Source organism: Spirosoma sp. SC4-14, from assembly GCF_037201965.1.
Taxonomy (GTDB): domain Bacteria; phylum Bacteroidota; class Bacteroidia; order Cytophagales; family Spirosomataceae; genus Spirosoma.
In genome coordinates this window covers 5,728,301-6,189,673 of record NZ_CP147518.1, presented here as the reverse complement: position 1 = coordinate 6,189,673, position 461,373 = coordinate 5,728,301, and the positions used below count along the sequence as shown (strand labels likewise).

At 48.6% G+C, this 461,373-nt stretch carries 380 protein-coding genes, 4 tRNA genes and 1 riboswitch (2 of these 385 only partly in view); of the genes, 181 read left to right on the top strand and 203 right to left on the bottom strand.

From position 1 onward, the window contains the following. A protein-coding gene (locus tag WBJ53_RS25400) for a cellulase family glycosylhydrolase (RefSeq protein WP_338871438.1) crosses the window boundary here: on the top strand, positions 1-579 show its 3' portion. It extends 555 nt beyond the left edge of the window; only the last 579 of its 1,134 coding nucleotides appear in the window; the start codon falls outside the window, past its left edge; it ends in the stop codon at positions 577-579. A gap of 42 nt (positions 580-621) precedes the next feature. Here WBJ53_RS25400 and WBJ53_RS25395 read toward each other — a convergent pair whose 3' ends face one another. The 5 genes from WBJ53_RS25395 to WBJ53_RS25375 all read right to left on the bottom strand — a co-directional run bounded on the left by WBJ53_RS25395 (position 622) and on the right by WBJ53_RS25375 (position 7,994). Then, the gene (locus WBJ53_RS25395) at positions 622-3,216 is read right to left on the bottom strand and encodes a transglycosylase domain-containing protein (RefSeq protein WP_338871436.1); all 2,595 of its coding nucleotides are present in this window, start codon (positions 3,214-3,216) and stop codon (positions 622-624) included. 209 nt (positions 3,217-3,425) lie between these two features. Next, complete coding sequence (gene msrB, locus WBJ53_RS25390; RefSeq protein WP_338871434.1) at positions 3,426-3,932, bottom strand: peptide-methionine (R)-S-oxide reductase MsrB; 507 nt, start codon at positions 3,930-3,932, stop codon at positions 3,426-3,428. A gap of 190 nt (positions 3,933-4,122) precedes the next feature. Then, positions 4,123-4,938: an anti-sigma factor gene (locus tag WBJ53_RS25385; RefSeq protein WP_338871432.1), complete on the bottom strand. Its 816-nt coding sequence runs from the start codon at positions 4,936-4,938 to the stop codon at positions 4,123-4,125. Continuing rightward, complete coding sequence (locus WBJ53_RS25380; RefSeq protein WP_338871430.1) at positions 4,935-5,495, bottom strand: sigma-70 family RNA polymerase sigma factor; 561 nt, start codon at positions 5,493-5,495, stop codon at positions 4,935-4,937. Before WBJ53_RS25380 ends, WBJ53_RS25385 begins: the two co-directional genes overlap by 4 nt. Before the next feature lie 210 nt (positions 5,496-5,705). Continuing rightward, the gene (locus WBJ53_RS25375) at positions 5,706-7,994 is read right to left on the bottom strand and encodes a GH92 family glycosyl hydrolase (protein ID WP_338871428.1); all 2,289 of its coding nucleotides are present in this window, start codon (positions 7,992-7,994) and stop codon (positions 5,706-5,708) included. A 148-nt stretch (positions 7,995-8,142) separates the two neighbouring features. Between WBJ53_RS25375 and WBJ53_RS25370 the strand changes: the two genes are divergently transcribed. Then, positions 8,143-9,459 (top strand): gluconate:H+ symporter, encoded by a 1,317-nt coding sequence (locus WBJ53_RS25370; RefSeq protein WP_338871426.1) that lies wholly within the window; start codon positions 8,143-8,145, stop codon positions 9,457-9,459. A gap of 60 nt (positions 9,460-9,519) precedes the next feature. On the opposite strand, the gene WBJ53_RS25365 is transcribed toward WBJ53_RS25370, so the two are convergent. Continuing rightward, positions 9,520-10,563, bottom strand: a complete 1,044-nt coding sequence (locus WBJ53_RS25365) for a fasciclin domain-containing protein (RefSeq protein ID WP_338871424.1) — start codon at positions 10,561-10,563, stop codon at positions 9,520-9,522. Positions 10,564-10,700: 137 nt separating this feature from the next. Here WBJ53_RS25365 and WBJ53_RS25360 point away from each other — a divergent pair, with 137 nt between their 5' ends. Together WBJ53_RS25360 and WBJ53_RS25355 are read left to right on the top strand one after the other, a co-directional pair. Continuing rightward, on the top strand, positions 10,701-12,239 hold the full coding sequence (locus WBJ53_RS25360) for an aldehyde dehydrogenase family protein (RefSeq protein ID WP_338871422.1): 1,539 nt from the start codon (positions 10,701-10,703) through the stop codon (positions 12,237-12,239). Positions 12,240-12,340: 101 nt separating this feature from the next. Beyond that, on the top strand, positions 12,341-13,534 hold the full coding sequence (locus WBJ53_RS25355) for a tyrosine-type recombinase/integrase (protein WP_338871420.1): 1,194 nt from the start codon (positions 12,341-12,343) through the stop codon (positions 13,532-13,534). Here the strand turns inward: WBJ53_RS25355 and WBJ53_RS25350 are convergent. Further along, entirely contained in the window at positions 13,509-13,757 is a 249-nt protein-coding gene (locus tag WBJ53_RS25350) for a hypothetical protein (protein ID WP_338871418.1), read from the bottom strand. The genes WBJ53_RS25355 and WBJ53_RS25350 overlap by 26 nt on opposite strands. A gap of 400 nt (positions 13,758-14,157) precedes the next feature. On the opposite strand from WBJ53_RS25350, the gene WBJ53_RS25345 reads away from it, so the two are divergent. Further along, positions 14,158-14,736 carry a hypothetical protein gene (locus WBJ53_RS25345; RefSeq protein WP_338871416.1) on the top strand — a complete coding sequence of 193 codons (579 nt, stop codon included), beginning with the start codon at positions 14,158-14,160 and terminating at the stop codon, positions 14,734-14,736. A gap of 797 nt (positions 14,737-15,533) precedes the next feature. Here the strand turns inward: WBJ53_RS25345 and WBJ53_RS25340 are convergent. Further along, positions 15,534-15,791 carry a hypothetical protein gene (locus tag WBJ53_RS25340; protein WP_338871414.1) on the bottom strand — a complete coding sequence of 86 codons (258 nt, stop codon included), beginning with the start codon at positions 15,789-15,791 and terminating at the stop codon, positions 15,534-15,536. 82 nt (positions 15,792-15,873) lie between these two features. Between WBJ53_RS25340 and WBJ53_RS25335 the strand changes: the two genes are divergently transcribed. From WBJ53_RS25335 to WBJ53_RS25325, 3 genes are all read left to right on the top strand, one after another. Then, on the top strand, positions 15,874-16,161 hold the full coding sequence (locus tag WBJ53_RS25335; RefSeq protein ID WP_338871412.1) for a hypothetical protein: 288 nt from the start codon (positions 15,874-15,876) through the stop codon (positions 16,159-16,161). A gap of 18 nt (positions 16,162-16,179) precedes the next feature. Next, on the top strand, positions 16,180-16,377 hold the full coding sequence (locus WBJ53_RS25330) for a hypothetical protein (protein WP_338871410.1): 198 nt from the start codon (positions 16,180-16,182) through the stop codon (positions 16,375-16,377). A 454-nt stretch (positions 16,378-16,831) separates the two neighbouring features. Further along, positions 16,832-18,112 carry a hypothetical protein gene (locus WBJ53_RS25325; RefSeq protein ID WP_338871408.1) on the top strand — a complete coding sequence of 427 codons (1,281 nt, stop codon included), beginning with the start codon at positions 16,832-16,834 and terminating at the stop codon, positions 18,110-18,112. Positions 18,113-18,313: 201 nt separating this feature from the next. Here WBJ53_RS25325 and WBJ53_RS25320 read toward each other — a convergent pair whose 3' ends face one another. Beyond that, positions 18,314-19,435, bottom strand: a complete 1,122-nt coding sequence (locus WBJ53_RS25320) for an IS110 family transposase (protein ID WP_338869252.1) — start codon at positions 19,433-19,435, stop codon at positions 18,314-18,316. Positions 19,436-19,493: 58 nt separating this feature from the next. Here WBJ53_RS25320 and WBJ53_RS25315 point away from each other — a divergent pair, with 58 nt between their 5' ends. Further along, complete coding sequence (locus WBJ53_RS25315; RefSeq protein WP_338869250.1) at positions 19,494-19,649, top strand: hypothetical protein; 156 nt, start codon at positions 19,494-19,496, stop codon at positions 19,647-19,649. Between the two features lie 333 nt (positions 19,650-19,982). Continuing rightward, on the top strand, positions 19,983-20,186 hold the full coding sequence (locus WBJ53_RS25310) for a hypothetical protein (protein ID WP_338871406.1): 204 nt from the start codon (positions 19,983-19,985) through the stop codon (positions 20,184-20,186). 556 nt (positions 20,187-20,742) lie between these two features. On the opposite strand, the gene WBJ53_RS25305 is transcribed toward WBJ53_RS25310, so the two are convergent. Beyond that, entirely contained in the window at positions 20,743-22,047 is a 1,305-nt protein-coding gene (locus WBJ53_RS25305) for a serine hydrolase domain-containing protein (protein ID WP_338871404.1), read from the bottom strand. 77 nt (positions 22,048-22,124) lie between these two features. Further along, positions 22,125-23,414: an MFS transporter gene (locus WBJ53_RS25300; RefSeq protein WP_338871402.1), complete on the bottom strand. Its 1,290-nt coding sequence runs from the start codon at positions 23,412-23,414 to the stop codon at positions 22,125-22,127. Positions 23,415-23,603: 189 nt separating this feature from the next. Here WBJ53_RS25300 and WBJ53_RS25295 point away from each other — a divergent pair, with 189 nt between their 5' ends. Both WBJ53_RS25295 and WBJ53_RS25290 read left to right on the top strand, forming a co-directional pair. Next, positions 23,604-24,188 (top strand): Crp/Fnr family transcriptional regulator, encoded by a 585-nt coding sequence (locus tag WBJ53_RS25295; protein ID WP_338871400.1) that lies wholly within the window; start codon positions 23,604-23,606, stop codon positions 24,186-24,188. Positions 24,189-24,291: 103 nt separating this feature from the next. Then, positions 24,292-25,131 (top strand): DUF2306 domain-containing protein, encoded by an 840-nt coding sequence (locus WBJ53_RS25290; protein ID WP_338871398.1) that lies wholly within the window; start codon positions 24,292-24,294, stop codon positions 25,129-25,131. 53 nt (positions 25,132-25,184) lie between these two features. Here the strand turns inward: WBJ53_RS25290 and WBJ53_RS25285 are convergent, their stop codons facing one another. From WBJ53_RS25285 to WBJ53_RS25275, 3 genes are all read right to left on the bottom strand, one after another. Continuing rightward, positions 25,185-27,221 (bottom strand): beta-L-arabinofuranosidase domain-containing protein, encoded by a 2,037-nt coding sequence (locus WBJ53_RS25285; RefSeq protein WP_338871396.1) that lies wholly within the window; start codon positions 27,219-27,221, stop codon positions 25,185-25,187. A gap of 144 nt (positions 27,222-27,365) precedes the next feature. Further along, positions 27,366-28,265: an alpha/beta hydrolase gene (locus WBJ53_RS25280; protein WP_338871394.1), complete on the bottom strand. Its 900-nt coding sequence runs from the start codon at positions 28,263-28,265 to the stop codon at positions 27,366-27,368. A gap of 191 nt (positions 28,266-28,456) precedes the next feature. Further along, positions 28,457-29,425 carry a hypothetical protein gene (locus WBJ53_RS25275; RefSeq protein WP_338871392.1) on the bottom strand — a complete coding sequence of 323 codons (969 nt, stop codon included), beginning with the start codon at positions 29,423-29,425 and terminating at the stop codon, positions 28,457-28,459. A gap of 401 nt (positions 29,426-29,826) precedes the next feature. Here WBJ53_RS25275 and WBJ53_RS25270 point away from each other — a divergent pair, with 401 nt between their 5' ends. Further along, positions 29,827-30,264, top strand: a complete 438-nt coding sequence (locus WBJ53_RS25270) for a hypothetical protein (RefSeq protein ID WP_338871390.1) — start codon at positions 29,827-29,829, stop codon at positions 30,262-30,264. 169 nt (positions 30,265-30,433) lie between these two features. On the opposite strand, the gene WBJ53_RS25265 is transcribed toward WBJ53_RS25270, so the two are convergent. Next, positions 30,434-30,507 (bottom strand) — tRNA-Ile (locus tag WBJ53_RS25265). A gap of 127 nt (positions 30,508-30,634) precedes the next feature. Between WBJ53_RS25265 and WBJ53_RS25260 the strand changes: the two genes are divergently transcribed. The 7 genes from WBJ53_RS25260 (at position 30,635) to WBJ53_RS25230 (ending at position 36,945) form a co-directional block, all read left to right on the top strand. Continuing rightward, on the top strand, positions 30,635-31,891 hold the full coding sequence (locus WBJ53_RS25260) for an HD domain-containing protein (protein WP_338871388.1): 1,257 nt from the start codon (positions 30,635-30,637) through the stop codon (positions 31,889-31,891). A gap of 176 nt (positions 31,892-32,067) precedes the next feature. Continuing rightward, on the top strand, positions 32,068-33,096 hold the full coding sequence (lpxD, locus tag WBJ53_RS25255) for a UDP-3-O-(3-hydroxymyristoyl)glucosamine N-acyltransferase (RefSeq protein WP_338871386.1): 1,029 nt from the start codon (positions 32,068-32,070) through the stop codon (positions 33,094-33,096). A 131-nt stretch (positions 33,097-33,227) separates the two neighbouring features. Further along, positions 33,228-34,622, top strand: coding sequence for a bifunctional UDP-3-O-[3-hydroxymyristoyl] N-acetylglucosamine deacetylase/3-hydroxyacyl-ACP dehydratase (locus WBJ53_RS25250; protein ID WP_338871384.1), 1,395 nt, complete (start codon positions 33,228-33,230; stop codon positions 34,620-34,622). A gap of 108 nt (positions 34,623-34,730) precedes the next feature. Next, positions 34,731-35,525 carry an acyl-ACP--UDP-N-acetylglucosamine O-acyltransferase gene (lpxA, locus tag WBJ53_RS25245; RefSeq protein ID WP_338871382.1) on the top strand — a complete coding sequence of 265 codons (795 nt, stop codon included), beginning with the start codon at positions 34,731-34,733 and terminating at the stop codon, positions 35,523-35,525. Positions 35,526-35,604: 79 nt separating this feature from the next. Continuing rightward, positions 35,605-36,222: an ATP-binding cassette domain-containing protein gene (locus WBJ53_RS25240; RefSeq protein WP_338871380.1), complete on the top strand. Its 618-nt coding sequence runs from the start codon at positions 35,605-35,607 to the stop codon at positions 36,220-36,222. A gap of 130 nt (positions 36,223-36,352) precedes the next feature. Further along, entirely contained in the window at positions 36,353-36,562 is a 210-nt protein-coding gene (locus tag WBJ53_RS25235) for a hypothetical protein (RefSeq protein WP_338871378.1), read from the top strand. Continuing rightward, complete coding sequence (locus WBJ53_RS25230; protein WP_338871376.1) at positions 36,553-36,945, top strand: type II toxin-antitoxin system VapC family toxin; 393 nt, start codon at positions 36,553-36,555, stop codon at positions 36,943-36,945. Before WBJ53_RS25235 ends, WBJ53_RS25230 begins: the two co-directional genes overlap by 10 nt. 3 nt (positions 36,946-36,948) lie before the next feature. Here the strand turns inward: WBJ53_RS25230 and WBJ53_RS25225 are convergent, their stop codons facing one another. From WBJ53_RS25225 to WBJ53_RS25100, 26 genes are all read right to left on the bottom strand, one after another. Continuing rightward, positions 36,949-38,490, bottom strand: coding sequence for an NADH-quinone oxidoreductase subunit N (locus WBJ53_RS25225; protein WP_338871374.1), 1,542 nt, complete (start codon positions 38,488-38,490; stop codon positions 36,949-36,951). A gap of 100 nt (positions 38,491-38,590) precedes the next feature. Next, a complete protein-coding gene (locus tag WBJ53_RS25220) occupies positions 38,591-39,403 on the bottom strand; it encodes a TerC family protein (RefSeq protein WP_338871372.1) in 813 nt (270 codons plus the stop codon). A 167-nt stretch (positions 39,404-39,570) separates the two neighbouring features. After that, positions 39,571-41,094 carry a C1 family peptidase gene (locus WBJ53_RS25215; RefSeq protein ID WP_338871370.1) on the bottom strand — a complete coding sequence of 508 codons (1,524 nt, stop codon included), beginning with the start codon at positions 41,092-41,094 and terminating at the stop codon, positions 39,571-39,573. A 38-nt stretch (positions 41,095-41,132) separates the two neighbouring features. Further along, positions 41,133-42,092, bottom strand: coding sequence for a hypothetical protein (locus WBJ53_RS25210; protein WP_338871369.1), 960 nt, complete (start codon positions 42,090-42,092; stop codon positions 41,133-41,135). Between the two features lie 59 nt (positions 42,093-42,151). Then, entirely contained in the window at positions 42,152-42,652 is a 501-nt protein-coding gene (locus tag WBJ53_RS25205) for a hypothetical protein (protein WP_338871367.1), read from the bottom strand. 76 nt (positions 42,653-42,728) lie between these two features. After that, positions 42,729-43,865, bottom strand: coding sequence for a hypothetical protein (locus WBJ53_RS25200; RefSeq protein WP_338871365.1), 1,137 nt, complete (start codon positions 43,863-43,865; stop codon positions 42,729-42,731). 20 nt (positions 43,866-43,885) lie between these two features. Next, positions 43,886-44,734, bottom strand: coding sequence for a TssN family type VI secretion system protein (locus WBJ53_RS25195; RefSeq protein ID WP_338871363.1), 849 nt, complete (start codon positions 44,732-44,734; stop codon positions 43,886-43,888). 82 nt (positions 44,735-44,816) lie between these two features. Continuing rightward, positions 44,817-45,746, bottom strand: a complete 930-nt coding sequence (locus tag WBJ53_RS25190) for a type VI secretion system baseplate subunit TssG (protein WP_338871361.1) — start codon at positions 45,744-45,746, stop codon at positions 44,817-44,819. A gap of 12 nt (positions 45,747-45,758) precedes the next feature. Beyond that, positions 45,759-47,567, bottom strand: a complete 1,809-nt coding sequence (locus WBJ53_RS25185) for a hypothetical protein (protein ID WP_338871359.1) — start codon at positions 47,565-47,567, stop codon at positions 45,759-45,761. Positions 47,568-47,656: 89 nt separating this feature from the next. Continuing rightward, complete coding sequence (locus WBJ53_RS25180; protein WP_338871357.1) at positions 47,657-48,190, bottom strand: hypothetical protein; 534 nt, start codon at positions 48,188-48,190, stop codon at positions 47,657-47,659. A gap of 94 nt (positions 48,191-48,284) precedes the next feature. Next, on the bottom strand, positions 48,285-48,743 hold the full coding sequence (locus WBJ53_RS25175) for a CHAP domain-containing protein (protein WP_338871355.1): 459 nt from the start codon (positions 48,741-48,743) through the stop codon (positions 48,285-48,287). A gap of 15 nt (positions 48,744-48,758) precedes the next feature. Next, complete coding sequence (locus WBJ53_RS25170; protein ID WP_338871354.1) at positions 48,759-49,196, bottom strand: GPW/gp25 family protein; 438 nt, start codon at positions 49,194-49,196, stop codon at positions 48,759-48,761. Positions 49,197-49,213: 17 nt separating this feature from the next. Further along, positions 49,214-49,675: a hypothetical protein gene (locus WBJ53_RS25165; protein WP_338871352.1), complete on the bottom strand. Its 462-nt coding sequence runs from the start codon at positions 49,673-49,675 to the stop codon at positions 49,214-49,216. Positions 49,676-49,765: 90 nt separating this feature from the next. Continuing rightward, the gene (locus tag WBJ53_RS25160) at positions 49,766-50,383 is read right to left on the bottom strand and encodes a hypothetical protein (protein WP_338871350.1); all 618 of its coding nucleotides are present in this window, start codon (positions 50,381-50,383) and stop codon (positions 49,766-49,768) included. Positions 50,384-50,395: 12 nt separating this feature from the next. After that, positions 50,396-51,409, bottom strand: a complete 1,014-nt coding sequence (locus tag WBJ53_RS25155) for a PAAR domain-containing protein (protein WP_338871348.1) — start codon at positions 51,407-51,409, stop codon at positions 50,396-50,398. A gap of 13 nt (positions 51,410-51,422) precedes the next feature. Further along, entirely contained in the window at positions 51,423-53,267 is a 1,845-nt protein-coding gene (locus WBJ53_RS25150; protein WP_338871346.1) for a phage baseplate assembly protein V, read from the bottom strand. A 70-nt stretch (positions 53,268-53,337) separates the two neighbouring features. Beyond that, positions 53,338-53,766: a hypothetical protein gene (locus WBJ53_RS25145; RefSeq protein WP_338871344.1), complete on the bottom strand. Its 429-nt coding sequence runs from the start codon at positions 53,764-53,766 to the stop codon at positions 53,338-53,340. 103 nt (positions 53,767-53,869) lie between these two features. Beyond that, entirely contained in the window at positions 53,870-54,265 is a 396-nt protein-coding gene (tssD, locus tag WBJ53_RS25140; RefSeq protein WP_338871342.1) for a type VI secretion system tube protein TssD, read from the bottom strand. Positions 54,266-54,396: 131 nt separating this feature from the next. After that, a complete protein-coding gene (locus WBJ53_RS25135) occupies positions 54,397-55,767 on the bottom strand; it encodes a type VI secretion system contractile sheath protein TssC (RefSeq protein WP_338871340.1) in 1,371 nt (456 codons plus the stop codon). A gap of 42 nt (positions 55,768-55,809) precedes the next feature. After that, positions 55,810-56,259, bottom strand: a complete 450-nt coding sequence (locus WBJ53_RS25130; RefSeq protein WP_338871338.1) for a hypothetical protein — start codon at positions 56,257-56,259, stop codon at positions 55,810-55,812. 110 nt (positions 56,260-56,369) lie between these two features. Then, positions 56,370-56,762, bottom strand: a complete 393-nt coding sequence (locus tag WBJ53_RS25125) for a hypothetical protein (RefSeq protein WP_338871337.1) — start codon at positions 56,760-56,762, stop codon at positions 56,370-56,372. Positions 56,763-56,777: 15 nt separating this feature from the next. Beyond that, the gene (locus WBJ53_RS25120; RefSeq protein WP_338871336.1) at positions 56,778-59,288 is read right to left on the bottom strand and encodes an ATP-dependent Clp protease ATP-binding subunit; all 2,511 of its coding nucleotides are present in this window, start codon (positions 59,286-59,288) and stop codon (positions 56,778-56,780) included. Positions 59,289-59,499: 211 nt separating this feature from the next. Then, on the bottom strand, positions 59,500-60,027 hold the full coding sequence (locus tag WBJ53_RS25115) for a hypothetical protein (RefSeq protein ID WP_338871335.1): 528 nt from the start codon (positions 60,025-60,027) through the stop codon (positions 59,500-59,502). Positions 60,028-60,066: 39 nt separating this feature from the next. Beyond that, complete coding sequence (locus WBJ53_RS25110; RefSeq protein ID WP_338871334.1) at positions 60,067-60,513, bottom strand: hypothetical protein; 447 nt, start codon at positions 60,511-60,513, stop codon at positions 60,067-60,069. Between the two features lie 36 nt (positions 60,514-60,549). Beyond that, the gene (locus WBJ53_RS25105) at positions 60,550-61,704 is read right to left on the bottom strand and encodes a caspase family protein (protein WP_338871333.1); all 1,155 of its coding nucleotides are present in this window, start codon (positions 61,702-61,704) and stop codon (positions 60,550-60,552) included. Between the two features lie 28 nt (positions 61,705-61,732). Then, positions 61,733-62,521, bottom strand: a complete 789-nt coding sequence (locus tag WBJ53_RS25100; RefSeq protein ID WP_338871326.1) for a hypothetical protein — start codon at positions 62,519-62,521, stop codon at positions 61,733-61,735. 681 nt (positions 62,522-63,202) lie between these two features. Between WBJ53_RS25100 and WBJ53_RS25095 the strand changes: the two genes are divergently transcribed. The 4 genes from WBJ53_RS25095 to WBJ53_RS25080 all read left to right on the top strand — a co-directional run bounded on the left by WBJ53_RS25095 (position 63,203) and on the right by WBJ53_RS25080 (position 71,645). Continuing rightward, complete coding sequence (locus WBJ53_RS25095) at positions 63,203-68,278, top strand: translocation/assembly module TamB domain-containing protein (RefSeq protein WP_338871325.1); 5,076 nt, start codon at positions 63,203-63,205, stop codon at positions 68,276-68,278. 6 nt (positions 68,279-68,284) lie between these two features. Next, positions 68,285-70,777: a BamA/TamA family outer membrane protein gene (locus WBJ53_RS25090; RefSeq protein WP_338871323.1), complete on the top strand. Its 2,493-nt coding sequence runs from the start codon at positions 68,285-68,287 to the stop codon at positions 70,775-70,777. Positions 70,778-70,849: 72 nt separating this feature from the next. After that, positions 70,850-71,443: an IS5 family transposase gene (locus WBJ53_RS25085; protein ID WP_338871321.1), complete on the top strand. Its 594-nt coding sequence runs from the start codon at positions 70,850-70,852 to the stop codon at positions 71,441-71,443. Beyond that, complete coding sequence (locus WBJ53_RS25080; protein WP_338871319.1) at positions 71,397-71,645, top strand: hypothetical protein; 249 nt, start codon at positions 71,397-71,399, stop codon at positions 71,643-71,645. Before WBJ53_RS25085 ends, WBJ53_RS25080 begins: the two co-directional genes overlap by 47 nt. A gap of 53 nt (positions 71,646-71,698) precedes the next feature. Here the strand turns inward: WBJ53_RS25080 and WBJ53_RS25075 are convergent, their stop codons facing one another. Further along, the gene (locus tag WBJ53_RS25075; protein ID WP_338871317.1) at positions 71,699-72,412 is read right to left on the bottom strand and encodes an arylesterase; all 714 of its coding nucleotides are present in this window, start codon (positions 72,410-72,412) and stop codon (positions 71,699-71,701) included. A gap of 164 nt (positions 72,413-72,576) precedes the next feature. Here WBJ53_RS25075 and WBJ53_RS25070 point away from each other — a divergent pair, with 164 nt between their 5' ends. The 6 genes from WBJ53_RS25070 to WBJ53_RS25045 all read left to right on the top strand — a co-directional run bounded on the left by WBJ53_RS25070 (position 72,577) and on the right by WBJ53_RS25045 (position 82,445). Continuing rightward, positions 72,577-73,266 (top strand): ABC transporter ATP-binding protein, encoded by a 690-nt coding sequence (locus WBJ53_RS25070; protein WP_338871316.1) that lies wholly within the window; start codon positions 72,577-72,579, stop codon positions 73,264-73,266. Positions 73,267-73,350: 84 nt separating this feature from the next. Further along, positions 73,351-75,153, top strand: a complete 1,803-nt coding sequence (locus tag WBJ53_RS25065) for a metallophosphoesterase family protein (protein ID WP_338871314.1) — start codon at positions 73,351-73,353, stop codon at positions 75,151-75,153. Positions 75,154-75,251: 98 nt separating this feature from the next. Beyond that, complete coding sequence (locus tag WBJ53_RS25060; protein WP_338871312.1) at positions 75,252-77,777, top strand: FtsX-like permease family protein; 2,526 nt, start codon at positions 75,252-75,254, stop codon at positions 77,775-77,777. A gap of 139 nt (positions 77,778-77,916) precedes the next feature. Continuing rightward, positions 77,917-78,606, top strand: a complete 690-nt coding sequence (locus WBJ53_RS25055) for a thiopurine S-methyltransferase (RefSeq protein ID WP_338871310.1) — start codon at positions 77,917-77,919, stop codon at positions 78,604-78,606. A gap of 418 nt (positions 78,607-79,024) precedes the next feature. After that, positions 79,025-81,955 carry a hypothetical protein gene (locus WBJ53_RS25050; protein WP_338871308.1) on the top strand — a complete coding sequence of 977 codons (2,931 nt, stop codon included), beginning with the start codon at positions 79,025-79,027 and terminating at the stop codon, positions 81,953-81,955. Between the two features lie 247 nt (positions 81,956-82,202). After that, a complete protein-coding gene (locus WBJ53_RS25045; RefSeq protein WP_338871306.1) occupies positions 82,203-82,445 on the top strand; it encodes a hypothetical protein in 243 nt (80 codons plus the stop codon). A 103-nt stretch (positions 82,446-82,548) separates the two neighbouring features. Here the strand turns inward: WBJ53_RS25045 and WBJ53_RS25040 are convergent, their stop codons facing one another. Continuing rightward, on the bottom strand, positions 82,549-83,127 hold the full coding sequence (locus WBJ53_RS25040; RefSeq protein ID WP_338871304.1) for a hypothetical protein: 579 nt from the start codon (positions 83,125-83,127) through the stop codon (positions 82,549-82,551). Between the two features lie 334 nt (positions 83,128-83,461). On the opposite strand from WBJ53_RS25040, the gene WBJ53_RS25035 reads away from it, so the two are divergent. The 4 genes from WBJ53_RS25035 to WBJ53_RS25020 all read left to right on the top strand — a co-directional run bounded on the left by WBJ53_RS25035 (position 83,462) and on the right by WBJ53_RS25020 (position 87,064). Next, positions 83,462-84,391: a universal stress protein gene (locus WBJ53_RS25035; RefSeq protein WP_338871302.1), complete on the top strand. Its 930-nt coding sequence runs from the start codon at positions 83,462-83,464 to the stop codon at positions 84,389-84,391. An 80-nt stretch (positions 84,392-84,471) separates the two neighbouring features. Further along, a complete protein-coding gene (locus WBJ53_RS25030; RefSeq protein WP_338871300.1) occupies positions 84,472-84,828 on the top strand; it encodes a hypothetical protein in 357 nt (118 codons plus the stop codon). 250 nt (positions 84,829-85,078) lie between these two features. After that, the gene (locus tag WBJ53_RS25025; protein ID WP_338871298.1) at positions 85,079-86,167 is read left to right on the top strand and encodes an AI-2E family transporter; all 1,089 of its coding nucleotides are present in this window, start codon (positions 85,079-85,081) and stop codon (positions 86,165-86,167) included. A gap of 6 nt (positions 86,168-86,173) precedes the next feature. After that, on the top strand, positions 86,174-87,064 hold the full coding sequence (locus tag WBJ53_RS25020) for a sterol desaturase family protein (protein ID WP_338871296.1): 891 nt from the start codon (positions 86,174-86,176) through the stop codon (positions 87,062-87,064). On the opposite strand, the gene WBJ53_RS25015 is transcribed toward WBJ53_RS25020, so the two are convergent. Continuing rightward, complete coding sequence (locus WBJ53_RS25015) at positions 87,065-87,454, bottom strand: hypothetical protein (protein ID WP_338871294.1); 390 nt, start codon at positions 87,452-87,454, stop codon at positions 87,065-87,067. A gap of 227 nt (positions 87,455-87,681) precedes the next feature. Here WBJ53_RS25015 and WBJ53_RS25010 point away from each other — a divergent pair, with 227 nt between their 5' ends. The 3 genes from WBJ53_RS25010 to WBJ53_RS25000 are packed head-to-tail and all read left to right on the top strand — an operon-like array spanning position 87,682 to position 90,298. After that, on the top strand, positions 87,682-88,395 hold the full coding sequence (locus WBJ53_RS25010; RefSeq protein WP_338871292.1) for a GNAT family N-acetyltransferase: 714 nt from the start codon (positions 87,682-87,684) through the stop codon (positions 88,393-88,395). 59 nt (positions 88,396-88,454) lie between these two features. Next, entirely contained in the window at positions 88,455-89,402 is a 948-nt protein-coding gene (locus WBJ53_RS25005) for a universal stress protein (protein WP_338871290.1), read from the top strand. Positions 89,403-89,431: 29 nt separating this feature from the next. Next, positions 89,432-90,298: a mechanosensitive ion channel domain-containing protein gene (locus WBJ53_RS25000; RefSeq protein WP_338871288.1), complete on the top strand. Its 867-nt coding sequence runs from the start codon at positions 89,432-89,434 to the stop codon at positions 90,296-90,298. A 124-nt stretch (positions 90,299-90,422) separates the two neighbouring features. On the opposite strand, the gene WBJ53_RS24995 is transcribed toward WBJ53_RS25000, so the two are convergent. After that, entirely contained in the window at positions 90,423-92,060 is a 1,638-nt protein-coding gene (locus WBJ53_RS24995) for a CotH kinase family protein (protein ID WP_338871286.1), read from the bottom strand. A 119-nt stretch (positions 92,061-92,179) separates the two neighbouring features. Here WBJ53_RS24995 and WBJ53_RS24990 point away from each other — a divergent pair, with 119 nt between their 5' ends. Together WBJ53_RS24990 and WBJ53_RS24985 are read left to right on the top strand one after the other, a co-directional pair. Further along, complete coding sequence (locus tag WBJ53_RS24990) at positions 92,180-92,449, top strand: metalloregulator ArsR/SmtB family transcription factor (RefSeq protein WP_338871284.1); 270 nt, start codon at positions 92,180-92,182, stop codon at positions 92,447-92,449. Positions 92,450-92,626: 177 nt separating this feature from the next. Next, complete coding sequence (locus WBJ53_RS24985; protein ID WP_338871282.1) at positions 92,627-93,724, top strand: alkene reductase; 1,098 nt, start codon at positions 92,627-92,629, stop codon at positions 93,722-93,724. A gap of 130 nt (positions 93,725-93,854) precedes the next feature. Here WBJ53_RS24985 and purQ read toward each other — a convergent pair whose 3' ends face one another. The 6 genes from purQ to ahcY all read right to left on the bottom strand — a co-directional run bounded on the left by purQ (position 93,855) and on the right by ahcY (position 100,898). After that, complete coding sequence (gene purQ, locus WBJ53_RS24980) at positions 93,855-94,541, bottom strand: phosphoribosylformylglycinamidine synthase subunit PurQ (protein WP_338871280.1); 687 nt, start codon at positions 94,539-94,541, stop codon at positions 93,855-93,857. Between the two features lie 110 nt (positions 94,542-94,651). Beyond that, positions 94,652-95,578 (bottom strand): metallophosphatase, encoded by a 927-nt coding sequence (locus tag WBJ53_RS24975; protein WP_338871278.1) that lies wholly within the window; start codon positions 95,576-95,578, stop codon positions 94,652-94,654. After that, positions 95,556-96,299, bottom strand: a complete 744-nt coding sequence (locus WBJ53_RS24970) for a 5'-nucleotidase C-terminal domain-containing protein (protein ID WP_338871276.1) — start codon at positions 96,297-96,299, stop codon at positions 95,556-95,558. The genes WBJ53_RS24975 and WBJ53_RS24970 overlap by 23 nt, the downstream gene beginning before the upstream one ends. A gap of 59 nt (positions 96,300-96,358) precedes the next feature. Next, on the bottom strand, positions 96,359-98,029 hold the full coding sequence (locus WBJ53_RS24965) for a M1 family metallopeptidase (RefSeq protein ID WP_338871274.1): 1,671 nt from the start codon (positions 98,027-98,029) through the stop codon (positions 96,359-96,361). Positions 98,030-98,065: 36 nt separating this feature from the next. Beyond that, positions 98,066-99,211 carry a hypothetical protein gene (locus tag WBJ53_RS24960; protein ID WP_338871272.1) on the bottom strand — a complete coding sequence of 382 codons (1,146 nt, stop codon included), beginning with the start codon at positions 99,209-99,211 and terminating at the stop codon, positions 98,066-98,068. A 376-nt stretch (positions 99,212-99,587) separates the two neighbouring features. Next, a complete protein-coding gene (gene ahcY / locus WBJ53_RS24955; protein ID WP_338871270.1) occupies positions 99,588-100,898 on the bottom strand; it encodes an adenosylhomocysteinase in 1,311 nt (436 codons plus the stop codon). A gap of 265 nt (positions 100,899-101,163) precedes the next feature. Here ahcY and WBJ53_RS24950 point away from each other — a divergent pair, with 265 nt between their 5' ends. Next, entirely contained in the window at positions 101,164-102,126 is a 963-nt protein-coding gene (locus WBJ53_RS24950; RefSeq protein ID WP_338871268.1) for a bifunctional helix-turn-helix transcriptional regulator/GNAT family N-acetyltransferase, read from the top strand. 63 nt (positions 102,127-102,189) lie between these two features. Here WBJ53_RS24950 and WBJ53_RS24945 read toward each other — a convergent pair whose 3' ends face one another. From WBJ53_RS24945 to murF, 3 genes are read right to left on the bottom strand one after another with little or no spacing between them, the layout of a single operon-like run. Then, complete coding sequence (locus WBJ53_RS24945; RefSeq protein WP_338871266.1) at positions 102,190-102,846, bottom strand: GDSL-type esterase/lipase family protein; 657 nt, start codon at positions 102,844-102,846, stop codon at positions 102,190-102,192. Between the two features lie 5 nt (positions 102,847-102,851). Then, on the bottom strand, positions 102,852-103,481 hold the full coding sequence (locus WBJ53_RS24940; RefSeq protein ID WP_338871265.1) for a hypothetical protein: 630 nt from the start codon (positions 103,479-103,481) through the stop codon (positions 102,852-102,854). A gap of 60 nt (positions 103,482-103,541) precedes the next feature. Then, positions 103,542-104,858 carry a UDP-N-acetylmuramoyl-tripeptide--D-alanyl-D-alanine ligase gene (murF, locus tag WBJ53_RS24935; RefSeq protein WP_338871263.1) on the bottom strand — a complete coding sequence of 439 codons (1,317 nt, stop codon included), beginning with the start codon at positions 104,856-104,858 and terminating at the stop codon, positions 103,542-103,544. Between the two features lie 104 nt (positions 104,859-104,962). On the opposite strand from murF, the gene WBJ53_RS24930 reads away from it, so the two are divergent. Together WBJ53_RS24930 and WBJ53_RS24925 are read left to right on the top strand one after the other, a co-directional pair. Then, positions 104,963-107,200: a T9SS type A sorting domain-containing protein gene (locus WBJ53_RS24930; RefSeq protein ID WP_338871261.1), complete on the top strand. Its 2,238-nt coding sequence runs from the start codon at positions 104,963-104,965 to the stop codon at positions 107,198-107,200. 59 nt (positions 107,201-107,259) lie between these two features. Continuing rightward, positions 107,260-107,622, top strand: coding sequence for a hypothetical protein (locus WBJ53_RS24925; protein WP_338871259.1), 363 nt, complete (start codon positions 107,260-107,262; stop codon positions 107,620-107,622). Between the two features lie 57 nt (positions 107,623-107,679). Here WBJ53_RS24925 and WBJ53_RS24920 read toward each other — a convergent pair whose 3' ends face one another. Beyond that, positions 107,680-109,227, bottom strand: coding sequence for an ATP-binding protein (locus WBJ53_RS24920; RefSeq protein WP_338871257.1), 1,548 nt, complete (start codon positions 109,225-109,227; stop codon positions 107,680-107,682). Positions 109,228-109,513: 286 nt separating this feature from the next. On the opposite strand from WBJ53_RS24920, the gene WBJ53_RS24915 reads away from it, so the two are divergent. The 7 genes from WBJ53_RS24915 (at position 109,514) to WBJ53_RS24885 (ending at position 119,619) form a co-directional block, all read left to right on the top strand. Beyond that, entirely contained in the window at positions 109,514-109,720 is a 207-nt protein-coding gene (locus WBJ53_RS24915; RefSeq protein WP_338871255.1) for a heavy-metal-associated domain-containing protein, read from the top strand. 121 nt (positions 109,721-109,841) lie between these two features. Then, entirely contained in the window at positions 109,842-112,127 is a 2,286-nt protein-coding gene (locus WBJ53_RS24910) for a heavy metal translocating P-type ATPase (RefSeq protein WP_338871253.1), read from the top strand. A 91-nt stretch (positions 112,128-112,218) separates the two neighbouring features. Further along, positions 112,219-114,120, top strand: a complete 1,902-nt coding sequence (locus WBJ53_RS24905) for a CocE/NonD family hydrolase (RefSeq protein WP_338871251.1) — start codon at positions 112,219-112,221, stop codon at positions 114,118-114,120. A 267-nt stretch (positions 114,121-114,387) separates the two neighbouring features. Further along, positions 114,388-114,735 (top strand): hypothetical protein, encoded by a 348-nt coding sequence (locus WBJ53_RS24900; protein WP_338871249.1) that lies wholly within the window; start codon positions 114,388-114,390, stop codon positions 114,733-114,735. 118 nt (positions 114,736-114,853) lie between these two features. Beyond that, positions 114,854-116,164, top strand: a complete 1,311-nt coding sequence (locus WBJ53_RS24895) for a deoxyribodipyrimidine photo-lyase (protein ID WP_338871247.1) — start codon at positions 114,854-114,856, stop codon at positions 116,162-116,164. A gap of 64 nt (positions 116,165-116,228) precedes the next feature. Continuing rightward, positions 116,229-118,586 carry a carboxypeptidase-like regulatory domain-containing protein gene (locus WBJ53_RS24890; protein ID WP_338871245.1) on the top strand — a complete coding sequence of 786 codons (2,358 nt, stop codon included), beginning with the start codon at positions 116,229-116,231 and terminating at the stop codon, positions 118,584-118,586. Position 118,587: 1 nt separating this feature from the next. Next, positions 118,588-119,619, top strand: coding sequence for a DUF4249 domain-containing protein (locus WBJ53_RS24885; protein WP_338871243.1), 1,032 nt, complete (start codon positions 118,588-118,590; stop codon positions 119,617-119,619). 63 nt (positions 119,620-119,682) lie between these two features. Here WBJ53_RS24885 and WBJ53_RS24880 read toward each other — a convergent pair whose 3' ends face one another. The 4 genes from WBJ53_RS24880 to recQ form a co-directional block, all read right to left on the bottom strand. Further along, positions 119,683-120,918 carry a lytic transglycosylase domain-containing protein gene (locus WBJ53_RS24880; protein WP_338871240.1) on the bottom strand — a complete coding sequence of 412 codons (1,236 nt, stop codon included), beginning with the start codon at positions 120,916-120,918 and terminating at the stop codon, positions 119,683-119,685. 147 nt (positions 120,919-121,065) lie between these two features. Further along, a complete protein-coding gene (locus tag WBJ53_RS24875) occupies positions 121,066-122,295 on the bottom strand; it encodes a lytic transglycosylase domain-containing protein (protein ID WP_338871237.1) in 1,230 nt (409 codons plus the stop codon). Positions 122,296-122,458: 163 nt separating this feature from the next. After that, entirely contained in the window at positions 122,459-123,514 is a 1,056-nt protein-coding gene (locus tag WBJ53_RS24870) for a lytic transglycosylase domain-containing protein (RefSeq protein WP_338877233.1), read from the bottom strand. Between the two features lie 184 nt (positions 123,515-123,698). After that, positions 123,699-125,828 carry a DNA helicase RecQ gene (gene recQ / locus WBJ53_RS24865; protein WP_338871235.1) on the bottom strand — a complete coding sequence of 710 codons (2,130 nt, stop codon included), beginning with the start codon at positions 125,826-125,828 and terminating at the stop codon, positions 123,699-123,701. A gap of 218 nt (positions 125,829-126,046) precedes the next feature. Between recQ and WBJ53_RS24860 the strand changes: the two genes are divergently transcribed. The 6 genes from WBJ53_RS24860 to WBJ53_RS24835 all read left to right on the top strand — a co-directional run bounded on the left by WBJ53_RS24860 (position 126,047) and on the right by WBJ53_RS24835 (position 138,277). Beyond that, positions 126,047-126,679: a hypothetical protein gene (locus tag WBJ53_RS24860; protein ID WP_338871232.1), complete on the top strand. Its 633-nt coding sequence runs from the start codon at positions 126,047-126,049 to the stop codon at positions 126,677-126,679. 624 nt (positions 126,680-127,303) lie between these two features. Continuing rightward, positions 127,304-130,480, top strand: coding sequence for a SusC/RagA family TonB-linked outer membrane protein (locus tag WBJ53_RS24855; RefSeq protein WP_338871228.1), 3,177 nt, complete (start codon positions 127,304-127,306; stop codon positions 130,478-130,480). Positions 130,481-130,511: 31 nt separating this feature from the next. Further along, positions 130,512-132,035, top strand: coding sequence for a SusD/RagB family nutrient-binding outer membrane lipoprotein (locus WBJ53_RS24850; RefSeq protein WP_338871226.1), 1,524 nt, complete (start codon positions 130,512-130,514; stop codon positions 132,033-132,035). A gap of 111 nt (positions 132,036-132,146) precedes the next feature. Continuing rightward, positions 132,147-135,062 carry a tetratricopeptide repeat protein gene (locus WBJ53_RS24845; RefSeq protein ID WP_338871224.1) on the top strand — a complete coding sequence of 972 codons (2,916 nt, stop codon included), beginning with the start codon at positions 132,147-132,149 and terminating at the stop codon, positions 135,060-135,062. 48 nt (positions 135,063-135,110) lie between these two features. Further along, the gene (locus WBJ53_RS24840; RefSeq protein ID WP_338871223.1) at positions 135,111-136,598 is read left to right on the top strand and encodes a carboxypeptidase; all 1,488 of its coding nucleotides are present in this window, start codon (positions 135,111-135,113) and stop codon (positions 136,596-136,598) included. Positions 136,599-136,696: 98 nt separating this feature from the next. Then, positions 136,697-138,277: a carboxypeptidase gene (locus tag WBJ53_RS24835; protein ID WP_338871221.1), complete on the top strand. Its 1,581-nt coding sequence runs from the start codon at positions 136,697-136,699 to the stop codon at positions 138,275-138,277. Positions 138,278-138,343: 66 nt separating this feature from the next. On the opposite strand, the gene WBJ53_RS24830 is transcribed toward WBJ53_RS24835, so the two are convergent. After that, a complete protein-coding gene (locus WBJ53_RS24830) occupies positions 138,344-139,459 on the bottom strand; it encodes a proline dehydrogenase family protein (protein ID WP_338871219.1) in 1,116 nt (371 codons plus the stop codon). A gap of 513 nt (positions 139,460-139,972) precedes the next feature. Between WBJ53_RS24830 and WBJ53_RS24825 the strand changes: the two genes are divergently transcribed. After that, the gene (locus WBJ53_RS24825; RefSeq protein WP_338871218.1) at positions 139,973-140,866 is read left to right on the top strand and encodes an AraC family transcriptional regulator; all 894 of its coding nucleotides are present in this window, start codon (positions 139,973-139,975) and stop codon (positions 140,864-140,866) included. A gap of 52 nt (positions 140,867-140,918) precedes the next feature. Here the strand turns inward: WBJ53_RS24825 and WBJ53_RS24820 are convergent, their stop codons facing one another. From WBJ53_RS24820 to galK, 3 genes are all read right to left on the bottom strand, one after another. Then, on the bottom strand, positions 140,919-141,599 hold the full coding sequence (locus WBJ53_RS24820; protein ID WP_338871216.1) for an ATP-binding cassette domain-containing protein: 681 nt from the start codon (positions 141,597-141,599) through the stop codon (positions 140,919-140,921). 78 nt (positions 141,600-141,677) lie between these two features. After that, positions 141,678-142,337 (bottom strand): fructose-6-phosphate aldolase, encoded by a 660-nt coding sequence (gene fsa, locus WBJ53_RS24815; protein WP_338871214.1) that lies wholly within the window; start codon positions 142,335-142,337, stop codon positions 141,678-141,680. A 61-nt stretch (positions 142,338-142,398) separates the two neighbouring features. Then, positions 142,399-143,580, bottom strand: coding sequence for a galactokinase (galK, locus tag WBJ53_RS24810; protein ID WP_338871212.1), 1,182 nt, complete (start codon positions 143,578-143,580; stop codon positions 142,399-142,401). Positions 143,581-143,876: 296 nt separating this feature from the next. Here galK and WBJ53_RS24805 point away from each other — a divergent pair, with 296 nt between their 5' ends. Genes WBJ53_RS24805 through WBJ53_RS24795 form a run of 3 tightly spaced genes read left to right on the top strand, consistent with a single transcriptional unit; the run spans position 143,877 to position 145,818 of the window. Beyond that, the gene (locus WBJ53_RS24805) at positions 143,877-144,596 is read left to right on the top strand and encodes a tetratricopeptide repeat protein (RefSeq protein WP_338871210.1); all 720 of its coding nucleotides are present in this window, start codon (positions 143,877-143,879) and stop codon (positions 144,594-144,596) included. 20 nt (positions 144,597-144,616) lie between these two features. Next, a complete protein-coding gene (locus WBJ53_RS24800; protein WP_338871209.1) occupies positions 144,617-144,973 on the top strand; it encodes a transmembrane 220 family protein in 357 nt (118 codons plus the stop codon). Next, a complete protein-coding gene (locus tag WBJ53_RS24795) occupies positions 144,973-145,818 on the top strand; it encodes a hydroxymethylglutaryl-CoA lyase (RefSeq protein ID WP_338871208.1) in 846 nt (281 codons plus the stop codon). The genes WBJ53_RS24800 and WBJ53_RS24795 overlap by 1 nt, the downstream gene beginning before the upstream one ends. A 242-nt stretch (positions 145,819-146,060) precedes the next feature. Here WBJ53_RS24795 and WBJ53_RS24790 read toward each other — a convergent pair whose 3' ends face one another. Beyond that, the gene (locus WBJ53_RS24790; RefSeq protein WP_338871207.1) at positions 146,061-146,585 is read right to left on the bottom strand and encodes a hypothetical protein; all 525 of its coding nucleotides are present in this window, start codon (positions 146,583-146,585) and stop codon (positions 146,061-146,063) included. Between the two features lie 133 nt (positions 146,586-146,718). Between WBJ53_RS24790 and WBJ53_RS24785 the strand changes: the two genes are divergently transcribed. Next, complete coding sequence (locus WBJ53_RS24785) at positions 146,719-147,027, top strand: iron-sulfur cluster assembly accessory protein (protein WP_338871205.1); 309 nt, start codon at positions 146,719-146,721, stop codon at positions 147,025-147,027. 134 nt (positions 147,028-147,161) lie between these two features. Further along, a complete protein-coding gene (locus tag WBJ53_RS24780) occupies positions 147,162-151,010 on the top strand; it encodes a HAMP domain-containing sensor histidine kinase (protein ID WP_338871203.1) in 3,849 nt (1,282 codons plus the stop codon). Between the two features lie 98 nt (positions 151,011-151,108). Here the strand turns inward: WBJ53_RS24780 and WBJ53_RS24775 are convergent, their stop codons facing one another. Beyond that, positions 151,109-152,092: an aldo/keto reductase gene (locus WBJ53_RS24775; RefSeq protein WP_338877232.1), complete on the bottom strand. Its 984-nt coding sequence runs from the start codon at positions 152,090-152,092 to the stop codon at positions 151,109-151,111. 34 nt (positions 152,093-152,126) lie between these two features. On the opposite strand from WBJ53_RS24775, the gene WBJ53_RS24770 reads away from it, so the two are divergent. From WBJ53_RS24770 to WBJ53_RS24760, 3 genes are all read left to right on the top strand, one after another. After that, positions 152,127-152,342 carry a hypothetical protein gene (locus tag WBJ53_RS24770; RefSeq protein WP_338871201.1) on the top strand — a complete coding sequence of 72 codons (216 nt, stop codon included), beginning with the start codon at positions 152,127-152,129 and terminating at the stop codon, positions 152,340-152,342. Between the two features lie 40 nt (positions 152,343-152,382). After that, positions 152,383-153,279, top strand: a complete 897-nt coding sequence (locus WBJ53_RS24765) for a helix-turn-helix domain-containing protein (RefSeq protein WP_338871199.1) — start codon at positions 152,383-152,385, stop codon at positions 153,277-153,279. A 130-nt stretch (positions 153,280-153,409) separates the two neighbouring features. Beyond that, positions 153,410-155,443, top strand: coding sequence for a M13 family metallopeptidase (locus WBJ53_RS24760; protein ID WP_338871197.1), 2,034 nt, complete (start codon positions 153,410-153,412; stop codon positions 155,441-155,443). Between the two features lie 102 nt (positions 155,444-155,545). Here WBJ53_RS24760 and WBJ53_RS24755 read toward each other — a convergent pair whose 3' ends face one another. The 5 genes from WBJ53_RS24755 to WBJ53_RS24735 form a co-directional block, all read right to left on the bottom strand. Continuing rightward, positions 155,546-156,739: an MFS transporter gene (locus WBJ53_RS24755; protein WP_338871195.1), complete on the bottom strand. Its 1,194-nt coding sequence runs from the start codon at positions 156,737-156,739 to the stop codon at positions 155,546-155,548. Between the two features lie 167 nt (positions 156,740-156,906). After that, a complete protein-coding gene (locus WBJ53_RS24750) occupies positions 156,907-159,165 on the bottom strand; it encodes a molybdopterin cofactor-binding domain-containing protein (RefSeq protein WP_338871193.1) in 2,259 nt (752 codons plus the stop codon). 10 nt (positions 159,166-159,175) lie between these two features. Continuing rightward, on the bottom strand, positions 159,176-159,658 hold the full coding sequence (locus WBJ53_RS24745) for a (2Fe-2S)-binding protein (RefSeq protein ID WP_338871191.1): 483 nt from the start codon (positions 159,656-159,658) through the stop codon (positions 159,176-159,178). 60 nt (positions 159,659-159,718) lie between these two features. Further along, positions 159,719-160,147, bottom strand: a complete 429-nt coding sequence (locus WBJ53_RS24740; RefSeq protein ID WP_338871189.1) for an XdhC family protein — start codon at positions 160,145-160,147, stop codon at positions 159,719-159,721. 441 nt (positions 160,148-160,588) lie between these two features. Next, the gene (locus WBJ53_RS24735; protein ID WP_338871187.1) at positions 160,589-161,185 is read right to left on the bottom strand and encodes an HNH endonuclease; all 597 of its coding nucleotides are present in this window, start codon (positions 161,183-161,185) and stop codon (positions 160,589-160,591) included. A 308-nt stretch (positions 161,186-161,493) separates the two neighbouring features. Here WBJ53_RS24735 and WBJ53_RS24730 point away from each other — a divergent pair, with 308 nt between their 5' ends. After that, entirely contained in the window at positions 161,494-161,865 is a 372-nt protein-coding gene (locus WBJ53_RS24730) for a CoA-binding protein (RefSeq protein ID WP_338871185.1), read from the top strand. 98 nt (positions 161,866-161,963) lie between these two features. Here the strand turns inward: WBJ53_RS24730 and WBJ53_RS24725 are convergent, their stop codons facing one another. From WBJ53_RS24725 to selD, 7 genes are all read right to left on the bottom strand, one after another. Further along, entirely contained in the window at positions 161,964-162,971 is a 1,008-nt protein-coding gene (locus WBJ53_RS24725; protein WP_338871183.1) for a beta-ketoacyl-ACP synthase III, read from the bottom strand. A gap of 141 nt (positions 162,972-163,112) precedes the next feature. Next, positions 163,113-163,364, bottom strand: a complete 252-nt coding sequence (gene purS, locus WBJ53_RS24720) for a phosphoribosylformylglycinamidine synthase subunit PurS (protein ID WP_338871181.1) — start codon at positions 163,362-163,364, stop codon at positions 163,113-163,115. Positions 163,365-163,429: 65 nt separating this feature from the next. Further along, a complete protein-coding gene (gene pssA, locus WBJ53_RS24715) occupies positions 163,430-164,131 on the bottom strand; it encodes a CDP-diacylglycerol--serine O-phosphatidyltransferase (protein ID WP_338871179.1) in 702 nt (233 codons plus the stop codon). Between the two features lie 80 nt (positions 164,132-164,211). After that, the gene (locus tag WBJ53_RS24710; protein WP_338871177.1) at positions 164,212-164,859 is read right to left on the bottom strand and encodes an MBL fold metallo-hydrolase; all 648 of its coding nucleotides are present in this window, start codon (positions 164,857-164,859) and stop codon (positions 164,212-164,214) included. 47 nt (positions 164,860-164,906) lie between these two features. Further along, positions 164,907-165,608 (bottom strand): SAM-dependent methyltransferase, encoded by a 702-nt coding sequence (locus tag WBJ53_RS24705; protein WP_338871175.1) that lies wholly within the window; start codon positions 165,606-165,608, stop codon positions 164,907-164,909. 101 nt (positions 165,609-165,709) lie between these two features. After that, positions 165,710-166,486, bottom strand: coding sequence for an alpha/beta fold hydrolase (locus tag WBJ53_RS24700; protein WP_338871173.1), 777 nt, complete (start codon positions 166,484-166,486; stop codon positions 165,710-165,712). Between the two features lie 128 nt (positions 166,487-166,614). Further along, positions 166,615-167,667 (bottom strand): selenide, water dikinase SelD, encoded by a 1,053-nt coding sequence (gene selD, locus WBJ53_RS24695; RefSeq protein WP_338871171.1) that lies wholly within the window; start codon positions 167,665-167,667, stop codon positions 166,615-166,617. 328 nt (positions 167,668-167,995) lie between these two features. Here selD and WBJ53_RS24690 point away from each other — a divergent pair, with 328 nt between their 5' ends. The 3 genes from WBJ53_RS24690 (at position 167,996) to WBJ53_RS24680 (ending at position 173,599) form a co-directional block, all read left to right on the top strand. Then, positions 167,996-171,358, top strand: a complete 3,363-nt coding sequence (locus tag WBJ53_RS24690; protein ID WP_338871169.1) for a carboxypeptidase regulatory-like domain-containing protein — start codon at positions 167,996-167,998, stop codon at positions 171,356-171,358. An 81-nt stretch (positions 171,359-171,439) separates the two neighbouring features. Further along, positions 171,440-172,690: a hypothetical protein gene (locus WBJ53_RS24685; protein ID WP_338871167.1), complete on the top strand. Its 1,251-nt coding sequence runs from the start codon at positions 171,440-171,442 to the stop codon at positions 172,688-172,690. Positions 172,691-172,729: 39 nt separating this feature from the next. Then, positions 172,730-173,599 carry a glycerophosphodiester phosphodiesterase family protein gene (locus WBJ53_RS24680; protein WP_338871165.1) on the top strand — a complete coding sequence of 290 codons (870 nt, stop codon included), beginning with the start codon at positions 172,730-172,732 and terminating at the stop codon, positions 173,597-173,599. Here WBJ53_RS24680 and WBJ53_RS24675 read toward each other — a convergent pair. Then, a complete protein-coding gene (locus WBJ53_RS24675; RefSeq protein ID WP_338871163.1) occupies positions 173,593-174,588 on the bottom strand; it encodes a patatin-like phospholipase family protein in 996 nt (331 codons plus the stop codon). The genes WBJ53_RS24680 and WBJ53_RS24675 overlap by 7 nt on opposite strands. Before the next feature lie 243 nt (positions 174,589-174,831). On the opposite strand from WBJ53_RS24675, the gene WBJ53_RS24670 reads away from it, so the two are divergent. Continuing rightward, on the top strand, positions 174,832-175,806 hold the full coding sequence (locus WBJ53_RS24670) for a polyprenyl synthetase family protein (protein WP_338871161.1): 975 nt from the start codon (positions 174,832-174,834) through the stop codon (positions 175,804-175,806). A 114-nt stretch (positions 175,807-175,920) separates the two neighbouring features. On the opposite strand, the gene WBJ53_RS24665 is transcribed toward WBJ53_RS24670, so the two are convergent. Continuing rightward, positions 175,921-176,694, bottom strand: a complete 774-nt coding sequence (locus tag WBJ53_RS24665) for a sterol desaturase family protein (RefSeq protein ID WP_338871159.1) — start codon at positions 176,692-176,694, stop codon at positions 175,921-175,923. Between the two features lie 216 nt (positions 176,695-176,910). Here WBJ53_RS24665 and pafA point away from each other — a divergent pair, with 216 nt between their 5' ends. After that, on the top strand, positions 176,911-178,572 hold the full coding sequence (gene pafA / locus WBJ53_RS24660; protein ID WP_338871157.1) for an alkaline phosphatase PafA: 1,662 nt from the start codon (positions 176,911-176,913) through the stop codon (positions 178,570-178,572). 158 nt (positions 178,573-178,730) lie between these two features. Here the strand turns inward: pafA and WBJ53_RS24655 are convergent, their stop codons facing one another. After that, positions 178,731-179,498 (bottom strand): biotin--[acetyl-CoA-carboxylase] ligase, encoded by a 768-nt coding sequence (locus WBJ53_RS24655; RefSeq protein ID WP_338871155.1) that lies wholly within the window; start codon positions 179,496-179,498, stop codon positions 178,731-178,733. Positions 179,499-179,611: 113 nt separating this feature from the next. Between WBJ53_RS24655 and rsfS the strand changes: the two genes are divergently transcribed. Further along, the gene (gene rsfS / locus WBJ53_RS24650; RefSeq protein WP_338871153.1) at positions 179,612-180,007 is read left to right on the top strand and encodes a ribosome silencing factor; all 396 of its coding nucleotides are present in this window, start codon (positions 179,612-179,614) and stop codon (positions 180,005-180,007) included. 125 nt (positions 180,008-180,132) lie between these two features. Further along, positions 180,133-182,163 carry an ATP-dependent zinc metalloprotease FtsH gene (ftsH, locus tag WBJ53_RS24645; protein WP_338871151.1) on the top strand — a complete coding sequence of 677 codons (2,031 nt, stop codon included), beginning with the start codon at positions 180,133-180,135 and terminating at the stop codon, positions 182,161-182,163. 84 nt (positions 182,164-182,247) lie between these two features. On the opposite strand, the gene WBJ53_RS24640 is transcribed toward ftsH, so the two are convergent. Further along, entirely contained in the window at positions 182,248-182,739 is a 492-nt protein-coding gene (locus WBJ53_RS24640; protein WP_338871149.1) for a metallophosphoesterase family protein, read from the bottom strand. A 46-nt stretch (positions 182,740-182,785) separates the two neighbouring features. Continuing rightward, entirely contained in the window at positions 182,786-184,465 is a 1,680-nt protein-coding gene (locus tag WBJ53_RS24635; protein WP_338871147.1) for a fatty acid--CoA ligase, read from the bottom strand. A 387-nt stretch (positions 184,466-184,852) separates the two neighbouring features. On the opposite strand from WBJ53_RS24635, the gene WBJ53_RS24630 reads away from it, so the two are divergent. The 5 genes from WBJ53_RS24630 to WBJ53_RS24610 all read left to right on the top strand — a co-directional run bounded on the left by WBJ53_RS24630 (position 184,853) and on the right by WBJ53_RS24610 (position 191,997). Further along, positions 184,853-186,460 (top strand): response regulator, encoded by a 1,608-nt coding sequence (locus tag WBJ53_RS24630; protein WP_338877231.1) that lies wholly within the window; start codon positions 184,853-184,855, stop codon positions 186,458-186,460. A 2-nt stretch (positions 186,461-186,462) separates the two neighbouring features. Further along, positions 186,463-190,065: a response regulator gene (locus WBJ53_RS24625; RefSeq protein ID WP_338871145.1), complete on the top strand. Its 3,603-nt coding sequence runs from the start codon at positions 186,463-186,465 to the stop codon at positions 190,063-190,065. 175 nt (positions 190,066-190,240) lie between these two features. Further along, a complete protein-coding gene (locus WBJ53_RS24620; protein WP_338871143.1) occupies positions 190,241-190,606 on the top strand; it encodes a response regulator in 366 nt (121 codons plus the stop codon). A gap of 12 nt (positions 190,607-190,618) precedes the next feature. Then, complete coding sequence (locus WBJ53_RS24615; RefSeq protein ID WP_338871141.1) at positions 190,619-191,428, top strand: protein-glutamate O-methyltransferase CheR; 810 nt, start codon at positions 190,619-190,621, stop codon at positions 191,426-191,428. Continuing rightward, entirely contained in the window at positions 191,410-191,997 is a 588-nt protein-coding gene (locus WBJ53_RS24610) for a chemotaxis protein CheB (RefSeq protein WP_338871139.1), read from the top strand. The genes WBJ53_RS24615 and WBJ53_RS24610 overlap by 19 nt, the downstream gene beginning before the upstream one ends. A gap of 28 nt (positions 191,998-192,025) precedes the next feature. Here WBJ53_RS24610 and WBJ53_RS24605 read toward each other — a convergent pair whose 3' ends face one another. The 6 genes from WBJ53_RS24605 to WBJ53_RS24580 all read right to left on the bottom strand — a co-directional run bounded on the left by WBJ53_RS24605 (position 192,026) and on the right by WBJ53_RS24580 (position 200,743). Further along, entirely contained in the window at positions 192,026-193,825 is a 1,800-nt protein-coding gene (locus WBJ53_RS24605; RefSeq protein WP_338871137.1) for a glycoside hydrolase family 9 protein, read from the bottom strand. Between the two features lie 57 nt (positions 193,826-193,882). Then, positions 193,883-196,003: a plastocyanin/azurin family copper-binding protein gene (locus WBJ53_RS24600; RefSeq protein ID WP_338871135.1), complete on the bottom strand. Its 2,121-nt coding sequence runs from the start codon at positions 196,001-196,003 to the stop codon at positions 193,883-193,885. A 21-nt stretch (positions 196,004-196,024) separates the two neighbouring features. Continuing rightward, positions 196,025-197,905 (bottom strand): DUF1080 domain-containing protein, encoded by a 1,881-nt coding sequence (locus tag WBJ53_RS24595; protein ID WP_338871133.1) that lies wholly within the window; start codon positions 197,903-197,905, stop codon positions 196,025-196,027. Between the two features lie 58 nt (positions 197,906-197,963). Beyond that, complete coding sequence (locus WBJ53_RS24590; RefSeq protein WP_338871131.1) at positions 197,964-198,308, bottom strand: cupin domain-containing protein; 345 nt, start codon at positions 198,306-198,308, stop codon at positions 197,964-197,966. A 444-nt stretch (positions 198,309-198,752) separates the two neighbouring features. Then, complete coding sequence (locus WBJ53_RS24585; protein ID WP_338871129.1) at positions 198,753-200,021, bottom strand: 3-phosphoshikimate 1-carboxyvinyltransferase; 1,269 nt, start codon at positions 200,019-200,021, stop codon at positions 198,753-198,755. Positions 200,022-200,152: 131 nt separating this feature from the next. Further along, a complete protein-coding gene (locus WBJ53_RS24580) occupies positions 200,153-200,743 on the bottom strand; it encodes a hypothetical protein (RefSeq protein WP_338871127.1) in 591 nt (196 codons plus the stop codon). A gap of 102 nt (positions 200,744-200,845) precedes the next feature. Here WBJ53_RS24580 and WBJ53_RS24575 point away from each other — a divergent pair, with 102 nt between their 5' ends. Next, positions 200,846-201,913 carry an Ldh family oxidoreductase gene (locus WBJ53_RS24575; protein WP_338871125.1) on the top strand — a complete coding sequence of 356 codons (1,068 nt, stop codon included), beginning with the start codon at positions 200,846-200,848 and terminating at the stop codon, positions 201,911-201,913. 74 nt (positions 201,914-201,987) lie between these two features. On the opposite strand, the gene WBJ53_RS24570 is transcribed toward WBJ53_RS24575, so the two are convergent. Further along, entirely contained in the window at positions 201,988-202,704 is a 717-nt protein-coding gene (locus WBJ53_RS24570; RefSeq protein ID WP_338871123.1) for a PepSY-like domain-containing protein, read from the bottom strand. Between the two features lie 388 nt (positions 202,705-203,092). On the opposite strand from WBJ53_RS24570, the gene WBJ53_RS24565 reads away from it, so the two are divergent. The 3 genes from WBJ53_RS24565 (at position 203,093) to WBJ53_RS24555 (ending at position 208,815) form a co-directional block, all read left to right on the top strand. Next, entirely contained in the window at positions 203,093-204,598 is a 1,506-nt protein-coding gene (locus WBJ53_RS24565; protein WP_338871121.1) for a circularly permuted type 2 ATP-grasp protein, read from the top strand. A gap of 128 nt (positions 204,599-204,726) precedes the next feature. Further along, positions 204,727-205,710: a glycosyltransferase family 2 protein gene (locus WBJ53_RS24560; protein ID WP_338871119.1), complete on the top strand. Its 984-nt coding sequence runs from the start codon at positions 204,727-204,729 to the stop codon at positions 205,708-205,710. A gap of 195 nt (positions 205,711-205,905) precedes the next feature. After that, positions 205,906-208,815, top strand: a complete 2,910-nt coding sequence (locus WBJ53_RS24555) for a gliding motility-associated C-terminal domain-containing protein (RefSeq protein WP_338871117.1) — start codon at positions 205,906-205,908, stop codon at positions 208,813-208,815. Between the two features lie 74 nt (positions 208,816-208,889). Here WBJ53_RS24555 and WBJ53_RS24550 read toward each other — a convergent pair whose 3' ends face one another. Both WBJ53_RS24550 and lysA read right to left on the bottom strand, forming a co-directional pair. After that, positions 208,890-209,603 (bottom strand): YebC/PmpR family DNA-binding transcriptional regulator, encoded by a 714-nt coding sequence (locus WBJ53_RS24550; RefSeq protein WP_338871115.1) that lies wholly within the window; start codon positions 209,601-209,603, stop codon positions 208,890-208,892. Between the two features lie 105 nt (positions 209,604-209,708). Beyond that, positions 209,709-210,971, bottom strand: a complete 1,263-nt coding sequence (lysA, locus tag WBJ53_RS24545) for a diaminopimelate decarboxylase (protein ID WP_338871113.1) — start codon at positions 210,969-210,971, stop codon at positions 209,709-209,711. Positions 210,972-211,013: 42 nt separating this feature from the next. On the opposite strand from lysA, the gene WBJ53_RS24540 reads away from it, so the two are divergent. From WBJ53_RS24540 to WBJ53_RS24530, 3 genes are all read left to right on the top strand, one after another. Further along, positions 211,014-212,366: an alkaline phosphatase D family protein gene (locus WBJ53_RS24540; RefSeq protein ID WP_338871111.1), complete on the top strand. Its 1,353-nt coding sequence runs from the start codon at positions 211,014-211,016 to the stop codon at positions 212,364-212,366. A gap of 113 nt (positions 212,367-212,479) precedes the next feature. Next, positions 212,480-213,205, top strand: coding sequence for a glucosamine-6-phosphate deaminase (locus WBJ53_RS24535; RefSeq protein ID WP_338871109.1), 726 nt, complete (start codon positions 212,480-212,482; stop codon positions 213,203-213,205). 171 nt (positions 213,206-213,376) lie between these two features. Beyond that, entirely contained in the window at positions 213,377-214,696 is a 1,320-nt protein-coding gene (locus WBJ53_RS24530; RefSeq protein WP_338871107.1) for an NCS2 family permease, read from the top strand. Positions 214,697-214,753: 57 nt separating this feature from the next. On the opposite strand, the gene ppsA is transcribed toward WBJ53_RS24530, so the two are convergent. The 8 genes from ppsA to WBJ53_RS24490 all read right to left on the bottom strand — a co-directional run bounded on the left by ppsA (position 214,754) and on the right by WBJ53_RS24490 (position 225,506). Beyond that, positions 214,754-217,369, bottom strand: a complete 2,616-nt coding sequence (ppsA, locus tag WBJ53_RS24525) for a phosphoenolpyruvate synthase (protein WP_338871105.1) — start codon at positions 217,367-217,369, stop codon at positions 214,754-214,756. Between the two features lie 62 nt (positions 217,370-217,431). Continuing rightward, positions 217,432-217,884, bottom strand: a complete 453-nt coding sequence (locus WBJ53_RS24520; RefSeq protein WP_338871102.1) for a MarR family transcriptional regulator — start codon at positions 217,882-217,884, stop codon at positions 217,432-217,434. A 294-nt stretch (positions 217,885-218,178) separates the two neighbouring features. Next, complete coding sequence (locus WBJ53_RS24515; protein WP_338871100.1) at positions 218,179-218,604, bottom strand: VOC family protein; 426 nt, start codon at positions 218,602-218,604, stop codon at positions 218,179-218,181. 797 nt (positions 218,605-219,401) lie between these two features. Beyond that, the gene (gene fbp, locus WBJ53_RS24510; RefSeq protein WP_338877230.1) at positions 219,402-220,403 is read right to left on the bottom strand and encodes a class 1 fructose-bisphosphatase; all 1,002 of its coding nucleotides are present in this window, start codon (positions 220,401-220,403) and stop codon (positions 219,402-219,404) included. Positions 220,404-220,479: 76 nt separating this feature from the next. Further along, positions 220,480-221,142 (bottom strand): bifunctional 4-hydroxy-2-oxoglutarate aldolase/2-dehydro-3-deoxy-phosphogluconate aldolase, encoded by a 663-nt coding sequence (locus tag WBJ53_RS24505; protein ID WP_338871098.1) that lies wholly within the window; start codon positions 221,140-221,142, stop codon positions 220,480-220,482. Between the two features lie 12 nt (positions 221,143-221,154). Further along, positions 221,155-222,177, bottom strand: a complete 1,023-nt coding sequence (locus tag WBJ53_RS24500; RefSeq protein WP_338877229.1) for a sugar kinase — start codon at positions 222,175-222,177, stop codon at positions 221,155-221,157. 135 nt (positions 222,178-222,312) lie between these two features. Next, positions 222,313-223,980 (bottom strand): altronate dehydratase family protein, encoded by a 1,668-nt coding sequence (locus WBJ53_RS24495; RefSeq protein WP_338871096.1) that lies wholly within the window; start codon positions 223,978-223,980, stop codon positions 222,313-222,315. After that, positions 223,977-225,506 (bottom strand): tagaturonate reductase, encoded by a 1,530-nt coding sequence (locus WBJ53_RS24490; protein ID WP_338871094.1) that lies wholly within the window; start codon positions 225,504-225,506, stop codon positions 223,977-223,979. Before WBJ53_RS24490 ends, WBJ53_RS24495 begins: the two co-directional genes overlap by 4 nt. Before the next feature lie 427 nt (positions 225,507-225,933). On the opposite strand from WBJ53_RS24490, the gene WBJ53_RS24485 reads away from it, so the two are divergent. After that, positions 225,934-226,959, top strand: coding sequence for a LacI family DNA-binding transcriptional regulator (locus tag WBJ53_RS24485; protein WP_338871092.1), 1,026 nt, complete (start codon positions 225,934-225,936; stop codon positions 226,957-226,959). A 42-nt stretch (positions 226,960-227,001) separates the two neighbouring features. Here WBJ53_RS24485 and WBJ53_RS24480 read toward each other — a convergent pair whose 3' ends face one another. Together WBJ53_RS24480 and WBJ53_RS24475 are read right to left on the bottom strand one after the other, a co-directional pair. Continuing rightward, positions 227,002-228,387: a glycoside hydrolase family 140 protein gene (locus WBJ53_RS24480; protein WP_338871090.1), complete on the bottom strand. Its 1,386-nt coding sequence runs from the start codon at positions 228,385-228,387 to the stop codon at positions 227,002-227,004. Between the two features lie 61 nt (positions 228,388-228,448). Continuing rightward, entirely contained in the window at positions 228,449-229,459 is a 1,011-nt protein-coding gene (locus WBJ53_RS24475) for a GntR family transcriptional regulator (protein WP_338871088.1), read from the bottom strand. Positions 229,460-229,680: 221 nt separating this feature from the next. On the opposite strand from WBJ53_RS24475, the gene WBJ53_RS24470 reads away from it, so the two are divergent. Both WBJ53_RS24470 and WBJ53_RS24465 read left to right on the top strand, forming a co-directional pair. Continuing rightward, complete coding sequence (locus WBJ53_RS24470) at positions 229,681-231,132, top strand: glycoside hydrolase family 140 protein (protein ID WP_338871086.1); 1,452 nt, start codon at positions 229,681-229,683, stop codon at positions 231,130-231,132. Between the two features lie 116 nt (positions 231,133-231,248). Beyond that, a complete protein-coding gene (locus tag WBJ53_RS24465) occupies positions 231,249-231,728 on the top strand; it encodes an ankyrin repeat domain-containing protein (RefSeq protein ID WP_338871085.1) in 480 nt (159 codons plus the stop codon). A gap of 707 nt (positions 231,729-232,435) precedes the next feature. On the opposite strand, the gene WBJ53_RS24460 is transcribed toward WBJ53_RS24465, so the two are convergent. Then, positions 232,436-232,508, bottom strand: a tRNA-Thr gene (locus WBJ53_RS24460). A 74-nt stretch (positions 232,509-232,582) separates the two neighbouring features. Here WBJ53_RS24460 and WBJ53_RS24455 point away from each other — a divergent pair. Both WBJ53_RS24455 and WBJ53_RS24450 read left to right on the top strand, forming a co-directional pair. Beyond that, entirely contained in the window at positions 232,583-234,535 is a 1,953-nt protein-coding gene (locus WBJ53_RS24455; protein WP_338871083.1) for an ABC-F family ATP-binding cassette domain-containing protein, read from the top strand. Between the two features lie 124 nt (positions 234,536-234,659). Then, complete coding sequence (locus tag WBJ53_RS24450; protein ID WP_338871080.1) at positions 234,660-235,718, top strand: PA0069 family radical SAM protein; 1,059 nt, start codon at positions 234,660-234,662, stop codon at positions 235,716-235,718. Positions 235,719-235,748: 30 nt separating this feature from the next. Here WBJ53_RS24450 and WBJ53_RS24445 read toward each other — a convergent pair whose 3' ends face one another. Next, the gene (locus tag WBJ53_RS24445; protein ID WP_338871078.1) at positions 235,749-236,696 is read right to left on the bottom strand and encodes a bestrophin family ion channel; all 948 of its coding nucleotides are present in this window, start codon (positions 236,694-236,696) and stop codon (positions 235,749-235,751) included. A gap of 130 nt (positions 236,697-236,826) precedes the next feature. On the opposite strand from WBJ53_RS24445, the gene WBJ53_RS24440 reads away from it, so the two are divergent. Continuing rightward, positions 236,827-238,125: a DUF5103 domain-containing protein gene (locus WBJ53_RS24440; RefSeq protein ID WP_338871076.1), complete on the top strand. Its 1,299-nt coding sequence runs from the start codon at positions 236,827-236,829 to the stop codon at positions 238,123-238,125. A gap of 124 nt (positions 238,126-238,249) precedes the next feature. Here the strand turns inward: WBJ53_RS24440 and ychF are convergent, their stop codons facing one another. Together ychF and WBJ53_RS24430 are read right to left on the bottom strand one after the other, a co-directional pair. After that, a complete protein-coding gene (gene ychF, locus WBJ53_RS24435; RefSeq protein WP_338871074.1) occupies positions 238,250-239,350 on the bottom strand; it encodes a redox-regulated ATPase YchF in 1,101 nt (366 codons plus the stop codon). Between the two features lie 234 nt (positions 239,351-239,584). Next, complete coding sequence (locus WBJ53_RS24430) at positions 239,585-239,905, bottom strand: DUF3276 family protein (protein ID WP_338871072.1); 321 nt, start codon at positions 239,903-239,905, stop codon at positions 239,585-239,587. 273 nt (positions 239,906-240,178) lie between these two features. On the opposite strand from WBJ53_RS24430, the gene WBJ53_RS24425 reads away from it, so the two are divergent. Both WBJ53_RS24425 and WBJ53_RS24420 read left to right on the top strand, forming a co-directional pair. Beyond that, positions 240,179-240,619 (top strand): septal ring lytic transglycosylase RlpA family protein, encoded by a 441-nt coding sequence (locus WBJ53_RS24425; RefSeq protein ID WP_338871070.1) that lies wholly within the window; start codon positions 240,179-240,181, stop codon positions 240,617-240,619. Positions 240,620-240,800: 181 nt separating this feature from the next. Beyond that, on the top strand, positions 240,801-241,712 hold the full coding sequence (locus WBJ53_RS24420; protein ID WP_338871068.1) for a DUF58 domain-containing protein: 912 nt from the start codon (positions 240,801-240,803) through the stop codon (positions 241,710-241,712). Between the two features lie 48 nt (positions 241,713-241,760). Here the strand turns inward: WBJ53_RS24420 and WBJ53_RS24415 are convergent, their stop codons facing one another. Continuing rightward, positions 241,761-243,230 (bottom strand): thioredoxin-like domain-containing protein, encoded by a 1,470-nt coding sequence (locus tag WBJ53_RS24415; protein ID WP_338871066.1) that lies wholly within the window; start codon positions 243,228-243,230, stop codon positions 241,761-241,763. A gap of 100 nt (positions 243,231-243,330) precedes the next feature. Between WBJ53_RS24415 and WBJ53_RS24410 the strand changes: the two genes are divergently transcribed. Beyond that, positions 243,331-244,110, top strand: a complete 780-nt coding sequence (locus WBJ53_RS24410; RefSeq protein WP_338871064.1) for a YdcF family protein — start codon at positions 243,331-243,333, stop codon at positions 244,108-244,110. An 84-nt stretch (positions 244,111-244,194) separates the two neighbouring features. On the opposite strand, the gene pfkA is transcribed toward WBJ53_RS24410, so the two are convergent. The 16 genes from pfkA to WBJ53_RS24330 all read right to left on the bottom strand — a co-directional run bounded on the left by pfkA (position 244,195) and on the right by WBJ53_RS24330 (position 262,474). Further along, on the bottom strand, positions 244,195-245,169 hold the full coding sequence (gene pfkA, locus WBJ53_RS24405; RefSeq protein WP_338871062.1) for a 6-phosphofructokinase: 975 nt from the start codon (positions 245,167-245,169) through the stop codon (positions 244,195-244,197). A gap of 187 nt (positions 245,170-245,356) precedes the next feature. Then, a complete protein-coding gene (locus tag WBJ53_RS24400) occupies positions 245,357-246,118 on the bottom strand; it encodes a glycosyltransferase family 2 protein (RefSeq protein WP_338871060.1) in 762 nt (253 codons plus the stop codon). A gap of 55 nt (positions 246,119-246,173) precedes the next feature. Beyond that, positions 246,174-247,469: a glycosyltransferase family 4 protein gene (locus WBJ53_RS24395; protein ID WP_338871058.1), complete on the bottom strand. Its 1,296-nt coding sequence runs from the start codon at positions 247,467-247,469 to the stop codon at positions 246,174-246,176. Beyond that, positions 247,466-248,422, bottom strand: coding sequence for a hypothetical protein (locus tag WBJ53_RS24390; protein ID WP_338871056.1), 957 nt, complete (start codon positions 248,420-248,422; stop codon positions 247,466-247,468). Before WBJ53_RS24390 ends, WBJ53_RS24395 begins: the two co-directional genes overlap by 4 nt. A gap of 210 nt (positions 248,423-248,632) precedes the next feature. Beyond that, the gene (locus tag WBJ53_RS24385) at positions 248,633-251,209 is read right to left on the bottom strand and encodes a polynucleotide kinase-phosphatase (protein WP_338871054.1); all 2,577 of its coding nucleotides are present in this window, start codon (positions 251,207-251,209) and stop codon (positions 248,633-248,635) included. Next, positions 251,199-252,602, bottom strand: a complete 1,404-nt coding sequence (locus WBJ53_RS24380; protein ID WP_338871052.1) for a 3' terminal RNA ribose 2'-O-methyltransferase Hen1 — start codon at positions 252,600-252,602, stop codon at positions 251,199-251,201. The genes WBJ53_RS24385 and WBJ53_RS24380 overlap by 11 nt, the downstream gene beginning before the upstream one ends. A gap of 150 nt (positions 252,603-252,752) precedes the next feature. Continuing rightward, complete coding sequence (locus tag WBJ53_RS24375; RefSeq protein ID WP_338871050.1) at positions 252,753-253,559, bottom strand: FkbM family methyltransferase; 807 nt, start codon at positions 253,557-253,559, stop codon at positions 252,753-252,755. Between the two features lie 109 nt (positions 253,560-253,668). After that, positions 253,669-255,174: a lipopolysaccharide biosynthesis protein gene (locus tag WBJ53_RS24370; protein WP_338871048.1), complete on the bottom strand. Its 1,506-nt coding sequence runs from the start codon at positions 255,172-255,174 to the stop codon at positions 253,669-253,671. 70 nt (positions 255,175-255,244) lie between these two features. Further along, complete coding sequence (locus WBJ53_RS24365; protein ID WP_338871046.1) at positions 255,245-255,943, bottom strand: acylneuraminate cytidylyltransferase family protein; 699 nt, start codon at positions 255,941-255,943, stop codon at positions 255,245-255,247. Then, complete coding sequence (locus tag WBJ53_RS24360; protein ID WP_338871044.1) at positions 255,940-256,983, bottom strand: nucleotidyltransferase family protein; 1,044 nt, start codon at positions 256,981-256,983, stop codon at positions 255,940-255,942. The genes WBJ53_RS24365 and WBJ53_RS24360 overlap by 4 nt, the downstream gene beginning before the upstream one ends. Next, positions 256,970-258,082, bottom strand: coding sequence for a UDP-N-acetylglucosamine 2-epimerase (gene neuC, locus WBJ53_RS24355; protein ID WP_338871042.1), 1,113 nt, complete (start codon positions 258,080-258,082; stop codon positions 256,970-256,972). Before neuC ends, WBJ53_RS24360 begins: the two co-directional genes overlap by 14 nt. Next, on the bottom strand, positions 258,079-259,095 hold the full coding sequence (neuB, locus tag WBJ53_RS24350; RefSeq protein WP_338871041.1) for an N-acetylneuraminate synthase: 1,017 nt from the start codon (positions 259,093-259,095) through the stop codon (positions 258,079-258,081). The genes neuC and neuB overlap by 4 nt, the downstream gene beginning before the upstream one ends. Positions 259,096-259,100: 5 nt before the next feature. Further along, entirely contained in the window at positions 259,101-259,418 is a 318-nt protein-coding gene (locus WBJ53_RS24345; RefSeq protein ID WP_338871040.1) for an HAD hydrolase family protein, read from the bottom strand. Continuing rightward, positions 259,409-260,353: an ATP-grasp domain-containing protein gene (locus tag WBJ53_RS24340; RefSeq protein ID WP_338871038.1), complete on the bottom strand. Its 945-nt coding sequence runs from the start codon at positions 260,351-260,353 to the stop codon at positions 259,409-259,411. Before WBJ53_RS24340 ends, WBJ53_RS24345 begins: the two co-directional genes overlap by 10 nt. Next, complete coding sequence (locus tag WBJ53_RS24335) at positions 260,350-261,495, bottom strand: LegC family aminotransferase (RefSeq protein ID WP_338871036.1); 1,146 nt, start codon at positions 261,493-261,495, stop codon at positions 260,350-260,352. The genes WBJ53_RS24340 and WBJ53_RS24335 overlap by 4 nt, the downstream gene beginning before the upstream one ends. After that, positions 261,488-262,474 carry an NAD-dependent 4,6-dehydratase LegB gene (locus tag WBJ53_RS24330; protein ID WP_338871034.1) on the bottom strand — a complete coding sequence of 329 codons (987 nt, stop codon included), beginning with the start codon at positions 262,472-262,474 and terminating at the stop codon, positions 261,488-261,490. The genes WBJ53_RS24335 and WBJ53_RS24330 overlap by 8 nt, the downstream gene beginning before the upstream one ends. Between WBJ53_RS24330 and WBJ53_RS24325 the strand changes: the two genes are divergently transcribed. Then, entirely contained in the window at positions 262,473-263,456 is a 984-nt protein-coding gene (locus tag WBJ53_RS24325; RefSeq protein ID WP_338871032.1) for a hypothetical protein, read from the top strand. The genes WBJ53_RS24330 and WBJ53_RS24325 overlap by 2 nt on opposite strands. A 10-nt stretch (positions 263,457-263,466) precedes the next feature. Here the strand turns inward: WBJ53_RS24325 and WBJ53_RS24320 are convergent, their stop codons facing one another. Next, the gene (locus tag WBJ53_RS24320; RefSeq protein ID WP_338871030.1) at positions 263,467-264,417 is read right to left on the bottom strand and encodes a GNAT family N-acetyltransferase; all 951 of its coding nucleotides are present in this window, start codon (positions 264,415-264,417) and stop codon (positions 263,467-263,469) included. Between the two features lie 784 nt (positions 264,418-265,201). Here WBJ53_RS24320 and WBJ53_RS24315 point away from each other — a divergent pair. Then, a complete protein-coding gene (locus tag WBJ53_RS24315) occupies positions 265,202-265,465 on the top strand; it encodes a helix-turn-helix domain-containing protein (protein WP_338871028.1) in 264 nt (87 codons plus the stop codon). Between the two features lie 285 nt (positions 265,466-265,750). Here WBJ53_RS24315 and WBJ53_RS24310 read toward each other — a convergent pair whose 3' ends face one another. Further along, positions 265,751-265,993: a hypothetical protein gene (locus tag WBJ53_RS24310; protein ID WP_338871026.1), complete on the bottom strand. Its 243-nt coding sequence runs from the start codon at positions 265,991-265,993 to the stop codon at positions 265,751-265,753. Between the two features lie 235 nt (positions 265,994-266,228). Between WBJ53_RS24310 and WBJ53_RS24305 the strand changes: the two genes are divergently transcribed. Both WBJ53_RS24305 and WBJ53_RS24300 read left to right on the top strand, forming a co-directional pair. Next, on the top strand, positions 266,229-267,767 hold the full coding sequence (locus tag WBJ53_RS24305) for an ATP-binding protein (protein WP_338871024.1): 1,539 nt from the start codon (positions 266,229-266,231) through the stop codon (positions 267,765-267,767). Between the two features lie 133 nt (positions 267,768-267,900). Further along, the gene (locus WBJ53_RS24300) at positions 267,901-269,496 is read left to right on the top strand and encodes a hydrolase (protein ID WP_338871022.1); all 1,596 of its coding nucleotides are present in this window, start codon (positions 267,901-267,903) and stop codon (positions 269,494-269,496) included. 74 nt (positions 269,497-269,570) lie between these two features. Here the strand turns inward: WBJ53_RS24300 and WBJ53_RS24295 are convergent, their stop codons facing one another. Then, complete coding sequence (locus tag WBJ53_RS24295; RefSeq protein WP_338871020.1) at positions 269,571-270,575, bottom strand: glycosyltransferase family 9 protein; 1,005 nt, start codon at positions 270,573-270,575, stop codon at positions 269,571-269,573. Between the two features lie 44 nt (positions 270,576-270,619). Here WBJ53_RS24295 and WBJ53_RS24290 point away from each other — a divergent pair, with 44 nt between their 5' ends. Continuing rightward, positions 270,620-271,855 (top strand): pitrilysin family protein, encoded by a 1,236-nt coding sequence (locus tag WBJ53_RS24290; RefSeq protein WP_338871018.1) that lies wholly within the window; start codon positions 270,620-270,622, stop codon positions 271,853-271,855. Positions 271,856-271,993: 138 nt separating this feature from the next. Continuing rightward, positions 271,994-273,046, top strand: coding sequence for a M28 family peptidase (locus WBJ53_RS24285; RefSeq protein ID WP_338871016.1), 1,053 nt, complete (start codon positions 271,994-271,996; stop codon positions 273,044-273,046). Positions 273,047-273,108: 62 nt separating this feature from the next. On the opposite strand, the gene WBJ53_RS24280 is transcribed toward WBJ53_RS24285, so the two are convergent. Then, positions 273,109-275,220 (bottom strand): alpha-1,4-glucan--maltose-1-phosphate maltosyltransferase, encoded by a 2,112-nt coding sequence (locus tag WBJ53_RS24280; protein ID WP_338871014.1) that lies wholly within the window; start codon positions 275,218-275,220, stop codon positions 273,109-273,111. A gap of 244 nt (positions 275,221-275,464) precedes the next feature. Here WBJ53_RS24280 and WBJ53_RS24275 point away from each other — a divergent pair, with 244 nt between their 5' ends. The 6 genes from WBJ53_RS24275 to WBJ53_RS24250 all read left to right on the top strand — a co-directional run bounded on the left by WBJ53_RS24275 (position 275,465) and on the right by WBJ53_RS24250 (position 281,782). Further along, complete coding sequence (locus WBJ53_RS24275; protein ID WP_338871012.1) at positions 275,465-275,902, top strand: protease pro-enzyme activation domain-containing protein; 438 nt, start codon at positions 275,465-275,467, stop codon at positions 275,900-275,902. Positions 275,903-275,915: 13 nt separating this feature from the next. Then, positions 275,916-277,520 (top strand): S8 family serine peptidase, encoded by a 1,605-nt coding sequence (locus tag WBJ53_RS24270; protein WP_338871010.1) that lies wholly within the window; start codon positions 275,916-275,918, stop codon positions 277,518-277,520. A 45-nt stretch (positions 277,521-277,565) separates the two neighbouring features. Further along, positions 277,566-278,318 carry a hypothetical protein gene (locus tag WBJ53_RS24265; RefSeq protein WP_338871008.1) on the top strand — a complete coding sequence of 251 codons (753 nt, stop codon included), beginning with the start codon at positions 277,566-277,568 and terminating at the stop codon, positions 278,316-278,318. Between the two features lie 63 nt (positions 278,319-278,381). Further along, complete coding sequence (locus WBJ53_RS24260; protein WP_338871006.1) at positions 278,382-279,503, top strand: phosphotransferase; 1,122 nt, start codon at positions 278,382-278,384, stop codon at positions 279,501-279,503. Continuing rightward, on the top strand, positions 279,500-280,483 hold the full coding sequence (locus tag WBJ53_RS24255; RefSeq protein WP_338871004.1) for a T3SS effector HopA1 family protein: 984 nt from the start codon (positions 279,500-279,502) through the stop codon (positions 280,481-280,483). The genes WBJ53_RS24260 and WBJ53_RS24255 overlap by 4 nt, the downstream gene beginning before the upstream one ends. A 9-nt stretch (positions 280,484-280,492) precedes the next feature. Beyond that, on the top strand, positions 280,493-281,782 hold the full coding sequence (locus WBJ53_RS24250) for a lanthionine synthetase LanC family protein (RefSeq protein WP_338871002.1): 1,290 nt from the start codon (positions 280,493-280,495) through the stop codon (positions 281,780-281,782). 75 nt (positions 281,783-281,857) lie between these two features. Here WBJ53_RS24250 and WBJ53_RS24245 read toward each other — a convergent pair whose 3' ends face one another. Together WBJ53_RS24245 and WBJ53_RS24240 are read right to left on the bottom strand one after the other, a co-directional pair. Next, a complete protein-coding gene (locus WBJ53_RS24245; protein ID WP_338871000.1) occupies positions 281,858-283,330 on the bottom strand; it encodes a PA-phosphatase in 1,473 nt (490 codons plus the stop codon). 76 nt (positions 283,331-283,406) lie between these two features. After that, on the bottom strand, positions 283,407-284,318 hold the full coding sequence (locus tag WBJ53_RS24240; protein ID WP_338870998.1) for a hypothetical protein: 912 nt from the start codon (positions 284,316-284,318) through the stop codon (positions 283,407-283,409). Positions 284,319-284,645: 327 nt separating this feature from the next. Between WBJ53_RS24240 and WBJ53_RS24235 the strand changes: the two genes are divergently transcribed. Next, complete coding sequence (locus WBJ53_RS24235) at positions 284,646-284,996, top strand: hypothetical protein (RefSeq protein ID WP_338870996.1); 351 nt, start codon at positions 284,646-284,648, stop codon at positions 284,994-284,996. An 87-nt stretch (positions 284,997-285,083) separates the two neighbouring features. Here WBJ53_RS24235 and WBJ53_RS24230 read toward each other — a convergent pair whose 3' ends face one another. The 6 genes from WBJ53_RS24230 to WBJ53_RS24205 all read right to left on the bottom strand — a co-directional run bounded on the left by WBJ53_RS24230 (position 285,084) and on the right by WBJ53_RS24205 (position 293,223). Next, positions 285,084-286,631 carry a phosphatase PAP2 family protein gene (locus tag WBJ53_RS24230; protein ID WP_338870994.1) on the bottom strand — a complete coding sequence of 516 codons (1,548 nt, stop codon included), beginning with the start codon at positions 286,629-286,631 and terminating at the stop codon, positions 285,084-285,086. An 11-nt stretch (positions 286,632-286,642) separates the two neighbouring features. Next, the gene (locus WBJ53_RS24225) at positions 286,643-287,539 is read right to left on the bottom strand and encodes a hypothetical protein (RefSeq protein ID WP_338870992.1); all 897 of its coding nucleotides are present in this window, start codon (positions 287,537-287,539) and stop codon (positions 286,643-286,645) included. 91 nt (positions 287,540-287,630) lie between these two features. Beyond that, positions 287,631-289,850 carry a TonB-dependent receptor gene (locus WBJ53_RS24220; protein ID WP_338870990.1) on the bottom strand — a complete coding sequence of 740 codons (2,220 nt, stop codon included), beginning with the start codon at positions 289,848-289,850 and terminating at the stop codon, positions 287,631-287,633. A gap of 192 nt (positions 289,851-290,042) precedes the next feature. Beyond that, positions 290,043-291,164 (bottom strand): hypothetical protein, encoded by a 1,122-nt coding sequence (locus WBJ53_RS24215; RefSeq protein WP_338870988.1) that lies wholly within the window; start codon positions 291,162-291,164, stop codon positions 290,043-290,045. Between the two features lie 383 nt (positions 291,165-291,547). Next, the gene (locus WBJ53_RS24210; RefSeq protein ID WP_338870986.1) at positions 291,548-292,087 is read right to left on the bottom strand and encodes a hypothetical protein; all 540 of its coding nucleotides are present in this window, start codon (positions 292,085-292,087) and stop codon (positions 291,548-291,550) included. A 146-nt stretch (positions 292,088-292,233) separates the two neighbouring features. Continuing rightward, the gene (locus tag WBJ53_RS24205) at positions 292,234-293,223 is read right to left on the bottom strand and encodes an amidohydrolase family protein (RefSeq protein WP_338870984.1); all 990 of its coding nucleotides are present in this window, start codon (positions 293,221-293,223) and stop codon (positions 292,234-292,236) included. A 283-nt stretch (positions 293,224-293,506) separates the two neighbouring features. On the opposite strand from WBJ53_RS24205, the gene WBJ53_RS24200 reads away from it, so the two are divergent. Beyond that, entirely contained in the window at positions 293,507-295,084 is a 1,578-nt protein-coding gene (locus WBJ53_RS24200) for a M81 family metallopeptidase (RefSeq protein WP_338870982.1), read from the top strand. Positions 295,085-295,269: 185 nt separating this feature from the next. Here the strand turns inward: WBJ53_RS24200 and WBJ53_RS24195 are convergent, their stop codons facing one another. Then, positions 295,270-296,697, bottom strand: a complete 1,428-nt coding sequence (locus WBJ53_RS24195; protein ID WP_338870980.1) for an adenosine deaminase — start codon at positions 296,695-296,697, stop codon at positions 295,270-295,272. A gap of 123 nt (positions 296,698-296,820) precedes the next feature. On the opposite strand from WBJ53_RS24195, the gene WBJ53_RS24190 reads away from it, so the two are divergent. Further along, positions 296,821-297,888, top strand: a complete 1,068-nt coding sequence (locus tag WBJ53_RS24190; RefSeq protein ID WP_338870979.1) for a nitronate monooxygenase — start codon at positions 296,821-296,823, stop codon at positions 297,886-297,888. A 264-nt stretch (positions 297,889-298,152) separates the two neighbouring features. Here WBJ53_RS24190 and WBJ53_RS24185 read toward each other — a convergent pair whose 3' ends face one another. Further along, a complete protein-coding gene (locus tag WBJ53_RS24185; protein ID WP_338870978.1) occupies positions 298,153-299,040 on the bottom strand; it encodes a phosphatase in 888 nt (295 codons plus the stop codon). 154 nt (positions 299,041-299,194) lie between these two features. Then, positions 299,195-299,309: riboswitch (SAM riboswitch) on the top strand. 108 nt (positions 299,310-299,417) lie between these two features. On the opposite strand from WBJ53_RS24185, the gene metH reads away from it, so the two are divergent. Beyond that, complete coding sequence (metH, locus tag WBJ53_RS24180; RefSeq protein WP_338870976.1) at positions 299,418-303,596, top strand: methionine synthase; 4,179 nt, start codon at positions 299,418-299,420, stop codon at positions 303,594-303,596. Positions 303,597-303,668: 72 nt separating this feature from the next. Here metH and WBJ53_RS24175 read toward each other — a convergent pair whose 3' ends face one another. Continuing rightward, positions 303,669-304,223 (bottom strand): fasciclin domain-containing protein, encoded by a 555-nt coding sequence (locus WBJ53_RS24175; protein ID WP_338870974.1) that lies wholly within the window; start codon positions 304,221-304,223, stop codon positions 303,669-303,671. 479 nt (positions 304,224-304,702) lie between these two features. On the opposite strand from WBJ53_RS24175, the gene WBJ53_RS24170 reads away from it, so the two are divergent. From WBJ53_RS24170 to WBJ53_RS24155, 4 genes are all read left to right on the top strand, one after another. After that, entirely contained in the window at positions 304,703-304,918 is a 216-nt protein-coding gene (locus WBJ53_RS24170) for a hypothetical protein (RefSeq protein WP_338870972.1), read from the top strand. Positions 304,919-305,094: 176 nt separating this feature from the next. Beyond that, positions 305,095-305,616, top strand: a complete 522-nt coding sequence (locus WBJ53_RS24165; protein ID WP_338870970.1) for a hypothetical protein — start codon at positions 305,095-305,097, stop codon at positions 305,614-305,616. Continuing rightward, entirely contained in the window at positions 305,586-306,404 is an 819-nt protein-coding gene (locus WBJ53_RS24160) for a sensor histidine kinase (RefSeq protein WP_338870968.1), read from the top strand. Before WBJ53_RS24165 ends, WBJ53_RS24160 begins: the two co-directional genes overlap by 31 nt. A gap of 94 nt (positions 306,405-306,498) precedes the next feature. After that, positions 306,499-307,146 carry a response regulator transcription factor gene (locus tag WBJ53_RS24155; protein WP_338870966.1) on the top strand — a complete coding sequence of 216 codons (648 nt, stop codon included), beginning with the start codon at positions 306,499-306,501 and terminating at the stop codon, positions 307,144-307,146. A 68-nt stretch (positions 307,147-307,214) separates the two neighbouring features. Here the strand turns inward: WBJ53_RS24155 and WBJ53_RS24150 are convergent, their stop codons facing one another. Next, the gene (locus WBJ53_RS24150) at positions 307,215-307,835 is read right to left on the bottom strand and encodes a type II toxin-antitoxin system HicA family toxin (RefSeq protein ID WP_338870964.1); all 621 of its coding nucleotides are present in this window, start codon (positions 307,833-307,835) and stop codon (positions 307,215-307,217) included. Between the two features lie 568 nt (positions 307,836-308,403). Next, positions 308,404-309,357 carry an NAD-dependent epimerase/dehydratase family protein gene (locus WBJ53_RS24145; protein WP_338870962.1) on the bottom strand — a complete coding sequence of 318 codons (954 nt, stop codon included), beginning with the start codon at positions 309,355-309,357 and terminating at the stop codon, positions 308,404-308,406. Positions 309,358-309,544: 187 nt separating this feature from the next. Here WBJ53_RS24145 and WBJ53_RS24140 point away from each other — a divergent pair, with 187 nt between their 5' ends. The 3 genes from WBJ53_RS24140 to WBJ53_RS24130 all read left to right on the top strand — a co-directional run bounded on the left by WBJ53_RS24140 (position 309,545) and on the right by WBJ53_RS24130 (position 313,592). Continuing rightward, positions 309,545-310,339, top strand: coding sequence for a CpsB/CapC family capsule biosynthesis tyrosine phosphatase (locus WBJ53_RS24140; RefSeq protein WP_338870960.1), 795 nt, complete (start codon positions 309,545-309,547; stop codon positions 310,337-310,339). A 562-nt stretch (positions 310,340-310,901) separates the two neighbouring features. Next, the gene (locus WBJ53_RS24135) at positions 310,902-312,251 is read left to right on the top strand and encodes a nucleotide sugar dehydrogenase (protein WP_338870958.1); all 1,350 of its coding nucleotides are present in this window, start codon (positions 310,902-310,904) and stop codon (positions 312,249-312,251) included. 72 nt (positions 312,252-312,323) lie between these two features. Beyond that, on the top strand, positions 312,324-313,592 hold the full coding sequence (locus WBJ53_RS24130; protein WP_338870957.1) for a glycosyltransferase family 4 protein: 1,269 nt from the start codon (positions 312,324-312,326) through the stop codon (positions 313,590-313,592). A gap of 82 nt (positions 313,593-313,674) precedes the next feature. Here WBJ53_RS24130 and WBJ53_RS24125 read toward each other — a convergent pair whose 3' ends face one another. Both WBJ53_RS24125 and WBJ53_RS24120 read right to left on the bottom strand, forming a co-directional pair. Continuing rightward, positions 313,675-314,550 (bottom strand): HAD-IIA family hydrolase, encoded by an 876-nt coding sequence (locus WBJ53_RS24125; protein WP_338870955.1) that lies wholly within the window; start codon positions 314,548-314,550, stop codon positions 313,675-313,677. A 212-nt stretch (positions 314,551-314,762) separates the two neighbouring features. Next, positions 314,763-315,737, bottom strand: a complete 975-nt coding sequence (locus WBJ53_RS24120) for an NADPH:quinone oxidoreductase family protein (protein ID WP_338870953.1) — start codon at positions 315,735-315,737, stop codon at positions 314,763-314,765. 101 nt (positions 315,738-315,838) lie between these two features. Here WBJ53_RS24120 and WBJ53_RS24115 point away from each other — a divergent pair, with 101 nt between their 5' ends. Then, positions 315,839-317,407 carry a serine hydrolase domain-containing protein gene (locus WBJ53_RS24115; protein WP_338870951.1) on the top strand — a complete coding sequence of 523 codons (1,569 nt, stop codon included), beginning with the start codon at positions 315,839-315,841 and terminating at the stop codon, positions 317,405-317,407. A gap of 235 nt (positions 317,408-317,642) precedes the next feature. Here the strand turns inward: WBJ53_RS24115 and WBJ53_RS24110 are convergent, their stop codons facing one another. Genes WBJ53_RS24110 through WBJ53_RS24100 form a run of 3 tightly spaced genes read right to left on the bottom strand, consistent with a single transcriptional unit; the run spans position 317,643 to position 319,726 of the window. Beyond that, positions 317,643-317,951, bottom strand: coding sequence for a hypothetical protein (locus tag WBJ53_RS24110; protein WP_338870949.1), 309 nt, complete (start codon positions 317,949-317,951; stop codon positions 317,643-317,645). 42 nt (positions 317,952-317,993) lie between these two features. After that, complete coding sequence (locus tag WBJ53_RS24105) at positions 317,994-318,755, bottom strand: IS5 family transposase (protein WP_338868759.1); 762 nt, start codon at positions 318,753-318,755, stop codon at positions 317,994-317,996. Between the two features lie 38 nt (positions 318,756-318,793). Next, positions 318,794-319,726 carry an RHS repeat-associated core domain-containing protein gene (locus tag WBJ53_RS24100; RefSeq protein ID WP_338877228.1) on the bottom strand — a complete coding sequence of 311 codons (933 nt, stop codon included), beginning with the start codon at positions 319,724-319,726 and terminating at the stop codon, positions 318,794-318,796. Here WBJ53_RS24100 and WBJ53_RS24095 point away from each other — a divergent pair. Beyond that, a complete protein-coding gene (locus tag WBJ53_RS24095; RefSeq protein WP_338870947.1) occupies positions 319,674-319,976 on the top strand; it encodes a hypothetical protein in 303 nt (100 codons plus the stop codon). The genes WBJ53_RS24100 and WBJ53_RS24095 overlap by 53 nt on opposite strands. Positions 319,977-320,041: 65 nt before the next feature. Here WBJ53_RS24095 and WBJ53_RS24090 read toward each other — a convergent pair whose 3' ends face one another. The 8 genes from WBJ53_RS24090 to WBJ53_RS24055 form a co-directional block, all read right to left on the bottom strand. Further along, positions 320,042-320,317, bottom strand: coding sequence for a hypothetical protein (locus tag WBJ53_RS24090; protein WP_338870945.1), 276 nt, complete (start codon positions 320,315-320,317; stop codon positions 320,042-320,044). Positions 320,318-320,324: 7 nt separating this feature from the next. After that, complete coding sequence (locus WBJ53_RS24085; protein WP_338870943.1) at positions 320,325-321,419, bottom strand: RHS repeat-associated core domain-containing protein; 1,095 nt, start codon at positions 321,417-321,419, stop codon at positions 320,325-320,327. Positions 321,420-321,569: 150 nt separating this feature from the next. Beyond that, a complete protein-coding gene (locus WBJ53_RS24080) occupies positions 321,570-321,818 on the bottom strand; it encodes a CPCC family cysteine-rich protein (protein ID WP_338870941.1) in 249 nt (82 codons plus the stop codon). After that, entirely contained in the window at positions 321,815-323,494 is a 1,680-nt protein-coding gene (locus WBJ53_RS24075) for an RHS repeat-associated core domain-containing protein (RefSeq protein ID WP_338870939.1), read from the bottom strand. The genes WBJ53_RS24080 and WBJ53_RS24075 overlap by 4 nt, the downstream gene beginning before the upstream one ends. 49 nt (positions 323,495-323,543) lie before the next feature. Further along, a complete protein-coding gene (locus tag WBJ53_RS24070) occupies positions 323,544-323,903 on the bottom strand; it encodes a hypothetical protein (protein ID WP_338870937.1) in 360 nt (119 codons plus the stop codon). Positions 323,904-324,073: 170 nt separating this feature from the next. Continuing rightward, complete coding sequence (locus tag WBJ53_RS24065; RefSeq protein ID WP_338870935.1) at positions 324,074-325,177, bottom strand: hypothetical protein; 1,104 nt, start codon at positions 325,175-325,177, stop codon at positions 324,074-324,076. Between the two features lie 38 nt (positions 325,178-325,215). Then, positions 325,216-325,884 carry a response regulator transcription factor gene (locus WBJ53_RS24060; protein WP_338870934.1) on the bottom strand — a complete coding sequence of 223 codons (669 nt, stop codon included), beginning with the start codon at positions 325,882-325,884 and terminating at the stop codon, positions 325,216-325,218. Between the two features lie 18 nt (positions 325,885-325,902). After that, a complete protein-coding gene (locus WBJ53_RS24055) occupies positions 325,903-327,192 on the bottom strand; it encodes a HAMP domain-containing sensor histidine kinase (RefSeq protein WP_338870932.1) in 1,290 nt (429 codons plus the stop codon). Between the two features lie 211 nt (positions 327,193-327,403). Here WBJ53_RS24055 and WBJ53_RS24050 point away from each other — a divergent pair, with 211 nt between their 5' ends. Continuing rightward, positions 327,404-327,796 carry a DUF1573 domain-containing protein gene (locus tag WBJ53_RS24050; RefSeq protein ID WP_338870930.1) on the top strand — a complete coding sequence of 131 codons (393 nt, stop codon included), beginning with the start codon at positions 327,404-327,406 and terminating at the stop codon, positions 327,794-327,796. 184 nt (positions 327,797-327,980) lie between these two features. Here WBJ53_RS24050 and WBJ53_RS24045 read toward each other — a convergent pair whose 3' ends face one another. The 3 genes from WBJ53_RS24045 to WBJ53_RS24035 form a co-directional block, all read right to left on the bottom strand. Further along, positions 327,981-330,962, bottom strand: coding sequence for a prolyl oligopeptidase family serine peptidase (locus tag WBJ53_RS24045; protein WP_338870928.1), 2,982 nt, complete (start codon positions 330,960-330,962; stop codon positions 327,981-327,983). A 101-nt stretch (positions 330,963-331,063) separates the two neighbouring features. Continuing rightward, positions 331,064-333,859, bottom strand: coding sequence for an ABC transporter permease (locus WBJ53_RS24040; protein ID WP_338870926.1), 2,796 nt, complete (start codon positions 333,857-333,859; stop codon positions 331,064-331,066). A gap of 64 nt (positions 333,860-333,923) precedes the next feature. Further along, on the bottom strand, positions 333,924-334,967 hold the full coding sequence (locus tag WBJ53_RS24035; RefSeq protein WP_338870924.1) for a glycoside hydrolase family 130 protein: 1,044 nt from the start codon (positions 334,965-334,967) through the stop codon (positions 333,924-333,926). A 196-nt stretch (positions 334,968-335,163) separates the two neighbouring features. Here WBJ53_RS24035 and WBJ53_RS24030 point away from each other — a divergent pair, with 196 nt between their 5' ends. Beyond that, a complete protein-coding gene (locus WBJ53_RS24030; protein ID WP_338870922.1) occupies positions 335,164-335,430 on the top strand; it encodes an adhesin in 267 nt (88 codons plus the stop codon). A gap of 46 nt (positions 335,431-335,476) precedes the next feature. Then, positions 335,477-335,644: a hypothetical protein gene (locus WBJ53_RS24025; RefSeq protein ID WP_338870920.1), complete on the top strand. Its 168-nt coding sequence runs from the start codon at positions 335,477-335,479 to the stop codon at positions 335,642-335,644. A gap of 52 nt (positions 335,645-335,696) precedes the next feature. On the opposite strand, the gene WBJ53_RS24020 is transcribed toward WBJ53_RS24025, so the two are convergent. From WBJ53_RS24020 to WBJ53_RS23995, 6 genes are all read right to left on the bottom strand, one after another. Continuing rightward, positions 335,697-336,983, bottom strand: coding sequence for a chorismate-binding protein (locus WBJ53_RS24020; RefSeq protein WP_338870918.1), 1,287 nt, complete (start codon positions 336,981-336,983; stop codon positions 335,697-335,699). A 190-nt stretch (positions 336,984-337,173) separates the two neighbouring features. Further along, on the bottom strand, positions 337,174-337,923 hold the full coding sequence (locus WBJ53_RS24015; RefSeq protein WP_338870916.1) for a carboxypeptidase-like regulatory domain-containing protein: 750 nt from the start codon (positions 337,921-337,923) through the stop codon (positions 337,174-337,176). Positions 337,924-338,252: 329 nt separating this feature from the next. After that, complete coding sequence (locus WBJ53_RS24010) at positions 338,253-339,710, bottom strand: sulfatase (RefSeq protein WP_338870915.1); 1,458 nt, start codon at positions 339,708-339,710, stop codon at positions 338,253-338,255. Between the two features lie 71 nt (positions 339,711-339,781). Further along, positions 339,782-339,973, bottom strand: coding sequence for a hypothetical protein (locus WBJ53_RS24005; RefSeq protein WP_338870913.1), 192 nt, complete (start codon positions 339,971-339,973; stop codon positions 339,782-339,784). Between the two features lie 123 nt (positions 339,974-340,096). Beyond that, entirely contained in the window at positions 340,097-340,891 is a 795-nt protein-coding gene (locus tag WBJ53_RS24000; RefSeq protein ID WP_338870911.1) for a LytTR family DNA-binding domain-containing protein, read from the bottom strand. Positions 340,892-340,930: 39 nt separating this feature from the next. Further along, complete coding sequence (locus WBJ53_RS23995) at positions 340,931-341,947, bottom strand: histidine kinase (protein WP_338870909.1); 1,017 nt, start codon at positions 341,945-341,947, stop codon at positions 340,931-340,933. Between the two features lie 326 nt (positions 341,948-342,273). Here WBJ53_RS23995 and WBJ53_RS23990 point away from each other — a divergent pair, with 326 nt between their 5' ends. Further along, positions 342,274-343,143: a hypothetical protein gene (locus WBJ53_RS23990; RefSeq protein WP_338870907.1), complete on the top strand. Its 870-nt coding sequence runs from the start codon at positions 342,274-342,276 to the stop codon at positions 343,141-343,143. Between the two features lie 83 nt (positions 343,144-343,226). Here the strand turns inward: WBJ53_RS23990 and WBJ53_RS23985 are convergent, their stop codons facing one another. After that, positions 343,227-344,765, bottom strand: a complete 1,539-nt coding sequence (locus tag WBJ53_RS23985; protein ID WP_338870905.1) for a sulfatase — start codon at positions 344,763-344,765, stop codon at positions 343,227-343,229. Positions 344,766-345,257: 492 nt separating this feature from the next. On the opposite strand from WBJ53_RS23985, the gene WBJ53_RS23980 reads away from it, so the two are divergent. Both WBJ53_RS23980 and WBJ53_RS23975 read left to right on the top strand, forming a co-directional pair. Then, on the top strand, positions 345,258-347,783 hold the full coding sequence (locus tag WBJ53_RS23980) for a DUF4965 domain-containing protein (protein ID WP_338870903.1): 2,526 nt from the start codon (positions 345,258-345,260) through the stop codon (positions 347,781-347,783). Positions 347,784-347,893: 110 nt separating this feature from the next. Then, positions 347,894-348,427, top strand: a complete 534-nt coding sequence (locus WBJ53_RS23975) for a DUF2911 domain-containing protein (protein WP_338870901.1) — start codon at positions 347,894-347,896, stop codon at positions 348,425-348,427. A 105-nt stretch (positions 348,428-348,532) separates the two neighbouring features. Here WBJ53_RS23975 and WBJ53_RS23970 read toward each other — a convergent pair whose 3' ends face one another. From WBJ53_RS23970 to WBJ53_RS23950, 5 genes are all read right to left on the bottom strand, one after another. Further along, positions 348,533-348,883 carry a YtxH domain-containing protein gene (locus WBJ53_RS23970; protein ID WP_338870899.1) on the bottom strand — a complete coding sequence of 117 codons (351 nt, stop codon included), beginning with the start codon at positions 348,881-348,883 and terminating at the stop codon, positions 348,533-348,535. Positions 348,884-349,167: 284 nt separating this feature from the next. Continuing rightward, a complete protein-coding gene (gene glmM / locus WBJ53_RS23965) occupies positions 349,168-350,565 on the bottom strand; it encodes a phosphoglucosamine mutase (protein WP_338870897.1) in 1,398 nt (465 codons plus the stop codon). Between the two features lie 123 nt (positions 350,566-350,688). After that, entirely contained in the window at positions 350,689-351,519 is an 831-nt protein-coding gene (locus WBJ53_RS23960) for a transglutaminase family protein (protein ID WP_338870895.1), read from the bottom strand. Positions 351,520-351,583: 64 nt separating this feature from the next. Further along, a complete protein-coding gene (locus WBJ53_RS23955) occupies positions 351,584-352,324 on the bottom strand; it encodes a peptidase (protein ID WP_338870893.1) in 741 nt (246 codons plus the stop codon). A gap of 99 nt (positions 352,325-352,423) precedes the next feature. Then, the gene (locus WBJ53_RS23950; protein WP_338870891.1) at positions 352,424-355,018 is read right to left on the bottom strand and encodes a hypothetical protein; all 2,595 of its coding nucleotides are present in this window, start codon (positions 355,016-355,018) and stop codon (positions 352,424-352,426) included. Positions 355,019-355,402: 384 nt separating this feature from the next. Here WBJ53_RS23950 and WBJ53_RS23945 point away from each other — a divergent pair, with 384 nt between their 5' ends. Together WBJ53_RS23945 and WBJ53_RS23940 are read left to right on the top strand one after the other, a co-directional pair. Beyond that, positions 355,403-355,897 (top strand): hypothetical protein, encoded by a 495-nt coding sequence (locus WBJ53_RS23945; protein ID WP_338870889.1) that lies wholly within the window; start codon positions 355,403-355,405, stop codon positions 355,895-355,897. Positions 355,898-356,074: 177 nt separating this feature from the next. Beyond that, complete coding sequence (locus tag WBJ53_RS23940; protein ID WP_338870887.1) at positions 356,075-358,639, top strand: T9SS type A sorting domain-containing protein; 2,565 nt, start codon at positions 356,075-356,077, stop codon at positions 358,637-358,639. 77 nt (positions 358,640-358,716) lie between these two features. On the opposite strand, the gene WBJ53_RS23935 is transcribed toward WBJ53_RS23940, so the two are convergent. Next, positions 358,717-361,065 (bottom strand): prolyl oligopeptidase family serine peptidase, encoded by a 2,349-nt coding sequence (locus WBJ53_RS23935; protein WP_338870885.1) that lies wholly within the window; start codon positions 361,063-361,065, stop codon positions 358,717-358,719. A 302-nt stretch (positions 361,066-361,367) separates the two neighbouring features. Here WBJ53_RS23935 and WBJ53_RS23930 point away from each other — a divergent pair, with 302 nt between their 5' ends. From WBJ53_RS23930 to WBJ53_RS23920, 3 genes are all read left to right on the top strand, one after another. Next, entirely contained in the window at positions 361,368-361,655 is a 288-nt protein-coding gene (locus WBJ53_RS23930; protein ID WP_338870883.1) for a YciI family protein, read from the top strand. 102 nt (positions 361,656-361,757) lie between these two features. Then, positions 361,758-362,447: a hexitol phosphatase HxpB gene (gene hxpB, locus WBJ53_RS23925; RefSeq protein WP_338870881.1), complete on the top strand. Its 690-nt coding sequence runs from the start codon at positions 361,758-361,760 to the stop codon at positions 362,445-362,447. A gap of 84 nt (positions 362,448-362,531) precedes the next feature. Further along, the gene (locus WBJ53_RS23920; RefSeq protein ID WP_338870880.1) at positions 362,532-363,329 is read left to right on the top strand and encodes a PhzF family phenazine biosynthesis protein; all 798 of its coding nucleotides are present in this window, start codon (positions 362,532-362,534) and stop codon (positions 363,327-363,329) included. A 99-nt stretch (positions 363,330-363,428) separates the two neighbouring features. On the opposite strand, the gene WBJ53_RS23915 is transcribed toward WBJ53_RS23920, so the two are convergent. After that, positions 363,429-364,745: an N-acetylmuramoyl-L-alanine amidase gene (locus WBJ53_RS23915; RefSeq protein WP_338870878.1), complete on the bottom strand. Its 1,317-nt coding sequence runs from the start codon at positions 364,743-364,745 to the stop codon at positions 363,429-363,431. Positions 364,746-365,267: 522 nt separating this feature from the next. Between WBJ53_RS23915 and WBJ53_RS23910 the strand changes: the two genes are divergently transcribed. The 3 genes from WBJ53_RS23910 (at position 365,268) to WBJ53_RS23900 (ending at position 368,038) form a co-directional block, all read left to right on the top strand. Beyond that, complete coding sequence (locus WBJ53_RS23910; RefSeq protein WP_338870876.1) at positions 365,268-365,720, top strand: GNAT family N-acetyltransferase; 453 nt, start codon at positions 365,268-365,270, stop codon at positions 365,718-365,720. Between the two features lie 68 nt (positions 365,721-365,788). Continuing rightward, positions 365,789-366,925, top strand: a complete 1,137-nt coding sequence (hemW, locus tag WBJ53_RS23905; RefSeq protein ID WP_338870874.1) for a radical SAM family heme chaperone HemW — start codon at positions 365,789-365,791, stop codon at positions 366,923-366,925. Between the two features lie 159 nt (positions 366,926-367,084). Beyond that, positions 367,085-368,038: a DUF2279 domain-containing protein gene (locus tag WBJ53_RS23900; protein ID WP_338870871.1), complete on the top strand. Its 954-nt coding sequence runs from the start codon at positions 367,085-367,087 to the stop codon at positions 368,036-368,038. Between the two features lie 23 nt (positions 368,039-368,061). On the opposite strand, the gene WBJ53_RS23895 is transcribed toward WBJ53_RS23900, so the two are convergent. Then, entirely contained in the window at positions 368,062-368,649 is a 588-nt protein-coding gene (locus WBJ53_RS23895; protein ID WP_338870869.1) for a hypothetical protein, read from the bottom strand. A gap of 169 nt (positions 368,650-368,818) precedes the next feature. Next, positions 368,819-369,865, bottom strand: coding sequence for a trypsin-like peptidase domain-containing protein (locus WBJ53_RS23890; protein ID WP_338870867.1), 1,047 nt, complete (start codon positions 369,863-369,865; stop codon positions 368,819-368,821). 189 nt (positions 369,866-370,054) lie between these two features. Between WBJ53_RS23890 and WBJ53_RS23885 the strand changes: the two genes are divergently transcribed. Together WBJ53_RS23885 and WBJ53_RS23880 are read left to right on the top strand one after the other, a co-directional pair. Continuing rightward, complete coding sequence (locus WBJ53_RS23885; protein WP_338870865.1) at positions 370,055-370,234, top strand: hypothetical protein; 180 nt, start codon at positions 370,055-370,057, stop codon at positions 370,232-370,234. A gap of 58 nt (positions 370,235-370,292) precedes the next feature. Then, positions 370,293-370,700 (top strand): DUF4332 domain-containing protein, encoded by a 408-nt coding sequence (locus tag WBJ53_RS23880; protein ID WP_338870863.1) that lies wholly within the window; start codon positions 370,293-370,295, stop codon positions 370,698-370,700. 52 nt (positions 370,701-370,752) lie between these two features. Here the strand turns inward: WBJ53_RS23880 and cdaA are convergent, their stop codons facing one another. The 7 genes from cdaA to WBJ53_RS23845 form a co-directional block, all read right to left on the bottom strand. Next, positions 370,753-371,571 carry a diadenylate cyclase CdaA gene (gene cdaA, locus WBJ53_RS23875; RefSeq protein ID WP_338870861.1) on the bottom strand — a complete coding sequence of 273 codons (819 nt, stop codon included), beginning with the start codon at positions 371,569-371,571 and terminating at the stop codon, positions 370,753-370,755. An 81-nt stretch (positions 371,572-371,652) separates the two neighbouring features. Next, a complete protein-coding gene (locus WBJ53_RS23870) occupies positions 371,653-372,678 on the bottom strand; it encodes a ribonuclease Z (RefSeq protein ID WP_338877227.1) in 1,026 nt (341 codons plus the stop codon). Beyond that, positions 372,635-373,051 carry an STAS domain-containing protein gene (locus tag WBJ53_RS23865; RefSeq protein WP_338870859.1) on the bottom strand — a complete coding sequence of 139 codons (417 nt, stop codon included), beginning with the start codon at positions 373,049-373,051 and terminating at the stop codon, positions 372,635-372,637. Before WBJ53_RS23865 ends, WBJ53_RS23870 begins: the two co-directional genes overlap by 44 nt. Before the next feature lie 285 nt (positions 373,052-373,336). After that, positions 373,337-374,278 carry a phosphoribosylaminoimidazolesuccinocarboxamide synthase gene (locus tag WBJ53_RS23860; protein ID WP_338870857.1) on the bottom strand — a complete coding sequence of 314 codons (942 nt, stop codon included), beginning with the start codon at positions 374,276-374,278 and terminating at the stop codon, positions 373,337-373,339. A 78-nt stretch (positions 374,279-374,356) separates the two neighbouring features. Continuing rightward, positions 374,357-375,532, bottom strand: coding sequence for an acetyl-CoA C-acyltransferase (locus WBJ53_RS23855; RefSeq protein WP_338870855.1), 1,176 nt, complete (start codon positions 375,530-375,532; stop codon positions 374,357-374,359). Positions 375,533-375,613: 81 nt separating this feature from the next. Beyond that, entirely contained in the window at positions 375,614-376,309 is a 696-nt protein-coding gene (locus tag WBJ53_RS23850; protein WP_338870852.1) for a tetratricopeptide repeat protein, read from the bottom strand. 51 nt (positions 376,310-376,360) lie between these two features. Continuing rightward, the gene (locus WBJ53_RS23845) at positions 376,361-377,323 is read right to left on the bottom strand and encodes a VWA domain-containing protein (protein WP_338870850.1); all 963 of its coding nucleotides are present in this window, start codon (positions 377,321-377,323) and stop codon (positions 376,361-376,363) included. Positions 377,324-377,491: 168 nt separating this feature from the next. On the opposite strand from WBJ53_RS23845, the gene WBJ53_RS23840 reads away from it, so the two are divergent. From WBJ53_RS23840 to WBJ53_RS23830, 3 genes are all read left to right on the top strand, one after another. Beyond that, positions 377,492-377,578: transfer RNA gene (locus WBJ53_RS23840), tRNA-Ser, on the top strand. Positions 377,579-377,623: 45 nt separating this feature from the next. Then, positions 377,624-377,697: transfer RNA gene (locus WBJ53_RS23835), tRNA-Pro, on the top strand. 170 nt (positions 377,698-377,867) lie between these two features. Next, positions 377,868-379,409 (top strand): sulfatase, encoded by a 1,542-nt coding sequence (locus tag WBJ53_RS23830; RefSeq protein ID WP_338870848.1) that lies wholly within the window; start codon positions 377,868-377,870, stop codon positions 379,407-379,409. Positions 379,410-379,506: 97 nt separating this feature from the next. Here the strand turns inward: WBJ53_RS23830 and WBJ53_RS23825 are convergent, their stop codons facing one another. Next, complete coding sequence (locus tag WBJ53_RS23825) at positions 379,507-382,824, bottom strand: glycosyl hydrolase (RefSeq protein ID WP_338870846.1); 3,318 nt, start codon at positions 382,822-382,824, stop codon at positions 379,507-379,509. Positions 382,825-382,999: 175 nt separating this feature from the next. Between WBJ53_RS23825 and WBJ53_RS23820 the strand changes: the two genes are divergently transcribed. From WBJ53_RS23820 to WBJ53_RS23790, 7 genes are all read left to right on the top strand, one after another. Further along, positions 383,000-383,728, top strand: coding sequence for an SDR family NAD(P)-dependent oxidoreductase (locus WBJ53_RS23820; protein WP_338870845.1), 729 nt, complete (start codon positions 383,000-383,002; stop codon positions 383,726-383,728). A gap of 285 nt (positions 383,729-384,013) precedes the next feature. Next, positions 384,014-385,468, top strand: a complete 1,455-nt coding sequence (gene gnd / locus WBJ53_RS23815) for a decarboxylating NADP(+)-dependent phosphogluconate dehydrogenase (RefSeq protein ID WP_338870843.1) — start codon at positions 384,014-384,016, stop codon at positions 385,466-385,468. 121 nt (positions 385,469-385,589) lie between these two features. Further along, the gene (locus tag WBJ53_RS23810; RefSeq protein WP_338870841.1) at positions 385,590-387,635 is read left to right on the top strand and encodes a beta-L-arabinofuranosidase domain-containing protein; all 2,046 of its coding nucleotides are present in this window, start codon (positions 385,590-385,592) and stop codon (positions 387,633-387,635) included. Positions 387,636-387,650: 15 nt separating this feature from the next. Beyond that, positions 387,651-388,070, top strand: coding sequence for a DUF1801 domain-containing protein (locus WBJ53_RS23805; RefSeq protein WP_338870839.1), 420 nt, complete (start codon positions 387,651-387,653; stop codon positions 388,068-388,070). 233 nt (positions 388,071-388,303) lie between these two features. Beyond that, the gene (locus WBJ53_RS23800; RefSeq protein WP_338870837.1) at positions 388,304-389,305 is read left to right on the top strand and encodes a glycoside hydrolase family 43 protein; all 1,002 of its coding nucleotides are present in this window, start codon (positions 388,304-388,306) and stop codon (positions 389,303-389,305) included. A 179-nt stretch (positions 389,306-389,484) separates the two neighbouring features. Next, positions 389,485-391,059 (top strand): Na+/H+ antiporter, encoded by a 1,575-nt coding sequence (locus WBJ53_RS23795; protein ID WP_338870835.1) that lies wholly within the window; start codon positions 389,485-389,487, stop codon positions 391,057-391,059. A gap of 30 nt (positions 391,060-391,089) precedes the next feature. Continuing rightward, the gene (locus tag WBJ53_RS23790) at positions 391,090-391,521 is read left to right on the top strand and encodes a putative quinol monooxygenase (protein ID WP_338870833.1); all 432 of its coding nucleotides are present in this window, start codon (positions 391,090-391,092) and stop codon (positions 391,519-391,521) included. Positions 391,522-391,563: 42 nt separating this feature from the next. Here WBJ53_RS23790 and WBJ53_RS23785 read toward each other — a convergent pair whose 3' ends face one another. Beyond that, on the bottom strand, positions 391,564-392,544 hold the full coding sequence (locus WBJ53_RS23785; RefSeq protein WP_338870831.1) for a helix-turn-helix domain-containing protein: 981 nt from the start codon (positions 392,542-392,544) through the stop codon (positions 391,564-391,566). A gap of 120 nt (positions 392,545-392,664) precedes the next feature. On the opposite strand from WBJ53_RS23785, the gene WBJ53_RS23780 reads away from it, so the two are divergent. Both WBJ53_RS23780 and WBJ53_RS23775 read left to right on the top strand, forming a co-directional pair. Beyond that, on the top strand, positions 392,665-393,129 hold the full coding sequence (locus WBJ53_RS23780) for an SRPBCC domain-containing protein (protein WP_338870829.1): 465 nt from the start codon (positions 392,665-392,667) through the stop codon (positions 393,127-393,129). Between the two features lie 72 nt (positions 393,130-393,201). Next, complete coding sequence (locus tag WBJ53_RS23775; RefSeq protein ID WP_338870827.1) at positions 393,202-393,975, top strand: SDR family oxidoreductase; 774 nt, start codon at positions 393,202-393,204, stop codon at positions 393,973-393,975. A gap of 68 nt (positions 393,976-394,043) precedes the next feature. Here WBJ53_RS23775 and WBJ53_RS23770 read toward each other — a convergent pair whose 3' ends face one another. After that, positions 394,044-394,382 (bottom strand): helix-turn-helix domain-containing protein, encoded by a 339-nt coding sequence (locus WBJ53_RS23770; protein ID WP_338870825.1) that lies wholly within the window; start codon positions 394,380-394,382, stop codon positions 394,044-394,046. A gap of 173 nt (positions 394,383-394,555) precedes the next feature. Between WBJ53_RS23770 and WBJ53_RS23765 the strand changes: the two genes are divergently transcribed. The 6 genes from WBJ53_RS23765 to WBJ53_RS23740 all read left to right on the top strand — a co-directional run bounded on the left by WBJ53_RS23765 (position 394,556) and on the right by WBJ53_RS23740 (position 401,487). Continuing rightward, positions 394,556-394,915, top strand: coding sequence for a DoxX family protein (locus WBJ53_RS23765; RefSeq protein WP_338870823.1), 360 nt, complete (start codon positions 394,556-394,558; stop codon positions 394,913-394,915). Positions 394,916-395,007: 92 nt separating this feature from the next. Further along, complete coding sequence (locus WBJ53_RS23760) at positions 395,008-395,925, top strand: helix-turn-helix transcriptional regulator (protein WP_338870821.1); 918 nt, start codon at positions 395,008-395,010, stop codon at positions 395,923-395,925. Positions 395,926-396,018: 93 nt separating this feature from the next. After that, positions 396,019-396,903 carry an NAD(P)H-binding protein gene (locus WBJ53_RS23755; RefSeq protein ID WP_338870819.1) on the top strand — a complete coding sequence of 295 codons (885 nt, stop codon included), beginning with the start codon at positions 396,019-396,021 and terminating at the stop codon, positions 396,901-396,903. A 184-nt stretch (positions 396,904-397,087) separates the two neighbouring features. Further along, positions 397,088-398,215: an AraC family transcriptional regulator gene (locus tag WBJ53_RS23750; protein ID WP_338870817.1), complete on the top strand. Its 1,128-nt coding sequence runs from the start codon at positions 397,088-397,090 to the stop codon at positions 398,213-398,215. A gap of 155 nt (positions 398,216-398,370) precedes the next feature. Continuing rightward, positions 398,371-399,069, top strand: coding sequence for an ABC transporter ATP-binding protein (locus WBJ53_RS23745; RefSeq protein ID WP_338870815.1), 699 nt, complete (start codon positions 398,371-398,373; stop codon positions 399,067-399,069). 15 nt (positions 399,070-399,084) lie between these two features. Continuing rightward, entirely contained in the window at positions 399,085-401,487 is a 2,403-nt protein-coding gene (locus WBJ53_RS23740; RefSeq protein WP_338870813.1) for an FtsX-like permease family protein, read from the top strand. 122 nt (positions 401,488-401,609) lie between these two features. On the opposite strand, the gene WBJ53_RS23735 is transcribed toward WBJ53_RS23740, so the two are convergent. Together WBJ53_RS23735 and WBJ53_RS23730 are read right to left on the bottom strand one after the other, a co-directional pair. Then, positions 401,610-403,850 carry a DUF2309 domain-containing protein gene (locus tag WBJ53_RS23735; RefSeq protein ID WP_338870811.1) on the bottom strand — a complete coding sequence of 747 codons (2,241 nt, stop codon included), beginning with the start codon at positions 403,848-403,850 and terminating at the stop codon, positions 401,610-401,612. Positions 403,851-403,859: 9 nt separating this feature from the next. After that, on the bottom strand, positions 403,860-405,203 hold the full coding sequence (locus WBJ53_RS23730) for a proton-conducting transporter membrane subunit (RefSeq protein ID WP_338870809.1): 1,344 nt from the start codon (positions 405,201-405,203) through the stop codon (positions 403,860-403,862). A 104-nt stretch (positions 405,204-405,307) separates the two neighbouring features. On the opposite strand from WBJ53_RS23730, the gene WBJ53_RS23725 reads away from it, so the two are divergent. Next, the gene (locus WBJ53_RS23725; RefSeq protein WP_338870807.1) at positions 405,308-406,150 is read left to right on the top strand and encodes a LysR substrate-binding domain-containing protein; all 843 of its coding nucleotides are present in this window, start codon (positions 405,308-405,310) and stop codon (positions 406,148-406,150) included. 77 nt (positions 406,151-406,227) lie between these two features. Here WBJ53_RS23725 and WBJ53_RS23720 read toward each other — a convergent pair whose 3' ends face one another. The 3 genes from WBJ53_RS23720 to WBJ53_RS23710 form a co-directional block, all read right to left on the bottom strand. Next, positions 406,228-407,475 carry a VCBS repeat-containing protein gene (locus tag WBJ53_RS23720; RefSeq protein ID WP_338870805.1) on the bottom strand — a complete coding sequence of 416 codons (1,248 nt, stop codon included), beginning with the start codon at positions 407,473-407,475 and terminating at the stop codon, positions 406,228-406,230. A 355-nt stretch (positions 407,476-407,830) separates the two neighbouring features. Continuing rightward, entirely contained in the window at positions 407,831-410,704 is a 2,874-nt protein-coding gene (locus WBJ53_RS23715; protein WP_338870804.1) for a PVC-type heme-binding CxxCH protein, read from the bottom strand. A gap of 304 nt (positions 410,705-411,008) precedes the next feature. After that, a complete protein-coding gene (locus tag WBJ53_RS23710; RefSeq protein WP_338870802.1) occupies positions 411,009-411,692 on the bottom strand; it encodes a DUF1080 domain-containing protein in 684 nt (227 codons plus the stop codon). 227 nt (positions 411,693-411,919) lie between these two features. Here WBJ53_RS23710 and WBJ53_RS23705 point away from each other — a divergent pair, with 227 nt between their 5' ends. Then, a complete protein-coding gene (locus WBJ53_RS23705; RefSeq protein ID WP_338870800.1) occupies positions 411,920-412,357 on the top strand; it encodes an EVE domain-containing protein in 438 nt (145 codons plus the stop codon). Between the two features lie 61 nt (positions 412,358-412,418). On the opposite strand, the gene WBJ53_RS23700 is transcribed toward WBJ53_RS23705, so the two are convergent. Genes WBJ53_RS23700 through WBJ53_RS23690 form a run of 3 tightly spaced genes read right to left on the bottom strand, consistent with a single transcriptional unit; the run spans position 412,419 to position 414,935 of the window. Beyond that, positions 412,419-413,078 (bottom strand): hypothetical protein, encoded by a 660-nt coding sequence (locus tag WBJ53_RS23700; protein WP_338870798.1) that lies wholly within the window; start codon positions 413,076-413,078, stop codon positions 412,419-412,421. Positions 413,079-413,133: 55 nt separating this feature from the next. After that, positions 413,134-414,489: a hypothetical protein gene (locus tag WBJ53_RS23695; RefSeq protein WP_338870796.1), complete on the bottom strand. Its 1,356-nt coding sequence runs from the start codon at positions 414,487-414,489 to the stop codon at positions 413,134-413,136. Between the two features lie 8 nt (positions 414,490-414,497). Continuing rightward, on the bottom strand, positions 414,498-414,935 hold the full coding sequence (locus WBJ53_RS23690; RefSeq protein WP_338870794.1) for a hypothetical protein: 438 nt from the start codon (positions 414,933-414,935) through the stop codon (positions 414,498-414,500). Between the two features lie 202 nt (positions 414,936-415,137). Here WBJ53_RS23690 and WBJ53_RS23685 point away from each other — a divergent pair, with 202 nt between their 5' ends. The 5 genes from WBJ53_RS23685 to lepB all read left to right on the top strand — a co-directional run bounded on the left by WBJ53_RS23685 (position 415,138) and on the right by lepB (position 419,594). Continuing rightward, on the top strand, positions 415,138-415,557 hold the full coding sequence (locus WBJ53_RS23685) for an rRNA adenine methyltransferase (RefSeq protein WP_338870792.1): 420 nt from the start codon (positions 415,138-415,140) through the stop codon (positions 415,555-415,557). Between the two features lie 65 nt (positions 415,558-415,622). Next, the gene (locus WBJ53_RS23680) at positions 415,623-415,904 is read left to right on the top strand and encodes a DUF427 domain-containing protein (protein ID WP_338870790.1); all 282 of its coding nucleotides are present in this window, start codon (positions 415,623-415,625) and stop codon (positions 415,902-415,904) included. Between the two features lie 2 nt (positions 415,905-415,906). Then, a complete protein-coding gene (locus tag WBJ53_RS23675; RefSeq protein WP_338870788.1) occupies positions 415,907-416,620 on the top strand; it encodes an ABC transporter ATP-binding protein in 714 nt (237 codons plus the stop codon). A 41-nt stretch (positions 416,621-416,661) separates the two neighbouring features. Next, entirely contained in the window at positions 416,662-418,218 is a 1,557-nt protein-coding gene (locus WBJ53_RS23670) for an ABC transporter permease/substrate-binding protein (RefSeq protein WP_338870786.1), read from the top strand. A 206-nt stretch (positions 418,219-418,424) separates the two neighbouring features. Next, a complete protein-coding gene (lepB, locus tag WBJ53_RS23665; RefSeq protein WP_338870784.1) occupies positions 418,425-419,594 on the top strand; it encodes a signal peptidase I in 1,170 nt (389 codons plus the stop codon). 6 nt (positions 419,595-419,600) lie between these two features. Here lepB and WBJ53_RS23660 read toward each other — a convergent pair whose 3' ends face one another. Then, on the bottom strand, positions 419,601-420,236 hold the full coding sequence (locus WBJ53_RS23660) for a DNA-3-methyladenine glycosylase (RefSeq protein ID WP_338870782.1): 636 nt from the start codon (positions 420,234-420,236) through the stop codon (positions 419,601-419,603). Positions 420,237-420,414: 178 nt separating this feature from the next. Between WBJ53_RS23660 and WBJ53_RS23655 the strand changes: the two genes are divergently transcribed. Beyond that, positions 420,415-421,116: a thioredoxin domain-containing protein gene (locus WBJ53_RS23655; RefSeq protein WP_338870780.1), complete on the top strand. Its 702-nt coding sequence runs from the start codon at positions 420,415-420,417 to the stop codon at positions 421,114-421,116. Positions 421,117-421,221: 105 nt separating this feature from the next. Here the strand turns inward: WBJ53_RS23655 and WBJ53_RS23650 are convergent, their stop codons facing one another. Next, the gene (locus WBJ53_RS23650; protein ID WP_338870778.1) at positions 421,222-421,458 is read right to left on the bottom strand and encodes a helix-turn-helix transcriptional regulator; all 237 of its coding nucleotides are present in this window, start codon (positions 421,456-421,458) and stop codon (positions 421,222-421,224) included. Between the two features lie 143 nt (positions 421,459-421,601). Here WBJ53_RS23650 and WBJ53_RS23645 point away from each other — a divergent pair, with 143 nt between their 5' ends. From WBJ53_RS23645 to WBJ53_RS23565, 17 genes are all read left to right on the top strand, one after another. After that, entirely contained in the window at positions 421,602-422,375 is a 774-nt protein-coding gene (locus WBJ53_RS23645) for a LytTR family DNA-binding domain-containing protein (RefSeq protein ID WP_338870776.1), read from the top strand. Positions 422,376-422,404: 29 nt separating this feature from the next. Beyond that, the gene (locus WBJ53_RS23640) at positions 422,405-423,529 is read left to right on the top strand and encodes a histidine kinase (protein ID WP_338870774.1); all 1,125 of its coding nucleotides are present in this window, start codon (positions 422,405-422,407) and stop codon (positions 423,527-423,529) included. Positions 423,530-423,865: 336 nt separating this feature from the next. Continuing rightward, a complete protein-coding gene (locus WBJ53_RS23635) occupies positions 423,866-424,195 on the top strand; it encodes a hypothetical protein (RefSeq protein ID WP_338870772.1) in 330 nt (109 codons plus the stop codon). A gap of 131 nt (positions 424,196-424,326) precedes the next feature. After that, positions 424,327-427,491, top strand: coding sequence for a lantibiotic dehydratase (locus WBJ53_RS23630; RefSeq protein ID WP_338870770.1), 3,165 nt, complete (start codon positions 424,327-424,329; stop codon positions 427,489-427,491). A gap of 167 nt (positions 427,492-427,658) precedes the next feature. Continuing rightward, positions 427,659-427,838 (top strand): hypothetical protein, encoded by a 180-nt coding sequence (locus WBJ53_RS23625; protein WP_338870768.1) that lies wholly within the window; start codon positions 427,659-427,661, stop codon positions 427,836-427,838. Between the two features lie 103 nt (positions 427,839-427,941). Further along, entirely contained in the window at positions 427,942-428,121 is a 180-nt protein-coding gene (locus WBJ53_RS23620) for a bacteriocin (RefSeq protein ID WP_338870766.1), read from the top strand. Between the two features lie 882 nt (positions 428,122-429,003). Continuing rightward, complete coding sequence (locus tag WBJ53_RS23615; RefSeq protein WP_338870764.1) at positions 429,004-429,177, top strand: class IIb bacteriocin, lactobin A/cerein 7B family; 174 nt, start codon at positions 429,004-429,006, stop codon at positions 429,175-429,177. Positions 429,178-429,192: 15 nt separating this feature from the next. Next, a complete protein-coding gene (locus WBJ53_RS23610; RefSeq protein WP_338870762.1) occupies positions 429,193-429,339 on the top strand; it encodes a hypothetical protein in 147 nt (48 codons plus the stop codon). 553 nt (positions 429,340-429,892) lie between these two features. Beyond that, positions 429,893-430,447 (top strand): DUF3267 domain-containing protein, encoded by a 555-nt coding sequence (locus WBJ53_RS23605; RefSeq protein ID WP_338870760.1) that lies wholly within the window; start codon positions 429,893-429,895, stop codon positions 430,445-430,447. Between the two features lie 195 nt (positions 430,448-430,642). Continuing rightward, positions 430,643-431,572 (top strand): ABC transporter ATP-binding protein, encoded by a 930-nt coding sequence (locus WBJ53_RS23600; protein ID WP_338870758.1) that lies wholly within the window; start codon positions 430,643-430,645, stop codon positions 431,570-431,572. A 31-nt stretch (positions 431,573-431,603) separates the two neighbouring features. Then, the gene (locus tag WBJ53_RS23595; protein WP_338870756.1) at positions 431,604-435,239 is read left to right on the top strand and encodes a M1 family aminopeptidase; all 3,636 of its coding nucleotides are present in this window, start codon (positions 431,604-431,606) and stop codon (positions 435,237-435,239) included. A 166-nt stretch (positions 435,240-435,405) separates the two neighbouring features. Beyond that, positions 435,406-435,636 carry a hypothetical protein gene (locus WBJ53_RS23590; protein WP_338870754.1) on the top strand — a complete coding sequence of 77 codons (231 nt, stop codon included), beginning with the start codon at positions 435,406-435,408 and terminating at the stop codon, positions 435,634-435,636. Positions 435,637-435,647: 11 nt separating this feature from the next. Next, positions 435,648-436,046: a hypothetical protein gene (locus tag WBJ53_RS23585; protein ID WP_338870752.1), complete on the top strand. Its 399-nt coding sequence runs from the start codon at positions 435,648-435,650 to the stop codon at positions 436,044-436,046. Positions 436,047-436,134: 88 nt separating this feature from the next. Further along, positions 436,135-438,105, top strand: coding sequence for a carboxypeptidase-like regulatory domain-containing protein (locus tag WBJ53_RS23580; protein ID WP_338870750.1), 1,971 nt, complete (start codon positions 436,135-436,137; stop codon positions 438,103-438,105). Positions 438,106-438,234: 129 nt separating this feature from the next. Then, a complete protein-coding gene (locus WBJ53_RS23575; protein ID WP_338870749.1) occupies positions 438,235-439,425 on the top strand; it encodes an HlyD family efflux transporter periplasmic adaptor subunit in 1,191 nt (396 codons plus the stop codon). Positions 439,426-439,461: 36 nt separating this feature from the next. Further along, positions 439,462-441,720, top strand: coding sequence for a peptidase domain-containing ABC transporter (locus WBJ53_RS23570; RefSeq protein ID WP_338870747.1), 2,259 nt, complete (start codon positions 439,462-439,464; stop codon positions 441,718-441,720). Then, positions 441,717-443,165, top strand: coding sequence for a TolC family protein (locus WBJ53_RS23565; RefSeq protein ID WP_338870745.1), 1,449 nt, complete (start codon positions 441,717-441,719; stop codon positions 443,163-443,165). The genes WBJ53_RS23570 and WBJ53_RS23565 overlap by 4 nt, the downstream gene beginning before the upstream one ends. 52 nt (positions 443,166-443,217) lie before the next feature. On the opposite strand, the gene WBJ53_RS23560 is transcribed toward WBJ53_RS23565, so the two are convergent. Then, positions 443,218-444,105, bottom strand: coding sequence for a YicC/YloC family endoribonuclease (locus WBJ53_RS23560; protein WP_338870743.1), 888 nt, complete (start codon positions 444,103-444,105; stop codon positions 443,218-443,220). Positions 444,106-444,192: 87 nt separating this feature from the next. Beyond that, complete coding sequence (gene pdxA, locus WBJ53_RS23555) at positions 444,193-445,917, bottom strand: 4-hydroxythreonine-4-phosphate dehydrogenase PdxA (RefSeq protein ID WP_338870741.1); 1,725 nt, start codon at positions 445,915-445,917, stop codon at positions 444,193-444,195. A 135-nt stretch (positions 445,918-446,052) separates the two neighbouring features. Here pdxA and WBJ53_RS23550 point away from each other — a divergent pair, with 135 nt between their 5' ends. After that, positions 446,053-446,991: a 2-hydroxyacid dehydrogenase gene (locus tag WBJ53_RS23550; protein ID WP_338870739.1), complete on the top strand. Its 939-nt coding sequence runs from the start codon at positions 446,053-446,055 to the stop codon at positions 446,989-446,991. Positions 446,992-447,035: 44 nt separating this feature from the next. Here the strand turns inward: WBJ53_RS23550 and WBJ53_RS23545 are convergent, their stop codons facing one another. Next, positions 447,036-448,829: an IPT/TIG domain-containing protein gene (locus WBJ53_RS23545; protein WP_338870737.1), complete on the bottom strand. Its 1,794-nt coding sequence runs from the start codon at positions 448,827-448,829 to the stop codon at positions 447,036-447,038. Between the two features lie 201 nt (positions 448,830-449,030). Here WBJ53_RS23545 and WBJ53_RS23540 point away from each other — a divergent pair, with 201 nt between their 5' ends. Continuing rightward, positions 449,031-450,569 carry a magnesium chelatase gene (locus WBJ53_RS23540; protein WP_338870735.1) on the top strand — a complete coding sequence of 513 codons (1,539 nt, stop codon included), beginning with the start codon at positions 449,031-449,033 and terminating at the stop codon, positions 450,567-450,569. A gap of 48 nt (positions 450,570-450,617) precedes the next feature. On the opposite strand, the gene WBJ53_RS23535 is transcribed toward WBJ53_RS23540, so the two are convergent. From WBJ53_RS23535 to WBJ53_RS23495, 9 genes are all read right to left on the bottom strand, one after another. Beyond that, a complete protein-coding gene (locus WBJ53_RS23535) occupies positions 450,618-452,987 on the bottom strand; it encodes a gliding motility-associated C-terminal domain-containing protein (RefSeq protein WP_338870733.1) in 2,370 nt (789 codons plus the stop codon). 391 nt (positions 452,988-453,378) lie between these two features. Then, on the bottom strand, positions 453,379-455,772 hold the full coding sequence (locus WBJ53_RS23530; RefSeq protein WP_338870731.1) for a gliding motility-associated C-terminal domain-containing protein: 2,394 nt from the start codon (positions 455,770-455,772) through the stop codon (positions 453,379-453,381). A gap of 148 nt (positions 455,773-455,920) precedes the next feature. Beyond that, positions 455,921-457,132 carry a DUF3570 domain-containing protein gene (locus WBJ53_RS23525; protein WP_338870729.1) on the bottom strand — a complete coding sequence of 404 codons (1,212 nt, stop codon included), beginning with the start codon at positions 457,130-457,132 and terminating at the stop codon, positions 455,921-455,923. Between the two features lie 12 nt (positions 457,133-457,144). Next, a complete protein-coding gene (locus tag WBJ53_RS23520; protein WP_338870727.1) occupies positions 457,145-457,372 on the bottom strand; it encodes a DUF4266 domain-containing protein in 228 nt (75 codons plus the stop codon). Positions 457,373-457,395: 23 nt separating this feature from the next. Continuing rightward, positions 457,396-458,361 carry an FAD:protein FMN transferase gene (locus tag WBJ53_RS23515; protein WP_338870725.1) on the bottom strand — a complete coding sequence of 322 codons (966 nt, stop codon included), beginning with the start codon at positions 458,359-458,361 and terminating at the stop codon, positions 457,396-457,398. Further along, the gene (locus WBJ53_RS23510; RefSeq protein WP_338870723.1) at positions 458,358-458,801 is read right to left on the bottom strand and encodes a thioredoxin family protein; all 444 of its coding nucleotides are present in this window, start codon (positions 458,799-458,801) and stop codon (positions 458,358-458,360) included. The genes WBJ53_RS23515 and WBJ53_RS23510 overlap by 4 nt, the downstream gene beginning before the upstream one ends. Before the next feature lie 32 nt (positions 458,802-458,833). Continuing rightward, on the bottom strand, positions 458,834-459,358 hold the full coding sequence (locus WBJ53_RS23505; protein WP_338870721.1) for a Rieske 2Fe-2S domain-containing protein: 525 nt from the start codon (positions 459,356-459,358) through the stop codon (positions 458,834-458,836). 156 nt (positions 459,359-459,514) lie between these two features. After that, entirely contained in the window at positions 459,515-459,925 is a 411-nt protein-coding gene (locus WBJ53_RS23500; protein ID WP_338870719.1) for a hypothetical protein, read from the bottom strand. A 42-nt stretch (positions 459,926-459,967) separates the two neighbouring features. Beyond that, positions 459,968-460,213, bottom strand: coding sequence for a hypothetical protein (locus tag WBJ53_RS23495; RefSeq protein WP_338870717.1), 246 nt, complete (start codon positions 460,211-460,213; stop codon positions 459,968-459,970). 755 nt (positions 460,214-460,968) lie between these two features. On the opposite strand from WBJ53_RS23495, the gene WBJ53_RS23490 reads away from it, so the two are divergent. Then, the gene (locus WBJ53_RS23490; RefSeq protein ID WP_338870715.1) at positions 460,969-461,301 is read left to right on the top strand and encodes a helix-turn-helix domain-containing protein; all 333 of its coding nucleotides are present in this window, start codon (positions 460,969-460,971) and stop codon (positions 461,299-461,301) included. A 10-nt stretch (positions 461,302-461,311) separates the two neighbouring features. Continuing rightward, positions 461,312-461,373, top strand: partial view of an acyl-CoA desaturase gene (locus tag WBJ53_RS23485; protein ID WP_338870713.1) — the start only. The gene runs 1,081 nt beyond the window's last position; only the first 62 of its 1,143 coding nucleotides appear in the window; its start codon is at positions 461,312-461,314; its stop codon lies beyond the right edge, outside the window.

Genomic DNA, 461,373 nt, shown 5'->3' with positions numbered 1-461,373 from the left:
TGGAATGAACCCGACAATACCAACGACAATAGCTATGGTAAGAATGAGAAAAAACTCGAACCTGCCAGTAAAGTGGCTATTGTGACAAACCTGCTGCCGCACGTATTTGCGTGGGCGCGGGAGGCTGGAGCCTCGCAACCCCTTACGTCTGGTGTTTGGGTATACCGTACTCCCGACGACTGGAAGAATCCTGCTAAATGGACGGCTATGGAAAAAGTGCAGTTCGAAAACTCCGACATAATTACGTTTCACCAATATTCGAACCCGGCCGAACTGGAGAAAGTGATTCCGGCTTTGGAGTCGTTCGGGCGTCCGGTTATCTGTACCGAATATATGGCGCGGGGGGTAAACAGCAAGTTTCAAACGCACTTGCCCATTGCCAAAAAAGCAAAGGTTGGTATGATCAACTGGGGCTTTGTGGCTGGTAAAACGCAAACATTCCTGCCCTGGGATAGCTGGCAGAAACCCTATGTGAACGGACGCGAACCTGCTATTTGGTTCCATGAGGTCTTCAAACAGGATGGCTCTCCTGTTGACCCGGCCGAAGTAGCAGCTATTAAGCAGGCAACGGGTAAATAAACATACGAAAAAAGGCCAGACGATCTGGCCTTTTTTCGTATCCTATTGTTCCGGATTTCTGGTTGTATCGGGTGGAAGAGGTGGTGCCGGAATTGGAGCCAGCGGCATAAACGTTGAGTCTTCTACGGCTTCGGCCGCTGTTGAATCCGACTCTTCTACATTTTGCTCATCGTCAGATGGCCCACAGTTCAGATAATTCTTCGTGATGGGCACTGTGGGTTTCGGGAATGGCCCCTGCAAATTCTTGAACTTAGGGTCGGCATAGACTTTTTCCAGAAACCGCCCCACCAACGGCAGGGCGGTTTTGGCTCCTTCGCCAAGGTCGGTAGAGCGGAAGTGAATGCTGCGGTCGTCGCCACCTACCCAGGCCCCCACTACGAGTTTATTGGACACTCCCACAAACCAGCCGTCGGAATTGTTGGAAGTGGTGCCAGTTTTGCCACCCATTTCGTTATGATTCTTGAACAGATCGAACGACCACAAATTCTGCGATGTACCACCCGATTCCTGAAGGCCGCCCTGAAGCATATAGCGCATCAGAAACGCCGACTCAGGGCTGATGGCTCGTTTGGTTTTGGACGTAAATGTCTCGATAACATTACCGTCGCGGTCTTCAATGCGCTGAACAATCATGGGTTCAATGGCTTCGCCATCGTTAATGAACGTACAGTAAGCACCAACCAACTCATAAAGCGAAACATCGGAAGAGCCCAGACCAATGGAGGGTACCGCATATAACCGGCTTTTAATGCCCATTCGGTGTGCGTATTCGGCTACCCGCTCAGGCGTAACCCGGTCGGTTAGCTGAGCCGTAATTGAGTTGACCGAACGAGCCAGCGCCCGGCGCAGAGTCATGTTAGAGTAGGTATAGTAGCCCGTAGAGTTGCGGGGTTCCCAAACGTCTTCTTCGCCTTTTGCATTGATAAATTCTTTGCGGAACGGGCGGTCTTCAATTCGATCGCAGGGGCTCAGATTAACCAGCGAATCGTCGATAGCAGCCGTATAGACAAAAGGTTTAAAGGTAGACCCCGGTTGCCGTTTTCCCTGCTTTACGTGGTCGTACTTGAAATAGTCGTAGTCTAGTCCACCTACCCACGCCCGTATGTAGCCTGTATGGGGGTCCATTGCTACCATACCCGATTGCAGAAAATGCTTGTAGTAGGCAATGGAATCGTATGGAGTCATTTCGGTTGAGTCGTAGCCCCGTTTGTTGTTCCAGCTAAACACGCGCATTTTGTACTTCACGTTTTTCATGTAGTACATGATCGAGTCTGGATAGAGTGGCATAAACCGGCGGCTCAGCGTTTTATACCGTTCCGTTCGTTTGGCAACGGAGTCGATAAAGCCCGGCAGTTCTTTCCCATCTTCATCGGTCCAGGGGTTTCGGCCGCGCCAGTGGTTGTCGAACGTTCGCTGCAACTGCTTCATTTTCTCATCAGTCGCTTCTTCGGCATACTTCTGCATCCGGGAATCAACGGTGGTTATGATACGCAGGCCATCGGTATACAGGTCATATCCGTTTTCTTCTCCCCACTTTTTGACGTAGTCCTGAACGGCATTTTTCAGGTAGCTGGCGGGACCCGAGTAGGGGTTTTCGGGGGTGAAATCTGTTACTAGAGGTAGTGCGCTAACCGAGTCGGCCTGGGCTTTGGTCAGATACTTGTATTTGGCCATCTGAGCTATCACCACGTTCCGGCGCTCCTTCGAACGTTTCGGATGTTTCAGTGGGTTATAGCTGGTCGTTGCTTTCTGCAAGCCGACAAGAACGGCTCCTTCCTGCACATTCAGACTGTCGGGCAGTTTGTTGAAAAACGTTCGGGCGGCTGTTTTCAGCCCAAAAGCGTTGCTGCCAAAATCAACCGTATTAAAGTAATAGGTAATAATTTCCTGCTTCGAGAAATTGCGCTCCAGCTTTAGGGCCATCAGCCATTCTTTCGATTTATAAATTACTTTTCGGATGAATGGTATGCGTGTGAGTAGACCTGAATTGCTTTTCCGACGGGTCTTAAACAGGTTTTTTGCCAACTGTTGCGTAATGGTTGAGCCACCGCCTTCGCGTCCGAAACTAAACAAGGCTCGGGCAATGGCCCGAGGGTCAACACCACCATGTTCATAAAAACGAGCGTCTTCCGTGGCAACCAGCGCATTGATCAGTTGTTTCGGAATATTTTCGTATTTGATAGGGGTTCGATTTTCGGCATAAAATTTCCCGATCATGACCCCATCCTGTGAATAAATCTCCGACGACTGGTTGAGTTTTGGGTTTTTGAGTTCTTCTACACTCGGCATTTCGCCGGTCAGATAGAGAAAGTTATAATTGATAATGAAAACATACAGACCCAGTGCCAGTGCCGCTATAAGCCCGCCTTTTATACCATATTTCAGATAAGGATAATACCAGGAGTCGGGATCGATATACTGGTGAATAAACGAGCGGAAACGGTTGCGGTATTCGTGGTAGGTTGAAACCCAGGAACTAACCCGCTCTTCACCGGCAATTCGTGCAGTTTGCCGGTATATTTGTCGGCCAACTCCGCGTCTGACGTTGCCAAATTTTGTCCGGCGTTGTCGCATTCGTCGTCGAAACGCACCAAAGGCGTGACGAACGGCGCGGAATCGCTCCCTATACTCACTCATGCGTCTTAATTCAGTATGTTTTCGGTTATAGGATTAAATTGTGGTACTCGGAGGTACTCATCACTTTACCCGGCTAGTAACCGCATTCACCGGGCTTCAAATATAACGGATTTTCGGCCGATGTGATATATAAAAAAGCCAGACCGAACACCCGATCTGGCTTTTTACGGGATAAACCCAGCAGCTACTGAAATCTTTCCGGTTCCGGTTTACTTCTTTTCAAATGTCATGGCTACTCCATTCATGCAGTAACGCAGACCGGTTGGTTTGGGGCCATCGTCAAAAACGTGGCCCAGGTGCCCTCCGCAAACGCTGCAAAGTACTTCGGTGCGAACCATTCCGTAGCTCTTATCGACGGTTTCTTTAACGGCAGTTTTCGAAATGGGAGCATAGAAGCTCGGCCATCCGGTACCCGAATCAAATTTGGTAGCCGATGAAAAAAGTGGATTGTGGCAGCCAGCACAATAGAAGGTGCCGTGGTCATGAATATTATTCAGCGGACTGGTAAAAGCACGTTCGGTGCCGTGTTCGCGCAAAACCGCATATTGATCTGGCGTGAGAACCTTCTTCCATTCGGCGTCTGTTTTTACTACCTTCCGGGCAGTGGCCGACGATTGTGCCAAAACCTGCCCCGATGGGCCAGCCGTAGCGATAATGAGAAACAATAAGCCCGACACTAGGCTGGCAGGCAGGCGTAATAATCTGGTGTTTTTCATGAGTTGATAAGCGATATGTTCTGGTTATACGAAAAACGTACAACGTTAACGCTACTTGCTGGCTCAGGTTGTCGGTAGGCCGACAAAGAGCCCAAAATTCTGCGTTCTGCACGGACTAATCGGCTTTCCAGACACTGAGTTGCTGGAAAAGCCGTCCAGTATAAAAAAACAAGAAAAAAAGGGCTATCGTTCAGGCATCGACGTTTGCTATCGCCAGCAATGTGGAGAGAGTTGGCGTAGGACTGCCTCCTCGTTTTTCGACGGTTACGGCAAATGCTTCGGCCCGGTCGATTGAGCGGTTCAATCGCTGAGGGAGCGGATTGGTACTGTTGGCATCGAAAACACCGGCATCGACGGGTTTGCCGCCAACCAGCGACCAGAGCTGATATTGCTGATCGGCAGGAAGCGCTGGCAGCGACCGTACTTCTACAGCCACTTCATGCGTTTTGGAATTCCAGAAGACAAACATATCGCCATTGGGCGCTTTTTCATTCCCTCGTAATTCAAACGTACGGGTACCCGGTTGTTTCAATAGGGCCAGTAATTGATCATTGGCGCTCTGCGATTCTTTTAACTGGCTCACTTCTTTTTCCAGCGACTCGTTGGCTGTTTGTAGCTGGGCTACCATTTCCTGATTGCTCCGTAGGCGGGAAAGCAGGAAAAACGAGAAAACGAACATCAGCAAGCCAACCGATGCGGCTGCAATCCAGGTAACCTTAAACGTGGGGCGATCCGTACTGAAATCGACCGGCATTGGTCTGACCACCGGCTCAGTGGTTTGCTCAAATGGAATTTGAGCCATAATCCGCGACTTCAATTCAGCAGGTGGTTCAACACTGTGGAGTAGGGCATAATTCTCGATAGAGAGGCTGAGCTGATCTAACTCCTGCTGAATCTCAGGGTAAATAGTCGACAGGCATTCGATCTCACGTCGCTCCTGGTCGCTGACCGCGCCCATAACGTAAGATTCCAGGATGCCAGACGCTATATACTCCGTTACATTCATGACTTGAATAATTGTTTTAGTTCCTGCAGCGCGGCACGAATTCGGGTCTTGACCGTTCCGAGGGGCAGATTTAATTCTTCAGCGGCTTCTTCGTGGGTATAGCCCCCAAAATAAACCAGATCGATCAACTGCCTGCGTTCAGGACGTAATTGGCTTACAACCTCCTGGATCCCAATATGGTCGGGATTGGGTTGTTCAGTATTGTGCTGGCGATCAACAATATGTACGTTCTCTTCGTCGGTTCGGATTGCATTGGATGGCGAAGGCTGCGTTTTTCTGGCTCGTAGGGCGTCTATAGCCGTGTTTCTGGCTACATTCAGCATCCACGTAAACAACCTGCCTTTGCTGGCATCGTAAGCATCTAAATTTTTCCAGATTTTTACGAAAATATCCTGAACGAGATCCTGAGCTTGTTCTTCGTCACGCACAATGCGCAAAACAACACCGTAGAGAGCGGGCGAGTATTGATCGTACAGCCAATGAAATGCCTGCTCATCGCGCTTGTTAAGCTTTTCGATCAGGACACTTTCCGATACTAGAGATGACTGTCGTTTCACAAACGATAAGGTTAGACGGGCCAAATATAACAGAAACTACAAACGAACAAATGATTGTGCGGCTGTCAGGACAATATCTATAGTAATAATGAAAAGATGTATGGCCATTTTGTTTATGTTTATTTATTAGAAGGTAGAATAACTGGTTTTTTCCGGGTAAGACTACGATTTCGAATGGTGCAGCCGCCATCGATGGCGGCTGCCGGAAGATTATTTCTTCTCGCTCGAAAAGGAATAAGGAAAATCAGTGGTATCGGTGCCGCGGTGTTTGTTGGGGCGGCTCACCATCTCAACATCAATAATCGCTCCTTTCTGCAACTCCTGATGGCTTAGCCAGTTTTTGCTATAGGGTTGGCCATTTAGCTTCATTGAGCCGATATACCGATTCTGATCGTCGTTGGCTGGCGCATTGATAATAAGCTGGTTACCGTTTTCCAGGGTTACCCTGATTTTTTTGAACAGCGGTGCGCCAACAACATATTGATCGGTGGCAGGACAAACCGGGTAGAAGCCCATAGCCGTAAACACATACCAGGCCGATGTTTGGCCGTTATCTTCATCACCACAATAGCCATCGGGCGTAGGCAGGTAGAGTCGGTTCATTACTTCGCGAAGCCAGTACTGAGCTTTCCAGGGTTCGCCCGCATACGTATAGAGGTAAATCATATGCTGAATAGGCTGATTGCCGTGGGCATACTGACCCATGTTGGCGATCTGCATTTCCCTGATTTCGTGGATAACAAAGTGGTAATAGCTTTCATCAAAAACGGGCGGCATGGTAAAGACCGAGTCCAGTTTTTCGACAAACTTCTTCCGGCCACCCATTAAGTCGATCAGCCCGGCAATATCGTGAAAAACCGACCAGGTATAGTGCCAACTGTTGCCTTCGGTAAATGCATCGCCCCATTTGAAGGGATTGAACGGGCTCTGAAACGTTCCGTCCTGGTTGCGGCCGCGCATCAGTCCGCTTTGCTTATCGAACAGATTACGGTAGTTCTGGCACCGTTTGGCGAATCGATCGATTTCGGCCTGCGGGCGATTCAGGGCTTTTGCCAGTTGATAAATGGCAAAATCGTCGTAGGCATATTCCAGCGTGCGGGCTGCATTTTCGTTGATCTGTACATCGTAGGGAACATAGCCCAGTTTGTTGTAGTAAGCAACACCCCGCCGACCAACGGCATCCAATGGTCCTTCATTTTCGGAATTTTTCAGAATAGCTTCATAGAGGGCATTGATGTCGTAGCCTCGCCCGCCTTTTAGATACGCGTCGGCAATGACCGATGCCGAGTTGGAGCCAATCATTGTATTGCGCAACCCCGGACTGGCCCATTCGGGTAGCCAGCCACCTTCTTTATAGGCATTGGCCAGCCCTTCCTGCATATGCGTATTCAGCGATGGATACATCAGATTGAGGAACGGAAACATGGAGCGGAAGGTGTCCCAGAAGCCAGTATCAGTAAACATATAGCCTGGCAATACCTGACCATTGTAGGGACTGTAATGAACCACGTTCTGATGTTCGTCGAGTTCGTAAAATTTACGGGGAAACAGTAACGAACGGTATAGGCAGGAGTAAAACGTTTGCTGCTGCGCCAGCGAGCCACCTTCTACCTGAATCCGGCCGAGTTCGTTGTTCCAGGCTGTTTTGGCTTTTTCCCGAACCCTGTCGAACGAATCGTTACCAATTTCTTTCAGATTGCGTTCGGCCTGGTCGAAACTGATGAACGAAGAAGCGATGCGGGCATGAATCTGTTCATCTTTTTTTGTCTTAAAGCCAATGGCCGCTCCCGCATGAGTGGCGGTCAGCTCCAGCGTATCTTTGGCAAAAGTAGAGTCGTGCCAGGTTTGAGCCGACGCGAATGGTTTGTCGAAATAGATGACAAAGTAGTTTTTGAAATTGGCCGGTACGCCACCGCTGTTACGGGTTGTGTAGCCGATAATCTTTTGTTCTTTCGGAATCAGTTTGATGTATGAACCCTTATCGAATGCATCGATTACGACAAATGAGCTATCGCTTTGGGGAAATGTAAAACGGAAGCTGGCTGCGCGTTCGGTGGGGGTAATTTCGGTCGTGACATCATGGTCGGCCAGATACACACTATAGTAATAAGGCTTGGCTACTTCCGATTTGTGGGAGTACCAACTGGCTCGCTCGTCTTCATTGATTCGGAGTTTTCCCGCCATTGGCATAATGGAAAACTGGCCGTAGTCGTTCATCCAGGGCGAAGGCTGGTGCGTTTGTTTGAAGCCGCGAATCCGGTCGGCGTTGTAGGTATAAGCCCATCCGTTGCCCATTTTTCCGGTTTGTGGCATCCAGAAGTTCATGCCCCAGGGCAGGGCAATGGCCGGATATGTATTGCCGTTCGATAAACTTGGTTTGGATTCCGTACCGACAAGCGGGTTAACGAGTTCGACCCGGTCGGCTGGTTGAGGTTGGTACTGTGCATACGCCGTGGTGGAAAGCGCTGTGAGGATGAGGAAATAGAGTGTCTTTTTCATCGGTTTGGCGAAAGTACAGAAAAAATGATGGCAGGCTATGTAAAAATCAGGCTGAACCCGGCTGCCCAGATTTACCCTGATTTTTGTAGTACGAAATCTGCCGGAGCCACCAGGTAGTAAATCCCGTTGCTATCTTTCTTTTCGGGCTATGCCACTAGTCATTACAACGCTCGCCATTCTGGTTCTGATTGCCCTCATTTCGTACATACGTATCCACGCCTTTCTGGCTTTTCTGGTTGTTTCGATGGCGGTTGGGCTGGCCCTGGGAATGCAACCTCTGCCTATTCTGGAATCGATCCAGAAAGGTATCGGCGGTACGCTTGGCTCTATTGTGGGTATTATTGCATTGGGGGCCATGTTGGGGAAACTAGTGGCCACAAGTGGGGCTGCTCAACAGATAGCCGTAACGATGATGGCGCTGGTTGGAACCCGCCATGCGCGATGGGCTTTTATGGTCACGGGGTTTATTGTGGGGTTACCCTTGTTTTACTCGGTGGGTTTTATGCTGCTGTCGCCGTTGGTGATTACGGTGGCCTATCGCTACAAACTGCCTGCCTTATATATTGGTTTGCCCATGCTGGCGTCGTTGTCGGTCACGCAGGGGTATTTGCCCCCACATCCGGCTCCACTGGCCATTCTCAAACAATTTAACGCCGATATTGGACTTACGTTATTTTACGGCATCCTGGTATCGATTCCGGCTATTCTGATATCGGGAGCTTTGTTTGGGTCGACTCTCAAACGCTATACTACCCTACCCAACAAGGCATTTATGGCTGCTGAGCTGGCCGATGAACAAATGCCATCCGTTGGTATAAGTTTCTTTACGGTACTATTGCCGATTCTGCTAATCGGATTGAGCACCCTGCTGACACCGTTCCTGGCAACTGAATCGGTTTTTGCACAGATTCTGGTAACTCTGGGAGAACCAACTGTCAGTATGCTGATTTCGGTGCTTGTGGCAGGTATTACGCTTGGTATCTGGCGAGGTAAATCAATGGCCGACGTAACGGCGTTGCTGGCCGAATCAGTCAAAGAAGTCGCGATGCTGTTCCTGATTTTTGGTGGTGCGGGCGCGCTTAAGCAGGTGCTGACTGATGGGGGCGTGAGCCAGACCATTGCCGATCTGATGCAGCATTCGTCGCTGCACCCTTATTTGCTGGCCTGGACAATGGCCGCCATTATTCGGGTGTGCGTTGGGTCTTCGACCGTTTCGGGCATCACCACAGCGGGTTTTGTGACCCCTTTATTACAATCGTCGGGTGTAGAACCTAATTTAATGGTGCTCAGCATCGGTGCCGGAAGCATGATGTTCTCGCACGTAAACGACACTGGTTTCTGGCTGTTTCGTGAATACTTTCAGCTATCGATGGCCGATACACTAAAAACCTGGTCGATTATGGAAACACTGGTCTCACTATCAGGGCTGGCAGGTGTGATGCTGCTGAGTCTGGTTATTCATTAACAGCAATTCCACAGTTGAACGTAGTACACATACTACGTTCAACTGTTACTCAGGCAGCTTTTACTTAAACATCGAACTGGCAGCTTTGGGCATCAGCACAACATTAATGCCGTGTACTACACCATTTCCGGATTTGTAGTTATCACCCGCGTCGATAGTAGCCGTATGGTCCTGATCGTCGGAAATTTCTATACTGCCGTTCGATCCCGATTTGGCCGTTAGTGTAGTTCCGGCCAGAGTTTGTAGCTCAACTTTACCATTACCAGCCTTAATACGCCGATTGAGTTCGGCCATATCGACTTCGCCACGTACTACATGATAGGAGAGTAGCTGTTTCAGAGCATCGCGATTACGGCCTTCGAGCAAGCCATTCTGGGCGCTGGTTGGTAATTTTTTAAAGGCTTTGTTCGATGGCGCAAAAACGGTATAAGGGCCGCTTCCTTTCAGGGTTTCGAACAAATCGGCCGATTGAAGCGCATTTTGAAGTGTTGTGAAATTGGGTGACGACGAGATGAAGTCGCCCACACTAGCTTCCCGATTGGTACTGCCTGCTTTTGCAGCAGGCATTTCGCTGCTTCGGGCGCCCGATACGGCTTCACCCGTTCCCGATGTGCTAACACTGGTTCCCGATGGCGTTATGCCCGTATTGGGCGAATAAGTTTTGCCGTCGCTACTGACCGAGCTTCGTGCTGCCGAATTGTTCTGACCGTTGCTGACCTGTTCGGCCGGGGTTGGATTGATTACCGTCGATGGATTACTGCCAACCCCTGTTGGAGCATTAGTAACGTTATTGCTATTGTAGTTTGTGGTATTGCTATTATTGATAGCCGTACCATCGCTGGTTGAGCTTTGCCGGTATTCGGCATCCTGTATGCTGGTCGATGTTCCTGAATGCGTACGGGCGTTCTGCTGCATGGCTTTTTTATTACGTTTCATGGCCCGTCGCTGACTTCGCGACGAAGCCGGAGTTGAATCGGGGGCAATAGCACCAGTGGGGTAGGTTGTCGAGGTAGCGGTTCCGGTGGGCGTGGTTTGTGCCCAGACGGCGTCAGTGGCCAGTGCTGCTCCGAGCGCCAGCAAACAAAAGGTTGCTTTATTTTTCATAACGTTGTGTATTTGCTGAGGTGATTCTTCGTATGTTTTCAACCTATTTGAGCGCAAAAAGTTTACTGTCATGTGTCCAATGTTTACACAAAGGCCGATAGTTTTGTGTTCCATCAACCTAAGGACTAATTTGTGTTATGCAGTCGATTCTTCCCTTACCAACCCAACCCGTAAAACCCGGAACCAGTACCGGGCAGCAGTTCTGGCAAACTACTACGGAAGGCCGGGCCGATAAAACGCTTGATTCCTACTCACCCGCCGATGGTCAGCTCATTGCGCGCGTTCATCCGTCGACCCGCGCCGATTATGATCGGGTTGTAGCAACAGCACAGGCGGCTTTTGCGGAGTGGCGGCAAGTTCCGGCACCGCGCCGGGGCGAAATTGTTCGGCAGATGGGCGAGCAGTTTCGGCGCTATAAACGCGAACTGGGTACATTGGTTAGCTACGAAATGGGTAAATCGCTACAGGAAGGGCTGGGCGAGGTGCAGGAAATTATTGACATCTGCGACTTTGCCGTAGGGCAGTCGCGCCAGCTATATGGGCTATCGATGCATTCGGAGCGGCCCGCGCACCGGATGTTTGAGCAATGGCATCCGCTGGGGGTAGTTGGTATTATTTCGGCGTTTAATTTTCCGGTAGCGGTTTGGTCGTGGAACGCCATGCTGGCCTGGGTTTGTGGTGATGTGTGCATTTGGAAACCGTCTGAAAAAACACCACTAACGGCTCTGGCCTGCCAGCAGATCATTGGCGATGTGTTGCGAAATAACGACGTGCCCGAAGGGGTATCCTGCCTCATTACGGGTGGACGCGATGCGGGTGAGTGGCTGGCCCGTGATCCACGAATTGCACTCGTGTCGGCCACGGGCAGCACACGCATGGGGAAATCCGTTGCCGAAGCCGTGGCTGGCCGTTTGGGCCGTAGCCTGCTCGAACTTGGTGGTAATAATGCCATCATTGTTTCCGAACATGCCGATCTTGATCTGGCTATTCCTGCCATTGTGTTTGGAGCTGTTGGAACGGCTGGGCAACGCTGTACGACGACCCGGCGACTTATTGTTCAGGAACATATTTATGACGATGTGAAAAATCGGCTCAAAAGCGCTTATGCCCAATTGCGTATAGGCAATCCGTTAGATGAGTCGTTTCATGTTGGACCGCTGATCGACCAGGCTGCTGTGAACAGTTATCTGTTATCGGTGAATGAAATTCGGGAATTGGGAGGGCGGTTTGTTGTTGAGCCGGGAGTGCTCAACGGATTAGGTTTCGAGTCGGGGTGTTATGTAAAGCCCTGTATTGCCGAAGCCGACAACCACTGGTCTGTGGTGCAGCGCGAAACATTTGCTCCAATTCTGTATTTGCTCAAATACACCACGCTCGACGATGCCATTCTACAGCAGAATTCCGTCCCACAAGGCTTATCGTCGGCCATTTTTACGCTTAACATGCGCGAAGCCGAGCGGTTTCTGTCGGTGGCCGGTTCGGATTGTGGCATTGCCAACGTAAACATTGGCACGTCGGGTGCCGAAATTGGGGGCGCGTTTGGTGGCGAAAAAGAAACAGGAGGTGGCCGCGAATCGGGTTCTGATGCCTGGAAAGCCTACATGCGCCGACAAACCAATACCGTCAACTATGGTATTACTATGCCTCTTGCCCAGGGCATTACCTTTGAGTTATAAGTCATTTTTCTGACAGGATTAACTAGATTAGCAGGATTTCATTGCAGACAATACGATCATGTCAATCTTGTTAATCCTGTTAGAAAGAGACTTTTTCCGAAATGGAAAGTCTTATCGCCATGATTACAATCCGAATCGACGAAAAAGATCCTGATTTATTGGCTGTCTCGTTTCCGCAAGACCCCATAGGCAACCATCTCATAGGCACCATTCCCGGCCGTCGGTGGAGCTTTTCGCGCCGGTGCTGGGTCGTGCCGAATACCCGTACATCGGTCGTGAAAATCGGGCAGCTCTTTGGTAAAGACTATTGCCGGTTCCATGAAGATGTTGTGCGTTTCTACAAACCTGATGCGACGGTTGTCGAAGTTGAACAGGCTACTAACCCAGTCTGGCCTCCCGCCGGTAAATTACGACCCGTCCGCAAGCCGTTTCGGTATGCTCCGCCCGTGCGTGAATTTGACAGTCACCCCGTTATTATTGCCATTTGTAGCGTGTTGAGAATACAGAACTACAGCTATAAGACGCTAAAGAACTACAAACAGGCGCTGATTGCACTCATTCGTTATGCTGGCAACAAGCCGCTTGACGAACTAACCGCCGTTCAATACCAGCATTACCTATTGTTTCTGGTGGAAAAGAAACGGCTAGGCTCCGCTACGTTGAACGTACATATCAATGCCTGGAAGTTTTATCAGGAAAAGGTATTGGGCCGCAACAAACAACAATACGATATAGCGTATCCGCGGCAGGCTCAAAAACTACCGATGGTTTACAGTGTGGCCGAGGTGAGAGCCATTTTTCAGGCGACGACCAGTCTGAAATATCGGACCCTGTTTCAACTGGTCTATGCAACGGGTATGCGCGTTAGTGAAGTAGCTACCCTACGCCTGACCGATCTTGACTTTGTTCGAAGGTTGATTACAATCCGGGGCGGCAAAGGTAAAAAAGACCGCATTGTAATGTTTTCGGAGAAACTTGCAGCCTCTGTAGAGGATTATTTGAACCGCTACAAGCCCAAAACGTATCTTTTTGAAGAAAACGAAACGAAGGAGCCATTAACGACGCGGACTATTCAGCAGGTCTACAGCGACACCGTAGGTCAGGCTCATATTTCAAAGCGGGGTGGTATTCACACACTGCGGCACAGTTTTGCTACACACCTGCTCGAATCGGGTACCGACATTCGCTACATTCAGCAACTGCTAGGCCACGAGAGCATCCTGACCACCATGCGCTATACGCATGTGACGGCCGATAAAATCAGCATGCTCAAAAGCCCGTTGGATGACCTGTAAGACCATGTCGACGGAGCAACAAACGAAGTTGTTTCAGACTGTAGAACTTACTCTTGAGCACGTATCCCTGCGTGTAGCGTTTCACACTGCGCCGAATCCGTACGAGTTCACCTCGTTTTGTGATTCGATATAGCTCGTTATCATCGCCAAAAAAGTAGGTTGGGTATCCTTCTATATCCCATATCCGTTGTACCGGCACCGAGTGAACATACCGTTTAGTCACTTCAAAAACTCTAATTTGTTATTTTCATAGGCAAGTTATTTATTTGGAACGAACCCTAAGCGTATTTATTGGTTTCAAAAATTAGCGGAACTGAAAATAATTGATAACCTGCTTGTTAGCTGTCTATAGTTCCGCTAATTCGCGTACAATACTATGTTGGGTGTTGCCAAACAAGCTGAAAAACAACGTAGTGGTCAGCTTGCAGTCGACAGAGGTCACGTCTCGACAAACGAACTTTTGGCTCGTTTGGTCGCTTCGGTTGACAAAGTGAACGCCTGAGTTGGGGCACTTTTTGGGTTGCGGTCGACACGAGGAACGTAGTGACAGGGCAACTTTTGGCTCGTTGTGTGGCTCCGTGTGACAAGAGAATCGCCTGGTTAGGCAGGTTTAGACATTCATCTTGAGCATTCTGGAGACAGGGGAAGCACTTGATATAAAAATTCTGAAGCAAATGAAAATAAGTAGGTTGTCTGCTTTCGGACTAATTTCGTTTCTCATTTTCCTTTTCTGTCTTCTATTTAATTACAACGGCTGGCGTTTTCAATTTTGGCTGATTCGAGTGGCATATATTGTCTTCTTTATTATTGGTACTGTGATATTTTTCAGGCCAAAAAATAGGGTCTTTACAAAGATTGTTAGTTCTTTCTTTCCTATTAGTTTGATTCTTATTCCCCTAAGTTTTGCCGTTGGAGGTATTTTCTTTGTCGGGATAGTATTAGCAGTTTTGCTCTTTCCCATAATTGGCCCTACGTTTCAGTCCAAACAGTATAATTATGTGATTCAACGTCCATATCAAGGTTTTTTAGGGTCTGCAACTCGATTTGAACTGGTGGATAAGGGCAACATTTTTGAGAAAAAGATTTGCACTTTCCAAGCAGATACCACTTCTATAAAATCATTTATGTTTGATGCTGCTAGCCAAAAGCTTTCTATTAACAATGGGCAAGAGCTTATTCAACTTAAAGACTTTGTAGAATAATCTGCTCCCTGTGGGCAGCTTTCCGCTGACAGGGAGCACGTCCCGAGGTAAGGTTTTCAGCCCAACCAAACGAGGGTGTAAAGGTGGAAGTCGTTCGTGTTCAGTAGATTTGTGTGCTACTCCGTCAACCCTCGCGGGCGTTGGGTGCGAGGCCATAAAGTGCTTCCATTTCGGCTTTCGGTCGACAGGGCGCACGTTTCGACAAGGTAGCTTTGGAGTTCGTTTGCCGTCTTCCGGTTGACAGTCGGCACAGCTTAAAGGTTAGCTTTACACTCGTTAGTCGGGTTGCCTGCGACAAGATGAACGCCTGAGTTAGGAAGGCTTAACAGATTTAAAAGATGGGATACAAAAAGGTTTGTATTGATTGCCGAAAAACCTTTAGTCGAGAAATTGACTTTGGTTCAGGTCGAGAATATAAATGTCCTGATTGCGGTAAGCCTATGACCCTTTATCCGCATAGATTCCGCCCTCCTAAAAAGTCAGATGACTCAAAATGGGTAACAGTGAAGTATCTGCATGAGAATGGTTTTAATTACCAGCACATCTACGAGCCGGGCGAATTTGGGAAGATTACCAACGGAAGGGAGGTATATGTTGAGTACCCTGAAAATTTGAGAGACGCAAAGGAGTTTGTGGAGAAGTATAAAAATCAGATTAATAGAAAACTCTTGTAAACCGCTCCGCGTGGGGGCTTGTCGGGCGACAGGTTGCTCGCCCCCGGAGGACGGTTTGCAGCCCAACTGACTGAGTGTGTAAAGGTTGAGGTACGTTCTTTTTTCTGACTTGTGTTCCCACCATCAACACTCAGGGGTGTTGGGTGGCCCAATCATGCAAGTGGCGTGCGCGTCTCGGTCGACAATTCTAACGCCCCGTGTGGGCAAGTTTGGGTTTCCATTTCCGGGTTGCGGGCGACAGGCTACCCGGCTCGAAAGGGTGCTTTGGGTTCCCATTTCGGGCGCTCCTGTGACAGCAGAAACGCCCCGGTAGGATGGTCTTGGCGCATTCGCCATCTTCCTGCTGACAAAGGAAACTTCCTTATAGGTCAAGCTTGACATTCAAGAGTTGACTACTTGAGTGTATAAGACTTAGTTTGAAAATGTATTATTTTGAGTCTGTATTAAATCCTTTACCATTCACATGAACTATATCTGGGTCGCTTCGCTTTTTTTACTTGGTTACTTCATATATAAACTGGTGCCAAATGACAGTGGAGTTTCTTATCGAAAAGTTGTTGGAGCTTACATTCTATGGGCGTTTGTAAATTTGATAATGCTCCTCATGAATGATGGTGACGGCGACAGTCGATTTTGGCCTTTTGACAGATTTAGCAGGACTTACGAATACGATATAAGTGAATTTGCAGTTTATGTTTTTGGCCCAGTTGTCTATAATTATGCGCGTAATCTGATGAGAAATCCTAAGTAAAACTATACAGCTACAGCTATGCAAACGAAAGTAGAAGCATTCGATAACGAAATAGGAAGAGATATAATACCAGTAAACTTACCTAAAGATTATAAGCCAGTAGCAGGTCAATTAATTGAAACAACCGATGGCATGTACGTGGTAAAAGGATATGTTGAGAACAATATGAACGGTTTTATAAGTCGTATTTCGCTCATAGTTAGAAAAGCTCAATAATATATAAAGTCTCGTGCGACAGGTAGCACGTCCCGTGGGCAAGCGGGGCAGCCCAACCACCACCGTGTTCGCACACGAAGAAACCCTCGAAAACTGCTACCTTTTAGTGCGCTGGTTATCAATAAGTTAAAAAGTAGCAGTACATCCTAATGAGGGTGTAAAGGTTGACGTTATGTTTGTTGTTTTAGGTTTCGCCCTCATCCATCAACCCTCATTGGCGTTGGGTGAACCAGCCAAGATGGGAGTTCAAGGTCGGGCTACGGGCGACAGGTTGCACGTTCTAGAGGTTAGCCTCAGCTCGTTGAGGGGCTTCCATTTGACAGACTAAATACCGAATTTAGATAGCATAACATTCAAAAGGCAGTATATTGGTGGTAAATCACCCAGCTCACCAAACTCGGCGTAAAAGGATCAATATTAGCGCATATAGTATTACGGTAAAGAAAGTTAATCAATGAAAAGGAAAGCAGTAATTATAACCGGCGCAGGTTTTACTTTATCATCAGACTTTGGAGGGCCTTCAACCGCTCACATAACCAGAAAATTGCGAGAACTTGACATTCCTAATCTTAGAATGGGTAGCGAAACACCTGGCGAGTATTTTTATAAAAAACTTTGCTATCATTATACAAGAAACACTAAAAACGACTGTGATTTGTCGGTAGTTAATTTTGAAACAATAATTCACTTATTAGAAGAGCTTTATTCTCATCTTACATCTTATAATAGTTCAGCTATTAAGAAGGAGAATCCAACTATATTGAAAAATATAGCAAAATCAAAAGGTGTTAAACCAGCATTTTTAAGATTGAAGGAACAAATAAATAAAGAGTTAAGGGAAATTACTAAAAATACAGAAAATGGTTCTATAAGCGAAACAATAAGAGTTATCTATGCACATTTCATTAATATGATAATTAATGAACTTGAAAATTTTAATACAGATGATCAGAACTTAGGTATGAGGAAATTTCAAAACGATTTTCTTGAAAAGAATTTACCTAATTCTGATTATTTAAGAAGATGTTACACTATGAATTATGATACTTGGCTGAATAAATATTTAAATTTCTATGATGGGTTTGATAGTAATGGAAAGTTTGAACCAGAAAATGTGATGAAACGATACGATGTAGATTGCCACTACAATTTACACGGAAGTATACTCTGGAGAAATGACTTAGATGCCAACAAAATGACAAAACTCGAAAATCCTGTAGATTATTTAAAATATACTCAGTCATCTGACTACGGTTTAAATAGAGAACCTTTAATTGCCACGCCAATAATAACGGGTTACCATAAGTCCGAAAGAATGAAATATAACCCTTATTTACAATTTTATTATGCTCTACAAAGTGATATAATTAGTTCAGATTTACTCATTTTAATAGGCTACGGTTTTTCAGATACTCACATCAATAATATCCTTTCACTATTTAAAGGAAAATGTGTTGTTGTAGGTTATATGAAAACTTGGATAGATGCCGAATACAATGAGAAAAAGAGGACACCAATTGGCCAGCCTATTGACTACGAGAATGTATCTTTTGATATATTTGATGATGATGTAACCTCAATAATTGAATCAATTGAACCATATGATGGAGGCTTTGAGCCAAAAGAGATAGAAATACAAAATGGCTGGATAAAATCAAAAAATGGAAATACAATATATTGGTGGAAGGGCATTGGTGAAGATTTTTATCAAAATTGGTCCTCAGTAATTTCATAAACTCAATACAAATTCGGAGTAATTATTAAAGTTTGTTCGGTAGCTTCTCGGCGACATGATATACGTTCTGGAGGAGAGTTTTCAGCCCAACTCAAGCAGGTGTGTAAAGGTGCAAACGGCTTGTGCTTAGTGAACTTGTGCCCTCACCATCAACCCCTGTTTGGTACTGTCTTCAAATCCAAGAAATGCCCTATAATTTTTTCAAGATTCGACCAATTCGCTTATGTTCGCACTCTCAAGCACGTTCACTTGTGGTCGATGCAGCGTAGCCCCCTCAGTTGGGGCTACTTTTTTTTGCCTTTCGTTTGCAAAATCACCGTCATATTTCTCGTCTTTTTTCCAAAGGGCGTAGATTAGCGTCAGCAGCTTTCGCTGTACGGCCACATACCCTTTCATCTTGATTTTAGTGCGCTCAATGACTCGTTCATACAAGCCCACAAAGGGCCGTTGTTCGTAGCGCACAACCATCAGAGCCGCCATGTGTAAGCTGTGCCGAATCCGTGAATTGCCTCGCTTACTGATCCGCGTCTTACCTACTCGTTTACCGCTCTGGTTTTCGACTACATCGTAGCCCGCATAGCTTACCAACTGTCGTTGATTTTCGAACAAAGCAAATTCATTAGTTTCAGTGATGAGATGCGCTATGGTCAGCAAGCCTACCCCTTTAATTACACCAATCTGCTCGGCTTTTCGCTTCCACTCGGTATTGTCAGCAATCGCTTTAGCAATCAGCTTCTCACACTCAGCAATCTGTTGGTCAATCTCAGCTAACAGCTTGGTCATCTGCTTTTTGACAGCTTTAGCTTGATACATACCCTGCTCCAAACTCATCAGGTGATTGCTTACTTTCGTCTTAAAAACTTGTAGATCAGCTTGTTGTCTTGTGAGCTGCCGAAGCTCATACATAGCCTGGCTAATCGGTCGCCAGGCTTCAAGTCGTTGCTGACACACCATCATAGCCAGGGCCTGCGCATCCACTCCATCAGTTTTGGTTTTGATGCCTAGGGCTTTAACGTAGTACTTTGCCTTCTGAGGTAAGACGACGCACACATAAGCCCCTTTTTGATGCAGTGCCAGGGCTAAGTGTTCGTAGTAGACCCCCGTAGCTTCCATCAAATAGTGAACTGGCAGGTCTTTGTCCTTCTGATGATGAGCACACCAGCGGTCAAACTCGGTACGACCTTTAGGGGAGTTAGCGAAGTGATGAGTGGCTCTAATTTTAATCTGGCCACAGGCATCAATTGCACTCAGGCAGGCATGAAACTTATCCTTGCCCATGTCGATACCGACACCATACTTCAGGGGGGTGAATACTGTTTCCATCGGATTAGTTTTTAAGTATAAAGAGTTGCGAGTACCATTAACTTTCCCGACTTTGCACATGATGCTGGATCATGGCAAGGCCATGTCCTTAGGTACTGTTCAGGCTGCTGGAAAGGGTGGTGAGCAGGGCAGCACCACACAGTCAATGTCGTTCGTTCGGAAACGCATTTGCGTTGGGTTCGGGCTTTTTCTGCTCACCAATGGCTTAGCTTAAAATTGCATATTTTCAAGGAGAATTCCTGAAAAGCGAAGATATGGGTCGTTGGGTGGCCCGGCCAACATGGGCTCACTAGGCGGGTTACCTGCGACAGTTTTCGCGTCTCATTAGGCAAGCATTAGGCTCGTTGGTCAGCTTCCGGTCGACAGGCCGCACGGCTCGTTAGGCGGCTCTGGGCTTGCAGTTTCTGGTTGCGTTCGACAAGTTGAACACCTGAATTAGTCAGCTTTGGGTTTGTATTTTCGGATCGCTTGCGACAAAGCAAACGCCCCGCAGGTCAACCAAAAACATATCGCTTGAAAAGTAGAAGTATATAATCTCACCAAGTAGATGATCAAACTCACCAAAATACTGCTGACTTTCAGTATGGTCATTGTTTGGGGATGGACATTCTTTATGGGAACGTTTGCTACCCACGCTAATGGTCGCCGAGTCGGTTGGTTCATTGGCCTTAGTCTCAATGTGCTGCTGGGACTAGTTTATAGCTACCTAGAAAAGCGTCCTAAAACTACCAAGGAATGGTTTAAAATGTAATCATTTGAAGTTGTGCAACAGCCACTAACCTTTCGAGTGAGAGTGAGCAGTCTCCTTTGTTGAGTCCAGGCATTGCATTGAGCGTAGTCACCCTGTCTGGCGACAGGGAACCCGTCCCGAGGTGAAGTTTTCAACCCAACCACCACCGTGTTCTGGCGAACAAACTCCCGAAAATGCAATGTTTTTGTCTGTTGATTATCAGTGTGTTAAAGACATTGTATGCATCAAATAGGTGGGTGAAGCTTCAAATACATTCGTTTGTACTGTTTTGTTCTGAGATAAGTTTACACTAGCTTTTGTAAACGCATGACCGATAAAATAAAACATCCCAGCGGAGAATAAAGTGGTCGGGGAAACAGGCTCCATCTTTTAAAAGCCAAGTACGGCATCGACAAGCCGGATCGACTGTGCTACTATTCGAAACGGCGTGATGATTCAGCAGGGTAAACGGCATAATCGTTCCTGAGAACACTTTTCCCGGAAACGATAAGCTCTAACCAAATCAATCCGGGGTTGTTTGTTGGTATAGGATAAACCAGGGGAAACTAATCGGTCATCAATCATTAATTGCCTGATACACTAAAGCCTTAAATGCTTTATCGGTATTCGACACATAGGGGCCCCACATCTGCCGGTAGATCAATACCAGCATATCCTCTTTAGGGTCGACCCAATAAGATGTTGAAAACACACCACCCCACGAATAGGTGCCTACCTGACTGGGAGTGAACCGGCTGCCGTTTTCAGAAATAACCAAAAAGCCGAACCCAAATGTGTTATCGCGGGCATGGTCGCCAATGTTCGGGCTTAGATCGCCAATCTGGTTCATGGTCATCAGCCGCACCGTATTGCGGGCCAATAGCCGAACACCGTTATAGGTTCCGCCGTTTAGCAACATTTGCAGAAAAATTGCATAATCATAAATGGTGGATGACATACCGCCACCTCCCGAAAAATAGCTCGTTTTTTGTAGTGGATAGTTCATGTCGAGTGCTCCGCCGAAAACCGATGCCTGCTGCTGTATGGTTCCGGTTGAATCGCCGAGAAAAAAGTTTACCAGCCGGGCGCCTTTTTCGGGGGGGACGTTAAAATAAGTATCATGCATACCCAGTGGCTGACAGATGCGCTTCCGAAAAAAATCTTCCAGTGTCATTCCCGACCATTGCTCAATCAGGTAGCCTAATACGTCCATATTCAGACCGTATTTCCATTGTTCGCCGGGCTGAAAAAAGAGGGGTAGACTACCCAGGCGCGTCATGGCGTCAGAAAGTGTTTGTCCTTTTGTGCCAACTCCACCTGTTATGTAGCTTTTGGCATAAATAGCGTTTTCGGCCGGTGTGCCAATGGCTGGGTAGCCCAGGCCCGACGTATGGGTTAGCAGATCGCGGATCGTGACGGGTCGTTTGGCCGGAACAGTGGTGTAGGTGGTGTCTTTAGGGTTGAAACTGGCCAGTACTTTTTCATTAGCGAAGGAGGGAATGAATCTGGAAACCGGATCGTCGAGCGAAAATTTCCCCTCTTCCCAGAGCATCATCACGGCTACGGAGGTAAGCGCTTTCGTTTGGGAGGCAATCCGAAAAATTCCGGTTTTGTCGAGCGGGACTTTTTTAGTCGGGTCATTATAACCATGCGCTTTATAGAAAACGATTTTGCCATGACGGGCAATCAGCACGACCGAACCGTTCACCCATTTCTGATTGACCCAATCATTCATGCCCGAATCCAGCCGGGCCAGGCGGGTAGCCGAAAACCCACCGGCCGCCGGTGGCGCTTCTGTGAGAACGTTTGCCTTTGGCTGGGCTTGGGTGTTGTAAGCCAGAAAGGCAGATAGTATCAATAAAACAATCAGGCAACGATTCATGATGGTTTCAGGTAGGGTTTGTAATGAAAGTTAGGGGCTGTAAGTTCGGTGAGGGAATCAGGTTTTTTGCCGTAATATCAACTGTTCAGTTGCCGGTCGACCGCCAGTTTTTGGGCTGCAGCCAGAAAACTGGCGGTCGAGCCAACACTGATGATGATAATGATAGACATGGCCCAGCGCAGGGATTGGGCACCCAGCGTGGGCGCAAGTCCATCGCTGAGCATTCCGACAACCAATGGACCAAAGCCCAAACCAATAAAGTTGAGTACAAAAAACAGGATGGCCGATGTAAGGGAACGCATCGAAGCCGGGACAAGGCTATGCGCCACAGCAATGGAAGGCCCCAGATACATACTATGAAGCGACGCACTAAGCCCTAAGCCAATGACAGCGTAAACGGTATTGGGTAGAAAAAGTGCACCAGCTACGCATGGAATGGAGAGAATAATGGCATAGGCCGGAATGGTCAGGTACCTGCGTTGATCAGTTTTTCCAAAATAATCGGTCAGAAAGCCACCCGCAAACGAGCCGACAGCACCGCCAATGCCGAAGATAGGGCCCAGCAATGCGCCTATTTCGGCATTCTTCATGCCATGAATCCTCGACAGGAACGATGGTGCCCAATTGATCAGGCCATAAATACAAAAGACATGCAACCCGGTAGCCATCGACAGGTACACGAAAGTTTTGGTAGCATACAGACGCTTTAAGACTTCGGGCAACGAAGGCGGCTCGCTGGCCGGGGCATCATATTCATCGGTAGCTCCGCGCTGAGGTTCTTTTACCGATAAGTAGAACAACAAGGAGAAAACAACTCCCGGAACTCCTACAACAAAAAAAGCACTTCGCCAGCCAAGCTGTTGACTAAGGTATCCACCCAGTAAAAACCCGGCCAGTACCCCCAAATATATGCCCGTTGAATAGATCGAGAGCGCTGTTGAGCGTTTTTCGGGTGGAAAATAATCGGATATCATAGCGTGAGCCGGTGGGCTACCACCAGCTTCGCCTACGCCCACACCAATACGGGCCAAAAGCAACTGGAAAAAATTTTGTGCCAGACCCGAGCAGGCTGTCATCATACTCCACAGACCCAGCGATGCTGCTACAATATTCCGACGGTTGGTTTTGTCGGCCAAACGTGCAATCGGAATACCCAGGGTAACATAAAAGAGCGCGAACGTAAAGCCGGAAAGTACACCTAGTTGCGTATCGGATAAATCCAACTCCTTTTTGATCGATTCCTGGAGAATAACCAGCAGTTGCCGATCAATAAAGTTGAAAACATAGACCAGCGTTAGCATTGCCAGGACATAATTTCGATACAGATCACTTACAGCCTCATTAATAACGGCTTTCCTGGTTTGCATACCAATTTGAGTAGCTATATTAGGTGGTTAAAGAAGTGATAAAAGTAAAGAAAATCCAACTTTGTTTGGGTATATGAATAAAGTTGTTTTCAGACTATTTTGCAGGATCGTGCGTAAATTACCCGTACGTACAGTGTTCAACAGCAATCGTTGGCGCCAGAGTTGATAGCCTGGATAAACCTTTTTCCCATGGAGCATTATTACACCCGATTGTTTAACTATGTTGAAGAAATAATAAGCTTGCCCGAAGCCGACAGAACGTTAATTCGTCGGCTGTTTAAGCCGGTTTTTGTACCAAAAGACACTATTCTCGAACCAGCCGGACAAGTGCCCCAATACCATAATTTTATTGTTTCGGGCTACATGCGCAACTTTCACCTCGATCAGGATAATAACGAAATCACGACCGACCTAAACGACGGTTCCCGCTTCTTTACGTCGTATTTTCATTTTATGAACCGTACAGTTTCTAACGAGAGTCTACACTGTATTACCGACTGTGAGCTATTGCAAACCAGCCGCGACGATGTTGATGCTGGGGCGCAGCTCAGTATTACGCAGAAAGATTACACGATTCAGATTCTGCAAAAACACCTCGATGAAGACAAAAAACGGATCAACGATATGGCTAATCTGACGGCCGAAGATCGATATCGGAAGTTCCTGAAAGAAAAACCAACCATCATTCGTTATGTGCCCTTGCGCTACATAGCGTCGTATCTGGGTATTACACAGAGGCACCTGAGTCGTTTGCGCCGAGAGATTGGGACATGATGCCCACAGCGAAATATAACCGTTCATCCGTATTGGACATTTGTCTAATTAGCGTCGGAAGAGCCGATCTTAAGTTTGGCCAGAACTTAACTTTCTTTCTGCGATGATGACCAATACGGATGTGTTGTTGCCCGAAAAAACAACGGGTTCGTTTGCCACACGATTGCTCACCCTGTCGGCTGCGACATGGTTGGTGGTGGCAACGGCCGGACAATGGATATTTGGTGGATATATTCTGCTGATGTACGTAAGAACGGCTATAACAGGCGATTTCGGCCGATGGAACGACGTCTTACCTAAAGGGTATATTGAAGGCGACTGGAAAGGGAATCTCGTGGTTGGCATACACGTTCTGCTGGCATCCATCATGGTCATAGGCGGACCATTACAACTCATTCCGCAGGTTCGCCGGAGTTTTCCAGGGTTTCATCGCTGGCTGGGCAGGCTGTATGCAACCCTGGCAATACTGATTAGCGCGGCCGGACTGACAATGGTCTGGACACGCGGTAGTGTCGGCGATGCAACGCAGCACATTAGCATCAGTATTCAGGCCATTTATATCATTTCGTTTGCCTTACTGGCGGTTCGGTATGCACGCGCCCGCCAATTTCGCGCTCATGAAAAATGGGCACTGCGGCTGTTTATGGTAGCCAATGGCGTCTGGTTTTTTCGGATAGGGCTGATGTGCTGGCTACTCATCAACGGAGGACCGGTTGGGTTCGATCCGAAAACATTCACCGGACCATTTCTGACCATACTCTCCGTATTTACATATGCTGTGCCGCTTTCGCTGGTCATACTGGAAATGTATTGGTATGCTCAGAGAAAACAAAGCAGGGTATTTAGTCTGCTGACGGCAACCCTGATTTTTCTGTGTGCCCTTATCACGGGCATCGGAATTTTTGGCGCAACAATGGGCATGTGGCTTCCCCGAATGAACTAGTTGTTGGGCATTTTTAGGGGCTCCTTCCATACAACGAATGAGAAATCCCCGCTCTACTGCCTGCCCAGAACCGGAAACTGCGAAATGCGCAGCGTTGTACAGCCATAGGGAATCAATATGATTTCTTCGGTTTGGCTGGTCGTTTGCAGGCCATAGGTGATGCTGTACGGAATTGGCCCCGTCATTTCATTGTAGAGTTGCCACGACGGAATCCGCTGGGCTTTGGTTTTGATTTGTATGGGCGCGTTTTCGGGATTCCAGGGATAGGTAGTAGTTGCTCCTGTTTGTTCTACCACGTAGTTGTCCTTAAGTGTTTTGTCCAATACGTTGAGCAAACCGTAATTCCAGGGCGTTGCCGGGCGAATTTCGGCATAAGTCGAACCGTAGTCAATGGGATCTTTGTCGTTCTTTATCTGCTTCACTTCTTCGCCAATTTTGAGCGCGTAGGTGATCGGCCCCCGTTCAATGGATACTGAATTCTCATACCAGGTGTTTTTGAACAGGTGCATCGGCAGGGTCAGTTCAACCACATCGCCTGGTTTCCAGTCGCGGCTGATCGCTACAATCTGATTACCTGCGACTTCCTGCCAGACTTTTCCATTGATAGTTATAATGCCCTGTTTACACCATTCGGGTATGCGAAGGTGGAACGGAAACGAGACCGATTTGACGGATTTGTCGAGCGATAGCGTAAAGCGGATGGTTTCGCCGAAGGGGTAGCTGGTGTCTTCGCTGAACGATACGGCTGTACCATTCGCAACATATGCCTTCACCTCGCTCGGCGAATAAACGAGCGCGGCTAACCCTTTGTCGGGTGTGGCGTACCATAAGTTCTGCGTAAATTTTGGCCAGCCCTGATGCATATTGGAGGTGCAGCAAGGATAACCCGTCAGCAGGCCAAAACAGAGGTCCGTACCACTATGATTGACATCGAAATTGCGGGTATGCCGGGTCGCCATCACCTGATTGGCCTGTTGAAAATACTGGCGGCTCATAAAATCATCGGCAATCTGGGCCGGTAAGGCATTAAACGCAATTTTTTCGAGATGATCGGCAAAACCAACGTCGCCCGTGATCGACAGCATATTTTCCAGCGAAAACATCATTTCGACGGCCGAACAGAGTTCCGATCCCTGAGTGGGATTGTTGCCATGTAAGGCTTCGTCGCCCCCGTATAGGCCGTGGGCCATGCCATTGTATTTACGAATGTCGGCAATGCCTTTTTTGGTGGCGTCGATGTATTTTTTGTCGGGGTGGTGCTGATAATAAATAAGCGGTTCCTTAATGCCCTGAGCCAGATTGACGCAATGAATACTGCCCGCCTGCGAAAGCATATCGGTAGTCAGAAAACCAGTGGTATAATCGAAGGTTTGCTTATGGAGCAGATCGCCCAGGTCCAGCAAAAATTTATCGCCTGTAATGTTGTAAAGCCAATAGACAATCATCAGGTTATCGCCACCCCGGTAGCGTGCCCAGAACGTCCAGTGATCGAGTGGCTTTTTAGGGAGTTCCTGAAGTTGATACTTAAAATAGTTGGTCATTAAGGTGATGACGCGCTTGTCGCCCGTAGCCGAATAATACTGCTGTAGAATCTTTAGCATCACCATTTTGGGCCACCAGTCGCGGCTATTGTCGCGCTGAATGCCTGCTTCATGCGGATAATCGTTCGACGGACCGAAATAGCCATCGGGTTGCTGGCTGTTGATGGCCCAGTCAACCCACGGTTTGGCTTTTGCAATTAGTTCCTCATCGTCCAGGATGTAGGCAAGTGGCAGCAGCCCATCGATCCAGTAAGGCCCGCGTTCCCACTGATCGCCATTGCCCCCCAACCAGCCATTGCGCTGGTTCATTACCAGCGGATAGAGCTTATCAAGGTGTCCCGTTGCTCCAGTTTTCTGACGAACCAGCATTTCCCGTAGCCAGCCTTTGGGTTTAATGGTGCCTAACGGAAGTTGCAGATACGCGTTCGGATGGAGCGGTGCCCGATTTTGCAGGTAGCCGGTAGTTGGAAGAGCATTCTGTTTAACCTGTGCCGCTGCGGTTAGCATAAAACCAGCATATAGTATTGGCAGGATAACCTTGTTTTTCATCAGGATCGACGGATAAGCTATTACTGATATAGCTCAAAGGCTAAAAGCAGAGAAGCCTAATGAACCAGGGCCGTTTTTAGCACTAGATGCTACGGTCGGTCCTTATGTCTGTGTTCGTTGTAGGCACGGTTGATTTTTAGCTAATCAGGGCATCATCTTAAGTTCCTGAAGCCAGTGCCTGCAACGGCCAAACCACTCTTCGAAGGCGGGTGTTTTCGCATATCCATGACCGCCCTGTGTGTAAATATGCATATCGGCCGGGATACCTTGTTTATGCAGCGCTTCGTAAAAAATCAGACTATTGGCTACAGGAACAACCGTATCGTCGCCAGCGTGTGTCAAAAAGGTCGGCGGGGTCGATGCCTCTACATGCTGTTCGTTGGAAAACCGGCGGATCAAATCTGCCGAAGGCGAAGCACCAAGAAGGTTGGTGCGGGTGCCCGTGTGCCCAATTGATTCATTTAAACTGATAACAGGATAAACCAGAATCATAAAGTTGGGGCGAAGGCTGATATTGTCAGGGTTACCGATCAGCGAGTTCTGGTAATGCGTTCCGGCTGTTGAGGCCAGATGACCACCGGCCGAGAATCCCATGATCCCTATTTTTTGCGGGTCGATGTGCCATTCCGTTGCACGTTGTCGAACGGTTTTCAGGGCCTGTTGAGCATCCTGTAGAGGGCCGATAGCTTTGTCGGTCATGGTTCGGTCGCTCGGTAGCCGGTATTTGAGCACAAAGGCCGTAACGCCCATATCGGTAAATGCTTTGGCCACATCGTAGCCTTCCCGTTTCATTACCAGCACTCCATAGCCACCGCCCGGACAGATGATGACAGCCGACCCATTTGCTTTGCCAGTTGTCGGTAGAAAAATCGTTAACGTTGGGCGCGATACTTTTGAGACTATAAAATCGTCCCGCCTGGTTTCTTCGTCGGGTGTGTCTTTGGCGTTGGGAATGGCTTCGGTGTAGAGTGGTAGTTCCTGCTGCGCCAGACTGGCGGTTGCATAGAGTAAAGAAAAAATAGACAGGAAAAAGATTCTGGTCATCGGGCGTTATGGCTAAGCATTGAGTAGTCCTGAACATATTAAGTAGCTTCCGGGCCTTTACTACCTAGTACCATCAATCATTTACCGGATAGCAGAATTAGCTAACGTGAGCCCGCAAGACAGTAGTAAGACCGTTGAGCGGTTGCTGATAGAACATGTTAACAAAGGGGGCCGTGAGAACTCCGGCGCTTTTATCTGGACTGCCTCCGTTTGGAATAGACTGAAAAGTTGAGCAGGAAACTCTGTAAATCCTGATCGATAAGCCGAATTGCCGACTGCAACTGGTTCAGCATTTCAGACCGGGTGAGGAGATCATCGGCCGCATAATTGCCTTCCGTACCGAAATAAAGTGCTGAATCCTGGGCCGACATTCCTGCCAGATCGTATTTCTGCCAGCGCAGCCGCGTGTTATACCGAATTGAGTGCTGACCACCGTAGCTGAACGATTTTTCGTTGAGAACATACCACACAAAAGGAGAGTAGATGGCAGACTCTGGGCTTTGGTTCCAGATGTCGGTCAATAAATTCCGCTGATCGACCAGATGAATGGTGTGTTTCGAGGAAAAGGCTGCCATACCACCAAAATAAGCACTAGTGAGCCCACCTCCAATGCTGACCGTTTTGTTGGGGGTGTCTGATTGAATAAGTGCGGTAGCAACAGTAGTAACGGCACCGGCAATCACCGACAGAATCGTTAGGCGTTGTGTTCGTTTGCTGTCGCGTTGTTGTAAGTAGGTGGCGAGTCGCGTGGCTCGTTCGGCTTCACAATCCAGTTCGGCGGCTATGCCCGAAATTTCCATGGATGCAATCAGCATTCGGTTATAAATTTCCTGCCGCTTTTCGGAAATCAGTTCAGCGTTCGTGCCCGGCATCCCGTTTTCCAGGGCAACCAGTTCCTTCAGTATGGGCAAAACCCCCGTGGCATTGGCTACCTGCAAATCGTGCAGCGAAAAAAGCTGCCGGAGTAGGGTGTCTGTTTGTAAAACCGTGGCCAAGTCCGTTTTGGGGGTATATGTCGAATCGTAATTGAAGCGGAAAGCAGGTTCGCAATATTTGCGTTGCTGGCTTCTATCCAGCAATGCCGTTTTAGCCGACCGGCAGGAAGCCAGTCCAGTAAGGACCAGTAGTAACAATAAGGCATAAGTAGCACGTACAGGCATGGGCGAGGAAGCAATAAGCGGGCTAAGTATGTTCAATGACCATTGCTGAACCCCCTTCAAGGAATTAGGCAAAAAGCCTACTGTTTGATAAAGGTATCTAAAAATATTGTAGACGTGCCAGCACTCAGGCCATTGCTGTTCTGCCCATGTACAGCCGTGAATTTGTACGATCAACTGGGGCAGAAAGAAGCTATGATCTACTTATTCTACAAAATTCATTGGCCGGGAAGGGTGTCCGATAGGACTTAATGTAGTCAAAAGGATAGAATATAAATGCTTTAGGAGAAATGGAGTATTTCTATTACTTGATTGCCAGTTAGTTGTATGGTGTGTGGTGAGTTGCTGTATGACCCATCTGAGGCAAGCGGCAGGGTCGGATACAGCTCTCTGGTCGATGGCCGATGATAAATAGTAACGATTTTGATAAGATGCGAGCGTATGTGTATGGCCTATGGCTGTTAGGGGTCGGCTGGATCTCACAGGGGTGTCAGTTAATGGCTCGTTCAGAAACGATGGGTAAACTGGATTCTGTAGCCCGGCCAAATCAGTTGCCTGCTCATTCGACTGACGGCGAAATCGAACAGGTGGTGAATCAGTATCTGGATTGGGTAGAGTCGAATGCGGCCAGGTTCGAATACCACAATGAGGATCGCACAATCAACGATGAATATGGCATGATGCAGATTCCGGCCGATTCAACCCATCCGGCCATTTCTGTCGATCCAACAGGAATGAACGTGGATGGTATCTATCTATCCTATAATTCATATACGCAGCGACGTGCCCGAATCATGCTAAAGCGGGCCAAAGTACGGTACCTGAAAGCTCGGTTAAACTAAATGGTTTGCCTACTGCCGTTACGTGTCAACCTGGCAAGCCCTTGAATTCATGCAACCTGGTAAGGCTTTACTTTCTAACTACTGCAATGGGAAAAGAACCTCAAAAAATGTATTGCAACCGAAATAAAAAAGCCACCTGGCTGCTATGCTAAGTGGCTGATAATGAGGGTGGGCCAGCCAGGACTCGAACCTGGGACTTACTGATTATGAGTCAGGCACTCTAACCAACTGAGTTACAAGCCCATTGCTAACTGATTGCTCAGATTTAGCGGTGCAAATTTATGAATTTTTTAGAAGAATTCCAGTACCCGTACGATTATCTGACAAAATTCCTGTAAATGCTGTAGGCCAGTCTGCTTATCTTTGCTCAATGCCAGCAGCTAACAAAAAGAAAATCCTCAACGATCCGGTATATGGGTTCATCACGATCCCGTCGGAACTGCTGTTCGATCTGGTCGAACATCCCTATTTTCAGCGACTCCGGCGAATCAAACAGTTGGGATTGTCGGAGTATGTATATCCGGGGGCTCTGCATACGCGCTTTCATCATGCCCTGGGCGCCATGCATCTGATGGGGCAGGCCACGCACACGCTTCGCAGCAAAGGCCACTACCTGACCGATGAAGAGTGCGAAGCCGCCCAGATCGCTATTCTTCTCCACGATATTGGCCACGGACCATTCTCGCACGTACTGGAGTGTTGCCTGCTCGAAGATGTTCACCATGAGCGCATCTCACTGCTGCTGATGCATGAACTAAACCAACAATTCGACGGTCAGCTCTCAATGGCAATCGAAATGTTTGAGGGTACTTACGAACGACCGTTTTTTCATCAGTTGATTTCGAGCCAGCTGGATATGGATCGGATGGATTACCTCAATCGCGATGGCTATTATACGGGCGTGGCCGAAGGCGCTATTGGTGCCGAACGCATTATTAAAATGCTCGACCTGGTCGACGATCAGCTTGTGGTTGAGGCAAAAGGTACCCTGAGCGTCGAAAATTTTTTGAATGCCCGCCGGTTGATGTATTGGCAGGTATATCTGCATAAGACATCAATCTGTTGTGAGTCGATGCTAATTCAGATATTACGCCGGGCCCGGTTTTTGCTTCGTCAGGGCGAAACCGTATTTGCTTCCGATGCATTTATGCTGTTTTTGCGCGAAAGCGTATCGCTGGATGCTTTTTTGTCGAGTCGTATGTATATCAATGCCTTTACCCAACTCGACGATTATGATGTGTGGGCCTGCATAAAACAGTGGGCACTCCACAACGATACGGTGCTGGCTACTCTTTGCCAAATGCTGCTCGATCGCCGATTGTTCAAGATCGTGTTGTCGACGGAGCCCTTTGCAGGTGAACTCCTTCGGGAACTCGAAACGCAGCTACGTCGGACCGGTTTAGCCGATGAAGACTTGTCTTACTTTCTGGTTGAAGGGCAGGCTACCAATGCAGCCTACCTGCCTACGCAGGATCGAATTGCCATCAAACTGAAAACCGGCCACGTAATCGATATTGCTGATGCGTCCGATTTATCGAACATTCAGGTTCTGACAAATATCGTTCGCCGGTATTATGTTTGTTGGGCTAAAGAGTTGAAAACAACAAGTAAATCGATAAGCCAATAAAGAGTTTAGGCACCCGAAGTACTCAGAAAATGGGCTGGTAGACGTATGACTTGCTAACTTACCAAATTATCGATACGATTTCCGGGCATTTTATCCGAAAAGTGCAATTTGTTGCCTACCTTAGCGGCCAAAATAGTCGGTATGAGCGGCTGTTTTGCGATGGTTAACATACGCATATGGAGTTTACAGTCAAGCAGATTGCTACGTTGTTGGGTGGAGAGGTCGCCGGAAATGATACGCTGGCAATTACCAAATTAGCCAAAATAGAGGAGGGAAGACCGGGCGATATATCGTTTCTGTCGAATCTGAAATATGAACCCCACCTCTACACTACCCAGGCATCGGCGGTGATTGTTGATCGTTCATTTCAGCCCCGAAAGCCAGTTTCGGCTGCCCTGATTTTTGTTGAAAATTCGTACACGGCCTTCACCCGCCTGCTCGAAGAGTATCATCACCGAATGAGTTTTGCCCGCGTGGGAGTCGAACAGCCTGCCTACCTGGGCGATGGAACGCAGGTTGGTGAGCAGATTTATCGTGGCGCTTTTTCCTACATTGGACGGAATTGCCGAATCGGGCATAACGTCAAAATTCATGCTCATGCGCATATTGGCGATAATGTTCGTATTGGCGATAATACCATTATTCATCCCGGAGCGCGGGTGCTGGATAACTCTGTTATTGGTCAATATTGTGTCATTCATCCGAATGCGGTTATCGGTAGCGAAGGCTTTGGTTTTGCGCCACAGGCCGATGGCACTTACAAGACTATTCCTCAACTGGGCAATGTGATTCTGGAAGATTTTGTTAATGTAGGAGCCAATACGACAATCGACTGCGCAACAATGGGATCGACCATTATTCGGCAGGGCGTTAAACTCGATAATCTGATTCAGATTGGTCATAATGTTGAAATTGGCCGTAATACAGTCATTGCTGCTCAGACCGGAATTTCGGGATCAACCAAAATTGGCGAAAATTGTGTCATTGCAGGCCAGGTTGGTTTTGCCGGTCACTTGACGATTGCAAATGGAACAAAGGTGGGAGCTCAGTCGGGAGTTGGTAAGAATGTAACGGAAGAAAATACATCGCTCAACAGCTCTCCTGCGTTTGGCCTGAAAGAAAGTATGCGCTCACTGGCAGTTTTTCGGCGATTGCCGGACCTGGAACGGCGCTTGAATGATTTGGAAAAGAAAACGGAAAAATAGTTTTCAGTTTATGGTTTTCGGTTTATGGTTTACAGTTTATGGTTGCTCCGCAGCAGTAAGATTCTAACAGGCAGAGCAACCATAAACCGTAAACCATAAATCATAAACTGAACTCTGAAAACTGAATAAGAATGAATACCAAACAACAGACGATTCAGAAAGCCGTTTCGGTATCGGGTGTGGGCCTGCACACGGGCGTTTCGGCTACAATGACTTTCCTGCCCGCCCCCACCAATCACGGCTATAAATTTCAGCGTATCGACCTGCCAGGCCAGCCTGTTGTCGATGCTGATGTCGACAATGTGGTCGACCTCTCGCGTGGCACCACTCTCGAACAGAGCGGTGCCCGGGTGCATACCGTTGAGCATACACTGGCTGCACTGGTTGGGCTTCAACTGGATAATGTGCTTATTCAGTTGGATGGACCCGAACCGCCTATAATGGATGGATCGTCGATCCAGTTTATCAACGCACTCCAGGAGGCAGGGATCGAGGAACAAAACGCTACCCGTAACTATTTTGAGGTTAATGAATACGTTCACTATCGGAATTCGGAAAAGGATATTGAACTGGCTGCTCTACCGCTGAACGACTATCGACTCACGGTAATGGTTGATTATAATTCGAAAGTAATCAACAGCCAGCATGCCTATCTGAATGATATAAGCCAGTTTCCGGAACAGATTGCTAGTTCCAGAACATTTGTCTTTCTGCACGAACTGGAAACGTTATACAAACAGAATCTCATAAAAGGGGGTGACCTGACCAACGCCATTGTTATTGTTGATCGGGATGTTGAAGATGGTGAACTCGACTATCTAGCTGAGTTGCTGAACAAACCCAAAGTGAGCGTCAATAAGCGGGAGGGCATTCTGAACAATATTCAGCTGCACTACCCTAATGAAATGGCGCGGCATAAACTGCTGGACGTAATTGGCGATCTGGCCTTGATTGGGCGCCCCATCAAGGCGCAGATTCTGGCAGCCCGGCCTGGCCACGCGGCCAATGTGGCTTTTGCGAAGAAGATCAAGAAACTTATCCAGAAAAACGCGGCCAATCAGGTTCCTAATTACGACCCCAAGCAGCCTCCCGTACTGGATATTAACCGAATTTCGCAGTTGCTGCCTCACCGCTACCCATTCCAGATGATCGATAAGATTATTGCGCTCGATGAAAACAGCGTTGTGGGTATCAAGAACGTAACCATGAATGAACCGTTCTTTCCAGGTCACTTTCCGGGCAATCCGGTTATGCCAGGCGTAATGCAACTCGAAGCTATGGCGCAAACGGGTGGTATTCTGGTGCTTAGCACCGTTCCTGATCCGGAAAACTATTGGCCATATTTAATTGGTATCGAGAATTGTCGTTTCCGACGCAACGTTTTGCCGGGCGATACCGTAATTTTTAGATGTGAGTTTACTTCGCCCATGAAGCGAGGTATTGTAAAAATGCAGGGCCGGGGCTATGTCAACTCCAACCTCGTCTGCGAAGCCGACATGATTGCCAGTCTGGTAAAGAAAAAGTAGTGTGTGGTTTATGGTTTACGGTTTATGGTTGCTCCGCCAGGTAGTAGTCTCTATTGCGGAGCAACCATAAACCGTAAACCATAAACCGTACGGATTTGAACGGAAAAAATGATTCAACCATTAGCCTACATTCACCCTGAAGCGAAAATTGCGCAAAACGTGGTGATTGAGCCATTCGCCATCATCCACAAAGACGTTGAAATCGCCGAAGGAACGTGGATTGGTTCGCACGCTGTTATCAACGAGGGTGCCCGCATTGGCCGTAACTGTAAGATTTATCCGGGAGCGGTTATTTCGTCGACTCCACAGGATTTGAAGTTTAATAATGAATATACGCTGACGTTCATTGGCGATAATACAACCGTTCGCGAATACGCTACCATCAGCCGCGGAACCGAAGAGCACTGGAAAACCGAAATCGGAAGCAATTGCCTGATTATGGCCTATGCGCACGTAGCGCATGATTGCCGGATCGGGAATCATTGCCTCATTATCAATAATGTTCAGATGGCTGGTCACGTGCATATGGGCGACTGGGCTATTATTGGCGGATCGAGTTCGGTACACCAATGGGTGAAAATTGGTGCTCATGCCATGATTTCGGGCGGGTCGCTGGTGCGTAAAGATGTGCCGCCATTCACTAAAGCTGCGCGGGAACCTCTTTCCTATACGGGTATTAACTCAATTGGCCTGCGCCGTCGTGGATACGAAAATGGTAAAATCAACGAAATTCAGGAAATCTATCGCTATATCTACCTGCGTGGCCTGAACAACGCTGAAGCACTGACGCAGATCGAACTGGAGTTGCCACCCTCGGATGAACGCGACGAAATCGTTAATTTTATCCGTAGTTCAGAGCGTGGTATCATGAAAGGACCGGCCGGAAACAGCGAAAGAGAATAAAATAATGTAGTATATATGACGAATAATGGATAATGAACCTAAGGTTCATTATCCATTATTCGTTTTACGGGATTCAGGTATGATTGTCAGAACCGAGCTGCTGGGAAAACGGTATCGGAAAGAATGGATTTTTCGGCGGGTAAGCCTGGAGCTTACAGGCGGAACAAGCTACACGTTTGTGGGGCCTAATGGCAGCGGGAAATCAACGCTATTGCAATTGCTGGCCGGAAACCTGCCCCAAACAGAAGGCAAACTCGAATACATTGAAAACGGTAACATACTGGAAGCCGACAACTGGTTTCGACAAATCAGTATTGCTGCGCCTTACCTCGAACTGGTTGAAGAACTGTCGCTCGATGAATTGCTGACGTTTCACCAGACCTTCAAGCCCTTTAAGGCCAATCTGACCCCCGAAACTGTTGCCGAAAAGATGTTTTTGAGCCACGCCCGGCATAAGGAGATCAAATACTTTTCGTCGGGCATGAAACAGCGGGTAAAGCTCGGACTGGCGTTTTTTTCGGATACGCCGATCGTGATTCTTGACGAGCCAACCTCAAACCTCGACCGGCAGGGAGCAGCCTGGTATCAGGAACAGGTGCGGCAACTTTCGCCGGATCAGTTGCTGCTCATTGGCTCCAATCAGCCCGAAGAATATGAGTTCTGCCCCAATGTGCTCGATGTAATGCAGTGGAAGTAGCGGTTAACTTGAAAGACACACAAATTAGCACTATATTGGTATAGGCATAGTTCGTTTAAAGGAACGGCATCGTAGATGTGAGTTGAAGAATAACTAGGTTGAGGGTTTAGAAAAATATTTTCAAAAAAGCATGGTACAGACAGTCACTATAGATATTCTTAATGATAAAGCGATGAAGCTCCTTCAGGATCTTGAGGGTTTGCAACTTATACGCCTGCATCGTGAGAAAACTCAGCCAGAGAGAAACAGTCTTGTTAGTCGTTATAAAGGAGCAATGACCAAACAACCATTGCCGGATATCGCGAACCAACTTGACGAATTGCGGAACGGATGGGAATAAAATATCTCTGGGATACTAATACGGTTATCTACTATTTGCAGCGTCAGTTTCCTGCTGGCGCTGAAGAATTTATGGATGGCTTACTCGCCGAAGCAATACCCTGTATTTCGGCTATTACTGAGATTGAGCTACTGTGTTGGAAAACGGCTACTGAAAAAGATATTGAAATCCTCCATAGCTTTATTCAGGATACCGTACTAATTGAGCTTGAACGGCCGGTGAAGCTAAAAACCGCTGAAATACGTAAGCAGCATGGCATAAAATTGCCTGATGCTATTATTGCTGCAACCGCTGTTATTTATGAACTCATATTGGTTACCCGCAACACAAAAGATTTTGTGACTATCGATGGTTTGCAGGTGATTAACCCCTGGAATCATTAACAATTACCAGCCTGTTAGCAACTCCATAATCCATTGCGGTCTCAGAAATAAGCCAACAATTGGAATGACCAGAATACCTACCAGCCAGATTGCCGGCTGATTGGGTGTTTGAACTGCAATTGGTTCGGGCTCTACCGTGGGGCGGAAGAAAAGCAGAAAGGGAATTTTAAGATAATACACCAGCGAGATTAGCGCATTTAGCAGACCCAATGCAAACAGAGCCAGCAGCCAATTGTTACCGGAGCGCTGATAAGCCTCAAAAAGGGCCGAAAACGATAAAAGTTTAGCCGTAAAGCCAACTGTGGGCGGGAGGCCGGTCAGGGCCAGCATAACGATGGTTAAACCAACCGATAGAAGCGGGAATTTTGAGCCCAAACCTGCAAACTGGCAAATCAGTAGTGTATTACTGCCAGTAGTTTGGGCCAGCATATCAATCAGGAAAAAAGCGGCCAGCGAAATAAACAGATACGTACTGGCATAAAAAATCACGGCCTGGAATCCCGCTTCCGTAAAGGCCACCACTCCCACCAGCAGAAAACCCGCATGAGCAATGCTGGAGTAGGCCAGTAACCGTTTGGCATCGGTTTGCCGAAGGGCCGACAAATTGCCAATCAGAATACCGGCAAGCGCCAGCACAGCCAGTGGAATTTGTAGTGAATCGTTGGCTATGCCAGCAGCCGCGTCGTCGGCCTGGGCAGGCAGCGCGGTTACGAGCCGCATCAGTACCAGCACGGCAGCAGCTTTGGGAGCTACGGAGAAAAAAGCAGCCACAGGAACGGGGGCTGCTTCATAAGCGTCGGGTGTCCAGGCATGGAAAGGAACTCCCGCCAGTTTAAACAAAACCCCTGCCAGTGTCAGTAAAAGAGCAACGGCGGCAACGGTTGTATCCTGCTGGGCGAGCGCAAGGCCAAAGTCGTCGGTTGTTAGGTCAAGGGTACCGGTGATGCCATACAACAGCGACATACCATAGAGCATAATTGCCGAACTGACCGAGCCAAACAACAGGTATTTTATGCCTCCCTCCGATGCCTTTCGGGTAGTTGTGAGCGCCGTGAGCAGATACGAACAGATTGAAACAAGTTCGATACTGAGGTAAATACTAAGCAGATTGACCGAAACCGTCATCAGGAATAAACCCAGTGTCATGGCCATCAGCAGCGAATACCACTCGCCCGGCAATCGGCCTGTTTCCGGGTGTTGTCCGGTAGGCCGATCGCTGGCAGGGTATGCAACTAAGTCGTAGAGCAGCACAAAAAGAGCTGCCACCACAACAATCGTCTGAAAGAAAATAGCCTGATTGTCAATGAAGAGGAGATGTAAGAACAAAAAGCCCCGAGCAGTTGAGGCAATGCTCCAAACACCGGCAACGACCAGCGCTATAACACTAAAACCTGCCAGCCATCGACGTCGTTGAGTCACCGACCCCGAACGGTGTAAAACCAGTTCGATAACAAGAAGTACACAAAAGGCTATCGACAGCCAGAGCGTGGGCCCAAAGCCATCGAAGCTGTTGAGGAGGTCGTTAAGTTGGTCGGTGAGAGACAAAATAGTTATTCGTTATTGGTGGATTAGTCACTGGTATATTCTAATGACCAATGCCTGATGACCAATGACCAATATACCAATGACTAATTTGGCAACCATTTTAAATCATGCCTTCGCGATGGGCTTCTTCTTCGTAGCCGTGGAGCTGAATCGGGTCCTGTTTTTTGCGAAGCCGAATGTTGAGGAACTCAACCAGCAGCGAGAACGCAATAGCAAAATACAGATACCCTTTGGGGACGCTACCCACCTCCTGGTCGAAGATCACTACTTCTGACAGGTGAGCCCCTTCAGCAATAAGCATAAAGCCGATCATAATCAGGAAAGCCAGACCGAGCATCTGAATTGTGGGGTGCTCGTTAACGAATTTGCCAACCGGCCCTGCAAAAAACATCATAATCAGAATCGACAGCACAACGGCAATCATCATAATTGTAACGTTCTGGGTCAGACCAATGGCCGTTAGAATGGAGTCGATCGAGAAAACAATGTTGGTAATAGCAATTTGGGCCACTACACTTGTGATGGTTGTTTTACCTTTTGTGCCACCTTCCATCTCTTCGTGGGCACTGCCTTCCAGCTTGTGGTGAATTTCGGAAGTCGCTTTGTAAAGCAGGAATATCCCCCCACCAAACAGAATGAGGCTTTGCCCGGTAAAGGCTGCCTTGAACCAGTCGGCATCGACGTGTGTAAATGGTTTACTCAGCGAGATAACAAACGAAATACCCAGCAGCAGAATAATCCGGAAAGCCATTGCCAGCATCAAACCAATGTTTCGGGCTTTGGGTTGATCCTTTGGGGACAGTTTGTTAGCCGCAATAGAAATGAAGATGATGTTGTCGATACCCAGAACAATTTCCAGGAATGTCAGCGTCAGTAGACTGATAATCGACTCGGCAGTAAAGAGTGTGCTCATGGTTGAACAAATGTACAGGCCAAAAATACCGGCTTCGAACCGGGTCTGCAAACAACTTGTCCAAGAATGAGCGCTTAGCCGTACAAAAGGTTCGTAAATTGAGTTAATTGGTAATAGGAAAAAAGGGTAGTTAAGGCAAAGAGGCATCAACTACCCTTTTTAGGCACTTATTTATATTTCAGCTCAATCAGCAAAGGAACCACATTACCTGCCGTTCCGGGTTTCACTTCGAAGGCGGCCTGGTCGGGCTGGTACCGAATCTGGTCCTGTTTCACCAACTGATCGCCCAGCACATCGGTTAGCCGTTTGTCGAGTGACCCTTTTTTTCGGCCAAGCGTTTTTAGCAACCCTTCCATATTAAGCGGGCGCCTGGCAAACAAAATCAGCAGATAATCGGCTTTGTTGCCTTTGTGCTTTTCCATCACAACAGAACTGGTTTCCGATGGATAGGCAATGGTGGTGTTGGGGCCCAGCAAGGGGCTCATCAGCTCGTCGGTCGGGAATAATTTTTCGATGCCACCATCTTTTTGCGTAGTAAGCGCATACACATAGGCATTTTCGGAATTATTGAGAAAAAACTTAAACCGCGTTCCCGAATCGTAGGCCTGTGTAACATGATACGGCTGAATATCGGTCGGGGCCGATTCGTCGGATACAATTTTCAGATCGCGGGTAGCCTGACGGCTAACGGCCATCGGGCTACCATCGTTGAGTTTCAATTCGGCCGATCCTTTGCGGGTGTCGGCGGGGGAGATGCCCGCTCCTTTGTTACTACTGGTCAGGATAACCGTTCCGGGTCGATTACCAGGTTCATTTGTGGCCGAATATACCTGAAATGCATTGATAATAAATTTGCCGAAATAGCTATAGGGAATCCAGCAGAACCCTTTTTCGCCCCAGCCTGTATTCCAGCTATTGACGATTCGGAACGCACCCCCGTACTGTTTATCGCTGTAGCCAAGCACACAAATGGCCTGGCTATAGAGCACATCGGTAGTTTTCTCGTTCGGTGCCGGTTCCCAAACAGCCCGTGCTTCTTCGAACGACAGCGGAGCGCCGATGCCCGCTACAACGGGGTTCCCTTCGGCAAGCGCTTTCTTCACGGCCTGGACTTTCTGGGCCGGATCGGCCTGCTCAGTAAATAACTGCTGATAATCGCCAATCCGAAACTGGGTAGCCTCTTTGGCCGCTGCGGGCGGAATGGCCTGATTGCAAAGCGGATAGGTTAGCGTACGGAGCCGGGGAACGCCATCTACTTTCAGTACGTCGAGTGCTTCCTCAATGGTGCCACCTCCCTGGCAGTTTATGTCTTTGGGGTCGCGTATTTTGTCGTAGACAAAGGTTGGCGAAAAGCGGCTCGCGTCGAGTTGAGTTTTCTGGGTAATGTTTTTTTCTTTTCCCTCCATAATCGTGCGGAGGTAGTAGGCTGTGGCAAAGGCAACGGATGTTTCCTGTTTCCCCTGATCGCCAACCGTGGGGCAAAACTGTTCGTAGGATACTTCGGCCGGCAGATTGGCAAAACTGCGGGTTGCCAGCGGTGCCTTATGCATCACCGTAAGCGACCGTGTTCGACTGGATTTTAAGCCACCTGCGTATTTTCGTGTTGTTGACTGGCTCTGCCCGCTTGTGAATAGTCCGGCTGATAGCAATAGCGTCAGGCCGAAGCACGTAGTTCGTGTGTTTGGTTTCATGGTAGTGGCAAGTTGTTCAGACAGTGGTGCCTGGGTCTTTATTCTTTTTCCAATTCCACTTTTATTGGTTTTTTTAATTGAATCGATAGCGCACTTCCGCCAGTTGCACCAATATCGAGTCCGGCAGTATTGCCATTGACAGTCAGCGACATCAGGCCGTCGGCAATGGTAAACTGATCGGCAGTTGTTGTTTTGTCGACGTAGTTGACCCGCCAGGGCGTACGCTCGGGTACCGACAACCCTACGATTTTATAGCCAGGAGGGGCGGTATATAATTCTTTGCGTTCTGTAACCTTGGCGAGTGTTCCGGCATCGGCTCCGCCAGTTTCGAAATAAACGCCCAGTACCACCTGATGCTCGCGAATAATCATGAACTGCACCGATACATTCACCTCCGGGTTATTTTTGCCGAATTCGCCCGTACCTGAAATAAGCAGGGGTTTAAACGGTCCGAACAGGCTTGGGTTGATCATTGGACCAGCAGGTGCTGCGGGAGCTGGTTTAGCTCCCCCCGCCTTTGGGGCTGCGGCAACTGCGTTCAGCTCTTTGCCGGCGTTTGCCAAAGCTGCCAGCAAAGTGGCCTTTTTGGCTTCTAACTGGATCTTTTGCGAATTCAGTAGCTGGATGTCGGCATCGCCCTCTTTGCGGGCATTTTCGTATTCGCCCGCCAGTTGTCGATAGCTATTGGTGGTAGCCATAAAAAGAGGCTTCGGAAACTGCTGATCGAGTGCACTGGTGTTAGCATAAAAGGTACGCAGCCAGTTGTCGGTCAGTGGAGCGCCCTGCTCTACGGCCGTTAGCATCTTATCGGTTCCGGCGAGTTGCTTGCGGTAGGCCATCATTTCCTGAATGGTCTGGTGTTGCTGTACGGTGGTTAACCGTGGAATCAATGAAAGCGATAGCCACCAGCATAGGGTAACAACCAGTAACAACGTGGCATAAAAGCCCAGAAACTGGCCCCAGCGTTTACTTCGTTCGGCTTGGTTAAGCGGCTTCATGAAGAAAATTTCTGTTTATAGCGTAAGTGCCTCAACCCTGCGGCTGATGCGCGAAATAGTTAGTTTTGAGCGGCTTTCAGTGCCCGCATACTTTCCAGGCTCGACTGTTTCAGCATCAATTGCGTTTCCAGGCTTTGAATGTCGGTTTTCAGCGTAGCTACCTCATCGGTTAGTTGTTCTTTAGTTTCGGCTTTGGTTTGCCGGTCGGTGGCCTGCACGGCTACAGTACCCAGTAGTTTGCTGTAGTTGCGACCGGCGATTCGGGACAGCGATTGAAAAGTTGTATCGGCTCTGTAGCCGGTTTCCATTCGGCCGATAGCTTCTTCCTGCCTGAAGCGAAGTGTCGAAAATTCGCTGGCCTGTTCGCTGGGGTCGGTTTTCTTTAATTTGATGTGTAAACTATCGGCCTGGCGAACATCGCTCAGGAAATGCTCTTCCTGGTCGGCTGACGGCCCCTGACCGCCCGACGGCCCCTGACCGTTGGCCAGATACACAACGGCTCCAAGAACTCCGCCCAGAAGAAGCGTTACGAGTAAAAATTTGATAAAAGATGCGTTCATTGATTTTTGGATGCTGGACGTTAGCGGTTAGATGCTGGAAGCTCCACTAAAAAAAACGGAAGACGAAGAACTTGGCTTATCCACCCCAGAAACTGCGTTTAGTGCCGTTTTTGGGTGTATCCTGCCGGTCGACAAAAAACTCGTCTTTATCTTTCTCAACGTAGTTCAACTGGCTGAGTTTGCCATAGAGGGCAATCACTACGTCGCATAGGTTAATGATCGATAGCAAAATAGGCTGGCAGTCGGAGTGCGTATATTCTTTGTCGAGCACGTCCTGCATGGCCGATTCGAACTGCACCGGGCTAACCCCACACCAGTTTTTAAAATAATTGAACATCGCTTCTTTTTCCCGGTCGGGCGTGCTTTGAATCATCAGGGTCATGGCGCGGGCAAAACGCATCCCAAACTCAGCCACAAATACGGGCGACTCGTAGGGCCCTCTCAACTGAAAGGCATCCAGATTGTCGGCAATGGTACGTACTGTGGCTTCGGCCAGATAGCCAATGGTTGTGGCCAGCAGATTGGGCTGACCCGATCGGGCATTGGTACGTACGCGTACGATGATGGCCGTAGCAAAACCGGCAATTTCGCCCATACGGCTACCAATGGTCAGGTATTGTTGCTGCATGGCGGGCAACACGCCAACCATTCGGCAGGGTGGTAAATAATCGGGTATGAGGGTGAAAACGCCGTTTGCCAGCGACAGTTTGCCTACGGGCATATGATATGCTGCCGATAATGAATTCGCCAGGGCCGATTGCGGTAGAGCACCCAGCCGATAACCCGGCGTCGAAAATGGATAGCGTAAGGGCACCTCCTCTGGATCGGGTTGCCCAAAGGGTGCTGGCTCAAATGGATTGACTTCCACCACGGCATAGCCCGATGTTTGTCCGAGTCGCATCCATTCGTCGCGGGCAGCAGAGAGGGCCAGTCGCAAAGGTGGTTGGGCTGCGTTGAGTTCAATTCGCGCACCGCCGGGTGTTACAGCCCGACAGGCACTAAGCACTAACTCCTGCCCATCGCAACTGATGGCCAATGGACTGTCTTTGCCCGGAGCGGGTGGTAGTAAACCGTAGTTTAGCGGATTCAGCAGCATACCGCCAACATCCCGAATGGAGTCGTGGTATGCATTATCGTTACCCAGCAAATGTTGCCGGGTTATTTTCATGCCATCGGCCCAGTTAATGGGCCAGTGAGTGAGTTCGGGTAACATAGATCGGTCGTTTTGACTTCTTATTCAGTGCTTACAAAACTGCGGGCAATAATGACATCATTGGCTTTTACACCGTTGCGGGTCAGCGTTAGTGCAGGATCGAGAAACTGCTTCGACAAACCGCCCAGCGACTCTTTATAGAATACCCAGCCGAGCAGACTGCCTTCATGATTTTGCTCGTAATACATGATGGGCTGTTCAGGATTTTCTTCGGCATTATGCGAATAAATCATGTAGTGAAACAGGTCGTGCAGCGTGCGGTCGATAGGGGCTTTAACGGTGTATATCGCTAAATCGATAGAATCGGGTGTTTTCGAGACCCGAAAATTAAGCCGCACCGTGTCGTTTAATTCAATGAGTGGCACTGCTCTGTCGATTGGGTAAAACCACTTCCGATATATTTTAGGCGGAATAGCCAGCCAGGCCGTGTAGGCATATAAAAACAACAGCGGAAGAAAAAAAGGCAGAAATCCCGAAATCAGCGCTGGTAAAAAACGGTCGGAATGTTGCAAACCCTGAAATAGTCCCGTAAATGCACCGGCTGTTAGCAGCAGTATGGCAGCGGCAAGCAGAAATTCGCTCCAGAAACCACCCTGAGCGATGTGCGGGAGCATCGTGCGTGATACCAGCACATGAACAATGCCTAGTGCCAATGCTACAATTTCGATCCAGTAAAAGACCGTAACAAGCGATTCGAACCGGGCAAAAGCAGCTCCCAGTGCGGCTGCAATGACCAGACTCACCACGGTATACATCAGAAGTTTTTTGGTGAAGATCGCAGCAAACGAGTGTCGTATGCCCAGCCCGATCAGGCAGAGGATGGCCAGAGCGACATAAAGTACAACGGTAAGAATGACAGCAGTTTCCATTGGGGTAATTAGTGAAAGAGTGGGTAGTTGAGTCGTAGTAACGAGCGGATTCTCTTAGGGAATCACTCTTTCGTTCTTGCAATTAGTTAGTTGCGAGCATTGTTGTCAGGCCCAGGCGTCCGGTTGTCGTGTCATCGGTCAGGCTAAAAATGCCTTCGTGTTCATTAGGTCGAACGTCCAGTTGCCAGTCCGCATCAGCCGGTAGCAGGTAGTCGGCCAGCAGTTTTATGTAGCGCAGGCCTATGCCATTGGGCAGGTAATCGGTTAGTTCTTCGTTTGAAAGGGGACCGAGCGTAATTCGGATCGTACCGCCATCGTCGGTGAGGTCTTTTCCGCCAAGCACCCAATCCTGCCCCAAGTGTCCCAGACCTAATGGTAGCGGTTCGGCTTCAGTCGGTAAAAAATCATCGATGTCGGTGAAGTTACCGTACTGAAGTCGGACGGGAACCTGTAGAAACTCTTTCAGATACTGTTCCGTCTGTTCCCAATCGCCAACAAGCCGATAGGCATTTGTCCAGATTGCCAGCAGGCAGGCGCGTTGACGGGCTGTTAGCCCTAAGTCGCCCCACAAATAACTATGCAGTTCGTCCCAGATGGCCCCGTAGGCGCGAGTCAGTGCCTGCGATTCCTGTGTTTCGATTTGGATGCGTTGTCTGAACGATTCCTGCTCAAAGGGAAGCCAGAACGTGCGGGCTTCGTTTTCTTCATGACGGAGCCGTTTGCTCTGGTCGAGCATGGCGCGGGCTTCGTCGCGTCCGGGTTGCAACGGGGGAGCGGGCGGATGATGTAAGGTTTCGGGTAGGGTGTCGTAGAGCCCCTCGCGGCTGAGGTGCATCACATGCGTTAGCGGGTGCAGCGCGTCGGCCTCAATGGTGTCGACTTTCAGAATATCGGTGCTATAAGCCCGGCTAAATGTGCCTTTAGAACGAACAACGATTTCTGTCGGAACGGCACACCGCTGCTGTTGATCGGCAATCCAGACTTCGGCTCGTATATCGTACAACAAACGCATGCGTTTAGGAGGTTAAACAGTTGCTGAATTAATTAATTGAACGCGCAGGGGTAACAAACCTGTCCACTGATCCTGGAGCGTAATGGTTAGTTCGTGACTAAGCTGTCGATGTTCGTCGGCGGTTAAACGTGTCGGGTTACGGAGCGAAACCCGTACGTCGAGGGTTCGGATCAGCCCCTGTCTTGGGTCAGGGCTTATGGAATACCCTTTCTGCACATCGACCCGTTCAATCAGATCAGGAGCTGTTGCCCGGCATACGGCCCGGATATCTTCAACCGTGAGGGCACGCCCTCGGGTAAGAAGTGCCTGTCGAAAGATGGGTAAACTGGCCGAAGGGCTCAGCCGGGGGGCACCACCCAGCGTTGGCCTCAGCAGAACCATACCTTCGCGCTGGAAAGCGGGCGAATTGGTATCTACACGAGCTCCAATAGGGAGCCGATTTCCGCGCTCGGCCGCTGTTGCCCAATAATTGACAAACAGATTACCCCGGTCGGGGCCGTTGTTTACTACCACAAACGGAACCGGCTCGCCCGATGATTGAATGGGCAAGCCCTGGCGAATGCGAAGCAGGCTTTTCTGAATATCGTCGATATTGCTCCGCAAGGTATCGTAGCCGAGTGCGGCAAACGACGCACTTTCGTCGCGAAGCAGGTCGATAAGCTGGCGGACAGCTTCGTCGGCATTACGGCTGTCGAACCGGCCAACGCCCTGCCGTCGGAGTGCATAACTTCGGGCGGTTGGATCGCTGGCGCTGGCTTCGGTATAGGCCGGATATGTGTTGCCATCGCTATCCGATACATCCGCCAGTTCGATAAGCGGTTGGTCGGTCTGAATTGGAAACACGTTCAACCCGTCTGAAAGCCGAAATACGGCCCGGCCTAACTGCCGGTTCAGAACCGGAAACGCATTGAGTACGCATTCCGTACGGGCTATAATTTCGGCCCCGAATACGGTCGGGAATTCAACCCGCACCCAGGTCAGTATGGGTAATGGCTGCAATAGCGCCGGATCGAAGGTGTCGGTCAGTGCTGTCGGCAGAAACGAACCATTGGCAGTTGGTATCGGCGCTGGAAACTGCCCCCGAACGGTCAGGAAATTAGATCGGTAGTAGCGATCGGCATGACTCTCCATTGCCTGGGTTGCCGACGATACACTCGAATCGGTCTGTCGCCCGGTGCCCGGCTCAACGGTTAACAACTGATCGCCTAACCACCATCGGGTTTGGGGCAGATGCTGCGCGTAGTCGTAGATGGGCAGTGGCAGGTTTTTCCAGTCGAAGAAAAAACGCAAACTGAGTTCCTGAGGCAGTCCGGGCATAAGCTCAAGACCCAGCCAGAGTGTATAGTCGGGCAGGCGACGGTGAAGTGATGCCTGCGTCACCGGAATGGTATTGCCCATATCGTCGATACGCCAGAGTTGATGGCCGGCCGCCAGGCAGGTGACTCGTCCATTCACCAACGAAAAATGACCGGCGGGGGAGAGAGCGAGTTCTTCGCCAGTTTGCGGATGGCGGATCGAAAAAGCATCGGTTCGGGTCGCTTCGCCTAACAGTTCAAGAGGTCGGGCTACCAATACGCTATGGGCAGGCCGGGGTGCTGTAACGACTTCGGGAAGCAGTAATTCAACCAGCCGTTCCAGAATGCGGCCACGCGACGCCTGAATTTCACCATAGACGCGTTCTGACTCGGTGGCCAATGCACCGACCAGCAAATCGACCAGCGGATCGAAAGCCGTAGTGTCGATAGCCGCTTCCTGGTAGCCCCATAGTCGGGCTGCCTGTTGCAGCATTCGGCTTTTAATTTGGTCGCGAGTTTCTAGCATAATCGATTTAGTATTGGTCTCACTAGTCATTGGTCATTTGCAATTGGTTTTGTTCTGATGACTAATGACCAATGACAAATGGCTAATTTTTAATAACTGGGATATGTGTGCGCAGTGGGGCTAATTTGCTCCCCTGTTCGCCAGCTTACAGCAACCATATCCAACTGGTACTGAATCTGATAAGAAAACCCGGCACTGGCTATTCCGCGCGACCGGGGCCATTCGATATGGATATGAGTTTGGTGCTTATCGCGGCCCGGATACACTTTCGGACCACCGAAGTCGTCGGTTGTCATGCCGTCGTAAATCACTGCCGACCACCCCATCACGGCTTTGTTGACGATGAATACGTTGACTAGTTCGGTGGCCAGCGCCCATTCGCTCCAGTTGGTTTTGAATAGGAATATGTCGAGTGCCAGTCCATTGTCGTGTGGGTCGCCACTGTTCGGGTTTTTGCCCGATGCCTGCAGGCGTGGTGCCCAGCGACCTTTGGGTTTAGGTTTGCCGGTGCGATCTTTGCCATTGTCCCAGTACTTGTCCCAGAATACGGTATTCAGTATTTCTGGAAATGTTTGGGCCAGTGTGTCTTTCAACTCCTGTACGGCTGGTGCTATTGCTGCCATGTTGCTGATTGTTAGTTGGTCATTGGCTATTAGTCAGTTTTTATTGGGCACGGGTCATCTTTTATCTGTATACTAGCGTTCAATGACCAATGTCTTACTTTGGTAGCGCCCGGTAAAACCACATTTGCCCCGTGACGGTTACAGACCGGCCGCCAAACGCACCATCGCGCAGGTAGAGCGTATTCTGTCGGACTATCTGCGTGTCGTCGATGTTTTGTTCAAGTACCGTAACCTGGCCATTGGTGCCAACCGACGAAACAATGGCCGTGTGGTGTGGCCGTTCGACAGTTATGCTGCCATCGTCGCCGGTGCTGGTGTAGCTGTAATCCCGAAACTGAATGATATCGCCCGGTTGGAGGCTGGCCAGTGTAACGGGGTCGCCCCACACATAATCAGCGTCGTCGACCACGTTTTCGGCTCCCATCATGTCGTTCGATGTGCGTGCACCAGCCGTTCGGAGGGCCGTTTCAACAAAGGTCCAGCATTGGCCATTGCCAACCCGATGACCTCGTTTCGGACGGGCGAAATTCAATATGTTCTGACGTAGTGACATAAGCTGAGAAAGGAATTACTCGCTGGCTAATGGGCTGAAATACATGATAAATGTTTGTTCGGACATGGTTTCGCCCGTTTCGGGCAGGTTGCCGCTAACCCGGATAAGGATGCGTCGGCGAATACGAATAATTCGGCCATCGGCATCCTGATCGGCGGGTTCATCAATGTCGACATATACCCTGGCGTATTGCAGTCGTTTTTCATATTGCAGAATCAGGCTCATAATGGCCTGTTCGGCATCACTTTTCCATTGGGTTGGATTGGTGATGTTAGCGTAATCTTCCTGCCAGATGCCGCACCCCATAGCCGGATCATACCGGTATTCGTCCAGGCGGGTGGCCAGCAGCAAATTGATATGCTCGCGAATGGCGTCCACTACGGGTATATGCGGTTGCGTCTGCTTATGGAGCAGGTTAGCGATGGGGTAGTGGAGTGAATAGGGGTTTAGCATCGTTTGGTGATTGGTAGTTAGGGGTTGAACACTTCGGGTGGACCCATCAGCGCAGTTCGTAATTCGGGTGGTGTTTCTGGTTCGAAGGGTATCCGTTTATAGGCTGATGAGTCGCGATCTTTTGCGGCTCGGTTAAGGTGTACGATGGTATAGAGCCAGCCGCTTTTGGTATATCCGTCTTTCGATGAAGGACTAACAATCTTGTCCTGGCTAATTAATTTTTTTTCCACCAAAGCCATTGTTTGCTGAAAGGCCGTAATGTACCCCTGCGTTTGTGGCCCATAATAGCCATCTACCTTAATATGGCCCGTTGAACCGCCTGGTAACCCACCCGATAGTGTCATGACCTCCGCCATTTTTAACAGGGTCTGGACCAATAGTACATCGGTCCGTCGATTCGCCTGACCAAGACCAACGGCGTAGGTAACGTTATAGATGGTCGGTAGACCAGTTAGTTGTATTACCAGTGTAGAAGCCATAGCTCAAATGTGTGTTATGTCTGTTTACGTTTACGGCGGAAGTGTATGGCCTGGCTGAGCGCCAAGACTATTACTTTTTGCCGATATTGTTTATTCGTCAATGTGTATACTAATTGATCGGTTTCGTAATACAATCTGCTGTTTTGTCTGAAATCGGAGAGCTTCCTGCCTAAATTCATATAGCTTTTGCCCATCAATCTCAACCTCTTTAGGCTTATAGGAACCCGTAGGCTGAATAACGCCCAGGTTTAGCAGGAAGTCGGTGCTAACCGGAACCGTACGGCCCATGCCGTGATTGTCTTTCGCCGGTATGCGAACCGGGTAAGGTAGTATCCACTGCCGCTGATACCGATCTTTTGGGCGTATGACATGGCAGAAAAAGGTGGGTGGTGTGGCCCATAGCGTGTTCGGGTCGAGTGGCTGAACCTGTAGGTCCGCTTCCAGTATATTGTTGCTATTGACGATCAGCGGCAGATAGACCGGGTTGATCTTAATGCCGTCTTTGGTCGATACGAACGATACATCGGGTATAAATACATCGGCCGCCGACATATTATCGAGCGAAAGATCAATGCGTAGCTGATCCCGTTCAATACTGAGCCGTACATCGGCATATATGGTTTTATCGTTCCACGACATCGTTGCTACGGGTTTGTTGGTACAATGAAGCGCTATGGATAGTAATGTATAGAACAGATACGTTCTCATAGCGTTTACGGGTTAAAATGGCTGAGTTCCTGAGTTGCCCGGCCCCGACGGGTAATAGGACGGCCGCTGAACGGGTGGCTGGTTGGTACCCGCCGATGGCCATCCGTTGTTGGCGTAGTCTTGCCGGACACCATTTTCGGTATATGGGTTTGTGTTGGTTGCTGGTAATGTGCTGCCGTTTAATGGATCGGATGGATTGCCGGGATTATTATAGGTCTGTGTGGGTAATCCTACCGTACCGCGTTCTTCCGACACGTTGGAGCCTTGCGGTGTTCCGGGACCGTTGTTCACAAAAGGTCCGTTGCCGTTGGTTCCGGTGGCGTTATGCGTTCCATGAATCATTTCATGCGCCAGAATCACATCAGAACCAGGGGCATCGGCTGGCTGAACCGAGTTTGGTGGACCGCCTAAACTGTGTACGTTCGGGTCCCAGGCTACGGTCGATGGGGTTCCGGTTTTACCTGGGGTGGCTGCGCCGGGTTGGCAATACGCATTGAAAGGTCCCCAGCCTGCTGGTGGTACATAGGGAACAATGGTTAGCGAATTGCCACTGCCTTCAATGGCCGAAAAGGCTTTTTGCATCGTAGGCGTACAGTTCAGACGGATCAGTGCCTGTAGAGCCTGCATTTGAAAATCAGCATTATTGGGGTCGGCTTTGATAATGATATTGGGGCCAAACATGATGTCGCCGTTAGGGAGTAGCGTTACAGCCCGGGTTGGCCCCATCGACGAATCGCCGATCAATACCGTTGGCAACCCTACTGTGATCATGCCGCCATGAGCCGTGGTGTCGAATTGTCGGGCGGCTGGCTTTTTTCCAATAAAAACCCCTGCCGACCCTTTTGCAATCAGATTTGGAGCGGGCGATGCGCACAAACAGGGCGACGACAGGGTGGCTGCGCCCACATTCCCGATGAGCACAGTTGGAACGCCCGGCGGAAGTATCGTTCCACCAACGTGCGGCTTCGGTCCGTCAGATAACGGACACAGATGCGGATCGTTCATGCGGGCGGCTGGAAATCCCATTGCTGTGCTGCGTTTAGTTGATCATCACTACAGCGGCTTTCAACGATGCCTTAACGTTGCCTTCCAGGTTGAGTTGCATCCCTTTTACCGTTGTCTGCGTTTTACCTTCGACATTAATCTGCATACCGTTCACATCGACGTTAGCGTCCGAACTGGCTTTAACACTTGTTTTGCCGCTCATGGTCAGGTCGGTAGTTGCGTCGATGCTCATCGTTTCTTTTGTTTTGATTTCGCCTTTCTGGGCATCAACCTTCCATTCTTTCTTTGCCTTCATACTAATAGTGTCGGCGTCCAGGCTAATGCTTCCTGCGCTGAGATTAATGGAACCCTGGCTTTTGATGGCTATGTTGGTGCCGTCGAGCGACATCATGATATGATTCTTCCGGTCTTTGTCGTGCAGGCTAATGCACTCCTTGCCCGGTTCGTCGCTGATGACAATGTGGTTGCCTCCGTGGGTGATAATGGCTTTGTAATAGTTTTTTGCAGAAAAATAGGTATCCATTTTATTCTGCTTGTTCGTAACTGTACCCGCGATGAGTGGTCGGGATGGGTCATCATTCTCGAAAATGACCATGACCGTCTCGTTTATTTCAGGAATGAAATAAAATCCCTGATTCACAGCCCCTGTGTAAGGCGTAATTTGCCGTACCCAGGTCGATGATTCGTTATCGCCCTGTGCGCTTTGCCAGAGAAAACACACCCGAATTCGGCCCAGGTGTTCGGGGTCGTCAACGTGTGTTACTTTTGCTAATTGAGTAGCGGCCCGCGGAACATAAAATGAAGGATTGGCCCGAAATTCAACCCCTGCCGGAATGGCCTCAAAATGATTGGTATAGCCACCGCTTAAATCGGCTTCGTGACTGATAGATATGATTCGGTATTGCCCCAGACTCTCGGTGCGCTGCGATCGGGCATTCAGGCTGGTGCTTTCCTTAATATCGATAACCGAGCCTACTTTCAGACCAATTTTAGAACTGGAACCACTGAAAATAACGGCGTTGGCTACCGATGCTTTCTTTTCGTAACCGGCCTGTTGTTTGGCTTCGCCATCGGTCCAGACCGGTATGGGAGAGTGACTAAATTGTCGTTCGGGATACAGGTTTTCGGCTTTGGTGATCAGGAACTGGCCGTATTCGCCCAAGCCCGATACGGAAACATCTTTCGAATGGCTCTGGACCGTTTCCATTTTGACATAGTTGTAGTCTTCAATGAAAAATTCGCCACCGGGCAGGTCCATCCGCATATCGAACGAACTGATGTCGTTGCCATAGTTGAGTTCAATAGGCGAACTGCCCGGAACGTCGCCAAAAATGGTTTTATCGCCATCGAAATAGAACCAGTTGCCGGTTGCAGCCGCAAACCGATGCAGAAAATTATAGCTGCTCTCTTCGAATTTTACGATGTAATCTTCCTGCTGGTTGTTGCGTGGACTAACACTTGGCTTGAGTAACCCCTGATCGTATTCGCTCAGGACTTTGTTGACAATGGCCGAATGATCTTTCTGGTAGAAAGCTGCATAGCGTGTACCCTGTTCGAGCAAAATCGACGCGCTGAATCCACGAATAACGATTGAGCTACCCGTGGTGGCCTGCTTGGATAAATAAAGCTGGGTGATGAACCCTCGAAAAACCAGCGACGAACCGCCCCCCTGTCGGTACTTTATGGTAATCAGCACTTCTTTGCTGATGAACTCTTTTGACTGATTGATCTTCATGGCGCCCGCTCCTTCGACCTGCTCAATAGGCACGTGCAGCTCAAACGTGTGATGCCGATCGATCCACTGGCTAATCTTTACCCGTGAAAAAATATCGACACGCTTGCCGCCGATTTCAATCTGGACGCTGGATAGATTGCTCATAATGAACTGGTTGTATGGGGCGAAGCCAGAAGCTTTGCCAAAAAAATCGTAGAACGCCCTTATTGCGCTGTTAAAAGCCGAGCAATAACACCATTACCCCTACGGTTTCGCCATTAATGGTTGTTTTCGACGTCCATTCTTTGTACGATTTATTGGTAGGGACCAACACCCCGGCAATACCACCAACAATACCCCCTGCCAGGCCAGACCCTAGAAGTTTGCTGGCAAATGAGCGCAAGGCACCTGTCGCTATTTTGCCGAAACCATTGCGTTCGACCCATTGTATGATCGTATCGCTAATACCTGAATTGCTGATCGCCAGGGTTATCAGAAATCGCTTTTTGCCGTTTTCGCTGATTAACACGGCTGTGCCCTCGGCACTATCGTACCATATTTTGCGCGGAGGTAGTGGTACCCAGTAGCCATCCAGACGGGCGTACCCAACTTCCAGCCCTTCATCAAACCCCAGGGGCCATTCGCCTAATTTGATGACTGCCATAGTTTTTAATAAGACATACACATAGTTGGGACTATAGACACCAAAGAGTATCTGGTTGCAAAAGCATAGCACCAGACCAGAGTCTGATGCTATGCTGAGCCACTTAATAGGCAGCCCATTTATTCTCGTGGGTAGCTCCGTCGATGGATAGCTTACGGGCCGAAATCACAACACTGGTGCTCATTGGCGCGCTGGTGCGGGCGTCCATGCTTTCGGAGTAACCGGTCAGAAAGGCATCTTCAAACTTCAGCTCTTTCATGGGCGAATCTTCGTCCTGCTTGAAAAACTTGATGCTGCCACTGAACTTCTTGTTCGGATCGATCATCATTTTGAAGGCGTTTGTGTCTTTGGTCGACTCAAACTCAGCGTTTACCTGGCCGCCCATAACGTCGGATGTGGGTTTGCCTGTAGTGTAGTCAGTATTCTGACCCAACGAAAAACTACAGTGTAACAGACGATACTCTGTGCCGTCAAGGTCAATAGTTGCTTTGAAAGCCATGATGGTAAATTGGTTATTGGTTGATTGGAAATTATTGATCGTTTACAGTTTATGGTTTACGGTTGCTCCGTAAGAGCAATGTATTGACTCAATAGCTAGCTCTTGCGGAGCAACCATAGACCGTAAACCAATTATGCCTGCTCGACACCGCCTTTCCAGTCATTGGCATCGTCGCCTTTGGTGCCGTCGAGCTTGACGAGGAAGTTTTTGGCGGGGAAATAAGGCTTAATGTGGATGTCGAGGTGAATGCGGTCTTTTACGTTCTTGTCGCGTTCGAAGCGCAGAATTTTAAAGTCCTCGATGATTTTATCGGCGCCGGTAACGCTGTTGAGGAATTTCACAATCTGCGCGCGCAGGTCTTTCTCAGCATCGTAGGTCCAGTTTTCGAATGCCCGACGGTTCAGGAAGTCGATCAGCACTTTCATGATCCAGTCGAATACGCGAACAACCGAGTAGGTTTGCAACCCCTGATTGTCGCCGTTGAAGAGTGTTTTGGCCGAATAGGCCATCACCTTATTGTATTCATTGACCATGGGTACCAGGCCCAGTTTTTCGAGATTGGCGATTTCACTTTTTTTCATCTCAAATCGAACCCCATCGACCTCGTTAAGCGTGCCATGCTTACTTCCAGCCACGGGCTGCTGAAGCATGGTTTTATAGATCTTTCCGGCCAGAGCGGCAGAAGGCGGTACGTAGAGCGGTTCGTCTTCGCCCAGTTCGCTGAATGCTTCGCGACCTACCAGATAGTTGCAGGTCATCATTACGTTGGCTTTATAGGCATCAGCACTGGGCATGTCTTCGTCCTGCCAGAGTTCGAGCACATCGTCGGGCGAGTCGAGATGCCGGTAGTCCGTAATCATCATGACTTTATTCTCGTGAGCCAGCCGCGCCCATTTATCGACCACTTTTTTAGCGCCCAGATAGCCCGGAAGCACCATCAGCGAATAATTGCTGCGGAGGTCGAGCTTATCGTAATTCTGCCGCAGCTCGTTCGCGATTTCATCGAAAAACAGCGTGTTGTCCAGGTCCTGAATCTGCTCAGGGTCGGCGTTGACGATGGAGATGTTCTTGATTTTTTCGGTATCGGCATTTTTGTAGAAGAGCGCAACCGACCGGTAAGCCGTTTCGAGGTCTTTGGTTTCGTCGACGGCTTTTTTCAGATTTCGGCGCAGCGTTTCGGCGGCCGTTTCTGTTTTTTGTTCAGCTTCGCCAATCATGTCGGCAACATTCTCATGGGCATCGAGCAGGGCTGTCCATTCCTGTAGCCGTTTTTTGAGCAGCTTCCGATCTTTAGCCGAGCCTTTTTCGGTCAGGAAAATAGTCTTCCGGGCTTTTTTGGCCGGGTTCATATTCTGAGCCCCGTCGATGGTTGTTTCAACGAATTCGAAACCGCCAAATTTGGCCAGTTGCTGGCTGCTGTCGGTCAGGGTTTGAGCCGGGTTGGCTACTTTAACGCGTTCTTTTACGGCTTTGCCGTTTTCCAGTTTATCGGGTGCTTCCATGAAGAAAGTGCTTCGGTTTACAGTTTTTAGTTAAGCAGTCATTCATTGAGCATCTTCCAGCTCCTGCAACATGGCTCTGAGCGCCGTTATATACGATTCTTTCGCTGCCGGATCGGCCAGGATTTTTTGCAGTACTTTGTTCGATTTCAGTTGTTTGATGAACTTCTGATAATCGTCCTGCTGACTTTGCAGGTCCTGTAGAAACGGGCTCTGTGCCGTAATGCCTTTTTTGCCGAAGTCGCCCAGATTATTGAATCGTAAGGTTTCTTCTACGCCCGTATCTTCGGCATCGTTAAATTCAATATCAATCTCGGGTTTGAAACGGGCGAATACCGCATCGATGGTTTCGAGTTTTTCTTCGATTTTTGGCTTAAAAGGCGCGTCGGCTGTTAGTTTCTGTACCAGCAGCGTACGATTTTTCTGAATATCGGCGATTGCTTCGTTGGCGTCGTTGCCTTTTTTTTCCTGACCGCCAATGCCATAGTCCATCATAGAGAAGAGTGTTTAAATGTTTAATTGAGATCGTATCTATTGGTCGAAAACCTGACCGGCAGGGAAACGACGGTTGAGCAAACGGTAATTTGTTGGTGGATGCAGGCTACTCACACCCTCGGAATATCGTCGCATTCGAGAATGGCCGTTGCCGCCGGACAGCCATCGCCGTTGGAGTGGGCCATGAGCAGATACACGGTTTGGGCCGGTGGTGCAAAAACACTCAGCCGCTCGCCCGGACGGAGCGAAACCGATTTCAATACCTCCAGATCTTCAGAAACAGCAGCTATTTCAATCGTACATGATCCCGGATTATACAGGTTGCGGACGGGCAACTTCGCTTCAACGGGGCTTCTGAAGGAAGCCACTTTGTCGCCACACCGCCGGGTTATCCGAATTCGACCACCGGCAATGGGGGTATAATTTGGCTTGAAATCGCTAAGCGGAGCATAGTCGGGCAGCGAATACGTATCCGACGAATCGGTAAGTAATAAATCTTCCATGTTTCTGAACCGCGTTTATTGTGGTTGAAAACTTAGCTCACCAACCTCATTGATCGAAAGCATTAATGAACTTCCTTTGCCAATCTCGCCCGATACGATCATGCGGGAGAGTGGTCGGCGCAGACGGTTGCGGATAACCCCGCGCAGGGGTCGGGCTCCGTATTTGGGCGTGTAACCTTCCAGCGCGAGTTGCCGCCGGGCATCGTCGGTAATGGTGAGTGCGATGCCCTGTTTTTCCAGGGTTTTCATTAACGAATTGAGCTGAATGTTGAAAATGCTGATAATAGCTTCTTCCGAAATCGGCTGAAAGGGAATGATCTCGGTTAGGCGGCCCAGAAATTCGGGACGGAAATAGCGTCCCATAATTTCCAGCAGATCGTTCGATGCTGCTATTTCGCCCTGGGCCGCCTTTTCGACAACATAGTCGGAACCGATATTGGATGTGAATAGAATAATGGCATTGGAAAAATCGCCCTCGCGTCCTAGCCGGTCGTGGAGCATTCCTTCGTCGAGAATTTGCAGAAAAAGATCGAACACCGATGGGTGCGCTTTCTCAATTTCATCGAATAACACGACCGCAAAAGGTTGCTGACGAATTTTGGTGACCAGCAACCCTCCGTTTTCGTAGCCGACATAACCCGGAGGAGCACCGTAGAGCAAAGCTGCTGAATGTTCTTCCTTGAACTCCGACATATCGAACCGAATCAGTGCCCGCTCATCGTTGAACAGAAAATCGGCCATCGATTTTGCCAGTTCGGTTTTGCCCGTGCCCGTTGGCCCTGAGAAAAAGAACGAACCAATCGGCTGACCGGGCCGACTCAGACCAGAGCGATTTTCGAGAATGGCATCGGCAATGATCCTTACGGCATGATCCTGGCCAATAACGCGCTGGGTCAGATGCTCGTCCAGCGTGAGGAGTTTGTCGCGCTCTTTCGATTGAATTTTTCCGAGCGGAATACCCGTTCGGTTGGCCACAACGGCGGCTACTTCGGCTGGTTCAATGGTGTCGTGAATCTGTTCGCCCAGGGTTTCGATTTTGGTTAACACCATTGCCAGATGATCGGCCAGCGCATCGGGCAATTCAAACGAATCGGTTTGTAGCTCGTCTTCAACCTGCCCGAGCAAAACCGGACTCAGGCGGTTCTTCATCTGGCGTTCAAACCATCTAACGTTTGGTATATACGTTAATGGGTCGTTTGTTTCCGATGTAGATCGAATATCGGCTAATTCTGTACGTAGCCGATCGATTTCGGGTTTAGTTGTTTCGGTTGCCAGTTTCATGGCCGCCATTGTCCGGTCGATCAGGTCGATGGCGGCATCGGGTAGCCGCCGATCTTTCAGATACCGTTTGGCCAGGCGAACGGTTTCGGCAACGGTTGTGTCGGCTACTTTAATCTGGTGATGTTTTTCGAACAGTGGCAAAATGGTTTTCACCATTCGGGTCGCTGTTTGCTCATCGGGTTCGTCGACGCCAAGCACTTCGAAACGGCGGGCAAATGCTTCGTCTTTTTCGAGATATTTGCGGTATTCGTCGTTAGTGGTTGCACCAATAAGGGTTAGTTCGCCACGGGCTAACTCGGGTTTCAGCAGGTTTACAGTTCCCGAAGCTCCGCCATTGGGGTCCATCAGGATGTGAATTTCGTCGATGAACAACAACGCCCGGTCAAACTGCTTCAGATCGGCCAGGATACCTTTCAGCCGGTCTTCAATTTCGCCTTTGTAGGATGCTCCGGCAATCAATGATCCTAAATCGAGTTGAAATAACTGCGCATTTTTGAGGTGCGGAGGCACATTGCCTGCCACAATCTGCTGCGCGAGTCCTTCCACAAGGGCTGTTTTGCCTACGCCCGGCTCACCGGTGATAATTACGTTGGGTTTAAGCCTACGGCCTAGAATTTCGATCATCTGTCGGGTTTCGCGGTCGCGCCCAACAATCGGATCAAGTTTACCGTCGCGCGCCGACGCCGTTCGGTCGATGCAGAATTTGAAGAGTGTTTTGCCCGTTGCTGCTCCTTTGCTATCGGTTGTTGCCTGGCCATTGCTGGCCGTACCGTTGCTACCACCGGTTTGACCGCTTATGGCCTGCTGAAACCCAACATCGAGCAGGGCTTTTTCCAGCAACTGATTTTCGGTAAGCGGAAACGATTTAAGCTGGTCGCGTGTAAAGGCCACATCAGGCTTACACATAGCAATCAGAACGGCCAGTGGCGTCAGTTCGACTTCGCCCAGTTTCATTCGAACCACATCGGCCACTTCCATTAGTGCCCGTACCTGTGTATCGCCGGTAGGTTCTTCGGCAGGACGGGCCGATTTAGGATACGTTTCAACCCGAATATCGGCCCAGTCGCGGAGGTACGGAACATCGATGTCCCAAACGGTTAGCTGCGAGGCCAGCCCTACGTCGTTGTGTAGCAAACCTGTCAGCAGATGCCCCGGCGAGAACATCTGGTGTTGATGTTCCCGGGCAACTGACTGGGCAATGCTGACGGCACGTCGTAGTTCTTCGGTATAAGCAAGGGTTAGCATGGTCTGGACTGATTAGAAACGCCAAACTTGGAGTCAACTTACCGATTTGTTTTCCGTTGTGGCGGGTGGTTTGAGTGAATGGCGGATTCGATGAGTGAACGGCTGCACTTGTCTAACAGACAGATATTCGAGTCGTTATTAAGGAAACCTACCGCTTACACGATTTAGTTAGTCGGATAAGTGTTGTTCCCGGCAAACAGGAAACGCAACTTTATTTGACATAGGTGAGCCAGGTAATGGCGAGCACTAAATCAGTACCCAGCCTGTCGACCCGGAATATACCATAGCGCCCTTCATTGGTTTGAAAAGCAATGACCGTTCCGAGCCGAATCGGGATACTCGAGTCCGTAGCAATGGGATAATCGGTATAGGTTTGCTGAGTCAGTGTTGTATACAGAGTTGACGGTTGCCGGTCCAGAACAGACACGTCCAGCGTAGTGATGGTGAACTTAGCTCCATTGTGTGCGTAGAGATCGGCCCGCGACTTACCTGCATAGGTTTCAACATTCCAATAGAAATCGGCCGGAAGGGCTCCATCGTCGGTGATTTTACCGGCGTCCAGATCGTATCCCTTCAGTCCCGGAACGCTGACCTGGCCTTTTGAGAAAACGGTTTTGGAACCATCCGTGCCCGTTCCGGTACCTGACCCCGATGCAGTTGTTTTAGGCTCTACATTCCAGCGTGAGCAGGCTGCCAGTAGCAACCCAATTAATATGACAGTTACCGTTATCCTTTTCATGACGTTAAGATGTTATCTGGTCCGGCCGATTTTAGACGCTCATCGGCTATAGGTAATCCAGCTTATTTTGAGCGTATTGTCGGTAAAGCTGTAATTGCTGACGCGAAATGCGCCATAGCGACCCTGGTTGGTTATGTAGGCAATGGCATTGCTGTAGGTTCCTACGGTAATGGTTGAGGTCTTGAAATTCTGGTTCATCAGATCGAGATAGGGGATATTCCACGGATCGGGAACACTACTTTCTGCTATGGCCGCCCCATTGGTAGGGCTCACATAAAAGCTGGTCTGGTCGATGGCCCGCCAGTAGAAATCGGCATTCTCGCTTCCGTTTACGGCTCCCAGATCAAGGTCATACAATACATACGGCTTTGTATCCAGGTCACCTCTTGTTGCACTACTATAAAAATTTTTTGGCTCAACATTCCACTTTGAGCAACCCGAAAGCAGGATGCCGACAGTAAAAAGGAGGCAAATTGAATGTTTCATAACGATACCAATTGAGAACGGGTCAGCCTTCTGCTGCTATTTTCGCTGGAAATAGAAGTCGCCCGTTAGTGAGGTCGACTCCCAGGGTATTTGCCGGTTGTTCGACTGCTTTAGTACCTCAGCCCGAACCTGCTGAAAAAGCTGAATAATGGTCTGGTTGGGCGTTTGTAATGCTTTCAGCAACGCCGACGTATAGAGTCCGTTTCGCCCATTGCCGTCGGCGGCTGTTTTACCGGGTGCTGTGGCATAGGCAATCACCGATCCAATAGGTGCATCCATACTGGCGAGCCCATTATTATCGCCACCCCGGCTCCAGCTCCGGTCGAGTGGATTGTTGCGGCAGGCATCCAGCACCACAATGTTAGTGCGGGTGTGGGCATCTTCCATTTTGGTTAGAATTCGGTTGGCATCGAGGCATTCATATTCGATCTCATTTTTGCTTTCGGGCTGGGCATCTATCGGCACGAGGTAGTTATTGCCTTCGTTCTGAACACCATGACCAGCATAGTAGAATAACCCTACCTGATAGTCGCGCAGTTTTTCGCCAAACGTGTTGATGGCCTGTCGCATACCTTTGTTGTTGAGATCCGTATAGACCATTACATCGAATCCAAGCTTTTTAAGGGCTGTGGCCATGTCGTTTGCATCGTTTACGGGGTTGGGCAGTTTATTCGACCCCTGATAACTGGAATTCCCTATGATGAGCGCCAGGCGTTTTTCGAGTGCCAGAACGGGTGGTTTTTTATAAACCACGGTCAAATTAGAGGCAACTTCTCCTCCGCCCGTCAGGTAGGCCGTCAGGCGCAGCCGGTTTTCGCCTTCCTGCAACTGAACGGTCTGATTAAAACTTTGCTGACAATCTTTATCCCGCTCCACTTTCAGATCGCGGGGTAGTTGCTGGATTTTATCATTCAGTAATAAGCTGTAACGGGCAACGGATTTTGGTGTCGTAATACAGGCTTTGGCAATAAATGTTGGCGACGATACGGTTTGATCGGCTTCCATATCGCTCGTCCAGTCGATTCGCGACACGGTGGTTGTGGCTGCCGAACTGGTAAAAAACGGCATGGTGTTCAGCCGGGTGGTCGTGCTCTGAAAGGTAGCCACTGGCTGGCTTCCGGCTGGCGTTTGTTGTGCCATCGCCGAACGGGCTATCAGTGCCAGACAGATGAAGAATAGAAACGATTTCATGAGAATAATGGATAGATTGACCGTTCGACTAAAAGGTGCGACGCAAGCCAACACTGGTGATCCGATTAGCTGACTGAATCAGGAGTGAGGTTCGGGCTGCTTTCGGCTTCGCTACAACCATGTAGACAACATTGGCAATGGCAACGGCAGCTGCGGCTCCGGCCACGATGGTAAACGTGCTCTTGTTCTTGTTGATTTTGTCTCTGAGATCGTTGAAGTGTTGCAGGTCAGCCGCGTCGTCGGCATAGGGTTTGCTGTTGTATTCATCAACATCTTTGTTCAGCCCCAGAGCCAATACGGTTGCATAACCGGCTAGTCCGGCCGTTGCAACCCACCCAATAATGGGTAATGGCGATGTTTTGCGAACAACGCTGGCTGGTTCGGCAATGCGGTCGGTGGTGGGCCGGGGCGGAGTGGGGGTAGGCGATGTTTTTGCAGAAGGAGCTGCGGCTACCGACGTAGCCGGACTAGCCACGGTAACCATTCGGGCCACGCGCAGCAGCACCTTAACATCTTCGTTGATTCGGACATTGTCTCGAACAACATCCCAGGCGATCAATTTATTTTTGCCGGGTTTCAGCGCTTTTCCTACATCGCCATTAACACTAACCGGACGAATGATCCGCCCCGAAGCTGTTTCCAGCTCGATGTAAATGGAGTCGTCGGGCAAAACCTGAGGGAGTTCATATTCAATAATGACCTTGCGCACAACGGCGTCGGTTCGCAGCCGGATGTTGGTTGCCGAGGTTTGTGCGTGGGTTGGCAGATAGACCAGAATCGCCAAAATTGCGAGTAAAAGCTGGTAAAGAGGTTTCATGAGATAGCGTAAATTAATGGCCGATCGTATGAGACTGACGAAAAGCGTACTACTGCCCGTGCAGTTTATAGATGCGAAACAGCGGGCAATAACTGTTTAGTACGGTTCACTCATCCGAACATATTGCTATTGATCAGCAACGGGTAGTCTGAAAAAAGCGTACTAGTAAGAAACATACGCCCGATCAAGACATCAGAACAGGCTTGCTGTGATCCGTAAATCACCTAAATGGAAAGCTGGTTAACTCGTTCATCGTTAGTGTTTTTGGGGTAAATTCAGAGATGACAAAGCAAAGACATTTGTCGTGAATGCGGTATTGCTTTGAGCGTTCGGCTGGTTCACTTGAGTATTCGGTTAGTTTTGATCAGTAGGCTTCCAAATCGGATTTACCCGGTTAGTCGTAATTACGAACAGGGCAGGAAACATTCTTTTTGTTTGGTATGATATAGACTGCCTGGCCAGATAATTGATAGAGAAATAATGTTGGGCAACCCCTATGAAATAGTATTGGGTTGGCCGAATTCGGGTCTAACTATGCGGAATGTCTCGTGTTCATTCAGTAGCTTTGGCGCTTGCGAGTAACATATTTCCCCTCATAGAAGTTATAAAAGCATAAAGTGTCTTAGTATGTGATTGGCAGGACTGGCTGCCTCCTGACCGGAAACCCAATAATTGCGACGGATGTCTGTTTCCAAAACGCTTGTTCGTATTCTTCTTGGTTTGCTTGCGCTCATTCTATTGCTGGCAGGTTTTGTAGTGCTTGTTCTTACTACAACCTGGGGGCAGCAGTTTGTGACGAAGCAGGTCAATTCGTATCTGGCGCAGAAACTGCAATCGCCGTTTCATATTGGTCGAATTGGGTATTCGATTCCCGACTGGATTGAACTGGATGATGTGTTCTTTAAAACACCCAAGGGCGATACTTTGCTCAATGGGGGGCACATGCGCGTTGATCTTGATATGTGGGGATTGCTGAACAGCCGGGTGGCTATAAACCAGATTGAACTGGAGCACATTCAGGTAAATATCAAGCGTACGTTACCCGACACAACCTTCAACTTTCAGTACATCCTCAATGCTTTTGATTCGGGTTCGTCGGAACCCGAACCGGCCGATACGGTATCTAACCCGCTAGCCATTAACCTGAACCGGGTTATGCTTCGGGATGTGCGTATCAAATACCACGACGATGTTGTTGGGGCCGATGTGAATGCCTATGTCGATAGTTTACAGACCAACTTTAAGGAAATTGATCTCGACAAATCGAGGTATCACCTGTCGGACGTAAGGGCCGATGGACTGAATGTTTATACACGCCTGTATGAAGGATTACCCACACCACCCAGTCCGCCGAGCAAACCTGGTGATACACTCGATATTGGTCTTGGAAAATGGGCTGTAAATAAGGCCAAATGGGATGTACGTGTCGAAACGGCTGATTTTCGAACGCAGGGAACTATTGGCAAACTGGCTATGGAGACAAATTATTTTTATCTCGATGGCGAAAAAATCAGTATCAAATCCCTCGACCTGGCGAATGCCGATATTGCCGCCGTGCTGACAAAGCCAGCCAATCCGGCAAAACCAGCCTCAACAACAACGGCAGCTCCATCGGGCGAAGCAGGCTGGCAGGCCAAACTGACCAATGTTCGCTTTGCCAACAACCGCATTCGCTTCGACGACGAAACTGCACCCCGCCAGAAGCAGGGCCTCGATTATGGCCATTTAGATCTGCAAAATCTGGGTATCGACGGCAAATTCCTGAGTTATGCCGACATGGGCAGCAAAGGCCAGCGGATCAGCGGTCAGCTTCGAAATGGTCGTTTCCGGTCGACGAGCGGCTTCGTGCTCCAAAGCCTGAATGGCGATATTGTCTATACTGATACTACCACCACGCTGACCCGACTGTTTATTCAGACGCCGACCTCGCTGATTCGCGATCAGGTAGTGTTGCGCTACGATTCGCTGGGGCAACTGAGCGATCCGCGTTTTGCGAAACGGGTGAGCGTTCGGGTAAACCTGCGCCAGAGCCGGTTGTCGGTGAATGATGTGTTGCAGTTGGCGCCGTTCCTGGCCGATACGCCACCATTTGCGGGTAATCAGGGGGGCGTATTCAAAGCCGATGTGCAGGCTGTTGGTACACTGGCGGCTTTGACTATACCCCGGTTTGAGTTCGATATGCTGTCGGGTACCCGAATTGTGGCCAGTGGTAAGTTAACGAACGTAACTGATACCGAACATCTGGGTGTCGATATGAACGTGAAGGAAGCGACCACTCAGCTAGCCGATATAAACAAACTGGCTCCTAAAGGGTCGATTCCGTCGTCTATTGCTTTACCCCCAGATCTGCGGCTTACGGGGCAGATAAAAGGTCAGTTAAATGATCTGATTCTGGATGCGAAATTAAACACCGAATGGGGAACGGCCGCGTTCGATGGGCGTTTGGCAGGTTTTGTTACGGGTAAAAACCAAACTTACAAAGGGGCGCTCGATCTGAATGAATTCGATGCTGGAAAGTGGCTGAAACAGGAAGGAACGGTTGGTAAAATAACCGGTCGGGCAACGGTCGATGGACGCGGTATCGATGTCAATACCCTCACCACTCAATTTGCGCTGAATGTTCAGTCGGCCGATCTGAACGGCTATCGGTATCAGAATCTGAATGCCGGGGGGACTCTGGCGAACGGTAATCTGGCCATTAAGGGGGCGCTGAACGATCCGAATGCGAGCCTGAATCTGGACGCGAAAGTTGGGTTGAAGGGTGATTTTCCGAGTGTGGTTGGCGAAACGGTTATTAATGAACTGAATCTACAGCAACTGAAACTCTATAAGGACCCACTTTCAATAAAAGGCAAGATAGAACTAAATATGGTTTCTACCGATCCGGCCAAACCAGTCGGTACGGTAGAAGTGCAGGATGGGGTCTTAACGCTGGACGGGAAAAACTATCCGGTCGATTCGCTCTATGCCCGACTAACGGCTAATGAGCAGACGAAGGGCGTTGTGGCACAGGTTCCGGGGGCGCGGCTAAACCTGAATGGGCAGTTCGAGTATGCGCAGCTATATGACATCATTGCTGGCGAAATCAGCAAATACATTGCCTTGCCTTCTTTGAGCTATAAGGCTATACCGCCACCCCATGCCTTCACAATGAATCTGAAAGCCTACCAGAACCCGTTGCTACAGGCGTTTGTGCCAGCCCTAACCAGGCTGGATACCGTTCGGCTGAATGCTTATCTGGACAATACCCGCGATACAACCCTGTCGGCCACCCTCCGAACGGGAGACATCGTATACGATACCACTACCGTGAAAGGGAGCACTATGGCCATTCGGGGCGTAGGCAATCAGTTGCTGATTAATGGACGGGTAAACGAAATTCTATATAATGACCTGACTATTCATGAAACTGACCTGACTGCTTCGGCCAGTAATAACCGGCTCCGGTTTTCGGTCATTAACAAAGATTCCATCAATCAGAATCTGCATGGGTTGGCCGGTACGCTTAGCATAATCGATTCCAGCTACCGATTCCAGTTTGCCCGCAACGGTTTGCTAACCAATTACCAGCACTGGCAAACCGATACCAGCGGATTTGCCCAGTATGGAAACGATGGAGTGTTGATCAATAACCTGCATATTGAACAGGGCGATCAGTCGCTCGAAATAAACAGTACCGAACAGTATGGCAATGCGCCTATTCGGGTAACGGCCCGGGCCATTGAAGTTGCCAATCTGGCCCGGTTGGCCAATCAGGATACTACGCTGGCCAGTGGTCAATTGAATGGAACCGTTATTGTGCGCGATTATATGGGTCAGGACAGCAACCTGTCGTTTATTGGCTCTGTGTATGTCGATAGTTTGCAGGTGATGCAGAAACCGCTGGGCAACCTGACGGCCCGGTTCAGCAACAGCTCCGATGGCCGAATCAGTGTGAATACGACTCTGGAAGGCCCTTACAACGACGCCAGCGTTACGGGATTTTATAACCCAAACAATGCGAAGGAAGCCCTCGATCTGGCCATTAACCTCAAACGGCTCGATGCCCGAACAATAGAAGCGTTTAGTTTTGGCGAATTGCGGCAGGCAAAAGGAAAACTGGTTGGCCAATTTAGTGTGGCAGGAGCAACCGACAATCCGAAAATGAATGGAAGCATTGCCTTCGATTCTGTTGCCTTCAACATAAAACAACTCAATGCAACCTATCGGATCGATCAGGATAAGCTGGTATTTTCGGGGCAAACCATTACCCTGAATAATTTTAATGTACGCGATACGCTGGGCCGGACACTAACAACCGACGGTACCGTTGTGCTTAAAAATCTGCCCGATGTAGCCTACGATCTTCGGATTCGGGCTAATGGTTTTCAGGTACTGAATGCATCCCGGAAAGACAACGACTATGCCTACGGGCAGGCGTCGATCAGTGCCGATGTGCGGGTTAAAGGTACGGGCAGTAGCCCATCCATTAACGGTACCGTAAAACTTGAAGATGGGAGTAAAGTGGCGGTCGTATTGCCCGATGAGTCGCTGGATGTGAGCGCATCGCGGGAGGTGATCACCTTTGTCGATCATAACGATTCACTGGCGATTGCCAAATACCTCTATAAACCCAAAAAAGACACCGTTGCTACTCCGCGTCTGGAATTTGAGCAGCTTAGTAATGCTACTATTTCACTCGATCTGGAGGCCGACGAAAAATCGGAACTCACCATTGTGGTCGATGAACTGAACGGCGATTACCTCCGGGCGCGGGGTAATGCACAGCTCAATGTATCCATGAACGCGGCTGGCCAACTGTCGGTGTTAGGTCGCTATGATGTTACAGAAGGGGAGTATTCGCTGACCTACGAAGTGCTGAAACGCCAGTTTAAGATTCAGAAAGGAAGCTACATTCAGTTTACGGGCGACCCACTTAAGGCCGATATGAACATTACGGCGGTTTATCAGGTGTCGACCTCACCGTCTGATCTGGTTGGCAGCGAATCGCCTGACTTATCACCGGCGGCTCTGAATCGGAAATTGCCTTTTAATGTTGCCCTTACGATGAGTGGCAATCTGGCGTCACCAAAACTGGATTTCGACATTCGCCAGCCCGATGTTGATGAGGCCAACAGCGCGGCTGCATCGAGTGCGTTTGGCTCTGCTATTGAGAACAAGTTAAAAACACTTCGTCAGGATCAGTCATTGATGAACAAACAGGTCTTTGCCTTGTTGATTCTAAACCGATTCTTACCCGAAAATACATCTGATTTCTTCTCTGGGTCGAACAGCGGAGGGTTGAATACGCAGGCCGAAGGAATTGCCCGAAGTAGCGTAAGTAAGCTGATTTCGGATCAGTTGGGCCGACTGGCTTCGGGTATTCTAAAAGGCTTCGACGTCGACTTTAACCTGCTCTCGCAGACGGGTAGTGCCAACACGGGTGGAACCACCAACGGTGCCCGAACCGATCTGAACGTGGGGTTGTCGAAGAGTTTTCTGGAAGGGCGTCTGACCGTATCGGTCGGCCGGAATTTTGTACTGGAAAATACAGCTAATGCGGCTACCCGTAATCCCAATGAAGTATTCGATAACGTATCGCTCAACTACAACCTCTCGCGCGATGGACGTTATGTGTTGCGGGGCTATCGGCGTAACGACTATCAGGCTGTGCTGGATGGCTATATCATTGAAACTGGGGTTGGGTTTGTAATCACGGTCGATTATAATACTCTGTCCGACATTCTGCATCGGTCGTCTGCCTCAACGCTGAATTGATTTGCTATGACCTATTTATTCGTACTCATTACTGGGTGTATTGTTTGTTTTATTCTGGTGGGTAAAGAGGCTGTCAGGGTTCTGAAGCTGTTTTTTACCATCAGCATAAAATTACCTGACCAGCTACTGAACACACGAGGGCGCAGTTCATCGATTCTGACAGGTTTTGTTTGCCTGGTTCTGATAGGCCTGCTCAATGCCTGTAATATTGGGAAACATCTGCCCGCTAATGAGCGACTCTATGCCGGAACCGATATTACCATGAAACCCGATTCGGGCGTTGCCGAGGACGATCAGAAGGCTATGAAAGAACAGTTGGCTACCCTGGCTCGTCCGAAACCCAACAAACAATTATTTGGCTTTCCGTATAAAGTAGGCCTGTATTATCTGTTCGGAGAGCCTAAGAAACCGAAAGGATTTCGGGCCTGGTTTCGGCGTAAATTTGGTGAGGAACCTGTGTTGGCCAGTGCCCGGGCTATTTCGGCTAACATCCCTGTTTGGCAGGCTACGCTGGAAAATGAGGGTTATTTTGGCTCGACCGTAACCGGCTCATTGAAAGAAAGTGGCTACAAAGCGCGGGGCGAGTATGAAGTGCAGATGAAGCAACGCTTTTATATCGATTCTGTGGCTTTTCTGGTCGATTCGACACCGGTAAAGCAGGCTCTGCATCTGGCGGCCCGCCGGACGATTCTGAAGAAAGGCGATCCGTATCGGTTCGATAACATTAAACTCGAACGCGAACGAATCAGCCAGATTGTTAAGCAGCGCGGCTTTTATTATTTCCTGCCCGACTACGTTGCCATTCTGGCCGATAACGACTCTGTTAATCATAAGACTGATCTCTATTTTGCCATCAAGCCCGATATGCCTGCGGCTGCGGGGGTGCCTTATTCGATTCGGAACGTATTTATTTATCCGAACTATAAACTCTCAACTGCCCGGCAGGATACGAACCGGCGACGGGCATATGAAAGCAAAGATGATTTTCAGATCGTTGACTCTTCCCGACGATTCGACCCGCGATTATTCCGTGATATTGTTGCTGTAAAACCAGGGCGCAAATACAACAGCCGGGCGCAGGATCTGACCCTGTCGCGGTTTATTAACCTGGGGGCTTTCAAGTTTGTGCGGAACCGCTTCGATCCTGATCAACAGGGCGATTCGGCCGTGCTTGACGTACATTACTACCTGACGCCTTACCCATCCAAATCAATGCGGCTGGAACTGGATGGAACATCGCGTTCCAACAACTTCAATGGTACGCAGGTCATTGCCAGCTGGCGCAACCGAAATGCGCTCAAACGAGCCGAACTGTTAACCATTAACACCAATGCCGGGATCGAATTTCAGGTGGGTACTGGCGAGAAAGAGAACGTAACCAACTACCGATTTGGGGCCGATGCGCAACTGAGTTTCCCGCGGCTGGTAAGTCCGGTGCGCTTCAACTACGACCGGCGACAGGCATTGCCCAAAACCAACATAACATTGGGATATCAGACCATCATCCGTGGTGGACTTTACCGGATCAATTCGGCGCAAACTACCTTTGGCTATGCCTGGCGACAGAATCAGCAGGTCGAACACGTTTTCCAGCCGTTTAACATTAACTACGTGTTTGTGCCACAGGACAAGATTGGCGATCGGGTCTATGAAATTCTGCTTGATACAGCCGTACTCGCTGTTGTGAAAAACCAATATATCAATACGGTTTTCCGGTCCGATCAGCTTATTCTGAGTTCACTCTATTCATTTAATTATAACTCGTCTCCCCGAACAAATTCGCCTACTACTTTTCGACTAACTACTAATGCCGAAATAGCTGGTAATCTGGCTAGTCTTTTCTTTCATAAGGTTGGTACTAATGATGAACGAAAAGTAATATTTGGTGTCCCCTATGCGCAGTACCTGCGTCTGGATGCCGATGCCCGCTTATACCGCCGTCTGTCGCCGAAAGTGACCTGGGCAAACCGGCTGTTTGTTGGCGTAGGTATAACATATGGTAATTATAAAGGCTATCAGCTACCATTTACCAAACAGTATTTTGTGGGCGGTAGCAATAGCGTGCGGGCGTTTCGGCCTCGTGCTATTGGTCCTGGTTTATTTACGCGGGATACGATTCGAAATGTTCCGCTCTTTCAGGATGGGGGTGGTGATGTGAAACTGGAAGCCAACACCGAAATTCGGGCTAAGTTTACCAAGTATCTCGAAGGGGCTGTGTTTGTCGATGCCGGAAACGTCTGGACCTATTCGAATACAGGCGTTTTTGGTGAAGGGGCACAGTTTCACCCTGACTTTTACAAACAGATTGCTATTGGGATGGGTATCGGTCTGCGCATCGATTTATCGTACTTCCTGGTTCGTTTCGATCTGGCAACGCCCCTCCGCAAACCGTATAAAACCAATGGCAACGAGTGGGTAATTGACCAGATGAATTTTGGCGATTCCGAATGGCGAAAGCAGAATCTGGTCTTTAATATCGCTGTTGGCTATCCGTTTTAACGTGAGAAGTTGTTGGGGAATTGAGAAAGGCTGGTAGTCGAGTCAACTTTGTATCGACCAAGAAACAAATGTATGACTTCTCAGTGGCAACCACTGACCGACTACCAGTGGGCAACAATATCGCCTTTTTTTGATCTTCAGCGCAAGCGTAAACATGATCTTCGACAAATGGTAGATGCGATTTTATGGCTGCTCCGTACAGGATGTCAGTGGCGAAATCTGCCCCCTGACTGGCCCCATTGGCAAGCTGTTTACTATTACTTTGAGCAGTGGAAGGCTAAGGGCACCTTCGAGCAAATGAATGCGGCCTTAAACCAACTGGATCGAGTCAACGCCAATCGAGAAGCCTACCCCTCGGCGTTATGTATTGATTCACAATCGGTTAAGCTATCACCAATGATTGACAGCTACCGCGGTACCGACCCACACAAACGCGTTAATGGGCGCAAACGAACTTTCGTCGTTGATACTCAAGGCCGACTCTGGGTGGCGGATGTAGATGCGGCCAATCAAGCCGATGGCCCACTCGCTAAACAACTTATTGAATCGATACTTTGGCGTGCAGGCGACCGGCTGGAAAAGATTTTTGGCGACCAAGCGTACAATGGAGTGTTTGGGCGTGAGCTGGCTAAGTGGAGTATCGAACGCTCCGGCGTCCCGGTTTGAAAAAGCCTCCCGGCCTGAATCAGCGCGTGGTTTTGTGCCGGTAGCCAAACGCTGGGTGGTGGAGCGCAGCATTGCCTGGACGAATTATTTCCGGCGGATCGCTAAGGATTATGAGCATACAGTATCTTCTTCGGTCAGTTGGCTCTATCTGGCCAATAGTCAGATCATGTTACAACGAATCGAGACGTTTTACCAAATGTAATTCCCCAACGCACTCTAAAAGGTTTTCGAAACCTTTTAGGTTTATTTCTCACGTTACTTCAATACCGGTCGTAATACGTTCCAGACGGTTTCGGCTACAATCTTGTGTCCTTCGGGCGTGGGGTGAATACCATCGGGTTGGTTGAGTTTTGGAATGCCGCCAACACCTTCGAGCAGAAATGGAATCAGCACCAGTTTATTCTTGTCGGCAAGTTCTTTAAATAAGCCCTTGAACTCGCGTGTGTAATCGGTGCCCATGTTGGGCGGAATCTGCATACCGGCCAGCACAAGGGTAGCCTGCGGACTTTTAGCCCGTACCGTGTCGATAATGGCCTGTAGGTTTTCGCGGGTCGATTTGAGCGGAATGCCACGCAGCCCATCGTTGCCGCCCAACTCCAGCACAAACACGGCTACCGGCTGGCGCATTACCCAACTGATGCGGCTTTTGCCACCAGCCGTGGTTTCGCCACTAAGTCCGGCATTTACTACCTGATAGTTCAAACCCGCAGAATCGATTTTCTGACCTACCAGCGCCGGAAACGCCTGCGCTGGCTCAACGCCATAACCAGCCGTCAGGCTATTGCCGTAGAAGAGGACTATTGGTTTTTTAGCGGTCGTTGCCGGACGGCTGGCCCTAGCCTCAGCCGTGTCGGAACCCGTTTTCGATTCGGTTTTAGTGTCGGATGAGCCGCAGCTCCACGCCGTTAAGAAGAGCATTAGGCCGCTTATCAAAGAATACGCTGTTTGGCGAAAGTCGAAGAACTTCATTGGTTATATGGTCGTTACGCTTGAAATGCGAATTGTCATTTGTCATTGGCAATTAGTTATTGGAAATAAACCAATGACTAATAACGCCGAAGGCAAATGACCAATGACTAATTTATGCTGTAAATCTCCATTATCTCTTTGTTTAGAACAACCTTTTTGGTTTCATGAGTATTCTGCGCGTCGAAAATCTTACAAAAACCTATCAAAGTGGCGGCCGGGAACTGACGGTGCTGCATGGGGTTAACTTTACGCTCGAACCGGGCGACACGTTTTCAATCGTTGGGCCGTCGGGGAGCGGCAAAACAACGTTGCTCGGGCTTTGTGCCGGACTGGACCGGGCTTCGTCGGGGAGTGTTTATCTGAACGATATTCGACTCGATACGCTGTCGGAAGACGAACGGGCAGCTATTCGGAACCAGCATGTCGGTTTTATTTTTCAGAATTTTCAGTTGCTGCCGACGCTTACGGCTCTCGAAAACGTAATGGTGCCGATGGAGCTTCGTGGCGAAAAAGGCGTTCAGAAAACCGCACAGGCATTGCTGGAACGGGTTGGTCTGGGCCAGCGTGGTCACCATTATCCAACTCAACTCTCCGGGGGCGAACAGCAACGGGTGTCGCTGGCTCGGGCGTTTGCCAATCGACCCAAACTGCTGTTTGCCGATGAGCCTACCGGCAATCTCGACGCCGACACAAGCGCGACCGTAATTGATCTGTTATTCGAACTGAACCGCGAAGCCGGTACTACACTCGTACTCGTGACGCACGATCTGGATTTGGCCGCCCGGACGCAGCGGGTTATTCGGATTAAAGGAGGAACCGTTGTTTCGGATACCCAACTGGCGAATAGTATTTAATGCCAGTTCGCCGGTAGTATTATCAGGTATGAATAGTTCAGATGGCTATTCGTAGCAGATAAATGACTTACCGACAGATCATTCATGAAACATTCTCCTTTTTTTTCAATGGTTCTCTCCGGGTTTATCCTGACCATGAGTGTAATATCCTGTAATGTGGCATCGCAGAAGCAACAACCAGATATAACATCCGTGAAAAGCGTGATGGATGGAGCTGTTACCCGACTCTATGAAACGCTTAAACCCGAGCAGCTCGATACCATCGGTCAGAATTATGTGCTGCAGTTTTTGAGCGAACCCGAAAAAAAAATAATGGCCACAAAGTATCTGACTTTCGATGTGAACGTACCTGTAGTTGTTTCGCTCATGCGTCATACCGATCAGAAAACGCTCCCGTTCTGGCTGGAAGGTAGCGGCTTTCGGAAAACGGATATGGTCGTCAAAAATGAAGAATACACCTATGAGGTATGGCAGAAAGCGTTCGATGCCGGAAAGATAGAGTTGGGTATCAATGGGTTCGACAAGCATCGGCCGGTTTATTTTATCAGTGTAGGGCCTCAGAAAGCGGTCGATAAGGTGAACGTTTCAAACGTTTATCCAACTTTTCAAACCCTCGATACACTCCAGAAAGGAGCTTTTACCTATCACGACTGGAGCGACCTGACGCTGACCGAAGTACCGGAAGCACTACGGGGGCAGATTCTGGTGCAGACGATTCGGGGGCGGGCCCGCGAAGCTCATCTGATTGAAGCCTTCCGCAAAACCGTAGAACCATCTCAACCCAAACCCGACCAGATTCTGCTGACCTGGAGCGGAAACCCGGCCACTACGCAGGATATTCAGTGGCGAACATCGGCTACGGTGCCCAATGGCAGGGTGCAGTATTGGCTAAACGGTACTGCCGATACGCTGTCGTCTTCGGCATCGGTGTTTCGGATGGAAGATCGGTTGTTGCAGAATGATCGGTACGTAAACCGATTTACAGCCCGGCTAACTGGTCTGAAACCGGGTTCAACCTACACCTATCGAGCTGGGTCGGAAAGCGGTAGCTGGTCGATACCGGCTAGCTTTAAAACCCAGTCGTCGAGCCCGGATGGATTTTCGTTCATCTGGTTTGGTGATACGCATAAATCGCCCGACTGGGGAAGCATGGCCCGGAAGACAATCGACCGCCATCCCGAAATTGCGTTCTATTCCATTGCCGGAGATCTGGTTAGTACGGGGCTGCATCGCAACGAGTGGGATGAGCTATGGCAGCATTCGGGGTCTATTTTTCAGTATAAACCCCTGATGCCCATTCCCGGTAATCACGATAGTCAGGATGGATTAGGAGCCTGGATGTATCAGGAAATGTTCAGTCTGCCGAAAAATGGGCCGCAAACCCCGGAGGTGCCCACCGAACAGACCTATGCCTTTACGTACCAGAATGCTTTGTTTCTGATGATCGATGCTACGTCGCCCATCGAAGCACAAACCGACTGGATCAGGCAACAACTGGCCCAGTCGAAAGCCGACTGGAAATTTGCGTTTTTTCATTTCCCGCCATACAATTTCGAGGAAGATTATACCGACATACGGAAAGAGTGGTGTCGTTTGTTCGATCAATATCATGTGGACATGGTCATGAGTGGTCACGTGCATTATTATCTGCGAACGAAGCCGATGTATGCCGAAAAACCAGTGGTTTCGCCCGCCAAAGGCACCATTTACACCATTTCGATTGGTATTCCGAGCGAACACGAGATGTGGCCCGACGAAGCATATGCGCAGGTCCGCTATAAGAACGGCCCTTTCTATCAGCACATGAAAATAGACGGTAAAACACTGATTTACAAGGTTTACGATAAAGAGGGCGTGGTGAAAGATGAACTGAAAATTGAAAAATAAAAAATGGTGGATTGGATATTGGCGTACACAGCCCTAAAAGGTTTTCGAAACCTTTTAGGGCTAGGACACTTCACCATTCCCCAATGATTGATTGACCTATGAATTTCTCCTGGCTTTTTCGCATGGCCTGGCGCGATAGTCGCCGGAGTCGCCAACGGTTACTGCTCTTTATGTCGGCTATTGTGCTGGGCATAGCGGCATTGGTTGCTATCAATTCCTTTGGCGACAATCTGGCGCGCAGCATCGACGAGCAGGCCCGCGAACTGCTGGGGGCTGATCTGACACTTTCGTGGACGCGTCCGCCATCGGCTAAAACACAGCAATTAGCTAAAACCCTCGGGCGCGACCGGGCCTATGAAGTTTCATTCCCATCGCTGGTCTCGATTCCGAAAACGGGTGGTGTGCGACTGGCTCAGGTGAAAGGGCTGGAAGGTAATTTTCCCTATTACGGAACCTGGGAAGTGGAGCCTCTGTCGGCTATTCAAACGTTTCGGCAGGCGCAGGGCCGCGTTGCGCTGGTCGATGATGGACTGTTGGTTCAGTTGGGTGCCCAGCCCGGCGATTCGGTGCGGGTTGGTAATCTGTCGTTTCTGATTGCCGGACGTGTTACAAAAACACCCGGTCAGGCTGCTATTGCGGCAACGGTGGCGCCAACTGTCTTCATCCCGAATAAATATCTGGTCAGTACGGGCCTCCTGCAACGTGGTAGCCGAATTGCCTACAAATATTATTACCAGTTTGCGCCCGGAACCGACATTGGGGCTATCGTCAAAAAATACGATGCCCGGTTCGAGAAAGAAGGCGTCAATATCGATACGGTTGCCGATCGCAAACGGCAGACAGGCCGGTCGTTTGCCGATCTGACAAAATACATGAGTCTGGTGGCTTTTGTCGCCTTGCTGTTAGGCTGTGTGGGCGTAGCCAGCGCGGTGCAGTTGTATGTAAAAGAGAAAATTACGTCGGTAGCTATCCTGCGAACCCTGGGTGCCAGTGGTCGGCAGGCATTACTGATCTATTTGTTTCAGACAGCGCTGATGGGGCTGATTGGCGCTACCATTGGGGCCATAGTCGGATCGGCAGTACAACTTATCCTACCCCAGGTGTTTGGGCGATTCCTCCCGGTTGCGGTCGAAACGACCCTATCTGGGCCGGCGATTCTGGGCGGTATTGGTACCGGGCTGCTCATTTCGGTTTTGTTTGCGCTCCTGCCTTTACTCAGCATTCGAAATGTGTCGCCGTTGCGAACGCTACGCACTTCGTATGAAGACGATCTGAGCGGTCGTGATCCGTTGCGATGGCTGGTCTATCTGCTGGTAATTGGGTTTATTGTCGGGTTTGCCTATTTGCAAACCAAAAATCTGATGCTGGCCATTGGCTTCACGGGCGGGCTTACGGTGGCGTTTGGCATTCTGACCTTATTGGGCTTAGGACTGATCTGGCTGGTTAGGCGGTTTTTTCCTACGTCGTGGAGTTATGTATGGCGACAAAGTCTGGCCAATCTGTATCGACCCAATAACCAAACGCTGATTCTGGTGACGGCCATTGGTCTGGGGGCATTTCTGATTGCAACACTTTACCTCACGCAGGGGCTATTGCTGGGCCGGGTCGAATTGTCGGCTAGTGGTAATCAGCCCAATATGGTATTGTTCGATATTCAGAAAGAGCAGATAGCGGGTGTTCGGTCGCTGGTGAAACAGCAGAATCTGCCCGTTTTGCAGGATGTGCCGGTTATAACGATGCGCCTGACCGACATTAATGGCAAACATCCCGACGAAACCAAAAAAGACACAACCCTGAAAACGCCAAACTGGGCGTTCAGTCGCGAGTACCGCGTAACCTACCGCGACACCCTGATTTCGTCGGAGAAACTGGTTGATGGCAAAGCACCCTATCAGGCCGATGGCAACGTATACATTTCGGTTGAAAAAGATTTTCTGGGTCGATTGCACGCGAAACTGGGCGACACGCTGAGCTTCAACGTACAGGGAATGCTCATTCCGGCCATTGTGGGCGGAACCCGCGAAGTGGAATGGAACCGGGTACAAACCAATTTTCTGGTGGTGTTTCCGGCCGGAGTGCTGGAGCAGGCTCCGCAGTTTCATGTGCTGATGACGCGTGTACCCAACAGCCAGACCTCGGCCGTGTTGCAGCGCAATCTGGTCAGTCAGTTTCCGAACGTGTCGGCCATCGATCTGGGACTGATTCTGAAGACGGTCGATGAAATTCTGGACCAGATTTCGTTTGTGATTCAGTTTATGGCGCTCTTTAGCATACTGACGGGCTTGCTTGTGTTGGGTAGTTCGGTCGTGATCAGCAAATATCAGCGTCTGCGCGAAAGCGTTCTGCTCCGCACACTGGGTGCCAGCCAAAACCAGATTCTGCGAATTACGGCGCTGGAATATGGTTTACTGGGCTTGTTGGCTGCTCTGTCGGGAATTCTGCTATCGGTAGTTGGAACGTGGGCATTGGCTCAGTTTGTGTTCGAAGTTCCGTACCGACCCAATACATTGCCGCTGGTTGTAGTAGCCACCATTGTCACCATTCTGACGATCCTGATCGGCCTGTTCAATAGCCGCGACGTGCTGGTACGTCCTCCGCTCGACGTGCTGCGGTCGGAGGTGTAAGGAATTAGCCGGGAATTTCCGGTGAACACTACGGGATTCTACGCATTTTTCAAAAGCCGTGAATCCGCGCTAAAAGCATCCGCATTGGATAAGGAACTTTGTCACATCGAAATCGCACAACACCTTATCCTCTTTGAGCATGGAAAAAGCATTCTGGTTTAACTCCTGGGAATTGGAAGGACACTACACCAGCTTTCACCGTAAAGACATTCATCCCTATGCCATCAAGCACCTGCCACCGTTTGCGCTCGAAGGCAAAACGGTACTTGTACCACTTTGTGGCAAATCATTAGATCTGCTGTATTTCAGCCGGTTCGCTCATCAGGTTATTGGTGTCGAAATCGTTGAAAAAGCAATCATTCAATTTTTTGAAGAAAACCAGTTGGCCTACCGGCAGATTGGCAGCCGGTTTGTGTCGGGCAATATCACCATTCTGTGTCGGGATTTCTTTTACCTCAACCGCGAGGATATTGGTTCGTTCGATCTTGTTTATGACCGGGCGTCGCTGGTTGCCTTACCCGAGCCCATGCGGATGCGGTATCTGCAAACACTGGAGTGGTTGTCGCCGGTGGGTACGTTATATTTTCTGAATACACTGGAATATGCCCCCATTCTGAAAACGCCACCGTTCAGTATCTCACCCGCCGAAGTAGCCAGTTATTTTCCTAATTACGTGATCGACCACGTTGAATGCCCAATGCTGCCCGATCATGGTATGGTTCGTAAGTTCAACCTGACGCATCTGAAAGAGCATGGGTTCATGATGCGCAAACTCTATGACTCGCCCGTGTTGATCGATATCGATGAGTTAATGGAAACTGCCTGGTAAACGATTAGTACACCAAAATGAACGCGCAAGGGCGCAAAGATCCCGGCAAGAGGCTGGTGGTCTTTGCGCCTTTTGCGCGTAATAGGCCCTGGGCAAACTTTTCTGGAAAGTGGCAAAATTCATTCACCTTTTAGTGGTGGGTCCTATTTATTGAGCTGCGGTGTGTCTGGATGTCAATGCTATTGTTTTTTTTGTATTCTTTTTGTGGAATAGTTTTTCTATTATAAGTGTGTTTTTTTTAGCTTTAAAGTTTATAATTGAGAAGGGGAGTGTTTATACTTAAGCATATATTTTATCACTTATTTCAGCATGGCTTACGCAAAAAAACGGGCCACGGTTAGTTTGTAAAAGTCATGTTCAGGATAGCTTACAATTGTAGTGTCGTTTACCATACGTTTAACCTGTTAATACAGAATTCATGAGAAACAAGTACAAAAATCAACATGAGGGTTTAGTTTTCTGGGTGTTCTGGCTCACCCTTCTGGGGTTTACTCAGCTACGGGCACAAACCGTGCAGCCGCCAGTTATTCAATGGCAACGGGTGATTGAATCGCCTATTCCAGGAGCAGTTTACGGTAGAACTGCTATCGTAAAAAATGGCGCTGGTGGATATTCAGTAGTGACGGCAGATCGGCGGCTGTTGTGGCTTACAACCGCAGGAGAGGTGATAAGCGATGTTCCTATTACCAGCGTTTCGACTACAGGAAACACTATTGAGGCATTGTCAGCCGTAAGCCCGGTTGCTACTGCTGATAATGCAATAGTTATTGCTGTATTAGATAATCAGCGGTGGACCTTACAGAAAAGAAACCTGACAGGTGAATTAATTTGGATTACGGGTTTGAACTTTTCTCAATCAACACAATACCAGTACGGGTTTAGTAATATAGTTGGTAGTTCAGATGGTGGAACCTTTGCTTTCGCGACTCGTTATGATCAGACCATTAGTACCCAAGATAGAGCATCTGTGATTATCGCGAAAATCGGCAAAACAGGCGATTTTTTATGGGAGAAAGAACTGAAGTTTAGTACTGATGATGGATCTAACAACGGTGTAAATGGTATTAATGTTAGCAAGGCAATCAGTACATCTGATGGAGGGCTCTTATTAACCGGTACAGCCAATCCGACAACCGACAATAATACACTCCGAGGCTGGGTTGCTAAATTAACGGGAGATGGAAGTGTAGTATGGCAGAAGCGGTACGGACAAGTGAATAATTTCAATGATGTCTCTGCTGATTTGTCATACTCAAACACCGAGTCATATTGGTTAACAGGGTCTGAGTGGCCAAATACGTCTAGCTCCGGTGAACCCTCTACTTTTCGAATTAATGCACAGGGAGATCCTATAGGTAGTCCTGTGCAGGTTCCTTATCCGGCCTTTAACTCCTTAGCTACTATTGTTGCAGTGCCTCAACAAGCTAGACCTGCTTCTTATGTTGTCGGAAACGATACCCCACAGGACAGCAACAATGGAGATATTCGGCTAACTGGATTCTCTGAGCAGGGAGAACGTCTTTGGAGTAAGGTTTTAGGTGGCTCTGGGCATGACTATAGTTTTCAGCCTGCAGTTTTGCCTACTACGGATGGCCTGTTAATGGTTGGGATTACTGAGTCTAATGACGGAGATGTGAAAGGACGTAAACAAGCTACGCCAGCCACTTGGATCGTTAAGTTACTGAATCAGGGAAATGCGCTGACACTCACTCAGCCCACCTACAACTGCCAGACGGGTGCGATCACTTTCAACACAACCGGTGGCGATGGTTCGCCAATTACCTACACCGCTCCGGGGATTACCCGTGCTTCAGTAACCGACAACTTTGGTACCGTTGAGCAGGGGCTGCGCAACGATCCTAAACCGATTCTGATCCAGGCTACCCAGAGCGGACGTACGGTGAGCTATACGTTTGATTTTGGGGCTTATTGTAGTAACCCACCAGCTAATCCATTACAGATAGTGGCTCCCAGCGTTACGTGCGGTAGTGCTTTGGGGGCTACACTTGTTATCAATACCAGTGGTGGCGATGGCTCACCGATCAGTTATGCTATACCCGGAGTTGAACTGGCGTCTCCTGCCAGTAATACGGTGGACATCTTTAAGTGCATTGATATCAATGTGCCGCTATCAATTCAAGCAACCCAAAGTGGCTACACCACTACTTACTCACTTGACCTGAAACAATACTGTCCTGGCATACAGATTTTTAAATCACTGGAAGTGTCTCTCATCCCAGATCTAACAGTAAAAACAGGACAAACTCTGGAATCGTATGAACTAACGAATTATTTTAAAGACCCTAACTTTAGTATTTACAAGTACTCATACTTGAATCATTATTGGTTTACAGCTTCAGGAATGCCTGAGGGAATTACTTATTCTACCGCTGGGTCAGGTGATGGTTCAGGAGGGCCAAATGGATTAGTAGTAAAATTCTATGGTAAAACGTCTGCTGCCCCAGGTACATATATCATAAACATTGCGGCCACAAACGGGTATTGTGATACGTTAAAAACCTCCTTCAGGATTGTAGTCGTTGAGTCATCGAATAATGCCCTAACGCTCACCCAGCCTACCTACAACTGCCAGACGGGGGCTATTACCTTCAATACCAGCGGTGGCGATGGAACGCTCATTACCTACACCGCTCCCGGTATCACCCGTGCTTCAGTAACCGACAACTTTGGTACCGTTGAGCAGGGCCTACGCAACGACCCCAAACCGATTTGGATTCAGGCTACCCAGAGCGGGCAAACGGCTAGTTATACGTTTGATTTTGGGGCTTATTGTAGTAACCCTAAACCGCCCACTGGCGGCTCATTGGCTTTGTTAGCCCCCACCTACAACTGCCAGACCGGGGCTATCACCTTCAACACCAGCGGTGGCGACGGCTCGCCGATTGAGTTCCGGGCGGCTGGCATCACCGACTGGACCACCAACCCCAACCAGTTTGTCGATAAAGAAAGCCGCACAGCCAGCGATGTACAACCCTTTATGCTGATGGCCCGTCAGAGTGGCTCTCAGGTCAGCTACAGTTGGGATCTGAAAGCGGCCTGTGGTCGGGCAAGGGTTGGTGTAGCTGAGGAGTCGTCGAACCTGACGATAACGGTACTGGGCAATCCGGCAGGCGAGCAGGTTCGGGTATTGATCGAGGGAGTAGAAGGGCAGGCTGTTGAGCTGGAGTTGAGTGATGTGAATGGCCGGTTGGTAGAGCGTCGTCGTCTGGAATCGGCGGGCGCACACGATGAGCAGGTGTTTAGTTTAGAGCAGACTGGAGTACGGCTGTTGCTGTTGCGGGCGACTACCAATCAGCAGGCCCGAACGGTTAAGATTATGAAGCAGTAACTGATAAAGAATTAAGTAAGGGTAGAAACGGCTTCGGGAGTATCTTGAAGCCGTTTGTGTTTGAAAATCAAATGATTAGATAAGGTGGATTGCTTGTTTTAAGGAGTTTCTAAGATAAGCTTAAGCTTATACTAAGATAAAAGATTGTATTTGTGGGCACGTTGGCTGGTTTTATCAGCGTTATATAAAGATAGGCTTTTCTGGCCTAAGGTATTGAGCTAACGAATAAATCGAATCGATCATGACTATGAAAGAGCAGACATCATTAGCCGTAGACGAATTTGACCGCCCTGGCCAGGCTATTCAGAATACCGAATGGGTACGTGATCCCGCTGATCCAACGAAGCACATTTGTGGATTGATTCAGAAGGGAGAAACTGTATGGTTTCATAATGAGCAATTTGGAAGCGGACCCGCCTGGCAACTGGTTCGGTTGGCAGATGGGGAGCATGTATATGTTCATCCGCACGATTTCGACTATAAGCAATAGGCTGACAACCAGTAGTCTAATTTTAGCTGGCTACATCGACCTGCCGAAGCGGAGACGCAGAGAGCCTACTGAATTATTGGCTCTTTCGGGGCGATGTGGCCAACTATTGACTTTTGCTTGCGGTTGAAATTGCCAGCGAATCGGGCAGAATGGTTGCGGGGGTATAGAACATGACCAGCGTACCCAGGCGCTTGTTGGGAGCCGTGACGGGCGCCGATAATTCGTAGGGCATTTTGTTGTTAAAATAAATGTCCTGCTTTTGAAGCAGATAGGCCGGAAACCGATTCGTGAACGGCATATCCTGGTTTTTCTTATTGGTCGAAATCATGATTTTTCCGGCCGAATCCACCAACAACACTTCTTTCACTCCCCGGTTTTTTACCAGTGTGTTGAAATATTCGTTAATCTCGCCTGTTTTGTTCTGTAGCATGGCATTGCGAACTGCCCAAACGAACGCCTTCATGGTCAGCGTCAGTTGCTGCCGGTCGTTAGCCAGTTGATTTTGCCGGACTTTTGTGTGTAATATACTCCGCTCCTGACTGGTCTTGTGCTCCAATTGCCAATTTTGAACAATTAAATAAACCACACCCGCCAGGAGCAGGACGATAACACTATATAATACGGCTGGATTTTGATACCAGCTCATTTTCGAATGCTGTTTAGTTGGATGTTCTGTAGTCATAGTTGTACGAGTTTAGGGCAGAAATTGAGTCGGCCATCCACCATCTACTGATAGTCTCCAATAAACATTCAGCAGCTTAGTGGCGGCTTAACGATAGATTAGAATTCGCTTAGAGTTTAGAATACAATGCCTAAATGGCAATGCTGCTGTTCGGATTTTTGGCTGAATGAATTGTTTGCTGTTGCTTGAAACGGGAAGGATAAGGGGCCTTTCGAGGGCAGAAGGCGCAAATTCTAAGTGAATTCTAAGGATTGGTTAAGTTTCTGTTAAGCAATCTGTATTTCTTTCGTTTTCAGTCCCACCTAACTATAGCGTTAGCTTTGGTAAAAAGCATATGGATGTACAGAATCTTGCCACTATACTCATTCCCGTAGATTTTACGGAACCTTCGCTCAATGCGCTGGATGTTGCCGTCAGGCTCAGTGAGCAACAGCAGAAAGTTCATTTGCATCTGGTATATGTTCTGAATCCTGATACATTAAAACCACTAGCTCCCGACGACTTGCCCGATTTATCGAAGTCGCATCTGACTCAGCAGGGGGCAAGCCTGATTCAAATGCTGGCCATGCTGACAGCGCAGGAATATCCGGTTAATTGTTCAAGCAGCTTTCGGGTAGGTACTTATTCTGACGAGGTGATGGCGGCTGCGCAGAGCATACATGCCGATTTGATTGTGATGGGTACTCTGGTGGGTGCAAATAGCCAGGCATTGCGGCTGAATTCGGATGCGTATCGGATGATAAAAACGGCTCCCTGCCCGGTGCTAACTGTTCCAGCGCACAAAAAATGGACCACTTTCGAGCAGATTCTGTTTCCGGTTCGACCCATACCGGGCGCGCTGGATAAATATGAGTTTGCCCGAAAAATTATCCGGAAAAATGCATCGGAACTGACCGTTCTGGCACTTTCGAACCCCGATGAGGTGATTAGCATCAGCCAATTGCAGGATCAGATTACTGAACTGCTTGGAAAGCTGGCTCAGGATGGGGTTAAGAGTAAAACTTTGTTTTGGCCAACGGAGTCGATTGCCGAAACAGTATTGGACAAATGTGTTGAGCTGTCGGCCGATATGCTGGTTATTACAGCGAGCTTAGGCGCAACAGCCAACGATTTCCTGATTGGTACTTTTGTGCAACAGATCGTTTACAATGCACAGATTCCTGTTCTCTTCATCCGCCCCGATTCTGGCTTATCGCAACACACGACTCCCGTTCAGTGGCGATTTGGGGTCACTGATTCTGGCTTTACAACCATTGGCCTTTGAGCCGCTTATACGGGTTTGTTAGCTTCTATCGTTAACTATATAATACTTAAGGTACTATATAATCACTGAAACATTATATCATGAATAAACATACATATATAAGCCAGGCAACAGACTGGGCAAAGGCACATGGTTTTACACACATAAAAGCGAACACCGATGGTTTCGAAAAGCCAATTACTTATGGTCGTCAGCAGGATGGCGAATCGTTTGTGCCCGATGCGACCGGAAGGCAGTTTGGCCAGAAATCCTATTTTGAGGTTGTTCTTAAAACCGACGATACGAATCGTCTCAGGTCTAAATTGAAGCTTCTGGGTCGTCTGGCTGCCATTCAGGGTGGGCAATTGTACCTGATGGTTCCTAAAGGACATCTGCCTTTTGCCAAAGCTATAGCTTCAGATTGCTGCGTATCGGCCGAAATGGTCAATCTACGCTGAGCTGACAGGTACATACGTATAGCTCAATAAACCTGCTTCGGGCCGCAAAAGGGTGGCCTGTTCTTCGCTCAAAAGATTCGCTCTGTAGCTTTATTACTTTCATTTCTGGCATAAGGCCTATATACATCTACGGGCAAATTCAAATTTTCTCAGGGGGCGTTCAGTAAGATTTTTGGTTGATTTCAGGCAGGTAGCTCCTCCGAGAGTTTACTGATCATGAAGTTGCCGTTTTATCTTTTGTGATCGTTTCATGCAGGTACTACTAAAGCCTACCCGGTTTCTGTTGTTTCTTTTTCTGTTGTTTGGCGGGTTGTATTTTACTCGATCCATTCTGGTGCCGCTTACGATTGGGGGCCTGTTGGCGATGCTTTTTTTTCCGGTAAGCCTGTGGCTGGAAACGAAAGGCATCGGCCGGGCTCTGGCTGCGCTACTTTGTCTCACGTTACTGCTGGTGATAGGCGCGGGGCTTGTTCTGTTGCTGAAATGGCAATCGTCGGATCTGGTTCATGACCTGGCCGGTATTGAACAGCGTATAACGGAAATGATTGGTCAGTTGAAGCAGTTTGTGAGCAGTAAGTTGGGCATCAGTGCCCAACAGCAGAAGACGTTTATTGAAGAACAGCAAGCGTCGGGGGCAGGTCAACTTTCGGCTATTGTGGCCAAAAGTATCAATTCGATACTCAGTATCGCTGTCGATCTCGTGCTGATACTCGTGTATGCGTTTCTGTTTCTTTATTTTCGACACCATTTTAAACAGTTTCTGCTAAAGCTGGTTCCGGCCAATGCTCAGCCCGAAACCCGTCGGGTTATCTATGAAAGCAGCAGGGTGGCCCGGCAGTATCTGACCGGCCTGGCCGCTATGATCGTTATGCTCTGGGTTATGTATGGCATCGGATTTAGCATTGTTGGCGTTAAACAGGCCATATTTCTGGCCGTTTTGTGTGGCTTGCTCGAAACAATTCCCTTTGTTGGCAATTTGACCGGAACGCTCATTACAGTTCTGGTGACAATGGCTCAGGGCGGAGATGGACAAATGATGCTGGGTATTCTACTGGTATATGGTATTGTTCAGTTTACGCAAACCTACCTGCTCGAACCACTTGTTGTTGGCACCGAAGTTAGCATCAATCCGCTGTTTACAATTCTGATTATTGTGGTTGGCGAAGCCGTTTGGGGCATACCGGGCATGATTCTGGCTCTACCTGTACTTGGCATTGTGAAAATCATCTGCGACCACGTGGAGCCACTGAAGCCCTATGGTTTTTTGATCGGGAAAGTCGGTAAAGAAGATTCGCCGGGACTGAAAGATAAATTGAAACGTGTTTTTCGGAAAAGATAAGCCGCTATGTTCCTGATTCCTGCCTTCGACTTTATTGGAGCACCGCTGCTGGTTCTGGCCTTTGGGGTATTGGTATGGCTACAATGGCGATGGCCTTTACGACGTCGGCATTTTCGGGGCCTGGGCCGGATGGTGCGAAACATCGGCGTAGCTGTTCCCACGTTTATTACGCTCCGGTTGCTTTTATTGCCCGTGCCGTTGCTGGCTGCCAATTGGGCTGCTCAACATACTATGGGGCTTATTCGCTGGCTGCTTCCCCAAACTAGTGTTTGGACGTGGATTGGGGGAGCGCTGGGCGTGTTAGCTTTCGATTATGCCTATTACTGGTGGCACTACGCCACGCATAAAGTTCCATTCTTATGGCGGTTCCATAATGTGCATCATACCGATTTAGAGATGGATGCGTCGACTGCCATACGGTTTCATTTTGGCGAATTGCTCTTGGGCGTACTATTTCGGACTGCAATCGTGATTTTAGTTGGTATCAGTAGCTGGAGCGCTATTCTGTACGAAATTGGGTTTGAACTGGCCGCTGAGTTTCACCATTCAAACTGGCGATTGCCCAAACGGGTTGAACGATTATTGAACCAGGTTGTAGTGACACCCCGTATGCATGGAATCCATCATTCGATTGTGCTCGATGAGTTCAACTCCAATTGGGGTACACTTTTTTCGTGGTGGGATCGGCTGCATGGCACGCATCGTATGGATATTGCGCAACATGAGCTAACATTGGGTGTGCCGGCCTATCGCAACGAGGGAGAGCTTACGTTTTTTCAGTTGCTGAAAATGCCGTTTGTTGCACAGCGCGAATGGCGGCTGCCCAATGGAGTCCAACCCCTAACCCGAACGCACCACCATAAAGCTCCGCCTGCTTCCGGTCTGAAGAACCAGTAACTAGGGGCATGGGGTATAGCTGATAGCCAGACCAGAATAGTTTATGTTGAGAGCTGCCGTTTCCAGTTTGTTTACGGTGTAGCTCCATTGTGAGAAGAGCTGGGGTGTACTGCCGCCTTTTACCTCGCTGATGTTAATGGTTTTCTTATCGGCCGAAAAGCTCCATTTGCCCGTATCGGGCGTGTCGGTTGTTTGAAGCCGCTGTTGCCACGAACCATCCGACCCGAAAAACTGCTGGGCATAGCTGCCAGAAGGGCACCACCATTTATCGGCAATCAATTGCTCGGCCGACGGTTGTGGATCGGGATCTTTGCTGCTCTTACTACACGAAAAGAGCATGGTGCTGACAAGTACCAGAGTCAGAATCAGGGATTTGTGAAGTATAGCCATATGCTAAAAAGCTAACGGACAGGCTTTTATACTTTCGTGTCGGTAGGGATAGTAGATTTTTCTTTGGGCAACCAATACTCGTTCGGGCAACGTTCGCGGCTGGTATCTAAAGCCAGCGGGTTTCTCAGCTAATTCTAATTTTTGCTTAAGGAGCTTCTAAGCACTACGGTGTACATTAGACTATCAGGAAGTATGTTTACTTTGAAAAAACTATAAATAAAATATATATGAGTTTGATAATCAGAAATTTATCTATAAATGATTACGATCAGTTGAAAGATACGATGGTTGAATCTTATAGCGCTATTGGAGGGCAGTATTGGCGAAAAGAACGGATACAAAAGCTGCTTCACCTTTTCCCTGAAGGCCAGTTCTGTATTGAAGTCGATGGAAGAGTGGTAGCCGCAGCACTGGCCATTATTGTCAATAGGGTCGATTGTGGAGAACAGCACACCTATGAACAGGTTACGGGACACTATTCTTTCGACACGCACGACCCCGCAGGTAGTATTCTATATGGTATCGATGTTTTTGTACACCCCAACTTTCGGGGGCTGCGACTGGGGCGCCGGTTATATGATGCTCGTAAGAACTGCTGCCGACGTCTAAATCTGCGGGCTATTGTGGCTGGCGGACGAATTCCTGCCTATTGTCGTTATGCGGAACAACTTTCTCCTCAGCACTATATCGATAAAGTTATACAGAAAGAAATCTACGATCCTACACTCAGCTTTCAACTGGCCAATGGCTTTCGGGTGACGTGTATTCTGACCAATTACCTGAAAGGTGATACTGAATCGAAAGAATACGCGACACTTCTCGAATGGAAAAATGTTGGCTATAAACCAACCAGAGCGGAGCTAAAGCATAAGGAGACAGGCGTTAAAACTGACCGTCTGTATGGACCGTTGACCATTTCGCCTTCGTTTGCTGCGGCATAAAAGCAGGAAAGTAACGCCTATGGCTGGTAATCGTTATTTAACCTAAAAACCCTTCTGTCATGGAAAATATAACCATAAATCGAATACTTGTTCCCATCGACTATAGCGATACATCGACTAGGGCGCTGGCTCTTGCAGCCGCTATGAGCCAGCGCCACAACGCCGTGATCCGGTTATTGCACATTATTAATCCCGATCAGTATGTGTTTTCGTCGGGCGATGGGTTAAGCATTTCCTTATCGAGCGAAGAAGTGATTGAGGCCGAAGTACCGAAACTTCACCAGTGGGCCGACGAAAAGCTGGCTGACCTGCCCGTGCGTTATTTTGTTGAATGCCGAACGGGCGTAATCAGCGACCGCATTGCCGATGTTGCCCGTGATTTTGGCGCCGATCTCATTGTGATGGGCGCTCACGGAACCTCCGGCATTCGGGAGTATTTGATGGGGTCGGAAGCCTACCGCGTTCTTAAAGTGGCACCGTGCCCTGTGCTGACCGTGCCAGGCACGTTTCAGAATACCGATTTTCAGGAAATTCTGTTTCCTGTGCGGCCAGTGCCGGGGGCACTGGACAAGTATGAATACGCTCGACGAATTATCCGCAAAAACAAGGCGCATCTGACCGTTCTGGGACTGTTTGACCGGCATGACGCTCATGAAACCGACCCCGTAACCAATGCTATGTCTGTTCTTGACCGGCAACTGGCAGAAGATTCTATCGACGCCGATATACTACTTGCCGAAACCGACTCTGTGGCCAAAACCGTGCTCCGAAAATCGGAAGATTTGCATGCCAGCCTCATTATCATTACGGCCACGCTGGATACGCCGATCCGGCACTTTTTTGTTGGTCCGTTTGCCCGCCAGATTGTAAATCGGGCCAAAGTTCCGGTGCTGTCGATTCAGCCCGAGGCACCCGTTATTGCCCATATGCAGCCCACTGCCAGCCGAACGCTCCAATCAATGATTCCTTCATTTAATCAATTTTTTCCGCCGGTTCAACTTGGCTGAATCCGGCAAATACCCACCCGATCAACACAATGAATACGTTACATGATTTTCTGAATTATGAGTTAATTAAGCTCAAATCCTATACCCTCACCGTAGCCGATATTTGTTCTGCCATTTTCATTCTAGTGCTGGCCTGGACAGTGATGTATTTATTGAAGCGCTATGTGCTTCGGTTGTTTTATAACCGTCGAAACGTGGCAATTGGGCACCAGTATGCCGTCAATCGACTGATCAAATACATTATTTATCCACTTGCCATCATTCTGTCGATGCAGGCATTGGGTATTCAACTGTCGGTGGTGCTGGCCGGTACGGCGGCTTTGCTGGTTGGTATTGGACTGGGGCTCCAGCAAACCGTTAAAGATCTGTTGTCGGGCATTATTCTGCTGATTGAAGGCACGGTTCGCGTAGGCGATATGGTCGTGGTCGACGATACGATTGTGATGGTGAAAGGAATTGGATTGCGAACGTCGGAAGTTGAAACCCGCGACGAGATTGTCAAGATTGTTCCGAACTCTAAACTGGTTGAGGAAACCGTTATTAACTGGTCGCATAACGATCGGCCCACACGGTTTCATGTCGATATTGGGGTGGCTTATGGAAGTGATCTCGAACTGGTTAAAACCCTGTTGCTACAAGTCGCCAGCGAACATTCGGCTATCCTCCTGACGCCCAAACCTACCGTTCAGTTTCGCGATTTTGGTGCGTCGTCGCTCGACTTTAAGCTCTTTTTCTACAGCTACGAATTTCTGCGAATTGAGTTTGTAAAAAGCGATCTCCGGTTTCGGCTCGATGAACTGTTCCGCCAGCATGAAATCACAATTCCATTTCCGCAGCAGGAAGTCTGGTTTCGGAACGAACTGCGAACCTCTGACCCAAAAACAAATCCGGCGTGAACGTTGCCTGGATGTAGAAAAATCGCTTTCTGAATGGACTATTAGTTGATTGCCAGTATCTTATGAGGTCATTCTGCCGTTCGGCGAGTAGTCTCGGTTCTGGTTCATTTTTGTTTTGATACCACTAAAACCGTATAACTTTTTGCCGGGTAGGAACGCCGTCGGCGTCGAGCTGAAACAAGTAGGTTCCGGGGTTGGCAGGCAAGAGTTGAGCTGGCAGAATGTGCTGATGGTTTCCCGGCGATTCGGCGGGCCATTGAAGTGTATGTAAAATCCGGCCGCTGGCGTCTATAATCGACAATCGCAGATCGGCTCGGCGCAGCAAGCGATACGTTACCGTAACATCGCTGGCCGACGGATTGGGGCTAATTGTCAGCGAAAAGGTATCGGCGGGTTCGCTACTGAGAATTTCGGTTCCGAAAGGCAGAATAGCACTGTCCATCCAGATCAAACGCTGGCGTATCCAGTTTTTTAAATAAGTAACCTCTTCGTCGTAGGTTTTCCCGATGAAGTAATTGGGCCATACATAAATGCCGATAACGGGCCACCGCTGAAAATTGCGAACGCGCGCTTCACCCAGTACTAAGGCTGTAGAGTCGATATAGGCATTGATACGATCGGTTGTTAAAATCGTTTTCCGCAAGGACTGGTATTTTGTGCGGACTTTGGCAGCAAACGCCTTATCGGTTAGCAAGCGCTCCCACCAGAATGGAGCCTGAAAATCATCGTCGGGGCAAACATGGCTAAAGTTATATACCCAGCCTTGGTAGCTTTCGCCACTACAGTAATTCACATTGCCATAAGCCAGATTGTAGTCCCAGATGGGGCCCATCACCAGCCTGCCCCCTTTCGAGTCGCGGTCTTTATAGAAAAAACTACTGAGCCGGTAACCATCAATGTTCTTGCAGATTTCGGTTAACAGCAGATAATCTACAAATGAGTCGTCGTTGATGTATTTTCGGTAACCGGTTGCCGAGTCCAGATAGTTGTTTCCCTGAAGCGCATTTTCGAAATCGGTAACGAAGCGTTTGGCGTATTGAAACTGTTCTTCGGCCAGATCGTCGGGCTTGGGTCGATCGATCTGAATAGGAATAGCCTGTCCTTTTATACCTTTATAGGCCGATACCCAGGAGCGCGATGGGGACCCTTCGGTTTTGTCGATCTTGAAAATATAACCACCCGTCAGCGCATCGCCCGACACATCGGTTGGTTTTATGTTGCTGATATTGATCCGGTTTTTGTCGCGCTTTATTTTCTCGAAAAGGATATACAGGCCAGCATAACTACCATTCAACACCACTTCGCAGTAGCGGTAGCGGGGTGTGTAATAGCTGCTCAACTGCCGATTCAGATCGTAGGTGAGCGTTTCTCGGATCAGGGTTTTGTCGTTGTAGGTTGCATTGAGTACCCAGTCCGATTCTGAAGGCATGCCCAAAAGCGAAGCATTTACCGAGTTTTCGCCCGTAGAGTCGCGGAGTTCGAAGCCATAAGGTTTTTTGGGGAAGAACTGCTGCGATGTGGCTCCCCGTAGTTCAATGCCTATTTTGCTGCTGAAAGCTGGTTTATCGGTTAGGCTATTCAATTTGCCTGAACCATTGTCAATAAGTTGCAGATCTGCTACAATTTTGGGCTCGTCCGGAATGGTTTGCCCATTGGTATTGATTAGTAGAATGGGCAGCACTGACGAACTGAAGGATTGAGCCAACAACGAACCCGTTGCAAGAAATAGGACAACGATTAGGCAGATAGAGTTGGTGCGCATAGATTGGCAAGTCACTATTTTTAAATATTCTGGTAAAAATAGTAATTTTTTCAGGCTACTTGCTCCGGCACTTGGTTCCGGTAGTTTTTGTTATTTTTGTTTATTAAAGCCTTACCGACATGGAGAATCGTTTTGTTGAAAAAGCTACGGGTGCCATTGCCGACAAATATCGACTGACAATTTTAATGGAGCTTTCAGATAAAGGAAGCCTGACCGCATCCGATATTCAGCAACTGACCGGATTGTCGCAGCCATGCGTGTCGCACCATGTTAAGTTATTGACCGACAGTGGATTGGTTAATTCGCAGAAAGAAGGGCGAAACCTTCATTTGACGTTGAATAAAGAATCGCTTCAGCAGCTATCGGATTTCATCGAAAAGCTAACCTGAAAAATTTATCCTAATACATCCAAACTTTTAAATATATGGTTGTGTTTTCTGGCCGTAATCTAACCTTCTGTTATTAGCCTTCGGCGCCATTAATCATTCCTTCTTCCGATGGTCAATGACTACTGATGCCGAAGACCAACGACAGAATACATACAAACCGTTTAACTACGAGTAGCTATGGCACAAAAACTTTTTGCGGAAGCAATACTGGGTAAGCTGACGCTCCAGAATCACATTGTTATGGCCCCAATGACCCGCAACCGGGCAACTGCCGATCATATTCCGACCGACATTATGGCTACCTATTATGCACAGCGGGCTTCGGTTGGGCTAATAATTTCGGAAGGTGTTGGCCCATCGCCCAATGGCGAAGGGTATGCTCGTATTCCAGGAATCCACAGTGCTGCACAGGTCGAAGCCTGGAAGAACGTAACGGATGCTGTTCATGCCAAAGGGGGTAAGATTTTTGCTCAACTGATGCATACCGGCCGTATTGGCCATTCGCTGCATCTGGGCGAAAATGCCGAAATTATAGCGCCATCGGCATTAGCGGCTGCTGGCGAAATTTATACGGATACCGATGGTATGCTGCCGCATCCAACGCCACGGGCGCTGACAACTGAAGAGGTGAAACAAACCATACAGGAGTTTGTCAACGCTTCCGTAAATGCAGTAGAAGCGGGTTTCGATGGCGTAGAGCTTCATGGTGCCAATGGCTATCTGATTGAACAGTTTATCAGTCCTGATTCCAACCATCGTACCGACGAATACGGCGGTACTATTGAAAACCGTAGCCGGTTCCTGCTCGAAATTGCCGAAGAGGCCGGCAAAGCAATTGGTCTCCATAAGGTGGGTGTTCGGCTATCGCCATACGGGGTCTTCAACGACATTAAACCTTATGCCGAGGTGGATGAGACCTATACCTATATTGCGCAAAAACTCAATGAAATTGGTGTTGTTTACCTACACCTGGTCGACCATTCATCGATGGGGGCACCCATTGTGCCCGATGCAATAGTAAATGCCATTCGGGAAGCCTACAAAGGCTCACTGATTTTGAGTGGTGGCTACGATGCCGAACGGGCCGAAGCGGCTTTGCAGAGTGGTCTTGCCAATCTGATTGCGTTTGGTCGGCCATTAATTGCCAATCCTGATTTTGTGGAGCGGCTCAAGACCGGTGCAGAACTGAATCAACCCGATTTTTCGACGTTCTATTCGCCTGGCGAAAAAGGCTATACCGATTATCCGGTGCTCGAAGCCGTGGCCAGTAAATAGCTATCTATTTACTGGCCACAGAGGTCACAGAATAATAAAATAGTGAGTTGTGCCTCTGTGGACAATAAAACTTCATAAAACAAAAGTGGCCCGGAACGTTCCGGGCCACTTTTGTTTTATGAAGTCATCCTTAAACCAGAACGGCTTTCAGAATCTGATCCAGAATCAGGCGGCCGTCGGTATTGCCAAGAAGTGGGTCGGCAGCGCGTTCGGGGTGCGGCATCATACCAAACACATTCTTACCTTTGTTGGTAACGCCCGCAATGTTTTCGAGGCTACCGTTCGGGTTGGCTGCTTCGGTAATGGCACCGGTTTCGTCGCAATAGCGGAACAGCACCTGACCGTTATCGTTCAGTTCCTTAAGTGTATCGGCATCGGCAAAATAGCGTCCGTCGCCGTGCGCCATTGGAATTTTATAGGCCGAACGATCCAGCCCTGCAGTCAGCAGCGCATCGGGCGACTGAGGAGTCAGGTAAATATTTTTGCAGATGTATTTTTGATTGGCATTCTGAAGCAGCACCCCCGGCACCAGCCGTGCTTCGGCCAGGATCTGGAATCCGTTGCAGATGCCCATCAGATAGCCTCCCCGGTTGGCATGGGCGATCACTTCGTTCATGATCGGCGAAAAACGGGCTACTGCTCCCGTACGCAGGTAATCGCCATAGGAAAACCCACCGGGTAGCATAATAAAGTCGCAACCTTGCAGATCATGATCTTTATGCCAGAGTTTAACGACTTTCTGGCCCATCAGTTCCAGCGTATCAACGGCATCCTGATCGCAGTTAGAACCGGGAAAAACAACAACGCCAAATTTCATTTACTAATGAGTGATTGAGTGAATGAGTGATTGAGCGAAAAAGACTGATACGATCATTTATTCGTTCAATCACTCATTCACTCAACCACTCAATAACAAAGGTACGAACTTTACTTTACTTCGAGGGCTTTTCCGGTGCCCGAAACGGCTTTCCCTTTGTCGAAAGCTAGATCAATTCGACCCAGATTAATGCCTGCAAACCCTACCTGATTGATCCATACGGGCTCGCTATCGAGGTTGTTGACAGCTACGGGCGCATCCAGAAAGGTGTGGGTATGGCCACCAATAATAAGGTCGATGTTGCGGGTTTTGGCTGCCAGCACATTGTCGGAAATGGTAGGCTCGTTGTATTTGAAACCCAGGTGCGAGAGGCAAATTACATAATCGCATTTCTTTTCCATTCGAAGTTTGGCGGCAGTGTCGTTCCCAATTTCAACCGGATCGAGGTACTTCGTTTCTTTATAGGCATTTTTCGGGATAAGCCCTTCAGGTTGGATACCGAGTCCGAAAACACCCACCCGAACGCCATCTTTGTCAAATACTTTATAGGGCATAGAATGCCCGTCCATTACTGTATTTTTGAAGTCGTAGTTCGCAATCAATAACGGAAAGCTGGCTTTACCGAATTGCGTGACCATGTTGTCGATACCACCATCGAAGTCGTGATTGCCAATAGTGCCCGCATCGTAGCCAAGACGGTTCATCGCCAATACTTCGGGTTCCCCTTTATACAGATTGAAATACGGTGTTCCCTGAAACACATCGCCCGCATCGAACAGCAATACATTCTTTTGTTCCTGCCGGATCTGGTTGATCAGCGTTGCCCGACGAGCTACGCCCCCTTTACCTGCGTTGCGGCTACCATCCATCGGAAACGGATCGAGTCGGCTGTGTACGTCGTTGGTGTGCAAAATGGTCAGCAACGTCGTTTTGGGTTTTGTACTATGGGCCAGCACATCGGGAGCTACCGAGCCAACAACGGCGGCTGTGCCAAGGAGTTTCAGAAACTGGCGTCTATTCGAGGCTAATGCGTCCATCGGAAACAGGATTAATGGGTTGGCCGGTTTTGCCCTGATTGCGAAAATAATCGATCAGAGCGTCGCGGACTAGATAGTTGATATTTTCGCGCTTGACCGGATTTTTCAGAAAACCGGCCTCGTCGCCCCCATCGGCTACGTAATCGCTCATGGCTACAGTATAGGTTTCGTTGGGTTGCAGTGTTCGCCCATTGGTAAAGGTAACCGATGTTACCTGGTCGTTATGGATTTTGGCTCGTAATCCTCCTACAACCAGTTTGTTGCCATGAGCAAAATGGTTAAGCAACTGTTGAAGCATATCGCCTTTCAGGGTCAGAACAACGGTCTGATTGTCGAAAGGCATAACTTCAAACACTGAACCGACCGTGATGTTGCCAGCGGGCAGGTTGTTTCGAATACCACCGTAGTTCAGGTGCGAACAGTCGATGGGTTTGCCATAGCGTTGGCTGGCCTGCTGAAGCAACGCATCGGTGAGCAAGTCGTTCAGTGGGCCGTCGGGCTGGCCTTTTTCGATACGGTCAGTCGAACGGGTCAATACTTCATTCATAGCCTTATCGAGACCCTGTCGATAGGGTGTCAGAAAATTGGCGAGGCTACTATCGGTTTTGGCCGCAACCGAATCGACGCCAATGCGGTTGGCCGTTCGGTTCGTGAGGTGGTAGCTGCCGGGGTTACAGGCTGTTAAACCAACAAATGCCAGTAACAATAGGTGTTTTCTCATAATACCTGCAAGTTCGCAAACTCTGAGCAATGGTGCGTTAATAAACTGTTAGAAATCAGCTAGTGGATCAGTACGTTTCGTAGGTCGAACAGGCCCTTGTTCATCTCGAACATCAACCGGTTGAGCGTTAGTTTAAGGGTAGTGGTTGTCCATTGTTGCGTTGGGCGAATGGTTTGCCAGTTGCCGGGCTCGGTTTGTATCGATACGGGAAGATTGAAACCGGCCGCATCGGCAACCCATCGGTAGCTCAGCAGCAGTTCCCCATCGTGTTTGGCATTGATTTTATATTCCAGAACGGGCAGTTTCGGATAATGCAGGTATTGGTTAAAAAGCGGCCGAAGGTTAACGCCGGTTCTTTCGCATAGGAAACTAATCACCTCGTCGGTATGCACGATGGAGAGCCGCTTTTCAACGGCCAGCGCTTTGAGGGCCGCAAACCATTTGATATCGTTACCAACGGCATAACGAAGGGTATGCAGCATCCAGGAACCTTTGTAGTAAATATCCGTATCTTTCTGTTCGTAGTTTACGCCCAGTGGCCCGATCATTGGGTATTCGTTTCGGATAAGCTTCCGCTGCGTATTCAGGTAAGCAATGGCTCGATCTTTGCCCGCCGTGTATTCGACAAACAAGGCTTCGGCGTAGGTCGTAAAGGATTCATGAATCCACATTTCGGCGTGGTCAGCACAGCTTAAACTGTTGCCAAAATATTCGTGGCCGCTTTCATGAATAATGATGTAGTCGAAACCAAAGGCATTATTTTGATACTGGTTCCCATAGGCAATGGCGCTTTGGTGCTCCATACCCCAGTAGGGCGTTTCTACCAGTTTATAGCCATCTTTCCAGAAAGGATAGCTGCCGAAATAGGTTTCATAGCAGGCCAGCATGGTTTTGACCTGCTCGAAGTGTATTTTGGCTTTCTGAACGTTACCGGGCAGAACGTAATAGTCGAGTGCTAATTTTTGTCCGTCGCGAGCGGTGTAGGTGTCGGCAATATGGGCGTAATCGGTAATGTTGAGTGTAACGTCGTAGTTATTGATGGGATAATGAACAAACCATGTCCATTCGGTTTGCAACCCATCTGGTGTTGGTTGCTGCCCAATCAGTTTTCCATTCGATACGCAGATAAGACCTTTCGGAACCCGGCAGCGAATACGCATCGAATCGGGCTCATCGGACAGGTGGTCTTTGTTAGGCCACCACAGGCTGGCTCCAATTCCTTCGCAGGCAACCGTTACCCAGTCGGCGCGCTGACGGGTTGTTGTATCGGTTCGCCACACAAATCCACCATCCCAGGGTGGGTTCTGAGCAACAATAGGGCTTCCCGCATACTTGATTGTTAACTCACACAATTGTCCGACAGATTGCTGCGCCGGGAGCGTAATAAATAGGGCATTTTGGTCGCGGGTGTAGGTCAGTTGCCGACCATTCTGGACGATGGCTGTTACGGCCATATTGGCAAACAGATCGACCTGAATCCGCTGGGTTGGCTGAACTACTTTATAGCGGATGGTATTACTGCCGTCAATTCGTTTAGTTGCGGGGTCAACGCTGAGGTTCAGGTCATAGAAAACAACATCATAACTGGTGCGTTCGGGGCGTAAGCTGCCCCGCAGCGAATCGGCATGAGTAAATTGTTGGGGTGGGGCAATATAAGGCTGAGCCCGGCAGAATTGGCCAAACAGAACGCAGATAAGCAGGCCCATAAAGCCTTTGCCAGCACTAGTCATGATGAAGTAACGAAATAAAAGCAGGCACCGTATAGATCAAAGCGTTCGGGCGGGCAAAGGAATTAGCGTTCGTTCGGGTTTGTACGATACTTTACGAATTCGACCGAACCCGCCCAGGCCAATTTGCAGATTAAGCAACCCACCCGTAAACGGACTGGCTATCTGAACCGGACTGAACGAAAGCTTGGTTCGCACAAACCAGAAACTTTCCTGAGTAAGGTCGGGCTTTTTGGCATTGTCGCCTAGTTTGAAATCGAAAATAAGCCCTACTACCGGGGCATGATTAATGAGCGAAAATCCTTTATAGCGTTCGTCGTTGCGGTCGCGGGGGGCCAGATCGAGCAGCCGATAGCCAACAAACGGAATTAAACGGCTATGCGGAGAGTCGTAGATGAAATGGCCCAGACCAATTTCCAGCAAGGTTGGTTTCACATGCATCCCATTTTCCCACGATTGATTCTGATGGGTGAACGCCTGCGTCAGTCGGGCTGCATATTGAGTCGTATGAAGAAGCAGGGTTGTTCGCCGAAAGGCAATATCGAGCCCTACTGTCATGCCACCGGGAGGAGTAAGGGTTTCGGCTAATGGGCCGGTTGGTAAGGCTCCTCCGCCACCCAGAAAAATGCCAAAGCCCACTTTCGATGAGTGATATACTGTAACCATATCCGGCGTATCATAGAGCCGTTGAGCCACCTGTTTTTGCCAGTGTTGCAGAGCCTGAACATCGTCGCCACCACCAGTTTCGCCCCGAAACCGATTGACTTCGGAACCCAGTTCGGAGTTTGTCAGGTACTCAATTTGTTTAGCTTCTTGTTTGAAGTGCCTGTCAACGCGCAATGCAATCAGTTTTGCTTTCATTTGCCGGGCATGAATTTCGACCAGATCGAACAGAACCTGATTGTAGGCCAGTGTTCGCTGGTCTTTGGCTGTTTCGGATATCCACGACAGATTGCGGAACATCAGGCAGTAGGCATCAACGGCAGGTTCGCTCCAAAGAGAAGTGGGGCGAACTTCGTAGCCGATCTGGTAATAAAATTCCGATCCGCCCAAACCGGGTTGGGTGGGTGAGCGAAAATCGGCCAGTTCCAGCCGTCGGGTTGCGCTCCAGTGTAGTGTGTCGATCGTTGCCTGTGCCGATGTCAGCATAGGCAACAGAAGCAACACGTAGAGCAAGGGTTTCATCGGAATGTTAAGTCGGAGATGGGATGTAAAAATACAAATAAGAGTCTTATAATAAGTTACTTATGGCTAAGTAAATGAGCGAATTAGTGATTGGGCGAATTAGTGAATAACTTATTGATTTACAATAAACTTTCTGTTCTGTTAATCTAATTTAATCCTGGCTGATCACTTAATTTAAAACCAGCGATTGCCAGATCGCCAGATACAGCTTCGGAGCCAGGCGTAGTGTCTGGATGCATACTAACAAATATAACATAAAAAAGCGCGGTTCCGTTTTGCAGAACCGCGCCAGTAATATGAGAGCGAAAGAGCGAAAAGGTGAAAGAGTGAATGGCTAACGCACGCTAGTCTTTCACTCTTTCATTTTCATTCGCTTTTAGTACCGATACATTTCAGATTTGAATGGGCCTTCAACCGAAACACCGATATAATCGGCTTGCTCCTGTTCGAGTGGTTCGAGCTTAGCACCAACGTGGGCCAGATGCAGAGCCGCTACTTTTTCGTCGAGTTTTTTCGGCAGCACATACACTTTGTTCTCATAACTGTCGGAGTTGGCCCACAGTTCGAGCTGAGCCAGCGTCTGGTTCGAGAACGAACACGACATTACGAAGCTGGGGTGACCCATGGCGCAGCCAAGGTTTACCAGACGACCTTCGGCCAGAACAATAATTTCTTTGCCATCGACCTCATACATATCAACCTGTGGCTTGATCTGGCTCTTGGTCTGGCCATAATTTTCGTTCAGCCAGGCCATATCGATTTCATTGTCGAAGTGGCCGATATTGCAGACAATGGCTTTGTCTTTCATTGCCTTAAAGTGACGGCTTTTGATGATGCGAACATTACCGGTAGCCGTTACAAAAAGCTGAGCACGGGTAGCTGCTTCGTCCATCGTAACAACTTCGTAGCCGTCCATTGCAGCCTGAAGCGCACAGATTGGATCGATTTCGGTAACCAGCACGCGGCAACCAGCACCACGCAGCGATTCGGCTGAGCCTTTGCCTACGTCGCCGTAGCCAGCCACAACGGCCACTTTACCAGCCAGCATCAGGTCGGTAGCCCGACGGATGGCATCGACCAGCGATTCGCGGCAACCGTACTTATTGTCGAACTTCGATTTGGTAACCGAGTCGTTTACGTTGATGGCAGGCAGATGCAGCGTCCCATTTTTCATCCGCTCATAGAGCCGGTGTACACCTGTTGTGGTTTCTTCCGACAGTCCTTTAATACCCTCAATCAGTTCAGGATATACATCGAAAACCATGTTGGTCAGGTCGCCACCATCGTCGAGAATCATGTTCAGCGGTTGACGGTCTTCACCGAAGAACAGCGTTTGCTCGATGCACCAGTTAAACTCTTCTTCGGTCATGCCTTTCCAGGCATACACAGGAATACCAGCGGCTGCAATGGCGGCTGCTGCATGATCCTGTGTCGAGAAAATATTACAGGACGACCAGGTAACATCAGCGCCCAGCTCAACCAGGGTTTCGATCAATACCGCCGTTTGGATCGTCATGTGCAGGCAACCAGCAATGCGGGCGCCTTTGAGGGGCTTCGACGGACCAAATTCGGTGCGAAGAGCCATCAGGCCGGGCATTTCGGCCTCAGCCAGTTTGATTTCTTTACGGCCCCACTCGGCCAGTGCGATGTCCTTAACTTTATAAGGAACGTACGTGGAGGTTTGCATACTGCTTGGTGAAATACGAAGACGTGTTGTGTTCTATAATATCGACATCTTCGCGGTTGGATTCTTAGCAAAATGCAAAAATACAGATGATTATGTAGAATCCCTATTCAGGTGCCAATAGTTTAGCATCTGGCTAAGTATCCATAGATTTTAGAGCTGTTTACAGGAGCGCTTTTTGATGAATCGGCAGTTTTGCTGAACAGATTTGGAAATAAAAAACTATTTTTTTAACTATGTAAGTACTTACGTTTCTTCTTACATAGTTATGGATTTTATGGCAGAAATGGCCGAACTGGCGCTTGCTAGTCGGCTTCGGCGGTTGAGTGATTTGTATTGGCAAGGAGTAACGGCAACGTATCGGCAATCGGGCCTGGACTTCGACGTACGCTGGGCCACCGTTTTTGTGCTGATAGCCCGGCAAGGACCAGTGGCCGTTATGGAAATTGCCGATCGGTTAGGCATTACGCATCCGGCAGTGATTCAGGTTATCAATGAACTGGAAAAGCACGGATTGGTTGTGTCGGCCAAATCAGAACAGGACGGTCGTAAGCGGCTTTTATCGTTGAGTCAGGCCGGTCAGGCTATGTTGCCAAAACTCCAGCCGCTCTGGGATGCCTTTATTGCCGTCAACAAGAGCATGATCGGTAATCAAACGCACAATTTGCTGGTATCGCTTCAGGAAATGGAAGCGCAACTGGCCGAACGAAATTTTTATGATCGTATTCTGGATCAGCTAACTGCTGCCAACTCTCCTGATAAACTCGCTATGGATCAACTCTCTATCATTTCCTACTCACCAGCCTATCAGCCCGATTTCAAACGGCTTAATATTGAATGGATTGAAACCTATTTCCGGGTTGAGCCGCACGATCTGGAACAGCTAGATCATCCTGAAACATATGTATTGCCGAACGATGGCCAGATTTTTCTGGCTAAAGCAGGTGAGGAGGTTATGGGCTGTGTTGCTATGGTCAATATGGGCGAATCGGGTTTCGAGCTGGCCAAAATGGCCGTGTCGCCTAAAGCGCACGGAAAAGGCATCGGCAAAAAGCTATGCCTGGCTGCGCTCGATTATGCCCGGCAGCTTGGCGTAAAAACCGTCTGGCTCGAATCGAACCGCAGACTAACACCCGCCCTGACGCTATATGCCAGTATAGGCTTTCGGGAAGTAGTTAGTATACCAACGCCCTACGCCCGCGCCGACATACGGATGGAAATAGGGTTGTAGTCATTGATCATTAGTCAATTGTCATTACCTATTTCTCTGTTTCCAATGGCTTATGACCAATGTCTATTTCAGATACGGCTTTATGACCGGAGCCCAGCGCTGATAGCCTGCATCGAGCATATGCAGACTGTCGGATTTAAACAGGCTGCCCATTGGTTCATGGTGAGAGCCTTCCATCGACGGCCCGATGTCGACAAAACGGGCCTTTTTCTGCTTTTTCAAATACTGGCTGATTAACTGATTGGCTTCGTTGACAGCAGGCCAGAATTTCCGACGCGATGGGCTTAACTTAATAGAAATGAAGACAAAAGACACTTTCGGTAATTTCTGACGCACATACTGAAAAACATCGACGAACCGCTCGAAGGTTTGCTGAGCGGTTTTCCCGGCGGCAATGTCATTTTCGCCCGCATAGAGCACAACCTGTTTGGGTTTGTACCGAACAATGATGCGATCGGCAAAGTGACGGACGTCGCTGAGTTCGGAGCCGCCAAATCCACGATTCAAGACAACTTTATCAGGGAAATAGCTTGGCAGGTCGGGCCAGAGCCGGATCGATGAACTTCCCGTAAACACAATAGGTCGGGCAGGGGGTGGGGTTTGTTTGTCCTGGGCTTCGAAAGCCTCAATCTCTTTTTCGAATCGGTTTTCCTGCGCGAAGGAGCACAGTGTCGACAATATTAAAACTACGTAAATGCTAACTGTTCGTAATTGATTCATAAGCGTCAGGCAATCCAGAATCGGAAACAATCGATCAGATTCCAGGTCTGGTTAACTTTTTCCAGCATAATTAACTCCCCACGTCCACAAGTCCCGCCACAATAAAAACTACTGAAAAAAAGCGATTTGGTTTTATTGGCATTATAGATAATTGACGAAAAGGTGAAAACGTAATGGGTTAATGCAGGCTCGTGTTCAACCAACTGAGTAATAAAGGCTCGCGAACCTAGGATTGGCTTATAGGCATGAACATCAAATTTTGGAAGTAGGTGTACAGGGCTGCGCTGGGGTAGTTTCTTCAGTGAGTCGAACAGTGAAACCCACACGGGGTCCTTTACTTTCTGGCATGTAACCGAGTCGTTTTCATAAAAACATCGGTTGCCCGAATAGGTACGCACCCAACTCCAGGGGGTTCTCGGATCAATATCGGCGGGGCTCATGCTGGTTGAGTCGTAGATGACGATTTGTCCCGTTGGTGGAATGTTCGGATAAAAAATAAAATCGTTTAGGTAAGCCGAATACACCTGGTAGTCTTCATCCGCTACACGCTGCAATGCACCTGGCGAATGCTTACACGAAAGAGAGACGGTTGCCAATAGCCCAACCAGTAAGATTGCAGTGCCTAAAACGTTCATGAGATTAGTTTTAGAAATAGAGTTGCCAGAACGTCTATTTCCATAACCGAATCGATAACCTCACAAAAACGGCACGACCGATTCCAGGCCCATACCGCGTGATCCTTTCACCAGAATATGGGTATCGGTCATGGGATGATCCATCAGCCAGTTATGCAGCGAAAACTTATCGGGAATGTAGTAGGCTTTGGGGAGCGATCCGAGCGCGTGCTGCATATCTTTTCCGGCCAGAATCACCACATCGAACTGGCTGTCGGCAATGAGTTTGCCCAGTGCGGCATGTTCGGCCGGGCTTTCGTCGCCGAGTTCATACATATCACCCAGAATGACGACTTTTCGTTTGGCTGGCATGGCCGCAAACTGCCGGATAGCTGCTGCCATCGAACTAGGGTTGGCATTATAGGCATCCAGCAGAATGGTGTTGGAGCCTTTATGAATAAGCTGCGAACGATTGTTCGTCGGATTGTAGTCGGCAATGGCCCGGTTCGCGTCGGCTACCGAAACCCCGAAATACTGCCCAATGGCCAGTGCAGCCAGCATATTTTCGAAATTATGCCGACCGGGCAGATGTGTTGTTACTTCATGGCCTTCGGCGTCCCGATAGCTCACCATTGGCGACTCCTGAAGCAGTTCGACAGGATCGCCAGGGTAAAAAATCGCTTCGGCAAAGGTGGTTTCGGACCGGATCGACTTCAGGCGTTCGCGATACATGGCCGTTAGGGTAGTGTCGCGGGAGTTAATAAATACGGTGCGGGCGTTTTGCGCCAGATAGTCGTATAGCTCACCTTTGCCTTTTCGAACACCTTCGATACCACCGAACCCTTCGAGGTGGGCTTTGCCTATGTTAGTAATCAGGCCGTGGGTCGGCTGCGCAATGGAGCAAAGCAATTCAATTTCTTTCTGGTGGTTTGCCCCCATTTCCACTACAGCCATTTCATATTGTTCGGTAATGGAGAGCAGCGTAAGAGGCACGCCAATGTGGTTGTTCAGATTGCCGATGGTGGCATAGGTGCTATAGTTCTTCGACAAAACAGCCGCGATCAGCTCTTTAGTTGTGGTTTTACCATTCGACCCCGTCAGCCCAATAACTGGAATGTTCAGCGTTTGCCGGTGGTAACGGGCCAGATCCTGCAAGGCCATGAGGCTATCCGATGTCAGCAAACAGCGGTTGTGGTGCGCCAGCGCCGGATCATCGACAAGGGCATAACGAGCACCCGAGGCCAGCGCCTGTTCGGCAAACTGGTTACCGTCGAACTTATCACCCTTAAGCGCCACAAACAGGCAGTCGGCCGTAATCTTGCGCGTATCTGTCGAAACGCCCGTGCATTCCAGAAATTTCGAATAAAGTTCTGCCGTTGATCGCATACCGATAGACATAAATGAAGTCGTAGTTCGTTGTTGTGTGTGAATCGGGTTTCCAAACTGCCTGTTTATTGAGCGTTGTATGGAAAGCCGTTTTATTGAGAGTTGCCCAAAATTAGATGAAAAAGCTGTTTACGCTTTGTTTTTTCGCGCTTCCGCTGCTAACAAAAGGCCAGTCGGCTACACCGGCCTATGGCTTTCAGTATGATCAGAAACCTACCGTTAGTATAAATGGCCGGGCTTTGCTCAATCCATGGGTGGGTGGCCTGAATGCCACCCAGTATGCAACCGTTCGGCTAAACAGCGACGAGCGCGACGATCTGGTGGTGTTTGACCGGGCAACCAGCAAAGTCAGCACCTTTGTTGCTATCGATAACCCCACCGGCAGTGGCATTGCCTGGCAGTATGCACCCGAATACGAGGCTGTGTTTCCTGAAATTAATAGTTGGCTGGTGCTAGTCGATTATGATGGCGACGGTCGGAAAGACCTCTTTACGCTCGGGGCGGGGAGTATTGCCGTTTATCGGAATGTGTTCCAGAATGGTCAGATTTCCTTCCAGTCGGCAGTCAATCCGGTCATGACGGTAGGCTTTGCGGGAAAACAGATTTTATATGCCGGATCGACAGATTTTCCCGCTATTACTGATTATGACGACGACGGCGATATCGATATTCTTTCATTCGATCCAACGGGTAACATTATCGACTACCACCAGAACATGAGTGTGGAGCGGACGGGCAGAAAAGATGGGCTCGACTTTGTGCGGTCGAGTTGCCAGATCTGGGGCCATTTTATTAAAGAATATTGCAACGACTTCACCTTCGGCATTCAGTGCGATGGAACCGTTGGGTCAGCAACGATTAGCCAGAGGGGAGCCAGACCAGCGCATTCGGGCAATACGCTGAGCATTTTGGATACCGATGGCGATGGCAAAAAAGACCTGCTGTTTGGGTTCGTAACCTGCGAAAATCTGGCAGTGCTGCACAACACCGGAACCAACGACGAAAACGCCCGATTTACGTCGTTCGATAGCCTGTATCCGGCCCAGAACCCAATTATATTCCCGGCTTATGCGGCTGCCTATTGGGAAGATGCCGATGGCGACGGTGTGAAAGACCTTCTGGCTTCGACCTATAACGATTTCAATGATAACTACGCCTACGATTTTAGGGCGTCGGGCTGGTTTTATCGGAATATAGGCACAAACCAGAAACCCAGTTTTCAACTGGTTCAGAAAGATTTTCTGCAAAGCGAGATGCTCGATCTGGGCGAAAGCGCAGCCCCGGCATTGGCCGACCTCGATGGCGATGGCGATCTGGACTTGCTGATCGGCTACAGCGGTGTTCGCTCTGGATCGGCTTATAAGGCCAGTTTATGGCATTTTGAAAATAAAGGGACAACCCAGAATCCGGCGTTTTCGCTCGTTACAACTGATTATCTGGGCCTAACACAGGCATTCGGACTCTATGGAACAATTCCTGCCTTTGCCGATGTAGATGGCAATGGGAGCATAGACCTGATTGTGACCGGAGTAGGAAAGAGCTTCGAAACGCGGGTGTTTTTAAACGCAGCGGCCCGTGGAGCGGCAGTTCAATATAATACTGCCAGCGCCGTTCTATGGCCAAATCCGGGCGGACAAATGGTGCCGGGCGAGTTGCCTGCGTTTACTGATGTCGATCATGATGGTAAGATGGATGTATTGGTCGGAAAACTCGATGGCACGGTGCAGTATTACCGGAATACGGGAACAGCAGCAAATCCCGTATTGCAGTTGCAGAATCAGACTTTTGGCGGATTCACCAACGATAACTCCTATTATGATAGGGCACGCTCGCTGGTAGTGGCCGATCTGAATGGCGATCAGAAAAACGAAATCATTACGGCTTCTACCAATGGTCGGGTGCGGATTTATCAGTTTCCCGATAAACCTGACCAGTCGCTGACATTGCTCGATTCGTTACCCGCTATCGGCTTGCCTGGCAAAGGTCTCATTGCTACGGTAGCTGATCTCGATGGCGATCAATTGCCCGATTTGCTGGTGGGAAGTGTAGCCGGCGGAATTCGGTATCTAAAAAATACATCGCAGAAAATAGTTGTTACGGGCTTGCCCGAAGAACCCACCGGCCCCTGGGTATTTCCAAATCCAACCGATCGGTATCTGACCGTTCGGCCACCCTATACGGGTCGTATTGAGCTGACTTCGTTATCGGGGCAATCGATGTTGCCCGTTCAGACCGTAACAATTGATCAGGAATCGGTGCTCGATCTGGGAACCTTACCCGATGGTACCTATTTGCTTCGATTATCGGCCGATAACCGGCCTGCGCAAATACAGAAAGTAGTTCTATGGAAGTAACGAAAACTCTTTCCTGAATTGATAGTTTCTTAGTTACTGAAACTAACCACTGAACCATTATGGAAAATACGAACAATTCAGACCGGCAGCGCGTCGATCAGAATACCGGCGGGCCACTGGAAGGAATGTCGCCCCAGCATAATAATATGCCCGACAACAACGAAGAAGAAGATGCTGTCGTCTATGCAGGTCTGGGCGTCAGAAATCGGCCTGATATTCTGAATCCGGGCGATGAAGAAGCTTCCGACACATTGCTATACACCGATAACGCTACGGCCCGCCATGCGACCGACGAAGTCTCGAACGGCGAAGATATGGACGATTTGCCCGCCGATTTGCTGGAAGATATTTCAGACGATGAGCTGGACAATGAAATCGCTGAACTTGCCGAGGAAGAGGAGGAAGGCAATGAGCGGTATTAGTTTGTAGTTTATGGTTGCTCTGCCCTTAAGTACTTTCTCCAGCAGAGCAACCATAAACTACAAACTAACTTGTTTCTCCAGAACAGGAAGGTAGACCGTAAATGTTGCCCCGTGGCCTGGTTTACTGTGGGCACTAATGTAGCCTTTATGATTTTCGGCAACTTTCTGCACAATCGACAAACCTATACCCGTGCCCTGATATTCACTGCGGGTGTGTAGCCGCTGAAAAACAGTGAAAATCTGGTTCAGGTATTTTTCATCGAAACCAATGCCGTTGTCGATAACACCAATCGCATAAAACAGATGATTCAGATCGGTGCCCGACACCGTTTGCCCTGGCAGCGGAATGATGTCTGCTCCGGTCAATTGCTTGCAGTCGATACGAATGCGGGCAATTGTATTGGGAAAAATGAATTTTAGCGAATTGCTCAGTAAATTCTGAAAAAGCTGATACAGTTGGCCGCGATCGCCTTCAATAATAGGTAAAGAATCGACATCGATAATCGCTTTTTTATCGTGGATTGCGACTTCCAGATCGTTCAGTACATCACTGACAATCTGCTGTAAACTGATCCGTTTGAACGATTGATGTTCTGCCGATAACCGCGAAAAGGCGAGCAGGTCATGAATAAGCGTGTTCATCCGTTGGGCGGCCAATTGCATCCGGTTAATCAGATTGAGACTGCTGGGGCCTAAACTGTCCTCCGACTGGCTAAGCAGTATATCGCCAAACGACTGGATTTTTCGGAGGGGCTCCTGCAAATCATGACTGGCTACGTAGGCAAATCGTTCCAGATTCTGGTTCGATTGTTTTAAGGTAGCGATCAGGTTCTGCAAATTCTGCTCGTAATGCTTTGTGGAGGTAATATCCATAAAGGTCAGCAGCATGCCATCGCCAAGTTTGCAGATCGAAATATCGAACCAGCCATTTAATCCGTCGTGCGTATAATGAAACTCAAACCGCTGCGATTCGCCCGTATCGACGGTATGTTTGTAACGATCAAATAAACCTGTTGTCGTAACAGACGGAAAGAGGGTTCGTAAGGTCTGATTGAGTAGTGACGGTAGCGATCTGCCAAGAATCCGAACCGCGGCCTCGTTAGCCAGCCGCACCCGCAAATCATAGAGATTCCCGTTGTTGTCCCGTAGGGCATCATAAGCAATCATACCATTGATTGAGCCGTTCAGAACATCCTCAATCAAACTGGTTTCCTGTCTGATCGATGTAATATCGACAAGCGACAGAGCCAGACCATCGCCATATTTTTGAAGGCTAGCCCTGAACCATCGATTAGTTGACTGAGCTGATGACCAAACTGACAGTTCAGTTTCGACCGTCTTGCCCGTATCGACAACCTCTACAGCCTGTTCTTGCAATGCTGTTAGTTGAGGAAGTAGTTCACTGGCCAGCCGATTCAGCATGTCGGCTTCACTCATACCAACAATGGACTCGGCAAACTGGTTAGCAACGATCAGTCGAAAATCCTGAATATGACCAGTTGCTGTCCGAAGGCATTCGAACAGCATAACTCCACCACCCGAATGATTTAAGGCAGCCCGCAGCAGCGCCGGGTTTTCGGTTGGTTTCATAGGTAAACTTTTCATAAATAAATCGTTGAGCTACGGTACTGACTCGTTGGAAAGTCGATGTGATAACTACTTGACCAATGGTTTTGTTTTTTTAATAAGAAACTCGACCAGAGTTGTCAGATTTTGCCGGTCTATGTATCTGCGAAAGCAACTCATTTTTCTTTATTCAGGTTATTTTATAAAGCTGGTCTGCAATTCTGTAACAGAAAAACGGCTCAGCCAGACGACCTTTGTTCTGCCGGTCTGGTTCGCCTGGGTTATTGGGGAAACAGACTGACAATCAGGGATAAATAATGCTATTATGGAAACTCTCAAATTTAAGACCAATATCAAATGCGGGGGCTGTATTGCCACCGTTACTCCTTTTTTGAATGAAACTGTTGGCGAAGGTCACTGGCAGGTTGATCTTCAGGACGTTAATAAGGTGCTCACAACCGATACCGGAACGGCTACCGACGTTAAACAAGCGCTCGAAAAGGCCGGATATAAAGCGGAGTTGTTGAACTAATGAGTTTATGGTTTATAATTTATTGTTTATAGTCTATGATTGCTCTGCTCATTTAGGTTCTGAATAGGCGGAGCAACCATAGACTATAAACAATGAACTATAAACGGAATCCCGAAACCAAATGAACACCTCTGTTTCTGAGCCGAAGTCCAAAGCAACGGCTTCGGCTATAAAAAAAACGTTTCCGGTGCTGGAAATGAGTTGTGCGGCCTGCGCTGTCAGCGTTGAGTCGATTCTCAAACATACACCGGGTGTGAACGATGCGGGAGTCAACTACGCCAATCAGAGTGCCTGGGTGCAATATGATCCGACAGTTGTAACTCCCGAAGGGTTGCAGAAGGCCGTACAATCGATTGGATACGACATTGTTATCGAGAACGACGAGGTCACGGGCGACGATGCCTGGCAGATTCAGCAGGAAGCACAACAGCAACAGTATAATACACTCCGGCAGCGAACCATCTGGGCCGTTGTGCTGTCGATTCCTATTGTGCTGATCGGGATGGTATTTATGGATCGTCCCGGATTTCCGGGGCCTTATGCGAATTACATCATGATGGCCCTGGCAGCTCCCGTTGTGTTTGGGCTTGGCCGCTCGTATTTTACGAATGCCTGGAAACAGGCGCGGCACGGAAACGCAAATATGGATACGCTAGTGGCCCTCAGCACCGGTATTGCGTTCCTGTTCAGTGCCTTCACAACCATCAATCCCGATTTCTGGACGAAACGAGGACAGCATCCGCACGTTTATTTCGAAGCGGCAGCGGTTGTGATTGCCTTTATCTCATTGGGCAAATTGCTCGAAGAGCGTGCCAAATCGAATACGTCGTCGGCTATAAAAAAATTGATGGGGCTTCAGCCCAAAACCGTACGACTTGTCGACGGTGATACCGAACGCGACATTCCAATTGCCGACGTACAGGTAGGCGATGTGCTGGTTGTGCGGCCGGGTGAGCGAATTCCGGTCGATGGCGTTGTGGTAGCGGGAGCATCGTTCGTCGACGAAAGCATGATTAGTGGCGAGCCAATTCCGGTAGAGAAAATAACAGGAGGAGCTGTATTTGCGGGTACGATCAACCAGAAAGGAAGTTTTCGGTTTCGGGCCGACAAGGTCGGAGCCAACACGGTGCTTGCCCGAATCATTCGGACCGTGCAGGAGGCTCAGGGGAGCAAAGCACCCGTTCAGCGGCTGGTCGACAAAATTGCGGCCATATTTGTGCCGGTCGTGTTGGGCATTGCCGTACTGACGTTTATTGTCTGGATGGTTGTCGGTGGCGAAAACGCACTGACAACGGCGTTACTAACTTCTGTAACGGTGCTGGTGATTGCCTGCCCTTGTGCGCTTGGATTGGCCACGCCAACGGCCATTATGGTTGGGGTAGGGAAGGGAGCTGAAAATAACATCCTCATTAAAGATGCCGAAAGCCTTGAACTCGGATACCGGGTCAATGCCGTGGTGCTCGATAAAACCGGCACACTTACCGAAGGAAAACCGGTAGTGACAGATTTGATCTGGCTGGCCAGTGCTGACCAGCAACCGCACCTAACGTCAGTACTGTATGCCCTTGAGTTGCAGTCGGAACATCCGCTGGCCGATGCCGTTACTGAGTCCCTAAAGCTTTCAGACATGGCTGGTGTTGCTATCGAACGGTTCGAGAGCATAACCGGTCATGGCGTGCAGGGAATGTATCAGAACAAAACCTATACTATTGGCAACCAGGCATTAGTTGAATCGAAAGGTATTGCGCTAAGCAATACGATCCAGACCCAGGCTGATGAGCTTCGGAAAGCGGCTAAAACGGTTGTTTTCTTTGCCGACGACTGGCAGGTGCTGGCCTTGATTGCCATTGCCGATCCTATAAAAGCCACATCGCGTCAGGCTGTCGAAAAACTTCAGCAGCAGGGTATCGATGTGTATATGATGACCGGCGATAATGCCCAGACCGCAGCCGCCATTGCCCGGCAGGCTGGCATTCGCAACTACCGATCCGATGTATTGCCGTCTGATAAAGCGGCATTTGTGAAGGAACTACAGGCGCAGGGCAACGTAGTGGCTATGGTGGGCGATGGCATTAACGACTCGCAGGCACTGGCGCAGGCCGATGTGAGTGTAGCGATGGGCAAAGGTTCCGATATTGCCATGGACGTAGCCAAAATGACGCTTATCACGTCTGATTTGACCAGTGTGCCGAAAGCATTACAACTGTCGCGGAAAACCGTTCAGGCAATTCGGCAGAATCTGTTCTGGGCATTTATCTATAATGTGATTGGGATTCCAATTGCTGCGGGAGTCCTGTATCCGGCGTTTGGCTTTTTGCTGAATCCTATGATTGCCGGAGCCGCCATGGCGCTCAGTTCCGTATCGGTCGTAACGAACAGCCTGCGGTTGCGAACGGTGCGGCTGTGAATTGTTGAGGCACAAAGAACACGAAGATCGATTTGCTTCTTTGTGCGCTTTGTGCCTTCTTCGTGTTCTTTGTGTCCAGAAAAAACTGTTCATGATTCGCACGTCACTATTGATCTTCGGGATGCTGAGTCTTGGTTCCCTCGGCTACGCCCAGTCGGATTCGGTCTCTGTCCGGCAAAACTATACCAAGCTGGATCGCCAGATTTCTATGCGCGATGGAGTAAAACTCTACACCGTTATTTATGTTCCGAAAGACGCCAGCAAGACCAACCCATATCCTATCCTGATGGAGCGGACACCCTATTCGGCAGGGCCATATGGCGAAACCAATTACCCAAAATCAGGGCCGGGGCCTAATAAACACCTATCGCAGGAAAAGTACATTTTCGTATCGCAGGATGTGCGCGGTCGCTACATGAGCGAAGGTAACTTCGAAGAAATGACACCCGGACTGGACTCCTATAGCGTCGCACCAAAACCCGGTAAAAAAACAGCTAAACCGGCAACCCCTGTTCCGACCGACGAAAGCACCGATACCTACGATACTATCGAATGGCTGTTAAAGAACATTCCCAACAACAACGGACGGGTTGGCCTGATGGGCATTTCCTATCCGGGGTTCTATGCGTCGGCGGCCTTGCCCAATGCTCATCCGGCACTCAAAGCGGTTTCGCCCCAGGCTCCGGTTACAGATGAGTTTATCGGCGACGATGCCCGGCATAATGGGGCTTTTTTTCTGCTCGATAACTTCTCGTTCATGAATTATTTCGATGCGCCCCGCAAAGGCCCGGTCGAAGATTACGATCCGATGTTTGCGTGGCGACCAACGGATGTCTACAAATTCTTTCTGGAATTAGGGCCGATCAAAAACGCCAACAATCCCAGCTACTTCAACAACCGGGCTAAAATCTGGAACGAATACCTCCAGCACGATACTTACGACGACTACTGGCAGAAGCGCAATATTCGCCCACATCTGAAAAATATAAAACCCGCCACATTGGTGGTAGGTGGCTGGTTCGATGCCGAAGATCTGTTTGGTGCCTTACGAACCTACGAAGCCATAGAAAAGCAATCGACCGGCAATCAGAACAAGCTCGTAATGGGCCCCTGGACGCACGGTGCCTGGGCGCGCGACAACTGGAGTCAGTTTGGACCACTTTCGTTTGGGCAGAATACGGCTCAATACTTTCGTGATAAGCTGGAATCGACGTTTTTTGCGTTTCATCTGAAAGAGAAAGGCACATTCGACGCACCCGAAGCGCTGGTTTTCGATACAGGTACGAATCAATGGAAATCGTTCGACGCCTGGCCGCCCAGGTCGGCGCAATCGCGATCGTTTTATCTGGCTCCGGCACAAAAGCTAACGACTAGCCCGCCAGCGGATACTGATTCGTATGAGGAATACGTGAGCGATCCGGCCAAACCCGTTCCCTATACAAATGGCGTGCAGGCCCGGCGTAACAATCAGTATGTGATCGAAGATCAGCGGTTTGTGGCAAACCGCCCCGATGTGGTTGTTTTTGAAAGCGAACCTTTGTCTGAAGATATGGCTGTATCGGGGCCCATCAATGCAAAACTATTTGCTTCGACCACAAGGACTGATGCCGATTTTATCGTGAAAATTATCGACGTATTGCCCGATTCGGCTAAGGTGGTCAACGGCATTCAGATGGCAAATTATCAGCGATTGATTCGGGCTGAAGTGCTGCGGGGACGGTTTCGGAATAGCTTTAGTAAGCCTGAGCCCTTTAAACCCGGCGAGGTGACGTCCGTTACTTTTCAGTTGCCTGATGTGATGCATACCTTCAGAAAAGGGCATCGGCTCATGATTCAGGTGCAGCATTCCTGGTTTCCTATTGTAGACCGTAATCCGCAGACGTTCGTGAACATCAGTACCGCCGAAGCGTCTGACTTCCAGAAAGCCACCATGCGGCTATATCACGACACCAGTCATCCGTCCCGTATTGAGGTATTGCTTACCGAAAAATGAAGTTTCTTAACATTTAGATAATATTGACCAACAGGAAAGGCTACATTACTGTAGCCTTTCCTGTTGGTATTGTGCTGTAAATTAACTGATTATCGTATTTGAAGTACTGATCCTGTATTCTTGTGAACCTATTTCCAATATTAAGTTTTTAAAATCACGTAACATTTGGTTAATATTTGAGTAATATTACCGTAACATTAGTCCTTACGACTCGATAGAGGGATTTGGGCGAGTGGGCATTGTTCAATTTATATCTAAAACGAAGTCATGAAAAAGTCCCTTTTTCTTCTTACGCTGGTAGGCTTCCTGGCGACGCAAGCCTACGCTACGCCGACAAAAACCCGCAAAACGAAAGCTCCTAAAGCAACGATGGAGCAGCAGTTAGCGAAATACATTTCGTATCCCGACGCACTGAGGCCGAGCCAACAGGCAGGTGTCGTTGTGATACAGTTTCGAGTCAACTCTGAAAATGAATTATGCCAACTGGAAGTATTTAGCCAGAATGAGCAAATCAATAATGCGCTCCTGCGGCAACTAACCGGCAAAAAACTGGTTGGTTATGCTAGTGACGCTACCGAATTACATACTGTGCGGCTTCGGTTCCAGCCAGAATAATACGTTACTTATAGCGTGCCGGGAAGCCATTTGCAGCTTAGGTTGTGAATGGCTTTTTTGTTGGTGAACATTTTGGGTAAACCAACGGTTAGCCCAGCAGTTTAACAGTCCTGCCTTCATGTCCGAAACTTTGTCGCTGGTATGGCTCCGGCGCGATTTACGTTTGCACGATAATGCGGCTCTCTATCATGCTCTGAAAAGTGGCCGCCCTGTTCTCCCTGTTTTTATTTTCGACCGACTAATTCTGGATCAGCTCGACGACCGACAGGATCGGCGCGTTGAATTTCTGGTTCAGGAAATTGACCGACTGCGCGACGAGTTAGCCGAGCTGGGCTCGGCCCTCGTAGTTCGGTATGGAAATCCGATTGACGTCTGGAAAGAACTGCTGGAGCAATACAACGTTGGCGATGTATTTGCCAATCATGATTATGAGGTGTATGCTAAAGAGCGGGACAAAGCCATTTCTGAACTATTGGCCGAACGCGGAACAGGTTTTCATAGCAGTAAGGATCAGGCCATTTTTGAGCGCAACGAGGTGCTAACGGGCAGCGGTTCGCCTTACACAGTATTTACGCCCTATAGCCGTAACTGGTATAGCAAACTAACCCCTTTTTATCTGAAACCCTATCCAACAGAACGCTATAAAAAACACTTCTTCAAAACGACTGTACTGCCAACGCCAACCTTAGCCGAGATGAATTTCAAACCGCTGGGCGAACCCTTTCCGGCGAGGACGGTATCTGCTAAGCGGCTTGACAGCTACAAACAAACTCGCGATTTTCCGGCATTGGAACACGGAACCAGCGAACTCGGTATCCATTTGCGTTTCGGAACGATTAGTATTCGCGAACTGGCCCGACAAGCGCAGGATGCTAACGACCGAACGTTTCTGAACGAGCTTTGCTGGCGTGATTTTTATTTTCAGGTGCTCGATCATTTTCCACACGTTGAAACGCATTCGTTCCGGCGCGACTATGACCGGATTGAGTGGCGCAACAACGAAGACGAATTCGAAAAATGGTGCCGTGGCGAAACCGGTTACCCTATTGTTGATGCTGGTATGCGCCAGCTCAACAGCATTGGCTGGATGCATAATCGCGTTCGGATGATAACGGCTAGTTTTCTTTGCAAACACCTGCTCATTGACTGGCGGTGGGGCGAAGCTTATTTTGCCCGAAAACTCCGCGATTATGACCTGTCGGCCAACAATGGTGGCTGGCAGTGGGCAGCCGGTTCGGGAACCGATGCCGCACCCTATTTTCGGGTGTTTAACCCAACACTACAGGCGCAGAAATTCGATCCGAAAGGCGACTATATCCGGCAGTGGGTACCCGAAGTGAATAGCCCTACCTATCCGCAGCCAATGGTCGAGCATTCAATGGCTCGTCAGCGGGCTATCGACGTGTATAAAAAAGCATTAGCCAAGTAAAAAGTATCGTTTCGACGCTTTTCGTACCTTTCGGGCTCTATCCTAAGCTCCTTTGCTCAAACGTATGAAATTACGGCTACTCCTGCTGTTTGTTCTGTTATTTTCTGAAACGATTCCGGCGCTTGCCCAGCAACGCCTTCGCCTAACGGTGGTTGTTTATGATGGCGTAACCAAAAAGCCAATTCCGGGAGCCAGCCTGTTTATTGCCGAAACCAGAGCCGGAGCGCGGGCCGACAGTCTGGGTATCATCACATTAAATCATGCGCCCGGTGTGCTAACCATGTATGTGTCGGCTGTGGGCTACTTTCGCGGCCGCGAAACGATTACACTTAATTTTAACAAACGAGTCGATTATTATCTGCAACCCCGCTCTACCGATCTGGAAGAGGTTGATGTGCGGGCTACGCGCGAGGACAAAAACATCAAATCCGTACAGATGGGGCAAATTCAGCTCAGTATGCCTGAACTGAAGCGAATGCCCGTTGTGCTGGGCGAGCCCGATATTCTGAAAGCATTGATTTTGCAGGCCGGTGTAACAACCGCTGGCGAAGGGGCCGGAGGCTTCAATGTGAGGGGGGGGCGGGCCGATCAGAATCTGGTGTTACTCGATGGCGCTCCTTTGTTCAATACATCGCACCTGCTGGGATTTTATTCTAATGTGAATTCCGATCTGGTGCAGGATGTGAGCCTGAGCAAAGGTGCATTTACTCCGCAGTATGGTGGGCGGGTTTCGTCGCTGCTGTTGATGAGTACCCGAAACGGCAATAAAGACGGTTGGCGTATATCAGGAGGTATTAGTCCGGTTAGCGGGCGGGTTGTGATCGATGGACCAATATCCCGAAAACTCACCTTACTGGCGGGCGGGCGCATTGCCTTTCCTAACTACCTGCTCAAACTCTTCCCAACCGCCAGCGTTAAAGATAGCCGGGCGTTTTTCTACGACGGTAACCTGAAACTCACCTATACACCCGACGACCGCAATACAATTTCGCTATCGACCTACCGCAGTCACGACGATTTTCGCTTTCCGGGCGATACACTCTACGGCTGGAATACCGATGTGCTGTCGGGCCGATGGAGCTATCTCTTACGGTCGAACCTGCAACTAAACCTCACCGGATTATACAGTGGCTATCACCTCAACGTCGATGGGGTAGCTCCTGGTCTTGCATTTCGCTTTTCGTCGTATATCGAACAGCGCGAGGGGAAAGCCGATCTGTTTTATACGCTTCGGCAGAAACACAAAATTCAGGTGGGTACGAATGCCATTCTGTACCAGCTTCAGACCGGGAAGGTACAGCCGACGGGCGAAAATTCGAGCATCAATGCCCGACGTATCGACCCCGAACACGGTCGTGAGCTTGGCGCTTATATCAATACGGAATGGGAACTCACTCCCCGTATTTCGCTTCAGGCCGGGCTTCGCTACTCACATTTTACCTATTTAGGGGCGAAGACCGTGTACCAATACGATCCAACGTTGCCCCGGTCGCCCGAAACCGTTACCGATTCTGTTCAGTATGGCAGCGGACAATCCATACAAACTTATGGCGGACTGGAACCCCGGCTGTCTCTGCGGGTGCAACTGGCAAAGTTCACGGCAATAAAAGCCAGTCTGGGCCGAACCCGTCAGTATATCAACCTGATTTCGAATACAACGGCCATCACACCACTCGATTTCTGGAAATTAAGCGACCGTTATATTCCGCCCCAGATTGCCGACCAGGTTTCGCTGGGGGTGTTCCATAATCTGAACGATAATGCGATTGAACTGAGTGTAGAAGGCTATTATAAACGACTCCAGAATCAGGTCGAATACCGTTATGGGGCCAATCTGATTCTGAATCCAACACTCGAAACGGCATTGTTACAGGCCGCCGGTCGATCGTATGGCGTTGAGTTTGGCATCAGTAAGAACAAAGGCCGATTAACCGGCCAGTTGAACTACACGTATGCCCGGTCGCTGATTGCCGTTCGGACACCTTTCGATCAACTCCGAATCAATGGGGGCGATTATTATCCGTCATATATCGACCGACCCAATACACTCAATATTCAGGCACGCTGGGCGATGCCGCACAACTGGTCATTTTCGACCAATTTCGTTTACTACACGGGTGTTCCGGCTACGTATCCCGATGGGCAATATACCTATAATGGGCAGCCAGTGCTGGATTATTCCCGACGGAATGCCGACCGTATTCCCGACTACCACCGGCTGGATGTTGCTTTTTCGAAAGATACCCGCTTCAACAAGGCGCAACGGCAGTATGGAATCTGGACGTTGGGGATCTATAATGTGTATGCCCACAAAAACCCGTATTCGATCTATTTCACCCGGTACAATCAACGAACGGAATCGTATCGGTTGTCGGTATTTGGTACCATGATTCCGTCGATTGCCTATAATTTTTTCTTTTAAGATGCGCCGGATTTTATTGCTTTTTTTCGTCATAGGAGCCGCTTCGGGCTGTATCGATCAGGTCAGTTTGCCGATCCGTACCGAAGAACCGCGTCTGGTTGTTGAAGGACAGATCACCAACGAAGCACCACCGTATACCCTAAAACTGACCTATACCGGTAAATACAGCGGCCTCAACGGGCAAAACCCCAACGATCAGTATGTGCAGGGCGCAGAAGTGAGTCTGGCCGACGATACCGGTCACCGTACCAGTTGTCGGTCGATCGGATCGGGGCTCTACCAAACAACAGATTCAACATTTCGGGGGCAAATTGGGCGGTCATATAACCTGACGGTTACCCTGAGCGATGGCCGACGGTACGTAACGAAAGCCGAACAAATGCCCGGTGTACCCGTCATTGATAGTATTTCGCCCATGCTGGTGAAAACAGGCAATCTGGCAACTCCATACGCTTTTGCCTATACAGTCAATACCCATGATCCGGCTAATGCAAAAAACTATTATCGTTGGAGTGCTTATGGCTACACTACCCGTTTATCAATAGGAGTACCGTGCAGTTTAGGGAACCCTAATTTGTGTAATTACCGGTGCTGGACTCAGGTAAGTAGCGATGCCGTAAATGTATATAGCGACGAAGCCATTAATGGGAATGCTCTTCAGGGACAAGTTGTGTTGCAGTTGCCGGTTTATGCTATTGGGCCACAACTGGTTGAAGTTCAGCAGTATGGTATTACGCAGGCTAATTATCAATTCTGGGAACTGTATAAGCAGCAGAATGCCCGTACGGGCAGTATTTTCGACCCATTACCGGCTCCTGTCACCGGTAATGTTATTAATACGGCTGATCCGACGGATATCGCGCGGGGCTATTTCGCAGTGGTCTCCATTACAAGGAAACGAGTGCGTGCTCAGAACTATAGTGCTCCGTTTTATGGAGCCCTTACCAGTTTTATTGCCAGCCAAATTTTACCTCCTGGCGATTGCCGGGATACGTATGGACCGGTGCCCATCACCGAGCCCGATGGCTGGTAAATTGGTGGATTAGTCATTGGTTAATTGATCGTGAGCTAGTGCCTTACCAATTGCCTAATGACACTACAACTTCCACTGCACCACCCAGCCTGGCTTGATAGCTTTGGGCTTAGGAATGCCTGCCAGACCCGTAGCTGGGTTCATACTAATAAGGGTAAGAGAGATGGCAGTCTGCGTGTCTGAAGAAATCACTTTCGTTGCCCGGAAAAACACATTGCCCTGGGCATCGATGTCGTCGATTACGGCATACAACGCATCGCCTTTTTTCAGGTCATCTTCCCCAATCTGAACATCTTCAGTAAGGGCAAACGTCCAGCTCTGGCCAACCTTTAACTGGCCTGCCCGAACCAGCTTAGCCGACAAATCGCCAATATAAACCATTGGTGAAAGCGCCTGTTTTTTTAGCAGTTCTTCCAGAACACTATCCATGATGACGACTTCCCGGCGGGCATTGGCGCTCGTAGGTTCTGATAATGATTCAACCGGTACGCCGGTAGGTTCTGGTTCTTCGTCCTGAAGCCAGCCTGACCGTCGGGCCTGCTCGCGTTCCTGTTCATAGGCGGCCCCCGAAGCCATCAAAGCTGCCGATCCCAGCCCATACATCGGATTCGTGAACAGTTCTTTCATGGCCAGAATCCGGTACAGATAATAACCTGTTTCGGGATTCATGGTCATGGAGTAATAGTTGTGGTGGCCAACGCGGCTAATTTTGCGCTGCACCATACCAACTCCTCCATTATAGGCTGCGGCAACGAGCGTCCAGGAACCAAGCTTGTTATACAAAAAACGGATGTATTTACAGGCCGCTTCGGTCGATTTGCGAAGATCGGTTCGTTCGTCGTTGCCGGGCGCAATCGAAAGACCCATGTCGCGAGCTGTTTCGTCCATAAACTGCCAGTAGCCAACGGCCCCAGCCGACGAAACGGCGTTAGACTGCCATGCGCTTTCGATTAGAGGCAGGTATTTGAAATCGTTCGGAATACCGTGTTTGCTCAGAATCGGCTCAACAACGGCAAAGTAAGGAGCCGAACGGGTTTTTAGCCCATTCAAATGACTGCTGTAGCCCGAACTATTGGCCAGGGCAAGAGCCAGTTTAGCGGAGACATCCCCCTGTTCGGTCGGTACAATTTCGCCACAGAAATGCAGATGGGCCGGTGTGGGAGCGAGCCGAGGTTTGGCAACGGCAAACCGAGCGGGTTTCGATTTGCCAGCGGCTGGATTTTTCTGGGCATACGCTACCGGCACTGTAAATAAGCCGGTGCTAATCAGTAAAATAGCTAATGGAGTGGCAGATCTCAACCTAATCGGGTAATGATTTAACCGATAGACAACAATGGTGCCATAAGGTTTAGTTCAGAAAAATTAGGTTACGCTATCTCAGCGTCTTACGGAGACAGGTAGCGTAGCTCTACCACAATCGTAAACCGAATACCATAAACTGAAACCCTACAACGCTTTCCAGGTGAGAATCCAGCCCGATTTAAGCTGATCGACGTCGGGGAGCTTTATGCCAATACGTCCGGTTGAGGCATCAACTGCGGCTAAAGAAAGAGAATAGGTTTGGCGGTCGCTGGCCGAATAAAGTTTGTCGGCTCTTAGGTATAGTTTGCCAGTTTTGGTATCAATATCTTCTACAACAGCGTAGAGAACATCGCCCTCTTCAACATCCTTATTGGCGGCCAGGCCACCACGGGTGAGGTGAAAAACCCAGACCTGTCCGCGTTGAAGCCCTGCAAATTCTGTTAGTTGTGCTTTGATACCACCCCGGAATACGTCGGCAGCATTGGGCAACGGAATATCTTCAGTTCGATTTTCGGTTGTCAGTAACGATTCATGAGTGGGCGTACTTACGGCTGATTGAGTCACTTCATCCAGAATAATTTCGGGAATTAACACTTCATCATCGTTGTTTGAGCCAGCCTTAAGCGGTTGACTCAGATAAGCCATTGTTTGCTCGGAAAGAATACTCTCATAGCTTTGATAGTTGGAAAGCAATTCTTTAAATGCCAGAATCCGATACAGATACTTACCGGTTTCGGCATTTAGGCGCAGGTAGTAGTAATCTCGTTTTTGCTGACGTCGAATGTTGCCCAGGAGTGCGCCAATGCCGTTGTTATAGGCTGCTGCGGCCAGTGTCCAGGAGCCGAGTCTGTCGTAGAGAAAATTTAAATACCGACAGGCCGCTTCGGTCGATTTAACCAGATTCTGGCGCTCATCGTGGCCAGGACGAATGGAGAGCCCCAGTTCCTGAGCCGTAGCGGGCATGAATTGCCAGTAGCCAACAGCTCCTTTTGGCGAAACGGCAAAACTGGTTAGGGCACTTTCGACCAGGGGTAAGTATTTGAAATCGGCCGGTATGCGATGCCGTTCCAGAATGGGCTCGATAATCGGGAAAAAAGACGCAGCCCGCTGACGAATACGGTACAGCGCCTGCGCACGGTTGGTGTTCGTAACCAGAGCTGCTATTAACCGCCGAGCTACCGCTTCTTCATGGAGCGGAACCGATTCGCCACAAAAGTATACGGGTGGCAAGAGGGGATTTAACTTCGGCAAAAAAGAGATAGTCGAAGTTGTAATAGCCTGCTGGTTAGTTGTTGAGGGTAGCGAACCTGCATTAGTCTCAAAAGCCGATGCGCCAAAACTAACCAGCAGGAATAATGAAACAAAAAATTGCATCAGTACGGTGAGTACATAGATCTCATAGTTCTACTATTTTGACTATTATTTTTCTCTATAGTAACAGTATAGTTCTATTATTTTATCAGTTCTTATCCTATAGAGAAGCGCCGTTCAGATAATCGTATCCGAACGGCGCTTCTCTATAGGATAAAAAGCAGGCTTAGAGCCAGTCCCAGTGATGTAATGGACGAATTCCTTCGCCTTTTTTCCAGTCCAGCATACGTGGGCGACGGAAACGCAGAACCATAAGGCTCATCATCAGGTTTTTAATAGGCAGGCCTTTGTTTTGTTTTTCCAGATCAGTGCCCGGTAGTGTTGATGCTTTTTTGGCTGTAGCAATAAACTGCTGCGTATCACTTGGTGTTTGCGTCAGCGATTTATTGGGGCGAGGGCCCCAGGTTGGATCGGCATAATCGGCATCGACAAGCTCAACAGTTGGCGCGTCTTTTATTTTCTTGGGAAGAGCCAGTGGTTTGCTCCAACTGGGCAGTGGTTTCACTAACTGCTCAATAGTTGAGCTACGAAGCAGCAGCGCATATTGGCGAGGGTTACTCAGCAGCTCTTTGTAGGCCAGAATTCGAAACAGATAATGGCTCGTTTCGCGGTGTAGCCGCAGGCGATAATAGTTCGAGTGCCCCTGCTGTACCATTTTATTCTGGATGTGGGTGATTCCTCCATTGTAGGCAGCAGCCACCAGTGTCCAGGAGCCTAACTGGCCATAGAGCTGGTGAAGATACCGACAAACGGCAATTGTCGCTTTTTCGAGGTCAAGCCGCTCGTCGACTTGTTTATTCACTTTCAGTCCAAGCTCACGGGCCGTTTCGGGCATTAATTGCCAATAGCCAGAAGCACCTTTGTGCGACACACAATCGTTGACCAGCGCGCTTTCGGCCAGCGGCATAAATCGGAAATCACGCGGAATTTTATACTTCCGAAGAATTGGGTCGATAATTGGAAAGAATGTAGCAGCCCGACCACGGAGATCGAACAGGCATTCTTCCTGAGCCCCATAGGTTCGAAGCGTTTGCAACCAACGGCGCGATACACGGGGTTCGTGAACTGGAACTTCCTCTCCGCAAAAATAGATAGGAAACACGCGTTTGGAGGAGTCGACGACTAGTAAGGAGGGGTTGTCCAATCCGTTTGACGACGGAAGTGATCGGCTCGTGTCGGCCATAAAATGAGGAGGCACGACGGCCGGTTTAAGCGCGGCCATGAGCAATGAGATACCTACTTCTTTAATCAAAATAACGGTATTTGTTGTGAAACATAAGACGAAAAAACCCGTACCGAAGTGCGGGTTCAATCAGAAATACAATACGAATATAGCTGGTAAATTGGTATACGCCAAATGTGGGATCTAAGAATTATCCAACGGTATCGCTAAAATTAGGATTTTATCATTCTAACATACCTGCAACTAACGTTAGTTTGCTGTAATCGTAGCGGCCGTTCAGATAATCGAAAAGGGGCTTCAAACGACCTTCTTCCAGGCCAACAATGGCTATGGCCTGTTCAATCTCCAGCCGTTCGTCTGGACTGATAAGTGACTCCAGATCGATGCTGTATCCGGCTTTTGCCAACTGAACTAAATGACCTGCAATTGAGCCCGCCGTGAGTTTGCGCTCTGCCGCGATTTCGTCGATTGACAGACCATTATTATACAATTCCAGGGTGATCAGTTGCGTAGAACCTTTAGGTTTTTCGCCAGCCTGAATGCGCCCACGGACATAGTCGACAATTTCGGCCAGGAAACGTTTGCCAAACAGGTGTAGCTTGCGTTCGCCTACTCCGCTCACATTCCGCAAGGCGTCGGGTGTGGTTGGTCGTTGCCGGGCCATATCTTCCAGCGTCGTATCCGTAAAAATAACGTAGGGTGGTACATTCTGTTCATCGGCAAGTTCCTTCCGTAGTACCCGCAACCGTTCGAAAAGTTCGTCGCGGTTGGTTTCGGTCTTTGTCTTCGTTTTTTCAACTACGGGTTTAGGCGCATCATCGGGCCGAACCAGATCGATTTTACGACCACCATACAACACCTGATCGGCCAGAATGCCCCGGCGTAGTGCATAATGCTGGTCATAGGCAACCTCAATAACGCCAATATTAATTAACTGATGCAGGTAGCTTCGCCAGTCTTCGAACCGAATATCCCGACCGGCGCCGTAGGTTTTAATCTGATCGTAACCGCCCTGCAAAACCTGCTGACTGCGCGATCCCCGCAGGATGTCGATGAGCAGGTTCATTGGAACACGCTCACCCGCACGGACCATCGCCGAGAGGGCTTTCTGGGCCAGAATTGTGCCATCGAACGTAACACGAGGGTCGCGGCAAACATCGCAGTTACCACATGGTTCGGGGAGTTCTTCTGAGAAGTAGGAGAGCAGAATTTGCCGTCGGCAGGTATGCGCATCGGCGTATTGTTGCATACGCTCCAGTTTGGCGAGTTGCAAGCCAAGGTTAGCCGGACTGTTTTCGGCCAGCATCTCCTTATAAGTGGCCACATCGGCAAAACTATAGAACAGTACGGTTTGAGCCGCGGCTCCATCGCGCCCCGCCCGCCCAATTTCCTGATAGAAGCCCTCGATATTTTTGGGCATATTATAATGAATCACCCACCTGACGTTCGACTTATCGATCCCCATTCCAAAAGCGATGGTTGCACACATAATCCGAATATCGTCGCGCAGAAAAGCCTCCTGCACGCGTGAGCGTTCGGCGGGGTCCATACCGGCATGGTAAAAAGCAGCATTGAATCCTTTTTCCTGCAATTTGGTAGCCAGCGATTCGGTCGATTTGCGGCTCAGGCAGTAAATAATGCCGGACGTATCGGGTTTCTGCTGAAGCAGCCGAAAAATCTGCTGAATACGATTTTGCCCTGGCAGTACCTGCAAGCTTAGGTTGGTGCGATTAAAAGACGCCACAAACACCGCCGGATCGTTCATGCCGAGTCGCAGGGCAATATCTTGCCGGGTCAGTTTGTCGGCGGTAGCGGTGAGGGCAATGGTTGGTATATGCGGAAATGTTTCCTTTAGCACATGCAACTGCGTGTATTCGGGGCGGAAGTCGTGCCCCCACGATGAGATACAGTGCGCTTCGTCGATGGCAAAGAGTGAGACATTTATTCGCTTCAGGAAGCCAAAAAAAGATTCGGTAAGGAGTTTTTCCGGGGAGATATAAAGCAGTTTGAGTTTCCCACTCAAACAGTCGTCTTCAATGTTACGTTGCTCGCGGCTGGTTTGGGTACTGTTATAATAGGCTGCTGAAATTCCGTTCATGTGCAGAGCACCAACCTGATCTTTCATGAGGGCAATCAGTGGAGAAACAACCACCGTTATGCCCGGCAGCATAAGGGCCGGAATCTGAAAACAAACCGATTTTCCACCACCAGTAGGCATTAGCACCAGCGTATCGCGGCTACTCAGCACCGACTTAATAATCTCTTCCTGCATGGGCCGGAAGCGATCATAGCCATAATAGCGTTTAAGGTAGTCGGCAGGATTCTGGGAGCGGATAGGGGCAGCGCTGGTCATTATATAAATACTGGCATATGGCAAACGTCCACAAAATACAGAGACGCTCGGGGTAAAAGAAAAGGTTCTGCTAGCCGCTGGCGAACAGGTAACCTACTCTATACCAAATTTAACAAAAAATTAAGTCTTTTCCGTCGTTCAATACGTGATTTTGTGAGTCACTTCTCGTCTTAAGGCTTCAACCAAATAAGTAATTTCACAAAGTTAATATGGTTACCATGAAAAAGACGTTTGCCGTGCTGGGTCTTATGCTCAGTCTGTTGGTTGCTTTCCAGGGGGTTGCTCAGGACGATAAGCCGAGCAAAAGCAAAGCGAAGAAAGAACTTTCTGATGCCGACAAAGCGGCTCAAAAAGCGGCCAGAGCCGAGAAAAAAGCCGCAAAGGAAGCGGCTATGACGCCCCAGGAAAAGGCGGCCAAAGATGCGGCTAAAGCCGAGAAAAAAGCCGCTAAAGACGCAGCCAGAGCCGCAATGACACCCGAAGAAAAGGCAGCAAAAAAAGCGGAAAAAGACGCTAAAAAAGCTACCAAAGAGGCTGATAAAGCAGCCATGAACGGAACTGATGAAACGGCGAAGGCTGCTAAGAAAGCTGCTAAAAAAGCAGAGAAGGAAAAAGACGCCGTAGCTGGCCTGAAAGATGATAAAATAAGTAAGCCTGCGAAAAAAGAGCCCGTTGAAAAAGTGGCCAAAATGCCCAAAGAAGAAAAAGCTACCCCCGCCGATTATAAGGCGCCGGTCGATAAAACGACCAAAGGACCAGGTGGAGCAACTGTTTATGTTGGCCCCCGGGGCGGCAAGTACTACATTAACAAAAACGGCAACAAGACCTATCTGAGCAGCGTGAAAAACTAATCCGGCCAAGCAGTTAGGCGCGCCAAGAAAAGTAGTTGCGTATCTTTATTAGGATGTAAAACTCCAGTTATCAATCAACAGCGAATTGATAACTGGAGTTTATTATTTATGTTATATCGTTGATTATCAGTAGTAATTGTTTTTGGTTAGGTTGTATTGGATAAAATAATGAATTTTGGCATGATGTGCCGTTTATATTTTACAGTTTTAGAATTTTACGGATTTTAATATGGCATTTAACAAAAATTATCCTTTACTAAATAAATATTAGTCGAATTGCTTCTATCCCGTTTTCGGACCCAAAACGTATCTACTCTTTTTATTTACTTTACCGAAGAACGATGAGTTTGGAAACTGTGTAAGTGGCCTTTAAAAGGCTTCTGATTCGGCCATGCACAGGTCCACAAACGTCACTATCCCGCCTTTATGCGCTAGTATGAATAAATGACCGCACTACAGCGCCGTTGAACGTGCTCATGGATCATGTCTACGTTTAAATTGACTTCTTAATCTATAGAATTTATTGAAAACTAAACAATTGATTATCAGTAAAATAGATATATGTATTTGCCTCACTATCCTCTTCTCCAACAATTTACTCAATCATAAATTACGCCTACCTGTATGAAACAATCTCTAACTCTAATGCGAGGTTATCTGGCTGTATTTGTAGCGGTGATTGGTCTGCTGACCAGTAGCCGCGGATTGGCCCGGCCCCTCTTTTTGTCGGGACTGGCCGATATTGACGTGAGTGGTACTGTAACCTTAAAAGATGATGGTACCGCGCTGCCGGGCGCTTCTGTCCTGTTAAAGGGCAGCACCAATGTGGGTACGGTTACCGATGCGAATGGTAGGTTCAGAATTCGTGTGCCCGAAGATGCAATACTGGTCATCAGCTACATTGGCTACATTACGCAGGAGGTCAAACTCAACGGCCGAGCGAACCTGACAATTGCGCTGGAAACCGATGCGCAGCAATTGAGCGAAGTTGTTGTCACATCGTTTGGGATTGCCCGCGATCGCAAAACGCTGGGCTATGGTGTCAGTGAAGTAAAAGCAGAACAAATCAGTAAGGCACCCACTACAGATCTGACCAACTCGCTGGCGGGTAAAGTTGCCGGGGTTCAGGTAACGGGAGCGGGTGGTGGCTTTGCTGGTTCGAATGTGACTATTCGTGGGTTTTCGACGTTCACGGGGAGCAACCAGCCGCTCTATGTTGTCAACGGAATTCCGCTCGATAACAGCAATGGCAGTAGTGCTTCAAACGGAGGTAACTCGGTCAATACGGGTGTTGTGAACTCCAGCCGCATTTCGGACATCAACCCGCAGGATATTGAAAGCATCAATGTGTTGAAAGGGGCGGCTGCAACTGTTTTGTATGGTTCGCGGGCGGCATCGGGAGCAATTCTGATTACGACAAAAAAAGGAAAGAAAGGAACCAACAAACAAATCTCGTTCTCGACAAACACCGCCGTGGGGACAATCAGCCGATTTCCCGAATTTCAGAATCAGTATGCGCAGGGTAGTAATGGCAACTACATCAACAATGTAGCCGGATCGTGGGGACCACTGATTCAGGGCCAAACCGTTACAAACTGGTTTGGTCAGCAGGAAACTCTGCAAGCCTATCCGAACAACATTCGGGATATTCTTCAGAATTCTATCTCATCGCAGAACGACCTGAGTTTTTCGGGCGGCAACGAAAAGTATGACTACCGCGTCTCGTATGGTTATTCGCACGAAACGGGACTGGTGCCCAACAACAAACTAAACCGGAATAACCTGAGCGTAAATGCCGGAACCCAGTTGACTGCTAAGTTTAGAATCGCAACGGCGTTTACCTATACCAACAATATTTCGGATCGTACGCAGTCAGGTAATCAGGGCTCTAATCCACTCTGGCGGGGAATTTATACGCCACGGAGCTACGATTTAACGAATATGCCTTATGAAGATGCGGCTGGCAATCAGCTTTGGTTTGCGGCCGAAGATCAGCCGTACTGGTCGATCAATCATATCAAAAACCATCAGGAAGTGAACCGTTTCTTCGGAAACATCAATCTGAAATACGATATTCTGGACTGGCTTCAGGCCGACCTGAAGATTGGTACCGACGTGTTTACCTATGCCACGAAAGGATTCGACGACAAGGGCGTGCGGAGCAATGCCAACACATCGTCGGCTGGTGCGGGTGGTGTGCTCGATCGCTCGGAAATGACCCGCAATCTGAATTCCTATCTGACCGTAACAGCAAATCGGAAGCTAACCAACGATCTGCACCTGATGGCTACGGTAGGGAATGAAATCATTGCCAACTACAACAGCTACATTCAGGATATTGGCCTGGGCATTGTGGTGGCTGGGTTCGACAATGTCAAAAACTTCCTGACCTTTAACCCCTCGTCGGGCATTACGCGGCAACGGACAGTGGGTTTCTTTGGCGATATTGTGCTCGACTATAAAACCTGGCTTTCGGTGAATGCAAAGGCGCGTAATGATTTCGCATCGACGCTGGCACCAGGTAAGCAGTCGATTTTCTATCCGGCCGTTGCAGTCAGTTTTGTTCCTACCGAGGCCTTTCCTGCTATTAAATCGAAAGTGTTGTCGTCGGCCAAGATCCGGGCTAACATTGGCGAGGTGGGGAAAGGAGCAAGCCCATACGTAATTAACACGTACTACGGTAAAGCCAGCGCGGGTGATGGGCTGGGTTCCACGGCCGTTAATTTCCCGTTCAACGGCCTGGCTGGTTATACCTACAACAACGGAACCGGTAACCCGAACCTGACGCCCGAATTCACCCGTGAAATTGAACTGGGCGCTGAGCTGGCTCTTTTCAATGGACGCCTGAGCATTGATGGGTCGGTCTATCGGCGCGATAGCCGCAACCTGATTTTCTCGGTGCCTGTCCCTTCTACTTCCGGCTTTACGAGTCTGGTGACCAACGCGGGTAAACTTTCAACGAAAGGGGTTGAATTGCTGATTACGGGTAATATCATCGAAAAGGAGAAGTTCAGTTGGGAAAGCTCGATCAACTTCACCAGTTTCAAATCCATTGTTGAAGAACTGGCACCGGGCGTATCGAATATCTCGATTGGTGGATTTACATCGCCCAATATTCAGTTGGTGCCGGGGCAGCCTTATGGTCAGATCTGGTCAAATGCTTACCAGCGCGATAACCAGGGGCGTATGATTATCGGCAGTAACGGCCTTCCGAAAGTGACAACCAACGTACAGGCTGTGGGCAATCCGAATCCGAAGTTCACGATGGGTTTCAGCAATACATTCAACTATGGCAATTTTAGCCTGTCGTTTCTGTTCGATTTCAAATACAAGGGCGATCAACTTTCGCGGACGATTGGCGACCTGCGGATCAATGGTGTATCGGCCGAAACGGCTAAGTATCCACGTTTCAATGCCGACGGAACGCCCAACAAACCGTATGTTTTTGATGGCGTGCTGGATGATGGTACAAAGAATAACATTGGCGTTACGGCACAGCAGTATTTCAGCCTTCAGGGCAAGTATGTGGCCTGGGAAGGATATGTGCTCGATGCGACGTACCTGAAACTACGCGAGGCCAACCTGAGCTACCGATTCCCGAGTACGCTGTTGGGTAAAGGAAAATTCATAAAGGCACTGCAACTGTCGGTGTATGGGCGTAACCTGTTCATCTACGCGCCAAACTATCCCGATCTCGATCCTGAACAAAACCTGTTGGGCGTGAGCAATGCCCGTGGCCTGGAATTTGGTATTACGCCAACCGCCCGCACCATTGGTGGAAGTTTACGAGCTACGTTTTAACCGGCGATCTACCCAAAAACTAACGGACATCATGAAGAAATTACTCTATACAAGTATTCTGGCAACGGGGCTGGCCCTTACTTCCTGTGAAACGTATCTGGATGTAAACAACGATCCCAACAATATCAAGAGTGTACAGGTATCGCAGTTGCTACCGTCGGTAACCGTAAACATTGGCTACATGGGCGCCAGCGATTTGCTGCGTTACTCAACGTTGCTGATTCAGCAATTCAGTGGTCAGGGACCAAATACGGGGTTTGCCACATTTAAAGAATATGAACGCTATAACATCAACAATTCCGATGTGAACAACCAGTGGGTAACCATCTTTGCCACGATTCTGAGCGATCTGGAACTGATGACCACGCAGGCTACGGAGGTTGGTAGTCCGCACTATGCCGGTGTGGGGAAAATTTTGAAAGCATTTGTTTATCAGACGGTTGTTGATGCCTGGGGCGATGTGCCATATACGGAAGCCAGCCGCCACAGTGCCAACTTCTACCCTAAGTTCGACGACGATGAAGCGATCTATGCGGATCTGATCCGGCTGCTCGATGAGGGGATTAAAGATGTTAGTGCCACTACGTCGGCCTTGTCGCCCAACACAAACACCACCATCTATGCAGGCTCTAGCTGGGCGGCTTCGCAGGCGCAGTGGATTAAGTTTGCCAATACGCTCAAACTGCGGCTATTTCTGCATTATTCGGCTAAAGATCCGGCCTATACTTCCCAGCAGATTACGGCGCTGATTAACAGTGGAGCGAAGTTTATGGAAAGCACATCCGATAATTTTCAGATGGCTTTTCTGTCGGAATCGCAGCGCCAGAATCCGCTCTATAGCATGGAGAACGGCCAGTTCAAGAACCAGTTTTTTCCGAACCGATTCATTGTCAATCTGATGAATTCGAAAAGCGATCCGCGTCGGTCAGCTTATTTTGTTCCGTTTCCATTCAATTCGAGTCCGGCAAGTTATAAGGGAGCCAGCGCTCTCGATCCTGATCCGTCGTCGGCGTATTCGCGCAATTATCGATACATCTACGGCACGCCATCATCGCCAAACACCGCCTTAATCAATACCGACGGTAGCCTGAAAGATGGAGCCATTACCTATGCCGGAAACGGACCTGCCCGTCTGCTCACCTTTGCCGAATACAATTTTATTCGGGCCGAGGCTGCTCTGATGTACGGCGCGCCGGGCAATGCGCAAAGCTTTTTTGAAGCGGGTATTAAAGCGTCGATGAGTGATGCGGGCATTGCTACGGCTGATATAAACACCTATCTGGCTGCTAATGGCACGCTGAAAGGAACGCAGACCGAAATGCTGGAGCAGATCATCAACGAGAAATACGTAGCGAACCATGCGGTGCTGATGGAGCCCTGGACGGATTACCGCCGGACGGGTTTCCCGGCACTGACCCCACTGAAAACGCCCTTTGCGATCTATGACGAAGTGCCGCATTCGTTATTCTACGCCCAGTCGGAAATCAGCAATAACCCCAACGCTAAGCAAAAAAGCTCGATGCTGGATCGGGTATTCTGGGATACGCGCAAATGAAATTTGGATTAGTCCGGTGTTTGCTGCCGAAGTCAATTACACTTCATCGATAAAAGACCACATAATCCCTAACTTCGGGTAGCAAACACCGGACTAACCCCCTACATCTGGATGCCTTTGGTAGTTATGGTAAAACAGTATTTACTCCCAATTCTTCTCCTGTGCATAGTAAGCACGTCGATGGCTCAATTGGTCAATGACACACAGTTGGCTAAGGCTAATCTGGAAACAGCGCGTTCGGAGATTCGCAATCAGTTGAAACAGGCAACAAAAGGGCAGGCCGCGCTCATCAAACAGATGCTCGATCTTGGCCTTTGGTCGGAGGCAACCGATGCCATCAACACCGCGAAAGGCCTCAGCCCTTCGGAAAAGGCTGTTTTGTGGGCCGAGTATCATTGGCTGATCAATGACTTTAAACAGGCCGAAAAAGATGTGAAGCTGGCGCTGGCTACCGACAAAACCAGTGCCTGGGCCAAACGACTGAAGGCCGTGCTGGCTATTGAAGCCTGGGACCTGGCAACGGCCGAAAAGCAGTGTAAAGCATTACTTGCCAGCAACCCAAACGACGAAGCAACATCGCTGGTGTTAGGGCGGGCCTTGCTGCTCCAGAAAAAATATTCTGAGGCACTGGCTGTTTCGAAAAAACTTCAGCAGAAAAACCCGAAGCAGGCTGGAGCTTATTTGCTCGAAGCCAATGTGTTTTTCTGGGATCAACACCCCGAACAGGCCGAAGCCCCGCTGGAAAAATCGCTTTCGCTCGATCCGTTCAATGCCGATGCCCGGTTTAGCTACGGCTACGCCATTTGGCGACGGATTGATGCCACACAGCTCAACGATATGGCTGCTCAATGGCAACTGGCGCTGGATATTAATCCGCTGCATTTTCAGACACACTGGCATTGGGGCAATGGGCATACCAACCTGACCTACGCCGACTATGCAGATAAAGACGAAAAAGAAATCCGCGAAAAATTAAAAGAAGCCGATAAGTTATTTCATGCTAAAAAACTGACCGAAGCAGTTGCCGTTACGCGTAAGCTGGAAAACGACTATCCGGCGTCGGTACTGCCTGCTATGCACCGGGGTTCGCTCTATTACAGCGATTTCGACACCCCCAACCGCACCGCTAATCTCGACTCGGCCCAGCAGGCATTCGTCGCTATCCTGAACAGGAAAAAACATTACGGACCTGCGCATAACGGACTGGCGGCCGTTATCAAATCGAAGCGGATTCCGTACCTGATGACCTATGATTCCATCACCAACGTACTCCGCACGACGAAAATCAATGATCCCGAACATTTTGCCGACGTATTTCCCGACCTAAGTTATTTTCCCGGCGATATGGCGAAGGCAATGGTCTGGAATCAGATGTACACCAGCGTGGTGTATTTTCCGTTTCTGTCCAAACAGGGTAATTCGTTTGCCGTTTCGCCACTCCACATCGATCTGGCTCTAACGATGCGCTCGCCTTCGTTTCGGTACACAACCACGTTCGACAACCGCCAGTGGATGGATATTCGGGGGGTTGGGAGCGGGGCCGCCGATATTGAATACGTAGAGCGGGGAGCCTATGAAGAGCGGAACGTGGTGCTGCACGAATATGTCCACCTGTTTCACGGTCGGGTTTTGACCGATGCCGAAAATCGGCAGATTCGGGAGCGATATTATGATGCCATGAAGAACCACCGGACGCTGGACTACTACTCGCAGAACAACGAATCGGAGTATTTTGCGCAAACCTATCCAGCTTATTTCGAACGGGTAAAAGTGCATCCGCTCGATTTTAAATCGATGAATATCACGGCTGAGCTGAAAAGTAAAGACCCCGAAATGTATAAATTTCTGGATGCGCTGGTGAAGAAAGAGCGGGCCTATCTGAACGGCGATCATGCGGTGATGGCTTCAAACTGGGCGCAGGTATATATCAACCTGAGTAACAAAGTGATCCGTACCGATCCGGGAAAGGCTGGCCGATACCTCGATACGGCATTGGTGTATGATAAAAAATACCTGCCTGCCTATCTGGCTTATGCCCGGTTAAAGCAGCAGCAAAAGGATTTCGACAAAGCATTGAGCTACATAAAAGCCGCTGAAGCGATTGATCCGAATTATGCACCAATTTATGTTGCCTATGCTAAATGGGAAGAAGATAAAGCAGGACCAGACGGGCAGTCGGCTGAGCTTGTAAAAACACAGGCCGCCTGGCTGCAAAAAGCACTGGCACTGGAAAAAGATTACCAGACCCGCGCCTACGATGCCATTCAGTTGCAGACTATGTATTTTCAGAATGGTCAGATTAGCGAAGCGATCAAAGCTGCCGAACACTACGCTGCTACCGGAGCCGACGTGTCGACCTATCTGCGCGACCGGCGCGACGACGCAAAAGCCTTTGCACTGGCTCGCCGGGCCATGTTAGGATATGCCAATCAGATTGATGCCCTGACAAAACTGGTCCGGCAACGGCCGCAGAATTATGAATTGCGGGGTATGTATGCCGATGCGCTACTGGCCATTGGGCGTTATCAGGAGGCTATTACGACCATGAAAGAAGTGCAACGCATTCTGGAAGCCGGTAAAAATCCACGTACCGATTTCGACCTTCGGATTGCCGAAGGGTATGCTAAAGTAGGGAAGCAGGATTCGCTGACGTATTTTCTCGACAAAGTTGTGGTCGAAAAGGCTGACCTGGATGGTATGTATAAGCAGCGTCTGGTGCGATTGCTGGCTGGTTCGAATCGAATGGCCGATGCCGAAAACCTCTACAAAAGTTTGCCTACGCAGGGAACACTACTCTATATGTCGTCGGCAATGCAGTCGGCAGGTGTGTTGAGCGCAGGAGCCGGACGGTTGGGCGAAGCGGTTTCGTTATTCAAAAAATCGCTGGCTTATAGTCCTTACAATCTGGATAGCTATATTGGCCTGGCTAATTTATATAAACAAAACCAAAACGAGGCCGAGCTAAAAGGGCTGCTGGCCAGTGCCAATCAGCTTGAAATTAAACCTGGCGAAGTGTCGGGATTATAAACTGCGAATAGATAGACAAATTTCTCTGGTTGATAAGTAAACCACTTTATGAAACAAACGATTACTCTGTTTCTGATTTGCCTTGTTACGCTAACTCGTTTGAGTGCTCAAAATCTCAGGTTAAAACTGGATGGCGATATAACGACTAAAGATCAGGTTACGATTAAAGGGAAAGCCGTTCCCTACAATGCTACAGCTGGCAATCAGCCAGTTTACGACGAAAATGGTAAACCCATTGCCACTCTTTTCTATGTGTATTACGAGCGCTCTGACGTGACCGATCGCACAACCCGGCCGTTGGTTATTTCGTTTAACGGTGGTCCCGGCGCTGCATCGTGCTGGATGCACATTGGTTACACGGGCCCCAAGCGCGTAATTATCGATAGCGAAGGGTATCCGCTCCAGCCCTATGGCGTTAAAGATAATCCGTATTCGATTCTGGATGTGGCTGATATTGTGTATGTTGAACCGGTCAATACGGGCTTTTCGCGGGCGGTCAACGACTCAATTCCCAAATCGAAGTTCTTTGGCGTCAATGCCGATATCAAGTACCTGGCCGAATGGCTCAATGTATTCGTAACCCGCAAAAATCGCTGGCCGTCGCCCAAATACCTGATCGGGGAGAGTTATGGCACCACGCGCGTATCGGGACTGGCTTTAGCCCTACAGAATGCCGACTGGATGTACCTCAACGGCGTTATTCTGGTGTCGCCAACCGATCTGGGAATTGAACGGGGTGGGCCAATTGAAGCGGCTAATCTGTTGCCATACTATGCGGCCACAGCCTGGTATCATAAGAAACTGCCTACTGAGCTTCAACAAAAAGACCTGACCGCTATGTTGCCTGAGGTTGAGCAGTTTACCATGGACGAGCTGACCCCGGCCCTGGTAAAAGGTGGTTTCCTGGAGGCCGATAAGAAAAAACAGTTGGCTAGTAAAGTATCGCGCTATTCGGGCTTGTCGGAAAAAGTCGTGCTGGAGCATAACCTGATGATTCCGGCCACTTTCTACTGGAAAGAATTACTACGCGACAAAGGATATCAGATTGGGCGTCTGGACTCGCGCTATCTGGGTATCGACCGGCAAACAGCAGGCGAACGTCCCGATTATGCCGCCGAGTACACGTCGTGGCAGCATTCCTTTACACCTGCCATCAATTATTATCTGCGTGAGCATTTGAACTACAAGACCGATCTGAAATATTACATTGCGGGCCAAACCCGTCCCTGGGATCGTGAAGGTGCTAACCGGGATCAGACAGGTGAAAACCTGCGGCAGGCCATGGCCCAGAATCCATATCTGCACGTGATGATTCAGTCGGGCTATTTCGATGGGGCTACGGATTATTTCAATGCCAAATTCAACCTGTGGCACATCGACCCGAGTGGTAAACTGAAAAACCGTCTGGATTGGAAAGGCTACCGTGGTGGGCATATGATGTATCTCCGCGATGAAGACCTGGCTACATCGACCGACGATATTCGTGCTTTTATCCAGAAATCGCTGCCCAAGCCCGATCAACCGGCGAAGTACTAGTTTTTAGCGTTTTCAGTGCTCTGCAGAAGTTGGGCTATAGACAGGCAGAGCCCTGAAAACTATAAACCGAAAATTTATTTCAAACCACGAAACAATACATGAAACGCCTTGCTGTTCTATTACTTATTGCTTTAACCTCGGGCTCATTGTCGTTTGCCCAGGGACAACGCGGGCAACGCACTGCTGCAGCCACTCCAGCCGAAGGTTCAGCCCCTCGACCAGCCGCCAGTGCTTCGGCCAAACCTGCGCCCGGCGACCTGACCTTGCCGATGGATTCGACCGTAACCACAACCCATACAATTACGATCAAAGGACAGCGGGTGCCTTTTACGGCAACAGTTGGCACTCAGCCAGTTTGGGACGAAAATGGTAAGCCTATTGCCGGGGTATTTTATACCTATTACGAGCGCTCGGATGTGAAAGACCGCACGGCTCGCCCATTGGTGATTTCGTTCAATGGTGGGCCTGGAACGGCTTCGGTCTGGATGCACCTGGCGTATACGGGACCTAAACTGCTCAATATCGACAGCGAAGGATATCCCCTGCAACCGTATACGGTGAAAGACAACCCAAATTCGCTGCTCGACGTTGCCGACATTGTGTATATCGATCCGGTCAATACGGGCTATTCGCGGATGGCTAATAAAGATGTTCCGAGGGCAAAGTTCTTTGGCGTGAATTCCGATATTAAATACCTGGCCGAGTGGCTCAATGTGTTCGTAACCCGCAAGAATCGCTGGCCGTCGCCTAAATACCTGATTGGCGAAAGCTATGGCACCACGCGCGTGTCGGGGCTGGCGCTGGAGTTACAGAATGCTAGCTGGATGTACCTCAATGGTGTAATTTTAGTATCGCCTACCGATCTGGGTATCAATCGGGAAGGGCCAGTCGGGGCGGCTAATCTGTTGCCATACTATGCCGCTACGGCCTGGTTTCACAAACGGTTGCCGTCCGACCTTCAGCAAAAAGACCTGACCGCTATGTTGCCTGAGGTCGAGCAATTTACGATTAACGAGTTTATTCCGGCACTGGCCCGAGGAGGGTTTATCGATCCACAAAAGCGGAAGGATATTGCTACCAAAGTAGCCCGTTATTCGGGCTTGTCGGAAAAAGTCGTGCTGGAGCATAACCTGATGATTCCGACGTCGTTTTTCTGGAAAGAACTACTGCGCGACAAAGGCTATACCATTGGGCGTCTGGATTCGCGCTATCTGGGTATCGATCGTGAAGATGCAGGTGAGCGTCCCGATTATTCGCCGGAGCTTACGTCGTGGCTGCACTCATTTGCCGCCCCAATCAACTACTATTTCCGTGAATTCCTGAACTACAAAACCGACCTGAAATATTATATGTTTGGTCCCGTACATCCGTGGGATCGCAGCGGGGCCAACGCCGACCATACGGGCGAAAACTTACGGCAGGCCATGGCCCAGAATCCTTATCTGCACTTACTGGTCCAGTCGGGTTATTACGATGGCGCCTGCGATTATTTCGGCGCTCAGTATAATATGTGGCAGATGGACCCTAGTGGGAAACTGAAAGATCGCATGGGCTGGAAAGGCTATCGCAGCGGTCACATGATGTACCTGCGTCAGGAAGACCTCGTAAAAGCCAACGACGACCTGCGCGAGTTCATCAAAAAATCAACCCCAAAACCGAATCAGCCAGCAAAGTATTAGTTCACAGTTTTCTGTGCGCTACGATGATCGGTGGTATGCTTTTAGGCGGAGTCTCTGAAAACTTTTTTAAATTCCTCTGCGCTTTATTTCCTGTTCAATTAAAAACAGCTCCCTGCTGGTCTGGCCAGCAACGGAGCTGTTTTCCTGTGCTCTGCGCATCAGGTAGGGGATAACATCGTCGATTGGGCCATAGGGGAGGTACTTGCTTGCGTGGCAACCTAGTTTAGCGAGGTTGAACGTAATGTTGTCGCTCATGCCATACAATTGAGAAAACTGAATGTGAGGGTGATTGTAGGGCAGATTGGCTTCTTCCATCAGTTGAACGGCCAGCTGGGCGCTATACTCGTTATGCGAAGCAATAATGAGCGAAATACGGTCGATATGCTGGATACTATATGCGATGGCCGCATTGAAATCGCGGTCGCTGGCCGGTTTGTTGGGTTGAATGGGAGAAACTTCCTGAAGCAACGCTGCCCGATTGCGTTCTTTTTCCATGTAAGCGCCACGAACGATCTTAGCACCCAGCAAAAACCTGTTTTTCAGAGCGATTGCATAGCTGCGTTTCAGAAACTCAAGTCGATCGTGTCGGTAAAGCTGAATGGTGTTGAAAACAACTGCTTTCTGGGAGTTATATTGTTGCATAACCTGCATGGTTAGGGCATCAATCGTATTCTGAATCCAGGATTCTTCGGCATCAATCAGGATACCTACGTTTTTTTGGGCCGCCAGTTCACAAATGGCTACAACTCGCTGAACAACACGTGCCCATTCCTGCTGTTCATTTGGGCTGGTCGAGCTGATGTCGATACTGACCTGATCTTGCCCGAAGGTTACCAGCAGATTTAATTTTTCTAATAAGGCAAACCGGGCCAGGGCCGTCAGTTTAATACCGATTAGGGGAATATTCTCCTGACGGGCAGCATGATTGATTACTCGTATGAATTCATTTTTTGCGTTATCGAAAGCACCCTCGCTTTCTTTACCTTCGGCACCGTAATCAAGGATGACATCAATAGCGAATTGCTTCAGCTTATTGCTAATGGCAATTGTTTCGTCCAGGGTCTCACCGCCTACGAACTGGTCGAAGATAGTTGACCGGAGCAAGCCTTTTATTGGGAGATGCCATTTGATAGCCAGCAGCGCAGCATTCGTGCCTATTTTAACCAGCCAGCCCTGATTCATTAGCTGAAAAAGCCGATGTGTTTTTTTTAACTGAGAATCTGACTTATAAATAAAAGCCTGCTCAGTATCGTTAAATGAGATTTTAGCTTTTAAATCCATGCTTTTTTTTCAAATCTACAGTTAGAATAAACGCAATAATCTGTCTGGCAATTTTCGATTATACTTGGATAATTATTGCATACTACTCAGATTGGTAATTGATTTTTGTATTGAGTACATACCCGAACACCTGAACTTACTTTAGGTAAGTATAGTAAAAACCATTATGCGCTTTTTAGGTTTATTGAGTAGTGATAAGTATTAATACTTAAGTTATATTTTTTTTATCAATAAATTGCTATAATAGTTTTTAATTTTCTCTTAATTTGGTTTACGCTATAATACGCATCCTGTTATCTTGCAACAACGAGTTTAGCATACTAAGTACAAATCAATGAACAGTTTAGATATTGCTGTACTTGACTTTGAATAGTGTAATTTCGTTTTAGAAAAATAATAGCTATCGCCTTGTTCATGAAAGTGCTGGAATTTATTCCCCCGGTTCCAAAGCAGGATTCGGTAGTTGTGGACGAAGACATCCTGCCTCATTTTTATAATTACTTTCATCGGCATAAACAATTACAGGTTACGATCATTCTGCGGGGAGAGGGAACACTTATAGCCGGAAACTATAGCCAGGCGTTTAAGCCCGGCGACGTATATATTCTGGGCGCATATCAACCCCACATTTTTAAGTCGGACCCTTCCTATTTTAACGATCTTGCCGAAATGAGTGCCCATGCTATTCATGTCTATTTCGATCAGGAGCGACTGCCAAAACAATTTTTTGGCCTTCCCGAAATGGATTCGATTAGTAGCTTCTTAAACACTACTAAAAATGGCCTGCAATTGCCAGCAGAATATTCCACCTATGTTGGTCGGATATTAACAAAACTAAAAAGCAAAAATAGCCTCGATCGACTGCTGACATTTATTAAATTGTTTGACTACTTCGCTAAGCAGGTGCGTGGCTGGAAATCGTTGGATTCTGGTTTGTCGAATAGCTATTTTTCTGACTCTGAAGGTATTCGTATGAATGAAGTGTTTCAGTATACGCTGGAGCACTATGCCGAAAATATCACGCTGAATAAAATAGCCGAAATAGCCCATATCACTCCACATGCTTTTTGTAAATATTTCAAGAAGCACACCCGGAAAACATACAATACGTTTCTAAACGAAATTCGTATTAGCGAAGCCTGTAAGAAAATTATCAATAGCAATCATGACGGGATTTCGACTATTGCCTATTCTACCGGTTTCAATAGCCCTACTAATTTCAATCGGGTTTTCCGAAAGACAATAGGAATGTCGCCCCGCGACTATATCCGGGAATATAAGAGCAAACTCGATAAGCTTGCCAACTGAACAGGAGCAACTTTATCGGGAGAAAGAAATACTGCAGAAAACGGAGGAAAGATTAACCTTTTAGTTCAATCACCTGCCCATCCTGGCAGCGCAGAACGCGGGCAGGATATTTGTTCAGCAGGTCGTAGTTATGAGTTGCCATTAGCACAGCCGTTCCTGCATTGTTAATGGCCTGAAAAACTTTCATGATCTGATCCGCAACGGCAGGGTCGAGGTTACCCGTGGGCTCGTCGGCAATGAGCACCAGCGGTTCGTTGAGCATGGCCCGTGCAATAACCACCCGTTGCTGTTCGCCCCCCGAAAGCTGATGGGGCATTTTTTTCTGGGCCGTACCCAGACCAACCTGCATCAGCACATCGGCAATGCGGTTGTTCATATCTACTTTTTTCGTCCAGCCGGTAGCCCGGAGAACAAAGCGCAGGTTTTCTTCGACCGACCGATCAAAAAATAGCTGAAAGTCCTGAAACACGATGCCTATCTTACGGCGCAGAAACGGAACGTCGCGGGGTTTTAGTTTATCGAGCGAATAGCCCGCAACAAACCCTTTGCCATTCTGAAGCCATAAATCGGCATATAATGTTTTTAGTAGAGAAGTTTTACCACTGCCTGTTCGCCCGATTAGGTAGGCAAAATCGCCTTTATTGATTTGAAACGACACATCGCCCAGAATCAGCTTGGTTCCCTGATAGATGTCCGCATGATCGAGGCTAAGAACAGGTTCGGTAGAAAACATAGTATCGGTTTACGGTTGTCAGATTTACGCTATACGATACGAGCGAAATCATACCGTATAGCGTAAATCAAGAACGAATTATTGTGCAGACGCTTTCGCATGGTCGGCCAGGAATTTAGCCAGACCGCTGTCGGTAAGTGGGTGATTCAGTAAGGCTTTAATAACGCTCAATGGGGCTGTCATTACATCGGCACCAATTTCAGCGCACTGGATAACGTGCATTGGGTGACGAACAGAGGCTGCCAGCACTTCGGTAGTGAAACCGTAGTTTGTGAAAATAGTTACGATTTGTTCGATCAGGGCCATACCATCGGTCGAAATATCGTCTAACCGACCAACAAATGGCGACACAAACGAAGCCCCTGCTTTAGCCGCCAGTAGGGCCTGACCTGCCGAGAAAATAAGCGTACAGTTGGTACGAATGCCTTTTTCAGAGAAATATTTGATGGCTTTTACACCGTCGGCGGTCATTGGAACTTTCACCACGATGTTCTCGTCGATTTCGGCCAGTTCGTCGCCTTCTTTGATCATCTCTTCGTAGTTAACCGAGATAACTTCTGCGCTTACATCTCCTTCCACGATTTCGCAGATTTGTTTGTAGTGGCGCATCACGTTGTCTTTGCCGGTGATACCTTCTTTGGCCATCAGCGATGGGTTAGTCGTGACGCCGTCGAGAATTCCCATTGCCTGGGCTTCGCGAATGTCGGCCAGATTGGCCGTGTCAATAAAAAATTTCATAGTTAAACAGAATTAAAAAGTCGTATGGCGGTAAGTCAGTGAGATGGTAAAGCAACAAATCTTACCGACTTACTGACTTGCTGACCAGGTTCGTACCATTTTGAATTTTGCAGACGTGAAGGTACGTATCTTTCCCCGTTTGGGCTTTATATTGTTTGATAATCAGTTGCCTGAAATCGTCCAGATGGTCTTCCTGAACTAAGTTTATGGTGCAGCCACCAAACCCGCCACCCATCATTCGGGCTCCTAGTACGCCGGGATGCTGACGGGCTATTTCGACCAAAATATCCAGTTCCGGACAGCTTACTTCATACCATTGGCTTAGCCCTTCGTGCGACCCATACATCAGTTGACCAAACGCGCTGATATTGCCTGTTTCCAGAGCTGCAACCCCATCGAGCAATCGTTGATTTTCCTGAACGACATAAGCACACCGACGATAGATGAGCGGCTGCGTATGCTTCAAATGCGTGTCGAGCATGGTCATGGTAACATCGCGCAGGCTGTTGACTTCTGGATAGAACGCTTTCAGAAAGCGGACCCCTGCTTCACATTCGGCCCGGCGTGTATTGTATTCCGACGAAACAAGTGAGTGCTTCACCCGCGAATCGCAAAGGACAATGCTGATGCCATCCATTTGCAGCGGAGCGTAAGCATATTCGAGCGAACGACAATCGAGTTTGATAACATGATCGGCCCGGCCCATCATGCTGGCAAACATATCCATAATGCCAACCTTGGCCCCAACGAATTCGTTTTCGGCCCGTTGCGATAGTTTCAGCATGGTAATTCGGTCGAGCCCTAGCTGAAACATTTCGTTGAGAGCAAAACCAACGCCATTTTCGAGCGCTGCCGACGACGACAGCCCCGAGCCCATCGGAATGGTACCCGTAAAGAGGCAATTGAATCCGCTAATCTGCTGACCTGCCAGTATGAACTGAGCAACAACCCCCAGCAGATAGTCGGCCCAGGTATGTGTTGGCGACAGGTCGTTCAATGAGCCCTGAAACGATTTATTCAGATCGTAGGCCACAAAATGCAGTTCATTATCGGTGCGTGGACTTACGGCCAAATAAATGGCTTTATCGATAGCGGCTGGCAGAACGAAGCCTTCGTTATAGTCGGTATGCTCGCCAATAAGATTTACGCGGCCGGGAGAACAAATCAGAAGTGGCTCGCTGGCGGTTGATTCGGTATGAAATGCGTCGGCAAACGACGCCGTAAGTTGGCTGAGCAGGTCCATGTAGGCAGTCAAGAATTTAGCGGCCAGCTAAAGGAAATCCGCTAAACATACTAGTTGATTCCGCGAAACTACAATTCGTGATGTACGGAAACAAAAAATGGCAAACCAATGTCTCACCGCTACAACCACCTACCCTTGCTTCGGTCAAGACCTGGGGGATTCAGCAGGAGCTGGTAGCACCGATTTGCCGATGCAAAGTTAAGCAAATGTTAGACAAACGACCAAATTTCGCCCGTACCTTTGTGAAAAATCATTTGCGGTACTCTTTTGCTCTTTCACTCATTCGCTCTTTAAAAATGATGCGTTCATACTATAGTATTTGTGTTATTTTGTTGATTTTCACTGCCTGTACGTCCGCTGATAAAAACCTGCAACAGGGACGGGATTATTTAAAGCAGGGGAAATTTCGGGAGGCTATTCAGGTTTTGAATCAGGCCATTGAAGCTGATGCCGATAATGTGGAAGCCTTTAATTCGCGTGGAGTAGCTTATTTTGAATTGAAAGAATATGCTAATGCGACGCTGGATTATGATCAGGCCATCAAGCTGGAACCTGGTTTTTACCGGCCATACTACAACCGGGCTTTACTAAAAGTTGCTGAGAATGATCTGACGGGAGCGCTGAAAGACTATTCAGATGCTATTCGGCTGGCACCCGACACCGGCCGGAGCATACGTTCCGAAATTTTTCTGAACCGAGGGCAGTTGCTGGCCGCTCAGGGACAAATTCAGCCTGCTCTTAACGATTTTTCGCAGGCAATTACGTTAGATTCCAGGAATGCGCTGGCTTTGTATAATCGGGGCAATCTGCGATTTCAGCAGAAAGACCTCGCTGGAGCTACTGCCGACTTTCAGCAGGCCGTACAGGCCGATCCTAAATTTGGGAAGGCATTTTATGGATTAGGGATTGCTCAAATTTTGCAGAACCAGCGCGAAAGCGCCTGCCTAAGTCTGAAACAGGCTCAAAACCTGGGGTATGCTGATGCCGCTAATGCTGTTGCCGAATATTGTAAATGAGTGCTATTTCGATTTAACCCATGCGTAAAATACTTTCTATTGTTTTCGGGCTCCTGTTTTTGTTGTTTGCTGCTGTTCAGTATAACGATCCGGACCCCGAGGTTTGGATACCTATCTATGCGCTGGCAGCCATTGCCTGTTTTATGACCTATGCCGGGCTGGCTCGCTGGTGGTTTCTGGCCATAATGGCGATTATGTATGTCATTGCCGCTATTTATCAGTGGCCGCCCGTGTTCGAAGGGTTTTTGTTTAGTGAAGTGGGTATGCGGAGCATGAATATCGAAATGGCGCGCGAAGCAGGTGGACTGGCCATTTGTGCTATTATAATGATATTTCTGGCCGTTCTGTCGCGACCGAATCAACCCCTTTCGCGCTAATGAAGCTGGTAGAATGCCCGCGCGACGCCATGCAGGGGCTAGGCCATTTTGTGCCAACGGATCTGAAAATTCGCTACCTCAATGCGTTGCTGCGGGTTGGTTTCGATACGCTCGACTTCGGTAGTTTTGTGTCGCCCAAAGCCATTCCGCAACTGCGCGATACGGCCGACGTATTAGCCGGGCTCGATCTGTCGGCTACGAAAACAAAACTATTGGCCATCGTTGCCAATGTACGGGGTGCCGAACAGGCCGCCGAATTTGATACTATTCCGTATATTGGATTTCCGCTTTCGGTATCCGAAACGTTTCAACAGCGCAACACCAACAAGTCTATCGTTCAGGCATTTGAGGAGGTAAGTCAGATTCAGAACCTTTGTGTTCGGACAGGTAAACAACTGGTCGTATACCTGTCGATGGGATTCGGAAATCCGTATGGCGATCCCTACAGTCCTGAACTGGTCAGCGCCTTTACCGACCAGCTCAGGGCTATGGAGATTCAACTGATTGCACCATCTGACACCATTGGGTCGTCGACGCCCGAAAGCATCGAAACGTTGTTTAAACACTTGCTTGCCAATTTTCCGTCAATCGAATTCGGGGCGCATTTACACGCCCTGCCCGCTGAGGCTAATGCTAAAGTACGGGCGGCTGTACGGGCAGGTGTTCGGCGTATTGATGGTGCTTTACGTGGTTTCGGAGGGTGCCCAATGGCAGCCGACAATTTGACCGGAAATTTGCCTACCGAATCAATTATTGAAACGCTTATAGCCGAAAACGTTGACCTACAGCTTGATATGGCCGCTTTTCAGGTGGCAATGGCACTCTCGGCGGAGGTGTTTGTGTGAGCAATTTAGATGGGTAAACGTACTACCTGCCGGTAAAGCATATCAAAGAATTGACCAGGACATTTCAACAAGGATTGAGGGCTTTTTTATAAAACTTTCTAACCGCGTAGCGCCGTAGCATTTTGGCAGTAAGAACCTGATAAGCCTGCTTCTACAACCCTGTCATGCCGTTGGCATTTTATGGAAAAGCCCTGAACAGCGACTGACGAATGGTGTAAGATTTTGAAAGATTTGTTAAGCCCCTACATAAACATCGTTTGAATCTCTTCCTTGACCGCTTTTAGCGCGTCGGCAGTAGGGAGCCGATCTTTTTCGATAATTCGTTCGAAAATACGTTTCGACAGATCAAGAGCAGAGGCATCGGGTTGAGTATCGCCAGCGGCCCGGTTGATAAGCGTAGTCACATCGTTCATGGCTCCCTGAATCTGATCCCACACAGCCTGGCTCATGTAGACTTGCTGCGATAGGTTATGATTATACTCATCCCGGATTTCCTGCAGGAGCCGTTGTTGAAATTCCAGCGATGTACTTGCCGTACCGCCCAGCCGGACTAATAAATTGTTTGGACTGATACGCTCCAGAAAGAGCACCATACGTTCGTATGCCTGTAGCCGAATCGGAACTACCGTTTCGGTATAACGGGTTTTAATGTCGAAGCGATGGCGGTCGGCCTCCCGTTCCAGTAATAACTTAACGGTTAGGTACATGCCATAAAGAACCAGACCTGCCGGTACGATCAACTTCAAAAAATCACTCAGCAACTCCATATAAGGGAAAACGTTGTTTGAATAAAAATGAATAACTTTGACAAAAGAGTATACAGTATTCTGTTGGTAAACGCTGTTCTGGTTTGGCCAGCTTCTTCAGAAAAAGGGTATACACAAACGTATTTATCAGTTTATGTTGGCACTTGAGAATCCTGTTCTTGTTCGGCCCGAAGCGCGGCAACAACTAATGGACACCATGCGGGCCAATAAAATTCCAGACGAATACGGCCTCAGGGTCGGTATTCGGGGAGGAGGTTGTGGCGCATCGTGGTTGCTGGGGTTCGATGTCCCCGGTTCTGCCGACGAAGTGTATAACGTAGAAGGCGTTCGGATCATTATTGATCGGAGGCATTTGTTATATGTATTAGGTGCCGAAATTGGTTATGAACCAGGTGGTTTCACGGTAGAAAAAGAACAACCGTCAGCAACGGGTCTGCGCTAGATAAAGCAGGATGCTGTTTGCTATCGAACCTGTAGGTTTTGTAGTTTATCGGAGGGTAAACACTACTCATTGGTACTTGCCCAACAAAATTGGCATGATTTTAGGTCGGTTTAGACCAAACCCTTGCCGGGACCGTGAAGCGAATTGACCACCATATTTTTTTAGGATTAGCTGTACTGGCCGCAGTGCTTTCTGTATTGTGCTATTGGTTTCTGGAGGAAAATGCCCCCGGAGCCACCGACGAGCAATACATGACGGCTGTGCAGCAGCGTGTAAAGGACGAAATACGTGTCAGTACTGACGAACTGAATCGTGTTTCCGAAAAGCTACAGAAATCTTCCGATACAACGTTTGCTGGTATGAGCCAGCCAACCCGATATCCTTACTTTATTTTTCGTAAACAGATTGGGCAGCCCGAAGCTCCTCAATTAGTGTTTTGGTCTGATTATCGCTTTATTCCGAGCTATTCGCGTATTGCGGCCGTAACTTATCCGACACTGGTCGACTTTGAGCAGGGAAAATATATTGTTAGTCACCGTCGAATTCGCCGTGGAGTAGATTCGCTGGATGTGTTTTCGCTGATCAATATTTACAGACACTATCAAAATAATAATACCTATCTCCAGTCGGGTTATAATTCGAGCCTGTTTGCTATCGATCCCGAAGCGATTGTCAATGATCGGACAACTGTTTACCAGGCTATCTACGACAATACGCCGGTGTATTTGTTTTCAGTTATACCCCCTAAAGTCAATACCTACCGCAATCAGTCGACTCCCGTAAACACGGTTATTCTGGCTACATTAGGCGTAATCTTTCTGGGGTTATTTGTCCTGCTGACCCTGATCAAACTAAAACGACGTCGGCAGTTTGAGCGGGGCTTTATCTGGTTAGCGGCCTATCTGGTGCTGTTGCGGGCACTAATGTTGTATTTCGGCGTGCCGTTTTTGTTTATCGAATCCGACTTATTCAACTCGCGCTTCTATGCGTCATCGGTGCTGGTTCCGTCGTTGGGCGATTTGCTGCTGAATGCGATCGTTATCCTTATTCTGGCCTATTATTGGGTTAGTACCTATTATCGGTCGCATAGCTACCGCCGGTTAATTTATTTACCGTCGCCCGCCAAAAAACTCTTGTCTGTAGTGTGTGTTGTTCTGAGCTATCTGGTCTTTGCATGCTGTTATGACGAGTTGAACAACATCTATGAGAAGTCGCAATTTACGCTCGATATTACGCTGAATATCCGGTTTTCATTACTGAAGATCGTTTGCCTGATCGTCTTCGTTACTATTTCGTCGATTTACTTTTTGCTGATTCATCTGCTGGCAAGCGTTTTTCTGCGCTTTAACCGTGTCCGAACAGAAGGATCGCTCTGGATTTTGGCCGGTACTTTGGTTGCTTTCCTGATTTTTTATGCAATCGACTGGGTACTCGACCCAATTCTGCTCCTGAATGGGTTATATTTTCTGTTTGTTTACCTGGGCCGTTTTGTGCGGGCTCTCTACACATTTCGTTATAAAACGTCGGTGTATTTATTTCTGGCGGCTTTCATTTGCGCCGTTACTACCGCCTATGTGGTTTATAATCAGGAAATAAAGAAGCAACTGGTTCATGAGCGGGAGTTTGCATCGCAGTTGCTGGCAGAGAATGACGAATTTGGTGAATTCTTACTCAGCAAAGCGCAGGAATCAATTCGAAACGATGCCGATATTGCCCGACTCCTGCGCCGAGATACGCTGCTGGTTCGGGAGCGCATTCAGCAACGGATCAAAAGCGTTCATCTGGACAAATATTTTGATAAATACGATATCGACGTATTGGCATTTCTGGCAAACGGGCAATCGCTTGATATTGGCCCGAATGCCAACTCATTAGCCAGTCTGAAAGCCCGCTATGGTCGGCCTGAGTACAAAACTCAGTATTTGGGGGTTAATTTTATTAATGAGGTTGGCAATCAGTTTATTAAACAATACGTTTGTTTTGTGCCGATTCTGCATGATAAGCTGGGTGCCACATCGACCCTTGCCGACACCCTGGGTTATGTTGTGCTGGATCTTCGATTGCGCAATGAGCGTCCGAAAAGTGTTTATCCTGAACTGCTTGTCGATACAAAATTTATGCATAGTTCCGATACACAGGAATATAGCTATGCTATTCTGGGTAGACCAGCCGCTGGCGACACCTCGCTGCGCCGAATTTTATACAGTGCGGGTAGTTATAATTATGACCGAAAGATGCCGCCCGCTCTCCTGGCAAATCCAGCACTATACACAACCGGCCTCATTGCCAATGGCTATCAGCACGTAGGGCAGCGCGGTCAGGATGGGCGTATCGTGGTGGTTTCGTCGGCCGAATATCCGTTCCAGAATATATTTTCGAACTTTTCTTTTTTATATCTACTACTGGTACTGACCGTACTGATTGTTATTATCATATATGCCGTGTATTACGGGTTTTCCCAGTTTAGTATCAACTATTCAACCCGTATTCAGATTCTGCTGAATGTGGCGTTCTTTTTGCCGCTGCTTCTGGTTATTGTGATTATTCTGAGCGTAATTAGTTCTAACTATATTGCTAATCAGGAGAATAGCTACATTAATAACACGCGTAACATTGCTTCCAACTTTGAAAATTATCTGGACGAATACCAGCAGGGACGACGTAGTAAAGCGTCGATGGAGGAAGAATTGCGCAAGATCGCACGCGATGCCAGTGTTGACATTAGCCTGTTCGATAAGAATGGGTTACTTAGCACATCTACGCGACCGCTGATATACGAAAGCGGGCATCTCTCTAAATACATCAATCCAGAGGCTTTTATCCACATTGTTGAGGATAAGGAAAATCAGATTTTGTTAAATGAGTCGCTGGGCAGTAAGCAATATCGAACAGCGTATGCTGGTATCAAATCATACGATGGTCGCCTGCTGGGTGTTTTAAGTATTCCTTATTTTTATGCCCGGCCTGAACTTGACCGGCAAATTATTGAAGTCATTTCATCGGCACTCAGCATCTTCACCGGTCTGTTTTTGTTCTTTCTGATCCTGTCGTATTTCGCTTCCAATGTGCTGACCAAGCCGCTGAAACTACTGACCCAGAAGATACGGAAAACAAATCTCGACCAACCTAATGAACCGTTGCCGTGGCGTTCTGATGATGAAATTGGGTTGTTGATTCGGGAGTATAACCGAATGCTTGTGAAGCTGGAAGAAAGTAAGCAGGCATTGGCGCAGAACGAGAAACAGTCGGCCTGGCGCGAAATGGCCAAGCAGGTTGCGCACGAGATCAAAAATCCGCTGACGCCCATGAAATTGACCTTGCAGCATTTGCAGCGGACTTTCCCAAATGTAAATGGAACCGAAGGGGCTGCCAGCACAAACGATCCGGCTATGCGTCGGGTCATTCAGCGCACTTTCGATTCGTTGCTCGACCAGATCGATAACCTGAGTGATATTGCTACTTCGTTTTCTGATTTTGCCAAAATGCCTTTGCCCAAAAATGAGATTTTTGAGGTAACTGGCGTCATCAATAAAGCCGCCGATTTATATGCCGACGATCAGCGAATAATTCTTCAGCGCCAGATTGCCCCTGGGCCCGTAATGGTAAAAGGCGATCGCCAACTGATTGGACGTACAATTACCAATCTGATTATCAATGGTATTCAGTCGGTTCCGCCCGAGCGAAAGCCCATACTGAATTTACGGCTGTACACCAACGACGACGATGTGCAGATCGAGATTCACGACAACGGAGCCGGTATTCCTGAAGCGATTCGTAAAAAAGTGTTTCTGCCCAATTTTAGTACGAAGCGGGGCGGATCGGGGCTTGGACTGGCAATTGCCAAGAGAGGTGTCGAACATGCCGGAGGGTCTATCTGGTTCGAAACCACGGAGGGAGTTGGAACGTCATTCTTCCTGTCGTTGCCACTGGCTGGGCAGGCAGAAACGGAAACCGAGCTGGCAAAGCAATCGACGAATCGGTAAAAACTGTAGAGTCGACACCCAGTTCAGAAGTTATTTCGTTTATGAGCAACCAACGAATCTTTGCAAATACGCTGGTTGCGCTCACCAGTGTCTCGGCCTCAATTACCTACCCGCTTTTGCAAATGTGCCGGATAGCGATCGCCTTGTACCGGAATCGCTGAAAAAGCCGAATTGATTTCGTTGAGATCGGCTTCTCCTAGTGTAATGGCCGCTGCGCCAATATTTTCTTCCAGCCGATGCAATTTTGTTGTGCCCGGAATTGGTACGATCCAGGTTTTTTGGGCGAGTAGCCAGGCAAGAGCTATCTGTGCCGACGTTGCCTGACGGTCGTTGGCTAGTTTGCCGAGTAAATCCACCAGAACCTGGTTGGCTTTTCGATTCTCTTCCGAAAAACGGGGCACAATAGTCCGAAAGTCGGTTTTGTCGAACGTCGTGCTATTGTCGATTTTGCCCGTCAGAAACCCTTTTCCCAGCGGGCTGAATGGTACAAAACCAATACCCAGCTCTTCCAGTGTCGGAAGTATTTGGGCTTCCGGCTCGCGCCACCAAAGCGAATATTCACTTTGCAGAGCCGCTACCGGTTGTACAGCGTGGGCTTTCCGAATGGTTTCTACACCTGCTTCCGACAGGCCAAAGTGCTTCACTTTTCCTTCCCGGATGAGGTCTTTAACCGTACCGGCTACGTCTTCAATAGGCACTGCCGGATCGACTCGATGCTGATAAAACAGATCGATAACATCGGTTCTCAACCGTTTCAGCGAAGCATCCGCAACAGCTCTGATGTTTTCGGGCCGACTGTCCATGCCTAGCATTGTATTACCTTCTTTGAATCCAAACTTGGTAGCAATCACAACTTCATTCCGAAATGGTGCCAGGGCTTCGCCAAGTACTTCTTCATTTATAAAGGGGCCGTAGGCTTCTGCCGTATCGAAGAAGGTAACACCTTTATCGAAAGCGGCACGAATAAGGTTAATGGCATCCTGTTTGTTGGTGGCGGGTCCATAGCCATAACTAAGGCCCATACAACCAAGGCCAAGGGCGGATACTTCTAAGCCACTGCGGCCTATTAGTCGTTTTTGCATCATTTTTCTTTTTACGTAATTATGTCGGCTGCTTATGTCCATCCAGCCATTTTACCCTAGCCAGATCCTGATGATCGAAGAAGAAACTTGCTTTCTTGTCCAGCGTTTTGAAAGTTTTCCGATCGTTGGTGCTGAGCTTTACATTCTCTGGCAGGACAAAGGTCTCCTCATTTTATGGTTTGGCTGGTATACAGATTACGGGGATTACTACCAATATTCCTTATTCACTGTTTTGCATCCGGTAGGGTAAGCGGAAAGCGGTAATTTTGGAATAGATAACTAACCGTACTATGGATACTTTACGCCGATTTGAGACAATAAGCGAGTACAACGATTTCAATAACAATGAAACACTACACCCGCTGGTTAGTGTCGTTGATTTATCGAAAGCGTCTCCCCGGCAGGGTTCTCGTATGTATTTCGGTTTTTACGCTATCTTCTTAAAAGATGTAAAGTGCGGTGATCTGGCGTATGGGCGACATACGTATGATTATCAGGAAGGCACCCTGGTTTTTATGGCGCCAGGTCAGGTAGCCGGTGTAAATAGTAATGGCGAAACCTATCAACCTAAAGGATACGTGCTGGTTTTTCACCCTGATTTGATTCATGGCACGGCGCTGGGCCGACATATTCAGGACTATACGTTCTTTGGCTACCAATCCTACGAAGCTCTGCATCTGTCTGGTCGGGAGCGCGGAATAGTAATGGATTCGTTTGAGAAAATTAATTATGAACTGGAGCACGCTATCGACAGGCATAGCAAACGATTGATTGTTTCCACAATCGAACTGTTTTTGAACTATTGCGTCCGTTTTTATGACCGCCAGTTTATAACCCGAAACCATGTGCATGAGGGAATTTTAGAGCGGTTTGAGCATTTGTTGAATGTGTATTATCAAAGTGATAAACCACAAACGATTGGACTTCCCTCAGTAGCTTACTGCGCCAGCGAACTGAATTTGTCGGCCAATTATTTTGGCGACCTGATCAAGAAGGAAACGGGTAAAACAGCGCAGGAACACATCCAGGCGAAGGTGATTGATCTAGCCAAAGAAAAAATATTTGATCAGCGTAAATCGGTTAGTCAAGTTGCCTATGACCTGGGTTTTAAATATCCCCAGCATTTTATTCGGCTGTTTAAACAACGGGTGGGCCAATCGCCCAATGAGTATCGAATGCTGAACTAAGAAGTAGGTTTATATCCAAATTCGGAGCGTAGCATTTCTGCCAAAGGTTTCGTGAGATTATAGAAACTCTGGTTATTTTTGATTTTACGCTGAATTCGCCAGCGTACACTGATCGGTATCTATACAAACCATGAAACAACTCATCTATTTCTCGCTGGCCCTGTTCGTGACAGGAGCCTGTACGCGAGTTTCTATGCCAAATGCCAAACGGGTAGTCATAACGGGAATCGACGCTTCTAAAAAGCCAGGAGATGATTTCTTTGCCTACGCAAACGGCATCTGGAACGATACCGTCCGCATACCGCCCAGCCAAACGGGCGTGGGGGCTTATTCCTTTATGAATTATCCGCAACGCATACGGTTGCAGGGAATTCTGGACAGCGTTTCGATCGGTAAGAACCCGGCAGGGAGTATTGAACAACAGGTGGGCGATTTTTACGCTTCCGGCATGGACACCCTCGCTATTAACAAACGCGGTTATGAACCCATTAAGCCGCTGCTCGCCCGCATCGATGCCGTAACCGATGTGCCTTCGTTGCTGAAGCTGGTAACCGACGAACAAAAAGCAGGGAATGGTTCCATCATTGGTTTTTATGTAGGACCCGATAACCGAAAGAGTACGGTCAATATTGCCCAGTTTAGCCAGACCGGAATCGGGCTGCCAGAACGGGGGTATTATGTTAAAACCGATTCGTCGACCCTCGTCATTCAAAAAGCCTACCGAACCTACCTCACCCGCCTGTTTGAATTGATTGGTACGGAGGCATCGACTGCCGGGAGAAACGCAGAAATTGCCTATGACATTGAAAAGCAACTGGCCACCGCTCATAAAACGAATATCGAACGCCGGGATGTGAAGGCGAACTATAATAAACTGGCCGTTGCCGATCTTGCCCAAAAACAGCCTACCCTACGCTGGACAACGTTATTGAGCGATTTAGGGGTAACAGTTGATTCGGTCAATGTAGCCCAACCGGCTTATTATGACAAACTGAATGCGTTGTTGACATCGGTCCCTATTCAGGATTGGAAAGTTTATTTAAAAGCCCATGCATTAACCAACTATGCCAATTTCTTAAGTCAGCCATTTGTAGATGCCTCGTTTGCCTACGCTAAAATTCTGACTGGCCAGGCGGTTAAGCAAACACGTGCCGAAGAAATGACGCAGGCGGTCGATCGGTCGCTTGGCGATGCCCTGGCCCAACTGTATGTGAAAAAATATTTTCCGGAATCGGCCAGAAAACGGATGGCTGTGCTGGTCGATAACCTCAAAAAAGCCTTTGAAGCCCGCATCAACCGCCTGGACTGGATGAGCGATTCTACCAAAGCAAAGGCGAAGGAAAAACTCTACGCTTTTTCGCAGAAAATTGGTTATCCCGATAAATGGCGCGACTACTCGCAGGTGTCCATCAAACGAGACGCTTATTTTGAAAACCGGCTGGCGACAGCTAAAAATGATTACCGCAATAGCCTCGCTAAAGTAGGAAAGCCCGTCGACCGAACGGAATGGCACACGACCCCGCCCACGGTAACGGCATATAACAATCCTCCACTCAATGAAATTGTTTTTCCGGCCGGAATTTTACAGCCGCCCTATTTCGACGTAAATGCCGACGATGCATTGAACTATGGTGGCATCGGTATGGTGATTGGTCACGAAATTACGCATTCGTTCGACGATCAGGGCGCACAATTCGATAAATATGGTAACGTAACCAACTGGTGGACCAAAACGGACTACGCCAAATTCAGAGCGAAAACCCAGCAGGTGATTGACCAATACAATCGGTTTACGGTGCTGGATTCGGTGCACGTAAAAGGAGCCTTAACCGTGGGCGAAAACACCGCCGATATTGCTGGAGTTGCCATTGCCTATGATGCCTTTAAACTGACCGAACAGGGACGAGCCACACCTGGCAACAACGATCAAAAATTGGACGGTTTTACGCCCGACCAACGGTTTTTCATTTCAATAGCCCGGATCTGGCGCGTAAAAACCAGGGATGCGTATATGGGCATGTATGTAAACACCAATCCGCACTCACCGGCCAAATGGCGCGTAAATGGACCGCTGATGAACTTCACGCCTTTTTATAATGCCTTTAATGTACAACCTGGGGATAAAATGTATAAACCCGAAAAAGACAGAATAACTGTTTGGTAAGGTCTGGTGCCCGGAATTGATCACGGTAGGTATGATTCCGGGCATCGACCAAAACGATTACTTCAAGCAACTCGTCGGCGCTGATAACCAGAAAATTACTTGTTAATTGGCTTGCCCTTTCAGGCTATAGCTTAACGCTACCAGTAGCAATACCAGAGCCAGAAACCCTAAAGCGATACTTAGGGAAAACTGCTGGGCGATAAAGCCCAGTAAGGCCGGGCCTGCCAGCAGGCCCGTATACCCAATGGTTGTTATGGCCGGTATACTCACGGTCGGCGCAATGCCGGGCAGCCTGCCGGCTGCACTGAAAAAGACAGGGACTATATTGGCCGCTCCGAGCCCCAGCAGCACAAAGCCAGCCATAGCACCCGCTACCCAGGGGCTCAGGACAGCTATACTCAGGCCAACTGCGCCCAGCAGGCTCCCACCTACCACCACCGTTTTGCCGTTCAGACGGGCCACCAGTTTGTCTCCAGTCAATCGCATTGTAGCCATAGCAATCGAAAAAGCCGCGTAGCCTGCTCCCGCAAACTCCGGTGTGATTCCTTTGATGTCGCGCAGAAAGATCGCACTCCAGTCAAGAATGGCACCCTCGGCCAGAAAAACAGCAAAACACATCATACCCAGAAACAAGACTCTGCCATGCAGCCAGCCAAACCGTTGTTTATCCGCCGTTGGCTGCTCATGCGGGGCCGAGAACCGGGCAATGGCCCGTTGCTCGACCTCCAGAGGAAATAAGAACGGGTACTGCGTCAGGGTAATAATGATCATCAGCGTGGCAATACTAACAATGGCGTAGACGGGATTAAGCCCCAGTTTAATCAAAAAACCTAGCCCAAGCGAGCCGAACAGGCCCCCCACGCTGAACAGTCCATGCAGCGACGACATAATAGGTTTTCCGTAGAGGTTCTGCACCTGAACACCATGTGCATTCATGGCCACGTCAATTGTACCGATGCTGGAACCGAATACAAACAAGGCTACGGCCATAGCCGCCGGAGAGGAAAGAATAAGCAGTAGGGGGAGAACAAAAGCCATGATCAGCCCGGCACCTGCCATAACAACGCGGCTACCAAAGCGACCTACCAGCCACCCTGAGGTAGGCATCATCAGCATGGCACCACCTCCTACCAGCAGCAGCAGTAAACCCAGATTAGCATCGTTTAGCGCTAAACGATCTTTGGCCAGAGGAATCATGGGTGCCCAACTGGCCATACCCAGGCCACAAACCAAAAAAATTAACTGGGTAGCCGAACGGGCTTTTGAGATATAGGCTGTCGATTTTGTTCCTTCCATAAGGGTGATAAGGCATAAAAGAGGGAAATTTACCAGTCAGACTACCGGAATAAACGAGTGGCCTTGTTGGTAAACATACCTGATTTTGGCCTTAATCACCAATCAATTTGCTACCCAATAGGTCTGCCCATTTCTTAGATCCTGACAAAACTATTTAGCGAAGCTCATTAACCCTGAACCGGCTTGTCCAGCTCAGATTTAAAGGGCTGGTCGTAAAAACGCTTGCCCGTGGTCTTATACAATGCATTGGCTACTGCCCCAAACACCGGTGGGAAAGGCGGTTCGCCTAAGCCAGTTGGGTCGAAGTCGTTTTCGACAAAATAAACCTCGATCTGTTTGGGCGCTTCGTTATGCCGAATGATACGGTAATTATGAAAGTTACTTTGTTCGGCAGCGCCGTTTTTGTGCGTCAGGGCACCGTAGAGCGCATTCCCGATGCCATCGACTACGGCTCCCTGCACCATGTTTTTGGCTGCATCAGGATTTACGACAATGCCGCAGTCCATCGCACTGAATACCCGTTCAACATACGGCTCTCCATCCCGACTTACCATATCCACCACATGAGCCGCATATGAGTTATGACAGAAATAGGCCGCTACGCCCCGGTGGTATTTCTCGTTTCCGACCTTATTCCAGTTCGATTTGTCGCGCACCAGGGTGAGTACACCCGCATACCGGTCGGCGTCATACTCGTTGTTTTTGCCCACCGGATTTTCTTTGGCCCGTTTCAGAAGCTCCAGCCTGAACTCGATGGGGTCTTTGCCTATGGCTTCGGCTACTTCATCCAGAAACGATTGTTCGGCGGCAGCGTTGAAGTTGGAGCGTGGGGCGCGGAAAGCACCAATGGTAATGTTGGATGGAATTTCCCAGCCTTCGGCCAGATAGTTATCGACCGCACCGGCCGGGAAACGGTTGGCATGAATGGCATGTTCCGGAATGCCACCTCCTTTTACGTGAAAACCGATCAGGTTCTTGTTGGCATCCAGAGCCGCCCGATACGTAGCGGTGTACATAGGCCGGTAGATACCATAGGTCATGTCATCTTCGCGGGTGTAGATCAGTTTGACAGGTGCTTTAACCTGTTTGGAAATCAGAGCCGCTTCATACATATATTGACAATACGCCCGACGCCCGAAGCCGCCACCCATCCGTGTCATCTGAATCTCAATCTTGTCGGCTGGCAGGTTCAATAGTTTCGCCAGCGTGGGTTCAGACCAACCCGGCGCCTGCAATGGTCCGGCTACTACCGCTTTCTCCTCCGTCACATGGGCGAAGAAATTCATCGGCTCCATCGTATTGTGCGCTAAAAAAGGTGCATTGTAGGTGCGCTCGATAATCTGAGCCGCATTTTTGAACGCCATTTCCGGGTCGCCGTCTTTTCGTAATTGCTGGGCTGGCTTTTTAGCTAGTTCCTGCATCTGTTCGAGTTGGGTGCTGGTCGTTTCCAGCCGACCCGGCACCGTAACTTCCCGTTTGCCACCCCTGCCCATCATCATATCCTTGGTATCGCCAGCAGGCTCCCACTGAACTTTCAGTTTCTTACGGGCATTCATCACCTCCCAGGTGCTCTTGCCCACCACCACCAGCAATTGGTTGAAGGTGCGGGTATCGAAGCCGCCCTGCTCAAAATCGTCTGGGTACAGATTCAGGCTGAATACCTCTTTGATACCCGGCATTTTGAGGGCTTGTGAGGCATCGAACGACTTCAGTTTCATGCCAAAGGCCGGTGGATGCTGAATCATGGCAATCAGCATGCCGTCGGTGCGGTAGTCAAGCCCGAACAGAGGTTTGCCCGTCACTATTTTCTGGCCTTCCACATTTTTTTTCGACGTTCTGACAATTGAAAAATCCTTCGGGGCTTTTAGCTTCATGCCTTTAGGCACGGTGAGCGTAGCCGCTTTGCTGGCCATTTCGCCATAGCTGGCCGATTTTCCGCTTGCATGCTGTAGTACTCCTGCCTGGGTTGTTACTTCTTCGGCGGGCACATTCCAGGTTTGGGCGGCTGCTTCCCGCAACATCTGCCGGGCGGCTGCTCCGGCTTCGCGGAGGGGTTTCCAGTACATGCGAACCGAGTTACTGCCACCGGTAAACTGAGGACCTAATTTGGTATTGTCATGTGGCCCCATTTCAACGACCACGTTTTTCCAGTCGACGTCTAGTTCTTCGGCAATGATCATCGGCAGGGACGTCATCACGTTCTGGCCAAATTCGGGATTGGGGCAGATGAGTTTAACGGCGTTGTCGGCGGTGATTTGAATGTAGGCATTGAGCTGGCTCGCTTGCGCAGGCAGGTTCAGTGCCTGTAGTTTATCAGCTGCCTTAACGTTCGACAGCCAGCTCACACTGAGCATCATGCCACCCCCCGAAAGCAACGAAGCTTTCAGAAAGGCACGCCGATTGTAGGTCATTTTCGTATTTTCCATGGTCAGGGAGTTATTTATGAGTGGCTGGGGTGTTTGTTGTTTCCTTGGCCGCCGATTTGATGGCGTCCCTGATGCGCAGATACGTACCACACCGGCAAATGTTGCCACTCATGGCCAGATCTATATCCGCATCGCCGGGGTTCGGATTGGTTTTTAGCAGCGAAGCCGCACTCATGATCTGACCCGCCTGACAGTAGCCACATTGGGCTACATCGTGTTCTAGCCAGGCTTTCTGGACGGGATGATCGCCTTTGGCCGATAGCCCTTCAATGGTGGTGATGGCTTGCTTGCCAACCACCGAAACCGGCAACTGGCAGGAACGAACCGCCGTGCCGTCCAGATGTACCGTGCAGGCTCCGCACTGGGCAATCCCACAGCCGTATTTAGTGCCTGGCAGGTCCAGATGGTCGCGTAGGACCCAAAGCATGGGCGTAGTTGGGTCGACATCCACCTGCCTGATTTTTCCGTTGATTTTTAAGCTGAATTTTGCCAATTTGTTCAAGAATTTAAGGATTTACAATAAACGGTTAGCTGGCCTACAGACAACGGCCAGTTATACTAAAACCCGTTCGGGTCGATCCGAACTACGCTCATGAATAGGCCCCGGTCTGTTGCTCAGAAAGCCGCCCGAGTGCTGGCTAAAAAAGGCGTTGATTTCGCTCAGGATAGACAGGGCGATTTCGTTGAAAGGTGCCTGCAATAAGGCAATTGGATTCGTTGGATCGGTCGGGTCTATGGTATCATAACGCACAATTACTGGTTTACCATCGAGCATCACCCGTCGGGCTTTGCGTAGCGCATCGCCTTCCAGACACCCGTCACTGATGGCATCTTCACAGCGGCCGTCGTCACTCACCAGTATGCGTGCGCCGGGTCGTCGGTAGGCTGATCCCTGAACATACACCTCCGTTGCCAGCGCGACCTTGCGTTTCCGGAGGTCGATCTGTTCATAAGCAGTCAATATGCGTTTAATCTCTTTCATGCTCAACAGATCGTGGCCAGAAGATGAAGTGTCTAGACAAAGGTCTAGTTTACAAGGGCATTGACTGGTATACAGATTACGGATGTTACTACCATTTTTACGGATTCAGCAGGAGCTATCTACAACCACTTTCCTGTAAAACTTATCGTTAATACGAATAAATTTAGCGTATTTTTTTTATAATAAACTCTAGGGAAGCGCCCGGATTAGGGCCGGAGGCAGGAATCACGATTGGAAAAAATTGAGTAGTTGATGTCGTTTGTGCTACTATGGGTTCGAAAAGAAAATTTCGGCTATTGATTACCTGATGCGAAAGCCAAAATCGTTTCGTTCTTCAGTACTGGTTGACTAGCTAAAAAAAGGCAGCCAGTCAGGAGACCCGACTGGCTGCTACTCATAATCTCAAACATCACTCAAAATAAACGCTAATCCAGCGGTATTCTAACGCGGATCGTCTTCAATGGTTACGTGTTTCCAGTTTTCACCCGATCTGATGCGGTTTAGCTGAGTGTGGGTTATTCCGAACTGCTTGGCAATCATTTTCAGGCGATTTTTATCATTTCGGAGCAGTTTTTTGATGATCTTAACCTTGCTTTCGGTGAGTTTGTAATTGCGGGTTGAGCGGGGAATGACACGATTTTTAAGGTTCGGGTTATTCCGGTTGTGCTCAATCATTTCATTTTTTGTGACCCACCGCAGGTTGTTGTAATAGTTATTTTGCTTGTCATGGTCAATATGGATCACGTATGTCCGATCGGGGTGGCCACGATCTACAAAATGTTCGGCAACTAGTTTGTGAACATATCGGTTGAGCGTTTTACCGGCCGAACGGATATTTAACGATCGATATCCCTGAATTACAGATCCTTTAATAATATTACCGGTACCCTTGTCGGAGACGTCGGGTTTAGCGCTTGCCTGAAAACTGCGAAGCCTGCCATAATTAGATACTTCATAACGGGGTGGGTTCTCAATACCTTCGAACACAATGGGCACCCACTTCTCATTCCAGAAACTTTGATTCTTCTTCTCACTCATTGCCAGTGGTTGTTATGTGCCTGTTTTTAGAAAATAGCTATATGTAGGGGTTGCGTTTGTTTAACTATTCCTTAACAAAGGAATGGCAAAATAGTTGGTAAATCTAGATTAAAAAAACTGATAGTCAAGGATTTCCAGCATAGACTTATAAAACTTACTTACTGGAATAGAATAGAAGGATTTATAGTATGCAATTTTCGTAGAGAATACCCTGACAGGCGGGGGGGTATCATGAACTACCTCTGCTGTAGAACGGTTTTATAGTAAGAAATGAATCGGTGTTTATGAATGGTTCAAGGCTGAAGTAAATGAATAAGGAAGCAAAAAAAACAGTAATAATCGGTGCGACAGAAAACCCCTCTCGCTATGCCAATCGGGCCGCACATAGTTTAGTACGATACGGGCATGCTATAGAGTTGGTTGGGTTGAGACCTGGGCAAATAAACGGTCAACCTATTCATACCGGTCAACCTGCTTTAACAGATGTCGACACGGTAACGATGTATGTTGGTCCTCAGAATCAGCCGGGTTTATACGCCTATATTAAAAGCCTGAAACCCCGACGGGTCATTTTTAATCCCGGAACCGAAAATCCTGAATTCGAAGAGCAATTACGGGCCGAAGGTATTGAGCCTGTCGAAGGCTGTACGCTGGTGATGCTGTCGATTGGGACGTATTGAAAAGCCCCCAACCCCAGAGGGGCTTGCTGACGCGTCTATCGGGCAGTATTTAGCTGTTCCATAAAAGTAATAGTACTCTCCTTTTGGGGGTTGGGGGCTTACCACTTTATCAGAGCTGAGGCCCAGGTGAAGCCACTGCCAAATGCAGCCAGGCAAACCAGATCGCCCGATTGAATGCGCCCCTGCTCATACGCTTCGGTTAGGGCAATGGGTATAGAAGCTGCCGTGGTATTGCCATACTTCTGGATGTTGTTAAATACTTTCTCATCGGGTAGGTTCATTTGTTGCTGAATGTAGCCCGAAATGCGAATATTGGCCTGATGTGGAACCAACAGGCTCAGATCGGTGGCCTGATAACCATTGGCGGTCAATCCTTCGTTGATCACTTCCATAAACCGTACTACAGCATGTTTAAAAACGGCATTGCCGTTCATAACCACGCTACTGCCTCCCGCTGTTGCTGTATCGGCCGTAATGAAATGATCGGGGCGGCTGCTGCCCGGATCTTTCAGGTAAAGCTCTTCGGCATAGCGGCCGTCGGCATGCAGGTGAGTCGATAAAATGCGGTGTTCGGGATCTGTAGTTGCCTGAACAACAGCCGCCCCCGCCCCGTCGCCGAAAATAACGGCCACATTGCGGCCTTCGGTGGTTTTATCCATCAAAGTCGACTGAATTTCGGAGCCTACAACCAGCACGGTTTTATACATACCAGTTTTAATGAACTGGTCGGCAATCGACAGGCCGTAAACGAATCCTGAACATTGCTGCCGGATGTCGATAACAGCTATGCCTTCCAGTTCCAGCTCGCGCTGCATTAGAAAAGCCGACCCCGGAAAGTAGTAGTCGGGCGACAACGTGGCGTAAACGATCAGCTCAACATCTTTAGGAACAAGACCAGCGCGATCGAGTGCCTGCCTTGATGCTGCTGCTGCCATGCTGGCATTGGTTTCTTTGCCATACGTAAAGAAACGACGTTGTTTGATACCTGTCCGTTCCTGAATCCAGGCGTCGGACGTATCCATATATTGGGTCAGGTCATCGTTGGTAACAATAGTATCCGGTACGTAAAAACCTAACCCTTTTATGCTTGAATAGACGGTGTTCATTCGGAGATGGCAAAATGGCTGACAAAAATAGTACTTTTTGGGGTAACTATTGTGTCAGAAAAACTGCTTGCTGCCTGTCTGAGTAGTTAAGGGCTTAGCCGGTTGGGCAAGCGTTCTTTTCCGGCTGGCCAAACTGATTAATCAGGCTGGCCGCAGTTCGAATGAATATTCTTCCATGATCAGATTGGCCAGGAGCTGGCGGCAGGCTGAATCAACCGTTTCGTGAGCCTGTTCCTGGCTGTCAGATTCTACTTCCAGACGAATATGCTTACCGATCCGGACGTTATCGATCGTATCCATATGAAGGTTATGTAGCCCCAGTTTAACGGCCTTCCCTTGTGGGTCGAGGATTTCCGAACGGGTCATGATGTTAATTTCGGCGATGTATTTCATGATTTGAAAGAGTGAAAAAGTAAAAGAGCGAAAGAGTGAAATCGGACAGCACAGACCACCCTGCACTAAAGCGGCCCAGTTTCACTCTTTCGCTCTTTAGAAAATAATGAGACAACTATATACAGTAGAATGATTAACGGAATGGCTGCGAACTGCAAAAATAACAAGAGTAAGACGGACGCGATCAAAAAACTGAATTTAATGCGATTTTCGGCCCAACCGAACGATTTGAATTTGAGCGCAAAAAGCGGAACCTCCGAAACGAGCATAAATGAAAAAGCGATCATCATACCCATAGCAACATCGTTTTGCCAGATGGTATCGTATTGAGGTTGGTAACGACTCATCAGCGGAAAAGCCGCAATCAGCATAGCATTAGCAGGCACAGGTAGTCCAATAAATGATTCAGACTGGCGCGTATCGATATTGAAATTAGCCAGCCGTAGTGCCGACAAAACTGCAATCAGGAATGCTGCGTAGGAAATAGGGCCCAGTTGCTGAAACCAGCACAGTTGGAAAACAATTGTGGCGGGTAGTACGCCAAACGTAACCACATCGGCCAGCGAATCCAACTCTTTACCGAAAGGCCCCGACACCTTAACCAACCGGGCTACGAAGCCATCGCCAAAGTCGAGCACTGCCGCCAACCCAATGAGCCAGGCTGCTGTATCCAGATGCCCGCGCATAGCCATAACTAAACCAACACAACCACACAACAGGTTGCCGCAGGTCATGGCATTGGGGAGATGTTTGAGAAGAGCGTTCATAATTTGAGCTTACTGGTTAAGAGTGAAGAGTGAAAAATAGCTACATTGTCCTTTTATTTTACACTTTACACTCTTCACTCTTAACCAGTAACTTCTTTTACAAATGGGTTTGTCCGTTTTTCGTGGCCGATGGTTGTCGGTTCCATATGGCCTGGATACACAACATAATCGTCGGGGAGCGTGTAAAATTCAGTTCGTATGCTGTTGACGAGGTCGGCATGATTGCAATATGGGAAATCTGTACGGCCCACACTACCCCGGAACAGTACATCGCCACCAATAATATAGCGATCAGCATGATTGATAAAGGCCACGTGACCCGGTGCATGCCCCGGTACAAAAACGACATCCAGCGTTATGTTGCCAAATGAAAATTTGTCGCCTTCTTTTAAATAAGCATCGATCTCGGCCGGTTCATAACCGCGTAAACCATAGAGTGCACAACGGGTAGGCACATCATTGTAAATAACCATATCCAGTTCGTGCAGGTAGGCTTTTACGCCAAATTTGCGTTTGACATAGGCTACTCCAAATACGTGGTCAAGGTGCGCATGAGTGAGCAAGAGATATTTTACCGACAGGTTATGATCTGTAACGAATCGGCCCAGGGCTTCTTTTTCGGCTTGTTCGTAACAGCCAGGGTCAATAATAACGGCTTCGCGGGTCGTATCATCGGCAATGACGTACGTATTTTCGTGAAATGGAGAAAACTCGAAGGCTTGAATCATATGTAAAACGGCCAGACTACGGAAACGTTAGCCCGGCCGCGTTGTTGTTACAAAAGTAAAAACACCGTTGGTTTTTTACGCAAATCTGGAACTTGTGTTTTCCATTCCCGAATGGTTTGCGTACGTACAAAAGCGTCAGGAGCGGTTAGATTGCAGGCTACACAAAGGCGCGTATTGGCCTGACAACTGGCCACAATGTCGGCAAAAAGGGCATCGTTCCGGTAAGGGGTTTCCATGAAAATCTGTGTCTGCTGTCGCTGTTGAGCTTCTTTTTCCAGATGCCGAATTGCCCGAATGCGGTCTTGTTTTTCAATGGGCAAATAGCCATGAAACACAAATGACTGCCCACTCATGCCCGACGCCATAAGTGCCAGCAGAATCGATGATGGGCCAACCAGAGGCTCTACCCGCCAACCTAGTGCATGGGCCATCCCTACAACAACCGAACCCGGATCAGCTACACCGGGGCAGCCTGCTTCTGAGAGTACACCCGCATTGCGTTTGCGCTCCATGAGTTCCTGGATTTGTTTTCGGGTGTCGGCTGGTGGCGTATCTTTATTTAGTTCAAAAAACGTAGTTTCGGCAATAATACGGCTGGTTTTCAGCCCACTAATAAAACGACGGGCTGTGCGGAGATTTTCGACAAAAAAAGCATCCGTTTTGTCGATTACGTCCCGAATTGTTGGCGGTAACACCTGTTCGGCAGTATCGTCGGCCAGCAGTGTCGGTATCAAATAAAGCGTCGGCATGAGAGTACGGTTTATGGTTTTTAGTTTATTGTTTTCGGTTTATGGTTACTTATCCTGTAAGTATACTGCCTTCTTAGTGCAGCGCAACCATAAACTGTACGCTATAAACCATGCCCTATAAAGGTTAGTAAGGCATCTACAAACTCCACCGGTTTTTCGGCCTGTACCCAGTGACCAGCTCCCTGAATTACAGCAATTTGGGCATTTGGGAAGATACGCTTAATGGTCGGAATATCGTCGTCCAGAATATAAGGCGATTCGCTGCCACGGATAAACAGAGTAGGATCACTTACGATTTGTGGATTGGTAAGTTCTTCGCCTATGCCGTGAAGTTCCCGTTCGATAACAGGCAGATTGAGTCGCCAGGCAAATTGCCCCTGCTCGTTTCGATAGAGATTTTTAAGCAGAAATTGCCGGACTGTGGGAATGGGTTCGTACTGACTCAGAACAGCATCGGCGTCGTTACGGCTTTTAAGGCTGGCCAGATCGATGGCTTTCAGGCCGCGCACAAGTTCGGCATGATGAACCGGGTAGAACTTAGGCGCAATATCGACAACTACCAGTTTGTAGAATGTGCCGGGATAAAGCATGGCATATTGCATCACGGCTTTGCCTCCCATCGAATGTCCAACCAAGATGGGTTTGTCGAGTTGCTGATCGATCAAAAACTCGCGAAGGTCCGATGCCATGACCTGATAGTCGTGTTCGTCGGCGCGGGGCGACTGGCCATGGTTACGCTGATCGAGGGCAAAAACGCGGTAGCCCTTAGCTGCAATGGTTTTACTGATGGTTAGCCAATTGTCCGACGAGCCGAAAACACCATGCAAAATCACGATTGCCGGACCGGTTTCACCCGTCTGGCGGAAGAATAATTTCATCTGAATAAAAGCCCCCAACCCCAAAGGGGGGCGTTTAGATACTGGATATTCATGCCTTGGGACGGTTGCCCGCTGGCGTGCTTGTGCCAGCATGAACATTTATAATAAAGGTGGTCTGGTTTCGCGTTTTAATTAACGTAAATAACTTTTTCCCGTTGTTCAATCAGTTCCCCGAACGGACGGAGTGAAAGACCATTTTCCTGCGCTACCCGCTCAAATTCGGTGGTGCTATTCGGGTCAACGGCAATGAGTAAGCCGCCGGATGTTTGTGGATCGGCCAGGATATACCGTTGCGTTTCGGTGAGTTCGCTAATCTTATGTCCGTAGCTATCCCAGTTGCGAACAGTGCCTCCCGGAAAGCTTTTCTGAGCCAGATAGTCTTCAACAACCGGAATTTTAGGGACATCGTCGAACGTAATAACGGCGCTCAATTGAGAACCCTCCGTCATTTCGGTAAGGTGGCCCAGCAAACCAAATCCCGTTACGTCGGTGAGCGCTTTTACGTAAGGCAGCCTTCCCAAAATGGCTCCAAAGCTATTCAATTTACCCATTTGAGTCGGAGCCAGATCGGCATGTTCTGGTTTTAGAATCCCTTTTTTCTGCGCCGTAGTCAGAATGCCAACTCCGAGGGGTTTAGTGAGGTAGAGTTTACAGCCCTGAGTTGCTGTGTTGTTTTGTTTCAGGTGGTCGATGCGAACCCGGCCCGTAACGGCCAGCCCAAAAATAGGCTCTGGCGAATCGATGCTATGGCCACCCGCCAGCGGAATACCGGCTTCACGGCAAACGGCCCGTGAGCCTTCCAGAACCTGACCTGCTACTTCGGGCGGGAGTTTATCCAGCGGCCAGCCTAAAATAGCAATGGCCATAATAGGCTCTCCGCCCATGGCATACACATCGCTAATGGCATTGGCGGAGGCAATACGCCCAAAATCGAACGCATCGTCGACAATAGGCATAAAGAAGTCGGTAGTACTGATAATAGCTTCTCCATTGCCCATATCCAGCACGGCGGCATCGTCGCGCGAGTCGTTTCCAACGAGCAGGTTTGGGTAGGCAGGCTGAGCCGAAGTTTGGTTGTTGTGGAGGATACGATCCAGGATTTTTGGGGAAATCTTGCATCCACAGCCTGCTCCATGGCTATATTGAGTGAGTTTAACAGGTGAAATGTCGGTTGATGTCATAACGTGACAAAACTAAGATGGAAAACCGGTTTGATACTAACACGTATTGTTTATTATTCGGAGTATAGGTACTAAAAAAGCATTTGTCGAGGTAATTCTTATTTAAACGGAACTCGGTGCATAACAATATCTTAACAGAGTTTTATAGAACACTGGTAATGTAAAATATGGCTATTCGTAGAATAATATCTATAGTTTTTAAATAAGTGGTACTTTTTTAAGACGCCCTGTTTTGACAACTGATAAATTGTAGCATCTTTGTCTTTAAATTGACTACCTATCTAACTAGATGAGTTGCTCAAAACTACAAACCAAATCTATCACTTTTATGTCAAAACGATTACTGCATTTTAGGGCGGCTTTTGTGCTAGTCAGCAGTATGCTACTGTCCGTACTCGGTGGGAGCGGAGCACTGGCGCAGGTTACGACCGCAGTTATTAATGGATTGGTGACCGATGACAAAGGGGCACCACTACCTGGTGCTACTGTTGTGGCCATCCACGAACCATCGGGTAGCCGCTACGGAACGACGACGAATGCTTCGGGACGTTACACACTGCCTGGCGTTCGGGTAGGTGGTCCTTTCAGAGTGACTACTACATTTGTGGGCTTCAAAGACCAAGTGAAAGAAGGTGTATTCACGAACCTGGGTACCGCTGCCGACGTAAATTTTACTTTAACAGACGCCAGCGCTCAACTGTCAGAAGTTGTTGTGTCGGGTACGCGGAACGATATCTTTAGCTCGGAGCGTTCGGGGGCCGCTTCATCATACGGCCGCGATATGATTAACACGGTTCCAACACTGGGCCGTACGATGAACGATATTACCAAGTATAACGCCTATGGTAATGGTCAGTCGTTCGGTGGTCAGGACAGCCGTTTTAACAACATCACCATCGATGGTTCGGTGTTCAACAACGGATTCGGTTTAGGGTCATCGGCAATGGCCGGTGGCCGTACGGGTACAACAGCCGTTTCGCTGGATGCTCTGGACGAAATTCAGTTGAACGTTGCTCCGTTCGACGTACGCCAGACCGGGTTTTCGGGTGCTGGTATCAACGCCGTAACCCGCTCTGGAACGAACGATTTTTCGGGATCGGTTTATTATCTGTTTCGTAATAACGGACTGGTTGGTAAAAAAGCCGACGGCAGAGATCTGCCTCCCATTACGATTGATCAGAAAACACAGGGTTTCCGAATTGGTGGTCCGATCATCAAAAATAAACTGTTCTTCTTCGCTAACGTTGAACAATACAAAAGCAGCCAACCTGCGCTGGATTGGGTTATTGACCGGGGAACGGGTACATCGGGTAACGTGTCGCGCGTAACGCTGGCCGATATGCAGGACCTCGACCAGTTTATGCAAACGAACTTTAGTCGCTCACTGGGGCAGTATGATAACTTCAATAACGAAGTGAAAAGCACCAAAGGGCTGCTTCGTCTGGACTATAACATCAACGATAATAATAAATTATCGATACGTTATTCACACCACAATTCGCAGTCTGGCCAGATCATCAGTAACAGTAATAGTAGTAACACGGCTGGTAATGGTAACCGTACCAATTCTAGTCTTGCTATCTCTCCTGAAAATTCAGGCTACATTATTGCTGATAACACCCGGTCGGTGGCGGCTGAATTGAACTCGACCTTCAATGGTAAATTTGCCAATAAACTGGTTGCTACCTACAATTATCAGAACGAAGACCGTACTTACAAAACGGGGCTTTTCCCAACGATCGATATTCTTAAGTCGAAAGAGGACCCCACGACCTATACTTCAATTGGTTTCGATCCGTTTACGCCAAACAACAAGCTGAACTATTCGACCCTGAATATTACGAATAACTTCAGCTACTTTGCTGGTAACCATACGCTGACATTCGGTCTGGCTTATGAGAAGTTTACGTCGAACAACGTATTCTTCCCAGCTTCGAACGGTGTATATGTTTACAACTCGATTGCTGATTTCAAGACAGCTGCACTGGCTTATCTGGCTAATCCAACTGCTACGACGTCGCCGGTTCCAGTAGCTCGTTATAACCTGCGTTATTCATTGCTGCCAGGTGGTGCAGAGCCGCTGCAAACGCTGCACAGAAGTACCTATAGCGCCTATGTACAGGATGAGTTCCAGGTGAATCCGAATTTCAAGCTAACAGCAGGTCTTCGTGCCGACATCTTTGCCTATAGCAACTCGACCGCCAAGGATTTCAATAACCCAATTGTAGCGGGCTTAAATTTCAAAGATGAAAACAACGCTGATTATAAAATCAGCACCGGTGCTTTCCCAAAGACCCGCCTGTTAGTGTCTCCTCGTGTTGGTTTTAACTGGGATGTTAAAGGAGATAAAAAGACGCAGATTCGCGGTGGTAGTGGTTTCTTCGTATCGCGTATTCCTGAAGTACTTGTGTCGAACCAGTTGGGTAACAACGGGGTAAACACGGCTGTTATCAACGTAACCAATACGACGGCTTATCCGTTTGTTACCGATCCTAGCCAGTTGCCTGCCAGTGTACGGCCTGACCCGAATAACGTAAAGATCGAGAATCTGCCCCCTTACGTGATCAACGCTACCGACCAGAACCTGAAATATCCGCTGGTTTGGAAAACCGACATTGCTATTGACCAGAAACTGCCATGGGGTATGATCGGAACGGTCGAATTCATTTATAACAAAACGCTTCAGGGGCTGCGCTATATCGATGCTAACCTGAAAGCCCCAGATCGTACGCTGAGCGGACCTGATACACGTAACCGTTTCCCGGCTTCAGGGTTGAGCGGTTCGGCTGTTAACCCAGCTCGTTTCTATAATACGGCAATTACCAACGCCTTCGTCCTGAAAAACTCGACAGTAGGTAATGCCTACACGATCACGGCGAAACTGGAAAAACCAGCTGTGCATGGCTTCGGTGGAATGCTGGCGTATACCTACGGACTAGCCAGAGACCTGCAATCAGTGGGTAGCACGGTTGTGGCTAACGTACCTACCGTACAGGGGCAGAACTATCTGACAATGGCTTACGGTGATAATGACCTGCGTCACCGTGTGATCGGTTACCTGAACTACCGGTTGAACTATGGCGGTAATTTTGGTGGAGCTACTACCTTCACGCTGGGCGCTCAATACACCACCGGTTACAAAACCTCGCTGGTTGTTGGCGGTGACCTGAACGGCGATGGTCAGACTACGAATGACCTGATCTACATTCCTAAGAGCGCATCTGAGTTGAACTTTGCTTCGTTTACATCTGGCTCGACAACCTTCTCGCCCGAACAGCAGCAGGCTGCTTTTGATGCTTACATCAACGGAAACGATTACCTGAAGAGCCGTCGTGGTCAGTATGTAGAACGGAATGGTTTATTTTCTCCTGACCTGCTCCGTTTCGACTTCACGGCCATTCAGGAGTTCTACCTGAAAGTTGGTGCGAAAGGAACCAGGCATACGCTCCAGTTCCGTGCCGACATCCTGAACGTAGGTAACCTGCTGAACAACAAGTGGGGTGTAGGTTATACCACTACCACCACTCAGCCGCTTGCCCTGGCAAGTCTTAGCGCTGCGGGTGTGCCAACCTATCGTTTAGGTACCCAGTCGATTGATGGCCAAAGAGTGCTGCTGAAAGATGCTTTTACTAAGAGCATTACGGTTGATAACGTTTGGCAGGCTCAGCTTGGCGTTCGTTACTACTTCTAAGCTAGTTTGTTGATTGCATAGAAAAATCCCCCGCAGAGTAATCTGTCGGGGGATTTTTATTCATAACTAATCGATCTTAAGATGCGCTTGTTATTAGGTTTATTCCTGCTAATCGGGGCAACCAGTCAGGCCAATTCGCAGCAAATAGGTCAACCGCTTCCTGGCTGGCAACCGGGACAGCTCGATATTCATCATATCAATACTGGACAGGGAAACGCTACGTTTGCGGTTTTGCCTGATGGCACAACCCTCCTGATCGATGCGGGGTCGATTGATCCGATTGACTGGCGGACAAATAAGCCACGGAATCTGCCCATTAAGCCAAACAACCAGCGCAGAGCTGGAGAGTGGATTGCCCGCTATATTCGGAATGTGCTGAGTTTTCAGAAAAGTCCGGCAATCGATTATGCAATTATTACCCACTTCCACGACGACCATATGGGGTCGCCATTGCATATAACTAGCAGATCGGCCGATGGCTATGTGCTGACCGGTATTACGGAAGTGGCCGAATACATACCTATCCATACGATTCTGGACCGGGGCTGGCCCGACTACAGCTATCCACGTCCATTTGATGGTGATTCAATGGTAGTTAATTATCGCAAGTTTCTACGGGGCCAACATCAGAAGAATGGGCTTCATGTCGAGCGGTTTGAGGCTGGACGTGCTAATCAGATTGTCTTGCTGAAGCAACCTAACCACTACCAAAACCTGTTCGAAGTGCGTAATCTGGCAGTAAATGGCGAAGTCTGGACGGGCGATGGCAAGCCGAACCGACACTTGTTTCCTGATCTGAAATCGCTGGCCGTGAACCAATACCCAAACGAGAATATGTGTAGCATAGCGCTCCAGATTCGTTACGGACCGTTCGACTACTTTTCGGGGGGCGATATACCGGGCATATTGCAATTTGGGGAACCCGCCTGGCATGATGTTGAAACACCGCTTGCGCAGATGGTTGGCCCAGTAGACGTTCAGCTTCTGAATCATCATGGGTATAAAGATTCCGAAAATGGCGCGTTGCTGGCCAGCTTGCAGCCACGGGTGTTTGTGATTCCGGCCTGGGCAACTTCACATGCCGACCAGGCTGTACTTGAACGCCTTTTCTCAGAACAGCTTTATACGGGTCAGCGCGACGTATTTGTGACCAATTTACTGGACGAAACAAAAGCAGCTATCAGCAACTTTTTGCCCCGTCTGAGAAGTACATCGGGCCACGTTGTGATACGAGTAAATCCCGGCGGACATACCTATCGCGTTTTAATTTTGGACGATAATACGGAATCATTGGCTATAAAGGCAATTTTTGGGCCCTATCAGGCAAAATAAAAACAGGATTATTAACGAATACAACCTACCTCATTAGTTATGAAAATCGCTTTTCTACTCTGGTCAATGGCATTGTTGTCGATGCCTGTTTTTGCTCAATCCATAAATCGGTTCCACGATAGCAAAACACTGGATATCTTCCTGCAATATCGCCCTAATCGTAAACAGCCGCTTATTCTGGCGCATCGGGGAGGACCAGGAGCAGAGGATACCGAAAATTCGATAGAGACCTTTACGAAAACGGCAAACGCGCTGCCCAATGCTATTCTGGAGATGGACGTTCGGACAACGCATGATGGCCAGTTTGTGATGCTGCATGACCCGACGCTGGATCGCGAATCGGATGCCAAAGGAGCCGTAAGTGAATGGACACTTGCCGACCTGAAAAAGGTGCGACTGAAAACCTTAGATGGGCAACAGACCGATCAGCATTTACCTACGTTTGGCGAGGTATTGGCCTGGAATCAGAACCGATATGTATTATCACTGGATGTTAAGCCTGGAACTGATCCGGCACTTGCCATGAAGGAAGTGGAGAAGTATAAAGCCCAGCACTCAGTATTTGTAATCTGCTACTCGCTGGCAGAAGCGCAACGGATGCGGAATCTGTACCCGGCTCTCTGGCTGGCTGTGGGTGTCAACAGTGAAGCTGATCTGGACCGATTCGAACGTGACGCACTGCCCAAATCGCGCCTGATTGCCTTAACACCCCAAAAGCTACAATCGGTCTCGTTCTATGAGCGTCTTCATAAACTCGGAATCCCCTGCGCCATTGGCACCTATGGTACTGGTCAGTTAGATGAACAACCTATTTCCGAAGCTGCCTCTGGCTATCGGGAGCGTTTTCGGCAGGGGGGCGATATTCTGACAACGGATCGACCGCAGGAGGTGGCTAACTTGTTTCAATGAGCCGAACCGTCGGGATTAGGCTTGGTGCTTTGTTTTTTTAACGCGTCGGTTCCGGCCTGATAGCCCATTACGATTAATCGGCCGATGTCCTCAGATGTAAATTTCATGAGGTTCAGGTAAAGCGGCTCGGTGGGCCGTATGATGTTCAGGGTAAGATTCCGGCCGTGCAGACGTTCGCGTTCGGCAAAGCGTTCGGCCCAGGCAATGTCGTTATTGACCAGTTGATTAACTGTAATATCCTTTACCCGGTCCATCAGGTTCAGCAGGTTGCGGTAGTTGAATTTCTCGTTGTATATTTTTCGGGCATGGCAGGCAATGCAGGTAATTTCGGTAGCACCATCTTCAATGGCAACCCGAAGCGGAGCCACTTCTCGCAGACCACCGTCCAGAAAAGCCCGCCGATGGTCGCCACCAATCTGTATGGCTGGCATCAGAAACGGCAATGAGCTACTAGCATAAACGTACTCCAGAAAATTAGGGTCCTGTTCATCGGCATAGCGCATATCGCCCTCGATAATATCGACGGCACCTACCTTAATTTTCAGCGGACCCTTGCGAATCGTTTCCAGGTCGACATGGCTCTGGATCAGGTTTTTTAGTGGAGTATTGTCGAGCAAACCGTCGAACCGACGAATAATGGTATTATAGCCTAAACGAAACCGCGACCGAATCACGGCTACATCGTCGGGTTTGGTAATGTTCCGAATCCAGAATTCAATCAACTGTTTTCCCACTTTTTCCCAGTCAATTTTGCCATTTTCTGCAAACTGGCGGGCCGACTCATTGGCAATGAAGGTGGCATTTAAACTACCTACCGAAATACCGTAAAGCTGATCTGGAACAAAACCTGATTCGAAAAGTGCCATGACAGCTCCGGCCTGAAAAGCTCCCTTTAATGACCCACCACCCAGAACCAGAGCGCGGGAGGGATGTATTTCGGGTAGAACGGAGGTAGGATGAGGAAGCGGTGGGACTGGATTGTTGATCATAGAGTATTGATTGTTGAGGTAGATACGGGGTAAGTTGACAGTTTTTACGTAATAAACAAAACGAAACCGGTTGTAAACCTTTAGGGTTTTATGAGCGGCTTTTTCGGCGTCTGCACTTTCCTTGCTATACTTGCCAAAAATTTAGCCTGTCGAGGTTCAATTGTAGCATTAGCACATGAAAAAGCCCGCGCTGACTACTAAACGAATACAACCGGCTATCTATTGACTACTGTCGACTTCAATATGCCTCTTTCTGTTGCTGATATTCAAGCCCCAATTGCTGCCGAAATGGCGTTGTTCGAGCAGAAATTCCGGGGCCAGATGAAAAGCGACGTTATGCTGCTGGACCAAATCATGAACTACATCGTGAAGCGGAAAGGTAAGCAACTCCGACCCATGTTCGTTTTTCTCACTGCTGGCGTATGTGGGCAAATCACCGAAGCGACGTATCGGGGCGCTTCGCTCATTGAGTTGCTGCACACGGCTACTCTTGTACACGACGATGTGGTCGATGATTCGAATTACCGTCGCGGTTTTTTTTCAGTAAATGCGCTCTGGAAAAACAAAGTAGCGGTGCTGGTTGGCGATTACCTGCTCTCGCGGGGGTTGCTGCTATCGGTCGATAACGGCGATTTCGATTTACTTCAGATTGTTTCGAAAGCTGTACGGGAAATCAGTGAAGGCGAACTGCTACAACTTTATAAGGCGCGTCGGCTCGATATTACGGAAGATGTCTATTATGAAATTATCCGGCAGAAAACAGCATCACTCATTGCCGCCTGTTGCGCCGTAGGGGCACGTTCGGCGGGTGTTGCTACGGATATTATCGAAAAGGCCCGCTTGTTCGGCGAAAAAGTTGGCATTGCCTTTCAAATTAAAGACGATTTGTTCGACTACGGAACAGCTGAAGTTGGAAAACCGCTGGGGATCGATATTAAGGAGAAAAAGATGACGTTGCCGCTCATCTATGCGCTTAACAAAGCCGGTTTTTTCGAAAAACGCCAGATCATTAACATTATCAAAAATAATAGTGAGAATCCCAAAAAAGTGGATGAAGTTATCTCATTCGTGAAAGGCTCGGGCGGTATTCAGTATGCAACCGAAGCCATGAACAAGTATGTGGGCGAAGCACAACGCATACTCGACACATTCCCCGAATCAACCTACCGTAACTCGCTTCATCAGTTGGTGCAATATACCATTGAGCGGAGTAAGTAAAAGCCCCCTAGCCCCCAAAGGGGGAAGTGCTGCCGCTTTCCTTTAGCTGCTTATTAAGGTGCGACAGCCGCATCGGCGGTCCGAAACTAAGCGGCAGCACTTCCCCTTTGGGGGCTAGGAGGCTGTTTTGTCCTTAAATACCTGATGGAAGTCAGGGCTTTCGGTTTTCATCCATTTATCCCAGAAAGTAAAATAAAGACCGTAGTTGAACCGGAACTGCGAATGATGCAGGCCATGATGGGTAGCGCCAATTAGCCAGCGACCCAGCCAATGCTGATCGAAATTACGAGGATAGATTTCGGTATTCAGGTGATTGATGGCGCTGGAAACCGTCATGATCAGTAACAAAATACCAACTGCCGACAGGTGTAAGGGCAACACGAACGTGAGAGCTGGAATCACAATCGCCTGTAAGGTACTTTCGATCGGATGAAACGAAAATGCTGTCCAGGGCGATGTAGTAATACTTTCGTGGTGGGTTTTATGTACCCGCCGATATACGCCCGGTCGGTGCATCCAGCGGTGCAGCCAGTAATAATACGTTTCGTGAATAAAGAGAACTACTAAAATACTGATCGGATACCAGATGACCGGGTAATCGTGCCGGTTGGTATAAATCTGTGTATAGCCACCCTGATAGGCTGCGATGAGTCCGAGCGCAATAGCCGTAAAAATCAGCGAGGTAATTAACGACCATCCAATCTCCCGCCAATGCTGACCTGGTTTGCGGGGGCGGGTCTGAACGGCTCGATGGGCAAACTGCTCTTTCATTGATAAGTTGAACAGCCACCAGAATACCAGCGAAAAAAGAACATATCGCCCAAAAATGGCTATGAAGAAAATCAGTGCTGTTAACCAGAACGTTACGGGTGTATCAATCTGAATCATGATTGCAAAGAACACTCAATTTAGTCGCATACCAATCAACTGATTAGACGCCATAATGTTATGGAATTTAGGATGTGTTGTCTGTCTTGTTTTATGATCTGATAGTCGGATTGTGAAGCCAGCCAGTATTCATAAAGGCTTTATGCTGCGGAAGTATCGGCCCGGCAATTTGTTTGTACCTTTGCAAAAGGTACTCCAACCAACTCAATAGGTTTCATGCGTCTATATTCTCCCATTTTATTGGCGTCGTTGTTTGTGACAACAACGTTTGCACAACCTAAAAAAACATCGGGTACGCCAGTGGCTTCTCAGGCGGTTTCCCGGCCAAAGCTCGTTGTCGGCATTGTTATTGACCAGATGCGCTACGATTATTTATACCGGTATTATAGCAAGTTTGGCACCGGCGGTTTTCGGCGTATGATGGATGGGGGCTTCAATGCCCGAAACAACCACTACCACTATGCCGCTACGTATACCGGCCCTGGTCATGCTGCCATCTATACGGGCTCGGCACCTGCTTTGAATGGTATTGTTGGCAATGATTTTTATGAACGGAATATCGGCCGGCTGATGTATTGTGCCGAAGATACGTCTGTTAGTACTGTTGGTAATACCGGTACAGCCGGTAAAATGTCGCCCCAAAACCTGTTGGTAACAACTATTGGCGATCAGTTGAAACTAGCCACCGACGGCCGCTCCAAGGTAGTAGGCATTGCCCTAAAAGACCGGGGAGCCATCATGCCCGCTGGCCATGCTGCCGATGCGGCTTACTGGTTCGATTCGAAAGACGGTAATTTTATCAGTAGCACATTCTATCTGAACGAATTGCCCCAATGGGTACAGGCGTTCAATGCTCGCAAACTGCCCGAACAGTTTATTACGCAAAAGTGGGAGCCAACGCTGGCAATGAACCAGTATACCGAAAGCACCCCCGACGATGAACCGTATGAATCGGTCATGGCTGGCGAAACAAAATCGGTTTTCCCACATAGCTTTGCTATTCAGGCTGGTGGTTCGAAATACGAACCCCTGCGGACCAGCCCTTATGGCGACCAGATTACAAAAGAATTTGCGCTGGCGGCTCTGAAAGGAGAAAAGCTAGGACAACACGACGTAACGGATATGCTTTGTGTCAGCTTTTCGTCGCCCGATTATATAGGCCATGCTTTTGGCACACATGCCATCGAAACCGAAGACAACTACATCCGGCTCGACCGTCAGCTATCCGATATTTTTACCTATCTGGATGCCAACGTTGGCAAAGGGCAGTGGACCGCATTTTTGTCGGCTGATCATGGCGTGGTCGATGCGCCAGGTTTTTTGCAGCAATACAAAATTCCGGCGGGTGTGAAAAGCTATGGCGAAGTTGGCGAGCTGGTGAAATCGACGCTTGAGAAAGCCTATGGTCCAGGCCAATGGATGCTATCCTACATCAATCAGCAGATATATCTGAATCATTCGCTACTGACGGAAAAGAAAATTGCGATTCAGGATGTGTATGAATTACTGCGGGCTACATTGTTGAAACAGCGTGGAGTGGTCAACGTGGTCAATTTGCATAATCTGGGGGCCGAAGCCATGCCTACGCTCCAGGAAAACCTGTTCCGCAATGTATATCATCCGAATCGGAGTGGCGATTTTTATGTAATGCAACCCCCCGGCTGGATCGAAGGCCGCTCGAAAGGAACTACACATGGCACTACCTATTCCTACGACACACACGTGCCTTTCCTGCTCTATGGCTGGGGCGTTAAACCGGGACAAACCCTGCGCCGGACGCACATTCATGACATTGCACCAACCATTACGGCTTTGCTCAGCCTTCTGGAGCCAAACGGGTGCATTGGCAATCCTGTTGAAGAAGCGCTGGTGAAATAGATGATTGAATGATTGAATTGTTGAATGATTGAATTGATGGTTACATTCAACAATTCAACAATTCAACAATTCAATCATTCAACAATTCAATCATTCAACAATTCAATCATTCAACAATTCAATCATTCAATCATTCAACAATTCAATCATTCAACAATTCAATCATTAACAAAGCTTACTTCCTTAAACCCAAAATACCGCAACTCTCCTCCAACTGCAATTGCCAATCGGCCCAGCGCGTCGACACCCGCAATTGAGCCCCGAAACGTTTCTCCATTGCTTTCAAAAGTAGCCTCTTGCTGATACCGGTACAGCGTTTGGAGATAATTGACCTTTACGTTTTCGCGTTGATTGGCGCGTAACTGTAAGTAACGGGCTTCTATTTTTTCGCTTAGCGAGCTCAAAATGCCCGGCAGATCATAATTTTCGGGGAGTGGAGCTTCCTGCTGCAATGATGTGGCCGTTGGATAAGTAAATTCGGTTTGATTAATGTTAAGGCCGATTCCTGCTACTGACCAGGCTATGCTGTAGCCATGCAGGATATTTTCGATCAGGATTCCACCCAACTTTCTGTTTCCTACGTATATATCGTTAGGCCACTTAATGCGCAGATCTGATCCGATAAGGGATGACAAGGTGTCATAGATACCGAGCGAAATAGCCATGTTAAGCCAGAACTGCTCTGTAGCCGATAGGAAAGAGGGCTTTAAAATCAGCGAAAAAGTTAAATTTTGGGCCGATTTAGCTTCCCAAACGTTCCCTCGCTGCCCTCGGCCAGCCGTTTGATTGTCAGTTACGACAAGAGTGCCTTCGGTTGGGTCGCCCTCGGCAATCAAAGTCGATGCTTCGTCGTTTGTAGACTGACAGCTTGGCAGATATTTAACTATTTGCCCAATAAAAAGAGTTTTGGGATAGATTTTGTACAAAATATTGTATAGTTTAGTAGTAGGAAGTCAATGAATGGTGCTCTGGATACTTATACTATCCGTTTCTATAAGTACCCGCTGGTTGGCTTATCGTGCAATGTTAAACCGAAAGCATGAGAATTAACAAAAGCAGTGAATTTTCAGCCGAGCAGATCCGCGATTTTGTAGTGCGGGGAATGCTGGAAAAAAAAGCGCAGGATATTGTTGTTATGGACCTGCGTAATGTTAAAAATGCCATTTGCGATTTCTTCGTTCTTTGTTCCGGTACGTCTGATACACAAATTGATGCTATTTCGACTTCTATTGAAGAAGAAGTGTACAAAGCGAGCCATCAGGACCCGTGGCATAGAGAAGGTAAAACAAATCGGGAGTGGATTTTATTAGATTATGTGGACGTGGTTGCCCACGTATTTAAAAAAGACCGACGGTCGTTCTACGATCTGGAACAGCTTTGGGGCGATGCCGAAATTCAGCATATCGACGAAAGCGTGCTCGAAACAGCTAACTGAGCAAAACCAGACAATTTCGACCGTTTATTGAATAGACAAGCCGTCTATCCGAACCATTTCGTAACAGAAACATAACTTTACGAATTGGTGTTACTCATGAAATCCGTTATGTACAGCCTGAGGAAATGTCAGAAAACAACAATAGAAATCCGCTAGTACCACGAGGAGGTCCACGAAAACCCAACTTTCAGGGGTGGATTGTCGCGCTACTGATTGCCGCCATTCTGGGAATTACCTTTTTTAACAAAAGCTCTTCAACGCACGAAATTTCACAAAAGCGTTTTGAGCGGATGGTAAAAGACCATGAAGTGGCTGATGTAGTCGTCGTCAATGATAAAATTGCAGAGGTAACGCTTACCCAGCAAGCAGCGCAAAGCCCTAAATACCGTAGCCTCTTTGCCGATAAGCCCTATTTCGGTACTAATCATGGGCCTCATTTTCAGTTTCAGGTTGCTTCGGGCGAATCGTTTAAAAAAGACCTCGACCAGTTGCAGCAAGGTCTGCCCGACAACGAAAAAATTGATTTTCGCTTCGAGACCCGAAGCGACTTTGGTAGTATTATCAGTACCTGGGGTTTCCTGATTGTTATGATTCTGGCCATGTACTTCCTCCTTGGCCGTATGTCGGGAGCTGGAGGGCCTGGTGGACAGATCTTTAACATTGGCAAATCGAAGGCCGCTCTGTTTGATGCCGACAATAAGGTGAAGATCACCTTCAACGATGTGGCAGGGCTGGATGAAGCCAAAGAGGAAATCAAGGAAATCGTCGATTACCTGAAAAACCCGACCAAGTTTACAAAGCTGGGTGCTAAAATTCCGAAAGGAGCTTTGCTGATTGGCCCTCCGGGTACGGGTAAAACCCTGCTGGCAAAAGCCGTAGCGGGCGAAGCTGGCGTGCCATTTTTCTCGCTGTCGGGTTCCGATTTTGTAGAGATGTTTGTTGGTGTGGGAGCTGCCCGTGTACGTGATCTGTTTAAGCAGGCAAAAGAAAAAGCACCCTGTATCATCTTCATTGATGAGATCGATGCTGTGGGTCGTTCGCGGGGGCGTGGCTCGATGCCGGGTGCCAACGACGAACGCGAAAATACACTGAACTCGCTGCTGGTTGAAATGGATGGTTTCGCTACCGATTCAGGGATCATTATCCTGGCCGCAACAAACCGTCCTGATGTACTTGATTCTGCTTTGCAGCGTCCGGGCCGTTTCGACCGTCAGATCAGTATCGATAAACCAGACATTGTTGGTCGTGAAGCAATTTTCCGGGTTCACCTGAAGCCAATTAAACTGGCGGCTGATGTCGATCCGAAAGAATTAGCCGCACAGACACCTGGATTTGCCGGCGCTGAAATCGCAAACGTATGTAATGAGGCCGCTCTGATTGCTGCCCGTAGCGATAAGGAAGCAGTTGATATGAAAGATTTCCAGGATGCGATGGATCGCGTGATTGGTGGTCTGGAAAAGAAAAACAAGCTGATTTCGCCCGAAGAGAAAGAAATCGTAGCCTACCACGAAGCAGGTCACGCTGTAGCGGGCTGGTTCCTCGAACATGCCGATCCGCTCGTTAAGGTGACGATTGTGCCGCGTGGGGTGGCTGCACTGGGTTATGCTCAGTATCTGCCCCGTGAGCAGTATCTCTACCGCACAGAACAACTGATGGACGAGATGTGCATGGCTTTGGGCGGTCGGGCTGCCGAAGATATTATTTTCGGTAAGGTTTCAACCGGTGCGTTGAGCGATCTTGAACGTATTACGAAACTGGCCTATAGCATGGTAACCATGTATGGTATGAACGATAAGATCGGCAATGTTTCGTTCTACGATTCGAAGCAATCGGATTATGCATTTAATAAACCGTATTCAGAAGAAACGGCCAAGCATATCGACGAAGAAGTTCGTAAGATTGTAGACATTGCTTATACGCGGACCAAAGATCTGCTGACCGATAAGCGAGAAGCACTGGAGGTTATTGCGAAAGAATTACTTGAAAAAGAAATTCTTTATCAGAACGATCTGGTGCGGTTGATTGGCAAGCGTCCGTTTGAACGTGAAACGGTTTATCAGGCGTATAAAAACAAAGGTGTTGCCGAAGCGTTGAAAGAAGAGGTTGGTAAGGAATCGAAACCTGCCGAAACCGAACCCGAGTCGCTGCCTTTATAAAAATAATTTCCAAAAAGGGCCTTCATTTAGCATGAAGGCCCTTTTTTTGTTTATTGGCAGGCTTTTAAGACAGGACGGATTAAGTTATTTCTTTCCCAGTTCAATTACCTGCATATCCAGAATGCGTCCGGCATCGAGCGTAAACCGAATGGCCGTGCGCATCTGATGAAAGCCAGTTTTGCCTGCCGCACCGGGGTTTATGAATAGCAGGTTCTTCCGTTTAGGGTCACGTACAACTTTAAGAATGTGCGAATGACCGCAAACGAACAGATCGGGCGGGTTAAGCTGGAGGTTAGGTCGAACAATAGGATTGTATTTGGGCGGTGTTCCGCCAATATGCGTGATCCAGATGTCCAGATCTTCCAGTGTAAAACGGAGATGGGAAGGAAGCTCCCGCGTTTCGGTATCGATATTTCCGCATACAACCCGCAATGGACGAAAAGCCTGAAGTTGCTCGGCAACCGTTAGCGCGCCTACATCGCCTGCGTGCCAGATTTCGTCGCAGGTATCAAAATGGGTAAATAGCTGCGGATCAAGAAAACTATGCGTATCTGAAAGCAAGCCTATTCGAGTCATGGTCGAAAATTTCGGCTGGTGGTTTGGTTTCCTACCAGCCGTATGATTATGATAGTACGCGCTCTTTCAGTTCGGCGCGAATTCGTTTTTTATCGATTTTACCTACACTGGTTTTCGGTATTTCGGTAACAAAGATAATGCTGTCGGGCATATACCATTTGTGGATTTCTCCCCGGTTGATCCGCTCCTGTACACTGGTTTTAATGGCTTCGGTGGTCAGTGTATAACCGGGTTTCTGAACAATCAGTGCGTGGGGTCGTTCGCCCCAGCGATCGTCGGGTAAGCCTACTACGGCCGATTCGGCTACGCCCTCTACCTGCGATAATACATCCTCCATGTCGAGCGACGATACCCATTCGCCCCCTGTTTTAATCACATCTTTAGTACGATCGGCCACTACAATCCAATGATCGGGCGTAATACTGGCCACGTCGCCCGTGTGTAGCCAGCCACCCCGCCAGAGTTCGGCACCCCGGTCGGGATCGTTGTAGTAGCCTTGTGTTGTCCAGGGTGTTCGCACCACAATTTCGCCCAGTGTTTCGCCATCATGTGGCACAAACTCACCTTCTTCGTTCATGAGCCGGGCCTCCACAAAAGGCGCAATCCGACCTGCCCGGGTTCTATAGTCAATCTGCTCATCCAGTGGCAGTGCCCGTTCTTTATCATTCAGATATACTACCGACAGAATTGGGGCTGTTTCCGACATTCCATAACCAGCCGTTACATTAATGCCAAGATTCAGGGCTGCTTTGGCTAAGCCTTTAGTGAGGGCTGAGCCACCTATCAGCACACTCCAGCGACTTAACTGATCCCGGAACTTCTGAGCTGCCGGATTGCTGACAAGCATGTTCAGAATGGTGGGCACGCAATGCGAGAGCGTTACCCCTTCGGTAACCAGAAGTTTCAACAGCATTTCGGGTTCATATTTGCCCGGATATACCTGTTTGCCCGACATCAGCGTAGCCAGAAATGGAAACCCCCAGGCATGGACGTGAAACATGGGCGTAATGGGCATATACACATCCTTGCGCGAATTGAACGGCAACGCTTCGTATCCAATCAGATACGTTAACAGGCCCATAGTATGCAGAAACAACTGCCGGTGCGAAAAATAGACACCCTTAGGATTGCCCGTAGTTCCGGTCGTGTAGAACGTGGTAGCCCATGTATTCTCATCGAAATCCGGGAAATCGTAGTGAACCGACGCATCCCGCAGCAATGCTTCATACTCGCCAACAAAACCCGCCGGTACATGGCCAATTGCATTGAGGTCGGTATAGACTTTGTCGCTAATGAGCACGAATGTTTCTACGGTCGTTAACTGGTCTTTAATAGCACTCAGGATCGGCAGGAAATCTTCGTGAATCAGCACCACTTTGTCCTGTGCATGATTCATGGTATAGAGAATCTGAGCGGGCGACAACCGGACGTTTACGGTATGAAGTATAGCGCCAAGGCTGGTAACCCCAAAAAAACATTCGAGATAGCGGTGACTATCCCAATCGAATACGGCAACAGTATCGCCCGGATTAACCCCGATGCCCGTGAGCACATTGGCTAATTGCCGAACACGTCGGTTGAACTCAACATAATTCATTCGGAACAGATCGCGATAAACAATTTCCCGTTGCGGTTCATATTTGATCGACTCCGCCAGGATGTTTTTTATGAGCATAGGAGGCTCGTAAGCCTCAGGGGTTCTGGGAATTAATTTTGTCTGGATCATGGTTAATGATGGTCTATATGTAAAAAACGAAAAAAAACCGTTGCGGTTGAATTATGGAGAGAAAAAATAGAAATCTTGGTCGACGGAACGAACCCTCTGAAAGAGTGAATACCATCTGGCAGATAAGCCTTGCGTCAGCTTTTCACTCTTTCGTTCTTTGGTTCTTTTACGCTTAAATTGGGCCGTATAAAAACTAAGGAAGCTTTTTATTGCTTATAACCATCATACATTTGGAAGCACCTGCCAGAATGGCATATCTTCACAATAAAATTGCCGGCCGCGCAATTGTTCAGGGAAAAGGTTTTTGCCAGATCGATAAAACGAATTGCCAGCCGCATTTTATCGCTCGCTGCGATCAATACCAACGTTATAAAAGTTATCGTGAATATGGTTCTCATTGTCGATGACAGACCAGAGAATATTTTTCCGTTAAAAAAGATTCTGGAACTGCATAACTTCTCCGTCGATACGGCCGAATCGGGCGAAGAAGCATTAAAAAAAATTCTCAAAACCAATTATTCCGTTATTATTCTGGACGTGCAGATGCCCGGAATGGATGGGTTTGAAGTGGCCAATGCCATAACGGGGTTTAGTAAATCGAAAGACTCTTCCATCATTTTTTTATCGGCTGTTAATAAAGAGAAAAAATTTATAACAAAAGGTTATACTGCTGGCGGAATCGATTATCTGACCAAACCTGTCGACCCCGATATACTTGTCCTGAAAGTAAAAACGCTCCATAGGCTCTACGAACAACAGCAGGAGCTACGAACAGCTCAGGATTTGTTACGCAACGAGATTGAAGTAAGAAAACAGGCTCAGGAAGAACTGGCGGCCCGGATGCAGGACCTGAGGCTGGTGCTGGCTTCGTTACCGCAGATGGCTTTCACGGTGGCTAATAGTGGCCGAATCGAATACGTAAACGAACATTGGTATAACTATTCTACTGACCCAACGGCTTTTCCGGAAGTGCATCCCGACGATGAGCCTGTTTGTACGGAATGGCCTGTTTATCTGGAACGCGGTATCGAATTCACGCGGGAAGTCCGTCTAAAGGAACTTACAACGGACAACTATAAATACCACTTATTACGGATCATACCAATAAAGCAGCAGGATACGGTTGTGCGCTGGGTAGGAACCTTTACCGACATTCATCCCCAAAAGCTGGTAGCCGAAATTCTGGAAGAACAGGTTGCTACCCGCACTAAAGAACTGTTGCTGAAAAATGCAGAGCTGGAGACAACCAATCATGAGCTTCAGCAATTTACGTGGGTTGTTTCGCACGATTTGAAAGAACCCTTGCGCAAAATTCAGCTCCTTCACGATCTGATCCGAGAGAAATATCTGAAAGAAAATCCTGAGGCTGTTGCTTATCTGGAACGATCCATTAAATCATCGGCCCGGCTGTCGGGACTCATCGACGATTTACTTTCCTATTCGCAACTGGCCAAACCAGCTACTTTTAAACCTACCGACCTCAATGCACTGCTGAATGAAGTATTGGTCGATTTTGAGGAAGTGATTCGCAAAAAGCAGGCTACCGTAACGATCGATCCGTTACCAATGATCGATACTATACCAGGGCGAATCCGGCAGGTTTTTCAGAATCTGATCAGTAACGCACTTAAGTTCTCGAAGGGCGATGTTGCGCCCATCATTCATATCAGTGCCGAACGGATTCAGAAAAAAGAGGTTGATAGTACACCGGCGCTCAATGGAATGTTTTGTCGTATAGTGGTAAGCGACAACGGGATTGGCTTTGATGAGAAATTCCTCGACCGAATCTTTGTTATTTTTCAGCGATTAAATAACCGCTCCAGTTATGAAGGAACCGGAATTGGGCTGGCCATCGCTAAGAAAAACATTGAAAAACATCAAGGGCTTATTTCTGCCAGAAGTCGTTTGGGCGAAGGCACTAGCTTTATCCTTGTGTTGCCAATGCAGCATATAAACGAGCCCATTACCGACTACCTAACTTCTCCTCAGAATTAACCATGCCTAAAACTATATCAAATTCTGTGATCAGGCAGTTACAGATTGTGTTTTCTATCTCAATCCTGCTGCTGGTTGGTAGCCTTGTCGCTTCGTATTATAGCATTCAGAAACTGATCAGTAACTCACAGTTGGTGAACCATACCAATCAGGTGCTGATAGAAGCCGAGAACATCATTTCGTATATGAAAGATGCCGAAACCGGGCAGCGGGGCTTTCTAATAACACTCGACCCCAGTTTTCTGGACCCTTACAATGGAGCGTATGCAAAGGTGCAGAACAGCTACAATGAGCTGGCCGACCTGACGGCCGATAACGAAATTCAGCAGCAGAATCTGAACGAGGTCAAGTCGCTGTATGAAGACAAATTTGCGCAGATGCAGCGAATCATAAACCTGACCCGACGCAATAAATCGTTCGGGCGCGATACGTTGTCGCGCTACAATGAAATGATTCGGGGCAAGAAACTGATGGACAATCTGCGGCTTGTAACGAATCGTATCAAAAGCGAAGAAAGTAAGATACTGGCCAATCGGGTTGCGCAACAGCAGGTATACATTACCTATACGCCCTTTCTGATGCTAATAGCAGCCGTAATCTCTATCATGATTACGGTTAGTACGTATGTCCGTATCAAACGAGACCTCGACAACCGGATAGCCAGCCAGATTGAGGCCGAAGAGCGATATAGGGAAACCAATGACCGAATTGGCCTCATGGAGGACATTACCACCGATATTGCCGAAGGAAACTATTCGGTAAGAAGTAACGATACTCGTGATGATGAACTGGGCCGGATTGGGAAAGCGCTGAACACAATGGCCGCTTCGCTGGAAAGTACATTTACCGATTTACAAAATCGCAACTGGCTGCAATCGGGCACGCTTAGCCTGACAGAGTCGATTCGGGGGGAGCGCAATCTGGAAAAACTGGCCGATAATCTGATTCAAAAAACCTGCCAGTATCTGGATGCACCGGTAGGAACTGTTTATATTATCGACGGCGACTCGACCTACCGGCTGGTTGGTAATTATGCTGCGAACAATGCACCAACAACCATTCGGATGGGAGAGGGGCTGGTTGGGCAGGCTATCAAGGCCCAAAAAACACTCGTGATTCAGGATTTGCCCGAAACCTACCTGACTGTCAACTCGTCGTTGGGCAATACACAGCCCGTAGCACTCATCATTGCGCCACTGGTATACACCAATATTTGTATTGGCATAATTGAAATTGGACTCCTCTATAAGCCAGATCCGCTCCAGATTACTTTTCTCGAATCCAATCTGGATGCACTGTCTATTGGTGTTAATTCGGCGCTGGATTATGTGAAGCTGCAAAATTTCCTCGAAGAAACACAGGCGCAGTCGGAAGAGCTACAGGCACAGCATAACGAACTGGAAAACGTAAACGCCGAACTTGAAGCCCAGGCGCTGAAACTTCAGGCATCGGAAGAAGAACTGCGTGTGCAGCAGGAAGAACTCCAGCAAACCAATGCCGAACTCGAAGAACGAAGCCTGTTGCTGGAGCAGAAAAATGAGGAAATTGTGAAAAAAGCCGAAGAGCTGGAACTGAGTACCCGCTATAAATCGGAGTTTCTGGCCAATATGTCGCACGAGTTACGCACGCCACTCAACTCAATTCTGTTGCTCAGCCGATTGCTTTCCGAAAATAATGAGGATAACCTGACCAGCGATCAGATTGAATATGCCAAAGTAATTCAGACCTCGGGCAATGGCCTGCTTGGCCTGATCGACGAAATTCTGGATCTGTCGAAGATTGAAGCCGGGCAGATGAAACTCGAATACCTCGATGTGCCGGTCCAGGAAATTACGGATGAACTACAGGCGTTGTTTGGGCCGCTGGCTAACGAAAAACACCTCGAATTTGCCATTAACGTAGAGTCGGGTGTTCCAGGTGTTATTGAAACCGATAAAATGCGACTGGGGCAGATTCTGAAAAACCTGATCTCCAACGCGCTGAAATTTACGTCGAAAGGCTCGGTCTCGCTAACGATCCAGAAAGCTGCCGACTCGTCCCTTCAATTCATTGTCAAGGATACCGGCATTGGCATTCCGCCAGAAAAACAGCATCTTATTTTTGAAGCCTTCCAGCAGGCCGATGGGTCGACCAAGCGAAAATACGGCGGTACGGGGCTGGGCCTGTCGATCAGTCGCGAACTGGCCAAGCTGCTGGGGGGCGAAATTACGCTCAAAAGCAACGTAAACGAAGGCAGTACCTTCACGGTTCATTTGCCCGGAACACCCGGCGAGGCTGCTCCACATTCGGCACCGGTTTATGTGAGCCGAAAACCCGAAACGTCTCCTCTGGTTACAGAAGAACCCGAAGAGGAAACACCTATTCAATATATCAGTACTATTATCCCCGAGGCTATTCCCGATGACCGAAAATCAATTACAACCGACGACAAAACGATCCTGATTGTTGAGGACGATACCAGTTTCGCTAAATCGCTGCTCGATTATTCGCGACGGAAAGGCTACAAGGGCATCGTAGCGGTGCGGGGCGACGAGGGGCTCCGACTGGCCGGTATCTATAAACCAATGGGCATATTGCTGGATATTCAGTTGCCCGTTATGAATGGCTGGCAGGTAATGGATGCCTTAAAGGCCGATCCGCAAACGCGACACATTCCGGTGCACATTATGTCGTCGCATAAGGTGAAAAAAGAAAGCCTGTCGAAAGGAGCTATTGATTTTGTGGATAAACCAATGGCTTTTGAGCAAATGCAGGAAGTTTTCGAGAAAATAGAGTACGTATTAAGCAGTAAATCCAGGAAAGTACTCATTATTGAAGATAACCCGAAACATGCCAAGGCGCTGGCTTATTTTCTGGAATCGTTTAATATTAACTCGGAGTTGAAGAGTAATATTTTGGAAAGCGTTGAAGCCTTAAAACAGGAACAAATCAACTGCGTTATTCTGGATATGGGCGTGCCCGATTCAAAAGCCTACGATACGCTGGAGGAAGTGAAGAAAAATCCGGGGCTCGAAAGTCTGCCCATTATTATTTTCACCGGCAAAAGCCTATCCATGGCCGAAGAGCTAAAAATTAAAAAATATGCCGACTCGATTATTGTAAAAACAGCCCATTCGTATCAGCGGATGCTCGATGAAGTTTCGCTGTTCCTGCATCTGGTCGATGAAAATAAAAAAACTTCGGCAACGGCAAGTCAAAAGAAATTAGGCGCCTTAGGTCAGGTATTGACAGGTAAAACGGTGCTGGTTGCCGACGACGATGTCCGTAATATTTTCTCCCTCTCCAAAGCCCTGGAGAATTATAAGATGAATGTTATTACGGCGCTGGATGGAAAAGAAGCCATTCAGAAATTGCAGGAAAACCCAACTATTGATTTGGTCTTGCTCGATATGATGATGCCGCAGATGGACGGGTACGAAACGGCCCGAAAAATCCGCGAAAATTATCAGTGGAAATCTCTGCCCGTTATTGCCGTAACGGCAAAAGCCATGACCGGCGACCGGGAGCGGTGCATTCAGGCCGGAGCATCTGACTACATCACTAAACCTGTTGATATCGATCAGCTTATGTCGCTGCTGCGTGTGTGGCTCTATGAGCGGTCGTAGTTGTCTCAAATAGTATTCTGCTGTTTAAGGCAATTAGAATAATGGCATTCCAACCTAATTAATCAAACGAAACGTTCATGCTGGCCAAGCACACCAGCGGGCGACCGTTCCAAGGCATGAATATTCGGCTTCTAATCGCCCCCTTTGGGGGTGAGGGGCTTTTAACCAAATGAAAATGACTAAGAAACGGGTGTTGATTATCGACGACGATGCACGAAATATTTTTGCATTGACCGCTACCCTGAAGGCCAGATCCTACGAGTGTATTTCCTGCAGTAGTGCCCAGGAGGCTCTTGATTTGCTGGAAACCGACGAGGTTGTCGATATTGTGCTGATCGATATGATGATGCCTGAGATGGATGGTTATGAGGCTATTCCACGCATTAAAAACATTGTAAGCCGACGCGACACGCCCATTATTTCGGTTACAGCTCAGGCAATGGTGGGCGATCGGGAGAAGAGTTTACTGGCTGGTGCAACGGACTATATTGCGAAACCGATTGATGTGGACAGATTATTGCAATTGCTATCTCGGCTTTAGTTGGATTACGGAATGATTGAAGAGGCTGAGGTAGATATCTTATTGACCGATCTGTATGAAACATACGGATATGACTTTACAAACTACTCCCGGGCATCGCTAAAAAGGCGAATTGTTCGGTTATGGACGTTGGATCGATTCCCGAGCTTTGCCGAGTTTCGGTACCGTATAAAATCGGATGCGGATTATTTGAAACGGTTTGTGGAAGAAATTACCGTCACCGTTACCGAAATGTTTCGTGATCCACAGTTTTACAAATGCCTGCGAACCGAAATTTTACCCACATTGTCGGCCAAACCGTTTATCCGCATCTGGCATGCAGGCTGTGCAACGGGCGAGGAAGTTTATTCAATGGCTATTCTGCTGAAAGAAGCAAAGCTTCTCTATAAATCATTGATTTATGCTACTGACCTGAATCCCAGTGCACTCGAAAAAGCCCGAAAGGGGATTTTTCCCATCGGCCCCATGAAGCAGTATTCGGAGAATTATATTGAATCGGGAGGTATTCAGGATTTTTCGTCCTACTATACCGCTCAGTATAGCCAGGTGAAATTTGATGAATCGCTGAACGAAAAAATGATTTTTTCGACGCATAATCTGGTGTCAGATCGTTCGTTCAACGAATTTGATATTATTCTTTGCCGAAACGTGTTGATTTATTTCGATAAGCCATTGCAGGATCGAGTACTGAATTTGTTTGATGAAAGTCTGGGTGTGCTTGGCTATCTGGCGCTGGGATCAAAAGAAACGCTGAATTTTTCATCTATTAAGCCGCGCTTCAAGCAGTTGAGTAAGGAAAAAATATGGCGAAAGATGAGCTGAAAACTACCTATAAAGCCGTCGTGATCGGTGGTTCGACCGGAAGCCTTGATGTGCTGTTGAGAATATTGCCAGCCTTGCAGCCTGCAATGCCATTTACGGTCATTATTGTTTTGCACCGCAAAAACTCCGGCGACTCTACCCTGGAACATTTATTGGCAGGCAAAACCAGTATTCCAGTTAAAGAAGTAGATGATAAAGAGCCGTTGCTGCCCGCCCATATATACGTAGCTCCGGCTGATTATCATTTGCTGATCGAAAACGACTTTACAGTTTCGCTCGATGACTCCGAAAAAGTGAACTATAGCCGCCCGGCATTAGACGTAACGTTCGAATCGGCGGCCGATGTTTATAGGAACACGCTGGTCGGAATCCTGTTGTCGGGGGCCAATGCCGACGGCACAAAAGGGTTAGCTGCCATCAAGCGAATGGGAGGCATTACGGTTGTTCAGAACCCCAGTACAGCGCAGGCCGCTTTTATGCCTCAACAGGCTATTTTGAACACAACAATTGACCACATTCTGGACATTCCAGAACTGATTCAGTTTATTAATTCAATTCGTCACCGGTAGCCAAATACCGGTGACGAATGACCTACAACTAATAACCCGTTAGATTCTTTTGTAAGGCTTCCAGAGCTGCGGCCAGGTAAACCAGCGGGGCATTCCAGTTGATAGCAATTTCGTTGGAGGCATACGAGCAATCGGCATCGAGGTAGACCTCATCGGCAACTGTGCTGGTGTAGCCTGTGCATTTATCCTGACGGGCCGCATTAGCGTTTGTCCCTCCCGATAGCAATCCTGGAATAGGTTCAGCAATGCCATCGGCAATAGACGGACGGTGGTGTGGATGCATGGGTGTTTTAGCGCCAAAGCCCGTTACGAACGAGTAGCCCACCGCATTTCGACCCAGTAAATAATCCAGATTGCCAAGGGCATAGCGTAAGTAAGCTTTCCGATTAGGCGAATCGGTGTATCGGTATGCCTGAATGAGTGCAATGCCCTGATTGGCAGCTTCGGCGCTGCTTCCCCAGATAAAATCGTTCGCCGATTTGCCCATTACGGTCTGAAAAGCCTGTTTGTCGGCTCCCGATAGGAGTGAGTCTGCCGCCGATCTGAGATGCTGCATCACCTTTAGCCGATCTTTTTTTCCAGCATCGGTCAGCGTTTTTCCTGATCGAGCCAGTGTGTAGTAAGCCAGCGTACGGACCTGTGGCCACGAGGGTAACGGAGTTTTGGTATCTGGAAACAGATTGACAGCGTTGTAATACGTTTCATCGTTGGTCGTAACGTATAGTTCAGTGGCCGCCCAAATCCATTCGTCGCTGGCATCCCGATCTTCATAACTACCCGTTACTACGTCTGGATCGAAGGTGTCATTCATCTTAGTCTGCTTATACAGCGCATTTGGGTTAGCCTCTGCCCATTTCCAGGCATTACGGGCAGCTGATAAGCAGGAGTCGGACAGACCCGGTAGCTCACGATTATACGCTGTAAAAACGCGGCTGGCCTGTGCCATCACAGCCGTAAAATCAAGGCTAGCAGTAATGCTTTTCTGAACCACATACCGATCGGTACGAGTAGGTGATCCGGCCTTATCGGGCATAACCATTCCGTCGAAGCGCGGGTTGGTGAGTTTATGATAGACGCCACCGTCGGCCGGGTCCTGCATGGTCAGCATCCAGCGCAAATTCCACAGGATTTCGTCGAGTAGGTCAGGAATTTTGTTCGTACTTTCTGGAATATTGGTTTTCAGGGTTTTAGCGAAAGTTGGGAAATCTTCATACAATGATAGCAACGTTCCCATCGTAATACCCGAGTTTACAATATACTTGTTGTAATCGCCCGCATCGTACCAGCCACGGGGCGATGAAATGGTCGAACCGGCCGGACGACTAACCGAAGCCGCCGATGGATGGATCAGTACCTTTGTGTCTGGATGGCCGGATGATCGTGCCCACTGCCCGGCAAATTGAGCTGGCAATGCTGTTGATGCTCGCTGGTAATAAAACCCTTTAAGCGCGGCTGTCGCTACGGCATGATGTACGTTGATGCCAATAGTGAATGGGTAAGAATGGCCAATGCCAGGTATATTGACTACATAGGTGCCGGGCGTCACCAATGCCGAAAAATCGGCGATATGCGTTATTTTCTTTGAAAACGGATTGGTACGGGCTGCACTTAACGGGCCCGAAAAAACGACTTTTTTCTGATCGGTCGTTGTAATCTGGAAGGTACCTTGTGCTTCGCCGATAGCACCGACAACAACCGCAATTTTAGGCGCATTAGAATAGAAACCAATCTGATTCAGTCGAATTAACTCCGTACCCGATTGAGGTTGAGCAACCAGACGGTATTGACAAAAAAACAGAAATGTACCGATAATAAGCGACTTTAGCATAGTAGAATAATAAAATAGCCCGGTCAACTTTGACCGGGCTATAAGCTATAAGCTGGATTATTTTACAACCTTCATTATGCCCTGCATAACGTAGAAATGACCAGGAACGGAGCATTCGTACGTATAATCGCCGGGTTTTTCGGGAGCAATGAAGTAAATCGTCTCGTTGGTGTTGGGTTGGAGCAGATTCGTATGATTCAGTACTTTATCTGACGCAGGAATGTAGTTTTTCTCCTGCCCTTCCAGCCCTAACTTCATGGCGAGTTCGCCAACCTGAATAGCGGTTCCTGGTTGCACAACCACAAAGTTGTGGAGCATGTCGTCTTCATTATTGAAAACTACGCGCACCTTGCTTCCGGCTTTTACCTGAAACTGCTCCGGCGAAAACTTCAGCCCCGGTTTAGTGCCAATGGTGATCGTATAATCGGGCTCGCTCCACGATGCTGGCATTTCGGTTACGCGTTTGGCCGCACTGCTGGCAGTTGTTTTGGCCGAAGCTGGTTTCGCTGCCGATGTTTTTCCTTTGGCCGCACTCGCTTTTGCGTTGACGGGTGGCGTAGTTGCCGCCGAAGCCATCATTTCGGCGTGGTTATGCTTCGGTGCTGCTACAATGGCCAGTTTGTCGCCATCCGGAATATTGTTCAGAGTATAATAACCTACATTATGCAGCAAGGCCCGACCCGTGGACGATCGAACGCCAGCGGTCGTAATCTCATGAATATAACCCAGACGCAGGCTATCGACGACCAGTCGCGCTTTCAGCCCATCTTTCGACACGACAATACCGCGAATTGGGCAACCAGCCCGGTTAATGACCGGACTGCCGTAGGTAGCATGGTATTTGTAGTTGAAGCCCGTTACTTTATACGATGCCGGATCGGCGGCCAGTTCCTGATCGACGGGTTCGGTAAATTCGATCTCAAAACCATCGGGCATAGCATGGATGGTTTTCATTTCAAACGGCATTCGTCCGGTCCAGACAACCCGTTGCAGACTATAGAGTTCTTTCCCCGTCGACGACCAGCCCCGGCTGGTCATGCCGACAAACATAGAGGCATCGTGACCCCAGACCAGACGCAGTACACCCGACGAAAACCCTTCGCGGAACGGGAAAACAACGCCCTGATATTTACCTTTTACTTTTTCGAAATCAACCCGCGAAACAATGCTTTGGCCCTGATCGCCAACAAAAACCTGATTGGCAAAGGGGCCAAATTTTCCATTGGTATTATCGGTCAGCATACCCGATGTCGAAATGCCTAAAATACCATGCGGCAACCAGACAGCGGGCGCTTTCAACTCCGGAACGCGCTTAGCTACATCATACAGTGGCTCGCCCGTATTCGGAACCTGCTGTGGTTTAAGCTTGAGGGGCGATCCAGGCATATCGGTCCACCGCAGGCTTTCGGCATTGCCCAGAAAATCGCCTTTTTCGACCTGCGAAATTCGACCCGAGCCAACCCAGTCGCCCTGGTTTTCGGTATAGAAAAAATCGCCAGCCGCGTTCATGCCATAACCAGCCGGAGAGCGCATTCCGGCAGCAAAAGGGGTCATTTTTCCATCAGGAGTAATTTCCAGCGTCCAACCTCGCCAGGGAACCAGACTAACACCATGCCCCAGGCTGTTGCTCCAGCCTACGTTTAGCGTAACAAGCATATTGCCATTGGGCAAAAAGGTAGGCCCGTAGGAATATTCATGGTAGTTGCCCGAGAGCGGCCACGAGTATATTTTATCGTAGGAGTCGGCCTGGCCATCGCCATCGGTATCGCGCAGACGGGTAATTTCACTCCGTTGTGTCACATAGATGTCGCCGTCTTTGTAGGCTAGTCCCAGCGGTTCGTGCAGACCATAGGCAAACCGCTGATACATTGGCCGTTCGGTTCCACTGATGTAAGGGTTGTTAACAATCCAGACTTCGCCCCGGCGGGTGCAAATCGCCAGACTCCCATCGGGCAACGTAGCCATTCCGCCCACTTCCAGAATGATATCTTCAGGAACTGGCAGTGAAATGAGTTTATAGAAATCGTCTTCTTTTTCAGGATCAGGTTCGGCTTTAGCCGCGCCTTTGGTTGTCGACTGAGCCTGAACGGTTGTAATTGCAGGGCTTATCCAGGTAAGCCCCAGCACGATGAGGACGGCTCCGGCCAGACGATTTATCGGATGATACTTCATGTTCATAATGCTTTCGAAAAACGGAACTTACCAGACGATAGAATAGGTTAGGGTTCCTGAATTAGCGCCCGTTTTGATGGGCAGAAGAAGTTCTTTTGTGTTCGTAGCGGTGGTTCTGACAACTGGCTTTTCCTTACCTGGCAGCTCAATGAAATACTGCTTGTCATTGATGGCGTAGAGGCCGTTTGGCAATTCAACAATGTCGGTTCCTTCGGCCAGCCGACACCAGATATCCTGCGTAGCAGGTGTTACCGTAAACGTATGCGATAGTTTACGACCTTCGTCGGTCGATGCAAATGATTCCCGCACATTGGCCGTTCCCAGCGTGTATTTGAAAATGGGTCGTCCGGCTTTGTCGACATCATAGCCCAGGTTGTTGTAGGTGGCGTTGGAGTCGGGCCAGGCTGCATTTTTATCCGCCAGAAAAGCCAGCGAAGGTTTTCCCGACAGTTCAATCACGCTACCTAAAGGCAGTGCAAGCTGTGTTTCGCCACGACCATACCACATGGGTGTTGTTTCCAGGAAATCGCCCCGCCAGATTTTCAGAAATTCGCCTTTGCTCAGGTCCACGCTATAGTTCGCCAGGTCGGGTTCGCCAACTGATATGGTATGGGTATGCTTTTTACCGTGGTGATTAACAAAACCGCGTTGCATGGCTGGAGCAGCTTTGGCCATAACCGTAATTTCGCTAACCGGATCTTCGGCCCGGATTACCGGATTCAACGTGGTGTATTCAACGCCAGGGCCTTCTACCGACAATAGAATGTCGTTACTGCGGGCATACCAAAGACCAAAATTTTTGTAGTAGGAAAGCTCAATTGGATAGTCGCCAGCCTCTAGGTTTACTTTTGTTGACGACGAACCACCATCTTCGGTTGTAACGCCCAGGATTTTTTTGCCCGCAATTTTCAACTCTCCGGCTCCATTCCGAACGTTGGCGTTGACCTCAGTCGGAATCCAGCGGAGATTAAGATTAAAGAGATACTGTCCCGAACGGGGAATATGTACGGTGCCCGTAATTTTGCCCGCAAAATTATCGCGGCTGCCCGGTATCAGATGGGCCAGTATGTCGATATCCATTTCCCGTTTGGGCGTGAGCGATTTAAGTTCATCGACCGACTGGAATTTGCCATCGTAGGCACTCAAATGAAGTTTCGATAACGCAACCGGATCGATACCATAAGCTTTGTAATTGATATTCCGAATGGCAACGGCACCATGATCGCCCTGAATCATCAGCGGTCCGGTTGGTTTTTCGTCCTGAAAAACAGCCGACCGGGTAGGGCCTGTGACTTCAATATTTTCGTGGAGGACTACGTCGTTCAGGGTCACTTTTATGAAACGGGCGTTGGCTGTTTTTTCGCCTTTTTCGTTAAATCGGGGTGCCCGAAATACGATCTTAAGATGTTGCCATAGACCTGGGGCCTTACTCACGATTTGCGCAGGTGGGTGGCCTTCGTACCCTTGCCGACCTTCGGGACGATTTTCGTCCCAACGTTCATAAATGGCACCACAGTCCAGGGTTCTGGGCTTTTTAACGCCCCAACTGTCATAGAGCTGAACCTCGTAGCGACCTTGCAGGTAAATACCCGAATTGGATTCTTTGGCCATCATAAAATCAAGTTCCAGTTCCATGTCGCCATGTTCCATTTTGGTAAACAGATGGTCTTTGTTTTTACCCGATGGATCATTGACGGCAATGCCTGTTCCGGATTTTGTTGTGCCGGCTCCGTTTTTGGCAAAGTCGTAGAAAACGTCGCCCGCAATTTTCCAGTTATTGGCAACTGGTCTGAAATCGTTCAGATTGTCGAGATTAATTTTCGAGTAGGGTAATTCATTGGTTTGGGCCGATACGCAGTAGGCATACAGGGTAAGGCACCACAGAAAACAACAGAAATATCGTTGCATGATTAGAGATTAAGAAAAGGAAACAAAAAGGAAGAGGCTGGTACTTCCTCAAAACAAGTTACACAAAATCTTCGCGCATGGGCGTAAAAACATCTACCAGTATACCGGCTTCGAGACACACAGCTCCATGCCACACATCAGGAGGGATATAATATGCATCACCGGTGCGCAGGGTTTTGGTCTCTTCGGCAATGGTAATGGCAAAGGCACCACTTTCAACATAGCTCATTTGCGTATGTGGATGTTGATGGGGTGTGCCAATACCACCCGTTTCAAAGGCAACCTTCACCATCATCAGATTAGCATCATAGGTCATAATTTTTCGCTTGACCCCGTCGGCAACCGATTCCCACGGAATCGCCTGATCATCTGCAAAACGCGCTGCCAATGGTGTTTCTGTCATAATAAGCGTAGTTTGATTAATAAGAGAACCAGGGTATAGATTCTACTTTTGTCTGAAATAATAAGCAAGTTAATGAGGTTTTTGAACCGATAAAAAACAAAAAAGCCGCTCCGAATGTCGGGGCGGCTTTCCGCTTCTATCCACACCATTTCAAGACCGACGACCGGGCGGCCGCCAGATCTTGATGTTCAACCTTCCCTTTGTAAAGGATCGTTATGCTAACTAAGCAATTATTTTTATATAGTGCAAGAAAACCTTAAGTTTTCCGATTATAAGTCCGATTCGTTTTGCAAAGTTGGCGACTTCTTGTTTATAAAACGTTAATTATCGCTTAAAAATTACTTAACGTTGCAAATATATACAGGAATTTTCCACAAATGTTAAGCAAAGTTTCATGCGTCTGATTTTTACATTTTTCTGCAAAAATCAGCCATCAGGATTAACTCAACCTGCAACATTTGAACCTTTGACAATTTCTTCAATTTTCACTATTCGGGCCATGTCATCCCAGAAACTTGGGTACGATTTTGCCACAACGCCTGGCTCTTCAATAATGACTTCCTGTTTCATGGCGACTGGTGCAAAAGCCATCGCCATGCGGTGGTCATCGTAGGTTTCGATGCTTGCTGGTGTCCAGGATGTTGCCCTCAACGGTCGGGCTTCATACCGATGGTTCGGCTCTACCTCAATTAGTTCGGCTCCAATCTTCTGTAGCTCGGCCTGTAGCGCAGCCACACGGTCAGTTTCCTTAATCTTTAGACTTTCAATTCCGGTCAACGTCACCGTAATGCCTTTTGCCGTAGCACAAACGGCAACCGTTTGTGCCAGATCAGGGCAGTGCGTAAAATCCCACGATAGGGCCGACTCGGCCGGGCGTTTGGTTAATTTTACCCCCGTATCAGTAAACGTACTTTCAACGCCCAGTGGCCGCATAATATCGACAATGGCACTATCGCCCTGTAGCGACCGCGCTTTTAGTCCAAGGAGTTCAATTTCGGCATGGTTATCGTTGGCGAGGGCGGCAACGCTATACCAGTAGCTGGCTCCCGACCAGTCCGACTCAATTGTGTATGCTTTGGGAGTGTACGGCTGAGGATTAACGATTATGGTTTTCGAGTCCCAGTTGGCCTTAACATCGGCACCGAAGTAAATCATCTGCTCCAGTGTCATTTCAATGTATGGACGTGACCCAATTGCACCGGTCAATTCCAGCGTCAACCCATTAGGCAGGATAGGGGCAATCATCAGCAGGGCCGAAATGTATTGGCTGCTTACATCGCCCCGAATGGTTATTTGATTTTGGGTGCTTGCCGACGCATTAAAGCCATTGAGCTGCAAAGGTGGATACTCCTCATTTTTCAGGTACGTGATGTCGGCACCTAGTTTTCGCAGGGCATCGACCAGAATACCGATTGGCCGTTCACACATCCGTGGCGTACCGGTCATGGTCTTTTGCTGGCCCGTTACGGCAAAATAAGCCGTCAGAAAACGCATGGTTGTTCCGGCATCGAGTACGTCGGCTGTGCTGTCTGTCGATTTCAGCAAACGAATCATCGTCTGCGTGTCGCGAGCGGTCGACAGATTTGCTAAATCGCACCGAAAACCGGTCAGGGCATCAATAATAAGGGCACGATTGCTTTCGCTTTTCGACGAAGCTAATGGTATTGTAGCCCGAACCGGGCCAGTAGGTGGAGTGAGCTTAACGGCATTCATTACGGCAAAGATACACCATTACAGGTCGTTCGGCCAACAGAACTAGTTTGTCATTAGTCATTTGTCATTGACTGTTTTTGTAATAGGCTGTTTGTTAGGGTGTTAATGACTACTGCCTAATTGCCAACTAGCTAATAGGTTCGCAAGACTTTTAGCCGGTGGTTTTTACTAATGTGTATGTGGGGATTGCTTAACCAGTGGAACAAAAGTCCGCTAACAATAAAGGCGCCTGTTACTGGTAGTACATTGGTATTCAACTGGCCGTTATTGACCACATCGGCTAACAGATAAACGCCACCTGCCAGTGGAAAAATAGTACCGGCAGCCGTAACAAACGGGATTCGGCGGTGAAGCAGAACTTTCTCGACTTCAGCAAGCCGAAAGGTCACGGGTTCGTCGCGGTTCATAACTTCGTTTGCCATCAAAATGGTAAACGTACTATCTGTGACATCGTAGAGTTCTTCCCTGAATTTTTCGCCCCGTGCTTTGAAGTGTAGTTCATCGCCCACAAAAAAACGATAGCGCCGAAAGCCGCCAAAGGTATGATTTACATCGAGGGCCAGATAGCGGGAAGGCCGTATCAGGGCTGAATAAGCGGTACCTTTCCGCTGAAGCAACTGTTCGGTAGTAAGTGTGTCGGTGGGTTGGCCCAATGAAATTTGTGTAAAAAATAGAGCAATAAAAAGAATGGAAATAGAAAGGAGGGAGTGATATGACTTCATGGTAAGAGAACTGGCGTTGTCTGTTATAACGCAAAAAACGCACAATTGGCTGAATTTTTAGTGAAGTTTAATGGGTTCACATCGTCTTGACTAATTTGCGGCATGATTACAGCAAACCAACTTCGTTCATTTACAGAACAAATTTTTATAGCCATTGGCTGTTTGGAGGCCGATGCTCGTTTGGCCGCCGATGTGTTGGTGAGTGCCGACCTGCGTGGGGTTGATTCGCACGGGGTAGCTCGTTTACCGGGTTATGTTCGGCTTTATGATCATGGCCGGATCAATCCGCAACCGCATATTCGCATTGTGCATGAAACGCCATCTACAGCCGTTGTTGATGGCGATCGTGGGTTAGGGCTGGTGGTTGGCCCCTGGGCAATGCAGGTTGCTATTGAAAAAGCCCGAATTGCCGGTACGGGCTGGGTGGCTGTGCGCAACTCCAATCACTTTGGCATTGCGGGCTATCATGCAATGCTGGCTGCCGATCATGATATGATTGGGCAAGCCATGACCCATGCCGCTCCGCTCGTAGCACCTACCTTTTCGCTCGATAAGTTGCTGGGTACAAACCCAATTGCGGTGGCCATTCCGGCGGCAACCGAGCCTACGTTTCTGGCCGATTTTGCGTCGACGGCCGTAGCCTACGGAAAGCTCGAAATTTTGCAGCGTAAAGGGCAGGATATTCCGCTGGGCTGGGCACAGAATGCCGAAGGCCAGCCAACAACCGATGCCAACGCTATCCGAAACGGCGGAGCCTTGCTGCCGCTTGGTACCGACCGGGAGCATGGCAGCCACAAAGGATACGGCTTAGGGGCCGTGGTCGATATTTTTTCGGGCGTGTTGTCGGGGGCTAACTATGGTCCGTGGGTACCGCCTTTTGCTACGGCCGGCTTTATGCAGGCGAACGAAGGAGTAGGGCAGGGGACAGGCCATTTCTTTGGGGCCATGCGGATTGATGCTTTTCGTCCGGCCGATGAATTTAAAATACACATGGATACCTGGATTCAGCGATTCCGGCAGGCAAAAGCCATTGAAGGGAAACAGGTACTGATTCCAGGCGACCCCGAGCGGGAAATGGAAGCTGAGCGGCTGCTTAATGGAATTCCATTGCTGGAACCCGTCATAAAAAGCCTCGAAGAACTGGGCGAACGTTTTGGCGTAACGCTTTGAATTAAAAAATGAAAGAGTGAATGAGTGCAAATCAATAGCCCTTGATTCACCCAATCACTCTTTCACTCAATCGCTTATTTACCCTTTATGGCCTTTTTGAAGGTGCCATCCGAACCAAACAGCAACAACACGCGCTTACTGTCGCTTGTTTTAATCAATACAATATAGTCGCTGGATGCGTTATCCTTTGCCGCTTGTTCAATAGTGGCACCAGCATAGTTTGTATTGATATAGGTTGTGATGGCAGAAGGCAGATCAGAAGCCGCAATTACGGTAACATTAGCACCAGGTCCGGGGCCTTTATGGTGCAGCGAATCGCCGTGGGGATGGTGAAGGCTATCGCCCGGCATTGGCGGGTGATGCAGCGAGTCGCCCGGAGCGTGTCGGGGGTGATGTAATGAATCGCCTTTTGGATGATGCAGTGAATCGCCGGGCATAGGCCGGCCTTTGCCGCCTTTCAATTCTTTAATAAATGTACCGTCGGCTTTGAAGGCTAAGAGCCTGAGTTCGTTGTTGAGGGTTATAATAACTACATAATTTCCCTTCGGATCGGTCCCCGCTTCCTTAATGGTAGCACCGGCATAGTTTGTATTGATGTACGTTGTGATGGCACTGGGTAGTGTCGATACATCAACCGACGTTAGGCTTCCAGGCCCGGTAGCTGTTCCACTCACTACGCCACTCGACCGGGCCGACCCGTCGGTGCTGGACGGGTCTACTGCATTATGGTTACAGGCATTCAGGCTTAGCACAAGGGCAGCCATGCAACTGAAAACAAACAGTGCTTTCATAGATTGTTGTTGGTTTTGTTTTGGCATTCCAAATAATAATCAGCGTTCGGAAAGTCTTCCTCGCTGATTCAATTGCCGGTACGTTCTAAGTATATATACTGTTGCAACTCTTTGAAAAAATAGTGAAAATCGCTTATTAGAAGCAATGGAGAGGGGTCTTGATTAAAAAATACTGAAGGATTACTGAAGTAGATACTATATTGAGTAAGGAGGCTGTTGAAGAGAAAAGAACGATCTCTACCGACCGATAACCACTAAAGAATACCCGGATTATTGCATTAATTAAGGGCATCTGTTAATCTTGTTTTTTCTAACGATTGATTTGCGAAATCGGGAACTTCGCTGAAGTTCTATTTTGTCAATCCGATAAACGGCAATATATTGTTCCATGAAACAGAAATCCACCGCACAGTCTCAATCCCAGACGCTCAACGGAATGAGCCAGACGCAAGGCCAGTCTAACCCAAATTTCTCTTTTGCCGATTATCAGACTGAGAATTTTTTCGATGAAATGTTTGTCAGTCCAACTCAGGTAAGAGACGGATGCGCTCCGTTTCAGCAACGAGTCGAACAACTTACCCGCGAAGACATTATTGGCCGCCAACATGCTGCCGAACGGTCGCTGATGAGTATGGGTATTACATTCAACGTGTATTCTGAAGGCGAAGGAACTGAGCGTATTATGCCAATCGATATTATTCCGCGGGTTATTGAATCGGCCGAATGGGATAATCTCGAAGCGGGCCTGATTCAGCGAATAAAAGCGCTGAATATGTTTCTCGACGATGTTTATAACGAGCAGCAGATTCTGAACGACGGCGTTGTGCCGCGCGACCTGATCGAGTCCAGCAAATCATTTCTGACTCCCTGTCTGGGAGTCAGACCGCCTAAAGGCATCTGGTGCCACATTACCGGAACGGATCTGATTCGGGGCGAAGACGGCCAGTTTATGGTGCTTGAAGACAACCTGCGCTGTCCGTCGGGGGTGTCGTATATGCTCGAAAACCGTGAACTTTCAAAACAAACGTTCCCTGAAGTGCTGACACAAACGGGTGTTCGGCCCGTTTCTGACTATCCAATGCGGTTGCTCCAGATGCTTCAGTATATTGCCGATCGGCCAAATCCAACGGTAGTTGTCCTAACACCTGGAATTTACAATTCGGCCTACTTCGAGCATTCTTATCTGGCGCAACAGATGGGTGTAGAGCTGGTTGAAGCCCGCGATCTGGTAGTTTCGGGTGGATACGTAAAAATGCGTACTACCAAAGGATTCCAGATTGTTGATGTCATCTACCGGCGTATCGACGATACATTTCTCGACCCACAGGCTTTCAATCCTGACTCGATGATTGGTATACCTGGCATATTTGAGGTGTATAAAAAAGGTCGTGTTGCGCTGGCCAATGCACCCGGAACCGGTGTGGCCGACGATAAGGTGATTTATGCCTACGTGCCACGTATTATTCAGTATTATCTGGGCGAAGAACCGATCATTCCTAATGTGCGCACCTACATTTGCCGGGAAGAAGAAGATTGCCAGTATGTGTTGGAGAACATCGAGCAACTGGTTGTTAAAGAAGCGAATGAAGCCGGTGGATATGGCATGCTGATTGGACCTAAAGCGACCCCTGAGGACCACGAATTATTCAGACAGAAAATCAAGGAAAACCCCCGTAATTATATAGCCCAGCCAACCATTTCGCTATCGCGGGTGCCGTGCATTGTGGGCGATCATGCCGAAGGACGCCATGTTGATTTGCGGCCCTATATTTTATATGGCGATGGTGTTAATGTTATTCCGGGAGGGTTAACCCGCGTTGCATTACGCAAGGGTTCGCTTGTTGTGAACTCGTCGCAAGGGGGCGGAGGAAAAGATACATGGGTGCTCTATTGAGCCTGATTTTACTCCTGAGCTGGCTGATTGGATGATGACCGTAACTTGTTTTAACGCAAATTACGGCCATCATCCAATCACCTTTTTTAGCTTATGCCTATCTTTAGGCCTCGCTAATCCAACTTATCTTGCTCGATTTAAGCATAATCATTGTCAATTATAAGACACCCAAACTTATTATTGACTGCCTAACGTCAGTATATCAGCATACATCAGGTATCGCATTTGAGATTTTAATTATTGATAATCAATCGGAAGATCAAAGCGAAGCATTGATTAAAGCCAGATTCCCGGCTACTCGCTGGTTTGAGATGGGCTATAATTCGGGCTTTGCCCGGGCCAACAATTATGGCATCCGGCAGGCGAAAGGACGCAATATCCTGTTGTTGAATTCCGATACGTTGCTAACAAACAATGTTTTGCTGCGTTGCGTAAGTCTTCTGGATCAACAGCCGGATGTGGCTGCCGTTAGTATACAGCAACTGGGAGCCGACCGGCAACTCCGACCAAATCTGTATACGACTTTTGGCCAGATGCGTCGGGCGTTCTATATCCTGCCAGCAGGCGCTGTTTTTCAGAACTGGCTCCAGAAATTAATTCCCGATCCACATTTTGCTGACCCAAATCAGGTTGAGTGGTTGTCGGGCGCTTTTCTGATGACGCGCCAGACGACGATTGCCAAAGCAGGTGGACTGGATGAATCGTTTTTTATGTACGGTGAAGATGTAGAATGGGGCTATCGGTTGGGCCGGCAGGGAAAGTTACTGTTGCTGAAAGATGCCAGTTTCGTGCATCTGGAATACGGAAGTAGCGACAATAATCAGCAACACGTAGTAACTCACATTAATCGGTTTAAACCGCAGATACAGGTATCGCAGTTGTTATGGGTTCGGAAACAATATGGTGTAGGTGCTTATCTGGTACTTATTCTCCATTATGTGCTGATGGTTCCTGTTATTTTTGCGTGGAAAATAGCCGTAAACCTACGGAATCGCCAAATTCCATGGGCCGAACTGGAAAATCAGCGGGCATTTGCTCAACAAGTCAGTATCTTTCTACGATTTTTCTGGAAAACGCTTTTTAACCGTCCGGGTTTCTACAAAGTACAGTAGACAGCGTATGGGGCGAACTTTCGTTCTGAATGTTGCCACGGTTATCTGACCATAAGCGTACTTCGAAATAACCGTAGTATTAGGAACCAGATTACTAAATATTCTGCAAACAGAAGCGAAACAAAGGGTTTCAGGCTTGATAGATAGATATACTTTTTGGGCTGGAATTCGTTGTAAGTGAAATGCGATAACTCTATGCGTTTAGTTTATACAATTGGGCTGATTGCCTTCGCACTGGGAGCAATCTTATGGCCAAACATTAGTCAGGCAACGCACGTACGAGCCGGTGAAATTACAACCCGGCGACTGCCTGGTGCTACGCTAACTTATGAAATTACTCTGACTACGTACTACGATGAAGTAACCGGAAAAACGGCTGCTAACGATGCCAATTCCTATACGTTTTGTTTTGGTGATGGAACTCAGGCCGATGTCAAACGAGTGAGTCGTAAGTACATAAATGGCGGAACTTCATCCGTGAACACGTATGTGACTACTCATACCTACGCGGGGCCAGGAGCCTACACCATTGGTGTACAGATCGCGAACCGGAATAAAGGTACCTTAAACCTACCCCCGGCGGGTAGTTCCGATCAGATCACATTTTATGTATCGACTACAATTCTGATCAATGCGGCTCTTCAGGTAAACTCAACACCGGTCATGCTCAATCCTCCCCTCGATTCGGCCAGGGTTGGGCAAAAGTTCTGCCATAACCCGGCTGCCTTCGATGCCGATGGCGATAGTTTAGCATATCGGCTCAGCAAGCCCCAGGAAGGAATTCCAAATAGCTGTCGGAGTCGGTTTATTCCGGCGTATCAGGACCCAACTACCTTCAGTACCGTTCGGGAAGACGGGGGGGCACCGCCTACGTTTACCATCGATGCGAAAACCGGCGATCTCTGCTGGGATGCTCCAGGACAGGCTGGCCAGTTCAACTTTGCCTTCATCATTGAAGAATGGCGAAATGGTGTCCTCATCGGCGAAATCACCCGCGACATGCAAATTATTGTCGTCGATGAACCCAACAAACGACCCCTGATTGCCGGAACGGAACTCTGTGTCGAAGCCGGTACACTCATTCAGCAACCCATTCAGGCAACTGATCCTGATGGCCAGCGAGTTATCATTACGGCTTATGGTGGACCCTTCAACGTGAACAGTGATGGGCAACCCTTTCCTGCGGGACAGTTAGTAGCGCCGGAGTATGCGAAACTGATTAACGGCAATGTACCCCTACCACAACCAGCCACAGCAACCTTCTCCTGGCAAACCAACTGTAACCACGCCCGAAAAGAACCGTACGATATTACCCTTAAGGTGACGGATGTGCCCGGCCGAGCTGCTGTGGGACTGGTCTCCTTTGCAACATTGCGCATTCGGGTCTATGCCCCTGCCGTTAAAAACCTGACTGCCAAACCCACCGCTACCGCGTCAGGAAGAGCCATCCAGCTTAACTGGAATCCCTACTCCTGCGGCCAAATCACCTCTTCGGGAGGACTGCCCGATACCACCAAACTCATCGTCTACCGAAAGGAAGGTTGTACGACCTACAACCCCGATGTCTGCACCACCGGACTGCCGGCTTCGCTGGGGTATCAGAAAATTGCCGAGCTGCCTTATACCGCTACGGCCTACATCGACACCTCCGCCCTCAAACGGGGCATCAGCTACTCCTACCGAATCGTAGCCCGCAATCCCGGTATCGGCGATAACGGTGGACTCAGCGTGGCCTCCACCGAAGCCTGTCTCGAACTGCCCCTGCTGGCACCCGTCATGACTCAGGTCACCGTCGACTCCACCCACACCCAGCGCGGACAGATCACCGTTCGCTGGACCAGACCCCTGGGGCTCCAACCCGGCGAGCTGGGGGCTCCTTATCAGTACCGGCTCCAGCGGGCTAGCGGCCTCAATGGCTCCAACTTCTCCCCCATTGCCACCATCAACACCTCCATCCAGCCCGGACTGGCCGACACCGTCTATGTCGATCGGGGAAGCCCTACAGCGGCTCTCAACACCACCGACTCGGCCTATCGCTACCGGGTGGAGTTCTACTACACCAACGCCAATGGCCAGCTCACCCGCCTGGATGTGACCGATCCGGCATCGAGTGTGCGGCTGGCGGCCAATCCGGCCCAGCGGAGCATCACCCTCAGCTGGCAGGCCAACACCCCCTGGAGCAACGACAACCAGCGTCACGATGTCTACCGCAGCCGCTCGGGGCCAGGGGGACCTTTCAACAAGATTGCTGAGGTGTCGGTGCAGGGCGCCCCCACTTACACCTTCACCGATACGGGCACCGACAGCTTTGTGGCCGATGGCAACACGAGTCGGAGCTTGTCGGCCGACAGCAGTTATTGTTACCGGGTGATGACCCGTGGCCAGTATGCCGACAGCAAGCTGGCCAGTCTGGGGGTGTTGCTCAACTACAGCCAGCTCATTTGTGCCACGCCCACCGACACGACCCGTCCCTGTGCGCCGATGCTGGGTCTGGACAGTCTGGACTGTGCCAGCCTGAGCAATGAGAGCCTGTGTGGTCAGAGTAGTTTCACCAACAAGCTGCGCTGGCGGCTGACGACGAGTGCCGATTGCGATCCTAATGTGGTGAGTTACAAGGTCTACTATGGGCGTTATGAGCAGGACAAGCCTTCGGAGCTGGTGAGTATCCCGGCGCCGACGCTGAGTTTCGATCATGTGAATCTGACGACGGTGTCGGGTTGTTATTTTGTGACGGCGGTGAGTCGTTCTGGAGTCGAGAGTTTACCCTCCAACAGGGTTTGCAATGACGCGTGTCCGTTGTTAGTGCTGCCGAATGTGTTCACCCCGAATGGGGATGGGAAGAACGATTTGTTCGAGCCCTTGAAGTGTCCCCGTTTTGTGGAGAGTGTAGCGTTGGTGGTTTACAACCGGTATGGCAGCAAGGTGTATGAGGGGAGCAGCGCGCGTTTGTCGTGGAATGGCAAGTCGAGTGATGGGAGTGATTTGCCGAGTGGTTTATACTACTATCAGGTGAGTGTTGGGTATTCGCTGCTGGACCGCGATGCTCCGGCTCAGGTGCTAAAGGGCTGGGTACAGATCCTCCGCGAAGGCGTGAGTATGCGATAAGACTCTAAAGAAAATACACATAAAAAGGCCGGGAATGTAATGACATCCCGGCCTTTTTATGTGGTTACTGACCTTTACTTCATGTTATGATACACCGTTTGCACATCGTCGTCTTCTTCGATGCGTTCGATGAGTTTTTCAACATCAGCAACTTCTTCGTCAGTTAGTTCCTTATAATCATTAGGAATACGTTCAAACTCGGCCTGTTTAATATCGTAGCCTTTCTCTTCCAGAAACTTCTGGATAGCACCAAATGCCGTGAACTCGCCATAGATAACAAATTGATCGGTTTCTTCATCGAGTTCGACCTCATCACCACCCACATCGATCAGTTCCAGTTCCAGCTCTTCCTGATCGATGCCCTCGGCCGGAATACGAAACACCGATTTGCGATCGAACAGGAAGTCGAGCATACCTTGTGTACCCAGACTACCACCAAGCTTGTTCAGATAGCTTCGAATGTTGGCTACTGTTCGGTTGTGGTTATCGGTTGCTGTTTCGATAACAAGGGCTATGCCATGCGGAGCGTATGCTTCGTAGACGATTTCTTTATAGTCCTCCTGCTCTTTCGACGAGGCTTTTTTAATGGCCCGATCTACGTTCTCTTTCGGCATGTTTGCCGCTTTGGCGTTCTGGATAATAGCCCGCAGACGACCGTTTGTATCAGGATCAGGCCCACCGTTTTTAACGGCAATAACAATATCTTTTCCTATCCGGGTGAAGGTCTTGGCCATTTGCCCCCACCGTTTCATTTTCCGCGCTTTCCGGTATTCAAACGCTCTTCCCATTTTGGTTTATGGTTTGTGGTAGTACAGTTTATAGTTTATTGTCTATGGTTGCTCTGCATCAGAGTGATTCTACTAGGCAAAGCAACCATAAACTATAAACCATGCCTATACTTGTTGCTCAATTATTTCCGAATTCAATACTGGAACATCGACCTGACCCCGCAGCAGGTCTTCGAAGGTTTCACGCTGGCGGATCAGGTAGGGAGTGCCTTCATAGACGAGTACTTCGGCAGGTCGCAGCCGGGCATTATAGTTCGAAGCCATGCTGAAGCCATAAGCACCGGCATTTTCGAGCGATAATACGTCGCCCGGACGTACTTCCGGCAGATCGCGATCGGTCGCAAACGTATCGGTTTCGCAGATATAGCCCACCACCGTATACGTTTTCTCGTCGCCCAGTGGATTCGACACGTTTTTAATGTCGTGGTAGGCATCATACATCATTGGCCGAATAAGGTGGTTCAGCCCTGAGTCTACTGCTACGAACGTACGCGACGGGTTTTCTTTAACAATATTCGTACGAACCAGCAGATGACCGCTTTCGCTGACCAGAAACTTGCCCGGTTCGAACCAGAGTTCCAGTTCCCGCCCATATTGCTGACAAAAACTTTTGAACGTTTCGGATACTTTTCGGCCCAGGTCAACAACATCGGTAATATGATCGCCCGCTTTATACGCCACTTTGAAACCGCTCCCGAAATCAATAAATTTTAGGTCTGGATAGTCGCTGGCCAGATCGAATAACACTTCAGCACCGCGCAAAAACGCATTGGCATTCTTGAAATCTGAACCCGTATGGATGTGCAGACCTGCCACCAGAAGCTGGTACCGCTCTACCATTGCCCTGATTTCGGGGCGCTGGAGAATCGAAATGCCAAACTTCGAATCGGCGTGGCCAGTCGAAATTTTAATGTTTCCGCCTTCGGCAATGTGCGGGTTGATCCGAATGCTGACCGGAACCGACGAGCCATAGGTACGACCAACCCATTCGAGCAACGACAGGCTGTCGACATTGAGTTGCAGCCCCATTTCAACGGCCTCCCGAATCTCATCGAACGACACACCACTGGGCGTAAACATAATCTGACCAGGATCGAAACCGGCCAGCAGGCCCATGCGCGCTTCGTTGACCGAAACCGAATCCATTTCAACACCCTGCTGACGCATCAATTTTAGAATCGATACATTTGTCAGAGCTTTGGCCGCATACTTTATCTTTAGGTTGACCCCGGCAAAAGATGACCGGAGCAAGCCAATTTTTTCGATAATTTTGTCTGCGTCGTATACGTACAATGGTAATCCGAATTGGTCGGCAATCGCCAGTACATCGACACCCTGAATCTGATAGTTGCGGTCTTTTACGTGCATGGTTTCTGTAAACGAGCCGCAAAATTACGCCATCTTTCTGCTATGTACAATATTCGCTGCGTACTCTTGTTATGGCTGTTTGTCAATCCGTTGCTATTGGTTGCTCAATCGGCCAAAACCCCTGTTGCTGCCAGCCCGCTTCAGTCGGGGCCAATGGTAGGCTATTCCGACATGCGGGAGGTGATGCTCTGGGCGCAAACCAACCGGCCTGCCAGGGTGCAGATTAGCTATCATGAAGCCGGAAAAGCAACCCCTGCTTATCTGACCAACGAAGTTCAAACCAATCAGAAAGCGGCTTTTACAGCCCACCTGCTCGCCAATCAGGTGGAACCCGGAAAAAAATACGAGTACGATCTGTTGATCGAGGGCAGAAAGGTGAGCCTGCCTTACCCGACCCAGTTTCAAACCCAAAACCTGTGGCAGTGGCGGACCGACCCCCCGGCTTTTCATTTCGCCGTCGGAAGCTGCACCTACGTCAACGAGGAGGGCACTGACCGGCCCGGTAAACCCTATGGAGGTGGCTACGAAATCTTTACGACGCTGGCTGCTCAGAAACCCGATTTTATGATCTGGACCGGCGACAATACGTATACTCGCGAAGTGGACTGGAACAGCCGCACGGGCGTGTTGAAGCGTTATACGCATACGCGGTCACTACCCGAAATGCAGCCGTTGCTGGCGTCGGCTCATAATTACGCTATCTGGGACGATCATGACTATGGTCCTGATGATTCAGATCGGTCATATTGGCTGAAATCGGTTACGCTGGATGCCTTTAAACTCTTTTGGGCAAATCCGAACTACATTTTTCCTGAAGGGTGTACGGGCACTTTCTTTTGGAACGACTGCCAGTTTTTTCTGCTTGACGATCGCACTTTTCGCGCACCGGATAAAATGGCCGATGGCCCTGGCAAAGCTTATTTCGGTGATAAGCAACTACAATGGTTGCTGGATGCGCTTACATTCAGTAAAGCTTCGTTCAAGTTTATCGTCACGGGAGGGCAGATCGTTAACCCGGCGAAAATCTTTGAAAACTATGCCGTCTACGGCACCGAACGCGAGAAACTGTTTAAAGCTATTACCGATGCGAAGATTCCGGGGGTATTGTTTATTACCGGCGACCGGCACCACTCCATTTTGCACAAGCTCGACCGGTCGGGTACTTATCCGCTCTATGACCTGACGATTTCTCCGCTGACCTCCTCGCCCGCTCCCGCGCTGGCCGAGGAGGTAAAACAGGCGAGTTATGTAGACGGAACACTGGTAAACGATCGTAATTTTGGCATTCTAAGCGTGAGCGGACCACTGAAAGACCGGCTGCTGAACATAAAAGTCTACGATCAGAAAGGTGCCGAACGCTGGAGCCGCGACATACGGGCCAGCGAATTGCAATGAGTAAAGACTATTCAGTTTAGGGTTTTTAGTTTTCGGTCGCTCCGCTATAGAAGACCAATGGGCAGAGTAACCGTAAACTGAAAACCCTAAACCAACTTCTCCTAAATCCCCTTATGAATCTTAAAAAATTTGCTGATCATAATACACTTTCTCAGTTTACTGCCGAATACATTGCCAAAAAGATTAATCAAAAGCCCGATTCGCTCCTTTGTCTGGCATCGGGCGATACCCCGATCGAAACCTATCACCGGTTCGTAGCACTGGTGCAGGCTGGTAAGGTCGACATTAGCCAATGTACGTTTGTTGGCCTGGACGAGTGGGTTGGTTTTGGTCCCGACGATGCCGGTAGCTGTTCGTATTACGTCTACCGCGACTTATTTAATCCTTTGCATCTACGCCCGGACCAAATTCATGTTTTTGATGCCAAAGCCGACGACCTAGCCACTGAATGTAAACGAATCGATGCGGTTATTCGCTCGAAAGGCGGATTAGATCTCCTGCTGGTGGGTATGGGCATGAACGGCCATATTGCCCTCAATGAGCCGGGTACGCCGTTTAACCTGGGTTGCCATGTGGTCGAATTGGCTGAGAGTACAAAGACGGTTGGGCAAAAATATTTTACGTCGCAAACCGAACTGACCAAAGGCATTACGATCGGATTGCGCCATCTGGCCGAAGCACGGGATGTGATTCTGCTGGTGAGTGGTGAGAAAAAAGCGTCGATACTCCGTCAGGCGCTCACCGGGCCTATTACCGAAGAGGTTCCGGCCAGCATTATTCAAACCCGGCCCAATGCCCACGTATGGGTCGATGCAGCCGCTGGTAGCCTGGTTTCCTGAGCAAGTACAGCCCTTCTACCTGTGACAAAGGTCAAAATGCTGTCAAAGGTAGAAGGGCAAAGGTTTTGAGCTTTTCAGACTGTTGAAATCTGTTGGTAAATTATGGTCTGTCATTGGCATTGTTCGGCAATCGTTGTATGTTCAGCAATCAATGACAACCTGATAAACTGAATGGCTGAAAACGATACGTTTCCTGCTTCCCGCCGTACCGAAGTTCTTGCCGGCGTGTCCACCTTTCTGGCAACGATGTATATTATCGTCGTGAATCCGTCTATTTTGAGTCAGGCGGGGTTGCCGTTTAGTGGTGTTCTGACGGCTACAGTCCTGCTTTCTTTTTTCTGTAGTCTGATGATGGGGCTCTATGCCCGGAATCCGATAGTGGTAGCCCCCGGAATGGGCCTGAACGCATTCTTTACTTTTACGGCGGTTAAAGGCATGGGGTTAACGCCCGAAATTGCGCTGGGAGCTGTGTTCTGGGCGGGTGTTCTGTTCTTGTTGCTATCTGTTCTGAACGTTCGATCGGCCATTGTGCGGATTATTCCGCTACCGATCCGGTATGCAGTTTCGGCAGGCATCGGATTGTTTATTACCCTGATTGGCTTCGAAAATGCCAAATTCATCATTGCTAATCCGGCCACATTAGTTAGTGTCGCTCATCTGAGCGACCCAATTGTGCTGACATTTGTATTTGGGTTATTGCTAACCAGCATACTGGTTGTGAAAGATGTGCCAGGGGCTATTATTATTGGCATAGTTCTGACTACCCTGGCTGCCTGGCCCATTGGCCGATATTGGGGTGATGCATCGGCCGTTAATTTCGGGCAGAAAACGCTGGTGAACATTCAGGGGTTTTGGGCCGCTCCAGATTTTTCGCTGATCGGTAAACTGGATCTGGCGAACTCCCTGTCGTGGTCGTTGTGGCCAGTTATTTTCGCGTTTGCCTTCACCGATCTGTTCGATAGCCTATCGACGTTTGTCGGCGTTGCCGAAGCGGGTGGGTTGCAGGGGGCCGATGGGCAACCCCGCAACCTGAACCGTTCGTTGCTGACCGATGCTGTATCGACTACGCTGGCGGGAGTGCTGGGAACCAGCCCCGGAACGGCCTATATCGAATCGGCCGTCGGTATAGCGCAGGGCGGGCGAACGGGCTTAACCGCTATCGTAGCAGGCAGTTGTTTTCTGCCGTTTCTGTTTTTATCGCCGTTGCTATCGGTTATTCCGGCTATTGCAACGGCTCCGGCGCTGGTTTTGGTAGGTGCCTTTATGATGAAGCCCGTTACACGCATTGCCTGGGGCCAGCTCGATGATGCCTTGCCTGCGTTTTTGGCGCTGGTTCTGATTCCGTTCAGTTACTCGATCACACAGGGTCTGATTTGGGGATTTTTGTCGTGGACGGTCATTAAACTTGCCGTTGGCAAGAGCCGCGAAGTTCCGTTAGGACTGTGGGTGGTCGATGTGTTTTGTGTGTTGGCTCTAACGACTGGGCATTGAACGCTCGGGAAAATAGCTGGCTTAAGTCTATGTCAATACGACGGTGTAACCCTGTGTTTATAGGATTTCTATATACCCTTCGGTGCCATGCACACGGATTCGTTGCCCGTCTCTGATAAGCCTGGTTGCTTTGTCTACGCCAACTACCGCAGGTAAGCCATATTCACGGGCAATAACGGCTCCATGCGTCATCAGGCCACCAACTTCGGTGACCAGCCCTTTTATGGCTACAAATAAAGGTGTCCAGCTCGGGTCTGTAAAGGGGGTGACCAGTATATCACCTTCTTGCAGGTCGGCATCTGCCATATTCAGAATAACCCGCGCCCGTCCTTCAATAACACCCGCCGAAACGGCCAGACCGACAATAGCACCAGCCGGGAGATTGTCACGGTTGTACTGCCCGGTAAGAATTTCGCCATCCGATGTGAACACCCGTGGTGGAGTTAGTTTTTCATAATGCCTGAACTCCTCTTTCCGACGATTGATCAGTTCAGAATCCAGTGTATGAGTGCGTATGACTTCGCGCAGTTCCTCGAACGTCAGGTAATAAATATCGTCTTTTTCGCCAATAACTCTGGCCTGTATAAGCCGTTCGGCTTCGTTCAGTAATGCCTGCTTGTATATGAAGTAGCGACTGACGATGCCATATTTTGGGTATTCGCGATACCCGGCCAGAGTACGAACCAGATCGATCATTCGACTAGTCTCTCTGGCTTTTTCTTCTCCATCGGGCAGTTGCTTCAGCCGGGCTAAAATCTCCTGCTTTTTGGCCATTGCTTCCTGTAAACCCCGCTCAAATTTTCGACCGCTTTCGCCGGGTTCGAAATTTTTAATGTTGGTGAGAATTACGGGTATAAGCGTAGCTGGGTTTTCGCTCCAGCGGGTTCGCGTAATGTCGATTTCTCCCGCACAGCGCATTCCATATTTGCTCAGAAAAGCATTGATAGCGTTCTGAACTTCATGGCCTCCCTTAAACTTGCCCAGATCATTCAGAAAGGTATTGCCTTTACGTTGTTGTAAATACGCGACTATTTCGGGATAAGGACGAATCACATCGGCCACATCCAGCAGTGCCAGCCCCATTTCCGACGTAATGTTGTTGGGTACCGATTGCGTAAGTATATCGGCTATCGCCTTTTCGCCCAGCCACGTCTCTATATGTTCGTTGAGCCAGGAGGATGCATTCATGGCCGTCATGATTACGCCAAAACTTTGCGAATCACCAACCCCTCTTTTTAATTGCCGGGTAGCTTCCTGAATAAAATCAATCAGGTTTGTGCCTGATTTCGATTGAATAGTCTGTTTTAACTCGGCTATTGATGCTTCACTCCGCCCGATCAATTCCGAAACAATAGCCGGATCGTAATCCGCCAGGGTTTGATAATCGACGGGCGGTGGACCCTGATTGCTTTTATCGGGAATCGGGTCCTGTTGCTCATCGGGTAACGATCTGATAAAATCGCCACGCTCCAGAATCGTTATGAATGCGTCTCTGATGAGCGGGTCCGATTTGCCCAGAACATTGATAAGCATGTTTCGTTTAACCGGTGATGCCAGATCATCGGCAACATCCACAAACATCCGTCCGCCCGCTGTAGGCATCGGTCGACCCGCCGTTAACTGCCACATCGATATGCCCAAGGGCTTCATCGCATCGGTCATCATTTGCTGGTGACCAACCGATACATAGACATGATTTTTACCGTCAGTTGCTTCAGGAATGGGATATAGTGTTGTGATTGGCCGACTCTGGACGATATAAATTGTGTCGTCTGTCAGACACCATTCAATGTCCTGAGGCTGACCGAAATGCGCTTCGATTTTTCGCCCGATGCGTTCCAACCGCAAAAGCTGGCTATCTGGCAGCGTCTGAAGATTTTGCCGTTCTGGCTCAATTGTCTGTTCGGTTGTGCCGCCCGCTTTAAGGGCGTAAATAGCCCGTTTCTTGGTAGAGACCTTTTTTTCGATAATTTCGCCATTACGCACTTTGTACGTATCCGCATTGACCAAACCGGAGACCAACGCTTCGCCAAGACCGAAACTGGCGTCGATGGATACCACCTTCCGGTTTCCTGTGACGGGATCGGCGGTAAACAGTATACCTGCTACCTGCGGAAATGCCATTTTTTGCACCACCACCGCCAGCCGGACTTTGCGGTGGGCAAAGTGGTTTTGGATGCGGTAGATTACAGCCCGCTCGGTAAACAGCGATGCCCAGCACCGGCTAATGTGCTGTAGGATGGCAGTTTTTCCGACGATGTTCAAATACGTATCCTGCTGACCGGCAAAGGAAGCAGTAGGCAAATCTTCGGCCGTAGCACTTGATCGAACAGCGTAGGCATCCTGGTCGCCAAACTTTTTGAGATACTCCGCAATCGCTTCGACTATGGGCTCAGAAATGGGTATGTTTTCGATAGCGGTACGGATTTTGGCGCTGGTGTCACATATTGCTTTCTGATCAGTTAGTGTCAGAATGGCCAACTCATCGAGTAGTGAATGAATGGCTTCGTTCTGCTCAATTAGGTCGATATAGGCTTTCGTTGTTACACAAAAGCCTTCGGGCACTTGTATGCCCTCAATCCGGGATAACTCACCAAGGTTCGCGGCTTTCCCGCCAACAAGGCTTAGGTCTGTTTTGGTTATAGATTGAAAATCAAGTGTGTATGCATTCATAGCGTCAATAAGTCAAAGAGCGGAAGAATGAAGGAGTGAAAAGGTGAATAGCGTATTGTCTTTCACTCTTTCATTCTTTGAATTGTCTCATTCATCAGATCAATTGCTTTCACGAAGTAGGTTTCGATAATTTTGCGCTCTTCGGCCGGGAATTCCCCAATAAGTTGTGCCGACTTGCTTCGGAATTCCCGATAAAGCGGTTCTAAGAGGGCCATTATCGTTTCTGTGATTGGCTCAATGAGCACCTTCCGACGGTCGTCTTCGGCAAAGCGCCGTTTCACCAGATTTTTTTTTTCAAACCGGTCAATCAACCCCGTAACAGCACCGGTTGTTAAGCCGGTTAACGCGGCAAGTTCGCCTGCTGTCATCTGCCCTTTTTCGATCAAAAATCCCAGATATTTATGGTCAGTACCCGAAAGTCCTGCCTTTCGGGCAACGGCTTCGTGCATCTGAATAGATGTGTAGGCATAAAGTTGGCTAAGTTTCCTTGTGGATCTGATCGCATCATTGTCCATTGTATATCTTAGTATCTAAATATCTTAGTTGCAAAGATAATTGAATATAATGAAATAAACCCTATACTCGTCTGCAATGTTAAGGAGGAGATTTGAGGCTCGTATCACAGCCACGGATCGCAGTTATCGACGATACAATTGCCATTCACCCCTTGGCCTGCGAAGGGGTAGCATTGTAAAGGCAGCAGTTCCCTGGATGGTTGGTAGCCTCATGTTGCGCATTTTGTATGGATGGGGGGGCTGCCAAAATTACCTATCTGCTCACGCAAACCCCATTGGTGAAGGTCTTTCCCATTAAGGCTCCCATAGTTCAATCTTGTTGCCCTCGGCGTCCATAATATGGACAAATTTACCGTAGTCGTAGGTTGTAATATTGTCCAGTATGGTTACCCCGTTTTCTTTGAGTTTACTTACAAGTCCTTCAATGTTCTGAACCCGGTAATTAATCATAAAATCTTTTTGGGAGGGAGAAAAATAATCGTCTCCTGTTTTAAAAGGGCTCCATTGCAGGGAGTTTATCTCGTCTGGTCTATCAATGTCTCTGGATTCAAAACTTGCCGAACCCCAAGCATTGATTTCAAACCCTAAATTTTTAGCATACCATTCTTTTGTTGCCTGCAGATTGTCTGAAAAAAAGAAAATGCCACCAATTCCCGTCACCTTTGGTGTTGTATCGATGGGGGGAGTTGCGTTGTCGGTTTGGTCTTTTTTGTCTTCCATATGATTTGTTTTGAACTACAGTCTGGCGGTACAACCGAACTGGTGGACCTGCTACCTTTGAGTGGAGACTTTTTAGGCAAATTTGGGAAAATAACCTCAATTTGACTAGGGTCAACCGACCGCAATGGCCTTTAAGTTTAAGGGTTGGTAAGATTCTGGGAATAGGCTATGCGGTCTTGTGCGTCGCAAATGCCGACGAGCTTTTTTATAACTTATAGCTCACAACATAACTCTTTCTCGACCGTCAGTTCATATTTGCCGTTGGCGGTGGAGCGGACCTGGGCTTGCTTACAAAGGGGGTTGGTTTTGCTTTTGAAGCGGAGGGTTCCGGCGGCTCTGGTTACCTTGATTCCTTGCTCGCTGCAATAGACACGTACATCACCATCGGAGAAATGCTTTCTAATCGTTGCGCCTGATTTCTCAAGATTTCTGTGTAGTTCAGAGTATTTGTCTTGCTATGGCAAAAGGTTTATTTAAGGATTTAGTTGGGCGAAATTGCCGGTAATGGTTCTGAACTTGGCGTAGTGGAGAAGTTGAACCCTGCACAAGTGTTTCATAGACGCACCGGTTCGGCCGCCATATTGCCAAACCGATGTTAGTGGTTCGTTGTTTATTTTGTCGTTATAAAGGCATAAATCCATTTCCTAAACTTTTTTCGTCCATACCTACAAATGAATAATGTCGTGGCAAAAACCAACTTATTGTCTTAATAGCCAAATAGGGGTCAACTACGTCCGTATATAATGTCATTTTTAGTAGTAAGTAGTAAGGTTGCTGTGGACCATACAATTTTAAGATTATTGCAGATGGCTCAGCAGTTCGTTGACCATAATGGGTGATCCGATGTACAGGGGCGTGCGCTGATGCAGACTGGTTGGCACAATGTCGAGAATGGACTGCTGACCATCTGAGGCCAGACATCCAGCTTTTTCGGCCAGAAAAGCCAGCGGGAAGGCTTCATATAGCAGGCGCAGTTTTCCATCGCGGTTCTTTTTGGTGGGCGGGTATAGATAGATGCCGCCTTTCAGCAGGTTGCGGTGGAAATCGCCAACGAGCGAACCGATGTAACGGGCGGTGTATTGCTTTTTCCGGCAACTGGTCAGGTAATCCTGAACACCCTGATCGTAGCTGTTTATATTGCCGTCGTTGCAGGAATAAATCTGCCCATCAACCGGGCTATGAATATCGGGGTGTGATAAAATAAACTCGCCCAGCGAAGCATCATAGGTGAAACCGTTGGCACTGTGGCCAGTTGTATAGACCAGAATCGTCGACGAGCCATACAGAATATAACCAGCCGCTACCTGTTGCCGACCGCCTTGCAGAAAATCGGATAGGGCTGGTTGCGAGCCAATTGGTGTGACGCGCCGATAAATGGAAAATATGGTACCGATGGATACATTCACATCAATGTTGGAGGAGCCATCGAGTGGGTCGATAGCAACCACGTATTTGCCGTTGTTATTGCCCGTAAAAATGATGTCTTCGTCTTCTTCCGATATGATTGCACAGGCTTCTCCGCCGTTTTTCAGAGCGCGGCAAAAGCGGATGTTGGCAATCATGTCGAGCTTCTGCTGACTCTCTCCCTGCACGTTCTGAATTCCCATGCCGCCCGTAAGGTCGATAAGGCCCGCCCGATTCACTTCGCGGTGGATGATTTTACCCGCCAGCGCAATGTCGCGGAGCAGTTGCGATAGTTCGCCGGTGGCATACGGGAAGGCCGTTTGGCGGTGCATGATATACCGGTCGAGCGTTACGCCAACGGGTAAGGCTAGTGGGTGCGAAGCAGTAATTTCCATTTGTTGAACGTCCATAAGTAGTTGAAAAAAGAGTGAAAGAATGAAAGAGTCAGAGGCCTTATGGAGCAGCGCTCTTTTACTCTTTAATAAACGGCGCAACGATCTGAACCAGACTGGCAACGCGGTCGCGCAGAACGGTGGCGTTCGCGCTTTGCCCCGAGAAGAGCTGCGACCCGATGCCAACGGCCGTAACGCCCGCCCGGAACCAGGACGACAGACTATCGATAGTTGGTTCGACTCCGCCCGTGACCATCAATTTAAGCGATGGAATAGGGCCTTTGATGGCTTTGATAAAATCGGGACCAACCACATTGCCCGGAAACACTTTGACCAGATCGGCCCCCAATAGTGTAGCCTGATAAATTTCGTTCAGCGTTGTGCCAGCAGGCATCCAGGCAATACCTCGTTTCTTGCAAACATCGCCAACCGCCGGTGTCGTTATGGGCTGAACCACAAAGTCGGCTCCGGCATCCAGAAACTTTTCAGCATCGTCGGGTGTCAGAATCGTACCAATGCCGATGGCCATATCAGGACAGTTTTGCCGAACATAACCGACCAGTTGCGTAAAAACCGGCAGAGCCTGCGCTCCCCGATTCGTAAACTCGAATACGCGCAATCCACCATCGTAGCAAGCCTGAACAATGGCCTGAGCCTGCTCGGCATCGGCATGGTAAAAGACCGGAACAATAGGATGCCGAACGATGAGGTCGAGAATGGTATCTGTTGAGAATGCAGGCATACTAAAGTTGGGTTAAAAAGTGGCTGATTGTAAGCGAGTTGTAATGTCGGTAATCGACTGGTTTGTTGCATCGCCCATCTGCTGTAATTTACCGAATGCCGCAGCAGTAGCAAACTCAATCACCGATTGCGGAGCTTCCTGCCGATAAAGGCCGTAGATCAGACCCGCCATAAAACAGTCGCCACTCCCAACCCGATCAACGACCGAGTCGGTGAAGTATTCCGAAGAAACATACTGCTGCCCATTCACGTGCAAGGTTGTGTAGTAGTGCAGTCCGGCTGGCAGCATATCGAAACGAAATGTATTGGCCACTACCTTACAGCGGGGAAAACGTTCCTGAATTGCTTCTGAAGTAGCCAGAGCGTGCGCTAACAGCTCGTTTTTGTCTTCCCGAATATGAATCTGAGGATCGACCGGAATTCCCAGCAGTGTATTGGCGGCCCAGATATTGCCCATCACTACAGTACAGTAGTCGACCAGCTCCGGCATAATCTCCACAGGCGTCTTTCCATATTGCCACAACCGGGCGCGGTAATTCAAATCGATGGAAATCGTAATGCCTTTTGCCGACGCTACGGCCAGCAATTCTTTGCAGGTTGCTGCAACATTCGCATTCAGGGCTGGGCTAATGGCGCTGATGTGCAGCCAGCTTGTATCCTGCAAAATAGTGTCCCAATCGACCTTGCCCGGAGCCAGTTCCGAAAATGCCGAATGAGCCCGGTCGTAGATGACACCCGCGTTTTTCAGATCCGTTCCCTGGGGCAGGTAATAAGTACCAACCCGTTGCCCGAATCGGACAATGCCACTGGGGTCGATGCCTTTATCGACAACATAGCTGATAATATCGTCGGCTAATGAATTTTGGGGCAGAACAGTACTATAGCTGACCGGAACATGCCACTTAGCCAATGCCGTGGCCACATTCAGTTCGGCCCCTCCAACAAAAACGGGCATCGCTGCCTGTCGAATCCATTCGCCCTGAACAACCGGCGAAAAACGCAATAACAACTCTCCGAAACAGCAGACAGGCATAATTAATGAGTGAATTAGTGAATGAGCGAATGAGGGATAGGCGAATTAGCGAATAGAACTGTCAGAATCCATAACGAGCAACGCTTTATTCACTAATTCGCTACTCCGGCATCCCGGGCAATCACTCATTCACAATTGTTAAAGTGAAACTCCTCGTTTCCAGGGGATAAAATCATCCTGTCCGTGCCGAACAGCCGCTACTTCGAGGTCGCCACTAGCTACGCGGATAATGTGTTCCAGAATTCGTTCTCCGGCTTGCTGAATAGTTTCGTCGCCGTCGATAACCGTACCCGTATTGATGTCGATAATGTCGGGCATCCGGTTGGTAAGGGCTGTATTACTGGAAATTTTGATGACTGGTGCAATGGGGTTGCCAGTAGGTGTGCCGAGTCCGGTCGTGAACAAAACGACCGTTGCGCCCGAACCCACTTCAGCCGTTGTCGATTCCACGTCGTTGCCAGGTGTACAGAGCAGATTCAGGCCTGGTTTGGTCACCAGTTCGGGATAATCTAAGACGGCTGCAACGGGCGATGTGCCTCCTTTTTTTGAGGCTCCGGCCGATTTCATGGCGTCGGTAATGAGCCCATCGCGGATGTTGCCGGGGGAGGGGTTCATGTCGAATCCCGAACCGACTTCTTTGGCACGCTGGGCGTAAGTGCTCATCAGTTCCCGGAATCGACGGGCCGTTTCTGCATCGACACAACGATCGCAAAGTTCCTGTTCGACCCCACAAAGCTCCGGAAACTCCGATAGAATAACCGTGCCGCCCAATGCCACCAGCAAATCCGACGCATGGCCAACGGCCGGATTGGCTGAAATGCCCGAAAAACCATCCGAGCCACCACATTCCAGTCCAACCGTAAGTGTGTTCAGTGGAACCGGCTCACGAACGCAGGCATTGGCCTGCATCAGTCCGGCAAAGGTTTGCCGCAAGGCCTGACCGATCAGCGATTCTTCGGTGCCAGCCGTTTGCTGTTCCAGCACATAGAGTGGTTTGCTGAATTGTGGACTCCGCTTCTGAATTTCTTCCTGCAACATGGCCACCTGTGCGTTCTGACAGCCGAGGCTAAGCACTGTAGCGCCAGCCACATTGGGATGAGTGATATAGCCAGCCAGCAATCCGCAGAGCGCCTGGGCATCCTGCCGGGTGCCGCCACACCCGCCATCGTGTGCCAGAAATTTCACGCCATCGACATTGGGGAATAACCGTAGCGACTTGCGGTCGAGACTGCCAAAGGACTGGGAGGCTTCGCCCAGATCGGCCTGTAATACCTCTTCAACCGTATGGCCAGCCTGTACCAATGCCTTCAGTTCCTGCGTCTGGTTCTGATAGGTATGCCTCCGGGCATAGCCCAGGTCGTTTACCAGTGCTTCTTCCAGCACCTGAATGTTTCGGTTTTCGCAGAACACCAGGGGGACAACAAGCCAATAGTTGGCCGTTCCAACGCGCCCATCTGTCCGACGATATCCCATATACGTCATGTCCGCCCAACGGCTGACTTCAGGTGCCTGCCACTGATAGGACGAAGTATGTAAGTCGTAGCTGTTAGTCGCGTGCTGCACGTTGAAGGTGGTTAGTCGGCCCCCCTGCTGAATGGGTTGCTTTGCTTTGCCGACCAGTACGCCATACATTGTAATTGGATCGCCCGGTTCGAACGCCGTAATGGCTACTTTGTGTTTTGCCGGAATTTCTTCGGTGGTGGTCAGCCTACTGCCTTCCCATTGGATTTGTTTACCTGCGGGGAGATCGGTCAGGGCAACCAGAACCGAATCGTCGGGATGTATTTTTAATACGATTTGTTTCATTTGGCTAAAGCTTCGAAACGATCGAAGTGAGTAGATACAGCGGCCTGTACGCCGTTTTCAAGAAATTGTTCGAGATAAGCTGCAACTGATTCGGCAAAGCCGGGTAACTGGCTGAGGTCGTGACCCCATAGCGTTGTGTTTTGTAATACGGTTTGTGTTAGTTCCTGCGGTGCCAGACGAGTCCACAGATCGGCAAAGTAACTGGCCTGCGCATCGTAAATTGGGTAGCTTTCGCCGTTGCGGTTGCCATACCAAACCTCATCCTGCTGGTGAGTTGCTTTCATAAATAGCAGATAGGCCGCAAACCCAAGCGATATATAACGGGGAGTAACACCTAACTGCTCATAATAGTGGAGTAGCGTTGGCACGTTCCGCATGTGCATTTTAGCCGAATACTGCATCGTAATGGCTAGCCAGCGGTGCTCGATGAATGGGTTTCGGAAACGGTCAAGTACCTGGAAACCAAATCGCTGAGCGGTTTTTTCGTCGATGGGGTAAGGGATGCCCGGTACTAGCTCGGCCATCATAACACTGCTGATAAAAGCCGACATTCGGTCGTTTTCCATCGCTTCGCGAACGGTGTCGAAACCGCTCAGAAAAGCCAGTCCACAGCTTAGTGTATGGGTTCCGTTGAGGAGTCGTAGCTTCAGCTCACGGAAGAGGTCGATATTGGGACGAATAATAACATTGTCGTCGGCCCGGTGAAAAGATAAAACGTCCCGAACGTGCTCGTCGCCTTCAATAGCCCACAGGCGATACACTTCTGAAATAGTCAGTAGCTCGTCTTCATAGCCCAGTTGTTCGGTCAGCGCGTGTTGTGTAGCGGGGTCAGGCCGACCCGGCACAATCCGGTCGACCAGCGAATTGCAGCAGGTATTTGCGTTTTCGAGCCAATCGATAAAGCTACTTTCGAGGCCGTTGAGGTGGGCCAGTTCCAGCAAAATGGCTTTCAGTTTGGTTCCGTTTTCTGGAATCAGTTCAGTAGGTACAATTACTAGTCCTTTGCTGGGGTCGCCGTTAAATGCTTGATAGCGAGCATATAATACCGCTAGTAGTTTGCCCGGAAACGACTGAGGAGGGGTTTGCCGAATGTTGTCCTGCACGAGCTGAATGCCCACTTCGGTCGTATTTGAAATAACGATCTGAAGATCGGGGTTGGCAGCCACCTGCAAAATTGTTTGCCAGTGTTGCCTGGCCGACAAAACGCGGCTAATGGACGAACAAACTACATTTTGCTCGATCAGCCGATGATTTTCGACACCCCGAATGCAAAGCGTGTACAGATTGTCCTGCCGCTCGAAAGCGGTCATATCACCACCGTCGGTCGACTTTACAACAACAATTCGGCCATTAAAAATACCCTGCTGGTTTGCTTTGTCGATCAGGAAATCGGGGAGGCCACGCAGCAAAACCCCCGTGCCAAACTGAAGAACCCGCTCCGGCAGATGCGGTAGCGAACCGGCTGGCAAACTGACATCAATTTGCGGTTGGATAAAGGGTAGCGACTCAACAGATAAAAACTTCATAAACTTTTGTTATGTTATTAATGACAAATACCAAAGCTGGTGTACATCGTTTACGGTAGAATCGGCAATAAGACTATTGAACTAGCTGCTTTTGCGGAAAAAGAGGTGTTATTCTCCGCCCCTTTATTGAATTGACAGGCAAAGATTAAATAGTCTATTTTTTATATTGAAACATTTTAAGATAAATATTCACGCAAACGTTATCGGGAACGTTGCCGAATTTTCGGTATCCACCTGCAACCACAGAGTTTACCACCGATTAGTTGTATAGCAGGCTGATTTGCAATTTTGTAGCCTGTAACTACCATAAGGGCCCGCCTTTTTGTATAATGCTATTGGCTCCGTCTGCAACATCGATACGTCGCCAAAACCCATTTTTTTGCCGCTGATTACTGGATTCGTTTTTGTACTTTAATAATACGTCATTTTGGACACCATTACCATAAAAGACATTGCCCGTGCGTTGAATCTGTCGACTTCAACCATTTCCAGGGCGCTTCGGGATAGTTACGAAATCAACCCCGAAACCAAACGACTTGTCATTGAATATGCCGAGCGGCTCAACTACCGGCCCAATCCTATTGCGCTGAGTTTGCGCGAGAATCGGAGCCGGGCAATTGGGGTAATTGTGCCGCAGATTGCCAACAATTTCTTTTCGCAGGTGATCAACGGTATCGAAGCGATAGCCTACAATCGGGGGTATCATGTGATTATTTTTCAAAGCCACGAATCCTACGAACGCGAAATTGTGACGGTGCAGCAGGCTGTTGCCCGTAAGGCCGATGGCCTGCTGATTTCACTATCGAGCAGTACGTCCGATGTGCAGTATCTGCAACAGTTACAGGATAAAAAAATGCCGATTGTGCTGTTCGACCGGGTCTCGTCGGAACTGGAAACGCCCTGTGTGACGGCCGACAATGTAGCGGGTGCGTTTGAAGCGACCGAACATTTGATTCAGACGGGCCGTCGGCGGATTGCTCACATTACGATACCGGCCTATATCTCCATTGCGCAGGAACGGTTGGCTGGCTACCGGGCGGCCTTAGAAAAACATGGGATTCCGTATGACGAAAAACTGATACGCCATGCCGAATTTGGTCAGCCGGAAATTGATCCGATTGTCGATGAACTGCTGGCTGAGTCGCCAGATGCATTTCTGGCGGCCAGCGACCGGTTGGCTATTGGTTGCCTGGCAGCACTAAAAAAGCGGGAGATAGCCATACCCGACGCTATTTCGCTGATTGGTTTTACCAACACGCCCGTTGCCGATTTGCTGGCCCCATCCATGAGTACTGTGGAGCAACCGGCGCTCGAAATTGGGCAGGTGGCTGCCGAACAACTCATCGATCTGATTGAAGGCAAACCCAAAAAACCACAGCCCGGCGCGATTGTCAGAATTCCAACACGACTGAACCCTCGCACTTCAACAATGGGAATGGGTGTTGGAAATTAGTCATTGGTCACTGGAACGAGGCTTTCCAGTGACCAGTGACCACTACAGCGCCGGATAGTTTTTGGCTGCATCGTCGAGGATAAGGACCCAATCGTTGCCGTAGCCTTTGGTGGGCGGGGTAAATTGTTTTGGCTGCTGGTTATTGAACGTACCCGCCGATTGCGTTTTGCCCGTACGTGGATCGAACCAGGTAGCGCTTATGGTTTTGCCCGAAATTTTACCGGGATGAACCGTGAAAGGCTTTCCAACGGCGCTGTAAATAAACGCATAATCGGTGCCGCGGGTGGCCTGAATCCGCTGGGGCGAACCAAGATTATTCTCAACAATCAGCGACTGATCGGGAACGCGGTTGAGCAGGGGGCGGGCCGTGATCAGTTTGCGAACAAATTTCATCTGATTCGCTCCGGGAAGTTCCAGTGCTTCCTGCCAGTACATATGCGGTCCATTGACGGCCGGGCGGCTAGAGCTATACATCTGCCAGATATCGTGGCAACCGTAGGTATGGCCATGCGCCCCTGCAAACAGGTCGAGGTAGGCATACACCCGCACGTCGTAGGCGTTGGAGGTGCCCAGATCTTTTACATTGAAGCAAACCGGATGGTCTTCATAGATCGGTTCGGCGTCCATGGTCGGTTTGGTGGGCTGACGGTTGTAGGATACGGTGATGTAGTCATACATTGGCGTGAATCGGCAGTGACCATTCTGGTGCATGTTGAAGTCGAACCAGTCGTCGTTCTGAAACCATTCAGACGATCCGCCTTCCATACCGTTCGGTTGCGGATGATACGACATCAGGGCCTTGTCGGCTCCTCCTACACCTTGCTGAATCCCTTCGGCCATGGCCCGCCAGATGGCTACATCCTGTGAACCGTTGCGCGGATTGCGATCGCCACCGAGTATCCAGACAATGTTTTCGCGGTTTTTGTATCGATTACCCAGGTAGTTGCCGTACACTTTGGCATTGGTTGGGGTAAAGATTTCGGGACCCTTACCCCAGGTATTTTTAAAAACTTTATCGCCCCAGGTTGGTAGAAAGGCAATAACGATTCCATACTGAGCAGCTTTGTCGACAATGTAATCGACGTGTTTGAAGTAGGCTTCGTTGGGTTTGGTGGGATCGTTGTTCTGAAGCGGAACCTCACCATAAGGGTTGGGTTCTTTCAGGCCATCGAATTCGGCCAGTGCCACGGCCTGCACCACCGTAAAGCCCTGCTCGGCCCGTCGTTTGAGGTACTTGTCGGCATCTTCACGATTGAGTCGGTGAAATAGCTCCCAGGCCGTATCACCCAGCCAGAAAAAGGGCGTACCGTCCTGATGAATCAGGTAGCGGTTGTTGTCGGATACTTTCAACCGTCCATGGCTAAAGGGTTGTTGCGCCAGCGCCAGTTCCTGACAAACTAGCAATGTGAGAAGCAGAATTTTTTTCATTGGAAAAGGGACAAGATTTTCTGGTTTAGGGTATTATGGCTTTACTGGTGAATGCAGTGATTTACAACGATTTTCGCAGGATCAACGCGCCCGGATTGGCTATTTTGGCGCGTTGGCGACTGGTCAGTAATTGCCCGGCGGTTTGTCCCATTCGCGCAAAATCGGTAGAAATAACGCTGATGCCACCCGCCAGAATTTCTTTCATCGGGGTGTCGTCGTAGGAGAGCAGACCAACCTCCTGGCCCAGCACCAGTCCCAACCGATTTACTTCTTTCAGAAAGTCGATCAGGTCGCGGTCGGTAAACAGCAGGCATACTTCGCCGGGTTGTACCAGCGCAGGCATATATGTATCAACAAGTCGTATTGGAAAATTGTAGTCCTGACCAAATCGCTGAAAGCCGGCCAGGAGGCTGGGTGGTATGTACTGAAAGCGATCTTTCGATTGGATGAGCGTAAGTCGGCGGTAGTGTCGAAGCCGTTCGTGTGCTGTTAAGAGAGCATTGTAAATATCCTGTTCAAAGTCCTGATAAACAGCCGCAAAGTCGCCCGGCAGATTGGGCAACGTCTGGTCGAGCAGCAGTAGCTTTTCGGGAGGAATCAATCCTGCCACGGCCGACACATCGCTGTCGAAATGAGGCATCAGCACATAGGCATTGAAACGGCCGAGGTTGTTCCGAACCAGCGTTTCGAAAACAGCCGGATTATAGTGATGGAAGAATATGCTCAGAGAGGCATCGGCTGGAAGAGCTGCTTTCAAGGCATCATATAGCGTTTCCTTATAGGCATTGAGCGTATCGAAAATAACCAGCACATTCAGCGAGGTGCGCACATTAGTGCTGGCTACATAAAATCCTTTACCATGATGCGACCGAATTACTCCGCGCTGGCGTAAATCTTCGTAAGCTTTGGCAACCGTAACTTTAGCAACCCTCTGCAAACTGGCCCATTCGCTGATCGATGGCAATTGCTGACCTAGTGCCAGCGTGCCCTGTTCAATGCCCGTTAGCACATATTCAATCAACTGCTGGTATTTGGGCTGATCGGCCGACTGATCGATAGTGCCTTCCTGCATGGCTTCGTTTTACTTGTCAGAGTTTTTTTACAGCAAGTAGAAAAATCGTTACTTTTTGCTTTTTTAAATAATGCAGTAGAGTACAGTAGAGTTCTGCAAATGTACATGACTCTTTTTGAAATAGTCAAATTCAATCCTTAAAAAAGTAAAAGCGAATGCGGCTCTCAACCCGATCAACAAAAGAACAGACAAAGCTGCTTCACGTTTACTCAGGAATTTCTATGAAGATGTTACTTAGTTTTCTGGCTTATCTGCTATGCTTTGACGCTTCGGCTCAAATTAAGGTTAATAGCGGTCATCGGTATCTGGAGGATAGTAACGGGAAACCGTTTTTCTGGATGGGCGATACGGCCTGGGAATTGCTGCATCGGCTCAATCGCGACGAAACCGAACTATATCTCGAAACGCGTCGTCGGCAGGGGTTTAATGTGATCCAGCTAGTGGCACTAGCGTTTGCCAACGAAGACGATAACCGAAAGCCCAATCGGTATGGCGACTTCCCGTTCGTTAACCATGATCCGTCGCAAGTAGCGATCACACCTGGCCAGACACCTGCTAATCCGAACGAATATGATTACTGGGACCATGTTGATTTTGTGATGCAGACGGCCGCCCGAAAGGGAATGTATATTGCTTTTAACCCAACCTGGGGCGATCAGGTATCGCATCACTGGAGCGCCGATGGTGTTATTTTCAACGAGCAAAATGCACGTACGTACGGCCAGTTTCTGGGAAAACGCTATGCCAGTCAGTGGAATATCATCTGGGTGTTGGGGGGCGACTGTCCGCCGATATACAAAACAAAAGACGGTAAACACTACGACGACCGTCCGGTCTGGCGTGCATTGGCTGCGGGAATCAAAACCGGGGAAGGTAGCAGGCGACATCTGATGACCTACCATCCCAAAGGCGCAACGTCGTCGTCGCAACTGCTTCATGGAGAGAGCTGGCTGGATATGAATGCGTTTCAGTCGGGGCATGGTTCGCGCGATGTAGATGCCTGGAATTGGGTTACCCGCGATTTGGGACGGCAACCGCCTAAACCCACACTCGATATGGAGCCCTGCTACGAAGATCATCCGATTAATCCGTGGGATGGTAAGTGGACGCGTCAACGGGGCTATTTTCGGGCCTATGATATTCGCTCCCGCCTGTATCGAAGCGTGTTTGCCGGAATGTGTGGGTTCACATACGGGCATCAGCAGGTCTGGCAATTTCTGGATACGACTCGTTTCAAACCATTAAGTGTTGGCGATACGCTCATTGGCTGGCAGCGGGCATTACATGCCGAAGCGGCCGGGGAGGTGCAGTACCTGAAACGATTGATGTTGTCGAGACCCTACTTTTCGCGAATTCCCGACCAGCAGTTGATCGTCTCCGAAAAAGGCCACGATTATCGGGATTTAATTGTTGCCACCCGCGACTCGATGGGTTCCTATGCTATGATCTATTTGCCACAGAGCAGGCCGGTTACCATCGATATGTCGAAACTTTCGGGGAAAGAAAAACGGGCCTGGTGGTATAATCCGCGTACAGGGCATTCGCAGAATGCCAGCGAAAAAGTAGTGAACGATGCCCTTACAGTTACTCCGCCGACTCTGGATAACGACCAGACTCCTACCGACTGGGTATTAGTTATTGACGACGCGGCTAAAAAGTATAAACGACTATGATCGGGGTTCTTTTAAAAGCCATAAACATCTGGTAATTTGTGTTATCGATAAGCGTTCATATAGAATTCTTAGCGGTAAGTTTTAACCAAATTACTTACTTAAACGATAGGGGTGCTATGTCGGCTTTAATGAGTGCGATTAATAGAAATAATCTTTCACAGGTTCAGCAACTCATTCAGGAGGGAGCCGATGTAAATGAACTGGATGCCAGTCAGGACGCTCCGCTGGTAATGGCGGCTTATAAGGGGTATAGCCAAATCGTGAAAGCCTTATTAGAAGCAGGTGCCGACGTACGGGCCGTCGATCCGGGAATGAAGGCCACAGCCCTGCATGCTGCTGCCTATGCAGGCCGAACCGAAGCTGCGAAACTCCTGATCGAATACCACATCGACATTAACAGGCAAGGACCTTACAACGGATATACGGCTCTGCATGATGCCATTTGGCAAAATAACATTGAAGTGGCCCAACTGCTCGTAGATGCTAATGCGGATTTGAGTCTTCGTTCGCACGATGGCCAGTCGCCCCTGGAGTTTGCTAAATCGAAAAACCGGAAGGAGATTGTTGCCTTAATTCAAAGAAAATTGGGAAAATAGGTAGACAGTCTCTACGATATGCCGTTGTTAATGAATCCGTTGGACTAGTTTATGTACGAAAGCGAGCACGCGGTTTTGCCTGGCGCTTGGTCGCTTATGATTGCCTATTTGAAAAAGTACCTTTAGCTGGGGATAGTGCCTGAAGCCATCTCTGTACATGGTGTTGATTAACAGAGCCTACAGGAAGATTTGCCAGAAGGAATTACATCGGTTGAAGAAATCTTTGCACGTCTCCAAAACTGGTCAGACCGTAAGAAACAATTAATCAAGGAACGCCATGTAGCCATAGCCGTAGAACAGTTGAACGCCTATAAACAGCATCCTGCATTTGCCTGATTTGGGACAATAGCTCAAAACCCTACTTCGTACCGCGCTCCTTTTCTGAACTCAATCCCAGCCTGGATTTGAGCCGTTGGTCTAATTTACTGGTCAATAGTAAAAAGTGCCAGCTGATGTGCTGCTCTACGTTGATACTTCTTCAGCCGACGTAGTGGATTATTAAATTGATTGGTGTAGGCGCTGCGAATAGCATGAGCCATATAGTAGCGCTACCCCATAAAAAAATCCCGAAACTTATCTGTGTCGGGATTTTTGAGCCTCCTACGGGATTCGAACGGCAGCGGCCGACCGTCTGCGACCTACGCCTTACGAATGCGTCGCGCTACCCCATAAAAAAATCCCGAAACTTATCTGTGTCGGGATTTTTGAGCCTCCTACGGGATTCGAACCTGCGACCTACGCATTACGAATGCGTCGCTCTACCAGCTGAGCTAAGGAGGCTTTTGCGGCTGCAAATATAGTTGTTTGGAATTTAATAACGCAACTATCCGGCTTCTTTTTGGTAAATTTGTGTCATGATTTCTATTACGAACCTCTCGTACTATCTCGGTAGCCGGGCTCTCTATGAAAATGCCTCGCTCCATATTAAGCCTAACCAGAAAATCGGTCTGATCGGCCTCAACGGCACCGGAAAGTCCACGCTGCTCCGCATAATTAATGGCGAATACCAGGCCGATGGCGGTACCATCTCCAAAGCGGGCGACGTAACAATTGGTTTTCTTAATCAGGATTTATTGTCGTATCAGACCGACGATTCGATTCTGTCGGTGGCAATGCAGGCGTTTGCCCGGCAAAACGAATTGCAAAAACAGATCGACGAGGTACTCCACGAAATGGAGACCAACTACCGCGACGAACTGGTTGATAAACTCGGCAAATTGCAGGAGGAATTCGATGCCCTGGATGGCTATACGGTTCAGTCGAGGGCCGAAGAAATTATGGAAGGACTTGGCTTTGCCACCGACGATCTGAATAAGCCACTTCGGCTGTTTTCGGGCGGCTGGCGGATGCGCGTAATGCTGGCCAAACTGCTGCTTCAGAAACCATCACTGCTGATGCTCGATGAGCCAACCAACCACCTCGACTTACCGTCGATCCAGTGGGTGGAAAAATACATCCAGACCTATGAAGGAGCCGTCATTGTGGTCTCACACGACCGCGAATTTCTGGATAATGTGATTGACACAACCGTTGAGGTGTCGGGCGCAAAGCTGAACTACTATCCCGGCAACTACTCGTTCTATCTGGAAGAAAAGGCTCTGCGCAATGAAATTCAGAAGGGAGCCTACGAAAACCAACAGGCCAAAATCCGGCAGACTGAACGCTTTATCGAACGCTTTAAGGCAAAAGCAACCAAAGCCAAACAGGCCCAAAGCCGTGTAAAACAACTGGCCCGAATGGAACTGGTCGATGCGGTTATTGATGAGACGGCCCGGGTGAATTTCAAGTTCCAGTTTTCAACGCAGCCGGGGCGGCATATTCTCCATCTCGAAGATATAACCAAGCACTATGGTCCGAAACGCATCCTGACCCATGCCGACATTCGGCTTGAGCGAGGTGATAAAGTAGCGCTGATTGGGGCGAACGGACGTGGTAAATCTACACTGTTGCGCATTATTTCGGGTTCAGAACCGCTCAATGACGGGCGTCGGCAATTGGGCCATAATGTATCATTCAGCTTTTATGCACAGCATCAATTAGAATCGCTGAATGTAGAGGATACATTGCTCGAAGAACTGAAACATGCTAACCCGACCAAAAGTGAAGGTGAACTGCGTGGTGTGCTTGGTTGCTTTCTGTTCTCCAACGACGAAGTCTTTAAGAAAATCAAAGTACTATCGGGGGGCGAAAAATCGCGGGTGGCGCTCGCGAAGGTACTGCTCTCGCAGGCAAACTTCCTGCTGCTCGATGAGCCGACCAACCACCTCGATATGCAGTCGGTGAATATTCTGATTCAGGCACTGGAGCAATATGAAGGTACCTACGTTGTAGTCTCGCACGATCGTTATTTTGTGTCGCAAATTGCCAATAAGATCTGGTACATCGAAGACGAGCAGATTAAGGAATATCCTGGCACGTACGATGAATATGAGTGGTGGTTGGAAGAAAAAAAACAGGGAGGGCAGGGGAATAAACAGGGAGAGCAGGGTAATGCTCAGACTCCCGCAATTCCAGCTACTCCTGCGCGAAGCACTCCCACCAGCGAAGATACGCGCAAAGAATGGCAGCGGACACTAAAAAAACTTACCCAACAGGCCGAAGAGGCTGAAACGAAGATTGGCCAACTCGAAGAACGCAAAAAACGGCTGGAAGCTGAACTGGCCGATCCGGCTACGTATGGCGACGACAAGCTGATGCAAGCCAAAAACGACGAATATAAACGAATTTTGAATCAAATCAGTCAGTTCCAGGACGAGTGGGAAACAGCGATGCTGGAAGCCGAAGAATGGGAAAAGAAATTGGCCTAACCAGTCTTAGAGAGTGAAGAATGAAAAGTGAAGAGTGAAAAATAGGCTAACGCAAATTTTTTTCACTTTTCATTCTTTGTTTTGTCGTACAAATGAAATATAATTATATTTCATTTGTATTATTATGGGCGACTTGAAAAAAGGCCGGGGGGCACAATTCAATACAGCTAACTCGTTCGCAAACCATCAGTATGAACCGGTGGATGTCAACTCATCATTCGATGACGATTTTCCTGAGCCAACTATAAAGACTCAGTTTTTCGAAGAGCACCCAAAGCAGATTATTAGCCGCCCCAAAAGTCAGGATATTGGTTTTTTAGCATCTATAAATCCCTATCAGGGCTGCGAGCACGGTTGTATTTATTGTTATGCCCGACCTTCGCATGAGTATTGGGGTTTTTCGGCCGGGCTTGATTTTGAGAGTAAAATCATGGTCAAAAAAAACGCCCCTGAGCTGCTCGAAAAGCAGTTTCTGGCGCGTAGCTACAAACCTGTCGTTATTCATTTCTCAGGAAATACCGACTGTTATCAGCCTGCCGAACGCACCTATCAACTTACGCGCCGGATGCTTCAACTTTGTTTGCGGTATCGGAATCCAGTATCCATTATCACCAAAAATGCGTTGCTTCTTCGCGATCTGGATATTCTGCAACCACTGGCTGAACTGAATCTACTCAATGTGGCTATCTCCATTACGACACTGAATGAGAAGCTACGGTTGCTGATGGAACCCCGCACCGTAACGGCAAATCAGCGGCTGCGAATCGTAGCAACTCTGCATCGGGCTGGCATACCGGTAGGCGTTATGACAGCGCCGATCATTCCGGGTCTGAATGATCATGAAATTCCTAAATTAGTAGAACAAGCTGCCGAAAACGGTGCCTGTTGGTCGGCCTATACGGTCGTTAGGCTGAATGGTGCTTTAGGGCCGCTATTTACCGACTGGCTTCGGCAAGCGTTTCCCGACCGTGCCGGTCGTGTTCTGAATCAGATTGCTGACTGTCATGGTGGTCAGCTCAATGACTCCCGGTCTCGAGTACGTATGTTGGGCGAGGGAGCCTATGCACAACATATTGCGCAACTCCATCGGGTTGCCTGCCAGAAATTTCTGGCCAATCGTCGGTTGCCCGAACTGACAACGGCCCTGTTTCGCCCCGGCGGACAGATTGGCCTTTTTGAGTGATTTAAAGAGCGGCCTGCGTCAGCAATTCACTCATTTTTCATAAGAAAACCCTTTGGGCTGGCTACCTGGCTGTGTAGTTTGGGCGAGCATGGCCGTATGGTCGAACGATTGCGTAACGGTTTTATGGATGTTTTTGCAGATCGTATCGAGCGGCAAATCGTTATCGTCGATACCAAACGGGTTTTCGATTTCTTCGGCAATGATTTCCAGACTGGCCAGTACATAGAACACAAAAACCACCACCGGTACTACCAGATAATGAAGCGTAGAAACATAGCCAAGTGGCAGGGTCATACAGTAGGTGAAAATGAATTTCTTGATAAACGAACTGTACGAAAACGGAATGGGCGTGTTTTTTATCCGTTCGCAGGCACCGCAGGTGTCCATCAACGACTGTATCTCAGGGTTCAGAATGACCAGATGTTCGGGCAACAGCACATTCAGGCGCTGTAGCTCATTGAGCTTTCCGAAAATGGCCAGTGCAATCTGCTGCGGTACGTGCTCGTGCAGATGAAGATTGGCAACGCGAAACGACGGGCTTTCGGTAAATTCCTTTTCGATGGCATGCTGACGAAGATGATTCTTCAGGGCAAATGCAAAATTGGGAATCATAGCCCTAAAAAACTGACGGGCTTCTGCCTGCTGATCGGTATCCAATAGCTGATCCAGCTTAAGCGCCATATTTCGGGTGTTGTTTACGAGTCCACCCCATAGCTTGCGGCCTTCCCACCAGCGGTCGTAGGCTGTATTGGTCCGAAAAACCAGCAACATCGAAATCACAAAGCTCAGCAGTGTATGCATGAGCGAGAAGTTTTTTAGATGTGGATTATTACTCAGATCCAGAAGCTCAATAACATGGACAACCACGAACGAGTAGACGCCAATACTAAGCAGAATGGGCAATAGTTTTCGCACCGTGTCTGCCCGGTTGAAGGTAATAATAAACCGGACCCACTCTTTCGGATTATAATTTACCATAGAGGAATTATGTTGAGTAATGTGTAATGTTGGCAAAAATACCAACTTTTATAGTAGGCAACGGTTGACATTTTAGCGAGTGCATCATTTTGCCACGGTGTTCATATACCTAATTCATAAAAGAAACGGAATGACTATTTCCTGCAAAGGGGTTGTTATGATGTTGGCCTGGATGTTGGCAACGTCGCTCAGCGCGCAGCAACTTCAGACCATCGATCAAGCCTACGACCCTAAACTTCAGACGATATTGCTCTATCCACTGGTTGGCACAAGCCTGACCGATCCGTCGTTAACGCTTAATCCACCAGTTATTTCGCTCGACGAACAGATACCCTTGCAGCTCGAATTTGACGACCTAACGGCTAACTATCGATCGTTTCGAGCGCGACTTGTTCATTGCAACGCCGACTGGCAACGATCGGTACTGAACGATATTGAATTTACGTATGAATACAACGACAATCCGATTACCGACTATCAGGTTTCGCTCAACACTAAGATTCCGTATTATCATTATCGGTTTACGGTGCCACGTGTGAAACTACCGGGCAATTATGTGCTGGTAGTTTACGACGAACGAAATCGGAATAATATCGCTTTCACACGTCGGTTTTGTACTTACCAGAACAAAATTACGGTAGCGGCCGGAATTCGGTTTTCGTCTGATCCGTCGCGGCAGTTTTCCGATCAGCAGATCGATCTGTCTATCAGCTACAAAGGCTATCAGGTTATTTCTCCTCAGGACGATTTTAAGGTAGTGATCCGGCAGAATTATCGCGACGATCGGGTTCTTCGCGGCCTAAAGCCTACCAGTGTCCAGGCGTTCGACCAGGTGTTGCAATACCGACTAATCGACCTGAGTAACAATATGCCAGGGGGAAATGAATTTCGGTTTTTCGATACACGAACGGTGCTCTCCCGCGCTAACTATATCGACCGTATCGACCGAAATGCCGACCATAATGTAGCCTACGTGCAGGTCGACAAGCCACGAAGCCAGGGGGCTTATATTCAGAGTGATGATTTTAACGGAATGTTTGTCATCGACCAGCGCGAAACCGGCAACGGCCAGACCAATGCCGATTACATCGAAACCGTATTTACACTGAAAATCCCCGAGCTACCCGGCGTTGATGTATATGTTAACGGCGCATTTAATTTCTGGCATCTGAACGATCGCAACCGAATGACCTACGATGCAATTCTGGAAGCCTATCGGGCCTCTATTTTTTTGAAGCAGGGCGTTTATAACTACGATTATGCCATACAGACAACTACAGACCCGCCCAAAGTCGATGAAAGCTACATAGAAGGAAACTATTCATCGACCGAAAACGACTACGAAGTGTTTGTCTATCACCGGCCACCGGCTGCCCGCGCCGATCAACTGATTGCCTATCAGCGACTGGGCGTCAATAAACGCAAGTAACTACGAACATGCTCCCTAGGATTTCATGAAATCTTAGGGAGCATGTTTACGTTTGCGCAGCGTTTTGCAAAAAGTGAGACTATGCTCAATAGTTAATTCAGACACATTTGTCTAAAGAACAGCTTTATGCTCCGTGCAGGAATTCCATAATGTCGCCATCCTGCACAACATATTCTTTTCCTTCAACGGCCAGCTTACCGGCTTCGCGAACAGCCGATTCGGTTTTGAACTGTTCAAAGTCGGGCAGTTTCATTACCTGCGCCCGGATGAATTTTTTCTCGAAATCGGAGTGAATAACACCGGCGGCCTGGGGTGCTTTCCAACCCCGGTGAATCGTCCAGGCCCGCACTTCTTTAACTCCGGCAGTGAAATAGGTGATGAGCCCCAGCAGTTTATACGACGCTTTGATTAGTTTGCTCAGCCCCGATTCGGTTAAGCCATACTCGCTCAGGAACAGTTCGCGCTCGTCGGGATCTTCCATTTCGGCGATTTGCGATTCGATGCTGGCGCTAATAATAATTACTTCGGCTCCTTCGTCTTTAACGGCTTCGCGCAGGGTGTCGGAGTAACTATTGCCGTTTGGCAGCGAACCTTCGTCTACATTGGCTACGTAGATAACGGGCTTAACGGTCAGCAACGAGAGTTCGCCGATGGCAGCGTCGCGTTCTTCGGGCGATACCTGTACCGTACGGGCGCTTTTGCCTGCTTCCAGGGCTTCTTTGTAGAGCTTCAGTGTCTGTACTTCGGCTTTGGCTTTGGCATCGCCCACCTGGGCCGCCTTGGCAATGCGCTGAATTTTTTTGTCGACCGATTCCAGATCTTTTAGCTGGAGTTCGGCGTCGATAATTTCCTTGTCGGCTACCGGATTGACCTTTCCTTCGACGTGTACGATGTTCTCGTCTTCGAAGCACCGGATTACGTGTACGATAGCATCGACCTCCCGAATATTAGCCAGGAATTTGTTGCCCAGACCTGCTCCCTGACTAGCGCCTTTCACCAGCCCGGCAATATCGACAAACTCGATAATGGTTGGTACTACCTTCTGCGGCTTAACCAGACTTTCGAGTGCGTTAAGCCGTTCGTCGGGTACGGTTACCACACCGACGTTTGGTTCTATTGTGCAGAATGGATAGTTGGCGGCTTCGGCCTTTCCACTCGATATTGCATTGAACAACGTGGATTTGCCAACATTAGGCAAACCCACGATACCACATTGTAAACCCATAGTTCAAATGCGAAAGAGCGAAAGAATGAAAGAGTGAAAAATCCATCCAATAGTACTCACTCTTTCATTCTTTCGCTCTTTCACTCTTTAGTTTTCTGCAAAAATACATCCCTAAAGGCGGACCACAAAAAAAGCCTTTAGCGCGGGGCTAAGGCTTGATGAATCGGAGGAGACAAATTCAAGGATTAAGGTAGGAGAGGTACAGTTAGCTCATCAAATAAACGTAAAGATTCATTATTCCCACTTTAATTCACTGGCGAAGTCGTCCTGCTCATCGCGTTGGGCGAACTGCTCAAAATCGACATCAGGCATGAGTTCGGTTTTGACATGATCTACTGTTTCCTGTAGCGCTTCGATGAATTTATCGAAGTCTTCTTTATACAGAAAAAGCTTATGCTTTTCATAGATAAAGCCATCGCCCTGAGGGTGCCGTCGGCTTTCGGTAATGGTAAGGTAGTAGTCATTGCCGCGAGTTGATTTGACGTCGAAAAAATACGTCCGTTTACCCGCCCGAACCCGCTTGGAATAGATCTTCTCTCGTTCTCTTTCGTCCACAATCAGTGAGGTTTAGTACGTTCATGAACGCTAAAGATACGGTCTATTGAGGCATTACAAAAATTATGACCATAAATATATTTCGGGGTAAAATAACCCCGAATGTTAATAGAGTTGTAGAGGCCATTCCACAGTTTTTTTGCTAAAAGCTTGGCCGTTAGGCAGGTTTCCTTTATCTTTGTTTTGTAGGAATTGCACTTTTTGGGGACGGAGGAGATCGGAGCATATTGCTGATTTGCCTTCGTTTATTTTTTTCACGTAACCAAAAGCTGTATGAGTTATATCATGTCCCTTATGCTGTTTTTTAGCAGTATAAACCCGGCGGAGGCTCTTCCGAGCCTCATACAGAAAGGCAAAGCGTCTTTTTATTCCAAGAAGTTCAATGGTCGTAAGACCGCTTATGGCGAACGCGTTAGCGCAGAAGCCCTAGAAGGTGCCCACCGTTCATTACCACTAAACACATTGGTTGAAGTCACAAATCTAGACAATCAACGCTCGGTAATTGTACGAATCAACGATAGGGGACCGTTTGCAAAAGGCCGTGTAATAGATCTTACCTATGCGGCCGCCCGCGCTCTTGGCATGGTCTCTAAAGGAGTTGCCAATGTGTCGCTTCGGGTTGTTGGGAAAGGTCGCGAACTTGCTGCTTTTTCACCGGCACCCCAGTTTAACACACCTGAGGCTTTCCAGTCGTTGCTGGAGCCTGCTCTGTAATTCATACGGCTACTGCCGTATACTGCTGCTGAACCGTTCAACGCTTAACCGTGCAATTCCTGACGCCGGCGTTGAACGGTTCTTTTTTGTTATCCGATATTTGATTTGTAGTTTGTAGGCACGCTGGCTATTCATTTTGTCGTTAACTCCATACCGATAAACCTGTAGCCCCGGCTTCATTATGAAACAAACGCTTAATCTTGGTCAGATTCGCTCATTTGGAAACGTTGAGTTTCTGGCTCGCCAGTTGGTAGAAGGATTTATTACTGGTTTGCATAAATCGCCGTTTCACGGTTTTTCGGTTGAGTTTGCCGAGCATCGGCTCTATAATACCGGCGAAACCACCCGCCACATCGACTGGAAGGTGTACGGAAAAACCGAAAAGCTATTTGTCAAACGGTATGAGGAAGAAACGAACCTTCGTTGCCATTTGCTGATCGATACGTCGTCGTCGATGTATTATCCCGAATCAAGCTATGGGAAAATAACATTCAGTGTGATGGCGGCTGCCTGTCTGGCCTATATGTTACAACGCCAGAAAGATGCTGTTAGCCTGACAACATTTGCCGATTCTATTGATATTCAGACGCCGGTTAAATCGACACCATCCCATGTGCATAAGCTGTTTACGCAACTCGATCAGTTAATGCAGCAGCCAAAACCATTGCGCAAAACGTCGGCGGCTGATGTGATTCACCAGGTTGCCGAAAAAATTAATAAGCGCTCTCTGGTTGTTATTTTCAGCGATATGTTTGAAAATGCCGATAAATCAGATGCGTTGTTCTCGGCGCTGCAACACCTTCGGCATAATCTGCATGAAGTATTACTGTTTCATGTTACCGATAAAAAAACAGAAGAAGAGTTTGCGTTTGACGAGCGGCCTTATGAGTTTATCGACCTCGAAACCGGCGAAAGTGTGAAACTACAACCAGGGCAGATTCGGGAGTCGTATCAGGAAGCCGTAAAGTCTTATTTTCAGGATCTGAAAATGCGTTGCGGTCAGTATAAAATTGATTTCATAGAGGCCGACATCGCCCAGGGCTTCGACCAGATCCTGACTTCTTATCTGGTGAAACGAACGAAAATGAAATGATTGAATTGTTGAATATAATCTTCAATTCAATCATTCACCATTCAACAATTATTTTTTCACACTCGCCGTTGCGGGCTTTTGGGATGCCTGCTGGCGTTTATGGAAAAGCATGAAATCTTCGATCTGATCGACGGGGAGATTGCGGGCCAGGATTTTCTTGTTTTTATCGACAACATATACCGTGGGTGTTGTCCAGACATCGTACTGATGCCGATAGTCGGTCCGGTAGGTATAATCGTAACCGTTGATCACATTGCCGAGCTTAAATTCCTTAATGAACTTCTTCCATTCTTCGGGACTCTGGTCAATAGCGATAGCTACTACATCGGCACCTTTTCCTTTATACGTATCGGCAAACTTTTGAATTTTTGGTGCACTTTCCCGGCAATGGCCACAATGAGGGTCATAGAAAAAGAAAACGGTGTAATCGGCCTTGAGGTTCTGAAAGGTAATAGGTCGGCGCAGAGTGTCGCTTACGGCAGGAGCTGGCAGTGTTTTCCCAACCAATAGGGGCTTCAGCGTTTTTACCCGTTCGCCAATGTTTTTAATGGTAGACGAGTCGGTAACCGGCATGATGCCGGTAGCATAGTATTTTTCGAACATATGCACAAACAGGCCGTCGGTTCCCATCACTTTAGGCCGTTCGTACTGGCTCGTAATATACCAGACAGCATACGACAATGTCTCTTTGCTTTTACCCGCCTGGGCTTTGCCAACCACAAAATCGGCAGATTTGATCAGGGAGTCGGCGTTTTGTACCGTTAGCTCTTTAATGTACCGGTCCAGCTTTGTTTGCAGAATTGGCGTGCGCACAAACCGCTCGTCCGAAAAGTCGTAATCGTCCCAGAAGTGGCTTTTAAAGTAATTAAAAACCCAGGACGAATCGGGACGGCCGTTGGCGGCTTTAGGGGCTGGTGGCACATCGGGTTCGGCCGAAGCTTTGATGAGTTTTGCCGCAAATGTGCCGTTGTTTTCCTTAAAAAACTGATCGCGAAAGGCCTGCGCTCTTTTTTGCAAGTCGCTCATTTTCTGATTGACCATGGCGGCTGTTGTAGCATCGTTTCGTAATTTTCGCTCGGTGTCAAGGGCTTTCGATTCATCGTAGAAATTGGCAAGCCCTTGCTGGTAGGCGTAGAAAAGCTCGTTCTCTTTCGATCCTGTCACTTTCATACTCTTGATGACGTTTGTTGTATCGGTCTGGAACGAGAAGTCCTGGTCGCTGGTCATCAAAAACTGGATGTAACGGTTTTTTGGGGCAACGACCATATACAAACCCTCGGGCAGACTTTTTTTTCCTTCAAAAACCATGTTTCCATTGGCATCAACACGAGCCGTGTCTTTAGGAATATATTGAGTTGCCCCAAAATAGTGCGCCAATACGCAGGTCGTATCGTTAACCCCTTTGATTTGCCCCGTTATTTTAAAGCCTTCGGGTTGATTGGATGATGTAGATGATTGGGCCAGTGAGCTGGTTGTCAGAAATAAGCCAGACAGGACGGTGAGAAACAGGTTTTTCATACAGGCGGATGTGTATCTTCGCAGCGGAATAGAGACAAATTTACATCATTTCGTGTAAGATTTATCTTCTACAAAACGCCTGCCACGCTTACTCTAGTCTATGTTTTATTTCTTTTCTAAAACACTTTATTATTTGCTAACGCCAGCTTGCTGGCTTTTTGCCGGTTTACTGCTGGCTTTTTTTACAAAAAACGCCGTTCTCCGACAACGACTGGTTGGTGTGACTCTTGCCTTATTGTATGTGTTTGGCAACTCATTTCTGGTCAACGAGCTGGAATTATGGTGGGAGTATCCGCCAACGCAAATTCCGACCGATTCGACAAAAAAAGTGGCGGTGGTGCTTACAGGAGGTATTATTAATGGGATGAAAGAAACCCCAGATGATCGGGTTTTGCTAAGCCGCGAAGCCGACCGGGCGGGCCAGGCACTTTATTTATACAAACGAGGAGCGGTTCAGAAAATACTGATTAGTGGTGGCGCTGGCGATTTACCTTTCCAGAGAAAAAGCGTCAACGATGAAGGACACATGGCCGCAAAATTTTTAATAATGGCGGGGGTTCGGCCGAACGATATCGTACTCGAAAATAAATCCCGAAATACTCACGAAAACGCAGTTTTTTCGGCGGCTATGCTCCACAGGTATTTTCCTGCCAGCCAGTATATTCTGGTAACATCGGCCTCACACATGCGTCGGGCCGTTGCCTGTTTTCAGAAAGAAGGCGTTTCTGTTCTTCCGTTTCCCGGTGCGTTTGTTAGTAGCCGTCGATCGTTTATGCCTACCGAATGGCTATTCCCGAATGAAGATAGCCTTGCCAGATCCTACTATTTAATGAAGGAGTTGGTTGGCTACATCATGTATAAAATCGTTGGCTATCTCTAAACAATGAGTGGAGGTTAGATTGTGGATATTAGACATTAGATACCAATATTCAGCATCCAATGTCCAATGTCCAGGTCTAGTAGTCTACACGCTCAGAATCTTCACCATTCGGAGCAAATCTTCATTGATTGGCTTAGGCAAGCGGATTGTGTCGCGGAAGGGCGTGTATACCAGTTCGTTGTTGACAATACCAGCCATTACGTTTTTCTCGCCATTCATTAGGCCTTCCAATGCGCCAAGTCCCAGTCGACTAGCCAGAATCCGATCGTAGGCAGTTGGAATACCACCCCGCTGAATATGGCCCAGCGTTGTAACCCGCATGTCGATATTAGATTCGACCTGCTGACGAATTTTGGCCGCAATTTCAGTAGCAATACCGGCTTCTTCGCCTTCCGCAATGACAACAATGGACGACGATTTCTGACGGCTCCAGCCCGATTTAAGGGTTTCAACAACTTCCGAAATGGGCGTTAGCACTTCGGGAACCATCACTAGCTCGGCCCCTCCCGCAATGCCCGACTGAATGGCGATGTAGCCTGAATCGCGACCCATTACTTCAATCAGGAAAATACGGTCGTGCGAGTCGGCAGTATCACGAATTTTGTCGATTGCTTCGAGAGCCGTGTTAACAGCCGTATCAAAACCAATGGTATGATCGGTACCGTAGAGGTCGTTATCGATTGTGCCGGGTGCACCAACGGTCGGAATACCGTATTCGTCATGGAAGATGGTGGCACCCGTAAACGTACCATTACCACCAATAGCAACCAATCCTTCGATACCAAACTTCTGCAATTGCTCGAACGCTTTGGCGCGGCCTTCGGGCGTCATAAATTCTTTACTACGGGCCGACTTCAGAATAGTTCCTCCACGCTGAACAATATTGCTCACCGAGTAGGAGGACATCTGAAAGATATCGCCATTTATCATCCCGCTGTATCCCCGGCGGATACCAAACACTTCGAGTCCGTGATAGACAGCCCCCCGAACAACGGCCCGGATGCAGGCGTTCATACCCGGTGCATCACCACCCGAGGTAAAAACAGCAATTCTTTTCATAGATCAGGTCTATTTTTTAACAGGAAAAGGACAAGAAGTTGGGTTGTTCGCTCAAAAACCCTGCAAATTTATCCGCATTTCACAATCTAAAGGCATCATTCTGGCAATTATCCCCTTTGTTTCATGTAAATTTCATAAAAGCGGCCCAACAAAGGCGCTACAGACCGATTCGTGCACCAGACAAAAGTTACTGTTTCTGAACTCTTTTCAGTGCTCTCCATACAATTTGTCCGTGATTTAGTAATGTGGGTAACATGCCAAAGTGTTTGCCAAGTATGTTGAACCGATCGATCAGCGAACGGCGATGTTGCTGAACCGATAAGCCTCCCATTAAGTATTTGCACAGCACAAACGGTACGAACTCTATGTTTTGTGCGGCTTTCAGACACCGAATTTCCCAGTCGAGATCGGCACTCAGGTTATTGGTCGGGTAGTCGGGTGCAATGGCCCGCCTGGCTACAAAGGCCTGATGGCATACTTTCATGCCAAGTTTCATATCCTGCCAGGTAAGCGTATGCGGTAGGGTGTGGGGGGTTACCTGACTCCGTAAGCCCAGCGGTGTGGCAGGTCGGTCGGGACCGTTGTCGCGTACGAACAACGCATCGCTGTAGTAGACATCGGCATGGCTTGCGTCGATTTTCTGGAGGAGATCAGGCAGGGTATTGGAGTCAAACAGTTCGTCGCCAGCATTCATAAACCAGACATAGTCGCCCGTGGCCCGGTGCAACCCCTTGTTCATGGCATCGTAAAGACCGCTGTCGGCTTCCGAAATCCAGTGCGTTATATGCTTCTCATAGCGCTTAATGATGGCCAGCGTCCCATCAGTCGATGCACCATCAACAACAATGTATTCATAGTCTGTAGCCTGCTGTGTAACAATACTTTTGATCGTACGTTCCAGAAAACGTTCGGCATTGTACGTTATCGTAATGATCGAAACAGTGGGCATGGTTTGAATGATAAATGATGAATGATAAATGATGAATGCAGTACCAGTGCTTTTATCATTTATCATTCATCATTCTTTGATACAATTCAATATGTTTTTGGGCTATAACTTCTTCGGAATAACGTGCTTCGGTCAACTGTCGGGCCGAAATTCGTAACTGGTCTGGATTCGAATGCGTAAGTACAAACGTCAGTCCATTGGCAAGCTCTTGGGCCGAGCCAGCAGTGGCCAGATAGCCATTCTGTTCATGGTCGATCATTTCGGGAATGCCGCCCGTTCGAAAGCCAACCACGGGCGTACCACAAGACAACGCTTCGACAATGGTATTGGGCAGATTGTCTTCCAGCGACGGTACAACCATTGCATCGGCGGCATTATAAGCGGCCACAATCGCATCGTCGGTTGTCAGAACGCCCAAATGACGAATGGGGTAGGGTAGTTCATTAAACAGATACGAGCGTCCTTTGCCAAAGACCAGAATCTCGGGTTTGAGAGTCGGATGTTGTTGATGGAACTGTTGTAAGGCTTCGACAAAATACCGGAAGCCCTTCCGCGAATCGGTTACGTTGGCACTGCCAAACAAAATGCGGGGTTGGGTTGTATCTGGAATCTCAAGGTGAGCGTTAGCCTCCGAGCGATCGACGGGACAAAAGATTGCCGTGTCGATTGTGTTCGGAATAATGGCCGACGAAAAAGGTCGTAGCAAGGCGCTTCGGATACTCTGATCGGCCAGCCAGCGGCTAGGCGATATGAAATGGAGATTTGCATCGCTGAAAACAGCCTTTTTACGCTCAAAAACCTGATACGACAGATCACGTTCACCCGGTTTTTTCAGATAGGGGCATTGTCGACAATGAGTCAGAAAATGATCGCAGCCGCGTGAATAATGGCACCCCCCCGTAAAAGCCCATTGATCGTGCTGCGTCCAGACAATCGGTTTGCCCAGACTGAACAGCTTTCGCAGGCTATTCAGCGATAAAAAGCCAAGATTTATCCAATGAAGGTGCAAAATATCGGCTTGCTGAATAGCCGGGTGAAAATCCAGATTGGCCCCGAAAGCCGCTGGCGAAAACTGAAACCGCACCGAAGGGTCGCGTTCATAGGGCAAAAAGTACAACCGCTCGGCAACAAATCGGCCAAACGCCGTTTGTTCGGCCAGAAAATTATTGGCCAGATAGACAACGCCCGGTGCCGGACGATGCTTTTCCTGACGATTTGCGGTGCCGACGAGCATGGTACTTTCGACGCCACCGTATGCCCATCCGACTTTCGACAGTGCCTGATTAAGACGACCGGCTGCAATAGCCGCACCGCCGTATAGATGATAGGTGCTCAGGTGGGTAACTCTCACCGGCCGATTAATTTGTTTAACTTTTTGACAACTTCGGGCCAGAAACCAATTTCCAATATCCGGCCCCAAATCCGTCGGCGGGAGTATTGTTCCATCTCCCCAAAAATTGGATCGTTGAAGCGTGCTTTGGCTTTCTGGGTCAGAATCAGCGCAAAACCGTGCTGTTTCAGCGTTGTGGCAAATACCCAGCCCAGTAGCAGATTCCGTTGAGTTAACATCGCTTCGTCGGCAAACTGGCTGAGGTAGGTCATTTCGCCCCATAGCGCGCTGTTTTTTTGAGAAAACAGCACAAACTTTTTCAGAAGCGGCTGAGTCGTAAAACTGTCTAGCAGGGTGGGTGTAATACGGGGCGATCCTTTTGGAATCAACTCGGCTAGCCAGTGACTACCTGTTTCGTCCATAAACTTCAGTACGCTAAAGAGCTTGTCTTCGCCATCGTAGACCGATGCAATACCGGGTTCAAATTCGGCCGTGATAACGTGTTTGCTTCGCTCGTCGCCCAGATTGCGGAACAACCGCAGATCGGTACCCTGCGAGTCGGTTTTGAACCAATCGACCTGTTTGATGCCGAGGTTATCGAGTGTTGAGCGTAAACTGCGTGTTTTTAGCTGAACAACTTTGGTTGGTTTGAATAAAGGCGCAAACGCATATTCCTGAACCAGATCGGGCCGGGGGCGCAGCAGACTCGAACAGTGTGGCGATTCGGTTAAATAGAAATCGGCAGTTTCGGTATCCGAATCGGTAACAATATGGTTGAACGTGTATAGTTTTCTGAAATGCCCCGATTCGCTTTCAACATACCCAAAATCGCGGTCGTCGGCGTCGAATGCCACACACACCGAGTATTTGGCAAACGCTTTCCAGCGTGTATGTAGCTGACCCGATGCACCAATATCCACCAAAACGGGTGGTTCGGACTGAAACTCAGGACGGGAAAGAATTTTATCGATCATGAAAAAGAAGTAGGTGTCTGACCTATGTAGTTTGATGTTGGCTTTGCAGAATAAACGTCAAATGCCGAACGTTCTGAGTATTTGGCAACACCTTGTTATAACCAATGCTTGCCTGTTAGAATTCGATTGGATCGGTTGACATACCCGTTAGCTGTTTTCGTTAGTATGGTAGAGCGCCTTGCCAGTGTGCATAGCTGCGAAGAAGTGAATTTATAGACGTGGATCAACATCTTCGCTTTCTAAGGCTAGTACTCCAAAAACACTCTCATGTATTCGCCGTAATGGCTCCTTTTTTACAAATCTTTCCAAACCTTCAATACCTAATGCAAATTCTCTGATTGCTAAAGATTGTTTTCGCGAAAGTCCACGATTCTTTAGTCTTGCAATATTTTCAGGTAAGTCGTATTCTGGTCCGTAAATAATTCGCAAATACTCACTGCCTCTGCATTTTACAGCAGGTTGCAAAAGCCCTTCCGTACCTGTCGAAATGAAGTCATAAGGTTTGACGACCATTCCTTCTCCACCCCTTCCAGTCAATTCCATCCACCAGTTTACGGCTTCATCAAAGCTAACCTGGTCGTTCAAATTAACAATTTTATAAGATGTTGCCATAAATAGCCCGGTGTCTCCTTTGCAGATTTCGGAAATGTTTTCCATGTGCCATTCGTGGGTTTTGTCAACATGAACATGGCCTTCTGTTGCTAAGATATGAAATGGAGCTAATTTGTAATCGTCAATAGAATTAACTGACCAGCAATAGTTCTGGTATGCTCTTATATATTTTGAAACGGTTTTATTTTTTGTTGCAAATTTTTGCAGCGATGGCAAAGCGTCTTGTATGCCTCTGTCGATAGCTAGCTCTAAAGCCTTGATAACTACGGGCAAAGCACCGCCAGCGGCTGCGCCGACCGCAGCATACTGATCTCTAAGTAATGCTTGTGCTTTAGCTGACCAAGGCATTAATTCAGTATCTAAACAGACCCATTCCGTATTGAATTTTTCCCAAAAGTTTGTTTTAGTTAAGCATTGATTTACGCGATCAATAAATTCTTTTTCAATTTCAGGATCATTGAAAAAATTTCTTCCGGTTCGTGTATAACAAATACCTATTCCTTCATTTTGAATACCAAATCGATTAATAGCAGCATCTTCATTTTTACAGACTATCAATACTGCTCTTGAACCCATATGCTTTTCTTCACAAACTACTGTTTTGATGCCTGCTTTTTTGTAGTAATTCAGAGCTTGAGCAGGATGCTCTAAATATTCTGGAATATCACTTGTTGCACAAGGCGACATTGTCGGTGGAAGATAAATCAGCCATTTCGGATTGATAGCGAATCGGCTCATTACTTCCAATGCAGCAATGGAGTTTTCTTCACGAATGGTTATATTATTTCGCAGCCTCGTTTGTACTATACGTTTGCCCGTTACATCTTCAATATTCAATAAATCGTCATACTCCTGCTGGGAACTAAGTTTGTTCTGATTTTCATTAACATTGATAGGTCTTACGGGTTCGCAGTAAACTTTTTTGGCTTTTACTGAAACGATTTCTTCTTCTGGATAACGCAAAGCAGTCAATTTTCCTCCGAACACACAACCAGTATCAATATCAATAGTCCTATTTAACCATTCGGCATCAGGAACTGGCGTATGCCCATAAATTACTTTCGCTTTTCCACGATATTCTTTCGCCCAATTGTATCTTACCGGCAAACCGAATTCGTCTATTTCCCCTGTTGTTTCACCATACATGCAAAATGAACGAACGGCCCCTGAACCCCGGCCTTGCATATCTTCTTTAAGACCGGCATGAGCAACGACGAGTTTACCATTGTCAAATACATAATGACTGATTAAACTATAAAGAAACTTTTCAACTATAGATTTGAATTGAGTCGTTTCGACTTCAAGTTGTTTAACCGTAACTTCTAATCCATGTTTTAATTGAACCTGTTTTCCATTTAAGTATTTCTGCAATTTCAAATCATGATTTCCCGGAACACAATAAGCAACCTCGGAGTTTACCATGCTCATAACCATTCGTAAAACTTTGGGAGAATCAGGACCACGGTCAACTAAATCACCCAGGAAAATTGCTTTTCTGTTTTCGGGAGCAGTAACATTAAAACCAAAGTTCGTTTCCGTTTCATCGACTCGATTTATGCCATAACCTAATGCGAAAAGGAGTTCTTGTAATTCATCAAAACATCCATGAACATCACCAATAATGTCGAATGGACCTGTTTCATCTTTTTTGTCGTTGTAAAGTTTTTCTCGTTTAATTTCAAGGACTGAATCAACTTCTTCAAGTGATTTCAGAATATATATTTGCCTGAAACCTTCTTCCTTGAGCCCACGAATGGATTTTTTCAATTGCTGATGTTGCTGACGGATTACGTATCCCCCAAAATTTCTGTCGGGCCTGTTTCGATTTCTTTCTTCACAAACTTTTTCAGGTAAGTCTATAACTATAGCGACGGGTAGACAATGATAAGATTTGCTCAGTTCAATAAGCCCTTTTCGTGATTCTTTTTGAACATTTGTAGCATCAATTACGGTCAGTAAACCATTTTTTAAGCGTTTACTTGCTATGTAATACAAAACATCAAAGGCATCATTAGTGGCAAACTGATTATTCTCGTCGTCAGAGACTAATGCACGGCATTCGTCAGAAGATAAAATTTCTGTTCGTTTAAAATGTTTTTTAGCGAAGGTGCTCTTCCCCGAACCCGAAACGCCAATTAAAACAACAAGCGATAACTCAGGTACTTTAATTTCCATAAGTAAATATTGCCATTTGTGAAGGAGCACCAATATTTTTTACGTCGTCTCCTATAGGAAAAATTTCTACTTTATAATTATATTTCTTTCCAATTTTCTCTGACCATTCGCTGAATTCATGCCTCGTCCATTCAAAACGGTGGTCGTCGTGCCGCATTTCTCCTGCATCCAATTTATCCCACATTACATTGAACTCTTTATTTGGCGTGGTTAATACAATTGTTTTAGGCTTTGCGAACTCAAATAATACTCTTTCAAATGCACTCAATCTGTTCAAGTCCAGGTGCTCAATTACCTCAACGACTGCTGCGGCATCAAATCCTTCCAATCGTTTGTCTTTGTATGTCAATGAGCCCTGGAATAGATTAATTCTTTCTTTTTGCTTCGGAGGCATTTCATGATAGTGCAATCGTTCTTTGGCTTTGACTAATTCGTTGTAAGAAACATCCATACCTGCAATTTCGGAAAATTGCTTTTGTTTTATTAGTTGCTTAATTAATTTCCCCTCTCCACACCCTAAATCTAAAACTCTTTCTGCTCCCGATTCTATGATTTTTTCTGCAACAAGTTTTATTCTTTTATCATGTAGAGTTTCCTTGCTCTTTTGAGTTTCAGATTTTTCAATTAATTCATCATTCAAGTCTTCAATTACCTCGCCCTCACTTAATCTTTCAAATGCTTGTCTTGAGAGTGAATTCAAGTTTATTAAATAACGTCTTATAATTTGCTCTTTTGCTGGATGCTCTTTTAGCCAGCCTTCACCTTTCTGTAAAAGCTTTTCAATTTCATTTTCACTTACAAAGTAATGTTTGTCATTATCTAAAGTTGGGATTAGGACGTAAAGGTGAGATAATAACTCTTTTGTAGTAATTGTATGGTTTAATTTTAATGTATAATACTTACTATCCCCCCATTCAGGGAATTTAGTGTCTAATTGATGTCTTATCAATTCAACTTTATAGCCAAGTGGTTCAAAGAAATTCCGAATTAACATTTCACCACCTTTAGGAGCAGGAATTACAGATATAATAACTTCAAATGGTAATTTAACGTCCACTAATTCGGGCTTGTCTTTGCATTTTCCGTTCATTGCTGATGAAAAGGCTTTTGATAACGCAACACTCATAAATGATGAAGCCACATAAGGTCTGTCATTTACATAATGTCCGAGGGAAAAACCGTCTCCGCCTAAATTTCTTGCTCCTCTGACCATATCTATTGGGTCAATGTCAAGTAGAAGGCTCACTGTTGTTATTTCTTCACTTTTTTCGGGATAGAACACATGAGCTTTCCCCACAGATAATTCCAAAGTCTGAAATTTGTCAGGGTGTTTATGAAGCAAGTAACCTAAGTCAGTTGCTGGTTTATGGGTGGTTGAAATACTTAAAATCATTTTCTGATTATTATCGTTACCGTACGGTGTAAAACTTAAGCTTTTCTAGCCGCAAAGTGGTCATCCTTATATAGGAGCAACCCAATGGAGTTAAATATGCACTTTTGGGCTCAGTCCGCCCTAGCGGCCAGCCTACCGTAAACCGTAAACCTAGTTTCTATACGCAAAGATATTCAATTGCAAATCCATGCTGTCATTTCCCCGATAGCGATGGTTAATTAAAGGAGCATGGCGGTATTGGCTGGTGTTGATGTAGTATCGAAAACCACTTTCTTCGAGCACCTGAACCACTTCGGCCAGCGTTTGTGGATGGTTAAGGTAGGCATGGAACTCAACAAACATCGTCTGAACGTGCGCCAGCGCATCGCGGCAGTCGGTGAGTACGGCCGTTTCTGCCCCTTCAATATCCATCTTGAGCATATCGATTCGAGGCTCGCGAAGCAGATAGTCGCGGAGCCGGATCGAGGGAACCAGCTTGCGGTCGGTTTCCGAAAATATGGAAGCAGAGTCGGACTGGTCGCTGCCAAACCAGATGCCTTCCTGGTTAGTCCAGACTGCCTTGGTGATCACTTCTACGTTCGAAATCTGATTCTGTTTCAGATTATTTTGCAGAATCGCACTAATGTGTTCATCGGCTTCGAACGCTACAATCCGGGCGTTCGGATACGTCTGGTGGAAGTAGGCGATGCTAGTACCGACGTTGGTGCCACAGTCAAAAATGACGGGTTGTGCGCTTTTTGTTGAGAAATGATAGAATTCATCAACAAAAATCTCCCGAAACTGCCACACAAACGACAGTGCATCGGGCACCCGAAACGTATAGCGACCAAACTTGACATCGACCGGCTGATTGCGCGGCCGATCGCCATACAGAAATGCCAGCCATACTAACCGGCGCCCTTCTGCTGAGCGAAGCAACCGGACTGTTTCAGTAAATAAAAAGCGAAAAACCCACATAGAGGGGGAGAGTTTAAAGTTTATCGTTTAGGGTTTACCGTTTATAGTTACTCCGCTTAGTAGCACATGCCTTTCTAAGGTAGCGCAACCATAAACGATAGACTCTAAACTATAAACCAAGATACCGCTTACGCAAGTCGTTTATGGTTTGGCTCACTTCGGGCGAAAGGCGCAGGACAATTACTGAACTCCCGAATAAAACGGTGATTAAGGCCGAACGCCAGCCTAAATCGACCACTGCCTGCCATTTTGGGGCATTGGTCGCCGGATAAGGAATCTGTACGGCTAGCCACCAGACAGCAAAACCTAACCCAATTGCTGCCAGATTTCGCCACGTAAATGGCTGCATCCGAAAAGCAAACCCAACGAAGAGCGTACGGACAAAATTAAACAGGAATGTGGCCAGTGCAGCGCCAATGGCCGCTCCATTAATCCCAAATTTGGGAATAAGGTATTTATTGGCCGCAATAGTAATAAAGGTGAGCACTACAAAAAACAGTGAGTCATAGATGTAGTAGCGTGATGTGTTAAGAATAATACCATTCACGCCCGTTGCCATGTCGATCAGTTTGCCGAGACCGAGCCACAGAATCACATAGTAACCTGCTTCGTAGCCCGCTGGCAAAAAACGGAAAACGTTAGGCAAGTTGGCGGCAACCCCAACAAACACAAAACAACCGGCAATAAGCTGATTCAGACAGCTTTTACGATAGATCGACTCAATAGTAGCCAGATCATTCGTTTTCCATGATTCGGCAATGAGTGCGCCCGACACTTTATAGAGCGCCGTAGCCGGAACGGCAATAACCGTAGCAAAATTGGCTGCAATGCTGTAAACACCCGTTGCGCTCAGACCTAGTTCTTTTGTGTTGTTAATCATGATCTTATCGATAGCCATGATAATCTGCGTCGATAGGGCGGTTGTCAGGGTGAGAGCAGCGTAGCGTGTCAGATTTCGACGCAGTTCGGGTTCCATTGTCAGAAATCGACGGCTTAAAAACAGGGCTTTGTCGCGAACCACGCTACCAATCATCAGAATCATTTGCAGGAAGAAAGCCAGTAGCCACAAAACCATAAACTGCGGAAACGTGACCCAACCCAGCCAGTAAGCTACGCCAGCCAGCAAAACCAGCACCCGCTGAGCAAATTGCTGTAGCAGCGTACCCGTAACAGGATCGTAAAGAAGTCGGGCGTAATTATCAAAAACGGTAAAATAGACCGTAAATAGCGTTAGCGGAATCAGTAAGTAATAGTATTCAACGAATAAGGGCGACTGACTCTGATTGTTCTCGACAATCCAGGGGCGGGCTAACCACAGGCCTAAAACGCATAGCCCAAAGCCAAGGAGGGTAGTCAGGCTTGCCAATAGGAGGTAACCATTATGCTGCCGTTCGGCGTTTCTGAAATAGGGGAAATAACGACCACCGGCCCCATTGATTCCCAGGTTCGAGAACTGAGCCATCACGAGCGATAGCGAAATCAATAAGCTGAGCAGACCATACTGCGCTGTACTGAGCAGATTTGGCAAAAATATACCCTGTGTGAAAAAGCCAACGGCCACACCCGCATAGGTGTAGATCGAACTCTGAATGGTTTGCCGTTTGATGATACCCATTTTTTTAAAAGTGAAAGAGCGAATGAAAGAGTGAATGAGTACCGTAACTTAGATGGAATACCTTCTTTTTCTACAGTCGATTTTTATTCACTCGTTCTTTCGCTACAAATTCGGCAAACTGCCACTCCAGGGGTGTATCCAGATCCATTGAATCAGCAGTGCTCATGACATACTTCCTGACGTGGCTGAACTGGTTGAGGGAGCGTTGCTGGAGGGAGGCTACATTGATAACATAAACGGCTCCGTTGTATGCATACACAGCGGGGCAGTCCTGCCGACGTGTGAAACTGCTTTCTTTCGACCGATGCAGAAAACCGCTGGCATTCTCTTCGAAGAGGTTGTAATACGGATTCAGCGCTGATTCCGTTACGGATACTACCATGTCGAGGTCGGCTGAATATAGGGCCATCGCTTCCCGAACGTGCTTAGCCGTTCGGAATGGTGAAGTTGGCTGAAGCAGTACAACGATATTGTAGTGTATACCTTGCTGCCTATAAAAATTAACCGCATGAAGAATCACCTCATAGCTGCCTGCCTGGTCGGTTGCCAGCGCATCCGGACGTTTAAACGGTACTGCTAACCCATATGCTTCGGCGGCCTGAATAATATCGTCGGCATCGGAAGAAAGGCAGATGTCAGCGTCTGGAGCCAGTTCGCGGGCAGTGTCGATGCTATAATACAGCAGTGGCTTACCCATAAAGGGCCTCATGTTTTTACCGGGAATTCCTTTGGAGCCGCCCCGTGCTGTAATCAGGAACAGAGCGTTCATAGCGTAATATGGTTAATATCTACACAGGCTTTCTGGTAATCTTCCGGTCGGCCAATGTCGAGCCAGTAATTTAACATTGGGAAATAGGTAACCGTATACTGCTCGGCGATGAGTTTTTCCAGTAAATCGGTGGCGTTGTACTCGCCTTCTGGAATCATGTCGATCAAGCTACGCTTCATCAGGTAAATGCCTGCGTTGATGTAGTAGGTATAGTTTGGCTTTTCTTTCAGCGACCGAATTCGCCCATCATCCGTTTCGAGTACGGCATAGGGAATACTGACCTGATAGGGCACTGTGGCTACCGACATATCGGCGTTTTGCCGACGGAATTCTTCGTAGAAATCTTCAAAGTCGATGTTGGTCAGCAAATCGGAGTTCATCAGCAAAACGGTGTCGTGATGATAGGTAGCCGTCAGGCGCATGGCTCCAATTGTGCCAAGGGGTTCAACTTCGCGCGTGTAATCAATGTGAATGCCTTTGGCCGAACCGTCGCTGAAATAGGCTTCCAATTGTTCGCCCAGGTAGCGCGTTGTGATGTGAATATGATTGATGCCGTATCGGATCAGCCGGTCGACGTTATGCTCGATAATGGGCTTGTTGCCAACCCGAAGCAGGGGCTTGGGCGTATTGCTGGTCAATGGTAATAATCGTTCCCCTTTTCCGCCCGCCATAATCACCGCATCGATTGGCAACAGGGCTTTGGTGGTTGCCAGATTGATGATGCGCGTAATCCGGCCTTCGCTATCGATTTCGGGAATGAGTTGCAATAGCTGCTTACGAAACTGCTGGATAATTTCGGTATTGTGCTCGTGCTGGCGCAGAAACCGGAAGTTGGGGTTCATGAACTGACTTACGGGTGCCGTCAGCACATTACCCCGCAATAAACCCCGTCGAATATCGCCATCGGTGAGCGTACCGAGTAGTTTCTCGGTTTCGTCGGTTACGAAAAGCGTAAGGTATTTCCCCAGACCAGTGATTTGCTCTAGTGCTCTGGTAACGGGTGCATCCTTCGAAACGATATGATTACTATAGTCTGCCACGAACCTCTTTTAAGATAGAAACAATTTGCTGTGCCGCATCGCCGGTGCCATATAGCTCAACGGGCGCTGGTTTTTCGGCATTTTCGACGGTCTGCACAGCGTTCAGAATGGCTTGCGTTTCAACAGGGCAATTGAGAATATTAGGGGTGAGAAGTCGCCCATCCTGTCGATTTCCCAGATTAATAACGTATTTCGGGAAAAAACTGGCTTCAACAAATCCACTCGATGTATTGCCCAGCATAAATCGGCAATGTTTCATGCACGAAAGATAGCCGATAGTTCCTAACGATTCGACACCATGCACGGTTTCGTGTTTCTCGATAAAAGCCGTCAGCCGCTGGCGGATCATGTTGCCCGATGTGTCGGCATTGGGCATTGTAATCACCAGCTGATAGGTAGAACAAATAACCGCCAGAGCAGCAATCAACTCCGTTATATAGTGTTCGTTCTGCGTAAACGATACCGTTTCCGGGTGAAACGTAATGAGTACCGTCGGAAGCTCCAGATCGATACCGAATACAGTTTTAAACTGCTCTGACGAATAGAGCGGGAGGTTTTTGAGATTATCGATGCTTAACGCGCCCACGTTATACACGCCCGTTTCGTGGCCCAGCATCTGGCAAACCTTCTGACGATAGGCTTCAGTAGACGTAAAATGAAGTGAAGCCATCATCGTGAGCGAATGCCGGAATATATTATCGATGGCTCCCAATGTGGTTTCTCCCCCCGAAATATGGGCAATCGGAATGGTAAATGGAATTGAAGAGGCTGCTGCGGCAAACATCTCGTAGCGGTCGCCGAGCGTAAAAAGCAGGTCAAACGTTTCCTGCGCCCAAACGGAAGCAAACCGTACCTGCGTAACGCCCATCGCCGTTGCAATGGCCTCTGGCGAATCGCCCAGAATCAGCGACTCTATTTTATGGCTTACCCGAAAGCCATCGGCTTCAATGTGTTGCACCGTGTAGCCGTACTGTTGCGATACGTGACTGCCAAACGCCAGCACCGACAGGTCGAACGCGCCGTCGGCCTGCATGGCCTGTAAAAGCGGCCGATAGATGCTGTAATCGGCCCGGCTGGAAGTGAGAACGCCTATTTTCATTCCATGTCCTCCCAGGTGAGTATGTGGTCGGCCTCAAGCGAATGCCGCAGCACTTTGCCAATAACTTTATCCATCAGCATGGGCGAAATGCCACTGCCAGGACGTTTCATGACCAGGTCACTGGCCTGAATAATATGCCCTTTAGGCAGCGGAACCGAAATGTGAATACTCCGCCGGGCAATTACGATGTTTTTTCGTTCGGATGGGCTTGGTTGTTTAATGCCAGTGCCCAGTGCCTGCTCCACATTCCGAACGGCCCGAATCATCTGGGCCAGCTCGGCGGGGTCGAGCGAGGCTTTATGGTCGGGGCCTTCCATCGTTTTGTCGAGCGTAAAATGTTTCTCGATGATGGTAGCTCCCATGGCCACGGCCGCTGTCGGAATTTCGATGCCGACCGAATGGTCAGAATAACCGACCTGAACCTTAAACGCATCGCGAATGGAAAGCATAGCGTTCAGGTTCACGTCTTCCATGCGGGTAGGATACTCGGTATTGCAGTGCAACACCGAAATCTGGCTGCGTTCGAGACCGTTGGCGAGCAATACATTGATAGCCTGTTCAATTTCGCCCATCGTAGCCATGCCAGTCGATACAATGGTGGGCTTACCCGCCTGCGCTATTTTTTTGAGATAGGGCAGATTGGTAATTTCTCCAGAAGGTACCTTATGCATCGGCACCTGCATATCGTTTAGCAATTGCAGGCTTTTCAGGTCGAAGGCCGTCGACATAAAGGTGATGCCTGTTTGCTTGCAAACATCCTGCAAAATCGGATAAGCCTCCAGCGGGAGATGAATTTTGCGGGTCATCTCCAGTTGGGATTCACTACTACCGGTGTTGGCAATCTGGTATTCTGCCTTCGGCGCACCGGCACTCACGACCAGTTCGGGCACGGCCGTCTGGAATTTAACGATATCGGCTCCGGCTTCTTTCGCTACCCGAATCATTTCTTTGGCAAGTTCCAGGTTCCCGTTGTGGTTAACTCCGGCTTCGGCAATAATCAAAACGTTACTCATGCTGGTTAGCTTTTTTTCGGTTTCCTGAGCCGCTCGGCTACGTTTTCCCAATTGTCGAAACCAATGGCCCGGTCGTCGATCCAGAAATCGCCAATGGGTTTTCCCAGAATCAACTGATGGTATTTAACCCCATTTTGCTGGAGCCAGTGCGTGGTCATTTCGTATTCCATCCAGGTCCGGGCCGAATAGATAATGATAGTGTGGCCTTCGTCGTACAGGCGGTTAACGTTTTCGCGTGCACCGTCCAGCAACTTCGCCATCGAACGGCTGTATGTTTTCTCTTCGGTACAGATGGTGCCGTCGAGGTCAATAATTAATTGCATGTCTTATAAAATTCACGATACGTTCTGATCATCAGTAGGTTATCAGTCCAGTTTGCCGCTGGCTCCTGCGGTATGCCCAGATAATCCTGAAGGATATATAGAGGAATATTGGCCCCGGCGCCAACTGCTGCCATAACGCCACCCCCAAATCGGGGATTTACTTCCATGAAATAAAAGTCACCGGTTGCTTTCTCTTCCAGAAACTGAATGGTGATGGGGCCGCGCAACCCACTTTTTTGCAACATATCCCTACACAGGGCAATCAGTTGGGTATTTTTTTGGGTAATGGTCTGGGTAACCTCACCCGCCGTTACTTCCAGTCGTTTGCGTGGAACAATGCAGAGAATGTCGCCGGTTCGGGGCGACACATAGCAATCGACGCTGTATTCGACTCCATCCACAAACCGTTGTACCAGATACTCATTGGTTGGAAACGTTTGTTCGAAATACGCTTTTTCCTGAGCCGTATTAAGAATCATGATTCCTTTAGAGGCCGACCCAAAAGCGGGTTTGGCAATGAGAGGTAGTGTGGCAGTAGCCACCGGAATCGGAAACTGTTGCTGCGTAAACCAGTCGTTTGCCTTTATTTTATTGAAAAAGATAGAACAGGCTTCTTCCGACGAAATAGGAATAAATACGTTACTCGTCACCTGATCGAGCTGTGAGGCAATGAGCGTAGCTGGATCGAGAAAGGGAATCACAATCTGGATGTGATGGGTGGCAATCGTGTCGTTCAGATGCGTCAGAATGGCCGGGTCGTTCCAGCGAAGCCCAACGATAATTTGCCCCACAAAGGCAATCGGTACCTGCTCCGATAACTCATAGGAGAAGATCTGTACCGTTTTGCCCAGCTTTTGGCCCGCACCGATGAACGCTTCGGCCACCGAAACCCGTTTGGCTCCGCCCAGAAACAGAATATTGATGGTGTCGTTCATGCCAGAATCACACTGCTGGGAATATTAACAAGTCTATCTTCAATAGATTGGGCGTTCGTCGTATCGTCGCGCAGGCAATTCTCAAACATGGGTAATTTTGTGAGTAATGTCCAGGCAGGACGAGTCATAATACCGCGATTGTTGCTGAATTCAAGAAACTCATCGCGCTCCCGGCGGTCATTCAGCAGAATAGCATTCAGCCAGTAGTTCGACTGACTTTGGGTTGGTTCCTGAATAAATTGGTACGCATAGTTGCTGAAAAACCGGGCATATTGCTCGGCCAGGTGGCGTTTGTGGGCAATGAACATATCGAGTTGTTCCATCTGAGCACAGGCCATAGCCGCATTCAGATTCGGCAGGCGGTAGTTATAGCCGATGTGGTCGTGGTCGAATGCCCAGCGATGTGGAATTTTGGCTTGCGTGGTCAAGTGTTTGGCGAGCTTGCCTAGTTGCTCGTTGTTTGTGACCACCATGCCGCCACCGCCACAGGTAATGGTTTTATTTCCGTTGAAACTATAGGTGCCAAGTAAACCAAATGTACCCGTTTGCTGCCCACGATACGTACTCCCCAATGACTCAGCCGCATCCTCTACCACCGGAATATGATAGGCTCTACAAACCTGCACAATGGCGTCTATCTGGGCCGGATGCCCAAATGTGTGCATCGGCACACAGGCGCTGATGCGTTTGCCGCTGGCAATGTGGTAGCAATTTCCGGTTCGGACTTCGGTATGGCTGTCTAAGAACGACTTTAGTTTGGTAGGGCTGAGGCTCAGTGTAGTTACGTCAATGTCTATAAAAACTGGCTCAGCACCTGTGTAGGCAATGGCATTGCAGGTAGCAATGAACGAAAGCGGCTGAGTAATGACCAGTTCGTCCCGTTTTACGCCTGCCAGCAACAGCGCAATGTGCAGAGCGGCTGTGCCGTTTACCGTAGCAATAGCACATGAAGCGCCCGTATAGTCTCTTATTTGTTCTTCAAAACGGTCGACATATTGCCCTACCGACGACACAAAGGTTGAGTCGATGGCATCCATAACATAACGCCTTTCATTGCCCGTAAACCGAGGTTCGTGCAGTGGAATGAAGGCAGTAGGTTCGCTGAATACATCGCGCACGAAGTTGACAAACTGATCAAACATTATAAATGTGGGCCTTGTACTGACTAAGATTAGTCGGGTTGCTAAACCACTCGATGGTTTTCTGTAACCCCTCATCAAGTGAAAAACGGGGCCGCCATGCGGTTGTTGATACGATCTTCTGGTTCGAACCCAGCAGGCGTTCTACTTCGCTTTTTTCGGGCCGCAGTCGCTGATCGTCTGAAACCACTTCGGCTTCCACGCCCATCAGACTTATTATTTTCTCAGCCAGGTCGCCAATGCTGATTTCGACATTGGTTGCAATGTTAACTTCCTGTCCAATCAATGAATTCTGTTTGGCAATTTCAGCGAATCCATTGGCGGTATCGGCCACGAAAACCAGATCGCGGGTTGGGTGGAGCGCACCAAGTTTTATTTCCCGATAGCCATTCAGCAGTTGCGTAATAATGGTGGGAATAACAGCCCTGGCCGATTGGCGTGGCCCATAGGTATTGAACGGACGAACCGTAACGACCGGTAAGTTAAAACTCCGATAGAACGCTTCGGCCATTGAATCGGCACCGATTTTGGTAGCCGAATAGGGCGACTGCCCCTGTCGGGGGTGCGTTTCGTCGATGGGCACGGTCAGCGCCGTGCCATATACTTCAGACGTTGAGGTTATGAGTACCTTCTCCAGCGATAAATCGCGGGCGGCCTGTAATACATTTAGCGTTCCTTTGATGTTTGTATCGACATAGCTATCGGGTGAGTGATAACTATACGGAATGGCAATGAGGGCTGCCAGGTGAAACACCATGGCTACGTCTTTCATGGCTGTTCTGACACCGTTTGGGTCTCGTATATCGCCCGCAAAAATTTCGATTTCCTTCAGTTTCTCTCTGGGCAGCGTATCTAACCACCCCCAGCTATTAAACGAGTTATAGTAGGTAAAGGCTTTTACAGAATACCCGTCTTCCAGGAGTTTCTCAACCAGATGGCTGCCGATAAAACCGTCAGCTCCGGTAACTAACACTTTCTTCATGCACGGTAACGTGTTCGGAGGCAGGCCAAAATTAGCGAATAAAAGCAAGGGGGCAAAGCAGGGCGTTGCTGTCGGGATTCGTCGTAGCTTTGTGCCGAAATTGCCCGTTCGTTTACTGATGAAGTATTTAGGTCTGAGTATCCCCCGTATTTTTCTGTTTTGGTTAGACACCGTAGCCCGTAACTGGTACTACCGATTCAAAGTAGTCAGTCGGCATATCGGGCCGCTGCAAAAGACCCGGCAACTGAAGGGCAGTAAAGCCGGGAAACAGGCACTGGTGCTGGCTAACGGGCCGTCGGTGGGTAAGCTCGACCCGGCTAAAATTAAACGGTTGCAGCAGGCCGACGCGTTCGATGTGTTTGCTGTCAACTCCTACATCAACTCACCACTTGCTGAGGTAGTGACACCCAACTATTACCTCTTAAGCGATCCGGCTTACTTTAATCCTGCAAAATATCCACACCTTACCGAGCGTCTGACAACCGATATTAATCTGCTGACTCAAAAGGACATTACGTGCTTTGTTCCCTTAGAACATTACAACGCAGCGCCGTTCAGGAAAAAGTTTGGTTTTTATGATCGGGGCAATCTTTTTTTGAGCAAAATCACTATTACGGGGCCTCGCTGTTTTGTGTCGATGACGGCCTACAAAGCGTTGGCGGCTGCCTGCTACATGGGCTATAGCCAGATTTATATCTGCGGATTCGACAACGATTATTTTCTGAATCTGGTGGTTGATGAAAACAACGAAATGTATTATATCGATCGCCACTTTTACGATAAAACGGGCAGCCAGCCCTCGAAAGTGCGCGATGCACACGCGCATAGCGTAGGGGAACTGCTGTATTCCCACCACTTTTTGTTTAAAGACCTCGAACGCTTTACCGAATATCCGATCATTAACCTCAATCAGAAAGGGCTGGTCGATTGTTTTCCCAAGCAGCACTCGCTGGATATTTATAAGAATAATCCATCGATGTGACCGTAGTGGGTTATAGCGATTTCTCAAACACAAGCTTGGGTGATTCCTGCGCTCCGAGGTTTTTTTTGAACCGGGCCAGACTGGGTTTCGGCGTTCGGCTAGCATCGAGCGAGACCCCTAAATCGAGCAGCCGAATGGCTTGCTGCTGGCAGTAACCAAACAGCCCATGGGTTAGCATAACCATTGGGCTAAATGTTTGATAGCGAGGGTGGTAGGTGGGCATAAAATTGTATAGAATGTCGTGCCGAACGCGCACACTAACAGTAAGCGCGGCTAACCTTGAACCATCGCGCACAACAAAAACGCTAAACTGATTCGGGAAATTTGCCAGTAATGCCCTGAGTTGGTCAGGGTTTATCGTTAGCGGATACCCTTTGAGAGATCTGGTTTCCTGTAAAAAATGTATAACTACATCGAGGTCGGGTGTCTGCCAGTGTGCAAAGGTAAATCCGGCTTCGCGGCATTTACGCAGCCGACGGCGTTCGGCGGGCTCAATTTGACTCTCCCAATCGGAGCCGGTGATGGGCAGGAAAAAATTCTGATCTGTTGTGAGTATCCGAAAGCCATGTTCAATCAATTTGTTGGTTAAACGTTGGGCCTGTTTAGGGGCGTAGCAGTTCGGATAATTAACCAGACGCAGGGTTGATGCGTCTACTGTTCGAACGGTATCCTGAAGGGCCTGCAAAAATTCGTCCAAAACAATATCGGGTAATGATTCGGCAAATTCAACGGAGCCAAATGGAGCCGCGCCGGGGCTGACCGCTTCGTCGGAACTAACAAAAAAAGCACAGCGGGCTTCTGCTTGCTGGGTATGTTGATTAAGTGCTGCTAGCAGATGATAGACGCCATTGCGTTGCTGACTTAAATGAACCGCTTCGTTAAAGAAAAAACCAGTCTCGTAGAACTCAGGAAGCTCAAATACGCGAGGGTTCTTTTTACGTAAAATTATATAATCAGTCATAGGCTGAAAAGCCTCTAAAGCATCAACATACTGGTTAATGTAGACAAAGATAGCGAATTCGACGGAGTTTTAGGGAAAATGAGTTTATAAGGATGCGATTGCAATAGGCAAAAAAAAGCATACGCAGAGCTGCGTATGCTTTCCCGTTTTCTTAACCTAGAATATTTAGTCCGCTCGTAAACACAAACCGTTGATATACGTATATGCTGCAACAGAAAATGCTAAAGAGGCTTACCGGTTTAGCAAAAGCCAATAATCATACCAATGAGATAATCGATTGATTAGTAGTTTATTAAGAAATTTAACTAAGTCTCCTCTGTACGATTCTGGACACTTGCCGTCCGTTTCTGTACAGAAGGAGATATACAGACTGCTAATTCTGGCAAGTAGACATGAACAATGGCCGATAGGTTTGGCACAGAAAATGGGAATAAGTGAAGAACAACCAATGGATGTCGCTCTTGTTATTTTGTTTTCAATTTTATATAAATAGAAAATAGTTAAGATAGTTTATGTGTAAATGGAATAGATATTGTAGTAGTATTATTAATTATAGTAAAAACTTGCTATTGGAATAGTTAAAAAAGTTCTCTTATGCTAAGCCGACTTTCTGATTCTGCCATTTCATGAAATTTGTTGAAGAATTGGTCGTAGCCAGAACGTTATTTTTCATTTTTTTTCGTTAAAGCAAAGATTGGCTCATCTTTTGTCGAGTTAACCTATAGGTGTATCTTGTATAAATCCAACTTAGCACTTTTAGTAGGCAAAGCCTAGTGTTTATACCATGGTTCTTACGTTCGGACAATACAGAATTCTTCTGGCAACACGCCACTGCATAAACTATACTCAATTAATTGAGCAAACTCATTTCGATCAGGCGTTGGTGAGCTATCTGGTAGCAGGCTTGCTCGATAGCGGCTTAATCGTATCGACGACCGAATCGGTTGATGAATCGGCCGAATATGCGCTGACCGACACAGGTTTGATCTCAATTGAGGAGTATGAGCGGGCAAACCCGGACTTAATTATGTATCGGGCAATGAGCTGATGGATAGAACTTCTTTTGCAAAACCGTTCAGAATGGTATTGATCAATTCTTTCTTCTGAAGCTCAATTACGCTGCCACACATATGGAAAAAAATGCGGGTTCTGTAGCATAAATACCACAGAACATGAATTCGGCTGGTTGGCAAATGGGGTGCTCCTGTCAATACGATTAATAAACACTACTGAACCTATAGCAGGATGAATGAAGGCCGCTGAATGGAAACGGGTTGTACGAAAAAAGCCAGACCTCCAGCCCGGCTTTCTGAATCTGCTAAAGCATCAGGGATTAATTGTCCGACGGCAAATAGCCCAATTGCTGTTGCACTGCTTTTGCAAAAGCGACTTTATCTGACTTACGATATCTCTCCACTTCCCGTATTTTCGACGGCGGACAAAAATCCTGATGAATGTGCTGACACGCTACCCATAAATCAGGATTTAACTTAATCTTATATTGCCGGATTGGTGTGTCTTCGGCAAACCAAAGATTAATTATATTGTTGACAGTTGGTTTAATAACGACGCTCATGATCTGTTCAAAATGCCCGGGTTTAATTGTGCGGCCCCAAAGGTATGGGATGGCTTGTGGCAGGCAAAATAAATATGAGCTAACGGACATTTTCAGGGATGAACAGCGTATAACGTGTACGAATTACACCTATGGTTACTTTAGTGATTCTGAACCCGATAATTGGCTTCTTGCTGCCGGAAAAATAGAAACTAAATATTCTTCTATTTTTGTGAAAACCTGCTCAACAGATTCTATGGATAAAGAGGGTGATTCGTCGGGTGCATTGGCTCAGGAACGATTTAACTTAGTGGCAAAAGCTACCCACGATGCGGTCTGGGACTGGAATTTGCAGACGGGACACATCTGGTGGAATGATGGGTTAACGAATCTGTTTGGTTACCCTTCGGGCGATTATGCCGATGGCGTTAGTGTATGGTTGAGTAAGATATATCCAACCGACCAGAAACGGGTTCAGGACAAAATATATAAGGCCATTGAACAGAGAAAGTCTACCTGGTCTGACGAATACCGTTTTTTGAAAGCTGATGGCACCTACGCGTATGTACATGACCGTGGCTATACACTTTTTCAGGGTGGTCGGGCAATGCGAATGGTTGGTGCAATGCAGGATGTTACACCGCAGGTGACTGAACTGGCACGCCGACAACAGGCCGAACAACTTAAATTTGTGACCGATAGCGCCCTCACAGCTATGGCTTTGTATTCAATTGTGCGCAATCCCAAAACCGGCGATGTTATTGACCTGCGCTATGAGTTGATTAACCAGATGGCCGAGCGGATGACCGGACGCCGGGCCGAAGAACTGCTTGGGCGAACAATGCTTGAGGTATTTCCGGGAATTGAACTGAGTGGAATCTGGAATCAGTATAAAAATCTTGCGCAGACCGGCGTGCCGCTTCGGTATCAGAATCATTATACCTACGACGGATACGATCTGTGGTATGAAGTACAGGGTGTGCGAAATGGCGACTGGATTGTCTTGTCGTTTCTGGATATTACCGAATTGAAGAATACGCAGCTTCAGCTAGAAACGCTCAATCAGAATCTTCTCCGTTCAAACGAAAGCCTTCAGGAGTTTGCTTACATCGCCAGCCACGATTTGCAGGAACCCTTACGAAAAATTCAGTCCTTTGGCGACCTGCTGAAGACTAATTATGCCGATCAGTTGGGAGACGGTGTCGATCATCTGGAGCGTATGCAATCGGCCGCGTCCCGAATGGCGATACTAATCCGGGATTTACTTAATTTCTCTCGTATATCAACCCATCGGAAAACGAACGGTTCCGTTGCGCTGGGACAGGTAATCACACGTGTGCTCGATGATCTGGATTTAAGCATTCAGGAAACCAATGCCCAATTGGTAGTAGGTGAATTGCCAACTATTTCGGGCGACGAATCGCAACTGCAGCAATTATTTCAGAATCTGATTTCAAACGCACTGAAATTTCATAAGCCTCATACGCCACCCATCATTCGGATCAGTGCCAGGCAACTGGCCGTTACCGAATTGCCTGCAACCGTAAAACCTGCACAACAGGCCGCATCTTATTATCAGATTAAGGTAGCTGATAACGGAATAGGATTCGATGAACAGTACCTGAACCGAATTTTTCAGGCGTTTCAACGGCTACATACCCGTAGTGAATATGCAGGAACGGGTATAGGGTTGGCCATTGGCGAAAAAGTCATTAAAAATCATGGTGGCGCTATTACAGCCACTAGTTCTCCTGGCCAGGGAGCTACTTTTGAGGTCTATTTGCCTGTAATTTGATCAGAATATTAGTAACAAAATAACTAATTAGTTTATAAAATAATGTATTGATAATACTTTTAGTAAATTAACATCAGGTTTGGTTTTGGAAATTTGTAAAAATAAATCTCTTACATGTTAAAAAGTTTACCTGATGCTTAATGTATTGAAGTTGAAGAATACTTTTGTTGCCTGCCTATTGGCAGGAACGCTGGTCGTAGGCTGTCAGCCGGTCGAAAACGTTGGCCTCCAAACTACGCCAGAAATGCTACTGCGGTCGGCCCGGACGGCATCCGTGTCGCTCTCGGAAGGGTTTGAGGTTGGATCGACCAGCCCTAAAACCGCTTATGATGTTAGCCCGACGGGCTCGTCGAGTGGCGATAATGTGACGCTCCAGTCGAAATCGTGGAATTTGTATGATGCCTTGATTGGCAATCTGAGTGGCGACCGGAAAGCGGGGGCCTGGTCGGCCCGGATTCGGAACACCGGAAAAATCACGATGCTGTTCGATGTAACAACGGGAGCCAGCACAGTTACCGTAAAACATGCTACGTATGGTACCGATGCCGCGAGCCAGTGGGGGCTGTGGTATTCGACCAATGGGGGCAGTTCCTGGACCCAATCGGGGACAAATCTTAGCACAACTACCACGCTTCAAACACAGACCTTTACATTAAACGTTTCGGGCAATATTCGGCTGGAAATCCGCAAATTAACCGGTTCATCTAACCGAATCAATATCGACGATATTACCATCAACGATTATTCGGGCGGAACCGGAACGCCAACCGGCAAAAAATTCCTGTTCGATGCCAGTAAATACGAAAATGCGGGGAGCGCCGACTGGCAAATTGACGCCGATGGTACCGAAAGCGTACCCATCTACACGGGCGGGACAACTGTAGAGACCAAAGCCCAGCGGTATCCAACACCTTCATATACAGGGATTACAGCAAGCACTGCTGAAACATACTGGAAAGGTGGAATTTCGGCCTGGGCAGTTGAATTGGTGAAGCGCGGTAACCTGGTTGAGACACTGCCTAATACGGCATCGCTAACGTATGGTAACGCATCGAATCCGCAGGATCTGAGTAACTACGACGTTTATATCGTTGTAGAACCCAACCGGCTCTTTACAACGACTGAAAAAACGGCGATCATGAACTTCATCTCAAATGGTGGGGGGCTGATGATGGTAGCCGATCATACGGCACCGTCGTTGACCGGTACAGACCCAAACGGCTATAATCCGTCGGACCGGGATGGCGATGGCTACGATTCGCCCCGTGTCTGGAATGACCTGATGTCGAACAATGGGGTTAACAACAACAAACCTTTCGGCTTTGTGATCGATTATGTCGACATCAGCGAGCAACCAACCACGAAGGTCTATACGGGTACCAATACAAACGCCCAGAAAGTGTTGAATGGGGTGGCCGGAACAGCCTCAAAACTGGCATTTTATAACGGCACCACCGCTACGCTTTACCCCGCTAACAATTCAACTGTCCAGGGGTTGTTCTGGCGGATGAGTAGTACGCTAAACAGCAATACCAATGTAATGGCGCTACTATCGACATATGGTACCGGTCGTGTGGTCTTTATTGGCGATAGTTCGCCCGCCGACGACGGCACGGGCGATACAAACGATAACTTGTTTAACGGTTGGTCGGGCGATGCGCCATCGGGCTATACATCGCACCCAGCCCTGCACCTGAATGCTTCACTCTGGCTTGCCAGGGTTCAGTAAGGTTTATATAGTTGACAGTCTATGGTTGTTTTGCAGGAGAAGATCTATTTAGCAGCGCAACCATAGACCATAAACTAAATACTTGCCAGCTCACTGACCGAAATCCCCCAGGCGCATCGGAAATGGCCCAGCGGGCAGGCCGATTTTCCGTGCAGATTGCACGGCTTACAGTCCAGAATTTCGTGCGTTTGTACCACCCGCGACCGATCTGCCAATGGGCCAAATCCGAATTCGGGTACTGTTGAGCAGAAAATAGCCGTAGTCGGGGCATTCATAGCCGAACACAGGTGAAGCGGGGCCGAATCATTTACATAATTCATCACAGCACCTTCCTGCAACGCGGCCGATTGTAGTAAACTCAGCTTACCGGCCAGATTAATCACTTCACCTTTGCGTCCGGCCAGCGCAATCATGGCATCGCAGGCGGGGGCATCAGCCGGAGCACCCAGCAAATAAATGGTCAGATTACGCGGGAGCGCCTTCATTAAGTCAATCCAGCGTTCGGCCGGATATTGTTTTGTGAACCATACCGATGTGGGTGCCATACAGACATACGGCATACTTTGATAGGGTCGTACGGTATTGTAGTCGGCCGTTGATGGATATAGTTTGGGCTTCACAACGGGACCTGTCAGATTCAGGGGTTTCAATAATTCGGCATTTCGATGAATTTCGTGGATGCCCGGCTCAATGCGGTGCTCGACCTGGTAGGAAAAGAAACGGGCAAACGGATTTTTGGCAAAACCTATTGTAACTTTTGCATTCGATAGGGCCGTTAGCAGTCCTGTTGTGCCGAAGCGCTGAAGATTCAGCACAACGTCATACCGGCGGGAACGTATTGTTTTAAGAAGTTGCCAGAGACTACTGTATTTTGCTTTTTTCTTATCCCAGACCAATACCTCATTCACAAATGGATGATTGGCCAGCAGACTCTCGTTACCTTTGCGAACCAGTACGTCCAGAATGGCGTCGGGCCTTGCCTGATGAAGCTGTTCCAGGAGAGCCGTAGCCAGAATCACATCGCCGATAAAGGCAGTTTGGTTGATCAGGAACCGGGGCGGATTGGTTACGGTTATCATTAGTGCGCCAGATGCGTCGTTATGACTGCGTCAATTGCTTAAGAATGGAAGATTACGAAGTTTATACATTACCCAACGGTATTCGAATTGCTCATAAACAGATACCGCATACGCAGATTGCTCATTGTGGTATTATGCTTGATATTGGGAGCCGCGATGAACAACCACATCAGCAGGGGTTAGCCCACTTTTGGGAACATATGGCTTTCAAAGGTACGGAGAAACGAAAATCGTACCACATAATTACCCGTTTAGAAACGGTTGGTGGCGAGCTAAATGCATATACAACCAAAGAAAAAGTATGTTTTCATGCTTCTGTATTGGGTGTTCACTTCGAAAAGGCAACCGAACTACTGGCCGATATTACGTTTCACTCCGTTTTTCCAGAAAAACAGATTGAACGCGAACGGGGTGTGGTGCTGGAAGAAATGGCGATGTATTACGATTCGCCCGAAGATGCCATTCAGGACGATTTCGATCAACTGATTTTCCCCAATCATGCGCTGGGTGGAAATATTTTGGGGACTACCGAAACCGTCAGTTCTTTCCGGCGCGAAGATTTGCAACGGTTTATCGCCGAAAACTACGATACCAGTAGGATTGTCTTTGCATCGGTGAGCAATCTGGCTTTCAGACAGGTTGTTAAAGTAGCCGAAAAATACCTGCGCGATGTGCCTGCACAGCATTCAAATCGACAACGTAAAAAACCAACCGATTATGTGCCGCGTCAGACGCGCATCGAGCGGCCAATAACCCAGGCACAGTGTGCTCTGGGCCGGCCGGCCTATGGACTGACCGATCCGCGTCGATTGCCGTTTTTTATGCTCATCAATTTGCTGGGAGGGCCGGGTATGAACTCCCGGCTCAACATGAATCTGAGGGAGAAGTATGGGCTGGTTTATTCGATCGATGCCAGTTATACGCCCTACCTCGATACGGGATTTCTGGGGATTTATTTTGGCACCGATCCCAAAAAAGTCGATAAAGCGCAGATGTTAATCAGCAAAGAGCTAAAACGCCTGCGCGACGAACCGCTGACAACTCTGCAACTGCATCAGACCAAAGAGCAACTGATTGGGCAACTGGCTATGGCCGAAGAAAGCAACAATAGTTTTATGCTGATGATGGCCAAGAGCCTGCTCGATATTGATCGGGTCGAAGCCCTGAACGACATCTTCAACGATATTAAAGCTGTTACGGCCGAACAGCTACAAACACTGGCGCAGGAAGTTTTCGACGAAAGCCAGTTCAGCTCTCTTACGTTCGTGCCTGAGAAATAATGGGTTCTGTTTTCAGTTTATAGTTTTCTGCGCTCTGCAAAAGTTGGGTTCTAAACAGGCGAAGCACTGTAAACCATAAACTGAAAACTTTATCCGTGACTACCTGCCATTCTGCACGTCGGAGAGCTTGTTTGCACTATGAAAATTGCCACTCTGCAACTGCTCTTTTGTTTAGTACTGGTAAGTCTTGGTTTACGGGCTCAATCCGATGTATCGGCTATATCAGTACCGTTACCACTGCTGAAACAGCATGTTTTTGCACTGGCAGATGATAGCTTACAGGGGAGAGAAACAGGTACGCCCAGCCAGCTAACGGCAGCTCGTTATTGTGTCAAATCGTTTAGAAAGAGCCATCTGTTAGCGGTTTTTCGAGTCGATTCGGTACGCGGGTCGTTTTATCAACCCTTCTATTTTACGTCTACCACCCTTGCGTTATTTAAACCCAGGCCCGGCCAGACTCCTGTAATGTATAAAAAAGGGGAACTGCTCCCGGCACCCGTTACGGCAAAAGATAGCGCTCAGGTACTACAGGGGCATAACGTGGCCGGTTTTATTTTAGGAACCGACCGAAAACAGGAAATCGTCGTTATTTCGGCCCATTACGATCATGTAGGGCGCATAGGCGGGCGAGTATTTCCGGGTGCCGACGACAATGCATCAGGAACGGCCACCGTGCTCAGTGTTGCGTCGGTTTTCGATAGTCTGGCCCAGCAAGGTATCCGAAGCCGACGAAGTATTCTGTTTGTGTTGTTCTCGGGAGAAGAAAACGGGCTACTGGGGTCAACTTATTTTGTCAATAATAGCCCTATACCGATAACACAACTGGTAGGAAACCTGAATACCGATATGATTGGCCGGATCGACAACAAACACCGAAAACACCCTGACTATTGTTATCTGATAACAGGTTCGGAAAATAGCCGGCTCCGACGACTAGCTGAACAGGCCAATAAACAATCGGTTCGAATCGAACTGGATTATGAACACGACACGGAAGATGATCCGAAGCAGTACTTCTCTCGATCTGATCATTATAATCTGGCCAAATTAGGCGTTCCTGTCCTGTTTTTTACCGATGGCGAACATCCCGATTATCATCAGCCTTCCGACAAGCCCGAAAAGATTGAGTTTGACCTTTTGGCAAAGCGTGCCACACTGATTTTTCAGACCGCCTGGCTCATGGCTAACTAAGAATGGTTTATGGTTGCTCCGCCAATTAGTATCCCTTCTGCGGAGCAACCATAAACCGTAAACTACACCTCAATCCGAAGCAGGTGCATGGGGAGCACATAAGGATCAAGCTCTACGTAGTTCCATTCGCCCTGCCAGGTATAATAAGCTTCGGTTAATAAATCATGAACAGTATAGGGATGCTCCTGATCGATGCCCAATTGCCAGATAGGCACCTGCACCATGCCTGCCCGACGGTTGTAAGCATCAGTATTGACGACGATCAGTAGGCGATTGTTGCCCGTTGTTTTCAGATATGCCATGATGGCATCGTCGCTGACGGTACAGAAGCTGATGTTGTTGGTATGTTGTAGGGCCGGGTTTTCGTGACGGATGCGGTTAACAAGCGTAATCAGATAGGTAAGTTTATTGGTCTTGTGCCAGTCCCAGTGCCGGATTTCGTATTTCTCGGAGTTTAGGTATTCTTCCTTGTTCGGGAACGGAACATGCTCCATCAACTCAAACGATGGGCCATAGATACCGTAATTGCTCGATAACGTTGCTGCCAGAAAATAGCGGATCAGGAATTGAGGCTCATGCCCCGGCTGTAGAATAGAAGGATTAATGTCGTGGGTAGTAGGCCAGAAATTTGGGCGATAGAAAAACTTCATATCGCTCTGCGTTAGCTCGGTGAGGTATTCCTGCAATTCGGCTTTTGTGTTGCGCCAGGTATAATAGGTATACGATTGGGCGAAACCACGCTTGGCCAGTTCCTGCATCACCTTAGGCTTGGTAAAGGCTTCTGACAGAAACAGCATATCCGGATATTCGCGTTTTACTTCGGCTATAATCCATTCCCAAAAACCAAAGGGTTTCGTGTGCGGATTGTCGACCCGAATAATACGAACACCCCATGAGGCCCAAACGAGCAAAACCCGTTTTAACTCGTTCCAGAGGCTTTCCCAATCTTCGGTTTCGAAATAGATGGGATAAATATCCTGGTACTTTTTGGGCGGATTTTCGGCATACTGAATGGTTCCATCTGGTCGTTTTTTAAACCATTCGGGGTGTTCTTTCGCCCATGGGTGATCGGGCGAGCATTGAATGGCCAGGTCCATCGCAACCTCCATACCGTAGTTGGCCGCAATGGCAATCAGGTGTTTAAAGTCATCGACGGTGCCCAGTTCTGAATGAATGGTGTCATGGCCACCCTCGGGCGAACCAATGCCATAGGGAACGCCCGGTTCACCGGGTTCGCAGGCAACCGAGTTGTTTTTCCCCTTGCGGAACGTACTGCCAATCGGATGAATCGGGGGTAGATACAGCACATCGAACCCCATGCCCGAAATCCGGGGCAATAGCGCTTCAACATCTTTGAACGTACCGTGTACACCTTCGTGTTGCGAGGCCGATCGCGGAAACAAACAATACCAGGTGCTGAAACCGGCCCGAGCCCGATCAACTTCTACTTCCAGCTCATGCGTATAGCGAACCGGATGCTGACGTTCGGGATAACGATTGGCATAAAACGTAAACTGGTCGCTTTCGGCTACCGATACGGCTTCGTCGTAGCGGGTTTCGTTGCGGAACAAAGCGGCCATCTCCCGCAACGCTTTCACATCGGCCGATTCGTTGGCAGGCTCGGCTGTTTTTTTGCCTCCCCGTTTTTTTGCCTCTGTTTCTAACGCTCCGCCCGCCCGAACCAGCATTCCGTCCAGATAATGAGCACCGGCCAGGAGTTCGCTGGTGATGCGTTGCCCATCAGCTACTTTCAGATGGATTTCGTGTTGCCAGGAGCCGGGATGATCGATCCAGCCTTCTAGTGTATATTGATAACGGCCTTGTTTCTCGGCAATAAACGACGCGCCCCAACGGTCGTTGTTCAGCAGCGCCATCGCCGTTTCGCTCCAATCGGCATCGTCGCTGTGCTTATACAAGAGCACCGCCGATAGATAATCATGACCATCGGCAAAAATGTCGGCTTCAACAGCAATCACATCGCCCGGAACAGCTTTAATCGGAAAACGACCTCCATCGATTTCGGGCGATACGCGCTCAATAACAACGCGGGCCTGCCCCGATTTGGATGAACTTACAGGGGCTGATAGTGAGTCTGTTATGGAAGTGGTGGTTGAGACTATTGGGCTTTTACTACGAGACCGCGATGGGGATGTCTTTGGTTTATCAGAAGTCATATTTGTTCGAAGTTCGTGTCGATCGGCTACTGATCGGGTCGGGGTTTAAATACCGGGCAATGTTACAAAAAAAGCGCCAGTCGGCCTTTTCTGAAGGCAATTAAGTAAGCACATGGTCTATTGATAACCATTGGCAATACGGTCTGTTTCCATCTTTCTGAAAAAAACCGACTAAGTAACTGCTGCCGACGTTGGTTCCTGCTGGCTATTCAGAACAGGTTGCCGTTGGTTGGCTCCCCCATTTATGAGATTCTACATTCTGATGAGTGTACTGCATCTGTGTGGGTGTTGTGCGACTCATCATTCTTCGTCGTCGGTTATGGAAGCAACAGATCGGGTTTATGCATCACTGGTGCTCAAGGCACCTGCTGGCAAATCGGTGCTGGATACAGCAGCCTCGCAGATTCCTATACAGGAACTCACGCCCGACGCGCAGGCTATTCAGAAAGCACGGATTTTTTTAACAGAAAATGGCTTGCAGCCTGGTCCTGAAGGAGTGGTGTTATCGTTTTCCGGCGAACGACGACTAATAGAGCAGCTTTTTCGAATCAGGCTTATTGCCTACGAAAAAGACGGGAAGCGGTATTATCGCAAATCGGGTTCGATTGTAGTCCCTGAATCCATGCGCAACATCATTGTTGATGTTGTTCTGGACGATCCACGTCAATTCTTCTCACCCTAAACCTTTTACAAACATGCCTGCCAAAACCAAAGTCGACAAGAGTAAAGTATTGTATGCACACGCTTCGGTGCGTTCGCTGGGCGGTACGTCGTTATTCGATGTTCAGCCCGAAGCCATCAGAAGTACGAACGTAAACGGATTCTTCGCCAATCCGAATCTTGTGAACGATGCCGTTAATCGTTTAAAAGCCAATGGCTTCGACGTACTTCAGGTTGGCGACACCACCATTTCCATTGCGGCCCCTATCGAAACCTACGAGAAAGTTTTCAAAACGAAGATTGTGAGTGAAGATCGGCCGGTGATTAAAGCGTTTGCGCAGGAGGATGAGGCCGAATTTTTCGATACAACCGATACGCCCATATCTGGCCTGATCGATACCAGCAAGAGCAATATGGCCGATGTGCTCGAAGGGGTGGCCATCAACGAGCCAGTCTATTTCATGGCAAACAAATTTGCGCCAGCAAAAGCCTATTGGCACCTGACCGTTCCGGGCGATGTGTCGATGGGCATGAATGCCGATCGGGCGCATCGGGCCAACTACACCGGTCGTGGCGTAAAAGCTCTGATGGTTGATTCGGGCTGGTATCGGCATCCGTATTTTACGGCACGAGGCTACCGGGTAGCACCGGTTGTGCTGGGGCCGGGAGCGACAGCCGCCGACCATGACGAAAGCGGCCACGGCACGGGCGAATCGGCAAATCTGCTGGCGGTGGCACCCGATACGGATTTTGGCCTGGTGAAAATGAATTTTGTCGATTCGGTGGGTGGGTTCAATGCCGCCGTAGCGCTGAATCCGGCCATTATTTCGTGCAGTTGGGGCAGCAGCAAACAGTTTGGCCCACTCTCGGCGGCCGATAATGTACTGGCGGCTGCTATTGCCAATGCCGTCCGGCAGGGAATTATTGTGGTATTCTCGGCCGGTAATGGCCATTGGGGTTTTCCGGGCCAACACCCCGACGTGATTTCGGCGGGTGGGGCCTTCATGCAGCCCGATGGATCGTTGCAGGCCAGCAACTATGCCAGTGGTTTTGCCAGTAATATCTATCCTGGTCGTAGTGTGCCCGATGTATGCGGCTTGGTGGGTATGCTGCCCCGAGCAGCTTACATCATGCTACCCATTGAACCCGGCGACGAAATTGATACCGGGCTGGCCGGTGGTGTGCATCCTGCGGCCGACGAAACGGCCAATAACGACGGCTGGGCTGCTTTTAGCGGTACGTCGGCGGCTGCCCCTATGCTGGCGGGTATTTGTGCCCTAATGAAACAGGCTTATCCGCGTATGACGCCTGCCGAAGCCCGCGATTTCCTGAAACGAACAGCCATTGATGTAACAACGGGCGTAAATGCATTGGGCAATGCTGCTGGTGTTGGCCCTGATCTGGCCACAGGTTACGGACTGGCCGATGCGTACCGTGCTACCATGCTGGCTCGGCTACGGGCGATAATTACGAGTGGTGGTTTCCCGTTGCCGGTACCCATCATACCCCCTGTGGCACCGACAGCCGTCGTGGCACCTGTCGATGAGTTTCCGCAGGCTTTGTTTGGTAACGGCTCTGTTGCGCACAACGATCTGGAAGCTATTGAAGAGCTAATGATCGGGAGCCATATGGGCTACTAAGGTCTTTCTGATAGTAGTACTGATTATTTCTAAACCCTAATTAACATGGCTAAACAAGAACAGGCCCGGTTCGAATATGACGACTGGGTAGGAGTGGTGCGCCCCGATCCGCGCTCGACCGAGCAACTGACCCTTTTGCAGGGGTTTATCGGAAAATCGTCGGAAACGGGGCATGTTCGGGTCTATTCCGACGAATCGCTGAACGGTTTCGTGGAAGTGCCCGAAGAGGCAATCGTGTATGCGCAGAAGTTAAGCGCAGAGGAGTCGTCGCTGGGAGGTAGTCGAGTCTGGGTTCGGTCGGATGTGGTCGTAACGTATGGCGATCCTAAGTCGGCCAACCGCCCGAAGAGCACATTCCTCGAAGGCGACATTATGCAGCAATATGGAGCGTTTGGCGGGCAGCCCGACACAACCCAGATGTCGGGTTATATGGCCGGGCAACCCGATACAACAGGTCAGCTTGCGCCGGTGCCAACAATCTTGTGTGGACCAATTACGCTGGCCAATCGGCCTTCGGTGTGTATCATTTGCCCAACAACGGTGCGCGTAACCTGTCTGCGGTCTGTTTGCCAGATTGCTACCTGTTTCCGAACGATTTGTGGCATTGCTACCTGTCGGAATACACTTTGTTACAAATCCTGCTTTATAACAGCCTGTGGTATTCCAACCAATCAATTTACTATTACGCCAACAACTCCGCAGCAGGTTCTTCAGCCCGGAGCCAATTTCATGGGCGGTCAACCCGATACCACCCAGATGGGCGGCTATTATGGTACGTTTAATCCGTATATGTATTGATGTTGCAAACAGGAGCAGTTGCCAGACTGCTCCTGTTTGCCAAAAACTTTTCCCACTCAACCCATGCTGCTCACCGGTTTTACTATCGCTCATTATTTGCTGGATAAAGGCTATTTATCGCCCGACGCCATACTCGACGGAATGTTTACGGCGCATCTGGCGTCCAGCCGAAATACCAACTACATAATCAATCGGGATGCGGGCAAAGGCGCGCTGTTTGTGAAGCAGGTGCAGGCATGGGATCAGGAGAAAATTCAGACCCTGCGCACCGAAGCAACCTGCTACTGGCTGGCTAACAACGAGTTGGGGTATGAACAGCTTCGTGAGTTTTTGCCAAATTACATCGCTTTCGATGTGCAGAACCATATTCTCATTACGGAGGCTATATCGGGAGCCATCAGCCTTAATGATTTTTATTTGCAGCAACGGCAATTTCCGCGTCAACTGGCTATCCGACAGGCCGAGCTGCTTGGATCGTTTCATAAAAATATCGCGCAGTCGATTCAGGATACTCCTGGCTTCCGGTTATTCAAAAAACAGCAGCCGGTTGTGTTTATGTGGAGTGCTTCGGGGTTTCCGGCCTATTCGGGGCAGCAAAGTCAGGCCGAGCGGCAGATGGTTCAACTCATTACGCAGAACAACGATTATATGAAACGCCTGGCAGCGGTTCGGGAGCAATGGCAGGCTACCAGCCTGACACATGGCGATATAAAACCGGCTAACTTTCTGATTAATCAGGATGCGCTGACGACCGGCCACTATTCGCTCCGGCTCATCGATTGGGAAACCGCCGACATTGGTGATCCGTGCTGGGATGTAGCCGCTATTTTTCAGAGTTATCTGTACTACTGGATTTATCACGAACCACTCCCGGGAAATACGGATCAGAATCCGTATGCCAGCTACGGTTTTTCGCTCGAAACCATGCAGCCATCCATGCAATTGTTCTGGCAAACCTATGTGCGGCAGATGGACTGGAGCGCCGAAGAGGCACAGACGAATCTCCAGAAAATTATTGGCTATTGCGCCCTAAAACTCATTCATACCTGCTACGAAACCATTCAGCAGGCACCCGCCATGCCGCCCCATAGCGCCCGACTCCTGCAACTCAGCCTAAATATGTTACGCTCTCCCGACGAAGCCATTGGGTCGGTATTGGGCATCTCAACAACGGTACGACTATGAACACCTATTATGAACAACAGCTCGACGCGATTCTGAACGGATTGTGGATCGATATGGAGCAGCGGTTAATTACGGTGAAGCATGATCGGTCGCAAACGAGTTATACGCCCGAGACCTTGCAGGCTACACTGTCGGGGTTGATTTACCGATACTTCTATTGTGCCGGACATTCGGAGCTGATTCTTTCGAACACCACTACAGACCAATCGTTCGTAGATGAGCTTAGCCATCGGAATCATAGTGTCGAACGCTTCGATAACGCCTGGTCGGTCGAAACCGTCGATATGGCAGGTATACCGTATGCCACCAAAGGCAACGACCGCCGAATGCTCTATGCCGGAGAGTTTGTTTATGATTCGCCGAAGCGGGGACCGGTTCAGGCGGGCGATTCGGTGCGGGTGCTGATGCATCGGGAGCACCGCGACACGCAGACGGGTTTTTATTATGTTTTTAGCCAGACACCCGGCGATGAGTCGACCACGTTGCAGACGCGGCTCTATTTTCATACAAGCCCCGCAGGAAGCCTTTGGCTGGTAGATTGGCTAACCCAAACGCTCAATAGCTATAAAATACCTTTTCAGTTCAAGTGCCTCAATCATCCTGACCTCTATGGTCGGAGCGATTCGGCTGTCTTGTATCTTCAAAAACCGCACGTCAATCTGGTACTGGAACTTCTGGCTGATGTTTTTTCGGAATTATCGACCTGGCTGCAACCCGCTACTCCGCTGTTTACCCGACAGCTTGCCGCAGGCATTGGTTTTGCTGAAAGTCCACCGAACGCCAGCGAAAGCTTCGGTACGAGCCGCTGTGGGTTAATTGCTCAGGGAATTGCCGGAGCCGTTCAAAATCAGCAACCTGCCGAGAGTTATCGGGCGGCTGTTCTGGCCGTATTTGAGCAGATAGGTTTGTCGATTGAGGAGCCGTATCGAAATCCGTGTTCGGCTTATTCGTATGCTTTCCCCATTTATTCGGTTAACTAGACCCCGACTATGGAAACACTCCTTGCTTCCTCTATTTCGCGGATGGCTTCAGCGTCAGTGCCCGAAACAAATTTTGTTGAAACAGCCGCCGAAATTGGCCGGACGTTGTGCCGCGATGCCATCTGGCAGGGTTCGCGCTGTAATTTTCTGTCATCGACCAACGATCCGGCTTTTGAATATCCTAAACCGTACTTTAAATCGCTCGAAGCCGATTTTTACTCAGGAACGGCCGGAGTTGCCTTTTTTCTGTCCGCACTCTACCGGGCTACCGGCAATCGGTTGGTAAAAAAAACGGCTATCGGTGCCCTGCAAACGGCTTTAGCAACAGCTACGCTTATACCCGAACGGTCGGCGCTGGGGTTCTTTGCGGGGTGGACGGGCATTGTCTATGCAACCTTTCAGGCCGCCAAATGGCTCAACAGTGAGGAGCTTATGATGCAGGGACAGGGTTTGCTCGATAAAGTTATGTTGCCGGATTTACAACAAACCGGAATCGACGTAATTGATGGGGCAGCCGGAGCCATTCCTGCACTTGCCCGGCTTGAACAGCAACACACTCAGCCCGGTTTGCGGGCTATGATTGTAAAACTGGCCGATTTATTACTGGACAAAGCCGTATGGTCTGCCGAAGGTGTCTCGTGGCCGACGGTCGAAGGAGCCGATCATCCAAATCTTACTGGGTTTGCTCATGGCGTAGCCGGTATTGTCAATGCGTTGCTGGAAGCATTTACGTTAACAAAGGATATTCGTTACCGCGATATGGCTTTTCAGGGGTTGCGTTACGAAAATGCGTTTTTCGATCAAGAGCAACAAAACTGGCCCGACTTCCGTATGAAAAGCCAGCAGGTCACTTATTCACTTCGTCAGGAAGAAAAAGCGCCTGGCTGCTCTTGTGCCTGGTGTCATGGTGCCCCTGGCATAGCCCTCTCGCGCTTACGTGGCTACGAACTCACTCAACATCCAGCCTTACTGAATGAAGCGATAACAGCCGTTCGGACAACGGCAACCCAACTGACCTGGGAACAGCAGATGAACTTTTCGCTCTGTCATGGTCTGGCCGGGAACGCAGAAATTTTACTCGAAGCTGCCGATATTCTGAACGCTTCCGACTGGCATACACAGGCCGAAGCCGTGGGTAGGCTGGGGCAGGAGCGTTATCAGCAAACCGGTCTGTGGACCAATGGCTTGTATAATACATACCAGATTCCTGATTTTATGCTTGGGCTATCAGGAATCGGCTATTTCTACCTTCGGTTGAGCGATCCCGCTACCTATCGCTCGGTGTTGTTGCTGCGATGAGCAGGCAATGTTTTTTTGACAGGATGAACATGATTGATTTTTGAAAGAAACATCCTGTCAATCCTGTCAAAAAAATTACTGAGCACCGTCGGATTTTGCCGACGCTACCGCAGCCTGTCCGACGGCCGTACCCACCGCTGAGCCTGCATCGTTAGCAAATCGGAACGAAGTGCCACCATACAACCCCGACTGAACGGCTTCGGTAAGTTGTGGGTTCAGAATGGTATTTTCGTCGGGGAATAGATAGAGCAGCACCGATGTAGCTGCGGCTGCCAGGGTTGCCTGTTCGGGAATATAGACCGGCGTGTTCGGAATGGGCGTTGCTGTTTTGATGGTCGGGTCGAGCTGAGAGGGGCGCGGCACAAAATACGTGTACTTAGTAGCCCAACAGACCGTAGCGGCATCCTGAAGCGCCCGGTTCATGAGCGCATAGGTACGAGCGGCTCGCAGTTCGTTCTGCCGATATTGCTGAACGAAGTCTTCGGCAATCAGATTCCAGTGGCCAGCAATTGTGTAGGTTCCCACACCATCGTCCCATTTGGCTGCAATGCGCGACTGGTCGCGGGTGCGGCTATTGGCAATGGTACTTACTTCTTTTAGATCGGTCTGAAATTGGGCCGATGCGGTAGCAGGCGGGGCGGGGGCACTGGCGGTTAAGGAGAACCAGGTTTTTACATTACCAGCCAGAGGGCTTACCGGCGATCGGGCCGGAATGACCAAACTTGTCCATTTAACATCGTAGGGTGCCTGAGCCAGCAACGTCGTCCACGTATTGCCAGGGTCGCTGGCGTTGTTGAAACCATCGTTTTGCAGATAATTGAGCACCTTGCCCGTAACGGTTGCACCCAGGTTTTCGCCCGCAACAATATCGCTGGGTACGTTGGCCCCGTTCCAGATTCGGCTTTGCTTATGTTCCGTTGCTTTAGTTTTGAGCCAGGCTGTTTCGTTGGGAAAAAAATGCGCCAGCATCTGACACGACACTTCGGCAATAGCCGCATCTTCTGATGGATAGGAAGGAACGTTGGCAATGGGCAGGCGCGTAATGATGCCCTGATCGACCAGCGACGGACGGTTATACTGATATTTGGCATGCCAGGCCACAACCATAGCGTCGTACTGAGCCACGCTCATGGCGGCATAAAGGCGGGCCGCAAAGGGATCGCTGACCAGCGAATTGGTTGCATCGGCTGGATTAGCCGACTCAACATTGTATTTTGCAACCAGCTGGCGCGCAATCTGATTCCAGCGCTTCACCGCACCAACGGCCCAGTAGTTAATGGCCGTAATTTTTTCGGGTTCCAGGCTGGCTACGCCATTTTTTACCTGCGCTAACTCGCTCTTATAATCATCGGAAGTGATGGCCGATGGGGCCGGAACGTTAATGTCGGCCGTCGATTGGAGCACAATGGTTCGCCAGTTTCCTCCATTGGCATCCACCGTTGCCGGTTCGCTGAAGGGAAGTACGCCTTCGTCGATGAGCGGCTCTTTGCAGGCGGTTACCCAGAGGAGCGATACAGTTAAAAAAAGAATTGAAATGAGCTTGTTCATTGTTGAAAGGCTTTGGACACGAAGAGCACAAAGAAGGCTCGATGTGCGCGAAGAATTTCGTTTGTTTTTTATTCAATTATTTGGCAATTCGCCCAACAACTAATCCACCGGTTAGCTGGGTCGATTTGCCAATATTCCGACCGTCGATTGTGGCGCTATAACCTGCTGTTAGCCCGAGCTGGCCGACAAGTTTGAGGTATAAGGTTGCTCCAACCCGCGAAAAACCGACATTGTTGGTCGGAAACGGAATACCCGGTGCTATGTCGGTGCCTTTGGTATACGGCGTCTGTTGCTGATACCACACGTCGGCATAGAAAGGTCGGGTTGCAAAACCGGTCCGAACAATTAACTCTGTAACATCAGGGACGTTTACTTTTGAGCCTCCATTGGGGTTGGCCTGACTCGGATCGTAGTAGTTGACAACCCTATCGAGGGTGACCTGCCCACGCCGGATGTAGCCATACTGACCCGTCAGGAAAAAAGGCCCCGATGTGAAGTGTAGCATGGTGCGACCATCCCAGTTTCGGGAGCCATTTCCAATCGCAATCAGCTCGTCGTTGACATAATTCTGGAGCGGCATTGAATAACCCAGTGCAAACAACCACGAAAGGCGCGCTTTGCCAAGCTTATAGTCATAGGCCTCCCAGCGAAGAGCCGCCGAAATATCCTGAAAGCCTTCCTGTTTCTGGCGGTAGCCCGCGCTGGCTTCGGAGCGAATGTATGGGGCCGACACGATCAGATCGAGATCGTAGCCAAGTCCGAAACTACCATAAACCGTAAGGGCCTGCGTCGTAACGGTTCCCAGATTTGGGTCGTGCGTTTCGGTTTTGTTGATGTAGTAGCTATCGTAGGTAGCCTGTGAATACAATAGTTTCAGGTTTGCCTTTCGGTCACCACGCATGAAACCATCAATTAAACCCTGAGCGTGGGTCTGGCAGATAAGCCCCACGGTAAAAATGGCAATGAGTGTGCTTGGTAAAAGTCGCATAAAACGGCATTAGGCGGGTAAAGGTAGCCTTTCGGACGGACCGTTTCCATAATAATAGTGGATTCTGAACGACCGGTTCCCTCGTCATAACGTTCAAAAACTGGCTTGCTTGTTCAGAGGGAGGCATATTGGACTACTTTTAGAGCAAACGGTTCATTAAAATTAGATTCTCCTTTCACGAGCTGAGCTGTGTGCCCGGCAAACAAGTGTGGCAATTCCGGGTTCATAAGCAGTAAAGCCCTGTTTTCTTACAACCCATTATGATGATGATGAATCATCTATGCAATGGAGCCTGCTGAGGGAATGTTCTGAGTAGGTTCGTAGCCTATGAAAGCGACAATTTGCCTTATTAGTCTGGGAATGAGTCTGCTGGTTGGATGCCAGACAGAACCGGTTTTGTCTGGAACGCCACAGTGCATTAAAGACTGGATTACCCAAATCAAAAACGAATCTGTCTGGAGCCCGCCCGCCAGTATTTATCGGTATTCGTACCAGGGAAAAACCGTTTATTATATTCCCCAGCACTGCTGTGATATTCCGAGCATACTCATGGACGAAAACTGTACCATCATTTGTTCGCCCGATGGGGGCATTGATGGCGGTGGTGATGGAAAATGTGCCGACTTTTTTGCTGAACGAAAAAACGAAAAGCTAGTCTGGCAGGATACGAGGAAATAATCACCAATTGGCTGAAAACAATAGTCCCCGGCCACAGCGCGGTCGGGGACTATAATTAACCTATGATTAAGAAAGATCTGTATGACGTTAGAGGCCCGAGCCGTCGGCTCTGCCGCGCTCTATCGCATAGTTTGCTACTTTAGCTCCCGCTGAAAGCCCATTTGTGGCATCGAACCGGAAGTGAATTAATCCGTAAATGCGTGAGTTGGAGGCTTCTACCGCTTTCGTTGTGAATTCGTCGGCTCTATCGGGGAAAATATAACCCAGCACTGTAGCACCCGCCGACGAGAACATGGCATGGCCCGATGGATAGGAAGGGAAGTTTGGGAGTCCAATCGATGTTTTCAGTCCATATTGCTGAGGCCGGGGGTAGTAGTAGTAGTATTTAGCATCCCAGCAGGCGATTCCGGCATCCATAATAGCTGTTCCGACCAGCGCCAGCGTACGGGCCATCCGCACTTCGCTGTATTTAGCATCGTAGGCTGCGTTAGAAGCGATGCGGTGCCAGTGGCCAGGTGGGGTGTAACTACCTACACCATCGTTCCAGAAGTTAGCGATGCGGGCCTGATCGCGGGTTTGCTGCGAATTGATCGTTTGCAGTTCATCCATATCTGTATTGAACGCGTCGCTGTTCGGATCGGGTGGTGCTGCCGGACGGATTTTAACCATCGTTCCCTTATCGAAATTCCAGGTACGAACAGCCGCATAATTAGGTAGCATAGCAGGCCGTACAGGGAACTCCTGACTTTCCCAGATTTTGCTCAGCCCCCGTGCTTTTGCTTCCTGGATGTAGCTGGCCGTTACGGTCTGGTTGTTGGCGGCACTCATGCCATCGGTTTTAGCCAGCGCCATCACTTTGGCTGCCACCTGATTACCCAGATCGATTCCGGCTGCCAGATCACTCGCAACGTTCATGCCCGCCCACAGCCGACTATTCTGGTGCTCGGCCAGTTTGGCATCCAGCAACGGAACCTCACCCGGAAACATGGCTTTCAGAATCGTGTAGGATACGGCTGCCACAACGGCGTCTTCGGAAGGATAGGATGGTAACGAAGAACTGGGAAGGGCCACCCGAATACTGGCATCTACCTTGCCCGGAGCCGAGCGTTTAAATTTGTATTTGTAGTTCCAGGTAGCCACCAGTGCATCATATTGAGCGACGCTGAGGTAGGCCAGCGCCCGGGCTGCATAGGGCGGATTCGCAAACGGGAATTTGGGGTCGGCCAGGGGGTTGGCTGCGTCGGGACTTGGGTATTTGCCATCGGCAGTCGATGCGGGAGGCAGGTTATAGCGAGCAGCCATTTCGCGGGCAATTTCGTTCCAGCGATATACGGCCCCGGTTCCCCAGTAAACAACGGCTTGCTGTTGTTCGGTTGTCAGGCTGGCCGATTTGGTTTTGAGGTCGGCCAGTTCGGCCAGGTATGCTGTCGACGTGGTCGGCGAGGGGGTTGCTACCGTAACATCGGTAGGAGCGGTCAGTACATACGGTTTCCAGGTACCCGCTTTTTCATCGACACTGGCAGGTGTGTATCCTACCCGCAATGGTTCGCTAATAGTTTTATCGCAGGAAACAATAGCGACTGAGAAACCGGCCAATAGGCTGCAAATGAGCAGCAGATAAATAGACTTTTTCATGACGTTACAGGTTATTTTTTAAAATCGATCTGATACAATAAACCAAGCATATATGTGGTGCTTTGGCCAACATTTCGGCCATCGACAACATAGCCGATACGGGCATTAAGACCAATATTGCGGGGCTGCACTTTGCCATACCAGCCTACCGAACTCGCCTGCATATTGTTGCTGGGAAAGGGCATATCGTTCCGCCGAATGTCGTCGCCACTGAGTCCGGCCATGCGTTCGGCCCATACTTCGGTTTGCCAGCTACGACGTAAAATACCCAGTCGTACTCCGGCATCATAAGTATTCGGAACATTGACCTGATTGGTATTATAGATTCGATTGTCGGCCTGGTAGGCGTCGCGGTCAATTTTGATCTGGCTACGCCAGTTGTAGGAACCGTGCGCCGTCAGATAGATTCCCGTTTTAGGATGCTTGTAGCTTGCCAGAAGCCGACCCGTTACGGTGCGGGCCTGTAGGCCAATAGACATCGGCAGAAAATCGGGAACATAATTGCCAATGGGTACCGAACCGCCAATAATGGTATGAACGGAGAAACCGCCCTGTTCAAACGCTTTTACTTTTATCCATCCCGCAAGATCCTGAATACCTCTCTGCCCAAGCAGATTTCCGGCATTGGTGCTTGTCCAGATATACGGTAAGCTCAGAATAACATTAACCCGGTTGCTGATGCCAATAGCGGGCATGATCATGGCACTCTGCATGGTATAAGTGCCAATATTCAGGTTTTCGCGTTTTAGTGTACCTTCCCAATAGTGATCCCAGCTCGTATGACCGTAAATTCCGGCAATACATACTGAACCTTTAGGCATATAAATGGCATCCTGCGGCATTTGTGCTTTGGCCATAAAGGGCACCAGCATCAAGAGAGTGGCCAAATACTTTAGAGTTGTTTTCATGAAAAATAAAATAAATAAGTAAAATGGTTGTCGACTAGCCAATGACCCATTAGGTCAGCTTGCTGCCTTGGAAGGCAGCAAGCCCAACGAATTACAATCGAATTCCAACCGTCAGTACGGCGCTACGTCCGTCGGATGGCCAGACACCCGGCCCCGGATAGAATGTTGGGCGCTTTGTGAAATAGTGTTTGTTCAGTACATTGTTGATACTGCCACGCAGGGTAAACTGGCGATTTATGTGCCAGGTCCCGTTCAGATCGAGCAGGCTGTAGGCAGGTACGGGACCTACAGCCCCGTTGGCCGATGGCTTAATGGTATTGATGGCATCGGAAAATGTCTGGCTCACATAGCTGTACTGCAGCGTTAGGCTGGCTAATCCGTAGCGGGCGGTTAGCCCATTGCGGGTTGTCCAGCGCGGAGCCGATTCTACCTGATTGCCCTTCACTGACCGGTTCTCTGCACCAGCGGATACCTGCCCGTTCAGATAGCGGGCATTGTTGTAGGCGGTTGATGTAAAACCGCTAATCAGCACCTTTTCGGTACGAAGCAGTTGGGTTTCAATCAAGGCTTCGACGCCCGTACTCCGGCTGTCGCCGATGTTGGTCCGGAAGATGTAGTTGGCGCCATCGGTGTTCGTTTGTAAAAGTGTACCGAGTCGATTTCGGTAAAGCAAATCGAACACCGTAATGTTCACGTGCACATTCTGCCAGCGGCCTTCTATACCCATTTCGGCATTATACCCATGGGCATCTTTCAGGTTCTTGTCGATTTGTTCATACACCGACGACGGAATGATGTCTTTGAACACCACCGGCCGGTAGGCTTGTGCCCATCCACCATAGAGCTTAACCGCATCGTTTATTTTATACTCGGCATTGATGCCCAGCAGCGCGAAGTGGTGGCTAATATCGGTAGGTAGATTTCCCTGATCGTAGTACGAAATTGTTCCCCGCATTTCGGTTTTTCCACTTTCGACCCGAATACCCGGCGAAACCGTCAGGCGATTGGTTAGGTAAAAGTGGTTCTCGATAAACCCGGCGAAGTTTTTTGTCCGGTAATGCAAATCGCGTTTAAAGGGAGCCGTCAGTGTCAGGTTGAAATCGGTGCCAGTGGTGCCTGTGCCTTGTTGCTGACGATGCAGATCGGTACTCATCAACTGCACACCGGCCACAAACGCACCGCCAATTCCGCCAAGTTTGTACTGATGCAGGAGCCGGATTTCGGTGGTGTAGCTGTGAAAATGATCGACATCGACCTGACGGGCTTTGTATTGCGCCGTCAAATGGCTGATGGTATCTGGCACGGTGGCAAACGCATCGAACTGAACGCTGTTACGAGGTCCCAGCACGGCGGAGTTTGTCCACAATAACCGTGTTCGGTCCGATAGCTGCCAGTCTATTTTCAACGACGGAATATAAATGTCGGGGTTGAAATAGTTACGGCTGCGGGTAGACTGGCGCGGATTTTGGGCAAACATCGAATCGGTTAGTGGGCCGGGAATCTGATACGTGTATGTCGACCGGCCGAGTTCGGCCGTAAAGCCGAGCCGTTGGTTAGCCTGATATTGAATTCGTCCGAGCTGCGCCCGCGCATCAGAACGGCTATTATCTCGGTAACCATCCGAATGCCGTCGATAATAATACCCGTAGTAGGTCCATTTACCCACTCGCCCGCCAATGGCATTGTAGGTGCTCAACAGGCCATACGACCCCACCGAATTGATCGATTCGAAGCCAAACTGGCGGGTTGTGTCGGCTTGTTTGGTTACGTAGTTGAGCATTCCGCCAAATTGCGCACCGTATTGTAATGATCCCATGCCCCGCACAAACTCAATCCGCTCGATGCTTTCCATCGGTGGCGAATAGTGGCTGGCTGGGTAGCCATACATATCCGAATTGGTCAGCACCCCATTCTGCCGCAGGTTATTTTCCCACGAACGATGCGGGTCGAGGCCACGAGTCGAAATATTGATCTGATTGCCGGTGCCATCCATATCGTAGACAAATACCCCCGGTATGCGGGCAAACAATTGTCGGGGTGTTTTTTCGGCTACGTTGATGTCGATAGACGACAGCTTGATTACTTCGCTGCGTTTTCCGCCCATCAGATACGTTCCATTGACTTCGGGTAAGGCTTCCACAACGGTGGCTTTAATTCCCTTCACATTCACCTGTTTCAGCGTGTGCGTTGGCAGGGAATCGGGATGTTGCGTATGCCGGGAGGCCGGATCGCTGGTCGATTGGGCTGATGCACTAAACGAGATAGCAATTGAGAAGATATATAACGGTTTAATTAGACGATTTTTCTTCATGATCAGCTTTTAACGTTGACAATTAGGCTCCAATGGGCATAGATAAGCCTAAGACCCTGCAAGCCAAAAGAGCGTGTTGGAGCGGCAATTTGAGTACGACAGATCCAACAGTTGAGTATGGTCTGAGACTATACTCAACTGCTAATAGAAACCCCCTCTTTTGAGGCTTTCAGGATTGTGACTGGAGATAGCTTAAAACCAGCGCGATACATTGATCGACACCAGATAATCGGCAAAAGCCGCATCGCCGTGCTTCTGTCCGAGTGGATCAAGCCGGTCAGAATAGCTCTTGATCCGGTTGCGATACAGGGCCACTGGCACCGTAGCTGCTACGGATGTCTTATGACGCATGTAAGCCAGCCCTGGTTCAACCGATACAATGTAGCCAGGCCGACGGAAGCCCGAACTGCCACCAAAGGCATCGATGGCTGGGACTCCCTCAACCCGGCCACCCAGCATAACTGATAAACCCGGCATAAACCCCAGCGATTGACTCAGGCCAATACGGGCCGCAAACTGATCGGCCACCGAGAACGTGCCTGTTACCAGATCAATCGACGTAGCCAGTGGGTTGCGAACGACACCATTGGTTTCGCGAGGATTGAACAGATAGAAACCATTGGCATATAAGGCAAGCCCTGTGGCTAGTTGGGCATATCCCTGGAGTTCAACATTGATCCCTACACCACCATCGCCAAGCTGAATCGACTGATCGACCGGGAGTGTGACAGTGTAATCGTTGCCTTCTTTGTCCAGCTTATGAAACTGGTCGGTAGCCCGATAATTGCCGGTTGGCAGTTTTACGCCCAACCCAACGGCCAGATTGGCTTTAGGGAGTTTGGCAGGATTAACCACCCAATAACTACCCGAAATACGCAAATCGCCGATGCCCTGAGAGCCTGTGTGAAACCGCTTGTGATCGGGGTTTTGCGTTGCCGAGTTACCATAATGTTCGTAGAGCGACGAACGGTCGTAATACTGGATGGGTAGATTGACCGAGAACGAAAGCCGGGGATTGACCATGTAGGTCAGACCCAAATCGAGAGCATGTGATATATTGATTACCTGAGTGCCCTGCTCAACGCGCTGTTTCTGTTCTTGATCGCCCACAAAGTGTTTGTAGGAACGAAAAAAACGATAGCCAGCCGACACTTGCCAGTGACCACTCCGCTGCTTGAAAAAATCGGCGGAATTGGTTCCTACTGGGGCTGCGCAGCTCATGTGCCGCACCGCTACACAGCCCTGCGACTGGGCCGGTCTGATTGAAAATAAGGTATAGGCTATTGCCAGAATGATAGTATAAATCGTTTTCATGTGCATAAAAGCCCCCGATCGGCAGCGGCCGACCGTCCCAAAGGGGGTGTTTAGGAACCGGGTATTCATGCCATGGGGAAGGCACGAATGGTTCATCAATGAAATTTTGTCTGAGTTGAGATAAGTAAATCACATACCCAATACGCCGATAGCACAGCCGTGTCCAGAACCTATGCTAGCATACGTTTTGGATCGATCGCTTTGATTCGGTTCATGAATTGGGTAGCAAAAGCGCCGGAGAGAATGCTTCAATGGCTAGCCTTGTGTGCTGTATCTATGCTTAGTGGGACAGGCAGATCAAAGCCTTACTCCGGGAGGAAAGCATAGCAAAACAGGTGGCAACAGGCTACCAGAAAGAGCATGTACAGCGCAGGAAGATAATCTCAGACTTCTGGCGGGGGCGAATGCACAGGAAGGGCACGAGCAGCAATAACGAAGGTTGCATCCGGAATACGGATCGATTCGCGCCGGTGAGGAGATAAAAACTGAAAAGCAACTCGCGGATTGATGGAGTACTCTTTCAGCAGAAATTTAAGAAACTGATTCGCTTTCTGACTGGCACCCGTATCGCCCGTAATGTGCTTGTTCAGGAACGACAGCAGATCGCCTTGCCAGAACGAACGCTTTTCTGATTCAAGACCAGCTATGTGAAGCGTGTCGCCACTGATTTCCAGACTGACCACATCGTAATAATGGCCGCGGTAGGTAAAGCCATCACTAGTGGTTTTAGTCAGCGAACTTACATCGGGCTTATCTTTCAGCGGAATCTGAAACTCTACGATGCTATCTACCGATCGAAAAACCTGAAGCCGCTCCGAGAGGTCATGCTCGGCCTGCCACCAGGCACCAACAAACACCAGCACATAGGCTAGTGTGTGATACACGAGCAATACAAAGAGACCGATGGAGACAAATTTCTTCAAGCAGATCAGGTAAATTTATCCCAAAAATAATACTAAAAACCAAAAGTGGAATAGCCTAACGCCAGAATAACGTATTTATACTTATATTTTAATGTAAAGAAGTGGATAGGGGCAGCTTTCTGGCCGAAAAGCTGCCCCTATCTGAGCTAGTATTTAAACTTCTTGGGATCTAACCGGAAAAAGCGAACGGCATTGTTGAACATAATATCCCGCTTCTGATCGAACGATAGATAATCAGCATTTTCGATTACGCTGATGGAAGTTTCAAATAACTTTGGCCACATCATAAAATCAGTACCATATAATATCCGTTTGCCAAAACCAGCCTGCACCAGTCGTTTGAGGTACGCATGGATTTCGGCCTGAGGATAGCTCCAGATAAAACCCGCCAGATCGACGTATACGTAGGCATTGGCTCCCATCAGGGCAATCATCTCGTCGATCATTGGGTAGCCTGCATGCATTACCCAAATCTTCAGTTTCGGATGCCGGGCCAGCATATCTTCGAGCAGAAATGGTCGTCCCAGCGAGGCCCTATACTTGCCCTGGTTAATATTGGCCATTCCGTTGCCGCCCGTTCCCATGTGAATACCAACGGGAATATTCAATTTTTCGGCGGCTGCAAAGTATTCGTCCAGGCTCATATCGCTCGGTGAAAGCCCTCTGTACTGGGGAGCTACTTCGCCCATAACCTGATAAAAGCCCGACGATAGCGAGTCGGTAAATGCTTTAACACTCATTTCATCGGGCGAGCTGACGCCAATACCCGGAATTACCCGGTCGGGAGCCGCTTTTTTCCATCGGTGCAGAATCTGCGGATCGCCATAGGCTACAATGGTCATATTGAGCCGCTCCATCGTTTCCAGTACGGCTTTCTCCATCTCTGCATCCGATTTGGCTGGTTGTAGCGGATCGACACATTCAGTATTGAGGAAAGCCCGCATTTGCTGATTGGGGTCTCCACCTGGCATGTCTCTTAAAAACCAGGGACACATTTCAATGGCAAAACCCGGATTTACCTTCATCGCGTGTACGTGCACGTCGATGATAGGAAGCGGCCGTTTGGGTGGGGTGGTCTGGGCAAATGAAAAGCCCGCGACAAGTAGGCCCGCTATTGCCAGCGTAAAGGTTTTCATGAGATAATACGATTTGGGTACGTCGATATGTTAATAGCGATTCTCGCTATCAAAACTACACAAAGGTTTATTATGTAAAATATACATAAAGGGTTTTTTGTGAAATTTTACGGTTTGTTTAGCTTCATTATAGCCAGTTGGGCCTCTTTGTTTGTTTTGGTATACATTGTCGTGTTTTTTGTAGGTAAAAACCGGGGTGCATTATGGGTTAATAAACACAGAAAGCCAAAAGAAAAGCCGGGTGCGATTTGCCGGTGTTTCGTAGCCAGATTAACTTGTGAGCATGAAACAGATCATGTTAGGATGTGCGGCATTGATTTTTGCCGCTGGCTGGGCATTGGGCCAGGCGTCTGCAAGCCAAAAGCAGACGAACTTACCCCGAATTGCCATTGCTGGATTAGGGATCGAATCCAGTACGTTTTCGCCTGCCGTCACGCACGAAGAAGCTTTTCATGCCCGCTACAGTGCTGAGGTGTTCAATGCCTATCCGTTTATGATGCCCATATCGCCTTTGCGCAAAAAGGCCGCCTGGTTTCCAACAGTTGTGGGGAAGTCGTTGCCGGGCGGAGCCGTAACCCGTGAAGCCTACGAATCGCTGGTTCATAAGATGCTGGATTCGCTCAAAAAATATGCGCCCTACGATGGCCTGTATTTCGACATTCATGGGGCCATGAGTGTGAAGGGACTCGACGATCCGGAAGGTGATCTGATTACCCGAATTCGACAGGTAATTGGGTATAAGACGCTCATTTCTACCTCAATGGATTTGCACGGTAACGTATCCTGGCGACTGGCTCAGAACACTGATCTGATGACCTGTTACCGTATGGCTCCTCATGAAGATGCCATGCAGACTAAAGAGCGGGCTGTTGTGAATTTGCTCGAACGCATCAAAAGCGGTAAAGGGAAACCGGCCTATAAAGCGCTGATAACCGTGCCAATTCTGTTGCCGGGAGAGAAAACCAGTACCCGCATTGAACCTGGTAAGAGTTTGTATCAGCAGGTAGCACCACTAGCCGACAAGCAGGAAGGTATTGTTGATGCTGGTATCTGGATTGGGTATGCCTGGGCCGATGAACCACGCAATCATGCCGCCGTGATGGTTACCGGCGACGATAAGCAGAAAGTTACCCAGGTGGCCGAAAAACTGGCGCGCAGTTTCTGGGATGTTCGGTCGCAGTTCGATTTTGTGGCGCCGGTCGGTACGTTGGAGCAGTGTCTGGCCAAAGCGCTTGCCAGCCCAATACATCCGTTCTTTATCAGCGACACGGGCGATAACCCAACTGCGGGTGGTGCTGGCGATGTTACCTGGACACTGACGCAGATTCTGAATCGCCCGGAGTTTCAGCGGGCCGATGGCCCATCCTTAATTTATGCCTCGCTTCCTGATCCGGAATTAGTGAAAAAAGCTATTGCCGCTGGCGTTGGAGGTAAGGTAGAAGGAACCGCAGGAGCTAACGTCGATGCGCGTTTTGCACCACCGGTAAAGTTAAAAGGTACGGTTGAAGCTATCGTGAAAGGCGACAAAGATGCCGAGGTGGAAGTGGTCGTGAACGTGGGTAGCGTGCATATAATTGTCACCCAGAAACGGAAGCCCTATCACAAGGAAAATGATTTCACCCGCCTGAGTCTAAAGCCCCGCGAATCGGATATAGTGGTTGTGAAAATCGGCTATCTCGAACCCGAACTATATGCCATGCGAGCCGACTGGATTATGGCACTTACACCTGGCGGTGTCGATCAGGATTTGTTCCGGTTGCCGTATAAACGCATCGAGCGGCCCATGTTTCCGTTCGACAAAGACATGAAAACCCCGGATTTGTCGGCCAAATGGGTGCCGATGTCGGGCGAGGCTCGGTAAAATTGAGCGAGTAATAGTCATTAACTCAATTACTTAGGCCAACGTCTCAATTTGTTGTTGAAGCTCTTTAAACGTTCAGGGTTAGCCAGGACATTGAGTGATTTTGTCATGCCTCAGCACCACAAAAAGCTTCTCCGTTTTAACAGAATCTGGAACGTTTCAACAACTTCATTACCAACGATAGCCTATTTCCGAATTGCTGGAATGGATTTTTCGAACCGAATAAAGCGCTGATTCAAGTCGGCAAGCAGTGCTTTTTTGACCGATTCTTCTTCAATGAAACTATACGTAATGCTGTTGAATACGAACCGTTTGATGTCGGTATACGAAACCCATTTATATCGTTTGGCCAGCAGTACATACTGATCGGTCAGGTTGCTGCGGAGCACACCCGCATCGTCGGTACAAATCACGATAGGTACGCCAAAGTCGTTATACAGGCTGATGGGGTGCTTATCGTCTTTTATTTTCAGGATAAATTCGTTGCTAAATAAGTTGATTTCGACGGCAATTTTCTGCTGATGCATATAGCGCAACAAGTCATAGCAATTGGCTTCATAGGGGATATCGACACCGTGTCCGATTCGGTTGGCACCGGCCAGATGAACTGCTGAACTAATATGCCAGGTTAGTTCTTCCGGCTTTACGAGACCCAGAGCCAACTCGCCCGCGTGTAGCGAAATTTTTACGGACGGGTATTTGGTATGGCAAAAACGGAACATGACCATGTGCAGCCAGTAGTCACTCATAGCCACTTCATTGTCTTCGGGTGCAGCCAGATTCACGCCAACGACCAGTGGGCTATCGGTAGCCGATTCAAAGGCCGCAATCATGCTTTTAAATAGCTCAATGGGGTCAAGGGTGCGAATGACATAGCTTTGATAACGCATCGTAAAACGAGCGTCGTCGATGTTGAGGTCGTGATGCAACCGGGCGAGTTTCTCCCGATTATACGTAACCGCACACTCACGTATACCGTTTGCCTTAATGATCGTATATAGTGAGTCTAATAAGTTCAGGCAGGCAACTGTATCGTGGCTCGTCTGCTGGTTCCGTAATGTTTTTGCGAATGCTGTCAGTTCGCCCAATTCTGTTTCGCAGGGAACATTAACAAAAAGGGTTTCTATATAGCTGACATTTTCCTTGATGGCCCGATTCTTAATTTCCAGAAGCCCTTTGTCCAGGTCGGCCCGGCTCACAATACCGAAATTGGAAAAGGTTTCGAAGAACAGTTTGTCGGAGGGGTAATCGACATGGTTATAGTCTTTCACCGACCATTTTTGAAAGAGCTTTTGCCGATAGTCGGCTAACGTGCCTTCACGCCGAAGGGTCGAGAACGTAACCCAGTCGTCGCTGAGTTGTTTGTCCGACACCTTCAGGGTTTTACGGTTAATGAAATAATCATGCTCGATCGCGTAACTGATAAACGTTTCGGCATAGATAGACCCGCTGTAATGATGGTGCAGATCGCCACCTTTGGGCATCTGCGAGAAAAACGCCGTTAAAGCCGCATGGTTGTCCCGTATGGTTTCAAAATAGGCATTTACGGTTTGGGCATAGCTGCCGATGCTGCCGACAAGAACAAAAGCGGTTGTAACGATTCGTAGAATCATAAACTTGGTTGGAGTAGTCTGTATTGATGAACTCGGGAGGTAACCGGAAGCGTTCCCGCTATAGCACCAACTTCTGATGCCAAAATAAACGTTGTTCGGCAGAATACTAGCGGAATTCTAATCATGAATTGGAATAATGAACTGACAAATTTACTGTCGATTAAGTATCCAATTGTACAGGCTCCAATGCTTGGCGTGACAACGCCAGCTATGGTGGCTGCTGTTGCGAATCGGGGAGGATTGGGGTCGCTACCCGTAGGTGGGCTATCGCCACAACAGACATCAGATCTGATTCGTCAAACAAAAGGACTGACTAGCAAGCCGTTTGCCGTCAATCTGTTTGCTCATGATATACCATCCATCGACGTTGCCGAAGCCGAAGCCATGCAGGTGTATCTTAGTGATTTTTGTTATACGCATCAGTTGCCGTATGAGCCTGTTGATCTGAAAACGCTACGGTTCTATGCTTATCAGGAGCAGATTGAGGTCCTTATTCGGGAACAAATTCCGGTGGTTAGTTTCACATTTGGCATCATCGACGACGAATCGATGGCGCGGCTGAAAGCAGCAGGCAGTAGGCTGATTGCCAACGCTACCTCGGTTGCCGAAGCCCAATTTATGAGCGAAAAGAATATCGACGCCATAACCATTCAGGGCATTGAAGCGGGCGGGCATCGGGGATCATTTTTAGCTACCGATTCGCTGCCAATGGTTGGGCTGATGGCCTTACTACCGCAGGTAGCTAGTCAGGTACGGAAGCCATTGCTGGCCGCGGGTGGAATTTACAACGGCACGACGATAAAAGCCGCCATGATGCTGGGAGCTTCCGGGGTTCAGATCGGAACCGCTTTTATTGCAAGCCCTGAAAGTAAAGCCATTGCTGCTTATAAAGATCGAATCTTGAGAGCAACTGAGACCGATACAAGGCTTACCCGTTCATTTTCTGGACGATGGGCGCGCGGAATTATCAATACATTTATGGAATCGGTCGATCGCTCGGGGCTGGCTATTCCTGCCTATCCGATTCAGAACAGCATAACAACCCAATTACGGGCAGTTGCTCAAAGCCAGAATAACGCCGAATTCACGAATATGTGGGCAGGTCAGTCGGCTTCTACTACCAAAGCCAAACCAACGGGTGAGATCTTCGACGAACTGATTGCCGAAACAGAACGTCTCCAGATGGATTGATAGAATTGACTCGAACAACATCTTTCTGTTTGAGTCCGAAAGCAATGAGGCTGTTTAAACGTTCTGGAATAATCATCAAATGCGTTCCTTTTTACCGCCGAGAACGCAAAGATTATACGCAAAGCCCGCTAAGCAGAAGTGGTTCTCTGTGGTAAAAAGGCAAAAGTTTAAACAGGTTCAATTATAGTTTAGCCGGCCGGGATGGCAAATAAGACCAATTATGACTCGATTTGAGAAAGTTCAAATCGAGTCATAGAGAATGTTTTAGGGCAAATGCTTCCGCTTTTTCAACTGAGCATAAACCAGTTGGATAATCCCATCTTTCAGCCCCAGATCAGGAACAATAATTCTATTGGCACCGGCCCAGCGCATCACTGAAATATAAATGTCGGCGGCTGGTACAATTACATCGGCGCGGTCGGCATTCAGGCGCAACTTGTTGATGCGATCTTCCTGGTCGAAGCCCGCAATGTAATTACGGATGCGTTCTATTTCGGCGCGAGTGGTTTCTGTTTCGGATATTTTAGATGCCAGATTGAACAGTTTGCTAATATTACCACCCGTACCAACGGCAATTAGTTCTTCAGTCGAATCGATATTGTCTTCGACCCAATCTTCAATTTTTCGCCAGGCTCCTTTGGTTTCTTTGCCTTCCAGTAATCGCACCGATCCAATTTTAAACGATTTGGAATTAATCTTTTGCCGGTTTTTGTATAGATTCAACTCGGTGCTGCCCCCCCCCACGTCGATATGCAGAAATTGCTGGTCGTCGAGCGCCTGAACAACTACGTTATTGATCAGTTCGGCTTCTTTCTGGCCGTCGATAATATGAATTTTTATGCCGGTTTCAGCTTCAATCCGTTTGGCAACATCGTGGCCGTTTGAGGATTCGCGCATGGCCGATGTTGCACAGGCCATGTAGTCTTCTACTTCGTGCAGTTCCATCAATAACTTATAGACCTGCATCAGCTTGGCGGTTCGGGCCTCACTTTCGGGTGTGAGCTCACCAAAATTGAATACATCGTGACCCAGCCGGAGCGGAAATCGAACATATTCGACCCGTTTGAAACTCACGACATTATCATTATGGAGTACAGTAGAAATTTGCAGACGGGCTGCATTGGAACCTATATCGATGGCAGCTAGTTTCATGACAAAATAAGACAGATTGAAAGAGCAGCAGGTTAAATGAATGCGAGATTCATCCGTTTAGGAGTTGCGGTTTTAGGTCTTCACCTGTTTTCTCTTTCGTCCAAAAGTAACGTATTTTTGGCGACAATGGTTAGAATCTGTATCTTTGCCTGATTGCTTATCAAGAAAGACGGAGGGACTGGACCCTACGATGTCTTGGCAACCAGCCACTTAAGAAAAAGTGGAAATGGTGCCGCATTCCACCCCACTGGTTTGGGGACAGATAAGTTAGCATCACTGCTTCCTTCGCCTGTATCTGATAAGCCTCTCTTTTTGACGAATGAGTACTTACATAGACGGTAGTCTGGTTAGACTATATGCTGTAAATTTTATATCGCTTGACACTACTTACTGAGCTTCTACAAAAGCGGATTCTTGTTCTCGACGGTGCCATGGGAACAATGATTCAGCGCTATAACCTCACTGAGGCCGATTATCGGGGTGAGCGTTTTAAAGACTATACACACGATGTAAAAGGAAATAATGATTTGCTCTCGATTACGAAACCGCAGATCATTCAGGAAATTCATAAACAGTATCTGGAAGCAGGGGCCGATATTATCGAAACCAATACCTTCAGCGGCACTTCCATCGCCATGGCCGATTATCATATGGAAGCGCTGGCCTATGAACTGAACTACGAATCGGCCCGTATTGCGAAAGAGGTAGCGCAGCAAGTGACTAGCCGGGAGCCCGAAAAACCACGGTTTGTTGCCGGTGCTATGGGCCCAACTAACCGAACAGCCTCGCTCTCGCCGGATGTAAACAATCCGGGCTACCGCGCCGTAACGTTCGACGAACTGGTAGATGCCTATTATGAGCAGGTTAGCGGCCTGGTTGAGGGAGGAGCCGACCTGTTGCTGGTCGAAACCATTTTCGATACACTCAATGCCAAAGCAGCTTTGTTTGCCATTGACAGGTATTTTGTCGATAAAGGGAAAGAGCCACTACCCATCATGGTGTCGGGTACTATTACCGATGCGTCGGGCCGAACATTGTCGGGGCAAACTACCGAAGCCTTTTTGTATTCGGTATCGCACCTGCCGTTGTTAAGTGTTGGCCTGAACTGTGCGCTTGGTGCCGAACTGATGCGGCCCTATATTCAGACACTCGCCAAAGAAGCTCCATTTTTTACATCGGCTTATCCTAACGCAGGTTTGCCCAACGAATTTGGTGAGTATGACGAAACGCCCGAGAGTATGGCGGCTCAGGTCGAAGGCTTTATTCGCGATGGGTTCGTCAATATTGTTGGCGGCTGCTGTGGCTCCACGCCCGATCATATCCAGGCTATTGCGCAGGCTGCCGCAAAATACCGGCCCCGGCCATTACCTAAGCCCGACCCCTACCAGAAACTAAGTGGTCTGGAACCGCTGAAAATTACGGAACAAACCAACTTTCTGAACATTGGCGAGCGGACCAACGTAACTGGCTCGAAGAAGTTTGCCCGGCTCATTAAGGAAGGCAATTACGACGAGGCCCTGAGTATTGCCCGTGGCCAGGTTGAAGGAGGGGCGCAGGTTATCGACGTCAATATGGACGAAGGGATGCTCGATTCGGTCGAAGCCATGACTACCTTCCTCAACCTGATTGCGTCGGAACCCGATATTGCCCGCGTACCAATCATGATCGACTCATCGAAATGGGAGGTTATTGAAGCAGGGCTGAAGTGCGTACAGGGTAAAGCAATTGTTAACTCCATTTCGTTGAAAGAAGGAGAAGAAGCGTTTATTGAACGCGCCCGACTTATTAAACGATACGGAGCGGCTACGGTTGTGATGGCTTTCGATGAGAACGGCCAGGCCGATAGTTATGAGCGACGGATTGAGATTTGCGAACGGGCCTACCGGATTCTGGTCGACAAAGTTAACTTTGCTCCGCAGGATATTATTTTCGATCCGAATATTCTGACTGTGGCTACTGGTATTGACGAGCACAACAATTATGCGGTCGATTTCATTAACGCTACCCGCTGGATCAAAGAAAACCTGCCGCTGGCCAAAGTGAGTGGTGGTGTTTCGAATATATCGTTCAGCTTTCGGGGAAACGATGTGGTGCGCGAAGCGATGCACTCGGCCTTTTTGTACCATGCCATTCGGGCCGGACTCGATATGGGCATCGTGAATGCTGGTCAGTTGGAGGTGTATGACAACATTCCAAAAGATCTGCTGGAACGCTGTGAGGATGTATTACTTAACCGTCGCGACGATGCTACCGAACGATTGGTTGAGTTTGCCGAAACCGTTAAGGCAAAAGGCAAGGCGGTGGTTCAGGACGAAAGCTGGCGAAACGAGCCGGTTCGGGAGCGGCTAAAATATGCGCTCATCAAGGGAATTACTGATTATATCGATCAGGACGTTGAGGAAATCCGGCTTCAGGTCGAACGCCCACTGCACGTGATCGAAGGGCCGCTGATGGATGGCATGAACGTAGTTGGCGATCTGTTTGGCGAAGGAAAAATGTTTCTGCCGCAGGTTGTGAAATCGGCACGGGTCATGAAAAAAGCGGTTGCCTATCTCACCCCATTTATTGAAGCGGAGAAAGCCCCCAAACCCCCAAAGGGGGCTTATCATTACCAAACGGCCGATCCAATTCTTTATGGATTGCTGAAAGAGTTTGTATTAAACAATCGGAAATTGCCGACACAAGCAGAAGATATTCTGTGGAATGCCCTTAGTGGGAAAAAGTTGGAAGGATATAAATTCCGCAGACAGCATATTGTCGGCCCATATATTGCCGATTTCATATGTCTGGCTCAGAACCTTATTGTTGAAGTTGATGGATTGATTCATCAACTTCCCGATCATCAGGTTTCCGATGCAGAAAGAACCCAGTGGTTAAATAAGGAAGGATTTCGGGTAATTCGAGTTACAAATTATGAGGTTACCAACCAATTAGAGGCAATTCTCGACAGAATCCTGGGTGAGCTAAATGCTCCCTCTTTGGGGGCTGGGGGGCCAGCCGGGAAAATTCTGCTGGCTACGGTGAAGGGCGACGTTCACGATATTGGTAAAAATATCGTTGGGGTTGTGCTGGGCTGTAACAACTACGAAGTTATTGACCTGGGCGTGATGGTGCCAACCCAGAAAATTCTGGACGAAGCCCGTAAACACAATGTCGATATTATTGGGCTGAGCGGTTTGATTACGCCATCGCTCGACGAAATGGTGAGTGTAGCCAAAGAAATGGAGCGGCAGGGGTTCAAGCTACCGCTGCTGATCGGTGGTGCCACTACCTCCCGGACGCACACGGCTGTTAAGATCGATCCGCATTATTCGGGCCCCGTTATTCACGTGCTCGATGCGAGCCGGAGTGTGCCGGTAGCTGGTCGGCTAATAAGTGAACAACAGGCAACACGTCAGGAGATTTTCGAAAGCATTAAGACCGAATACGCCAAATTACGTGAAGACCACGCCCGTCGGCGTCAGGAAAAAGCCAGTCTGACTATCGAAAAAGCACGGAATAACCGTACGCCGATAGACTGGAGCAATTTTGAGCCTACCAAACCTGCTTTTCTGGGGAATCGCTATTTCGATGATTATTCCATTGCCGAACTGGTGAACTATATCGACTGGACCCCTTTCTTCCAAACCTGGCAGTTGCATGGTAAGTATCCGGCTATTTTTGAGGATGCTACTGTTGGTAAAGAAGCACGTCAGTTGTTCGACGATGCTAACCGGCTTTTAGGGGAAATCGTTGATAAAAAATTGTTGCAGGCAAAAGCCGTAGTTGGGTTTTATCCGGCTAATTCGGCCGACGATGATGTGATTCTGCACGAGTTTGAAGAGCAGATTCGGGATATTCCGTGCGAACGGCACGGATCGCACCGGCACATCGAATATAAGATTAGCCGTGCCCAGTCGCAGACGGTAGTAAGTCCGGCCGGAGAGTTGATTTATGATACCAAAACCGTACTTCACTTCCTGCGGCAACAGAACCAGAAAGCACCCGGACTGCCTAATTTTTGCCTTTCCGATTTCGTTGCTCCTCTGGAGAGTGGTCGGGAGGACTACATTGGCGGCTTTGCCGTAACGGCTGGTATTGGTATTGAGGCCTTGCTCGATAAATACGAACGCGAGCACGACGATTATAACAGCATTATGGTGAAAGCCCTTGCCGACCGGCTGGCCGAAGCATTTGCCGAACGGATGCATGAGCGGGTTCGGACGGAGTTTTGGCCCTATGCTACTGGTGAGAAATTCACAAACGACGAACTGATCAAAGAAACCTATCAGGGAATCCGTCCGGCACCGGGTTATCCGGCCTGTCCCGATCATACCGAAAAAGGAACCTTGTTTGACTTGCTCGATGCTAACAAGATCGGCATCGAGCTTACCGAAAGTTATGCGATGTATCCGGCTTCGTCGGTGAGCGGTTTTTACTTTTCGCACCCTGAGTCGAAGTATTTTGCTGTTGGTAAGATCAACAAAGATCAGGTGTTCGACTATGCGCTACGGAAAAATATGCCAGTTGAAGAAATTGAACGTTGGCTGGCGCCGGTGCTGAGCTATGATGCGTAATCGAGAATGCTTGCCCAACATTTAACAATCGGCCTGGAGAATTATTCCCCAGGCCGATTGCTTTCCAGGCTATTAGTTTGGCAATAGCACCGTATCGATTACGTGAATGACACCATTGGACTGGAAAACATCCGGGATTGTAACCGTTGCTACGTCACCTTTGGCGTCAGTCAATTCAATTTTTTTGCCTTTTTGCATCGCTGTCAACGTACCACCGGCAACCGTAGTGAGTGTTGCTTTTCCACCGCCATCTTTAATGGCTTTCATCAGGTCTTCGGCACTCATTTTACCCGATACAACGTGGTACGTTAAGATACCGGTCAGTGTAGCTTTGTTTTCGGGCTTTACCAGCGTTTCAACAGTACCTTTTGGGAGTTTGTCAAAGGCTTTGTTCGTAGGCGCAAATACTGTGAAGGGACCTGGGCCCGACAACGTTTCGACCAGCCCCGCAGCCTTGACGGCTGCCACAAGCGTAGTGTGATCTTTGGAGTTTACGGCATTCTCAATAATATTCTTTGATGGATACATAGGAGCTCCACCAACAGTTACCGTTTTCTCCTGAGCAAATGAACGTTGACCGATCATCAACAAAATAAGTAGCGAAAAAAAAAGTTTGAACGTTTTCATGTCGTAAGTTCAAATGAAATAAATGATTGAAATTGAATGGTTTGTGTGATCGATCAACACAAAAGAACTTACGCTGGCAGTGCTGAGTTTGGATTTACAGAAGCCGGAAATTTACTTAAGAAAAATGCTCCCTAAGGGTAAGTGTTTGATTGTCAAGCTAGATCTTTGCAAAAAAAATCGCCGGGCAAGTGCCCGGCGAAACGATCCTGTGGTTAGTTCCTTGGAGTGGATATGCGGATAAATCAGCCATACAAATTTGGTTCTTTTCTTACTTTTGAGGTATGGGAAATGAGCCCAAAAGCATACGGGAATTTTACGGTTTCTGATACGGGGATTTTCCCGTATTGTAAATTGCAGAGGGCTGATATACAGTAGATTAGCTTTGGTTTGCGAAGTGGTCAGGGGAAAATACCCTTTTTAATTGCAGCACTAGCGTGTAGTTTGGATCAATACTTACCCTCTTTTCATACCAGACTACTATGTTAGAATTTGTATTTAACAAAAACGACCTGAAAGAACTGGTCAACAATGATCCGGGTCCCGACAGCGGGAATGTTGTTGTTCAGTTGGTATTTGATCCGGGACAAAACAAAACATTTCCGGCACGTGTCATCGCTTTTTGTGAAGACATGGCTGGTCAGAAACTAACGGATGATGAAGTCAATGGTTGCCCAAGACCACCCGGTTGTGGGTAAGTGCCCGTTGCCAATACATATTAACGTCCCTGTTTCAGCCTGAAATGTGGTATATTTTCCGAAGATCAATCGATTATCTTGATACAGTCCCTCCTCTGCTGTTACTCGTCATCGCTTTTGTTATGACGAGTCGGTGGAAGAAGGACTTTATCATATATTACCTGTGGGTACAATTCATGTTTAATGGATACGCGAACCTGCTGAACGAACTGATGTTCGATAACCTGTTTGTTTATTCGCTAAATTTTTCGTGGTCCTACTTTGTCCTTTCACTCTACTTTGCAAAACTCTATTCGTCTACTACCCTGAGAGTAATTATCCTGTCTATTGTCATGATTTTTCAGATTTACTCGCTTAATCATGTGCAACCAGCTACCATTCAGGCTACCTTCGACAGTATATCATTTGGTTTGATAGGGCTATTAATTACCATATATGGGTTGCTTTATTATGCCAAACAACTAGGCAACCAGCCTAAAGAAAACATACTCTATGTTCCGGATTTCTGGTTTGTTAACGGTATCTTTACTTACTATGCCAGTAACTTTTTTATTTTCCTGACCTTTAATACCTTAATCAATCGGCATTATGCTGATATTAGCATAATCTGGAGAATTCATAATGTAGTTTTTCTGGTGATGTGTATTTACTTTTTCATCGGATTTCAATGCAGGAGCTCGCAGGGGAGGTTCAGATAGTCATTATTGCTACAGGATTTTTGCTTTTAGTAACGTTAGCGCCCATCTTATTTGTGTTGATGCACCAGCGGCAATATCATCGTTACTTAAGTGAGAAAGAAGAAATCAGGAACGAATATCAGCGGGAATTGCTCCAATCGCAGATCGAAATTCAGAATCAAACACTTCAGCAAGTTGGGCAGGATCTTCACGATAACATAGGGCAACTGCTTACAGTGGCACTTATGCGGCTGAATGCCCTGGAAGATGAAGTGGCCGGCAACGATGCGCAACGCTCTGTTAATCAGGTTCGTGAATTGGTCAAAACAATTATTGACGATGTTCGTACACTAGGAAAAACACTCGATCACGACACGGTTCGACGCTTTGGCCTGCTCTCCAGTTTAAAACTCGAACTCGATCGTATTCAGCGGATTGCCCGCATGCAAACATCCCTGACCATTCAGGGCGAACCTTATCCGTTAGGCGAAAAAATCGAAATTGTTCTGCTTCGAATGGCCCAGGAGCTGCTAAACAATGCGCTCAAACATGCCCGTGCTCATAAACTGGTTGTTGACGTGGATTATAGATCGGATGTATTTTGCCTGACGATTGCCGACGACGGCCAAGGGTTTGATTTAGAGAAAGTAATGGCCAGGTCAGTAGATGAGTCGGGAGCCGGTTTAACAAACCTGAACCGCCGAATTAGCTTGCTAAAGGGAACCTGTAGCATTTCTAGTCTGCCAGGTAAAGGTTCCCGAATCGAAATTAAATTAGCACGCTACCAAACGGAGGTATTCAACGAATAAATGGCCATATAAAAAAAACAAATAACTGGCTATTGTGCGCAATGGGATAAGGGCGTACTTTTCAATTGAGTTCACCCTTCTACAGCCATTAGTTATGCCCACCTCTATTGCCATTACCGACGATCATCATCTGATGGCTGAAGCGTTGGCCGATCTGATCAATAAATTAGATGATTATGAAGTGCTGTATATCGCTGAAAATGGCCGCGATTTGCTGGAACAATTAGCACGTGGGCCTCTGCCCGATATTGCTTTAGTCGACTTGCACATGCCCGAAATGGATGGCTTCGAAACAGCACTTCAACTTCGTAAACTGTATCCTACCATACGGGTACTGGCGCTATCCATGAACGACCGGGAAGAGTATGTGGTGCGGATGTTACGCAATGGAGCGCGGGGCTATTTATTAAAAGGTTGCCGACCGGCCGAGTTTCGGCTGGCGTTGGATGCGATCAGTACAAAAGGCTATTACTATTCCGATTTCCTGGCGTCGCAGCTCATCAACAATTTAAATGCATCCGACACCGAAGGGTCTACTTCGATGTTTGCCCTCAATGGTCGGGAGCAGGAATTTGTGAAGCTGGCCTGTAGCGAATTGACCTATACTGAAATTGCCGACCAGATGTGCGTAAGCCCACGAACCGTTGATGGATATCGCGAGGTTGTGTTTCAGAAAATGGGCGTGAAAACCCGGGTCGGTATGGTGATCGAAGCGTTTCGCAATGGCTTAGTTGAACTCTGAACCAGCCAGCCCGGTTTTTCAAAAGTCGTCTGTCTTTCAGCGAAGAAAAAGACAGACGACTGATCGAATTAGCGGATCGACAGTTGCATCAACTGGCGACCCAGTGCATGAATGGAGGCTTCCAGACGAGCAGCCTGCTCAACAGAGGGGAAAGTAGCTCCAGACATAAACCGGCTGATTGATTCCATGTCTATCCCCGCGTCTCCGGCTATTTGATTGGCCTTTAGTTGCCGAAACAGGTCCCAAACGGCCGTAGTGTCGTAGACGGGTTCAAAAACGATAGATTCGAAAATCGACCGATAGCAGATGTGTCCATCGGTAGCAGTATCAATCAGCAATAGTTTTAACCGGGCCATAACATCCTCTACGCTACATCCACGCGTAGTGGCCAGCAGGCTCTGGGTCTCAAGCCGCCCCCAAATGGATTTGCCCTGCTTTTCCAGGACTACGTTATGCGATTTGGATTGAGTGATGGAAGTTGTCCAATGGGAGTTGGAGCCAACTTTACTGATTGAGCGGAGAACGGCATTTAAGGTTCCATTGGGAATATTTTCCGTACTGGCAACTGGGATAATAAAGCTTACTGCATGGTTTTTAATAGAATGACCGAAGAGGCAATGATGGGTATGCTGCTCAACAATTCGCCATCCCTTCTCCTGCAGGAGCCCGGAGAGTACTGTAGTCTTCATAAGTATTGAGTAGGTTCGTGGCTGATAAGATAGACGTGTAAATATACTTACTGATCTTAGACAAAAAAGTCCGTTTAGTTAATTTTTTAGTATTTCTTTTTTAAAAATGTAAACAAAAAAATATTTAAAAGATAGAATATGTATTTTTTGTAAATGATTCTTGGAATAAGATAGTTGATTTATTTGTATGGAGAATCCGTCTATAAGTACTCTTTTTTTTAATGTTGGTAATGATGCTAGTTTCATAGTTGCTTAAAACGGAACAGTTGTTTAGTGGGTTAAGCCTATAAACCAATTGGTTAGTAAAACCAGAGTTACTTAAACACGCAATGCTCTTTCCTGCCTGGGCATAGAAATCAGCAGCCGTTTACGGGCTATTTACATTGAAAAAGGTTACAAAAGAGAGTTAATCAGGTGCGGATGCCAAAAGTTGGAGCGGCAAATGTACTATTGTTTTGGTTAGTAAGAATGCTAGTCCATGATTTTTAGTTTATTTTTACTTAAAAGTAAGGAAACTACTTAATCATTCATGAACAATAAACATACCAGAATTGACCAGCTCAGATTACTAATAAAACAGGCTTTGTTGATACCAGCGTACAAAGCGATGAATGCCTTCTTCAATTGGTACCGAAGGCAGATAGCCAATTCTGGATCGGGCACGCTGAAGATCGGCACTGGTCTGAACAACGTCGCCCGGTTGGTTAGGCTGCCAGTCGATAACCGCTTTTTTGCCCACTGCCCGCTCAATTAATTTAACCAGATCGCGCAGACTTATCGGAGCCGAACCGCCAATATTTAACAGGTCAAACCCTTTGAGGTGGTTCATAGCGCGAACAATTCCTAAAACGGTGTCGTGTATATAGGTGTAGTTGCGGGATGTACTGCCATCGCCATACAGTGTAATGGGTTGCCCTTCATACATTTTTTCGGTAAATCGGCTAATGGCCATTTCGGGTCGCTGGCGAGGGCCATAAACCGTAAAGAAGCGAAGGCAGGCAACGTCGAACCCATACAAATGGTGATAGGTATGGGCCAGCATTTCCGCTGAGCGTTTCGACATAGCATAGGGCGAAAGTGGCCGATTGGCATCATCCTCTTCCCGAAAGGGTACAACTGTTGAGTTTCCATATACAGACGACGACGATGCCATGACCAGACGCCGGGTATTGGTTTTCTTCATTGCTTCCAGAAGCGACAACGTTCCGTTTACATTGACATCGATGCAGAGAGCCGGTTCGTGAACCGAGTCGCGAACACCGGTTCGTGCGGCCAGATGAACAACAGTATCGCAAGCAGACCGGCGTAGCAGATCAGTTAGTGCCATTTGATCGCGTATGTCGCCTTCTATAAAGCAAAAGTTTGGATGGTCCGTAAATGAGCGTACATTTAGACGTTTTCGATCGGGATTATATTGGGTATCAAAATTATCTAGCCCAATTATGGTATGACCGAGGGCTAAAAGATGCTCGGTTAAGTGTGACCCAATGAAACCAGCAACACCTGTAAGTAAGATTGTCATAGTTGGAAATGCGAGTAAGGTGAACCACCGGAATTTTTAGTATAAAAAAATGTTTAAGAAGTAGAAAGGATGCAATGTTCAAATTTATCTAATCTAAATTTTACGGTAGGTTTGTATCAAAAACCGTGTTAGTTTTGAATATTTGGCAAAATCACCAGGCATGGCTACATTTATGCTTTAACAGATTATGGGTTTCTGGCAAACGATTCGTCAAACGATTTCCTGGCGCTCTGCTTCGGCAGTTGAGGATCTGGTCGACCCCTGCTTTTGGCGGGTCGATATGCATTCCCATTTGGTGCCGGGTATAGATGACGGAGTAAAAGACGAAGAGCAGGCACTTGCCTGCCTGAAACAACTGGCTGCCTGGGGAATCCAGAAAGTAATTACAACCCCCCATGTTAGTCGCGACTGGTATCCTACCGAGTCGGCTACATTACGGGCGGCCCAGGCAACTCTCCAGGCATTGGCTGCCGAAAATGACCTGCCCCTCCAGATTGAAGTAGCGGCTGAGTATCTGCTCGATGAGTTTTTTCCGGCTCTTCTGACTGACGACGATCTGCTCACGTTTGGTTCGGCTCGTTATTTACTGTTCGAAGTAGGCTGGGCGGCTGCTCCCCGTCAGCTCGACGATTTGCTGTTCCGAATGCAGACCCGTGGTTATACACCCGTATTGGCTCACCCTGAACGCTACTCTTTTTATTTTGACGATCAGGCTACCCTTGCACAACTACACGAAAAAGGCTGCCTGTTTCAACTAAACTGGGCCTCTCTTACGGGGCGGTATGGTGAGCGCGCCCAGGCTCAGGCCCGTTTCTTACTCAAAAAAGGATGGGTCGATTTTATCGGAAGCGATATGCATCGCCCAAACGATCTGAATTCTCTCTCTGCTCTGTTTAGCTCCTCAGACTATGAACTGTTACGCAAACAGCCTCTGCTGAATGAGTCCTTACTCAAAACCAATACCCTGCAGCCAGAGCAATAAATAACCCGCCTTTCTTAGTGGCTATTTCTCCTTCTTAAGCACAACAGGAAACGATCCGTATCCTGTTTCTCCGTGGCGTTACATGCTCTACAAAAATACATTATTGTCTAAAACTGACAAGTAATGGGTACTTTATATTTATCAATTTTCTATTAAGTAAATATTGGTGGCTGTTCGTTTTTGTAATTAGCGTGCTGTATAGGGTGCGCTTATAGCTGAACCATGTTCTTCATACTGCCTTATACCACTCTTTGAGGTAAATATTATTGGAATAATACAGTTGTAAAGCTCGTTAGTGAAAAACAATAAGCCATTTGATTAAATTTAACTATTAGTTACTGATTATTTATTTTTATAAATACAAGTTTACTATATTAGTGCAAATATTTCGGATTGGATACCTGATGATCCGTTATTGTTTATACAGTATATAAATATCGATTCGTGCGATTTCTCTGAATGGGCTGGCTGCTAACAAGTGCAGGATTAAGCAAAATCGCCCCGAATTGCACAACTCTATGACGTTTAACGCAATGGATTACTAATCAACCTGATCGTAAACATGAACATCAGTATTTTCGGACTAGGCTACGTAGGATGCGTCAGTCTTGGTTGTCTTGCCCAGAATGGTCACCAGGTCGTGGGCGTCGATGTAAACAAAACTAAAGTTGGTCAGATTAATGAAGGGCGGGCAACCATTGTCGAAAAGGACATAGACGCCATCATTGCCACGCAGCATCTGCTGGGACGCATTCGGGCTACAACCGATTTTAGGGAAGCTATCCTAAATACCGATCTGTCGATTATTGCCGTTGGAACACCCACCACGGCACAGGGGCATCTCAATCTGGCTTATATTCTGAAGGTGGCCGAACATTTCGGTGATGTGCTGCGCGAAAAAGACGGATTCCATGTTATTGCGCTCCGCTCGACCGTAATGCCCGGCACTTGCAACAAGATTGCGGCCATGATTGAAGATCGTACGGGTAAAACCCATAATGTAGATTTTGCGGTGGTTAGCAATCCGGAATTTCTGCGCGAAGGAACAGCCGTATACGATTATTATCATCCGCCACTAACCCTGATCGGGACAGAGTCTGACCGGGCCGGGGCTATAGTGAAAAGCCTGTACGAAGAGCTGCCTGCCGAACTGATCGTGGCCGAAACAAAAACCGCTGAGATCATGAAGTATGTCAACAATACGTACCATGCACTCAAGATTTCGTTTGCTAATGAGGTTGGTAATATATGTTCTTCGCTGGGTATCGATTCCCACGAAGTGATGAATATTTTCTGTAAAGACAAGCAGCTTAATATCTCCAGCTATTATTTCAAACCAGGATTTGCTTATGGCGGCTCCTGCCTGCCCAAAGACCTGAAGGGATTACAAACATTGGCGCATGATCTGTATCTGCAGGTTCCGGTGATCAACAGCATTCATCGAACCAACGAAATTCAGATGCAGCGGGCCATTGCCATTCTGATGCGGCATAGTCATCGGAACATTGGGTTTCTGGGAATCGGTTTTAAGGCAGGCACCGACGACCTACGGAATAGCCCGGCGGTTGAACTGGCCGAAACACTGCTCGGTAAAGGCTTTTCGCTGAAAATCTACGACCGAAACGTTCATACTTCGAAGCTAACCGGTACCAACAAAGAATACATCGATCAACACATTCCGCACCTGTCGCGGTTGTTGGTACAGGATGCCAGCGAACTGGTGGCCTGGAGCGATGTGCTGGTCGTTTGCACTAAAGAGGCTGAGTTTATACACGTACTGGGCAACGTGACCGATAAAGTTATTCTGGATCTGGTTCGTATTGCGACCGATGTCGATACCCGTAACCAGTACATTGGCATCAACTGGTCGCAGGAAGCGGCCGAATCGCCCGCTCAACTCACTTTTCGCTAGTAGGGCTATCACCCAGAATTTATGAATCAATAGGGGCGTTTGTGGTCACTATTGTTAGCGCCAACTATACCTATGAATACAGCCAATTACGAAAACCTAGCCGGTAAACATATTCTGATCATTGTCGAAAACCTGCCCGTTCCCTTCGACCGGCGGGTGTGGCAGGAAGCAACTACCCTGCGCGAAGCCGGTGCTGAAATCAGCATCATCTGTCCAAAGATGAAAGGCTACACAGCCGCCTTCCAACAGCTCGATGGTATCGACATCTACCGCCATCCATTGCCCATCGAAGCCTCTGGGGCGCTGGGCTATCTGGTTGAATATGGCACATCCATATTCTGGTGGTATTGGTATGCGATTAAGATTTTTGCCCGGAAACGGTTTCATGTCATACACGGTTGCAATCCGCCCGATCTGATCTTTACGGTAGCACTACCGTTCAAACTGCTTGGGGTGAGCTATGTATTCGATCATCACGACATCAACCCGGAATTTTATCTGGCCAAGTTCGATAAGAAAGATTTTTTCTACCGGTTGATGCTGTTGTTCGAGCGCATAACCTATGGCGTTGCCAATGCCAGCATTGCCACCAACGAATCATACCGGGAAATTGCAATTCGGCGGGGCAAAATGAAACCCGAGAATGTAACAATCGTGCGGAGTGGCCCTAAACTGGAGCGCTTGCGTATTGTGCCGGGAAACGATACCTACAAAAAAGGACGCCGGTATCTGGTTGGCTATCTGGGCGTGATTGCGCAAACCGAAGGAATTGATCTCTTGCTCGAAGCCGTACAGAAACTAGTGGCCCTTCGACAGGACATTCAGTTTGCTATTGTTGGTGGAGGCACCAGCCTGGACGAAATGAAAATGCTGGCTCAAACGCTGGGCGTAGCCGAATATGTCGATTTCTACGGTCGTATTCCCGACGATCTGCTGCTCGAAGTGCTCAACACGGCCGACGTATGCGTAAACCCGGATCGACCTACGGAGATGAACAACCTGTCGACCATGAACAAAATCATGGAATACATGGCCCTGAAAAAACCAATCGTTCAGTTCGATTTGAAAGAAGGCCGGTTCTCTGCGCAAAAGGCTTCGCTGTATGCGCGGCCAAACGATATCGATGATTTTGCTGATAAGATTGCCTATCTGTTGGATAACGAAACAATTCGGCTCGACATGGGCGAATTTGGGTATCAACGGGTTGCCAGCGAATTATCCTGGGCGCACGAGCGGGGTAAACTGCTCCGATTTTATGACCGGTTGCTGGCCCCCAAGTTTGGCCGAAAAAGTCAGCCTGCCGACGAACCGATTACGACCCCGGCAGGTGTGGTAGAGTAATAACATTGGGGAGCTGGCTAATCTGGTTCCCCAATGTCTTTATTGGCCGGTTCGGCTAGACCTGGTGTTTTCGGGTGTGCCCTCAAAAAACAACCGATTCGCAGATGTAGGTTGGAATAATGCCGGTACTGGAAATTTGAACGTCGACGTCTTTTGCCTGTGTGTTGCCCGTCAGAACCAGCATCGTATCCAGCCCAAATTTATTCCCGCCCAGAATGTCGGTACGCAGAGTATCGCCTACCATCAGCACATCCCGCTTGCTGACATGGCCATCTTGAGGAGTTTCAATACCACGAGGAACCACGTTTTCGAGCCGTTCATAGGCGAACATGAACAATTGCGCATCGGGTTTTCCGAAGCGGATAAATTTTTTACCAACGATTGTTTCGATCATTTCGGCCACGGCTCCAATGGCAATGGCTATGCGGGTTTTTGAAACGGGGTAGGTTTCGTCGGTGTTGGCGACAATGACCGGAATATTGCGTTTACGCAGCAGATTGACTGTTTTGTTAAGATCAGTGTTCCAATCGTAGCCTTCGTCGTCGAGCAAAACCAGCGCATTGATGTCGTCAATATCGGCCAGATCGACCTGGCTGATTGGAAGCGTTTTCAAGTCGGCGGTTTCCAGATAATGCGCCGAACTTTCGGTACCCAGATAAGCTACCGTGCCGTGATTGACTTTCAGGTCGAGGTATTCGCGGGCCAGCATTCCCGACGATATGATCCGTTCGGGCGTAATGGCATAGAAGCCCTGTCGGTAATACGACTCGGCCAGTTCCTGCGGTCCACGGGAGGCATCGTTAGTAAGCACATAAAATTCCTTTCCGTTTTCGATGAGCCAGTTAAAGGTATTTTCGACGCCAGGCAGAACGCCCTCATAATTTTTCAAAACGCCAAATGCATCGAAAAAAATGACTTTGTATTTAGAGGCTACTTCTCGGAAATCGTCAAGTTGCATAGACGTTGGGAATAAGCGAATCGGCCAGCGAAAGCTGTAGAAATTACTGATTCACAAGAGAATATTTTTATTTTCTATGAAGGGTATTCGCAAAAATACGGCCTAATCCTGCTGAAATAATATTTTTTGGCAAAAGATTTGTCATTTGTCAGTGGGCATTGGCGGATTAGTCATTGGTCATTAGAGGTAGGAGATGACCAATGACCAATCAACTACATAACTACTACGGCCTTGCCGATAACCTGGCGGTTCATTAGGGCGCGGAGGGCTTGGGGAGCTTCGGGCAGTGAGTAGGTTCGATAAATGTGTTGCCGGAGCTGACCCGTTTCGATCCAGGTCAAAATCTGCTGGAAATTGGCCATGCTAACGCGAGGTTCACGTTGTGCGAAGGCTCCCCAGAACACACCAACAATGGAGGCTCCTTTGAGCAAGGCCAGATTTAGCGGTATGTTAGGAATTGAACCGGCCGCAAAACCAACTACCAGATAGCGCCCTTTCCAGGCCAGCGAACGGATGCAGGGTTCCGCATACTGGTCGCCAACAGGATCATAGACAACATCGACACCGTTGCCATTCGTAAGTTCGCGCAGACGCTCGCGCAGGTCTTCCGTGCTATAATTAATAGTTTCAGATGCGCCCATCTGCCGACAAATAGCTAGTTTCTCATCGTTTGATGCAGCCGCAATAACCCGCGCGCCCATCAGCACAGCTAACTGAACGGCTGCCAGCCCAACTCCACCCGCAGCGCCAAGCACCAGCAAGGTTTCGCCCGGCTGTAGAGCCGCCCGATCTTTTAGCGCATGATAGGAGGTGCCATAGGTATACATGGTCGATGCGGCCGTTACGTAATCCATACCAGCAGGCATGGGTAGGGTAGTGGCGGCTTTGCCAATCACTTCTTCGGCAAAACCACCGTGCCCGGTCAGCGAAAATACATTGTCGCCCACGTTCAGGTGTCTGACGCCCTCGCCCACGTCGGTAACAACACCGGCCACCTCGCCACCGGGCGAGAATGGAAACGGCGGTTTGAACTGATATTTACCTTCAATCATCAGCGTGTCGGGGAAATTGACGCCACAGGCTTTTACACGGATAACGACATGATCGGCTGAAGCCTTGAGCGATGGTATCTCGTCGAGAACAAGCGACTCGGGTGGGCCGAACTGTTTGCATAAAATGGCTTTCATACTATGGAGTTGGTTCAGGAGTTTGCACTACGGATCAGTGAGAAACCGTATCAGGCTCAGCACGAAAGTACTATCTTTAGGCAATCAACCTGACTACTTTTATGAATCGAATTGCTTTACTTCTTCTTACGTTGTTATCGGCACGGGCGTTTGCTCAGACGGCAGCAACTAAATCCATTGATGCCTCTTCTCAGCAGAAAACCTACCAGCCTCCTGTTTTTACTGATGCCGACCGGTTGGCCAGAATCGCTGCTGTTTTTCCGGCACTCGATAAACTATATCAGGACTATGCCGCCAAAAACCACTATCCGGGCCTAACGTATGGCATTGTCGTCGACGGAAAGCTCGTGCATTCGGGCGGTATAGGCTATACCGATGTGGCCCGTAAAACCCTGGCAACACCAAAATCGGTATTTCGAATTGCCTCAATGACCAAAAGCATTACGGCACTGGCTATTCTGAAACTCCGCGATGAAGGCAAACTTCGGCTGGACGATCCTGTGGCGAAATACATTCCCGAAGCATCGAAGCTTATGTATCTCACCGCCGATGCACCCGCTATAACGGTGCGTAATCTGATGGCGCATTCGGCCGGTTTCCCCGAAGATAACCCCTGGGGCGACCGCCAGCTAGCCGATACCGATGCCGATCTGCTGGCGTTGCTCAAAGGCGGGGTATCGTTCTCCAATGTGCCGAATGTAGCCTACGAATATAGTAATCTTGGCTTTGCCATGCTGGGCCGAATCATCACCAACGTATCGGGTAAGCCCTATCAGCACTATATTACCGAAGCTATTCTGAAACCGTTGGGCATGACGCATACGGAGTGGGAATACACCCGTGTTCCGGCTGATCAACTGGCTCACGGCTACCGATGGCTGAATGAGCAGTGGGTCGAGGAGCCGCTATTGCACGACGGTAGCTATGGTGCAATGGGCGGCCTGATGACCTCAATCGACGATTTTAGCCGCTATGTAGCGTTTCATCTGGCAGCCTGGCCTCCCCGAAATGATGCCGAAACCGGCCCCGTTAAGCGGAGTTCGGTGCGGGAAATGCACATGCCCCAAACGTTTCGCGATCTGAATCCGGCGTTTCGGTTTCCGGGCGGACGCGTTACGCCGATGGTTACGCATTATGCCTATGGCTTAACCTGGAGCCGCGATGGCGACGGACGCGACTACATTGCCCACAGCGGTGGCTTACCGGGGTTCGGCAGCCAGTGGCGGATCATGCCCGAGTATGGCATTGGCGTCATTGCTTACGGTAACCTGACCTACGCCAATCTGGGGACAATCAACTGGGCCGTGCTCGATACACTAGTGGCGACGGCCGGACTCAAACCCCGTCGATTGCCGGTTTCGCCCATTCTTAGCCAGCGAAAAGCCGAGTTGGTTAGCCTATTGCCCGATTGGAACAACGCCGAAAAGAGCCCAATTTTTGCTGAGAACTTCTTTCCCGATCAGTCGCTGGAGAACCGTCGGAAAAAGGCGCAGGCTCTGTTTGCCAAAATGGGCCGCATTGTTCGGATAGGCGATTTAATACCGGAAAACCAGTTGCGTGGCCATTTTCTGATAGAAGGCGAAAAGGCCAATATCGACGTATTTTTCACCTTAACCCCCGAAAACCCGGCCCTGATTCAACAATTGGACCTGACCGAGCGGGAGAAATGATAGGAATAGTACTCGCTTACGCTCGTAGGTGGTACCCTGAGCGAGTCGTCCTTCGGGGTGAGAGATAGCCAACAGGCTGCTGTTGAGGTATTCGAGGGGTCCCACATAATCGTGGCTGTCGCCCCCACTGAGGATGGTGTAATGGGTAATAAAAAATCAGGTTACTGAGCATCGCAATTGATGCTCAGTAACCTGATTTCATTGTCGGATTGAGTCTTGCCTAATACAATACATGTTATCCTAGCTGGTCGTGGGTAGCAAATATTATATAATCATGTTTCTCACCCCTTTGGATATCTCTCAACAATTTTACTTCCTGATCTATATAAAAATAAGGAATATGAGCATGAGTGTTGGTGACTATATCATCAAACAACTCCAGTTCTAACTCTGAAGGAGTATTGCCGTAATAGGCTGTTAGTATCATATTACTACGATCAAGATCTATGTCTAAATAAATTCTCTTCAGATTCTCGGTAATCTTATAGACCAAAAATCTTAGAACCGTATTATATAAGCCAAACTTCTTCTCTTCGGGACTCATGTTATCTAAGAACGTGTTGGGGAATTTTATTTGGTGAAGCAGTCAAAGGCGTTGTAGCATGATCTGAATGTTTGCTAAATACAGCCAACTCACCGAAGAAGATAGCGTGTACTCGTAATCTTTGACGATGCGCCGGAAGAAATTCGTCCAGGCAATGCTCCGTTCAACGACCCATCGCTTGGCCACAGGCACAAAACCTTGGGTTGATTCGGGACGCGAAGCCTTCTCGAAATCGATGCTCCACTCGGTTAATGCCTGGGCAAAAGCTCCATTGTAAGCCTGATCGCCGTAAACCTTCTCCAGGCGTTCCCCAACTCGCCAAAGGATTGTCCCAATCAGAGAAATTGACGCCGGTCCTTCTGCTTCATTTGCCGCATGCACATCGACCACCCACAAGCGGCCGTCGGTATCCACGACGAACTCTCGTTTTCGCCCGTTGACGCGTTTATTGACGTCCATACCCCGGTGTTCGCAGATCATGGGATTTAACTTAACACTTTGTGCATCAATGCATAGAACAGATGGCTGAGCTTCCTTACCCACTCGTTTTCGGTCTGATTGATTCAAGGCTGCGTTGATTCGTTCGAAGGTGCCGTCCTGCTTCCAGCGGTCAAAGTAATAGTAAACCGCCTGCCAGTTAGGCCATTGCGGTGGCAGGTTCCGCCATTGACAACCGGTTCGCAGCAGCCACAGAATAACGTTGATGATCTGGCGCAATTCATGTTTTCGCTTGCGTTTGAGGTCAAAGAAAGGCGAAATTGCGTCCCATTGAGGGTCGGTCAGTGGTTGCCACTGTTTGGTCATCACTTTGCATTTTGGTCGATACAAAGTTGACACGACTCTCAACTCTTTTCAATTCCCCAACACGCTCTAAAGGTTTTAATATTGGGATGAACAGGAACTACAGTGGCTGATTTACCTCCTTTAATGAGAAAAGTATTTGTAGGAACAATTATTCCATTATTATTATAATAACCTATAACATGTTCATATTGAACGTATACTCTGTTCTGTGACATATTTATGCTTAAAACTTTTGCTTCACCATTATGTGCTGCTCTCAAAACACTTTTAGCTTCAAGTGTAGACATTAAATAACTGTTATTGCCTAGTTGCGTGCCTCCTAAAACATGTTCATTGACTTGTTTTTCATACCTTAATTCGGTTGATATAACATTATCTATTGATTGAGTAACATGAGTGGCATCATCAGCATTTCGGAGTAAGCCAATAGACTGTTTGCCCAATTTGAATAGTCCATAGCCAAATTCTGCTGTACCTGCTATGTCAGTTCCTATTTGCATTGCACGCTCTTCAGGAGTGAACCACCAGCCAAACTCTTTTGAACGGACAATAGCATTCTGTTCAATAGTAGACTTTATCTCGCCTTTTGGAAAACCGCCCCCTTTAATGGGTTCCTGATTCCCATTTGTCTGCCCTTTCCTCGGTCCGTCACTTCCACCATTCTGGAACACCCCGTTGAACTCCATGGCCCCGGTGATGTCCTTGCTGTCCTGCGTGGTGTAGCCATTACTGTACTCGAACATACCCGTTGGGTCGGTGACACTGACGGGGTTGTCGAAGCCCAATCGGTAGGGTGACCAGTGAGTGGCTTTTTCGGCCAGTGGGTCGATGAGTCCCCATCGGCCAATGGTGGCATCGTAGAAGCGGGCGCCGAAGTCGAGCATACCGTTGCCGATCTCGGCCAGATTCTCCTTGCCGTTGAAGCGGTCTCGGCTGGTGCTGGTGCCACTGCTGAGAGCGGCTAGTTCGATGCCCCAGGGGTCGTACCGGGGTCGCGCACGACTCGGTCCATTGGGTAACCCCGCTGTTGGTGGCTACGGCCCTGATGTTGCCCAGATGATCGGTGAGGAAGTATTCGTAGGTGGTGCCCTGAGCGAGTCGTCCTTCGGGGTGTTGGATGGCCAACAGGCTGCTGTTGAGGTATTCGAGGGGTCCCACATAATCGTGGCTGTCGCCACCGCTGAGGATGGTGTAATGGGTAATAAAAAATCAGGTTACTGAGCATCAATTGCGATGCTCAGTAACCTGATTTCATTGTCAGATTAAGTCTTGACTAATACAACTAATCAGACTTGGTTTTGACTCTGATAACAAAGCAATATATCGCCTACTTGGATATTATGTAATAGGTTTTTGTCTGATTTTTCAGAGAAGATTAACCCAACATAGGGATTATCCGAATCAATCAATTCAATACTTTCAATCTTTAAATCATTATCAAGGTTTCTAGATTTTATAAACATCCCAGAATTTACAGTACCATTAATAATGGATACAGCTAAAATCCTTTTTTTTCGAGTTGATAACTCTATTATTTTTTCAACTTTTACAGTGGCGTTCATATACTAACTATTTAAAAACAGATATAGCACGATCTGCAAAATTGGCTGCTGCAGATGTTTCTTGAGAAACAACTGCTTGAGAGGCACCTGAAAACTTAATTGTACTCGTATGAAGTCTATAAAGCTCATGCAGGATAGTTTTTGTAAGCTCTGTTTTTGAAGAGAAAGCTTCTTTACCTATAACAAATGCTTTTTCTTCAAAAAGAGTCATGCCCGATAAGGGGGCACTTGGTTCAACAATAATGGTTCTTCCAGCAATATTTAACTCTGTTCCTACTCCAGCTTTGAAAGAAGATTGTAATAATTTTTCATTACTCATGATTTGCTTGGCTTCTTGAATGATAGCTTTCTCTATAGGGGTAAATCCACTATTGTATCTGCCTAACATTGCACCCAGAAACCGCCCAAATATACTTGTAATAGGCTTAAATATAGCACCTGTTATAAAAGTCGACTCGATGGTGTGGTCGGCTTCAATTGCATCTCCTCGTTTGATCAGTTGTTCATACTGCGCTTGGCTTTGCTGTTGACGCTCCTGCGCGGTTTGTGCTAAACGACCGGGTTGAGGCTGTTGAACATTTGCCTGTCCTTTCCCCGGTCCGTCACCTCCACCATTCTGGAATACCCCGTTGAACTCCATGGCCCCGGTGATGTCCTTGCTGTCCTGAGTGGTGTAGCCATTACTGTACTCGAACATACCCGTTGGGTCGGTGACACTGACGGGGTTGTCGAAGCCCAATCGGTAGGGTGACCAGTGAGTGGCTTTTTCGGCCAGTGGGTCGATGAGTCCCCATCGGCCAATGGTGGCATCGTAGAAGCGGGCGCCGAAGTCGAGCATACCGTTGCCGATCTCGGCCAGATTCTCCTTGCCGTTGAAGCGGTCCCGGTTGGTGCTGCTGCCACTGCTGAGGGCGGCTAGTTCCATGCCCCAGGGGTCATACTCGGTCCATTGGGTGACGTTGGCTGTGCCGCTACTGGAGGGGCTGAGCACGGCCCTGATGTTACCCAGATGATCGGTCAGGAAGTACTCGTAGGTGGTACCCTGAGCGAGTCGTCCTTCGGGGTGAGAGATGGAAAATAGGCTGCTGTTGAGGTACTCCACTGGCCCCACATAGTTGCGGCTGTCGCCACCACTGAGGGGCAGATTGAGATTTAGGCTGGTATGATGGGTAATAAAAAATCAGGTTGCTGAGCATCGCAATTGATGCTCAGCAACCTGATTTCAGAAAACCTGTCAGAGCAAGTCTTAACATTATTCTAGCTCATCTTTTTTGGGGAGACGTACTAAATTGATAAACCTCTTTTCAATTGCGCCCCAAATTCTATAATTTTCTTTAGCATCTTGTAAAGAGACTAAATTGGGGCCCCCGCTATCGTTAATATGCTCTTCCTGGTAAAAGTCTTTTTGCCAAAAACAAACTGGGCAAATATCAGAAACTGTCCCTGCTTCTAATGTAGAAAGATTACAACAGGCGCACTTTATTTTGTTTGAATTCATCATTTATTCCATTTTGCGACTTGCTCGGCCCAATATTTAGCTGGTTCATTGAGTCTTCTATAAAAGGTTTCTACTACACTGTTAGGTCTCATAACGCCAAATTCCCCAGTCCTCATATTTATTCTAAAAGTATAACCTGCAGTATTAGTAAAGCCTTGTATATTTCCACCTGTAGGGCCATCTAATAATGACAATGCTCTTTTATAAAAAGCTTCCTTAGAAATTGCTCCCCATTCACCAGCATGCTTCCTGAAGTGATATTCAAATCGCCAAAATCTGCTGAATGCATTTGGTAACAGCTTAGTACCTAGAGTACTACTCCCACCCAAAGATAACCCAATTGGCGATCCGCCAATAACATGCTGATCGGGATCGGTATTGACACCTGAAAAGTTGCTTCCATACACGACATCAATTGTCACTAAGAACGGATCGACAAAAACGCCGTTAGGGCCCTCTACCTTGTAAGACTCTAATTGCCCACTGGCATTCTTACGCATACCCGTTCCGGGTGTATTCGATGTTGTCAGTCCGCCCGAAGTTTGGGCTTGCTTCTCTTGACGAGTACTAGCCTGCCCTTTCCCCGGCCCCGGTCCATCCCCTCCACCATTCTGGAATACCCCGTTGAACTCCATGGCTCCGGTGATGTCCTTGCTGTCCTGAGTGGTGTAGCCATTACTGTACTCGAACATACCCGTTGGGTCGGTGACACTGACGGGGTTGTCGAAGCCAAAGCGGTAGGGTGACCAGTGAGTGGCTTTTTCGGCCAGTGGGTCGATGAGTCCCCATCGGCCAATGGTGGCATCGTAGAGCCGTGCCCCAAAGTCGAGCATACCGTTGCCGATCTCGGCCAGATTCTCCTTGCCGTTGAACTTGTCGCGGTTGGTGCTGCTGCCACTGCTGAGGGCGGCTAGTTCCATGCCCCAGGGGTCATACTCGGTCCATTGAGTAACCCCGCTGTTGGCAACCACAGCCCGGATGTTGCCCAGATGATCGGTCAGAAAGTACTCGTAGGAGTTGCCCTGAGCGAGTCGTCCTTCGGGGTGTTTGATGGCAAACAGGCTGCTGTTGAGGTATTCGACGGGTCCCACATAGTCGCGGCTGTCGCCACCGCTGAGGCTCATCTTGAGCTTTTTGCCCGTGGCGTCGTACTGGTAGCTGACGGTGGTACCACTGCTGAAACTGACTTGTTTGGGTAGCTTAAGCACATTATAGGCGATGGCGGTGATCTTGCGGTTGAGATCCTTGTTGAGACTGCCATCGGCATTGTAGCTGTAGTCGTTGCCCGAGGTGTTGTTGTCCACAAAACCCAGCGTACTGCTGTTGACATCGGTCACGGCGAGCAGTTGGTTACTCAACGCGCCATAGCTGTAGGTGAGCTGATCGACGTTGGTGCGGGTCAGGGCAGTGATGTTGCCATTCTTATCGTAGGCGACGCTGGCCAGGGAAAAGTCTTCGCCGGTGGCCCCGGTGTAGGCGGCCCCGGTGAGCCGCTGGCTGGCATCGTAGTTGTAGACGAACTGCCGATACTGAGTGGGCTGTCGGCTGGTGAGCCATCGCTGCTGGCCAATGGAGCCATCGTAGCGGCCAGCCGTCTCGTAGCTCAGCCCAAAGGCAAAGGCGTCGTTGCGGCTGGCTGTCAGTAGGGGCTGCCCCGTCGCATCGCAGTTAACGCCCAACAGCCAGCCGCAATAAAAGCTTGTCAGATTAAGCCTTGACTAAAATAAGTTATTTCCTTTTTACCCCGATGCTAGTTTCTGAAGGGTCAAGATTATTTTTTAGTATCTCCATTTTTCTTGCCCCTATGTAGTAATTGGTGTTGTTCGAAGTCAAAACAAACACTTCTTCGCTTGACAGTGCTTCAACAAATTCAGGATCACACTTTTTTAAAATATAATCACACTCCTCCTGGGTGCCATTACGTATTTCAACGTCTTGAAAATAAGAGACTGTTTCAATGTAAAAAGTGGAACTGAAAAAAATATCTGTATTTTCTACTGAATCATCGACAATGGAAGAACTTCTTAACAGCAGAATATTGTGCGTAAGAGAATAATCCGTTAATTTGAAAAAACCTGATAGTTTCATTTTTTGGCCAGTTTATAAATACTCATCCGCGATGCAATTGCTGACGAGTGGGCATTGTTTATGCAACTACTACAGGACTTTCGCCCCAAGCCGTGCCACGGTTTTCTCCCTACGCGCAAATTAACCACGGTACGTTGTACGCTGGCACGGCTTGGGGCGAAAGTCCTGTACTACTTCACCGTAACAATGGTATAAGCGGCCTGATGGGGTTGGCGCGTGCGTGAGCCTACGGTTGTGCGTATACGGTCGTCGTCGTGGATAAGCAGCAGACGGTGATTGTCGAGCGGGGTCAGATCTTCGGCTTTGTGGTTAAAATGGAGCAGTTGCCCCTGACTATCCCGCACAAGCGTGAATGGTTTGTTGGCATACAGATCGTCGGGCGAAATGGTCCACAAATAAGCGTCGAGCTGGCTGTTGGATTCGAAGGAGGTAAGCATCCAGAAGCGTTTCCGTTGCGGATCGTATTCCAGACTCGACAGGGCCAGCGGTTGGGGTAGTGTTGGCTCGGCTTTGGCCGGATCGAAATCGGCAATGAGCTTCCAGTCGTTGGCGAGTCGGATACGGTCGGTGTTGCCGATGTGCTCAATTCGATACGAAACACTGATGACTTTGACGCGATGCTTAAAATCGCTGTATGATTTTCCTTCTTCCCGAATACCGAACAACAACTGGTTATCGGTTGCGGCCAGTCCCTCAATTTTGAAATAGGGTATAGCGCCCGGAAATTCATCGGTAGCCAATACCTGCGCAATTCGCTGGCGATAGCCGATAGACGTGCGACTGGTATCATCTGGCGCCAGCACAATTGGGTGCTCCGGGTTGCCATTAGGCCAGTAAAGAATGGTATTGTAACTATCCCAGTCGTGGCTACCAGGCTTGATCCGGTCGAAAGCGGTAGTCAACAGCACGAACTTTTTATCGGGCGTTTGCGCAAAATCTTCGTATTTCCGGGCCGATACAAAAGCCGATTGCGTCAGATACGTTGGAGCCTGGGTTGAATCGCTGAGCGATGCCGGTGTTTTCTCAAATACCGGGCTCTGACCAGCAGGCATATCTTTATCGTTGGCAAACAACACGTTTTTCCCGTCGAACAATGCGGCCGATGCTTCGCACCAGACGGGCTGTCCATTGAGCGACGTGCCGGGAGCGAAACAATTCAGGAGTCCTTCTTCGGTTATCTGGGCCGTGGCAGAAGCTGTTGGTAGTTTGGCCGTTTTACAGCCATAGGAGAGGACTAGTGTGGTTAAGAGGATGGCAGATAGACGGTAATTCATACAGGTTTTATGAAAAAAATAGCCTGCAATCTACATGATTAGCGCCGTAAAAGGAATCCTACACCATGCACATTTTCTATACGGATGTCAGGGGCCTGGGCCAGCCGTTTACGGAGTCTGGAAATGAATACATCGAGACTACGGCCCATAAAGTAATCGTCATCGCCCCACACGGCCCGCAGCAGTTCGTCGCGACGAACAAGCGTGTTTGGGCGCTCAAGTAAATAAGCCATCACATCGGCTTCACGGTGGGTCAGTATCTGCGACTGTCCATTCAGGTGAAGGGTTAGATTTTGCCGGTCGAGCAGAGGAGCCGCCGACGATGGGCGATCGGCATGGTTACCCGTACGGCGCAGAAATACATTGATTTTCAAGATTAGCTCTTCAATGCTGAAGGGTTTAGTCAGATAGTCGTCGGCCCCAAGCCGAAGGCCTTCCAGGCGGTCTGTTTTATTGGTCAGCGCACTCAGGAACAAAATCGGTATCTGCGTATTTACGGCCCGAATTTGTCGGGCCAGCGCAAAGCCGTCGGTCTGTGGGAGCATCACATCAAGCAAACACAAGTCATAGGAACCTGCCTGAAAAACGGCCCAGGCATCGGAACCATTGGTACAATGTGTAACCAGAAACGGTACGTTTTCCAGCGTATCGCGGATCACGAAACCTAGATTGACATCATCTTCAACAAACAGAATACGGGCGGGCATCGGCAGTGAACGAGTGAATTAGCGAAAAACGGTTCCGGTAGGGGTCGATTCGGTTCGACCGGTCTTATTCAGACTGGTCAGGAGGGGCGATGTAACGCTAAACACACTACCCTGGCCCGGCGCACTGGTCAGTTTCAGGTGCCATTTATGGGCACGAATAACCTGCCCAACATAGTACAGCCCCAGGCCAAACCCCTTCACGTTATGAGTATGCCCGGAGGGTACCCGAAAAAATTGCCGGAAAACTGCCTTATGGTATTCGGGCGCAATACCGATGCCATTGTCGCTGACCGACCAAACGAGTTTATCGCCTTCCTGGCGGGTGTGCAGTACTACGTCGGGCGATGTGTCGCAATATTTCAGCGCATTGTCGATCAGGTTGTTCAGAATCGTTTCCAGATGATAGTGATCGGCCAGTATATGCGCGTTGGGTGCCCGTAAGTCGAGCGATACAGAAGGGGCCGATGCCAGCGCAGCGGTTTCCATCAGTTTGTGCAGATCGACATCGGTTTTGTTGAGAACGAAGCCCGTACGTTGCGACCGGGCCAGTTGCAGCACGCTGTTTACCTGATGTTGCAGCCGCCGACTTTCTTCGCCCAGAACACGGGCATATTGTTTGAGCCGATCGGGTTGGGAAAGAATGGCGTCGGACTGGAGCACATCGGCGGCTACGCGGATAGTAGAAACGGGGGTTTGAAGTTCGTGTGTGATATTATTGATGAAATCGCGCTGCACTTCGGTTAACCGACGTTGCCGCAGCACCACAATCAGCGTATAGCCGAAGATGGTCACGACTAGTAAAACCACAACCGTCGACCATACCCAGCCATTCAGTTGGCCCGCAATAAAACCCGACTGGTGCGGAAACCGGATACCGAAATAATAGGTGTATCGGGGAAATTTAGGCAGGTTTTTCGTTTTCGAAATAGCCGTACCACCCGTGCTGACATACGCTCCGTAGACCATGCGGTCGGTTTCGCAGTTGTATATACCATATTCGTAGTCGGTGATGAGGTTATGTTGCTGGAGCGATTTCTGAATAAATCCTTCCAGTGTAACGGGGTCGATGGGCGCATCGGTATTGACAATGAAATAGTCGGCAGAGAGCTGGGTGACGGCATACCGGTTCAACGTAAAGCGGTTGAGTCGGGCTACTTCGTCGGCTACATCCTGTAGGGCAATAAATGCTGATTGCCGAAACTGGCGTTCGCGCAGGGCGTAGGCATTGCGTACCCAGATGGCTTGCATGGTCAGAATGCCAATAATGGACAATACCGATAAAACAACCAGCAGGCGAAGGCGTGCCATGTTTGGATAGGGTTTGTGCCTGAAAAATGGCAGAAAGTGTAATCGTTTGGCTAGTCAAAGATAGGTTTTTGCCGCTTGTGCGCAACTTGTTAACAACTCATTAACAAACGTTAGCGACTGTTTAACAGAGGGGGTAGCAAAGGATCGCTAGGTTTGCCATGTCGTTCAGAAAAGACGAATAAACTACAAACCTTATCAAACCAATTTGCTTATGAAACGGATACTATTTTTTGGATCGCTGATTGTGTTGATGGCTTCTGTTGCCATGACGGTGCCTGCTGCTGTATTTAACTGGAGCAAGTCGACCCACGATTTTGGCCGTATTGTTCAGGGAAAACCCGTAACGGCTGAGTTCTCGTTCAAAAATAAAGGAGAGTTGCCGCTCGTCATCAATTATGCAAAAGGCTCCTGTGGCTGTACGGGCGTTGACTATCCCAAAGAGCCGATTATGCCGGGGCAATCGGGAACGATCAAGGCTACGTTCAATGCGGCTGCATCAGGTGCTTTCAACAAAACCGTAACGGTCGAATCGAACGCCGAAGGCGGAATGCAGACGCTGTATATTAAAGGAGAGGTGGTGAAAGAAGGAGCTTCGGCGCAATAAAACAGAAGTTAGTCGTTGAGCCTAGTGAATACTAGGCTCAACCATTGACTCAACCAGTTTTTAAAAGCAAACAGAGCCGGACAAACAAATCCGGCTCTGTTTGCAAAATAGCCATCGGTCATTCGTCATTGGAAATCGCGTTCTAAGCCCCAATGACAAATGACCGATGGCTATTTACTATTGCTTAATGCTTGTCTACTTCGTACTTCATTTCGCCACGATCTTTTTCAACGGCCGACCGCCCTTCTTTCATCCAGAGCGGTAGGGGCGCATCTTTTAAATAATAGTCGAAAAACTGATAAAGCCGGATGCTCAGGTCTTTGGCATTGTGGCGGTGTGTGAGGTTATGGCCTTCGCCATTGTAAACCAGCATCCATACAGGTTTATTCAGACGGCGTAGCGCCGAGAACAATTCGATGCCCTGATACCAGGGTACGGCACCATCGGCGTCATTATGCGTCATCATCAACGGAGTCTGAATTCGGTTGGCGAAGAAAAGCGGAGAGTTTTCGATGTAATTCATCGGTTTTTCCCAGAGCGTACCGCCAATACGACTTTGTGTTTTCTCGTACTGAAACTGCCGAACCAGACCCGTTTCCCAGCGAATACCACCATAAGCCGACGTCATGTTCGCTACGGGAGCACCGGCTTCGGCCGCCCGGAACAGGTTGGTGCGGGTAATTACGTAGGCCGTCTGATAACCACCCCAGCTTTGCCCCTGAATTCCGATCCGGTCGCGGTCAACAAAACCCTTATCGATCAGGCTCAATACACCCGGCACAATACAATCGTAGGCATTTGGCCCCGGTTGACCGGTTGTATAAACAATATCGGGTACGAAAACCAGATAGCCATTCGAAACACAGTAGGGAATGTTGATTGTTGACCGACTCGGTGCCGGAACCCGATAATCGTTCAGCGTTTCGGCATTACGTTCGTAGAAATACGTCAGCATGGGGTATTTCTTTTGGGCCGGGCCGCCGTTGCGGTTGAACCCTTCGGGTTTGAAGAGCAGCCCTTCCAGCTTAACGCCATTGGTACCCAGCCAGCTTACCAGTTCAACACTTCCCCAGCTAATGCTGTCCTGCTGCGGGTTGGCGTGGGTAAGCTGAACCGGCGTAGCCAGCGTAGTGTCGGTCTGATACAAATTCGTTGGCTCCTGAAAATTGCCCCGATAAAAGGTGAGAACGGGTGCATTTTTCGCTTTGTTCAGACCCGCATACCGGTGATTGCTACGTGTTAGTACACTTGGTTCTGAAGCTGCCAGACCGTTTTTGTTTTTTAGGATACCGGTGGTTTTGTCGCTTTCCCAAATGCCCGTCAGGAACAACTCGTGTTGGGGATCAATGGCTTTTTCGGCCGAAAACCGTCCCCGAACTTCATCGTTGTCGAGATCAGCGCGACGGAGTCGGATTTTATTTTTACGCCCCCAGCCCATGGTGAGATTAACGGGTTTTTCGTGGCCCGTCGGGTCTATTTGCCAGATGTCGTAGCGGTCGTAGAGCCATACGTATTTATCGCCACTGGTCCAGCCTGCCGATCCATACGAGCCTGGTAGATTAGGTGTATCGTGCTCCTCGTCGAAAAACTTACTGGGTAGTCCACGAGTCAGGTCGATGCGCTTGCCATCGGCTATTGACCAGGCTCGCCACAACGAATCACTCTCATCGAACCAGTAGGCATACTTTCCTTCGGGCGACAGTTTTGGCTGCGATGCCATGATGTCGTTCGCAATTCGTTTTTTCTCGCCGGTTTGGGTATCAATCAAATAGAGATCGGTATGGCCAGGGTCCCACGATGATTGAATCTGATAAGGCAGATCGCTAAGCCCAAGTAGGTATCGGGTACTTTTCTCCGGATCGAAAGTAACTGTTGCTATCTCGCGATTGGCAATTGGAATCACTTTTCCTGAGGTGAAATCATAAATGGTCAGATAACCGCGTTCTTTTTCTTCTTTCAGCCGACGCTGCTGCATGGGCTGAAGACGTGTATCTTTCCAGGTCCAGATGTCCATCCGCACTTTTTCGTCGTCGGGTGTGAGGGTATCTTTCGTTGGTTTTGGCGGAATGGGCGAGGTCGAGAAGTAGAGTCGTTTGCCATCATCGGCAAATTTCGGCTCCCGAAACTCATTGACCGACCAGCCTTTGGGTAGCGCGCTGGTCAGCGTATCGGCCAGCACCCGAAAGGGAGGTTCAGCAACAGGGGTTTTGCTGCGTTTGCCTTTGGCCGAAGCGACTGGTGCCAGGTTTTTATAATATAGCGAAAAGACTTTCACATCGGCACCGGCACTATCGGCAGAAGCCATCCAGACCAACTGATCGCCGGTTTTGTCGACGGCCAGCCCTTTATAAATCTTCCGCTTCGAACTCGTGTCGATCAGTGCTGTCTGGCCAGTAGTTGTGTTAAACAGAAATACGCCTGGCACGGCAGCGTCGCCTGTTTTCAACGAATCGTTAGCCGATTCTTTACTATAGAAAACGGCATGACCGTTGTCTGACACAGCCACGTTGGAGACATAGCGTACGGTTTTACGGGTGCCATCGGCCATGTTTAGCAGAACCAGGTCGTCGCCTTTGGGCTTTTTGACCGGGCCTTTGCGCGTAGCTATGGTTGTGGTCGAAACCGGAGCCGACGGCAGCAGCGTATCGCTCTTCGCTGTGGATTTTGCGGAGCCCGATTCACGAGCGTCTTTGCGGTCCTGCAAAATAGCCAGCCAGGAACCCGAATCTTTTCCAAATGCGCAGGATTTAACATTCGGGAATTTGGTGGCTTTACCCGTTGCCAGGTTCAATGCCAGCAGACTATCCTTAGGCATCTCGTCGGGTTTCTTCTTTTTCAGTTTCGCTTTTTTCGTATCGGCGGCCGGAGCTTTAAGCTTCATGACCAGAAATTTACTATCGGGCGTAAACTGAGCCATGTAGCCGCGCGGAAAAACATAGCGGGTGCGACTGGAGACAGGACCAGCGGTGCTGGTAACTTCCAGGCGGCCGTCGCCCTCCTGCGGGTCGATCTGATAAGCAATCCAGCGACCATCGTCCGAGATTTTTTCCGACCTGACGGTTTGCCAACGGTCATAGTCGGCGGCAGTAAGTGGCCGTTTCGGCGACTGGGCAAATACTGAAATGGAGGTTAGTAAGCAGAGTAGCAGTTGATTGAAGCGATTCATAGAAGAAGGACATTAACAGCCAACGAAAATACTGAAAAATGGTCATTAATCGATGAATGATAAAGGTGTAGGCGCGGAATTTAGGAATAATTATAGCTTATTCATAGAATTTTATAATTGTCGCGTTTGTTCATTTCGGGCCATGCACCGAGCGGATCGACAGCAACGAGCGTCGCATTGGGGAGTAGTGGAAGCCATATATCTCGTTTATCGGGATTGGGGTAGACAAGCTGTCGGTAAATTTCGTGTCCATCTTTGTCGAGCAGGGCAACCGGTACGCGATCATTAATCGGCAGGGTGGTTCGTTGGCCCGGTTTTTTTTCCTGCCATTTGCTCGACACAATTTCGACAACCAGGCCATTAGGCATATTGGCAACGCGCCCAATTTTGTAGACAAACCATACCGGATCACGTAAATACGTGTTCAGGTAGCGAAGCGAATCGGGAAGTTGCTGAGTTAGCTGGTTTGAAAACGCTGTGGCCGTGGCCGAACCGGGTTGGCGAATAGCCTGCCGATAGAACTGGCCAATGGTTAAACTCAGTGGCGCATCACCCCAGACCTGTCCAATACTGGTTAAGGCCAGAGCCCCCCGACCGCGCTCAAGCGCATCGTTGCCATCCGATTGTAGTAAAGAAACTTCGGTACTATGGCTGCGGTAATGACTGGACGCATACAACGTTTTGCGTTGAGCCAGCCGTTTGGCCAACTGCTTGGCCCCGTAGCCTCGTGCTACTTCCTGTAGGGCCAGATATTCGGGCAAGCTTTGACAGAGAAAACCTTTACCGGAATGCTTGGCCGGATGGAGTCGATGAACAAGCCATTGTTTAAACACTTCCCGAGAAACAACATAATCAATGTAATCGAGCAATTGCGGTTGTCGATAATCGGCCAGCCATCCTTCCTTTTCAGATACCTGGATTTTTCCTGGCTTCGACCATATCGCTACTGATTGCAATGGCGTTTCGCGAATTTCGAGTGATGTGTATGGATAAGCGCCAAACAACTGTTCTCCTCGCATCAGGGCCGATTTGGCAGCCATCAGAATATGCCGAACCTGATAGGGATGATGGTACTGTACCTGAACACGAACGGTTTTTCCCGAAACGGACCTATAGGGTAGCGTTTGAGTTGTGTAGCTTAGTGGAGTTGTAGCTATTCTGGACTGGTGATTTAGTTGCCAGATGCCTGCTCCAAAAGCAACAAATGAAACGGCGATAGCCACGACCTGTTGCCAGGAAAATTGTTGCCGCCACTGGCTGAGCCGATGTCTGAAGCCATCCGAAACGCCCCGGTTCCAAACGGTGAAAAGAAGTGTTATGAACAAACCTGCCATACTCCACCAGATCAGATGAAAAACCGGGCGAAGGGGCGCATTGGCTCCATAACCGATTAAATCAGAATAGGATGAGGAACCAGGTAAGAACGAATACAGATACATAGCCTCTGCCGGACTGGAGGTTTGATAGGCTACCGTAAGCGCACCAAAGAGAATCAGATTGACGAAATGACTCAGGAACCGATTGTTGAGCAATACGGCTACCAATGCTCCTACTATGATAAGCTGACAGTAACGCAGAAACCCATCCATAAGCAAATCGGATGCGTATAATCGCCAGTCGATTTCATAGAAATGCTGATAAAGCTGTATGCCGATGCCCGTTAGAAAAAGGGTGGCGGTTAATAGCAGCGCCAGACCGCCCATCGCGATAATTTTGGCCGATAAGAGCACAAAATTCGACTGGGGGAGGGCGTCGTAAATCGACCAGAATCCAACGGTTCGTTCCTGGAAAAGTAGTTCGCCCGTCATTACTACTAAAAACAGGCCAATCAACGTGCCTATCGACAACCGAAGCGCCGTCAGATGAGCAGTTGTTGGAAGCTCGGGGAAGTTGGGGTTCTGAGTCAGTATCGTAGCGGTTAGCAGGGCCAGCATGGCTAATAGCCCTACACTAATCTGTACTGCCGGTTGGCGAATGAGGTTGAGAAAGGCGAATTTGGATAACCGGACAAGAACCTGAAATTGTTGCCATCGGCCAAACTGGCTATGCGGCTTTGGAAGTATTGAATGAGATATGGACGGGGTAGATAGCTCTTTCGCGGAGGTACGCTTACTGGGTATCGCCTGACTGAATGTATTGAACGAAAACTGGGATTCTGCCTGAGCCAGCACGCCAAGCGCTATGCCAATCCACAAGAGTCGGTTGATGAAGAGCAGGTCGGAGAATGTAAACAATGTGTGGGCATCGTTCAGAAATAGCATATCGTCGAGTGCTTCCTGAATCAGACTGACACCAAATGGATCGAGCAAGGTTCTAAGGTCGGAATCAGCATAAAGTGATGTACTCGATTGGGCCAGCAAAAAGTAAAGAGCCACTGCAAACAAACTGACGTAAGCGCCCCGAATGCTTCGTAGAAAGACGGTTAGTGAGAACGTAAGACAAACGATAACGAAGCTATTGGGCGCCAGCAACCGGACGAAACCGTCGAGCAAAGCCAGCCACGGAATGGCGGTTAGCGTAATAAGAGAATGAATAACAATGCCGAGCGAATAAAAACTGGCAATTGCCAAAGCTGTACCATACGAACCCAGCAGCCGCCCCGAAAAAAGTGTCCGACTCGTGATGGGCAGGCTATACAGATACGGCGTTGTCCGAAAATCCCAGTCTTTGGTCAGCGACTGACCTGCTATCAGCACCGTAACAATAGCCAGCACTAACCCAAACGACGACAGTACGGCATAGGCGTCTGTAACCGGATTCCCCGTTGCCGAAAGCTCTGCTAATCGGTAGGCGGACCAGTAACCCTGCATCAGTGTAAGGATGATAAACAGGTAAAACGTCGGCTGTCGAAACTGGTACCGAAACTCAAATTGAATGATGGACGACAATGGGCTCATAATACCCACAATATATACGCGGATGATTGATTAAATCAACAGTATGCCGGTAATTGGATATAAATTACTCCCGGATCAGTTCGGCAACACCAACGCCCGAGTCGGCGGCACCGTAATAGACCCAGATACGACCATCGGGCCACTGAATCCAGCCATTCGAAAACACAACATTGGGGAAAAAACCTTCGCGCTCCCAGGGCAGTTCGGGCGTGAGCATGGGCGCATCGGAGCGGTCGATCACCTTAGCCGGGTCATCTTTGTCGAGCAATGCCAAAGCCAGTGAGTAGGAGTGAGTTGGGTCGGCACCATGATAGCAGAGCAGCCAGCCTTCGTCGGTCAGGATCGGTTCGGGACCGGCACCAATTTTGGCTCCTTCCCAGGCGAACGGATTATCGGCGATGCCCCGACCACCAAACAAAAACCGATGATTGCCCCAGTGAATACCATCTTCTGATTCGGCCAGCCAGATCGACGGTTTGCCAATATCAGACACCATGGGCCGGTGCAGGAGCATGTACTTCCCGTTAATCCGTTTTGGAAATAGCGCAACATCTTTGTTGGGGGGAGGCAAAATCATCCCGATCCGTTCTACCGTTTTAAAATCGGTGGTTACGGCCAGCCCAACGCCGGGTCCATGTTCCGATACGGCCGTGTAGGTAATCCAGTATTTTCCTTCAAGAAACGTGATACGCGCATCTTCAACTCCATATGATTCGTCCATTCGGGCGGGAAACAGAAACGGTTTTTCGTCGATGGTGAAGTGAATACCATCGTGGCTTCGGGCAAGGCGGAGGTGGCTAAGCGATGTTAAATATACGTTGCCTTCCAGCGCAATAACCCGTGGGTCGTAGGGTTCGGTTGGTTCGTTGAAGTGTTTGAGAACAAGACCGGGTACGCCATCTTTTTCTTCGATGAGCGGAATGGTAATCTGCCCTTGTTGGGGAGCCGGGGCTTCGGCAACGCGCAGAAGCAGAATTACTTCGTTGCCAACCAGACAGGCTGCCGGATTGAACGCGCCAAGTACGTCGAAACCCGACACAGAAGGAGCAACATCACTTGTTTTTAGAATCGGCTGATCTGATAACCGGCGGAGTCGATAATTTTTCATCAAAAAATTTATTTCGTAAACTGCTTAGTATTCTGGATTTCAAGCACAGACCGTTCGCGCAAATCTACACATGCATCAACTCATAATTTTGGATGGTGTTTATTTCCGTTTAGTCAATAAATTTACGGCGCGGCCAACCTTCCGCGAAGGTGCCGCGTTATCTGGGGTGAAATCACTTAAATAGACTATCTCAACCATGATTTACCAGCCAACATTTGATCTGGACGAAGACGTGCTGATGCTGAATCCTGACCCTGAAGCAGCCGCTTTTGACGATGATGATGAAGATGATGATTTCGACGGAGCCGAATTTGATGATCTGGGCACTGGCGCAGCCAGCGGGTACGGCGAAGATGACTTTGCCGACATTGAAGACGAATTCAGCGAAGACGATCTCGAACTCGATCCGGATTTAGACGACGATGACATCGACGACGACCTCGATGATGACAGTATGGAGTAATTAGTCCAAAAATTGAATCAACGTTATACTCATAAACTCGAAAAACATGACTCCAACGAAGGAAGAACCGCTAGTAACGACGGCAGACGCCGATAATACGGGAACAGCGCCCGATTCAGATACCCAATCGTCGGCGGCTAGTGAAGCCGGTGATCGTACTTCGGACGAAGGATCTCGTGCGCCAAACGATCCGGCCGAAGGTGCCGATGAGTAAACGTAGTAAACAGAGATCGGCCAACAGCAATCAGTTAGTAAACCGAAATGGCTTAGTTTCTGGCTGTTGGCTGTTCACTGATTACAGCCAGAAGTGTCTGACATTTTATTTCGGTTTCCTGCCATTCGCGCCTGGGGTCTGAATACTCGGTCAGGCCAGCTCCGGCATACAGGGTGGCAAGAGAGCCTTCCAGTTTCATACAGCGAATATGCACGAATAGATCACTGGCCGGTCCGTCGTTGTCTGGGTTGATATTTACCGGCCCCAGAAAGCCGCTGTAGAGTTCGCGGTCGTGGGGTTCGTGTTGTCTGATAAAATCGAACGCCACATCGCGGGGCATTCCACAAACTGCCGATGTTGGGTGGAGGAGCCGCAGCATAACCGTGCCCAGTTGTGGGTAGCGCACAGCTTGTGTGTCGACTGTGAAACTGGTGCCGAGGTGCATCAGATTGCCTGCAATAATGGTTTTAGGGCCTTCTTCAACGTATTCGCGCAGCCGTATTTTTTTGAAACATTCAATGATATAGCGGCTTACTATAGCCTGCTCTTCAATTTCTTTCTGCGACCACATTGCTTCCGATGGTTTTTTAGGCGTTCCATCGGCTTCGGTAGAGGGTTGGGTGCCCGCCAGTGAGTTGGTTCGGAAAATACCATGGGCATCAACGCTTACTAACCGTTCGGGCGTTGCGCTGATCCAGATTTGCCCTTTCTCGGGAATGGAAACCGCCGACACAAACGCTGTTGGGTAACGCTGACAGAGTTTGTCGAACAGAAGAACAGCATTTGGCGCGTCGGTAAATTGTAGCTGTTTGGTTCTGGATAATACTACTTTTCGGAATGCGCCCTGCCGCATGGCTTCGACAGCCTCAGCAACATTCGCTATGTATTCCTGCTCGGCATTATTGTCGGGCAAGGTTACGGGTGGCTGAGCCGTTTGGGGCTGTCCCGTACGGGAGCCGAGCGAAGCCAACAGGGTTTTCTTGAAGAGATCACCCGTTTTATTATTGGCAAGTTGAAAATCGCCGGGTTGATTATCCGAAAATACGGCCTGAACGTCGGCGCGGATGAATAAGGTGTTGGCGGGTGTTTCGGTTTCGGTATTCAGATTGTTGAATGGGCTAACCAGAAATCCCGCGGGTAATTCTTCCAGATCAGCCGAAACACGGGGTAACGTTTCGTCGAACGAAACAATCAGGTGCTTGTCGTGCTGATTTGGCAACCGCCAGAGGGCAGCCGGTAGGCCTAAGGTAAGCGCCGTTTCCCAAAAGTCGATGGGAGAGAGCCTGCGTTCGAGAGAGCGGGCGCTGGAAACTATCGTACTAACGGAATCAGATTGCATAGTCAATAACCGGCCGGATCAGGGGCGGTTATATGCGTAACAGTTTGTAGCATGAATTTGTGCTAAATATAATAAAACAGTTGTAGAACTTTTATTAAGTGTTCTACAACTGTTCTGATTTAGGCTTATTTGGGGATTTTACGGTCGATAAATAACTGTAGCCTGGAGGGTGGTATAAGATAAGCCAGGTTTAGTCTTTATATTCCAGCGTCAGGCAGTTGGCGCAGGAACTCGATTTGTTGTTCCCGTTGAATGCTGTAGTTATTGAACCATCGGCCGAATAGGTGCCACCTGCTGGGTTACGCAGAAAAATTCGCTGACCCGTAGGCCGGTATCGAGCCGAAATTTTATACTGGCCAATCGGAATATCCGGAAAGCGAGCATAATCGGCCGTGCCGCGCGGTCCACAGACAATGGATTCGGGTTCTGCAGTCGATCCGTCGATGCGGGGGCTCACGGGTGTAAAGGTGAAAACAATATTTTCGATATCGCTGATGCGACTTTCCCGGCTTTTATTGATTTTTACCTCACCGCCATAAAAACGATCAGTATGACCAGTGCGGGGGCCATACAGCCGCCATTCGAAGTTACACACCACACCGTCCTGACCAGTAAACACCTTTGGGTTATCGGGGTGCAGCATCAGCGTGAACTGACGTCCGTGATAAACACGTTCGATTTCAGCCGACATTTTCCAGGCACCGGCCGGGATCTTGATCCGATAGTTACCATTTGCATCGGTTTTTCCGGCAATCCGTTTGTTCGTGTCGAGCGTGCTTATGGCCATGATCATTGCGTTTGGGATAGGGTTTCCGCGCATGTCGAGGACTTTACCCATCGCAAACCCGGCATCTGATTCGGGGGCATAGCCGTTCTGCGTTTTGCAGCCTGCCGCAGTAAGCAACAGGCTCATCAGCAACAGTAAGACAATAGTTTTCATGCGTTGACATAGGAAGGTTAACAGAAAAGGCGCTATAGAACGTCTGCCGACGGACTAAACTTATTTTCTCTATACAAAGCTATTGTCACACATCAGCGAACAAATACTATTCTTCATGAACTGCTGATAATGGTGTATGAACCGTATAATTATGGGTCTGACTGGTGAAGGGGAAAACTATATGATGTTTACTTATCGATACTTTGGCTATTTACAATTGACTATCTGCCAGCACAGATCAATAGAAAGTAATTGTCTAACGCTAATCAGTATCGGATGTCTCGAAAGGGATTAACGTTAGACATAAGATTAGACACGTATGGCTATACTTACTGACTCACCCGGCCCGGTTCGCGGACGTTGGTGCCCGTTCGTTTTTGGATGTCGTCGCCCAGATCGGCGCGGGCTTCTTCGGCTAGTTTCTCCAGTTTAGCCACAATGTCGGGGTGTTGTTCGCGAACGTCGTAGCGTTCGCCCGGATCGCGACGAAGGTCATACAAGGCCTGCGAAAATTCGTGATTTTCGGTTGTGGGCCCCGGTTTGCCGCCCTGCCCAGGCAGAAAGCCTTCATAGGTACGGCCCGGATGCGCAAATACCAGTTTCCAGTCGCCCTGACGCACCGCTTCCAGACTGTTTTTGCGGTAATAATAGTAAAAATGATCGCGGGGCGTCACCGAATTGTCGCCTTTCAGCAGTGCAATCCAGTCGAGACCGTCAATGTGTTGCCTGGGGAGCCGGGCCCCGCAGAGTCTGGCAACGGTAGGCAGTATATCCAATGTTGTCAGCAACTTGTTCGAGACCCGACCCGCGGGTACTACACCGGGCCAGCGCACCAGACAGGGAACCCGGTGGCCGCCTTCAAACGACGTGCCTTTTCCTTCGCGGAATCCTCCTGCCGAACCGGCATGATCGCCATAGTTGAGCCAGGGACCGTTGTCGCTGATGAAAATCACCAGCGTATTTTTGTCCAGATTTTGTTTTTTTAGCTCGCCCAGAATCTGCCCGACCGAACCGTCTAGTTCAGTGATTACGTCACCATAAAGACCCTGTACTGTTTTGCCACGAAAAGCGGCCGAAGCGGCCAGGGGAACGTGGGGTAGCGGGTGCGGTACGTACAGGAAAAAGGGTTTGTTTTTATGACGTCGAATAAACGAAAGGGCTTTTTCCGTCACCGTCGACGTAATTTTGCTGGCATCATCCAGGTCTTTAATTTCTTCCTTTGGCTCGTTTCCGTCGATCCAGTGCAGGGGCGGGTATTTTGCGTGAGCCTGATTGGGATGCAGCGGCCACATATCGTGCGAGTAAGGGACACCATAATACTCATCGAAACCTTGTTGCAGAGGCAGGAATTGTTTTTTATCACCCAGATGCCATTTGCCGAAAATGCCGGTAGCGTACCCCTTCTCTTTCAATAAATCGGCCAGGGTTTCTTCGGTTGGATTCAGGCCGATAGGCGAATTAGGACCAAGGGCACCCGAGATACCCAGCCGGTTGGGATAACAACCTGTTAGCAAAGCGGCCCGCGATGCGCTACAGACGGCCTGCGCTACCAGAAAATTGGAAAAACGAGACCCTTCGGCAGCCATGCGATCCAGGTTGGGGGTCGAATACTCCAGCGCTCCAGTCACCGATAGGTCGCCATACCCCATGTCGTCCATAAAAAATAATACAACATTAGGAGGAGCAGGAGCTGGTTTACTGATCCGGGCGCTGATCAGTAAACCGGTGCCAACGAGCGCTAATGCGCTAACCAAAAGGGAGGGAAAACGTCGGGGAATTAATCGCATAAGAAGTAGTTGTTAAGAGAGCCGACTACGTTCCTGCTCGAACCCGTCAGCAATAAGGAATGGCAATATTATCAATTTGCGACCTTAGCCGTTGTTTTAGGGCTAATAATTTCCCAATCGTTAATGTGCGTAGGAGTATGTTCCCGAGCAACGATGACATCGAACTGACGAAGTAAAGCAGAATGTTGGGCCGCTACATCTGTCGTTTCGCTAATGTCGTTGGCCAGCATGGGCTCCCGAATTATACCTTCGTACACATCCATTTTCAAACCACGTAAAAGGTCAACGCTATGGAAGTAAGCTGATTAGGTGCCGCAGTTGAAGGTTGTGCCGTTGTGTACTAGACAACTTTTTCTAAAATAAAGTCTAAGCCATTCATTACCGCTTTACTTGCCCATCCAATCTTTAAAAGGTGTCAGTTTCTCGCGGCTGACGATCACTTCCTTGTCGATGTGGGGCTTAAGCTGGAGCGATAGCCGGTTACCAAAATACGGTTGAATTTGCTCGACGCTGGCAACCGAAACCAGAAACGACCGGTTGATGCGAAAAAAAAGTTTTGGATCGAGCATTGTTTCCAGTTCATCCAGAGTATAATCAACCGTAATCTTGCGGCCATCGACGGTTCTGAACTGGTTCATCTTGTTATCACTAAAGAAATAGGCTATCTGCTGCGTATCTACCGTAATCAATTTGTTGGCGTAGGTGACCAGAAACCGTTGTCGATAGTCTTTGGGACGAAATGTCTGCTGAATTTCCTGAAGAAGTGTTTCAACATGGAACATACGTTCCGTTCGGGCCGCCTTCGGCTGGCTGGTTAACCGGCGAAATTTTGCCAGGGCTGCTTCCAGCTCTTCCGTCTGGATGGGCTTCAGCAGATAATCGACGCTGTTGACTTTGAAGGCTTTAATGGCATATTCGTCGTATGAAGTGGTGAAAATGACCATGCAATCGACCTCGATTTCGTTGAAGATCTGAAAACTTTGCCCATCGGCCAGCTCAATGTCCATCAGAATCAGATCGGGGGCGAGTGGCTGACCGGAACCATTGGCACGTAGCCAGGCCACCGTTTCCCAGATACTGCCGGTTATGCCAACTACCGTAGCTAAGGGGTCAACTGCCGCCAGGGTTTTAATGAGTTTTTTGGCGGCAATTTCTTCGTCTTCAACAATCAGGATATTCATAGAAAAGTAGAGGGAATGGTTACCAAAGGCCCCCATCGTTCAATTAGTCATCAACGGAATCGTGACGGCAAACTCATGGTCGGTTTCCTCAACAAGTATTTCGCGCTGATTAAGCAGCCGGAATTTAGCCGCAATGTTGGCCAGGCCAAGCTGGGTTGAAGGCAAATGCTGATTTTTTTTTTGCAGATTATTTTTAACCGTAAGCTGACCATCGGGTTGGGTAATGATCTGTACGGTGAGGGGCTGCGTTTTGTGAATAATGTTGTGCTTAACGGCATTCTCCAATAGGAGTTGCAGGGTTAGCGATGGCAGAAGGTAGGCTTCAAAGCGGGGTTCTATCGCCAGTTTTAGATGCAGGCTATCGCCATAACGAGTTTTGAGCAAATGGAAATAGGAGCGGATAAACTGCATTTCGGTAGCCAGATTGGTTAGTTCATGCTCGTTGTTTCGTAACAGATAGCGATATACTTTGCTGAGTTCGTCCAGAAACTTTTCGGCTTGTTTGGCATCGTCGCCAATCAGAAACGAGAGCGTATTGAGGCTATTGAACAGAAAGTGCGGACTTACCTGCTGTTTGAGACTATCGAGTTGAGTTTGCAGGTTTTCCTTTTTCAGTGCTTCGGCTTCTTTTTCCGCTTTAATAAGCCGCTCAAAATAATAGGCAGCTTCCTGTACGCCCACAATCAATACGCTGAAAATAAGCGCCCCCGGAAAGGTGTTAAAGAAGGCCGACGCCGGATAGGGTTTATGAAAGCCCGTTGTGTTGATAATAATCATATCGAGCCAGTCGACCAGTATCGATGCCACCCAGCATAGAGGAAGTACCAGTATGATTCGCTTTCGGGTCTGCGACAGCAACGGAAATAACCTTCGGAAGAAAACCAGAATCCAGCGGTTGACCTCCCAGGTAGCGCTCGTCAGGCACAGAAATTCAAGTACATATTTGATCGTGGTGATGCCTAACGGCTGAACAAAAATCTGCATCGAATACAGATCCAGCAGCAACAATAAGCTGATTCCGCTGACGCGAATCCATCGATCATTGACAGGTTTCAAAATAAACTAAGTTAAGAACGTATCTCACGGTTAGCCCTAAAGATAAGCAGTCGGCAACTCCATGATCAAGTATAAACTGGCTGAATTGAGAAAAAAAAGGAATGAACCGTCAATGATCGCCTGTCAATTGTGGCAATGAGCCCGTTCCATAGCCGTATGAGCCCGTTAGAGCCAATAACAGTCTGTCCTGCTGCTAAAACGCTTAAACGGGCTTTTTCCTCAATCCATATCGGTCGTGCTTCTCACTCATGGATTACCCCGAAATCTTTGTGCTGTTACCCCGAATGAATTCGGGTACTATTATCCATTCAGGCACGTAAATTTTCATGAACAAACTATTGATTACCGTAGGGCTGGCCTGGCTGCTGGCCAGAACGGCCTCTGCACAATCGACACCAACAACGGTTGAGGTCGATTATCTGTCGCTCGTTAATGCCGAACGAACATTCGCTGCTTATACCGAGCAGGAAGGCATTAAAGCAGGCTTTTTTCGGTTTCTGGCACCAACAGCTCTGGTGATTGTACAGAAAAAATTTGCATCCGGAAAACCGCTTTACGAAAAGTCGGCTTTCATTCCGGGTTGCCTGTCGTGGTGGCCAGCGTATGCCGATATATCGGCATCGGGCGATTTCGGCTATACGACGGGACCGTTTGAGGTTCGCCCAAAAGGAAAGACCGACGCGCCGGTTGCCTTTGGTCATTTCACTACGGTGTGGCAAAAGAACAGTAGTGGCGTTTGGGAAGTACTGATCGATGTCGGTATTCAGCACGACCGGCCAGTGCCATCGGTAGCCGACTTGGTGACTCCTGCCAGTTTTCACCAGAAACATACGGCCGACGTAGACACAACCGAACGGCGTAGTGAACTGATCGAAGCCGAAAATCAGTTGGCACAACGGGCCGGAGGGCAGTCGTTGCAGGTAGCTTATCAGTATGCGCTGGCGAAAGAGTTCCCCGTTCGTCTTTACCGGGCCAGTCGTATACCTTCCGTTGGGTTGGAGGCCGTTACAGTTGCTAAGCTGGAAACGATACCGGCCGAATATACACTGACAGGGGTAAAAATAGCTTCATCGGGCGATATGGGGTTTTCGTATGGATATGTGGCCTATGAGCAAAAGGCGGGTGCATTCCTGCGAATCTGGAAACGGTGGCCCGATTCATCCTGGAAAGTAGTCCACGAAGTGCTGGATTTATAGTTAGTGATTGGTATATTGGTTATTGAATTGTTTGTCAGCAGTTTATCTGATGATCAATGACCAATATACCAATGGCCCAACGCCTAATACGTTCCCTTATACCGATGGTCGAATCGTTTCTGTCGAACGGGATGGAGTGGAATTTGCAGGCCGTTTGTCGATTCGAGCCAGTCGAAGACCTGATTACGCATATCATGCGCAATTTCCTGATGTTCAGAACTACGAATGAGGTTGTTAACTTCCTGCGGATCGTTTTGCAGGTCGTAAAGCTCATTGGCGTCCCAGACGCCGTAATTAAAGATGTATTTGTATCGACTCGTTCGAACACCAAACATAGTTGGGGTTTGCGGAAAATCGGCTTCCCAATAGTATTCATAAAAAGCCCGGTCGCGCCAGGGGATGGTTTCGCCCTTCAGAATCGGCAAAAACGAATTTCCCTGCATTTGCGACGGTTTGGCGAGGCCAGCATAGGCCATCAGCGTTGGTGCAATATCGACGTTCTGGATCACCTGTTCTACTTTAGTGCCTGGCTTTACAACGGCCGGACACCGAACCAGTAACGGCACCCGCATCGACTCTTCATACATATGCCGCTTATCGATCAGGCCATGTTCGCCAAAGCTGAACCCATTATCGCCCATGTAGACCACCAGCGTTGTTTCAGAAAGCTTATTGTCTTCCAGCCATTTCAGAATCCGGCCTACACTATCGTCGACACCCATCAGCGTTTCGCAGTAGCGGTGATAAAAATCGTTGAAGCCAATTTGGCCGTGATACATATAATCGACGCCGTGCCAGCTATAGCGCTGGTTTTTAACCCAGTTTGGCATGTCGGCCATGTTCACCTTCAACTGCCTGGTTTCGGGGCTTTGCGAGGGTTTGGGCCCCCAGATTTTACTGCTGTCGGTGGCCGTCAGATACATACTCTGCGGGTAGTTGATGGGCATATTGCGGTACATACCCCGGTGACGTTTAGCGGGCTGAAACTCGGCATGAACAGCCTTGTGCGACAGATAGAGGCAAAACGGTTTGGCTTTCTCCAGCGAATTGAGCCATTTAATGGCGTAATCAGTTAACAGATCGGTGGTATAGCTGCTATCGGAATAGCTAACCTGCTTTCCGTTGATATTGAACGTCGGATTATAATAAACGCCCTGCCCTTTAAAACTAAGCCAGTAATCGAAACCGGGCTGGGGAGCATCGTCGGTGTTGCCCATGTGCCATTTGCCCAGAAAAGCCGTTTTGTAGCCTGCTTTTTGCAGATACTGCGGAAAGAATTTCAGGCCAGGTGTTAGTGGCGCAAAATTGTCGACCACTTTGTGGGTATGTGCATATTGCCCGGTCAGAATACTGGCTCGGCTGGGCGAACAAAGTGCTGTGCTGACAAAGGCATTGCGCACATGAGCGCCTTCGTTGGCCAACCGGTCCAGGTTAGGCGTATTCAGCCCGGCAACCTTCCCCGTAAAACCCATGAAATCATACCGGTGATCGTCGGCCAGGATGTAAATGATGTTTTTGGGAGTGGGAGGCTTCGGATTGAATGGTAGAGTTTGAAACCGAAAGGAGGCTAACAAACTAATAAGAATCAATGTGCTTAGGCAGCTTAGGAAAAAATGCTTCATTCTGTTGGAACGTTTGGAACACAGATGATACAGATGCGACGGAGTAGCACCGATTGGAGTCCTGGCTAGATAAACAACAAAATTGTGAATACTTACTGATTATATCAAAAAGCAACCGATTGAGCAACTAAGGGCGATCTGTACCAATAAAGATGTTATCACCCGCGACAAATTGCCCAACTGGCGGTCTGCAACGAAACAGAAAGCGCGGCAGTAAGGGTCTATTAGGAGTTGAATAGAGGCTGTCAACTGGCTTGCAGAAGGCCGGTAACCTGAACCAGCGTTCTGCGTTTCCAAACATTACAGTAAAAAGTAAACGGAAAAGGAGCAGATTTTTGATCTGCTTTTTTTTGCCACCATCCGCTATTTACTAAAAAGTAGCCATAGAGCGGATTTGCCAACGTTTTTCTGATTAGGTAGCTGAGTAAAGCACTTTAAAGAATAGATTTGTGCACACAGATGACTTCTCTTTGAACAAAAACAATCTATTCAATGCAAAGAAACACTGCATTTCGCTTGCTCTTTATCGTGCTAAACGTCCTGTCAATACAGGGTATTTTAGCGCAAACCCTTCGCCCGCCCGCCTATCCGCTTATTACGCATGACCCTTATTTCAGTGTTTGGAGTACGACCGATAAGCTGACCGATTCGCCTACGCGCCACTGGACAGGCAAGCCGCAATCGCTCGAAGGCATTATTCGGGTAGATGGCAAAGCCTATCAGTTTCTGGGAGCGGTGCCAACTGCCTACGATCCAATTTTGCCAACGGCCGAACTACAACCTTATACGGCTCAGTATACAACCACCAAACCTGCCGATGGCTGGGAAAAGCCCGATTTTGATACCAGCGGATGGGCTACGGGAGCCGGGCCGTTTGGCGATACGCCCGAAGCACGCACGCGCTGGGTCAATAGCGAAACCATGAAAGATGGTATTTTCTTTCGACGCGAATTTACGTATGACGGAAAAGCAAATCCGGCCACGCTGTTGCTGGCCCTTAATCACGACGACGATGTAGAAATCTATCTGAACGGAACGCAAATCCTGTCGAAACCCGGTTATATTAACGAGTATGTTTACCTGCCCTTATCGGCGGCTGGGCAGCAGGCACTGCAGCCGGGGAAGAATGTACTGGCCGTTCATTGTGTGAGTCCCCGTGGCGGTTCATTCGTCGATGTTGGTATTGTGCAGCCCGTAAAAACGGCACCTATCAATACCGCCGAACAAACATCGGTAATCGTATCGGCTACGCAAACCCGCTATACATTTACGGCTGGTCCGGTTAAACTGACCGTAAATTTTCTGTCGCCGTTATTACTCGACGAACTGGACGTAGCGGCCCGTCCCGTATCATACATAACTTTTACGACCCAGTCGAACGATGGTAAACCGCACACTGTGCAAATCCTGTTCACCGAAGCGGGAACGATTGCTTCGAACACGGCTGGACAGAAAGTGCTGGCCAAAGCTGGGCAAACAGCAGGGTTGAGTTATCAGACAATCGGGACGGAAGCGCAGCCGATTCTGGCCAAAAAAGGCGATAATGTGCGTATCGACTGGGGATATGCATATCTGGCTGTGCCACAATCGGGAGCGAATGCCAAAACCGCATCGGGTGTGTTGGGAACCCTGAAACACACTTTTCTGACCAATGGTCAACTACCGGCCTCATCGGCCAAGCTCACCGCCGAACCCGCTCAGACAATGGCGCTGGCGACGGTGCTGAACATGGGGGCCGTCGCGAAACCAGTGGAAAAACATATTATGCTGGCGTATGACGACATTTATTCGGTGCAGTATTTTGAGCAGAACCTGCGAGCCTGGTGGCGTCGCGAGGGTAAGCTAACCATGCCAGGATTGTTGCAGATAGCTGAGAAAGACTACAGCCGACTGCGTCAGAAATGTACGGCATTTGATGCCCGGCTCCGAACCGATGCCCAAAAAGCCGGTGGGAGCGAATACGCTGACTTATGTGTGCTGGCCTATCGGCAGGCTATTGCTGCCCATAAAATTGTTGCCGGGCCTAAAGGTAATCGCACAACCTGGCCGGTGTTTTTCTTTTCGAAAGAGAACTTCTCGAATGGCTCTATCGGTACTGTGGATGTGACTTACCCCTCGGCACCGCTGTTTTTGCTCTACAATAATGAGTTAGCCAAAGGCCTGCTACGGTTTATTTTCGATTATAGCGAATCGGGACGCTGGAAGAAAGACTTCCCGGCGCACGATGTTGGAACGTATCCGCTGGCCAATGGGCAGACCTATGGTGAAGATATGCCTGTGGAAGAAGCCGGTAACATGATTATTCTGACAGCGGCAGCCGCTCAGGTTGATGGTAAGGCCGACTTTGCCCGCGAACACTGGCCAACGCTAACCAAGTGGGTTAGTTTTTTGAAACGGGATGGCTTCGACCCTACTAATCAGCTTTGTACCGACGATTTTGCCGGGCACCTTGCCCGTAATGCTAACCTGTCGGCAAAAGCCATTATGGGAATTGCCTGCTATGGCAAACTAGCCCGTATGCTGGGCGATCAGAAAACAGCCGATGAAAATTTGGTACTGGCCCGCGAGATGGCAAAGAAGTGGATGCAGATGGATGCCGACGGCGACCACTATGCGCTCACCTTCGACAAACCCGCCGGAAGCTGGAGCCAGAAGTATAACATTGTTTGGGATAAACTATTGGGGCTTGATGTATTTCCTGACGAGGTAGCCAGCAAAGAAATAGCGTTCTACCTCAAACATCAGAATACGTATGGGTTGCCACTCGATAGCCGCAAAACCTACACCAAGTCAGACTGGATTATGTGGACCGCCACGCTTGCCAGTTCCGATGTCGATTTTCGGGCATTTGTGAAGCCCGTCTGGATGTTTGCCAATGATACCCCCGATCGCGTACCGCTGACCGACTGGCACGAAACAACCAATGCGAAACAGGTTGGTTTTCAGGCTCGTTCGGTTGTGGGAGGCTATTTTATCAAGATGCTCGAGCAGAAGCTGAAAGCCAAAGCCGGAAAGTAATAGCTCGCGTTGGTGGATACTATTTGCCGTTCCCCAAAAAATGGTTGACCTGTTGATGTTTTAGCCGAAATTTTACCCAACTTTAATGGTCAATCCAAACTACTACTACAATGACAAATACGCGTATCAGCCGGGTTTTTATGCTGGCCTTGGCCGGTGTGTTGATGACAATGGTTGCCTGGGCTCAGGGCGATAAAGCTAGTCGGCCCAGTCCACCAGCCACGGCTACTGGTAAAATTGATGGGGCTACTATTACAATCAACTATAGCAGTCCGTCCGTGAAAGGGCGTCAGGTTTGGGACCCGAGCGGAAATCTGGCTCCGTATGGCAAAGTGTGGCGGGCCGGAGCAAACGAAGCCACTACATTCGAAACCGATAAGGCTATCAAGGTAGAAGGGAAGGAGTTGCCCGCTGGCAAGTATGGTTTTTTTGCCATTCCCGGCGAAAAAGAATGGACCATTATTTTCAATAAGGTACCAAATCAGTGGGGCGCTTTCAAATACGACCAGGCTCAGGATCAGTTGCGGGTGACTACAAAGCCCAAAAAATCGGCGCAGATGAACGAACGGCTCGTATACGACGTAACCAACAAAGCGGTTGTGCTGAAATGGGAGAACGTTGAAGTGCCCGTTGCCATTAAGTAAGCTTCTCAATAGGCACGAAAAAGAAGAGCCGCTCTGCTTTGTTTCAGAGCGGCTCTTCTTTTTCGTGCCTATTGAACCAGCCAGAGGCCGTTATGGATAGCCGAATTACCCTACTTTCAGGTCGTGCTCAGCTTTAGATATTCCATATTTAGCCGAATTAGCAGCATCATCAACAGCATTGTTATACTCGGCTTTAGCCTTGTCTTTGGCACCTTTTGCTTCGTTCTTGTACTGATTATATTTATTTTCAGCCTGATTGGCATATTGATCGACTTTATTTTCGGTAGTGCCAACCAGTTGGTCAAATTGTGATTTTAGTTGTGAAACACCTTCTTCCCACTGATTCTGTAGGTCGTTGGCGCGTTGAGTTAACTTGTCCCGGGTTTCTTTTCCGCTGCGGGGGGCTGTTAAATAACCGATTGCCAACCCCGCTAATACTCCTCTTAGAAAGCTCATGATTTTGACTGTTTTTAGACTAGTTCTGGTATAGTCATCAACCGCTAAAAACTATGCCAGCCTACTTTAACTGAATATAGGCCATTCATTATCAGTTGTTTATGTTTTGTGCATTCTGCTCCGTTGCCCAACCGCTGGCCGATTACGAGTATTTTATTCTACAACATAGGGGTTCGAATGGGGCACATACTCCGCCAACCTATGGGGCATTCGATTGGTGGCGAAAGAAAAAGGTCGTTACCGAAGCAACGACCTTGAATAGATATTCCTGATAAAGACTGGTATCAATACCGCTTTTCGGCAATTACTTCACGAATATCGCTGATAATCTTACCCGCCAAATGATCGGCGGTTGCCAGTGTGTCTGATTCAGAATAGATGCGAATGATCGGTTCTGTGTTGGATTTCCGTAAGTGAACCCACTCTTTGTCGAATTCGATTTTAACGCCGTCGATAGTATTGATAGGATTACGGGCATATTTGGCCTGTATACGCTCCAGAACTGCATCAACATCGATGTCGGGCGTAAGCTCAATTTTATTCTTGGAAATGTAATAATTTGGGTACGTTCGGCGCAGCATCGACGCCGATTTACCTGATTTGGCCAGATGGGTTAAAAACAGAGCAATGCCAACCAGTGCGTCACGACCGTAGTGCAGATCAGGATAAATGATACCACCGTTGCCTTCGCCACCAATTACGGCATCTTTTGCTTTCATCATTTCAACCACATTTACTTCGCCAACTGCCGATGCAAAGTGTTGCCCGCTGTATTTTTGGGTGATATCGCGTAATGCTATCGTGCTCGACAGGTTTGAGACGGTGTTGCCGGGTTTATGTTTGAGAATATAATCGGCAACAGCTACCAGGGTGTACTCTTCGCCAAAGGGTGAGCCATCTTCGCAGATAAGGGCCAGCCGATCAACATCAGGATCAACCACAACACCCAAATCGGCATTGCCCTTTTCCATCTCTTTGATGATGTCGCGTAAGTTTTCGGGCAGCGGCTCAGGATTATGAGCGAAGTGGCCAGTAGGTTCACAGTGCAGCTTCGTTATTTTTTCGACCCCCAGTGCTTCCAGCAGCATTGGCACTGCCAGACCACCGGTTGAGTTAACGGCATCGACCACAATTCGGAAATTGCGGGCTGCAATGGCAGCACGATCGACCAGGGGCAATGCCAGGATCATGTCGATGTGTTTTTGTAGCCAGGTCGAATCGGACTGATACTGGCCTAGCTTACGCACTTCAGCAAAATCAAATGCTTCGGCTTCGGCAATGGCCAGAACCTGGGCACCGTCGTCGGCCGAAATAAATTCGCCTGTCTCGTTGAGCAGTTTTAGCGCGTTCCACTGGATAGGATTATGGCTGGCCGTGAGAATAATACCACCGGCTGCACCTTCGCTCGGGACGGCCAGCTCAACTGTCGGGGTAGTCGACAAACCGAGGTCTATGACCGTCAGGCCTAAGCCCTGTAGGGTAGCCACTACGAGCTTCGATACCATCTCACCCGATAGTCGCCCATCGCGACCAATGACTACTGTTTGTTTTTCGGGGTTTCGTTGCCGAACCCACTGGCCAAAAGCGGCCGTAAACTTAACCACGTCTAAAGGCGTCAGTCCGTCTCCGCTGCGCCCTCCAATCGTTCCTCGAATACCGGAAATAGACTTTATTAATGCCACGTGAAGGGTCTGATAAGAATTCTGATAAGGTTACAAAGATACGTGTCTGCTGTTTGGCAACTGGTGCCGGTTACAAAAAAAGATAACGGTTTGAGATCGATAAACCGCTAATCGCTAAACTATTTAGATAAAGACTAAATCAGAGCGTAAGGTCGACCTGGCCGCACCCAGGAAAGTGCCACTAATGGGCGCTGCCAGGTCGGGCTTTGCGGTTGAGGTCAGAAAAACATGGCGGTTAACAACAACCGATCCTTCAGTTGGGTCGAAGCCGCGCCAGCCAGCACCGGGTAAATATACTTCGGCCCAGGCATGGAGCTGATGTTCCTGCTGCGGATTTCCGAACAGATAGCCACTCACAAAGCGGGAGGCAATGCCCAGGCTCCGGCAGGCTGCCATAAACAGGGTGGTATAGTCGCGGCAGGAACCTTTGCGCAGGGTGAGCGTTTGTTCGGGTGGAAATGGTGCGCCTTCTTCCCTGATTTCGTAAGTAAAGTCCCGAATGGCCTGGTTGAGCAGCATCAGAAAAGAGGTCGTTTGCCACTTCGCTTTAGCCGCTATTTGTTTGGCCCAGTCTTCAATACGATGTGTTACGCCAACCCGCTCCAGATACGGATGCAACAGATCCTGTTCGTATTTTGGATAGCGAAACGGAACGCGTTGGGTCTCGAAAGGGAACAGAACAAAATCGAATGAGTTGAATTCGTCGGATTGTAGCTTGATTTCAGCCGAAACGCGCAGGTGATTTGTTGGATGGCCAAAGTAAGCCAGTTGCTGCACATTGCCCTCCACATCAATATTGCGTACGATTCGGGTTGGGGCTGGGTCGATAATCAGCTTGTAGTCCAGTAAACGCTGATAGGGATAGGTCCGGGGGTAGAGGTATAACGTTTGTGGATTGAGAGCAACAGGACTATCGTAAGTATATTCAGAATCGTGCCGAACGTGGAGCAACATGGGATAGAATGATAAATGATGAATGATGAATGGTTTTGGTACTAATTCATCATTTATCATGGAGTTAGACTTTTTTTACTGAACGCACTTTTTCGAAAATGGGGTCCATCCAGTAGGAGGGAAGTTTACGAACCGAGTTGCTTAGCAGCGCGCTCCACTGGTGCGAAACTTCGTCCATATCTTCTTTGTCGAGACGATATTCTGTCATGTGGAAACTATCTTTCGGATAAATGACCACATCAAGTGGATAGTCGACGTCGTTGGCACTGACGCGCGTAGCATCGAAGGCCAGAAAGCCGATTTTCAGGGCTTCCTGCAAACTGGTTTCGTAGGAGAGATTTCGGAAGAGCAGGGGCTTGCCATAACCCGAGTTGCCAATAATCTTGAAGGGAGAGCCCTGGTCAACCTCCACCCAGTTGCCTTCTGGATATAGCAAAAAGAGTTTGTGTTCTTCATCGTCTTCTAACTGACCACCAACAATAGCATTCAGGTTAAAATTCAGACCGCTGGCCAGAATGGATTCTTTATCTTCCTGAGCCACTCGCTTCACCTGTTCGCCAAAGGCATTGACCGCTTTGTATAACTTATTGAATGAGCGATCCTGCTCAGAAATGACTTCTTTAAAATAGGTAATGGCCTTGTCGCGCACCGACCGCAGGCCTGAGGTCATGATAAATAAGGAGTGATTTTCAACTTCATGGACCGAAATTTTGCGGTTCGATGACACTTCGGAACCCGAGGTTAATCGTCTATCGGCGATGGCTACCAGGCCTGATGCAACTTTTATTCCTAAGCAATACGTCATTCTGTACAGTGGGAAAAGCAAGTAGTAAACCCAACAAATATACAGCTTACCCTCGTTTTTGTTGGGTATTACGGTCGTCTTTTCTCAAAAACAGTTTCGTTAGTTCGGGTTACCGGCCGAAAATCGATGCTGAATGACTCCGTTTACTTTTGGAAGCTCGGGCGTGGGTGGAGTTGGTTCGGTGACCTCGGACGTGGCCGCAACACGACCGCCCGACGAGCCAGCCGAACGAATATCGATCTGAGCCGTGTCGTCTTCACCATTGGTAGTGCCGTTGCCGGGGACGCTGTCTGGATCGGCCTGATCGGCGGCCATTAGCTGAGCCACATTAGTCAGTATAGCCTGCGCCGACGATAGGGTTGCGGTAAATGTCAGGCTGGCCGTAGCGCCCACTGCCAATTGACTGATTGTGCCGGTAACCACTGAGCCACTGGCACTCATATTCGTTGATGAGCCAAACTGTAGACCTGTAGGCAGATCGTTTCTGACAGCAATATTGGTAGCCGCCAACCCACCTGCATTCTTAACTTTAAGTGTAATCACAACGCTCTGGCCAGCTTGTATATAGAGCTGGCTAACTTCCATATTCAGACTCAGGTCGGCCTTATTGGGAGTTGGCGTGGGCTGGTTGCTCTGTACCGTTGGCAATGGCGTTTGGTTCGGATTGGCCGAGACATAGAGCGATCCTCCCCCTGTTGTGGTTCGCAGATCTACCTGCGAGGCATCGTCCTGCCCATCACCCGTGCCTGAGTTGGGCTGACTATCTGGGTCCAAACGGGTCTGGGCCGTCAACTGAGCCGCATTTTGATAGGTGCCTGCTGCTGTTAAGCGGGTAACGTATCGGGCCGTAATGGATTGGCCCGCTGGCACATTAGGAAGCGTGCCGCTTACTATACCAGAGGCAGCGGCAAGATTGCTGGATGAAACAAATACCATGTTACTGGGAAGCCGGTTCTGAAATGTAACGGCTCCCGCATCACACCCGCCTTCATTTCTGACGGTCAGATAGATAGTGGCCGTGTCGCCTATTGCTACAATTCGCCGACTGGCGCTGAGCGAGAGCGATAGGTCTGTTGGCGATAAGCCCAGATTGTAGCTGGCCAGATCGGAAGTACAGCCATAAACGGCATTAACAGCGCGTAAGAAATAGTTGCCGCCCGCCTGTGGAATAATCGACGGTGTAGTTGCCGAGGTGCTCCATAAATTTGAACCGGCATAGCTTGAGGTAAGCGTTACACTGCCAGGCTGGCAGAGCGACGCCGAGCCAGTAGCCGTTATGGTTGGAACTGCCGGTTGAACACTACTGGGTACTGTTACGGCTGGAGGAAACGTAATTTTATTCTGAGAATTGCGAAGTCGAACCGAATAGGTGCCAGCCCCAACCGTAATACTCTGGAGACTGTCGCCTGTGCTCCAGTTGTATTGATAGCCTGCTGGCTGAGCCAACGTAAGCTGATTGCCAGTAGCACAGGCAATACTGGTTAGTGGTTGAATTTCAGCCATGTAAGGCTGAATAGTCTGTAAGTAGGTATCCGTGATGGCATTGGCCCATAGCTCCCCCGCTTTAGGTTGGCCAGTGGGCGAAAAGTGAATACCGTCGGGCCGGTCTTCGAGCGAATGGACAACATCCAGGTCCGGGCCCTGAAATGTTAGGTAATTTGCCCGGTTAATTACCTGAAACTGCGCCTGCCTGACATTATCGAATTGCCCTCCTACGTAGGAAGATATGGCAACAATCCAGGCCAGATTGGGTTTGTTGAATTCCTGCCGCGACTTGTCGATGACACCGTAGTGATGAGTTACGATCAGGTCGGTAGAATTGCCCCGGTCGTTTTCGCCATGTTGAAGCAAAACGGCCCGGATGCCGGTTGCGGGCACATAAAGGTTCATAATGTTCCGAAAATTGACATAGGGCATCCGAATGGAGTATTTGATAAACCCATGTTCGAAGGGGATGTCGTAAGCGGCATCGTAGGTCTGTTCCATGTTGGAACCGCCAAAGCCCGCATTGTAAATCAGAACAGGAACGTTGATGCGCTGCACCAGCACATCGCCCATATGCCCCCAGAACCACGACATTCGGGCAAAGGGCGATATACCACTGAATGTAGCTAACTGGCCGAATATTAATCCGGGTAGATAGTTGGTGTTGGCTGTGTTTTCGTATTGAGAAAATTCGGGAGTAGACTGGTCGAGCGGAACAACCGTTACCCGGTCATCAACCGCACCTGGCATGGTTGGGCAGTGGTCTGTGCCATCGACATAGCAACTGGAACCCTGCGCGTTGGAATGGCCTACAATGGCAAAAACTTCGCCAACACCAAACCGGTCCACCGAATCAAGGCCAACTATCTGGCCATTGCGTTTACCGCGTACTTCAATCTTATACCAGCCCCCATTCACCGTTAATGTACCCGAAAACTGACCATTCGACGGATTGCTCTGAATGGTTGTCCAGTCGGTAGAGGTTCCCTGCCCGGTAGCGCGGGCAACTACATGCGCTTCTATGGCATCGAGCGGTTGAGAGTAGCTGCCAGCAATCTGTACGGTTGCCTGATTATTGTTGTTTCGCTGAATAACCATCCGGCTTACCGGATAGGTAACATCGATCTGGGCGTTAGCCTGCAGCATAGCTATGCTGCATAGCAAACCTGTAAGCGCTGTTGAGTGAAGCAATCGTAAAAATAAAGTCATGACGGATAAGGCAATCAATAGTCAAAAGTAACGTGTAGTCGTTTATTTGACAAATGTTTATATCGTAACTAAAATATAGTATTGATATATAAAGAAAATAAGTCCAAATATAGTCTTTATGTGTATTTTATTAACTAATTAGTTATTCATTTGATAATTTTAATCTTTGGCTAAGTGCTTTTTAATTGATTATCGAAATAGGATATGTTGATAGCTTGTAGAATAGAAAGTAGGTCAGGAAGCAGCAGATATAAAGCTAATTTACCAGTATACTGACGTTCAGGCTAGTTATGGTATTAGTTTTCGGTTAAATTGATTTGTTTTCGGGAAAGGTTTGTGTTACTTTGTCCGTGAGAAGGTACTGAACCCCTTCGCCGATTCGCGATGAACTTTGATGACGAAGACGACGACGACAGTTTCATGGACTGGGACGGTTTCGACGAGGACTATGATCCTGAAGAAGCCCGTGCTGAAATGGAAGCCGAGAACCGGCGAATTAAGAATCTGCCTATTTTGCGTAAAGCCAATGAACTGGTAGAATTAACCCAGGCTATTGTCGAAACGATTAATAAGGAAGAAGATGTGCTGATGATGCATGAGCAGATGTTGGCTAATGCTATGATGCTGGCCCCCAAAATTGTTGGTGCCGAAGGGGGGGATCTGTATACACTGCGTATGGAAAATGCCGTGATTATTAAAATGCACGCTCGCGAATTACTGGCGCAAACCTCATATTGCAAAGCCGAGAAACTTGCTACCCCTGCCTATCTGGATGTTCTGCGCGATGAAATTGAGCAGTTCAGGCTTTTGTTTGTTGAGTGGGTAAATAGTTTCGACAAAGATAACGATGCCCCTGACGACTGGGGACTGTTTTATTGATTGACGGAGATCTTCGGTTTCCATCGATCAATCGAACTAAACCGTTTCATAAAAAAGGGAGCTCAAGGGCTCCCTTTTGCTTTCTTAGGATAGAAAATGCACTGTTCGTAAACAATGAACCCGCCGGTTACATAGTATAAACAGGTAACTTTGCTACTCTGCTAAATCGACAGGTTCATGAAATTTTGTTTACCATTTTATCGTCGTATGTTCAACTACGGGCAATTCGCGGCTATCTGGCTTCTGGTTGCTCTGGTTACTATAGCGAAAGCTAACGACGGTTCATTCCCAAACACACCAATCAGTGGATCAACTTCTTCCGGTAGTTCCAGTACACTGGCTACTCCCATATCGCTGACCGTTTCGCCCGAATCACCTGCAGTTTGTGCGGGCGGAAGCATAAGCTTGTCATTAGCAGGGTGCCCAGCCACCGGAGCTATTTTATGGTCTACCGGACAAACCACTGCCAGTATTACGGTTAAACCAGCGCAAACGACTACCTATACGGCCCGCTGTTCGGTTACTGGCCCGAAAGGTGTAACGGCTGTTGATGTTAACCGAACGGTTTCGGTTAACGATCCCATCACCATAACAGGATCGCCCGTGTCGCAGTCGGCCTGTGGAGGTGCAACCATTTCGTTTTCCGTGTCTTCGACGGGGTCTGACATTTCCTATAGCTGGACACAAAATGGGGTTATCGTACCCGGTGCCACTGGCTCACAACTTACCCTGACAAATGCGCAACTGTCGCAAGCTGGGACTTATATTGCCAAACTGACCAACACATGCGGAACTGTGAGCAGCGCGCCAGCGCAGCTTAGCCTGTCGCCGGGGATTACCGTTGGTAATACACCCACCCCTGCTACCTGTTCCGGAACCAGTACGGGGCAGATTTTTGTGTCGGCAACGGGTGGCACGGGGCAACTGCAATTTCAGTTGGAAGGACAAGCGTTCCAGACATCCAATATTTTTTCGAACCTAAAAGCCGGAACCTACAAGGTGACCGTGAAAGATCATATTGGATGTACGGCCCAAACAATAGCCGACGTGAAACAACCTACATCGCTTTCGCTGACGATGAAAGCAGTTAATGCCAAATGTGCGGGTGGTGCCGATGGCGGTATCATTGTATCGGGAAGTGGAGGCAATGCGCCCTACCAATATCAGCTAAATGCGGGACCACTACAAACGGGTGAAACATTTCTGGATCTGAAAGATAAAACAACTTACGTTGTAACACTGGTTGATGCCACGGGATGTTCAACATCGCAGACGGCAGTTATTGGTGCCCCTCAACCGCTCGATATTATTGCGACAGTGACGCCTACGAAATGTACAGGATCGGGGGATGGAATCATCAGTGTGTCGGGAGCGGGAGGAGCCGGAGCATATCAATTTCAGATTGGTAGTGCGCCATTTCAGGCCGGAACCGTATTTACTGGACTGGCGGCCAATACGTATCAGATCGGTATAAAGGATGGTAATGGATGTTTGGGTACAAAGGCGGTGGTTGTTACTCAGCCAGCCCTGTTGTCATTAACGGCTGCCGTAACGCCCGTAAACTGTTTTGGTGATAATAGTGGAGCCATTACCCTGACGCCCGGTGGCGGAACGGGCCCTCTTCAATATCAGCTAACATCAACCAAAATACCACAGACCAGTAATGTATTCAAAAACCTGGCTATGGGTAATTATACGGTGGTTGGTACCGATGCGAACGGCTGCACGGCACTGGTGTCGGTAACAATTGGTAAAGCCGATCCGCTGAAAATACAGGCATCTGTTGTGCCTGCTACCTGTTGTGTATGCCCCACCGGTCAGGTTGCTTTAACCACTGGAGGAGGAGCAGGTAGCGGACGCCAGTTTCAACTAAACAGTCGACCTCCTCAAACGAGTAATCAATTCACGGCCCTGCAGCCAGGAACCTATCTCTTTCGGGTGATCGACGAAGTCGGTTGCCGGGATTCGGTGCGCGCTACGGTGACCGATGCGTCGGCCATGACGTTGTTGCCCGGTCAGGTAAAAGATGTCGCTTGTTCGGGTGGGAAAGATGGCGAAGCGAGTGTGAAACTGGTTGGCGGAGTAAAGCCGTTTACATTCTACTGGCAAACCGAAGGCCGGGATACGCTGGCCGCCCGAACACAGACCCAAACAGGACTGGCCGAAGGAACCTATACGGTTAGTGTGCTGGATAGTAATCGCTGTACTACCACCACTACATTCGTAACGGTTAAAGCATTAGCTCCATTGCCGCCCAAGCCCATTATTACCCAAACCAGTACGACCCTATCGGTTGTGGATGTCAATGGTGTGCAATGGTATATAAAAACGGATTCAAGCACCGGTAAAGCAATTGCCAATGCCACTCAATCGACAATAACGCCATCTCAGAGTGGGAGTTATTATGTGATTGTGACCCAAAATGGATGTGCATCGCCCCCGTCCGATTTTGTCACGTTTATTGTAACAGCTATTACCGAACCGCTGGGAACTCTATCGATAAAAGTAGCTCCAAACCCGATTGCCGATCGGCTACGACTTGACATTGAACAAACCGATCGACACCCCGTGCAGATACAACTCTTCAACGCAGCCGGTAGCAGCGTGCACACGTTTCAGATTCCTGCTTTCAGCGGTAAAAAACAGGCCGAATGGCCATTGACCGGCATTTCGCCAGGGATTTATCTTCTAAAAGCCGAAGCCGGCGATCGGCAAAGCGTAATTCGGGTGCTGGTGGAATAGGGAAGTTTACAGTTTTCAGTGCTTCGCCGAAGTAAGCGTCTAACCTGGCGAAGCCACTGAAAACCGTAAACGGAAAACTACAGCCGTTCGTCAAACAGTTTTAAAATACGCTTGTATTCGTCCATCCAACTGGTTGGTTCCACAAATCCGTGGTCTTCCATCGGATAGGCGGCTACTTCCCAGTTGTCTTTCCTGAGTTCAATCAGCCGTTGCATCAGCCGTACCGTGTCCTGAAAATGGACGTTTACATCGACCATGCCGTGGCAGATGAGCAGATAGCCCTTTAGCCCTTCGGCAAAATAGATTGGTGACGATTGCCGGTAGGAGAGCGAGTCGCTTTGGGGTTCATTCAGAATGTTGGCGGTGTAGGGGTGGTTATAGGCAGCCCAGTCAGTTACGGGCCGAAGTGCTGCACCGGCCTTAAATACGTCGGGAGTCGTAAACATGGCCATCAGGGTAATAAACCCACCGTATGAACCACCATAAATCCCAATCCGATTTGCATCTACGCCCTGCGTCTGAACGAGCCATTTAGCTGCATCTACATGGTCGGTCAGGTCTTTGCCACCCATGTGCCGATAGATGCCCGTTCGCCAGTCTCGACCATAGCCTGAACTGGCACGATAGTCGATGTCGAGAACGGTATAGCCTTTGTCGGCCAGCAAATTATGGAACATATACTCGCGGAAATACTGACTCCACCATTTATGCGCATTCTGCAAATAGCCTGCTCCGTGAACAAATACAACGCTTTTTCCCGATGGATTCTGAGGTTTGTAGAGCCTCCCATAAATTGTTTGTCCATCGCGGGCCGGAATCGTGATCAGTGTTGGTTCGCGCCAGGCGTACCTTTTGAATTCGTCCGTTTGCGAACTGGTGAGTTTTATGGGCTCGTTTTTTCCTTTTGCGGTAAGGTCCAGCATATACAACTCCCAGGGTTGATTGCTCGATGAATAGCGAATGGCCAGCCGGGTTTCGTCGGGCGATAGGGTTACATCGTTGGCTCCCGTCATGGTGGTTAGCCGGGTGCGTTCGCCACCATTTACCGACATCCGATAATAGTGCTGTTCGCCCGGATGTACTTCGTTGGTTTGCAGGAAAAAATGCGTTTTGTCTTTCGATAGCAACACCTGCTGCACTTCAAACTTACCCGATGTCAATTGTTTTTTCGGCCCGCCCGTCAGCGCATTGATTGTGTAGAGATGCGAGTAGCCATCGGCTTCCGACTGAAACCACAGCGTTTGGTTATCGGCCAGAAAACCCATATTACCCGGCGCATTCATGTTGCCAATGCCAGGGCCGCCAATCCAGGCTTCGTCGCGTTGCCGGTCCAGTAAGGTAAGTTTAAGGGTTTCGGGGTCGAAACGCATAATCCATCGGTCTTTGTTATCCTGCGCCCGAATCACTACCACACATACGTTACCATCTTCCGACCAGACTGGGCCATTGATAACAACCGGACGTTTTTTTTTCGCCGTATCGCTCTTCGCTTTACCGCTGGTTGTTACATAATCCGGTTTATCGCTAATGCCCGGAATATCGTTTACACCGACCGCCCGAACAGTATCTTTAGCAAGGTCGTACACGAAAAATTCATAGCTGACCAACGGCGATCCAACTTTTGTGCGCGCCCGAAGTTCTTCCGTATAGCCCGATTCGGTCACGTAGTTGGGTACCTGGGCTGTTTTGGCATTGCTGGGACTTTTGGCCAGCCGATATGTAACAAACCGACCGTTGGGACTAAGCTGCGGATTCGACAGTTGTTTTTCGTCCAGGTAAATTTCTTTAGGGCGTTTTGGCTTGTCGGCTTTGCTGATTTTGTCGGCTTCGTCGTGTTTCTCTTTTCGTTCTTTCAGAATCATCGACAATCCCAACTGATCCTTTTTGAGAAATTTTTCTTCGTCGGTGAGTTTGGGTTCTGCTTTTTTGGTACCCGTCCGAAAATCAGTCAACTGCGTCAGTTCGCCCGTTTGCAAATGGATACTAAACAAATTATTGTTTCGGCGGAAGATTACCCGTTGCTCATCGCCCGAAAAAACCGGGTTAGTTTCGGCCTCAACCGTGTTGGTGAGCTGGCGAATGCGCCCCGTTTTAACATCGAGCCAATACAGATCGTCCTGCCGTTCGAACAGTCGTTGAGTGCGGGCGCGGTTAAAGGCCGCAACCGGTTCGGTGGGGAGTGCCCGCCGTTCGGTTGGACTTACTTTCTGCGGCTGAGAGGCTACCAGCGTTTTGCCGCTGGTAAAGGTTATTTTGTAGAGTGAGTCACCTTTCGCCTTTTCGGGGTTCCAGTTGAAATAGAGGGTCTTCGAGTCGTCGGACCAGTAGGGGTTGGAAGGCGATGTGCCCATCCAGATTTTGGGGTCCTGCATAATGGTTTCGACCGAGAGCTGCATACGATCCGAAGTACCAGTCGGTTTTGGCATCGGTTGGGCAACGAGGGGGCCCGGGATTAACGCAAGAAGCAATGGCCAGTGCGGAATACTTCGGTGATGAAGAGTAGTTTTTTTCATGAAAGCACATAAATTCAGATTGCCAGCTACAAATTAGCTACAAACTGATAAATGGCATATCGGATTGTGCCAGAGAACGCAGAAACTTTTGAGAAGTATGCCGTAAACAATATTTTCGGCGGAAAATCATCGTTTTTTAGGACTACCCTGCAATCGGTTATTACGTAGTTTGTAGAAAGATGGTATCTTGCCTAACGAAACCCTTCATAGCTTCGATGCAATACGTTATTCATGCTTACGATCATACCGATGCCCAGGCACTTGATCGTCGTATGGCAGCCCGACCGGCCCATTTCGACTTTGTTCGTGCCCTGAAGGCAAAAGGTCAATTTCTGCTGGGAGGAGCCCTGCTCGATGTGGCCGGAAATATGATCGGTTCTATGTTACTGCTTGACATGGAAACGGAAGACCAACTAACCGATTACCTGAAAACAGACCCCTATATTGTGCAGGGCGTTTGGGATAAGGTAGATGTGAAACCCTTTCGGAAAGCCGACGTATAATTGGATTGTCAGGTTGTTCGGTTTCTTTATTTCAGTCAGTACCGAACTCAAAATGCCTGCCAGGACTCATTGAGACTGATCATTAACTGTTTACGACTGATTTTGATACGCGCAGCAATATTTGATATGGATGGTCTGCTGGTGGACTCTGAACCTCACTGGCGGGCTATGGAACGGGAAGTGTTTGCTACTGTTGGGCTACACTTGACTGATGACGAATGTAAGCAGACAACTGGTTTGCCAATTCCCGATGTTGTTAACTACTGGTATGCTCGGGCTCCCTGGACCGAGCAGGCCGCTGGTGGGCGAACCAATGCCGAACTGGGTGATGAGATCACTGAGGGAGTTCATGAGCGCATCGCTAACTTTGCCGAACCAATGCCCGGGGCCATTGCCGCACTCGAATTTTTTTTCCGGCGTGGTATTCCGGCAGCTATTGCTTCTGCTTCTCCCATGAGTTTAATTGAGGTGGTTGTCGATCGCCTTCGGATTCGGGACTACCTGAAGCTCTGGCATTCGGCTACCCTCGAAGCCCGGAACAAACCAGCCCCCGATGTATACCTGGGAACGGCTCATAAACTCGGCGTACAACCAGCCGACTGTGTGGCGTTTGAGGATTCGGGTAGCGGTTTGTTGTCGGCCTATTCGGCAGGGATGCGTACCATAGCGGTGCCTGCTGCCTTCGAACTGGGTAATCCAAAGTTCGCTATTGCCGATGTAATTGTCCCTTCACTGACTGCATTCTCGCAGGAAGTACTGGACGTTATTCAGAATAAAGTACACTCCTCCTAAACTGTTATAACCTATAACCCGGTCGGGCAAGAAAAGGTCTGGAAACCAGAGACTACTTGCCGATGGCCTTTTTCGTTAATACCCATGCGTATTTACCAACTTGATACGTTTACTGATCGACTTTTTTGTGGCAACCCGGCTGCTGTTGTCCCACTAACTGAATGGCTCCCCGACGAGCAAATGCAGCAGATTGCCGCCGAAAATAACCTGGCCGAAACAGCCTTTTATGTGCAGACGGATGGCGATGCCAACTACCATATTCGTTGGTTTACGCCCACCGTTGAAGTAGATCTGTGCGGACATGCCACGCTGGCATCGGGCTATGTGGTGTTTTTTCTGGAACAGAAGCCTCTGACCGATCATATTTATTTTAACTCCCGCAGTGGTTTATTGAAAGTTTGCCGGAGCGAAGAAAACTGGCTAACGCTCGATTTTCCGGCCGATGTGGTGCAAAAGGCTAACCTACAGCCACCAGCACTATTGACCAGCCTGAACGAAAAGCCGTTGCAGGTCTATAAAGGAAAAACCGATTATCTGCTTGTTTATGAAAATCAGGCTCAGATCGAAGCGCTGGACCCAGATTTTCGGGAAATGAGCACCGTACCGGCACGTGGGGTTATCGTAACAGCACCTGGCAATGCCGATTCGGGAATCGACTTTGTGTCGCGCTTTTTTGCACCACAGTCAGGTATCGACGAAGATCCCGTAACGGGTTCGGCTCATACTACGCTGGTACCTTACTGGGCCGAACAACTGGGAAAAACAGATTTTGCTGCCCGACAACTGTCGAAACGGCATGGCTATCTGCTTTGCAAGCTCAATGGCGATCGGGTCGATATTTCGGGACAGGTACAGCTATACATGACCGGCGAAATTCTGTAATGTATACTGCCCGAATTTAAGTAAGCCACAAGGTCGCAATAGCCACAAAGACGCTAATTGATTTAGGTCTTTGCGTCTGTTTTGCCTTTGCTGTTTTAATTACCGGCTTTTTGCCACAAACCGTCTGATACCCCGTCGGATGGTTTTGGCCATTTGCTGCCGAAAGCGATCGTCCAGGATAAGGGTTTCGTCGGCCAAATTGCTCAGAAAGGGGCCTTCAACCAGTGCATTGGGGTAATCGGTAGGGCTGTTGAAGAAGAAATTGAAATGGCCAACATTCCCGAATTCGGGCACCCCTTTCCGGCGAAACGCATCCAAAATGGATTGACTCAATGGCCGGAAGCCAATGTATTTATAGTATGTGCTGACACCTCGTACCGCTGGATTGGCCGACGAATTGAAATGAATGCTGACCAGCAAATCGGGCAGCAACTGGCGCATAGCCAGTATACGATCCGACGAACTGATGAGCGTATCGGTCGTCCGAATCATATGCACCTTGGCACCTGCACGTCCGAGTAGCCTCTTCAGTCGGTTGGCTACATCAAGTGTCAGGTCTTTTTCCAACCGAAGCGACTGTTCGCCACGAGCCCCCGTATTGCTGCCCCCATGTCCCGCATCGACCGCAATGGTCATGCCGCGAAGGTGATGTTTAAGCGGTGGCCGTCGTAGGCGAATCATCAGGGTATTCTGTAGATAATATATCGAATAACCCCATGACTGATTGTGTTTCAGATCGATATAAATCCGGACAGTTTCGTCTGAAATCTGTTCGAACCACACATTCCGAATTTCCTGCGCCGTGGCCCGCTGGGTAATCCAGTTCGTGTTGACGGTTGCGCCGAAAACATCTATGATCAGCTTTGAGGGATTGATCTGCTGCTGACTTCGGTAGGGAAGCCGGGCCGGTAATCGAACAGCAACATAATCGAATTTAGACCTCGTCTTCGACCGGATGGTATCGCCATAAACAGTCCAGTTTCCAGTAAGCGAATGGCTTGGGTAACGTTGTAGTGTGTCGGTAATTACGTGTTCGGTGGGGGTATACGCTGTGAGGGTAGGCGAAAGCCGTACGCGCCAGAATTTATGCGTCGAATCCTGACCAATCCAGGTCTGCCCGGTAATCGCCAGGACCACGCCCGAATCCAGCGTTTCCATGCGGGCACCGCCAAGCCGATCGGTCCCTAATCCATAATATAATGGAGTAAGCTTTGTACGGGTATGACCCAATACAACCGTATCGCCAGTTGTGTAGGTGGGCGCTTGCCCCCAACCTGGCCTGGGTAGTAGGAATAGCGCCAGACTAAGCCCTGATACGATTAATTGGCTAAGTATGTTTCCTGAAACACAGTAGGATTCTTTTGAAATGTGTGAGTAAACAGTCGACAGATTGTGTGTTTGTTGATGCGATTTCATTGAAAGAAAGACCCCGTAAGGCGTAATTCAGTTGCTTAGGCAGTTTTTAATTCAGGTAGCAACGGGTCGGAAATTGAGTAGAAATAAATAATTTGTTTGAGTTAAACTGTTGATAGTGAGGTGTTTTGTTTTTAACTGATGTACTCCTTCATGAGCTTCCGGGCAATTTGGGCAGGGGAGATAGTGTATAATAATTTTGCTAATTTTAATTTGTAATAAATCTAAACAAGCTATTTTTGCATCGTAAACAACAGGTATCGATGATTACTGATTTTTTTTCTTCTGACTCGCTTACGGTGCTGAACGATTCAAAGCCAATCATACAATCAAATCCGTTTGTAGGTGGTGAGTGCGTATTGAAAAAGTGTTGCAAGAAGTACAAAAAGAGCAAACGTTGCAAGAAATGCCCCGACCGTTAACTAAGCGCGGTAGTATGGGTATCCTTGCTGTGAGCCGTTCCAGGTATTTCGGCTGAAAAACGAGTGAGGTTCGCGATAAGCGGCTTTTTGCCATATTTGCTGAATGGAACTTCGCTACGAATTGTGGGACAGATTGCCACCTGAGCCCCTTCAATCATCCCTTCTCGATCTTCTATCGTCGGTATTTACGAGCCAGTTGCCAGCCAGCATACTGGCCGATATCCACTACCATCTTACCCGAACCGGTTTGCAGTTTTGGCTGGCCATCGATAATCAACAAATTGTTGGTTGCAAGCTCGGTTATGAGCGAAAGCCCGGTCAGTTCTACAGTTGGCTGGGGTGTGTGCAACCAGCTCTGCGCGGCCATGGAATTGCGGGCGAGCTGATGCGCCAACAGCACGAATGGTGTCGGCAACGCAGCTATCATACCATCAGAACCGAAACCTATAACCAATGGCGCACCATGCTTATTCTGAATCTTCGCTTCGGTTTTAACATTATTGGCACTGTTCAGGGCAAACACGGGCTAACTATTGTACTGGAAAAAAAACTATAGTTCCCGCAAGCGAGGGTACACCAACATCAACGGAACCCTATAGCCGATTTTGTTGTCATTAGCGAAGAATGCATCTCTATCTTCATATACCGTTTTGTAAGCAGGCATGCCACTACTGCGACTTTCATTTCAGTACGAATTTGAGTCAGAAATCGGCGCTTGTTGAGGCCCTCTGCGCCGAAATTGCATTACAGAACGAGTACCTGCCCAATAACAAACTCGAAACCGTTTACTTTGGTGGCGGTACGCCATCACTGCTGACCGAGCAGGAACTGGCCACCATTTTCGATACCATTCACCGCCACTTTGTTGTGTCTTCTGATGCCGAAATCACACTGGAAGCTAATCCCGATGATCTTAGTGTTAGTAAATTGCAGTTACTGCGCCAGTATGTAAATCGGCTAAGTATTGGTATTCAGACGTTCGATGAAGCAACACTTCGCTGGATGAACCGCGCTCACTCGGCTGCCGAAGCCGAAAATTGCGTACAGCTAGCGCGTGAAACCGGTTTCGAAACGCTGAGTGTCGATCTGATTTACGGAATTCCTGACGCAGGCCAGACCGATAAGAAAGAATCGATCTGGCAACGGGATTTGCAAAAAATGCTTGAACTGGATGTACCGCACCTGTCGGCCTATGCACTCACAATTGAACCGGATACGGCTTTCGGCCGCTGGCAGCAGCGAGGAAAACTGCCTGCTGTCGATGAGAACCTGGCTGCCGGGCAGTTTGAAGAACTTAGCAAGGCAATGGTTAGGGCAGGGTATGAGCACTATGAGATTTCGAACTTTGCCAGGCCAGAGCAATACGCCCGTCATAACACGGCCTACTGGCAACGACGGCCTTATTTGGGTATTGGGCCGAGCGCACACTCCTACAACGGTTCGAGCCGCCAGTATAACATTGCCAATAATGCCCGCTATACCGTAGCGATCGGAAAAGGTGATATACCGGCAACGGTTGAAGAACTAAGTATGGCCGATCAGGTCAACGATTATTTGCTGACTGGCTTACGAACAAAGTGGGGCTGTTCGCTCTCAGCGCTTACTACGCTGGCGGGAGAAGATTTTTCGAAAAAACAGGCTGCTGATCTGGCTGCTATGTATGCCTCTGGCTGGTTGAAACAGGAGGGCGACTGGCTGCGATTGACCGAATCGGGTAAACTTTTTGCCGATCGGGTCGCGGCTTCCTTATTTTTCGAGTAGACTAACTGATTCTTTTTCGACAGGATTAACAGGATTTTTAGGATTAGTTTTGAAAATAACCAGATCGACTAATCCTAAAAATCCTAAAAATCCTGTCGAAAAAGAACATACTCTAAATCCAGGGATCTGTATACTTCTCGTTTTTGGTACTTTTGGGGCATGAAACACCAAACGCAGACAACCGTTCTGATTGGGTTTATGACCATCCTGTTGGTGCAATCGCTACGAGCACAGCCATTGCCACCAGCACCGGTTCCTATCAGTGTTGCCGATCAATCTGGCATTCGTCAGGGGCGATTTATTGGGGTGCTGATTGGAACGGCCGCTTTTTATACGGTCACGTTGCTGATGCTAAAAAAGCAGTGGTATAAGAAAAAAGTCCCTTTTCATGCCTTCAACGACAATCGCGAATGGCTACAGATGGATAAGGTAGGCCATGCGGCCACGGCCTATTGCATGAGCCGGGGAGGCTACGAACTGATGCGCTGGAGTGGTGTCGATGAGCGGGCCAGCATTCTGACGGGGGGGCTATTAGCATTGCTATTTCAGACAACCATTGAAGTATTCGACGGCTATTCGGAAGGATGGGGATTTTCCAAAGGCGATATGGTAGCCAATGTAGCAGGAACGGCGCTTTTCGTTGGCCAGCAATACAGCGCCGGTCAACAGGTTGTTTCCCTGAAATACGGTTTTCGGAAAACAATTTTTCCACCCTATCGGCCAAATTTGCTGGGACGTACAACGGGTGTGCAGATGCTTAAGGATTACAATGGTCAGCAGTATTGGCTATCGGTCAATCTGGCATCGGTATTGCCGGTAGGACCATCGTTTCCGCGCTGGCTGAATCTGGATGTTGGCTACAGCGGCAGTGGCATGATTGGAGGACATGAGAATCCACCCGTTTTTGATCAGAATGGCCGGGAAGTGAAATTTGAGCGATACCGACAATTTTTTATTTCGCCCGACGCCGACCTCTCACGCGTTGGTGCATTCAGTCCGTCGTTACAACGATTTATCGGTACCGCCCAATTTTTCAAAATTCCGGCTCCCTCGCTGGAGTTCAATCGGATAAACGGGCTCCGGTTTCATCCATTGATTTTGCCAAAGGAGTAATCTTAACCGGGTCCCGGTTCGGACTACTTACGTCCACCGCCAATATCGACACCTACTTTGATGCCCAGATAGGCATTTTCGCTGGTGATGGTGGTGTTGGCCAGTGTGTTGTCGGTAGTTGGGGCTGCATTGTATTCGACGGCAGCAACAAAGTGGCCGGCTTTGATACCTCCCCGAATCATCCCGCCAAATTTGGTATCGGAAACCAGATTGACGTTTTGGGGTGTCTGGCCATCGACTACCGTAACCGTACCGCCCGACGCTACACTATAGAACCCAACCCCCAGGCCCAGAAAAGGACGAACACTACCTTTGCCGAACAGATAATTACCCGTTAGCAAATACGACGCAAAAGCGCCAACATCGCCGGTTGTAGTGTTGCCGTTGTATTTGATACCGCGGGCAACAGAAGCTACTTCGAGACGAAGACCCAGATCGAAATTGTCGCTTAAGCCATATTTGGGTTCAACAGCGAACAGCACACCCCCCGATACACCCGCATTGAGCGGTTTCGCGAAACCTACCGATACATTAACCTTAAAAGGTTTGTATTCCTGTGCAGAAGCCGAAAAGCCAGCCAGAACGAAGAGTGCCAAAAGAACACGTTTCATAGTCGAGTAAAGTGAATGATTAGATAAATTAGACAGATACTTTGCTTCTCTAACTTCTAAAGATTCATCATTGTTAGGATTTGCACCAAAATACTATTCCGGGAGCTAGTTAGAAACCACTATAAAAAGGCCCTGATTTGATGATCAGGGCCTTTTTATAGTGGTTTAATTAGTTCATCTCGCCGGGAATAACAATGACACCTTTCTGTCGGTTTTCTCGTAGAATGGTCAACTGAATTCGACGCCCAATGGTATCGTCGGTGAGGTGGCGATGCAGGTCATCGACGGTGGCTATTGGGTGTCCGTTGAATTCGACAATGATATCGCCCTGCATAAGTTCTCCATTTCCCGCAATGCCATCGGCTTCAACACTGGCAACGAGTACACCGGTTCGGGTGCTGAGCTGATTGTATTGTTTTATTCGTTCGGTGAGGTTGATGAGTTGACCGGCAATGCCCAGATAGCCCCGGCGAACCCGCCCTTCTATAATAAGTTTACCGGCAACTAGTGCAGCCAGGTTGGACGATACGGCAAAACAAATGCCCTGAGCGGGTAAAATAACGGCTGTGTTAACGCCTATTACATCGCCGTTGGAGTTTACGAGTGGTCCGCCCGAATTGCCTGGATTTAAGGCTGCATCGGTCTGTAGCACATCGTCGATGAGCCGACCCGATTCGGAACGAAGTGTCCGGCCTAATGCACTAACCACACCCGCCGTCAGCGAATACTGAAAGCCATAGGGATTGCCAACGGCAATGGCAATCTGACCAACCTGCACTTGTTTGGAATCGGCAAAGCGAATGGCTTTAAGCCCATCGGCATAAATTTTAATAACGGCAATATCGGTTGCTGGATCGCGCCCGATGAGTGTAGCGTCAAAATCGCGTCCATCGGGCAGGCCAACCACCAGGCTACTGGCTCCGGCCACTACATGATTATTGGTAATGATATACCCATCGGTAGAGATAATAAATCCTGATCCGCTCCCGCCATCGTTAGAACCCGGTCGCGATGAGCCCGGACGGCGGCCCGGTTGAGGGGCTCGACTGGCGTTTTGGTTCCGGCCGCTCACTTTAATCTGCACTACCGACGGACTTACTTTTTTAGCTACATTTACTACCGTGTTGGAGTAAGCATCCAGCAGAATCTGATCTTGTTCCCCATTTTCTCCTGGCTGCGAAACCGCGTCGGTAAATGACACAAATTGGGTGTTCATACGATTTCTGGTTTACATGAGAAAGAAAGCGGAACATGATCTGTTCCAACATCTTTTCTTCATGTATATCAGGTAGTTTATGCGTCAATTTGTCATTGAAATGACCTTAATACTATAAAATAATTGACTATGTATATTTGTGCATGTAACTTTACTGCTGGAAAACCGTAAATACGGTCAAATTGTCGTATGACTTTTGAAGAGTATTTAATACAAAAGAAAATTGATCGTATCCGTTTTCAGGAGCAGGAGCCTGGGCGGTATGCTGAGTGGGAAAATGAATTTGGGCAAATGCACCCGGAAAGTTTTACCGTTCAGAAAAAATTCCTGTTAAACGATACTCGTAGAAAGTATCTTGTTCGTTCATAATGTATAGGCAGACTGAAGGTCATTCTGCCCCCAAACATTAACCTACCTCTTATTTGTTATGAGCATTACGTTAGGAGAACTTCGTGGAACTACTGATGCCATGGTGTATGCCCTCAAAGGCCAGGGCCTGGGCGATAGCGATGCCCTTCTTGAAGCGAGCAAAACTCCGCAAGATCGCAAATCACTAGCGGCTGCCGTTGGTATCGACCCTTCTTTTCTGCTGGAATTAGCCAATCGGGCTGATTTAGCCCGAATCAAGGGCATTGGACGCGTTTATAGCGATCTGATGGAAGAAGCCGGAGTCGATACCGTTGTGGAGCTAGCCCAGCGTTCGGCAGTTAATCTGCATGCAAAGCTGATCGAAATCAACAGTAAAAGACAGTTTACCCAGCGTCCGCCTTCGGTGGAGCAGGTAACCGACTTTGTCGAACAGGCCAAGAGCCTGCCTCGTATGCTGGAATATTAGCTAATTAACTATATAGGAAAGGGGGATCCGGAGCATACCCTCCGATCTCCCTTTATAGTTTGTGTTCTTTTCGGCCGGGTTCGCGCAGGTACTTGTTGAGTCGATCTTCCAGATCCGACAGGGTAAGATTTGTGTATAATTCACCGTTTAGAGCTAGTGTTAGCCGACCACTTTCTTCCGAAACCGCTATAATAGCAGCATCGGTGGCTTCGCTCATGCCTAAAGCGGCTCTATGCCGAAACCCTAATGAAGGGGGAAGTTCGTCATCTTCCGAAACGGGCAGAATACAACGGGCTGCTTCGATTCGGCCATCGCCAATAATCACGGCTCCATCGTGTAGTGGACTGTACTGACTGAAAATAGCCAGCAGCAGTGGTTTCGAGACTTCTGCGTCGATGACCTCGCCCGATTGGGTAAATTTCTCCAGATCGTCGTTTTTCCGAATCACAATCAGCCCTCCCGAAAACTCCGCGCTTAGTGTTTTACAGGCATCCATTATAGGGCGAAGCGGTGTAACAGGTTCACCAACTTCGGGTTGGCGGAGCAGCCACCGTCGGATCCAGCGACTATTGGCTACATTGGTTGATTTGCCAATCAGCAAAAGAAATCGTCTGATTTCCTGCTGGAAAATAATAATCAGCGCCAGTGCACCAACACTGATAAAATATTCCAGAATCGTTGTCAGTAGGTGCAGACCGAGGGCTTTAACCAGCAAATAAGCCAGATAGACCAGCAAATAGCCAATGAATACCCGACTGGCAACACTGCCTCGAACAACGTTATAGATTTGATAAATAAGTAGTGCAACCAGCAGAATGTCGAGTATGTCGAGCCAACCGACATCCAGAAAGCCTAAGTGAAAGGCCAGCATGTGTGAATGAATTATTAGGGGCCTAAATATAATCAGATTCCAGAGGATTGTTTACTCAACTTACGCAAAGGGCTAAACCGATCAGGAAGTTGATGAGCGATCGCTCCAGTTTTCAATGGGAATTGTTGTGCCTTCTGTCGCAATATACGTTTCTGGAAAAACGGTTCTGGCTTCATTAACAAATGCATCATATTGTTTGTAGCGCGACGAAAAGTGCCCAATCAGCAGTCGGCCAGCTTCTGCTTTAGCGGCAACGGTTGCGGCCTGCTTAGCAGTCGAATGAAAAACCTCGGCGGCCCGGAGCGCATTATCTTCCAGAAATGTTGCTTCGTGATACAGCAGATCGACACCATGCAACTGGGCCGCCAACTCTTCTATATAGCGGGTATCGGAACAGAAAGCATAGGAACGGGATGGCAAACCCGGCACCGTAACATCGTCGGCGGTATGAATAATAGCTCCTTCTGGACTTAGAATATCATGACCCTCTTTCAGCATTTTTAAATACTGAACTGGTATATCGCTGGGCAGTCGGTCGCGCAGTAGCCGACGCGGGTGTGGCTTTTCCCGAAACAGATAGCCAGAGCAATCGATTCGGTGCTGGAGCGGAATTGATTCGACAGTTACCTGTGGATGGTCCAGCAACAGCGTTGAGGTTTCCGGATTCACTGGCTGGAAATGCAGTTTATAGCCCAGCCGAGAGTCTGATACCCGAAAAATTGTAGTAAGCACTTCATCGAGGCCACGCGGGCCAAACAGAAAGAGATCTTCAGTACGACCTGCCAGATTCAGAGTCGACAGAAGAGGAGGGAGACCGAAATAATGATCGCCGTGCAGATGGGTTATAAAAATATACCGCAGCCGCCCCGGTCGAATTTTTTGCTCAATGAGCCGAAGCTGAGTGCCTTCGCCACAGTCGATGAGCATATAGTCGTTACCAACCGTGAGCAACTGCGATGTTGGATGATAGCGTAATGTAGGAGTTGCCGACCCGGCCCCTAGTATTGTAAGAGCAAATGTCGGATTGCCTGGTTTATGGTGTTCATAATCAGAAACTGATTCTTTAGTCGGCATCCCGGCCGATGCTTCCCCCTGCGTCGTACTCATCATCTTCCTCACTGCGAAAATCGTTCTCCAACTCATTCATAAACACGGCGTCGACAGCTTCTTCTACTGTTGGCAGAATTGTCAGGTCGCTGATATTCGCCGTATCCAGAAAATCAATCAAGTCATCATTCTTTGTCACTAACACGAATAAACCAACTTCGTTAGTACACTGACGGTTTATCTTACGAATGGTACTAACGCCCACCGGATCGACCGATTGGGTTGAGGCCATGTCAACAATTATATTACTATAACCCGAACGGAACAAGGAACGGCTCAGGTTTTCGAACTCAGTTGCTACGTCACCACCAAATTCGCTTTCTGCCAGCCGGATCAGAGCATACTGCTCGTTTCTTTCGATTGTGTAATTCATCTGGTTATTTGGTTTCAGGTTTCTGGAATTTAAAAACGGTTCGTTAAATAATATATGAATAAATCTTAATTTTTTTGAAAATCGTTGGCGAAACGATTTGTGGATAGAATGGCTGATCGATCTCTGTATTAGACGTAATGGGAGCGCGTTTAGACAGACTACCTGATTTACGAAAGCCAAGGTGCCGATAGTTCCCACACGTTCGCTCATAGCCATCTTATCGTACAATGGCTATGAGCGAAAATTTTGTATTTACGAAGCAACTTAACGGAGTAAGTTGATAAGTCAAATAGAAATTGATTTACGAACGTTGGTTTCTATTCGTTCCGCTGGATCGATGCTGGGATTGGCAGGTTGAAACGCCTGGCCCGTAACGGTTTCATACAACTCGATATACCGGGCCGAAATCTGATTTACCCACTCATCGGTCATGGCTGGAACGGTTTGCCCGCTTTTTCCCTGAAAACCATTTGCAATGAGCCACTCGCGGACAAACTCCTTGGATAGCTGCTTTTGGGGCAGATTGGCGGCCAGATTAGCCTCATAGGTATCCATATAAAAATAGCGCGACGAGTCGGGGGTATGTACTTCGTCGATCAGATAAACCTTGCCATCGAGGTTACCGAACTCATATTTGGTATCGACCAGAATCAGGCCGCGCTCGGCTGCCATTTCGGTTCCGCGTTTAAACAGGGCCAGGGCGTAGCGTTCGAGCTGAACATAGTCGGCTTCTGACACAATGCCCTGTTGTAGAATTTCTTCACGACTTATGTCTTCGTCGTGTCCTTCGTGGGCTTTGGTCGATGGCGTAATGATTGGTTCGGGCAGGCGATCATTTTCGCGCAGACCCTCGGGTAAGGCAACTCCGCATAGCATCCGGTGCCCATCGCGGTACTCACGCCAGGCATGGCCAGCCAGATAACCGCGTACTACCATCTCAACGGCATACGGTTCACACTTTAAGCCAACACTTACATTCGGATCTGGAACATCGAGCAGCCAGTTTGGCACAATATCGGCCGTGGCCTTCAGAAAATAAGCGGCTGTTTGGTTGAGAACCTGGCCTTTATAGGGAATTGGGCGAGGTAGTACCACATCAAATGCCGAAATGCGGTCGGATGCGATCATTACCATTTTGTCCGGGAATGAATAAACATCCCGTACTTTTCCTCTGTAGAAGCCCGTTTGGCCGGGAAACTGGAAGTTGGTTTCTTGTATGGCGTTCATTTTTTATGACGCCCCGACGAGAAGGTGATACCGCATACTTTTTAAAGCAGCACTTCCTTTTCAGGGGCTGGGGGACTTTTATAGTTTCTCAATTACAATGGCTGAAGCTCCGCCACCACCGTTGCAGATACCGGCAGCGCCATAACGACCGTTGTTTTGCTGTAAAACATTCGTTAGCGTCGTTACGATTCGGGCACCTGATGCGCCCAGCGGATGGCCGATAGAAACCGCTCCGCCGAATACATTTAATTTTTCCTGGGGTATCGCTAAGACCGTACTGAATGCAAGTGGAACAACTGCAAAGGCTTCATTCACTTCAAAAAAATCAATATCGTTGGCGGTTAACCCTGCCCGTTCGAGTGCAAGCGGAACCGCTTTGGTTGGCGCTGTTGTAAACCATTGCGGTTCTTGTTCCGCATCGGCATAGGCCACAATCCGGGCCAACGGTTTTACGCCCAACTGGTCGGCCCGGTGGCGGCTCATAATAACCAGTGCCGAAGCGCCATCGCTGATTGGCGACGAACTGGCGGCCGTTACGGTGCCATCCGCTCCAAAGGCTGGCTTCAGCGTTGGGATTTTATCATAGATGACGTTTTTGTATTCTTCATCTTCGCTTATGGTGATTGCGCCTTTGCGGCCGGGCACTTCTACCGCAATAATTTCAGAACCAAAACGACCGTTCTGCGTATTGGCCTCCGACCGCTTATACGACTGCACGGTGTAGGCGTCCTGTGCTTCCCGGCTGATGGCATACTGGCGGGCCGTCTGATCGGCAAAAACGCCCATGGCGCACTGGTCATAAGCATCAACCAATCCATCGCGGGCCAGCCCGTCAACTAATTCACCATTGCCGTATTTATAGCCAAAACGAGCTTTTGGAACATAATAGGGGGCATTTGTCATGCTTTCCATACCACCCGCCACCACAATATCGGCTAGCCCTAACTGAATGCTCTGGGCCGCCAGCATAATGGCTTTAGCCCCCGAAGCACACACTTTATTGATGGTGGTGCAGGGAGCTGTTGCGGGTATGCCCGCTTTAAGGGCCGCTTGCCGGGCGGGAGCCTGCCCAACATTGGCCGACACTACATTACCCATATATACTTCCTGAACCAGATCGGCCGACACTCCGGCGCGGGTTAGGGCTCCCCGAATAGCCGCAGCCCCCAGATCGGTAGCCGACAGGGTTGAAAACACACCACCAAACGACCCGATAGGCGTTCGCACAGCAGAAATTATTACGACTTCGTTCATAGTCACTAGTTGTTAATGGAGCGAGCCAGGCGGCTTAGCGCTAGTACCATAACAGAAAAAGGGGCTCAATAAGTTGTCGACTTACCAGCGGCTGTTATTAGCTGCCTTTTTGGTAGCAGCATGCCGGGCCGACTGTGTTAATGCATAGGGCAGATCATCGTCCTGCATTGCATTGAGTAACTGTAGAGCCTGTTCTTCTGTCAGATCCAGTCGTTGAAAACGATGCAGTAGTTCGTCCTGACGGTCAGATCGCTCGACCTCTCGTCCGCCCGAAGGTTGAGTCAGGGTCGTTGTCTGCTGTTGTTTTTCAGAAAGTTGCCGATGGGCTTTGGGATCAGGCAGTTTCTGAGAAAACTGTTTTTTTATTAATTCAAAATCGAAGCGCGCCGGTTCGTTATCCGGATTTTCGAGCAAAGCCTGTTCAAACAGCATCAATGCTTTTGCTGTATCCTGCTGTAAACAGGCAATAACCCCCAATTGTGTAGCCGCAGCGGTTCGTAAATCAGGACGATCTGAACTCAATAAAGCTTCGTATTGAGCACGAGCTTTGTTGTATCGTTTCAGGTGGAAATAAGTATGGCCCAGATTCAGGCGAACGCCCGGATCAATAGTGGTTGTAATACGACTCAAGTTTGCATATAAATGCATGGCACGTGTATAGTCGCCAGCCTTATAGGCTGTTTCAGCTTCTTTACGAGCCTCATTGTTTCGGGAAATCTGATTTAGTGAGTGAGGTGTATCCCACCAGAGCCAGACCGCAATGAATAAGTAGATCATACGTCAATAGCGTATCGGTCGCCAAAAATAAGGCGAAACTTTGAGATGCTCTTATAACCTAAAAGTTCTTACCGTTATAATCACGTCAAATGCGAGGAGAATCAGGGCCGCTAACAGAAAATAAACGTACTTGTTTGACGAAACCGATACCCGATTCTGGTCAATGCGAAGTCCATGTTGGGTTAATAGGGTGCTGGTAATTTGCCGAACGTATTGTCCATCGTTTGTTGATTCGATGTATTGCCCGCGACTGTTTAGCGCTAATTCCTGAAGAAAGGATCTGTTTAACTGGCTGCGCACAATTTGCCCGGCATCGTCGCGGATAAAATCGTGACCTTCCCGAATCGATGATCCCTGATCGGTACCAACGCCTACCGTAATCATTGGTATGCCAGCCGTGCGAAGTCCGGCTAATTCGGGACGGCTACAGGTTCCAAAATTTTCGCCATCGCTAAATAGCACAATGCTTTTGGCAGTAAGCAAGGTTGAAGAATCGGTCAGAAATTTTTGTCGGGCGAGTTCAATAGCTGAGCAGAGGTCGGTGCCACCCATATCTGATTTTCGGGTGCGAATATCCCGCACGAAACGCTTGAGCGCGTCATGGTCGGCCGTTAATGGCGAGAGAACAAATGATTCGCTGGCGGCTACAATAAGGCCAAAACGATCGGTTGCCAGGGTATCGCAAAGTTGCTGAATGCCATATTTAACCCGTTCGAGCCGGGTTGGTACCGCATCGGTGGCATCCATCGAACGCGACACATCGATGATCAGATAAATATCGCGGCCAGTTGTGGTGGTGTTTTGATCGACTTCGCCAAAGGAAGGGCCGAGCAACGCAATCAACAGCAAAATGAGATAACTACTGCGCAAAAAAAATTTAGGAATAACTCCCCAGGCCGACGTGTTGAGTTGCTGAGCCAGGCTGAATGTGCGAAAAATATAGAGCCCATACAGCACGATAAATAAGCCAATGAAAAAAAAATCAGTTTTTGATAACGAGTACAGCCAATTCATGAAACGCAATAATTAACCTGACGATGACGGAGTTGCACATCGGAGGGCAGCATTTGGGAGGGGCGAAAATAATAATTCTTAAAAGATTTTCTGGGTTACCTCTTGCTGTAAACGAAAAATCCCTCTACCTTTGTGTCCCAATCATCCAGCGAACGGATGAACGGCTACGGAGAGATGCCTGAGAGGCCGAAAGGAACAGTTTGCTAAACTGTCGTACTGGTAACGGTACCGAGGGTTCGAATCCCTCTCTCTCCGCAGGAGCGCTTTTAAGTTGATGATCAGTTTAAAAAGCTCGACTTTCGGGGTGTAGCGTAGCCCGGTATCGCGCCTGCTTTGGGAGCAGGAGGTCGTAGGTTCGAATCCTGCCACCCCGACTACACAAAACCGTCAAATCAGCCCGATTTGACGGTTTTTTATTTATGCCCTGCCTATTGGCAGCCGGGCGGCAGTAGATTCATTTGTTTCAGGCATTCTCTATAAAAATACTCCCTTTAGCGTGTGTGTTAGTAGGCACCTAAGGCGAAGAATACTGACTTGAACAATAATGAATCGTTTAACGAAAGTAGGTTTTTTCCTGGCGCTGCCAATTCTATTGGTAGCCTTTCGGCTGGCTCCCGTTGATTTTAAGGCGACTTCACGCCCCAATATCATCGTTATTTTCTCCGATGACCATGCGTTACAGGCAATTAGTGCCTATGGAAGTCCGTATGTTAAAACACCCAACATTGATCGTATTGGACGCGAAGGAGTGGTGTTTACCAATATGTTCTGTACCAATTCAATTTGTGCACCGAGCCGAGCTACGCTACTGACGGGGAAATACAGTCATATCAATGGCCACCGTGATAATTATACGACCTTTGATGCCAGTCAGCCGATGTTTCCAAAATATCTTCAGGAGGCAGGTTATCAAACTGCCTGGATCGGAAAATGGCACCTGAAAGCAAATCCGCATTACTTCGATTTTTGGGAGATACTGCCTGGTCAGGGGTTGTACTATAGCCCCAATTTTATTCAGATGGATGGTAAAACTGTTCGCAGGGATGGTTATGTCACAAACCTGATCACCGACGACGCGCTGAATTGGATCGAAAGCGGACGCGATGCCTCTAAACCGTTTTGTCTGGTTATTGGTCACAAAGCACCCCATCGCGAATGGCTACCCGATACCACGGACCTGCATGCATTTGATGGAAAAACGTTTCCGATGCCATCGACTTTTTATGATACATATGAAGGCCGATTGGCAGCGCAGCATCAGGATATGCAGCTTGCCACACCAACCATGCGTCTTGGGCTCGATCTGAAAGTCGATATTGATACTATGCCCATTATTAAACGTATGAACCCGGCGCAACTTAAAGCCTGGAAAGCCTATTATGATCCACGTAATGAAGCATTTAAACAGCAACATCTGACCGGAAAAGCGCTTGATAACTGGAAATATCAGCGATATATGCATGATTACCTTGGTTGTGTATTGTCGGTGGATCGCAACGTGGGGCGGGTACTAGACTATCTGGACAAATACGGTATGTTGGAAAACACTGTTGTTATGTATTCGTCGGACCAGGGGTTTTATCTGGGCGAACATGGCTGGTTCGACAAACGATTTATGTATGAAGAATCGATGCATATGCCACTGCTGGTGCGTTATCCACCCAAAATCAAGCCGGGTACAATAACCAGCGATCTGTTTATTAATACTGATTTTGCTCCAACTATTCTACAAATGGCGGGTGCGCCCATTCCGTCCGACATGCAGGGTAAATCGTTTCTACCATTACCCAAAGCGGGTAAAGGACGCAAGGCAGTGTTTTACCACTATTACGAATATCCCGCCGACCATCGGGTATTGCCGCACTTTGGTATCAGAACAGATCGATACAAGCTGATTTATTTCTACGGGAAAGGCGAATCTTGGGAGTTTTTCGATCTAAAAACCGATCCCAATGAGATGCATAATACATACAGTAATTCCAAAAATGCGACCATCATCCGGCAGTTGAAAACTCATCTGAAAAAGCTGGCCAGCGATTATAAAGACACAGAAGCTGTTGAGATGCTGACCAGGGCAGGGGTTTGAACTCTGATGGATACGACAAGTCAATCATACTAGGTCGCCAACAAAAACCGCCGGGCTAGTTGGGTCCGGCGGTTTTTGTTACCAATGTCGACAACGTTTATTTACCCTGTGCTATAGACTTTTGTGACACAACTTGCACTGGACCTAACAGACCGGAGGGCAGCAATGGCGAGTTAGCCTGATAGAACGGCATAGTGGTAAACGTAATTTTGTTGGTTATGCCGGGTTGTGCATCGCCAATCAATCGGTTTACCCACAGGTTTGTGACCTCAATCTGCACCGAATTGTTGCCGGGCTTTAGTGCTGGTGTGATATCCAGTCGAAAAGGATGTTTCCAGACGGTGCCCATGCGTTTGCCATTGACCACGACTTCTGCAATGTTTTTTACGTCGCCCAGGTCGAGCACATACGAAACCGCTTTGTCTAGTTTAGGAATCGAAAGCGAATTGTTGTAAGTCGCCGTACCTGAGAAATAGCGAATGCCTGCGTCGGGGTTGTCGGTCCAGGAGGCTAGCTGGTTGAGCGTGGCAGTTGGTGGCGCTCCCCGCCCTTCCTGAAAACTGACTTTCCAGGGTGTTTCAAGCCGGGCAACAACCATTTCGGTAACGGTTGGTTTGGTATAGGCCGTTGTAGTAGTTTTATCACCAAACACGATAAAGTAGGCTTCCCACGATGAGAAGGTAAGAGGAATCGTTGTCCGCCCTGCTTTGATCTGATAGGAAACCGGCTCGGTTTTGCCCGTTTGTGGGTGCCATAGCATGGGCACTTTTCCCGTTATGCGGAAACTGATTTCGGCATTATTAGCAGTATTGCTCCGGTTATCGAGCCAGTAAATATCCGCATCCGCAGTTTGGCGATGTAGGTATAGAATGGGCGCTCTGGCTCCAGATATGGCAACATCCTGATCAATGCCCATACCGTTCAACACATCAGCTACCAGGCGGTTCGATACCGTTGGCTTTTGCCAGATTTCATTAGCCAATTTTGTGAACTCTGCTTCATTATCGCGCATACTGGGCGAACGCTCTGGTTTTGCTCCCGCGACTACCAGACCGGCATTGACCAGTTCGCCTAGCTTTTTCAGTACCGGAAGGGTCATATAGCGGGCGCTGCTGTCGAGTAACAGCAAGCGGTAGGTTTGCCCGCTGGGCGCTACAATCCGACCGTTCTGGAATCGCAGGTCGTTGAGCAGGGCGGTGGCATTGACATAATCGAAGGCGTAGCCAGCCGGAACAGTCGATAGCTTTTTAGTAAACAACGAAGTGATGTTGTTATTTTCTCCATAATAATAGAGCACATCAATCACGGGCTTACCCTGTTGTAGCAGGTAGCAACTCCGCCCCAGATAGTCCATCCAGGGTTTGGCCTGTTCGGCCCAGGTTTCCTGTCGGGTGAAATACTGACCAAAAGGCCCCAGCGAAAATCCCGGTTTTTTGTCGTCGAGCGGCTGATGAACCGATGTATGAATCACAAACCGATTCAGGCCCGACGCCATTTCCAGATCGGCCGTACGTTTCAGTTTTTCGGGATGAAAACTAAACGCATTGCCGACTGAGGTCATTGACTCGGCTGCTACCAGATTCTGACCGTAGATATGCGCTACCGAAGCAGCTTCCCGAATGTCGGCTTCGCTGCGAACCTCTTCGTTGGCTCCACCCGCCAGGCTGCCGGGCGTCCACATGGCCGACATCGGAATATCGGCTTTACGTTTCACATCCATGCCGTCGGCCAGGTAAATCCGCTTGTTCTCGTGCGATTCGGTATAGCGTTTCATGCCACGCTGTTTTAGCGCATCGCCAATCACTTCGTAGTGGTTTTCAACGATCAGTTCGCCGATGGTTTTCCGGAAATCCCACAGGAATTTTTCGCTGGCTTCTACACTACCAACAACCCGGCCCGTCAGTACCGGAATCCAGGGTTTCAGATCATAGCCCCGGCGTTTGGCAAATTCGTCGGGCAGGGCTTTGGTCCAGGTCATGTGTCCGGCTTCGTAACTATCGAGCACCATGTATTGTAGCCCTTTAGTACCCATCAGTCCGCCGGTGGCGTCTTTATACATGTCGAGGTACGTGTTTATGTATTGTTTTACGGCAGTACCATCGAGTTTGTCGACTTCCAGACCCGTGGCTTCGGGCGAGGCCGGATGGTTCTGACGTCCGGTTAGCGAATAGCCTAACCGAATGATTGCCCAGTTACCAGCCGGAACGGTCCAGTTCAGGCTACCATCTGCACTCATTTTACTGGTCAGGTCAATTATTTTTTCGCTGGCTATAGCATCGGGTACGGTTGTGGTTGGCATGGATGCTTCTTCTTTCCAGGGGCTAAAACCGGCTTTGTCTTCGAACAGGTTGATGCGACTGGTTGGATACAGGACCAGTTCGGCTACATTGACGCCTACGGGTTTGCCTGGTTCGGCTTTGCCGCCCATCAGGGCAGCAAACATATTTGCTTCGGGAGATAAGGTTTTGAACGCAAAGCGGAAGTATCGCGCTGTGGTGGGAGGAATGCTCATCGTATTCTGCGGAACCGTACTGCCCGGAATAGCCACAACCTCCCGAAAAATAACACCATCGTCGCTGACTTTCAGACTCCGGTTTTCGGGACCGCCATTAAACTCTTCAAGACCACTATGGTTGGCACCTACGATGGAGAACGCCCGAAAAGTCTGTGGACTATCGAAGGCATATTGAATCCATGTGTCTTCGCCTACGTTGGCAGGCGGCAAATAAGTGGTTGTGTTTAGATTGCCGTCGGTTAACTGGCCAAGATTGAACGAACCCCCACTCGATGTTACGGTTGGCTTTAGTTCGGCCAGTGTTTTGTCCTGCGGAGGCAGTGGATAGGCAATCACCAGTGCATCCTGATAATAGTTGGGTAGTTTCGGTGCCGGGCCGCCCATGATGCCTGCACTGGTTAGCCCCACATCCTGAAACTTGCCGGTTGTAGAAGGTGGCTGGGGTAACTTGCCGGAGAACAGTTGGCCTCCTGTTACGCGGGTTTCGGTCCAGACGTATTTTTTCATGGCATCGGACGGTTCTACCCATGGACCTCCCGTTACGCTCCAGCCCGGAGAACCCGCAATGGCCATTTCGAGACCGAGCTTATCGGCCTGTTGAGTTGTAAAGCGAAAGGCATCTTTCCAGTCGGGGGTCATAAAAACCAGTTTTTTGGCGACGACCTGGGGGGTAAACAAACTGGCGTCGAAATTCTGGAAACCGCCAATACCAACGCGATGCATCCATTCCAGATCTTTCTGAATACCTTCTTTGGTTATGTTGCCGTTCATCCAGTGCCACCACACACGGGGTTTGGCGCTGTTGGGAGGAGCTTCAAAGCCCTGGCGGAGCTGATTCTGGGCCACCACTGCCAGAGCCGCTGGCGTTAGGAGCGCAATCAATACATATTTTTTCAGCATGATAAGGTTATGGAAATAGGAGGATTAGATAGAACATCAGCAATATAAAGGCACTCAGAATAATTACTAACCTGCTGTCTCCTGCTTGTTTCGGGCTAAACCTAAAAGGTTTTTGAAACCTTTTAGGTTTGTTTACACCAATGACTAATTTTCCATAACAATCAATACAAACCACATGAATGTATCGAACAACAAAATCCTGATTACTGGCGGTGCCTCCGGTATCGGTCTGGGACTGACCGAGCGGTTCATCCAGGAAAACAATACCGTAATCATCTGCGGTCGGCGCGAAGACATGCTTCGGGAAGTAGCCGACCGATTACCCAACGTTATTACCCGCCCGTGTGACTTGTCGGTGGCCGATGAGCGCCAGGCGCTTTACCAATGGATTGCCGATGAGCACCCCGACCTGAATGTGTTGATCAACAATGCCGGAATGCAGCAATGGTTGTCGATTACCGACGGCGATTTTTTTGAGCGGGCGAAGACTGAAATTACCGTCAATATTGAGGCACCGTTGCACCTGACGGCACTGTTTATTAACCTGCCGTCGCTAACGACAATTCTGAACGTAACGTCGGGTCTGGCCTTTGTGCCATTAACGAAAGTGCCAGTTTATTCGGCTACTAAAGCGTTTTTTCGCTCATTCACCCTTTCGTTGCGGCATTTGCTGATACCCCGAAACATCGAAGTAATTGAAGTGATTCCACCTGCTCTGAATACCGATCTGGGCGGTAAAGGTCTACACGACCATGCGCCACCCGTAAGTGGATTTGTCGACGCGGTGTTTGCTCAATTAAAAGAAGGAAAAACCGAACTAACGTACGGTTTTAGTGAGGGAATGGCTAAGGCGACGCCCGACGATTTGAACGCTGCTTTTAGCCGGATGAATCCTGTTGGCTAAAGGAAACAATCAACTAACCGGAAGAACAATACCGGTGGGGCTATTCACTATTCTTTACAAACTATAGAACGGATTGTAGAACAGGAAGTACCTATATTTGCGGGCTACTACACGCCAGGGGCTTTGGTGTTAGTTCGTTGCCAGAGGACTACCGTTTTTCGCTATCGTTAATGAAAACGACGGATGACAACAAATGAAGGTCTGGTAACCAATGAGTAGGAGCGTCCATAAGCAGTTCTTACTAAAGCAAAACGTAGGATTTATAGTCTAACAAATCACATCATAATGACAGAATCTGCAGATATAGGCCTGATTGGTCTTGCCGTAATGGGTGAAAACCTGGTGCTTAACATGGAAAGCAAAGGGTTTACGGTAGCCGTTTTTAATCGTACGGTTGAGAAAGTCGATCACTTTATGAACGGACGGGGAGCCGGAAAAAACTTTATCGGTGCCCACTCCATCGAAGAACTGGTAGCTTCGCTGAAACGACCCCGTAAGGTGATGATGCTGGTAAAAGCCGGACAGCCCGTCGATGATTTTATTGAGCAGATTATCCCACATCTCGAACCGGGTGATATTATTATCGATGGTGGTAATTCGTATTTTCCCGATACCATTCGCCGGACCAAATATGTTGAAAGCAAAGGTTTCTTATACATAGGAACTGGTGTTTCGGGGGGAGAAATTGGTGCGTTACACGGTCCGTCGATGATGCCGGGAGGAAGTGTGGCGGCCTGGCCATATGTAAAAGATATTTTCCAGTCGATTGCGGCCAAAGTAGACGACGGTACGCCCTGTTGTGACTGGGTCGGTAGCGACGGTGCCGGACACTTTGTGAAAATGGTACACAACGGCATCGAGTATGGCGATATGCAGATTATTGGCGAGGCTTATCAGGTTATGAAAGATCTGCTGGGCATGAGTGCCGATGAAATGCATGAGGTATTTAAAAAGTGGAATACTGAAGAGCTGGACTCCTATCTGATCGAAATTACGGCCGATATTATGGCCTATAAAGATGAGGACGGTACGCCAATGGTCGATAAAATTCTGGATACGGCCGGGCAAAAAGGCACTGGCAAATGGACTGGAACGGCTGCTCTGGATCAGGGTATTCCGCTGACGCTGATTGGCGAATCGGTATTTGCCCGCTTTTTGTCAGCACAGAAAGACTTACGGGTGGAAGCCTCGAAAGTACTCAGCGGACCCAAGCCCGAATTTTCGGGCGATAAGGCCCAACTGCTCGACGATTTGAAAATGGCATTATACGGCGCCAAAATCATTTCGTATGCGCAGGGGTACAACCTGTTTATGGCGGCTGCTAAAGAATATAACTGGCAACTGAACTACGGCGATATTGCGCTGATGTGGCGGGGTGGTTGTATTATCCGGTCGGCGTTCCTGGGCGACATCAAAAAAGCCTTCGATAAAAATCCTGAGCTACCGCACCTGTTGCTCGACGATTTCTTCAAGGAGAAAATCGAAGCCGCGCAGGCTGGCTGGCGACGTGTATGTGCGGCTGCATTGAGCAACGGAATTCCGGCTCCTGCGCTCACATCGGCGCTTTGCTATCTGGATGGTTTCCGCAGCGAATGGCTACCCGCCAACCTGCTGCAAGCCCAGCGCGACTACTTTGGTGCGCATACCTACGAGCGGATCGACAAACCACGCGGCCAGTTTTTCCATACGAACTGGACGGGCGAAGGTGGCGATACCGTATCGACGGCGTATAATAGCTAAACTGCTACCTAAGCAATAGAACGCGGTTTATTATGATCCATCAGTGTGTATTGTGAGGATCATAATAAACCGCGTTCTATTGCTTAGGTTAAAAATTTATACGAGCAGACTTTCATTAGGTATGATGATCGTTATTCGCTCTCAATTCGCCCGCATCGCTCTTTTTGTTAGTCTGTCGGCTCCATTCGCTGTGGCTCAGCCACATACTCATATCATTCATCCGCTGAAACTGGAGCAGGTGAATGTAAACGACCTGTTCTGGAGCCCGAAGCTGAAGGTTTGGGATTCCAGAACGGTATACGACGTATTCGATAAACTGGAAGGGAACTATGAGCCCGACCGCAAAGATCTAATCGAAGAAAAAGCCAAACTCGGCCGGACGCGCAACGCTTTCCTGAATTTCGACCTGATAGCGCAGGGAAAGAAAAACACGGGCCAGCACGACGGACCGCCCTGGTATGATGGACTGGTGTATGAAACGATCCGTGGCGCTGCCGACCTGCTGGCCGAATACCCCGATCCAAAACTGGAGCAGAAAATAGATGTCTATATCGATCGCATTGCCGCAGCGCAGGCTGTTGATCCAGATGGCTATCTGAACACCTACACAACACTGGTAAAACCCGAGCAACGATGGGGGACCAACGGCGGAGACGATAAGTGGCAGCATGATGTATACAATGCCGGTATGCTGATCGAAGCGGCTGTGCATTACTACAATGCCACGGGCAAAACTAAGCTGCTCGACGTAGCCACTAAATTCAGCAACTTCATGTATCAGGAAATGGGGCCGTTTCCCAAAAAGAACGTTATCCCCGGACACGGCGGCCCCGAAGAAGCCATCCTGAAATTGTATTGGCTATTTAAAGACGATCCGGCGCTGAAAGCGAAGATGAGCGTGCCGGTCAATGAAAAGCAGTATTACCAACTCGCGACGTTCTGGATCGAAAATCGGGGTAACTACGGTGACAAAAACGGCCAGCATACCCGTAAAAGCGATGAATCGTATAATCAGGACCACATGTCGGTTTTTCGGCAGAAGACCATCGAAGGTCATGCTGTTCGGGCTACATTGCTGGCAACAGGCGTAGCCGCAACGGCGCTTGAAAACAACGACCCGCGCTATGTGGAAACGGCCAATAACTACTGGGACAACATGATTGGCAAGCGGATGTTCATTACGGGTGGCGAAGGGGCCATTGCTGATGGTGAACGATTCGGGAAAAACTATTTTATGCCCGAATCGGCTTATCTGGAGTCCTGTGCAGCTATCGGCTCGGCGTTTTTTAGCCAGCGCATGAACGAGCTGGAAGCCGATGGCAAATACATCGATGAGCTGGAACGGGTGCTCTACAACAATCTGCTCTCCAGCGTGTCGCTTCAGGGTGATCATTACTTCTATGAGAATCCTCTGGTAGCAACCGATCATCACCGTTGGGCCTGGCATAGCTGCCCCTGCTGCCCGCCGATGCTGCTGAAAATGGTGTCGGCTATGCCGGGGTTCATCTACGCCTACGACCAGGATGCCGCCTATGTGAACCTGTTCATCGGTAGTCAGGCCAACCTGATCGTTGCCGGCACTGATGTTAAACTGAAACAAGTGACGAATTATCCCTGGAAAGGCGAAACGATCATTGAAGTTGATCCGGCATCGAACAAGGCATTTACGGTGAAGATGCGGATACCGGGCTGGGCGCACAATCAGGAAAATCCGTTCAATTTATACACGTCTGCCGTTGGGGAGCCCATAACGCTGAAAGTAAACGGGAAAGCCATAGCCGTGGAGCTACAGAACGGATATGCAGCTATCCGCCGAACCTGGAAAAAAGGCGACCGCATCGAACTTGCCCTGCCCATGCAACCCCGAATTGTATCGCCCAACGATTCAATTGAGACCATCAAAGGAAAGGTGGCGCTGGCATCGGGCCCTATCGTCTACGGTCTGGAAGGCATCGACAATCCCAACCTGAACGATCTCCTCTTGCCTGCCAACACCCCCCTGAAATTAACGTTTCAGCCCAAACTACTGAACGGTGTCAACGTAATTACTGGTCAGGCCACCGATAAGAATGCGAAGTCAGTAGCGTTTACGGCTATCCCGTTCTATGCGTTCGGCAATCGCGGTGTTTACCCATATAAGGTATGGGTGCCGGAGACAGGGAAGTGAGTCATCTATTTTTATATGAACGGACAAGAGCAAATTAACGACTATATAACTAGTCAGCCTGAACCAAAACATAGCGAGATGAAAGCGTTGCATCGCATTATTCTGGACGTTATGCCAGCTTGTAAATTGTGGTTCCTGGACGGTAAAAACAGTGACAATAAAACGGTTGCCAATCCCAGCATAGGCTATGGATCTTATACCATAACCTATGCCAATGGTAAAACCAAAGAGTTTTATCAAATTGGTATGAGCGCCAACACGACCGGAATCTCTGTTTATATCATGGGTATCGCAGATAAGAATTACTTACCCCAAACCTATGGTAAAGAAATAGGCAAGGCGAGCGTGAGCGGGTATTGCATTAAGTTCAAAACGCTAAACGATATAAACGTTGGAGTACTCGAAGCGGCAATACGAGATGGTCTGGCTGCGTAATGTTTAAATGTATGTCCGGATAAACATAGTGCCGCTTATAGGAAAATTTCACAAAGGAGAAGATGAATAAAGGGTTTGACCAGAAATTGAAACTTCTAGGGTTATGCTTACTTATATATTTCAGGTATTTCACTGTCAATCGGAATTGACCTATCACAAGACTTTTCGTTTACAACCAATTCTCAGCCTTCTTTAAACAAAAAGCCATCACCACCTCAATCTTGATCCTTTCCATGAAACCCAATTGCTTGCCATTTATAGCCTGCCTGTTGTTTGCCTTTACCTTAAAAGCACAAAGCAATCGAGTCCCCTCAGCCCAGACCAATGTTCCGATGGATTCCATTCGGTTGAGCGACCCGTTCATTCTGGCTGATCGGCAAACAAATCTCTATTACATGACTGGAACCGGGGGGCTGCTCTGGAAAAGTAAAGACCTGAAACTTTGGGATGGCCCCTACAAGGTGACCAAAACCGATCCGAACTCGTGGATGGGGCCGAACCCAATGATCTGGGCAGCCGAAATTCACCCCTTCAAAAACAAATACTACTACTTTGCCACCTTCACCAACCGCGCCGTCAAAATCGATACCGTCAACGGTCGGGAGATCGAACGGCGGGCGTGCCACGTGCTGGTCAGCGATAAACCCGATGGCCCGTATATACCGATGCCGGATGCTACCTATCTGCCCGCCAATATGCCTACGCTGGACGGCACGTTTTGGGTCGATAAAAACGGTAAACCCTACATGGTGTATTGCTACGAATGGTTGCAGAACCTGAACGGAACCATCGAAAAAATTGAACTGAAACCCGATCTGAGCGGCACCATCGGCAAAGGACAAGTGTTGTTCCGGGCCAGCGATTCGCCCTGGAGCCGCGAGAAAGACGATAAGGGCAACGACCGCCCAAACAAGGTCACAGATGGCCCCTACCTGTTTCAAACCCAAACCGGCCGACTCGGAATGATCTGGACGAGCTGGATCTATGATGTATACACCCAGGGTGTTGCCTACTCAAAAAGTGGGACGCTGGATGGCCCCTGGACTCAGGAAAAAGACCCCATTACGCCACCTAATTACGGGCATGGTATGTTGTTTCATACGCTCGATGGTAAGCTGCTGATGTCGCTGCATAGCCATAAGAGTGTAAATGGCCGTACTGTTCGTGTGCCGCATCTGTTCGAAGTCGATTTGTCGGGCGATAAGCTGGTGCTTGGTAAACCGTACAAGGGTTAGGGGTGTTGGGCATAGGGCAAGGGGTAAAGGATTTGGATAGTTGATGTGTTTCTCTGACTTCTGACCTTATACCCTTCGCCCCTTGCCCTATGCCTTTGTAAGCCAAAAATCAATATATTGGAAAGCGGAAGCAGCCTTGGTACCTGCTTTGGGGATAGTCATATTCTACTTCTTTGACAATGATTGAACAGGTTACGTTTTATCTGGGAACAACACTAGTCATGGTGCTGCTGATCATTCTGGCACAACGAATTAAAGTAGCGTATCCGGTATTGCTGGTTATGGCAGGGTTGGTCATTAGTTTGATTCCAGGTATCCCGGTACTCGACATGGACCCAGAGCTGATCTTCATTATCTTTTTACCTCCGCTGCTGTATGAAGCCGCCTGGTCGACATCCTGGAAAGAGCTTTGGAAGTGGCGACGGATTATCCTTTCATTTGCCATTCTGGTTGTTTTCGTAACGGCGTTGAGTGTTTCGCTGATTGCCTATCATTTTATTCCTGGCTTTACACTGGCGCTGGGCTTTTTGCTGGGCGGTATTGTGTCGCCACCAGACGCAGTGAGCGCAGGGGCCATCATGAAGTTTGTTAAGGTGCCCAGGCGGTTGTCGTCGATTCTGGAGGGGGAAAGCCTGCTCAACGATGCGTCTTCGCTGATTATCTTTCAGTTTGCCGTAATTGCTGTTTCAACCGGTAAGTTTGTTGTGCAGGATGCCCTGTTGAGTTTTTTGTGGATGGTAGTTGGCGGTGTGGGTATTGGCCTGCTGGTTGGCTGGCTGTTTATGAAGATTCATAAAGTGCTCCCCGACAATGTCGATATTCATCAGGTACTGTCTATTCTTGGACCGTATGCCATGTACATTGCGGCCGAAGAAGCACATAGTTCGGGCGTGCTGGCAACCGTAAGTGGTGGGTTGCTGATGTCTTACCACCGATTCGGTTTTTTAAGCGGCCAGGCCCGAATTCGGGGTTATAATTTCTGGAGTACTATCTCATTCATACTGAACGGCCTTGTGTTTATTCTGATTGGGCTCGATCTGCCACAGATTGTTTCGGGTTTAGGCGACACCAGTATTCGGGAAGCCATTGGCTATGGTGTGCTGATTACGGTTGCTCTGGTTATTGTCCGAATTTTATCCTGTTATGGTGCTGTCGTTACCACGCTGGTTATGCGAAACTTCATCACCGTGGCCGATACGAGCAATCCGGGCTGGAAAACGCCCTTGCTACTGGGCTGGACAGGTATGCGGGGAGTAGTTTCGCTGGCTGCCGCCTTATCCATTCCCATTCAACTGGGCAACGGAACCGCTTTCCCGCAGCGAGACCTTATCCTGTTCATTACGTTTGTTGTAATTTTTCTGACGCTGGTTGTACAAGGCCTTACGTTACCCTTCTTTATCCGGAATTTCGGGTTCGCCGAGCTGGATTACACAAAGCCCGAGGAGAAGGTAGATGCCTTCATTGAGAAACAGTTTGCCGAACTGGCACTGCAATACATGCAGGAACATCTGACAGAAGAAGAACTTGCCCAGCCTGCTTATAAAAAGCTGATCAAGACAAATTCGTACCGATTATCTGCCAATGGAACTCCCGATGTAAGTGAGCATGTAAAGGACCTGTACCGGCATATTCTGGATCGGCAACGGCAGTGGCTGATCGAAAAAAACCGAACCACCATGACCCTCGACGAAGACATTGTTCGCAAGCATCTTTATTACCTCGATCATGAAGAAGAACGGCTGCTGCTGCGCTAACGTTATTAATATCGACAAACGGTTTTGTATATGGAATTGCCTAAAACAGCGTGTAGAGGTGAGCGCAATCTGCTCAAATTGTTGACTGTAGTTGTAATACTGCTTTTACTGACGGTTTCTTTTGGTAAAAAAGCGATGGCACAAGAAAAAAAGCAGATGGTCAGACTGGCAAAGATTAAAGTAGACCCTTCGCAACTGGCAGTGTACAACGCTGCTTTAAAAGAGCAAATGACTATGGCTGTTCGCGTTGAACCCGGTGTATTGACGTATTATGCGGTTGCCGACAAAAACGATCCGGCGAGTATCACAATCCTTGAAATTTATGCCGATACAGCCGCCTATAAGCGGCATATAACCACACCTCATTTCAAGAAATACAAGGAGACCGTAAACAATATGGTTAAGTCGTTGGAGCTTGTTGACGTTACGCTGATTAGTTCGGCCAAAAAGCCGGGTATGTAGCATAGCGCGACCACTATTTTGTTGAAATGGTGTTGCCCATTTTTACACCATCGCTTCTTTATTATATTTCGTTTTGTATTCTATGGGCGATAGACCCGTGATTTTTCGGAACACTTCACGGAACGCTTTAACATCGGAATAGCCAACCTCATACATTACCTCATTGATGGTTTTTCGGGTGGATTCAAGCGCTTTTTTGGCCGATTCAATTTTAACCCGTTGGGTATATTCAATGGGTGTATTGCCCGTAGCTTTAATAAAGCGTCGGTCAAAGTTCCGTCGGCCTACGGCGAACAGATTTGACAGGTAGTCGATGGAGATTTTCTCCTGAAGGTTGCTTTCTATGTAATCCTGAGCCTTTTTAATTACTTCATCGCTATGCTGTTTCTGGCCTGTAAAGATGGCAAAGGCTGACTGGCTTTGCCGGTCAATCTCTATCTGGAAAAGTTTAGAGCAGTAAATGGCGGTTTGCCGGTCGTAATATTTCTCGATCAGATAAATCAACAGGTTCAGGAAAGAGTACGCGCCCCCATTCGTGTAAATGCCTTTTTCGTCCGTAATAAGCCGATCGGGCTGAAGATTCACGGTTGGAAACAGTTGCCGGAATGTGTCCACTGCCGCCCAGTGCGTCGAGCACGCCCGGCCGTCCAGCAAACCGGCCGATGCCAGCATAAAGGCACCCGTACAGATAGTGGCTATTTCGGCACCGCGCTTATAATGTCTGGCAATCCACTCAATAAGCAGGCTGTTGCTCTCCATTGCCTGATGCATATTATGATTCAGGGACGGAATAACAATGAGGTTAGTTTTGGCGATGGCTGCAATGTGGGTGTGTGGCTTCACGGTAAACAATTGGCCTTCGAAGTCTATTGTGGGCGAAATGCCCGCCAATTCGATCATAAACAGATCATTCCGGCCAGAGGCCTTCCAGTAGGCATTTGCTCCCGTAAACAATTCGTAAGCCCCAACAATGCTGCTCAGGTTATTCTGGCCATCAGGGACAAGTATCGTAATGTGTTTCATGCCCTTTTTTTATTGTAAAAATAAAGGTTGATTTTGTCCAGATCAACCCGTTAGAAAGTCTATTTTACACCCTCTCAAATCCCGGTTTAGACAATAATTTTGCCTTCGTAAACATAGTTGATGAACACAAAAACGACAACGCTAATGACTCCATCCGATTTTACGACCATTCTGCTGACCGACCAAAGCCCAGACATTGTATTCGATGCCATCAATAACGTACGCGGTTGGTGGACTGAGAACCTGGAAGGAAACTCTCAGCATCTGAACGATGTGTTCGAGGTACGTTTCGGTGATGTGCATTATTCCCGACAGCAAGTAGTTGAGATAGTTCCTGCCCAAAAAGTTGTGTGGCTCATTACGGATAGCCGTCTGAATTTTATCAGCGACAAAAGCGAGTGGACAGGTACCCAGGTTGTTTTCGATATTACCGACAAAGGCGGACAAACCCAGCTTCGTTTTACACATGAGGGATTAAAACCTGAGATAGAATGCTATGGAGCGTGCTCAAATGCCTGGGGTGGTTATATCCGCAACAGCCTGTTCAACCTGATTACCAAAGGCGAAGGACAACCTGCTAACTAACTAACTGAATGAGTGATTTGCTGGCGCAAGCTCAATCTCTCATTCACTTCATTCACTCAATCAAAATGTGCCATGAAAAAGCTAAATGGAAAAAAAGCAGTAGTAGTCGGTGGCAGTCGTGGTACGGGACTAGCTATCGCTAATGCATTGGTCGAGGCAGGGGCTACCCTGTTAGTCGTTGGCCGAAATGAAACGTCGCTGGCAGAAGTAGCCGCTTTGTTGCCGGATATACAAACACTGTCGGCCGATGCTACCGATGAAACAACCATTACGGCCATTTTTCAGGATGAACCAGATATTGTTGTGCTGGCCGCTGGTGCAATGCCACCCTATAAACCTCTGCAACAGTTAGACTGGGATACATTCAGCACAAATTGGAATACAGATGTAAAAGCTGCCTTTCTCATTGCCCATTATGCACTTAATGCACCCGTTAAACCCAATACGCTGGTAGTGTTCATTGCCAGCGGAGCCGCATTGTTTGGTTCGCCCATTTCGGGAGGGTACGCAGGCTCAAAACGAACGCAGCTATTTCTTGCCAACTACGCTCAGGAAGCGTCGAATCGGCTAAAACTAGGGTTGCGTTTTCTGACTCTTGCTCCATTTCGACTGATGCAGGATACCGGCGTGGGCGATGTTGTTATTCCGGCCTATGCTGCGTATAGCGGTATGTCGGAGAGCGATTTTAAAGCCCGAATGAGCCTGCCCCAAACGAAAGAAGACGTTGCCGCGAGTGTTGTCGCTATGGCTATTCAACCTCCATCCCTGGAAGAAGGAAATGCCTGGTTTGTGACAGAAAAAGGTGTACTGACCGAACCGAATCTAAGAACGATGATGGGAATGTGAGACGTTTACCCCCTAAAATCAGCAATACGGCTGGGCCTCTCACTAAGGAAGTCTTGAGGGAAGAAAAATCATTTCCCGATAATCAGTTTCCGATGGGCTAACCCCCAGTAGTGTAGTTCTTCGATTACTTTCTCCAGCGACATGCCGTGTGACGTGATGGAATATTCTACGGTTGGCGGGAACGTATCATAGACGACTCGTTTCACCAATTGATTTCCTTCCAGGCTTTTCAATTCCTTCGATAGTGTTTTATCGGTGATTCCATTGACTTCCTTGGCTAGCTGCGTAAATCGTTTGGGCCCCGACGAGAGAGCGAATAGGATCAGCAACTTCCATTTGCCTTCCACCGCATCTAACGCATCCTTAATCGACAGCATTGTTTTGGGGCATCTGTCTCCGTTCAGCATTTCTTTTCCTGTTTCTGGTCTGCGTTACTATCCTGTTGGCTAGTACTATCCCGCCAGGATAGTGCTTTCCTGCCTATAGTAACGCAAACTACTTTTGTTCCATTCATAAAAATTACGGCAGAATGGAATATCAACAGAAATCTTCACGAACGATACATATAACGCTATGGGTTGTGCAATTCATTTTAGCGGCCAGTTTTGTCTGGGCGGCCTGGATGAAGTTGTTTCAGTCGATCGGCAGTTTATCGGCCATGTGGCCCTGGACGGGTCAGGTGCCGCTGGGGCTGGTTAAATTTACCGGAATCGTGGATTTTCTGGGAGCTATGGGGCTTCTGTTGCCCTCGCTGCTTCGCATTCGGCCGGGCCTGACGCCCCTAACGGCGATGGCTATACTTGTTCTTATGCTATGCGCCAGCATTTTTCACATCATGCGGGGCGAAGCATCGCTCATTGGAGCCAATATTGTTTTTGCTAGTATGGCCGCTTTTATAGCCTGGGGTCGATTTACAAAAGCACCGATTGCATCGGAATGAACGAAATGGCTACAACAAGCATAGATTTGGCTACAGGCCTGAGTTCTGAAATGAAGAATATTGTATTTTAAAGCAAATTCACAGGTTGCACCATGTCAGACACAGGACCCCGCCGATTTAAGACCATCGCTGAATTTCACCAGTCCAGAGGGTTGCCCAAACCCGACCATCCACAGATTAGTGTTATCGACGTGGCCAGCATGCCGCATTTTCTTGAAAAAGAAACGGGGCTGGTAAAGGATTTTTATTCCATCGCACTGAAACGGAATCCTAATGTTCGAATGAAATATGGGCAACAGGAATATGATTTCAACGAAGGGGTTATGTTTTTTATGGCACCGGGTCAGGTGCTTCGCATTGAGGTCGACCAGGACTCGCCCGTGCAGCAGTCTGGCTGGATGTTGCTGGTGCATCCCGACTTTTTGTGGAATACATCGCTGGCCAAAACCATCAAACAATACGAGTATTTCGACTATTCAGTCAATGAAGCACTGTTTCTTTCCGAAAAAGAAGAGATAACCATTGTCAACATCATGCAGAATATTCAGCAGGAATATCATTCGCCCATCGATCAATTTAGCCAGGGGGTTATCATTGCCCAACTGGAATTGCTGCTGACGTATTCGGACCGGTTTTATCATCGCCAGTTTATCACCCGAAAAATTGCGAACCATCGGATTCTGGATCGACTGGAGAGCCTGCTGGCCAACTATTTCAACAGCGATCAGTTAGTGACGAAAGGCTTGCCCACAGTTCAGTTTATTGCTGAAACATTAAACGTATCGCCCAATTATCTGAGCACTCTGCTAAAAGTACTGACCGGCCAAAGTACGCAGCAGCACATTCATGATAAGTTGATCGAAAAAGCCAAGGAGAAACTGTCGACAACCGATTTGTCGGTCGGCGAAATTGCCTATACATTGGGGTTTGAGCATTCGCAGTCGTTCAGCAAATTATTCAGAAACAAAACCAATCTGTCACCACTCGAATTTCGGCAATCGTTCAATTGATCCATACCGAAACGACTACAACAAGCATAGATTTGACTACAGAAACCAAGTCTGGCGTATCGACTTTTGCGTAACAACAAAAGCGAAATAACAATGAAAATTGTAGTAACGGGTTCGTTAGGCCATATTGGTAAACCATTGACCTGGGAGTTGCTCTCGAAAGGGCATTCGGTAACGGTCATCAGCAGTAATTCTGAAAAACGGGCTGCCATTGAAGCTCTGGGCGCTACGGCCGCCATTGGGTCGGTAGACGATGTTAATTTTCTGACCACTGCCTTAGCCGATGCCGATGCCAACGCTATTTTTGCGATGGTACCGCCCAACTTTGCCGAAACGGATCAGGTAGCGTATTACCGCCGAATTACCGGCAACTACGTACGGGCAATTGCACAGACGGGAGTGGAGCGGGTGGTTCTGTTGAGTAGCTACGGGGCGCATCTGGATAAAGACACGGGCTTTATTCTCGGTGCTCATCATGCCGAAACCATTCTTAATACGCTGCCCGGCAACATAGCCATTACGCACCTGCGGGCGGGCTATTTCTACTATAATCTGTTCGGATTTACTGACATGATTAAAAGCGCTGGTTTCATCGGAACCAACTATGGCGGTGATGATCTGATAGTGCTTGTTGCTCCTGTGGATATAGCGGCTGTGGCTGCGGAAGAGTTGCTAAAACCCGCTACCGGCATAACCATACGGTATGTAGCCAGCGATGAGCGTACGGCTAGCGAGATTGCTCAGGGATTGGGGGCCGCCATTGGTAAGCCAGATTTACAATGGCTTGTTCTGACCAGTGAGCAAATGAAGGAGGGGATGGAAATGCGAGGACTGCCTGCACACGTAATTGCCAGCTTTGTAGAGTTAGGAGCCAGCCTGCATAGTGGAGATTTGCTGAACGATTATAACCAGCATAAGCCAGTCTTAGGCAAGGTAAAGCTGGAGGATTTTGCCCGCGAATTTGCTGCTGCTTTTTAAGCAAGAACCAGGGGCTTAAGGGGCGTCTCGAAAGGGGCGGCCCTTATTTTTTATAGCAAGAAGACCTTAAGCAGTTGTTTGCGTTAGCGATTTGATGGCAACGGCTTACGCAGGCAGAAACAGGTTGTGGGCAGAAGTCGTAAACTTGTAGCATCAAATTATAACAGCTTATATAACCATTCGCTTGGCAGCACTCTTCGAACAGCTTTCCTTAATTGTCATATATGCAGGCATTGCACAAGGGATTTTTGTGACTCTGTTGCTAAACAACAAGAGCGTTCGTGGAAGCCGGGCTAATTGGTTTCTGTCGGTGCTGTTGCTGGCCATGTCGTTCAGTGTCCTGCACACGATGTTTGCGGGCAGGGTCATTACGCACTTCGCCATCAAATCGTATGCGCTGGGCGATCCCAGTTTTTTCCTGATCGCTCCGTTGCTCTGGTTTTATGTCCAGGAACTAACCGGCCGTCGGGTTAGGCTGTCTTTTCAAACAGTGGCGCATCTGTTTCCGTGTATTGTTTCTGCCTTTTTCTCCTTATTTCTGACCCATTTTTCGATAGCCAATCCGCTGATTGATTACCTGAATGGCCATCGGTCCTGGAGTTCGGGAGTGTTCTGGTTTTGTATGGTTGTTCAGTTTTCTGCCTATCTGTTTTTTATTCATAAACGATGGCTGACTTACCAGAAACTGATTGAGCAGGAAGTGTCGAATACCGAAAACGTGAGTATTGGCTGGGTGCGGTTTTTTATGGGGGTTTTTCTGGCCATTACCCTTACTTTCCTGCTCATGTTGCTTAATGTGATTCATCATGGCACTATGTTCTGGTCGGGTCGGACTATTGCGGTCATTTTCTCGCTGTCGATTTTTGCGCTGGGCTACAAAGGCATTCTCCAGAAAGAAATTTTTAATAGGCCCATCACCGGCAATCAGCAGGTGTTGCCAGAGCCAGCATCCGAAACACCCGCCAAAAAGCCGGAACAACAACTCATCGACCGCCTGCTGCAATACATGGCCGATGAAAAACCTTATCTCGATCCTGAACTAACCCTGAGCGATCTGGCAAAACGACTGCACATTAGCCGAAGCGTACTCTCGCAATTGATTAATGAAGGTATTGGCGATAACTTCTACAATTTCGTCAACCGATACCGGGTCGAGCAGGTAAAAGCGTATATGAACAACCCCGCCATGAAGCACCTGAATCTGCTGGGACTGGCGCTGGAAGCTGGCTTCAAATCTAAATCGACCTTCAACCTGATCTTCAAACGCTTCACCGGTCAAACGCCAAGTGAGTATCTGAAAAGGAATGATTGAATTGTTGAATTAGCTAGTTCTTCAATCGCAACGGCGGAGCGTAATTCAATCACTCAATCACTCAACAATTCAATCGTTTTTTACGTCCATCTGGATGTAGCTAGACGACTGCTGTGCTTTTGTTTGCGAGAATTGCCCAAAAAACAACAAGCAAAGTGCAACACAAAACGATAATCGAACTAGCCGAGGTAACAAAGACTTTTACACTGGCATCCGGTACATTTCAGGCGTTAAAACGGGTCTCGCTCACAATTTCGTCGGGCCAGTTGGTGGCCATAACCGGCAAATCGGGTAGCGGCAAATCAACACTACTCAACATCATTACTGGCATCGACAAACCTACCGCAGGAAGCGTACTGGTGAATGGCGTTCGGATCGATAAACTGTCGGAAAGTGCGCTGGCATCCTGGCGCGGCCAGACTATTGGTGTCGTGTTCCAGTTCTTTCAGTTGCTGCCAACGCTGACTATTCTGGAAAATGTGATGCTACCTATGGATTTCTGCAACACCTACCCGAAGGCTGAGCGAAAAAGCCGGGCCTTGCAATTATTAGAACAGGTCGACATTCGTGAGCAGGCCAACAAGTTTCCGTCGGCACTTTCGGGCGGGCAGCAACAACGGGTAGCTATAGCCAGGGCGCTGGCCAATGACCCGCCGATTCTGGTAGCCGACGAACCTACCGGTAATCTGGATTCGCAAACGGCTTCGGCTATTTTTCAGCTCTTTGCCAAACTGGCGCGGGCCGGTAAAACGGTTATTGTGGTCACGCATGAGAAAGAGTTCTCGACCCGGTTTGAACATACTATTGCTATTGCCGACGGTGTCATTACAGATTCAACGGCGGTATCCGCTTAATTCATCTCCGAAACCATGAAGATTAGATATCTGAAGGTCCTGCGCGACATTACATCAGATTATGCCAAAAATGCAATGCTGGTGCTGGCCATTGCGCTTGGCGTGTTTGGCATTGGTTGCATTCTGGGTGGTTATGTCGTCGTTCGTCGGGAGATGACTGCCAATTATAGGGGTACATTGCCCGCTTCGGCCACAATTGAGCTGGAGGATTCAATTTCCCGTAGTCTGGTCGATAGCGTCAAACGCTTGCCCATTCTGAAAGAAGCCGACCGTCGGGCTACTCTAACGGCTCGAATGAACGTCAATGACAAATGGTACCCGATTCTGCTATTTGTGATCGATGATTTCCACAACCTCCGTATCAGCAAATTCCATCGGCTATCGGGCCCCACCGAACCCGCGTTAGGTAGTATGCTGGTCGAACGGACGGCGTTGAGTATGATGGAGGCTCAGGAGGGAGCCACAATTACAGTGAAAACCCGAAACGGGAGCCCTAAACCGGTTCGAATAGCAGGAATTGTTCACGATCCGGCGCTGGCTCCGGCATGGCAGGAGCAGGCAGGATATGGGTATATTACGCTGGCAACGCTACGTTGGCTAGGCGAGAATCACCAGTTCGATCAGCTCAAAATACAAGTGGCCTCCAACGAAGATTCGGCACCCCACATTACTGATCAGGCCCGAATGGTTTCGGCCTGGTTAGAAAAGAAAGGTTACAAAGTTCATGAAATTCAGGTGCCGCCCCCTAACCGGCATCCACACCAGAGCCAGATGGAAGCCGTGATGACCATTTTCATCGTGTTTAGCTATCTGATTCTACTCCTGGGGTCTATTCTGGTTGCCACATCGATGGCAACGCTGATGGTGAAACAGGTTCGGCAGATTGGGGTTATGAAAACAATTGGCGCTACATCGGGCCAGATTGCCGGTCTTTATCTGGTTATGCTGGTCATTCTTTGTATGGTTGCTCTGGCAGTCAGTATTCCGCTAAGCCGGTTAGCCGCGTCGGTCTTGTATTCGCGCATTGCCACCCTGCTCAATATTGAACTCACTGATGCCAGCATTCCAAACTGGGTTCCGTTGTTGCAAGTTGCTACAGGAATGCTGATTCCTGTATTGGTGGTTGCGTTTCCGGTAATTCGGGGGAGCCGACTGCCAGTTCGCCAGGCACTGGACAATTATGGCGTGTCGCAGTCGGGGGTAACTCCGTCTTGGTGGTTCGTGCGGTTGGCTTCGCTTCGTTTTCTGAGCGAAACGTTTCTGCTTTCGTTACGAAACGTGTTTCGTCAACGAACCCGACTAGCCATGACATTAGGGCTTTTGGCAGCAGGTGGGGCCATGTTTATGACGGCGCTGAATGTGTCGTCGGCCTGGGATGCGAACCTGAGCCGAATTTATACGCAACGGTTATATGACCTCGAAATTCGGTTAGACAATCCCATGCAAGTCAACAAGGCCATTGCTCAATTGAAGAATATGGCTGGCATAAAACAGGTTGAGATCGGTAGTTTTGCTCCGGTATCTATTGCCCAAACGGGGCCTTATGCCGTTTCACATACTTATCCCGATAAAGGACATGGTAGTTTTACGGTGCTCGCGCTCCCCGTTCCAACACGACTACTGAACCCTACAGTGGTGGAGGGACACTGGCTGAATAGGCAGTCGGCAACCGATGTTGTACTGAATCAGTTGGCCAGAAGAAAAGGAATGAAACTAGGCGATACGCTACTGCTCTCTGTTGGCGACAAACCTACAACCTGGCGCATTATTGGCTTTACGGAAGATGTGGGTTCTGCGGCCACAGCCTACGTTTCTATTGACGCGTTAGCCAGATACATACCTTCCTCGGGTTGCTCGGCCATGCTCCGTATCGCCTTTGCCAATCGCGACCGGGCTTTCGTCAAAACAAAAATCAACGAAGTTGAAAACCGCCTTGAGCGCGAAAATATTGCTGTTCGGTCGAGTGTACCGGTTTGGTTATTGCACAATGCCATTGCCGGTCATATGCGGATTCTGATTAACTCGCTGATGGCGATGGCTATTCTGATGGCGCTGGTCGGAACGCTGGGTCTGTTATCGACCATGAGTATGAACATGATGGAACGAACGCGCGAAATTGGTGTGATGCGAGCCCTTGGAGCAACACCCAGCCGAATCCGCAATCTGATTGTGTGGGAAGGGTTGACCATTGGCGCATTCAGTATTTTTCTGGCTTTTGTGCTCTCCCTATTGCTATCAACTTATCTTGGGCAGTTTATTGGAAACATGGCTTTTCGGACACCATTAAGTCTGGCTATTTTGCCCCTGGCTTTAGGCATTTGGGTCATTCTTATTGTGGTTGGTTCGTATCTGGCTACCCTGTTTCCTGCCCGGCGGGCTAATCGGCTTACCACCCGCGAAGCGTTGGCCTATGAGTAAAACCTTTCGCTAATGCAGCGGAATTATTACGGAACATACGAATTAAACAGCCCCTACGTAGCGTGTAGGGGCTGTGTTCTCAGGCAAAAAGCCTTACTCAGGTCTCTGTTTAAGTGTGAATGTTAATGTACGTTTTGCCATGCGAATTCGCGGCTTAGCAGATAGGTTTTACCATCCTCTGGGTCGAGGCAGGCCAGTTGTGTCCATCCATTTCCAAATAATTTTTGTAGCACAGGCTGGCTCTGAATAATTGAATCCAGCATGGTTCGGGGAGCATAAACCACCGCCATCAACCGCTGAGGTTCATGGTAGGTCAGGTTGTCGGTAGCATAGACCGATTGTAACGGTAGGCCCGTCATCAGATCGCTTGTATTTCCCTGCATGATACCAATTTTGCCCGTGATGTTCTGGGTTAATTTGCTACCTCCTCCATATGCTACATTATCCAGCGTAGAAAACAGGTATTGGGTATTGATCCATTCGGCCACCACCATTGGAGCCGTAAGAATTGTTGTCAGGGCTGTTCCTTGTGGGTCTTGTGCATAGTTGTAGGAATGCAGAAAACAGCGCCCTTCCAGATTAAGCTCAGCCGTCAGTGCGCGTGGAGCCACTATGAACGCTGCGTTTCGGGCCAGCCCCCATTCGGGACGAACCTGAGCCCAGTCTTTGGCGCGCAACCAGGTTTGCAGTACACCATTATCAACGGGCTGGTTGGGCTGTAGGTGTTTAAGGCGTTCAAGGCTATTGATTTGTCGGGCTTTTGCCAGATTTTGGTCGAGCGATTGACGCATCTCAGACGGAATGTCTCCAAAGAGCGTAACTTCATCGGTGGTTGTATTGTGCTCGGCCGCTATGAACTGCGTTGTGTCGGGAATTATGATTCCTTTTTGGAGGAGAGAGTGCCGAACCTGATGATCATTCAGAATACCCGCCAGTACGCGGGCATTGCTACCACCATGTCGTCCACCACAAGCCCCGCAATCGAGTGCAGTTGCATAGGCATTATTCTGCGTCGAACTACCGTGCCCACAAAAGACAACCAGAGGGGCAAACTGCTCTGTTAGACCCATCGTTCGTAACGCTCCTTCGGCATAACGGCACTGGTCGGCGAATGGAATGGTTTCTAAAGAGGAATGTACCGCCATTGGTTTTCGAATCGACCGAACCAACTGGGTCTGAAGCCCGGAAGCCAGTCGAGGCATTAGGCTGCGTAATCCCATCCAGATACCGCTCGCCATTCCGAGTCCTTCGACCAGCGCAAAGGGCGTAGTAAAGGTATATTTCAGGGATTGATAGAGCTGGCTAAGTTTCGTTAATCGGGCATACCGCTTGCGATCCTGCTGTTGTTCGGTAGCATGACCGCAGGGTGACTCGTGTATGGTATGGTTGGGAGTGAGCAAAACCGGGCAGGACGCATACGAATCACCTGTTACCGTATCGGTTACCTGAATAGGTACCCCAAAGAAGCCCGCAAACCCCAGCGTCTGATAATTACCCGTTGCTTCCAGAGCCCGACGAAAAGGTTCAGAACGAACGTCGATACAGAAAACGAACTGAGCTTCTGGTAGCGCTGACTCTGTTAGCGATTGAGCCGCTAATTGCTTCAGGAGTGGCAACCGGAATCTACGTTCGGCCAGTTCCAACTCTCTCAACAGGTTGGGGCTGGGTTTGGTATTTTTTCGTACATGTTGATACCAGGTCAGGAGGGTTCTGGCTTCGGGCCACAGCAAACGGGTAATAATTACGCGCAGAGCCAGATACTCCATCTGAGTTACCGGGTGGGGGTGATGGGTATCCAGGCCAGCCCAGTCGGTGCGGTATCGGACATAAGAAGCCCAGCCAGGCAGGGTTGTGAGCATAAGGGTCAGAAACTGTTCCTGCTCGTCGGTGGCAATATGTAGGTCAACCAGCGACTCCTGTAGAGCCTGAGCGGGGTTTTTCGGCAAAGCGGCTAACCACTGCCGTTTATGTTCATCATTGCCGTGCAAGCATACATCATAAAGTGCAAGCTGTTGCCAGGCCGAGTACAGCCCTAAATGGCGTAGGGGCATGGGTAAAGTTGCCTGTCCATCGTCAAAATACACTTGTAGCCATTTGAGCGTTTGCTGGTTAACCGTTTCCATTGGCTTAGGCAATGTAGGCTGTTGGAAATAGGCGTATCCCAGCGATAAGGCCGTTTCGATAGGTAGCTCCTCGAAACCCTGAAGAGGGTTTACCGCAATCAGATTCTTCAGCGGCCACGAAGGGGCTATTTTTTTAAAGCTATTTGTTATTTGTTCGGTTAATTGGACTGTATCGTCAGGTTGTATGTCAACAGAATCGATTTGTAAATCGATGGGCTGGGATAAAATAGGGGTTTCCATGCTAAGTGGTTATTGATACTGATAGTGCTTACGATGATTCGTGATGGTGGTAGGATGTGGCTGACTTGCATTGAGGGCCAGCACATAGCCTTTTAAGACCCAGGCAGGAGCTTGCTTGGTTTTTTCAGGATTTCTGGCAAATAACCTGTACAGCCAGGCCAGTACCAGCGCCAGCAAACCGGCTATGTGAAAGCCATTCAGCGCTTGAGGCTGCATTAACGCCATCGGAGCCATTAGGCCGGTAATGAGTTGCACGCTGCCTCCATAAGCCAATCCGGCTAAGCCAGTACCAAGAAGGGCCAGTGGCAGCGCCCGGAGTGGTTTGGCATGAAGTAAGGGCAAGGCGAACTGGCTACCTGCTAGAAAAGCCACACCGGTCAATACGGAGGTAGTATCATTCGCAAACCAGGTCTTTCCCGTCGCCAGCGCAAAGCTGTAACTCCCTACTAGTCCACATAGTAACGCACCGAAAAAAGCTGGGAGGCTCGGTGGGTAGCCCTGATCGACGCGCTTTTCCTGAGCGGCACTTCCACTGGACAGGAATAAATATGCTTTGAACATTCCATGCCAGACCAGATGAGCTACTGCTGCCGGAAATAAGCCCAATCCACATTGTACGAACATAAACCCCATTTGGCCCATTGTCGAACAGGCCAGCATCCGCTTCACATCGGGTTGCATGAGCTTCCACAATGTACCCAGCCACGCAGTCAGGAATCCCACCACCACCAAACCAGTCAGCAGATAAGGGCTTTGCAGGTAAAGGGGGGCAAACCGAACCAGTAAGAAGCCTCCGCCATTGATCAGACCCGCGTGCATGATAGCCGAAACCGGCGTTGGCGAATTCAGGGAACTCAGCAGCCAGCGATGGAATGGCCAAATTGCCGATTGGCTCATAGCGCCTACCATCAAAAAGCCCAATGCTGCCCACATCGGTGTCGAAATCATGGGCTGGCGAAGCAACGCCTGAATGCTTGTTTCGCCCGTTGACAGATAAAACAGACCCAGGGCCGTGGCAATACAGACCGACCCTACAATAAAGTTTTTGGCCGCCAGCCAGCCTGATGCTCTGGCCGCTTTCCAGCCTGATTTATGGACCATCAATCGAACCAGAAGCCCGTTGCTTATGCACCAGCTTACCAGTAAGAAGCCTATATGATCTGCACTGACCATCAATACTACTGAAGTGATCAGTAAACTGAGCCGGACAAAAAACGCCCGATATTGACCATCGCCTTTCAAATAACGGTAGGCAAAACTACCCACGCATAGACCAATAAAGACGACCACAGCAATCATGATCACAGCCAGCCTATCCAAATGAAAGAGACTGGTGAGGATAAAAAGTAGCATCCGAATATTTATTTATAAGTTATGTTTATTTTAGCGCTCAAAAGTATTAGTTATTCTAATATTAGAAAAACTCGAAATTCTAATGTTTTATATTAGAAAATCTTATGAATATTGATACCATTGCCCTACAGTGTTTCATTGCGGTAGCAGAAACGGGGAGTTTTACTAAAGCAGCCGACCGGGTAGGCCGGACTCAATCGGCAATTAGTCAGCAGATGACTAAGCTCGAAGGCTTACTGGGGAAGTTGTTGCTGGTTCGGGGCAAGGCGTTTACACTTACCCCCGAAGGCGAGATTTTTCTGGGGTATGCCCGCCAGATTTTTGCCTTGCACCGCGAAGCGCTGGATCGTTTTAAAGAACCCGAACTGGAAGGGGAAGTACGCTTTGGTTTACCGGAGAATTTTGCTACTGTGTATTTGTCGGATGTGCTGGCTGATTTCTCCCGGATTCATCCCCGTATCCTGCTGAAAATAGAGTGTGACTTAACGCTCAACTTGTTCGAGCGGTTCAAACAGAATGAGTTTGATCTGGTGCTGGTGAAAATGAATCGGCCAGAGGATTTTCCCAATGGGCTGGATGTGTGGTCGGAACCGCTCAAATGGGTTGGCGATCCAAACCTGATCGATTCTGGAAAGCCGGTGCCACTGGTGTTGGCCCCCCAGCCTTGTGTCTATCGGGCTTCGGCTATCAAGTCTCTGGAACAGGCGAGTCGCGCGTGGCGCCTGGTGTTTTCGAGCCCGAGTTATGCCGGAGCGGTAGCGGCTGTCCGGGCGGGTATGGGTATCTCGGTGATGCCCCAAACCATGATTCCTGCTGATTTGCAGGCCATTGATGCGGCTTTGTTGCCAAAATTAGCCGATACGCATGTGTCGTTGATTAAACACATGGCCAACAATCCGGCAATCAATACACTGGAAGAGTTTGTGCTTCGACGACTTAAACATTGAGTCGATGGAAATTGCTTTTCGACAGGATTAACGGGATTTTTATGATTTTTTCAATCCTGTTAATCCTGTCGAAATTTTTACTTTTTTATCTTATTCTCAAGCAGGAATACGCCGTTTTTATTGGCGACAATGATATCGGGTTTTTTGTCGCCGTTCATGTCGTGAACCGTAACGTTCAGGCCCGAACCTGAATCGGTATCGATGATGTGTTCTTTGTAATACGGCTCCTTGCCAGGTGTAAATTCAAACCACATCAGAATAGCCGGATCGCTGTCGCCGGGGTCGCGACCGTGGTGAGCCAGAAACCGCTTGCCGGTGATGTAATCTTTTCGCCCATCGCCATTCAAGTCGGCCATGATGGAGGAGTGGGTTTGGGCGGTCGTGTTGCTCATCAGGTGTGTTTTGAAGTTAACCTGACCCTGCTCGTCGGTGATCTGTTCATGCCACCAAACGCCCAGCGCGTGAGCTGATGCACTAACTACGTCGGCCTTGCCGTCGCCATTTACATCCAGCACCTGCATATGCGAGCAGGGTTCGCCCAGATTGGCCGGATGAAAGACCCAATCACCGGATTTTTTATCCGCTTTTCCTTCAAACCAGCCTTCGCGGATCACCACATCGTTGAAGCCGTCTTTATTGATGTCGCCGAAGCCAATGCCGTGCGAGAAAATTTCCGTACCCGGCACGTTCTCTTTGCTAAGCGGGTAACGTATCCATTCGGTTTCGCCGGGTTTGGATGGCGCTTTCAGCCAGACAATCTGCTTTTTGTCTTTATCGCCACACAGAATATCGAGCCGCCCGTCGCCATCGATGTCAATAAACCCCGGCGACTCGTTGGCAATGCCCATCGAATTGGCCAGCATGTGCTTTTTCCATTCACCTGATGCGTTATTCTTCGGATTTTCGAACCAGAAACCGGGTTTGCCGGGGAAGTCGATAATAACCACATCGTCCCAGCCATCCTGATTGACGTCCATCCCCATATTGAGAAATGAATCGCTGTATTCTTTGCGCGGGTCGTAGGTACGCGACGGTGCCATTTCGTGACGGGTCCAGTTGGGTGCTTCGAACCAGTAATAACCGGCCACGATGTCCATTTTGCCATCTTTGTTCAGATCGGCTACGGCGGCTCCTTCCGAAATGAAGTCGCGGGTAAGGGTTGTCTTTTTGAAATTACCTTCAGGAACCACCTGTTTCGTAGCTCGTTCGGTGGCTGTTGCTGCTGCCTGTTGCTCCCGGACCTTCATCAGGGTTTTGTCCTGGCTATAGGCAGTGGTTAGCCCGAAGAAAAGTAGGGTTCCGGTTAGTATGATTTTCGTTGTCATAAGTCCAATTTTAACTAGGTATTGCGTCTTACCCCCAACCCTCTGAAGGGCAGGGCTGTTAAGTGCTCTTTTTCAACGCCGAAGGCGTGTCAGGATTATAGTAAAAAAGACTGTAAGAACCTGTTTTGAGCCCCGAAGGGGTGACATTCTTTCACCCCTTCGGGGCTCAAAGCTCGCTACAGCTCATTTTCCTCTATAATTATCACACCCCTTCGGGGCTAAATTTCAGAACTTAACAGCCCAACCCCCTGAAGAGGGCTAGTCTTGACTATTCTCAACCTTAGCCCCCTTCAGGGGGTTGGGGGTAAGAACTGAATAATGGTTATGGAGCCGCATAGGTGGCCCTGTATTTAAACTATTCACCCAATGCCTTAGCAATCAATGCCTGGATTTCGTGGTTTTCGTGCGAGTGATCGAGTTTCCCAACGCGGTCATTGAACTCTTTCAACAGCTTTTTCGAATCGTCGGTATTGATAGCTCCAATCCGCTGAATCATGTAGTTCAGATGCTTCGGCATTTTCGACTTCTGTGCCAGATCCAGTGCCCGTTTCATGTCGATAGCGGCCAATGGTTCGGCGGCATACCACAGCATAAGCGGCTGGTTGTGGTCGTCTTTGTCCTGAGCTTTTTGTACCAGTGCATCCAGTACATCCCAACGCTGCGCCGGTTCCAGTCGTCCCATTGCCGAAGCCAGATACATCCGAACCATGGCCGAATTGTCGTTTTGCGCCATTGCTGCAAATTGCTTCAGTGCTTCGGGCGATACCGTTTTATCCTCAGCCAGCAACTGAATGGCCCAGCTTCTGACGTATTCGTTTTCATTCGATAGTAGGTCAGTCAATTCTTTGTCGGTAAGCCCTTTGGTCACGTGCAAGGCCCAGAGTGCGCGAAGCTTACGGGTCGGATCGGGGTTTTTTGCCAGAATTTCCTTTAGGGCTTTATGGACTTTCTTGTTGGGTCCACGCTCCTGCAAAATGGTCCGAGCCTGCCGCACATACCAGTCGTTCGGGTTGAGTTGCGCTTTCACCAGTTCCATATCCGAAACTTTTCGCAAATCGACCTGCACCCATTTGTCGTTTTCGTGGGAAAGCTTGAAAATTCGACCCATCGTTTTGTCGTGCACGTCGGGATTGGGACTGTGGCACTGATTTTTATCGTACCAGTCAATCACCCAAACCGAACCACTGGCATCGTATTTAAAATTCAGCCACTGCGACCACGAATCGTTCATGACAATAAAATCCGGCTTGTGCGTCACCGAATAACCCGTTCCTGCCCGCTCAGGGTGATCGTGGTTAAACCGGGCTCCGTTGATGTTGTTCATGAAAATATCGTTCCGATACTCCTGCGGCCAGCTATTGCCGAGGTAGATCATAGCACCCGAATGGGCATGACCACCACCCGCCGACGCTGACCGGAAATTGCCTGCATGAGGGCCGCGTTCACCTACCCAGTGAACGTGATCGGCGTGGGTTTTGATGTCGTCGTAAGTGTAGGGGTTAAAGTGTTTTCCGGCCTGCCGCTGGTAGCGCCCGCCCTGAATCATGTGGTACATATGCGGAATCACACAGGCCGTGATGAACGCATGACCGTAATCGTTGAAATCGAGCCCCCAGGGGTTGCTGGTCCCTTCGGCAAACAGTTCGAACTGATGGGTGGCTGGATGAAACCGCCAGACCCCGGCGTTGAGTTTGGTTCGTTCGGAATCCGGCGCGCCTGGTTTGCCAACGTTGGAGTGCGTGAATACGCCGTGGGTGCCATACAGCCAGCCATCGGGTCCGAAGCGAAGGCTGTTGAGTGTTTCATGCGTATCTTCATGTCCCCAGCCGTCGAGCATTTTTTGAGGTGGTCCCAGCGGTTTGTCGGTTTTAAAATCAGTCGGAATAAACAGCAGATAGGGGGCGGCACCAACCCAGACGCCACCCATACCGACTTCCATACCACTCACCAGATTAAGCCCTTCCATGAAAACCTTCTTGCTGTCGAGCGTGCCGTCGCCGTTGGTATCTTCAAAAATCAAAATCTTGTCGCGACCCTGACCTTCGGGAGCCGGAACGGGGTATGTGTGCGATTCGACCACCCAAAGCCGACCACGCCAGTCGACGGTAAAACAAATCGGCTTCACGATGTCAGGTTCCGAAGCTGCCAGCGTCATTTTGAAGCCGTTGGGTAGGGTCATGGCCTGAGCCGCTTTGATGCCCGAAAGTCCGGCATTCAGGACCGGATCGAGTGGGGGCAGAATGATGATGTCCTTCTGTTTAAGCTCGTTCGGGAATGTTGGGCGCGTGGCGTAGAACTGGAAATCATCGAAATTGATGTGCGCCCATTTATCATTCGGTATGTACGGAATCTGTGATATGCCCGTTTCGTTGTCGACAATGCGGATGTAAATGTCCTGATTCAGATAGGGTTGCAACTCAACCACCACCGGCTGGAGGGTAGCACGTCCCTGGCCAGTGCTGTGGAAAATAACCTTATCGGTATTGGCCTGTACGATCTCAACACGGGTATCCTGCAACGCACCACCCGATACTTTAAAGGCCGCAAAAGGTTGCGTAACCGTAAACGCTACAGAGGTTAGCGTACCCGTTTGTTTGGCGTTGGCCGTGCCGCCACTGCTCAGAAAATACTTGCCGTCGAAACCGATGTGCATGTCTTTTTCGTGAACCGGCGACGGGTCATCCTGCGCGTAAATCGGATTCGTAAACGCGTCACCCGTAGCTTTCCAGTCTTTCAGGGTGCCGGTTTCAAAGTTCAGGTTGAGCGGCTGGCCGTTTTTCATCGGCACCTGTCCGGCTACGGTAGCATCGGAAATGGGGCCTTCAACCACCTCCAAGCTACCGACCATGCCAGCCGCCCGGTGGCCCGGAACGGTGCAGTAGTATGTGTCGCTTTTATCGGCTTTGAAAATGATGCTGGCTTTGGTACCTTTTTCCTGAAGGGTTTTGCTCTTGATGCCCAACTTTTCGAGGGCAATATCGTGCGTCATCAACTCGCCATTGGTGATGGTGATGCGAACCCGTTCGCCCTTGCTGGCTTTCAGGGTAGGATTACGGGCACCATCCTTCGCAAAAAAGCCCAGCATGGTAGCTTCCAGGGCATACTCCCGGTCGACTTTTGCCGTGTCTGGTGCCGCAGGTTTGATTTTGGAAGATTGTGCTGAAACAACTGGTTTAGTAGCCACAGATAGTACAGCCACTAAAGCAATCAGATAACGAAAATTAGGCATAGGAATAGGTCATCAGTTGGTTTAGGTATCAGGAATAATCGAGTTTACATGGTACGGAAATTGTGTGTTTTGAAGTTACCTCCGACCGATCCGTCAGAGCGTACTTGAAATCAGTATTGATAGGTGCTAATCCCGAAGGGATGTCAGTGTTATAGATTTCGAGTGAATCCTCTCTACCCGAGCCCCGAAGGGGCGATATACTTCCACCCTTCGGGGCTCCATTTTTGGTTCCCTTTTTTCTACAATACTATCACCCTTTTAGGGTTATAAATTATAGGTTACATCTTTCTCCGCTGGTGGGGCTTTACAATTCATTTATCGTCAGGTCTCTAAATTCAACCTGGGCTACACCACCGCTGTGGATCTGGACGGCAATCACGCCCTTATTCGGGATTTTAGGGTCTTTTTCGATATAGTCGACGGTTTTTACGCCATTGATATACAGCTCGTGATGGTTGCCTTTGCAGCGGATGATATAGCTATTCCAGCCGTCTTCTTTCAGAAGGTGTTTGAGCGTTCGCAGATCACCACCGACGAGTTTCTCCCGGCGGTGCTCGTCGTATAGGTCACCCCAATAGCCATTGCCAATATCGGCCTGGTAACCAATGATTTTCTTTCCCTCAATAATCGACCGGTATTGTATCCCGCTGTTGATCATGCCCGTCTTGGAATCACCGTACAGGCGAAACAGGCAGCGAAATTCAAAATCGCCGTATTCTTTCAGTGTATGCAGATAAGTATTTTCCGGAATCTTGTTGACGCCGTCGCCACTGTGAATCACGCTGTCTTTTACCGACCACCAACTTGCCTGCGCCGGATCGACAGTTTTCCAGCCGTTCAGTGTTTTGCCGTCAAATAATGATACCGCTTTTACCGTCGATTGGGCAAAGGTCGGTGTTGTGCTACAAAGTAGGGAAACGAAAAGCAGAGGTAGCCATTGCTGGAGAAGCTTGGACCTTCGTAAAGAAAGATTCCAGAAAGAAACCATTCGTTTAGAGTTTAGGTAAATCTGGGTATATAAAGTGCCGATGTTCACCCGATTACTCATGCTATAAGCTAAGCAGGCTGTCAGGCGGTTAGAGGTAAGTAAGTTACTCAATAATCGATTAAGCAACTAGCCTGACAGAGAATAGCTATCTTGCTGGAAGTTGATCAACAAGTCTGATTGGTAATTAGTTACCAGGACGTAAGTTGTGTGGAGAAAAGCACTGATTTATGAACGAAACACTACACTATTGGATCGTTGTTGCGTCGAAAGACCACGTCATGCGGGGTGTTTCGGGTGGATTTATGCAGGCCAATCACGGCAAAAAAACACCCTTATTACGAACAAAACCCAATGATTGGGTGATTTTCTATTCGCCTAAGCAGGTACTGGAACAGGACGAAAAATGCCAGTCGTTTACCGCTATCGGGCAGATCACTGACGAAGGGATTTATCAGGTTACCCTGACCCACGATTTTGCTCCGTTTCGGCGCAATGTGCAGTTTTACGACTGCCAGGAAACATCGATTCTGCCACTGATCAATGACCTCAATTTCATTCAGAACAAAAAAGCGTGGGGCTATCCGTTTCGCGTAGGTTTTTTTGAAATCGGGGAAAAAGATTTTGTGTTAATAAAAGAGAGAATGTTCAATGCAGAACAGTCATAAAACAACCGCGTCGAGCGTCAAAACTCATTTCCATGTTTTCGACGCGGTTGTTTTATGACTGTTATTTGGTGGGCTTGGGGTCTAGCGCATCTGAAATTCGATTGAATGCGTAAGGAACTACACCTACACCAAGTCCCAACACTACATTCCATAGGCTCTCGAATTCGGGTTGTTCACCCGTGCGTAGATAAACGTAGAAGAAGAACGTGATTGCCGATACCGAAACAATAATGGCTGCCATGCCGGCAAAAAATGCAATAAGACGACTTGTGCTCTGTGGGCGTACCTCCGTGGTGGTTTGAGTAACGGCTTCGGCCTCAGCAGCATTGGCACCCTCAGCCATTAGATTTTTTTGAGTTTCTAGCTTAGCAGTAGCGGCTTCGGGCGTATTCTTCACATCAACGGTATAATTTTCCTTTAGGGCATCACTAAGCTTGTATCCTTCCTGCCGCAAACGCGAGAGCACGTAGAACGACGCGACGACGAATAACAACAGGGGCATGGATACTAGCCAGCGTTCGCCAGCACTCAACTCCGACTGGCAAAACCTGCATGTGGCTGACGGTTGAGCTTTATCAATTTTCTGATTCAATGTATCGGTACGGGTGCTTAAGGCCACCACGCTTCGGTTGAGCGCAGTAAGACTCTGCCCAAGACTTAGTGTCGTTCTGGTAAGAGCGCCAATACGTGCCGTGTCGGTGGGAGATAGTTGTGCTGCCACCAGTAATGGGCAAAGCAGGGCGAAAAAAAAGATGGCTATTTTCATGAGTATGTGGTCAGGAGTTGCTAAATCGATTAATGATGGACTGGAATGCGTATTTCGCAACGATACCAAACGAGAGACGTTGGAAAGCATTTGTATCGGCTTTCTGACTGTTGGTCAGGTCTGTGATTTCCAGATAGAGCCCACCCAGAAAGTTGCCTTTTTTAACATTATAAAAGTTTAGGGCAGACCCAATGTCGATACGACTTTTGGCCGCTTTTTGATCAAATGAGATAAAACTGCGGGTATAAAGAATATTCCAGGCTAGCTGGTAACCAGATGTGTCGTTATACATTTTGTCGAGGGTATGAAAATACAATAGGTCGGTTCGGATATTAACCCGGTCATAAAGTCGGAAGTCCCCGGTATAGCCTGTGTATTTTGTTTCAGAAATGAGTTGTTGTTTCCCGAGAGTATCGACGGTTCGAACGGTATAATCCTTACTTTTTAGATTATCGGCCAGAGTATTAGCGCGTTCGTAACCAATTGAGGCTCCTAAAAGCCAGTTCGCTTTGTAGTCATAGTTAATACCCAGATCAATAAAACCTCCGCGATAGGGTGTTTTCACAAACCGCTTATCCAGCGAACTCATTATGCTTGAATCATACGTCTGAAAGGAGGCCGCATTTAGTCCGCCCGATACGTAGAGAAGGCGAAATTTGCGAATAGTGTCGAGTTTAAGGATTTGCGCAGTAATCTCTAGTAGCCTGTTATCTAATTGATTGATAGTTTGATCTAGTTTGGCAGCCTCTGATTGCCGCTCAGTAATCAGTTTAACGACAGCCGCAATAGCAACAGCTTTTAGGGAATCTTTTACTGGATAACTCTTTTGCAGGGTTTCCAGAGCCGGAATAGGCTCATCTCGGTTCTTTTTTAAAACCGCTCTAACGGTATCCGCCAACGCTTTTTTCTGAGCATTGGTAAGGTTAGCCTGCTTTTTGATAAGAGTATCTACTGCCGGACGAAAGTTGAGTAGTTGGATGTATTTCGTTCGTGCAGAATTAGTAACAAGTTTATCCCGTTCCTCTTCCAGAGTACCGAGTCCATTTTGTTTAATTCGTTTTCGGTTACCTACAAAAAACTGTAGTCTGGATTCGGGCTGAAATTTACCTTCATTGAAGAGTGTAGCAATGCCATCAGAATTTTTGGCGTTGGCCGAAATTCCCCAAAGAGTTTGTTGGTCGGCAATCTTGAAATGCCGATAGTTATTAAAGCCAACCGATAAGGCCGTTTTCGCCAGGTCGAAATTGATCGAATTGCTATATTGAACAATAGAGCTTTTACCTTCGGCATCGTCGGCCAGCACCTGAGCAACTGCTTGTTCACTACTGGCAAACAAAAAAAGCAGGAGTAGTAGATTAATTTTCATGATGCGGATTAGGGGAGATTGTGGAGTGCAGCGTGATTGGCAACGCCATTAGGGTCTACATTGAGTGCAATAGGACTGTCGGGTAAGGGTTGCCCGTCGACTGTCACATCTAGCGACCAGCCATTGCCTGCCGCTCCTGTGGCAAATACCTCAACCATCAGCTTGTCGCCAATGCATAGGATAGAGTCAAACGGACGGTTGCGGGTTTTAAAAATGGTAGAATTGGCCGGGTCCTGATCGTTTTTCAAATTGACAGGATTAAAACCAAACGCAATTCGGCTTACGACAAGTCCTGGGGTGGTTGTGAGGGTATAAATTACCTCGACAACAGCACTATTAGCAAGAACGGCCTCATGAAAGGCAACCGAATTTGTAGCATTAGTTGCCAACGCACTAAAGGCATGCAACAGGGGTTTTCGGGCGCGATTTTTCTTTTTCTTTGCCATGGTTGAATAGATTTAGGTTACAGAACAAAGGTGGGAGGTTTTAGTAAAGTAGCCAATGGGGAAAATCCCGTATTAATATGGTGAATTTCACTAGATTAAACGGCGCTATATCTTGTGAAATAGCGCTGGCGCTCGAAGCGAAAGGAGGTACTTTATCCATAAACTTAAAGTAGGATTAGGCAGAAAATAACAGGGGATTTTTATGCAATTTGACCCAGAGAACAACGTCGTAAAACTTTGTGCGCAGGGAATGGCCGCAGAAGGCGAACCCGAAAAGGCTCGTCTGTATTTTCAACAGGCCTGGAACGAAGCCACAACCAACTTCGAACGGTTTATTGCCGCTCATTATGTTGCGCGTCAGCAGCCAGCAATAGCCGATAAATTGAAATGGGACGAAACATCGCTCGAATTGGCCTTAACGGTTCAGGATGAGCAAATGCAGGAGGTGTATCCGTCGCTCTATCTGAATATTGGAAAAGGCTACGAAGACCTGGGCGATTTCGATACGGCAAGGAATCACTATCGGCTGGCCGAATCGTTTGCCATTAACTTACCGGAGGATGGCTATAGTACCATGATTCGCAACGGGATTCGGAACGGACTTGACCGCGTCGGCGAATAGAATTTGTAAAAACCGCTGATATACCCGATCTTCCTGCTCATGATCACTCACGTTCATTAACGACTATGAAAGCCATTTGGAATGGACAGATTATTGCCGAAAGTGACGATACCGTTGTTGTTGAAGGCAATCATTATTTCCCGAAAGAATCCGTGAAAACCGAACTGCTAACTGACAGTTCGACGCATACGACCTGCCCCTGGAAAGGCCTGGCCTCTTATTATTCCCTGTCGGTTGATGGTAAAACAAACCCGGATGCAGTCTGGTATTATCCCGATCCTAAACCAGCCGCCAGCCAGATTAAAGAGCGGGTTGCGTTCTGGAAAGGAGTAGAGGTCGTACAATAGGGATGATTGATGTTCGAAATCTGACCAAAACATTTGCCTCGCACACGGCCGTTGATGGCGTATCGCTCACTGTTGGCCGGGGCGAAACGCTGGTGCTGCTGGGTACTAGCGGAAGCGGTAAAACCACGACCCTGAAAATGATCAACCGGCTGATTGAACCTACATCGGGTTCAATTCGCGTTGATGGTATCGACATACAGCAGCAATCGGCCCCGGAGCTTCGCCGACGCATTGGCTATGTTATTCAGGATGGCGGGTTGTTTCCCCATTATACCGTAGCGGAAGCCATTGCATCCGTTCCGAAACTGCTGGGCTGGCAAACCAGCCAGATCGAACAACGTACCTACGAACTAATCGATAAACTTCAATTACCCAAAACGCTGTTAAGCCGTTATCCGTCTGAACTGAGCGGTGGACAACGACAGCGGGTAGGCGTAGCGCGGGCGCTGGCCGCACAGCCGCCGGTTGTGTTGATGGACGAACCTTTTGGAGCCCTGGACCCATTTACGCGCAAGCACGTCAGGCGCGAGTTGTTTGGATTAAATGAACTGAAAGAAACAACCGTTGTGCTGGTAACGCATGATGTGAACGAAGCCGTTGAACTCGCCGACCGCATTGTGCTTATGAACAATGGTCGTATTGTTCAAACCGGCTCCCCGTCTGAGCTGACGCACCATCCCATCAATGCCTTTGTGAAAGATTTTATGGAGATTTAACGCAGACGAAAACCTGACCTAACCGCGCTACTCCCTGACTAATGACCGATTTTTTTACGTTTGTTCGCGACCATGCCGATAAACTACTGGAACAAATTCTGACCCACATCGGACTTACGTTTGTGTCGTTGCTGGTGGCACTGATCATCGGCGTTCCGCTGGGAATCGGAATTGCACGGCACCCTCGGCTGGCGGGTAGCGTACTGGGCGTAGCCGGTGTTTTGCAAACCATACCTAGTGTAGCATTACTGGGCTTTCTGATTCCGTTACTCGGCATTGGGGCAGGACCGGCACTGGTTGCGTTATTTCTATATGCCTTGCTGCCGATTATCCGTAACACCTATGTCGGCATCGTGGAAGTTAGTCCGTCGGTGAAAGAAGCCGCAATGGGGATTGGGATGACCGATGGGCAAATCCTGACGAAAGTAGAACTGCCCCTGGCGCTTCCCGTTATTTTTGCGGGAATTCGCACCGCTACAGTTATCAATGTAGGTGTGGCTACGCTGGCGGCTTACGTGGCAGCGGGTGGACTAGGCGAGTTTATTTTCAGTGGTATTGCGCTCAGTAATGTCAATATGATGCTGGCCGGAGCAATTCCGGCGGCATTGCTGGCCATAGGCTTCGATGGGCTGCTGGCTCGTCTACAGCGGCTGTCGGGTAAGCGGTTACGGATTGGAGCCCTGGCGTTTCTGACCCTGGCTCCGTTTCTGTCGGCTTTTTATCTGATTCCGGGTCGGGAAGATAAACTGGTTGCCGGATTTGCGCATGAATTCTACGGACGGGCCGACGGCTATCCGGGTTTAACGAAAACCTACGGTCTTCATCTGCGCCCCCGCCTGATCGATCAGAATCTGATGTATGAAGCCATTCATCGCAACCAGGTAGATATCATCAGTGGCTATTCGACCGATGGCCGGATTAAAGCCTACGATTTGCTGGTGCTCAACGATAATCGTCATGCGTTTCCACCCTATGCGGCCGCACCGGTTGTTCGTCAGCCAACGCTGAATCGTTATCCAGCGCTGGCTTCGGTGTTTGACCTGCTGGCCGGAAAACTGACCGATTCGGTCATGACAGCGCTGAATTATCGGGTCGATTATGAAAAAAAAGCACCGGAAGTCGTTGCCCGGCAATTTCTGCAACAGGCTGGACTATACAAAGTTCCGGCAGCGGGCGAACGAAATGGAACCATTGTAATGGGGTCGAAGGTGTTCACGGAGCAATACATCCTGGCCGAAGTGTATCGGCAACTGATCGAAGGGCATACCCACCTGCGCGTGGCGACACGCACCGGTCTGGGCGGCACGCAAATTTGCTTCGATGCGTTGCGAACCGGCGCTATCGACTTTTACCCCGAATATACGGGAACAGGGCTACTCGTCATTTTGCAGCCGTCGGCTCAAATGCTTCAAACGCTATCCATGCAGCCGGATTCGGTCTATCGGTTTGTGAAACAGCAGTTTCAGACGAACTATCAGCTTAACTGGCTTCGGCCGCTGGGCTTCAATAACAGCTATTGCCTGATGATGCGCCGGGAGCAAGCTCATCGGCTCGGTATTCGGTCAATTGAGGATCTGGTTCGGGTACTGGAGGAATAGTTTGCCAGTTTACGGCTATCGGTTTATGGTTGGTAATTAGCTGCTTATGTTATTTTTGTTGGAAAGAGACTCATTACCAGTAACCAATGCCGAATGACCATCAGTGTAAAATATATTCCGTTCTTCACGGCCGGCGCTTACTTTCGGCAGACTTATGGAAATGGGACGGTGAATGAATCGTTCCGATGAATCCATACTGATTCGTTATGCCCGAAATCCAGACAAAACCTGCCAGTAAACCTGCAAAACCTAAAAAATCATTCGTTCGGGAATGGTTCGATTCGATACTCTTTGCGGTAGTGGCTGCTACGCTGATTCGGTGGCTGTTTATGGAGCCGTTTATGATTCCAACGCCTTCCATGGAGAACAGCCTCATGGTAGGCGATTTCCTGTTTGTGAGTAAGCTACACTACGGTACTCGTACACCCCGAACACCGTTGCAGGTTCCGCTGACGCATCAGAAAATCTGGGGCACCAATATTCCATCCTATAGTACTGCCATTCAGCTACCGGCGTTTCGGTTGCCCGGTTTTACGCACGTCAAAAATGGCGATGTGGTGGTTTTTAACTACCCGCCACCTAAGGCAGGAGAACCCGATTATCCGGTCGATTTGCGGACGAATTTCATAAAACGCTGCATTGGCATTCCCGGCGATAAAATCGAAGTGCGTCAGCAGCAGGTATTGGTGAACGGTAAACCGATGCCTGTACCGCCCGGAGCCGAAACCAATTATTTTGTCCGAACCACCGAAGTGCTCGATGAGCGGTTTTTCCGGAAGTTAGATATAGTCAATGATTTTAAGTCGCCGGAAGGGCCATTCATCAACTGGCAACCGCTCGAACAATATAACGACTCCACCAAAACGTCGGCACTGGTTGGGTATAGCGTTAATACAACAGCCGATATAATTGCCAAATTCAAGACGTTCGACTGGGTAAAAGGCATCGAACGGATGAAAGATCAACCAGGCGAGCTGATGCCCGGCATTTATGGCGGCTCCGCTTATCCGTGGAATCGGGATAATTACGGTCCATTGGTGGTACCTAAAAAGGGAATGACCATTCCGATCAACAAGCAAACCATTGCGCTGTATGGAATGATCATTGACCGTTACGAAGGGAACGAAAACGTAGAACTTACTCCTGAGACGGTTAAAATGGCCGGACAGCCTATTAGCTCCTATACGTTTAAGCAAGACTATTATTTTATGATGGGTGATAACCGGCACAATTCAGAAGACTCGCGTTTCTGGGGTTTTGTGCCCGAAGATCACATTGTTGGAAAAGCGGTGCTGGTCTGGATGTCGATCGATGCGAATCCCGCGTCGTTCTGGCAAAAGATTCGCTGGAACCGTATATTCAAGATCATTGAATAAGCAGGCTTATTTCCTGCTTACATACCTGTTTCCCTGAATGTAATATCGGTAGGGTAAGTCGGCTCCGTGCGAGATACCGATACGGGTGGTTGTAACCATATCGAAATCATGCAAAACCGGGCCTCTGATAACTAATTCGCTGGTGGTGAGCGACGCGCCGTTGTGTTGTTTCCGGTCGATCCCCATTGCAATGGTAAGTTTGCCCGGGCCATTGCACAGATTCTGCTGTCCGTGGGCCGTTTCGGCATCAATGGTGTTATGGCGATACCGGGCAAAACCGGTCCGGAACGCTTCGTTCCGGCGGAGGGCCATCAGGTCGAGCCCTTCGGTTGGTTCGAGCGCCCGAATGAGTATGGCTTCGCCCACACCCTCGGGGCCGGTCACTACATTGATACAGTTGTAATGGTTATAAATCTGATATACATATAACGTTCCGGCTGGTCCAAACATGGCCGCATTGCGAACCGTTTGCCGACGGTAGGCATGGCAGGCGGGGTCATCGGTGAGGTAGCCTTCAGTTTCAACAATGATTCCGGCCGTTGTTCCTTCTGCGGTTGTATGAACAAGCTCACAGCCCAGTAGCAATTGGGCCAGCGTAAGGGTGTCGTGCGATTGATAGAAACTGGCAGATAGCTTCGTCAATGTAATTCTTAATTAAGTCGCTAATCAATAGAGTTTGACGTATGAAGCAGGAGCTTTCTGCTTCATACGTCAAACTCATTATTGATGTTTTCAGTTTAGCCATTCCGCAAAAACTCGCCGTAAGCAGTCGATTGCGTAGTAATAATCTGTAGTTTTGGTTAGAAATTCAGGGATAGCTATGAGACAGGTTCTGAGTGCTTTTTTAATTTGTTGGCATATTTTGGCTATGGCTCAGTCGCCGGTTCTGCTCACTACCGACCGGAGTGATTCGTTATTGAAAGCCATGCCAGCTATACAACTGCTCGATGTGCGGACACCGGGCGAATATGCGAATGGGCATCTACACAATGCACAGAATATTGATGTTCGGGATGCCTCGTTTACGCAGCAGCTTGCCAAACTCGATCCGTCGAAACCCGTTTTGGTTTATTGCCTGGCCGGGAGCCGCAGTGCTAAAGCCGCTGGCATTCTGGCCAATGCCGGTTTTAAGGAGGTGTATGATATGCAGGGCGGTTTTGCCAAATGGACATCTGCCAATAAACCCATCGATAGTGCGGCAGAAGCACCAAAGGGGGCCCTGACAATGGACGACTTTAAGCGAATGACCTCTTCCGGTAAATTGGTGCTGGTCGATTTTTTTGCGCCCTGGTGTGCGCCCTGTATTAAGATGTTGCCTACCGTCAAAAAACTGAAAACAACCATGGCCGATCAGGTGACCGTTGTGACTATCGACTATGACCAGAACCGGCAATTGGCGCAGCAACTGGGCGTCGACGAAATTCCAACACTGTTGCTCATGAAAGATGGTAAAACTCGTTGGCGCGGTATCGGCTATATGGAAGAAAATATGCTCGTCAAAACGATACAGGAGAATAAGTAATACGAGCCGTTTTCTATTGTATTCAACTACTAGTCTGGTCACTCAGGAAGGCATGGCTTCTGCTGCTTTTCCTGGGTGACCAGACTTTGTTTAGGGAGTATTCGTTTATTGTCGGCTTATGGCAGTAATCATCAGATCCTGTAAGGTCAGGCTCAGAAGATCGTTTAGGCTGATATTATACAATGACGATACTTGTTGAAGAACAGTTAATGTTAGCTCGGTCCGACCCGTTTCTTTTTTGCTGTAAGCAGCCTGACTAACCCCTAATTGAAAAGCAACGTACTCTTGTGGGTAGCCATGAATCTCCCGTAGTTTCCGAATTTTAGTGGCAATAGGGTTCATCTTATTTACTGGAATGGTTTGTGTGATTGATGGCTACAAAGCAATGAAACCAGAGAAAAATGTAAAATATATTTCGACCAATAGTCTTCTCTGTTCGACAAATGAGTGACTAGAAAGGCTAAATCGAATATATTGCCACTATTATGAGCGAATCACTGACTTGCTATTTAATCGACGATGAGTCTCCGGCTCACGTTATTATGTCGAAATACATTAGTCGGGTGCCCTACCTGACTTTTCTTGGGAAGAGTTACGACCCATTTGAAGGGCTTGAAAAAGTGCAGGCTCTCAGGCCCGACATTTTATTTCTGGATGTCGAAATGCCTTATATGACAGGTGTCGAATTCCTGAAATCGTTGCCGTTGCCCCATCCGCTCGTGATTATGGTAACAGCATCTCCCCAGTTTGCGGCCGAAACCTATAACTTCGATTCTGTTACGCATTATCTACTCAAACCCGTTGGCTTCGACAAGTTTCTGGATGCCATTAACCGGGTCACCAAACGGCTGGGCTTTGCCATTGATCCTGAAGCCCCCGTTCCAACAAAACCTCAGATTCGCTCCCAAACCGAACCGGCTGTCGATCCGCGCGAAAAGATTCCCTACTTCCTGATTAAAGAAGACAAAAAGCTGATTCGGGTAGCCCCGGAAGACATTGTGTTTGCCGAGGGCATGAAAGATTACCTCAAACTACACCTAACCTCCCGCGTACTCATTACCCACATGACCATGAGCAAGCTGGAAGAGATGTTGCCCCCCTCGCAATTTTTGCGGATTAACCGTTCATACCTGATTCGCCGACAGGCCATCAAAGAAATTGATGGAAACCTAATTACCACCCTCGACGGTAAAAAAGTAGCCATTGGTGTTACGTATCGGGAACGTGTAATGGAAGAATTGAAGAAAAATATGATATAGATATTATCTGCTACCTCACCGTATAGATCATGTTAGCTCAGGAAAATAATATTGCCTGGTTTAAGGCCAAATCAAAACTTGGTAATTGGGTAAAACGTATTGGATCATGGCTATTATTTTTATTATTTATACGATATATTTATTTCAAGAATTTCTATTCGGACAGAGAAGGCATTTTAAATCTACTCACGGCTAATTTATTCATACAAACAATAGTAATATACTATGTTTTCTCATATTACATTTTCCCTAAAACTCTTTATCAATTAAGGTGGATTGCAACTTTACTATGGCTTTTGGCTTGGCAGATATTTATATATGAATACAACTATATTTTATTTCTATTTTTAAGCAATCTCAACCATGGAACAAGATTAGACCGAGACTGGCAAAGGCTCTATGAAGCTGGCTTATTAGGATTTATATCTAATGGATGGGCCTCTTTTTGGAGTTTTTTTTACAGTTTCCCGTTCGCCATTATGGGATTAACAGCAAAGGCTATAAAGGATATTATTCTTCTTCAAACAAAGACATTATTACTTGAAAAAGACAAATTAAATCTCGAATTAGACTTGTTAAGATCTCAAGTTAACCCGCATTTTCTATTCAATACGCTTAATAGCGTGTATGCCCGCATTTTTGATACCGATGAAAAAGCGGCTGATTTAATTCTTCGCTTATCGGAGTTAATGCGCTACAATCTTTATGAAACGGACTTGCCCAAAATAGCTCTTGATAAAGAATTGGCCTACATCCAGAATTATCTTGACCTCGAACGCAATCGGCTTTCAGATCGATACGTAGTCATTGATTATGATCAGAGTGGTAATCCATCAATTTATCAGATTACCCCTTTGCTGCTCATTACATTTGTGGAAAATGCCTTCAAGCACGGAATCAGGGGAGCCACAGAACCAGCCTATGTACAGGTAAGCGCTAATTTAACGGAGGGGCTGCTCACATTTCAGGTAGAAAATAGTATTCCTGAAAAACGACTGAGTAGTGAGCCGAACAAGAAGTCAGGGGGTATCGGTCTTGGCAATGTCCGCAGACGGCTCGATACATTGTATAAAGACAAGTATGAATTGATTACAAGAGCGACTAAACATACCTATGAAGTTACTCTTACAATTCAGGTTGAGGATTTGCCTTAGCAAAGCATTGGTCGAAACAATCAAGCTATTGGTCGAAAAAGACACCTTACGTGTCGAAAGTAGTTGAAGCAACCTGTATGCATCTACTACTTTTGAATCGTCAACGGGCCAATGTATAATACATTAATTATCAAAATAAATACTTCTTAGCTATTTACAGTCATGCAAACGTCAACTTCACCCACTGCTACTGTCACACCTACTCGCTTAGTTTTTAAAAGACAACGTATTATTTGTCTTACGACACTTTCTAATAATATACAAAGCGGAAAAACAAGTTCAATAATCCACACATTAGTTTAAGCATTGCCAATCTACCTTCTCCTAAACCCATCAATGGCGAGTAAACGTCAACTCGCCTATTACCTTCAGCGCATTGGCTGGCTAATTGTTGGGCAGTCGGGTGCATTTACGGAGGAAATGTTGCCTGTGATCCGGTCCAACGAGTGTGCGCTGGTCTTTGTAAGACTACCTGAGCTGGACACCTCTATACCAGAGCCGTTTCTGGATGCCTTGCGGCAACATCCGGCTGTAGTGGTTACTTCGCCTTATCCACACCATCTGTTCAGCCATCTGAACCTACATCCGCTCGATTTTCTGACTGAGCCGTATTCATTCGAGCGTTTTACTCGGTGCATGGAACGCTATTTCAGCCGACACGATTAAAAGAGACTTCTCCAAAAGGAGTCTCTTTTAATCGTTTTAGTAAATACTACACCAAAAACAGATTAATAAAAATAACTCTATTGTTTTTAAATCAGTGACAAAATAACTTTGGCTTTTATCCATCTATTTCGATGATTCAGCCTGACGATTATTTTATCATACGCCAACCTACGTTTTCAATCAATAAGCTGATCCAGTTTTACAATCAGCTTTTTACAAGACCGATCGATGAATTGCTCCGTCAACATTATCAGCACCCTATAGCCCAAGAGGCTATTCTGACGGCATCGCCCCTTCTTTATGAACGAATGCAACGCTGGTTAGCTGGTGAAACCCTCCCCGAGCAGGAAAAACTTCACACTACCCTGCATAAATACCTGATTAGGATGTGCAGCCGACCGACGCCCTATGGGCTTTTTGCCGGTTGTACGGTAGGGCATTTCGATGAGCATACCCAGTGGAGAGCCGGAAACGCGAACACAATACGAACCCATCTACGCATTGATACAGACTGTATGCTGGCACTTTGCCGCTGGATCACACTCCACCCCGTCCTGCGAGACCAATTGCTTTTATTCCCGAATTCGTCGCTCTATCCGGTTGGTTCATCACTACGGTATGTGGAGCAACAGGTCGAAACTCCAAAGCAGGGAATCGAGCAACGGCAGTATTTTATTAGCATGACAGATTCCGACCGGCATCTGTTGGCCATTCTGGAAGCAGCCCGTGCAGGGGCTACCATCCAGGAGTTGGCCTACGTTTTAACACGCTTTCAAATTGATGAAACAGAAGCCGTTGAGTTTATTGAACAACTAATTGAAGGTCAGCTATTATCGTTCGAGATCGGGCCCACCGTAACCGGCCCTGATTATCTGGATCGATTGATCGAACGTATAGCCACATTTACTGGTACCACGCTTATCGTAGAATCCTTACGTCAGTTACAGGCATTTGTCCAACAAGCCGACAGATTACAGGCGCACACAGGCGTTCGGGCATGGTTCAATGAACGTAACATCCATTTACCCGTCTCGGATCTGATACAGATCGATACTTTTTTCGATCAACCAACGCCCAGGCTTGGCCGAAGGGTACTGCATCAACTACAACGCGATCTGGAAAAGCTACTGGTATTGAATCGGCCAGCCATTTGCCCGGACCTGGACGAGTTCAAACGTCGGTTTTACAATCGCTACGAGGATGAAGAGATTCCCCTGTCACTCGCTATCGACGCTGAATTTGGCGTGGGCTACGGATCGGGATCAGCATTCGGAGTTGGCTATGCGCCATTAGTCGATGATCTAACCCTTTCGGCAGATCAGGTTCCTATTGATACACGTTGGGACTGGTGGCAAACCCTGGTCATGGAAAAATATACCCGCGCCCTACAAAAGACCCGCACGGCAGACGTAAACGATGAAATTATCCTGACCGACGACGATCTGGCCTACATTGGTCGCCATCAGGTCAACCAAACACCCCTACCGGATAGCTTTTATGCATTTGGCACTTTAGTGGCGAACTCATCCAAAGAGCTGGATAAAGGCAACTTTCAATTTAATTTGCTGGCATGCAGAGGTCCATCGGCCATAAACCTGATGGCCCGGTTTGGCAATGGCCATACCGAACTGGCTGAACACATGCAACGGAGCGTGCACGCCGAAGAAGCCCATCACCCCGATGTAATTATGGCCGAAATTGTACACCTGCCCGAAAACCGGGTTGGTAATATTCTGCATCGGCCAACCCTTCATCAGTACGAAATACCGTATATGGGACAGGCATCGGTAGCGCCTGACCATCAGATACCTTTGACTGACCTGATGGTATCGGTACGAAACGATACACTGATTTTACGATCAAAACGACTCGATCGGCGAGTAATTCCCCGATTGACCAATGCACATAATTTTACACAGGGGTTACCGATCTATCGGTTTCTATGCGACCTACAGGCGCAGGATGCCCATTTGTCGGTTGGCTGGAACTGGGGTTTGCTACGTACCCAAACCTATTTGCCACGAGTGCGTTATCGCTCCATTATTTTGAGCCGGGCTACCTGGCAAATTCCCTGTCGCGAACTCACACCCGATAATCCCTTACGGCTGGTGACCGAACTAACGGCGGCTGGCTTGCCTAATCAGTTTATGCTGGTACAGGGCGATAACGAACTGTTTATTTCGATGCATACCCCTGCCTCACTGGCGCTGCTGATGCAGGAAATTCGCCGACAGTCAACGGCCCATCCTGAACCTAATCTGCCAAATGAACGAAAGACTATGACCGATAGGCCGGGGTATATTCGGCTGGTCGAATGCTTATCGATCCCTGAACAATGCCCTTTGCACGATAAACGGGACTGTTATACGCACGAACTACTCATTCCATTCCGAAATAAACGTGTGCAGCCTTTAGCGGGATTGAGCCAGTCGGTAGCGCCCCGCCTACAGCGTAAGTTCTCGGTGGGTAGCGAATGGTTTTACCTGAAAGTATATACGGGCGAAAAAACGTCGGATCAACTCCTGATCGACACCATTTATCCAACCGTAACGCAGTTGCTAAAAAACCAGGTTATCGAGGAGTTCTTTTTTGTACGTTATAAAGATACTGACCCTCATCTGCGCTTACGCTTCCGGGGTAATGCCTATTTAGAGTTCTATCACCAGGTAGTCCGGGCTATGGAAAAAGCCCTTCATAAGGCTGTAGAATCGGGAGTTGTGCATCGGATGCAAATCGATACATACCAGCGGGAGCTTGAACGTTATGGCATAGACCATATATCGTTATGCGAAACGCTGTTTTACTACGACAGTTTATCGACACTTGCTTTTATTACTCATACGGGTGAGGCATTCGACGAAAACCTGCGCGTTGCGGTGTGTATGCGAAAAATTGATCATCTTCTGGCTGGCGCAGGTTTTTCGACCGCTGACTGCCAGTATATTCTGGAAGAATTGAAAGAGCAATTTTTTCAGGAATTTGGAGGGAACTCAGCGCTTCGCCATCAATTGAACGAGAAGTATCGAACGTATCGAATACTTCTGGAACAGGCATTGGCAGAAAATTTCCCGTTCGCATCTGACCTCACGGAATGGGAAAGTCGGCAGACGCCATTAGTACACCATCTTACTGAATCGATACGTAATACTAAGCGATTATATTCAATAGTACAGAGTTTGATCCATATGATCGTTAATCGGTTGTTCCCATCTAAACAGCGGGTTTATGAACTGGTTATTTATCATTGTATGGCTAAATATTATGATTCTTTACGGAATAGAATGCCGCTTTATTGAGCGTCTATCAGACGCTATTTTTTAGTTATAACGCATTAGATTAAACTATAATTATCTAGATTGTCGTATAACCGATGGTTATTGAGGTGCTCAGAAATAAGACACAATTTTGGTTCAGAAATTAATGGTAAACAGAAAAATATTGTATAGTTAAAAATGAATGAACCATGAAGAATCACATTTATTCTGCGAACTCGTTCGAAGTTTGGATTAACGACCAGGATACCCTTTTATTCGATGATACATCGACATTCGATGACAATTGGATTGTGTCGGCTACCGACCTGTTCGGATCTATGGATTTGCCCAATGATGAAGAAGAGAAATATTATGAGGAAGCCGCTTAGTACGCTATAACCGAAAGAAATAAATTACAACAATAAGTTATTGATTTGTGCTCCATAAAGCCTGAACTTTGTTTCGGTAATTAATAAAAAGAACTAATCTATTATGGAAAAGAATCAGGATAAAAAACAGACACAACAGGTGTTACAGGAAAAAGAACTACAGCAGATTAATGGAGGAGCTACGGGCACTATGTCAGACTCCACCAGCACATTGCCGACTACACTTATTAAATTGGATAGACCGCCCTATCAAACAACGCCGGTTTTTATCGTAACTAAGTAAGTTCACCTGTTTCCTGTGACCACCCTAAGCAGCCTGACGTTTCTACTGATATACTTTACTGAATGAAAAAATACTACTACAATTTATTAATACTGGGATTAGTCACTAGCTCCTTTCTTAAACTATTACTGGAGCTAGTGACTTAAAATAAAACCGAAATAAACTTATAATTAATTAGAATAAACTATAACCAAATGTTGTTGAAACGATCCGGAAAATTTTCAAAATTTGTATCAGTTATTTGAGCAATATGGTGATGAGGAAGAAAACATTAATAGCCATAGGAGGAGTATTGCTCCTGGCTATGGCCTGTAAAGAAACCGATACGGTGAAACCGTATGGCACAGTTAATACGTCTGCCAACACAACTACGTCTATTCCAGTGTTAAGCCTACGAGATGATTCCCTTTCTATTGGGGGCCATGACCGATTGCCAGTAAAACCGCAGCCAATAGACATCGATTATCCATTACCTAACCAGCCAATCGATATAGTTCAGAATCCTTCTGTTTTACATTGATTGGTAATCATAATCAGGTAATGCTGCTTGCTTTTGGCAAGCCAATGAATCAAGAATTAATGGAAAGCTACAACCGTATATATTGATCGGGCTACGGCAAATTTTCGGAAGATAACTAAACAGGATCTTATTAGATATGGGCAGCGACCCATCAAAGACATTAGTTAGAAAATTGCTATATTAGCTCGATTAGTAAATACAAGTTGTAGAATATATTAAGAGTACCCTATCACAACCGATGCATCCCGGGTTTAAGCGGAGGGAGTGGTAGTAGAAAATGGATCAAGGGCCTAGCTCATAACATCCATAATAAAATCTGTTATAGTATTGATTTTAAACGTTGACTTAAATTGTTGAAATAAATGGAAGTTTTGAATTTAAATCAAGCAGAAGTATTAGAATTAGATATTCAAGACCTCGCATTAGTAGAAGGAGGATTCCTACCACTAGCAGTAATGGTTGGTTGCTGGGCATTCACAGCATCTTGTGCGGCAATTACAGTATGCTTGGGTGCGGGTTATTATAATAATCGATAAAATAATAAGATGAATATGGAACTGCAAGAAATTGAAGATGCTGAATTAGCACAAATCAATGGTGGATTTTGGGAGGTAGTAGGTGTTGTAGTTGCATTATGTGCAAGGGCATATCAGTATGGTAAAGATGCAGCAGAACGCGAACGGCGTCACGCGTGGTAATTTGTAAATCTGCTATCTACCTGACCTACCAAGGTCAGGTAGATAGGTTTTTCTATATTTTTGGGAGAATATGAAAGATGGAAGAATGCTCAGGCTTATTTTTTTGTTTCCAATACTCGCATTCTTGTATTTAGGATACAATGCGGAAGATCGAGTATTAAAGTATTTATATATAATTTCGGCTATTTGCTTTGCTATTGCAATTATCAGTAAAAAATAATACAATAGCTATATGATTATTTAGATGCTTCCACGGTAAGACTGCTCGCTGAACTGTGTCAAGCCTGCGGGTCAATAGAAGGGAAACGAGAAATCCTTATTTTCACAAGTATGACTGGCCTATTCGATTTCAAGGTCTTCAAACAGGCCGCTATTCAAGGCCTTTATGAAGGCAAACCACTTGTCCTCCCCCCGAATCGCGCAACCATTGATTAAGTGAAAATAACGCAATTTTTCTACTGTTCAATGGTTACGCGATTCGGGGGGAGGACACTTCAACCATATTCATCATCAAGGTAATCGGATTTAAGTGACAACCTCAAGAACCTACACTATGCCTACAAAAGACCTCACCATTTCGGCTATAAAAGCCCAGGCATTTGGTGTGGTAGCCTTTGTTATAGGTGCACCCTTGCTGTTTTGGCCGTTTTATCAGATCTGGGGTTTTTCTCCCAAGCAATTACTCCCTTCGGGAGTGGTTCCTATTCTTCTTTTTATAGTGGCTATGTTCATCGGTATTGTCGTCCATGAACTCATTCATGGGCTTACGGCACACTGGTATGGACGGATAGGCTGGCAGCATATTAAATTTGGTTTCGATGTAAAGTCAGGAAGCCCTTACTGTCATGCCACGGTTCCCATGACATCTGGAAAATACCGGGTAGTGGTGGTAATGCCATTAGTTATTTTAGGCCTGGTTCCCTATGCTGTTTCGCTACTGACAGGTCATGTCTGGTTACTGTCTTTTGGCGTTTTTTTTACCCTTGCGGCTGTTGGCGATGTAATGATACTATGGCTTATGCGGCATCTGCCTTCCGATGTGCTTGTGCAAGACCACCCTACTAAAGTTGGCCTGATGGTAATTAGGCCCGAAGAACCTTATTCGTAACTATCTCTATAAGAATAACCTCTCAGATCAACTATCAGGCCGGTAGTTGATCGTTTTTGTTTGAGCATTGGTCGAAAGAATACAGGCCATTGGTCGAAATAAGTTGATACCAAAGGGTAGGTAGGTATACTTTTGACAGCCTGGTAGCTACAGAAAGTCTGCCACACTTGTGTCACCTTGTTTCTCCTGATGTGTATGAAACTATTGATTGAAAACCTTGCCAAAACGTACAGCAATGGCGTTCGGGCGCTTAACCATGTTTCGCTCACGATTGAACCCGGCCTTTTTGGACTGCTGGGCCCAAATGGGGCTGGTAAGTCGAGTTTGATGCGGACGATTGCCACGCTGCAACTGCCCGACGAAGGGCGCGTTGTGCTGCAAGATCTTAATGGTCAGGATATTGATGCGGTTCGCCAACCCGATGAACTGCGAAAGGTATTGGGTTATTTACCGCAGGATTTTGGCGTTTACCCCCGCATCGATGCCATTACGCTGCTCGATCATTTGGCTATGCTCAAAGGCATTCATAACCGGTCGGAGCGGAGGGAGACTGTCGAAACACTACTACAACGAGTCAATCTTTGGGATGTGCGGAAGAAAAATCTGAGTGGCTACTCAGGGGGGATGCGGCAGCGGTTTGGTATTGCACAGGCTCTGCTGGGCAACCCCAAACTCATTATTGTCGACGAGCCCACGGCTGGCCTGGACCCCGCCGAACGAAATCGTTTTCTGAATCTGTTGGCCGGAGTTGGGCAGGAAGCAATCGTTATTCTATCGACGCATATTGTCGAGGATGTTGAGGAGCTTTGTCGCCAGATGGCCATCATCAATAAAGGAGAGGTACTGTTGTGGGGGCATCCAATGGAGGCTATCGACAAACTTAAAGGTCACATCTGGAAAAAACAGGCTCGCCTGTCGGAAGTCGATGAGCTATACCGGACGCTCATCATTATCAACGAACGCATGATTGCTGGCGAACCCGTCGTATATGCCTATTCGTTAGTGCAACCAGCACCTGGTTTTGTACCCGTTGAGGTCGGGCTGGAAGAGGTGTATTTTACAGAGATAACCGACGCGGTTAAGCGGTATCAGATGCAGCCCGTCGTTTCGTCGGTGGCAGCTTAATATCTATCTATCTCAAAAATCGACCCTCCTTATGAACTGGTTATCGATCCTGCGATTCGAGTTTCGTTACCGGCGAAATCGTCCGGCTACGTATCTTTTTTTTGCCTTACTTCTCGGTATCAGCTTTGCTACGGTGGCTACCGATCTCATTAAGGGCTTGTCGGGAGGAGCTGTGAAAGACAATGGCACTACTGTTCTGACCACTATTAGCCTGATTCTGTTTATGATGATGGGCATCCTGGTTAGCTCAGCGATTATGGGCGTAGCGGTGGTGCGTGATTTTGAGCATCGAACCGATGCCTTATTTTTTACCAAACCCATCCGTAAATGGGAGTTTCTGACCGGGCGCTATGTGGGGGCCATGCTCATCCTGCTCATCCTGCTTATGGCCATACCGCTCGGCCTATTACTGGGCGATCTGGCTCCCTGGCGAAACCCTGACCGGATGCTACCCATTCGGATGGCGGCTTACTGGCAACCGTACTGGACAATTTTGTTGCCAAACGCTCTCATTGCCGGTACTCTATTTTTTATGGTCGGAGCCCTGAGCCGACGAATGCTGGTTGTGTTTGTGCAGGGAATGGGGTTTCTGATTCTGTATTTGGTGTCGGGTACGTTCCTGTCTGAAATAGACCGGCGCGAAGTAGCTGCTTTGTTAGACCCCTTTGGCCTGAGAGCCGTATGGTATACAACCCAATACTGGTCGATTAGCCAGAAAAATAATGCTTTGATTCCGCTAAGTGATATGCTACTCTGGAATCGGGTATTGTGGCTAGGCGTAGCGGCCCTGTGCATGGCGATTACCTATTGGCTGTTTTCATACCAGTCGTCTACAAAACGATCTGTCGGGAAAGAGAAACCATTGATTGCCAAAAGTGATGTATGGGACCTACGCGCTCCGTTAAAACAAGTAACGCGGCAGTATGGGTCGGGAAACTGGTTGATCAACCTGTGGCGACTGACAGGTTTTTACACTAAAGTAGTTATGAAAGACTTGCCGTTTCTGGCCTTATGTATTGGCGGATTAGGCATGTTTGTCTTCTCGGCTGTCAACAATACAGGCGAATGGTATGGTACGCACACGTTGCCTACAACCTACGTTATGCTGAACAAGATGACGATCTTTACAGGATTGTTTCTGTTCATCCTGATGGTGCTTTATGTAGGCGATCTGACCTGGAAAGAGCGCGACGTTCGAATCAGTCAGATTAGCGACGCTTTACCCGTGCCCAACTGGATTATGTTGGTTAGCAAATACCTCGGTTTGGGCCTGGCCTTCGCCATTGTCATTGCACTAGGCATACTATTGGGTGCCTGTATACAGACAATGAAAGGTGAAGCTGCCCTGATCGAATGGCGGGTATATGCCACCAGCCTATATGGAAACGCCTTACTTTCGTTGCTGACGTTGATGCTGCTGGGTTTTTTTATTCATGTGGTTGTCAATAATAAATTTGCGGGTCATGCCTTGTTGCTTCTGTTCTTTGTTTCGCTGGGCATGCTGTCTTACCTGGGTATTGAGCACAACCTACTCATTTTCGGAGGGGGTTCGCTTGGCGCGTATTCTGACATGAACGGCTTTGGCCACTATGTGGCACCCTATTCCTGGACGTCGCTCTATTGGCTGGCCTTTGGGGCCATTCTATTTGCGGCAGCGGTGCTGCTGTCGGTTCGGGGTTCTGAAACCCTTATGAAGGTTCGGCTGCGTATAGGGCGTTATCAGCTAACACGCTCTATGCTGACCTTTGTGCTGGCGGCTTTTCTGGTGTTTGTCTGTACGGGTTCGTATGTTTACTATAATACAAACGTGCTTCACAAATACCAGAATCATAAAGAGGACGAAGCCGAAAGCGCCCGTTATGAAAAAACGTTGCGCCGATTTGCCAACCTGCCGCAGCCCCGGATTACGAATGTTTCAATAGCTATCGATCTGTATCCGCAAACCCGCGATTTTACAGCCAAAGGCCGGTATATACTCCAGAATAAAACCAATCAGCCAATTCGGCAACTTCACCTGCAACTACTATCGACCGAAGAAATGCAGGTAAAACAGCTTCAACTGTCGGTTCCCAATCGGCTCAACGACCGGTATGCGACCGATTTTTCGTACCGAATCTTTGCGCTCGATAAACCGCTCCTGCCGGGCGATAGCCTCCAGCTCGATTTTGAGTTGCTATATCGGACCAAAGGATTTAAGAACAATGGCGAAAACACCGAAATTGTACAGAATGGTACGTTCTTTACGAATCAGTATTTTCCAGGCATTGGCTATAATGAGCAGTATGAACTACAGGACGACGATAAGCGGAAAGAGAACGGACTGGCACCCAAAGAACGAATGAGGGCACAGAATGATCCAATTGCCCGACGACAGAATGTGTTAGGTAAGGATGCCGACCTGATTCGGTTTGCCATGACCATTAGTACATCGCCCGATCAGCTAGCGATTGCACCAGGTTATTTGCAAAAAGAGTGGATCGCCAAAGGTCCTGATGGTATGCCCCGACGATACTTTTCGTACAAAATGGATAGCCCAATTGCCAATTTTTACTCTATCGTATCGGCCCGCTATGCCGTCCGAAAAGAGCTATACCGTAGCAAAGGTGGGGATCCAGTTAGTCTGGAAATATACTACCATCCAGGGCATACCCACAATCTGGATCGCATGATGCGCGGTATGAAAGCTGCTCTGGACTACTACCAGATCAACTTTGGCCCGTTTCAGCATCGGCAGCTACGAGTTATGGAATTTCCGCGCTATCGGGCCTATGCTCAGTCATTTGCCAATACCATTCCCTTTGGCGAGGATATGGGATTTGTGGCCGACATCGATGACAGGAACGATGTCGATATGCCCTTTTTTGTGACAGCCCACGAAACAGCTCATCAGTGGTGGGGGCATCAGGTAATAGAGGCCAATGTGCGAGGGAATGGTTTTCTGTCTGAATCGCTCGCGGAGTATAGCGCCCTGATGGTTATGAAACATCACTATGCTCCCGAACAGATGAAGGAGTTTCTGGGCTACGAACTGGATTATTATCTGAGAGGGCGACAGTCCGAAACTAAAAAAGAACAGCCACTTGCGCAGTGCGAACACCAGTCGTATATCCATTACAATAAAGGTGCATTAGTATTATATGCTTTGCAGGATCAACTGGGTGAAGACCGAATCAATCAGGCGTTACGCAGTTACCGCGCCCGTTGGAATGTCGATCAGGTGGCTAAAAGCGGGATCTACCCAACAGCCGCCGACCTGACGGCCGAATTGCGAGCCATAACGCCCGACACACTACAAGGATTACTGGATGATTGGGTCAATAACATCACGCTTTATGAACTGAAGACGGAGCAGGTAACGGTAAAGCCTTCGGGTAAAGCATATGAGGTAACGCTCCGGCTATCAGCACAAAAAGTACATGCCGATAGTCTGGGAAACGAAACCAACTTACCTATCAATGAATGGATATGGATTGGCGTATATGCTCCCCATTCGAAAGAGAGCAGGCAGGGTAAACTGCTTTATTACCAGCGGCATCGCATCAATCGTCCAATGCAAACGATTACGGTACGTGTAGATCAAAAGCCGGAGCGTGCGGGTATCGATCCACTGAACCTACTCATTGACCGGCACCCTGGCGATAATGTAAAAGCTGTTGACGGACCCTAAACCAATGGTTATCCAACCCCTAAAAGCGGTGCTGCTTTTAGGGGTTGTTTTAGACTAAGTTATGACGTAAAGGAATGATTAATAACGAGTTGTTTTAGCTTATGGAAATAAATCCAAAGACCTTTGATCTGTTAAAACATCCAAATAAATAAACGATAAACCAGGTATGAAAAAACAGATCAATACCAAAGTTAAAGCCTTACAAGACGGTGCCTCCAGCCAGGAGGAGTTCATGAAACAACTGGCTAATCTGGATGAAGCCGGCCAACTGACCGACGATTTGCAGCAAAAAATCGATGGTGGTATAAGCATCCTGAGTAGTCTGCAAACAATGGGAATGTTCCCACAAGAGCCGATCAAATTGCAGTCTGTGCTATTATATCCTGTATCAATCTAATTTTAGTTCGTATGGCTTCTCTGCTTTGCCCTAGTTCTATAGCCAAACCCGGTGCTACGCTGTTTGGTATTCAGGATTCAACCGGTCATATTGAATATCTTGAAGAACCTATCGTGGTTGATAAAACCTTTGTTGAAACAGCCCGGCAGGGGCGCGCGCCCGAAGAACGATTTCGGTTTGCCAGCAACTGTGCAAAAAGTGGCTGCGGCCATTGGGACTCGGGCAATGCAGGCTGTAGTTTGGTAGGCAAACTAGTAGAAGCTATGAATCGAAATGTAGCGCAAACGTTACCGGTTTGCGCTATTCGCAGTAATTGTCGATGGTTTCATCAGGAAGGAGCCAGTGCTTGTGCCAACTGCAATGAGGTAGTCCGAAACATTCGCGTTCAGGGGTTAGCTGTTACTGAATAAGGTGAATGTCAGAGCCGGAATAAGCGGTTTACGAAATAGCTCTATAGCTGCCATACTGTTTCTCTTTAAAGTTTTAGAGAGGAATAGTATGGCATTTTTACGAGTGTATACTTTTGAACTTCGAAATATAGTTATGCAGGGTCGGATGGCTACGTATTGGATAGGTTTGTTCTTTTATCTGGCTAGCTATTCTGTTGCTTACGCACAAAAGGTAACCGGCAAAGTTTTAACAACCAGTCATGCCGGAGTTCCGTTTGCGTCTGTACAACAGATTGGCTCAGCCAGAGGAACAATTACCAACGAACGAGGTGAGTTTAACCTTAATGTTACCTCCCTCCCTTGTCAGCTTTTGGTTAGTAGTGTTGGCTATCAATCCCAAAAAGTGACGGTAGAAACAAATAAGCAACCTGTACAAATCACGCTAACGAAAGGGCTGGAACTGGCCGAAGTGGTGGTTATGCCCGATACTACATTGAAACATCTACTCAGTAAAGCCTATCAGAAAATTCCGCAGAACTACCCCAATACCTCATTCGGCATAGACGGCTTTTATCGGGAACTTCATACCGGCATACCCGACGAATTGCTGTACTATGGCGAAGCTTATCTTAACCTGTTTTCCAACGGCTATCGGGCTACGGGCGAAGATACTCAGATACGAATTGTGAAATCGCGCATCAACAAAAATTCAACTCGTGACTCAGTCGATCATACACGGTGGTATGGAGGGCCATTCATAGCCAACTGGAACGACCCTGTTAAACAACGAGCTTCGTTTATCCAGCCCTCATCGTTCAACAAAAAATACCATTATTCGCTCAGCGCCATTACAACCTATAACAACGATTCGGTGTATGTAATTCGGTTTAATTCGCGCGACCAGTTGGAGAAAATTAATGGCAAGTTGTGGCTCGACAAAAAAACGCTGGCCTATGTAAAAATCAGCTATCAAAATGGCAGCCTAGATCCAGTAGGCCTTTTATCATCGGTGGATCGGCTGAACCGTTCTTTTGAAAGTACCTATATTCAGGAGCAGGGCGTATGGCATCTGGCCTATACTATGCTAAAAGGAACCTACTACAACCGAAAGACCAAAAAACAATCGGCACACGACCTCCTTTTCGTTACAACTCAGTTCACTGCGTCGGCCGAGCCTATTCCGTATGAACAACGATTGGCTTATGGAGCCATTTTTTCTGATTTAGACCGAAACAACGATGCCGATTTCTGGCAAAACTACACCAGTTTCGAAGCCGATTCGTCGCTTAGAACAAAACTGACCGACTTTCAGACCGTATCGAAGGAACGAACAAGCCAATCAGAGCCGAGAGCAATTTCAGGGTCACTTTCGACGGCTACGCCCAAAAAGTCATCGAAACAGAAAATCTATGCGGTCTTATCGCGGCTAAGTTTTGGCTATTCGGCAGGCGCTGCACTGTATGGTAACCATGATCCGGTTTATGCTACTACTATTCAGGGGCAACTGCTCGATAGTCGTTCGGATTTTCCGGCATCAAAATTAATTCCGATAGGTACAGGAACGAATATTGGATTCAGGCTAACGAACCGATGGTCGGTAAGTATTTCGTCGTCGAGTGAACTGTTAGGCAATCAATTTTATTCGGTAGGTCAATTAGCCATGCGATTCCGTCAACTGATTCGAAAGCGGGGAAACCCGCTATTTCTGTATGGTTTGGCCGGGGTAGGTAGTTTGAAAGAAGGATACCTGCTAACCAAGCTTGACCACCCAGACGGATATACCGTACAAAATAAACGCCTTTCGGGAGCTATTAACGCATTTTATGCCGATAAATCTCCCGTGTTGGTGAGTGGTATTGGTTTGGCTTTTCTCAAAAAAAGACGTGAGTACTTTATTGAGTCAAATCAATATGTTCTGCTCGACAAAACGCCTTTTTTACGATTTCAGGAAAAAGGAAAACTCTTCAATAAGAAAGCAGATACCGGGCTGAATGACACTGAATTCGGTGTTTCTTCTACAATCTCAACCCAACTGATACGGCCCATCACTGTATCGTTCGGGATTAAGTGGCATTTCTGAGCGCATAACTTATTCCTTCCCGTTATAAACTACAACCTCCCATTATTGAGTCCCGCGTGGCATAGCCCGACCTTTGGCATAAGCAATAACTGCACGAAAGCGCAAGCCTTATTCCAAACGTAAAAAACGATGCCACATACCTTACACCCGCCTACCGTTATCGAGTACACAACGGAGGCATATCTGCCCCAGGTTACGGTTCGGGGCCAACTCATCTACGGCTCGGTTGCTCTGGCCATTGTGGTGGCCTTACTTTCACTCCCGTTTATTCATACCGACGTATCGGTCCAAAGCAGTGGCATTATTCGTCCGGTGGCCGAACGAAACGAACTCCGCCCGCTGGTGGCCGGTACGGTAGCCGAGGTGCTGGTACACGATAACCAGCCTGTTCGCCAGGGTCAGCCCATGATTCGGTTGCAGACCGATGTACTGGAAACCAAACTCCGGCTCAACCACTCCCAACAAGCTGAAAAGCTCCGCGATATACGCGATCTGGAACGACTCGTTCGGGCCGACCGAAGTACTTTACTGACCGTAGCTGGTCTACAATCGCCCCTGGTTCGGCAACAGTATGAGCAGTTTCGGTTTCTGCTAACCGAAAACACCCAAACGCAGCAGAAGCGTAAACGCGAACTGGACGTTACCCGACAACTGTACCAGGATAAAGTATTGGCCCAACAGGAGTTTGAAGATAAAGAGTATGCCTATAAAACTGTTGTGGCTCAGTACGCATCACAGATAGAACGGCAGGTTAGCGATTGGCAGGCAACCCTTACCCAGCATCAGCTAGCCCTGGATGAGCTTCGTGCTCAGGAACGTCAATTGCTCAACGAACGGGCGTTGCATACCATAAAAGCTCCGGTTGCGGGTACGGTTAGCCAACTGGCGGGCCGTTATCCAGGCAGTTATGTGCAGCCAGGCGAGGTACTTGGCGTAGTGTCGCCCGATTCTAATCTGCTGGTTGAGTGTTATGTATCACCAAAGGATATTGGGTTGCTACGCCCAGGTATGATGGCCCGAATGCAGGTCGATGCCTTCGATTACAACCAGTGGGGATTAGTCCAGGGCAAAGTGGTGGAGGTATCCAATGATATTGTAGTAATGGATAATGGAGCAGCGACTAAACAGCCAGTGTTTAAAGTAAAGTGTAAGCTCGACCAAAATTTTCTGACACTTAAGGAAGGCTATAAAGGCTATCTCAAAAAAGGCATGACCCTTCGGGCTCGCTTTGTCGTGACCCGCCGTAGCCTGTTCGACCTACTCTACGACAAAGCCGACGATTGGCTAAACCCTCAAACCAACAGCCTGGCTCAAAACTAAACTTCCCACCTGACAATCAATTGCCTTTAGAAAGACATGGCAAAAAATACGATCATCAAACAACACGATATAACCGATTGCGGAGCGGCTTGTCTGGCTTCTATTTCGGCCCACTATAACCTGATGATGCCCATTGCCCGCATTCGGCAACTGGCATCGACCGATCAGAAAGGCACTAATGTGCTGGGTATGATCGAAGCGGCTACCCGGTTGGGTTTTCAGGCCAAAGGCGTGCGCGGTACGTTTGAAAGTCTGTCGAAAATTCCGAAACCAGCCATCGCTCATGTCATTGTGAAAGAAGTGCTCCATCATTTTGTGGTCATCTACGACGTGACCGACAAACATATTGTGGTGATGGACCCCGGCCCCGGTAAACTCATAAAACACAGCCATGAGGAATTTAAGAAAATCTGGACAGGTGTACTGATCTTACTGCTACCTGGCGAACAATTTGAAACCGGCAACGAGAAAGTATCAGCCATGCAACGGTTCTGGCAATTGATTCGCCCACACCGTAGCGTCATGATTCAGGCGTTGTTTGGCGCTCTGATTTACACCGTATTAGGGCTATCGACCTCCATTTATGTCCAGAAAATTGTGGACAATGTGATTGTGGAAGGTAATCGAAATCTGCTCAATCTGTTGAGTATTATAATGATTCTGATTCTGGTACTCCAGCTTTTCATTGGTAGCCTGAAAAGCATGTTTGCCCTGAAAACAGGTCAGCAGATCGATGCCCGGCTGATTCTGGGCTATTACAAACACCTGATGACGTTGCCCCAGCAGTTTTTCGACACGATGCGGGTAGGCGAAATTATTTCACGTATCAACGATGCGGTCAAGATTAGGGCTTTTATTAACGATGCCGCTACCAGTCTGGTCGTTAATGTATTCATTGTGTTGTTTTCGTTCGGTATGATGTTTACCTACGATTGGAAACTGGCTCTGATTATGGTAGCCGTGATTCCGTTTTATGCCGGTATCTATTTTGTGGTCAATAAACTGAACAAAAAATACCAGCGCACTCTGATGGAAGATGCCGCCGAGTTGGAATCGCAGTTGGTCGAGTCGCTCAACGCAATGGGAACCATTAAGCGGTTTGGTCTGGAAGCCTTTGCCAATATCAAAACCGAAACCCGGTTTGTGAAACTTCTCAAAACCATTTTTACATCGGCACGTAATTCGGTATGGTCGGGCAATGCCACCGAAATTGTGTCGCGTCTGTTTACAATTATTCTACTTTGGGTCGGTACTGGTTTTGTGATCGACAATCAGATTACGCCGGGTGAGTTACTTTCCTTTTATTCGCTGATAGGCTATTTTACAGGCCCTGCCAGCCAGCTTATTGGAGCCAACCGAACCGTACAGGATGCACTGATTGCCGCCGACCGGCTGTTTGAGATTATGGATCTGGAACGGGAAGCGACCGAGAATAAAATTGAGCTTCGGCCCGATATGATTGGCGACATTCGCTTTCAGGATGTATCGTTCCGGTATGGAACCCGCACCCAGGTATTCGATCAGCTTAGCCTGACCATTCCAAAAGGAAAAATTACGGCGGTCGTTGGCGAAAGTGGTTCGGGCAAATCTACACTTCTCTCGCTCTTACAGAATTTGTATCCGCTTCAGCAGGGCACTATTCATATTGGCGACTACGACATTAAACACATCAGCAACGAAAGCCTGCGCCGTCAGGTGAGTGTGGTGCCGCAAAAAATCGACCTGTTTGCCGGTAATGTGATCGATAATATTGCCGTTGGCGAATATCAGCCCGATATGGAGCGTATTGTAGCTACATGTCAGCAACTGGGCATTACCGAATTTATTGAGAAACTACCTAATGGGTTTCATACCTATCTGGGCGAAAATGGAGCCAGTTTGTCGGGTGGACAAAAACAGCGGATTGCTATTGCGCGGGCCTTGTATCAAAACCCCGATATACTGATTCTGGACGAAGCTACCTCATCGCTGGATTCGATTTCGGAACAGTGCGTACAACAAACCATCCGGCTCCTGCGCCAACAGCACAAAACCGTAATTCTGATTGCTCACCGATTAAGCACGGTCATGCACGCCGATAAAATTATGGTGGTTGAGCAGGGAAAATTGACCGAAGAAGGTTCGCACACCGAATTACTGGCCAGAGGCAATGCCTATTACAAACTCTGGGCTTCGCAGATGCCACTAACAGTAGCAGGGCTTTCGATTCCATCGATCGATTTGCTCCAGATTAGTGCTAATGGGGATCAATCAGTAGCCACTCCTCTCGAACCGCAAACTACGCTGGCCGTATGAAACAGATCATAACAACAGGAATCGTGCTATGGACTATTGGAACAGGCTGGGCACAATCGGGAGGTACTTCAGCGCCAACGTCCATGACCTTAACACTTAACCAGTGCATTACACTCGCATTGGAAAATCAACCCTCAGTTCGACAGGCAGCTTTACACCAACAATTAGCCGACAATACGGTTGAACAGACCCAGAAAAGCCTGCTCCCTACTGTGCAGGCAAGTAGCAATCAGGGTATGAATTTCGGACGAAACGTTGACCCTTACACTAACGGTATCACCAATGCCTCTATCACCACCAATAACCTCGGTCTCGCGCTGAACTGGACTGTTTTTAATGGATTTCAGCTAAAAAATACGCTGGCTCAACAACGTCTCACGGCACAGGCGACCCGGTACGATGCATCAGCCACTAAAAACACGATGATAATTAATACCTTACTGGCTTATTTACAGGTATTGTCGGCGCAGGATTTAGTTTCTGCCAGCGATGTACAGGTGGCCGTTGCGCAGGCTCAGGTGGAACATACTGAAAAACTGGTCAAAGCTGGTACGACTGCTCCCTATAATTTGTACGACGTTAAAAGTCAGTTGGCCAACGACCAAACTCAGCATGTACAGGCCCAGATGAACCTGAATACGGCTATGTTGTCGCTATTACAGCTACTAAATCTACCATCCAGTACACAGCTCCATCTGGTTCGGCTGCCCGATACGAAGACTGAAATAACAACGGCTGGCGAATTAGATGGGTATCAGATTTACACGCAGGCACGAACGTATATGCCCGAAATACAAGCCGCCGAGTTACGGACAAAAGCCGCTCAGGTTGGTCTAAAGCTTGCCAAAGGTTTGGCCTATCCGAGCATTGTGTTAACGGCAGGCTGGGGAACATCTTATTCAAGTGCTGCCCGCCAGAGCGTATATGGCACTGATCTAATTGAGCAAACAACGGCTGGTTTTGTGGATGTGGCTGGGCAATCGTACCCCGTTAAAGTGTTGGCTCCATTAGCAAGTACAGACCACATTCCTTATTTTCAGCAGATTGGCAATAACCAATACAAGAGCGTAGGGATAAGTATTCGCATGCCAATTCTGAATGGATTTCAGGTGCGTTATCGTACTACCACTGCACGCTTACAGCAGCAACTAGCCGAATCAAATGCCGAAAGTGTTCGCCGAAATTTGCGACAGGCTATCGATCAGGCCGTGAATCAATGGCAGAATACGGCCGACCGCTACCGGGCATTGGAAGAACAGATTCTGGTATTAACACAAGCTTATAAGGCCGCCGAAGCTCGCTACCGGGCTGGTTTGTTAAATGCCGTTGAGTATAATATGGCTAAGAGCAATCTGGATCGGGCATTGGTGAATTTAATTCAGGTGCGGTATGAACGCTTATTACGGGAAAAAGTGGTTGAGTTTTATCGAAGTGGTACCTTGTAGCCAAATGTAAAGCCAGCTCTTTCTGTAAACCAATCTGATTTGCAGAAAGAGCCTAGATCACGTTCATGGTTTGTTCTTTAATTTTTTCCAGTTCATCTTTCATCTGAACCACAAACCGCTGAATGGCCGCATCGTTGGCTTTCGAACCGATGGTGTTGATTTCCCGGCCAATCTCCTGCGAAATGAAATTTAGTTTTTTGCCGTTGGCTTCTTCGGTCGACAGCACTTCCAGAAAGTAGGAAAGGTGATTTTTTAGCCGGACTTTTTCTTCCGAAATATCAAATTTTTCGACGTAGTAGACCAATTCCTGTTCAAACCGGTTTTCATCGAAGCTGTCGCTGACGAGCAGTTCTTTTACGGAGTTGCGCATTCGCTCACGCACAGCGGGAATGCGCCGAATGTCCTGTTCCTCAACATCAGCCAGCCGATCGCTGATTGTCTGGATATACTCCTGGAATTTTCCTTCCAGCACAGCTCCGTCCTGACGGCGGAAGTTGTCGCACCGGCGAATCGCTTCCTGAACGGCAGCGATAGCCGTGGCCCAGTCCGAAATATCGGCAGCCGGATCGGGCGATTCGGTCAGGTAGGCGTTTGGTTGCTGTAAGGCCAGTTGCAGCACATCGCTGTCTGAAACGCTCATTAGCATACCGTTGGCTGTTTCCCTGAGGTCGTTTACGTAGGCAGACACCAGTGGGCGATTAATGGTTACGCCTGGTCGAACTCCATTGGTACGGGCAAAATTGAGTGATAATTCGACTTTACCACGTTCTAATTGTTGCGTCAGTAAAGCCCGAAGTTCGATTTCTTTATCCGAAAATTGCCGGGGTAGTCGGCAGTAAATATCTAAGAATTTAGAATTCAATGTTTTAATTTCAGCCGTAACTGATAGACTTCCGGTTTCTATCGTTGCGCTGCCAAAACCGGTCATGGATTTAAGCATAATTCTGATTTTCAGGGTTCGGTTAATGGTTTACGGTTGCGCTGCATCGAAGCAGGCTAATAGGCGAAGCAACCGTAAACCATTAACTTATTTTGCAAGTGCGTTGGCTTCTAATTCTAAAAATTCTTTGCGTTGACGGGCCACATCGATGGCCGTATAAATGGCCTGCAACATGGAGGTTTCGTCGGCCAGGTTTTTACCGGCAATATCATAAGCCGTGCCATGATCGGGTGAGGTGCGAACGGCAGGCATTCCTGCCGTGAAGTTTACACCTTCTTCAAAGGCAATTGACTTGAATGGAATCAGGCCCTGATCGTGGTACATGGCCAGAACGGCGTCGAACTTCGAATAGGCGCGAGTTCCAAAAAAACCATCGGCTGGGTAAGGGCCAAATACCAGTTGACCTTTAGTGCGCCATTCGTCAATGAGCGGTTTTATTATTTCCTGCTCTTCGTTGCCCAATAGCCCTTCTTCGCCTGCATGTGGGTTAAGCCCGAGCACAGCTATCTTCGGCTTGTCGATGCCAAAATCCTGCCGGAGTGATTGCATCATCAGCGTAAGTTTCTGCGAAATACGTTCTTTCGTTACGTTTTGCCGAACGCGGCCAAGAGGCACATGGCCCGTTACAACACCCACCCGAAGTCGCTCGCTTACCATAAACATCAGGTTATCCTGAACATCGAAAGCCTCGGCCAGATATTCGGTATGGCCTGGAAACTTAAATTCTTCCGATTGGATGTTGTATTTGTTGATGGGGGCCGTGACAAGAGCGTCGAGCTTTCCCGCTTTCAGGTCTTCGACAGCACGTTGCAAACAGGCGAAGGCGGCCTGGCCAGCATCGGGCGTAACGTGGCCCGGCTGAATATCCTGACTCTGATCGGGCCAGCACGTAATGACATTAGTCATTTTATGGCTGATCTGAGCAATGGATGGCGAGCCGTTGAGGTTCCAGTCTTTCAGGTTCAGTAAATTTCGATACCGGTTCAGTACCCGCATCGAACCATAAATGACTGGGGTGCAAAGTTTCTGCAGGCGATTGTATTGCAGGGCTTTCAGAATAACTTCTGGGCCTATGCCGTTGTAGTCGCCAAGGCTAATGCCAATAATCAAACGTTCGGGAGCACCAGGCTCGCGGGCAGGCCGTTCGGGATTAGCTGGGTCGCGGTCTGTCCGGTCCATTTGTGGTGGTTGGTTATTGCGACTGGCTGAATCGCGTGTTGCGGTTTCCCGTTCGGTAGTATTGTTCTGGCGATCACGTTGCCCATTCTGCCGGTCATTGGCACGTTGATCGGGCCGTTGGTTCTGTGCATTATCTGAGCTACTACGGTCTATCGATCCCCGGTCTGTCGATCCCCGGTCTTGTAATTTCGGGTCGGGTGCCGTAGCCTGGCGCGGATTGGCATCTCGGGGTCCATTGGCACGGGAAGGGCGATCCTGCGAACCTGCATCCGACGGATTGGCGTCTTGTAGTGCAGCATTCCGTGGTCCGGTCTGGCGTGGATTGGCATTCCGTGGTCCAGCATTCTGTGGTCCAGCATTCTGTGGTCCAGCATTCTGGTCCATACGGGGAGGGACAGTATTTTCGTCGCGTTGCCGGTTATGAGGTTGCCGATTGTCGCGCTGAGGTTGTTGCCGCTGCTCCCGTTGGCCATTTGCCGACGGCCCTCCTTCGCGTGGGGGAGCATTGCGATGCGAACCGGCCTGCGGTTTTGCATTCGCCGATGGTATATCTGCTGGCCGATCTTCCGATTTTGGTTCGGAGGGTGCGGTTTTACGTGTTTCGTTTAGATCGTCGGATTGGCGTTGTTCCATCTACTTTTATTAGTTTCGCCAACTAGTTTAAATGGACGTTAGATAGTGGATTTTAGACCTTAGACGTAAGCCGTTCAGCGTGCAGAATCCAGTACCCGACGTCTGTAATGATCGCAAGTTACGAAAACCCCACGGATGTCCCAGAATCAACGGTCTATTCTCATCGCCGATGAGATGCACCCCTCCCTGTTTGCCATGCTCGATGAAGCAGGCTTTGCGTATGAATACCAACCAAAAATTACACGACAGGGCCTGCTCGAACAGTTAGCTCCTTTTGATGGACTAATTATTCGTAGTAAAACAACTGTCGATGAAGAATTACTGAATCGGGGCCCCAGTCTGAAATTTATCGGTCGGGCAGGGGCTGGCCTTGATTTGATTGACCTGGTCGCTACCGAACGGCGTGGCATTCGCGTGTTTCATGCCGGAACCGGCAACCGCGACGCCGTGGCCGAACAGGTAGTTGGTATGCTACTTTGTTTACTGGCCAATATTTTGAAGGCCGATCATGAAGTGCGGCAGGGCATCTGGGATCGCGAAGGAAATCGCGGTTATGAACTGGGTAGCCTGACCGTTGGCCTCATTGGGTATGGCAACAATGGGAGTGCTACGGCGCGCCGACTGAGTGGGTTTGGTTGCCGGGTGCTGGCCTATGATAAATACCTGACAGACTATGGCGATCAATTTGCCAAAGAAGCCTCGCTCGAACAGATCATAGCTGAAGCCGATGTGCTGAGCCTGCATATTCCATTGACCGACGAAACACGCAGGATGATAAACGACGAATTTATCGGGCGTTTTGCCAAACCATTTTATTTGATAAATGTTGCCCGTGGCGAAATTACTTCCCTGTCGGCACTGGTTCGTGGGCTCGAAAGCGGTAACATTCGGGGAGCGTGTCTGGATGTACTCGAAAACGAAAAGTTGAATAAACTAACACCCGATCAACAGGCAGCATTCGATTACCTCCGGCAGTCGAACCGGGTTGTACTGACCCCGCATGTAGCAGGCTGGACCCACGAAAGCTACGTGCGGATCAACGAGGTGCTGGTCGATCAATTAGTGAATGGGTAAAATGCTGGATGGTTTCAGACTCTGGAGTCTGAAACCATCCAGCATTATTGAGCCGGGGAGAAATTGGCACTGGTACAGGTGCTTCCAGCTTCGGTCGTCAGACAGATCTGGCCCGTTATTGCTCCGGTCGGCACGGCCACAATCAGCGAACTTCCCGACAGTCGGAAGGTAGTTGGCAGTGTGCCCCCGTTGAATTTTACGGCGGTTACACTCGACAGATTCTGCCCCGTTATGGTGATTTCGTCGCCCACTTTTGCTGTTTTAGGCGTGAAGTCGGTAATCGCTGCCAGCCGAACCACCGTGAAAACATCGGTATTGACTGACACATTTGTGGCATTAATCACACGAATTGGCCCCGTTTGTGCATCCGACGGAACCAGTATCCAGCGTTCTGTATCGTCATTTTTTCCGCCATCGGCTGCGGGGGGTGTCGATCCCGTAAAATAGAATTGTGCATTGTACAGGTAATTGCCCTGCACGACAACCCGTTCGCCCGGACGTGCTTTGGCCGGAACAATTGCTGTAATGACCGGTGCCTGAATCACAACCAATGGCTGACTGGTGGCGGTTCCTGCCCGGTTGGTAACCGTAATTGGACCGCTGACGGCATCGGCCGGAACACCGATCTGAAGCTGCGAACCTTCAATCCGGCTAATGATCGACACAACCTGTCCGCTTACTTTCACCTCGGTGATCCGGTACAGATTCTGACCCGTAATCGAGATTTGCTGAAGCGGCAACTGTCGCGTAGGGGTAAGAACCAGGTTCGAAGGAGCCAGGTAAAAGAAAAACTGATCCGTAGCGGTGGCTGTTCCGCCCGCGCTGGTGACCGAAACAGCAAGCGATCCCGAAGCCATGAGTGTCGGTACGGTTGCTTCTATTTGGGTGTCGTTAAGAATACGATACGACACCGGGGTAGAACCAAACATGACGCCGGTAACATCCTTTAAGTTAAGCCCCGTCAGAATAATTTTATCGCCTGCAATGCCATCGCGGGCACTAAGGTTGGCTACGGCTGGAGGCAGCACAATTTTTAAACTATCGGTGCTGGTGGCAACCAGTTTCTCAAACACCGTAACCGTTACCAGCCCCGAGGTGGCATTCATCGGAATAGGCGTTCGGATTTCATTGTCTTTAACAATAGTTTGGTTGCGGTCGGTGGTCAGGCCATTTATCTGAACCAGCCCGTCGGTGAGATTAACGCCCTGAATAACAAGTTCGGAGCCTGGCTTGCCCACCTTTGGCGAAATACTCGCAATCTGGGGTGTTCCGGCAACAATAAAACTGGCGTTCGTAACCCCACCTTTGGTCCCGATCACAATATTGATGGGGCCATGCGGCATATTCTGGGGGACTTGCAGGGTTAACTTCGTAGCGCTACTGTCTTTAATAATGGCTTCGGTCTGATCGAGCCGAAGTTCTTCGATCTGATTTAAATAATTGCCTGTGATAACAAATGTAGTTCCGGGTAGACCGTTTTCGGGCGATACTGCACTAACAACCGGAGGGGGTTGCAATATTTTTATGGGCAGTGGATCGGAGATGCCTTCGCTGGTCTGGACCTGCACCTGCGTAAGACCAGGGCTAAGAATGGGAACGATGACCCGGATGCTCTGGTCTGCTCCACTAACGACCTGACCCGCTACGGCTGATCCCGATCGGCCAAAGGTAACAACTGGTTCATCGCCAAACTGATACCCACCCAACGTAATTTCCTGGCCTACATAGGCTTCGCTGGGGTGTAATGTTGTTAGCTCGGGAGGAGCGTTTCTGACACGGCAAGCCGATATACCGAATACAAAAAATAGAAAAGAAAAAAGAATAAAAACGGATTTCATAGACGGCAACGGACACTCTTGCCCAGCGCAAACACTCGTTACAACAATCGTAAAAGTAGCCAATTTTAGCGACCAAAAACCATTTCAATCGAAAGCCTGTTAGGAATAATGTACATTGAACCGTGTAGAGCGCTGCCAGCCATGTTAATAACTGACAAGCCTGCCTCCAATTGTACATTATCCGTTATCCATTAAACGCGAATGAACTACCGCAGCCTGAAGTCATCTAACTTACTGAAAATTACTACACTCGGCGAACTGAAAGCCGCTGGCTACCAACCTCGATCTATTAAACAGGAACTACGTGAAAATCTGATCGAACGGATTCGAAACAAGGAGGTAGTTTTTCCGGGTATCTGGGGCTATGAAGATACCGTTATTCCTGATGTGGAACGGGCAATTCTGTCCATGCACCACATCAATCTGCTGGGGCTTCGGGGGCAGGCCAAAACCCGAATTGCCCGGCTGATGGTTAATTTGCTGGATGAATACATCCCGATTGTGGCTGGTTCGGAACTGAACGACGACCCAATGCAGCCATTGTCTCGCTTTGCGCTGGATTTGATTGCTGAACGAGGTGATCATACGCCCATTGCCTGGATGCATCGCAATGATCGCTATACCGAAAAGCTGGCAACTCCCGATGTATCGGTGGCCGATCTTATTGGCGACGTTGACCCCATTAAGGCGGCAACGCTGAAATTGCCGTATTCCGACGAACGGACCATTCACTTTGGCCTGATCCCGCGCTCGCACCGGTGTATTTTTGTGATCAACGAATTGCCCGATTTGCAGGCCCGTATTCAGGTATCGCTGTTTAATATTTTACAGGAAGGCGATATTCAGATTCGGGGCTTTAAACTCCGGCTACCGCTCGATATTCAGTTCGTGTTTACGGCTAACCCGGAAGACTATACAAACCGGGGTAGCATTGTTACGCCACTGAAAGACCGGATCGACTCGCAGATTGTGACGCACTACCCAAAATCGATTGAGATTGGTAAGAAAATTACGATGCAGGAAGCCATCGTGAAAACCGAGCAAAAAAGCATGGTGAAAACCAACGATCTCATTGCCGATCTGATTGAGCAGGTGGCCCTTGAAGCCCGCGAGAGTGAATACGTCGATTCGAAAAGTGGAGTGTCGGCCCGGATGACCATTTCGGCTTATGAAAACCTGCTCTCCTCGGCCGAACGCCGGGCATTGCTCAATGGCGAAAAAGAAACGTATGTACGCATTGCCGATCTGTATGGCGTTATTCCGGCCATTTGCGGTAAAGTCGAACTGGTATACGAAGGCGAAGTTGAAGGACCGGTTATTGTGGCCCAGAACCTGATTGGTAAGGCGGTTCGAAATCAGTTTTTGCAGTACTTCCCCAATCCTGAAAAAGCGAAAAAAGACAAGCGAGGCAATCCATACAAAAAAATCACTGATTGGTTCGGGGATGGCAATGTTATGGAAATTCTGAGCGAGCTGACTAACCGCGACTACGAGGCCCGGTTGCGTACGATCGATGGGCTGGACGATGTGGTCGATCAGTTTCACCCCCGGCTAAGCAAACCCGAAAAATTGTTCATGATGGAGTTTGCCTTACATGGCCTGGCCGAGCATTCGCTGATCGGTAAGAAAGCACTCGATACGGGCCAGCAATTCAAAGACTTACTGGGTTCGATGTTTAATCCGGGAAGTGGCTTCGGCAACGAAGATGAGGACGATGACGACGACGATAGTCGGTATTAGTTTGTGGTTTATGGTTGCGCTACTTTAGACGGAACGCAACCATAAACCCTATTTCCGCAGAAGCATAATGGTGCCGTTGATGGGCGGCAGATCGGTTCCGGTAGTCAGATGATAGGTATATAGACCGGCTGGTAACGGGCGACCATGCTGTGTCCCATCGAATGGATCTGTATAGCCGGGCTGGGACCGATAAACAACTTCGCCCCAGCGATTAAAAATGGTGATAACCGCCTTGGGAAATACACGAATACCCGGTAAGACCAGCACATCGTTCATGCCATCGCCATTGGGGGTGAAGGCATCCGGAACCCAAATCTGGTCGATAACCAGAACATGAACGGTGGCATCGGTATGGCATCCCGCTCGCGACGATACCCGCAGGGTATAAGCAATGTCGTTGTTGACCGACAGAACTGAGGGGTTGGCAATCGTCGGATTATCGAGATAGGTAGCAGGAGACCATAGAAAAGAAATAGCATCGTTGCCAACCGATGGATTTAGCCTGAAGCTGCTGCCTTTAGGAATAAGAATACTGTCGGGCAAGTTGACAGTTGGCCCCACACCCACAGCTATGGTTTGGGTAGCCACCGTTCCGGCGCATTCGGGAGCCGCTCTGACTGAATAGGTTAATTGATGGTTACCCGTGCCTGCCTGTTCGGGATAAAAATCAGTTCCGACAACGCCCGTGCCCGAAAACTCGCCACCGGGCGGGCTACCGCTCAATGGGATAACCGTTATGGAGGAATCGCAGACGGGCGAAATTGAGTCGAAAAGGACAGTAATTGCCGGGATCTGTTCAATAACAAAAGCGTCTGAAATCTGAGGGCATCCGTTGCTATCTACCGTACTAACCACATAACTTCCGGCAGTTGTAGCCCAATACTGTTCACTGTTGGCCGCCTGGATACGTTGGCTATCCCGCTCCCAGCTATAGCTCAGTGCCGGGCTACTTTCCAATAGCAGGGAGTCATCAGAGCATAGCTTATTCATACCATTCATGGATCGTATTGTGGCAGGTATGACTGGCATGCGGCTAATCGAGGCTGTGTCGGTTGTGAACGTACACCCTAAAGGCGTTTGTGTAGCTACGGCCCAGTACTGGCCCTCCCGGTCGACTTTCAGTGAGTTAGTTGTTTCATTGGGTAATAGCAGCCCATTGGCATACCATTGATAGTGAATTGCCGAATCGGCGGTTGCCTTTAGCTGTACCGAGCCGCTAGTTGAGCATAGTGTGCCGCTACGCTTTAAAGCGGGGTTGAGAGTGGCAATCCTAACGGTAACGGGCTGAGATGTGCCTGGTTTCAGACATGCGTTTTTCGACGAAACCACCACACTGTAGTCGCCCGATTCGTGTACCCGCAACGACGCCTGGGTAGCTGTGGCAATGTTACTTCCGTTCTGTTGCCACTGGTAGTTTTGGTCTGGATTATCGGTTGTCTGGAGAATTACTGAGCCGCCCTGGCATAGTGTTATCGCGCGTGTACCACTGGCCTGATTCTGGATCTGGACAGCAGGGGGAGGGATGGCCGTAGGGGCACAGTCGACAACCAGAAACTGAAAATCGCGCCTTACTTCGCCCAGTTTTTTCCCATTGCGGTATTTTTCGACCTTTACCCCAAACACAAATAGTCCAACCCGATTGGCGGTTACGGATAACACACCCGTTTTTGCATCGATCGACAACGCCGGGTAACCCGGTATGGCATTGTAGGGTCCAAAACCGGGTAACCAATCAACGCCCGGATAGGGGCCAGGGGCAACCAACTGGTGCTCTGCTCCCTGATTGAGGGGCGTAACCATGGAATAACGTAACTCGTCGCCGTCGGGATCGACTGCATTAAATGGCGACGAAAACGGTTCGCCCAGGCAGATGTATTCACCATTGATGGTAGGAAAGTGCGGAGACGAAAAGCGGATGGGCTGACCGTTTTGTAGTAAAGCCGGAAACTCCAGGTAATAGGTAAAACCCGTAAAGGCAGGATCTTTGATATTGTTTATGCCGCCATTGCGATAGCCACTTTGGTAGGAAATATAGTAACCTTGTGAATCAGTATAGTTTGCCAGATTGAGCTGTACCTCAGCCCCGTAGGTGACAAGAATAAAGTTTAACTGACGTAGCTCGGCACAATAGGCATTTGTAAAGATCAGGGGTTTGCGCTGGCCCGTTACGTTAGCCGCAAAACTGAGCATGAGCGCATTGTCGCGTTTACGATAAATAGCCAACTGACCTCCTGTTTGGGCATCGGCCCGTGGACCGGCTTCAAAATAATTGGTGACAATGATTCGGTAACGACCTGGGGTATCACCGATTGCCTGCATTTCTAATTGACCTCCTACCTGATGAGCGCCATTGGCCATCAGTGTGGGTACGAGCAGCAGGCCGATAAGTAAGAGCCGGACATTAATAGATTGACGCATAAACCAGCCATTCTGAGTTGGATGTTTGGTCCTTCAGTTACCTTGTTGGTACTTACCTGAGCGGTGTGGTTTTGGCTTGATTTCTAAGTTAACCAGGTGGTTTTGAACTACTAAATAGAAGGTTATTTACCTGAAATCATAGTGAATTATGTTACCAATAAATAAAATAATTAAATGTTAATGTATTTTTATTTATCATTTTTGATTTTATATAACTATTTGAATGATTGTAAACCATAACTAATCTTCCGTCTATGATGGTAGAATAATTTGATTGGCTTTTCTGCGCAGAGCATTGAAGATGCGGGTATCACTCATTTACGAAACGAGCGTAGATGAATGAACTTCTTCCTTGAGGAGCATAGGCTGATTTTATACAAACCTAGTTTTTCTAGTTTCGGTCGCGGATCAGCAGCAGGCGTCCCTGAATTGGGGGTTTACCCGGAATGGGTCGTAGGATGAAAGGATAGACGCCTGTAGGGAGTTCAGTGCCGTTTAGGGTTCCATCAAAAGGTTTTTTGAGATAATCGTTTCTGGAGCGAAAAACGACCTCGCCCCAGCGATTAAAAATCGTAACGACGGCTTCGGGAAAGGCTTCGATACCGGGTAGCTGAAATACATCGTTCATGCCGTCGCCATTAGGTGTGAAGGCATCCGGTATCCAGATGCGCTCGTAAACTGTAATATGAATGGTGTCGCGGGCTTCACAGCCGCTACTGTTCTTTACATCGATCGTATACGTAATGTCGTTGATGATGTTTGTAACAGTGGGGTTGGCAATAGTGTCGGCATCCAGATAGGTAGCTGATGTCCAGAGAAACTGATTCGGATTGCCCGTATAAACCGGGTTCATCGTAAACGTATTTCCCTTATAGGTTGTGATCGAATCGGCTAGTTGAATGGTCGGAATAGGAGCTACTATCGCCATCCGGGCCGCTACCGTTCCGGCGCATTCGGGGGCAGGTTTAACCGTATAGGTAATCAGATGACTACCTATACCAGCGGTTTGCGCATTAAATTGACCTTCGTAGACTCCGGCTCCGGCATAGTCGCCACCGGAGGGGCTTCCAATCAGGTTTATGGCAGCTACATTCGTGCCACACATAGCAGGAATGGAATCTAAGGTAACCGTTACGGGGGGGATCTGCTCCACCACTAAATCCTCCGATTCGCCAGTACAACCATATATATCGGTGGCCGTGAGGCTATACACACCAGCCGCTTTAACGCTGTATTGTGCCGTTGTGACGCCGGAAAGAACCTGTCCATCTTTTCCCCAGACATAGCTCATTCCGCCACTCCCCGTCAGTAGTAATGATTCCTGCGGGCAAATCTTATGGGAGCCATTCTGGGTCTGAATCACAGCCCGTACGGCCGCCGACCGGTCGATGGCAACCGTATCGGTGCGGGTTACGCAACCGGTCGATTGCTGTGTTAAAGCAACCCAGTATTTTCCGGGTGTTAGGGTTTGAATGGTGTCGGTAGTCTTTCCCGACATGGCTTGCCCATTAAAATACCATTGGTAGGTTACGCCCGTGCTGCCGGTCACATCGATGGCAATAGAGCCAGTGGTAGCGCATAAATGACCACTGGCATTGAGTTTGCCCACGGCTCCGACTACCTGAACCTGAATAGGCTGCGAATTACCCGTTTTACTACAGGTCGCTTTCAGCGAAACAACCAGCGTATAGGTGCCTTGTTCATGAACAGTTAACAACGAATTGGTGGCATTACTTAAGTTGATCCCATCCCGGCGCCATTGGTAATTCCAGTCCGCGTTAATTGTTGCCTGTAACATAACCGAGTCGCCCCGGCAGATGGTTGCATTCTGTAGGCCCAGGGCGCGATTCAGAATCTTAACCGTTGGATCGGGTGTGGTAGCCGGGGGGCAGTCGATCACCAGAAACTGAAAATCACGGCGCACTTCACCAATTTTTACACCATTTCGGTATTCTTCTACTTTAACGGCAAAGACGAACAACCCCTCCTGGGTAGCTGTTACCGAAAGCTGCCCGGTTTGTGGATCGACCGATAGGGTTGGGCTACCGGGCATGGCATTGGCAGCAGTATAGCCCGACAGCCACGTTATTTCGGGATATGGACCTGCTGAAACGGTATTTTGACCATTGTTGCCTGTACTTTTCTGGTTTAGAGGAGTTATCATCGAATAGCGTAACTCATCACCATCAGGATCGGTACCGCCAAACGGAAACGTGAATGGGTCGCCCAGACAAACATATTCGCCGTTAATGGCTGCAAAATGGGGCGACGAATTGACAAACAAGTCTCCGTTTTGCTGAAGTGCCGGAAATTCCAGATAAAACGTAAAGCCGGTTTGCGCCGGGTTATTGATATTATTGATACCGGCGTTCCGATTGCGGGTCTGGTAGGAGATGTAGTATCCCTGCGAGTCGCTGTAGTTGGCGGGCGTTAGCTGAATATCAGCTTCGTAGGTCAGTACAATGAAGCGAAGATTTCGCAGATCAGAACAGTATTCGTTGCTGAAGATGATGGGTTGCCGGGCGGTGCTTTCCCGAACTGCAAAGGTCATCATCACCGCATTGTCGCTCTTTCGGAAAATTCCCAAATTGCCCGTACTCGACTGCATGGCTGCGCCACGGGTGCCATCTTCGAGGTAGTTGATAACCGTGATATGATAATGACCGGGCAAATCGCCTACAGCCTTCATTTCTAACTGCCCACCAACCTGATGAGTTGCCCAGGAAGCAAACGAAAGCGCCGATGCCAGAAGCCCGAGAAGAATTCGAAAAGTAGATGTTCGCATACGCAAGTTGTTCCTAAATTCTCTGCACTTACTCTCATCACGGTTATGAACAATTGGGTACTACTACTTTTGAATCGGTTGTTAGTTATTGGTCATCAGTCATTGGTCAGTAGACTATGGCTGTCTCAATGACTGATGGCCAACTAAACTACTTTATTTTTGCCAGAAACGTAATGCTGTTGGCTATCATTCCTGTACCGGCACTGCGGATATAATGCCCATAGCGGAGCTCTACACTTTGCAAATGCCCGATGCCCAACACACCACCCGGAGGGGCCATCCGAATGCCGGTTCCCATGAACTGACTGTTGAACCCAGAAATATCGTAATCACTGGTATAATAGCGCTCCGTTAGCGAGTGCTGACCATAGGCAGCAAAGTACTTTACTGCCGTTTGATGGCTGAACCGGTAAAAAGGACTAACCGATACGAACGATGTTAGTTTGATTGGAGCCTCCAGATTGATTGTATGGGCCTGCATACCCCAGTCGTCGATATAATACCGATAAAAAGCCCGCACAATAACCCGGTCGCCGGCAAAGTAGTGGAGCCGGAAACCAACGGGTAATTTCAGTCGGGAGCCGGGCAAACGTTCAACGGTTTCCGAGCCATCTTTAAAATAGATTCGGTGAAAGGGTGTGCTGAGCAGTCCCTGCTGAAAAGCCGGTTCAACCACAAACAAAACCTGCAATCGTTTATTGATGACCTGCGATACCGAAAGGCTCGCATTATACGAGTTACGGGGCTTATAGTCGACCGGATCGGTGTCGCCATGAGCACCCGAGCCGTAGCCGTCGGGCCGTAGTTCGGCGGGGAGAATCACCTTCCAGGTGTCGAAAAAGGCACCTGCTTTCAGGCTTACTTCCCGGTTGTTATCGGCCGAAGCTTTGGCAAAACTCAGATTGATTCCATACGATTTGTAGTCATATTCGGTCGAATAGGCCAGCGAAATACCTTTGGTGGTTCGATTGGCATCGTTATGAATGCTCCAGGAGATAGACGGATAAATATGCGTATCGCTTCGCGACGCCGACGAAACCGTGAGCGGGTCAATCTGATCGGAAGATGCCGATGTGTAATGATCGATATTGAAGTCGAAATTCAGCGTATGCTGCCGATTCTTACGATCAATACCTTTCAACACCAGATCGAATGACTGCGCCAGGTCGGTAAGTTTTTCAGAACCAACTCCTCCCGTAACGGCCGAATTGTTGCCATCCTGCTGGTAATAGCTCGATACCAGATTGATTTCTTCAACCTTCAGTTTGCGGGTTTCGTAAGCTGGTTTCTGCTCCGTTTGGGCATAACCTACTTTCATCAGGCTCAAAAGTAATCCCACGGAAAGACAAATCTTTTTCATGAATTTCCGGGATTAGTTGCAGCCACATCCACCACCACTTTTGCCACCATTTGCACCGGCAGCTCCCTCGCGATAGAGATAGAAGTTTTGTTCGAATTTTTCGGATTTTCGCGCCGATAACTCCATTTCGGCGTCGTTGATGCGGCTTTTCTGGTACTCCTTTACCGACACACAGGAGGTAGCGGCAATGAGCAGAATACTGCCACAAAGGGCAGATGTAGGTGTGATTTGAATGGTCATCGGAAACGATGGGTTTTACATTTTTAGGCTAAAGCCGGTGATTTTACGCTGATATTGTGGGAGGTATAGACCTGATTGGCCTCGTCGATAATGATACAGGCTATATTCTTCATCTGATTGATCATATCCAGTCCAACCCGAACGCCCATAACCATAACTGGTGTAGCCAGCGCATCGGCCAGTTCGGCATTTGGTGCAATAATCGTAACGCTCTTTATGCCCGATACCGGGTAGCCTGTTTTGGGATCGATAGTGTGCGAATAGCGTTTGCCGTTGATGAGTGCATATTTTTCGTAAGTGCCAGATGTAGCCACGGCTATATCGCTGATGGTGAGGTACGAAAAGGCCTGTCGGTTTCCCGAAAAAAGCTGCGAATCCGGATCGGCAATGCCAATAGTCCAGGGCGTTCCGTTGGGTTGAGAACCCCAGCTTGTCAGGTCGCCAGCCGCATTCACAATACCACTTTCAACACCGCGTTCGCGCAGGAGCCGCCGGGCCTGTTCGGCGGCATATCCTTTACCAATGCCGCCAAAACCAATCCGCATTCCTTTTTCTTTCAGATAAACGGTACACGCCAACGGATTCAGTTCCACATTCCGGTAGTTAATCAGCCGAACCATTCGCCGGGCCGTTTTCGGGTCGGGCAGCGTCGTCATGGTTGTATCGAAATTCCAGAACCGCTTGTCAATCGATCCGTACGTAATATCGAAGGCACCCTGGGTCAATTCTGAAAGGCGTAGCGACCGCTGAATCAGCGCAAACACTTCGGCATCGACCCGAACAGGTCGGATACCGGCATTGGCATTGATCTGGTTTGTCTGACTTTGTTCATTAAAGGTTGTCAACAACGCTTCGATCCGCTGGATTTCGGCAATAGCTTCATCGATTCGGGCCTGAGCCCAGTCGGCATCGTTGCTAACGACACTAATTTCGAAGCGATTGCCCATCAGCCGCTGAACGCGTTGGTGGATACGGCTTTCTGGTTTCATTTTGATGAAGCCGCCAGGGCCTGTATCGACTCAACGAACGACGAAGGCGTTAGCGATTGCGGATAGCCGTCCCATTCTTTCAGGACCTTACCATTGGCATCGAGCAGCACCGTCAGTGGAAATTTACCCTGCTGGTTATATTTTTCGGCCAGTGCTTCGTTGTGAGCTGTTTGTTTGGCATCTAACTGGTTTTTCGACAAGCGTGGAAAATCGGCCCGCACCAGAATTAAATGTTCATTGGCAAACGCCTGAAACACATCCGAGCCAAAAATATCTTTTTTGAGCTTGATGCAGGGACCGCACCAGTCTGATCCTGAAAAATTCAACAGAATCAATTTATGACTTTGGCTGGCTTCATGTTTCGCCTGTTCAAAATTGAGTTGCCAGTTAGCAGTGGTGGCAACAAAGAAAGAAAATAAGGTAATAAGCAGGAGTTTCATAAACTAACTATAGGCTAAGAACAAATCAAACATTAACTATATACAATCAGGGTTGTTCCATCGGTTGCTACTTTATAAACCGTAAGGCCGCGACTTCCGAAACTGTTTAGTCCTTTACCGGTCAGGTCGAACCGGGCCCCGTGTTTGGTACAATAGAACACCGTTTTGTTGAAAATAATCGCTTTCTGGGGCTCATGGCTACAGGTCTGGGTTACGGCCACGTAGGTGCCAGCACTAACCTGTGCAACCACAATGCCACTCTGGGCAATATATCCGCCTACTGTTTTCAGCGCCGTAGCCGTGCTCAGGTTGATTGTCAGAAGCCGGTTGGTGATCGTACTCAGATCAGTGCTACTGCCAGTTGTAGACGAGGTCGGCTGGGTTGTTGTGCCACTGGATGTTGTGCTTGTGGTCGGCTGTGTGATAGTGCCACTATCGGTTGGAGAGATGGTCAGAGCGTTCACCACTGAATCGTCGTCATGGACACAAGAGGTTAAGGCAGCCATGAGCGCAGCGCCCGTGAATCCCAGCGATTTCAGAAAATCGTAACGAGTCATAAAGGTTTATAAGTTGGAGAGCTGTCTATCTGACCTTACGCCACTGATTTCTTAAACGTGGCAGAAAATGCAGTTATTATTTAAGCCTTTTTTAAGTATTAACACTTAATTTATTCTATGTCTAAATAGAATGAGAATCGGTTTGCCCGAAGCCAGTTAGTTGTGCAGCAACAGCCATTGGCGGGCCGAGTCGGTATCCGTAAAATAGCAACTGGTCAGTCTTTCGTTCATACTACCCGAAGCACGAAGAATAAGGTCGGCACCCAGTTTGGCAAACTGGTTCTGATCGCTGAGAACAATAGCTACCCGCATAGCGTGCGGGAGTGATAAGGTTGCGTTGGGCAGCCAGTTTTGTACGAACCAGTGCAGATCGACCGGGTTAAAAATGCGTAATGCCTGCAGGTCGATGAGCCAGCGTTTGATCTGATGGCGCTGAGCCAGTGTAAAGGACATTTGAGACCCGTTTTTGAAGTTTTCGCTGGAGGGAAGCCCAACCCATGTTTGTTGAAGAAGGTGCACCCCACAATCGACCAGTATTGTGAGGTGCTCATTTTGATAGGTTTTCATTAGGGCCCACGAGCAGGCTAAGGCTGGTTAAAAAGAGGAGGATTATTTTAAACTCGTTTTTCCTGAATAAGCCCGTTCTAACTCGGCTTCGGCAAACCGGTAGGCATACACAAACTTGTCGTTTTCAGTATGAATAAGGCCCATGTCTTCCAACTGCACTACATTATTCCAGATTCGTTGCAGGCTACCGTAAAAATCGTCTTCTGATTGCGACAGAAGAACCCGCAGGGATGGTTGAGTTGTTGGCATGGTCGGATGTCCGTTCGCTTGCATGAGGGTACGTTGCATCGGCTGGTATATTCAGTTTGACCGCTGTTTCACGGTTTTAAGAGGGTAACGTACAGCTACGACATCGACTACTGGGAAAGGGGTGGTTTAACGATACGAGTATCGGACATTCTGTGTGGTTTCTAGTAAGGCTTACGTGATCGGGAGTGGTGTCGTTGCAGCATTAACACTTTTTAAGAAGTTGCCGGAGGGGCGATTTGAGAACCGACGGCGTGATTTTAACCGTTGGCCATTGGTCCTCGTATAGGGGCAAGGCGATTAACGCAAGCGGCTTTTCAGGACTAGTTTCTCATAAATAGGAGTATGCAACCATATCTGACCGGGGATTTGTGCAGTGGCGAATTGCAGTTGAATTCAGGCAATTTAAATTTTTGTTATTCTTTGTCCGTTAGGAACTAACCCATCAGTTACTTAGTTACCTCACCAATAAGCCAGCGATAACCATTCCTTATCGTTCCTGTTTCTGCTTATCGAGCCTACTTTGGGCTGTCTGTGTGAGGGCACGCTGGCGGTCGCCCCGCTAATGCCTCTCTTTGTAAGTAGCTGTCTCTTTGTTGGCAGATACCATCGCCAACTACTCATAATCCTAAGTTGCCTTATTGCGTGACCGGCGTCCAGAAACGTCCGAATACCTCTGTTATGCTTTGGTTCTTCTGGCAAACGGATGGCATAATGGGTCGTTTTTTACGGGAGCTGGTTTAACACTGTCTCGTCTTGGGCTGTCTCCTGATTCGGTTCGGTAAACCCCATGAACGATGCCAACAACTACTCCCCCTGATCAGGTTAATAAGCCTGATATCTTTTTGATTAATAAGGCATTAGATGTACTCTCTGGCAAATGGCGGCTATATATCATTTTGTCGCTCGATAATCAGACCCTGCGGTATAGCCAGTTTAATGAACGGCTACCGGGAGTCAGTCAGAAAGTACTGGCCGGGGAGTTGAAAGCTCTGGTTGCATTGGGGGTTATGGAGCGAAGAATTTATGCCGAAGTACCGCCACGGGTAGAATACACCCTGACCCAACGGGGCCAACAGGCCTTGCCGATGCTGAAACAAATTCAGCAAATCGGTCAAATCTTTACTTAACCGTTTTCTGATGGTAACCCAAATCAAGTTTAAAAACAGTACCCGGTCTGCGTTTTTTACAACGACCCGTGA

What these genes read in the sequence shown, in the direction of transcription:
- WBJ53_RS24305 (WP_338871024.1), top strand. Translation starts at nt 266,229, where the DNA reads ATGGATAAAGAGGGTGATTCGTCGGGTGCATTGGCTCAGGAACGATTT.
- WBJ53_RS24065 (WP_338870935.1), bottom strand. Translation starts at nt 325,177, where the DNA reads ATGAATTACCGTCTATCTGCCATCCTCTTAACCACACTAGTCCTCTCC.
- WBJ53_RS25120 (WP_338871336.1), bottom strand. Translation starts at nt 59,288, where the DNA reads ATGCTAACCCTTGCTTATACCGAAGAACTACGACGTGCCGTCAGCATT.
- WBJ53_RS24120 (WP_338870953.1), bottom strand. Translation starts at nt 315,737, where the DNA reads ATGAAAGCCATTTTATGCAAACAGTTCGGCCCACCCGAGTCGCTTGTT.
- WBJ53_RS24730 (WP_338871185.1), top strand. Translation starts at nt 161,494, where the DNA reads ATGAATAAGGAAGCAAAAAAAACAGTAATAATCGGTGCGACAGAAAAC.
- WBJ53_RS24835 (WP_338871221.1), top strand. Translation starts at nt 136,697, where the DNA reads ATGAAACGCCTTGCTGTTCTATTACTTATTGCTTTAACCTCGGGCTCA.
- WBJ53_RS24400 (WP_338871060.1), bottom strand. Translation starts at nt 246,118, where the DNA reads ATGCCCACTGTTTCGATCATTACGATAACGTACAATGCCGAACGTTTT.
- WBJ53_RS24040 (WP_338870926.1), bottom strand. Translation starts at nt 333,859, where the DNA reads ATGAGCCCATTGTCGTCCATCATTCAATTTGAGTTTCGGTACCAGTTT.
- WBJ53_RS23940 (WP_338870887.1), top strand. Translation starts at nt 356,075, where the DNA reads ATGAAATTTTGTTTACCATTTTATCGTCGTATGTTCAACTACGGGCAA.
- WBJ53_RS24110 (WP_338870949.1), bottom strand. Translation starts at nt 317,951, where the DNA reads ATGAGTCCCGAAGAGAAGAAGTTTGGCTTATATAATACGGTTCTAAGA.
- WBJ53_RS24505 (WP_338871098.1), bottom strand. Translation starts at nt 221,142, where the DNA reads ATGCCTGCATTCTCAACAGATACCATTCTCGACCTCATCGTTCGGCAT.
- WBJ53_RS23690 (WP_338870794.1), bottom strand. Translation starts at nt 414,935, where the DNA reads ATGGCAAAGAAAAAGAAAAATCGCGCCCGAAAACCCCTGTTGCATGCC.
- WBJ53_RS24060 (WP_338870934.1), bottom strand. Translation starts at nt 325,884, where the DNA reads ATGCCCGCCCGTATTCTGTTTGTTGAAGATGATGTCAATCTAGGTTTC.
- WBJ53_RS24665 (WP_338871159.1), bottom strand. Translation starts at nt 176,694, where the DNA reads ATGATTCAGATTGATACACCCGTAACGTTCTGGTTAACAGCACTGATT.
- WBJ53_RS23725 (WP_338870807.1), top strand. Translation starts at nt 405,308, where the DNA reads ATGAATATTGATACCATTGCCCTACAGTGTTTCATTGCGGTAGCAGAA.
- WBJ53_RS24820 (WP_338871216.1), bottom strand. Translation starts at nt 141,599, where the DNA reads ATGTTTTCTACCGAACCTGTTCTTAGCCTCGATCATGCGGACATCTAT.
- gnd (WP_338870843.1), top strand. Translation starts at nt 384,014, where the DNA reads ATGACAGAATCTGCAGATATAGGCCTGATTGGTCTTGCCGTAATGGGT.
- WBJ53_RS24875 (WP_338871237.1), bottom strand. Translation starts at nt 122,295, where the DNA reads ATGCAATTTTTTGTTTCATTATTCCTGCTGGTTAGTTTTGGCGCATCG.
- WBJ53_RS25130 (WP_338871338.1), bottom strand. Translation starts at nt 56,259, where the DNA reads ATGATGGACTATGGCATTGGCGGTCAGGAAAAAAAAGGCAACGACGCC.
- WBJ53_RS23945 (WP_338870889.1), top strand. Translation starts at nt 355,403, where the DNA reads ATGAACTTTGATGACGAAGACGACGACGACAGTTTCATGGACTGGGAC.
- WBJ53_RS25075 (WP_338871317.1), bottom strand. Translation starts at nt 72,412, where the DNA reads ATGAAGTTCTTCGACTTTCGCCAAACAGCGTATTCTTTGATAAGCGGC.
- WBJ53_RS25210 (WP_338871369.1), bottom strand. Translation starts at nt 42,092, where the DNA reads ATGAAGCCGCTTAACCAAGCCGAACGAAGTAAACGCTGGGGCCAGTTT.
- WBJ53_RS24175 (WP_338870974.1), bottom strand. Translation starts at nt 304,223, where the DNA reads ATGAAAACGTTCAAACTTTTTTTTTCGCTACTTATTTTGTTGATGATC.
- WBJ53_RS25290 (WP_338871398.1), top strand. Translation starts at nt 24,292, where the DNA reads ATGATGACCAATACGGATGTGTTGTTGCCCGAAAAAACAACGGGTTCG.
- WBJ53_RS24615 (WP_338871141.1), top strand. Translation starts at nt 190,619, where the DNA reads ATGATTGAAGAGGCTGAGGTAGATATCTTATTGACCGATCTGTATGAA.
- WBJ53_RS23565 (WP_338870745.1), top strand. Translation starts at nt 441,717, where the DNA reads ATGAAACAGATCATAACAACAGGAATCGTGCTATGGACTATTGGAACA.
- WBJ53_RS25310 (WP_338871406.1), top strand. Translation starts at nt 19,983, where the DNA reads ATGATCAAACTCACCAAAATACTGCTGACTTTCAGTATGGTCATTGTT.
- WBJ53_RS25300 (WP_338871402.1), bottom strand. Translation starts at nt 23,414, where the DNA reads ATGCAAACCAGGAAAGCCGTTATTAATGAGGCTGTAAGTGATCTGTAT.
- WBJ53_RS25355 (WP_338871420.1), top strand. Translation starts at nt 12,341, where the DNA reads ATGGAAAGTCTTATCGCCATGATTACAATCCGAATCGACGAAAAAGAT.
- WBJ53_RS25180 (WP_338871357.1), bottom strand. Translation starts at nt 48,190, where the DNA reads ATGGCAGCAATAGCACCAGCCGTACAGGAGTTGAAAGACACACTGGCC.
- WBJ53_RS23635 (WP_338870772.1), top strand. Translation starts at nt 423,866, where the DNA reads ATGGCGAGTAAACGTCAACTCGCCTATTACCTTCAGCGCATTGGCTGG.
- WBJ53_RS24625 (WP_338871145.1), top strand. Translation starts at nt 186,463, where the DNA reads ATGCCTAAAACTATATCAAATTCTGTGATCAGGCAGTTACAGATTGTG.
- WBJ53_RS24940 (WP_338871265.1), bottom strand. Translation starts at nt 103,481, where the DNA reads ATGAACGTTTTAGGCACTGCAATCTTACTGGTTGGGCTATTGGCAACC.
- WBJ53_RS24825 (WP_338871218.1), top strand. Translation starts at nt 139,973, where the DNA reads ATGAAAGTGCTGGAATTTATTCCCCCGGTTCCAAAGCAGGATTCGGTA.
- WBJ53_RS23735 (WP_338870811.1), bottom strand. Translation starts at nt 403,850, where the DNA reads ATGGAAACCCCTATTTTATCCCAGCCCATCGATTTACAAATCGATTCT.
- WBJ53_RS23590 (WP_338870754.1), top strand. Translation starts at nt 435,406, where the DNA reads ATGAAAAAACAGATCAATACCAAAGTTAAAGCCTTACAAGACGGTGCC.
- pssA (WP_338871179.1), bottom strand. Translation starts at nt 164,131, where the DNA reads ATGAACGCTCTTCTCAAACATCTCCCCAATGCCATGACCTGCGGCAAC.
- WBJ53_RS25175 (WP_338871355.1), bottom strand. Translation starts at nt 48,743, where the DNA reads ATGTCACTACGTCAGAACATATTGAATTTCGCCCGTCCGAAACGAGGT.
- WBJ53_RS24415 (WP_338871066.1), bottom strand. Translation starts at nt 243,230, where the DNA reads ATGAAAAACCTGTTTCTCACCGTCCTGTCTGGCTTATTTCTGACAACC.
- WBJ53_RS24045 (WP_338870928.1), bottom strand. Translation starts at nt 330,962, where the DNA reads ATGAATCGCTTCAATCAACTGCTACTCTGCTTACTAACCTCCATTTCA.
- WBJ53_RS25200 (WP_338871365.1), bottom strand. Translation starts at nt 43,865, where the DNA reads ATGTTACCCGAACTCACTCACTGGCCCATTAACTGGGCCGATGGCATG.
- WBJ53_RS23515 (WP_338870725.1), bottom strand. Translation starts at nt 458,361, where the DNA reads ATGAAACCAGAAAGCCGTATCCACCAACGCGTTCAGCGGCTGATGGGC.
- WBJ53_RS24885 (WP_338871243.1), top strand. Translation starts at nt 118,588, where the DNA reads ATGCGCCGGATTTTATTGCTTTTTTTCGTCATAGGAGCCGCTTCGGGC.
- WBJ53_RS23730 (WP_338870809.1), bottom strand. Translation starts at nt 405,203, where the DNA reads ATGCTACTTTTTATCCTCACCAGTCTCTTTCATTTGGATAGGCTGGCT.
- WBJ53_RS24755 (WP_338871195.1), bottom strand. Translation starts at nt 156,739, where the DNA reads ATGGAAGGAACAAAATCGACAGCCTATATCTCAAAAGCCCGTTCGGCT.
- WBJ53_RS23685 (WP_338870792.1), top strand. Translation starts at nt 415,138, where the DNA reads ATGCAATTTGACCCAGAGAACAACGTCGTAAAACTTTGTGCGCAGGGA.
- WBJ53_RS23680 (WP_338870790.1), top strand. Translation starts at nt 415,623, where the DNA reads ATGAAAGCCATTTGGAATGGACAGATTATTGCCGAAAGTGACGATACC.
- rsfS (WP_338871153.1), top strand. Translation starts at nt 179,612, where the DNA reads ATGAGAATTAACAAAAGCAGTGAATTTTCAGCCGAGCAGATCCGCGAT.
- WBJ53_RS25230 (WP_338871376.1), top strand. Translation starts at nt 36,553, where the DNA reads ATGGGAATAAAATATCTCTGGGATACTAATACGGTTATCTACTATTTG.
- WBJ53_RS25155 (WP_338871348.1), bottom strand. Translation starts at nt 51,409, where the DNA reads ATGGGATTTCCAGCCGCCCGCATGAACGATCCGCATCTGTGTCCGTTA.
- WBJ53_RS24125 (WP_338870955.1), bottom strand. Translation starts at nt 314,550, where the DNA reads ATGCAACTTGACGATTTCCGAGAAGTAGCCTCTAAATACAAAGTCATT.
- WBJ53_RS25330 (WP_338871410.1), top strand. Translation starts at nt 16,180, where the DNA reads ATGCAAACGAAAGTAGAAGCATTCGATAACGAAATAGGAAGAGATATA.
- WBJ53_RS24425 (WP_338871070.1), top strand. Translation starts at nt 240,179, where the DNA reads ATGAGTTATATCATGTCCCTTATGCTGTTTTTTAGCAGTATAAACCCG.
- WBJ53_RS23850 (WP_338870852.1), bottom strand. Translation starts at nt 376,309, where the DNA reads ATGATCTACTTATTCATTGCGGTCTGGCTCTGGTGGGATACACCTCAC.
- WBJ53_RS24620 (WP_338871143.1), top strand. Translation starts at nt 190,241, where the DNA reads ATGACTAAGAAACGGGTGTTGATTATCGACGACGATGCACGAAATATT.
- WBJ53_RS25090 (WP_338871323.1), top strand. Translation starts at nt 68,285, where the DNA reads ATGACCTATTTATTCGTACTCATTACTGGGTGTATTGTTTGTTTTATT.
- WBJ53_RS25185 (WP_338871359.1), bottom strand. Translation starts at nt 47,567, where the DNA reads ATGCTAGAAACTCGCGACCAAATTAAAAGCCGAATGCTGCAACAGGCA.
- WBJ53_RS24845 (WP_338871224.1), top strand. Translation starts at nt 132,147, where the DNA reads ATGCCTTTGGTAGTTATGGTAAAACAGTATTTACTCCCAATTCTTCTC.
- WBJ53_RS25205 (WP_338871367.1), bottom strand. Translation starts at nt 42,652, where the DNA reads ATGAACGCATCTTTTATCAAATTTTTACTCGTAACGCTTCTTCTGGGC.
- WBJ53_RS24230 (WP_338870994.1), bottom strand. Translation starts at nt 286,631, where the DNA reads ATGAAAAAGTCTATTTATCTGCTGCTCATTTGCAGCCTATTGGCCGGT.
- WBJ53_RS23620 (WP_338870766.1), top strand. Translation starts at nt 427,942, where the DNA reads ATGGAAAAGAATCAGGATAAAAAACAGACACAACAGGTGTTACAGGAA.
- WBJ53_RS23600 (WP_338870758.1), top strand. Translation starts at nt 430,643, where the DNA reads ATGAAACTATTGATTGAAAACCTTGCCAAAACGTACAGCAATGGCGTT.
- purS (WP_338871181.1), bottom strand. Translation starts at nt 163,364, where the DNA reads ATGAAATACATCGCCGAAATTAACATCATGACCCGTTCGGAAATCCTC.
- WBJ53_RS23535 (WP_338870733.1), bottom strand. Translation starts at nt 452,987, where the DNA reads ATGCGTCAATCTATTAATGTCCGGCTCTTACTTATCGGCCTGCTGCTC.
- WBJ53_RS24150 (WP_338870964.1), bottom strand. Translation starts at nt 307,835, where the DNA reads ATGAAGACTACAGTACTCTCCGGGCTCCTGCAGGAGAAGGGATGGCGA.
- WBJ53_RS24635 (WP_338871147.1), bottom strand. Translation starts at nt 184,465, where the DNA reads ATGATCCAGACAAAATTAATTCCCAGAACCCCTGAGGCTTACGAGCCT.
- WBJ53_RS24255 (WP_338871004.1), top strand. Translation starts at nt 279,500, where the DNA reads ATGAACACCTATTATGAACAACAGCTCGACGCGATTCTGAACGGATTG.
- WBJ53_RS25335 (WP_338871412.1), top strand. Translation starts at nt 15,874, where the DNA reads ATGAACTATATCTGGGTCGCTTCGCTTTTTTTACTTGGTTACTTCATA.
- WBJ53_RS23970 (WP_338870899.1), bottom strand. Translation starts at nt 348,883, where the DNA reads ATGAGCTTTCTAAGAGGAGTATTAGCGGGGTTGGCAATCGGTTATTTA.
- WBJ53_RS25170 (WP_338871354.1), bottom strand. Translation starts at nt 49,196, where the DNA reads ATGCTAAACCCCTATTCACTCCACTACCCCATCGCTAACCTGCTCCAT.
- WBJ53_RS23705 (WP_338870800.1), top strand. Translation starts at nt 411,920, where the DNA reads ATGAACGAAACACTACACTATTGGATCGTTGTTGCGTCGAAAGACCAC.
- pafA (WP_338871157.1), top strand. Translation starts at nt 176,911, where the DNA reads ATGCGTCTATATTCTCCCATTTTATTGGCGTCGTTGTTTGTGACAACA.
- WBJ53_RS23655 (WP_338870780.1), top strand. Translation starts at nt 420,415, where the DNA reads ATGAGACAGGTTCTGAGTGCTTTTTTAATTTGTTGGCATATTTTGGCT.
- WBJ53_RS24680 (WP_338871165.1), top strand. Translation starts at nt 172,730, where the DNA reads ATGAAAATCGCTTTTCTACTCTGGTCAATGGCATTGTTGTCGATGCCT.
- WBJ53_RS24930 (WP_338871261.1), top strand. Translation starts at nt 104,963, where the DNA reads ATGAAAAAGCTGTTTACGCTTTGTTTTTTCGCGCTTCCGCTGCTAACA.
- WBJ53_RS24070 (WP_338870937.1), bottom strand. Translation starts at nt 323,903, where the DNA reads ATGAAACTATCAGGTTTTTTCAAATTAACGGATTATTCTCTTACGCAC.
- WBJ53_RS24340 (WP_338871038.1), bottom strand. Translation starts at nt 260,353, where the DNA reads ATGAACGACACCATCAATATTCTGTTTCTGGGCGGAGCCAAACGGGTT.
- WBJ53_RS24010 (WP_338870915.1), bottom strand. Translation starts at nt 339,710, where the DNA reads ATGCGATTAATTCCCCGACGTTTTCCCTCCCTTTTGGTTAGCGCATTA.
- WBJ53_RS24240 (WP_338870998.1), bottom strand. Translation starts at nt 284,318, where the DNA reads ATGCGACTTTTACCAAGCACACTCATTGCCATTTTTACCGTGGGGCTT.
- WBJ53_RS23645 (WP_338870776.1), top strand. Translation starts at nt 421,602, where the DNA reads ATGAGCGAATCACTGACTTGCTATTTAATCGACGATGAGTCTCCGGCT.
- WBJ53_RS25275 (WP_338871392.1), bottom strand. Translation starts at nt 29,425, where the DNA reads ATGCCTGTACGTGCTACTTATGCCTTATTGTTACTACTGGTCCTTACT.
- WBJ53_RS24260 (WP_338871006.1), top strand. Translation starts at nt 278,382, where the DNA reads ATGCTGCTCACCGGTTTTACTATCGCTCATTATTTGCTGGATAAAGGC.
- WBJ53_RS24575 (WP_338871125.1), top strand. Translation starts at nt 200,846, where the DNA reads ATGATTACAGCAAACCAACTTCGTTCATTTACAGAACAAATTTTTATA.
- WBJ53_RS23585 (WP_338870752.1), top strand. Translation starts at nt 435,648, where the DNA reads ATGGCTTCTCTGCTTTGCCCTAGTTCTATAGCCAAACCCGGTGCTACG.
- WBJ53_RS24915 (WP_338871255.1), top strand. Translation starts at nt 109,514, where the DNA reads ATGGAAACTCTCAAATTTAAGACCAATATCAAATGCGGGGGCTGTATT.
- WBJ53_RS24910 (WP_338871253.1), top strand. Translation starts at nt 109,842, where the DNA reads ATGAACACCTCTGTTTCTGAGCCGAAGTCCAAAGCAACGGCTTCGGCT.
- WBJ53_RS23545 (WP_338870737.1), bottom strand. Translation starts at nt 448,829, where the DNA reads ATGAAATCCGTTTTTATTCTTTTTTCTTTTCTATTTTTTGTATTCGGT.
- WBJ53_RS23760 (WP_338870821.1), top strand. Translation starts at nt 395,008, where the DNA reads ATGTCAGACACAGGACCCCGCCGATTTAAGACCATCGCTGAATTTCAC.
- WBJ53_RS25165 (WP_338871352.1), bottom strand. Translation starts at nt 49,675, where the DNA reads ATGGCTTCTACACTGGTAATACAACTAACTGGTCTACCGACCATCTAT.
- WBJ53_RS24185 (WP_338870978.1), bottom strand. Translation starts at nt 299,040, where the DNA reads ATGAAACTAGCTGCCATCGATATAGGTTCCAATGCAGCCCGTCTGCAA.
- WBJ53_RS23795 (WP_338870835.1), top strand. Translation starts at nt 389,485, where the DNA reads ATGATTGAACAGGTTACGTTTTATCTGGGAACAACACTAGTCATGGTG.
- WBJ53_RS25110 (WP_338871334.1), bottom strand. Translation starts at nt 60,513, where the DNA reads ATGAAACATTCAATTTGCCTCCTTTTTACTGTCGGCATCCTGCTTTCG.
- WBJ53_RS23525 (WP_338870729.1), bottom strand. Translation starts at nt 457,132, where the DNA reads ATGAAAAAGATTTGTCTTTCCGTGGGATTACTTTTGAGCCTGATGAAA.
- WBJ53_RS23885 (WP_338870865.1), top strand. Translation starts at nt 370,055, where the DNA reads ATGACTTTTGAAGAGTATTTAATACAAAAGAAAATTGATCGTATCCGT.
- WBJ53_RS25325 (WP_338871408.1), top strand. Translation starts at nt 16,832, where the DNA reads ATGAAAAGGAAAGCAGTAATTATAACCGGCGCAGGTTTTACTTTATCA.
- WBJ53_RS24740 (WP_338871189.1), bottom strand. Translation starts at nt 160,147, where the DNA reads ATGAAAGAGATTAAACGCATATTGACTGCTTATGAACAGATCGACCTC.
- WBJ53_RS24765 (WP_338871199.1), top strand. Translation starts at nt 152,383, where the DNA reads ATGGATACTTTACGCCGATTTGAGACAATAAGCGAGTACAACGATTTC.
- WBJ53_RS24315 (WP_338871028.1), top strand. Translation starts at nt 265,202, where the DNA reads ATGGTTCTTACGTTCGGACAATACAGAATTCTTCTGGCAACACGCCAC.
- WBJ53_RS24970 (WP_338871276.1), bottom strand. Translation starts at nt 96,299, where the DNA reads ATGAGAAAACACCTATTGTTACTGGCATTTGTTGGTTTAACAGCCTGT.
- WBJ53_RS24465 (WP_338871085.1), top strand. Translation starts at nt 231,249, where the DNA reads ATGTCGGCTTTAATGAGTGCGATTAATAGAAATAATCTTTCACAGGTT.
- WBJ53_RS24410 (WP_338871064.1), top strand. Translation starts at nt 243,331, where the DNA reads ATGTTTTATTTCTTTTCTAAAACACTTTATTATTTGCTAACGCCAGCT.
- WBJ53_RS24420 (WP_338871068.1), top strand. Translation starts at nt 240,801, where the DNA reads ATGAAACAAACGCTTAATCTTGGTCAGATTCGCTCATTTGGAAACGTT.
- lysA (WP_338871113.1), bottom strand. Translation starts at nt 210,971, where the DNA reads ATGCACGTAAAAGACCGCAACTATCAGATTCAGGGTGTCGATGTACTG.
- WBJ53_RS24365 (WP_338871046.1), bottom strand. Translation starts at nt 255,943, where the DNA reads ATGAACGCTCTGTTCCTGATTACAGCACGGGGCGGCTCCAAAGGAATT.
- WBJ53_RS23935 (WP_338870885.1), bottom strand. Translation starts at nt 361,065, where the DNA reads ATGCCAAAACCGACTGGTACTTCGGATCGTATGCAGCTCTCGGTCGAA.
- WBJ53_RS23720 (WP_338870805.1), bottom strand. Translation starts at nt 407,475, where the DNA reads ATGACAACGAAAATCATACTAACCGGAACCCTACTTTTCTTCGGGCTA.
- WBJ53_RS24170 (WP_338870972.1), top strand. Translation starts at nt 304,703, where the DNA reads ATGTTAGAATTTGTATTTAACAAAAACGACCTGAAAGAACTGGTCAAC.
- WBJ53_RS23640 (WP_338870774.1), top strand. Translation starts at nt 422,405, where the DNA reads ATGTTAGCTCAGGAAAATAATATTGCCTGGTTTAAGGCCAAATCAAAA.
- tssD (WP_338871342.1), bottom strand. Translation starts at nt 54,265, where the DNA reads ATGGCTTTCAAAGCAACTATTGACCTTGACGGCACAGAGTATCGTCTG.
- WBJ53_RS24140 (WP_338870960.1), top strand. Translation starts at nt 309,545, where the DNA reads ATGGGTTTCTGGCAAACGATTCGTCAAACGATTTCCTGGCGCTCTGCT.
- WBJ53_RS24975 (WP_338871278.1), bottom strand. Translation starts at nt 95,578, where the DNA reads ATGGACGCATTAGCCTCGAATAGACGCCAGTTTCTGAAACTCCTTGGC.
- WBJ53_RS24580 (WP_338871127.1), bottom strand. Translation starts at nt 200,743, where the DNA reads ATGAAGTCATATCACTCCCTCCTTTCTATTTCCATTCTTTTTATTGCT.
- WBJ53_RS25085 (WP_338871321.1), top strand. Translation starts at nt 70,850, where the DNA reads ATGACTTCTCAGTGGCAACCACTGACCGACTACCAGTGGGCAACAATA.
- WBJ53_RS24515 (WP_338871100.1), bottom strand. Translation starts at nt 218,604, where the DNA reads ATGGAAGACAAAAAAGACCAAACCGACAACGCAACTCCCCCCATCGAT.
- WBJ53_RS23630 (WP_338870770.1), top strand. Translation starts at nt 424,327, where the DNA reads ATGATTCAGCCTGACGATTATTTTATCATACGCCAACCTACGTTTTCA.
- WBJ53_RS24475 (WP_338871088.1), bottom strand. Translation starts at nt 229,459, where the DNA reads ATGCAGGAAGGCACTATCGATCAGTCGGCCGATCAGCCCAAATACCAG.
- WBJ53_RS23550 (WP_338870739.1), top strand. Translation starts at nt 446,053, where the DNA reads ATGTCCCAGAATCAACGGTCTATTCTCATCGCCGATGAGATGCACCCC.
- WBJ53_RS23790 (WP_338870833.1), top strand. Translation starts at nt 391,090, where the DNA reads ATGGAATTGCCTAAAACAGCGTGTAGAGGTGAGCGCAATCTGCTCAAA.
- WBJ53_RS23530 (WP_338870731.1), bottom strand. Translation starts at nt 455,772, where the DNA reads ATGCGAACATCTACTTTTCGAATTCTTCTCGGGCTTCTGGCATCGGCG.
- WBJ53_RS23985 (WP_338870905.1), bottom strand. Translation starts at nt 344,765, where the DNA reads ATGAAGCATTTTTTCCTAAGCTGCCTAAGCACATTGATTCTTATTAGT.
- WBJ53_RS25160 (WP_338871350.1), bottom strand. Translation starts at nt 50,383, where the DNA reads ATGAGAACGTATCTGTTCTATACATTACTATCCATAGCGCTTCATTGT.
- WBJ53_RS24215 (WP_338870988.1), bottom strand. Translation starts at nt 291,164, where the DNA reads ATGAAAACGATTTATACTATCATTCTGGCAATAGCCTATACCTTATTT.
- WBJ53_RS24205 (WP_338870984.1), bottom strand. Translation starts at nt 293,223, where the DNA reads ATGAAAACCTTTACGCTGGCAATAGCGGGCCTACTTGTCGCGGGCTTT.
- WBJ53_RS24275 (WP_338871012.1), top strand. Translation starts at nt 275,465, where the DNA reads ATGAGATTCTACATTCTGATGAGTGTACTGCATCTGTGTGGGTGTTGT.
- WBJ53_RS24670 (WP_338871161.1), top strand. Translation starts at nt 174,832, where the DNA reads ATGCCTCTTTCTGTTGCTGATATTCAAGCCCCAATTGCTGCCGAAATG.
- WBJ53_RS24840 (WP_338871223.1), top strand. Translation starts at nt 135,111, where the DNA reads ATGAAACAAACGATTACTCTGTTTCTGATTTGCCTTGTTACGCTAACT.
- WBJ53_RS24860 (WP_338871232.1), top strand. Translation starts at nt 126,047, where the DNA reads ATGAAAAAGACGTTTGCCGTGCTGGGTCTTATGCTCAGTCTGTTGGTT.
- WBJ53_RS23955 (WP_338870893.1), bottom strand. Translation starts at nt 352,324, where the DNA reads ATGACGTATTGCTTAGGAATAAAAGTTGCATCAGGCCTGGTAGCCATC.
- WBJ53_RS24685 (WP_338871167.1), top strand. Translation starts at nt 171,440, where the DNA reads ATGCGCTTGTTATTAGGTTTATTCCTGCTAATCGGGGCAACCAGTCAG.
- WBJ53_RS24380 (WP_338871052.1), bottom strand. Translation starts at nt 252,602, where the DNA reads ATGATTTTAAGTATTTCAACCACCCATAAACCAGCAACTGACTTAGGT.
- WBJ53_RS25045 (WP_338871306.1), top strand. Translation starts at nt 82,203, where the DNA reads ATGAAAGAGCAGACATCATTAGCCGTAGACGAATTTGACCGCCCTGGC.
- WBJ53_RS25020 (WP_338871296.1), top strand. Translation starts at nt 86,174, where the DNA reads ATGTTCCTGATTCCTGCCTTCGACTTTATTGGAGCACCGCTGCTGGTT.
- WBJ53_RS24300 (WP_338871022.1), top strand. Translation starts at nt 267,901, where the DNA reads ATGCTTAATGTATTGAAGTTGAAGAATACTTTTGTTGCCTGCCTATTG.
- WBJ53_RS24020 (WP_338870918.1), bottom strand. Translation starts at nt 336,983, where the DNA reads ATGCAATCTGATTCCGTTAGTACGATAGTTTCCAGCGCCCGCTCTCTC.
- WBJ53_RS25320 (WP_338869252.1), bottom strand. Translation starts at nt 19,435, where the DNA reads ATGGAAACAGTATTCACCCCCCTGAAGTATGGTGTCGGTATCGACATG.
- WBJ53_RS24700 (WP_338871173.1), bottom strand. Translation starts at nt 166,486, where the DNA reads ATGAAATTATTCTTCCGCCAGACGGGTGAAACCGGTCCGGCAATCGTG.
- WBJ53_RS25070 (WP_338871316.1), top strand. Translation starts at nt 72,577, where the DNA reads ATGAGTATTCTGCGCGTCGAAAATCTTACAAAAACCTATCAAAGTGGC.
- WBJ53_RS24080 (WP_338870941.1), bottom strand. Translation starts at nt 321,818, where the DNA reads ATGATGAATTCAAACAAAATAAAGTGCGCCTGTTGTAATCTTTCTACA.
- WBJ53_RS24135 (WP_338870958.1), top strand. Translation starts at nt 310,902, where the DNA reads ATGAACATCAGTATTTTCGGACTAGGCTACGTAGGATGCGTCAGTCTT.
- WBJ53_RS24855 (WP_338871228.1), top strand. Translation starts at nt 127,304, where the DNA reads ATGAAACAATCTCTAACTCTAATGCGAGGTTATCTGGCTGTATTTGTA.
- WBJ53_RS25025 (WP_338871298.1), top strand. Translation starts at nt 85,079, where the DNA reads ATGCAGGTACTACTAAAGCCTACCCGGTTTCTGTTGTTTCTTTTTCTG.
- WBJ53_RS24630 (WP_338877231.1), top strand. Translation starts at nt 184,853, where the DNA reads ATGGTTCTCATTGTCGATGACAGACCAGAGAATATTTTTCCGTTAAAA.
- WBJ53_RS25195 (WP_338871363.1), bottom strand. Translation starts at nt 44,734, where the DNA reads ATGGAAACTGCTGTCATTCTTACCGTTGTACTTTATGTCGCTCTGGCC.
- WBJ53_RS24990 (WP_338871284.1), top strand. Translation starts at nt 92,180, where the DNA reads ATGGAGAATCGTTTTGTTGAAAAAGCTACGGGTGCCATTGCCGACAAA.
- WBJ53_RS23820 (WP_338870845.1), top strand. Translation starts at nt 383,000, where the DNA reads ATGAATGTATCGAACAACAAAATCCTGATTACTGGCGGTGCCTCCGGT.
- WBJ53_RS23580 (WP_338870750.1), top strand. Translation starts at nt 436,135, where the DNA reads ATGGCATTTTTACGAGTGTATACTTTTGAACTTCGAAATATAGTTATG.
- WBJ53_RS24710 (WP_338871177.1), bottom strand. Translation starts at nt 164,859, where the DNA reads ATGATTCAAGCCTTCGAGTTTTCTCCATTTCACGAAAATACGTACGTC.
- WBJ53_RS24850 (WP_338871226.1), top strand. Translation starts at nt 130,512, where the DNA reads ATGAAGAAATTACTCTATACAAGTATTCTGGCAACGGGGCTGGCCCTT.
- neuC (WP_338871042.1), bottom strand. Translation starts at nt 258,082, where the DNA reads ATGAAAATAGGCGTTCTCACTTCCAGCCGGGCCGATTACAGCATCTAT.
- WBJ53_RS24265 (WP_338871008.1), top strand. Translation starts at nt 277,566, where the DNA reads ATGGCTAAACAAGAACAGGCCCGGTTCGAATATGACGACTGGGTAGGA.
- WBJ53_RS24675 (WP_338871163.1), bottom strand. Translation starts at nt 174,588, where the DNA reads ATGATCAACAATCCAGTCCCACCGCTTCCTCATCCTACCTCCGTTCTA.
- WBJ53_RS25280 (WP_338871394.1), bottom strand. Translation starts at nt 28,265, where the DNA reads ATGACCAGAATCTTTTTCCTGTCTATTTTTTCTTTACTCTATGCAACC.
- WBJ53_RS24440 (WP_338871076.1), top strand. Translation starts at nt 236,827, where the DNA reads ATGACTATTTCCTGCAAAGGGGTTGTTATGATGTTGGCCTGGATGTTG.
- WBJ53_RS23510 (WP_338870723.1), bottom strand. Translation starts at nt 458,801, where the DNA reads ATGAAACTCCTGCTTATTACCTTATTTTCTTTCTTTGTTGCCACCACT.
- recQ (WP_338871235.1), bottom strand. Translation starts at nt 125,828, where the DNA reads ATGACCAGCGCTGCCCCTATCCGCTCCCAGAATCCTGCCGACTACCTT.
- WBJ53_RS24090 (WP_338870945.1), bottom strand. Translation starts at nt 320,317, where the DNA reads ATGAACGCCACTGTAAAAGTTGAAAAAATAATAGAGTTATCAACTCGA.
- WBJ53_RS25240 (WP_338871380.1), top strand. Translation starts at nt 35,605, where the DNA reads ATGATTGTCAGAACCGAGCTGCTGGGAAAACGGTATCGGAAAGAATGG.
- selD (WP_338871171.1), bottom strand. Translation starts at nt 167,667, where the DNA reads ATGACATCAACCGACATTTCACCTGTTAAACTCACTCAATATAGCCAT.
- WBJ53_RS25220 (WP_338871372.1), bottom strand. Translation starts at nt 39,403, where the DNA reads ATGAGCACACTCTTTACTGCCGAGTCGATTATCAGTCTACTGACGCTG.
- WBJ53_RS24985 (WP_338871282.1), top strand. Translation starts at nt 92,627, where the DNA reads ATGGCACAAAAACTTTTTGCGGAAGCAATACTGGGTAAGCTGACGCTC.
- WBJ53_RS25115 (WP_338871335.1), bottom strand. Translation starts at nt 60,027, where the DNA reads ATGAAAAGGATAACGGTAACTGTCATATTAATTGGGTTGCTACTGGCA.
- WBJ53_RS24225 (WP_338870992.1), bottom strand. Translation starts at nt 287,539, where the DNA reads ATGAAAACAACTCTAAAGTATTTGGCCACTCTCTTGATGCTGGTGCCC.
- WBJ53_RS24295 (WP_338871020.1), bottom strand. Translation starts at nt 270,575, where the DNA reads ATGATAACCGTAACCAATCCGCCCCGGTTCCTGATCAACCAAACTGCC.
- WBJ53_RS24530 (WP_338871107.1), top strand. Translation starts at nt 213,377, where the DNA reads ATGGCTGAAAACGATACGTTTCCTGCTTCCCGCCGTACCGAAGTTCTT.
- WBJ53_RS24790 (WP_338871207.1), bottom strand. Translation starts at nt 146,585, where the DNA reads ATGGAGTTGCTGAGTGATTTTTTGAAGTTGATCGTACCGGCAGGTCTG.
- WBJ53_RS23785 (WP_338870831.1), bottom strand. Translation starts at nt 392,544, where the DNA reads ATGAAACACATTACGATACTTGTCCCTGATGGCCAGAATAACCTGAGC.
- WBJ53_RS25315 (WP_338869250.1), top strand. Translation starts at nt 19,494, where the DNA reads ATGATGCTGGATCATGGCAAGGCCATGTCCTTAGGTACTGTTCAGGCT.
- WBJ53_RS24585 (WP_338871129.1), bottom strand. Translation starts at nt 200,021, where the DNA reads ATGAATGCCGTTAAGCTCACTCCACCTACTGGCCCGGTTCGGGCTACA.
- WBJ53_RS23845 (WP_338870850.1), bottom strand. Translation starts at nt 377,323, where the DNA reads ATGAATTGGCTGTACTCGTTATCAAAAACTGATTTTTTTTTCATTGGC.
- WBJ53_RS24325 (WP_338871032.1), top strand. Translation starts at nt 262,473, where the DNA reads ATGCACGGTAACGTGTTCGGAGGCAGGCCAAAATTAGCGAATAAAAGC.
- WBJ53_RS24795 (WP_338871208.1), top strand. Translation starts at nt 144,973, where the DNA reads ATGAAGCTGGTAGAATGCCCGCGCGACGCCATGCAGGGGCTAGGCCAT.
- WBJ53_RS24945 (WP_338871266.1), bottom strand. Translation starts at nt 102,846, where the DNA reads ATGAATCAATTACGAACAGTTAGCATTTACGTAGTTTTAATATTGTCG.
- WBJ53_RS24160 (WP_338870968.1), top strand. Translation starts at nt 305,586, where the DNA reads ATGCAGGAGCTCGCAGGGGAGGTTCAGATAGTCATTATTGCTACAGGA.
- WBJ53_RS23800 (WP_338870837.1), top strand. Translation starts at nt 388,304, where the DNA reads ATGAAACCCAATTGCTTGCCATTTATAGCCTGCCTGTTGTTTGCCTTT.
- WBJ53_RS24025 (WP_338870920.1), top strand. Translation starts at nt 335,477, where the DNA reads ATGACTCCAACGAAGGAAGAACCGCTAGTAACGACGGCAGACGCCGAT.
- WBJ53_RS24995 (WP_338871286.1), bottom strand. Translation starts at nt 92,060, where the DNA reads ATGCGCACCAACTCTATCTGCCTAATCGTTGTCCTATTTCTTGCAACG.
- WBJ53_RS25010 (WP_338871292.1), top strand. Translation starts at nt 87,682, where the DNA reads ATGAGTTTGATAATCAGAAATTTATCTATAAATGATTACGATCAGTTG.
- WBJ53_RS25190 (WP_338871361.1), bottom strand. Translation starts at nt 45,746, where the DNA reads ATGCGTTTGTTGTACGATATACGAGCCGAAGTCTGGATTGCCGATCAA.
- WBJ53_RS25030 (WP_338871300.1), top strand. Translation starts at nt 84,472, where the DNA reads ATGAATAAACATACATATATAAGCCAGGCAACAGACTGGGCAAAGGCA.
- WBJ53_RS23695 (WP_338870796.1), bottom strand. Translation starts at nt 414,489, where the DNA reads ATGAAAATTAATCTACTACTCCTGCTTTTTTTGTTTGCCAGTAGTGAA.
- WBJ53_RS23570 (WP_338870747.1), top strand. Translation starts at nt 439,462, where the DNA reads ATGGCAAAAAATACGATCATCAAACAACACGATATAACCGATTGCGGA.
- WBJ53_RS24905 (WP_338871251.1), top strand. Translation starts at nt 112,219, where the DNA reads ATGATTCGCACGTCACTATTGATCTTCGGGATGCTGAGTCTTGGTTCC.
- WBJ53_RS23595 (WP_338870756.1), top strand. Translation starts at nt 431,604, where the DNA reads ATGAACTGGTTATCGATCCTGCGATTCGAGTTTCGTTACCGGCGAAAT.
- WBJ53_RS24155 (WP_338870966.1), top strand. Translation starts at nt 306,499, where the DNA reads ATGCCCACCTCTATTGCCATTACCGACGATCATCATCTGATGGCTGAA.
- WBJ53_RS23615 (WP_338870764.1), top strand. Translation starts at nt 429,004, where the DNA reads ATGGAAGTTTTGAATTTAAATCAAGCAGAAGTATTAGAATTAGATATT.
- WBJ53_RS23575 (WP_338870749.1), top strand. Translation starts at nt 438,235, where the DNA reads ATGCCACATACCTTACACCCGCCTACCGTTATCGAGTACACAACGGAG.
- murF (WP_338871263.1), bottom strand. Translation starts at nt 104,858, where the DNA reads ATGTCTATCGGTATGCGATCAACGGCAGAACTTTATTCGAAATTTCTG.
- WBJ53_RS23605 (WP_338870760.1), top strand. Translation starts at nt 429,893, where the DNA reads ATGCCTACAAAAGACCTCACCATTTCGGCTATAAAAGCCCAGGCATTT.
- WBJ53_RS24550 (WP_338871115.1), bottom strand. Translation starts at nt 209,603, where the DNA reads ATGGGAAGAGCGTTTGAATACCGGAAAGCGCGGAAAATGAAACGGTGG.
- WBJ53_RS23490 (WP_338870715.1), top strand. Translation starts at nt 460,969, where the DNA reads ATGCCAACAACTACTCCCCCTGATCAGGTTAATAAGCCTGATATCTTT.
- WBJ53_RS24290 (WP_338871018.1), top strand. Translation starts at nt 270,620, where the DNA reads ATGGAAGATTACGAAGTTTATACATTACCCAACGGTATTCGAATTGCT.
- WBJ53_RS24050 (WP_338870930.1), top strand. Translation starts at nt 327,404, where the DNA reads ATGAAACGGATACTATTTTTTGGATCGCTGATTGTGTTGATGGCTTCT.
- WBJ53_RS23560 (WP_338870743.1), bottom strand. Translation starts at nt 444,105, where the DNA reads ATGCTTAAATCCATGACCGGTTTTGGCAGCGCAACGATAGAAACCGGA.
- WBJ53_RS24385 (WP_338871054.1), bottom strand. Translation starts at nt 251,209, where the DNA reads ATGGAAATTAAAGTACCTGAGTTATCGCTTGTTGTTTTAATTGGCGTT.
- WBJ53_RS23715 (WP_338870804.1), bottom strand. Translation starts at nt 410,704, where the DNA reads ATGCCTAATTTTCGTTATCTGATTGCTTTAGTGGCTGTACTATCTGTG.
- WBJ53_RS24390 (WP_338871056.1), bottom strand. Translation starts at nt 248,422, where the DNA reads ATGATCGATAAAATTCTTTCCCGTCCTGAGTTTCAGTCCGAACCACCC.
- WBJ53_RS24000 (WP_338870911.1), bottom strand. Translation starts at nt 340,891, where the DNA reads ATGAATATCCTGATTGTTGAAGACGAAGAAATTGCCGCCAAAAAACTC.
- WBJ53_RS25305 (WP_338871404.1), bottom strand. Translation starts at nt 22,047, where the DNA reads ATGAATCGTTGCCTGATTGTTTTATTGATACTATCTGCCTTTCTGGCT.
- WBJ53_RS24600 (WP_338871135.1), bottom strand. Translation starts at nt 196,003, where the DNA reads ATGAACATGAAGTATCATCCGATAAATCGTCTGGCCGGAGCCGTCCTC.
- msrB (WP_338871434.1), bottom strand. Translation starts at nt 3,932, where the DNA reads ATGAAAAACACCAGATTATTACGCCTGCCTGCCAGCCTAGTGTCGGGC.
- WBJ53_RS23755 (WP_338870819.1), top strand. Translation starts at nt 396,019, where the DNA reads ATGAAAATTGTAGTAACGGGTTCGTTAGGCCATATTGGTAAACCATTG.
- WBJ53_RS25125 (WP_338871337.1), bottom strand. Translation starts at nt 56,762, where the DNA reads ATGGAAGATTTATTACTTACCGATTCGTCGGATACGTATTCGCTGCCC.
- WBJ53_RS24195 (WP_338870980.1), bottom strand. Translation starts at nt 296,697, where the DNA reads ATGATTCTACGAATCGTTACAACCGCTTTTGTTCTTGTCGGCAGCATC.
- WBJ53_RS24055 (WP_338870932.1), bottom strand. Translation starts at nt 327,192, where the DNA reads ATGGCACGCCTTCGCCTGCTGGTTGTTTTATCGGTATTGTCCATTATT.
- WBJ53_RS24495 (WP_338871096.1), bottom strand. Translation starts at nt 223,980, where the DNA reads ATGAAACAAATCGTATTAAAAATACATCCCGACGATTCGGTTCTGGTT.
- WBJ53_RS25055 (WP_338871310.1), top strand. Translation starts at nt 77,917, where the DNA reads ATGGAAAAAGCATTCTGGTTTAACTCCTGGGAATTGGAAGGACACTAC.
- WBJ53_RS24030 (WP_338870922.1), top strand. Translation starts at nt 335,164, where the DNA reads ATGATTTACCAGCCAACATTTGATCTGGACGAAGACGTGCTGATGCTG.
- WBJ53_RS24690 (WP_338871169.1), top strand. Translation starts at nt 167,996, where the DNA reads ATGTCAAAACGATTACTGCATTTTAGGGCGGCTTTTGTGCTAGTCAGC.
- fbp (WP_338877230.1), bottom strand. Translation starts at nt 220,403, where the DNA reads ATGGAAATTACTGCTTCGCACCCACTAGCCTTACCCGTTGGCGTAACG.
- WBJ53_RS24480 (WP_338871090.1), bottom strand. Translation starts at nt 228,387, where the DNA reads ATGAAAAAAATTCTGCTTCTCACATTGCTAGTTTGTCAGGAACTGGCG.
- WBJ53_RS24370 (WP_338871048.1), bottom strand. Translation starts at nt 255,174, where the DNA reads ATGGGTATCATCAAACGGCAAACCATTCAGAGTTCGATCTACACCTAT.
- WBJ53_RS24310 (WP_338871026.1), bottom strand. Translation starts at nt 265,993, where the DNA reads ATGAGCGTCGTTATTAAACCAACTGTCAACAATATAATTAATCTTTGG.
- WBJ53_RS24145 (WP_338870962.1), bottom strand. Translation starts at nt 309,357, where the DNA reads ATGACAATCTTACTTACAGGTGTTGCTGGTTTCATTGGGTCACACTTA.
- pfkA (WP_338871062.1), bottom strand. Translation starts at nt 245,169, where the DNA reads ATGAAAAGAATTGCTGTTTTTACCTCGGGTGGTGATGCACCGGGTATG.
- WBJ53_RS23670 (WP_338870786.1), top strand. Translation starts at nt 416,662, where the DNA reads ATGACCGATTTTTTTACGTTTGTTCGCGACCATGCCGATAAACTACTG.
- WBJ53_RS23810 (WP_338870841.1), top strand. Translation starts at nt 385,590, where the DNA reads ATGATGATCGTTATTCGCTCTCAATTCGCCCGCATCGCTCTTTTTGTT.
- WBJ53_RS23900 (WP_338870871.1), top strand. Translation starts at nt 367,085, where the DNA reads ATGAAACACCAAACGCAGACAACCGTTCTGATTGGGTTTATGACCATC.
- WBJ53_RS23990 (WP_338870907.1), top strand. Translation starts at nt 342,274, where the DNA reads ATGAACAAACTATTGATTACCGTAGGGCTGGCCTGGCTGCTGGCCAGA.
- ychF (WP_338871074.1), bottom strand. Translation starts at nt 239,350, where the DNA reads ATGGGTTTACAATGTGGTATCGTGGGTTTGCCTAATGTTGGCAAATCC.
- WBJ53_RS25395 (WP_338871436.1), bottom strand. Translation starts at nt 3,216, where the DNA reads ATGAGTGAGTATAGGGAGCGATTCCGCGCCGTTCGTCACGCCTTTGGT.
- WBJ53_RS23980 (WP_338870903.1), top strand. Translation starts at nt 345,258, where the DNA reads ATGCAAAGAAACACTGCATTTCGCTTGCTCTTTATCGTGCTAAACGTC.
- WBJ53_RS24280 (WP_338871014.1), bottom strand. Translation starts at nt 275,220, where the DNA reads ATGACTTCTGATAAACCAAAGACATCCCCATCGCGGTCTCGTAGTAAA.
- WBJ53_RS25015 (WP_338871294.1), bottom strand. Translation starts at nt 87,454, where the DNA reads ATGGCTATACTTCACAAATCCCTGATTCTGACTCTGGTACTTGTCAGC.
- WBJ53_RS24595 (WP_338871133.1), bottom strand. Translation starts at nt 197,905, where the DNA reads ATGCAACGATATTTCTGTTGTTTTCTGTGGTGCCTTACCCTGTATGCC.
- WBJ53_RS25035 (WP_338871302.1), top strand. Translation starts at nt 83,462, where the DNA reads ATGGATGTACAGAATCTTGCCACTATACTCATTCCCGTAGATTTTACG.
- WBJ53_RS24950 (WP_338871268.1), top strand. Translation starts at nt 101,164, where the DNA reads ATGGATTTTATGGCAGAAATGGCCGAACTGGCGCTTGCTAGTCGGCTT.
- WBJ53_RS24775 (WP_338877232.1), bottom strand. Translation starts at nt 152,092, where the DNA reads ATGCAAAAACGACTAATAGGCCGCAGTGGCTTAGAAGTATCCGCCCTT.
- WBJ53_RS25340 (WP_338871414.1), bottom strand. Translation starts at nt 15,791, where the DNA reads ATGTCAAGCTTGACCTATAAGGAAGTTTCCTTTGTCAGCAGGAAGATG.
- ppsA (WP_338871105.1), bottom strand. Translation starts at nt 217,369, where the DNA reads ATGAATGCATACACACTTGATTTTCAATCTATAACCAAAACAGACCTA.
- WBJ53_RS24330 (WP_338871034.1), bottom strand. Translation starts at nt 262,474, where the DNA reads ATGAAGAAAGTGTTAGTTACCGGAGCTGACGGTTTTATCGGCAGCCAT.
- WBJ53_RS24830 (WP_338871219.1), bottom strand. Translation starts at nt 139,459, where the DNA reads ATGAATCAGGGCTGGCTGGTTAAAATAGGCACGAATGCTGCGCTGCTG.
- WBJ53_RS25375 (WP_338871428.1), bottom strand. Translation starts at nt 7,994, where the DNA reads ATGAAAAAGACACTCTATTTCCTCATCCTCACAGCGCTTTCCACCACG.
- WBJ53_RS23495 (WP_338870717.1), bottom strand. Translation starts at nt 460,213, where the DNA reads ATGCAACGTACCCTCATGCAAGCGAACGGACATCCGACCATGCCAACA.
- WBJ53_RS23540 (WP_338870735.1), top strand. Translation starts at nt 449,031, where the DNA reads ATGAACTACCGCAGCCTGAAGTCATCTAACTTACTGAAAATTACTACA.
- WBJ53_RS24870 (WP_338877233.1), bottom strand. Translation starts at nt 123,514, where the DNA reads ATGGCCGCGCTTAAACCGGCCGTCGTGCCTCCTCATTTTATGGCCGAC.
- WBJ53_RS25250 (WP_338871384.1), top strand. Translation starts at nt 33,228, where the DNA reads ATGAATACCAAACAACAGACGATTCAGAAAGCCGTTTCGGTATCGGGT.
- WBJ53_RS24450 (WP_338871080.1), top strand. Translation starts at nt 234,660, where the DNA reads ATGGGCGACTTGAAAAAAGGCCGGGGGGCACAATTCAATACAGCTAAC.
- WBJ53_RS25100 (WP_338871326.1), bottom strand. Translation starts at nt 62,521, where the DNA reads ATGAAACCTCTTTACCAGCTTTTACTCGCAATTTTGGCGATTCTGGTC.
- WBJ53_RS23775 (WP_338870827.1), top strand. Translation starts at nt 393,202, where the DNA reads ATGAAAAAGCTAAATGGAAAAAAAGCAGTAGTAGTCGGTGGCAGTCGT.
- WBJ53_RS25370 (WP_338871426.1), top strand. Translation starts at nt 8,143, where the DNA reads ATGCCACTAGTCATTACAACGCTCGCCATTCTGGTTCTGATTGCCCTC.
- WBJ53_RS24605 (WP_338871137.1), bottom strand. Translation starts at nt 193,825, where the DNA reads ATGCTAAAGTCGCTTATTATCGGTACATTTCTGTTTTTTTGTCAATAC.
- WBJ53_RS23910 (WP_338870876.1), top strand. Translation starts at nt 365,268, where the DNA reads ATGGAACTTCGCTACGAATTGTGGGACAGATTGCCACCTGAGCCCCTT.
- WBJ53_RS24320 (WP_338871030.1), bottom strand. Translation starts at nt 264,417, where the DNA reads ATGACTGATTATATAATTTTACGTAAAAAGAACCCTCGCGTATTTGAG.
- purQ (WP_338871280.1), bottom strand. Translation starts at nt 94,541, where the DNA reads ATGAAATTTGGCGTTGTTGTTTTTCCCGGTTCTAACTGCGATCAGGAT.
- WBJ53_RS23825 (WP_338870846.1), bottom strand. Translation starts at nt 382,824, where the DNA reads ATGCTGAAAAAATATGTATTGATTGCGCTCCTAACGCCAGCGGCTCTG.
- WBJ53_RS24640 (WP_338871149.1), bottom strand. Translation starts at nt 182,739, where the DNA reads ATGACTCGAATAGGCTTGCTTTCAGATACGCATAGTTTTCTTGATCCG.
- WBJ53_RS24900 (WP_338871249.1), top strand. Translation starts at nt 114,388, where the DNA reads ATGAAAAAGTCCCTTTTTCTTCTTACGCTGGTAGGCTTCCTGGCGACG.
- WBJ53_RS25360 (WP_338871422.1), top strand. Translation starts at nt 10,701, where the DNA reads ATGCAGTCGATTCTTCCCTTACCAACCCAACCCGTAAAACCCGGAACC.
- hemW (WP_338870874.1), top strand. Translation starts at nt 365,789, where the DNA reads ATGCATCTCTATCTTCATATACCGTTTTGTAAGCAGGCATGCCACTAC.
- WBJ53_RS24535 (WP_338871109.1), top strand. Translation starts at nt 212,480, where the DNA reads ATGAATCTTAAAAAATTTGCTGATCATAATACACTTTCTCAGTTTACT.
- neuB (WP_338871041.1), bottom strand. Translation starts at nt 259,095, where the DNA reads ATGAGTAACGTTTTGATTATTGCCGAAGCCGGAGTTAACCACAACGGG.
- WBJ53_RS23915 (WP_338870878.1), bottom strand. Translation starts at nt 364,745, where the DNA reads ATGAAATCGCATCAACAAACACACAATCTGTCGACTGTTTACTCACAC.
- WBJ53_RS24705 (WP_338871175.1), bottom strand. Translation starts at nt 165,608, where the DNA reads ATGCCGACGCTTTATTTGATACCGACACTGCTGGCCGACGATACTGCC.
- WBJ53_RS24335 (WP_338871036.1), bottom strand. Translation starts at nt 261,495, where the DNA reads ATGTTTGATCAGTTTGTCAACTTCGTGCGCGATGTATTCAGCGAACCT.
- WBJ53_RS25385 (WP_338871432.1), bottom strand. Translation starts at nt 4,938, where the DNA reads ATGAATGTAACGGAGTATATAGCGTCTGGCATCCTGGAATCTTACGTT.
- WBJ53_RS23870 (WP_338877227.1), bottom strand. Translation starts at nt 372,678, where the DNA reads ATGAGTACGACGCAGGGGGAAGCATCGGCCGGGATGCCGACTAAAGAA.
- WBJ53_RS24555 (WP_338871117.1), top strand. Translation starts at nt 205,906, where the DNA reads ATGCGTTTAGTTTATACAATTGGGCTGATTGCCTTCGCACTGGGAGCA.
- WBJ53_RS25285 (WP_338871396.1), bottom strand. Translation starts at nt 27,221, where the DNA reads ATGAAAAACAAGGTTATCCTGCCAATACTATATGCTGGTTTTATGCTA.
- WBJ53_RS24750 (WP_338871193.1), bottom strand. Translation starts at nt 159,165, where the DNA reads ATGGAAAATACGAAAATGACCTACAATCGGCGTGCCTTTCTGAAAGCT.
- WBJ53_RS25270 (WP_338871390.1), top strand. Translation starts at nt 29,827, where the DNA reads ATGATAAATAGTAACGATTTTGATAAGATGCGAGCGTATGTGTATGGC.
- ahcY (WP_338871270.1), bottom strand. Translation starts at nt 100,898, where the DNA reads ATGCAAACCTCCACGTACGTTCCTTATAAAGTTAAGGACATCGCACTG.
- pdxA (WP_338870741.1), bottom strand. Translation starts at nt 445,917, where the DNA reads ATGGAACAACGCCAATCCGACGATCTAAACGAAACACGTAAAACCGCA.
- WBJ53_RS23505 (WP_338870721.1), bottom strand. Translation starts at nt 459,358, where the DNA reads ATGACTCGTTACGATTTTCTGAAATCGCTGGGATTCACGGGCGCTGCG.
- WBJ53_RS24960 (WP_338871272.1), bottom strand. Translation starts at nt 99,211, where the DNA reads ATGAAACCCTTGCTCTACGTGTTGCTTCTGTTGCCTATGCTGACATCG.
- WBJ53_RS24375 (WP_338871050.1), bottom strand. Translation starts at nt 253,559, where the DNA reads ATGTGGGTTTTTCGCTTTTTATTTACTGAAACAGTCCGGTTGCTTCGC.
- WBJ53_RS23650 (WP_338870778.1), bottom strand. Translation starts at nt 421,458, where the DNA reads ATGAACCCTATTGCCACTAAAATTCGGAAACTACGGGAGATTCATGGC.
- fsa (WP_338871214.1), bottom strand. Translation starts at nt 142,337, where the DNA reads ATGAAATTTTTTATTGACACGGCCAATCTGGCCGACATTCGCGAAGCC.
- WBJ53_RS24245 (WP_338871000.1), bottom strand. Translation starts at nt 283,330, where the DNA reads ATGAACAAGCTCATTTCAATTCTTTTTTTAACTGTATCGCTCCTCTGG.
- WBJ53_RS24015 (WP_338870916.1), bottom strand. Translation starts at nt 337,923, where the DNA reads ATGAAAACTATTGTCTTACTGTTGCTGATGAGCCTGTTGCTTACTGCG.
- WBJ53_RS25150 (WP_338871346.1), bottom strand. Translation starts at nt 53,267, where the DNA reads ATGAGCAATCTATCCAGCGTCCAGATTGAAATCGGCGGCAAGCGTGTC.
- WBJ53_RS25000 (WP_338871288.1), top strand. Translation starts at nt 89,432, where the DNA reads ATGAATACGTTACATGATTTTCTGAATTATGAGTTAATTAAGCTCAAA.
- WBJ53_RS24735 (WP_338871187.1), bottom strand. Translation starts at nt 161,185, where the DNA reads ATGAGTGAGAAGAAGAATCAAAGTTTCTGGAATGAGAAGTGGGTGCCC.
- WBJ53_RS24920 (WP_338871257.1), bottom strand. Translation starts at nt 109,227, where the DNA reads ATGAAAAGTTTACCTATGAAACCAACCGAAAACCCGGCGCTGCTGCGG.
- WBJ53_RS24445 (WP_338871078.1), bottom strand. Translation starts at nt 236,696, where the DNA reads ATGGTAAATTATAATCCGAAAGAGTGGGTCCGGTTTATTATTACCTTC.
- WBJ53_RS25005 (WP_338871290.1), top strand. Translation starts at nt 88,455, where the DNA reads ATGGAAAATATAACCATAAATCGAATACTTGTTCCCATCGACTATAGC.
- WBJ53_RS24115 (WP_338870951.1), top strand. Translation starts at nt 315,839, where the DNA reads ATGAATCGAATTGCTTTACTTCTTCTTACGTTGTTATCGGCACGGGCG.
- WBJ53_RS23890 (WP_338870867.1), bottom strand. Translation starts at nt 369,865, where the DNA reads ATGAACACCCAATTTGTGTCATTTACCGACGCGGTTTCGCAGCCAGGA.
- WBJ53_RS23520 (WP_338870727.1), bottom strand. Translation starts at nt 457,372, where the DNA reads ATGACCATTCAAATCACACCTACATCTGCCCTTTGTGGCAGTATTCTG.
- WBJ53_RS24925 (WP_338871259.1), top strand. Translation starts at nt 107,260, where the DNA reads ATGGAAAATACGAACAATTCAGACCGGCAGCGCGTCGATCAGAATACC.
- WBJ53_RS23740 (WP_338870813.1), top strand. Translation starts at nt 399,085, where the DNA reads ATGAAGATTAGATATCTGAAGGTCCTGCGCGACATTACATCAGATTAT.
- WBJ53_RS25095 (WP_338871325.1), top strand. Translation starts at nt 63,203, where the DNA reads ATGTCTGTTTCCAAAACGCTTGTTCGTATTCTTCTTGGTTTGCTTGCG.
- WBJ53_RS23830 (WP_338870848.1), top strand. Translation starts at nt 377,868, where the DNA reads ATGAATCGTTTAACGAAAGTAGGTTTTTTCCTGGCGCTGCCAATTCTA.
- WBJ53_RS23880 (WP_338870863.1), top strand. Translation starts at nt 370,293, where the DNA reads ATGAGCATTACGTTAGGAGAACTTCGTGGAACTACTGATGCCATGGTG.
- WBJ53_RS25060 (WP_338871312.1), top strand. Translation starts at nt 75,252, where the DNA reads ATGAATTTCTCCTGGCTTTTTCGCATGGCCTGGCGCGATAGTCGCCGG.
- WBJ53_RS23975 (WP_338870901.1), top strand. Translation starts at nt 347,894, where the DNA reads ATGACAAATACGCGTATCAGCCGGGTTTTTATGCTGGCCTTGGCCGGT.
- WBJ53_RS24610 (WP_338871139.1), top strand. Translation starts at nt 191,410, where the DNA reads ATGGCGAAAGATGAGCTGAAAACTACCTATAAAGCCGTCGTGATCGGT.
- WBJ53_RS25260 (WP_338871388.1), top strand. Translation starts at nt 30,635, where the DNA reads ATGCCAGCAGCTAACAAAAAGAAAATCCTCAACGATCCGGTATATGGG.
- WBJ53_RS23625 (WP_338870768.1), top strand. Translation starts at nt 427,659, where the DNA reads ATGAAGAATCACATTTATTCTGCGAACTCGTTCGAAGTTTGGATTAAC.
- WBJ53_RS24250 (WP_338871002.1), top strand. Translation starts at nt 280,493, where the DNA reads ATGGAAACACTCCTTGCTTCCTCTATTTCGCGGATGGCTTCAGCGTCA.
- WBJ53_RS24105 (WP_338868759.1), bottom strand. Translation starts at nt 318,755, where the DNA reads ATGACCAAACAGTGGCAACCACTGACCGACCCTCAATGGGACGCAATT.
- WBJ53_RS24190 (WP_338870979.1), top strand. Translation starts at nt 296,821, where the DNA reads ATGAATTGGAATAATGAACTGACAAATTTACTGTCGATTAAGTATCCA.
- ftsH (WP_338871151.1), top strand. Translation starts at nt 180,133, where the DNA reads ATGTCAGAAAACAACAATAGAAATCCGCTAGTACCACGAGGAGGTCCA.
- WBJ53_RS25050 (WP_338871308.1), top strand. Translation starts at nt 79,025, where the DNA reads ATGAGAAACAAGTACAAAAATCAACATGAGGGTTTAGTTTTCTGGGTG.
- WBJ53_RS24235 (WP_338870996.1), top strand. Translation starts at nt 284,646, where the DNA reads ATGAAAGCGACAATTTGCCTTATTAGTCTGGGAATGAGTCTGCTGGTT.
- WBJ53_RS24725 (WP_338871183.1), bottom strand. Translation starts at nt 162,971, where the DNA reads ATGAACACCGTCTATTCAAGCATAAAAGGGTTAGGTTTTTACGTACCG.
- WBJ53_RS24490 (WP_338871094.1), bottom strand. Translation starts at nt 225,506, where the DNA reads ATGAAGTTTTTATCTGTTGAGTCGCTACCCTTTATCCAACCGCAAATT.
- WBJ53_RS24285 (WP_338871016.1), top strand. Translation starts at nt 271,994, where the DNA reads ATGAAAATTGCCACTCTGCAACTGCTCTTTTGTTTAGTACTGGTAAGT.
- WBJ53_RS25215 (WP_338871370.1), bottom strand. Translation starts at nt 41,094, where the DNA reads ATGAAACCAAACACACGAACTACGTGCTTCGGCCTGACGCTATTGCTA.
- WBJ53_RS23920 (WP_338870880.1), top strand. Translation starts at nt 362,532, where the DNA reads ATGCGTATTTACCAACTTGATACGTTTACTGATCGACTTTTTTGTGGC.
- WBJ53_RS24570 (WP_338871123.1), bottom strand. Translation starts at nt 202,704, where the DNA reads ATGAAAGCACTGTTTGTTTTCAGTTGCATGGCTGCCCTTGTGCTAAGC.
- WBJ53_RS25145 (WP_338871344.1), bottom strand. Translation starts at nt 53,766, where the DNA reads ATGGCAGTCATCAAATTAGGCGAATGGCCCCTGGGGTTTGATGAAGGG.
- WBJ53_RS24785 (WP_338871205.1), top strand. Translation starts at nt 146,719, where the DNA reads ATGTTGGCACTTGAGAATCCTGTTCTTGTTCGGCCCGAAGCGCGGCAA.
- WBJ53_RS23675 (WP_338870788.1), top strand. Translation starts at nt 415,907, where the DNA reads ATGATTGATGTTCGAAATCTGACCAAAACATTTGCCTCGCACACGGCC.
- WBJ53_RS24805 (WP_338871210.1), top strand. Translation starts at nt 143,877, where the DNA reads ATGATGCGTTCATACTATAGTATTTGTGTTATTTTGTTGATTTTCACT.
- WBJ53_RS24345 (WP_338871040.1), bottom strand. Translation starts at nt 259,418, where the DNA reads ATGCAATTAATTATTGACCTCGACGGCACCATCTGTACCGAAGAGAAA.
- WBJ53_RS24520 (WP_338871102.1), bottom strand. Translation starts at nt 217,884, where the DNA reads ATGGACAATGATGCGATCAGATCCACAAGGAAACTTAGCCAACTTTAT.
- galK (WP_338871212.1), bottom strand. Translation starts at nt 143,580, where the DNA reads ATGGACCTGCTCAGCCAACTTACGGCGTCGTTTGCCGACGCATTTCAT.
- WBJ53_RS23805 (WP_338870839.1), top strand. Translation starts at nt 387,651, where the DNA reads ATGAACGGACAAGAGCAAATTAACGACTATATAACTAGTCAGCCTGAA.
- WBJ53_RS24035 (WP_338870924.1), bottom strand. Translation starts at nt 334,967, where the DNA reads ATGAAAAATTATCGACTCCGCCGGTTATCAGATCAGCCGATTCTAAAA.
- WBJ53_RS24540 (WP_338871111.1), top strand. Translation starts at nt 211,014, where the DNA reads ATGTACAATATTCGCTGCGTACTCTTGTTATGGCTGTTTGTCAATCCG.
- WBJ53_RS25135 (WP_338871340.1), bottom strand. Translation starts at nt 55,767, where the DNA reads ATGGAAGCACCCGATAAACTGGAAAACGGCAAAGCCGTAAAAGAACGC.
- WBJ53_RS23865 (WP_338870859.1), bottom strand. Translation starts at nt 373,051, where the DNA reads ATGAATTACACAATCGAAAGAAACGAGCAGTATGCTCTGATCCGGCTG.
- WBJ53_RS25365 (WP_338871424.1), bottom strand. Translation starts at nt 10,563, where the DNA reads ATGAAAAATAAAGCAACCTTTTGTTTGCTGGCGCTCGGAGCAGCACTG.
- WBJ53_RS24890 (WP_338871245.1), top strand. Translation starts at nt 116,229, where the DNA reads ATGAAATTACGGCTACTCCTGCTGTTTGTTCTGTTATTTTCTGAAACG.
- WBJ53_RS23855 (WP_338870855.1), bottom strand. Translation starts at nt 375,532, where the DNA reads ATGAACGAAGTCGTAATAATTTCTGCTGTGCGAACGCCTATCGGGTCG.
- WBJ53_RS23895 (WP_338870869.1), bottom strand. Translation starts at nt 368,649, where the DNA reads ATGAAACGTGTTCTTTTGGCACTCTTCGTTCTGGCTGGCTTTTCGGCT.
- WBJ53_RS23500 (WP_338870719.1), bottom strand. Translation starts at nt 459,925, where the DNA reads ATGAAAACCTATCAAAATGAGCACCTCACAATACTGGTCGATTGTGGG.
- WBJ53_RS24760 (WP_338871197.1), top strand. Translation starts at nt 153,410, where the DNA reads ATGAAACAACTCATCTATTTCTCGCTGGCCCTGTTCGTGACAGGAGCC.
- WBJ53_RS24470 (WP_338871086.1), top strand. Translation starts at nt 229,681, where the DNA reads ATGAAGATGTTACTTAGTTTTCTGGCTTATCTGCTATGCTTTGACGCT.
- WBJ53_RS23610 (WP_338870762.1), top strand. Translation starts at nt 429,193, where the DNA reads ATGGAACTGCAAGAAATTGAAGATGCTGAATTAGCACAAATCAATGGT.
- WBJ53_RS24220 (WP_338870990.1), bottom strand. Translation starts at nt 289,850, where the DNA reads ATGAAGAAAAATCGTCTAATTAAACCGTTATATATCTTCTCAATTGCT.
- WBJ53_RS25105 (WP_338871333.1), bottom strand. Translation starts at nt 61,704, where the DNA reads ATGAAATCGTTTCTATTCTTCATCTGTCTGGCACTGATAGCCCGTTCG.
- WBJ53_RS24590 (WP_338871131.1), bottom strand. Translation starts at nt 198,308, where the DNA reads ATGACAGAAACACCATTGGCAGCGCGTTTTGCAGATGATCAGGCGATT.
- WBJ53_RS23860 (WP_338870857.1), bottom strand. Translation starts at nt 374,278, where the DNA reads ATGAACGCCATACAAGAAACCAACTTCCAGTTTCCCGGCCAAACGGGC.
- WBJ53_RS24895 (WP_338871247.1), top strand. Translation starts at nt 114,854, where the DNA reads ATGTCCGAAACTTTGTCGCTGGTATGGCTCCGGCGCGATTTACGTTTG.
- WBJ53_RS24770 (WP_338871201.1), top strand. Translation starts at nt 152,127, where the DNA reads ATGTCCATCCAGCCATTTTACCCTAGCCAGATCCTGATGATCGAAGAA.
- WBJ53_RS24270 (WP_338871010.1), top strand. Translation starts at nt 275,916, where the DNA reads ATGCCTGCCAAAACCAAAGTCGACAAGAGTAAAGTATTGTATGCACAC.
- WBJ53_RS24800 (WP_338871209.1), top strand. Translation starts at nt 144,617, where the DNA reads ATGCGTAAAATACTTTCTATTGTTTTCGGGCTCCTGTTTTTGTTGTTT.
- WBJ53_RS23710 (WP_338870802.1), bottom strand. Translation starts at nt 411,692, where the DNA reads ATGGTTTCTTTCTGGAATCTTTCTTTACGAAGGTCCAAGCTTCTCCAG.
- WBJ53_RS25235 (WP_338871378.1), top strand. Translation starts at nt 36,353, where the DNA reads ATGGTACAGACAGTCACTATAGATATTCTTAATGATAAAGCGATGAAG.
- WBJ53_RS24455 (WP_338871083.1), top strand. Translation starts at nt 232,583, where the DNA reads ATGATTTCTATTACGAACCTCTCGTACTATCTCGGTAGCCGGGCTCTC.
- WBJ53_RS25065 (WP_338871314.1), top strand. Translation starts at nt 73,351, where the DNA reads ATGAAACATTCTCCTTTTTTTTCAATGGTTCTCTCCGGGTTTATCCTG.
- cdaA (WP_338870861.1), bottom strand. Translation starts at nt 371,571, where the DNA reads ATGCTGGCCTTTCACTTAGGCTTTCTGGATGTCGGTTGGCTCGACATA.
- WBJ53_RS24565 (WP_338871121.1), top strand. Translation starts at nt 203,093, where the DNA reads ATGAAACAGAAATCCACCGCACAGTCTCAATCCCAGACGCTCAACGGA.
- WBJ53_RS24130 (WP_338870957.1), top strand. Translation starts at nt 312,324, where the DNA reads ATGAATACAGCCAATTACGAAAACCTAGCCGGTAAACATATTCTGATC.
- WBJ53_RS24005 (WP_338870913.1), bottom strand. Translation starts at nt 339,973, where the DNA reads ATGGATGTGTACGAAGGTATAATTCGGGAGCCCATGCTGGCCAACGAC.
- WBJ53_RS25040 (WP_338871304.1), bottom strand. Translation starts at nt 83,127, where the DNA reads ATGACTACAGAACATCCAACTAAACAGCATTCGAAAATGAGCTGGTAT.
- WBJ53_RS25295 (WP_338871400.1), top strand. Translation starts at nt 23,604, where the DNA reads ATGGAGCATTATTACACCCGATTGTTTAACTATGTTGAAGAAATAATA.
- WBJ53_RS24165 (WP_338870970.1), top strand. Translation starts at nt 305,095, where the DNA reads ATGTTTAATGGATACGCGAACCTGCTGAACGAACTGATGTTCGATAAC.
- WBJ53_RS23950 (WP_338870891.1), bottom strand. Translation starts at nt 355,018, where the DNA reads ATGACTTTATTTTTACGATTGCTTCACTCAACAGCGCTTACAGGTTTG.
- lepB (WP_338870784.1), top strand. Translation starts at nt 418,425, where the DNA reads ATGCCCGAAATCCAGACAAAACCTGCCAGTAAACCTGCAAAACCTAAA.
- WBJ53_RS24200 (WP_338870982.1), top strand. Translation starts at nt 293,507, where the DNA reads ATGAAACAGATCATGTTAGGATGTGCGGCATTGATTTTTGCCGCTGGC.
- lpxA (WP_338871382.1), top strand. Translation starts at nt 34,731, where the DNA reads ATGATTCAACCATTAGCCTACATTCACCCTGAAGCGAAAATTGCGCAA.
- WBJ53_RS23780 (WP_338870829.1), top strand. Translation starts at nt 392,665, where the DNA reads ATGAACACAAAAACGACAACGCTAATGACTCCATCCGATTTTACGACC.
- lpxD (WP_338871386.1), top strand. Translation starts at nt 32,068, where the DNA reads ATGGAGTTTACAGTCAAGCAGATTGCTACGTTGTTGGGTGGAGAGGTC.
- WBJ53_RS23960 (WP_338870895.1), bottom strand. Translation starts at nt 351,519, where the DNA reads ATGTTGCTCCACGTTCGGCACGATTCTGAATATACTTACGATAGTCCT.
- WBJ53_RS23770 (WP_338870825.1), bottom strand. Translation starts at nt 394,382, where the DNA reads ATGCTGAACGGAGACAGATGCCCCAAAACAATGCTGTCGATTAAGGAT.
- WBJ53_RS24965 (WP_338871274.1), bottom strand. Translation starts at nt 98,029, where the DNA reads ATGACTAGTGCTGGCAAAGGCTTTATGGGCCTGCTTATCTGCGTTCTG.
- WBJ53_RS23930 (WP_338870883.1), top strand. Translation starts at nt 361,368, where the DNA reads ATGCAATACGTTATTCATGCTTACGATCATACCGATGCCCAGGCACTT.